The organism is Glutamicibacter sp. X7, from assembly GCF_054889245.1.
On sequence record NZ_CM142678.1, the window covers coordinates 56,325 to 503,356 of the forward strand.

A 447,032-nucleotide genomic window follows, 5' to 3' on the forward strand; every position below is an offset into this window, starting at 1 on the left:
TAATGCTTCTCATGTCGTACGAAGTCGATGTCACTGGGCGTTACCTCGCCCAGCTCATCTAGAAAATTCACTGCAAAGCTTCCAGGTCCGCGGGAACGCGACCACGCACGTTCGGCGGCTAGTCCATACCAAGCGTGGGCGGACACGGCCGCTTCAAAGACCTCGTCGCTGGCGGCGACCATGGCGGCCGTGAAGGCTCCGAGGGCACACCCGCCGCCGGTAACCTTGGTCAGCGCCAAACCATCGGTATGAACGAGGGTGATGCGGTGGGCCTCGATGATGGCATCGGCCGGACCGGATATGGCAACGACGCTGCCGTAGCGGCGCGCTAGGTCGGTCCCGGCATCCATTGCGGCCGTGACGCTGTCGGTGGAATCAACGCCGCGGCCGGCGGATTCAAAGCCGGCCAGTGCGAGGATCTCCGAGGCATTGCCGCGGATCAGGGTGGGCCGAGCTGGCAGCAGGCTGCGGGCAAAATCGGTGCGCTCGCCAAGGGCACCGACGGCCACCGGATCAAGAATCCATGGGGTGTTTGCCTCGTTGGCCCCGGCAACCGCCTGCTCCATGGCGCGCATTTGTTCGGTGGTCGGGGTGCCGAGGTTGACCAACACCGCGGAGGCCACCTTGGCAAATTCGCGGGCTTCCCCGGGCAGATTGGTCATCGCGGGGGCCGCGCCAGCGGCCAGCAATACATTTGCCGTGAAGTTGCTGACCACCACGTTGGTTAGACAGAACACCAAGGGTTGTTGCGCGCGCATGCGTTCGGCAACGACAGATAGTCTCATGCGACATCCCTCCGCTAGTTTGACCTAGTTCAGGTTCAACGGGTCTCATCTCAGTCGGCGGCGCCGACACCCCGTGTCACTCGATGCGAGCGTACGTAACCTCGCGGCAGATCACAAATTCATGACCGGCGCCGAATAAGCGCGATCAGTGTGGTCTCATCGACGCCTTGGGCTCGTGCCAAGGCAAGTAGGTCATCCACGGCCTGCAGGATATCCCGCTCCATATGCGGTTTAGCGTGACCGGCGGCCACCACCGTGCCGGCCCGTCGCCGTGACTGCACCAGGCCTTGAGCCTCGAGTTCCTTATAGGCGCGCGCGACGGTGCCGGTTGCCACGCCTAGATCGGTGGCCAGCGCGCGAACCGTGGGGAGTCTGCTCCCCTCGGGTAGCTCGCCTAAGGCGATGAAGGTGGCGACCTGGCTACGGATCTGCTCGTAGGGAGGTAACGCAGCATCCAGGTCCACGGTAATCTTGGCGCTCATCGAATCCCTACAGAGCTGGATCTCTGCATCTTGGGGGTTGCCGGGCGCTGCAAGGCCAGCACGGCGGGTGCAAAGCAGATCACCACGCCGACTAATCCGAAATCGTTCAACAGTTGATACCCCAGTAGCAACATGGACACGATGGCCCCGGTCACCACGCGGAGCGAGCGGAATTCCAGAACCTGCCGGTACCAGATTTCTTGCTGCGCGGTGACGTTCCAGGGGATCTTTGTTGCACGGATGAGCGCACAGAAACCCGCATATGCCGCGACAAGCGCGCTAACTAAGACGAGCGGGATCCACCAGGTAGGGGTGACAAAGCCCCACAACATATCTAGCGGGGGATTTAGCAGGAAGTAGAGGGTTACTGCCACAGCAATTCCGGCGCTGATATAGGTCCATCGGGGCAAGGGGGCCGATGGCCTGGCCAGATGCCCCAGAGTTCGCGTCCGAATGATCATGTAGAGCAGGTACGCGGCGTTGATCAGTAGATACAAGAAGGCTACTGCCGTGATGAGGAGCAAAATAGCCGTGGTGCGTTCAGCCGTGGGCATGCTTGCAGGTCCGGTGCTCGGCAACATCTGCCAGAAGGCGGCGGCTACCAGTAGAGCCAGCGTAGCGCTCATGTACTGCACCGCGAATAGTTGTTCACGCAGCCGTCCGAAGGGGGAGATTGCCTGGCGGCGGCGCGCCTCGAAGTTCGTTGGTGGGCGCCAGAGCAACATGCCGAAGGAGATGGCCAGGACGGCGTAGTTCGCCGTTTCGTCCCAGCGGCCGGCAACGCTCTCGAGCCGATCCATATAGTCGATTCCGCCGCCGAGCCCGTCGAGGAACTCTGTAGACCGGTCGTAGAGCCACCGCGCCTTGTAGTGCAAGGCCTGAGCGGCGGTCGTGGCCAGAAGCACGGTCACGGTGCGATACAGCCGGTTGAGCCAGGTGATGCGCAGCAGCCGATTATCGTGTTCGGTGATTCCCTCCAGTGGCTTGCGGCGCAAGATGACCAGTGTGGCGATCAGTGCAACCACCAGAAGCGCCACGAGACTCAATAGCAGGTAGGGCAGCAGCTCCGCGGAATCGCGTAGGCCGGGCTGGGCCGAGTGGGTGATGGAGTAGTTTTCTCCATCGCCCTCGGTGATTTCGGGTCGGGGCGCTAGGCCCGGGACATCACGCACGCTGTGCAGGGCGACGAGGCCGGCGGCAAAGACGCTGAGCATCACCGCAACCAGGGTTTTGGGGATCAAACCCGAGAGCGTGCGTGGTTCGAGGGAAGCGGTGCGTTGCGGAGCAAGCTTGCGGGGCCAGGTGAATTGCCCGGCGAAGTAAAGAAAAGCCACCCACAGTGCGGGGGTGGTGGCAACTCCCACGGCCTCGGGTATACCCAGTGGCTGAGATTCATGCAGTTGGATGCTTTGCAGCGCGTCAAGCGAATTCGCTGAAGTGCTGGCAAAGAAGCCGATCGTTGCGCACCAGAAGGCGTGCCGTCTGGCTAGCTCCAGACGATCTGTGTTCCTTCCCGTCGCTAAGCCGCGCAGAATCACATAGAAAATCAATGCGGCAACGGCAAAGCTACCCAACTGAGCGCTCAAGGGATTAGTCATGGATCCACCTTTCCCCAATTAATGTATCAACAGTTTGATACAAAAGACAGGTTGCCGTCCGCGCGAAGCCCGTCCGGTGCCGTACTCTCATGTTTATGGGCTTGTTTACCTCTACTCCGCTTCCCGAACCGGTGGGCGATCACGCCCCGCCGGTCGATGAACATCCGGCGCGCATCCAGCAGGTCATCGCGAGTTTGCGCCAAGCCTCGGACGCTCGGATCACCCACCCGCGACGCTTCCGTGCACAACAACTGCGCGGCTTGGAAAAGATGCTTCAGGAGCGCGAGGTTGATTTCCTCAGCGCCCTCGAGCAAGACCTTGGCAAAAGCGTCACCGAAGCGAAGTTCACCGAGATTGATGTGGTCAAATCCGAGATTGACTACGCGCAGCGGCATCTTTCCGAGTGGATGGACTCAAGCACCGTCAAGGTTCCGTTGCCGCTGCAGCCAGCCATGGCCAAGGTGGAACCGCGGCCCCTTGGGGTCGTGCTCATCATCGGGCCGTGGAACTACCCCTTGCAGTTGGTGTTGGCGCCGTTGGTAGCTGCTATCGCCGCCGGCAATGCGGCGCTGATCAAACCTTCGGAGGTCGCCCCCGCCACGAGCGGGGCACTGGCCAAATTCTTGCCGCTCTACCTCGATCCGCGGGTCTACGCCGTGTGCGAGGGTGGCAGTGATACGGCCAGCGAACTACTGAGCGCGCGCTGGGATCATATTTTCTTTACCGGCGGCGAGAAGGTTGCACGTATCGTGGCCGCCGCCGCGGCACAACATCTCACGCCCACCACCCTTGAGCTCGGTGGTAAGTGCCCGACCGTAGTGGATAACCACCTGCTGCCCACGGCCAAGCGCATCGCCTACGCGAAGTTCATGAATGCCGGACAGACCTGCGTGGCCCCGGATTATGTCCTGTCCATCGGGGATACCGACGCGTTGGTGGATCGCTTGGGCAAGGCGATCACCTCCTTCTACGGCAAGGAGCCGCTCGCACACCCGGATCTCGGGCGTATTGTGAGCGATCGTCATTTCCAGCGCCTGCGAGGACTATTGTCGATGGGCACCGTGGCCCACGGTGGCACCTTCGATGAGGCAACGCTACGCATTGCCCCGACGATCTTGCGGAACGTCGAGCTAGACAGCGAGCTGATGCGCGAGGAGATATTCGGGCCGATCTTGCCCGTGATCGAACTATCCTCCTTCGAAGAAGCCTTGGATTTCATTGCCGCTCGGCCCACCCCGCTGGCGGCCTACCTAATGAGTGAGAATCCACGGCTGCAGTCAATCTTCTCGGATCGGGTGCGCGCAGGTGCGATTGTTCATAACGCGCCCATGGCGCAAACGATCATTCCGGCACTGCCCTTCGGTGGGGTCGGTGCCAGCGGGATGGGCTCGTATCACGGTCGGCATGGATTCGAGAGGCTTTCGCAGATGCGGCCAGAACTGAGCAAGACCACGGTCATCGACACCTTCAGCACAATATATCCTCCATATTCATGGGCTAAGCGAAAGATTATTGATCGCTTGTTGTAGTGCGCCTCATATCCTTCGGGCCGACTCGAGTGGTTAGCTTGCAGAGGTCAAAAACCTAGGAGGAACTTAATGAGCCAGTCGGCGCCGCAACAGGACGGCCTGCATCGCGGACTCAAAGCACGTCATATGCAGATGATCGCCATCGGCGGTGCGATCGGTACCGGGCTATTTGTGGCATCGGGCGGAACCATTGCGCAGGCTGGGCCGGCCGGAGCGTTGACCGCCTATGCGCTGATTGGCCTGATGGTGCTGCTTTTGATGCAGTCGCTGGGAGAGATGAGCGCCCGCCTGCCCGTGGCTGGCTCCTTCCAAACCTACGCGTCGGTGTTCGTCAACCCGTCCTTTGGCTTTGCCATCGGGTGGAACTACTGGTTCAACTGGGCGATTACGGTGGCCGCGGAACTCGTAGCCGCCGGAATCGTGATGTCGTACTGGTTGCCCGACGTACCCGGCTGGATCTGGGCGGGAGTCTTCCTTGTGCTCCTGACGGGTTTGAATGCGCTCTCGTCCAAGGCCTTCGGTGAGGGTGAGTTCTGGCTTGCGGCGATCAAGGTCACCACCGTGGTGGTCTTCCTGATCTGCGGTGTGTTGATGATCGTCGGAATCCTCGGTGGCCAATCGCCGGGCTTCAGTCACTGGAGCGAGGGCGATGGGCCCTTCGTCGGCGGCTGGCTGTCGATCGTTTCGGTGTTCATGATTGCCGGCTTCTCCTTCCAGGGCACCGAACTGATTGGTATTGCCGCGGGTGAGGCAGAGAACCCGCGGCGCGATGTGCCGCGCGCCATCAAGGCCGTGTTCTGGCGCATTATGCTCTTCTACATCGGCGCTATCTTCATCATCGGCACGCTCATCAGCTACACGGATCCCTCGCTACTCTCCTCGGGCGAGGCCGATATCGCCTCGTCGCCCTTCACCTTGGTCTTTGAGCGCGCGGGCATCGCTTTTGCCGCCGCCCTGATGAACGCGGTGATCCTTTCGGCCATTCTGTCGGCCGGAAACTCCGGGCTTTATGCCTCCACGCGTATGTTGTACTCGATGGCCCGCGACGGCAAGGCGCCGAAAATCTTCGGTCGCGTCAACCGTCGTGGTGTGCCGATTCCGGCCATGCTGCTCACCGCATCGGTAGGGCTCTTCGGCTTCCTCACCGCCGTGGTGGGGCAGGGCGCGGCCTACACCTGGTTGCTGAACGTGTCCGGGCTTTCCGGATTCATTGCATGGGTGGGCATCGCGGTGTGCCACTACCGTTTCCGGAAGTCCTACATCGCCAGTGGCCAGCCCCTGAAAGACCTGCCGTACAAGGCCCCGTTCTTCCCCTTTGGCCCGATCCTTGCATTTGCCATCTTGATCGTGGTGATCGCCGGGCAGAACTACGAGGCGGTGGTCTCCGGACACGTTCTGGAGGTGGTCTCCAGCTACATTGGCTTGCCGATCTTCCTGCTGCTCTGGTTGATCCACTGGCTTGCCACACGCCATAGCGTCCGCGCGGCCTTCGACCCCTGGAAGCTCGAGGTTAACTAACCTCTAGCTCTCCAGCGCCGCATCGACAATACGTTTCGCCTCGCTGAGCACCTCTTGCAGGTGCTCAGCCGAAACCCAGGATTCGGCGTAAATCTTGTAGAGGTCCTCGGTTCCCGATGGGCGGGCGGCGAACCATGCGTGCTCCGTGGACACCTTCAAGCCACCGATCGCAAAACCGGCTGCCTCGGTAGCCTTGGCGGTGATTGGATGTCCCGCCAGCTCGGTGGCTGGGACATCCTCGGGCGAAAGCTTCGAGAGCTTTTCGCGTTGAATGCGCCCGGCCGGGGCATCAAAGCGGGCGTAGTGGCTTGCCCCGTACTCCGCCACCAGCTCGGCATGACGCTGGCTCGGCGTTTTGCCCGTCACCGCGAGAATCTCGCTGGCGAGCAGGGCCAGCATGATGCCGTCCTTATCGGTGCTAAAAGCCTTACCCTCCCGATCCAGGAAGCTAGCTCCGGCCGACTCCTCACCACAGAAGGCCACTTGCCCCTGAGCCAGTGGTTCGACGAAGTACTTAAAGCCCACCGGCACCTCATGCAAGGTTCTCCCGAGTCCGGCGACCACGCGGTCGATGAGCGCGGAGGACACGAGGGTTTTGCCGATGCGCAGACTCTGATCCCACCCCGGTCGGTGGGTCACGAGGTAGTCGATGGCCACGGCCAGGAAGTGGTTCGGGTTCATCAGCCCGGCATCCGGGGTGACAATACCGTGACGGTCGGCATCGGCGTCGTTGCCCGTGGCGATATCGTAGCGATCACGGTTACCGACCAAGGAGGCCATCGCATAGGGACTGGAGCAGTCCATGCGGATTTTGCCGTCCTTATCCAAGGTCATGAAGCCAAAGCGGGGGTCCACAGACTCGTTCACCACGGTCATGTTCAATCCGTAGCGTGCGGCGATTTCACCCCAGTAGTGCACCGAGGCACCGCCTAAGGGGTCGGCTCCAATCCGAATTCCCGCTGCGGCGATGGCCGGAAAGTCGATGACCTTGGCCAGGTCGGTGATGTAGAGCTCGCGGAAATCGAAGGGCTCGAACGTCGCCTGAGCGCGCTTGATCCCTGCCGGGTCGGCGAGAAGCTCATTGGCGCGCGCCGCAATCCAATTGGTGATATTTGATTCCGCGGGACCACCATGCGGCGGGTTGTACTTGATGCCGCCGTCGGCCGGCGGGTTATGTGACGGGGTGATGATCAGGCCATCGGCCTGCGCGTCGCCACGCTCGTTGTGGACCAAAATGGCGTGGCTGACCGCGGGGGTGGGTGCCAGGCCGTCCTCGGCGAGCACCTGCACGGAATTGCCGGCGAGCACCTCCAGAGCGGTGGTGAAGGCTGGGGTGGAGAGCGCGTGGCTGTCCTTACCCACATACATCGGCCCGGTGATCCCCGCCCCAACGCGGTAATCCACGCAGGCCTGGGTAATAGCCGCAATATGTGCCTGGTTGAAGGTGCCGTTCAGGGAGCTTCCGCGATGCCCCGAAGTTCCGAAAACTACCTGTTGATCTGGGTTATTAGCGTCCGGAGTGAACTCGTCATAGGCGGCGAGCACCGCCTCTAGATCGATGAGGTCTACCTCGAGTGCTAACTGTCCTGCGCGTTCGTGTGCCATGCGGCTCCTTCGGGCTCGTGCATTTTGCAACAGTTCATAGAAGAATAGCCGGTGATGAGTTACTACCCATACCTCATGAACCAGCCGCAGCGTCCGGAGCCCACCGGTCTGTCGGTGGCTTCCTTGGTGCTCGGACTTGTGTCCATGGTGGGGCTCTTTATTATCATCCTAGTGCCCTTGGCCGGAGTGATTACCGGACATTTGGCCTACCGTCGGGAGCCAGCGGGTCGCTCGCTGTCGCTACCCGGGCTGATTACCTCGTGGGTTGGGGTGGGCCTAGCGCTGTTATGTTACGCCTTCTTCATCTGGATGTTCTGGGCGATGTCCACGACCTTCTTCGATTTCCTCGAGTACTACGACGATTACGAGGGTTACTACCAGTATGAGGATTATGGTGCGGAGTATTCGTTCCTCACCTAAAGTGCTTGTGGTTCTCTGCTCGTGGGCGTATCCTTCACATCGAGTAGCATAACGATTATCGATATGGGGGCGCGCCATGGTCATCGGTGGACTCTTTCTGGGCGTCATCATTCTTGTTCTCACGCTTCTGGTCCTTGGCCTGTCGTCGCCGTGGCCAGCGGAACGTACGGTGCGCTGGATAGCTCGGCTGTCGCTCGTCGCCGCCATCGGTACCGTCATTCTGGTCGGCTACGAGATAATCGACCTTCTACTTGGTGTGCAGTCGCGTGTGCACATTCCCGTCATGGACTTCTGGCCTGCGAACCTGCCCGAATATGGGCTGGAATTCACCGGTGCACCGGCGACGCTGGATTCAGCGACGATCAGCTCGGCCGACATTCAAGTAACCGGGCTTAGCTGGTCGACCACCCTTGTGTTGGTGGCCGGGCTGTTGGGCAATGGACTCGGGGCTTTCGCCGTCGCCCTAGGCATGCGTCGTTTGGCTCTGAAGATCAACGCCGGAGAGCCCTTTGCCGCCTCTTTGCGCCGGACCGGTCGTTGGGTGGCAGCTTTGCTCCTGGCGAGCTCGATCCTTGGACCGTTGCTCTATGGAATCGGTGCGGCGCGAGCCAGCGACGAAGCCTTGAGGTTCACCGGTTGTTCCGCGACGAACATCAGCTGCATGGATTATCTGCCGCGGCCGGGACTGGGCATTGAATTTTCCTTCGCAGGCCTGGTGTCAGCCATGGGAATCTTGCTGGTTGTGGAACTTGTCGCCATTGGAATGCAGAAAAACGCGGAGAATCTGGCACTGAAGAACGACCTCGACGGGCTTGTCTAGCGTGAGCTCCGTACGCTGCCATCTTGATGAACTACTCGCCGAGCGCGCGATGTCCCTGGTGGAGTTGAGCCAACGCATCGGCATCAGCGTGGCGAACCTGTCGGTGCTCAAGAACAATCGCGCGAAAGCGATCCGGTTCAGCACACTGCTGGCGATCTGCGAGGAACTGCACTGCACAATCGGTGAGCTACTCGACATCGACGAGGACTAAAAGCGCCGCTGGCCGCGATCCCCGAACGGGAATCGCGGCCAGCGGCGCACTCATGCAGGATCTTAGCGAACCGATCCCATGAGCTTCTTCAGTGCGGGAGTTGCCGCCATCATGCACACACCCAGCACGATCGCCGTGCCGCCCATGGCAATGAAGTACGGAATTTCATTACCGGGGGTGTAGTAGCCGGCCAGCACACCCGAAAGCGTGGTGCCCAGGGAGACCGACAAGAAGAACAGTGCCACCATCTGCGTGCCAAAGGCCGCCGGGGCCAGCTTGGTAGCCACTGCCTGCCCAATGGGGGAGAGCAGCAGTTCGGCCACCGTGCACAGGAACAGGATGCCCACGAGCGCCAGCAACGGAGTCATCGTCAGCGACTCAAGCGGGATGAAGCACAGGAAGGCGGATCCGACGATTACGAGGGAGAGGCCAAACTTCACGGCGGTGTGCGGCTGACGCTTGCCCAGCTTGGTCCACAGGGCCGCGAAGGCGCTGGCCATCAGGATGATGAACACCGGGTTGATCGACTGCACCCAGCTCGGTGGCATCTCCCAGCCGCCAAGGTGACGGTCGAGACGCGTATCCGAGTATGCGGCGATAAAGGTGAACTGCTGCTGGAACAGTGCCCAGAATCCCGCCGAAGCGATGTAGAACGGGATGAAGGCCCAAACGCCCTTACGCTCGGTCTCGGTGATCTGCTTACTGCGCAGGATCAGGAAGAAGTACAGCGCGCTGGCCGCGATGACCACGTAGGCAATGACCTGAGCCAGGTTCTCGGGGGTCACCAGGCCGGAGAAGAGTGATGCCAGAATCACCACGAGGATGCCAGCCAACAGCAGGGCGTAACGCTTGCGCTGTGCCGCAGGTAGCGGGTTAGCCACGTGGCGCACCGTATCGGGCAGGTTCTTGCGCCCCAGAGCATAGATGGTCAAGCCCAGCGCCATGCCCACGGCCGCAGCGCCGAAGCCGACGTGGAAACCAAATTCCTTATGCAGCAGCCCGGTCAGTAGCGGGCCGATGAGGCCACCGATGTTCACGCCCATGTAGAACAGGGAGAAGCCCGCATCGATGCGCGGATCCTCTTTGTCATAGAGCGAGCCAACCAGTGAAACGGCATTGGCCTTCAGGCCGCCAGAACCGATGGCCACGAAGATCAGACCAACGCTCAAACCCACGAACCCGGGCAGCAAGGCCAGCGCGATGTGGCCGATCATGATGCCTACTGCGGAGAGGAACAGTACGCGTTCCGGGCCGAGCAATCGGTCCGAGGTCCACGCGCCGAGGATCGTCGAGAGGTATACCGCACCACCGTAGGCGCCGACCAGGGAGAGGGCCAGTGACTTGTCCATGCCGAGGCCGCCGTCGGCGACGGAGTAGTACATGTAGTACGCCAGTAGCGCCTGCATGCCATAGAAGGAGAAGCGCTCCCACATCTCGACGCTGAACAGGTTCGCCAAAGCTCCGGGATGACCGAAGAATGTTTTACCCGTTCGTTGGGTGTTGGAAGTAACAGTAGACATGCGTTACATTTTTCGCCTTATTGGTTGCAAATGCCTACTTTTGCGATGAAGTTCACAGGAGCAGCTGGTGGGCCAATCCCAGGAGCAAACCCTCGTCCCCGCGCGGAGAAATCAGCTGGATAGACATTGGCATGCCGTCGATAGAAGTACTAACCGGAACGGAAATTGCCGCCGCCGAGGAGACGTTGACCATGGAGGTGTATGGGGTGTATTGGCACTGCAGGCGATAGTCGGTGTCCGCATCATGCGCCGTGTAGTAGCCGATGGGTGGCGGAGCGCTGGCCATGCCCGGAGTGACCACCACATCAAAGGCTGACCACTGCGTAATGAAATCGGCCCCGATCTGGCGGATGCGCGTAGCCGCCTGCAGACCTTGGGCCAAGGGGCGAGCCATGGAACGTCGACGGAACTCCCGGGCGAGGGTCCCGAGCAGGGACTCATCGCAGACCGGCAGGCTCTTGAGGGAATTGGTCCACACCATGGCAAAGGTCTGCGGGTAGTCCTCGGCATAGTTGAAATTGGCAGGTTCCACCCGGTGCCGTTCATTCAGGAGCTTCAAGCCCCGTTCGAAAGCCTGGCGTGCGGCCGGCTCGAGGCTAATTGGGTAAACCGGGTCGAAGGGGGACTGAGCCGAGTACCCGATGTTCAGATTGCGCAGCTTGTGCGCATAACCACCTTGCAACTTTGGCAGGTAGTGGTCCACCCCGAGCATCGCGTCGAAAAACATGGCGGCATCGAGGGCATCGTGGGCCATCGGCCCGGAGACCGTAAATTTGGGGGCGCCGAAGGAATCGTTATAACCATCAACCACGTCGCTGGGCACCCTGCCCAGAGAGGGTTTCAGCCCAACCAGCCCACAGGCTGCCGAGGGAATCCGTACCGATCCGCCGCCGTCACTTCCGGCCCCCACCGGAATCATTCCGGCCGCAATGGCAGCGGCCTGTCCTCCCGAAGAGCCTCCGGAAGACAGCCTCGAGTCCAAGGGATTGCGCGAGGGGGCGGCGACCAGATTCTCCGAATAGGTACTCAATCCGAATTCGGGCACCTGCGTTTTGCCGACAATGACCGCGCCCTCGGCACGCACCTGGGCCACCAAGGGGTGATCGGCCATGGCGATCTGTGCTTGCATCGCCTTCGACCCGTAGGTGGTGGGCATGCCCATCACCTCGTTGAGGTCCTTGAAGGCGGTCGGCAGCCCGTGCAATCGCCCGAGATCACCCTCCGCAAACCGTGCGTCGGCCTTATCCGCCGCTTGCAGGGCGCCCTCCGGGTCGACATAAACGAAGGCTCCGAGCGAATCCAGCTGTTCGATCTTATGCAGGAATTCCTCGGTGACCTCGCGGCTGGAGCGCTCGCCGGAGGCCAGCTGGTTGCGCAAGGCTAGGGCGGATCTCGTCGTCATGTCGGCTTTCGGCGTATGGGTAGTTAGTCTTAACAGCAAACACCCAATGCGAGAGGAACGCCAGCCATGAGCGATTTTGAGACTGTTTCGGTGACCCAGGTACCGAATGGCGCGCTGATCCTGGATGTACGCGAGGACTTCGAATGGGAGGCCGGGCACGCCACCGGTGCCAAGCACATCCCGTTGACCCAGCTACCCGAGCGCGTCACCGAGCTTGACCCGGATACCGACACCTACGTCATCTGCCGTACCGGTGGCCGCTCCGCGCAGGCCGCGGCATGGCTGACCGGGCTGGGCTACACCGCCTTCAACGTTGCCGGTGGCTCGGATTCTTGGCTTGAGGCCGGGTTGCCGATGGAAAGTGAGAACGGACAGGAACCCACCGTTCGATGAAATATGCCTATCTAGGGCCCGCCGGCACCTTCACCGAGGCCGCCCTGCTTCAGGTGCCGGGCGCCGATCAGTCCGAGCGACTGCCCGCAGCCAACGTCAATGCGGCGCTGGATGCGGTGCGCTCGGGCGAGGCGGACGCCGCCATGGTTCCCATCGAAAACTCGGTGGAGGGCGGAGTTTCGGCCACGCTCGATGCGATTTCACGCGGTCAGCGTCTGCAGATCGTGCGCGAGGTGCTCGTGCCGATTACCTTTGTGCTGGCCGTGCGCCCCGGGATTACCGCGCTGAAGCAGATCCACAAGGTCTCCACGCACGGGCACGCCTGGGCACAGTGCCGCATCTGGGCACAGGAAAACATCCCGCAGGCGGTCTTCGAGCCGGCCTCCTCCACGGCGGCCGGAGCCATGGGGCTTTTGGACGACGAACAGCATCATCAGGCGGCCTTCTGCTCGCCGCTGGTCGCCGCCGAACGCAACCTGAGCGTGCTCGCCGAGGGCATTGAGGACAACGCCGGGGCCGTCACCCGCTTTATTCTGGTGACCCGGCCCGGGGAGATCCCGGAACCCACCGGAGTGGATAAGACCACGCTGGTGTTGCCGTTGACCGAGGACCGCCCCGGTGCGCTGATGGGCATTTTGGAGCAGTTCACCGCGCGCGGGGTCAACCTCTCGCGCATCGAGTCCCGCCCCACCGGAGCTGGGTTGGGACGCTACTACTTCTCCGTGGACGTCGAAGGCCACCTGGCCGAGGAACGTGTGGCCGCGGCGCTCACCGGCCTACACCGGTTGTGCCCGAGCCTGCGCTTCCTAGGCTCCTACCCGGCCGCCGAAGGCCAGGCGCCGTCGGTGGACTCGCATAACTCGGACACCGCCTTTGTGCAGGCGCGTGACTGGGTCTCCAGCCTGCGCGAACGGCTGTAGCTAACGGGCGCGCAGGCGCAGTGCCGAATGATTCACCCAGACCTCGAGCTCGTTGACCTCACCGGTGGGATCCCCATCGATCTGGGTGTTCATCGGCTCGGCACAGCGTAGCGAAACCGCGGTGGTGGGGTAGATGCTCATCACCGGGATCTTGTTGCGCGCCCGGAACACCGTTTTCAGCATGATCCAGGTCCACCCGGCCATGGAGCGCGGGGAGAGCACCACGGCATCGAGCACGCCGTCGTCAATCCGGGCGTCGGGCACCAGCTCGAGGCCCTGCAGCTTGCCGCAGTTGGCGAAGAGCACCGAGCGCACCTTACGCGTCTGCCACCCCTCGTCGGACATTTTGAAGGAAACGCGCTTGCGGCGGCCCGGTAGCTGGCGCAGCCCGGCCTCCGAATAGGCCAGCCAGCCAACTTTGGCTTTGAGCTTTTCGTCGGTTTCATCAAAGAGGTCCGCGTCGGTGCCCACGCCGGCGATGACCAAGAACGCATGGTCGGTCACCTCGCCGTTCAGTAGGTTCAGCTTCATGTGCCCGACGTCGATGCCGCGCACCTTGCCGCGCACCGCGATTAACGCGCAGGTGTGCAGGTCGTCGAGGGGGATATCCACATTGCGGGCCAGCAGATTGCCGGTGCCCAGTGGCAAGATCCCCAGCGTCGCCTCGCTGTGCTCGATGACCTCGGCGGCCGCACGGATGGTGCCGTCGCCGCCCGCGGCCACGATGGTGTCGCAACCGGCATCCAACGCCTTCTGCGCCGCATCCTGCCCCGGGTCATCGGGCGTGGTTTCGAGAATAAGCGGGGGTTCCAAACCAGCTTCGGAACATACGCGGCGGACCGCCTGAATGGCTTCGTCCGCCATTGACTTGGCTGGATTAATGATCAACGCAACCTTGGTTGCATCGCTTTGATCCGCGTGGAGCGGTTCAACGGTGGCGGGTCGGTTGGCCAGCGAAAGCTTGCGCACGGAAAACCAACTGACGCCTGCGGCAATGGCCGCAGCGGCGGCCGAACTGATAATCACTACGCGCTTTGTGTGCATGATGCTCTCATCCTACTCATCGTTGTTACGCTTAAGGGGTGATCGACCTGAAAATGCTCACCGAGAATCCCGAGAAGTACCGCGCCTCGCAGCGAGCCCGCGGTGCCGATGAAACGCTGATCGACCAGCTGCTCGAAGCGGACGTAGCCCGCCGCGAAACCATTGCCTCCTTCGAGTCTCTGCGTGCCGAACAGAACGCATTCTCCAAGAAGGTCGGCAAGGCCAAGGGCGAGGAGAAAGCCGCGCTGCTGGCCGAAGTCAAGGAACTGTCCGCGCAGGTGAAGGCCGCACAGGCCGCCGCCGACGAGGCTGCCGAACGTTGCCTGCAACTGCAGCGTTCCATTCCGAACTTGATTATCGACGGCATTCCTGCCGGCGGCGAAGATGACTTTGCCGTGCTCAAAACCGTGGGAACCATCCGCGATTTCGAGGCCGAGGGCTTCGAACCGGTGGACCACCTGACCTTGGGTCTCAAGCTGGGTGCCATCGACATGGAGCGTGGCGCCAAAGTTTCCGGATCGCGCTTCTACTTCCTCAAGGGGATTGGCGCGCGCCTAGAAATCGCCATGATGAATATGGCGCTGGACCTGGCCTTGCAGCATGGCTTTACGCCGATGATCACCCCTACGCTGGTCCGTCCCGAGACCATGCAGGGCACCGGTTTTGACGTCGCGCACGACGACGAGATCTACAAGCTCGAGCGCGATGACCTGTATCTGGTCGGCACCTCCGAGGTGGCGCTGGCCGGTTACCATGCCGACGAGATTCTGGACCTCTCCGACGGCGCGTTGCGTTACGCCGGTTGGTCCTCCTGCTACCGCCGTGAGGCTGGTGCCGCCGGTAAGGACACCCGCGGCATCATTCGCGTGCACCAGTTCAACAAGCTCGAAATGTTCATCTACACCACCGTAGAAGAGGCCGAGGCCGAGCATGAGCGCTTGCTGGGGTGGGAAGAGGAAATGCTCGGGAAGATGGAGCTGCCGTACCGAGTCATCGACACCGCCGCCGGTGACCTCGGCATGAGTGCCGCCCGTAAGTTCGACTGCGAGGCCTGGGTGCCTACGCAGCAGACCTTCCGCGAACTGACGTCGACCTCGAACTGCACCACCTTCCAGGCGCGCCGCTTGAACATCCGCGAACGCGAAATCGTGGACGGCAAGCCGGGCAAGACCCGTGCAGTGGCTACCTTGAATGGCACGCTCGCCACCACCCGGTGGATCGTGGCCATTCTGGAAAACCACCAGAACGCCGACGGAAGTGTGAACGTGCCAAAGGCGCTGCAGCCTTACTTGGGTGGTCTGGAAGTCATCTCCTAACCACGTACCGTCAATGCATTACGGGGCGCCGATTTCGGTGCCCCGTTTGCTTTAATTCGCCGCTCACGATGCGGTAATTCATCAGGCGTTCATGTCACGGTGTGCCGTGGGTCATCGATTAACCTCGTCGTGGGTGGTTCACTTAGTTCATGACTGTATTGACAAAAACCGGCATCGAAGACCGGCTAGATAACGTTCGTCGACTCATTTGCCTCGACGTGGATGGCACCATCGTCGACCACCAGGGGCGGATGACCGACAGGGTGCGCGAGGCCGCCCGAGCGGTCGTCGCCGCGGGGCACGAAGTAGTTGTTTCGACCGGCCGCTCACTGGGTGCCGCCCTGCCGGTGATGCGTGAGATCGGCATCGATCATGGCCATCTGGTGGCCAGCAACGGCGGCGTGCTCGCCCGCGTCAGCGGAGACAAAGTAGAGGTCACGCACCGTGAGGTCTTTGACCCGTCTCTGGTGCTGGCGGCGCTGCACCGTAATCTACCCACCGCCAAATATGCCGTGGAAACCGAAACGGGAGCCTTCCTGTCCAGCGATATCTTCCAGGATGCGAGTTTTGGCGCCGAAACCAAGGTGGTCGAATTTGAGCGGCTACTGGAGAGCCGTGCGGTTCGCGTGGTGGTTTTCTCCACCGATGCCACGGCCGAGGATTTCGGCACGGCGGTACACGGCCTGGGGCTCTCCGGCGTGACGTACTCTGTGGGTTGGACCGCCTGGCTGGATATTGCCGCCGAGGGAACCACCAAAGCCAGCGGTTTGGAGCGTTTGCGTGGCACGCTCGGTTTTGATTCCCGCCATACCCTTGCGGTCGGCGATGGGCGCAATGATATTGAGATGTTGCAGTGGGCCGGGCACGGCGTAGCCATGGGTCAGGCCCCTGACGAGGTCAAGGAAGCGGCCGATGCGGTTACCGCCGGGGTGGACGATGACGGTCTGGCGCTAGTCCTTGAAGGGCTCCTGTAGCGTCTGCTGAAATTCCTTGGCGCTCAACCGTAGTTCCGGGCCGGTGGCCGGTGGGGCTAGGGAGCGGAAGGAAATGCCGGCCGGGGTTGTGATTTCGATGGTGTGCGGGCCGTCGCGCACCGTTCGTTCGCGCCACCCGGGGCTTTCCTTCGCGTAATTGCAGTGGGCGCACCGCCAATCACCATTGTTGAAGGTTGTTTCCCCGCCCAGCCACCATTCGAAGACGTGGTCCAGATGCTGTGGCCGATTGTTGCAGTATGGGGTGCGGCAGCGTAGATCTCGAACGCAGATGAGTTCCTTGAGCCCATCGGGGAAGGTCCGAGCCTTGGAATCCATCGCCACCAGCTCCTTATTACCCGGGGCGGTGTAGATCCGTTGAAGTTCGGGGAATGAACTGAGTCGACGTGCCAGCTCGCTGCGGTCGGGGATGATCGCACCATCCTGGGCATATTGCCGCCGCCGCGTGGCCACCAGATTTCTGGCATATTCGGCCGGGATGACGCCGTAGCCCTCCAGATTTGCCGGTTCGCTATCCCCCTGAAAGAGCGCCCGATCGGTCATGATGACCTTGAGGTCCATGAATATCGGCAACGGGAGCCCGGCCGCTTCATCCCCGCAAATGGGGCGGCGTACCAGTAGATCGGCCATAAGCTGTTCGAGGGTGCGTGGGTCGCCCTTGCGCCGTAGGGCATGCGCCTGGCGACGCAGGCACTTTTCGAGCATGACGCCATCTTCGAGTGGCAACCGTCCGGAAATGCTGATGCCGTCCTGATCGGCATGAAAACGAACATAACGCCGTTTAGCGCGTTCGTGGAGCCGATCGGTTTGGGCTCCGGCGTCGATGGAACAGGTGAACTGGCGGACCAGGTCCTGAAGCCGCTTGGTGCCGGCGCCCTCGTAGATTTCCGGGCTACAGGCTAAATAGGCGTCGAAGTCCCTGCGATGCTCGGCATCTACGTCGGCTAGCGTGGCGAGGATGATCATGACCTGCTCCTCGGAGAGGTCGCCGCGTTCAAAGCGTTGCGCCAGTCGCGGTAGGTCTTCGGCCAGCATGCGGCAGTTTTCGAGGTAACGCCGCGCCCCGTGTTGTCCGCGCCTGCGCGCTATGGCCACCGAGGCGGCACAGCCGCGGCCCTGGTCGTTTAGGTGCACACCGCGAAATTCGTGATCCTCGACGGTGCGCTTTTCGAGTTTGTAGGCGAGTTTGGTTTGCAGGGCCGAATAGGCGGCCTTGGCCCGTTCGAGCTGACGGATGGCGCGCAGGCATTCCTTGGCGTCGCCCATTTCCAGCAGATAGTCCATGCGCGTACTCAGCTCCGCGACCAGGTCGCTGAACTCCGCGTGGCCGCAGCGCTGAGGGCGCCGGTACGGCTTGATCTTTCGTTCGAGTTGTTCTCGAGCGAGATACTCTTTATCGAACATGCATTCAGGATAGGGCCCGAGTCCGACGGTTTGGCGAGGTCCGATGCCTACTGTGAATCGGCGAGCTCGAGAAGGCGTTCCACGCCGCCGCGCGCCCGCATTTCGTCGTCATATCCGGCGCGGACGATGGCGGCCGAGACCGCTTGCGGGGTGATATCCAGCGCCTCGGCGATGGCGCGCTGTTGGCCGCGCACCCCCGGGGTCAGCAGGTCGACAACTGCCCATTCGGCGCTCGTGCGGCTGCGCACCGACTCGCCAAGTAGGCGCAACAGGCCCTCGAGCTCGCTATCGCGTTCGGTATCGCCGGTGGAAACGCAGATGGGCACGCGGCCGCCGCGATGCCCCGCACCCTCCAGGGCGCCCAACGCGCGGCGTTGCGCCCTGCCCTCGACCAGTTCGGCATCCTGTGGCACCGGTTCATAGAGACTGCCGACGCCCAAGCCGATATTGCAAAAGTCCAACCGTGCACAGCGCAGCACCGCATCCACGGCCGCCGACGCATCGCGCGGCACCCCGAGCACCAGCTGCCCGCTCAGGGCCGTGAAGGGTGCGAGGGTCGGGACCCGGTCGAGCTGGGCCCAGAGGGCCTCGGTGGCCGCGGCGACGTCGGTGACCGACCGTGGTTTGGGGCTCAGCGCAAGGATGAACATGCCCTTAGTATGTCGCGGATTGCCGCGCTTGTCTGCGCAATCGGTTAGCTCGCGAGCCGAATTGTGGTGAAACGGAAGAAGAATTGCGTGGCGGGACCGATGAGCACGGCGTAGGCCACGGTACCTAGGCCCACCGGTCCTCCCAAGAGCCAGCCGATGGCGAGGACCGACACTTCCAACGCGGTGCGTACCAGGCGTAGCGAGAGTCCGGTGCGCAGGGCGATGCCGGTCATCAGTCCGTCGCGCGGACCTGGTCCGAAGTGGCTGCCGATGTACATCGCCCCACCGAGGCCATTGATGGCGATGGCGCCGAGGAGGACCAGAAGTTGCAGGGCCAGGCCGTGGAATTCGGGCAGGATGCGCAACCACAGGTCCAGCGCGATGCCGAGCCATAGGGTGTTTGCGATTGTGCCGATCCCGGGCCATTGGCGCAGCGGGATCCAGCAGAGCAGAACGACGACGCCGACGAGGATGACCAGGGTGCCCAGGCTCAGGGGCAGGCGGGTGGCGAGGCCCAGGTGAAAGACATCCCAGGGGTCGACGCCGAGCCCGGCGCGTACCAGCAGGGCCATGGCCAGGGCGTAGAGCGTGAGGCCGAGGAAAAGGGCGGTGAAGCGCAGTGGCAGGCGACCGGCGGCGAATTGTTCGCGCGGGGTCAGGTTCGTGATGGTCATGGCGTTAACTCTGGAGTAGATTGGCCTTGTAAAAAATAGCCAATTTAAAGGTTGTGGCTTTATGAGGCGGATCACTGCAGGTCAGCTGGCTGGGATGCTCGGCGCCCGAGAAGATGGCGTGCCCGCCTACCGCTGGTTATCCGCGGGGCTGCGCTCGCTGATCGCCAATGGGCGGGTGCTGCACGGCACCACGCTGCCCAGCGAACGAGACCTCGTCTCCGCGCTGGGCCTTAGCCGCACCACGATCACCCGTGCCTACCAGGTGCTACGCGAGGCAGGCTACGCCGACTCGGCGATCGGTTCGGGAACTGTGGCGCAGGTCCCCGGCGGGCTCGTCGACGGCGGCGGTGAACCGCTGCCGCTGGGCGGGTTTGGGAGCAATAACGCGCGCACCGATTTGAGCTGTGCCGCACCGGCGGCCCCGCCGGGCATCATGGAGCACTACGCGGCCGCGCTGGAACAATTACCGGCCTACACCGCCGGGATGGGGTACTTTCCGCTGGGTATTCCGGTGCTGCGCCAGGCATTGGCCGACTACTACACGCATCGCGGGCTACCCACCGACCCCGACCAGATCATCGTCACCGCCGGGTCGCTGGCGGGGGTGGCCGCGGTGGCCCGAACCGTCCTCTCCCGCGGGGCCTTGGCCGCCACCGAGACACCCAGCTACCCGAACTCCGTGCTCTCGCTCAAGGCCCAAAAGGTGCGTCTGGCAGCCCTGCCCATCGGCCCGGAAGGAACGGACCTACCGGGAATCGAAGCCCTGCTCCGCGAGGCCCGGCCGGCGGCCATGCTCTGCCTGCCGGACTTCCACAACCCGGTGGGCACGCTGCTGGATAATGCCGGACGAGAACGTTGGGCCCGGGCACTGGAGGCGCATGGCACCGTCGGAATCGTCGACGAAACCTGCGTCGACCTCTGGCTGGATGAGGAACCCGACGTGCTGCCCATGGCCGCCTTTTCCTCCTCGCTGGTCAGCGTGGGTTCGGCCAGCAAATCCCACTGGGGTGGGCTCAGAATGGGCTGGATTCGCGCCCCTCGCCCGTTGATCGGCGCCCTGGCCACCGGCCGCATGGTGCTCGATTTGGGCGCCCCGGTACTCGACCAACTCGTGCTGGCCTCGATGCTCGAGCGGCGGCAGCCGCTACACGGACGCGCCGACCTGCGCGCCAACCGGGACTGGCTGCATGCCGAACTGGCGCGGGTGCTGCCCGAATGGACGGTGCGCAAACCCTCCGGCGGGCTGAGCCTCTGGTGCCAATTGCCGGCACCGCGCTCCAGCGCGCTGTGCCGCACCGTGCGCGGGGTGCAGCTCGCCCCCGGATCGACCTTTGCCGTCGACGGGCACGGGCTGGAAACCTGGCTGCGGCTGCCCTATGCCCTGCCGCGGGAGGATTTGGCGGCGGTGCTGCCGCGGATCGTCGAGGCCTGGCATGCGGTGGCCTAAGACGTCCGGCTAAAGGGCGCCGAGGGCTGTCCGCAAGCCGTCGCTGAGCCGTTCGAAGCTGTATCCGCCGTGCCCGGGGTTCCGCGGCGCGGAATCGGTTTCGGCGCCCACGGTGGCCATGCCGCTGGTGCGCACCGCGGGCACGTGGATAAAGGCTCCGGGTGCCTCGGCCACCAGGTAGGCCACCTGGTTGCAGAGGAAACGCCCGGCATCTTCGGAGAGCTCGGCGGCGAAGCCCGCCTGCTGCAAGGCGTTGACCATGGCGCGGACATCGAGGCCCGCGCCCCTGCGGGCTGGCCCGTCGTCGATGGCCGTCGCACGCGGTTGGGCCCCGTCGTTATCCGCAATCCGCGCATCCTGCTCGTTGACGCCCCAGAGTTCCGGGGTAATGGCGGTGCGTCCGCCCGCCTCGCCGACCGCCACCACGGCCTCTGCCGCGCTGGAGACGATGAGCTCGTCGAGTGCCGCTTCGACCCGGCCAAAGGACACCGGTAGCAACCCGGTGACGATCTCATGGGCGCCGATGCGCGCCGGGAGTCGACGCACCGCCTCCCAGCTGGCGTTCTCGGTGTCTTGGCCAAAGGGCTCGAAGCCGGTGACAAGTATGCGCATGCACCCATTATGTCGGTTCGTCGGGATATAACTGCCGCAGGCAGAAACGAACCGTTAGGAAGTGAACGATGGACGCGCTACTTGTGGTCCTGATACTAGTCAATCTCGCAATCTCCGCCTTTGCGCTGTGGATGCTGCGTGCGGCGGGTGGTCCCGGCTTGGCTCAGCGCATTCAAGATTCCGTGCGGTTGGGCAATGCCGAGCTGCGCCAAGACCTCGGCGGGCAACGCAGCGAACTCCATCAGTCGATGCAGCGCGTGAGTGAAAGCAATGACCTGCGGCTCGAACGGATCCGCGAATCGGTGGATCGTTCGCTGCGCGAAAGCGCCGCGGCGCAGCGCGAGCTACAAAAGGTGCTCGCCGCCGAGCTGGAAAAGCTGCGTCAATCCAACGAGAGCAAGCTGGAGAAGATGCGGGAAACCGTCGACGAAAAACTGCAGGGCACCTTGGAGAAGCGGCTGGGAGAGTCCTTCGGGTTGGTCAGCCAGCGTTTGGAGCAGGTGCAGCAGGGCCTGGGGGAGATGCGCTCCCTGGCCGAGGACGTTGGCGGGCTCAAGCGCGTGCTGACCAACGTGAAGTCGCGCGGCACCTGGGGTGAAGTGCAATTGGAGCGCCAGCTGGCCGACGTGCTGACCAGCGAGCAATACCGGCAGAATGTGCAGATCGTGCCCGGAAGCAGCGAACGCGTGGAATTTGCGGTGGTGCTGCCGGGGCATGAGCAGGAAGTGCTGCTGCCCATTGATTCAAAATTCCCGCAGGAAGACTATGAGCGGTTGCTCGATGCTCGCGACGCGGGAGATAAGGCCAGAGTTCAGGCGGCCGGCAATGCGCTGGAGCGGGCCATTCTGGAACAGGCCAAGTTGATCTCCGGTAAGTACGTCGCCCCTCCGTACAGCACGGATTTTGCCATCATGTACCTGCCGACCGAGGGACTCTTTGCCGAGGTGGTTGGGCGCTCCGGGCTGGCCAGTCGCCTGCAAAATGGCCATCGGGTGCTGATCACCGGGCCGACGACGCTCATGTCGCTGCTCAACAGCCTGCAGATGGGATTCCGCACGCTGGCCATCGAAAAGCGCACCAGCGAGGTGTGGCAGGTATTGGCCGCCGCCAAGGCGGAATTCCGCAAGTATGGCGATGTGTGGGACAAGTTGAGCAAGCAATTGGCCACCGCCCAGAACACGGTCTCCGAGGCCGGGACGCGTACCCGCGTGCTGGAGCGCAAGCTCAAGGATGTCGAAACGCTGGAACCCGAACAGACCGCGTCGCTGGAAGACGTGGTGGGGCTGCCCTAGACGCGGTATTTGAACCCGGTATGCGAGGCGGTGAAGCCCAACCGCGTGTAGAACCGGTGCGCATCGGTGCGAGCGGCATCGGAGGTCAACTGGACCAACGAAGCGCCGCAAGCCGCGGCGGCCACATCGATGGCCCAGCGCATCAGTTGCGTGCCGATGCCCAGCGAGCGGTGGTGAGAGGCGACCCGGACCGCCTCGAGGGTCAACCGGCAGGAACCACCCCGGGCCAGCCCCGGGGTGCGTGTCACCTGCATCATGGCCACCAGTTTGCCGTGGTGCTCCACCACCAGCTGGTCGTTGGCTGGATCGCCGATGATTTCCTCCAGCGCCGCCGCGTAGGCGGCACGCTCCATATGATCCTTCGCGTCACCGCGCGCCGCGCTGATCGGATCGTCGGAGAGCAACCGCAGAAGTGCGTCGAGATCTTCGCTTACCGCGCGGCGTAGCCGCAGCTCATTCTTCGGCAGGTCTACCGGCAGGTCGAGGTGTGCGATCATCGCGCGTACTCCAGGGGGTCGATCCGCGGCGGCAGCTAAGGCAATGCCACCCATCACCTCAACTATAGGCGGCTGTTGGCTACCGCCGCGGGCCACCTAGCGGATGCAGACCACGGTGCGCGGCTGTGAACCGGAGGCCTCGGTCATCCCGTGGGTGAGCGTTTCGAATCCCGGGAATTTCGCATTGAACTGCTCTTCGAAGCGTAGGTAGCCCATGATGGTGGAGTTGATCCGTTCGCCCGGGACCAGCAGCGGGATGCCCGGCGGGTAGGGGGTCAGCAGCACCGCGGTGATCCTACCTTCGAGACGATCCAAGGGCACGTGCTCGACCTCGCCCGCGGTCATGGCCGTCCAGGCGTCGGTCGGAGTCATCTCGGCCTGTACCGGCGAGGTGTAAATTTCCGTGGTCAACCGGGCTACGTCGTGGGCGCGGTATTCCTCGTGGATGCGCTGGCACAGATCGCGCAGGCCTGTGCCCGCGTAGTGAGGGTTCTCGGCGGCGAACTTCGGCATGGCCCGCCCCAGCGGCAGGTTCGCATCATAGGCTTCCTTGAAGCGATGCAGCTCGGAAATCATGGTGTTCCAGCGGCCCTTGGTGATGCCGATGGTGAACAGGATGAAGAACGAGTACAGCCCGGTCTTTTCCACCACGATGCCGTTTTCGGCCAAGTAGTGCGAGAGGATGTTCGCCGGAATACCGGTTTCCGAGTACACGCCGTTGACGTCCAGGCCCGGGGTCATCACCGTGACCTTGATGGGATCGAGCATGGTGAAGCCGTCGTCGACGGTCTCGAAACCATGCCAGGACTGTTCCCCGTTTAGCTCCCATTCTTCGCGGGCGGCCAGCCCTTCGCGGGCCGGGGTGTCCGGCCCCCACACGTCGAACCACCAATCCTGTTCCTCGCGGATGCGAATGATCGCGCGACGGAACTCCATGGCCTCGGTGATGGCCTCCTCGACCAGGGCGTGCCCGCCGCGGCCTTCCATCATGGCCGCCGAGACGTCGCAACTGGCGATGATCGCGTACTGCGGGCTGGTCGAGGTGTGCATCAGGAAGGACTCGTTGAACACCGTCTGGTCCAGCTCACGGGCCTCGGGTTCCTGCACCAGAACCTGCGAGGCCTGCGAGAGGCCGGCCAGCAATTTGTGGGTGGACTGGGTCGCGTAGACCATGGTGTCCTTGGCGCGCGGACGATCCTTCCCAATGGCATGCATACCGGAGTACAGCTCGTGGAAACCGGCATGGGGCAGCCAGGCCTCATCGAAGTGCAGGGCCTCGACACGGCCATCCATGGCGTGCTTGATCTCTTCGGCGTTGTAGATGATGCCGTCGTAGGTGCTCTGTGTGATCGTCAGGATCTTGGGCTTGCGCGTCTTATCCGTGATGAACGGGTTGGCATCGATCTTCGCCTGGATGGCCTCGGCGGTGAATTCACTGCGCGGAATGGGGCCGATAATGCCGGCGAGGTTGCGGGTCGGGGTCAGGAAGATCGGGATGGCCCCGGTGAGGATGATCGCATGCAATACCGATTTGTGGCAGTTGCGATCCACGATCACAATATCGCCGGCGCCGACCATCGAGTTCCACACGATCTTGTTGGAGGTGGAGGTGCCGTTGGTGACGAAATACAGGTGATCGGCGTTAAAGGTGCGGGCCGCCCGCTTTTCCGACTCGGCGACCGGGCCGGTGTGGTCCAGCAGCTGTCCGAGTTCTTCCACGGCGTTGCAGACATCCGAGCGCAACAGATTCTCCCCGAAGAACTGGTGGAAGAGCGTGCCGGTGGGGCTCTTGAGGAAGGCCGTGCCGCCGGAGTGCCCCGGGCAGTGCCAGGAGTAGGCGCCGTCGTTGGCGTAGCGCATCAGTGCGGAGAAGAACGGTGGAGCCAGCTGGGCCACGTAGTTCGCGGCTTCGCGGGCGATGGAACGCGCGACGAACTCCGAGGTGTCCTCGTAGGCGTTGATGAACCCGTGCACATTGCGCAACACCTCGGAAGGGATCACGCGTGCGGTCAGGCGCTCGCCGAAGAGAAAGATCGGCAGGTGCTCATTGCGTTCGCGCACGGCGTCCACCAGCGGCTGTGGCTCGTCGTCCGACACGATGACGGCCGAGACGCGGCTGGTCATCGAGCTGATGGTGCCTTCATGAGCACTGGGAACATGCACTACCTCGAGATCGAGGGCGGTTAGCGACTCCGAGAGCTCGGCCAATGCGGCAGACCCGGCATTCGACTGCCCAGCCTGATTGGACACGATCATGATGGGGAATTCGAGCTTCACTCAACCACTCCTGAACTGTGGCCCGAGAGCCTCGGGCGGCCTGATGACCAGATCATTGTGCCAGCGCGGTCACGGTCTAAAGTTGTTGGATCGCGCGGTGAGTGGCGGATGCTTTCGTGGATTCCTACAAGTCCTGGTGGAGGGCCACCACTTGAAGTTGGGTCCATGCCATCAGCCGCTGCTCCGGGTTCTCGAGCTGCAGGTTGAATTGCTCCGCGGCGCGGCGAAGCCGGTAGCGCACGGTGTTCTCGTGCACGTTCAGATCCCGCGCGGCCTGGGCATAGTTGCCATTGGCGCGCAGCCAGGCCAAGACATTGCGCGCGAAGTCCGTGCCCTGCCGGTTGTCGTGTTCCAGGAGCGACTCGATTGGTTCACTGCGGAGCCACGACGTGTGGGCCAGGGTGCGTTCGATGGCTCGCAGCATCAAGGTGGGGCGGGCTGACTCGGCGCTGACCACCGGTTCCTGTTCGGTGGCAAGGTGGGCGTCGAGAATCTCATCGATCTCCGCGCGGGCCGTGGCGAAATCCGCGATATCGGCCACCGGCGAGCCCAGGGCCGCGCTGAGGTTCTGCCCAACGGCCGCGTGCACCTGATCGACGGCCATCCTGGCCAGACGGGCCGGTAACTGATGATCGCGCGGTTGGCAGAGGGCATAGAACCTGTGTCCGGCGGTGATGATGGTGGTGGCGCCCAGCATGGCGGTAAAGGTGCGGCTGAGCAGGGCCCGAATTTGGTCGATGATCAGTGGTGGCACGGCGGCCGAGAGCACCTCGAAGGCCAGTAGGCGTAGGGGTGTGCCGGGCTGGATACGTAATTCGTCGAGTTCCGCCGAACTCAATGCCTCGGTGCTCAGCAACTTGCGGATGGCTTCGCTGCGGGTGCGGTTACTTTCGGTGCTGCGCCGTGTGGACTCCATGATCAATCCCGCGGCGGAGACCGCGGCGGCGCTCAGCGCCCGATGGTCCTCGTCATCTAGCGGTGAGTCATTGGTGCGGATCACCCAGATGCTGCCCAGATTAATGGTGCCGGAGCGTACGGCAATGGCCGTGCGGGGTAGCTGGTTTCCATCGCCCGGGAAGCACAGTGGTCCGTCGGCGCGCAGAACTTCCCGGTAGCGCGCATTGTTATGGGGTGAATCCGTGGCCTGACGGCTCAGGATGCCTTCGGTGCGCAGCGGGTCGATCAATTGGCCCGGGTGCGTGGAATAGGCCAGTATGGCCCGCCCAAGATCCTCTATGGAGACCGCCCCGCCGAAGTGACTGGCTAATGAGTTGACCAGATCGTGCAGTGAGCCGCTGCCGTGCCCCATGGGCCGGCCCTGCCAATCGCGTTCCCCTAGCGCGCCCGAGATCATCGCATCTAGGTACCGCCACGGAATGGAGTCGGCTAGCAGGAGGATCGGCACTCCGGCGCGTTCGCCGAGCATGGCTAGCGTGGGGATGTCTTGGGGCGGCGCCTTGAGTCCCACGGCGCTGGCGTTGGCTGCTGCGGCGCGCTGCAACATGTTATCGAGCCCGCCACCGACGCTAAATCCTAGGGAGTGGGCCGAGGCGATATAGAAGAGCATGCCCGGATCGGTGCCCAGCGGTGCCGAGGTGTCGGCGAACTCGGTGCCGGTAACCACCGGGTGACCAGTGGTTTGCGGGTTCAGCAGTTGCACATTGTCATGCCCCAGGGCGGCGATGAGGTCGGTGACGGTAACCGGCGCCCCGGCGTCATCGTGGGAAGCGCTTGGTGAATTCCATGAACTCATGAGTTGAGTTTAGGGGAAAGCTACAAAATGAACCACATACATTTAACCTAGGCTGACTGCTGACCATTCAGTGACTCGCATCACCACGATCCGAAGGAAAGGCCCGCACCCCATGAATGACTCCAGCCCACGAGAACGGACGCAGCCCGCACGCCCGTCTGCCTGGCAGACCGGCGAAGACCGCGGCTACCAGCACGGGCTCAGTGCCCGGCAGATCCAGATGATCGCGATTGGCGGTGCCATCGGTACCGGACTGTTCATGGGCGCCGGCGGGGCGCTACGCACCGCCGGACCGTCGATCATCATCACCTACATCGTGTGCGGTATCGCCGCCTATGCCATCCTTCGAGCCCTGGGCGAGCTCGTGGTGTATCGGCCGGCCAGTGGGTCGTTCGTCTCCTACGCCCGTGAATTCTTCGGCGAAAAGGCTGCCTATGCATCCGGCTGGCTGTACTGGATGAACTGGGTGATGACCGCCGTTGTCGATGTCACGGCGGTGGCCCTCTACATGGACTTTTTCGGAACGTACTCCGCGGTTTTCGCCGCGATCCCGCAGTGGGCCTATACGCTCATCGCGCTGCTTCTGGTGACCGTGTTGAACCTCGTCTCGGTCAAGCTTTTCGGCGAGATGGAATTCTGGTTCTCGGTCATTAAGGTGGGCACCCTGGTCGCCTTCCTCGTGGTGGGCATCTGGATGGTCATCTTCGGCACCCCGGTCGAGGGCCAACAGGTTGGTTTCTCGCTGATCACCGACAACGGCGGGATTTTCCCCACCGGCCTGCTACCCGGGCTGATCGCCGTGCAGGGCGTGATCTTTGCCTACGCCGCCATCGAGCTGATCGGCACCACGGCCGGTGAGACCAAGGACGCGCGCAAGTTGATCCCGCGCGCGGTCAACACCGTGCTGCTGCGCATCGGCGTCTTCTATGTCGGATCGCTGGTCCTGCTGTGCCTGCTGTTGCCTTTCACCGCATACAAGGCCGATGAATCGCCCTTCGTTACCTTCTTCGCCAGCACGGGCATTGAGGGCACCGACATCATCATGAACCTGGTCGTGTTGACCGCCGCGATGAGCTCGCTGAACGCCGGCATGTATTCCACGGGGCGTATTCTGCGCTCAATGGCCATGGCCGGCTCCGCACCGGCCTTTGCCTCGAAGATGACCAATCAGGGCGTGCCCTACGGTGGCATCCTGATTACCTCGGCGGTCTCCCTGCTGGGCGTCGTGCTCAACGCGCTGGTCCCCGAACAGGCCTTCCTCATCGTCTTGAATCTGGCCTCGGTGGGCATTATCGGCTCCTGGGCCATGATTGTGATGTGCCAAATGAAACTCGTGTGGCTGGCACGCCGCGGTCTGGCGCAGCGTCCGGATTACCGGTTGCCCGGAGGGATGGTCACCGGGTGGGTCGTGCTCGGATTCCTCGCGCTGGTCCTGGTGCTGATGGCTTTCGATAACCCGATCGGCACCTGGACTATCGTCGCCACGGTGGTCTTGCTCGTTCCCCTCATGATCTGGGGTTGGTACGGCTGCCGCGGCCGCGTGGCGCAGCTGGCGGCCCTGCGGGAGCAACAAGGCAATTCGGATCTTCCGCTGGTGGATTCTCACTGAGGCTACTGGCCGCTTAAATAATTCAGGGCGACACCCGTTTGGGTGTCGCCCTGAATTTTGTCCTTAGCCCTTGAAACGCTCGATGGAGCGGGCCAGCTCTGCCTCGGCAGCCTCGCGGCCTTCCCAGCCCTCGGCCTTGACCCACTTGCCCGGCTCAAGATCCTTGTAACGGGTGAAGAAGTGCTCGATCTCCTTGATCAGCCACTCGTCGATATCCTCGAGTTCCTTGATGTGGTCGAAGCGCTTATCGGCCGGAACGCAGAGTAGCTTGGCATCTCCACCGCCATCGTCGGTCATGTTGAATACGCCGATCGGGCGGGCCTCCACGACAACACCCGGAATCAGGTCCACACCCGGGATGTACACCATGGCGTCCAGCGGATCGCCGTCCTCGCCCAGGGTGTTATCGAAGTAGCCGTAGTGAGTCGGGTACTGCATCGGAGTGAACAGCACACGGTCCAGGCGCAGGCGGTGGGTTTCGTGATCGATCTCGTACTTGACGCGCGATCCGGTGGGGATCTCGATGGTGACGTCGTGGCTCATCTAAGCGCACTCCTCTACTAGTCTTAGGGGTATCCGTCGTTAAGATTATCGCTGATTCGTACTCCGCGTTGCCCGCCGGGCGCTGAAAGGGACCCATGAACACTGCCGTTGAACGGGCGTTAACACTGTTGGCGGCCGTCGTGGCGCTAATTGCCATGATCACGGCCATGGTCCTGACGCCCCGCATGTTCACCGGAGAGCCGGCCGGCGCGTTTACCGCGGCCAGCGCAGCCCTTCCCGACACGCCGAGCACGCAGGTCAAAGACCTGGACCCGCAGGCTCCGAAACCGGATCAAGCGCTGCTCACCGCGCAACTCGACGCCATCTTGGCAACCAAGCCCGACAAAACCTCATTCACCGCGCAGGTGGTGGATGTTCCCAGCGGTGAGGTGCTGTACAACCGGAACGGCGAACAGCCCGGAACTCCAGCCTCCAGCCTGAAGGTGGCTACCGCGATCGCCGCCTTGGACACCCTGGGCGGACAGCGCCAACTTGCGACCACCGTGACGCTCGAGGGCAAAACCCTGGTCTTGCACGGCGGCGGCGATGTCCTATTAGGTGCCGGCGTCTCCGATCCGGCGCATCCTAAGGGTTACGCCGGATTGCAGACCCTAGCCGAACAGGTAGATCAGGTGCTTGCCGACCGTGGAATCGGCGAGGTGGAGCTGGTCTTAGACGACTCGCTCTTCGGCACCGCGCACACCAATAAGGATTGGGATAAATCCCTGTTCACCTCGAACAACATTGCCCCGGTGTATCCCATTGCGCTCTACGCGGGCCGCGCCACCGAGAACACACGATCGGCCTATTCGCAGGATGCCGCCGCTCGGGTGCTGGACAGTTTCGCCGCACAGCTCAAAGTGAAGGTCCACCGCGGGGAACGTGGGGCCCGCCAGGGCGGTGAGGAAATCGCTCGAGTGCTCTCCGCGCCCTTGCGCGAACAAATCAACTACATGCTGTTGGTTTCGGATAACTATCTGACCGAAACCATGGGCCGGCTTGTGGCCGTCGAACGCGGAATGGACCCAGCCCAGGCCGGAGCCGCCGTGCAGGCGGTCGCTGCCGCCCATGGGGCCAGCGAGCTTAGCCTCGTCGACGCCAGTGGACTAGCGGCCAAGAACAAGATTTCCCCGGCCGCGCTCACCGCGTTGTTGCGTGCGGCGGCCGTTAGCCCAAAGCCGGAGCTGCGTGAATTGGTGTATTCGCTGCCGGTTGGCGGCTATAACGGCACCTTGCGCCAGCGCTTTACCGACGACGCCTCGCAGGGGCAGGTGCGTGCGAAGACCGGCTCACTGGCTGGGGTTGCTACGCTGACCGGAATGACCCTGACCGCCGACGGGCGCTTGCTGGCCTTTAGTATTTTCGCCGCACATCCCGACGGAGCTCTGGCACCGCATAAGCAGACCATCGACCAAGCCGTAAGGGCGATACATGCCTGCGGCTGCCGACCCTAAGGAGTAGCTATGACGCAGTGGATCGACTGGGAGCTGGCACTGAGAACCGCCAAGGGGCTGATTCCCGCGGGCCCCAAGGTGAGCGCCACCGAGGCCGCGCAGATCGTCGCCGACTTGCGTGAGGCCGCGCAGACCGGGTTGCAGCACGCCGAAGAGATCTCCCGGCTGCAATCCACTGGTCAGGCGCAGACCCTGGTGGTCGACCGGGCCGGCTGGGCCACGGCGATGAGCCAGAATATTCAGGCCATGCTGCCGCAATTGCCCAAGGTCCCACCGGCGTTGCCGGTGATCGCCGGGGCCGAGGTCGGGGCGGTGATCTCCGTGCTCAGCACGCGCGTGCTAGGGCAATTCGACCCCTTCAGCGGCCCACGCCTGCTGCTCAACGCCCCGACCATCACGCAGATCCGCGGCGAGCTGAACCTCAACGCGCGGGACTTCTACCTGTGGGTGGCGACCCATGAGCAGACCCACCGGCTGCAGTTCGAACACGCCCCATGGATCCAGTCGGTATTCACCGAGGCGCTGGAGCAGGTGTTCGAGGGCATCGGCTCCGGAACGCATTCGATGGCGCAGCTGGCCGAGAAGGCCAAGCAGATCTCCTCGGAGGTCGGGGAACTCACCTGCATTATGTCGGTGCTCGAGGGGCACGCCATGGTGGTCATGAACGACGTAACCACCATTGGCAGCATCAAGACAATCCGCCGTCGCTTTGCCGCGCGTGGGCAGAACCGTTCGCCGCTGGCGACGTGGATCGGTAAGCTCCTGGGCCTGGATGCGAAGGCCCGGCAATATGAGCGTGGTGCAAAATTTGTGCGTCATGCGGTGGACGAGATGGGCTACGAGGGGTTCAACCGGATCTTCGCGGCCCGCGAAAACTTCCCGAATGCCGCGGAGCTCGACGATCCACAGCGCTGGCTCGAGCGCATGTCATGAGCCGCCCGCTGGATCGGGCGCGCTCGGCCATCGCCCGGCTTTGCGCCGGTGAACCGGCGCTACTCGGGGTCTCCGGCGGAGCGGACTCACTGGCGTTAGCGGTAGCGGCGAGCGAACTGGTAGCCGCCGGCAAACTCCAGGCCGGCGCGGTCATCGTCGACCATGGGCTCCAGGCGGGCAGCGCCGAGGTCAGTGCCCGGGCCGCCGAGCAGTGCCGGAGTCTGGGGCTGGACCCGGTCTCTACGGTGGCGGTGCACAGCGCGCCCAGTGAGGCGGCGGCCCGCACGGCCCGCTACGCGGCCTTCGATAACGCGCTCAGCGAAAGCGGGGCGGCGCATCTATTGCTCGGACACACCCGTGATGATCAGGCCGAGCAGGTGCTGCTGGGCCTGTTACGCGGCTCCGGGACACGTTCCCTGGCCGGCATGCCCGAACGCCGCGGCCCCTACGCGCGCCCACTGCTCGGGCTGAGTCGCGCCGAGACCGAACAGATCTGTCGGCGCGCGGGCCTGGACTTCTGGGTGGATCCGAGCAACGCGGACACCGGATATCGGCGCAATGCGGTACGGCACGAGGTGCTACCAGCCCTGGAACGTTCGCTGGGCCCCGGGATCCGCTCCGCGCTGGTCCGCACCGCCGAGTTGGCCGCCGCCGACGCCGAGGCCCTCGAAGAGTGGGCCCAGACCGAATTCGCGCGACTGACCCGCAGCGAGGGGATCGACTTCAAGCAGCTACGCCAGTTACCGCTGGCGGTGGGGACCCGGGTGCTACGGCTGGCCGCGGTGCACGCCGGTGCACGCAACCTCGGGCACGAGCGCACCGCGGCGCTCGCCGGCCTGGCCGGTGTGGGGGTCCGAGCCTCCCGTTCGGCCGGTCCGGTGCAACTCGAAGGCGGGATCAGAGCCTGGCGTCGAGGTCCGGTGATTGTTTTCACCGAGGGCGGCTAAACATGCGTGGAGATAATGTGGCACTCTAGTGGAGTACCGCACCACTATTTCAACGGGAGAACGCTCGTGGATTCGAACGCAGTCAACGCCGATCTGGCCTCCGTGCTTTACACCAAGGAAGAAATCCAGTCCCGCATCGAGGAACTGGCCGCGCAGATCGACAAGGACTACGAGGGCCGCGACATCCTCGTGGTGGGCGTCCTCAAGGGCGCCGTCATGGTCATGGCTGACCTGGCCCGCGCACTGAACTCGCACGTAACCATGGACTGGATGGCGGTGTCCTCCTATGGTTCGGGTACTCAGTCCTCCGGCGTGGTGCGCATTCTCAAGGACCTGGACTCGGACCTGATGGGCAAGCATGTGCTGATCGTCGAGGACATTATCGACTCCGGGCTGACCCTGTCCTGGTTGAAGTCCAACCTCGAGTCGCGTGGCCCGGCCAGCGTCGAAATTTGCGCGCTGCTACGCAAGCCCGAGGCGGCCAAGGTAGAAATCGACGTGAAGTACGTCGGCATGGACATCCCGAACAAGTTCGTGGTTGGTTACGGCCTGGACTGGGCCGAGAAGTACCGCAACCTCGATTGCGTTGGCGTGCTCGCCCCACATATTTACCAGTAGGGAACTTTTCGCGCCCCACGGGCGTTGAAGCTGTCAAAAGGTGGCGTTGCCCGGACGTCTGATGATTGCGTGAGGGGGATGCGGAGGTACGGGGCCCTCCGGATCAATGAAGACCAAGAAATTTTTTAATAGCTGGATCGTGTGGGTCATGTTGGGTGTGGCCGCACTGTTGATCTTCCTGCCGATGCTCTTCAACCCGGGCGCCGCCCGAGTCGACACCTCCGTGGGTATGAACCAGCTGACCAGCGGCAACGTTACCGAGGCGCGCGTGTTCGATGCGGACCAGCGCGTCGATCTGTTGCTGCGCGATTCGCTCAATGTCGACGGCGTCGACAAGGGTAAGCGCGTCTCCTTCTACTACTCCGTGGCTCGCGCCGATCAAGTGATCGACGCCATCAACGGCGCCAAGTTGAACAAGTACACGGATCAGCCGGTACAGAACAACTGGTTCCTGTCGATGCTCGGGGTCATCATCCCCTTCCTGCTGATCGCCGGTATTTTCTGGTTCATTCTCGCCCGTTCGCAGGGCGGCGGCTCGAAGGTGATGCAGTTTGGCAAGTCCAAGGCCAAGCTGATCACCAAGGATATGCCGCAGGTGACCTTCACCGACGTGGCCGGCGCCGACGAGGCCGTCGAAGAGCTGCACGAAATCAAGGAATTCCTCCGCGAGCCGGCCAAGTTCCAGGCCGTGGGCGCCAAGATCCCCAAGGGTGTGCTGCTCTACGGCCCTCCCGGTACCGGTAAAACCCTGCTGGCCAAGGCCGTGGCCGGCGAGGCGCAGGTGCCGTTCTACTCGATTTCCGGTTCGGACTTCGTCGAAATGTTCGTCGGCGTCGGCGCCTCGCGCGTGCGTGACCTCTTCGAACAGGCCAAGAACAACTCCCCGGCGATTATCTTCGTCGACGAAATCGACGCGGTGGGACGCCACCGTGGCGCCGGCATTGGCGGCGGTAACGATGAGCGCGAGCAGACACTGAACCAGCTGCTCGTGGAGATGGATGGCTTCGACGCCACCACCAACGTCATCCTCATCGCGGCGACCAACCGCCCCGACGTGCTGGATCCGGCCCTGCTGCGACCGGGTCGTTTCGACCGTCAGATTCCGGTGGAAGCACCGGACCTCAAGGGTCGCGAAGACATTCTGAAGGTGCACGTCAAGGGCAAGCCGGTGGATGCCTCCGTGGACCTAAACGCGGTGGCCAAGAAGACCCCGGGCTACACGGGTGCCGACCTGGCCAACGTGCTGAACGAAGCCGCGCTGCTGACCGCACGCTCCAACGCCAACCTGATCGATGACCGCGCCCTGGATGAGGCGATCGACCGCGTGATGGCTGGCCCGCAGAAGCGCACCCGACTGATGGATGAGCACGAGCGGAAGGTCACCGCGTACCACGAAGGCGGTCACGCCCTGGTGGCCGCGGCCATGAACCAGACCGCGCCGGTCACCAAGATCACCATCCTGCCGCGCGGCCGCGCGCTGGGTTACACCATGGTGGTGCCCGAATCCGACAAGTATTCGGTGACGCGCAACGAACTCCAGGACCAGATGGCCTACGCCATGGGTGGCCGTGTGGCCGAGGAGATCGTCTTCCACGACCCCTCCACCGGTGCCTCGAACGATATCGAGAAGGCCACCGCCACCGCCCGCAAGATGGTCACCGAATACGGCATGAGCGAGAAGGTCGGCGCAGTGCGCCTCTCCTCGGCCAGTGGCGACCCGATGTATGGGCAGGCTGGCTCGCGCGAATACTCGGACGAGATGGCACATCTGGTCGATACCGAGGTGCGGCAACTGATCGAGCAGGCGCATGACGACGCCTACTGGGCGTTGACGACCAACCGTCACGTGCTCGATCGCCTCGCCCTGGCACTTCTTGAACGTGAAACGTTGAACCAGAAGGAGATCGAAGAAATCTTCTCCGACCTAGTCAAGCGCGATAAGCGTGAGGTGTGGTTGTCCAATGATCAGCGTCCGGTGCACCCAGAAGGCCCGGTGTTAAGCCCGAAGGAGCGCGCGGCGCAGTCGACCGACTAGGATCGAAGCCGTGAGTACAGAGCAAGAGATGACTATCGACCAGCCGCGCATCGCAGCAGCCGTGCGCGAAATCCTGCTGGCCATTGGTGAAGACCCGGATCGTGAAGGGCTGACCGAGACCCCGAGCCGGGTCGCCAAGGCCTATGCGGAGTTCTTCGCCGGGCTCCACCAGGAACCGGCCGAACACCTGTCGACGACCTTCGATATCGGCCATGACGAAATGGTGCTGGTCAAGGACATTCCGTTCTACTCCACCTGCGAGCACCATTTGGTGCCCTTCTACGGAACCGCCCACATTGGCTACATTCCGGGCAAGGGTGGCAAGGTCACCGGGTTGAGCAAGCTGGCTCGCCTCGTCGAGGTGTACGCCCGTCGCCCGCAGGTGCAAGAACGCTTGACCACGCAGATTGTCGATGCGCTGATGGAACACCTCAGCGCCTCCGGCGCCATCGTGGTCGTCGAATGCGAACATATGTGCATGTCCATGCGCGGGGTGCGCAAGCCCGGCGCGAAGACCGTCACCAGTGCGGTGCGCGGTCAATTGCGAGAATCGGCCACCCGTGCCGAAGCCATGAGTCTGATCCTGGGAAGGTAATTACATGTCACTCGGCGCGATCCCCGGCACCGGTCCGGCCACCAGTCCATTGAGCGTAGTGCGCAAGTCCAAGCGCAAGAACTTCGAGGATCTGCCCACCGGACGCACCCTGGTGATGGGCGTGCTGAACGTGACGGAGGATTCCTTCTCCGACGGCGGCAAGTACCTGGACGTGGAGGATGCCATCCGCCACGGCTTGGCGCTGCTCGAAGCCGGCGCCGAGCTGATCGACGTGGGTGGCGAATCCACCCGTCCGGGCGCCGACGAGGTTGACCCGGAGCTCGAGATTAAGCGTGTTGTGCCCGTCGTGGAGGCGCTGGTTCGCGCCGGCGCCGTGGTCTCGGTGGACACCATGCACGTGGCTACCGCCCGCCGCGCCCTGGCCGCCGGGGCGCACCTGATCAACGACGTCTCCGGGCTGACCTATGAATCGGGGATGCCGGAGCTCATTGCCGAGACCGGGGTGCCCTATGTGCTGATGCACCGCCGCGGTACGGCCAGCGACATGCAGTCCCACGCCGAATACCAGGACGTTGCCGCGGAGGTCGCCGCCGAATTGAGCGAGTTGCGCGATACCTTCCTGGCCGCCGGCGTAAAGCCAGAGCAGATCATCCTGGATCCCGGGGTGGGCTTTGCAAAAACCGCCGAGCAGAACTGGGAACTACTGGGCAACCTCGAGCCCATCGAGGCGCTGGGGCATCGCGTGCTGATCGGCACCAGCCGCAAGCGCTTCCTAGGCAAGCTGCTGTCCGTCGACGGCGTCGAGCGCGCCCCAGAGGAGCGCGACGCGGCCACCGTGGCCACCAGCGTACTGGCTGCCCAGCGCGGAGTATGGGCCGTTCGGGTGCACGATGTGCGCGCCAACCTCGACGCGCTGGAGGTGTTGCGCGCCCATGGATCGCATTAGCATCCAGGGTATTAGTGCGACCGGTTACCACGGGGTATTCGACCACGAGAAACGCGATGGCCAGATCTTCGTTGTCGACGTGGTGCTACACACCGAAATCACCCGCGCCGCGCTGAGCGATAACGTCGCCGACACTGTGCACTACGGTGAGGTCAGTGAGCTGGTGGCCGCCCAGATTCAGGCCGGCCCCTGGGATCTCATTGAGAAGCTCGCCGTCCAAATTGCCGAGGCGATCCTCGTCGGATACCGCAGCGTGCGCACGGTCGACGTCACGGTGCATAAGCCTCAGGCACCGATTCCGGTGCCCTTTAGCGATGTAGCCATCGAGATCACCCGGCACCAGCCGGTGCACACCGCGATTATCGCGCTGGGCTCGAACCTGGGCGACTCGCAGGCTACCTTGGCCTCCGCGGTGCAGCGTCTAGGGGACTTCGTGACCGTCGAAGCGGTCTCCCCGCTGGCGCAAACCAAGCCCGTCGGTGGCCCCGAGGGGCAGGGTGACTTCCTCAATCAGGTGGTACGCATCAGCACCGAACTCGGGCCGCATGAGCTGCTGGACATCTGCCAGCAAATCGAGACCGAGCATGAGCGAACCCGCGAGGTGCGCTGGGAAGCCCGCACCCTGGACCTGGACCTGATCACCTATGACGCGCTGCGCATGGAGGATGAGCGGCTGACGCTACCGCACCCACGTGCACATTTGCGTGGTTTCGTGCTGGCCCCGTGGAGTTGGATGGACCCCGACGCGGTACTTGGCGGACAGCTGGTGACCCGGTTGGCCGACGCGGCCGAAGATACCAAGGATATTCGCCGACTATGACGAAATTGCGCGTGGGACTGTTGCTGCTCTGCCTCGGCGCCGGGGCGCTGGTGGGGTGGGCGGCCCTGCAGTGGCTGACCTCCGCGGGCCGGTTGGCCCCCGTGCTGGATTACACGGCGCTGTTTTCCATGGGTGCGGTGAGCGTCATCGTGCTGGTGCTGGGCATTCGCATTAAGCGCTCGACCTCGGGATCCGGGCATATCGATCCGATAGCGGCCGCCCGCACCCTCGTACTCGCCCAGGCGGCGGCCTATGCCGGGGCGGTTATCGCCGGCTGGCATTTGCCTGCGGTGCTGATGCTCTCCCTGGCAAGTGGCTCGAGCCCCACGCTGACCCGCGCGCTAGTACTCGGTGCCGGAGGGGTCGCGATGGTGATCATTGGCTATATTGTGCAACACTTGTGCAAAATACCCCCGGAAGATCCCGAGGAGAATGCCGATGGAACCGTTACCGAATAACTTTGTCGCGGTTGACCCGCGTTATCTCACCGTGCGCACGATCAGTTGGGCCTTGGCCAGTGGTCTTGTTCTGCTGGTGGCACTGATTCCGGCCCTGCTGGGATTGTTGGGAGCCCCCATTCCGGGTTGGTTGCGACTTACGCTGCCGCTGGTGGTGGTTCTTTTCGCCCTGCTGGAACTGGTTTTGCTACGTCGCCGGGTCGCCGCCATCGGCTACCTCGAACGCGACGAGGATTTGCTGGTGCGCTATGGCCTGTTGGTGCGTAACCAGCGTGCCGTGCCCTACGGGCGGATGCAATACGTCGAGCTGAAAAGCGGTCCGTTGGAGCGCCGTTTCGGACTCTGCCAGCTCGTGCTGAACACCGCCGCTTCGGCGGCGACGGCAACTATTCTCGGGGTTCCGGCTGCCGAAGGTGAGGCCCTGCGTGAACGGCTCGTCGCGGCCGGGGAAGCGCGGATGATGTGAGTACCGAGGATCCGCAGGCACCGTGGCTGCGGGTGCATCCGGCCAGCCCCTTCGTTCAGGGTTGGATCGCCATCCTCGGTCTGATCTTCATTTATCTGCAGAACACCCGCGAGCTGTCCTTTGCCGAGCGTTTTGCGCAGGAGCGGTTGCCGATGACCGCGCTGATCGGCGGCGGTCTCTTATTGGCGATTCTGCTGGTCTACTTCCTGTCGTGGTACTTCACCCGCTACCGGATCACCGCGACTCACGTCTACGTAAACACCGGAATGATTTTCCGTAGCCAGAAGCAGGCACGCATCGATAAGGTGCAATCCATCGAAATCGCCCAGCCGCTGGTGGCCCGGCTGCTGGGCTTGGCCGAACTACGCTTCGATGTGGCCGACGGGTCCTCGTCGGTGTTGCGCCTGTCCTACCTGAAGAAGGAAGAGGCCGCACAGCTGCGGCGGCAGATCCTCACGCTGGCCCACGGCCAACAACCGGCCACGGCCGCGTCGGTCGAATCCGTCGATACTCCGGTGCCCGATATCGAGGATGAACGGCAACTGGTTCGAGTGCCCCCGGGTCGCCTAATTGGTTCCTTCCTGCTCCGACCGGGAGCGATCATCGGCGCGCTGCTGACGATCACGCTCCTAGTGCTCACCATCGTGGGCGTGGGCGGGTTCGCTGCCGGTCTGCTTCCGGCCCTGCTGGGTTTCGGCGGCTGGTTTTACAAGGAACTCAATGGCGGCTGGAATTTCACCGCCAGCGTCACCGACACCGGACTGCGCGTGGCCTATGGACTGACCGACACCAAGCAGCAATCGGTGCCGGTGCGTCGTGTGCAGGCCATCGAGATTTCGCGCCCGTGGCTCTGGGGATCGCTGGGATGGTACCGCATGCAGATCAACGTGCTGGGCACCGGGTCCGGCGACGACGGTTCCGAGTCCACCACCGTGGTGCTCCCCGTGGGGGACGTGCATGCGGTAGCCCAGATCATGGGAATCCTCCTGCCGAATCTCGGCGTCGCGGAACAACGTGAGGTGCTGCTCACCGCCTTGGAAGGCAGCGGAGAGCAGCGCGGGTTCACCGTTTCGCCGCGCGCGGCACGGATCTTCTCGCCGTGGGCTTGGCGTGTGCAAGGCTTCGCCGTCACCCCCACCACGCTCATTACCCGGCACGGCCGGTTGGGTCGGCGGGCCACCTTCACGCCGCATACCAAGGTGCAGGGCACCAGCTGGCGGCAGGGTCCGCTCGACCGGCGTCGCGCCTTGGCCACGGTGCGGGTGCACAGCGCAGGTGGTACGGTGCTCGGTGAACTTGAACAGATCGACAGCGCGGTGGCCGCGGAGTTCTTCGAGGCCCAGGCGCAGCGCGCCAGCGAAAGGTAAGTATGCAGGCTCCACGACTAGGCATCGGCGTGATCTCCGCGGGAAAGGTCGGTGCCGTGCTCGGTGCCGCGCTCGCGGCGGCCGGGCACCGCATCACCGGGGTCCACGCGGTCTCCGAAGCCTCCTTGGAGCGGGCCGAGCTACTGCTACCCGGGGTCCCGGTTCTCGGTGCCGACGAGATTCTTCGGCGGAGCGAACTGGTGCTCTTTGCGGTGCCCGACGACGTGCTGGCCGAGCTTGTGGCCGGTCTAGCTGCCGGCGGCCACTTCCAGCCCGGTCATTTGGTGGTGCACACCGCCGGCCGATACGGAACGTCGATCCTCACCCCTGCGCTTGAGCATGGCGCGCTGGGCTTAGCCATCCACCCGGCGATGACCTTTACCGGGATGAGCATGGACTTGGCCCGGTTGACCGACTGTGTCTTCGCGGTGACCGCCGATGAGGCAATACTGCCGGTGGCCCAAGCGCTGGTCGTGGAGATGCGCGGAGAGCCGGTCACCGTGGCCGAGGCAGACCGACCCACCTACCACGCGGCCTTGGCCCACGCCGCGAACCACCTCAACACGCTAACCGCGCAGGCCTCGGACATGTTGCGTCGAATCGGGATAAGTGAACCCTCCGCCACCCTCTCGGCGCTCATGGGCGCCAGCTTGGATAACGCACTGCGTTCGGGTCCCGGCTCACTCACCGGCCCGGTGGCGCGCGGAGATCTGGGCACGGTACGCGCCCACCGCGCGGCCTTGGCCGAGGAACCGGAGGAAACCAGCTCCAGCTACCTAGCGTTGGCGCGTGCCACCGCACAACGTGCGGCTACGCACGGGCTGATCAGCGACGAAAAATATGAGCAGCTTCGCGAAGTCCTAGAATAGTGGGCGTGAAAACCCCGCAGATCGTCCGTACCCGCGCGCAGTTACGCGACGCCCTCGACACCGCCCGCCCGGAAAGCACCGGATTCGTACCCACCATGGGCGCGCTCCACTCCGGACATGGTGAGCTCTTCGCCCGGGCGCGAGCCGAGAACGACTTCGTCGTCATTTCCATCTTCGTGAACGAACTGCAATTCAACGACCCAGGAGACTACGCGAAGTATCCACGCACCCTTGAGGCCGATGTGGATCTGGCCGCCGCCGCGGGAGTGGACCTGGTGTTTGCGCCCGATGCCGAAGAGATCTACCCGGACGGCGCCCCGCTGATTGCGGTGAGCTCCGGAAAGCTCGGCGAGCTCTATGAGGGAGCCTCTCGGCCAGGGCACTTCGATGGGATGCTGGCGGTGGTTGCCAAGCTGCTCAATCTCGCCGATCCGCGTCATGGCACCTACCGGGCGTACTTCGGGCAGAAAGATGCGCAACAGCTCCTACTGATCCGGCGCATGGTGGCCGACCTCTGCTACCCGGTGCAGATTTGTAGCGTACCGATCGTTCGCACCGAGCAGGGCCTGGCGCTCTCTAGCCGAAATGCCTTGCTCGATGACGATCAGCGCCATGCAGCACTGGTGATCTCGCGGGCCATCCGCATGATCGCCGAACGGGCTGCCCACCACGAGCCGCTGAATATCGATGATGCGATCGGGCTCTTTCAGATGGAGCCGCTGGTGGAGCTCGATTACTTTGTCGTCGTCGATCCGCGCACGCTCCAAGAACTCGCCTTCAACTGCCAAGACACACCATTCACGGGTGAAGGGCTCATACTCGTTGCGGCCGTGGTCGGTGGGGTGCGGCTGATCGACAATCAGCCGATCTAGCTGAAGCGCTGCGCCGTGTGCGCCAGCACCTCGCGGAACTCCGCCAGTTCGGCAATGACCTCTGCGGCTGTTTCGGTGTGCCGCACGAATTCCACCGATTGCCCGGCATAGACCGGTGCCATGGTTACGTCGGCCTCGGTCCGTGCGCGCACCATCTCGCGCCGCAGGGATTCGTCGGCCTTCTCTTCGAGAGCGGGGACACGATCGGCCCATCGGTCGGAGAAGGTATTGCGCACGGCTCGTCCGCCATAGGCAGGATCCCAAGGCAGTTGCTGGGCGATATCGAAGGCGCGGGTATAGACGGTGTCATCCATCCCTGCTTGAAGGGCCCGTTCCTTCAGTCGCTGGTGGGCGCTGGATTCACTGCAGGCAAGAAAGCGTGTCCCGACCCATACTGCCTCGGCCCCGCCAGCCAGCGCAGCGGCAACTCCATGCGCGGTGGCGATCCCGCCCGCGGCGATGACGGGCTTTCGGGTTCGTTCGATGGCGAGCTGTAGTAGCGGCAAGGTGCCGATCTCGTTGCGCCCGTGTCCACCACCTTCGGCGCCACGAACGATCACCACATCGATGTCATCCTCGAGGGCACGGTTAAGCTCGGCGGCGTTACCCACCTGCATGGCCGTGCTGACGCCAGCCTCATGAGCCAAGGCGGCCCCGCGTGTGGGATCACCGAAGCTGATGCAGATCAAGGCGGGGTCGTAGCCAAGGAACCACTCCAAGGCCGAGAGGTCCCGCTCGAGGGCCCAGCCCATAAACCCAGCGCCCCAGGGAAGTTCTAGGTCGCATACCAAGCGGGCCTGCTCATCGACCCACGTCTGTGTCGTAGCGGCCGGGACACCGATCATGCCCACACCGCCCGCCGTGGCCACCGCTGCGGCTAGGGCCCCTGAAGCGGCACCGGCCATGGGGGCATTAAAGACCGGTTCGCGGTAACTCAATAGCTTCTGGAGGTCGCTCATAATTGAAGCCTAGGACAGTAAAAAGGCTATGACGCAGAACACGGCCCAGCGATTTGCATGGCCCCTAGAAAGTCCGTATAGTTTTTATCTGTCGCCGGAACGGCCACCACGGATTTCACGAGGTGTTCACCGGTTGATGAGCTTCCAGTCAGGAACTGCTCACCGGTTCGGATTTGCGTCCGGAGGGTGGCGGTGGTAGGCTAGGAAAGTTGCTCCGAAGCGAAGCAGTCACCCGTGATAGTGGGTGGGTGTGGTGTCGAGAGTGTTTGTTGTTTGAGAACTCAATAGTGTGCCAAGTTTGTTGATACCGAATGTTTATTTATTTGGTGAATACATAACATTTTGCTTGGAATGATGCACCCCCGTGTGTTGTTCCGAGTGTTTTTTATTCGCCAGGATGTACGCTGGTTCGCCTTTATTTTCCGAAGGGTTCTAGCGGCTTTTTATTTTTTTATGGAGAGTTTGATCCTGGCTCAGGATGAACGCTGGCGGCGTGCTTAACACATGCAAGTCGAACGATGAACCAGGTGCTTGCACTTGGGGATTAGTGGCGAACGGGTGAGTAACACGTGAGTAACCTGCCCCTGACTCTGGGATAAGCCCGGGAAACTGGGTCTAATACCGGATATGACTGTTCACCGCATGGTGGGTGGTTGAAAGATTTATCGGTGAGGGATGGACTCGCGGCCTATCAGCTTGTTGGTGAGGTAATGGCTCACCAAGGCGACGACGGGTAGCCGGCCTGAGAGGGTGACCGGCCACACTGGGACTGAGACACGGCCCAGACTCCTACGGGAGGCAGCAGTGGGGAATATTGCACAATGGGCGAAAGCCTGATGCAGCGACGCCGCGTGAGGGATGACGGCCTTCGGGTTGTAAACCTCTTTCAGTAGGGAAGAAGCGAAAGTGACGGTACCTGCAGAAGAAGCGCCGGCTAACTACGTGCCAGCAGCCGCGGTAATACGTAGGGCGCAAGCGTTATCCGGATTTATTGGGCGTAAAGAGCTCGTAGGCGGTTTGTCGCGTCTGCCGTGAAAGTCCAAGGCTCAACCTTGGATCTGCGGTGGGTACGGGCAGACTAGAGTGATGTAGGGGAGACTGGAATTCCTGGTGTAGCGGTGAAATGCGCAGATATCAGGAGGAACACCGATGGCGAAGGCAGGTCTCTGGGCATTTACTGACGCTGAGGAGCGAAAGCATGGGGAGCGAACAGGATTAGATACCCTGGTAGTCCATGCCGTAAACGTTGGGCACTAGGTGTGGGGGACATTCCACGTTTTCCGCGCCGTAGCTAACGCATTAAGTGCCCCGCCTGGGGAGTACGGCCGCAAGGCTAAAACTCAAAGGAATTGACGGGGGCCCGCACAAGCGGCGGAGCATGCGGATTAATTCGATGCAACGCGAAGAACCTTACCAAGGCTTGACATGTGCCAGACCGCCTCAGAGATGGGGTTTCCCTTCGGGGCTGGTTCACAGGTGGTGCATGGTTGTCGTCAGCTCGTGTCGTGAGATGTTGGGTTAAGTCCCGCAACGAGCGCAACCCTCGTTCCATGTTGCCAGCACGTAATGGTGGGGACTCATGGGAGACTGCCGGGGTCAACTCGGAGGAAGGTGGGGATGACGTCAAATCATCATGCCCCTTATGTCTTGGGCTTCACGCATGCTACAATGGCCGGTACAATGGGTTGCGATACTGTGAGGTGGAGCTAATCCCTAAAAGCCGGTCTCAGTTCGGATTGGGGTCTGCAACTCGACCCCATGAAGTCGGAGTCGCTAGTAATCGCAGATCAGCAACGCTGCGGTGAATACGTTCCCGGGCCTTGTACACACCGCCCGTCAAGTCACGAAAGTTGGTAACACCCGAAGCCGATGGCCTAACCACCTTGTGTGGGGGGAGTCGTCGAAGGTGGGACTGGCGATTGGGACTAAGTCGTAACAAGGTAGCCGTACCGGAAGGTGCGGCTGGATCACCTCCTTTCTAAGGAGCTAAACCATTATGGTTGCCTGTTTCTGTCACGAGTGTTGGCAGGCGGGTTGCTCATGGGTGGAATATCAATGAATCGCGGCATCCTGTGGCGCCCCGTTGGTGGGGTGGTGTGGGGTGTTGGCTGTGCTTGGTGCTGTTGGTTGATGCGTGCGTAGTACGCCGTGCCGTTGCTTCGCTCCACTGTGGTGGGGTGTGGTGGTGGTGTGGTTGGAATCGTGGTGTTGGCCGGTGGTGCTGGTGTGGTTTGGCATGCTGTTGGGTTTTGAAGCAACAAGCCTTTGGGTTTGGTGTTTCGGTGTTTCCTGTGTCTGTTGGACGCGTACCCCTTGGTGGGTGTGTGGTCGGTGGGTGTGGGGTTGTTGTTTGGGAACTGTATAGTGAACGCGAGCATCTTATAAGATGACCCTTTTTCCTGCCCCCTTTGTGTGGGTGGGTTGCTGATGGCACTGTTGTCCTGATGGTGTTGTTGGTGGGTTGTTTTGTGATTTTGTTGATTGTTTTTGTTGCTCATTTTTGAGGACTTTGATTTGTGTTGAAGTTTTTAAGGGCGCACGGTGGATGCCTTGGCATCAGGAGCCGATGAAGGACGTGGGAATCTGCGATAAGCCTGGTGGAGTCGATAACCGGACGTTGAGGCCAGGATTTCCGAATGGGGAAACCCCGCACCATGTTATGTGGTGTGACCTGCAGCTGAATGTATAGGCTGTGTGGAGGGAACGCGGGGAAGTGAAACATCTCAGTACCCGCAGGAAGAGAAAACAATAGTGATTCCGTTAGTAGTGGCGAGCGAACGCGGATGGGGCTAAACCGGTTGGTGTGTGATAGCGGATAGGCGTTGCATCATCGGTGTTGTGGGGTCCGCACGTTACCAGTTCTATCTACGCTGGTGGGATGAGGTGCAGGCGTATAGGTGAATCGGTTGGAATGCCGGACCATAGAGGGTGATAGTCCCGTAGGTGTAATGCGTGCTGCCGTTCTTGTGTGGATGCCCGAGTAGCACGGGGCCCGTGAAACCTTGTGTGAATCTGCCAGGACCACCTGGTAAGCCTGAATACTACCTGATGACCGATAGTGAATCAGTACCGTGAGGGAATGGTGAAAAGTACCCCGGGAGGGGAGTGAAATAGTACCTGAAACCGTGTGCTTACAATCCGTTAGAGCAAACTTGTTTTGTGATGGCGTGCCTTTTGAAGAATGAGCCTGCGAGTTAGTGCTGTGTCGCGAGGTTAACCCGTGTGGGGTAGCCGTAGCGAAAGCGAGTCTGAATAGGGCGTTTGAGTGGCACGGTCTAGACCCGAAGCGAAGTGATCTACCCATGGCCAGGTTGAAGCGCGTGTAAGAGCGTGTGGAGGACCGAACCCACTTCAGTTGAAAATGGAGGGGATGAGCTGTGGGTAGGGGTGAAAGGCCAATCAAACTTCGTGATAGCTGGTTCTCCCCGAAATGCATTTAGGTGCAGCGTTACGTGTTTCTTGCCGGAGGTAGAGCTACTGGATAGGCGATGGGCCCTACAAGGTTACTGACCTTAGCCAAACTCCGAATGCCGGTAAGTGAGAGCGTAGCAGTGAGACTGTGGGGGATAAGCTTCATAGTCGAGAGGGAAACAGCCCAGAACGCCAACTAAGGCCCCTAAGCGTGTGCTAAGTGGGAAAGGATGTGGAGTTGCTGTGACAACCAGGAGGTTGGCTTAGAAGCAGCCACCCTTGAAAGAGTGCGTAATAGCTCACTGGTCAAGTGATTCCGCGCCGATAATGTAGCGGGGCTCAAGCACACCGCCGAAGTTGCGTCATTCAAATATTTGCTTGGTTTCGATCGAGCGTTTGGATGGGTAGGGGAGCGTCGTATAGCGGGTGAAGTCGCGGTGTAAACCAGCGGTGGACGCTATACGAGTGAGAATGCAGGCATGAGTAGCGAATGACGGGTGAGAAACCCGTCCGCCGAATGATCAAGGGTTCCAGGGTCAAGCTAATCTGCCCTGGGTTAGTCGGGACCTAAGGCGAGGCCGACAGGCGTAGTCGATGGACAACGGGTTGATATTCCCGTACCGGCGAAGAACCGCCCATACCGTAGCGACGGATGCTAACCACCTCTGAGACCGTGCTCAGTGCCTTTCGAGGTGCTGGTGTGGTGGATGGGCTGGGAACCGATGTTGTGAGGTCAGCGTATTAACAGGTGTGACGCAGGAAGGTAGCCGAGCCAGGCAATGGAATTGACCTGGTCCAAGGGTGTAGGAAGAGTGGTAGGCAAATCCGCCGCTCATTGATTCTGAGACCTGATAGGCGCCCCTTTGGTGGGGTGATTCGGTGATCCTATGCTGCCTAGAAAAGCATCGGCGCGAGGTTCAAGTCCGCCCGTACCCTAAACCGACACAGGTGATCAGGTAGAGAATACTAAGGCGATCGAGAGAATCATGGTTAAGGAACTCGGCAAAATGCCCCCGTAACTTCGGAAGAAGGGGGGCCTGCCTCGTGACGGAGATTTACTCTCTTGAGCGGGTGTGGGCCGCAGAGACCAGGGGGAAGCGACTGTTTACTAAAAACACAGGTCCGTGCGAAGTCGCAAGACGATGTATACGGACTGACTCCTGCCCGGTGCTGGAAGGTTAAGAGGACTCGTTAGTGCTTTGGCGCGAAGCGGAGAATTTAAGCCCCAGTAAACGGCGGTGGTAACTATAACCATCCTAAGGTAGCGAAATTCCTTGTCGGGTAAGTTCCGACCTGCACGAATGGAGTAACGACTTCCCCGCTGTCTCAACCATGAACTCGGCGAAATTGCAGTACGAGTAAAGATGCTCGTTACGCGCAGCAGGACGGAAAGACCCCGAGACCTTTACTATAGTTTGGTATTGGTGTTCGGTGCAGCTTGTGTAGGATAGGTGGGAGACTGTGAAGCTCAGACGCTAGTTTGGGTGGAGTCATCGTTGAAATACCACTCTGGCTGTATCGGTCACCTAACTTCGGACCATGATCTGGTTCAGGGACAGTGCCTGATGGGTAGTTTAACTGGGGCGGTTGCCTCCCAAAATGTAACGGAGGCGCCCAAAGGTTCCCTCAGCCTGGTTGGCAATCAGGTGTTGAGTGTAAGTGCACAAGGGAGCTTGACTGTGAGAGTGACAGCTCGAGCAGGGACGAAAGTCGGGACTAGTGATCCGGCGGCACCTCGTGGAAGGGCCGTCGCTCAACGGATAAAAGGTACCTCGGGGATAACAGGCTGATCTTGCCCAAGAGTCCATATCGACGGCATGGTTTGGCACCTCGATGTCGGCTCGTCGCATCCTGGGGCTGGAGTAGGTCCCAAGGGTTGGGCTGTTCGCCCATTAAAGCGGTACGCGAGCTGGGTTTAGAACGTCGTGAGACAGTTCGGTCCCTATCCGCTGCGCGCGTTGGAAATTTGAGAAGGGCTGTCCTTAGTACGAGAGGACCGGGACGGACAAACCTCTGGTGTGTCAGTTGTACTGCCAAGTGCACCGCTGATTAGCTACGTTTGGAAGGGATAACCGCTGAAAGCATCTAAGCGGGAAGCCTGCTTCGAGATGAGATTTCCATGCACCTTTGTGTGTGTGAGGCCCCCAGCTAGACCACTGGGTTGATAGGCAGGATGTGGAAGCAAGGACTAAAGACTTGTGTAGCTGACCTGTACTAATAGGCCGATGACTTACAACACACAACATAACGATCCTTTGAAAAAGACAAGGTTTTGTTCGCGTTCACTATACGGTTACGAGACAACAACCCCCTCAAACACACGCGTGTGCGTGTGTGGGGCAGGTTGTATCGGTAACACATTTTTGCTTCGAGACTGTTACGGCGGTCATAGCGTGGGGGAAACGCCCGGTCCCATACCGAACCCGGAAGCTAAGGCCCACTGCGCCGATGGTACTGCACTCGTGAGGGTGTGGGAGAGTAGGACGCCGCCGGACTAAACTTATGATGTGGTTTGAGGCCCTAACACACAGTGTGTGTTAGGGCCTCACCCGTTTAACCACACAACCCACACAGGTGCCCGCGACTACCCACGGGGGCGGCACCATCGGAGGTTGGGGTGGACGCCCGTGGTGGGTCAACCGCGGACTAGACGCCAGCGAACCACGAAACTTTCCAGAGGCCGACTGCGCTGCCGCGATACTTCTTCATTGATACAGCCCCTTCGGTGTCTACTCCTGTCATGCCAGGTGCTGACGGCAAAATATTGCTGGTTATGCCAGTCTGCAACTATGAATGATGAGTTCCACCAGCTTTCGGCAGTATCTTGCCGAATAGTGCGGTTTCGTGGACTATGGAACTAGTAGCTACAAGAATCGGTAGCATTTTGCCGAAAAGGATGAGCCTTGAGTGCATTGGAAGAGATCGGCTTGCGTATCCAGCAAGCACGCAAAGAAAATTCGCTAACCCAAGAGCAGCTAGCTGAACTCGCCGGCATTTCGGAGCGGACGGTACGAGCCATCGAAACCGCCACGGGCAATCCCTCAGTAAATGGACTGCTAGCGGCTGCGTCCGTTCTTGGGTTACGGCTAGTGGTGACTGAATGAGCCGAGGACTCCAAGATCTCAAAAAGGTGCAACGGGCCGATGTCTATAAACAGGCGCAATTGGCCGGACACCTGACGCGCCTTGCCGATGGCAGCGTGGTGTTCACTTATACAGAACAGTACCTCCAGGAATCCCCAGTGCCAGTGGCGACCTCTTTGCCGCTGAGCGACCAGGCCTACGCGGGCCCAGGAGGTGGATTGCCGGCGTTCTTCTCTGGACTATTGCCGGAGGGCCATCGACTAACAATGGTCCGTAATGTCGCCAAAACCAGCATGGCGGATGAGCTGACCCTATTGCTGGTCGTGGGTGCCGATACGCCAGGGGACGTTCGAATCCTGCCAGCCGGTGATGACCTAACTGCCCCACCGGCCGTCGTTGACTTCAGCGACGGGGACGAACTCGATTTCACGCAGTTGGCTACCAGTCTGGACCGTCACGCAATTCCGGGTGTGCAGGAGAAGATTAGCGCCACGATGCTTACCACGCCGTTGGCACTTGATGGGGACGCATATCTCCTGAAACTAGATCCACGGGACTATCCACATCTGGTTTCGAACGAGGAACTTCATCTCCGTGCAGCACGACAGCTAAAGCTCCCCCTCGTGGACTTTCGTAAAGTCCATGATTCGCACCAAGTAGAAGGTTTGCTCATCAAGAGGTTCGACCGCGCCTTGCCGATGGCCGGTGCTTCTCCCGTGCGGTACGCGCTAGAGGACGGGATGCAGGTCCTAGACCTGCCTCCCTCCATGAAATACTCCGTTGCCACCGAGGAAGTGGTGCGCGCTCTGGCCGATAAGTGCAAGGCACCGCTGCTAGCTAAGCGCAATCTCTACCTGCAGTTCCTCTTTGCATGGCTTACAGGCAACGGTGATTTGCACGGTAAGAACGTTTCCATTCTGGCGGACAAGGATCATCGTTTCTCGATAGCACCGATCTACGATGTCCCGTGTACTCTGCTCTATGGCGATGACACGATGGCACTCTCTATTGGCGGGAAGCATAAGAACCTCAAGCAAAAACACTGGACCGAGTTCGCGCATGAGCTCGGGCTGACACCAAAAGCTACTGAGTCCGCGAACCGGCTCGCGCTCAGAGCCGCAGAGCACGTTGATCTCGCGATGCTGCCTTTCTCTGGTTCCCCATTGCGTGGTACCCAGCGGGAGCTACGGTTCAGACGACTCGAAATTTCAGCAACGTAGAGTCCATTCGTGATTGCGCGGATGGTGGTATGTGCATGCGAGCGGTAGGTGGCGCGCGGGTTTCGCGGCTACCTTGGCTCGTTGGTACATTTTGAGTCGACCTTTACTACCAACGGATCGGCGCCTTGGTGAATGACTACCCTAGGCCGCCCCGGGCCTCGAGATCTGAGATTGCGGTGAATACGCGTTGTTCGGGTCGTTCCGCGATCCGATTGAGAACGTATAACCACCAGTCGGGCCCGTACACGATGTATTCGCGAGTTTTGAACCCGTCCGCTCGCAGTTGGTCCAAGAGCTCGGTGCCAAGCCCTTGGAGCATTTCGAACTCAACGTGATCTTGGTACAGGGCAACCCCGAGGTCTGCTTTCAATTGCTCTAGAAGTTGCGGATCGTGTGTTGCAATGTTGACCCGGTGTCCCGCGTGCACTAGCGCAGAAACGGATTGCCGGTAGGTATTGCCCAAAACCGTCAGTTCTCGAGAGGCGGCAATCTTGTCTGTTTCTAGGAATGCACCTTTGACGATTCTGACCGGTCCGGGACGACCGAGCACCCTCTGAAGATCGTTCGGAGTACGGTATAGGCGAGCTTGTAAGGTGATCCCAGTTTCGGGGAACGCATCCGAGAGCCGTTCCCAAGTATCTAGCACGGAATCTGTGCGGTTTGAACCTTCTGCGGAAACCATCATGTATGAACCGGCGTTCCGCGCAGCCTGCGCGATCTTTAGTCCATGATTGAGCGCAAGTTCCGGGGAAACGAGCAGGCCAATATGCGAGAGATCGAGAGAAATCGTAGTATCCGTTGCGTGAGCAGGAATACCCTTGATGAGGCGAAGGATTTCATTCGTCACTTCCACTGCAATGGCTGGCTTTCGAACGGATTCGCCGACAAACTCAATGCTGCTTAGGTGATTTCGTAGGATGTTGTCTTCTAGAAGCAGCAATGCATCGCGCATTGTATGGCCAGCCACGTAGCGCCGAGCGATTTTGCTGGCAATCTGCAGCATAGCCGGGTCGTTCATGACCTCAGCTTTCAAGGATTCATTGAGAGCCCAGCTACGAAGTGTGTCCGCGGTCTTAGCAATGGAGGTTTTAGAGATTTGCATACCGCTAGGATCGTCTACGCGACGGAAAGCGTCTTGTACGTTCTTGCACCTAACGCCGATAGTCACCTGGTGTCGCGGATACATGAGCACGAAAAACCCGGTGAAAATGACTTTGGTCTGTAAACCCTAACGCTTGAGCGGTGTCAGAGATGGATAGCCCGCTGCGAAGCATGCGACGTGCTTTAGCGATACGGGTATTCTGCCGCCAAGCAAGTGGAGAAAGCCCTGTGGCACGGCGCATCGCGCGAATGAGTTGATATCTCGACATACCCACGGAGCTAGCTAGTTCATCTATCGCGGGGTTAGTCGCATCGGAACGTAGCCGGTCAAGCACTGGCTCTAGACGGTTGAGCATGCTGGAGTCCGTCTTGCTGGGCACCAAGTGAAAAGTACTGGTCTTGCTGAGGCCTGAAAGTAGTGCTTGTAGTCGATGACTGAGTTGGTCTGCTGCTTCGTCGGCGAAGACGGCATCGATGAGTTCGTTTACTTTGCGATAGAGAGCGGGGCGACGTAGAACGCGAATCCCGTCAAATAGTTCGTCCACAGTGTTTGACTGCATGATAGAAGCGGCCCAAAGTTGATCGATGTGTAGCATTTGATACTGCCAGGCACCTCCATACGGGTTACAAGCATGTACATGACCTTCGGGGATCACCACAACGTCTCCCTGCGCCAACCGCAGTCGGCCCTCGAATGGGCCGCTGAGTCTGGCAGCGCCGGTATCTACTGCCCCGATCGATAGTGCATCGTGAGAATGTTCCTTGTAGCAAGGATTCTCCTGACAGGAACGTCTTGCTTCCATGTGTGGGATGGCGGCACTGCGCCGGAACTCTGACAAGGTGCCGCCTCTTTCAACGTTTAATCCTGTTCCCCAGAGTAGCGTGCCCGAACTGGGTCAGATAGCGCACAGTGATTGGCTACTTGAGGCGATGCTTGATTCAGTGGCGGCTTTGGGGGAATTCCACGGGTCGGGCAATGCAGTGGGCGGAATTCGTCGGCTTGGGAGACAACCATAGGTTAATCACTGATCAGGAGTGGCTCTATCGGCTAGCAGGGCCGCTAATCATCAAAGACCTTCCTTCAGGATTACTGGCCGGGCTGTGTGCCGGTGGTCCATACATACACTCCGATGGCACGTGCTGGTACGGAGGGAAGAAATATGGTCGGCAACCCGTTGGAGTTCGCGGGTTTCTGCATGGCGGAGAGTCATCAAATGACATGTAACGACGATCACGGTCATAAAGTACCCCACCGATTTGCACGACCTCCCAAACCCCTGTATAGTTTTTCTTCGTTGCCGCAAACAGGCCGGACAAAAAACCGGTACAAAAAGAGGCAACAAACCCCCAGAAAAACAACGCTTTTACACAGGTCACTGTGGAAAAGAATTGAAAGAATGGGACCCGAAAATACGGTTCAGATCACAAAGAAACGATTTGACACCGACGAAATAATCGGGATAAGATAAATGAAGAACGCTGGACGAAACGCCGCCGAAGATAACGGTGGTTGCGGAACCGGTAAGTGTTTGTTGTTTGAGAACTCAATAGTGTGCCAAGTTTGTTGATACCGAATGTTTATTTATTTGGTGAATACATAACATTTTGCTTGGAATGATGCACCCCCGTGTGTTGTTCCGAGTGTTTTTTATTCGCCAGGATGTACGCTGGTTCGCCTTTATTTTCCGAAGGGTTCTAGCGGCTTTTTATTTTTTTATGGAGAGTTTGATCCTGGCTCAGGATGAACGCTGGCGGCGTGCTTAACACATGCAAGTCGAACGATGAACCAGGTGCTTGCACTTGGGGATTAGTGGCGAACGGGTGAGTAACACGTGAGTAACCTGCCCCTGACTCTGGGATAAGCCCGGGAAACTGGGTCTAATACCGGATATGACTGTTCACCGCATGGTGGGTGGTTGAAAGATTTATCGGTGAGGGATGGACTCGCGGCCTATCAGCTTGTTGGTGAGGTAATGGCTCACCAAGGCGACGACGGGTAGCCGGCCTGAGAGGGTGACCGGCCACACTGGGACTGAGACACGGCCCAGACTCCTACGGGAGGCAGCAGTGGGGAATATTGCACAATGGGCGAAAGCCTGATGCAGCGACGCCGCGTGAGGGATGACGGCCTTCGGGTTGTAAACCTCTTTCAGTAGGGAAGAAGCGAAAGTGACGGTACCTGCAGAAGAAGCGCCGGCTAACTACGTGCCAGCAGCCGCGGTAATACGTAGGGCGCAAGCGTTATCCGGATTTATTGGGCGTAAAGAGCTCGTAGGCGGTTTGTCGCGTCTGCCGTGAAAGTCCAAGGCTCAACCTTGGATCTGCGGTGGGTACGGGCAGACTAGAGTGATGTAGGGGAGACTGGAATTCCTGGTGTAGCGGTGAAATGCGCAGATATCAGGAGGAACACCGATGGCGAAGGCAGGTCTCTGGGCATTTACTGACGCTGAGGAGCGAAAGCATGGGGAGCGAACAGGATTAGATACCCTGGTAGTCCATGCCGTAAACGTTGGGCACTAGGTGTGGGGGACATTCCACGTTTTCCGCGCCGTAGCTAACGCATTAAGTGCCCCGCCTGGGGAGTACGGCCGCAAGGCTAAAACTCAAAGGAATTGACGGGGGCCCGCACAAGCGGCGGAGCATGCGGATTAATTCGATGCAACGCGAAGAACCTTACCAAGGCTTGACATGTGCCAGACCGCCTCAGAGATGGGGTTTCCCTTCGGGGCTGGTTCACAGGTGGTGCATGGTTGTCGTCAGCTCGTGTCGTGAGATGTTGGGTTAAGTCCCGCAACGAGCGCAACCCTCGTTCCATGTTGCCAGCACGTAATGGTGGGGACTCATGGGAGACTGCCGGGGTCAACTCGGAGGAAGGTGGGGATGACGTCAAATCATCATGCCCCTTATGTCTTGGGCTTCACGCATGCTACAATGGCCGGTACAATGGGTTGCGATACTGTGAGGTGGAGCTAATCCCTAAAAGCCGGTCTCAGTTCGGATTGGGGTCTGCAACTCGACCCCATGAAGTCGGAGTCGCTAGTAATCGCAGATCAGCAACGCTGCGGTGAATACGTTCCCGGGCCTTGTACACACCGCCCGTCAAGTCACGAAAGTTGGTAACACCCGAAGCCGATGGCCTAACCACCTTGTGTGGGGGGAGTCGTCGAAGGTGGGACTGGCGATTGGGACTAAGTCGTAACAAGGTAGCCGTACCGGAAGGTGCGGCTGGATCACCTCCTTTCTAAGGAGCTAAACCATTATGGTTGCCTGTTTCTGTCACGAGTGTTGGCAGGCGGGTTGCTCATGGGTGGAATATCAATGAATCGCGGCATCCTGTGGCGCCCCGTTGGTGGGGTGGTGTGGGGTGTTGGCTGTGCTTGGTGCTGTTGGTTGATGCGTGCGTAGTACGCCGTGCCGTTGCTTCGCTCCACTGTGGTGGGGTGTGGTGGTGGTGTGGTTGGAATCGTGGTGTTGGCCGGTGGTGCTGGTGTGGTTTGGCATGCTGTTGGGTTTTGAAGCAACAAGCCTTTGGGTTTGGTGTTTCGGTGTTTCCTGTGTCTGTTGGACGCGTACCCCTTGGTGGGTGTGTGGTCGGTGGGTGTGGGGTTGTTGTTTGGGAACTGTATAGTGAACGCGAGCATCTTATAAGATGACCCTTTTTCCTGCCCCCTTTGTGTGGGTGGGTTGCTGATGGCACTGTTGTCCTGATGGTGTTGTTGGTGGGTTGTTTTGTGATTTTGTTGATTGTTTTTGTTGCTCATTTTTGAGGACTTTGATTTGTGTTGAAGTTTTTAAGGGCGCACGGTGGATGCCTTGGCATCAGGAGCCGATGAAGGACGTGGGAATCTGCGATAAGCCTGGTGGAGTCGATAACCGGACGTTGAGGCCAGGATTTCCGAATGGGGAAACCCCGCACCATGTTATGTGGTGTGACCTGCAGCTGAATGTATAGGCTGTGTGGAGGGAACGCGGGGAAGTGAAACATCTCAGTACCCGCAGGAAGAGAAAACAATAGTGATTCCGTTAGTAGTGGCGAGCGAACGCGGATGGGGCTAAACCGGTTGGTGTGTGATAGCGGATAGGCGTTGCATCATCGGTGTTGTGGGGTCCGCACGTTACCAGTTCTATCTACGCTGGTGGGATGAGGTGCAGGCGTATAGGTGAATCGGTTGGAATGCCGGACCATAGAGGGTGATAGTCCCGTAGGTGTAATGCGTGCTGCCGTTCTTGTGTGGATGCCCGAGTAGCACGGGGCCCGTGAAACCTTGTGTGAATCTGCCAGGACCACCTGGTAAGCCTGAATACTACCTGATGACCGATAGTGAATCAGTACCGTGAGGGAATGGTGAAAAGTACCCCGGGAGGGGAGTGAAATAGTACCTGAAACCGTGTGCTTACAATCCGTTAGAGCAAACTTGTTTTGTGATGGCGTGCCTTTTGAAGAATGAGCCTGCGAGTTAGTGCTGTGTCGCGAGGTTAACCCGTGTGGGGTAGCCGTAGCGAAAGCGAGTCTGAATAGGGCGTTTGAGTGGCACGGTCTAGACCCGAAGCGAAGTGATCTACCCATGGCCAGGTTGAAGCGCGTGTAAGAGCGTGTGGAGGACCGAACCCACTTCAGTTGAAAATGGAGGGGATGAGCTGTGGGTAGGGGTGAAAGGCCAATCAAACTTCGTGATAGCTGGTTCTCCCCGAAATGCATTTAGGTGCAGCGTTACGTGTTTCTTGCCGGAGGTAGAGCTACTGGATAGGCGATGGGCCCTACAAGGTTACTGACCTTAGCCAAACTCCGAATGCCGGTAAGTGAGAGCGTAGCAGTGAGACTGTGGGGGATAAGCTTCATAGTCGAGAGGGAAACAGCCCAGAACGCCAACTAAGGCCCCTAAGCGTGTGCTAAGTGGGAAAGGATGTGGAGTTGCTGTGACAACCAGGAGGTTGGCTTAGAAGCAGCCACCCTTGAAAGAGTGCGTAATAGCTCACTGGTCAAGTGATTCCGCGCCGATAATGTAGCGGGGCTCAAGCACACCGCCGAAGTTGCGTCATTCAAATATTTGCTTGGTTTCGATCGAGCGTTTGGATGGGTAGGGGAGCGTCGTATAGCGGGTGAAGTCGCGGTGTAAACCAGCGGTGGACGCTATACGAGTGAGAATGCAGGCATGAGTAGCGAATGACGGGTGAGAAACCCGTCCGCCGAATGATCAAGGGTTCCAGGGTCAAGCTAATCTGCCCTGGGTTAGTCGGGACCTAAGGCGAGGCCGACAGGCGTAGTCGATGGACAACGGGTTGATATTCCCGTACCGGCGAAGAACCGCCCATACCGTAGCGACGGATGCTAACCACCTCTGAGACCGTGCTCAGTGCCTTTCGAGGTGCTGGTGTGGTGGATGGGCTGGGAACCGATGTTGTGAGGTCAGCGTATTAACAGGTGTGACGCAGGAAGGTAGCCGAGCCAGGCAATGGAATTGACCTGGTCCAAGGGTGTAGGAAGAGTGGTAGGCAAATCCGCCGCTCATTGATTCTGAGACCTGATAGGCGCCCCTTTGGTGGGGTGATTCGGTGATCCTATGCTGCCTAGAAAAGCATCGGCGCGAGGTTCAAGTCCGCCCGTACCCTAAACCGACACAGGTGATCAGGTAGAGAATACTAAGGCGATCGAGAGAATCATGGTTAAGGAACTCGGCAAAATGCCCCCGTAACTTCGGAAGAAGGGGGGCCTGCCTCGTGACGGAGATTTACTCTCTTGAGCGGGTGTGGGCCGCAGAGACCAGGGGGAAGCGACTGTTTACTAAAAACACAGGTCCGTGCGAAGTCGCAAGACGATGTATACGGACTGACTCCTGCCCGGTGCTGGAAGGTTAAGAGGACTCGTTAGTGCTTTGGCGCGAAGCGGAGAATTTAAGCCCCAGTAAACGGCGGTGGTAACTATAACCATCCTAAGGTAGCGAAATTCCTTGTCGGGTAAGTTCCGACCTGCACGAATGGAGTAACGACTTCCCCGCTGTCTCAACCATGAACTCGGCGAAATTGCAGTACGAGTAAAGATGCTCGTTACGCGCAGCAGGACGGAAAGACCCCGAGACCTTTACTATAGTTTGGTATTGGTGTTCGGTGCAGCTTGTGTAGGATAGGTGGGAGACTGTGAAGCTCAGACGCTAGTTTGGGTGGAGTCATCGTTGAAATACCACTCTGGCTGTATCGGTCACCTAACTTCGGACCATGATCTGGTTCAGGGACAGTGCCTGATGGGTAGTTTAACTGGGGCGGTTGCCTCCCAAAATGTAACGGAGGCGCCCAAAGGTTCCCTCAGCCTGGTTGGCAATCAGGTGTTGAGTGTAAGTGCACAAGGGAGCTTGACTGTGAGAGTGACAGCTCGAGCAGGGACGAAAGTCGGGACTAGTGATCCGGCGGCACCTCGTGGAAGGGCCGTCGCTCAACGGATAAAAGGTACCTCGGGGATAACAGGCTGATCTTGCCCAAGAGTCCATATCGACGGCATGGTTTGGCACCTCGATGTCGGCTCGTCGCATCCTGGGGCTGGAGTAGGTCCCAAGGGTTGGGCTGTTCGCCCATTAAAGCGGTACGCGAGCTGGGTTTAGAACGTCGTGAGACAGTTCGGTCCCTATCCGCTGCGCGCGTTGGAAATTTGAGAAGGGCTGTCCTTAGTACGAGAGGACCGGGACGGACAAACCTCTGGTGTGTCAGTTGTACTGCCAAGTGCACCGCTGATTAGCTACGTTTGGAAGGGATAACCGCTGAAAGCATCTAAGCGGGAAGCCTGCTTCGAGATGAGATTTCCATGCACCTTTGTGTGTGTGAGGCCCCCAGCTAGACCACTGGGTTGATAGGCAGGATGTGGAAGCAAGGACTAAAGACTTGTGTAGCTGACCTGTACTAATAGGCCGATGACTTACAACACACAACATAACGATCCTTTGAAAAAGACAAGGTTTTGTTCGCGTTCACTATACGGTTACGAGACAACAACCCCCTCAAACACACGCGTGTGCGTGTGTGGGGCAGGTTGTATCGGTAACACATTTTTGCTTCGAGACTGTTACGGCGGTCATAGCGTGGGGGAAACGCCCGGTCCCATACCGAACCCGGAAGCTAAGGCCCACTGCGCCGATGGTACTGCACTCGTGAGGGTGTGGGAGAGTAGGACGCCGCCGGACTAAACTTATGATGTGGTTTGAGGCCCTAACACACAGTGTGTGTTAGGGCCTCACCCGTTTAACCACACAACCCACACAGCTAAACCCTATACTTCTCGATAGAGTGATTACTGATACTCAGATCACGCTAACTTTAGGAGTTGTTCGTTGAGCACCCAGGCTTTGCAGCACCGCGACGATACGATCAGGCCGCAGGATGACCTGTACCGCCATGCCAATGGCAAATGGTTCGAAACCGCGACTATCCCCGGTGACCAAGGGATTTACGGGTCGTTCATGGAACTTCGTGACGAAGCAGAAAAAGCCGTCCACGATATTATCGAAGACTGCGTGAAGCAGGCCGAGGCTGGTAGCGCTGACGCGAAGATCCAACGCATCGCCAACCTCTACGGTAGCTTCATGAACGAAGACGTCATTGAAGCCCGTGGGGCTGACCCAGTAATCGAGTATCTGCAAGCCATCGAAGCCGTCGAGGACGTGGAATCATTCCTAAACCTCTCCGGCACTTTCTACCGTAAGGGAATCAGTGGGTTCCTGCAGGCCGGTGCAATGAACGATGCCGGCGATCCCGACCGCAACCTGCTGACGTTCTTGCAGGGCGGGCTCGGACTGCCCGACGAGTCGTATTACCGCGAGGAACAGTTCGCGCAGACGGTCAAGGACTACGAAGAACATCTTGCACGGTTGCTTGGCTTGGGGCAGCTACCCGACGCTGCTGACGCCGCGTCCGCCGTGGTGGCATTAGAAACCAAAATCGCAGCGCACCATTGGGATCGCGTAAAGGTTCGTGATGCACAGGCGCGTTACAACCTGATGACTGCCGATGAAGTTCTCACTCTGTTCCCCGGTCTCCTTGTGTGGCTTCAGGGCGCAGGAATCGAGGAGAAGTACTACTCAGAGGTTGTCTTGTGGCAACCGAGCTACTTCGCTGCGTTAGGCGAACTAGTGCATAGCGAGCCCCTCGAAGCGTGGAAGAGTTGGCTTGCAGTTCAAGTGCTTCGCTCCTTCGCCCCTTATCTTTCCAGCGATTTCGTCAATGAGAACTTTTCCTTCTACTCGGCGAAGCTTGGTGGCGTTGAAAAACTCAAAGACCGTTGGAAGCGTGGGGTCGCCTTTACCGAAGGGGCCGTGGGCGAAGACCTCGGACAGCTCTACGTGGCTAAGCACTTCCCACCGGCGGCCAAGCAGGCCATGGATCACCTTGTCGAACGACTTATCGAGGCATACCGTGAATCCATTGCCACCCTGCCCTGGATGGGTGCGGCAACAATCGAAAAGGCCTTGGAAAAGCTCTCCATGTTCCGGCCTAAGATTGGGTACCCGAATGAATGGATCGACTATTCGAGCATCGAGACTAGCGAGCTCGACGTCATTTCCAATCTTGCCGCGGCTAATGAGTTCGAGTTCAAACGAGAACTGAAGAAGATCGATGATGGGGTCGATCGTGAGCTTTGGTTTATGTTCCCGCAGACGGTCAACGCCTACTATCATCCACTGCTGAACGAAATCGCATTCCCGGCGGCCATTCTTCGCCCGCCATTCTTCGATGTGGACCGAGATATCGCCTCCAATTTTGGGGCCATCGGCGCGGTTATCGGACACGAAATTGGTCACGGGTTCGACGATCAAGGTTCGCAGTACGACGGTACTGGCGAGTTGAAGAACTGGTGGACCGAGGAAGATCGTGAAGCGTTCGAGCGCCTTACCGGGAAGTTAGTCGAGCAATACAACGCGCTGACACCGGCTGAGGCTCCGGAACACAAGGTCAACGGCGAGCTCACGCTCGGTGAGAATATTGGTGACCTTGGCGGATTGGGTATTGCCTACAAGGCCTACAAACTGGAATTGGCGGCGCGCGGTCTGGAAACGGACGAAGTAATTGATGGAGTGAACGGAGACCAGCGCTTCTTCTATTCGTGGGCCGAATGCTGGCGTACGCTGATTCGACCCGAAACTGCGGTTGTGCGAGTCACCACGGACCCGCATGCTCCGGGAGAGTTCCGCTGCAATCAGGTACCGAAGAACCTCGATGCTTTCCATGCCGCGTTCGGAACCCAGCCGGGCGACGGAATGTGGCTCGATCCAGCAGACCGAGTAGTTATCTGGTAGAGCAATAAAGGGGGTGCCGCGGCGCCCCCTTTATTGCTGTGTTAGCCAAGTCATGAGACCGCCCGAAGCGCCCACAGGCAACGTAGAATGGAGTACTGTGACTTCCGAAAATTCTTCCGCTCAGGCCCCTGATCCCAACGACCAGCGTCAGGTGCGTACCGATAAGCGCAACACACTGCTGGCTAACGGCGAGGAGGCTTACCCGGTTGGGGTAGCCCGGACCCACACCCTCCAGCAGGTTCGTGAACAGTTCCCGGATCTAGAACCGGACCAGGCTACCGGCGTTAAGGTTGGTATCGCTGGCCGTATCGTCTTTATGCGAAACACCGGCAAGTTGTGCTTCGCCACTTTGCAGGAGGGCGGCCCGCAGGGCTCAGGGACGCGACTTCAGGTCATGCTGTCGCTGGCCAACGTCGGCGAAGAGCGCCTAGCCCAGTGGAAGTCCTTGGTGGACCTCGGGGATCACGTTTTCGTACATGGCGAAGTGATCTCCTCCCGCCGCGGCGAACTGTCCGTCATGGCCGACGCCTTCCAAATGGCCTCGAAGGCTTTGCGCCCGCTGCCGGTGTTGCACGCAGACCTGAATGAGGAAACTCGCGTGCGTCAACGCTACGCCGACCTCATCGTGCGCAATGAGGCTCGCGAAATGGTTTACAAGCGCGCCGCGATCGTCAAGGCGGTGCGTGACACCTTGGGTTCGCACGGCTACGTTGAGGTAGAAACCCCAATGCTGCAGCTTGTACACGGTGGAGCCTCGGCACGCCCGTTCAAGACGCATCTGAATGCATTCGATCAGGATATGACCCTGCGTATTGCTACCGAGCTGTATCTCAAGCGTTGCGTTGTCGGTGGCGTCGACCGCGTCTTCGAGGTGGGCCGCATCTTCCGTAACGAGGGTGTGGACTCGACCCACTCGCCTGAATTCACCACGCTGGAAAGCTACGAAGCTTACGCGGACCAGTTCGTTATGGCCGACCGCATCAAGGAGATCATTCTCAACGCGGCCGACGCGATCGGAGCCGGCCGCCAGATCGAAACCCCGCGCGGCACCGTCAATCTGGACGGGGAATGGCGCTGGATGGGAGTTTACCCAGGCCTGTCCGAGGCAGTGGGCGTAGAGATCACTCCGGACACCGAGGCCGAGGTGTTACGCGAAGTCGCCGCCAAGCACGAGGTAAAGATCGATCCGGCCTGGGGCGCACAAAAGCTTGTCATCGAATTGTTTGGCGAGATTGTCGAGCCCACCCTGATTGACCCGACCTTCGTGTGCGACTTCCCGCCGTTGGCTCAGCCTCTGGCACGTCCGCACCGTGACAAGCCGGGCGTCATCGAGGCCTGGGACCTGATCATCGGCGGCATGGAGCGCGGTACCGCATTCTCGGAGCTTATTGACCCGGTGATTCAGCGTGAGCGCCTCACCGAACAATCGCTGATGGCTGCGGGTGGAGACCCTGAGGCCATGCAATTAGACGAGGACTTCCTGCGTGCCCTTGAATATGGTGCGCCGCCAATGGGCGGAATTGGTTTGGGTATCGACCGACTGGTCATGCTCTTTACCGGTGCCGGAATCCGCGAAACCATTCTGTTCCCATTGCTAAAGCCGGAGGCATAAGCGATGCCATATGTTGAGGCACTCCTGCCAACAATCGTTGTAGGACTCATTTTCTGGTATGTGATCAAGGCAATTACTAACGCTGATCGCAAAGAGCGCACGGCCGAAGCTGCGGCAGATGCAAAAAATAATGGATCAGTTCATTTGCAATCCGCAGCCGATGATAAAAGTGAAAATCCTGATAATTGAGTGTTAATCGATCTTTCGGTTCGTAATTGACGACGAAATGCGCCTATAGTTATCTGTTGAAGAGGGCAATTGCCCAGTCAACCGAGCAAAAGGGGTATCGCAGTGGCTCGTCAGGTACAAATTGCATTGATCGACGACATCGATGGCAGTGAGGCCAGCGAATCAATCGCGTTCAGCGTTGGTGGGCAGCACTTCGAGATCGATTTAAATACCGAGCACGCGGAGGAATTCCGCGCTGCTATTGAGCCATACATTGAGGCGGCTCGTTCTTCGAAGAGCTCTACCGCCGAAGCGCCCGCGATCCGAGCTTGGGCCAAGGAAAACAACATTCAGGTCAACGCTCGTGGACGCCTGAATTCCGAGGTTATCGACGCGTATCACGCGGCAATGCGCAAGGGACGCGGTCGTTCCAAGAGCTAGGGTAATTCGAGACCTTCCAATAAAGGCCGAACCGCATTTGCGGTTCGGCCTTTGGTTTTTCTCACTGGGTAGATAATTGTTGACGCCCTTTATAATCTCGTGATTATAGAAAAGATTCAGATAAATTGTGCACCAACAATCTTGTCGTGAATTCGAGCTCATGAGTCTTCCGGTTATCCCTGTGGCGAACAAGGGAGCGCTCAACGAGTTCGGTGCGTAGCATCGAAACATAGGTAAGCAAGGAGTGTGCCGGAGATGTTTGAGAAATTTACCGACCGTGCCCGTCGAGTTGTCGTGCTCGCCCAAGAAGAGGCGCGCATGCTCAACCACAACTACATCGGCACCGAGCACCTGTTGCTCGGGCTTATCCACGAAGGCGATGGTGTTGCCGCCCAGGCAATGGAGTCGCTGAACATTTCGTTGGGTGCCGTGCGTGAGCAAGTGCAGGAGATTATCGGCAAGGGGCAACAGGCTCCGTCCGGCCACATCCCCTTTACCCCGCGCGCCAAGAAGGTCCTCGAGCTGTCATTGCGCGAAGCCCTGCAGCTGGGCCACAACTACATTGGTACCGAACACATCCTGCTTGGCTTGATCCGCGAGGGTGAAGGCGTCGCAGCGCAGGTTCTGGTCAAGCTCGGAGCCGACCTTGGTCGCGTTCGCCAGCAAGTTATTCAGCTGCTGTCCGGCTACCAGGGCGGCGGAAAAGAAACCGCGTCGGCCGGCGTTAGCTCCGGTGGGCAGTCCGAGGGCACTCCGGCAGGTTCGGCTGTGCTGGACCAGTTTGGTCGGAACCTGACCGCCGCTGCCCGTGAAGGCAAGCTCGACCCAGTCATTGGTCGCGAGCATGAGATGGAACGCGTCATGCAGGTCCTCTCGCGCCGCACTAAGAACAACCCGGTGCTTATTGGTGAGCCGGGCGTCGGTAAGACCGCTGTGGTCGAGGGCTTGGCCCAAGCCATTGTGCGCGGGGATGTCCCGGAAACCATCAAGGACAAGCACCTGTACACGCTGGATCTCGGCTCGTTGGTGGCCGGTTCCCGCTACCGCGGTGACTTCGAAGAGCGTTTGAAGAAGGTGCTCAAGGAGATTCGCACCCGTGGCGACATCATCCTGTTCATCGACGAGATCCACACTCTGGTGGGTGCCGGTGCGGCCGAGGGCGCCATCGATGCAGCAAGCATTCTGAAGCCGATGCTCGCCCGCGGCGAACTGCAGACCATTGGTGCCACCACCTTGGATGAGTACCGCAAGAACATCGAGAAGGACGCGGCGCTAGAGCGTCGCTTCCAGCCGATTCAGGTGGCCGAGCCTTCGGTCGAACTGACCACGCAGATCCTGCGCGGCCTACGCGACCGCTACGAAGCGCACCACCGCGTCTCGATCACCGACGGAGCGCTACAGGCAGCTGCCCAACTGGCGCACCGCTACATCTCCGATCGTTTCCTGCCGGACAAGGCTGTGGACTTGATCGATGAGGCCGGAGCCCGTCTGCGTATTCAGCGAATGACCGCACCGCCGGCGCTGAAGGAGATGGACGAGGAAATCGCCACGGTTCGCCTCGAGAAGGAAGCGGCCATCGATGCTCAGGACTTCGAGGGCGCGGCATCGCTGCGCGACAAGGAGTCGAAGCTGATCGAGGCCCGCAACGACAAGGAAAAGGCTTGGCGCAACGGGGAGCTCGACGAGATCTCCGAGGTCACCGAGGAACTGATTGCCGAGGTGCTGGCGAACTCCACCGGCATCCCGGTTGTGAAGCTGACCGAGGAAGAGTCCTCGCGACTGCTGCACATGGAAGACGAGCTGCATAAGCGCGTCATCGGCCAAGACTCCGCCATCAAGGCGATCAGCCAAGCGATCCGTCGTACCCGTGCAGGCCTGAAGGATCCGAACCGCCCCGGTGGCTCGTTCATCTTCGCCGGTCCGACCGGCGTGGGTAAGACCGAGCTGGCCAAGGCACTGGCCGAGTTCCTCTTCGGCGAAGAAGACGCTCTGATCACCCTCGACATGTCCGAGTACTCGGAGAAGCACACGGTCTCGCGACTGTTTGGTGCCCCTCCAGGCTATGTCGGCTACGAAGAGGGCGGTCAGCTCACCGAGAAGGTGCGCCGTCGTCCGTTCTCGGTGGTGCTTTTCGACGAGGTCGAGAAGGCTCACGCGGATCTGTTCAACTCCTTGCTGCAGATCCTCGAGGACGGTCGCCTGACCGACTCGCAGGGCCGCGTGGTGGACTTCAAGAACACCATCATCATCATGACCACGAACCTCGGTACCCGAGACATCTCCAAGGGTGTGATGACCGGCTTCCAGTCGGCCGCCGACACCAAGACCGGGTACGAGCGTATGCAGGCAAAGGTGCAGGAAGAGCTGCGTCAGCATTTCCGCCCCGAGTTCCTGAACCGTGTTGATGACACCGTGGTGTTCCCGCAGCTGAGCCAGGACGAGATCGAGCAGATCGTGGATCTGTTCGTGCAGCGTCTGGCCAAGCGCCTAGACGATCGCGGTATCGAGATCGAGCTGGCTCCCGAGGCACGCACGCTGTTGGCCGAGCGCGGCTACGACCCATCGATGGGTGCTCGCCCGCTGCGTCGTACCATTCAGCGCGACATTGAGGATCAGCTCTCGGAGCGTATCCTCTTCGGCCAGATCGTTTCGGGCCAGAAGGTATTCGTCGAGGTCGAAGGTGAAGGCGCAGATCGCAAGTTCACCTTCCGCGCCGAGGGCGGTACCGGACAGCTTGAAGGCGAGCCAGCGCCGGCGGCATTGGAGAGCTAAGACCGGCCGTTCGCGGCCGTAGCGATGAGAACATAACCAAGGGGAACCGATTCGAGTACGAATCGGTTCCCCTTGGCTTTAACTTCTCTTAGCGTGTTGCGGCCCGTGCCACTAGCTCTGCGAGAAACTGTTCCTGAGCTTCGTCGAGGCCGGTGACGGCGAAAGAGGTCGGCCACAAGGTGCCATCATCTAACGCCGCAACGTCATTGAACCCTAAGGTTGCGTAGCGGGCATCGAACTTTGCCGCGTCCTGAAAGAAGCACAGCACCTTCCCATCGAGGGCGTAGGCCACCATTCCGTACCAGAGCTTCGGTGCTAGCTGGGGTGCCGCGGTGGTGACAGTGCGATGAATGCGTTCGGCTAGCGTCTTATCCGTTCCGCTAAACGAAGCGATCTTATCGAGGACGGCCTGTACATCGGCGGCCGCCTTTTCGGCCTTCGTCATGCGCTTCTTCGGAGCCCGGACCTCGGCCGCGCGCTCCTTCATCGCCGCCTTTTCGGCGTCCGTGAAGCCCTGCTGGGCGGTGTCTTGATTAGTTGCCACGGTGCTACCCCTAAGCCTCGGCGTTAATGCGGACCATATTGCCCGACGGGTCGCGGAAGGCACAGTCGCGTGGTCCCCATGGTTGCTGCATGGGTTCTTGGAGCACCTCGGCGCCCGAGGCGCTCACGGATTCGAAGACTGCATCGAGGTCGGGCACCGTAAAGACCAGACCACCCATCGCTCCCTTGGCAACCAGCTGCTCCAAGGCGGCAGCGTCGTCGTCGGAGCGCCCGGCGCCGGGCGTGGAAAGCACCAGGTTCAACCCTTGCTGGCCCGACACGGCGAGTGAAACCCAGCGGAACCCACCATTGGCCACATCCGAAACGACTTCCAAACCCAACGCGTCGCGGTAGAAGCCCAGAGCTTCGTCGACGTCGAGGACGGTAACCGGCACATACTGCAAAGAAATGTTTGTCATGTCCTCAGAGTATTCGTCGCCTTGCAACTACCGCTTCTTCAAAACTGCTCGGTTTGCGGCAGCGGGGAACGAGGGGGTCGAAGCAGGATCTTGGCGATGCATGCGGGAATTTCCTCGGTGGGACTGTGCTCCCGGTCCCGATACGCGGTGGGGCTTTCTCCGATGACCTCCGTGAAGCGGGCGCTAAAGGACCCCAGGGAGCTCCAACCCACCATCATGCACGTGTCGGTCACACCGTGCCCGGCTCGTAGTAACACCATGGCCCGTTCGATTCGTCGGGTCAGCAAGTAGCTGTAGGGCGTCTCGCCATAGGCGCGCTTGAACTCCCGGGAGAAATGGGCCGGAGACATGAGCGCACGCTGCGCCATGGCCGGCACGTCCAAGGGTTTCGCATATTCGCGATCCATCAGATCACGAGCCCGACGCAGGTGCGCTAGCGTCGCGGTGGATTGTCGTTCGGTGGGCACGTAATGAACGCTACCAGCGGATCGAAAGCGAAGAGAGGCCCCGACGGTTTTAGACTTGTTTCTGTGAATACTTTTCAGGTTCGTTCCGCCCGCACCAGCGATGTCGCCGCCATTCAGGCGTTGGTCCGCCCCCTGGCAGAACAACGCATCCTCTTGGATAAGGAAGCGGTGACCTACTACGAATCCATTCAGGAGTTTGTGGTGGTCGAGGACGCCGACGGCACTGTCGTTGGCTGTGGTGGGCTACACGTAATTTGGGAAGATATCGCCGAAATCCGCACACTTGCCTCCAACGCCGCCTATCGCGGTCAAGGTGTCGGGCACTTGCTGATGAATGAGCTGGTGCGCCGGGCCCGCGCCGTCGGGGTGCGGCGCGTCTTCTGCCTAACCTTCGAGGTGGACTTCTTTAAACGCCATGGATTCCAGGTGATGGCGGATCAAAGCGCCGTAGACCCCGGGGTCTATCAGGAACTATTGCTCTCCCGCGATGAAGGTGTGGCCGAATTCCTGGACCTAGCGCGCGTGAAGCCCAACACCTTGGGCAACACACGGATGATCTTGGAGCTCTAACGCGGCAGGTGCACCAGGGTCTCGCTCTGCATGGCGAGCCCATCTTGAATCAGCCCGGCTAGGGCGCGCTGACGTTGCTCCAAGGGGGCATTGAGCTTTTGCAGCCCGGTGTATTCGGCGGCCGGTGCGCCGGTGAGGTCCTCCAGGAAACTGGCCGCCGGAACCGGCTGTGGGCTGTGTCGGAGTACGGCCATGATCGCCCCGCGTACCTGACGGTCGGTGCCTGCCCACGACTGCCCCTTGGGTGTGTAATGCGGTTCCGGGCGTCCGGCGGCGATCCAGGCGCACTGGGCGAAAACCGGGCACTGATCGCATTTGGGGCTACGCGCCGTGCAGACCAACGCGCCGAGCTCCATCACCGAAATATTCCACAGATTCGCGGTGTGCCGATCGCTTGGCTGTACCTCGCGGGCGCGGCGAAACTCGCTGGCTCGCGGATGCGGTTCGGGCAGTGCCGCGCCGCCGAAGAGTCTGGCGTGCACGCGGCGAATATTGGTATCCACTACCACGGTGGGTTCCCCGAACGCGAAGCAGGCGATGGCGGCCGCGGTGTAGTCGCCCACTCCGGGAAGTGCCCGCAAATCGGCTTCGGTGCCCGGCACCTTACCGCCGTGGCTTTTAGTGATTTCCACCGCAGCGGCATGTAGCCGTTGGGCACGTCGCGGGTAGCCTAGGCGGCCCCATGCGATCAACGCCTCGGACAATGGCTCGGCCGCGAGATCCGCCGGCTCCGGCCAGCGGGCCATCCACTGTGTATAGACGGGCAGCACACGGTTAACCGGGGTCTGTTGCAGCATGAATTCGCTGACCATAATCGCCCAGGGGCTTGCCTCCGCCGAACGCCAAGGTAGCTGCCTGGCGTTGTTGCGGTACCAGTGATTAATCAACTCGTGGATTCGATGCACCCATCCACTGTAGGCGCCCACAGATGAACTAACCTAAAGAGCATGAACACACCATCATCGGGCAGGCTTCCGGCCAGCGTATACCGGAGGCGACGGATCACAGTAGGCGTTATTGCGCTTCTTGTCATCGCCCTGGTGGTGTGGGGGATAACCGCCGGACTGAAGGCCTTGGGCGGCGAAGGAGAGCAGGAACCGAAATCCCAGCCTCCGGTCGCTAAAGAGAGCCCGAGCGCGGAACCCAGCGAGGAACCCGAGGAAGACCGGCGTCAGGGGCAGTGTGCCGCCAACCAGATCAAGGTGACCGCCAGCACCGACTCGGGTAATTACGGGCCCGAGCAGAATCCGGTGCTGATCCTGACGGTTGAGAATATTTCCGACGAGGAGTGCGAACTCAACGTGGGTACCGGCGAGCAGGAATTCCTGATCACCAGCGGTTCGGACCGAATCTTCTCAACGGTCGACTGCGCGGCGAACGCCGAGGACATCTGGCTCAAGTTTGCCCCCGGCCATAAGGAAACAGCGCGCTTTAACTGGTCGCGCGTGCGCTCCTCTCCGGGGTGCAAGGCTGTGGATGTGCAGCCGCGGCCCGGAACGTACGTGTTTACCGCGAAGCTCGGCGAAGTCGAAAGCGACCCGACCCGATTCAACCTGACCTAAATGTAGCGTTCAAGCAACGAGGATTCGGCCATCCGGGCCAGTCCCTCGCGGATTGAACGGGCCCGCTGTTCGCCGACACCCTCGATCTCCATGAGTTGGGCGGTGGTTGCCGCCATGAGGAGTTGAAGATCACCGAAGGCCGCGACCAGACGCTCACCAATCAACTTGGGTACCGAGCGGATCTGCGCGAGCAGCCGGTACCCCTTCGGAGTCAGCGGTTCATCTAGGCTGGCGGTGCGTGAAGGGAAGAGCACCTTCAGTAGCGACTCGGGTTCGATCAGTTCGGAGTCGCGCACCTCGTGCAGTTTGGCAAGGGCCGCGTCGATATCCAGCTCGGCACCATCGGCGTGGCTGTAGTCGCGCAGTAGTAACTGGCTGTCGGTATGAATACCGGACAGCAGCTCGGCATGCTGGGCGGCCAAGAGCCTACCGTCCACGCCAAGCTCGAGAACGTAGCGGGAAATTTCTTCGCTCGTGCGGCGCAGCATTTCGGTGCGTTGCAGAACCGCAAGTACCTCGCGCACCGTGGCCACATCCTCGATCTCCGCGGCCGAGAGCGCGCTGGTGACTTGATCGAGCCGGTGACGGTAGCGCTCAAGCGTGGCCACGGCCTGATTTCCGCGGGCCAAGAGCCGCTCGGCGGTCTCCAGGACGTGGCGCTCGCCGGCCGCATACAGGGTAATGGTATGCATTGACTGGGATACGGAGATCACCGGAAAGCCCGTCTGCAGGGCGACGCGTTCGGCGGTGCGGTGCCGGGTGCCCGATTCTTGGGTTTCAATCGAGGCGTCGGGCATCAACTGCACTCCGGCCTGCAGAATCTGCCGACCGGTGGAGTCGGTGATGATCGCACCGTCCATCTTTGCAAGCTCACGCAGCCGCGTTGGGGTGAACTCGGCATTGATGCGGAACCCGCCGGAGCAGATGGATTCGACCTGCCTGTCGTGACCGAGCACGATGAGCCCGCCGGTGCGCCCGCGCTGAATGCGTTCGAGTCCCTCGGCCAGTTCAGTGCCGGGGGCGATCCGTGCCAGGGTGCTCAGCAGCTGTGGGGCAGGTTGCGGTTTCACGGGTGGCTCAAATCCTTTCGCGGGCTCACTTCAAGTCTATGGCCCGAACCGGCTCCGCGGGCTCACCGGGAACCCTTCTGCCGCTGCGTGAAGGCAATATCCAGCGCCTCGGCCACCGATTCGACCTGGAAAATGCGGATATTCTCCGGAACGTTCTTCAGCGGCTGTGGGGTGGCTGGCACCATCGCGAAGGAGAATCCCAAGCGGGCCGCCTCGGTAACGCGGCGGGCAATCTCGGGAACTTGGCGGACCTCACCGGCCAAACCCACCTCCCCGAAGGCCACGAAGTCCTGCGGAAGTGGGAACTCGTGCAGCGAGGAAGCCAACGCCAGGGCGCAGGCAAGATCGGCGGCAGGTTCGCCGATCTTCACGCCGCCGACCGTAGCGATATAAGAATCCATGGAGGCCAGATCCATCTTGGCCCGTGACTGCAACACGGCTAGCACCATTTGGGCGCGGGCCGCGTCCATCCCGCTGGTGGCACGGCGCGGGGCCGGAGCCGCGGAACGCGAAAGTAGGGTTTGCACCTCCGCCACGAGTGGGCGGCGGCCCTCGAGGGTCACCGTAATGCAGGTGCCCGGCACTGGGGTGCGCGTGCGCGTGACGAAGAGCCGGGACGGGTCGGTGAGCGAATGGATCCCGTCCTCGGTCAGGTCAAAGCAGCCCACCTCGTCGGTGGGGCCATAGCGATTCTTTAGTGCACGCAGTAGCCGGAGCCGCGAATGCTTTTCGCCGTCGAACTGGCAGACCACATCCACCAAGTGCTCCAGCAGGCGGGGGCCAGCCACCGAGCCGTCCTTGGTCACGTGCCCGACCATAATGGTGGTCATGCCGCGGGTTTTGGCGCTGTTAATAATGCTGGCGGCCACCTCACGCACCTGCGAGACGCCGCCGGCGGCGCCCTCGATTTCGGCCGAGGAAAAGGTTTGGACCGAGTCGAGAATCAGCAGCTGCGGGTCGATCCGTTGAATTTGGCCCAATGCCAGGGCCAGATCCGTTTCCGCGGCGAGATACAGCCGCGGCGAGATCGCGCCAATGCGTTCGGCCCGGGATTTCACCTGCGCGGCCGATTCCTCACCGGTGAGGTAGAGAACGTTCAACCCGGTGTTGGCAGCCTTGGCGGCGACGTCCAGCAGCAAGGTGGATTTGCCGACGCCCGGTTCCCCGGCCAGCAGGATCGCCGCGGCCGGAACCAGCCCGCCGCCGAGGACTCGGTCCAGCTCGGAGACGCCGCTGTCACGGAAGGCTGCTAGGGATCCGTCGACCTGGTCGATGGGTACCGCCGGGTTGGCCACCGTGCTCGCCGCGGTGGTGCGTGCCGGTACTTGGCCGACCTCTTCAACGGTGCCCCACGCCTGACATTCGCCGCAACGTCCGACCCATTTGGCCGTGCTCCACCCGCATTCGGTGCATTTGAAGCTGGCGGTTGGGCGGGTGCGGGTTTTGCTCATGCTCCCATGCTATGCGTTGTGGTGGACGCTTTGCCCCGACGCTAGGACAGTGGCGGCAACGGGTCCAGGGCCGCTTCGTGATCACGGCCGGCGGCCTGCAACAGGTCGACCAAAAGCGGGCGCAAGAGCAAAACCAGCCCCTCGGCCTGCAGCCCCTCGATCCCGAGTTCGTGCGGGTCCAGCAGCTCGGCGCAGGCCTCGAGCTGATGCCTGGCGAGCTTCTCGTACTTTCGCTGACCCGCCACGGTTGGTTCACGGACCGAATGAGCCAGCGAATTCACCGCCTCGGCCAGTTCGCGCAGCAAGGTGGCCAGCCGCTCGGCCCCTTCTTCGCTGAGCACGCCGTTGCTCAGCACCGAGGCCAGGCGTCGGGCGAATACGCGGGTATTGCGGGTGGCTCGGTCGAAATGCTCGATGCGCCGCGCGAGACGCTTAATCTCGTGGCGGTGGCGGCGTGCGGTAGGGGAGAGCGTGGCGATCTCCTGGGCGGCACTGAAGGCAGCCGGGAGCCGGTCGAGATGGCGTTGCGTGGCGCGCGCCTTGATCAGGGCGTGGAAGGCCTCACGGTGATCATTGTCGCGGCTGGCCCAAGAACATTCGATGTAAACCTCGGAGAGCTCCTTGAGCAGGTCATTCAGTGCATTTATGGGGGTGCGCCGCGGGTCGGTGGGCCACACCATGATGATCAGCAGGGCCAGGGCCGAGCCCAGCACCGCATCTAGCGAGCGTCCGAAGGGTCCGTCGGGGCTTACCGGAAGCAACACCACCAGCGCCGACTGCATGCCGAGCTGGGTGGAGAAGATCGGCCCCGAATCTAGGTACCGGGCCACGATCAGCGACAGTGCCATGACGGCCGCCGCCTGCCACAGCCCGGCGCCCCACCAGTGCACCAGTGCTTCGCCGAGCACCACCCCGAGGGTGCACCCGATGGCCACCTCGGCGGTGCGGCGCAGGGTGGTTGCCCCGCCAAAGCCCAGCGCAATCAGCGCGCTGGTGGCCGCAAAAATCGGTGAGGTGTGTCCGAGCACGGTTTCGGCCAGCCAGTAGGCGCCGATGCCGCCCAGGGTCATACGCGCGATGCGCGGCAGGGATTTGCGCGCGCGAGTAAGACCGATTCGGTTGCGCGCGACGAGGAAACTGCGGATGCGTCGCGGGAGGCTGGCCATGAATCTAGTTTGTCACGGCTGCCCCCACGGCGCAGGGCGTGAGGGAGCTCACGCGCCTGTGGAAAAGTTGTTAACCTTCCGTTCACCTTCGCCCGGCCATCTGGTTACCTGCGCCCCTTACCGTCGAAGACGTAGCGGTCATCACTTGGGGCCGCGCGCCAGAATTACACCACATATGATCCCTGGGGAGAGCACTCGTGAAGTTCCAACGTCTGGGCAGCGCCGCTGCCGTTTTGTCCGTCGCTGCCATCGCGTTGACCGCGTGCGGCTCCGACAACCCGACCGGTGCCGCCAGCTCGGCACCCGCCGGTTCCTCGGATGCAGCGGGAGCCGTTTCCGGAACTCTCACCGGCATCGGTGCTTCCAGCCAGAAGTCGGCCATGGAAGCTTGGGCCAACGGATTCGCCGCGGCTCACTCCGGAGCCACCGTGCAGTACTCGCCGGACGGCTCCGGCGCCGGACGCAAGGCCTTTCTGGCCGGCGGCGCGCAGTTCGCCGGGTCGGATGCCTACCTGAAGCCAGAGGAAGCCGATCAGGCCAAGAAGGTCTGCGGGCCCGAGGGCGCCTTCAACATCCCGGCCTATGTATCGCCGATTGCCGTGGCCTTCAACTTGGAAGGCGTCAAGGAACTGAACCTGGACGCTGCCACCATCGCGAAGATCTTCAAGAAGGAGATCACCACCTGGAACGATGAGGCGATCGCCAAGCAGAACCCGGACGCCGAGCTTCCGGACACCGCCATCACCGTGGTGCACCGCAACGACGAGTCCGGCACCACCGAGAACTTCGTCGAGTACCTCAAGGCCGCCGCCGGCGATGTGTGGACCTACGATGTTTCCGGTGACTGGCCGAAGGACATCGCCTCCGAGAACGCCAAGGGCACCTCCGGCGTGGTCTCGACCACCAGCTCCACCAACGGCGCCATCACCTACGCCGACTTCTCCGCCGTGGGCGATCTGGCCACCGTCAACGTCAAGGTTGGCGACGAGTACACCAAGATCTCCACCGATGCAGCGGCCAAGGCACTCGAAGCCGCAGAGCCGCATGACTCCGGCTCCAAGCTGGATATGGCCCTGGACCTGAAGCGCGACACCACCGAGTCCGGCACCTACCCGATCGTCCTGGTTTCGTACCACATCTTCTGCTCGAGCTACAAGGATCAGGCCACCGTGGACCTGGTCAAGGCCTTCGGTAACTACGTCGTCTCCGACGAGGGCCAGAAGATCGCCAATGAGTCGGCGGGCAACGCCCCGCTTTCCGAGGCCGTGGCCACCCAGGCCGCGAAGTCGATCGACTCCATCACCGTCGCCGAGTAATAACCGGCACACCACCGCGCGGGCCTGGCCATCACCACCCTTCGGCTGGGCCCGCGCATCCCCTCCACCCACGTGGCGTAGCTGCCACACCCTCCATTTCGAAAAGGCTTGTGCCATGACCTCCACTGCCGTCAAGAGCAGAGCGGCCGCCAGCGGCCGCGCCGGGGACAAGATTTTCTCCGGTGCCGCGCTAGGCGCCGGCGTCTTGATCCTGATTACGCTCTTTGCCGTTGCACTGTTTCTGCTGATCCAGGCGCTACCGACGTTCTCCGCGGACCCCGCAGAGATTACCGGTGGCGAAGGATTCTTCGCCTACATCTTCCCGATCATCATCGGTACCGTGATCGCCGCGGCGATCGCACTGGTTATCGCCACCCCGATTGGCATCGGTGTGGCCCTGTTCATCTCGCACTTCGCGCCACGCCAGATCGCCGGTCCCCTGGGCTACGTGATCGACCTGCTGGCCGCCATCCCCTCGGTGATTTATGGTGCCTGGGGTTATATGGTGTTGGCCCCGGCGCTGGTGCCCGGCTATGAATGGTTGAGCCAGAACCTCGGCTTTATCCCGATCTTCGAAGGACCGGCCAGCCAGACCGGTAAGACCATCTTGACCGCCAGCATCGTGCTGGCCGTCATGGTGCTTCCGATCATCACCTCGCTAAGCCGCGAAATCTTCCTGCAGACTCCGAAGCTGCACGAGGAAGCGGCGCTGGCCCTTGGTGCCACCCGCTGGGAAATGATCACCACCGCGGTCCTGCCCTTTGCCCGCCCCGGCATTATCTCCGCGGTGATGCTCGGCCTGGGCCGTGCCCTGGGTGAAACCATGGCGGTTGCCCTGGTACTGTCCACCGGCGGACTGATCCCGTCGCTGATCAAGACCGGCAATCAGACCATTGCGGCCGAAATCGCCTTGAACTTCCCCGAGGCCTTCGGTCTGCGTCTGGCAGAACTGATCGCGGCCGGCCTGGTCTTGTTCCTGATCACCCTCGTGGTGAACATGATCGCTCGTGCCATCATCGCCCGCCACAAGGAATTCTCGGGGGCTAACTAGTGAACAGCGCAACCATGAAAACTGACCAGGACCTCGCACCCAAGCAGCCCACCCCGCCAAGCCGCAAACGCAATTCGCTGGCGAAGGGCAAGTTACCCAAATGGGCCATTCCGGCAACCGCCGCCGGCTCGATCATCCTCGGCGCGGCTGCCTCCACCCTCGGCGGCTTTGCGATCGCCACCTTCGCGATCTACTCGGCGCTGCTTTTCGTCATCGCCGCCACCATCATCACCTCGCTCGTCGAAGGTAACCGCCGGGGCAAGAATGCGCTGGCCACCTACCTGGTCTACGGTGCCTTCCTGCTGGCCTTGATCCCACTGGCCTCCGTGCTGTACACGGTGCTGCAAAAGGGCATCCCGGGGATCAACATGCACTTCTTGACCTCCTCGATGAACGGTGTAACCGGTGCCGTAGATAACGCCACCGTGGAAAATGGCACTCCGGTGATCGGTGGTGCCTACCACGCGGTGATGGGCACCTTGCTGATCACGCTCTGGGCCACCTTGATCTCGGTGCCGGTGGGCATGCTCACCGCCATCTACCTCGTCGAATACGGCAAGGGCGGGCCGCTGTCCAAGGCGATCACTTTCTTCGTCGACGTGATGACCGGCATTCCCTCGATTGTCGCCGGTCTGTTCGCCGCGGCCTTCTTCGGCCTGCTGCTGGGCCCCAACTCTCGCATGGGTATCGTTGCCGCCGTCGCGCTGAGCGTACTGATGATCCCGACCGTGGTGCGTTCCACCGAAGAAATGCTCAAGATCGTCCCGAACGAACTGCGCGAAGCCTCCTACGCCCTGGGCGTGCGGCGCTGGCGCACCATTCTCAAGGTGGTCATCCCCACCGCGATCTCCGGCATCGCTTCCGGCGTCACCCTCGCAATTGCCCGCGTGATCGGCGAAACCGCGCCGATCCTGGTGACCGCCGGCATCGCCAGCAACATCAACCTGAACGTCTTTGCGGACTGGATGTCGACGCTGCCGACCTATATCTACTATCAGATCCTCACGCCGACCAGCCCGACGAATATCGACCCGTCGCTGCAGCGTGCTTGGGCCGCGGCCCTCTTGCTGATCGTTATGGTGATGGCGCTGAATCTCATCGCCCGCCTCGTCGCGAAGATCTTCGCCCCTAAAAACGGCCGCTAAGCTAGCGCCCACCCACAGATTTCACAAGGAAACATCATGTCAAAGCGTATCGACGTCAACGACCTCAACGTCTACTACTCCAAGTTCCGCGCCGTGGAAGGGGTCTCGATCAACATCGAGGCCAAGTCCGTCACCGCCTTCATTGGCCCCTCGGGTTGCGGCAAGTCCACCTTCCTGCGCACCCTGAACCGCATGCACGAGGTGATCCCCGGCGGCCGCGTCGAGGGTGAAGTGCTGCTCGACGGTGACAACCTCTACGCCCCGGGCGTGGACCCGGTGACCGTGCGCAGCCAGGTAGGCATGGTCTTCCAGCGCCCGAACCCGTTCCCGACCATGTCCATCCGCGACAACGTGCTCGCCGGTGTGAAGCTCAACGGGAAGAAGATCGCTAAGTCCGACGCCGACGCGCTGGTCGAGAAGTCGCTGCGCGGGGCAAACCTCTGGAACGAGGTCAAGGATCGTCTGGATAAGCCGGGCGCCGGCCTCTCCGGTGGTCAGCAGCAGCGTCTGTGCATCGCCCGCACCATCGCGGTGAAGCCCGACGTGATCCTGATGGACGAGCCCTGCTCGGCTCTGGATCCGATCTCCACGCTGGCCATCGAGGACCTGATCAACGAGCTGAAGAACGACTACACCGTGGTGATCGTGACCCACAATATGCAGCAGGCCGCACGCGTCTCGGATAAGACCGCATTCTTCAACATTGCGGGCACCGGCAAGCCGGGCAAGCTCATCGAATACAACGACACCGCCACCATCTTCTCGAACCCGGCCGAGCAGGCCACCGAGGATTACGTCTCCGGACGCTTCGGATAAAGATTTCGTTTCCCGCGCAGGGTAGCTTCCGCGCGGGTAAGCGGACCGGAAGGGGGGTCTTCCGGGGATCCTGGAGGGGATCACCATCGGCGATCGGCCGCCACCGCGGCCGATCGCCGATTTTCTTATGTGCGCACCCCGCCCGTGCGCTGCGGGTGCGCCTATGTGGTGCTTAGGCCCGATCGTCTCCGCGCAACTCGGTTTGACCGTGAAGTGTGCCGGTGGATAGTCCGAGGGTGACCGGTTGCGGGGCACAGCAGGAATCCTCGGCCGCTTCGGGCGCCGGAGCGTCGCAGGATCCGGCCAGGTCGGTGGAGCAGACACCGGTTTCCGGCAGTTGCAGGTCCACCCGATCCGCCGCCGTCCGATCCCCGGCCAGGGCCGCGGCAATGGAGCGGACCTGCTCGTAACCGGTGGCCATGAGGAAGGTCGGGGCCCGCCCATAACTTTTCATGCCCACTATGTAGAAGTCCGGTTCCGGATGGGCCAGCACGCGCTCGCCGTGCGCGGAGACCGTGCCGCAACTATGGAACTCCGGGTCGATCAACGGCCCCAGCTCGCGGGGCGCCTCCACGCTCGGATCCAAATCGAGGCGCAGCTCGGCCAACATTGACAGGTCGGGCCGGAACCCGGTGGCCGGGACCACCAGATCCACAACTAGTTCGCGCCCGTCGGCCAGGGACACCGTGAGGTTGCTGGTGCCCCGGATCTCGGTGACGGCCACTCGCTCCAGCAACTTAATGCTGCCGTTCTCCACGAAGCGCCGCAGGCTGCTACCTAGCTGCCCGCGGGCCGGAAGTTGATCGGCATCTCCGCCGCCGTAGAGGCGGATGGGATTCGCGTCTCCACGTAGTCCCCAGAGGATTTCGGTATCCGGGTGGCGTTGTTTCAGCCGCCCCAAGCTCAACAGCGTATTGGCGGCCGAATGCCCGGCGCCGAGCACAAGCACGCGGCGCGAGGCAAAGCGGTCGAGGTCGGCGCCCAGCGGGTCGGGTAGCGGCGAGGTGATCAGACCGGCGGCGCGCGCCTCGGCTTCCCCGATGGCTTCGAGACCCGAGCGACCCACCGGGTTGGGTTGTTCCCAGGTGCCCGACGCGTCGATCACTGCCCGCGCCACCAGATCCCGTGGCCCCTCTGGGGTTTCGCATCGCACCACGAAGAGGCTGTCTTCGCGGCGGGCGCTGCGCCCCTTATCGACGCCGGCGCCTTGGGACGTGATGCGACTGACGGCCTTCACCCGGTGGTTATAGGCGATTCTCGGTGCCAGGCTCGGATGTTGGGCCAGCGGCTCGAGGTACTCGCGCACCATTTCTTCGCCGTAGGGAAGCCGGGTTTCACGAGGAGCGGCCCAGTCGCCCACGTAGCCGGCGGAAGAGGTCTCCAGCAACCGTCGGCAGGCGGCGTCGATGTTGTATTTCCAGGTGGAGAAGAGCCGGATATGCCCCCAGCTACGCATTGCCGCGCCGACATCGGATCCGGCCTCCAGAACCTGTACCTGCTGGTGCTGTTCCATCAGGTGCGCCGCGGCCGCCAGACCGATCGGACCGGCGCCGATGATAATTACCGGGTGTTCCATGCTCTTCTCCTAGGGTGGGTGGTGGCCCGTGTTAAGCCGGAAGCAGTTCCGAGATCAGGGTTTCGATGCGGGTACGAATTTCGTCGCGGATCGGCCGGACCGCCTCTAGGCCTTGGCCGGCCGGGTCCTCCAACTTCCAGTCTTCGTAGCGTTTGCCCGGGAAGATGGGGCAGGTATCGCCGCAACCCATGGTGATCACCACGTCGGATTCCTTGACCGCCTCGGTGGTCAGGATCTTGGGCACCTCGGCGGACATGTCGATGCCAACCTCCTGCATGGCGGCTACCGCCGCAGGGTTTACGCTGTCGGCCGGGGCCGAACCGGCCGATCGCACCTCGATACGCCCTTCGGCGAGCGTGCTGAGGAATGCGGCGGCCATCTGGGAACGTCCGGCGTTGTGGACGCAGACGAAGAGGACCGAAGGCTTGGTGTTGGTGGTGGTCATTTCATTTCCTTCTGTGCGAGGGTGCTGGGGAAAAATTTGCGCGACCACAGGGCCGCATAGACGAGTGCGACCAAGGCCGGGACCTCGATAAGTGGGCCGACGACACCGGCCAGGGCCTGACCGCTGGTGACCCCGAAGGTGGCGATGGCAACCGCGATGGCCAGTTCGAAGTTGTTGCCCGCCGCGGTGAAGGCCAGGGTGGTGGTGCGTTCGTAGCTCATGCCCAGGCCGCGACCGATAAGCATGCTGGCGCCGAAGACCACGGCGAAGTAGACCAGCAGCGGTAGCGCGATCCGCGCGACATCCAGCGGCTTGGCGATGATGGTGTCACCCTGTAGTGCAAAGAGGATCACGATGGTGAACAGCAAGCCGTAGAGGGCGAAGGGGCCAAGTTTCGGCAGGAAGCGGTTCTCGTACCAGTCTCGACCGCGTGCCTTCTCGCCCAGGGTACGGGTGAGGAATCCGGCGACCAGCGGGATGCCCAAGAAAATGACCACCGACAGGGTGATCGCCCAGACGGAGAATTCGGCGCTCGTGGTGGGCAGGCCCAGCCATGAGGGGAACAGTTGGAGGTAGAACCAGCCCAAGGCGCCGAAGGCGATGACCTGGAACACCGAGTTGATCGCGACCAGCACCGCGGCCGCCTCGCGGTCGCCACAGGCCAAGTCGTTCCAGATCAGCACCATGGCGATGCACCGGGCCAGACCCACGATGATCAGACCGGTGCGGTATTCGGGCAGGTCGGCTAGGAAGATCCAAGCCAGTGCGAACATGAAGGCCGGAGCGAGCACCCAGTTAATTAGAAGCGAGGTGATCATTAGCTTCTTGTCGCCAATGACCCGATGGGTTTCGTCATAGCGGACCTTGGCCAACACCGGATACATCATCACGAGCAGGCCCAGTGCAATCGGCAGCGAGACTCCGGCGACCTGTACGGAGTCCAGAGCGTGTCCGAGGCCGGGGATCAGCCGGCCCAGCCCCAGGCCCAGCGCCATGGCGGCGAGAATCCACACCGCCAGGTAGCGGTCAAGGGTGGATAACTTCTTGGTGATGTGGCCCGTATCGGCGGGCGCGCCGGTGGTTGTCACGAAAGATGCACTCCAAAAAACTAGGGATCGACGTTCATCGATATGTTGAGTATGCTTGCTTATATCGAAGATTGTCAATGCCTAACCGTGGGTGTGAAGGAAGCGAGGATGGGCGATGAGTATCGAGGCAGCGCAGCTGAGCGAGGAGCGTATCTGCGCGGGAAAGATTGACGCCGAGCAGGCGCCATGCTGCGTACCGGCCCAAGGCGAGGACGCGTTGCCGGCCGAAGAGGCCGAGGTTCTCGCCGCGCGCTTTAAGGCGCTCGCGGACCCGCATCGACTGCGTATCCTCTCGATTGTCTCTTCCAGCGACACCGCCGAAACCTGCGTCTGTGATCTCTCCGAGCCGCTGGGATTGCGGCAACCGACCGTCTCGCACCACCTGAAAATTCTGGTCGAGGCCGGGCTTCTGCACCGCGAGAAGCGCGGGGTCTGGGCCTACTTCTCGCTGGTACCCGGAGCTTTGGATTCGCTCGCCGCCTCACTCACCGCAAAGGAACGCCCATGACCGTGCCAAGCCCGCGCCGCAAACCAGCCGTGCTCTTCGTCTGCGTAAAGAATGGCGGCAAGTCCCAGCTGGCCGCCGCCTTGATGCGCCACGAGGCCGGTGCGGATATCACCGTGACCTCGGCCGGCACCCACCCGGGGAGCAAGCTCAACGCTTTAGCCGTCGAGGTTCTGAAGGATCTGGGGGTCGACGTCGGGGCCGAACATCCCAAGGCGCTGACCGAGGGGGCGATGCAAGCCGCGGGTCTGGTAATTGTGCTGGGAACCGAGGCCGAGGTGCCCGAAATCCCTGGGGTGCGTGTTGAAACCTGGGTCACCGACGAGCCCAGCCTGCGTGGCATCGAGGGGCGCGCCCGCATGGAGTTGGTGCGCGACGATATCCACACCCGCGTCAAGGTGCTCAAAGAGCATCTGCTCGCCGAAGCCTAGATATACCCACATTTTCAGTGGCCGCGGCAGCTATTGACGTGGAGCACTGTTTGGCGCATCTTTCGGCGCCAGCCGCCCCTGTGGCGAACGAGCTAAAGACGAATCCACCCGGCGAGCATCATTGATGTAAAGCAAGCTTGTCTGTAAAGTGAGTTTTACAAACACGATGGGAGGGGTTGTCATGACGCAACTGACGCAGAGATCAACATGGGGCCGGTCGCGGTTCGGGGGCGGATCCGCAGCGTTGATTATTGGAAGCGCGGTGGTAGGTCTTGGGTTGGCCGTGGGCGCTGGTGCTCTCTTCGCGTTTGTGGCGTACCCGCAGGCTCGGATTCTGGCGTGGAGTGTATTCTCGGCCGGGCTATTCCCGGTCTTAACTGCCGCGTGCTGGGCGTTAGCGGTGGACCGAAGCACGCTGCGCTCGGCACCTAGAGATCCCGAGCAGTCCATCGAGTCGCGCTGGTATGACAGCGCCGCCCAGGGTGCCTTTCACGACCTACTGGTGGCCGCCGGATTGGCTACGGCAATCTTCGCGGTTCTGAATGTAGAGGCGCCGGTTTCCTTGGTGCTGGGGGCAGTTCTACTCTTAACCATGCTGAGCTTTGCCGTGCGATACCTATGGTTGAAGCGGGCCGAGGGCTAGTGGAGAATTCTGTGCCCGAGTATCGGTGTGGCCGCGGACTATCCCAACAGGCCCTAGCCGACTTGCTCGGAGTCTCGCGGCAGACGGTGATCTCCATTGAAAAAGGGCGATACGACCCCTCGCTGCCCCTCGCGTTTCGGCTGGCGGCGGTCTTCGAATGCCGCATCGAGGACCTGTTCGTTGCCGACGAATAGCTCGAATTACAGCTGAGTCAGTGGGTAGACCGCCAGCCCCATAATGGCCGCGACCACGGCACAGACCACGGGGGTGGCGAGCCAGATGCGCAATACCCGCAGCACCGAACGCCAGCGAACCGACTCGAAACGCTGATTGGCGCCGGCTCCCACGATCGCGCTGGTGACCGACTGTGTGGTGGACAGCGGAAGGTGCAGTGCCAGCGCCCCGACATACAGCATCAACGAGGCCACGGACTGGGCCACCATGCCGCGCAGCGGGTCGATCTTCACCAGCCGGTGCCCCAAGGTGTGGGTGATCCGCCAGCCGCCAAAAAGCACACCGAGGGCCAGGCAGGATGCAGCCGTCAGTTGGATCGTCCAGCTTATGGGGCCCGGCTCGATCACATGCCCGGTGATCAGCACGACGGCGATCATCGCCCCGGTGCGTTGGCCATCTTGCAGGCCCAACCCCAGAGCCACAGCGCAGGAGGAGATTGCCTGGCCAATTTGTGAGCGTACGGATACGTCTTTAGCCGTATCGTGGCGCACCAGCCAGGTGGCGGGAATGACCAGCAGATAAGACAGGCCAAAGGCTAGCAACGGCGTGAGCAACAGCGGCAAAAGCACGCCCAGCGCCAGAAAAAGCAGCGAGGCGCTGGCCGGCTCACCGCTGGTCAGCGTGGTGGCCACGCTCGCGCCCACCAGTCCGGAGATCAGCGCGTGCGTCGAGGAGGCGGGGATGCCACGCCACCAGCAATACAAACCCCAACCGCCGGCGGTGAGTAGTGCGGAGATCAGCAGTGCCAGCCCGGGCACCCCGTCGTGCAAGGGGATTTCGAGGCGTTGTACGAGGAACGATCCCAGCGAAGTGGAGGCCAGGGTGCCAACGAACGCGAAGATGGCGGCTACCGAGACCGCCATTCCCGGGGTCATGGCACGGGTGCGCACGGCCGCGGCGACCGCGGTGGAAGCGTCACGAAAACCGTTGAGTACGCCGTACCCCATGGCGAGGATGATGCCGATGGCCGTGAAGACGGTCATTGCCTCCATTTAGGATTCCTTCACCAGCACGCGTCCGAGGTGGTCGGCAAATTCGCGGAGCGAGCCGATGGCGCGGAGCAGCTGATCGGCCACGTTTTGATGCCGGTGCATGGTTGAGGCCTTGGAGAACTTCCCCACTTCCTGGCTCCAGACCAGATGAGTGCGGGTGGCACGCTTGGAAAGCTGCACCATCTGCAGCCAATTATCTTCCAGATCGTCGAGCTTATTCAGGCGCTGCAGCGAGTCGGCGGCTAGATCCGCCAGCTGGCTGAGCAGGCCTAACTGTTCGGCGGCGCGCTCGGACAGCGGCGTGGAGCCAACCTCACGGATCAGTTCACCGGTACCGCGCAGATGTTCCATGGTGGCGTGCAACAGGCGCGAGAACGTGTACATATCCTCGCGCGGCAAGGGCGAAACATAGCTGGTGCGCAGGTGCGTGAGTAGCGCGTAGTGCGTATCGGTGGCGCTGGTTTCGGCTTCGGCCAGCAAATGCAGTTGCTGCTCGCCGTCTTGTGGGTTGCCAATCATCTCCGCCACGGGGTTCACCGAGTGGCGGATAAGCGTAGCTAACTCACGCAGCAGGTCGATGCCGCGTGTAACGGACGGGAAGAGCTGAAATTTCACGACGAGTGATGCACCATTCGGAACGAGTGAATAAAGAGCTGATCAATATCTTACGTCGTGAAGGTTAACGAAGTTCGAGGGTGCCGGACCGGGAACGCCTCTCGGCGGAAGGCCGCTCGAAGCGGCAAAATGTTGGAGCCCGGGGTTACCAGCGGCCCGACACCGCCTCCTAGTTTTCTGCCAACGGCACCACGCTGTCAACCGCCCGGTGCACTTCGGTGGTTCATCTCACGTGCGCCGTATAGCCTTCTCGACACCCGAGAGGGCGAGTAGCCCACAACAGAACCAGATGGCGCCGGCAGGGCCGGCCCCGACGGTTGTTGCGCCGGCCGCCAGCGGCAATACCACCTGACCCAGCCGATTGCCCATGAGTCGCACGGCCAGCGCGGCCCCGCGATCCTGGGACGGGACCGAGGTGGAGACCATGGTCATGGTTACCGGTTGCCCCAGACCCAGGCAGAACCCGCCGACGAACAGCGCCAGTGACGCGGCAAGTGCATGTTCGATCAATACCGGCGCAAGCCCGAGCGTGGCGGCGGCACCAAATAGGCTGATGAGCAACATGGTTTGTCGTTTGAGGCGCCCGGAAATCCACGGCAGGATCAACCGCGAGAGCACCGAGGCCACACCGCGTACCGCCAGCAACAGGCCTACCGTGGCCGGCGCAACCAGATGTCGTTCCGCCACCAGCGGCAGAAACGCGGTGAGAATGTCGATGGCCGCGAGCAGGGTCATCGAGGCCAGCATGTGCGAGGGCATTGACCGGATCCGCAGTATCCCCAACAGCCCGGCCTGCTTGCGGTCGGAGGGGGTCAAGGCATTACCCAGTGGGGGTGGCTGAAAGTTCGGGGCCAACAGCGGAACCGCCAGTAGGGCGCAGGCGGCCGCCAGCCACAGCGCCAGTCCGATGTCGGCCACACGCTGGGCTTGCGGCACTTCCGTGGCCGTCCCCAAAATTCCGCCGGCGATCAACGGTCCGAGGAACTGGCCGGCCGAGTAAGAAGCGGTGAACCAGCCAAAACACTTATCGAGCTGGTCATCGGGGAAGAACCGGGCGATGGAGGACTGCCCGCCAATGGTGAAAATCAGGTGGCCCATGCCCAACAGAGCGCTACAGGCGGCCACCGCCCATAGCGAAGGGGAGAGGGCGATGCCTGCGGCTGCGACGGATAACAGTACGGTGCCCAACAACATCAAGAGGCGAATGTTTTTCACCCGAGAGCTGGCGCGGCCCAACCACATGGCGCAGAACAGCGGAAGTAGCGCGTAGGCCGCGGTCACCAACCCAACCACTAATGAATCGGCGCCCAGGGATAGCAACTTATAGGTGGTTACCGGGCGGATGAGGTTCAAGGCGGTTTGTGCCAGTAATCCGGTGCCGATAATGATCAGTAACCACCGGCCACTGCCGTCGGATTTCTTTGCCTCGCCTGTTCCCACGTCACTCCCGTCCTCAACCGTGCCGTAGCTCAGCCTACTGCCCGGCGGTGTCACTCAGTCCAAGGCGTTGCGGCGCCATAGCCGCGCGCTAGCCTCCAGATCTTCGGCTGTGTTCATGAGTGATTTGGCGCGGTGGGTCAGCTGGGTTCCGTGTTCATTGCTGGAAAGATCTGCGGCGTCGGCATGCTCGGTCATTCCCAGTGCCACCACGCGACAATAGGCGGCGGTGCGCTCCAGGGCGTGAGCGAAGTCACCCGTGAATGCCCCGGAAAGAATCGAATCGGTCATCTTGCGCAACTCGCCGGCGGTAGGCGGTTCGGCCACACCCGCCACCAGCCGCTCGACTTGCGCACGCTGGGCTCCGGCCACAAAACGCGCAGCCATTGCCTCGGGATTGTTCAAGGTCGCGGTGCGCACGGCGTAGAGGCGCCAAAGCGCTCCAGGCAACGACCGCGCCGGAGCCTCGGACCACAGCTCGGCCAGCATCTCCAGGCCCTCGGTTTCAGCCACCGCAATAAGCCGTGCGGTGACGTCGGGATCTTCGTTTTCTAGGCCCCGGTGCACAAAAGCCTGCGCGGAGAGATGGGCGGCCTCGGAGATGCGCGCCGGGTCGGCTCCGCCCTCGTAGGGGTCGAAATCAATCGGCATGAAGGGTTTGGGTTTATGGTGGCGGAAGCCCGAATCGTGGGCTACTTTCGATCCTGCGCGTGCACCTTTCATATCTTCGAGGATACGTCACGGGCTCCGGCTCTGGGATTCGCTCGAGCCGCCGCCTATCCGGTATGCTGGGATCTGGCTTTATGCCGTGCGCCTTTAGCTCAGATGGTAGAGCATCGGACTTTTAATCCGCTGGTCGCGGGTTCGATCCCCGCAGGGCGCACAGAAAAACCCGGCGCTCACTTGGTAAATCAGGTGAGCGTCGGGTTTCTTTTTGTGCCCTACTCTGGTCCTCGACCATAGTTTGACCATAGTTCTTCTCTGCAACTGATTTGTGGGCCAGTCGGTCGGGCAGTGAACTCACCTTGCTGGAGGGCTTGGCGGTGTCACTAGGCGGGTGGCCAATGCGCCAGGTTTATGCGTCTGGTGACCCGAAACGCGCAGACCGTACGCATGAATAGCGCCAGGCGCTTTGCTTCTCGAAATGTTTAGCAGGAGCCTTGTCTGCTCGATTGGATGAGCAATGCGGGCCGTGATCGCAACGGGGGTCCTCCCGGAGAAACTGAGATCTAACTGTCGTGCCGGAGGCTATCTTGCCGCTGTCGAGTTCCTAGGTAATGATGGCCGACGCTGTATGCGGCAAGCATGGATCCGAAGGGTACGGCAAGGCCGTGGACGATGGTCGTAATGAAGGAAATCGGAGTTCCCAGATACGGAGTGATTGGCTGGGTGTTTTCGAAGAACGCGTAAGTAACCAGCGGAAGCGCATAGCCGATGAGCAGTCCGCCTAGCGCGATAACGAGGCCGATCGTCAGTAGTTTCTTGTTCGTCGAATCCATCGATGTCTCCTCTGGCATAGCTCGTATTGCTCGTTGATACGGTCTGCATGCGAGTGTCTTCTGAGTTTTCAGCGTAGTTCGTAGATGATGATTTGAGAACACTTTGGAATAAAAAGTAGGTAACGAATTGGCCTCTCACTCGTAATTACGAGTGAGAGGCCCGGTAGGAGTGCGGTCTTTTTACGCCTCGGCGTGATACTGCTTCGGCAGCTTCAACCCGCGTTCCTCCATCAGCTCGCGCAAGCGGGTGGGATAGTTGGTGATGATTCCGTCGATACCCATTTCCATCAGACGCTCCATATCGGCGCGTTCATTAACGGTCCAAGGGATGACCTTCAGCCCGAGTTCGTGCGACTCGGAAATCAGCGACTCGGTCACCATCGCATGAGCCGTGGAGACCACGGCGTAGCCCTGGGCCTTGGCGGCCTTGGCGATCGACCCCTCGTAGTCGTCAATGTCGATTCCACCGAGCTCCGGTGCCGCACCAGGCTGGCCAACTTGTAGATGTTTTGCGCCCGAGCTGAGTGCCACGAGGTCCAGCTGTGGGGCCTTGCCTTCGGCGGCCAACTCACGAGCGAGGTTCAGGGTGGACCAGTCAAAAGACTGCAACACGGTGCGCCCGGCCATGCCCGAACGCTGAATTTCATCGAGCACCGCGACGGTCAGGGCCCGACCGGCGGGGCCGCCGGCCATGCCCTTTTCCACCTTGGTTTCGATATTGAAGCCGACCTTCTTGGCGTTGGCCCCGCGGACTAGGGCAAAGACGTCGCGCAACTCTGCAATGCGATTACCTTCCGCAACGTTCTGCTCGGGGTAGCCCGGCAACGGCTGGAAACCGCAGTCGAGAGTCTTGATCTGAGCAAGGGTCAGGTCCGCGATGCGGTCACCGACGTAGGGGAACTCGGGATCTCCCGGCTCGGCGGGTTCGGTGTCGGTGCACTTCTCGGGCTGGATGCGGTCGTCATGCCAAACGATGATCTTGCCGTCCTGAGTGAGCAGGGTGTCCAGCTCCAGGGTGGTCACCCCGACGCGCAGTGCGTTGGCAAAGGCCGGTAGCGATTCCTCGGTCCATTCGGCCAGACCGCCGCGGTGGGCCTGCAGGTCGAAGGAGCCGTTGCGTTCGTTGCTGTGATTACGTTGTTCCGCCGGGGCGGCAACGGCGGGTGTGGCCAGGGTGGCGGCCAACAATGCGGCGGTGAATGCCGCGGTCAGTCGGGTGCGCATGATGGAACTCCTCGGATCCGGGTGAATGGGCACCCTAACCCTAGGAAGCGCATATGTCTGCACGGTCACCAGCCGGTGGCCACGGATTGAACGACGCGTAACCTTCCGCGCTGCCTAGAGCTCGGCGATCGAACGTCCGCGAAGCGAGATTCGGCATACGAGGATGCTCGCGATCGAGCCAAGTAACGGAACGCCAAGAACCAAAAGAACCAACGCCAATTTGATGCCCAATGGTTGGCGGCGCAGGTTGAACACCATGACCAAGGCGATGACCAGCAGGACGAACTGAAGCCAAACGCCAAAGGTTCCTAGAAAACCCAGTAACGATTCGAGACCCGGAATGAGCATGATATCCCTCCCGTTAGAGCTGAAGCTCGAGGTCTTCGGCGGGAACCGCCATACATGCCAGGATCTCGTCGTCGGCCACCTGTGCACTGGGCTCGATCGGGTAGGCGACGCTGCCCTTGAGCAGTCGCAACGCGCACTCGCCACAGGAGCCTCCGCGGCAGGAGCTGTCGGGGGTCAGCCCCTGCTCCTCGAGGGCGTCGAGCAGAACCCCGGCCTCCGGGCGCCAGGTGAAGTTCGTTCCCTCCGGGTGGCAGGTGACCGTGGCCGGCTCGAAGCGCTGGATCACCGCACTCATATCCTGCACCGGTGAGGCGAAGATTTCGCGGTGGATACGCTGGGCTGCTACGCCGGCCGCCTCGCATGCCTGCAGCACCATATCGGTGAAGTCCGCAGGTCCACAGACCATCACGCTGTCGCATCCGGCGACGATCCGTTCGATCTCGGGGCCGCTGGGCCGGGCGACGGTTGAATCGAAGTAGTTGACGTCGGTGGGCACCTTCGCGTTGCGCGCCAGCTCGTCCAGTCGGGCGGAGAGCACCCCACAGGTGCCGCGCTGCACGTGGAGGATGCGCAGGGCGTCCAGCGTTGTCGCCTGCGCCGCACCGCGCAGGAGGGCCAGGCTGGGCGTGATGCCGACGCCGGCGCTGATCAGGGCGGTGGTGCCCTGCAGCACCTTGCGTGCGGTCAGTTGACCGTGTGGCCCGGAGGCCAGTACCGTCTGGCCCGCGCGTAGCTTGGCCAGCTGGCCCGAGACCTCGCCTTGGACGCGGATGGCCAGCGTGATGAGGTCGTCGTCCACGGAGGTGATGGTGTAGTTGCGCCACTGCGGATCGGCAAGGTGCAGCCGCAGGTGCGTGCCGGGTTCGTCGAATGCGCGGATCCAGCCGAGTTCGTCGCGCAGGGTCAGTTCGATGCAGCCCTGATCGATGGGGCGGATCTGGTGGATGCGCAGCGGGCGCGGGGTGCGTTTGGCCTTGACCAGTGCGAGGGCGCGATCGTCCTGCGCGGCGATGGTGATCTGGTCGCCGGCCTGGATGCGGCCGCCTTCCAGCACGGTGCCGTAGACGCCGCAGTGCAGATACCCGCAGTGCGCGGTCAGCAGTCGAGGACCGTTGACGTCGACCTCGGTGGACACCGGATTGACCGAGGTGGCCCGGCAGCGTTCGATGGATTGGGTGATGGCCACCGTCGTCTCACCGATGCGTAGTACCTTGCCGATCAGGTCGAACTCCGCGAAGGCCGGCAGGTCGGCGAGCAGAACATTGCCGCGGTAACGCAGCGGGTCCAGCTCAACCCCGGCGGCTCGTGACAGGGCGGCGACGGACTTCGGGTTGATGAAGGAGATGCCGGATTTCTGCGAATCGAAAATGCCGCTGCTTCCGGAGATCAGCGCACGCGGATGGGTACCTTGGGCCGGAAGGCGTTCGGCCAGAAAACCGGTGGCCGCGGCGCGTTCGTCGGCGTTGGTTGCGTCGAAGGTTAGCTGACCACCACCGACCGCGGCCGGGGCGGTGAGAGTAATCAGCGGCGGCTGGGAGGAAACCTGCCACTGCTGCAGGCTGGTGTCGTTTTTCAGAATGGTGAACGTGGTGCATCGTTGCCAAGTTTCGTCCTGCACAGGCTGCGTGCCGTTGCTGAACGCTACCGTCCGGTCGCCGGTCAATCCACCGTTGACGGTGGCCACGGCCGAGCTGATTTCCTCGGCCGGCAGACCCTTGATTGGAAAGCGAAACAGACGTTCAATTTTCATAAAATCAGTTTATGACTTCGGGCTATGCGGTACCGAATCGAGGGGAACCATGGCGTCTGCAACGCGCTCGGGCATCATCGTGACGCGTTCGGTGAGGTCTTCTGGCGGGTAGTTGTCATCGATGCAGTCGCGCCAAAATTCTAGATGCCGGGCGTCGAGCCAGTGGCTGGATTGCTCGACGGGCGAACCACCGGTGCCTTGCACGCTGTACCAATAGAGGTAGTCCACGCCGTTACTGGTTTCGGAGAAGATCGTTTCCACATACATCTGCTCGGGCTCGAGGGTTTCGCGCACGGCCGCGAGGTGATCATTGAGGAAGGTCATCCATTCATCGACCCGGGCTTGGGCCCCGGCTTTAACCCGGAATCGGGTGAGTTCAATGCGCATGGCTTTAGTCTGCCAGAGCATGCCTCATCCGGTCTTCGTCCGCCGACTAGTGTGGAGTTATGCAGTATGCGGGATTACGTCGTTACCTAGCACAGCGTGGACTACCGGCCGAGAGCATCGAGACCCTCGAGCTCGAGGAGCAGGGCAGCGATTATGGAGCGGCGCTGCTGCGCGTCGGGCAACAGCGCTGGCGGGTCCGGATCGGTCGGGTGACCGCCACCAAGCCGGGGGCGTTCGTCGCGGTCTGGCAGCGCGGCGCCGACGGGCAAACGCGTCCATTTCACGATGGCCCGGAACTCGAGGACCTGCTGGTGTTCGTGAATGAGGGGCCACACTCCGGGGTCTTTCACTTCACCGCGCAACAGCAAGTTGAGCTCGGCATTGTGCGCTCCCATGCGCAGGCGGGCAAGCGCGGGTTCCGGCTGTACCCGCCGTGGTGCCACGAATTGAACGCGCAAGCCAAGCGCACGCAGCGTCGTCAGGCCCCGTGCTTTACCGAACTCTAACGCGCTACTGCTCGGCTCCGGGCGGCAGCGAGTATTCGGCGCCGTCGATGGACCGCACGAGTAGCCCGTGGTCGATGAGGTAGCGGCGGATCAGCGCGACATCGTCGTGGATGACGCGCAGTCGGTCGCCGAGCTGTGCCTCGCTGACGCGCTCGCCGGGGCTGAGCACCGCATGCCGCACGGCTTCCATAACGGCTCGGCGATCCTCGGGCTTGGCCGGCAAGGTATGTAGCCGCGGTCCGTCGAAGAAGCGCTGAATGCCGGCGCGATCCTCGGCCGGTTTGCGGTGTGCCGCCAGTGCCTGGCTCAGTGCGTCGTCGTCCACCACGAGCGTTCCCTCACGTTCGGTGAGTAGGCCGATCGACTGCCAGCGGGACAGATTCTTGGCGGTGGCAGAATTCTGTTCAAGTTGTTCGCGCTGGTCGCTGAGCACCAAGCCAAGGGTTGCGCGCATGCCGGGATTCTTCAGGCCCGCGAAGACCTCCAACCAGTTCAGTGCCATTGGCGTTGTCCAGACTCCTTTCCGGGGTGCGGCCTAGCGGCCGCCACGTATTAGCTCTCGAGGAATGTGCGGATGCGTTCGAGTACCCGCTCGTAGCTCGCCGGATCGTGCCCCGGCAGCGATGGGTCGGTGAATAGATGGCTCGAACCGGGGTAGGTGAATAGTTCGCTTCCGGCCCCGGCGGGGCTGGCGATAAAGTTCTGCGCCGCTTCGAGATCCCCTTCCTCGGCGAAGAAGGGGTCCTGTTCCATTCCGTGGATCTGCGCGCGCAACGATTCTGGCCAGGGGCCGAAACTCCACGGCCCCTCCGGGTCGATAAACGCTTCCAAACAGATCAGGCGGGAAACGCCGGAGTCCTGCTGCGCCAACTGCTGGGCAATCGCGGCACCGAACGAGGTGCCGATCAAGGTATCGGCGCCACCGAGCGCCGCAATTTCTTCCGCCGCGCGGGCGCTCAAGGGGCCCTGGCCGAGGCCCTCGGCCAGCTCAATGCCCTCCTCGAGGCTCGCGGGCAACGCTCCATCGAAAAGATCTAAACAGTGCACTTCATGACTCCACGCGGCGATTTGCTCTGCCATTTGGCGGATGCCGGGGGTAAGGCCTTGAACATGGTGGATGACTATGACTCGGCTCATAGGCTTGAGCCTAGGCCTCCGCGGTGGGCCGGTCAATGGCTTGCGCCGTGCTTAGCGCTCGTCGACGAGCCCGGGGAGTCGGCGCGGAAGCTCGGGCAGGACCTGCTCCCACCCGTCCATGGCGCTGTTGATTTCGACGCTGTGTCCGTTGTCCAAAATGAACTCGGCGTAGGTCAGCTCGGTGTCGCCGGCGGCTAGCTGGTAGATGAAGGACCGTCGGATGTCGGCGAAATGCAAGGTGGCACGATCGTCGATGACCAAGCCGTCGGTTGCTAGTTTCACCGAACGCTGGGTGTAGGACATGGGCGGATGCTCCTTGTCGCGTGAGTACTACTGGGCTCCCACCATATCCCGGGTTGCCTCGTGCGCGGTGCCGTGCACCGGTGGGCTACAGCGCCGGGGCGTGCAACGCGAGCAGATCCTCGTAGGTTTCACGGCGGGCCACCACGCGGGCCTGCCCGTCGGCGACGAAGACGATGGCCGGCTTCAGGGCGCCGTTGTAGTTATTCGCCAGCGTGTAGCCGTAGGCGCCGGTGGTGGCCAGTACGGCGAGGTCACCGACCCGTGCCTCGGGCAGCGGGGCCTGATCGACAAGCAGGTCGCCGGATTCGCACTGGCGCCCGACCAGTTGCGCGGTGCCGGTCCACGATTCGGTGGGGCGGTTGCCCAGGAGCACCTCGAAACGCTGGTTGGTCAGCGCCGCGTCCATCTGATCGGCCAGCCCGCCGTTGACCGCGACGAAGTTGCGCCCGGTATGCTTCACGCTGGTCACCTCGTAGAGGGTTACGCCGGCGCGAGCTACCAGCGAGCGGCCGGGTTCGATCAGTAGCCGTGCGTCGGCCGGTAGATGTTCGCGGGCGGCCTGGACCACGGCGTCTAGGTACTCCTCGATGCTCGGGGCCTGATCGTCATAGGTGTACTTGACCCCTAGCCCGCCGCCGATGTCATAGGTATCGAAGGTTCCCACGGTGGAGATCTTGGCTACCGCATCGGCAAACTGGCTGGCATCAAGAATCTGCGAACCGATATGCAGGTGCACTCCGCGGAAGTCCATCAGTGGGTGCTTTTGCATGCGTTCAATGGCGTGCGCCGCCTGATCCATCGGCAGGCCGAATTTGGAGTTGTTCCCGCCGGTGGCCTGTGAGGCGTGAGTTTTGGCTTCTACTCCCGGGATGACGCGCAGCAAGAGCTTCTGCGGCCGGTCCAGGAGCCGTTCGAGGCGATCGAGCTCGTCCTCGTTATCCACGATGATGGTATCGATGCCGGCCTCGAGCGCCATACGCAGCTCGGCCTCCGATTTGGCGTTGCCGTGAAAGTGGAGCTTGGCCGGGTCGACGCCCGCGGCAAGCGCCATGCGCAGTTCACCGCCGCCGGCCACGTCGACCGAAACCCCTTCCTCTTGGGCTAGGCGATACATGCCCACGGCGGGGAAGGACTTCGAGGCGAAGAGAACCTCCGAGTTGGGCCAGCGTTCGCGCAGCCCGTCGACGTAGCGGCGGATCTGGCTACGCAACCCGGCCTCGTCATACACGTAGAGCGGGGTACCGTAGCGTTCGGCTAAGTCGGTCACCGCAACCCCGCCGATACTCAGTACGCCGTGGTCGTTGACCGCCGAATTTTCCGGAAGGATCTCCCACAGTTCCTCGAGACGAGTGCCCTCGGCGTGCGGTCGGTCGGTGGTGCGGTCGGCGGTATGGTTCATCGGCTTTGGCTTTCTCTTGAGGAGACATCGGGTGCTGAGATCAGTGTGCCGCGCTGGCGCCGCGAAGGGTACCCGGCAAAGTTCTGCCGGGTACCATACGCTGTATAGAACCTGAGGCAAGGGCTTACAAGTTTTTGAGGTGGGAGCATGCTGGATCTACGGCAACTACAAGCCCTATTGGCGGTGGCAGAAACCGGATCGATTACCGGGGCGGCGCGGCGACTGGGCTGGAGCCAACCGGCGGTGAACCACCATCTGCAGAATCTGGATCGACTGATGGGTGCCCCGCTGACCGGTCGGACGAGTCAGGGAACCACGCTGACCGACACCGGGCGGTTGGTAGCGCGCCAGGGCGCGGAGATTCTCAACCTCTCCGAGCAGTTGGTTGAGGAAGTGCGCGCGCAGGTTCGTGGGCAACGTCCCCGGGTGCGACTGGGGATTGTGGCCTCGGTGGTCTCGGCCTTCCTGCCGACGATCAGTGCGCGCCTGGCCGAGCGCGGCCTAGGGCTAGATACCCGGTTGGGGGAGAACCCCGACTTAATTGAGGCGGTGCAGCAACGTAGCCTCGATGCCGCGGTGATCTACACCTTGCAGGATTACCCGCCGGTGCTTGGGGAATCGGTACGTTCGCGCACCTTGCTGCGCGATCCGTTACTGCTCGCCCTGCCGGAGGATCATCCCGCCGCGCACGAGGTGCAGATTCAAACCCATACGCTCCGCCAGCTTCACCGTGAGCGGTGGGTGTTCGGGGTGACAGATAACGACCCGATCGATCGGCTCATCCGTGAGCACTTGGCCGATACCGACGCCATCGAATCGGTGATCCATACCGACGATTTCTCGGTGCTCTTGAGTGTGGTGGCCGCGGGCCTGTCCATTGGGGTGGTCTCGCGGCTGGGTGCTGCGCATCCGCCGCAGGGCGTGGTGCTACGGCCTTTCGCCGACCCGCGTTTTCACCGGATGATCACCCTGATTTCACATGAACGTTCGGCGGCCAGCGCGGCCGAGGTGCGCCACGCCATCGTTGATGCGGCGGCGCACCTCGAACCCTAGGCCGGTTGGCGTTACTTCTTGATCGCCCGGTGCACGGCCACGATGCCGCCGGTGAGGTTGCGGAACTCCACATCCTTCCAACCCGCGGCCAAGAACTTCGCCCCGAGAGTCTGCTGATCCGGCCACGCCGAAATGGACTCGGCCAGATAGACATAGGCTGCCGGGTTCGGCGAGACGAGGTAGCCCAGCGCCGGGATGACTCGCGGCAGGAACTGCTGGTACGCCACCTTGATCGGGGTGACGGTGGGGGTGGAAAACTCGCACACCACAATGCGTCCGCCGGGTTTGGTCACGCGCAGCATTTCCGCCAACGCGCCGGTGGTGTCGGAAATATTGCGCAGCCCGTAGGAGATGGTGACCGCATCGAAGGTCTCATCCTCAAAGGGCAGATTCATGGCGTCGCCGTAGACGAAGTCGAGCTGCGGGTAGCGCTTGCGCCCCTCGGCCAGCATGCCCTCGGACATATCGCACGCGGTTACCTCTGCGCCGGCGGCGGCCAGCGGCACCGACGAGGTGCCGGTGCCCGCCGCCAGGTCGAGGATGCGCTCGCCGGATTGCGGAGCGATGGCCTCGGTGGTGATTTTGCGCCAGTAGTTCACGATGCCGCCGGTCATCAACGTGTTCAACAGGTCGTAGCGAGGAGCTAGGTTGTCGAACATCTGCTGAACCTGAGTGGCCTGCTTATCCAGGCCCGCGCGCACGTTGTGGGAAGTCATGATTCCAAGTGTTCCATAATTCCGCACCCGTGCACTGCGTGCTTTTGCTCTCAGGACTGCTGCAACAGCTTCTCGAGCCGCTGATAGCCGATTTCCATGCCGTCGGCCATGCCGGTGGCGAGGATCTCATCGCGCACTTCGGTACTCGGGTAGTTGCCGAGGTAGCTGATCAAGGTGCCTTCTTGCAGTGGGGTCAGGGTCAGCTCGTTGCGTACCTCGGGTCCCTCGGTGCCGATCATCTTCTCGGTGGTTACCTCGTACACCGGAGCGTTGCGCTCGAGCAACGTGCCGGTGAAGCCGAAGCGTTCGCTACCGTCTTCCTGCTCCCATTCGTAGCGGTAGTCTTGCCCGACCTCGGTGGCGACCTCACAGACCGGCATGCGCCAGCCGTCGGGTCCGAGATTCCATTGCTTCATCAACTCGGGATCCTGGAAAGCTGCCCAAACGGCTTCGCGGGAGCCACGGACCACCCGCGAGACGCGGGCCTGTGTCTGGCCGATGAGCTGGACGGTGGTACCTTCGCCGCGGGAGAACGAACGCAGGTCGGCCAGCACGGATTCGATCTGCCCCATGGCCTGGTTGATGCCCTCTTCCATGCCCATGGCGACGAGCTGCTCGAGGTCTTGGACGGAGTCGAAGTGGTTGGTGACCGTAACGCGCGAACCAGCGTCCGTGGGGTCGAAGCCGAAGACCACTCGGGTGCTCGGTAGCTCGTCATTGGTGGTGCCCGTGCTGTCGGCGAAGGAATCGCGCACTTCGAAGAACTTGTGTTCGGCGACCTCGGTCCAATCCCAACGTCCGTGGAATTCTTCGCCGTCCGGTCCGGTCATGTAGTAACGGCTCACACCGCCCACGACGCCGTCGTGCCGCAGGAAGGTCGCCGGGTAGCCCGGAGGGCCCCAGAACTTTTCGATCTGTCGCGCATCGAGGTATGCGTCCCAGAGCCGGGCGACCGGCACTGAGAAATCGGCGGTAATGCTTAGGGTCAGGGTTTCTGGGTCTTTGGTGACCGCGGTGACAGGCATGGGGTTTCTCCTCAGGGAGTGTCGGGCTCTTGCAGTAGTGCATCGAGCCGCTCGAGGCGTGCGCGCCAGAGGGTTTCGTAGGCGCCAAGCAGGCCGGTGATGTACCGGAGCATTTCCGGCTGGGCACGCACTAGGCGTTCGCGCCCACGGGCGAATTTGGTGACGAGGCCCGCCGACTCCAACGCGGCGACGTGCTTCTGCACCGCCGCGAAAGACATATCGTAGGCCCGCGCCAGTTCGGAGACCGAGGCCTCGGCGTTCAAGGTCCGCCGCACGATATCTCGTCGTGTGGCGTCGGCCAAGGCGCGGAAGACCTTGTCTAACTGTGCTTCGCTCAACTGATCTACAACCATTTGGTTGTAGATTACCCCTCGCCACAATGCGACACAAGAGGTAGGGGATAAATAATCGCGATTTCCGCGTGCCCGTGGGCCGCAAGCATCAGCGCGCGGCCAGGGGAGGTCTTCTCAACCGCCGACTTCTGCCCTAGTCTGTAGGCACCGTGTCGCCAGCCGGCAAGCCTCAGGAGAAGTGCTCACCATGGGCGTGAAAACCTTGGATCTACCGACCGCGGCTCGCCAGGCAATTCGCGCCCACGAGCTGTTGGCCACCAGCGGTGCGCCCTTGGAAGATTTGCCGCTGCGGCAGGTGGTGCGCGAATCGTGGACGCGCGCTCTGGGCTCCCAACCTTCGTTGCGCCGCGAACCGAGCATGCTTTCCGACGCCGACTTGGCGGTAGCCCGTGAGCGAAGTGCCCTGCAACGCTTGTGGCCGGTCTTTGAGCGGCTGCTGGTCCCGGCCGCGGCCGAAGCGAATCTCGTGGTGGCGCTGGCCGATGCGCGCGGCACCTTGCTCTGGGTCGACGGGGCGCGGGGTGTGGCGCGCCGGGCCGAATCCGTGGGCTTCGCGCCCGGTGCCGACTGGGCCGAGCCGTCGATTGGCACCTCTGCCCCCGGGATTGCGCTGGCGACCGGAACCGGCGTTCAGGTTGCGGGGGCCGAGCATATGTATGAGCATGTGCATTCCTTCAGCTGCTCGGCCGTGCCCATTCGCAACCCGCGCAGCGGGCAAATCATTGGGGCGGTCGATCTGACCGGCGGTGAGGATGCCGTAGCCGTGCACTCGCTGCCGCTGCTCACCGCGGCCGTGGCCGCCGCCGAGGGGCAACTATTGCTCCCCGAGGATCATTGCCGAGAGTCCGAAGGCGATTACCTAGACCTCTGCGCGCCAACCGGTGCCTTACTCAATGGCGAACAGATCTCCTTGCGACATGCCGAAATCTTGACGCTGCTGGCCACCAGCGAGCGTGGAATGAGCAACCAGGAGCTCGTTGAGGCGCTTTTTGAGGTGCCTGATGCGGCGGCGGCCGGAACCGTCCGTTCCGAAATGGTCCGGCTTCGTAAAGTGCTGGCCGGCCGCGACGAACGGACGCTGGGTTCGCGGCCCTATCGGGTGCAGTGGCCGCTGCGCACGAGTGTGCATCGGCTGATGGAAGCGCTCGAGGCGGGCGACGTACAGCAAATGCTCGAGGTATACCCCGCCGATCTGTTGGCGCGCTCGCAGGCACCGGGGATTCACTCACTGCGCCACCGACTTCAGGCGGCCGCTCGCGAGCTGGTGCTCGATCGCGGCGGAGCTCACCAACTGCTGGACTTTGGGCGCAGGAGTGCCGATGCCCATGTGCTCCTCGCCGCGTTGCGAGAATTACCCGCCGACTCTCCGGCGCGCTCCTTGATAGTCGCCGAGGTGCAAAACCTGCAGGATTCCTAGCGACCACACTGCAACCTAGTTGCAACGTGGCTGTGATTAGCATCACTTGTAGGCGGGAGGGGCAAGGAAGCCGCCCGCGGCCCGAGTGAAGCGAAGGAGTTTTTCGAGCCATGAGTGTGTATGCGAATCCGAATACCGATGGTGCGCTGATCCATTTTAAGTCACGCTACGAAAACTACATCGGCGGCCAATGGGTGGCTCCGGTGAAGGGGATGTACTTTGAGAATGTCACCCCGGTAACGGGCAAGGCCTTCTGCGAAGTCGCCCGCGGTACCGCCGGAGATATTGAGCTGGCCCTCGACGCCGCTCATGCCGCCGCTCCGGACTGGGGTAAGACCAGTCCGGCGGAGCGTGCGGTCATTCTGAACAAGATTGCCGACCGCATCGAAGAAAATCTGGAAATGCTCGCCGTGGCCGAATCATGGGATAACGGCAAGGCGGTCCGCGAAACCCTGAATGCGGACCTGCCATTGGCCGTCGACCACTTCCGGTACTTCGCTGCGGCGATCCGCGCGCAGGAAGGTGGGATTTCTCAACTAGACGACAATACGACCAGCTACCATTTTCATGAACCGCTGGGCGTCGTGGGGCAGATCATCCCCTGGAACTTCCCGCTCCTTATGGCGACGTGGAAGCTGGCCCCTGCGCTGGCCGCCGGCAATGCGGTGGTGATCAAGCCCGCCGAGCAAACCCCGGCGAGCATCATGGTGCTCATGGAGTTGGTCGGTGACCTGCTGCCGGCCGGTGTGGTGAACGTGGTCAACGGCTTCGGCGCCGAGGCCGGCAAGCCACTGGCGACGAGCAAGCGTATCCGCAAGGTCGCTTTTACGGGTGAAACCACGACCGGACGTCTGATTATGCAGTACGCTTCGGAGAATCTGATCCCGGTCACCTTGGAGCTGGGCGGCAAGAGCCCGAACATCTTCTTCGAGGACATTGCGGCCGCCGATGATGCCTTCTATGACAAGGCTCAGGAAGGATTCGCCCTCTTTGCGCTGAACCAGGGCGAAGTCTGCACCTGCCCTTCGAGGGCGCTTATCCAAGAGTCCATCTATGACCAGTTCCTCGAAAAGGTGGTCGCCCGGACCCAAAGCATCAAGCAGGGTAATCCGCTGGATACCGAGACCATGATGGGGGCACAAGCCTCCAACGACCAGCTGGAGAAGATCCTGTCCTATCTCGACATCGGCAAACAGGAAGGAGCCCAGCTGCTCACCGGTGGTGGCCGCGCGGAACTCGGCGGCGACTTGGAGGGCGGGTACTACGTACAGCCGACCATCTTTGCCGGGCACAACAAGATGCGCATCTTCCAAGAGGAGATTTTCGGCCCCGTGGTGTCCGTGGCGAAGTTCAGCGACTATGCCGATGCGCTGTCGATCGCCAACGACACGCTCTATGGCCTGGGTGCCGGCGTGTGGTCACGTAACGGCAATACGGCCTACCGTGCAGGCCGGGACATTCAGGCAGGTCGCGTCTGGGTCAACCAGTATCACGCCTACCCGGCACACTCCGCCTTTGGTGGCTACAAGTCATCGGGCTTCGGGCGTGAAAACCACCTGATGATGCTCTCGCACTATCAGCAGACCAAGAACCTGCTGGTGTCATATTCCGAAGATAAGCTCGGCTTCTTCTAAGCCGCGTGACCCGCTGCGGGTGTGCCGGATCTGTCGGCACACCCGCAGCACAATGACCGACGAGCAGTGAGGAGCACCGTCATGGAAGGCATAACCGAATCGCGCCCGAGCATCGCGGGGGAGAACTTTTCTCGCATAGCCTTCACCGATGCCTGCCTAGAGCTACTACGCACCATCTGGTCCATTCACGGTCCGTTGATGTTTCACCAATCCGGTGGCTGCTGTGATGGTTCCTCGCCCATGTGCTATCCCGCTGGCGAGTTTCGCACCGGGCAGTCGGATATTCTGCTTGGCGTTTTGACGCTGGATGACGACCAGGGGGAGCCCTTGGGCGATATCGATTTCTGGATGTCGCTCGAGCAGTTCGAGTACTGGAAGCACACCAAACTCACCGTGGACGTGGTCAATGGTCGCGGGTCGGGATTCTCCCTTGAAGCCCCGGAGGGCAAGCGGTTCATGATTCGCAGTGAACTCATCGAGTTTCCGGAATCCCAGTGACCGCGACGTAAACTGCGCCTATGCGCTTATGGTCACTTCATCCGTCCCTGCTCGACGCCAAAGGTCTGGTCGCCTGCTGGCGCGAGACGCTACTGGCCCAACAGGTGCTCGAAGGTAAGAGCAGCGGATACACGGCGCACCCGCAATTAGTGCGATTCCGAGCCGATGCCGATCCGCTGGGCACGCTCGGTGGGTATCTGGGTGGCCTCTGGGAGGAGGCCACGGCCCGCGGCTATCGCTTCGATCGCAGCAAGATCCACGTCGAACCCCAGACGCCGCGTCGCTTGCAGGTAAGTACCGGGCAACTGGAATTCGAGGCCGCGCATTTGCTCCGAAAGCTTCAGGTGCGCGACCCGCAACGCGCCGCCCATCTGGCGGCGTTGACCAGTTTTCCGCTACATCCGATTTTCGATGAGGTGGCCGGCCCGGTGGCCGACTGGGAACGCGACCCCGCAGCCCGGAATTAGACGCCGGGCTCGAGCGGGCGCTTGAGCAACGGGGGCTGCGTGCCCAAGCGTGGGTGATGTTCCCGGGACAGCAGGACGCTTGCGACCACGACGGCCACAAGCGTGGCGATGCTGGCCAGGGCGGTGCGCGCGGAAGGTGTCCAGAGCCCGTTCATCAGCAGCAGCGCCGGAATGGTGCTGCTCGGAAAGGCGATCAGCGCCAGGTACCAGCCGGTAAAGCGTCGCAAGTCCACCGCGCCGAAAGTGGTGCGGTACAACGAAAGTTGCAAGAAAAACAGAAACCAGGCCAACGCCCACGACAGCCAGATCACCGACAGCACCGGATCGCTCGGGAACACCGCAGCTACCTCGTAGAGGGCGATGGCTGCCACGAAGAGGCTGTACCAGCCGAAGCCGGCCTCGTCGCCGCCGCTCGCCGCGTTATAGCCAACCCAGAGGTATGTCATGCCGAAGAGGTAACTTGGCCATGCTCCGGCGACCGCCTGCGGGTCACCCGAGGATTGCAGCATCACGATCGTGGGCAGCACCATCTGCAGGATGCCGACAAAGAAGTTCAAGGGCACTGTTGACTTCGCGCTGATCACGCCGAGCGAAGACAGTCCATTGACGAAGAGGATTACGCCAACAAATACGAGCCCAACATGCTCCACTGACACTCCATTTCCTACGCCTCGAGAAGTTTTTGCGCGCGCCAAATATGGCGGTTTTACGCCTGAGATTTAAGCGTCGCCAGAGTGGCGACAAGGCAATTGTAACCGCGATTACACCATGCATTGTCCCTAGTGGCGGATTGTGAATTCTCGGCCGAGCGTCCTCCGCGAAGGGGATACTCCCACCGTGTGCACAGGAACCGCGGCCGTTTCATGCGCCACACGTTCTTCGATCCGGGCGTAGTCTGGCCCCATGCAGATCAGTTACGCCTCTTCACTCCCGGTTTCGGTCGATGAAGCCTTCGCTTGGCATGCCCGCCCCGGTGCCATGACACGCCTGCTTCCGCCCTGGCAGCCGGTGAGCGCGGTGCATGAAAGCCAGTCACTGGCCTCCGGCCGAGCCGAATTGCGCCTCGGGCCGGGCCTGAGCTGGCAGGCGAAGCACCGCCCCGAAGATTTTCGTCCGGGGCGCGGTTTCGTCGACGAACTGACCCCCGAGGGGCTGCGGGCCGCTCCGCTCAAGGCGGTGAACTGGCGTCACGAGCACCTTTTTAGCCCGATCGACCAGAACAGTTGCCAGCTCGAGGACCGCATCACCACCAATCTGCCACGTCGGTTCGTCGAACCCATGCTGCACTACCGGCACCGGGTACTGACCGACGATCTGTTGGCCCACCGTCGGGCCGCCGAGCAGGGATTCACGCCCCGCGTGGTGGCGATCTCCGGGGCTAGCGGGATGATCGGTAGCGCACTGACCGCCTTTCTGCGCACCGGAGGACACCGAGTCATCGAACTGGTGCGACGGGCTGCGCGGCACGGCGATGAACGCCAATGGAACCCGGATAATCCCGCCGCGGAGCTGCTCGAGGGATGCGACGCGGTCATTCATTTAGCCGGAGCCAATATCTTCGGACGATTCACCGACGCGCATCGAAAGGCCATTGCGCAAAGCCGGATCGAACCCACGCGGCGCTTGGCCAGCTGCGCGGAGGCCAACGGGGTCGGGGTGTTCATCAGCGCCTCGGGCATTGCCGCCTACCCGCAGGGCGATGAGCCTTGCGATGAGCATGCTCCGCAAAACGCCGAGGGATTCCTCGCTCAGGTGGTGCGCGACTGGGAAGCCGCAGCACGTACCGGTGAGAGTTCGGCGATGCGCCGGGTGCAGATTCGTACCGGGCTCGTGCAAACGCCACAGGGTGGAGTGCTGAAGGTGCTGCGCCCGATCTTCAGCCTCGGGGCCGGTGGCCCGATCGCAGACGGCAGGGCCTGGCAGCCGTGGATCGCCCTAGACGACCTGCTCGATATCTACCACCGTGCGCTATGGGACGAGTCGCTTGCAGGGCCGGTGAACGCCTCCGCCCCGCACCCGGTGCGTCAACGTGAATATGCCCAGGTGCTCGCCCATGTGCTGCATCGTCCGGCCATTGTGCCGGTGCCGGCCTTCGCCCCGAAACTCGTGCTCGGCGACGAGGGCGCGGACCAGCTGGCGCTGGCCAGCATCCATGCGGTACCCGGCAAATTACTCGAGGCCGGTCACCGCTTCCGCTTCACGACGCTACGCCCGGCCTTGGAGCATCTGCTCGGGGCGTAGATCTTCTCATGGTGCCCGGACACGGGTAAGTTGATGCCATGGGAGCATGGGGCATCGGAGCCTTCGAAAATGACGACGCACTGGATGTACTCGACAGCCTGCGCGAGGGTGAGTTCAGCTTTGCGGAGGTTGAATGGGCCTTCGAGGATGATGACTATCTCGAGGCCAATGGCGGACAGATCGCCGTCGCACAGGCCGAGTTGGCCATCGCGGCCAACCGGGGCCAGCCCGAGCGAATCGAGGACCTCGAATTGTCGACGATCGCCGGGCACTTCACCGACGAGAACCTTCGTTTTCTTCGCAAACAGGTGGCGCGTACCCTCAGCGGAGCCGAAACCTCGGAGCTCTATGAACTCTGGGCCGACACCGAGGATTTTCCGCAATGGTTGGCCGCCACCGAATCCCTGCAACGACGCCTAGCGTCCGTCGGCAACTAACGACCGAAACTCGGGATGGCGTGCGAACCAGTCGGCCACATACCAGCAACGCGGCACCACTTGCTGAGTACCGCGCTCGGCGATGGCCCGAACAGCGCGTTCGGTGATAATTCCGGCGTAGCCATGGCCGCGCTGCGCCGGATCCGTATAGGCACGGGTGAGCTCGATCTTCTGGCCCTGCACGCGGTAATCAAGCACGCTGACAAGTTCGGTTCCGCTACGTAGTTCGAAACGCGACGCGTCTGCGGCATCACGAAAATCCAGTTGATCTCCCATACTCAGCACTAACGACGGCCGCGCGAACAGTATTCCGCGGCTGGCCCTCGTATCCGGCGCAAAGCCTAGCGCCCGGTGCGCCGGGTACCGTATGATCTATTCGTCAGGAACGCGCAGGCGCGTTTCCGGCGCTCTCAAAAGGGGCGATACCCGTTGCCGTGCGCAACCGGTAGCGGCAGACATATATGGAATTTCTTAAGCTCAATTTTGAAAGAGTCCATGATGTCTACAGTTTCGGCCGCAATCGCCCACGCCCTGAAGCCCGTCGCACCACAGATCTTTGGTCTGATGGGTAACGGCAATGCCCACTTCCTCGACGCCGCCGTGCGCTCCGGTTTCACCTACACCGCCGTTCGCCACGAGTCGGCCGCCGTATCGGCCGCCGATGCGTACTACCGGATCTCCAATTCCCTGGCCATCGCCTCGACCACCTACGGTGCCGGATTCACGAATACCGTGACCGCACTGGCCGAAGCCGTCGCGGCCCGCGTGCCCCTGCTATTCGTCACCGGGGATGCACCGAGCACCGGGCGCCGCCCGTGGGATGTGGATCAAAGCGCCATCGACGCGGCGGTGGGAGCCACCACCTATGTAGTCGATGCGCAGAACCCGGGTGCCACCGCCCTGCGCGCCGCCGCCCATGCATTGCGCGAACGCACCGCCGTGGTGCTGGCCATTCCCTATGATCTGGCCGCCGCGGAAACCGCCGAGCCAGCCGAACTGGACTTTGCCGACTTCAACAGCACCCCTCCGGCGCCGGAACTCAACGCCACGCAACGGGCGCATATCGCCTCGGTGTTGGCCTCGGCCCAGCGCCCGCACATCCTGTATGGGCGTGGTGCCATAGAGGCCGCCCGCGGCGTGGCCGCGCTCGCCGACCGGCTCGGGGCCACCAGCTCCGGAACCCTACTGGCTCGCGACATGCTCACCCGCACCGGCGAGCTGGGAATTACCGGCGGCTTCTCCACCGCGAAGAACGCAGAAATTATCGCGCAGGCCGACGTGGTGCTGGTGCTTGGCGCCTCGCTGAACCAATTCACCACCCGCTTCGGGGACCTCTTTGGCGCGCAGAGCACGGTCATCCAGGTGGACCTGGCCGCGCAGGCCACGCACCCGCGTGTGGACTACTTTGCCACCGCCGATATTTCGCTCACCGCCACTGCCCTGCTCGCCGAGCTCGGAGAGGGCACCGGGGACTGGAACCAGCGTGTCGACCTCAGCGGACTGCGCGACCGCCCGGCCGGTGACGAGGTGGCCGGTGATGGCCTGCTCGATCCGCGTCGCGTGGCCAGCGAGCTGGAGCAGATTTTGCCGCAGAACCGTGTGCTGGTGCAGGATGGCGGGCACTTCATCGGTTGGGGCCCGATGTACTGGAGCACTTCCGACGCTCGCGCGCTGACCTGCGTGGGTACCGCCGTGCAGTCCATCGGGCTCGGTACCGCCTCCATGATCGGCGCCGGGGCCGCGGCCGCCGGGCGCACGGTGGTGCTTGCCGCCGGCGACGGGGGCTTCCTCATGGGTCTTGCGGACCTCGAGTCGATTGTGCGCACCGTGGCCAGCGGCGTCATCGTGATCTACAACGACTCGGCCTATGGAGCCGAAATTCACCAGTACGGCTCCATCGGCCTACACGAGGACCCGATGCTCATCCCGACCGTCGACTTCGCCGCGCTGGGCCGCGCCCTTGGCGCGCAGGCGGTGACCGCGCGCGAGCTGGGCGATCTGGACCCGGTGCGCCAGTGGGTGCAGCAGGGCGCGCGGGGTGTCATGCTTGTCGACGCCCGGGTCTCCGCCACGGTGCGCGCCCCCTATATGGAGGAAATCCTGGCGGCCAACGCACGTGCAGCGCAGCGCTCCGGCGCCGGAAAATAGTCCAGCTCGATTGCGGAAACTTCTCAGGAAAGCCACCGCCACCTGTGAAGTTTCCGCACAGGCGATCACAATCGGGTAACGGTGCTTCACTGCGCCAAGGGCACGGCGTAGGCTGGGCTCGTGCGCAAACTCCTGACCTCCACCGCGAGCCTCGCCCTCGGCGTTAGTCTCGTGTGCGTCGGCGTCCCCGCGCAGGCTAGCTGGTTCGACTCCGACGGACGGGCCGAGGCGGCGCAGAGCACGCCGGAACAGAGCGCGCCATCGGGTTTGCGGGTCGCCACGGTTGACGCCGAGCTCAGTGGGGCCGACCAAGGACAGCTGGCCATTGAATTGGCCAGCGGCACGGACCGTCGTGCCACGCGGTTGGCCGATCATCTGACCGAGGCGAATCCGGATATCGTCGTGCTCACCGGCATGGACACGGAACAGGCGGCCGTGGACGCCCTGCGCGCGAACTACCTGAACAACCCCTTCGACGACCGTGTGGACCTGAACCTGCCCTATAGCTACCTGGCCCCGGGAACTACCGGCGTGCAAAGCGGGGCAGATCTGGATGCCGACGGTGTAGTCGGTGGCCCCAACGATGCTTGGGGCGCCGGCGACTTTGAAGGTCAAGGCGGATTGGTGGTGCTTTCGCGCTACCCCATTGACCCGGAGAAGATCACCTCGATCACCGCGTTGCCCTGGCACGCGCTGCCGGGTGACCGCCCCAAGGCCGCAGGGCTGGATGGTGTGCTGGCCGGAGCCATACCGGTGATGAGCGGCGGGCTCTGGGACATTCCCATCGACTATCGTGGCGAAACCGTGCACCTGTTGGCCGCGCAAATGTCCGACCAACCCGCGGGCGTAGGCTTCGCAGGACAGCGCCAGCAGGATCAGCTACGGGTTTTGGCCGACTACTTCACCGGCGCCGCGTATGTGCGCGACGATGCGCAGCGCCCGGTGCACGCACAGCGCGGTGAACCTGTCATCGTGGCCGGAGACCTCGGCAGCATGCCGCAGGCCAACGCCGCACGTGCCCACCTGATGCAGGTGTTGCATCACGGACAAGACGCCGCAGAGACCGGCGCGCAGGTGCTGGCCGATCATTCCTGGTCAACCCAGGAAGCTGGGAGCGTCGGAGCGCCGGCCCAACCGGACCGCTCGGTCACCGGTATCGAAGAACTGCTGCCCGACTCCGGTCAGGTGCGGTACCTAGACCTCGGCCGCTAGCGGCCGGCGGGTCCGCCACAGTGATCGATCAATCGCTCGTCTGCTATTCGCAGGCCAACCCGTCCGTGGCCGGACGCGACGTCGTGCTCTGCCTGCACGGTTACGGTTCCGCACCGCAGGCCGTTGCCCCGTTTTTTCGGTCCCTACCCGAGGACGCCCTGGGTGTGGCGCTACCAGGGGTGTTTCCCATGGACGATGGTCAACGCGGCTGGTTCCTCCTCGACTACGTGCTCAACCACGACTTTGCGCGGATTACCGACGCCGCCGGGCAGATCTTTGACTGGCAAGCCACGCATCTAGCCGGCGCACGGAGCATCCACTTAGCCGGACACTCCCAAGGCATGGCCATGGCCACCACCCTCTATCGGCTACGACCTCAGGGCTATGCGACGATCGCCGGACTGAGCGGTTTCGTGCTCGATAACGAGTTGCTGAACCTGACCGATCCGACCGAGCAGATTCCCTGCTTCTGGGGTCGTGACAAGCTAGATTTGGTGATCAACCCGGAGGCGGTGAGCTTCACCGCCGACTGGGTGCAGCGGCATACCTACTGCACCGTGCGCACCTACGACGAAGCCACCCACGCGATCACCGAGGCGCAATTGCGCGATCTGCGCGCCTTCTGGGGCTACTACCTTTCGGATCCGTCACGACACTAGCTGTGCGTATGCGCTGAAGTGAGTCGGTGTGCAGGCTCGTTCGCTACAGTGGAAGACATCATGAGCAAGGATCCGATTTCCATGACCGTGCTGGGTAGGGATGGCGCCCCGCGCGCGGGTATCCAAGAGGCCATCATGCGTGCAGTGGGCGTGCAACGCCCGCTGGTGCTCGCCTATCTCAAGCGTCTGCGGGCCAAACACCCCGAGGCCAGCGCCTCCCGCTTGGCTGAGATCGCCGAGCGTGACTACTTGCTGGTGGTGACCGGTTCCGGGGCCGCGGTCGGAGGCACCGCCGCCGTACCTGCCGTGGGCACCGGGGTGGCGCTTAGCCTTTCGGCCGCGGCCACGATAGGTTTCCTGGAAGCCAGCGCACTCTACGCGCAGACCCTTGCCGAACTGCACGGGATCGCCCTGAAAGACCCGGAAGCCTCCCGGGTGCTGGTCATGGGTGTGCTGTTGGGCGAAGAGGGAAGCCTGATGATCGCCGGGCTGGCCAAGCAGGCCGCCGGTAAGGGCGGCGGCCCGGTGAAAGGCTGGGCCAAGCTCTTCGGCGCGAACAAGTCCAGTAGCTTCTACTCGCTGATGCAACGCAACCTGCAAAAGCGATTCATGCGCCGCGTGATTGGCACCCAGGCCGCCAGCGTGCTGGGTCGTGTGGTGCCCTTCGGCATTGGCGCGGTCATTGGCGGCGCCGGCAACCGTTACCTGGCCCGCCGGGTCATCGAGTCTGCGCGCAACGCCTTCGCCGGCATCCAAGACGAGCTCCCCAATGAGCTCGAAGACCTCGGCGAGTTGCCGCGGTCGGAACAAACCCCGCAGTCTTAGAGCACGCCGAGGATCAGTTGCCCCGCGGTATGTATGCCGAGGCCGGCCAGCGCGCCAATCACCGTGCCATTGATCCGAATGAACTGCAGGTCGCGGCCGACCTGCAGTTCCAGTTTGTGACTGGTTTCGGCCGGATTCCACGCCGCCACGGTGTCACTGACCAGCCCGACCAACGCCTCACCGTGGTTATTGGCCAGCGCGGTAGCCGCACCGGCGAGTCGCTCTTGGAGGTTGTGGGCCAGCGCCCGGTCGGTGAGCAGCCGACGCCCGGTAGCCCGTACGGCCTGGGTAAGGGCCACTCGCAGGGGCGAGTCCGGGTCGGCCAGCGAGGCGAGCAGACCCGCCTTCAGGCTTTGCCAGCCTCGGCCCAGCAGTTCTAGCAGGGCCTGATCGCCGAGCAGTGAATGCTTGAAGGCCTCCACCCGCGCGATGGTGGCCGGATCGTGCTGCATGCTGCGCGTAAAATCGGCCAGCCAGCCCGCGATGGACAGGCGCAGCACATGTCCCCGGTTGGCGCGCACCGCGCCGAGCAGGTTAGCCAGCTCGTTTTGTAGTTTGCTGGCCAACAGGTCATCGACCATACGCGGCACCCAGTGCGGAGAGCGGCCGGCGACCACCTCGGTAAACACCTGCGGATTCGCGCGCACCCACTCTTCGGCGCGTTCGGCCAGCAGGTCGATGAGCGCCTCGTGGTGCCCGTCGGTGACGAGCCGTTCGCCCAACGTGCCCAAGGTGGTGGACCATTCCGGGGCCACCACATAGTCTTCGGCCAGGGTACGTAGCAGGTCGAGCACCGGGGCGTCGTCGAGGGTTTCCAGCAGCCCGCTGGCCGTGACGCTCAGTTGTGAACCGGTGGCCCGCGCGCCCGCTTCGCTGGCCAGGTAAATGCCGGCGCGCTGCGGTAGCCGTAGTTCGCGCACTTTGGGGCCTAGCACCTGTGCGGTGAGGAAGTTTTCCTGCACGAAGGAGCCGAGGGAGGCGCCCAGTTCGTCCTTTTTGCGCTGGATCAGGTTGGTGTGCGGGATCTTCAGTCCCAGTGGATGCCGGAAGAGCGCGGTGACGGCGAACCAATCGGCTAGCGCGCCGACCATCCCGCCCTCGGCGGCCGCCCGCAGATAGCTGAACGGCTCCCAGCGTTGTTGCAACAGCAGGCCCGTCACGAAGAGCACCGCCATCGCGATGAACAGGGCGGTGGCCACGCGTTTCATGCGCGCCAGAGCCGCGGCCTTGAGCTGTTGAGAACTGAGCATAAACCCAACTGTATCGGCGGCTCGCGCACGTCACGCGTTCCCACACCTACCAGCGCCTCACCGGTAGCGTGGACCCCATGGAACCGCAGATTTTCGCCCACCGGGGCAGTTCGCACCGTTTCGCCGAAAACACCCGTGCCGCCTACCTGGCGGCCATCGATGAGGGCGCCGACGGCGTGGAATGCGATGTCCACCTCAGCGCGGACGGGGCGGTCGTCTGCCACCACGACCCCACGGTCGACCGCACCTCCGATGCCACCGGCCTCGTCTCCTCCTACACCGTGGCGCAGCTGAAAGCCATGGACTTCACCCAGCTAGGCAAAGAGGCGCTCCCGGACGGCTACGGCACGGTGCACGAGCAACTAGTGACCCTGCACGAACTACTAGGGCTCATCGACGCCCGCGGGGTGCGAATTGCCCTGGCCGTGGAACTCAAACACCCCAGCCCCTTCGGACACATTCTCGAGGACCGGGTGCTGCAGGTATTGCAGGAGTTCGGCTTCGACCCGGCTACCGGCAAGGCCGGACGCACGGGGCAAATCCAGCTCAGCTTCATGAGCTTTGAACCCGAAAGCATGCGCTACTTGGCCCGCACGGTGGACCGGGCCCTGCTCTGTCAGCTGATCACCGAAATCGACGCCGAATGGGTGCAGGAACTGCTCGATGGCGGACAGGTTTCCCGGGCCGCCGTCTACGAGGTCCTGCACCGCTCGGTGGCCGAAGGCGTGGAACTTGTTAACTCGGCCGGCACCGGGATCATCGGCCCCGGCGTGGCCTGGGTGCGAGCCAACGAGTCGCTCGTGCGTACCTGGCTGGCCCGTGGGGCCACCGCCCGAATCTGGACCGTGGACCGCCCGGCCGACGCCCTCTACCTGATGAGCCTGGGAGTCCAGCAACTAACCAGTAACCGCCCGGCCGCGCTGCGCCGCGAACTAGCGGCCGCCGCAAACGGCTAATCTTGGAAGGGTGAGCACTACAATCCAAGAGCAGGCATATCTGCACGACAGCTACTTATTTGCCACCGACGCCACCGTCATCGCCGCCGGTAGCGACGAAGCCGGAAATTGGGTGGCGGTAAGCCCGAATATTTTCCACCCACGCGGTGGTGGGCAAATGGAAGATAGCGGAACCCTCGACGGAGCGCCGGTCCAGGTGGCCCGCGGCGAAGACTCGCTGGTGGTGCTCTACGGAGAACAGCTACCGGAACTCGGGGCCACGGTCGCCACCGCCATCGACCCGCAAGTTCGGCTGAAGCACGCGGCGCTCCACACTGCCGGGCACATTGTGGGTTTTGCCGGTGAAGACCGCGGGTGGGAGCACCGTGGCCACTCACACTTCCCGGGGCAGGCGCGCCTGGACTTCGACCCGCAGAGCGTCGACATGCCGCTCGAGGATGACGCGCAGCGGGCCGCCGCCGTCGCCTGGCTGCAGTCCCGCGTCGACGAACTGATCGCTACCGGCGGCGAGGTGACCACCGCGATCGACGAGGCGGGGCACCGTACCGTGTCCATCGCCGGGGTCAACGTCGAACCCTGCGGTGGTACCCACGTAAATCACGTGAACCAGCTGCGCCAGGTGCGCATCGGACAAGCGAAGGTGAAGCGCGGCGTCTACAAGGTGCGCTACGAGGCGGAGCATGTCGACTAGCTGGTTCACCCCGGCCACCCGCATGGGACTGTCTATTGCGGTGGCCACCGGGCTCTATGGGATTTCCTTTGGGGCGTTGGCCGTGGTCGCCGGGTTGAACCTATGGCAGTGCATTGTGCTCAGTGCCCTGATGTTCACCGGAGGTTCGCAGTTCGCTTTTATCGGCGTACTGGCCGGTGGTGGCACCCCCGTGGCCGGGTATTCGGCCGCCTCCCTGTTGGGAATCCGCAACTCTGTCTACGGGATGCAGATCAAGCAGGCGCTACGTCCCAGTGCATCGCTGGTGCCCCTGATGGCGCAGGTGACCATCGACGAGTCCACCGCCACCAGTCTCGGGCAGTCCTCGCTCGCCGAGAAGAAGCGAGGCTTCTGGGTGGCCGGTGTCGGCGTCTGGTTGCTGTGGAACCTCTTTACGATCGTCGGGGCGCTATTGGGTGAACGCATGGGGGATCCGGCGGCCTGGGGTCTGGACGGCGCGGCAGTAGCCGCGTTCCTCGGTCTGCTCTGGCCGCGCCTGAAATCGGCCGAGCCGGTCTTCGTGGCCCTCGGCGCCGTGCTGGTCACCGCGATGGCGGTGCCGGTCAGCGCCCCGGGTGTGCCAATTCTGCTGGCCGCCGCCGCGGCCGTGATCTACGCGCTGATCACCTATCGGCGCGGAAAGCCTGCGACGGAGCACGGACAACGGCAGCGGGTGGAACCATGAGCGAACTGAGTTGGTGGATTCTGGCGGCCAGCGTGACCGCCTTCGCGATCAAGCTCTCCGGTTACTTCGTGCCACGCAAGGTGCTCGATTCTCCGGTGATGTCCCATGTGGCGGCCACCTTGACGGTGGCGTTGCTGGCCTCGCTGGTGACCATGAACGCCTTCACCTCCGGCACCCAGCTGGTGATCGACGCGCGCATCGGTGCCTTGGCGGCGGCCGCGATCGCCTTGATGTTCCGAGCTCCCTATCTGGTGGTGGTGATCGTCGGGGCCCTGGCAGCCGTGGGCCTACGCATGAGCGGGTTGGCCGCGTAACCGAAGGTGACAAGCAGGCCGGTGAAGGCGCACAGTTGAGCCATGATTGTTGCTTTTTCTGTGGCTCCCAGCACCGACAATGCCGACGGCTCCGTACACGATGCGGTGGCTGAGGCCGTGAAGATCGTACGCGACTCCGGGCTCCCCAACCGCACCAGTTCGATGTTCACCGAGCTCGAGGGTGAGTGGGATGAGGTGATGGATGTGGTCAAGCGCGCGACGCTGGCCGTGGGCAAGTACGGTTCGCGTGTCTCGCTCGTGCTCAAGGCCGATATTCGCCCCGGTTATGAGGGTGAACTCGACGGCAAGATCGAGCGTCTGGAGAAGGCGATCGAAGCGACCGCGGAGTAATCGGCAGTCTTCACTAGTCCACGCCCGAAGGTGCAGACCGCGCATCACGGGTGCAGGCACGTTGCCTCCTCGACGCGCCAATAATGGTGTATGGCTCGTTGCGTGGAACCAAGACGCAGACCCCGCGCAGAACGCGCACGTCCACGTCGCCGCGTCCAGAAGTGTGCATGGAAGTCGGAGCGCTGGCCGCAGCGATGAGTTCATCTTCTGAGATGTTGAATCGCTGGGCGTTGTCGCGGGCGCGCTGCGTGATATGCCAGTCTGCTGGCCGCTCGAGGACGGGCGGTGCTATTGGCGCTGCGATGCTCGGTGCGCCGTCGGCGAGAATCTCCACCGTAAAGCCGGTCGGGCCGGCCAGCGGGATGTGTGCAGCGGAGGCCAACTGCCCGGCCAGAGCTCCGGCAACCGCAGGAGTGAGCCGAACCGACGTTGGTGGTTGCTCGCCGACTGCGAGGCGGAGGATGACATTGGGCCCGTGTGACTCGAGGGATAGGTCACCGAGGAGCGGAGCGGGAGCCGCGAATTCTTCGTGGACTGTGACGTGTGATCGTGCTTCTGCATCGTAAGGCATGGATAAAGGCCGTTTCAGTCTGCCGCCACGGCTAGTAGCGGGCCAATGAGTGGTGGTGATGCGGTGTCGTTGCTTCTTTGGGAAATTCTCTTGGCGGACGACGCGTTAGCACGTACGAGACGATTCGTGCGTATCATCGTGCGCAACCTGGGGTTGGTGCTGGAGGATCCCCGCATCCGGCGTGGACGTCGACAGTGGTGTTAAAGGCGTGGAATTGCTTGGCGCCGCCTTGCGAGCCGCTACCAGCCCGCCCATCACTCTCATCGCTGGCTCCCGAGATAGAGCCAGTCGCCGACGGCGTGAACGTCGTATACCGCCAGCCGGGGCGCCGTACCGTCGAGACTCTCACCTGTATCCAACCGATAGACCTCCTTGTGCAGTGGGCACGCGATCGTATCGATGTGCTTCCCGTTGATGGTTGTGCCGCCCAGGATGCCCCGCGCCATTACGGTCGCGCCAGTAATTGGGCAGCGGTGTGAGGTGAGGTAGACGTGGTTCCAGGCGGTTCGGAAAATCGCTAACTGCCCGTTCGGATGCCAGATGGCTTCGCCCCAGTCGGGGGACAGCTCGCTGTAGCGGCACAGGAGGTCGAGGCTGGGGGTGGAGGTCGTGGCGACCGGTTCTGCCGCCTTGCTGTCATGAATGAAAGGGCTCATGGCTCGGTACCTTTCTTTGCCGGGGAAGGTCGTCGCCGTTGACACCATCAACAATATAAAGCGAGCGTTTCAGTAAATGGCGAGGTTTGGTTACTGGTTCGTAAAACGCGTCTCACATGATCGGATAGTTCTAGTTTTCCTGCGATCAGCCAGTCGCCGCGTCGTAGCGAACTTCTCGTGGACCTGTCAGGCATCGCGTTTGCCTAGGCCGGTTTGGAGGCTGCGCTGGCCGGGACAGATAGTCTTGCGGATACGACTCTGCTGGCTCCCGAGGCACCGACCGGTCACGACATTATCGTGGATGTATGCGCCATCTCCGTGAACCCAGTGGATGTGAAGGTCCGGCCTGGAGCGCAGGGCGCGACCGATAGCCGCGTCTTGAGTTGGGCCGCTTCGGGCGTCGTACTGGCGGTGGGGGGATCGAGTGACCGATTATCGTGCCGGCGATGAGGACTATTGCGCAGGTGCCCTGGGGAGGTTGCCGAACTGGATGATGGTGGTGTGCTGCGCACCCTGCTGACCAAAACCTACTCGCCGATCAATTCCGAGCAGCTGCGCAATGCGCACGCGGATATCGAGACCGGCCACGTGGTCGGCAAGGTCGTGGTGGCCGACGAAGACTAATCGGTAGATCACGGGGGCGGCCCCGACCGACTTTGGTCGGGGCGCCCCAACGATCGCACGGAGACTACAGCATGTGCGATGTCGATGGTCTGGCTGCGGGAGCTAGTTTCCGGTCTTCGCGGCTTGCGAGAAGCGTTCGCGGTATTCGGGGGAGTCGGCCGGTTCGCTGTCACCAAAGATGGCCTTCATCCAGTGACCGTCGGTCGGGTTGGGGAACAAGATGAACTTGCGTCCGAATTCCTCGGCGTCCTCCAGTGCCAATGACTTCCTTTCGCTGACGGACTCGACGTAGTACTTGCGTTTGAAGTCGTTGAGGTTATCGCCCAAGTAGGCAATGACCTCGTAGTCGTCGGCGATCTTTTGCTGCGCTTCCTCCTTATCTGAGCTCTCGCGCAACATGGTCACATGCTCATCGTCGGCGAAGGGCAGCCCCGCGGCTTTGAGGTTCGCAACGCCGAAGCGCTGGGTTTCTTCGCCCTGATCGCGGGAGGAAACGTAGAAGACCTCGACACCCTTCTCGGCCGCGTACTCAAGTGCTTTAATCGACCCGGCGGTTGGAGTTGGCCCGTTGTCGGCCACCCACTGGTCCCAGAGTTCGTCATCGAAGGACTGCTTGCCCGAGGCGATGAGCTGTTTCCAGTAGTCATCCGAGCTCAGCACGGTGTCGTCGATGTCGCTGATGATAGCCAGGGGTTTGTCGTTGTCCTTGTTGGCAAGGGCGGCATCGACACGGTCGGTCAGAATATTGAATCCCTGCAGGTACAGGTTGTCCCGTTCGGCTGCGGTCACTCGCCACGCTACGGCCGCCGTGAGGAGATTTTGTTCCGTCTGTGCCGCGCTGTCATTGGCGCTCGGTTCGGTCCCGCCCGTCGAGCAGGCACTGAGACTCAGGGCCAGCGTGGCGCCGAGTCCGAGTGCTAGTAGCGATGATGGCCGGAAGGGGTTGCCCATAAGTATGCTCCTTGGTGAATTTAAGTATTTCCAAGGTAAACATGGCGAGGATGATTCACGAGTTTCTTGCGTCGCTCCCGATATTTGTTACGCCCGTCACTGCTCCGGTGGCCCCTTGAGCCGAAGCTACTGGTCCTTTGGGTGGGGCGTTAGGCGATAATCCGCTCCGTACGGTCCTTGAGGTTTTCGTCGGGAGCGGCCGCCCGATTGACCTGAGTCCAAATTTCGTCGAGGGAGAGATCGACGACCGTGGCCACGGAGGCGATGGTGGCGAAGGAGGGCGTGGCCACGCGGCCGGTTTCGATTTTGCGAAGAGTCTCCGGAGAAATGCCTGCTTCCAGGGCGACCTGCAAAATGGTGCGCTTGCCGCGCGCCGCGCGCAGCAGTGCGCCGAGTATTTCGCCGCGGCGTATTTCAGCAGCGCTCAGTGGAAGTCTCACCATGCGGTCAATTATAGTACCGGTATAGAATTACCGGAATTGATTGACGACGGTGCAGGGAGAGGCCACATGATCGAGATACTGACGGATAGCGAGTTGCAGAAGGCCCGGGCGGCCGGGCGCATCGTGGGCGCGATCCTTGATACGGTGCGCCGCCGCTGCCAGGTCGGCACAAATCTGCTCGAAATCAACCAGTGGGTCCGCGAACTCATCGAACAGGCCGGTGCGGTGTCCTGCTATGTCGACTATGCGCCCGCTTTCGGGCGCGGCCCCTTTGGCCACTACATATGCACCGCCGTCAACGACGCAGTATTGCATGGAAAGCCCCACGATTATGACCTGGTCGACGGCGATCTGCTGACCCTCGACCTTGCGCTTCTCAAGGACGGTATCGCCGCCGACGCGGCCGTCAGTTTTGTCGTGGGCACGGCGTCGAAGGACGATCTGGCAATGATTGAAACTACCGAGCGTGCCTTGGCTGCTGCCATTGCCGTGGCTAAGCCCGGGGCACGCATCGGTGATCTGTCGCATGCCATCGAGCAGGTGCTCTCCGCCGAGGGGTACAAAATCAATCTTGAGTTTGGCGGGCATGGCATTGGTTCCACCATGCATCAAGAGCCTCACGTTCCGAACGCCGGACGTGCCGGGCGCGGCTATGAACTACGCCCGGGATTGCTCTTGGCCGTGGAGCCGTGGGTTATGGCCGATACGGACCGACTGATCGTCGACGAGGACGGATGGACGCTGCGAAGTGCCACGGGTTCGCGCACCGCACATAGCGAGCACACGATTGCCATTACCGCCGAGGGAGCGGAGATCTTGACCCTGCCGCCACAGACCCAGGGCTGACGCGGGCCGGGATCTCATGCAAAGATGAGGTCATGAGCCTGCCAACGCCCACGCTGACAACGTCACGTTTGCACCTGCGCCCCTTCGTCGAAACGGATGCGGAGGATATCTACGCGCTGCAAAGCAACACCAAAGTCCTGCGCTACTGGGATTCCGAACCGTGGAGCGATAGGGAGGCGGCTACCCGGTTTCTGGAACGGTGCCAGCGCATGGAAGCGGAAGGTCTTGGCGCGCGGGTGGCCATCGATCGGCTCTCGGACGGGGCGTTCCTCGGCTGGTGTGCCATCAACGACTGGGACCCAGACTTCCGCAGCGCGTCGCTGGGCTATTGCTTCCGTGAGGAAGCCTGGGGGCAGGGTTACGCAACCGAAGCCGCTCGGGCCATGCTCGATTGGGCCTATGGCGCATTGGACCTGAATCGAATGCAGGCCGAGGCAGACACACGAAATATTGCCTCGGGGCGAGTGCTAGAAAAACTCGGATTCACGCTCGAGGGCACCCTACGCGAAGACTGCATCGTCGGTGGCGTCGTGTCGGATTCCTGGGTCTACGGCCTGCTGCGGCGCGAGTGGGAAAGCGCAGCCGCAAGTTCCGGCGCGGTTAGCGGTCGGAAGGCGCCGGGGGCAGTGGCTTCACCATAATCAGACACGGTGTGTGCTCGCCCCAAAGGCCGGTTTCCTCAAGCGGCAAAAAGCCGCACTTTTCATAGAAATGGCGCGTCTGTGCATAACCGGGATCCGGGTGCGATGCACCGAGTGTTTTCACTTCGAGGAGTCTGACGCCGCTACGGAGTGCGTCGGCCTCAATGGCATTCACCATTGTCGTGCCCACGCCCGTTCCATGGAAGTCACGGTCCACCACCATAAGGTGGATTTCGGCAGTGTGTGGGAAGTGCCTGTCCACGAGCATTGCTCCCACTACGTTGTGCTCGTCATTCCGAACCGTCCACGTTTCCTTGACGCGCGCGGCCTGTATGTAGTCGCGAGTGGCCTCTTCTTGATCGAACCATTCGGGGACGGTGCCTAGCAGGCGCGCGACATCATTGGGAACGGGGGCATCGCGTGTGGCGACCCATTGATGATTTCTCGTGCGGCTCCTTCATAGTGGGTGTGCTCGTTCCGAGGGGCGGTCGGTGTGATGCGCACTCCGAGCGATCTGCTTAGTGTCCTATGGTTCCTAGTCCAGGCGTGGCGTTGTGGTGCGTTGGCAGGGGGCCAACCCAAACGCTGAGAATTCCCATGTGCAAGGTACATCAGTCGGGCCGTGCGGTGAGTCCACCGGCATGTCGCAGGCGGCGCTCGACCAGTAACTTGGCTCCGTTCGTTCGACGGCAACGTACCCTAAATCCGGGTTGCAATGGACGCGACGTGGAGCCTCGATGTGGCCGTGGATTCCCGTTCCGGCGTGTGCGGACTGGTCGGGGTTCTTCTGGTGGCCACTTCGCGTACCGCGACAGTGCGCGGTTCCGCAGGAGTTGTGGTCCGTCGCCACGTGGAAACCTCGACACGTTTAGCCTACGAGACGAAGGGCCTCGATTTAACGCCGCACAACGAACACGAATGGCATAATCTCAGCCATGACCCTTTTCGCTCACGATGTGCTTATTTTTCAACAGACAAAGAACTTCTCGAAGAACGACTTCGCCATTTATGATGAAGCCGGTCAGCAGGTAGCGCACGTCGAAACTGGCGGTAGCACGCTGGGTCGAATGTTCGCCGGATCCCGCAAACTTACTGTGTTCGACGGGCCGGAGAATCCGGTGCTGAAAGTTGAAGACACGATGACCTTCGGCCGCGACCGGCTCGAACTATTCGATGGTCAGGGCAACCCGCTGGCCAGCCTGGTCAAGCGCATCACGTTCTTTAAAACGCGCCTTACGATCGACCTGCAGGGTGAAGAACTGGACCTTATAGGAGATATTTGGGGGTTCGACTTTCAGGTCACCGGGGCCGCCGGTGTGCTTGCCAGCGTGTCACGTGAATGGTCGTGTGTGGGAAATGCCTTCCTTGGTAAGTCCACTTACGCACTACGTTTGGCCGCCGAACTGACGGTGCTGCAGCGTCAGGCGATTATTGGCGGAATAATCGCGCTGGACCTTATCCGCGAAAAGCAGCAACGGAACAGGAACTAGGCAAGTTCCTCCTCGACGACATCGTAGCGTTGCCCTTGTGTGGTCATCACCGTGATGCTTAAGGCGTCAAAACCATCGGCGCGCAAGCGTTCTTCGCTAATCTCTTCGCCGGTGATCAGACGCAACACTCCGTCGGCATCGCGGAAGTCATCCTCCTCATCGTCCCAGTCGATGTTATCCATCAGCTGGATTTCGACGCTAAAGACCGTATGCCCGCCCCGCTCCAGTAGCGTGCCCGCGCTACGGTCAATCATCGCTTGGAGGTCCGGTTCATCGACGAACATGGCGTCGTAGCCATGGCGGGCCGCGTCGAAGAGTATGATTTCTTCGCCTGAGTCTTGAGCCTTGGCGATTACCAGTGAGGGACTTTCGCCACCGACGATCAATCCATATTCCTCCATTAGGTCACCGCTGTACCAGAGTTCGAATTGATCGCCTCCCTGCGCCGAGCGCAGCGCGAAACCCCGCCCAAACTCGACATCCACGGGTACGGCATGGCCTTGAAGGTGCGTGGGGATCAGTGCGTCCATGCCTGTAGTCTAGCCCGGTGAATCCTGCCGGTGGCGGGGTGGGCGGTGCCGTTCATGGGAACGACACCGAACCAGTATGCGCGACGGGCTTATTCGTAGTCGTAGAAGCCGCGGCCCGAGCCCTTACCGAGGCGTCCCTGATCGATGTAATCCCGCTTGAGGATTTCGGCGAACTCCTGCTGAATCGGATCTGGGTTGTTCTTGCTCAGGTTGTACGGTGTCATCATGCCGACAATGTCGAAGATCTCGAAGGGGCCCTTTGGTGCGCCGGTGCCGATGCGCCACGTCTTGTCGATGTCCTCGACGCTGGCGACGCCCTTTACGAAGAGGGCAGCGGCCGCATTAAGGAATGGCACGAGAAGCGAGTTCAGGACGTAGCCAGGCTGTTCTTTCAGTACACGGATGGGGACCATTCCGATCTCTTCGGCGAAGACCGCGACCTGTTCGAAGGCTTCCGCAGAGGTACCGGCATGACCCATTACTTCACCGGTGTTGTTCTTCCATACCTCGTTGGCAAAGTGCAGAGCCAAGAAGTTCTCGGGTCGATCGGTAAAGGGCGCGATGTCGCTGGGCAATAGGGTGGACGAGTTGGTTGCGAAGATCGTCTTGCTCGGGGCGAGGGCACTGACCTTTTGCCAAGTATCCTGCTTGATGTCCAGTCGTTCTGGGACCGCTTCGATCACCAAGTCTGCATCGCTAAGTGCATCGGCGAGATCGGAAGTGATGCGAATGCGTGAAATGGTGTCATCGAGCTTCTGCTCGGTGGCCTCTGGTAGATCGCGAAGGTATTCACCTTTGAGGTATTCCCAGCGCGCGTCGAGCCTGGCCAAGATCTCGTCATTCAGGTCGTAAGCGACCACGTTCTTGCCGAAGTAGGCGGATTGGAAAATGATCTGGGATCCGAGGACTCCGGTTCCAAGGACGGTGAGGTTCTGCATGATGTGCCTTTCTCGAAATTCACCGCAGGGTGCGCGGTACTTCGGTCCGGCGGCCGTGGAGTGTGGGCCGGCCGTCAGGCCATAACCTCAGGCTACTCTTCGGTAACTAATATTCAAGACTGGCAGTAGGAATGCGATCAAGCAGACAGGTTGGCGTGCCCTAAGCCACCGTTCAGGTGTCCAACAAGAGAACCGGCTTACGCAACGGTCAGAGTTGCGACTCGAAAAATTGCACATTCGCAGTTGCCAAAGGAATCGATATCTCGGTTTAGCGAGCCGCTGGCTTGAGTAATCCAAACCGTAGCAACGTGAACCGTTTTCTTGCCGAACCTTTCGGTACATGGAGCTTGACTTCACGCATAGGCCAACATGAATTCCTCCACCGGCATTAGAGCTCTCCGAAGCTGAAACATTCGCGGAGATTCCTAGGAGGTAGGTCGAACTTTCCTTGGACACTGGGGCTACCTTCGCAAGTGCTCTGGTGGTGTCCATGCGGAATGGTGCCTTGCTGCTGGTTGAACGGGCCAGTCGGCGTGCAGCTAGGGGGCCGACTCGCGAAAGCCCTAGTGCCTAACTGTGGATTCTCCGGAGCGGCTTATGTCCGAAGAGATTAACCAAGCAGGTGGTAGTAGTTAACCTGTGAAAGCACAAGACAAGAAGTTCTTCCTCATCTCTACAATAGTTATTGCGCTAGTAGTAGCGTGTCTGTTCCTGCTTGTTACTTCCGGAGTTCTGGCTGACTTCTTTGATCCTGAGCCGGAGGTCAAGTCCCGGGGAGTGGTGTAAGGCGAGGTCCTTCGGAGGTTTGAATCAGGCGCTCAGCGCGTGGAACGGATCCGTCACCACCTTCTTCTCAATGGTGGTGTCCTGCCCGGTGGCCACGACGCTCAGCCGACACCGAGCCAACACATCCAGCCCGAGATACCGGCGCCCCTCGGCCCATTCATCGGTCTGCTCGGCCAACACCGCGCCGACCAGCCGGATGATTGCCTCTCGGGTCGAGAAGATCCCCCACGCTATCGGTGCGCCGACGAATCCCTCGGTTCAATCGCTGATTCGGGTTGTTCGACCAGATCTGCTGCCATGCATCCTTCGGGAACCCGGTAAACGCGAGGATATCCTCTTTGGCCGCATCACTGCCTCGTCTTGGTGAATCGCTTTTTGCGCTGGTTGTAGTCTCGTGTGTGACGCAACTGGTAGCCGTTGTATTTTTGGTTCTTGGGTTCGTTAAAGATCACAAGCTACCTGCCCCAGCGTCTCAGGAATAACCTAGAGACGACATGCCCCTCAGGAAACTGAGGGGCTTTATTTCCCTGAAACAGGCTGCGATAAATCCTTGCCAAGTTCGTTCGCATCCATTACCTATAATGGTCACTTGGGGCGCGTCTAACGCAACTTTATTCTAAAGATCCTGGAGCATATCGCTGAGGTATCGGGAGTTGACCCGCGAGAGATGCTGGTGAGTGCCATCGATTGCACCACAGTGACGAGAAACTCGGTTCAGAGTGCGCAACGTTTTCAAGATCTTGGTATGCAAAGCTGCCCTAGCCTGGTGAGTCCAAGCTAGGGCAACTGGGTGAAACGCTGATAATTCTAGAGTTGCTATCGTGAAACGAAATCAATCGTTTGGAACACGCTAGCGATAAGGAATCCTGACCCGAAGACGAACAGCGCCCAATTGGTTGTGTCGAATGCCGCAAACGTTCGCGAGACGATATTTTGGGTGGAAGAGTTGGACTCAGGGACAACCTTCCAAGCTGTGTAGAGCGCAATCCACAAGATCACGACGGAAACAACCCACGAAATGATTAGTGCAAACAAGCTGATAAACCTCTTCTATTAGCTATTTAGCTTTGGCCATGTCAATGCATGCACCAATACCAAAGATTGATCCAATGAATTGCCCACCTTCTTTTAGGAATGCGATGCTTGCAGCAGCTTTTTGCTCTTAGCCTTGTGCTTGGCGAAAGCTGATTTTCCACCCTTCTGTATGACAAGGCTTGCCAGACTTTTGATTTGTTTCACTAGCTCACTAAAACGTGATGAATTGGAAGTACCAAGTTTTTCCAAGCCGCATATGCCTTGCCTAGTTTACTAGCCGCACTTGCATTACTCATCTGGGTATGGTGTAGGAGTAGGTGACAACGAACATGGCTAGCCGAGGAGGCTGGCCTGAAAGGATGCCACTAAGCCCAACTCCTTCCCCAAGGAGTTCCGAGACGATGTCGTGCGCGTCGCGATGAACCGCGAGGTCGGCGCCTCGCTCGCGCCGCGCCTGTCGAAGAGATTTGGGCTACGCGCTTGGAGGATCACGGCTGAGTTATTGTCGATGCCGGCCGCGGCGATGGCCAGTGCCTGCTAACAGCTTCCCGGCCATGAATTGATGTGGCTTGCGGCGCAGTTACTGGGTTGGACCTTCCTGGTGTCTATTACTGCGGTCGCTGGAGCCGAGGTTCTGCCCCGCACTGTTCCTGCCCAGACTCTAGCTTCGCTAGGCTCCGCCCAACGAACCATCACCCTTGGTGTCATGCCGATCGCAGCTTTGCCAATTATTCGCACTGCGTCGCTTGATACCTACCGCTAGGCAGAGCACCGCTTGCCGAAATGACGGAATGGTATGGAAATTGTCTGCAGTGTCGGCTCTGGTAAAACACCTGAGGTGGCAGGAGAGCAATTATCACGTGAGACTCACTTAGTTTTTCTCGTGCGGTACGACGACGACCTGCACTTCATCCTCATAAATAATTTGCCCCGGATCTTTTTCGACAAGTTTCACCCAGCGAACCTCATGCCGATTCAGTAATTCCAAGTAAGGCTCGACGCGTTCGAGTAAATGTGAAGCCGTAGCTTTAAACCACGCCGCTGCATGGGGATTGACTGTCTGGTCATATACCTCTGGATGGGATACCGACGGATCTGGGTAGGCCTGATTGAACCAGTCGTTTCCGGCTCTCCAGGCTGCCCATTCCGAGTCGCTTAACTTTCCCGCTTTGGCAAGGCCGTTCGCAAGCCCGAAAACTCCGATGTGAATTCCACTGGGGTGGGGAAATTGCGCTTGGTACCGAATAAACACTGTGCCCTCAGGTTCTTGTGCGCATCTCATTTGGATAGTCCTATTGAACCAGTTCCGTGATTCTAGGTCACGAAGTGGCGTGCTTCGATTGATCGAGTTTGATCTGGGCGAAGTCGTAGGCGTCAGGTGTCCCGTAATGGGTTCCCCACGCGGGACACCAATACACCGTTTCAGGAACCTAATGCCGCCTCAACAACTGGGTGCAAATGCGGAGACTCCACTGCGATGCGGGCCCGTTCAGCCGCGGCCTCCAATGCTTGCTGCACCGTATCTCCCGCCAAGCTGGCCGCTAGAAAGCCTGCCATGAAGGCATCACCGGCACCATTGGTGTCGCGGACCGTTGCTTGCGGGGCGGCTACGCGGAAGCGCTCTCCGGAGCTGTCCATCGCCACGGCGCCCTGCTTGCCCTGGGTGCAAACGGCCAATCGAGCCCCCGCCGCCAGCACCGAAGACATCAGCTGGAAAGCATCTTCAGTGCGATCGTCGTTCATGAAAACCACTTCGGCGGCACGCAAAAATGGTTCGTGGAATGTCGAGGCGCCGTCGTAGTCGTGCAGGTCGGTCCAGATGCCACGCAGGGGAGTCTGCTCAAGTACGCGTGCCCCCAGTTCACACAGATCGATCACCGCTATATCGGCCTCGCGCAACGCCGCGGCGCTCTGCGCCACCGCCGCCTCACTTGGTGAGCTGGGTGTCGCTACATAGAGCGATACTCTTTCACCGGCGCGGGTCATTAGATTGACGTGCTGCTCGGTTCGTTCCGAGGCCACGGGTGCCAGCGACACCCCGGCCGCAGATAGCACTCGTTGGATGGAATTCGAAGGCTCGTCGTCGGCGAGCGCGGTATGCAGCGTCACCGGCAGGCCGAGCGACGCTAGGTGCAGCGCCTTACCTGCCGAGGTGCCGCCGATGGTTTTCCACGCCTCTTCGGCGAATTGCGTGTGCGGCGTAGGCTCCGGGAGCCGGTCCAGCATGATGAGCTGATTCCATGAGGCTGGGCCACAGAGGACGATTTGTGCAGTCACATATCGATCCAAGCAGAAGCGCTGGTCGCGGGCAATGGCTAGCTTCGCTTCCTGAGCGGTAGCGGCGAGCTCTAGTCAGCGAGCCAACGCGGTGGGAAACTGGCGGTGGGTAATCGAACTCTAAGCAAGGAGTGGGTCATGAGCGGCGAGAAATCGGTCGCCCGCCATGCGGTGGCCGTCGAGGAATATTTGAATACCGAACTCAAGCTGGCCGATGCCGAGCTTGACGCAGGGCGCGAACATGCACGGGCCCTTGGTTTGCCATCGATCGAGGTGAGTCCCGCTCAGGGCAAAATGCTGCAACTGCTGGCACAGATCTCCGGGGCCCGTCGCGTGCTCGAAATCGGGACGTTGGCCGGCTACTCCACCGGGTGGCTGGCTCGCGGCGTCGGTCCCAGCGGCAAGGTGATTACCTGCGAATTCGCGCCGCTTCATGCCAGTGTGGCGCGTGAGAACCTGGAACGCGCGGGACTGGCCGATCGTGTGCAGATTCTGCTGGGCGTTGCTGCCGAGTCGTTGCGGGACCTTATTTCCCGTCATGAGCCAAGCTTTGATTTGATCTTCATCGACGCCGATAAGCGCAATAACCCGGTGTATCTCGAGCTGGCGCTGGAACTTTCGCACAGCGGCACGGTGTTGGTGCTCGACAATGTGGTGCGCAGCGGTAGTGTCATCTCGAAGCTGCCCGAGGGGAGCGATGAGGCCCGCGACGTCGAGGGCGTTCAACTAGCGTTGCGCATGCTCGGAGAAGATTCGCGGCTGGAAGCCACCGCCCTGCAAACGGTTGGGGCTAAGGGATGGGACGGGTTCGCGCTGGCCCGGGTACGGTGAACCGAGCCGAGGTGCCGTAGGGTATTGCTGTGCTTGAAACCAACGCCTACCGAATCCGGCCGGCAACCTCTGACGATGTGCGCCCGGCCCTTGAAATGAAACTGCAGGCTTGGCGGGAGGCCTATGCGCAACTTCGCGATGCCGCGTTCTTCGACTTTCACACCGCTGAGCTTGAGGGGCAGGTGACCTGGTGGGAGCGTGGGCTGGCCGCCGGGGCCGGTTTCTTTGTGGCCGAGCGCGCCGACGGTCGGATCATAGGCCTGGCCGGGGGAACCCCGGTGATCGACGAAGACCGTGACGCCGGGGTTGAGGTCGAGCTGGGCATGATCTACGTGCTGCAGGAGTACTACGGCACCGGGCTCGGTGAATACCTGTTGCAGACCGTGCTGGGCCAGGGCGATGCCCTGGTGTGGGTTGTCGAAGGCAACGACCGGGCGGCGGCCTTCTTTGCTAAGCACGGATTCGCGCCCGATGGAACCAGTGAAGAACTGGTCGGTAGCTGGGCTGGTCTCCGCGAGCAACGCTTGGTGCGCCGTCGTGGCTAGGGGTGGCGCAGGCGACGGGCTGGTGGGCAGCTACCCGATCGATACCGGAACCGCGGAAATTGAAAAAGATTCCTACGGAGCCAACCGCTACGTGCTTAAGGTCAACGGGGTGCCCTCCTCGCATATCGACCTCGACGATCCCGAATTCTTAGACTTCGAATACATGAAGTGGATGGAACCGCTCATACTGGCTGCCTTCGTGCCTGCACGCTTTGATGGGCGGACCCGCAAGCTTCGTGCCCTGCATTTGGGTGGCGGCGGATGCTCCATGCCACGCTGGGCCGCGGCACGCTACGAAAATGCTCGCCAAGTGGTGGTGGAGCTCGATGGGCGGCTCGCCGAACTGGTGCGCACCCACTTTGAGGTACCGCGCGCCCCGCTGGTGCGGATCCGTGTGGCGGATGCCGGACAGGTGTTGCCCACGCTGGCCGACAATAGCCGGGATGTGGTGATTCGCGATGTTTTTGCCGGGAGCAGCACCCCGCGCGAACTGACCACGGTGTCCTATGCGGCCGAGGCCGCACGGGTTCTCGACCAGGGTGGGCTGTACCTCGTGAACTGCGGGGATACGCGGGATCTGAAAACTGCGCGGGCCGAGGCGGCTACCTTACGCGAGGTTTTCTCGGACGTGGCGCTCGTCGCCGATGCGCCCATGCTCAAGGGGCGACGCTACGGCAATATCGTCATGGTCGCCGGAAACGGAGGTGTTCCTAGTGGGGCCGACGTGCAGCGTGCGCTACGCAGTGCACCGCTTCCGGCTCAACTGCTGGCCGGTGCCGAGGTGGACCGTTTCATCGCCGGAGCGACGCCCATCTCCTAGTCTTTGCGTTTGCGTCCGGTGGTGAAGGCACCGACTAGAAAGCCCAGTAGGAGCGTCACCAACAGCACGATCCACAGCGGAGCAATGGTGTCGACAAAGATCAGGCGCACCCGCACATGCTGGAAGTTCTGCAGGATGAACACCAGCACTACCACCGCAACGGCGATACCGGTCCATCCCTTGGCCGTGATCCTGCTCAGCGGGTTGGGCTGCTGGCCATTGGGTTGTTCACTCATCGAGGCCTCCTGCGGCGTTGACGCACTAGTTACTGCCGATTATTCATTGTCACCGGCCGCAAACCAACCTCCACCGACGCTTAACGAGCCGTGGCTCGCCCGAAGGCGAGCCACGATGCGTAATCGACCGGGAAATTACACGCCGGTGAGTTGCTCAATGAGGCCGATGCCGAAGAACAGCACAAAGGCAGCGGCGACGAACCACATCAGTGGGTGGACTTCCTTGCCGCGTCCCTGAACGGCACGGATGAACACGAAGGCGATAAACCCGGCACCGATGCCATTGGCGATCGAGTAGGTGAACGGCATCAGCGTGAACGTCAGGAAGGCTGGGATAGCCAATCCCCAGTCAGCCCAGTCGATCTTGGCGACTTGCGAGATCATCATGAAGCCAACGACCACCAGCGCCGGAGCCACGGCCTCAAAAGGCACCAGGTAGATCAGCGGGGTCAGGAACATGGCCACGAGAAGCAGCAGGCCGGTGACCACCGAGGACAGGCCGGTGCGTGCACCCTCGCCGATTCCCGCCCCGGACTCAACGAAGATCTGCGCCGAGGAGCTCGAGGTGCCGCCACCGACGATGGCGCCCGCGGCGTCAACCAAGAGCACCTTGTCGACATCCGGAATGTTGCCGTTCTCGTCGGTGAGTCCGGCTTCGGAAGCCAGTCCGACCATGGTGCCCATGGCATCGAAGAAGATGGACAGCAAGATGACGAAGGCCAACAGCGCTGCGGCGGTGAAGCCGAGGTGGGTGAAGGCGCCGAAGGGGTTGACCTGACCGATGAGGCTCAGATCGGGTAGCGTCCAGCTTGGCATGGAGGGGACCACGAGGGACCAGCCCTGCGGGTTTTCGGCCGAAGAACCGCCGATGTTGAAGACCGCCTGAAGAATGTTGGCCAGAATCGCCGAGGCGACGATACCGATCAAGATGGCACCCTTGGCCTTGCGCACCAGCAGCGCGATGGTCAGCAACAGACCGAAGAGGAAGACCACGATCGGCCAGCCCAGCAGCTTACCGTCGAAGCCGAGGCCCACCGGTACGGTGGTGCCAGCTGCGTCCGGGATGCGACGCACGAAGCCGGCATTGACCAAGCCGATCAACGCAATGAACATGCCGATACCGACCACGATCGCGGTTTTCAGGCTTTGTGGCACGGCGTTGAATACGGCGGTGCGGAAACCGGTCAGCACCAGAATAAACATCACCACACCAGCGATGAGCACCAGGCCCATCACATCTGGCCAGGTAATTTCCGGGTTCGTGGCCACGGTAATGGCAACGAAGGCGTTCACACCCAAACCGGTGGCCATGGCGTAGGGACTACGGGCCCAGATGCCCATGATGATGGTCAGGATGGCCGCCACGAACGCGGTCACCGCAGCCACGCGTTGAATACCCAGTTCGCCGCCCGAAGCGTCGGCGCCGGAGAGCACCAACGGATTTAGGACGACGATATAGCTCATCGCGAAGAAGGTGGCGATACCGCCGCGAAGCTCGGTGGAGAACGTGGAACGGCGCTCGGAGATCCGGAAGTACCGGTCAACCCGCGCGCGGACAGAGGTGCCCGTAGGCGTTTGGGTGCTGGAAGACATAGGAAAATTCTATGTGTTTTTGCACTTTCGCCGGTGAGTCAAAGACTTGTGAGTAGGCTCTGTGCGAAATCCTGTAGACCCACGTCACACGGACTTGAAAAATGGAAGTACATTGGTTGTTATGGGGATCACACCCATGGCAACGCAGGTCAATGAGGAGTGAGTTTGATGAGCGACGCAACTGGTGCAACGAGCGAGAAAATTGAGGGGATCGTCGTTGGCGTTGACGGTTCGGAACAAAGCCGTTGTGCTTTGCGCTGGGCCGAGCGTGAGGCGCAGCGCCGCGGCAGCGTATTGAACGTCGTCTCCGCCTACACCATCCCGGTATTTGCCGCGTCCTCGATGGACGCCGGTTACTCGACGTTGGATGATGATCTGATTCGTGGCGGCGCGGAGGACATCGTGCGAGAAGCGCGAGCCGAACTCGAAGGCAGTCCCGTCACCATCCGCACCTACATCGAATCCGGGGACCCTGCCGGGGTGTTGTTGGACCTGAGTGAAGACGCGGACCTTGTTGTGGTCGGCACCCGTGGGCGTGGAGGCTTTGTCGGACGCCTGCTCGGTTCGGTTTCCTCGGCATTGCCAGCCCACGCGAAATGCCCCACGGTGGTCGTGCCGCTGTGCATGGCCAAGGAACAGCAGGGTCAGGAGCCCACCCCGCCGGAGCGCGAGCATATCGTGGTGGGTGTCGACGGTTCCGACCGGGCCCGTATGGCCGTGCTCGCCGCAGCGGAAGCCGCGGTGGCCCGCCAGTTGCCGTTGCGTGTTGTTTGCGCCGTGGCGCCGGTCTCGGCGGCTCTGGCGTGGATGCCGGCCACGGTGGATCAAGAAGCCGTCTTGGAAGACGTCCACTATCAGATGGATGTGGGCTACCGCTGGCTGAAGTCGCACTTCCCGGACCTTGAGCTGGAAACCGATGTGGTGCTCGGTCCTCCGGTGGAGGTACTGATCCGCGAGTCCGAGCATGCGGTACTGACCGTGACCGGCTCGCGCGGTCGAGGTGGATTCGCCGGCATGCTGCTGGGTTCAACCAGCCAGGGTGTGCTACACCACTCAAAGGGCCCGGTGATGGTTGTCCCCGACATGGAGGACCCACGCTTGGCTAACCGTAACGATTTCGATACCCGCGCGAACGAAGAGTGAACCGGGGCTGAGAGTCCATAAACCATCGGGCCCTCCCGACGAGTTACTCGTCGGGAGGGCCCGATGGTTTGGGGTGCGTGATCGCTTAGTAGCGTGCTGCCTTGTAGTGCATGTTGTTGACCCAGCTCAGCGGGGTCACCGTAATGCCGGCGTTGGGGTTACGCGCGTGGACTACCTGACCGCCACCGATGTAGATCGCGACGTGGTAGAAGGACGCGCCACCGTTGGAGGTGGAGAACACCAGGTCGCCAGGGCGCAGGTTGTCCAGCGAGACGTACTGCGGGGCAGAGGCAAACTGCTGGCTTGAGGTACGCGGCAAGCTGATGCCCGACTGGGCGAAGGCGCGCTGCGAGAAGCTGGAGCAGTCGAAGTAGTTCGGTCCGTTTGCGCCGAACACATAACCCTTGCTCGGATCATCTGCGGTCTTCAGGGCCCAGGCAATCGCGGCCGAGTAATTGCCGCTACCGGTCGGTACGGTGGTTTCCGGCTCCGGCTTCGGAGTTGGTTTCGGCGTCGGTGCAGGCTTTGGCTTCGGCTTAGGCTTCTCCTCAACCTTTGGCTTCGGCTTTGGTTTAGGCTTCTCTTCGACCTTCGGCTTTGGCTTTTCCTCAACCTTGGGTTTCGGCTTTGGCTCGGCCTTTGGCTTCTCTTCGGCCTTGGGTTCTTCCTTCTTTTCAGCCTTTGGCTTTTCCTCGGCCTTAGGCTCCTGCTTCTTCTCGGCCTTTGGCTTTTCTTCTACCTTCGGCTTCTCTTCGGCCTTAGGCTCTTCCTTCTTTTCAGCCTTTGGCTTTTCTTCAGCCTTGGGCTCTTCTTTCTTCTCTGCCTCTGGCTTTTCCTCCACCACAAGTTCCAGTGGCTTCTCCACCATCAACGGGCGAGCCTCGCCCGGGGTGGCCGGATTCATGACCTTGGGCTCGACAACCTTGGCGCTATTTTCAATCGTCTGCTGCAAGCGCTCTTCGTCGGCCTTCGCCTCGGCCTTGGCCAGCTGTTCTTGGACCTTCTTCTTGTCCTGCTTCTTCAGCTCAGCCAGGTGCCCAACCAGTTCGTCGCGCAACTTCTTCTGCGGTTCGATGGCGGCCTGATAGTCGTTCAGGGTGCGCGTGGCCTCGGCCGACGCGGTGTCGAACGCTGCAGCTGCTTCTTCGGCAGCCTTATTAGCTGCCTCGGCATATTCTTGCCATGCCTTGACGAGTGCTTCTGCTTCGGTGGCGGCGCTGACGGCACGAGCTCGCGAATCGCTCAGCGTGCTCATTGTCGCTGCCTTGTAGAGGACACTGCCCTCGGAGTCGTCTTGAACCAGTGCGGCCAACGCGGATCCACTGGCGCCATTGCGGTACATGTCAGCGGCGATCGCAGCTACGTCGGCACGGCTATTTTCCAGATACTGCTGGGCGAGCTTGATCTGCTCGTTGGCCTTGTCGGCTTCCGCGGCGCGGTAATCACGCTCTTCGGTGGCACTGAGCAGTGACTCCTGCGCTTCAAGGGAGGTCGTCTCCAAGGCCTGAAGTTCGTTTCGGCTTTCGGCCAGTGACTGTTCGATGCGCGCAATCATGGCGTTGGCGGCATCCTTGTCTTGCTTGGCCTGCTCGATCTCGGCGTCGCTCGGCAGCGGCGAACGCTGCGGCTGTACCACTGCGGGTAGCGCGCCGGCCTGAGGGCTTGCGGACGCAGGAAGTGAGCCGGCGAGGCAGGATGCAGTCAGGGCCAGAGTGCATGCGGCGACGCTAAGTGCGTGGCGTTTTGCCATTTCATTCCTCACGAGATCGATAGATGTCAGCCGGAGTCGGTAGTTCTTCGTGACCGAAAGGGCACTCAGATAACAGTTTGGATAAGACTCCAAATATCACACTATGGCAACGATCTACGAATATGCAACACCAATCACATGAGTCACAGCATTAACAATCGTGCGCGGAGCGTCCATGTAGCGCTCTGATTTGCAGGTACGTGTTGCGGTGGGCGTGGTGAGGTGCACTAAGAATTTTTCGTATGCCTAACGGATGCATGGCGCCGACCGTTAATAATCGTGACCTTCGACAGGGCATGGTTACAGTCCGATACCGCGACCCCAAGTTCCCGAGACCGCTTAATACTGTGGCGCTACTCGTGGTGGGACGACCAAAGCTGTGACGTACTTCTCAAAGGAAGTTTTTTGGAAAATTGACCTAACCCCAGCCAAGTTCGTGCAGTTTTTCGTCGTCGATTCCGAAGTGATGAGCCACCTCGTGCATCACCGTGATGGTGATTTCGCGAACCACTTCCTCGCTCGATGCGCAGCTACGCAACGTCGGGTTTTTGAAGATTGTGATGTGGTCGGGCATCGCACCCGCGGCCCAGTCCTGATCGCGTTCGGTTAGCGATATTCCCTCATAAATCCCCAGAATCTCGCCGTTTTCCTGCTCCCCGGGCAGCGGTTCGTATTCGTCCTGCACGAAGAAAACGACGTTGTCCATGATCTCCATGAAGGGCTGCGGGATAGCCTCGATGGCACGTTCAACCAGGGCGTCGAATTCTTCATCGGGCATGCTCAGATCCATGTCCCCAGCCTACGGTTTGCGTGCTGGTGGACGGGTGGTGAAATCGCGGTTTGGCTCGATTTTGCAAACACCAAAATGCCACGTATAGTTATTGAAGTCCGCAGCGGAGTCGAGAGATTCCAAAGCGATCATAGGCCCCCATCGTCTAGCGGCCTAGGACACTGCCCTTTCACGGCAGCGGCACGGGTTCGAATCCCGTTGGGGGTACAAACAATCACTTGTGATTGTCAGGTGGAGAAATCCACTGGCTTGCGAAAGCAAGGCCCTGTAGCGCAGTTGGTTAGCGCGCCGCCCTGTCACGGCGGAGGTCGCGGGTTCAAGTCCCGTCAGGGTCGCTGAATTCACTGGAAACGGTGAGTTAGGTATCCACTGTTTACAGCGGACACCAGGCTCTGTAGCTCAGTTGGTAGAGCGTTCGACTGAAAATCGAAAGGTCACCGGATCGACGCCGGTCGGAGCCACGCAAGCCCTCGGTTCGCCGGGGGTTTTAGTCTGTGGAAGAAGCAATAGTTTCGGAAACATGGCCCTGTAGCGCAGTTGGTTAGCGCGCCGCCCTGTCACGGCGGAGGTCGCGGGTTCAAGTCCCGTCAGGGTCGCCATCGAAAAAACCTCCTTTGGGAGGTTTTTCTCATTTAACTCCAGTTTGAACCCTCGCATCGCTTCGGCCCGGCGGTAGTGTGGAACTGACGTCGCATTAAGCGACTCAGGTCAGCGACGCGGTGGAGGTGCACGTGGAACCCGCAACATCACATCCTCAGGGCCGTGAGGCCATTGGCCAGACACGGCTTACCGAACTCGCGGTGGCCAAGGTGGCTGCCGCGGCGGCGGCCAAAGTGCCCGAGGTATTTGCTTTAGGTCGAGGTGCGACTCGTGCCTTTGACGCGTTGCGCGGGGCCGTGGGCACCGGCGCGGAAAGCCACCACGGGGTGAACGTGGAAATCGGCGCGACCCATGTGGTCATCGACCTGGTGATCGTCGCGCGCTACGGGCGCAATCTGCATGAGATCGCCGACGATGTGCGCGCCGCGGTTTACGAGACGGTTCACGAATTGACCGGGCTGACGGTCGTTGAGGTCAATATTGAGATCGGTGATGTCCACCTAGATGCCGCGGAGGCCACATCATGAAACCAACTCTGATTGGTGCCCTCGTGGGCATCGTGCTTGCCTGGGCTACCTTGCAGTACGGGCTGCTCGGCTTCCTGCTGATGGCCATCTTTATGAGTCTTGGCGCGCTGGTTGGGCGGGCCATGGAGAACCGGGTCGATATGCGGGCGCTGCGCGACGCCCTGCGTGGACGGCGATCCTCGTCATGACGGCTACCGCACGTGCGGGCCACACACGCATAAGCGCCATGGCGTTGACCTCGCTCATTCGGATTGAGACGGCTCGCATCTTCGAAACCACCTTGCGGCAGATCAAAGTCGATCTCGCCGATGACCGCGGACTGCTGAGTATTTCGCTGACCATGCCGATGACCCTGCGCACCGCAGAACAAAGTTTTGCCGAACGCATTGAGGCGCAGCGTGCCGATCTCTCGGAGGCGGTACACCAAGGCACCGGACTCGTCGTAGGACGCGTGGATGTACGGATAACCAAGCTGGAGGTGGGCTAGTCGATGGCGGCAGGGGTGAAAGATCGAATCCTGCGTCGGGAGCTGACCGGCTCACGTAGCGTGTGGGTTGCCTGCTGTACGTTGCTGATCGGACTCGCGGCGGGGTACGTGGCACTTGAGCTGGCGCTCAGCGCACTCAATGCGCCTCCACTGTGGCGCAGTCTCGACAAATGGTGGTTGCTGCTGAGCGACCCGTTGCTCAGCCTAGAGCGTCCCGCGGTACTCGTTACGGGACTGGTCTGTGCCGTACTGGGTGTGGTGTTTATTATCGCGGCCCTGAGCGTGACGCGTCGTCCCAGACTGAACATCGAACTTGACGATGAACAGGGCATGCTGATCGTGGACTATCAGGTGGTTGCCGCAGCCCTCGCAAGGGTGGCCCGTACGGCTGCCGGCGTGGGGCAGGGGCAAGTATGGGTTTCGGTCGGTGCCGATCAGGCGCTGGTGCAGGTTCGCCCGACCTCGGGAATCCCGGTGAACGCCGAACGGGTTGGCCAGGCGTTACGCGATGAACTGCAACGCAATGGTCTAGCCGAGCAGCTTGAGGTGAAGGTCGAGATCAGCACGAATGGGGTGGTTGGCCAGTGACGTTAACTCCTCGTCTTACCAACCGCGTCGTACTTTTCCTCGTCGGCCTGCTACTGCTACTGACCGGGAGCCACTGGGTTGGTGTGTCGCTCTTTCCCGCCTATGCCGAGGCGGCCTCCCACATATTGCATCTGCGATTCTTCGAAAACCTAGATACCCTAGGCGCCACGGCGCTGGGCGTAGGGATGCTCGCGGTGCTGGTGCTGTTTGTCCTGCTCTTGAGTTTGCAGGGCCGCGGAAAGCTGTCCTATTACAGCCGCATTGTGCAGGCCGAGGCTCAGCCACCCGGTGTGGTGGAGGTCAGCGATCAGGCAATTGAGCATGCCATCCGCCAGGGGCTGGCCGACCGCAGCGATGTGGTCAGTGTAGTGGTGACAGCGTGGAAAGGCGCCGAAGAACCGGGGCTGCGGATTCGCGTGCAGCCGCGTAAGGCGGTGGCTCCGGGGCCGCTGGGTCATGAGGTGTTACGCATTGCGCAGCAGGTTCAGCAACGCTTGGGGGTTTCCGGCCCGGTGCTGGTCCATGTGCTGTCCGGCGCTCGCTCGCGTTTTGGCCGCGAAGATCGGCTCCTGTAGCGCGCTAGCGGGCGGCTAGTTGGCCCGTCCCAGGTGGCGCGGGCCGAGCCAGCGGTTACTTAAGCGCCGGTAGGCTGCGGCGGCCATCGTGGGGTCCGCGTCCTCCAGGGCCTGCAGCCCATGGAGTAGGTCGGATGCCGAATCATCGGGCCAGATAATTTCAGCCAGTGAACCGTAGTCCAGCTCGATCACCGATTCATCATCGAAGCTTTCAAGCCAGCTGCCTAAGGCGCCAAGTTCCTCGAAGAGCGGTGCCTGCGGGGCATGCTCCACCATGGTTTCGATTGCCCAGCTCAGTCGTTCCACCGCCTGCGCGAAGGGCACATGGACTCGCACCGTATAGAGGCGATCCTGTTCGTGCACCACTTCGGTGTGGTCGTCCTCGCGGAAGAGGGCAAACCAGCTTAACGGGATGCCCCAGGTGGCGGTGCGCGTGTGCAGGTGGGTGAGATCTGCCGCTAGTCGTTCGGTATCGATCCGTGAGGCGTTGGCCTGGCGCGCGGCCGGCGGCACGAGTAAATCGAAGACCTCGGTGCGTAGCGACTCCTCGACCTGTTCGGCGGCCAGGAGCGTGCGCGCCTGCAACTGCCCCGGGCAGTAGAGGGTGTGGGGGTGCTCGTCGTTGCTCAGCACGTTGAGGGTGCGGAAATACTCGGAGTTGCCGTGAGGGAACGGATCGGTCACCGCGCGAAGGGTTCGTTGCCACAGGGCGCTGGCTTCGAGCCGGTCCCATTCCTCGGCGGTGTGTTGCGGTAGCGCGGCGATTTGTTCGCGTTCTGCGACCGGGAATGCCCGCAGCGGCTCGAAGACGCGCAGATGCGCGGTGGCTGGGAGCAGTTCGAGATGTGCTGCGGGCGAGGTCGGGGGCATCAGCGTCCTAGCTAGCTAGCTCGACAATGACCGGGGCATGGTCCGAGGCACCCTTGCCCTTGCGCTCTTCGCGGTCGATGCTGGCGCCGATCACACGCTCGCTCAGCGTAGGGGAGCATAGAGCGAAGTCGATGCGCATACCTTCGCCGCGAGGGAAGCGCAGTTGGGTGTAATCCCAGTAGGTGAACTGGCCCTCGGTGTGGGGGCGCACCACATCGGTAAAGCCCGCCTCGACGAAGTTCTCGAAGGAGGCACGCTCGGGCGGCGAGACGTGGGTGAACTGGTTGGCGAGGAAGAGGTCGATATCCCAAACGTCTTCGTCGCGTGGGGCGATATTCCAGTCGCCCATCAGTGCGATCTGCGCGGCGGAATCCTGCGTCAGCCACTCGGTGGCGTTGCTGTGCAACTGCTTGAGCCATTCCAACTTGTAACCCATGTGCTCGTCGTCCAGCGCTCGGCCATTGGGTACGTAGAGGCTCCAAATACGCATCCCACCGCAGGTGGCGCCAATGGCGCGAGGTTCCTGAATGGGGTTCTTGCCGCCCTTGCCAAAGGTGGGCTGGTTGGGGAAGGTGCGTTCAACGTCCTGCATGCCAACACGGGAGGCGATGGCCACGCCATTCCACTGGTTGACCCCGAAATGGGCCACCTCGTAGTCGTTGTCTTCGAAAACTTCCCACGGAAAATTCTCGTCCTTGCATTTGGTTTCCTGGATAGCCAGGACATCTACATCGGTGCGGCGTAGCCAGTCTTCCACGCGGTCGGCACGGGCACGCAGCGAGTTCACATTCCAGGTCGCAATCTTCACGTTTTCAACTTATCAAGTTTGGCGTGCTGTGCCACTTCAATTTACTTGGAAGTCCGAGTATATTCGTCACTGAAATGTGGCGACGATCACTCAAGGGGTGGGCTGATGGATGAGGTCCTGATCGAACAACGAGGTCAGTTGGGGTTGATAACGCTCAACCGGCCGCAGGCTCTGAACGCCCTGACCGAGGGAATGTGTCGCGCGATGCTCGAGGCCCTCCTGCGCTGGCGGCGCGATGAGAAGGTGCGGCAAGTGGCCGTCGTCGGGGCCGGGGAGCGCGGACTCTGCGCTGGCGGGGATATTGTCGCGATCTATCGCGATATCAAGCAGGGCGACGGTTCAAGTGAGGCCTTTTGGCGGATCGAGTATCAGCTCAATGCGCTGATCTCGGAATACCCGAAACCCTATGTCGCCCTCATGGATGGGATTGTGCTTGGCGGAGGTATCGGCATTTCGGCCCACGGGAGCCATCGCCTGATTACCGAGCGCAGCCGCTGCGGAATGCCCGAGGCGGGCATTGGTTTCTTCCCCGATGTCGGCGGTACCCACCTGCTGGCCGCGGCCCCACGCGCGGCAGGACGCCTCGCGGCCATGACTGGTTTGAAGTTCTCCGGCCGGGACGTGATCGAACTGGGTTTGGCCGACGCGCAGATCGACAGCGCCCGTATTGGAGAGCTGCTCGTCGCGTTGGAAAGCCAACCTATTGAGCGGGTTTTGGCGGAGTATGAAGTTACCCCGAGCGGCGGAATGTTACGCGAGCGGTGGGTGCGCGCCTTCGCCGAACCCAGCACGGCAGCCATCCTCGGGTCGCTGAGTACCGAAACCAACGAGAACGCGCGGGTGGCCGAAAAGGCCCTGCGCGCGGCCAGCCCTAGTTCCTTGCGGCTCATCGCACGGCTGCTCGACGAAGCCGGGGACGACCTCCGGCTCGACCTGCGCCGCGAATTCAGAGTTGCCGTGCGACGTCTCGACGATCCGGACTTCGCCGAAGGCATCCGCGCCGCGGTCATCGACAAGGACCGGACCCCGCACTGGGTGCGCACCGTCGATGGCATCGGTGCCACCGAGCGCATTGAACGCCATTTTGCGCCCCTACCCGGGGCGGAACTTAATTTCGCGCTAATCGAGCGCGGAGCACTGGAAGGAAGCACGCGATGAACGACAAGCCCGTCATTGGATTTCTCGGCCTGGGTCATATGGGGTTGCCCATGGCCATTAACCTGCATAAGGCCGGATACGTGCTCAAAGCCTTCGACGTAGTCCCCGAAGCGGTGCAGCGCGCAGCGTCCGCAGGGATCGAAACGGTGGCAACGGGCGCTGCGGCGGCTACCGACGTGGACATCGTGCTCACCATGTTCCCCACCGGGCAACATGTGCTCGACGCCTACCGGGAAAGTCTTTTGCCAGCCGCACGCCCCGATACGCTTTTTCTTGAGTGCTCCACCATCGACGTGGCCCAGGCACGTGAGGCCGCCGCGCTGGCGGTGGAAGCGGGGCACCGTAGCGCCGACGCCCCGGTTTCCGGCGGTGTGGTGGGCGCCGAAGCAGGCACTCTGACCTTCATGCTTGGCGCCGACGAGGCCGATCTGGCGCAGATCACCGAGGTCCTTGAGGTGATGGGCAAGCGGATCGTGCACTGTGGCGGTCACGGTGCCGGTCAGGCCGCCAAGGTCTGCAACAACATGCTGCTGGGTATTTCGATGCTCGGGACTGCGGAGGCCTTCGTGCTCGGTGAGCGGCTTGGCCTAAGCCATCAGGCACTCTTTGATGTGATTTCCTCCGCCTCCGGCCAGTGCTGGTCGGTAACCACCAACTGCCCGGTGCCGGGCCCGGTGCCCACCTCGCCGGCAAACCGGGATTATCAGCCGGGTTTTGCGGCGGCCTTGATGGCTAAAGACCTCTCTCTGGCCACCAGCGCACTGGGGCACACCGACACCGATGCGCATCTGGGCACCCTGGCCGCGCAACTGTTCAGCAAGTTCGCGCAAGATCATGCGGGGACCGACTTTTCGGGCATCATCAACGCGGTGCGTGATGGCAGCCTATAGAAAGTCCCCCGAGGAGCGGCGCAGCCGGGCGAGGATCTCGAACAGTTGGCGCGAGTCCTCGGCGCTGAGCTTGCTGTCGGAAAAGAGCTGTTCGTTCAAATCGGCGCGGGCCTGTTCGAGTAGCGTTCGACCGGCCGAGGTGATCTCCAACAGGCGAGTGCGCCCGTCGCTCGGATGGGCCACGCGGCGCACCAGATCTTTCGCCTCGAGGCGGTCCACCGAGTTGGTCAGGCTGGTGGCGTGGACCTGCAGCAGGCGGCTGGCGTGGCTCATGGGAAGCGAGCCGCGTGAGGAGAACCCCAGCAGCGCCAGAACCTCGAAGCGGGCAAAGGAGAGGCCGTGGGGTTTGAGGATTCCCTCGGCGCGTTGCAAGAAGATGGCGGCGCTACGCAACACCGCGGTGATGGCTGCCATGGCATCGGCTTGAGCTTCCCAGCCGTGAGACACCCACTCCTCACGGGCCTGGGCGATCGGATCGCGAGACAGCGGACCATTCATGATGTACCCCTAAATGACGGAACTAGTCCAACAATATACTTGGACATCCAAGGTTTGAAGGAGACCCCAGATGGACCTTTTGGGAATTGCACAACAACTCACCGAGCCCGAACGGGAGCGGCTGGAGAAAGTGCGCGCATTGGTGCAGGATAAAATCCGGGTGCCGGCGATCGAGTATTGGAATCGCGAAGAGTTTCCCGATGAATTGATCGCGGTATTGGGTGCTGCCGGGCTGGGCGGATTGCAGCTCGATGGGTCATCGGCCCTGCTGCGCGGGCTCATTCACGCGGAAATCGCCCGTGCCGACGTATCCCTCTCCTCCGTCGTGGGGATCCACAACGAACTGATTGTCGGCATGATTGACGCACTGGGCTCAGCCGAGCAGAAGCAACGATGGCTGCCGGACCTCTGCGCGTTCAAGGCCTTCGGATCCTTCGCCTTGACCGAGCCGGAGCACGGATCGGATATTGCCGGAGGACTATCCACCCAGGTGCGCCGCGACGGTGATGAGTATGTCATTACCGGTACCAAGCGGTGGATTGGCATGGGAACCCTGGCCGATTTCGTGTTGGTCTGGGCAAAGGACGTGGAATCGGGCGAGGTGGGGGCCTTCTTGGTCGAAACCGACCGGCCCGGTTTCTCGGCGCGCAAGATTGAAAACAAGATCGGGCTGCGGATCATGCAGAATGCGGACATCGAATTGGACCGCGTGCGTATCCCGGTGAAAAACCGACTGCCCGGGGCCACCGGTTTTGCCGCCGCGAATGAATTGCTTATGCAGTCGCGCGCATGGGTCGGCTGGCAGGCGGTCGGCGCCATGATGGCCACCTTGGATATTGCGCGATGCTATGCGACGAAACGGCAACAGTTCGGCAAGCCGTTGGCCTCCTTCCAGCTCGTACAGCAGTCGCTTGCAGAAATCGCCGGCCACCTCACCGCGTGCTTGGCGATGATGGCCCAAGTGGCGGCCAAGCAGGAGCGCGGAAAGCTGGAAATGGTGGATGCGGCCCTTGCGAAGTCCACGGCCACGAGGTTGGCGCGCTCCTCGGTATCGCAGGGACGTGCGTTGCTTGGTGGTAATGGCGTGGTCACCGACGCGGAAATTGCCAAGGTCTTCTGTGACGTGGAGATCTTGCATACCTATGAGGGCACGTACGAGATTAACTCGCTGATCGTCGGGCGTTCGCTCACCGGAGTCAGCGCGTTCGTATAGCCCATCAGCTGTGAATCCCGGTGCGGCACCGTCGGTGTGCACCGGGATTTTCCATGTCGGCGATGACGCAGAAATCAAGCTAAAAAAGTACTTTCCAATCCGGAAAGTACTTGCTAGACTCGAAGAGTCAGGGCGGAAGACGTGGGAAGGTGGATTGTCATGCGAAACTCATTCAATGCTCGGTACGTTCTCGCCGTCGTCTCGGCGGGCGTAGGGTATTTTGCGCTGGCCCTCGCGGCCTACCTCAGCGGGGTGACCAGCCTGTTGTTCATCGGTCTGGGGTTGTTCCTCGCGGTGGTGCTCACCATGAGCACGCTCGCGGGGCTACGTCAGCAACGAGAACGCGCGGAGGTGGCGTCATGAGCGAGGAAAAGCCTCTGGACCCGGAGCAGCAGTTGCGCGCTTTGGGCAAGGCGGAAGCCGAAATGGGTCGCGCGCTTGCCTACGGTTCGCGACTCTTGGGGTGGTACTGCATCGTACTGGGTCTTACCATCGGTGCCTTGGCCGCTATCTTGCAGCTCAACCGACCCGATAAGCATGTTTTCGGGTTCTGGCTGGTGATCACCCTGTACGTCATCGTCATCGTCGTACAGTCCGTCGTATATGGAAAACTTTACCGGTCCCTGCCGCAGGGATATTCAACGCGCTACCGGCGGGCCTTCGTGATGAGCATCGTGTTCTACGCGATCTCCATTGCGCTACTTGGCTTGGAACTTTCGCACTGGGCGCTGTTGGTATTGCTGGGTTTGATCGTAGCCGCCCCGCTATTGATCACCGGCACTAAGATGGTGCGATCATGAACTCGCATGCCAGAGAACGACTGAACGATGACTTCTCCAATCCGGTTCGGCTATCGATCATGGGTTCCTTGCAGACCGCCGATGAAGTGGATTTCAAGACCCTCAAGCTCGCCCTTGGTGTTTCGGATTCGGTGCTCTCACGTCAGCTCAGCGCCCTCGAGGAGCGCGACTACGTCGTGATCCGCAAGGGTTTCGTGGGAAAGCGCCCACGTACCTGGGCCAAGCTCAGTGCCACGGGTCGCACGGCCTTCAACGAACATGTGCAGGCACTTCGTGAGATCACCGGACTTAGCTAAGTGGCCCAGGGCGGCCTGCCGGTCCTGTGCCAAATAGTCGGGAAGGGGAGAATCCCACGGGAACTTTCCCCTTCCCAACATCCTGTGATGGCGCAAGACTGGGGTACGGGTGTTGACCGGTGGTAGCGGGAAAGCCAGAGGTTTCCTTCCGTCGTGCGCCACGGAGTGAGCGGTAGCCGGCCACTAAGTATCGGGCGCGCAAATTTTTTCGCGACAGGATGTCGATCTTGGGGCGGGCCATTCGTCACTCTAATGTCGAGCCACTCGGCCCGACACCGAACCCGTCCACTGCGCAGCTCATATGCGGCGCTCGGTGGCACGAACTAGGAGGAAAGCATGAAGTACGCGCTACTACTTATGGGGCACGTGAACGATCCGGCCTGCGGCGAGGAAGGTGGCGCGAGCCCCGAGGAATTCTTCGCGTTCGACCAGGAAATCACCGCGGCCGGGGTTGTGGTGAGCTCATTCGCACTCGAAGACCCCGACCAAGCGGTCACCGTCGGCAGCAACGCACAGGGGGAGCGGATCGTCTCCTCCGGGCCTTTCGCCGAGGTGCAGGAGTTCGTGGGAGGCGGATACATCATCGACGTGGCCAACATCGACGAAGCGATCCAGTGGGCGCGTAAGAGCCCAGCCTCGGCGGCCGGCGGCCACGTGGAGATCCGGCCCGTGGCACCCTACTAAGCCGATGACGAGTCCCGAAACGGTGCGCCGGGTGCTCGCCGCGATCGACCGCGACGCCCGTGCCCGTATCCTTGCGACATTGGCACGACGTTTTGGCGATCTCGACCTCGCCGAGGACGCAACACAGGACGCCTTCGCCCAGGCGATCACCAGCTGGCCGCACACCGGGGTGCCCGAGTCTCCGGAGGCCTGGTTGAAGACCGCGGCCAAGCGTAAGGCGCTCGATGTGGTGCGGCGCGAAAGCGTTATGGTTCAGAAGCTTGCCAGACTACGTAGTGAGCAGGAGCGAGCGCCCGCCCCGGATCGCCTCGGCGATCCCGCTGACGCCACCGCAGTGCAGGCGGTGCCCGATGAGCGGCTGGCGCTATTTTTCGCCTGCGCGCATCCGGTGATGAGCATCGAGGACCGGGTGGCGCTCACGCTGCGGTTCGTGGCGGGACTAACCACCGCCGAGGTGGCGCACGCGCTACTTGTTCCGGTGACAACCATGCAACAGCGGATCGTACGGGCGAAGAAAAGGATTCGCACGCTCGGCGTTCCGCTTGAGGTGCCGCCACGGGAACAACTTCCGGCACGGCTGGCCGAGGTGCAACGCGTGGTGTATTTGCTGTACGCCGAAGGTTTTGCGCGTTCGGCGGGCGAAGCACATGTGCGCGACGACTTGACCACCGAGGCGATTCGGCTGGCTCGCGTCCTGAGGGCGCTCGTGGGCGGGGAAGCCTGCGCACAGGCCGCATCATCCGAGCTAACCGGCCTGCTGGCATTGTTGCTGCTCACCGAAGCGCGGCGCCCAGCGCGCGTGAATGGATCCGAGGGCCAACCGGTGCCCCTAGCGGCGCAGGACCGTCAGTTATGGAACCGTGAGTTCATCGTGGAGGGGCTGGCGCTGGCCGAGGCGGCCGCCGGGGCTCCGGGTGCCGGACCCTATGCGATTCAGGCGGCGATCGCGGCGGTACACGCGGAAGCCGAATCATTCGCGCAGACCGACTGGAAGCAGATCGCGGTGCTCTATGGGTTGTTGGAAGCCCACGAGCCGGGACCGGTTGTTCGGCTCGGCCGTGCGGTGGCGTTGGGGCGGGCCCACGGCCCGGCGGTGGGCCGGCGGCTACTCGACTCGTTGGCCGGTGACCCGGCGTTAGCGCGCTTCCGCCCTTTCCACATTGCCCGAGCCGTGACGCTCGAAGAACTGGCTGACTATCCAGGGGCGGTCGCCGCTTATCGTCGAGCGCTCGCGATCCCCGGCAACGAGGCCGAGGACGGCTACCTCGCCGCGGCGCTGGATGGCATCTTGGGGGGACTGCGCGGATAGTCGGCGGTGCTGCTGCCTAGCCCGTTAACGCACGTGGGCCCCGGATTGCTCCGGGGCCCGCGTGGTAGAACTTCTAGTCGCGCCACCACGTGTCGGCCGGCATGGGTGGGACCGCACGCTTGTGGCGGGTGGTGAGGAAGCGGCGCTCGATGGACTCGGCCACAGCCTCAGGCACCTCGCGACCCTCGAGGTAGTCGTCGATCTGCGCATAGCTGAGCCCGAGCTCGTCCTCATCGGCACGCTGCGGGGTGCCGTCGAGCAGATCCGCGGTGGGCTGCTTTTCCCAGAGCGGTTGCGGGGCGCCCAACTCGCGTAGCAGCTGTTGATTCTGGCGCTTATTCAGGCCACCGAGGGGCAGCAGGTCGGCGCCGCCGTCACCAAATTTGGTAAAGAATCCGGTCACGGATTCGGCTGCATGGTCGGTGCCGATCACCAGCATGCCGCGGTCCCCGGCGATAGCATATTGCGTCACCATGCGCATCCGGGCCTTGGCGTTCCCGCGCGTGAAATCGCTCAGCCGGGGGTGGCCAGCCTCCTCCAAAGCCTGATCGAGGGCTTGCACGGGGCCGGCGATGTTGACCTCGAACAGCTCATCGGCGTCGATGAACCGCAAGGCGGCGGCGGCATCGTCGGCGTCGTGCTGCACGCCGTGCGGCAAGCGCACCGCGATGAAGCGTGCCTCGGTGCCCTCGGCACGCAATTCTTCGGCCGCGAGCTGGGCCAGCCGCCCGGCCAACGTCGAATCGATACCGCCGGAGATCCCCAACACAAAGCCCTTGGCGTGGCTGGCCTTGAGGTAATCCTTGAGGAATCCCACGCGGCGGGCCACCTCGGCGGCCGGGTCGATGCCGGGCTGCACGCCCAGTTCGCTGATGATCTGTGCCTGTAGTTCGCGCATAGCACCATCCTAGGGGTAGCGACCGGGCCGCGCCGACGAGGTTACTGCTGTTCGGACTGCGGGTCTTCCCAGCCGAGGTTCTTGGCCATCTGTTCCAGCGAAGCCAACGTGGTGGTGTACTGCTCGGCGCTTAAGCCCTCGCTGCACCGGTTGCGGATGGATTCCACCAGTTCACTCAGCTTGGTAAAGGAGGTGTGTCCTCGCTCGGTGATCGAGTACATCTCCCCGTCAAAGGTGATCCATCCGGATTCGGCCAGTTCTGCGACATGTTCCTTAACGCTCGGTGGTTCGTCGGCAGACACGAAGAAGGGTGCCAGCGCCTCGATCAGCTCCTTTTCTGCGGCCGGTCGCTGCTCGAGCAAATTCAGCAACTGCCACTGCCGACGCGTCACGCCGTGCTCTTCAAGCGTTGCTGCAAAGTGCTCGTCAATCAGCGAATCTACTAATTTCAACCAGAATCCCAAAGGGCGAGTCACGTTCATGGCATCAGCGTAACTGGGATGGCGATTAGAATCGAGGGTATGAGCAAATCGATCGCCCGCGAGCGTCTGAAAGAACTTATCCAGGAACTTGCCATCGTCCGTGGCAAGGTCACTCTGTCCTCCGGCAAGGAGGCCGACTACTACATCGACCTGCGTCGCGTCACCCTGCACCACGAGGCTGCACCCCTCGTCGGCGAGGTCATGTTGGAGATGCTCGACGCTGCCGAGCTCGACTTCACTAACGTGGGCGGTCTGACCATGGGCGCCGACCCGGTGGGCACCGCCATCATGCACACCGCCCGCAATGCCGGTCGTGCGATCGATGCCTTCGTGGTCCGTAAGGCGCAGAAGTCCTATGGCATGGGCCGTCAGGTCGAGGGGCCGAGCGTCGAGGGTAAGAACGTGATCGTTCTTGAGGACACCTCCACCACGGGTGGGTCGGCGCTCACCGCCGTCGAGGGCGTGCGCAAGGCCGGCGGCAACGTCGTGGCCGTCGCCGTGATTGTTGACCGCGACACCGGCGCCAAGGAACGCATCGAGGACGAGGCCGGGGTCCCGTACCTCTTCGCCTACGGCAAGGATGAGCTGGGCCTGTAAACCCACCAACCGAATATGCCTTCAAGGCGCGGCTGCCAGCGCGGTTTCACCGCATCGGCGGCCGCGCCTTGCCATATGTATTTCGCGTTGAGCTGCGGTGGGCCAACCAGCCTGGGCTAGGCTCACACTGGTAGGTCCAGTACTAGGCGCCGGTTGCACGGCTAGGAATAGGAGCACCATGTCTGTACGCAGGAAACCCGGATATGACACGCTCGTTTATTTCTGGTGCGCGGTCGGCCTAGCCTTTGTCGGCGCGATTTTGCAGGGCATCGATGCTGCTTCCCGGGTGCATGCTTCGGGGTCGATGAATTACCTGCTGATTACCCCGATGAATATCGGCGCGTGGGGTTGCTACCTCTTGTCCTCGGTATTCTTCCTCGTCGTTGCGCATAAGGTGATCGCCATGTTGGTCTACCTCGTGCACCACAGGCCCTCGTCGTCGCAGGAGCATTAACGCACGCTATGCGTTGGCCACGACTCGGTAACCCAGGGGCTGGCCGGGTCCTCCAGTAACCACTGGGTGCCGGAGACGTAGCCTTTGGTGCCGCGTACGCCACTGGCTCGCAGTCCTGCGAGGTAGGAGGTGGCGTAGTCCTGCCAAGATCCATACACCGCCACTGCCACGGCTCCCACCCGATCGGAGGCCGCTTGGGCTTCGGCCAGCGGTAGGAGACCGGTACTGGCTGACCAACGGATCAAATTCGCCAAGCGCGCTATATCGAAGACCGTCGCATCCCGGTCGCCGGTCAGCCCGGGAGGGGTCTGGGCGATCGCAGCGAGCAGATCCGCTACAGCGTCCTCGGGCGCGCCGGCGTGCAGAAGCCGAGTTTTGAGTGCCGTTGCATCCTCCTCTCGCAGGTCGGACACATCCACTGCGCCGCGGGCGAGCAGGATCTGCACGTATTCTGCGACCTTCGCCACCGCATGTTTCGGGGTGCGCACACCCCAGTCGCGTGCCAACGACTGCCGGGTGACATTCGGCGCCACCGCCGCGGCATAGCCAAACCAGGTTTGCTCCGCTGAGGCCGAACGGCGAGCCCCACGCGTAGCGGTCCACTCCACCCGGGTGTAAGGGGCCGCTAGGGCGCAACTAAAGCGCCGCCACGGATTCTGTGGTGCCTCGACGGAAGCATGTCCTGGGCCCTGGGTGAAGAGTCGGGTTCGTTGCTTGCGAATCGTCAGGGACCGGCCGATGGCAACAATGCCAAAGATGATCACGGCGGCGAAGAGCAGGATGACGAAGGTCGTTGAGGAACTATCCATAACTGCCTTGTATTAGGTGGGGGAGATCGGACCAAGCATGGCTGCGCGGGGTTGAAATCACGTCAGTGAGTGGTCAGTGACAAATGACGCATGCAGTCACTTCGAGCTTCGGTACCGTTTTCATTGACGGTAGCCTCGTGAAACGTGGCCGGTGCTACTTGTTGCCGTGAAGCGTTCCGGGTTCGATTGAGGGTGAGCCAGATATCCCGGATACCCTAAAGCCATTATGGCGAACTCGAAGTACCCCCTCCAGGCACTACGCGAGCGAGCGACCAGACTGTGCATCGAGGCCCGGAAAGATCCCGAGGCCCGTACCGGAGCAATCGCCAGGATCGCGGAGCAGACCAACGTGCATAAAGAGGCGTTGTGATCCTGGGTGAAGAAGGCCGAAGAACATGACCTACCGGTCGACCCGGAAGACAGCGCGGCGCGGATCCGGCAGCTGGAAAAAGAAAACCGTGAAATGCGCCGGTCCAACGAGACCTTGAATTCCGCGGCGGCTTTTTTCGCAGCGGAGTTCGACCGCCCACAAAAGTGATCGTACTGTTTCTTCGACGAGCACAAGCATCGGTGGGGTATCGAACCGATTTGCCGGATTCTCAGCGACGAGTTCGGCCTGAAGATCGCCTCGCAAACTAACTACGCCTTCATCAAGTGCGCCCCGTCCGCTCGAGCGCTGCGTGATGCGGCGTTGAAAGAAGAAATCTTGACCATTCACTCTCACCCGCGCCGGAGGGTCTACGGGATCCGGAAGATCCACGCACACCTGAACCGCGCCGATCACCGCAGAACCGAGGGCACTCCGGTGGCCCGGTGCACCGTTGAACGGCTCTGCAAAGAGCTCGGAAACCGCGGCACCGTGCGCGTCAAATACCACCGGACCACGCGGCCGGCCCCGGAGACCGGCAGGCCGATGGACTTGGTGGACCGCGACTTCACCGCCCCGGCCCCCGACCGGCTCTGGGTCGCGGATCTGACCTATGTGAAAACCGCCTCCGGCTGAGTGTATGTCGCGTTCGTCCTGGACGCGTTCTCCCTGATGATTGTGGGTTGGCAGGCTTCGACGCGCATGTATACCGATCTCGCGTTGGACGCGCTGCGCATGGGTCTGCATCGGCGCGGTCAACAAGGCGCTGATCTGGGATCTGTAACCCACCGTAGCGATCGCGGAGTGCAATATCGGGCCATCCGGTATGCCGAGGCGCTGGAACAGACCGGCGCTGTCATGTCCAAAGACGATTCCCTGTTAACCGGCTAATGCCATGACAACGCCATGGCCGAAGCGTTGAACAGTCTCTATAAGGCCGAGCTGATCCGCCTCGACGGGCCTTGGGAAGGACACCACGACGGCGAGCGGGCCACGGCCGCGTGGGCGCACTGGTTGAACACTGACAGGCTCGACAGCATGCTCGGCTACCGCACGCCGGCCGAGGTCAAGACGGCGTTCAACGCCAGCATACGCAACCAAGCGTTAGCGGCATAGAAAATTCGCCCGCTGACCCTCAGCAAAGCCCGGGACTTGAAATAGCTTAAATATGCCATGACTTTGTCAGCTAATCAGGCGTACACTGATATTGGAGGGCTCCCCTACCGATATATACCGTTTCCGGGGTTCTTCACCGGCGTATGACTTTTGTGCCGTCTCCTTCTGAGAGACGACGTTCAGATTAAAGCAACAGTGTTGAACCGGTTGCAATCAAACCAGAGAACAATTTTTCTACTGGGCTCTCAAGAACAGTGCGATGCACGCTTCATTCTATGTATAGAGATAGTTATCCCATGAGAATTCCATCAAACTTGTTCAACCACCTGCCACGAATTCGTGGCTTGGTATGTTCAGACTGCTCCGTCTTATCCGCAACGATCCACGTCAGGACCTAGCGAAAAGGATGATGATTCGTCGAAGCTGCATGGTATGAGACCCCCCGAAATTTATACATCCGATCGCTTCGTGAAGACGCGGCAGTTAGCTCGGAAGGAGCAGTGTCAACGTCATGCAAAAGCCCGAACGTTGCCCGCTATGCCTCAGGAAATCTGTGGTGGAAACGGAAACCCGTCGCTACCAAGACGATGAAAATCAACTACGTCGCTGGGACAACGACGGAGGCCACGACGAAGGAATGCATCAAGACGTAGAAGTGACGATGCGAGAAGTGTTGTGGACCTGCACTTTCTGTGGCTGGCACCGCGTAGCTTACAGCGCTCAAGAACCTCATCTTGGCCCCGAGTCAAATCCTAACTAATCCTCCCACAACCTTCAGCTCCGTACCCAGTCAATGCAACTGATCTTGGAGCATCCTATTCTCAAGACGAGAGATGATGACCAATGGAACATCAATCACAACGTGTCCCAACAAATCACGACCCTCTAACCGTGGGCGACGTACTGGCGGATTCGCTGCCTGGAACCCTCTTCACGGAGCATGCACCCGAAAAATATATGGTTGCAGCAGTGTTTAATCGCCGCCCTGAACCAGATGAAATTCGAAATATCCTCAGTTCCGAGGTTCAGGAACAACTTGCGTCATCTGGCTACGCTGACATCAAACTCAGTATCTCTAACCGACGGTTAGAGATATCAAATACCTCTCTCGAAGAGCTACGTGACGGGTTAGCCTTTGCAATTGCCTGCGCGCTCGCCCAACAAAGCGAGAAGTTCCAGCATCACCAAGACATGACCGAAACTCAATTTCGTAAAGACATCGACGCAGAAACACAGCGATCGCAGTCAGTACAAAAACTAGCGAAGTCGATTTCCTTCGGGTCTTCGATCTAATCAGAATTCATCCAGTCAAACCACCTGAACAAGAGCACATACCCTAAACACCAAGTACCTCGTGATCTCTAAGGAGCCGGCATCCATCATGAAGAAGCCTTCCGTTCCATCATCTGAAGCACGAAAACCATCCACGCCGAATTTGAACCAACCATCCACAATGCACTCGCACGCAAAGCCCTTTGACGCCCACGAAATCTATGAGTCGACGACGTCCCCCAATACAACTGGAACGCCACAATATAAGGACAAAGCGTCTCGCACTGCGGTTGTATGGGCGGCCCTGATCGTCGGATTACTTCTTCTAGTTCTGCTCATCATTTTCATTGCTCAGAACCAGGCTGCTGTCACGCTTGAATATTTCGGTTGGAACGGTTCTGCTGGCCTAGGCCTGACCATGTTTATTTCCGCTGTTGCCGGTGGATTGTTGGTCGCTGCTGTGGCCGTTGCCCGGATCCTGCAGCTCCGATCCATTATCTCGGCACAGCGCAAGGAACTTAATCACCAGTGAGCGTCAAGTGGTTGTTGTTGTTAGGGCCATGCACTTTTGAGTTCTATGGTTCGTTGCGGAAATGGTGAAAACTGTAAATCAGCGTGCCCAAAGCGATTATCCCAGAACCCATGAGGGTTAAGCCTGTGCCCCACCCTCCGAACAGCCACCATTGAGAATCAATTGTCCACCATGTGGGTACGGGCGTTCCGATGCCCCACCACGTGCCTATTCCAAGAAGGAGACAAGCAAAGAGCGTACTAAGTAAGATTCTGGGCCAAGTCTTGACACTCAGACGAGCTAGACCCATAGCTTTTCGCTTAATCGGTCGCAAGAGCCTTTTGGCCCATTTATAGCGCACGGACAATAGTGCCACTCCTCCGGCAGTAAGCAACAGCCCAGGGCCCGGAAGAATCAATGCAGCAAGACCAGTGAGAACGAGAAGCCAGCCAGCGGCTTCAACACCGCGGAATTTCAGCCATTGGGTCGCTCTCCGATTCCACTCTTTCATTAGTTACGTTTGCTCCCGTCTGGCATATTGAGTCCGAGTTCGTTGGGTTAGATCTAACTTAGGCCTACATCGACGAACACCAAACTGGTAGGAACAATTCACGGCGAACGCGCATTTTACACTGTCTATCGCCTCAGCACCGCTAATCCATGTGAAAACACCCCAACGACACAAACATAGAACCAGTTTCTTCAGAACCCACTCCAAAATTAGACAGGTAAGCCAGCTAGATTCAGGCTGAGTCCCGAAGTTGTCCTATTTCATCGCACAGGAAGTCTCGTGACCAATCCGCATGCCGCAGTCGTTTACAATCCAGTTGCAGCGCCTCTAGAAGAACTCAGACAGGACGTTCAGCGCCAAGAAGCACGACACAAATGGGCCCCGACAACTTGGCATCCTTCCGATCCTAAAGACTTTGGCGCAGGTGCCGCTGTACAAGCACTCAAGAATCACCCCGAGGTCATAATCGTCGCAGGAGGTGATGGAACAGTCCGCTCAGTAGCCAGTGTGCTCATTGATTCCAACGTTCCGATAGCTATGGTGCCCTGCGGCACTGGTAATGTGCTCGCACGAAACCTCAAAATTCCGCTCAATAATGTTGCCGACTGTGTTGCCAGGGCATTCCAAAAGGACTCGATTCTCATAGATGTTGCTGCTATCGAGCTTTGTCGCCCCGGTGGAAACCATGACAGGGAAATTTTTCTGGTCATGTCCGGGGTAGGTCTAGACGCCGACATGGCTGCTGCCACAAGCACACGATTAAAGAAGTACCTTGGCTGGATCGCATATAGCGTGCCAATCGCTCAATCGGTCTTCGCGCATAAACTCTTCAGCCTTACCTATTCCATCGATAAACAAAAGCAGAAGAGTACCCGTGCACACACTGTCATCATCGGTAATTGCGGAACTCTGAGTGGAAACATGCTTCTCATCCCCGCTGCTCGATTCGATGACGGTCTCTTGGACGTGGCGTTGATGCAGCCTACGCGACGATGGGGATGGACTAGAATTACGACAAAGTTAGTATTGCAAGGATTGATGCGGAAATCGGTACTCGGCCAAGAAATTATTGCCGGTGCGATGAACCATAATTCGCTCTCTTATCTGCAGGGAGATCGATTTGACGCAACGTTTTCTGTCCCACGACCTATAGAGCTCGATGGGGATAGTTTTGGTGTCGTGACGCGGATATCTGTAAGAATTATGCCTGATGCTCTCAAAATTCGCTCCATCCCGTCTGACTAAGGTGATGCTAGAAAACTGAGATGACGAGACTGTTTTCAAGCTGATCTTTTCCGAAAAGTTTGGTAGCAGGTCAGACCTGAATGGCCATGAGCGCTGAATTATTAAGCAAATCCCTAAGAAAGAACTGCGCTCTGAGGAATGCTGAACAGGTAACAATGTGAACCAGGTATTGCTCTGATCCCCAGCGATCCAAGCTTCCTTGTCTGCCATCCGACTTACAGGGACTTCAGGTGCGCAGAAGTCGAAAAGTGAAAGTTACTCTCTACGTTCACCGCTGGTATCAGGCTTCTCTACGGGGATCTTGTGGTTATCGATCTGGATGGTCCCAGAGGGGCAAAGATATTCAGCTTCTAGGGCGGAATGTGCGTCATCTTGAGAGGGGTACATTTGCAGGAGCTCAACGAATCCGTGGTTTTCCTCCCTGTTCTGAAAAATGCTAGGGGCAACCAAACCGCAATTACCCGAAGCCACGCACATTGAACCGTGGACAATAATCTTCATTTCATTCTCCTTCTTTCCGTTCCTGCGTCAGACGTTGCCTTTGGTCGCAACGAACCTACGTTGTGTTGATCAGCCTCGGTACCTGCGTACCAGGGGGCAGGCATAAAGGTCTTCAGCTTGAGATCCGACTTGATTGAGATAGGACACCACATGGGTGAAGGCCTGCCCTAAGCTCTGCTCGGTGTATTCAATGCCTAACTCAGAACAACGCTGGCGGACTATTTTCTGTACTTCAGGCAAGTTCGGACGCGGAATGACAGGAAACAAGTGGTGCTCAATCTGGAACTGCAGACCGCCCATCAAGAACCGTACTAACGGCCCATCAGTGATATTTCGGGACATGACCACTTGTCTACGGAGAAAATCTAGTTGTACATCAGCTGGAACAGTTGGCCTTCCGATATGGTTTAGTGCGAAAGCTCCGCCGAGCATAATCCCAAAGACTCCCACTTGAACCCCCAAGAATGCGATTGTTTTTCCCAGGGGTAAAAACGTCAGTAAAAAGACGACGTAAGAAGCATGTCGGATCATAATCATCAGCAATTCGACGTATCGGTGCCTCAAACTGGGGGTAGAGAGCAGCATCTTCACGGACGCAACATGCAAATTCAAACCTTCAAGGCACAGTAAAGGAATGAAAAACCAACCTTGTAAGCGTGAAATCCTGGCAGCTAATCCTTTGCGTCTCTCGCCGCCATCGGGAGTGAGAACCAGCACCGTAGACTCAACATCAGGGTCAGCACCTTCTTTATTCGGATTAGCATGGTGGGTATTGTGCTTGGCCATCCACCAGTTGTAGCTCAATCCCATTAAGAGCCCGGAGATGCAACGAGAGGTTCCTTCATTCCACTTCCTCGATGCGAAGATCGTTCGGTGAGCTGCTTCGTGAGACAGGAAACCAAGCTGGGCCATCACGAGCCCAATGAGCATGGCTGGGACCAGTTGTAGCCATGAATTGCCAAGTATGGCGACTACCGCCAGCAGACCAGCTAACGCCAGAATCCACCCGAGGATGCTCGTGGCGAAGTACGTGTACCTGCGACGAGCCAGTCCAGCATCATGGATATTGGCACTGAGTTCTCGGTACGATTCGACAAATTGATGAGATTGCATCCTGAACCTCAATCTGAGTTGAACGGCCAGCTTAATTCTGGCCGACTACAGAACTACAAGGCCACCATAGATCAGTCTGAGGCTGAAGCATACAGGAGAGTAGGTTTATGAGGCATTGCCTCGAAATACGCGAACTTTCGCTCAGCTTCAAGAATGAGGGGATCTTTCACTTTTGCAAAGTTAGGACCGACAGCCCCGCTTACGAGATCGTCACTGCGCGCCTGGCAGCCAAGTATACCGTCATCGTTGTTTGCAATTAACTACCATTTGAAGATGAGAGTTACAGAACTAGGGGTGTCTCTAGGCTGGAAGTAGCAGGCCCGTACCCGTCTAAAATCGTCTAAGTGCTTTTTCCTTGCCCTGATGACCGGAATGTAAAGACTTCCAATACGTCAAAATCTAGGTGGTCTTGATTGATTTGGCTCAAACCCCAGGATGGGCGACCGCAATCAGGAAAACTTTGATTCCCTAGATACGAGCGAGCATTCTGAACGGGGCAGCGAAAGTGTTATCTAGGTCAGATCGTGGGAATGCGAAGTGCTGTCCCAGTAGAGATGCATCGACACGGGTATTGCTGAGGAGTCACGAGCGGTAAACGCAAGCGGATGTGAAGACTACTCGCGCCGACGATCGGCCTCAACGGATTGCGTCACCCAGGCGGCCACCCCAGCGGTGATCGAACCCAGTAGGGCAATGCCCACGAGCATCAACCCCACGGCGATGAGCCACCCGGTGCCCGTGACGGGATAGAAGTCGCCGTACCCGACGGTCGCGCTGGTCACCACGGCCCACCACAGAGCATCCGAGAAGGTGGTGATATTCGCATCGGGGGCTCCCTGCTCGGCGTCCAGCACGGCCAGCGCCCCCAGCCCGATGCAGGTCAGTGCGGTAAAGCCGACATATACGCTGACCCGGCCCACCAAATGCCGGGTCAGGATCCGGTTCACCAGACGGGCCGCGGAGAGCACCCGCAAGATGCGAAGCGGGCGCAGAAAAGGTACTGCTATGAGCAGCACGTCGTACCAGTGCCGCAGGATGTAACGCGAACGTTGCTCGGCCAAGGCAATACGAATCGCGAAGTCAGTGGCGAAGGCGCCCCAGACCGTCCACGACACGGCGCGCAGGATCTCGGTCAGCGATGGGTCGAGCCGAGGGTTGAGTACCGGCCACGCGTAGGCGACGAGAAAGGCAAGGGCGAGGAGCACCAGTGGTACCTCGGCGCGCCTTTCCCAGCGCTCTACACGGGTCAGTTCGGTTGGCTGGGGGCTTGCTGGCATAGGCTCCAGACTAGAAAACTCCCCACGCGCCGTCGAATTACTCGCTCTCTTCGCTCTGCTCGAGCGGTGCGTTTAGTTCCGCGTGGAGTTCGGCCACCGAGGGGTAGCTGGTGTCCGGGCGGAATGGGAAGGAGGCGACTTCGTCGCGGGAGGTGATGCCCGAGTGGACCAGAACGGTCAACAGCCCGGCCTCCATGCCGGCGATGATGTCGGTGTCCATGCGGTCACCGATCATCGCGGTGGTCTCCGAATGGGCGTCGATCCGGTTCAGTGCCGAACGGAACATCATCGGATTGGGCTTGCCCACCACATAGGGAGTGCGCTTAGTCGCCTCGGAAATCAGTGCGGCCACCGCCCCGGTGGCCGGTAGCAAGCCTTCGGCCGAGGGGCCGGTTGCATCTGGGTTCGTGCAGATGAAGCGTGCCCCGCCTTCGATGAGACGGATCGCCTTGGTGATGGCTTCGAAGGAGTAGGTCCTGGTTTCGCCGAGGACCACGTAGTCGGGGTTCTGGTCCGTCATGATGAACCCGGCATCGTGTAATGCGGTGGTGAGCCCGGCCTCGCCAATGACGAAGGCGCGACCGCCGGGCCGCTGGCGTGCCAAGAATTCCGCGGTGGCCAGTGCGCTGGTCCAGATGTTCTCCTCCGGCACATCTAGACCGCTTGCCAATAGGCGCGCACGCAGGTCGCGCGGGGTGTAGATCGAGTTATTCGTCAGGACCAGAAAGCGCAACTCGTTCGTGCGCCAGTAATCGATGAGTTCGGCGGCGCCGGGGATCGCCTGATTCTCGTGGACCAGCACCCCATCCATATCGGTGAGCCAGCATTGAATGTCATGAATGGAACGAGCGGCGGTTTTGACCATAGTCACGAGAAGTGGTCCTCTCTGGGATGTTTCAGGTGGGAGGCTATCGCCATTGATTGGTATCCCTCGGTACTCAAATCATGGCACATTCGGCGCGGACACGGCGGCTCGCGGAACGAACTACGCTTAAAGGTGTGAGTGAAGATCCGCAACAGCCCAGTGAGCAGCTACCCGTCGAGCCCGAGATTGGCGTTGGCCCCTGGGAAGGTACCTGGCCCGAAGGCGGGCATTACGACCGTCAGCTTTTGGCCGAGGGCGACCGGCGCAACGTGGCCGACAAGTACCGGTACTGGTCCATGGATGCGATTATCGCCGACCTCGATGAGCGGCGTCATGATTTCCATATCGCCATTGAGAACTGGCAGCACGATATGAACATCGGCACGGTGGTGCGTACCGCCAACGCCTTCCTTGCCAAAGAGGTGCACATTATTGGCCGCCGTCGCTGGAACCGGCGCGGGGCAATGGTCACCGATCGTTACCAGCATGTGCGCCATCACGCCACGGTGGAGGAATTCGTGACCTGGGCCAAGGGTGAGGGACTGAGCATCATTGGCGTAGATATCTTCCCCGATTCGGTGCCGCTCGAGACCTATGAATTGCCGCGCAACTGCGTTTTGGTGTTCGGGCAGGAAGGCCCGGGGTTGAGTCAGGAAGTGCATGAGGCCGCCGAGGCGACCTTATCCATCGAGCAGTTCGGCTCCACCCGCTCGATTAACGCGGCTTCCGCGGCCGGGATCGCCATGCATGCCTGGATTCGGCGGCATGTCTTCGGACAACGCGTCGGGTAACAAATAATGTATTTTGGAGTTCTTTTTGTCGAGCACCTAGATTAGTTGCCTGCTTCGTCTTAGGCTGGAGATCGGTTATCAAATCGTGATCCGGGGGCAATGATTGTGAAGAGGCGTCATCAGGTAAACCACGATCTTTTGTTGCCCGGATTGCCGCGGCGAAAGCGCTCTCTTGTCGTGTGGTCGAGCTCGGCAGTCGTTGCCTTAGGCCTATCCTCGGCGCTGGCATGGCCCATCGTGGCCCAACCGGGTGATAATCGGCAAGGAAATGCACCCATCGCGGTCGACGCCATCAATTTTCCCGAATCTTTCAAGGGGCCGGTGACCGTCAGCGAAGATGCGCCGGTCGCAGCCTTTCACGGCACCGGTTGGGACCTGGCCATCGACGGGCGCGTGACCGAATATGCCGGAGAAATGGCAACCGACGAATCCGATGAGGCCTCCGCCGCTTCCTCTGCCGGTGACGAAGAGGGCAACGCTCTGCTCGCCGGAGCCGTGGGTCAAATCGGAGATCTGCCCGGTGGCCTGCAACTGATGCATCCGGTAACGACCCGACGCATTTCCAGCCCCTATGGTTGGCGCCGCAACCCCACCGGGCCCGGCAACCAGATTCACATTGGTCAGGACTACCCGATCGCCTGCGGTTCCCCGGTGTACGCCAGTGAGGCCGGTACGGTCATCGTCTCGAACTGGGCCGGGCACTCGGGTATGCGTGTCACCATCGATCACGGACATAACGTCCAGACCGGGTACAGCCATAATTCCAAGTTGCTCGTGAAGATCGGCGAAAAGGTCAAGCAGGGGCAGCTCATCGCCTTGGCCGGCACCACCGGAAACTCAACCGGTTGCCACGTGCACTTCGAGGTGCTCATTAATGGTCGCTGGCACGATCCACGCAACTACTTGCCACGTATCCCAGGACAACCGGACGCTATGATCGACTCTTCGCACCTGACCGTGCGTTCGAAGAACGCGCCGCGCGGCAACAACAATCAGCAGACGGCGCCGAAGGACCAGAACATCAGCAAGGATCCGGATGTCGTGGTGCCGAAGGACGACACCCCGGTCGTTCCGAAACCCAAGCCGAAGCCGAAGCCGAAACCTTCGCCTAGCGATAAGCCGTCGACCAGTCCGAGCGAGTCGGAAAGCAAGACGCCGAGCACCTCGCCCACGGATAAGCCCTCGACCAAGCCGACGAAACCGACTGATCCGAGCGATAGTCCGAGCCCGACCGGTAGCGATAGCAAGTCGCCGTCGCCCAGTGAAGGCACGAGTACGCCGACCGAGCCATCGGGCTCGCCGACGGACAAGAATTCCGAGTCGCCGACGAAGACAGAAAAGTCCTCGCCGACGAATACGGACGAGACGCAGCAGGCTCCCTCCAGTAGTTCAGTGCAGTTGCCATCCGGCCCGGCGGCCGTTCCGAGTTTGAAGCCGAGTAAGTTGCTCACGCCCGAAACCTCGGCACCGACCACGAGCGCCGCTCCGAAAACCACCACCGAGGTCTCCCAGACGCCGGTGCCGCAGCGCACGGTTTCGGTGAAGCCATCGTTGAGCGAAACCTTCGTCCCGGAAACCGTCGTGGAACCGGAAGCGAGCACTACCTCCACGGTCACCAAGTCGGTAGCGGACTCGACGGCGACGGAGTAATCTGCCGCGTCACTTAATGCGATCCGCGGCACATTTGTGCCCGGAGCCGATAGGATGGAGGGGAACTGCCGTCGACGGAGACGCGTCACCCCCGCTAATCACTACAGGAGTGAAGCATGCCTATCGCAACCCCCGATAAGTACAATGCCATGATCGATGCCGCGAAGGCCGGCGGTTACGCCTTCCCCGCGGTGAACGTCACCAGCTCGCAGACTCTGAATGCCGCCATCCGCGGTTTCGCAGAGGCCGAGTCCGACGGCATCATCCAGGTTTCGACCGGTGGCGCCGCCTACTGGTCCGGCGCCTCGATCAAGGACATGGTTGCCGGCTCGCTGGGCTTCGCCGCCTTCGCCCGCCAGGTCGCTAAGAACTACGGCGTGAACATCGCGCTACACACCGACCACTGCCCGAAGGACAAGCTCGACTCCTTCGTACTGCCATTGCTTGCCGCCTCCGAGGCCGAGGTCGCCGCTGGCCGCGATCCGTTCTTCAACTCCCACATGTGGGACGGCTCGGCCGAAACCCTCGAGGAAAACCTGCGCATTGCCGCCGAGCTGCTGCCACGCACCGCGGCCGCCAAGCAGATCCTCGAGGTTGAGATCGGCACCGTCGGTGGCGAGGAAGATGGCGTGGAGAACGCCATCAACGACAAGCTCTACACCACCGTCGAGGACGCCCTGGCTACCATCGAGGCACTCGGCGCCGGCGAAAAGGGTCGCTACATCACCGCCCTGACCTTCGGTAACGTGCACGGCGTCTACAAGCCGGGTAACGTGAAGCTGCGCCCGGAGATCCTCAAGGATATCCAGACTCAGGTCGGTGCCAAGATCGGTCAGGACAACCCCTTCGACCTCGTCTTCCACGGTGGTTCGGGTTCGTCCGAGCAGGAGATCGCCGACGCTGTCTCCTACGGTGTTATCAAGATGAACATCGACACCGACACCCAGTACGCCTTCACCCGCCCCGTTGCCGGACACATGTTCAGCAACTACGACGGTGTGCTCAAGGTTGACGGCGAAGTGGGCAACAAGAAGACCTACGACCCACGCGTGTGGGGTGCCAAGGCCGAAGAGTCCATGGCTGCCCGCATCGTTGAGGCTGCACAGCAGCTTGGCTCGGCAGGGAAGAGCATCAAGTAACGATGGTCGGAGAAAACCTGCTGGGAATCCCCGAAACGCTCCTGCCGGAAGAGACCGAGGTGATTGACCGCCTCAGCGCCGGCGACGAGCCAGCCGATTTGGCGGCGAAGTTCCCTTCGTCCTCACTGGTGTGGGCGCTGCTGTCGGACGAGGCACATGCCGAGGGTCGCATCGTGGAGTCCTACGCCTATGCGCGCGTTGGCTACCATCGCGGACTTGACGCATTGCGTAAGGCCGGCTGGCGCGGGCAGGGCCCGGTGCCATGGCGGCATGAGCCTAACCGCGGATTCCTGCGCTCGCTCTACGCCCTCGGGCGCGGAGCGGCAGCCATCGGGGAGGTCGAGGAAGTCGAGCGGATCGGCAAATTCCTCAACGATTCGGATCCCACGGCCAAGGCTGCTATCGAGTCGAACTAGAAGCGCTACGAACGGTGGCCGACAGTCCTGTCGGCCACCGTTCGTATTCTGTGCGCTATCGATTTGTACCGATTCTTACTAGTGTTGAGTTAGAACGAAGACTAGAGGAAGGTGCAGCATGCGGAGAGCGGGCCGGTGGGTTCAAGGTAGAGCCAAGCTCGGGGTGAAGGCCTTGACGATCGCGGTGCTCGCGCCGTTGTCGCTCGCCGGCTGCACGAGCCCGGGCACCGATCCGGCCACCGAGTCGCCGGCCGATTCAAGTCCTGCCGCCTCGCATCCGACGCCGGTTGCGATTCCGCAGACCCCGGTTGGTGCCAAGGCAGAGAAAATTCTCGACATCCTCAATGCCCCAGAGGACAGTACCGAGGATGACTGGAAAGACGAGCTGGCGAAGAGCTTCACCGACGCGGTTTCGGTGCAACAGGTCGTGGAACTGACCAATCGGCAACTGCGCGGTGCCGGGCCCTACACCGTCGTTGGCTACGAGGGCGCGGAGCGCACCGCCTCGCTTCGGCTGGCCGGTCAAACGCCGCCCGATCTCATGATGCACCTGAACCTCGATAAGGCGGGGAAGATTAGCGGGTTGCGTTTCGTCCCCGCGGTAGACGAGCAGCGCACCCCGCGGGCCTCTTTCGACGAGGTCTCCGACGCTCTCGAAAAGCTCCCGGGCTCGGTGTCTGCTTACGTCGCTCGCACCGACGGCTCGGAGGTTTTCCTCGAGCAGAATGCCGACGAGAGTGCGCCGCTGGGCTCAATGTTCAAACTGTACGTGCTGCTTGCCCTCGCTCAGGAGGTCGAAACGGCCCGTGATCTGTCGTGGGATGACCAGTTGATCCTGCGCGATAAGGATAAGTCGCTGCCCAGCGGTGAGCTCCAAAACGAGGCTGACGGCACGCGTTTGACGGTCTACGAGGCCGCACAAAAGATGATTTCGATCAGCGATAATACCGCCACCGACATGCTCATCGACGCGGTTGGTCGCCCCGCGGTGGAGCGCGCCGTGCGGGACTCGGGTCACCATGACCCCCAAGAGCTTCATCCCTTCTTGAGCACCAAGGACATGCTGAAGTTGGCCTGGGGTGACGCCGACCGGCTGGAATCATGGGCGCAGGCGGACGCCGATCGTCGCTGGATCCTGCACGAAAAACTGCAGGCTGAGCCCTTCAAAGTCACGGTCGAGGACGTCGGAACCGAGCCGGCCTGGGATGAAGGCGCCGAATGGTTCGCCTCACCGAAGGACATTGCCCGCGTACATAACGCGCTACACGAACTCGCTGAACCTAAGGTCGCTCGAATTTTGACCGAGAATCCCGGAATACCGATGGACGGTTGGCGCCATGCGGCCTTTAAGGGTGGTTCGGATGTCGGAGTGTTGGCCGGAAGCTGGTTGGTGTCCGACGAAGCGGGTAACTCCTATGTCGTGGTGCTTCAGCAGAACTCCAAGGAACGGCAAGAGGCTCAAGAAATAGCCGGGCAAGAGCAGGAATTCTTTCAAATTGCCGGTGACATCATGAAGCTCTTGCCCAAGGGCTAACTCGCACCGACAAGCAAGACGTACAAGTGCCTGCTTGGCTTAGCGAAGATGTTCGAAAATAATGGCGGTTTGCGTCGAGGAGAAGGCCCGATTGGCTCCTAAATGAGTGGCGACGAACTGGCGTAGCTCGTCGATGCCGCGAGTGGCCACATGAACAAGCAGGTCCGGGGTGCCGCCGAGGACGTAGACGTCCTTGACCTCGGGTAGTTCCCCGAGCGTTTTTGCCGATGCCAGCAGGCGATCTCGGGCATTGGCGGCGACGACGATGGAGATCATGGCCTTGACGGTGACGCCCAAGAGTTTTTCATCGATGTCCGTGGTGTAACCACGGATCACGCCCGAGCGGCTCAGCGCTTTGACCCGGCCGAGGCAGGTAGAGGGCGCAAGGCCCACGCGTGCGGCCAGGACATTATTGGCCACGCGGGCATCGTCCTTGAGTTCGACCAGAATGGCCAGATCGACCTCATCGACACGCACCGGATTCGGCACGCTGGCTCCTTGGACGCTCCATTGTGAATCTGCCACGGTATTCCTCGTATTTTCTGACGGATAATTCGAGAGCGATCGAAGCACGCTGACTTTGATTCTACGATAGGGGCAGAAATAGGTCGTTCGGAAAGGCAATAAACGGTGGCACTTGATCGCGAAACTCTGCAGGAACTAGACCGGGCCGATGCGCTCTCAGCCTTTCGTGGACGCTTTGCGCTACCCCAAGGCGTGATCTACCTCGACGGCAATTCCTTGGGTGCGCTTCCGGTGGGCTCTGCCGAGCGTGCTGCGCAGGTCATCACCGAGGAGTGGGGCCAGGGGCTTATCCGATCGTGGAATTCCGCGGGATGGTTCGAGCTGCCGCAGCGGCTGGGCAACAAGCTTGGCCGGCTTCTTGGTGCCCACGACGGTGAAACCGTGGTCACCGACACCACCAGTCTGAACCTGTTCAAGGCCCTCGCCTCGGCGCTCCGCACCCAGCGCGCCGACGCTCCGGGCCGCCGGGTGATCATCACCGAACGCGATAATTTCCCCACGGACATTTACATCGCACAGGGCCTGAGCGACCTGATCAATTCCATGCGCGAAGAAACCGGGATCGATTACGAGGTCCTGTTGATCGACAGCGAAGCGGAACTGCTCCAGGCGCTAAATGAGCACACGGCAGTGCTTTCACTGTCGCATGTCAATTACCGCACCGGTGCCATGTGGAATATGCAGGCGATTACTGCCGCCGCCCACGAGGCTGGAGCCCTGATGATCTGGGACCTGGCCCATGCGGCCGGCGCGGTGCCGGTCGACCTGAATCGGGCCGATGCCGACTACGCGGTGGGTTGCACCTACAAGTACCTCAACGGTGGTCCCGGCGCCCCGGCCTTCATTTGGGTTCATGCGCGCCACCACGCACGGTTCTGGCAGCCGCTGGCCGGATGGTGGTCGCATGCCGAACCGTTCGCGATGGCCGAGAACTATGCGCCGGCTCCGGACATTCGCCGCTTTATGTGCGGCACTCAGCCCATCACCTCGATGGCCATGGTCGAAAACGGCCTAGACATCAGCCTTGAGGCCGGGGTCGATGCGCTACGCCGCGCCTCCTTGGAGCTCACCGACCTGTTCATCGAGCTGGTCGAAACTCAGTGCGCCGACTTTGGCCTCGCGCTGATCACCCCGCGGGAGCATTCCCAGCGCGGAAGCCATGTGAGTTTCCGCCACGCGCACGGCTACGAGATCATGGCCGCGCTGATCGATCGCGGCGTCATCGGCGACTACCGCGAACCAGAAGTGCTGCGCTTCGGCATCACGCCGCTCTACCTCTCGCGTACCGATGTCTACGATGCGGTGCAGATCCTGCGCGACATCCTGCACACCGGGGCTTGGCAACGCGAGGAGTACCGGGTGCGTAACGCGGTGACCTAGACCAGAGCCGGGCGATGGGACGCTAAGCTTGAAGGTCGTGGGCCGAGCGTGCCCACGACATTCGGGAAAGAGGGCACACGTTTTTATGATCGGCACACCGACACAGTCCAGTCAGGAATCGAACGGGCTACGCCGGGTGCTGACCTCTCGCCAGCTGACCATGATCGCCCTCGGCGGTGCCATCGGCACCGGGCTGTTTATGGGCAGCCAGCTGGGGATCGCGATGGCGGGATCCAGCGTGATCTTGAGCTACCTGATCGGTGGCCTCATCGCGTTACTGGTTATGGGTGCCTTGGCCGAAATGACCGTCTATCGAGCCGCGGCCGGATCCTTCGGCCAATACGCACAGGACTATCTCGGCGACTTCGGCGGCTACCTGATCAGGTACATCTACTGGTCCGCGCTGGTTCTTGCGGTCGGTACCGAGGTCAGCGCGGTGGGCGACTACATGCAACTGTGGTTCCCAGAGGTCCCGGCGATCTTTTGGGTGGTGCTCTTTTCCGCAGCCCTGCTGGCGGTCAACCTGGCTAATGTGCGGGCCTTTGGCACCACCGAGTACTGGTTCTCGGCGATCAAGGTCTTTGCTGTGGTGGCCTTCATTATCTTGGCCGCTTGGCTGGTCTTCGGGTCCGGTAATCCGTCCTATGGGTTCGCCAACTACACGGCGGAATCTGGATTCTTTGCACATGGCTTCGGAGGCATGTTTGCCGCCGTCATCGTCGCTATTTTCTCGTATATGGGTGTCGAAGTTATTGCCATCGCCGCCGCAGAGTCCAAGAATCCGTCGCTCGCTGTCCGCAAGGCCTTTAAGGTGACCTTTCTGCGCCTGCTGGTGTTCTACGTGCTGACCATGGGGCTAATTCTGGCGCTGGCGCCGGCCAGCGAGCTCTTGGGCGCGGGTTCTCCGTTCGTCACCGTGATGAGCAAGGTGGGTATTCCCTTCGCCGATTCGGTACTGAATGTTGTGCTGATCGTGGCCGCGCTCTCGGCGATGAACGCGCAGCTTTACGCCGCCACCCGTACCCTACGATCGCTGGCCACGGCGGGCCTTGCACCCTCCTTCGCCGCGCGGCTTGCCTCGAACGGTGCCCCGGTGCCCGCCGTGGCGCTCTCCGCGGCCGGTATCGCGGTGGCGGCACTGGTCTACGTGGCCACGCCCTCGGGAGGCCTTGGGGTGATGATCTCGCTGGCCACCTTCGGGGCCATGGCTACCTGGCTGCTCATCTTGTTGACCCACGTGGCCTTCCGACGCAAGCTGAGCGCGGCGGGACGCACCCTCGAGTTCCGTCTGCCCGGATATCCGCTAGCTTCCCTGCTCGGCGCGCTGCTACTGGGCGCCCTGCTGGTGACCTCGATTTTTACCGAACAATTTCGGCTGACGCTGATCTTCGGGTTGCCCTTCACGGCGCTGATTTCACTGCTCTACCTCGCCACCGGCCAGCGTCGTCGGCGCGCCGGGCGCCCCGGCGGTCCGGAGCGACTGGACTAAGCTGGTACGCGGCCCGGTAGGGGTTCAGTGGCGATAAAGGATGAAACGTGGCGAAACTGTATTTTCGGTATGGGGCGATGAACTCCGGCAAGTCGACGGGTTTGCTGCAGGCCGCCTTCAACTATGAGGAGCGCGGCCAACGAATTCTCTTGGCCAAGCCCGGTATCGATACCAAGGGCGAGGCATCGATTGTTTCGCGGCTTGGCTTGCAACGCGATGTGGATTTTCTCATTGGTCCCAAAGATTCGGTGCGAGAACAATTTCGTGCCCAGGCTTCGGGCGATGATCCCAACGCCCTGCTCACGCACGTGGACGCACCTCCGGTGGCATGCCTGCTCGTGGACGAAGCCCAGTTTCTGACCCGTGAGCAGGTCGATGACCTCTTGCGCATTGCCGTACTCGATGACGTTCCGGTGTTGGCATATGGCATCCGGACGGACTTTCGCACCAACGCCTTTCCGGGGGCCGCCCGTTTGATGGAACTGGCGCACACCCTTGAGGAGCTGAAAACCATCTGCCGTTGCGGGCGCAAGGCGATGTTCAATACGCGGCGAGTTGGGGATGCGGTGGTCTTCGACGGGGACCAGGTGGCCATCGATGGGCAGGACGTCTGGTACGAGTCGCTGTGCGCGAAGTGCTACCTCGAGCTCTCGGGTGGCGCCCTGGGCTAGGGCAGGAGCCCGGCGACCGCGCGTTCTAGGCCAAAGTCGAAACCATCGGCCACCGGAGCATCGATATCCAGTTGTACGAGGTTTTGCCGGTAGGCCACCGAGCCGAGGATGTGATTCACCAGCAGTTGCTGTCCGAATCCCGCCTGCGCTTCGGTCAGTCCGGCGGACTGAAGGAGCTCGATGAGTTGCACCAGGGGGCTCAACGGTTCGCTCTGCAGCGCGATTGCCACTTGCACAACTTCGGGGCTGTCCTGAATCGGCAGCAGGGCGACATAAAGCTTACGGGCCAGGTGGAGCACGGCTTCGGCCGGCCGGGGATAGGCGCTCGGGTCGATGCTCAGCCCCGGCGCATTAAGGAGTTGCCCCGCGACCTGGGCAAGCAGTTCTTGCTTATTCTTCACATGCCAGTAGAGGGCGCCGACCTGAACATCTAGTTCCTTGGCCAGGCGACGCATCGACAGATCGGCTAGGCCGAAACGCTGCAGAATATCCAGCGCGGTGTTGATGACCGTCGTCTTCGTCAATGCCATGGGTTCAATTCTAGTGGTGCGATGCGGAATAAAGCCTATTTACCTCACATAGACAAGTCGGTCTATTTAGACTAACTTGTCTACTGGAGGTGGTACACGTGCCCAAAGCCAGCGCACGCACAAGAATCCTGCAGGCCGCGGCGGACCGCTTTTACGCCGAGGGGATTTCGGCCACCGGTATCGACGCGATCATCGCCGACGCCGGTGTGGCCAAAATGAGCCTGTACAACAACTTCGAGTCCAAAGCCGGACTCGTCATGGCCTACTTGGAGCAACGGCATGCCGAATGGCTTGAGCTCTACGCCGCGCGGCTGGCGAAAAGCACCACGGCACTCGAGCGGGTGCTTGCGGTGGTCGACGCCTACATCGATCACGCCGAGGCCGGTTATGCCCACGGGTTTCGGGGTTGCGGGCTGCTCAATGCCGCGGCCGAACTTCCGGTCGGGGAACCCGGGCGGGCGGTGGTAGCCGGCCACAAGGCTCAGGTGCGAGGCTTCTTCGCCGAGCACCTCGAAGCGAATGGCTGCGCGGACCCGCAGGAAGTGGCCAGCCACTGCTCCTTTGTGCTGGAAGGAGCCATGGCCCTGGCCGGCCTCGAAGGAAATAGTTCCGCCCTACGCAAGGCGCGGACACTCATTCGCGAGCTGGCCGGTGGGCGGTGACGACGCGCGCCACCGCCGGGATGTTGCCGCTGTTGGTGGCATCGGTGCTCTGGGGTACCACGGGTACCGCGGCGCACTTCGCGCAGGGGCTCTCTCCGCTGGCCATTGGCGCCGCATCCCTAGGTTTCGGTGGGTTATTGCAGGCCTGCATTGCGCTACCGGCCCTCCGAAGTTCTCGCGCTCGGCTTGCATTGCAACGCCGCACGATCGTGGTCGGCGCCTTGGGCATCGTGGTGTATCCGCTGGCCTTCTATAGCTCCATGGCCATCGGCGGCATTGCGCTGGGAACCATCATTTCGCTCGGGAGCGCCCCGTTATTCTGTGGCGTGCTGGAGCGTCTGCTCGGTACCGGAAAACTCACCCGCCGGTGGTGGTTTTCGGCCGGCCTGGGGATCGCCGGAACGGCGCTGTTAGGCGTATCGCGCACCGCCGGACAGGACGCGATGCCCGTGGCCGTGGTGGCCACCAGTGTGGGTTTGGGCCTGCTGGCCGGGGCCAGCTACGCGGTGTACTCCTGGGCAACGGCCCGCCTGCTCTCCGCGGGGGTGCCGCGGGGCGCGGCCGTGGGATCCATTTTCGGGCTCGGCGGGCTGCTGCTGATGCCAGTGTTTGTCATCACCGCCCACGGGCTGTTCGCCGCGGCGCATAACGTTCTGGTGCTCGCCTATTTGGCGGTCATCCCCATGTTCCTTGGATACCTGCTCTTCGGGATGGCCCTGACCCATGTCTCCGCGAGCACCGCCACGACCGTCACGCTCAGTGAACCCGCAGTGGCCGCAGTGCTAGCCGTGCTCATCGTCGGGGAGCGGCTCGGAGTCTATGGATGGTGCGGTATCGCGTTGATCGGTCTCTCGCTGATTCTGCTGCTGAGCCCGGCGCGACCGAGAGCTAGGCCACCGGTTCGCGGTGACGCAAAAAGGGATCGCCCGCTACCTGTTCCCGATCCTTCTTGAGCGTGAAATACCCGTAGATCCCGGCCAGCAAGACCACCGCCGCGATGAGCAGGAAGGTCATGCGGTAGCCGGTCGTTTCATGCAACCACCCCAGCGGCGCCGAAAGCAGTACGTTGCCGACCTGTGCCGAAACCTGGAAGCCGACCATATACAGGGTCGCCGAAAGGGCTGGATTGAAGTGCAACGTGAAGTAGCGAAAGACCGGAAGAATGAACAGCGGTGTCTCGATGGCATGCAACATCTTAATGGCCGAGACCAACACCGGGTCGTCGACGAGGGCACATCCCAGAATGCGGAAAAACATGATACCCACGCCCACAAGCAGCGCCGTGCGAACGCCCACGCGGCGCATCAGCAAGGGAACAACGCCCATCATGGCCGCCTCGACGAAGACCTGCACCGAATTGAGCACCCCGTAAACCTGCTGACCCGTTTCCTGGCTAGCGAAGAGCCCGGTGTAGAAATCGGGGAACATCTGTTGATCGAAGACCGTGTAGAAGGTCCAAGAGAACATGACAAACACAATAATCAGCCAAAGGCTGGGCAGTCGTAGCAGGCCCAGCATGTCCCGTAGCCCGGGAGTGGAGGCAGTAGAGAGCTGCTGGTGAGAACCCTCGGTTAGCTGGGTGTCACCCGCTGGCCAGAACACGAGTAGTAGCAGGTGAAGCAGGCCGAACGCCGAACCCACAAAGAAATTGATCATTGGATTGATGGTGAACAGGAAACCAGCGGCGAGCGCGACCATTGCATAGCCGAAGGAACCCCACATTCGAGCCTGGCCGTACTCGAAGCCGTAGCGGCGGCTGAACCGTTCGGTGAGGGCCTCGAGTAAGCCCACGCCGGCTAAGAAGGCCACCGAGAGCACTACCGCCCCCACGATGACGCCGAGCATGAAATGGGTTTGCAACAGCGGTTGATACACCCACAGGGCGAAGGGCCCGACGAGGGTGGAAACCGCTGCCACGAGAATGGCCAGATGTTTCTTGGAGCCCAGCCGGTCCTGCGCGGCACCGTAGCCAAACATCAACAGGAGCGTGACCAACGAATTTACCGAGTAGACGGTGCCGACCATCGACCCGCTCAGTCCGAGCCCCGCGTCCTTGCTAGTGAGCCAGATCTGGAAAAATGACCACCAGATACCCCAAGAGGCGAAGAACAGCAGCATGGACAGCGAGCTGTGCAGGTAGGCGGGGTTCTTGAATGGGTGTGTGGCGGTCATCCTCGGCGGTACTTTTCTTCTAGGGTGGGTCGGCTAGTCGGACAGGGCGGCAGCAAAGGTCTTAGCCCACGGCGGGTTGGCCCCGCGCTGGGCCACGGTTAGCGCCGCGGAAGCTAGGGCATGATGTAGTGCGCGGCGCACCTCGGACGCGGCCGGTGAGCTGCCGGTGCGCAGGGCTTGGGCCAGTTCTCCGCTGAGCACACCGTGGAGCAGGCCGGACATAAATGCGTCACCGGCACCGATGGTGTCTTGCAGTGTGGTTGGAAGCGCCGTGGCTTCGTAGCGCTGGCCATCGGCCAATGCGCGGCAACCTTCGGCTCCGCGGGTCATGACGCATAGGCTCGCGCCCAGGCCGGCTATGTGCTCGAGAACCTGCCATTGATCGAGTTCTGGATAGAGCCACTGCGCGTCGACGTCGCTGAGCTTAACGACGTGACTGAGCGCCACCAATTCTTCGATGCGCCCCACGGTCTCCGCGCGGTCGGTCACGAGATCGGGGCGCAGGTTCGGATCGTAGCTTCGTAACGTGCTCGGCGACGCCGCACCGAAGGCTTCGACAATGCTGCGTCCAGAAGGTTCGATCCAGGCGGCGATGGATCCGGTGTGCATGAGCTCGGGTGCTTCGGCCTCGCGCACTGGCGGTAATTGCTGGTGAATGTCGAAGGTGTAGTGCGCGTTGGAATGTTCATCCATTTTCACCAGCGCTACCGAGGTGCTCCGGTCGCTCACCGATCCATCGGCCAGCTCGACGCCCGACTCGGCGAGGTGTTCGGCAATTGCGAGTCCGTAGTCGTCACGGCCAAACTCGGTATAGAAACGCACCTGCTGACCGAGGCGGGAGAGTCCCACCGCGACGTTCAGCGGTGAGCCGCCCGGATGGGCAATCGAGTCGACGACATCGACGAGGGACTCGCCTAATACAACAATCTTGGTCATTTGAGCTCCTGAGTGGCTGTAGCCCCGTGCTGGGGTAGTGGCGTACAGGCTATGTCACTCTGCGCGCCGCCGGGAATGGTCAGTAGCACGCGGGCCGGTGTCTCTTCGCCGGTGAGCTGGTCGGTAAGTGAGCGCAGGCCGTCGGCGGCGAGCACTTCAAGCGACCCGGCGTCGAGCAGGAGCTGCGCGCAAAGCCGCCCATTCGATGGGGGAAGCGGCATGTGCTGGGTTGAGGGGTAGTGCTCGTGGGCGACGCGGCCCGGCGAGCGCTGGTGGGAGATCTGTTGCGCGCCGAGGATCAGTTCGCTGATTAGGCTCCCGTCGGCGCGGAGAAAGCGCGCACGCACCGGTTCCTCGCCCAGGTCGCGGGCCTGTACGTCGATGAGCGTCGGTCCCTGAAGCGTCAGCTCGTGGGTGCCGGCGTCATAGCTTTCCGTGGCCGCCGTGGCGGGAAGTCCCACGAAGCGTTGTCGTAGCGCGTAGCCGGTGCCGGTGCGCAGCAAGTCCACCCTGCGGGCGGTGGTCATCGATCCACGCCACCGCTCGTGGGGCAGCTGACGGGCATAGTCCCAATTGCTCATCCAGGCGATCAGCGTGCATCGGTTACGCGGCAGGCCATGGAAACTGACACCGGCGTAGTTATCGCGTCCCCAATCTAGCCAGGCCCCTTCGGCCAGGGTGGCGAAATCCGTGTGATCTCGGGCCGGTTGCGTGTGGTCGGGGGTAAAGCTGGTGCCGTCGAAGTCGCCGATGAAGTACTGCGTGCCCGAACCGCCGGCCACACCCCCGGGATTCAGCGAGAGCACGAGCACCCATTTCGTTTCGGCGCTGTCCGCCACCGGAAGCTCGAGGAGATCCGGGCATTCCCAGACACCCGCGCAGGCTGCCTGTGGCCCGAAGACCGATAGCTCGTCCCACTCCAGCAGGTTTTCGGAGCGGTAGAACAGCACCCGCCGCTCGACGGCCTCCACGGCCACCATCACCCAGTAGTCCCCGGCCGGGCCGGAATACCGAAAGACCTTGGGATCGCGGAAGTCGGCGGAGTTGCGATCGAGTACTGGATTGCCGGCGTACTTGGTGAAGCTGTAGCCCCCATCTAGCGAGTAGGCCAGCGCCTGCGCCTGGTTCGAGCCGTCGCGGGCCGCGGCCGTGTAGAGCGCAATGACCGGTGCCGTGCTCCCGTCGCCCAACCCGCTGCTGTTATGCCGGTCGATGACGATCGAACCCGAGAAGATGTCATGCGTCTCGTCGTGCAGGATGGCTACCGGGTGCTCGCTCCAGTTCACGAGATCGCTGCTGGTGGCGTGGCCCCAGGACATGTTCCCGTGCTCTACGCCGTGCGGGTTGTACTGAAAGTACAGGTGGTACAGCTCGCCGTCGAAGAAGAGCCCGTTGGGATCGTTCATCCAATGTTGAGCCGGGGTGAAGTGGCGCGCGGGGCGCGGGACGTGAGCGATGGATAGCTGCGACAAGAACGCTCCTCGCGATCGTTGCTAAATTGATTTAGCACAAAACCATAGCAGTGGAGTCGGCGGCGAGCAATAGGCTAGGCTCAAACAATTGCAAGGACAGCGGTAGCAAGAGGGATACGTGAGCGCAGAAAAATCCAAGCGAGTCACCCTGGCGGATGTGGCCGAAGCCTCGGGCATGTCCAAGGCGTCGGTCAGCCTCATCCTGAATAATCGTCCCGGAAGCAGGCTGTCCGCCGCGGCCGTGCAACGCGTGCGTGAAGCGGCGGAACGGCTGGGCTATCGGCCCAACGTCGCGGCGCAATCGTTGCGGCTGGGCAAAACCCGCACGCTGGGATTCATTTCGGATCAAGTGACGGTGACCCGCTTTGCTTCGGCGATGATCACCGGAATTCTGCGGGCCGCGGCCGATAGCGACCATACGGTGCTGATCACCGAAACCCGCGGCGAGCCGGCCGAACTGACCAAGGCCCTGGACCAGTTGCGACAGCGCGATGTCGACGGGCTCATCCTAGGCTTCATGGATTCGCGGCTCCGCGATCTCCCCGAGCTACCCGAGGATCGGCCCGTGGTTCTGGTGAACTCCCACGACGTGCAACAGCACCCCAGCGTGATGCCTGATGAAAACGCGGCCGGCAGGCAGGCCGTACAGCGCCTTGCGCGGACCGGAGCGCGCACCGTGGCGCTGGTCGGTGCGCTGCGCGCGGCCCAATCGAGCCCGGAAAGCTACCCCGGGATCACCCGGCGCTTCGCGGCCTTGAACCAGGCGTTGGATAACTCGTCCCTGCAACTCCTGGGGCAGTGGGAACTGGAGGACTGGAACCCGGCCGATGGTTACGCGGCCACCACGCAGCTCCTCGCGCAGGGGCACCGACCCGACGCGTTGATCTGTGCCAACGACCGTGTCGCCATGGGGGCCTATCAGGCGCTCGCCGAACACCGCTTGACCCCGGGCACGGATCTTTCGGTGATTTCCTTCGACGACGAGGTCATCGCCGGTTATCTGCGTCCCCAGCTGACCACCATCGCCCTGCCCTACGAGCAGATGGGCGTCCGGGCGGTGCACAGCGTGCTCGGGCAGCAGGAGCACTCCGGCGAGCAATTGATCGACATGCCGCTCATCGAGCGGCAGTCGGTGCGCGACTAGCTCTGGCTGAGTACCTCGTCGTTGACCATGCGCAGAGCCCATCCGGTGCTTTCGCGCTCAAGTAGGGCCACCGATCCGTTGCGAATGGTGTCCAGGGTGTGCCCGGCGAAATGCGAGAGCGTGTAGCGGATGATCGTGCCGTGGCAGACCACCGCCACATTCTTGTCGGGGTAGTCGGCGGCGATGCGCTCGACGGCGCGCAACCCGCGATCCACAACGGAGTCTAGCGGTTCGATGCCGCCGCCGATCTTCCCGGGCCAGCGCTCGGCGGCCACCGTCTCTTCCACGCCTTCGCCTTGGCCGTAATCGCGTTCGATCAACAGGTCATAGGCGGGCCCGAGCTCCAGTCCCAGCCCCTCGGCGATAATCTGCGCCGTTTCCCGGGCGCGGGAGAGTGGGGAGGAGACGATCACATCCCAGTCTCCCGCGCCGAGCACCTGCACGGCCTGGCGAGCCTGCTCGCGACCGGTGTCGTTGAGCGGAATATCGCTACTGCCCTGCAGTCGACCTTCGAGGTTCCATTGCGTTTGTCCGTGGCGGACGAATCCTAGTTTCACCCCTCCATTGAATCAGCCCGACGTACCGGTTGCTGCAATTCGGTGACCCAATCCTGCTGATCGGCGGAGTCGCTACGCACATAAAGCTCCCGGCAGGGGCCCGAGGGCACCAGTCCGCGGGCGATCAACTGTGCGTGGATGCTCTGCCAACTTTCGGCGATGCGGTCCATGGATCCAAGGTGCACGCCGCGGATTGCGGTGGCCTCGGCCGGCAACTGAATCTCTTCGAGCCCCTCGGGCACGGGAATGTCGAGCTCGTAGCCCACACAGATGTGCAATCCGTTCTCCGTGACCTCGTATTGAGCGATCGGCATGCCGAGTTCCGCTCCCTCCAGCGCCGCCTCGACGCGGCGGAAGAGCGGACCCACAACGGCCCCGACCTCGGGCTGCTCGCTGACCGTGTGACGCGCCCCGAGCAGTCGTAGGGCTGGGAGGGACTTCTCGACGATTTCGATGGTGGACATGGCGTTTTCCCTTTCGATCAGGTGAAGCCGTCGCTGTACATCGCGCAGTCGGGCCGCCGCGGTCTGATATTCCCGTTCAACCTCGTCATGACGGAGCTGCAGCAGCTCGGTCAAACGTTCGGCGTCAACTCCCTGCTGCAGGATCAGCGCAATATCCTCAAGGCCGAACCCCAGCTGCCGCAGCGCCACAATGCGGTGCAAGCGGGCCAGCTGCGAGGGATCGTAGGAACGGTAACCGGTGAAGCGATCGACATGGGCGGGTACGAGCAGTCCGGCTGTGTCCCAATGCCGCAACATGCGGTGGGTTACCTGGCCGATCTGCGCGAAGGCTCCAATGGATAGCATGTCTTAGTTATCCAATCTGCCACTGTGTCAGGGTCAAGGGGTCTGGCGTTAGCTTAGCGGCTAGTGACGCTGAGCATGATCTCGCGCAGTTGCCAGTACACCTCGGACTGCATGATTTCCCGGGCCGCCGCAAGGTCCACACTGTCATCGTCGAAGCCCGCAGCCTGCGCGAAGTCCTCGGTGGATTCGAAGATCGAATAGAAGTCCGCGCGCGGCATGAAATAGGACAATTCCGGCCCGGAGCCGCGTTGTTGCGCCCGGTCGGCGGTGCTGAGGAATAGGACGATCTTCTTTTCCGCATCTGCCTCGTTGCCGGGCTCGGTCTTGACATATTGTTCGGCCACGAACACCGCCGGCGTATTCAACTCGGCCGCCACCTCACGTGTTTCCAGCCGGGTGCGCTCGTAATGGTCCGTGTCGCCGTCGGTGTCCTTGGCCGAGTTGGCCTCGAAAGTCGCGATCGCGAATCCTCGGTCGGTCACGATCTCCCACTGCCGGTAAGGGTTCTTGGGATCCGCGGAGGGGCCGTCGTCATCCGCGCGGATCACCCAGTTCGGCGGGTATCTAAAGGAGATGTCAAAGCTTTCAAAGCTCTTCCAGTTTGCGGTATTGGCTCCGTCCGGTGGCGTGGAGGGGTTCGCGCTTGTGGGGTCCACGGTCGGTGCCGAGCGGGTGGGGGAGGGTTCACCGGGCGAGGGCTCGGCCTGTGGTGAACTGCAGGAGATGAGCAGCATGAGGGCCGGTATGACGGCGAGCCAGCGACGTACTGGTTTCATCGTGGATCCTTCGCGTAGGTCAAGCGTGCGGTGCGCGGTTCAGTGAAGTTAAGCTGTGTGTCCATGATGTCGCGCACCGGCCTTTAATCAAGGTTTTGGAGCGAAATGATGCGGTGCTGGGCCCGGAATACCGCCGCCCGTTGCCAAATTGAGATCAGGCCGCGACCCGATGGCTCGCCTGTCGGCTCGCGCATCCGCGCACGGTTCGGTAAACTTTGGTCGTAAGAGCCCCCTAACTCTTACATGGAGCCCCATGGGCCATGCGAGAAGTGTTAGGGGTTTATTTCTGCCCGGCACCGTGTCGGGACGGCGCGAAGCACGCCGGTCCACTGCTTTTTCGCAAGGGGGAGGATCCCATGCCAGCAATCGTGATCGTCGGAGCCCAATGGGGCGACGAAGGTAAGGGAAAGGCCACCGACCTGCTCGGCGGCGAGGTCGACTACGTGGTCAAGCCCAACGGCGGTAACAACGCCGGGCACACCGTGGTGGTTAACGGGGAAAAATACGAGCTGAAGCTACTTCCGGCCGGCATTCTCTCCCCGAACGCAACCCCGATCATCGGCAATGGCTGCGTGGTGAACCTGGAGGCCCTCTTCAGCGAAATCGACGGTCTCGAAGCGCGCGGCGCCGACACCTCTCGCCTGCGCGTCTCGGCCAACGCCCACCTGGTGGCCCCGTACCACCAGACCATGGACAAGGTCACCGAACGCTTCCTGGGCAAGCGCGCCATTGGCACCACCGGCCGCGGCATTGGCCCGGCCTACATGGACAAGGTGGGACGTCTGGGCATCCGCGTGCAGGACGTCTTCGACGAGTCCATCCTGCGCCAAAAGGTCGAAGGTGCGCTGCGCCAGAAGAACCAGTTGCTGCTCAAGGTCTACAACCGCCGCAGCGTTGAGGTTGAGGAGATCGTCGAGTACTTCCTCTCCTACGCCGAGCGTCTGCGCCCGCTGGTCATCGACTCCACCTACGTGCTCAACAAGGCACTGGACGAGGACAAGGTCGTGCTCATGGAAGGCGGCCAGGCCACGTTCCTCGACGTCGATCATGGCACCTACCCGTTCGTGACTTCCTCCAACCCCACCGCCGGCGGTGCGTCGGTAGGCTCGGGCATCGGTCCGACACGTATCAACCGCTCCATCGGCATCATTAAGGCCTACACCACCCGCGTGGGCGCCGGGCCGTTCCCCACCGAGCTGTTCGATGAAATGGGCGAGTACCTGCAGAAGACCGGTGGTGAGTTCGGTGTGAATACGGGCCGTCCGCGCCGCTGTGGTTGGTATGACGCAGTGTTGGCCCGCCATGCCTCGCGTGTTAACGGCTTCACCGACTACTTTGTGACCAAGCTGGACGTGCTGACCAACATCGAGAAGATCCCGGTGTGCGTGGCCTATGACGTCGATGGTGTGCGCCACGACGAGATGCCGATGACGCAGACCGACTTCCACCACGCCAAGCCGATCTTCGAGTACTTCGATGGCTGGACCGAGGACATCTCCGGGGCCAAGACCCTCGAGGACCTGCCGGAGAATGCGCGTAACTACGTGTTGGCCCTCGAGAAGCTCAGCGGTACCCGATTCTCCGCCATTGGTGTGGGACCGGATCGTGACCAGACGATCGTGCGCTACGACCTGATCAACGACTAACCGTTTCGCGACGTTCGCGAACCAACTCAACCGGCCTCGGGCAACGACATGTTGCCCGAGGCCGCTGCTTATGCACGGTGCATACTTGAAGTATGCGTACGGTTACCGGTCCCCGAGTCGAGCTTCGTCCCTGGCGAGCCACGGACGAAGACTTTCTCTTTGACCTCGAGTCGCGCTGGGAAACCGTGCGTTATCTGGGGCCTACCGCGCGACCAATGACCTCACGCTCAGAAGCGCGTGCCTCCATCGCACGTCGGCGTGCATTGCGCCATCCGATCCACGGGATTTGGCTTATCGTCGACCGGGCCACGCAGCATCCACTGGGTAACCTTCTGCTCAAGCCGGTACGCCTCTCGAGTGGAGTCGCTGGCCCGGCGCCCGTTGAAGTAGGGTGGCACCTGCACCCCGACGCGCAAGGAGCGGGTTATGCCACGGAGGCCGCTGCCACGATCTTGGATGATGCCGCTACGCGCGGACTGAAGCAGGTAATTGCCGTGGTTGATCCGCGCAACGAGGCGTCGCGCGGGGTGTGCCTGCGGATCGGCATGACTCAAGGCCCGATGAGTGAGGCCTACTACGACGAATGCAGTCAAGTGTTTAGCCTAGATCTGCCTCGCGAACCTGCTGCACTTTCAGGCAACAACCTGTGGCAGTGAGCCCAGGTCTGCGAGCAGTGAATCAGGACTCTTGAATTCCCCGTTGTTGAAGGTTGGCGTTGGTGTGCTTGCCGTTGCATAGGGTCGAGCATGCCAATTAACTCGAATAACAAGTGCGAACCCATGGGTACTTCTCCCCAATTGCTTGAGACAAGATAAAGCAGAATTGTAGATTTATGGCGGTAAATCCCCTCAATCTATGAAAGGTAGCCATGAAAAAGAGGATAAGTCGATCCGTGGCCGTGGTTGTCGCGCTGAGCCTAGGAACCGGTATTGCTGCACCGGCCGTGGCGCAGACAGCGCCGGCCCCAAGGGTTTCGGTTGAGCGTGTAATGACGCAACCCACCGGCGGCTCTAGCGTTGGCATGCTGCAGTATGAGCAAACTTCCCGGGTGCTGCAGCAGGGTATTCCACAGGGTGGCGAAGCCGCCTTCTGGCAGAAGTACGCGGTCAAGGCCGCCTTGATGGCGTTGAAGAAGACCAACAAGAAGCTTTACAACAAGATCATCTCAAAGGTCGGGCTGGGCAAGAAGAAGTTCGTGGCCTGGTACAACAAGTACATTCGACCGCATATGCCGGGCATCCTGGGCAGCATCTCTGCCGCGGTGATCTACGACGTCATTAAGTGGATCATCGGAATTTAGCGATTCCGAGAAATCTTGGTGCGGCGTAGCGGTCCGGGAGAGATAGCTCCGGGCCTCTACGCCGCAACTCGCTAGATTTTCGAGGCTCGGCGTAGCGAGCGCAGGAAGTCTATGAGGATGCAGAGGGCAATGACCCCAAGGGCAGGGAGGAAAGTTACCAGCATGTGCCCAAGCGTGACTGTGTCGTCGGCGGACGTCTCGCGTCGGACGATGTTGGAAATTATCCACAGCATGGCGAGCGTAGTCCCGATGAACATGAACAGGGGCATGCGACGTTTGGTCTTAACCTCCGGGAAAGCTGACGCGTACTGCTCCGGCTCGCCGAATTTTTCGACAGCCTCAGCGTAGGTCGAGCACTCACTCGAAACCTCATCAAGTATGTCCCGGATAGTTGTCTTGTCGAGCTCTTGAAGGAAGAGTGAGAAACGAAGTTCGCGTCGGTAGTCATCCACGGTTTTCATATTGTTCTCCTAGGTCAAGGTGTCTATCCAGTTGCACATTTCCTCGAAGTTGCGCTTTCCGTCAGCGGTGAGTTCGAAGATTTTCCGCGCGGGCCCTCTGTCTGATGTTTCCCATGTCGCCGCGACGAGGCCGTCCTCTTCAAGGGTTCGTAACAACGGATAAAGGGTGCCGCTCTTAATGCCGGAAATATCCATGGCTTCGAGCTCCTGAAGGATGGCGTAGCCGTGCGTGTGGCCCTGTTGGATGGACTTGAGTACCGCGAAGGGTAGGAATGCCCGCTTCAGCTGGTTGTAGGTCTTGGTTCCGCGCACACTCTAAGTATGGTTTCGACCTATGTATAAAGTCAACATACCGCGGGTGTGCATTTTGGCTCGCTTCACGCACACAGCGTGTGCCGCCTGCCTACAGCCGGGCAACGCCCTCAAAGCCGATCGCGGTGCGACCACCCACCCAGATGATGCCGTCCTCGGAGCGAATCTCGATTTTCCCCGTGCGGCCACGTCGTCGACCCTGAGCCACGCAATAGCTGACCGGAGCCTTCCCCGTACGAATCATCCACTGCGCGACACCGGCATTTAGACTTCCCGTGACCGGGTCCTCGAGCGCGGGACCACGCGGGGTGAAGGCGCGGATTTCGAAGGAAGCAGCCGAGCCGGTGGGGTAGGCGCCGATGGCGCCAACCTTGGTTCCGCCGAGGGCCTCCATGTGCGGTTCGAGCGCCAGGACATTTGAAGCGCTGGCTAGCTGTACCACTGCCCAGCCCGGACCGTTATCGACCCACTGGTGATCAAGGATTTGAGCGCGCTCAATGGAAAACGCGGCGGCGATGCGAACGAGTAGTTCCTCCTCGAGTGGCCCCGAACGTAGGGTCGGTGGGGCCGCGAAGGAAAGCGTGGATTCTTCGGCGCGTACTCGAATCAAGCCAGCGGTGCACTCCTGCGTCACTTCCCCCGGGACTTTCGGTTGCCCACCGTAGTGCAACCAAGCCCGTGCCGAGCCAAGGGTGGGGTGCCCGGCGAAGGGTAGTTCGGTATGCGGAGTGAAAATCCGTGCCCGATAATCTGCCGCCGGGTCGCTGCTTGGTAGCAGGAAGGTGGTTTCCGAGAGGTTCGTCCATTGAGCGATGCGTTGCATTTGCTCGGTGCTTAGATCTCCGGCATCGAGGATCACCGCGACCGGGTTTCCACCGAAGGCTTGCTCGGAAAACACGTCGACTTGGGCATAGGGGTAGGTGCGCGGCATGGTGAACTCTCTCGTCGATACTGGCCAGTAGGCAGAGACGCCGAGCGTATCAATTCTTCGCCGACCATAGATAAACAGAACACGCCGCCCACGAACCTCGGTTCGGTTCGTGGGCGGCGTGCGCAGTAATTGGGTCTAGTGCCAGAGGCCCAAAGCGAATTCCGCGATGATGGTGGCGAAGATGAACGAGGCGGTGATTGCCACCAGTCCCACCGGCACGATCTTCCAACCAATTTTCTTCAGCAAGCCCACATCCTTGCCCAGAGACAGTCCAGCGCAGGTGAGCACCACGGTGGTGATAGATAGGAAGGGGACCGCGGTAAGTGTCGCGACCAGGAAGTCAGCGATCGGTGAAATCGGGCTACAGGCTGCGGCGATCAGCGTGGTCAGCCAGATCAGCGAAGGGATCTTGTTCTTGGTGAGTTTGGCTAGATACGCGCCGAGCACCACTAAGAGGCTGATGACCACGTAGGAGAAGATCAGCTGCCAGGTGAAGCCTTCGGCGATCACCGCGGTAGCGATGCCCATAATCGAGAGCACGGGTAGCGTAACCCACAGCGGCACGTTCTCTACGGCGCCGACCTCTGAAGCCGACTCGGCGAATTGTGCGTTGGACTCCTCAACCTTGCTGCGGGCGATGTCCTGATCGGCGAGTTCGCCGCTGGCTGCGGCGGAAGTGGCGGCCTGGGCCTTGCGCTTGGCGCCGGTGAGCAGGTTGTAGAACCTGTTTGCCAGCGGCAGGGCAACGAACATGCCTACGTAGGTGCCCATGATGGTCGTGATCAGGTTCGATACCGCCGCCATAGACAAAATGGCTTGCTCCATCTCGGGGTGGGCGGCGGCGATACTGGCCGCGGAGGCGGCCATCATCGATCCGGAGCCCACGCCGGCACCCATCGCCATGGCCAGCGGATCGAAGAATCCCCAGCTGGCCACTACGGAGGTCAAGAGTGAAATGTAGATCGCGCCGAAGATGGTGCCAAAAACATACATGGCCAGCACACCGCGGTACTCATCGGAGTTCGAGCCGAAGCGAGCGGAGACCATCGCGAAAGAGGATTCGCGGTCGATGGAGAAGGTGGCGCCTACGGTCGAGCGCCCCATGCGCAACAACACCGCGAGCGGCAGGGCCAGCACAATGGTGCCCAGCAGGTGGCCAATCTCCTGCAGGAAAAGGGCTGGACCGGCCGAGACGAGTACCGGGATCTGCGGGCCAATGTCCGCGGCCAGCCGTACCACCAGGAGGAGCACCGCAACGGCTGAGAAGCTGGCGGCAATTTTCTGGGCACGAATGGATACGGGCTTGAACTTTTGCAAGGTCAGCACGGTGCCGATGATCAAGCCCCACACCATCGGGAAAACCAGCAGGGTACCGATCCCGATGTCGAAGGATTTCTTGCCGATTAGTTCGGCGATGATGGCGACCAGCAGGGCGAGGGCCGAGATGGGCAACGCATGTTTGGCGCCGATGGCGGCGGGTGCGGAAATAGTTTTCATGAAAGGTCCTATTGCGAGTGGGTGGGCGGCTAGGCCCGCTGGTAGGCGGCGGTGATGTAACGCTCTCGGTCGGCGCTCACGGCGCCGGCGACCGTGGCCGCGAGACCGAGCGCGGCGTCGTTCATGGCCGTGTAGGCCATCTCGGTGTTGGCCGAAGCGGTGAACCCGGCGGAGTGCACCGGAGCGGTGGCGCCGGGAACGGCGAACATCGGGTGGATCGAGGGGATGACCTGCGAAATGTTGCCCATGTCGGTCGAGCCACCCCCGCCGGTTCCGGCAGGAAGCTCGGTCACGTCATTGCCGCGCACGGCCATCGCGTCATTCCAGAAGGCCGCCAGGGCCGGGTCCTGAAGAACGGGTTCGTAGAGTGGTTCGGTGGCCTCGAACTCGAGGCTGGTGCCGGTGGCGATGCTGGCTCCTTCAAAGCAGCGGCGCACCTTGCCCAGTGTCTGTTCGTACTCCTCGAGCGAGAAGGCGCGGACCTCGAAGTGCACTTCGGAGTAGTCGGGGATGATGTTGGTAACCTGCCCGGCTTCGGCGATGTACGAGGCGACCCGGTGCTGGTCCGGTAGTTGCTGGCGCAGCAGACCGATGGCCACCTGGGACAGGGTGGCGGCATCGGCAGCGTTGATCCCGCGGTGCGGCATGGCGGCGGCATGCGCGGCCTGCCCATGGAACATCGCCTTGAAGCGGCCTACGGCCTGCGTGGTGGTGCCCAGCGGGTTGCAGCTGACCCCTTCGGACATCGGATGAGCCATGAGCGAGAGCCCGACGCCGTCGAAGGCACCACGTTCAAGGAGCAAGGCCTTGCCGCCTCCGTGCTCTTCGGCTGGGGTGCCGATGGCCTTGAGCGTAATGCCGAGTTCGTCGACCAGCGGGGCGAGCGCCAGGGCCGCACCCACGGTGGAACCGGCAATGAGGTTATGGCCGCATGCGTGCCCGACGACCGGCAGGCAGTCATATTCCACGCAGATGCCCACCACGAGGTCGCCCTGACCAATGGTGCCCTCGAAGGCGGTGGGCAGGTCGCAGATACCCTCGGTGACCGTGAAACCGGCATCGCGTAGCACCTTGGCAATGGTGCCCGCGGCACGGTGCTCCTCGAAAGATAGTTCCGGGTGAGCGTGGATATCCCGTGCCATGGCTTCAACCGTGTCCTGAACGGCGGCATAGTTCTGCTCTAGGCGGCGCGAAAGTTCGGCGTCGTGCGCGATGAGTTTACTCATGTGATTTTGGGTCCTTATCTGTCGTAGAGGTCCAGTGCGTCCCACAGCTCGTTGACCTGTTCGAGGTGGGGACGAATACTGCGTGATTGATGAGCTTCCATGCCGGCGAGGAGTCCATAGACCACCGATAGGGCGGCGGTGGCCGACTGGAATGAGAAAACTCCTTCGCTGGGCACCGGCAAGATATGCGTACTGTGTTTGGCCACCGGGGAGGTCGAGAGGTCGGTGATGGCAATGACGGTGGCCTTGCGTTCTGCGGCGATCCGAGCGGCGGTGCCGAGCTCGCGAATCGGACGCCACAGATGGGTTATGAACACCACGTCTTCTGGCCCCAGGGAATTGAGCGCCGCCGCCAGATGCACGCCCGAGCGCTGCTCGTGCATGGCCGGGTAACCCATGACCGATGCCAGGTGGGCAAGGACCAGCGAGGGCGCACCGTGCGAACCCTGGCCCAGGCAGAGGATGCGCCGCGCCCCACAGAGGGCTTCGATGCTCGCGTCCACGGCCTCCGCGCTGATCAGCGAGCGTGCCATCTCGAGATTCTTGCTGTCCTGAGTCAGCGAGTCGTGCACCGGCGAGGTGACCGGTATCAGGTTGCTGAAGGGCGCACTATGCGAGACGTAGACCAGAAACTGCGCGCGTAGCTCGCGTTGCAGGTCGCTCCAACCGCTGTACCCCAGAGCTTGTGCGGTGCGCACCACCGTGGAGCTATTGACTCCAGCACGCGCGGCCACCTCGGAAAGTTCCGCGTAGGCGGCGAACTTCGGGGTCATGCTCAGCGCGTCCACCACGCGTTGCTGGGATTTGGTGAGTTTCGCGCCGGCGAACAGTTCACCGTGCCACGCGGTGGCGGGTACGGCAGCGTCGGTGTCGGGCATGGGTGGCTCCTTTGGCGAATATGTGATGCGCGGCATAGCGTGCACCCTTGCTTGCAAGAGTAAATGCAGAAAGAGCATTTTGCATAGACCGTTGCAGAAAATTGCGCTTCGTTTTTTCTCCGGCCTCCAGCCCACTCGATAGGATGCCAAGTGAAGATCGCGCCGCGAAGCGTGCGAAGGCACTGGGGGAGAAGAGGCAAGCGCCGATGAACGATGCACTGATCCAAAGCCTTGAGCGGGCCGTGAACGCGGCGCCGCAAGACCCGGCGTTGCGCCTGCACCTCGCCCAGCTGCTCACCGACGCGGCCCGGCACGCCGAGGCCTTAGAGCACGTCAACGTGGTGATTCAGCTAGAGGCAGGAAACCGCCAAGCACTTGGCTTGCTGGCCACCATCAGTACTGCGCTGGCCGGATCGCAGGGCGCGGAGACCGCGACCGACACCGCCGAGCAGAACACCGCCGAAGATGGCTTCGACTGGGACTCGGCCGCCGCGCAACTGGGTGATCTGGGTGCCGATCCCTTCGTGTCCGAGGAGCCAAAACTCTCCACCAGCTCGGTCACCGACGAAAATGCCGCGGCGCCATTGGAGCCGACCCCGCCGCAGCGGATCACCCTTGCAGATGTCGGCGGCTTGGATGCGGTGAAGCAGCGCCTCACCGAGTCATTCCTCGCGCCGCTACGCAACGCCGAAATCGCAAAGGCCTTCGGAAAGTCCATGCGCGGCGGCCTGCTGCTTTACGGGCCCCCGGGCTGCGGCAAAACCTTTCTGGCCCGCGCCGTGGCCGGGGAATTAGGGGCCTCCTTCCTGCAGGTCTCGATGGCCGATGTGCTCTCCCCATACATCGGCGAGAGTGAAAAGAACCTCCGGAAGCTTTTCGATGAAGCGCGGGCCGCGGCCCCGGCGGTGCTCTTCCTCGATGAAATCGACGCCCTGGGACTACGTCGTGGATCGCTCACCGGATCGGCTTCCTGGCTTCGGCAAATGGTGAACCAGCTGTTGCTGGAAATGGATTCGATGGCGTCCAATAACGACGGGCTCTATGTCCTGGCCGCTACGAACCATCCATGGGATTTGGATGAGGCGCTGCTGCGTCCTGGACGGTTGGATCGCTCAGTACTGGTGAGCCCGCCCGACGCTCCGGCCCGCGAAAGCATCTTGAAAACCCATCTGGAACAGCGGCCGATCGCCCGGATCAATCTCGCGCAACTCGCCGCGCAGACCGACGGTTTTTCCGGGGCCGACCTTGAACACCTGTGCGTGACCGCCGCAGAGAAGGCCATGATGCAATCCATCGCCGCCGATAACCTCACGCCGGTGAGCATGGATCACATGGCGCTGGCGCTCAAGGAAGTGAAACCATCGGTGCTTCCGTGGCTGGAAGCGGCCCGCAATGTGGTGCGCTTTAGCAACGAGAACGGACGGTACGACGATCTCGCACACTACTTGAAATCACGCGGAATGCTCTAGCCGATGCTCGATTTTGACACCTTGGCGGTGCGTGTACGGCATGCGCTGGCGATCTCGCAACCAGAAACCGCTCGCCGTTTGCTGGCCGAGCACCTCACCGAGCACCGCGGCGAGCCGCACTTCTGGCTTTACTATGCCGCGGCGCTCCTGGCGCTGGAACGCAATGTGGAAGCCGAGCAGGCCGCACGGCAGGGCCTCGAACTTAATCACCAGATTCCCAATCTGGCCGAATTGCTGGCCAACGCGGTGTACGCACAGGGGCGGGTCGACGAAGCCATCGCCCTGATCCGCGTGCTGATCGAACAGTTTCCCGAGTACCCCGGTGGCCATTACCGATTCGGTCTGTTCCTGCTCTCGCGTTCGGCCAGCCGCGACGATCTGGTGCTAGCGCGCGCGGCGTTCGATCACGCGTTGCACCTGGATCCCGAAGACCCATATGTCTATCAGGCGGCCGCCGTGGCCGCCGACCTCATGGACGATCGCACGGCAGCCCAGCAGTACCTGCGTACCGGGTTATCCCTCGCCCCACAGGATGAGGGTCTGAAATTGGCGGCCATGACCATCGACGGTGGTGAGAAGGTCGTCGGCGACGGAGGCGCACTACTGCGGGGCATGATCGCGCAAAATCCCACCGATGACCGTTTGCATCGGGATTTTGCCGGACAGTTCGTGTCCCGGGCTGCCACCTTGAGCAATCCGATGTGGCTACACATTCCGGTGGTTGCCGCGCTTGCCGCGTTCGGCGCCCGGGCCAGCGAAGGGGCGAGGTGGCTGGTGGTGTCGCTGATCGTGCTAGCCACCGGCGCACTAGTGGGCTACGGCTATTTGCGGCTACGGCAAGTCGCCCAGCATATGCCAGCGGGTTATCTAAAAGACGTGATGGCCGCACACCGGCCGCTGGGACGGGCCGGAATGGTGGCCGGTGCGGGGCTACTGGCCGGCGCCGCCGGTGCGGTGGGCGCGGTCTTCGAGCCCTCCCTGTCGGTGTCCATGGCGTTACTGTTACTCGGGGCGCTCGCCGCACAATTCGCGATACAGGGCACGCTGCGTCAGGCGGCCGCGCCGGTGCCACGTACTGCCGATATCGAACAGTTCGAGCGTTTTGGTTTGCGACGCAGCGGCATGCTCGCCGCCGGAGGACTGCGCCGACTACTCACCGGCGGGGTGATCTTTGTACTAATCATGCTCTGCACCGGGATCGATTCGCCCCTAGGCGGGGTGATCGCCGTGGCCCTCGGGCTCGGCCTGCTGACTACCGGCTGCGTTGTGGGCTACTGGCAGTTGCGGCTCGGACCACGCAAGAACGCCTGGGCGGTCGGTTCAACGGTCAGCGCCTCCGCTCGATTCCGCCGCTGGGCCTTGGTGCGTGGCAACCTCGGAGCGCTGTATTACGTGGCAGCCCACCTGATCGGAGCGGCGCTCTTCCTGCTCATGGGAGTCTCGCTTCTCGCCGAGGGAGCCTAGCGGCGGGAGCGCTCAGTGCTCGGCGAGTTTCGTGCCGGGATTTTCCAGTCGGCTGTACGCCTTGGAGGGTTCGAGCTCGCGCGACTCGAACAGCTTCGAGACGGTCACCAGATGATAGCCCCGCTCCTTGAGCTTGCTCACCAGCTTCGGCACCGCCTGAACCGAACTTTCGTGGATATCGTGCATCAGCAGTATGGACCCCGGCTTGACCTCATCCAGCGCCGTGGCCACCGTCTTCTTGGCATCAAGGGTTTTCCAGTCCAGGGTATCTACGTCCCAGAGCACCAGCGGCATCGGAATCAGTCGGTCATAGACCGCCCCATGGGCGCCATAGGGAGGACGAAGCAGCCGTGGGGTCACCCCGGCCGCCTCGTCGATCGCCTTATTCGTGGCCGACACTTCCCGCTCGATCTGTTCGCGGGTGGACTTGGTGAGGTCTCGGTGGTCATAGGTGTGGCTGGCGATCTCGTGTCCCTCGGCCACCATGCGACGTAGCGCCTCGGGGAACTTGGGTACATTCTTGCCCAGCACGAAGAAGGTGCCCGGGGCCTGCGCCTCGGCTAGTTCATCCAGCAACCGGTCGGTGTATTTGCCCGGTCCGTCATCGAAGGTCAGCGCAACGCACGCATCGACGCTGCAGTCCACCGGAGCTGGGGCGGCAGGGGATTCGGGTGCCGTATCGGCGGCAGGTTGTGCCGGAGCAGAGCAGCTGGACAATAACAATGCGGCGGCCATGGCCAAGCCGCACAGGGCACGCGAAGACTTGAGGCGAACGGGCATGAGACTACCTTCGCCGAGCCCCGCATGCCACCCGACCGCGGCGCGCGGAACGTATCCGAAACTTTATGCAAAGCGTGAGCTTCGCCCCAGTCCGGCGAGCATCTTGGCACCGGCGCGCGCCCGGTTTAGGATGAAATGCCACCGTCAGCCGGTGGTGCAGTGCCAACAGTGAAAAAGGTGGACACAGAATGTCGCATATGGGCGAGGAGCTCATCGAAGCGTGGGCCGATGCAACCGCAGAGATCTACAACGAATCGGTGACCGGGCTGAACCTCACCCGGTTGCCCGTGGCCGTGGACCAGTACATTGACCTCTTCGCACGCAGTGAAGAGCTGACCTTCAACCCGGAATCGTCGCCGCTACACTACTTCGAGCGGCACCCGCATCATGCCGTCTCCGCCATCCTGCGCACCCAAGAGGCCACCGACGAACTGGATGACGAGCAGCTCGAGGCCCTCGAAGCGCTCGCCGACTTCGCGCAGGCTTGGTACGACTTCGACCAGCAGCAAGAGCCCGAGCTGGGGGTTTCAGAGGCCGACGACGAAGAGGGCTGGTAGGAGCTAACCCCGCCTCGCCGAGCCGTCGTCACGGCGGGTATAGGCCTGCCCGTCTCGCATCTCGGTGTCGGCAAAGAGGTCCTCAATGCGCACCAGCGTGAAGCCGGCTTTGCGCAGGGACCGAATCAGTGGCGCCGCGGCGCGCACGGTACTGTCATTGTGCTCATGCATGAGCACGATCGAGCCGGGCCGTGCCTCCGAGAGGACGGTCTTGACCAATTTCTGCGGATCCTGAACCCGGGTGTCATTGCTACCCACATCCCAGAGCACCAGCGGCATTGGGGTGCGCGCGGCGACGCGCGCATCATAGGCGCCATAGGGCGGGCGGAAGATCTGCGGCTTAACCCCGGTGGCCTGCTCGATCAGTTCATTGGTCCGCGCCAGCTCCTCGGCCAGTTGCGCATCACTGAGCTCGGTGAATCGTGTGTGGCTGAAGCCATGGGCGCCGATTTGATGCCCCTGTTCTCGCATGGTGCGCAGCGTGTCGTGGCCGGCCGCCACCTTGTGGCCGAGGACGAAAAAGGTGGCTGGTGCTTGGTGCTCGTCTAGGATCCGCAAGAGCCGATCGGTATTCGCGCCCGGGCCGTCGTCATAGGTCAGTGCGATACAGCGTGCCACCGAGCAGTCGACGGGCGCCGGTGATTGCTCTTCGCCCCGAGTGGTGGGCGCCGGGTCTTCGGTGGGTGCCGCGGCACAGCCCACGGCAAGGGACAGCGCGGCGAGTAATACCGCAGGGCGCGTACGACGCGCGATTCTGTCGGTCATGGTTCCAGACTGCCCGGTGGCCGACTAGAACATCAAGTCCCGCAGTCGCTAGCCGGTCGGGCTGGTGGCGGGGCAGAATGCAGCTATGGACTTCGATGATGCCCCGGTCGCTCGAAAGGGGCGGACGGCTCGGGCGGTATGGACCATGCTGTGTGTGGCGGGGATTGCTGTCGCGGGTTATTTTCTGGCCCTTTGGCTTGCGCCGGATGTCAACGCCAGCGGTCAATGCAGCGGCATTGGTTTTGGGTGCACCCTGACCCCGCGGGACGCGTTGCTGTTCTTTGGATTTCTGCTCGCTCTGCCGGTGCTGATCGGACTGATCATATTTGGCGGTGCCACGGCGGCCTTGCTGTTGAGGCGTACCCGCATGCATCCGGTGTTGATAGGTCTGATCAGTTCCATCGGAGCGCTACTACTTTCGCTGGTGCTTGGCTTCGTTCTGCTCTTCGCGGCGTACTAGCCACAAACAGTAAGTTATCCACAGATTGGCTCTTGGCGGGCCGATACATCGCAGGAGCGCGGAGTCTGGGGCCATGACACAGCCACCACAAACGGCCCGCCAAGCCGCCAGGGAACTTAAAGATCGCCGTCGACGCAGGCTTCAGGCATGGATAACGCTCGTCTTCGTGATCTGCGCGAGCTACAAGACTTACGCGGCGCTCACCGCCGCCGCACTCAGCCGGGTCCCCGAAGGGACCCGGCATGGGATCTGCGATAGCTGCGCGTGGACCAACTACGACACCCTGTATCTGATCGGCACCGTCGCTGGGATCCCCGCGCTACTGGGGGCAGTCTTCGGCGGTTGGGCGTTGATAGTGGTGCTGGTGCGCACCACCTCGCTGCCCGGGCCGCTCATCGGACTGATCGCCCTGCTTGGCGGAGTTTTCACCCTGCCGATCCTGATCCTCGGCTTGATCATCGCGGTCTAGTCGGTTCGCTGAACCGTATCCGCAGCGCGCAGTGGATGCTCCAGTTCGTCGCGTGCAAAGGCTCCAGCCTTCCATGCGATCACCCCGAAGATCGGAGAGGCCAGCCCGGCCACGACGAAAATCGCGGTCAGCCCCACCAGTTCGGCCAACGGACCGGCCACCGCCATCGACAGGGGCATCAGCGCCAAGGACACAAAAAAGTCCAAGCTGGAGATCCGTCCGAGCAAACGCTTCGGCACCCGACGTTGCAGCAACGTGCCCCAGATAACCATGCCGATGGCGTCGGTGACCCCGAAGAGAAACAGGATGGAGCAGAGCACGACCAATGAGTCGAGCACGCCCACCAGCGCCAACGGGATCGTCCCGAGTGACCAGCAGGCGGTCATCACGCTCAGGTAGCGACGGGGGAAGCGCGCGGATGCGGTCAGCATGGATCCCAGTGCGGAGCCCACCCCGAAGCACGCCAACACCACGCCAAAGGTACGCGCGTCGCCGCCCAGATTATCGCTGACCACGAACGGGATCAGCACTTCAAAGGGCCCGATGAAGGTAAACACCGACACGATCGAAAACAGCAGGGTCCACAGCAGCCACGGGGTTTTGAGGGTGTAGCTGGCTCCTTCGCGCAACTGTTGAAGCATTTTGGGGCCATGCTCATCCTCGGAATCCTGTTCAACCCGGTCGTAATCCGGATTCTTACGGATGAGGCAAAGAACGGCCCAGGCTACTGCGTAGCAGGCCGCAACACCGAAGATAGCTGCGGCTGGAGACAGCGCGGCGACGAGAAAGCCCGCGGACATCGGACCCAGCGCCGTGTGCACCACCGGTCGAACGGTACCTTCGAGTCCATTGGCGGCCAACAGGTCATCCGCGGGGAGGATCCGAGGCAGTAGTGCCGAGTACGCCGGGAAGAAAAATGCCATGGCGGAGCCGGTGACGAAACCGGTGACCATCAGATGCCACAGGGCAAGCTGTCCGGTGAGTGCGAGTAACGCCGTGACGCTAAGAACCACGGCGTTGATCGCTTCGACGCCGATGACGATGCGGCGACAAGAGTGGCGATCGGCCATCACCCCGCCGAGGAGCACGAAGAGCAAGAGCCCCATGGCGTTGGATGTCGCGACCATGGACAGTTCGAGGGGTCCGCCGCCTAGCTGGCGAACCTGATAGACCATGGCGACCGCCCACATGCCCGAGGCAAAGGTCGCGATGATGAAAGCGCTGGCCAGTACGACGTAGTCCCTTTGGTGAAAGGGCTTGGTCAGGCGCAGCACGGAGGATCGGATAGCTTGCATGTGCTGCTCCTGAGGTACGTGCGGTAACACCATTCTCAGGCTAGTGATTGAGTTCTGTCAATCAGTATTTTTGCGGGCTCGTCAGGGTGTTTCGGTGGTGCGTTGCGTGATGCTCAGCAGCACCCGGAGCAGTTATCCCCGGCTTGCTCGCCGGTCAGGGCGGCTACCGGTTGGGTGCAGGCCTCACCGCGCCAAGCCTCCAGCCCCTCGCGTACCGCGAATGCGGCGATGAATAGGGCCGCCACGGGATCGGCCCAGCTCCAGCCGAAGAGGCTATTTGCCAGCAGGCCAACGAGAACGGCGGCGGAGAGGTAGGAGCAGATCAAGGTTTGCTTGGAGTCGGCCACGGCGGAGGCCGATCCCAGTTCTCGCCCTGTGCGCCGCTCGAACCAACTCAGCAGCGGCATGATCACAAGACTCGTGACCGTCAGGATGATGCCCACCTTGCTGTGCTCGGGCTGCATTGCTCCGGCGAGGGTCAGCACCGCGCTGATCGAGACGTAGGCGGCTAGTGCGAAGAAGGAAATGGCGATCAACCGCAGGGCCTTCTTTTCGCGAGACTCTGGGTCGGGGCCGGCAAACTGCCAGGCGACGGCTGCGGCCGAGAGCACCTCGACAATTGAGTCGAGGCCAAATCCAATCAGTGCTACCGACGAGGCGCCGGCTCCTGCGGCGAGGGCAATAATGGCCTCGATGACGTTGTAGCCGATCGTCAGACCGACAATGAGGCGGATACGTCGCTTGAGGAGCTCGCGGCGTCCGGGGCTTAGCGCGGGGGAATCTAGCATGTGCAGGCCGGCCCTTCGCAGCAGTCTCTCGAGGGGTGCAGGGCCACCTTGGCTAGCTCGTCGAGGGCGGCGGCCAGATGCTCATTGCCGATGCGGTAGCGGTTGCGTCGCCCTTCGGGTTCGGCTGCGACCAGTCCACAGCCGCGCAAACAGGCGAGCTGGTTGGACATCACTTGGCGCGAGACATTCAGTTCGTCGGCCAGATCGGAGGGGAATGCGGGTTTCTCGCGCAGGGCGAGGAGGATTCCCACGCGGGTGGCATCCGATAGCGCGTGACCGATGCGGGCCAAGGTGATTGCATGCGAAACCGGGGCAAGTGTGCTCATGAATTCATAGTACATGAAACCATGAATTCAGAAACAGCTGAACTTGCCCCGGTGACTACAGCCGGTTAGTGACCGCCTCCGAGCTTCCCGGCCAAGCGTTCCTGCATTTGCTGGCTGGCCTGATTGAGTCCCTCGATTTCAACGGTTTTGCCATATTTCGCGTACTTCTCCTGGATGGAATCCAGTGCGGCGATGGTCGAGGCATCCCAAAGATGCGACTTATACATGTCGATGACCACGTGGTTGGGGTCTTCGGCGTACTGGAACTGGTAGTAGAGGTCGTTGGAGGAGGCGAAGAATAGCTCGCCGTCGACCTCGTACTTCGCAATCTGCTCGCCGAAGTGCTCTTCGATGCGACGATCGACGGTCACGAAATGCGCCACGCGACGCGCAAAGAGAACCATCGCCAAGATCACGCCGCCGATGACGCCGATGGCCAGATTGTGCGTCGCGACGGTCAGGACCACGGTGACCGCCATGACGGAGGTTTCCGACTTAGGCATGGTCTTCAGCGAGTTAAGGCTGATTGAGTGCCAGTCGAAGGTGGCGTAGGCGACGAAGACCATGATGCCGACCAAGGCTGCCATCGGAATGATGGCGACAATGTCGCCGAAGGCTACGACCAGAATGAGCAGGAAGAGGCCGGCCAGGAAGGTGGAAATGCGCGTGCGCGCCGCGGAGACCTTCACGTTGATCATCGTCTGACCGATCATTGCGCAACCGCCCATGCCGCCGAAGAAGCCGGTGACGATATTGGCTACACCCTGGCCCCAGGACTCGCGCGTTTTATTCGAGTGCGTATCGGTGACATCGTCTACGAGCTTCGCGGTCATCAGCGACTCGAGCAGGCCCACCAGGGCCATGGATAGCGAGAACGGGAAAATGATTTGCAGGGTTTCGAAGTTCAGCGGAACGTTGGGGAAAAATAGCGCCGGCAGGCTGTCCGGCAACGAGCCCTTGCTATCAACGTTCGGCACATCGATGCCGGCGAGAACCACGATGAGGGTGAGTACCACAATCGCCACCAACGGTGAGGGGACCGCCTTGGTGAACTTCGGAAGCACGAGGACGATGGCTAGAGCCAACAGCGCCAAGGGGTACACCATCCACGGTACGCCGAAGAAAGTCCAGTCGTGGGTGTCGATACCCAACTCGCCAAGTTGCGACATGAAAATGAGGATGGCTAGACCGTTCACGAAGCCCACCATGACGGAGCGCGGAATGAAGCGCATGAGCTTTGCGACGCCGAGCAGGGCCAGGACAATCTGAAACACGCCGGCCAGAATCACCGCGGCGATGAAGTAGTCCATGCCGTGGCTCTTAAACAAGGGAGCGATGATCAACGCCACTGCGCCGGTGGCCGCCGAGATCATTGCCGGACGCCCGCCAACGAAGGCGATCGTCACGGCCATCGTGAAGGACGCGAACAGACCCAGGCGTGGATCGACGCCGGCGATTACCGAGAAGGCAATGGCTTCGGGGATCAGCGCCAGGGCTACCACCAATCCGGCCAGAACTTCGGTCTTCAGCAGTCGAGGAGACTTCAGGGTGCGCAGAACGGATTGCCGTTCCAGCGGCGTAGGCTCGTGCGTAGCCGTCGCGGCGTGAGTGCTCACGAAATGGGCTCCATTCATGAAAGTGGCAGGGATGATTCCTGCGATTTGTGGGTAATCTGGGCTGCGCGCGGCGATGCGCGGTCGAAGACGGATGGTGCCTTGTTGGCAAGTCTCCGGGACAGAGCTTAACCCTAACCTAACGTAAGGGTAGAGTTGAAATTTCTGTGCGTATAATCGCGGTGAACATTGAGCTACGAAGAGAGGCCGGCTGATGCTGATAGGTGATCTGGTCGAGGCCACCGGCCTATCCCATCGAACCATTCGCCACTATGACGAGGTCGGTCTTCTGCCCGCCAGCACCCGGAGCGAGGGTGGCTACCGTGTGTATTCCGAATCGGACTTGCGGCGCATGCTTCGGATCCGGTCGATGAAACCATTGGGCTTTACCCTCGATGAAATGCGTGAGCTTTTGGACACAATTGACGCCTTGGACACCGACCCCACCGACCCCGCGGTGCGCGAGAAATTTGCCGCTTATGTGGCTTCGGCACAGGCTAAGCGCGATAAACTGGCGCTGAATTTGGAGCGCGCGGATGCCCTGCTGGACGAACTGACCGGGCGTTAATTACTGCCCGAACGTGAGCGGGGAAGCTAGCCGGCGTTCGAGTAAGACGGTGTCCCGCCAGTGCCCGGCCAGTGGACCGTGGCTCATCAGACCGATCCCTTCGCGCATCCCCACGACGCGAAATCCGTGACGCTGATGCAGGGCGAGACTGGCCGCGTTTTCGGGAAAGATCGAGGCCTGCAACATCCAAATGCCGTTGGCCTCGGCCTGTGTAATGAGGTGGCCCAGTAGCGCCTTGCCGATGCCTTGCGCGCGACGCGTTGGATCCACGTAGAGTGAATGCTCAACCACCCCGGCGTAGACCTCACGGGTCGAGACCCGGCTGGCGGCGCACCAGCCGAGTATTTCCTGCTCCGCGGACTGCGCTACGGCGCTGAGACCTGGCACTTTGCCCGTGCAGAACTCTGCCCAGTCCTTGGGTGGTGCGTCGGCGAAGGTGGCGTGACCGGAAGCGATCCCGACGGCGAAAATGTCGTGGACGCGCGGCCAGTGTGCCGCCGTCATCGGAACTAACTGGACGGGTGGTGTTGGCTCGATGGCTTCACCGCCGGTGGCGAACGGTGGTCTGTGCGAGGTCATGCCCACATTATTGCCGAAGCGCAGCGGGGGAGCGTAGCGCGTTTCAGCACACAGGGCACTGTGAATTTTCCGGCAGACCATAGCCGCGGACCGCGGCGCAATGGCATGATGCGGGTATGAGTGAAGTGACGGTATTTGAGTCCTCCGGGGTGATCCGGCTGTCCGTGGCCCGCGTCTGGGAACTGCTCACCGACTGGGTTTCCATGCCGCTGTGGGCGCCCGGGGTGCAGCGCATGCAACCGGCCGAGGACCGCTTGGCTCCCGGTCTGCGCCTGGACTACCTCAGCGCGGGGCATGAGCGTCAACTCACCGTCCACGAAGTTGAACCAGAAAAGCGCTTGGTTTTGCGCACCGGAGATGGCCCGGACTCCTTGGCCTATAGCTTTAGCCTCGACGAGAGCGCGGGGCAGGCCAAAATGCTGCTGCGCATCACGGTACTGAACCCGGATCTGTCCAGCGCGGAACTCGCGGATCTGGCCGAAGAGGTCGCCAAGCGCGACGGGGCCACGCTGTATCAGCTCAAGCGCTACGCCGAGAGCGCGCCCTAAGCGACCCACAGCAGACTTAATCAGCGAAGGCAGGCGACCGGTGATCGGGGCGCCTGCCTTCGTGGTGTGCGCGCTGGCGGCGCGCAGCGAGTATTACTCGGTGTCGTGGTCGGTTTCCAGCACGGCGGCAAGGGTGTCGAGGACCGCTTCGGCCCCTTCGCCCTCGGCGCGCAGCACGACCTTGGTGCCGTATTCGGCGCCGAGGCCCATGAGCGAGAGGATGCTCGAAGCGTCCAGCGCGTCCTCGGCCGGCTCACCTTCGAGGGCGATGGTGACCTCCAGCGGCTGCTCGGAGGCGGCCTCGGCGAAGATCGCGGCCGGACGGGCGTGCAGGCCTACACGGCTGCCAATGGTTGCAATGCGTTCTGCCATGATGACTCCTATTGGTGTGGGTTGTTTGAAGATTACAGGCCGTAGCGTTCGAGTTCGGGTAGTTCGGCGCGCACCAGGGCACGTGCCTCTGCCGCGCTAGGCGCGGCCAGCGCCCGCTCGGCAAGGCTGCGGGCCGTCGACAGGGTGATGGTGCGCAGTACGGCAGCCACCGGGGCCAGGGCTCGCTTGTTCATCGAGAGCGTGGCGACGCCCAAACCGACTAGCACGACCGCAAGGGCCGGGTCCGCTGCGGCTTCACCGCACACACCGACGGGTTTACCCCCGGCATTCTGGGCGCCCCGGCAGGAGGCGGCGACCAACTGCAGAACGGCCGGCTGCCACGGGTCGTTCAGTTCCGCCAACGCACCGAGCTGCCGGTCGGCGGCCATGGTGTACTGGGTCAGGTCGTTGGTGCCGATGGACACGAAGTCGCAGGTGCCGAGAATTGGTTCGGCCAGCAAGGCCGCGGAGGGCACCTCGATCATCACGCCGGTGGTGCGCAGCCCTGCCTCGGTGGCCAGCCGTGCAAAGTCTGCGGCTTCGGCCGGGGTGGAGATCATCGGGGCCATCACCCAAACGTCGGCCTCGTGGTCCGCGGCGGCCTGCGCAATGGCGGCGAGCTGACGGGCCAACACACCCGGGGTGGCCCCGTCCGTGCGGTAACCGCGCACACCCAGTGCCGGGTTCGGTTCGCTGGCGTCGGTGAGGAACGGCAGTGGCTTATCCGCACCCGCATCGAGGGTGCGCACCACAACCTTCGCCCCGGCGAAGGCCTCGAACACCGCGCCATAGGCCTCGACCTGTTCTTCGTGGCTCGGTTCCTTATCCCGGTTCAAGAAGCAGAATTCGGTGCGCAACAGGCCCACGCCCTGCGCCCCTGCCGCCGCAGCGGCCTGTGCGTCGCTGCCGCTCCCCACATTGGCCAGCAGCGGGACGAAGTGGCCGTCGGCCAATTCCCCGGTGCCCGAGAATTCCGGCACCTGCTCGCGTGAGGCATAGGCGGTGGCCAGGGCGATCTCCGCGCTACCGGGGTTACGCACCACGCGGCCATCGATGCCGTCGACGAAGACGAGATCACCGTCGGCCAACTCGATGCTCTGCCCGGCGGCGACAATGGCCGGCAAGCCGAGCGAACGCGCAATGATCGCGGTATGCGACTGGGGCCCGCCATCGGAGGTCACCAGGGCCAGCACCTTGGCCGGGTCGAGGGTTGCCGTATCGGCCGGCGCCAAATCCACGGCGGCCAGCACGAAGGGCTCGTTAGCGTCCGGAATTCCGGGGGCGGGCACCCCGCGCAGGGCCGCGACGATGCGGGCGCGGACGTCCAGCACGTCGGTGGCGCGTTCGGCCATGTAGCCGCCCAGGGCGGTGAGCTGGGTGGCCACGGCGTCGGCTGCTTCCCAGATGGCCGACTCGGCGCAGGTGCCCGAGGCGACGAGCTTGGTCGCGGACTTCAGCAGCGAGCGGTCCGCGGCCATCAACGCGGTAGCCTTCAGCACGGCCTGGGCGTTGCCGGTGGCGTGTGCGGCGCGTTCCTTGAGCTGCGCGGCGACCTCTGCGGCGGCATCGGCCAGACGCTGGGTTTCGGTTTCTACGCTGGCCCCCTCCGGGAGCGGAGCCCCGTCAGCCGGGGCCGCGACCGGGTCGGGCATCCTGAGCACCGGGCCGATCACCCGTCCGGCGCTGACGCCGACCCCGGCGAAAACTTGTTGGGTTGCGTGACTCATGCTGCGACCTTTCCTGCCGTGGCAGCGCTGGCTTCAACGGGTACCGAACGGCGGGCGAACTTCTTGAGCAACACGACCAGTCCGGCGGAGACGACGGTGCCGATGGCGGTGGCCACCAGGAACATCGGCCAGGTGTTGTTCATGGCGAAGAAGACGAAGATACCACCGTGCGGGGCCTGGGAGAGCACCCCGAAGCTCATGATCAGCGACCCGGTCACACCGGCTCCGACCATGGCGGCCGGGATAACGCGCAGCGGGTCGGCCGCGGCGAAGGGGATCGCGCCTTCGGAGATGAATGCGGCGCCGAGCAACCAGGCTGCCTTGCCGTTTTCGCGTTCGGCCTGGCTGAAGAGCTTGGGGGAGATCACCGTAGCGAGGGCCAGCGCCAGCGGCGGAACCATACCGGCGGCCATCACCGCGGCCATGATCATCAACGGCGCCGGGTTATCGACAATCGACCCGGAGCCCAGGCCGGCCACGGCGAAGGAGTAGGCAACCTTGTTCACCGGACCGCCGAGGTCGATGGCCATCATCAAACCGAGGATCAAGCCCAGCAGCGCCGCGGCCACACCGGTCATTCCGGACAGCCAGCCGTTCAGTGCCAGGGTGAGCTTGGCGATCGGGCCGCCGAGGAACAGGAACATCAGGCCCGAGGCGATGATCGAACCCAGCAGCGGCACGATCACCACGGGCATCAGCCCGCGCATGAACCGCGGCACATTCCACGAGTTGATCCAACGGGCCGCGAGACCGGCGAGCAGGCCACCGACGATACCGCCGAGGAAGCCGGAGCCCATGAATCCGGCGACGGCACCGGCGGTGAAGCCCGGGGCAATACCCGGACGGTCCGCGTAGGCGTAGGCGATGTAACCGGCGAGCGCCGGCACCAAAAAGCCCATGGACAGTGCACCGATCTTGAAGGCCACCGCCCCTAGGTAGGCGGCGAGGCCACCTTCGGGCAGGTTGAACAGCGTATTAGCGCCCAAGATGTCGTCGGTGACATCGGTAATGTCGTAACCACCGAGCAGGAAGCCCAGCGCGATCAGCAGACCACCACCGGCGACGAAGGGGATCATGTAGCTGACACCGGTCAGCAGCGCTCGCTTCAGTCCGGCACCGACGGATTCCTTGCCGCCGGTCTCTTCGCTGGCCTCGCTGGGGCCGCCGGCTGGTACCTTGCGCGCATTCGGGTCACTGGAGGCGGCGATGGCGTCCTTGATGAGCTTTTCTGGCTCGTCGATGCCGCGCTTCACCGGCACCTGGATCACCGGCTTGCCGGCGAAGCGGGCGCGGTCGCGTACGTCGACATCCACGGCAAAGATGACCGCGTCCGCGGCGGCGATGGTCTCGGCCGGCAGCGGGGTGGAGCCCGAGGAGCCCTGAGTTTCAACGGCGAAGTCGACGCCCAGATCGGCTGCGGTTTGAGCGAGCGAGTCGGCGGCCATGTAGGTGTGTGCGATGCCGGTCGGGCAGGCGGTGACGGCCACGATGCGCTTCTTCGCCGCCGGCGCCTCGGTGGCGGAAGCGGTTTCGGCCGGTGTCTCGGCGACCGGGGCCTGCGGGGCATCGGAGGTGACCGCACGGACTAGTTCGACGATCTCTTCGGGCGTCTGAGCCTCGCGCAGCGCAGAGGTGAAGGTCTTCTTCACCAGTGCACGGGCCAGCTTGGAGAGCAGTTTGAGATGGTCCTTATCGGCGCCGGCGGGGGCGGCGATGAAGAAGATGAGATCCGCTCCGCCATCCTTGGCGCCGAAGTCCACGGTTTGCGGCAACCGGGCCATGGCCAGGCTGGGCACGGCGACGGCGGCCGAACGGCAGTGCGGAATCGCGATGCCGCCGGGGACACCGGTAGGGGTCTTTTCCTCGCGGGCCAGCCCGTCGGCGGCCAGGGCATCCGCGTCGGTTGCGCGGCCGGTGCCGGCCAGCAGGGCCGACAGCTCCTTGATAACCTCGGCACTGCTGGAACCCAGCGGTGCGTCGAGGCTCACCAACTCGGGGGTAATCAATTCGGTCATTGTTATGCCTTTGCCTTGTGCAGGTCCCGGAGGGAAACCGCATTCACTGTTAGGTCGTTGGGGGTGGGGATGGTGGAGCCGGGAAGCGCCACCGCCGCCGAGCCGTATGCCACGGCGCGGATGAGGCAATCAGAAAGTGGATCGCCTGCACTTGAAGCCAGGAGGAAACCGGCCAGGGCCGAATCGCCGGCACCGACGGTGCTGCGCGCGGTAACCGGTTCATGCACCGCGTGCAGCGCCTGGATACTCGAAACCAGCACCGCTCCGGCGGAACCGAGGGTGGCCAGCACGAGTCCGACTCCGCGGTCGACCAGCGTTGCGGCCGCCGCGGCGGCGGCTTGCAGATCGGCTTCCAAGTCTTGGGTTGTGCCGGTGAGCTCTGCCAGTTCCTGAGCGTTGGGTTTGATCAGGTCGGGCAGGCTGGCCGGGTTGGCCTCCCGCAGTGCCAGCAGCGGCGCGTCGGAGGTGTCCATCGCAATTGGTGGGCAGCTCTCGCCGAGCGCCTCGCGCAGTGCCTGGGTCAGCGTGAGGTAGTAGTCCTCGGCCACTCCAGGGGGCAGCGAACCGGCGAGTACCACCCAGCTGGCCTGTTCCGCGTGCTCGATCAAGGTGGCGAGCACCTGATCCAGTGTCTGCGGTTCCAGAGTTGGGCCCGGTTCGTTGATCTTTGTGGTGACGCCCTCGGGGTCGGCCAGGGTGATATTGGTGCGTAGTCGGGCGTCGATGGGGATGTTGCGGTAGGCCAGCGCGTCGGCGGCCAGCGCCAACACCAGCGGGTCGTCGTCGGCCCCGGGCAGCACGGCCAGCGTGGGCTCACCGGCTTGGGCGATGGCCCGAGCGACGTTCACCCCTTTGCCGGCGGCCTGCACGGAGCTCTGCACGGCGCGTTGCACCTCGCCGGGGGCAAGGCTCTCGGCCAGTTGCACGGTTTGGTCCAGTGCGGGGTTCAGGGTCAGGGTCAGGATCATGCGTAGAGCACCTCCACATCGGCATCGGCCAGAGCCGACGCCAGGGAGGCGTCGGGAGTACCGGTGGTTATCAGGGTGTCGATTTCGGCGAGCTCGGCAAAGCGCACCAGTGAGCGTTCGTTGAACTTCGAGGCGTCGGCCAAAACCACCACGCGCTTCGCGGCGGCCACAATGGCGCGTTTGACGTCGGCTTCCATGGGGTCCGGGGTGCTCAGCCCGAAGCTCGGGTCGATGGCGTTGGTGCCGACGAAGGCAATGTCGGCGCTGAGTCCGTCGAGTTCGGCCACCGTGCGCGACCCGCTGGCCGCGCCGGTGAGTCCGCGGATGCGTCCGCCGATGAACTCGATCGGCAGTTCTGGGTTGGCGCTGATACTGGTGGCGATGGGCAGCGCGTGGGTGATCAGCAGGTGCTGATGTTCGCTGGGGCTTTGGGCGATGAGTTCGGCCAGAAGTCCGGTGCTGCTACCGGCATCGAGCAGGATCGAGGTATCCGCGGCGGGAATGAGGTTAAAGGCTGCCCGTGCGATCCGCGCCTTGTCGTCGGCGTGGAGCGTGCTGCGCACCAGGTGGCTTTCCTCGCGGGTGCTGGAGCTGAGGGTGCTGACGGCTCCGCCGTGCACACGGCGTAGCGAGCCGAGCTGTTCGAGCTGATCCAGATCGCGACGCACGGTTTCTCGGGTGATTTCAAAACGCTGGGCCAGGTCCGCGACGGTGACCTTTCCGGCGCTGGCTAGCAGCTCCGTAATGGCCTGCTGGCGTTCCTCGGCAAACATCGTTTCCACCCTTCGTGACCTGCCACACGTTCTGTGTTTGTATGACTTTATGCCCGTTTATGTGGCATCGTCAAGCTTAATTTCGGTAGAACTTTACGAGTATCTGTGTTTATGTTGCAGTGATTCTGTTTAACTGGCCGCTGGCGGGGCGCTGACGTGGGGAGTTAAGGCGAAAGGAGGGGCCGGGTGCCAAGATGGAGCCATGGCAACGCGAGCAGACACCGATCATTGGCCGCGCTATAACAAGGCGCAGCGCACTCGCGGGGTGCGCGACCTCTGTGCTGAGATTATCGACCGGGCCGGTCCCGGTGCGGGGCGCCATGCGCTGGACCTCGGGGCCGGTGCGGGAGTGGAAACCCGAGCCCTGCTTGCCGCCGGTTGGGCGGTCCACGCGATCGACTCCGCCCCAGACAGCGCCACGCAGATTCGAGAGGGCCTCGCGGGTGAGCGCGCCGCCAGGTTAACCATTGGCGAGCACTCCTTCGCGGATCTCGACGCGCTACCGGCCAGCGATCTGGTTTACGCGGGATACTCGCTACCCTTTATGGATCGCAGCTCATTTGGTACCTTCTGGCCCTTGCTCACCGAATCTGTTCGTCCCGGCGGCTGGGTGGCAGTCAACCTTTTCGGGGCGTCCGATACGTGGGCTGCCGATACGTCGATGAACTCCTGGGAGCGGTCGGAGATCGAAGCACTCTTCGAGGGGCTGGAGCTGATCGAGCTACGGGAGGCCGAGTACGACGGAATGTCCTTCAGCGGCCCGAAGCATTGGCATGTCTTCGACGTGATCGCCCGCGGCCAGGTGGCCAGCGGCGGCAGCACGCAGTTCTGACTCATACGCCTACGGATTTAGTGCGCGCAGACTAACCTGTATGCACCCGATAATCGCCACGGCAAAAAGGTATCGCCGGGGTCGGGCCTAGAACTAGTTTTGGAAAGGTTATTGTTCTGCCATGTGGCGAGCGGATCGCAGTGATTTTTCGGCAACGAAGAATTAGCGAACTACACGGTAAATTAGGTGAGTTTCACTGGCGAACGCTGCTGTCTCGAGCCGTACAAGCTCAACGGGCTGTTCTAAACCAGAGAAAAGGGATATTCCCTCTCCGAGTAAGACCGATGCAATGTCGAGATGGAGTTCGTCAACGAGTCCAAGCTGGAGACACTGGCGCGAAATGCTCCCTCCCAGCAGACTGACCCACTTGTCGTCGGCCGCTAAGGAGGCTTGTTTGACAGCCGAAGCGATGTCGTCAACCACGAATTTATAGGTGACTCCCTCAAATTCGATGGGTTCATGCGGAGTATGAGTCATGAGAAAGACCGGTGCCTTGATCATGCCGCCGTAAGGTATTTCTCCGGGCTCAATGGTTTGGGTCTTGTTCGCTCCTCCGATTATTGCGCCGATGTTGTTCATGACATTCTCAACAACTTTGTCGTCTTCCGGTGCTGAGGGTCTACCGAACATCCAATCGACTCCGCCAGCTTTATCTGCAATGAATCCGTCGAGTGTCATCGTGGCGTGGACGATTACTTTTGCCATCGAGGGCTCCTGGCGCGTTGGGTGAGTCGCTCAATTCCGTGGTCTCAACCTAATCGGCACAAACAACGAGGTCAAGGAAGATGCTGAGATCGGCCGGGCTTCATGCAGCAATGAGCGACTAGCTAATGCAAACCAAGAGGGGCGGCCCGACTTCGGATTCTGCGAGTCTTCGGCGCTAAATTACATTTCAACGGAGCACCTTTTTAGCGAGCTAGCCAACTTAGGTTCTCCCGAGTGCTAAGAGCAACCTCTCCTCCTAAACGCGGGTTTCTCAGGTGGGCTTGGGGCAAAGGATTAGGGATTCGTGCGCGTGGATATCAGCGAAGATGCCGAAGACAGCCTCGGCTGCTTCGGAGCAGGCGTCCCCACCGCATTCATGAAGCCACGGTATGCTGCGGTCGATAAACTATCCGGAGTTTCGTTGACGTGCCACGGGCCTAATGCCTTGGGCCTTTATGGTGGGGATGCCGATGACCGGATCATTGTGGTGGGACGTGCTACTGGGAGCCCTGGTTGGACTTCTGGTGCTTTGGCTGGCGCTTATCGTGGCGTTGGTGCTCGTGCGGCCCCGCGGTGATCTACTGCGCGAGGCGTTGCGGCTCTTACCGGATCTGTTGCGGCTGTTGCGCCGAGTGGCAGCAGACCGCGCGCTGCCGTGCGGGGTACGCGTTCGCATCGTGCTGCTCATGCTTTATCTGGCACTACCCATTGACCTGGTGCCCGATTTTCTTCCGGTGATCGGTTACGCCGACGATGCCATCATCGTGGTGTTGGTATTGCGTCAGGTCGTGCGCCGGGCCGGCATCGACGCGGTACGCGCCCACTGGCCCGGTTCCGCGGACGGATTCGCCGCACTTGTGCGCCTATGCAACCTGCGCGCCCAGTGAATCAAAGAATCTCCGATGACCTATCCACTTGAGCCGATATTGTCAGAAATGTAGGCTAATGAGCGCGCTAGCCGGTCAAGCGAGTCAACATGTCAAAGGAGTGCGTATGCGAAATTACCTCGGACTAAACACTGCCTCCGATGGCTCACATCCGCCGCTCTGGCGCGGGGTCAGCAGGGCCAAGCGGGCGCTCGCCGCCGGTGTGAGCCTGGCGATGGCCATCGTGGTTTTCGTGATCTCCTCGTGGCTTCTTGCCCCGGCGACGGGTTTCGCCAGCTACGTACCCTGGCTCTTCGCCGCCGGTGCCTTGCTCCTGACAACGCTCATTGCCGAGCGCGCGATGGTGCGCGGGGAGCACCACTAGCCGAAGCCGCTTAGCCGCCTTCGTAGGTCTCGTCATAGAGTGGATGACGAGATACAGGAGGTGGGCAGTGAGCGAGCTGCTGGGAATTACATGGCTTGAAGCCGGTGCCGTCGCAATGGCCACCATCGGAATGTACATTGCGCTGATCCTGCTGGTGCGGTTGTGTGGGCAGCGCATGCTTTCGAGCATGTCCAGCTATGATCTCGCCGCGGTCATTGCCTTCGGCGGGATTATTGCCCGGGCCGCACTGGGAGAGTCGCCTCGCTTGGGCGGGGGCATTGTGGCTCTGGTGACCCTCGTGGGCTTGCAGGCAACCTCGGGTCTTCTACGCCGCACGCGCTTTGGTGCGGCACTAATCGTCAACCGTCCGATGTTGCTTATGGCGGGCCCGCAGATTATTGAAAAGCACATGCGACGCTGCGACGTATCGCACGGCGAGCTCGATTCGAGACTACGGCAGGCAGGCATTTCACATCCCTCGCAGGTAGCTGCGGTGGTTTTCGAACCCTCCGGGGCGTTGAGCGTCATCCGTGCCGGCCAGCCAATATCCCTGGAAATATTCGATTCCGTGGTCGGGGTGGAGTACTTGAAATCGGTGCAGCCATGATCGCTGCACACGGTTGGGCCGCGGTGCGCAATATGGGGCCTGCCTCGGCGCAGCGGTTGGAAGCGATCGGTCTCGCCGATCCAGCGGTACTACGTACCCTTGGCCCGGTGGAAATCTATCTGAGGTTGTGCGACGCCTATCCGGGGCAAATCTCGCGCACCATGCTGTGGGCGCTGGCCGGCGCAGAGCTCGATCTCGACTGGCGAGAATTGCCCAGCGAGCTACGAGAACAGCTGTTGGACCAGGTGGCCGAGAGCGCCGGCTAAGCACCGGATGAGAGTTTGCTCAGAGCGCAGACCGGGCCGGTGAAGTGCCGATATTGCTCTGTTAGCCTGAGGCGAGAGCACCGGCGAGATCTCGCCGGTGCCCATCGAGCCAAGGAGACTCACATGCCCAATGTTCACGAACTGGCCAGCACACTATCCACCGCTCACAGCTCGGGCCGTTTGCTCGTGCTTCCCACTGTCTGGGACACGTTCAGCGCCGCCGTGGCCGTCGATGCAGGTTTCGAAGGGCTCACCGTTGGTAGCCATCCGGTAGCCGACGCAATCGGTAGCGCGGACGGCGAAAAGATGGATTTCACGCAGTACCTGGCGGTGGTCCAGCGCATCACTTCCTCCGTCGAAGTGCCCGTCAGCGCCGATGTTGAATCGGGGTATGGTCTGGCCCCGGAGGAACTGATCAATCGGCTTCTTGAAGTTGGCGCCGTGGGTGCCAACATCGAAGATGTCGTTCACCGCGAAGGTGATCGCGTGCGCGATCGCAATGAGCACGCCGACTACATCGCCGCCGCCCGCCAAGCAGCCGATAACGCCGGCGTGGACTTCGTCATTAATGGTCGTACCGACGCGGTCAAGCTCGGCACGGACGTCTTCGCCGACCCGCTGGCCGAGGCCGAAGCTCGCATTCAGCTGATGGAACAGGCCGGGGCTCGTGCGGTCTATCCCGTTGGTTTGAGCACGGCAGAGCAAGTGACCAAGTTGGTGGCCTCCGTAAACGTCCCGCTGAATGTCACCGCGCATCCTGTAAAGGGCCACGGCGCCGGGGATTTGAGCGCGCTTACCGCACTTGGTGTGCGCCGGGTGAGCTTTGGCCCGCTGTGGCAGATGTGGTTAGCCGAGACCTCCAAGGAACAACTGGCCGCTTGGCGTAGTTAGCATTCCGGCCGCGGCACAACCTGCCGCACCCTACTCGGTGCCCGGGCGGCGCCGGAAGCTCTTAGTTTCGGAGCGGCGCCGTTTCGCCTCAATGCGTCGGCGTTGCGAGCCTTTCGTGGGGCGCGTGGGACGCCGCGGTATCGGTGGAACCAGCGCCTCACGCAAGACTCCGGCTAAGCGTTCGCGCGCCGCGGCACGATTCTGTCGTTGTGATCGGAACTCCGAGGCATCGATACTCAGCACCGTTCCGCTCAGCTTGCTCGCTAGTTCCTTCAGTGCCCTCGAGCGTTGCTCGTCGTTCAAGGCCGTGGTGCTGGCCAGATCTAAACTTAGCTGCACTCGCGAGTCGGTGGTATTGACCCCCTGGCCGCCCGGCCCCGAGGCGCGCGAAAACTGCTCACTGAGTTCGGCGGCTGGAATCCGTAGCCCCTTGGGTGCTCCGGGTCCCGGCGGTACGAGCAGATCGTCCATCTCACCAGTGTGCCCTACAACCGGTTGCCTCAAGGAACGCAGTACCCGGGCACGTGCCGGTTCGTGGCCCAGCCCCGGCTCATGGTGCCCGGTGCGTACCCGTCGTTGAATCTACCTCGGAGTTTTGCGCAGCGGCCAGCGATGCGTAGTAAGAGCGCAGGGTGTGCGAACCGTGTAGCTCACCCACGGAGTCTCGTTGCATGCCCTCGATGAAGAAGCGGGTTAACGAACCGCTACGTGGCCCCATCCGATCCGCAATCCACGTTGCGCAGGAGGCCAGCGCATGAGGGAGGGCGACATAGCGAGGGGTCTTTCCCGCAGCCTCGGCCGCCAGCTCCACGATCTCGCGATAGCTCAGGGCCTCGGGGCCTCCAACATCCCACGAACCCGCCCCGTACGACAGGCGCTGGACACAGAACTCGGCCAAGTCCGCGCCGTGGATGGGGCTCAGACGGACACTCCCGTCTCCGAGACCCACGGCCAGTCCGCGCCGGGTGAGCTCGAAAATCTCGGTCAGATCGGAGAAGTAGCCGGAAGGATTCACGATCTGACCGGTGACCTTCGAACGTTTGAGCGCCTGCATGAAGGCGTATTTCGCGCGCATCAGCGCCGAGGTGCCCTCCGCGGCATTCATCACCCCGACGTATAGGAATGAATCCACCCTCGCTTCCTCGGCCAGCTCGAGATAGCGTAAGTTCAGGCGGAAATCGATGTCCCAAGGATCGGCCTTCTGCCGTGTCACGCCCAATGCCGAGAATACGTGGTGCACCCCATCCACGACCGAGGTCCCGAGCTCGGATGCGTCGCGAGCGACGACCCACTCATCGACCAAACCTTCCAGGGCCGGTGCGCCGAAGGAGCCGGTGGCCATTGCCCGGTCTTGGTCGCGCACCACGACACGGATGATGAAACCCTGTGCCTTAAGCCGTGCGACGAGAAAGCGTCCGACGTAGCCGGTGGCCCCGACTACCAGTGCCCGTTTGTCCCTGGAATCCATGACGGTCATAACCTTTCGACGAGGTGCATTGCGGGAGGTGCCCGCCCGGTCAGTTATATGCAGGCTCAGGGACGCATTGAGTCCGAGCCGTTCACGGAATCGACCTAGTTAATGATCTCTGCCTTAGATTCTCGAATCCCGGCGATCCTCTCGCGCCAGAGCGCGAGTTGCTCTTGGGTGAGGCGAGTCCAGTCGGTCACTTCCTCGAGCACTCTTAGTGGCACTGCGCTCCGGTAGGAGCGCGTCGGATTGCCGGGAAACTTCTTGTCCGTGACATTTGGGTCATCTTCAAAGTCACCGGTGGGTTCCACCCGGTAAACATGGGCGCTCGCGCCCTCGGGCCCCAGCATTGCGGCAATCTCAGCGGCCAGCCCGGCTCCATCACGCTGCGCGGTGAAATACACGTGGTTCATGGTGATCTCCGGACGATAGTTCGAGGGGTGTCCGGCGATAATGAGGTCGCCCGGTCGCAGTACGGCGCGGGTTCCATGGAAGAAGGTGTCCTGATCGTTGGCGTTCTGTGAGCTCACGCCGCGATCATAACAGGGTGGAGCCTAGCGCGGACGGAACATCAAAGCGGCGGTCGTTTCCCGCAAATCCTGCGTTAGCTTGGCCAGGCTGGCCGCCGGGTAGGGAACGGCGGCCAGGGGGTAATGAGCAGCGGAGGGACCCAGCCCGGTGCCCTCCGCTACTGCGAATTCTCAGGCCAGTTGCTGACGCTTGGAGGATATAACCCCGGTATTGAAACCGGCCAAACGCAAGCCGCCGTAGAACCGCGCATGCTCAATCTTCACGCACCGGTCCATCACCACATTCATGCCGGCAGCTTCGGCGCGACGAGCAACCTCTTCATGCCAGGACCCCAACTGTAGCCATAGGATCTTGGAGCCAACGGCTAGCCCCTCGTCCAATACCCCGGGAAGGTCATCATGTTTGCGGAAAACTTCGACCATGTCGGGCACCTCGGGCAGGTCGGCCAGCGACTTGTAGACCGGTTGTCCCAGAATTTCATCTAGCACCGGGTTCACGAAGTACACGGTGTACTTACTTGAAGAGAGCAGGTAGGTGGCCACAAAATAGCTAGCCCGCGACGGCTTATTGGAGGCACCGACAATGGCGATGCTCTTCGTCTCGCGCAGAATCTTCAGTCGCTCGGCGGCCGAAGGCCCCTGCCAGCTGCGATCGTGCGTCATGCTTAAGCCCCCTTCGGAGTAGTGATGGTGCAGGCTGCGCCATCGAAGTTTGCCGCTACGGCTGGTGATGGCTCGGCAACCTGCTGCGCGGCGGTCAGGGCCTGATCGAGATCCCAAATAATGTCCTCAACATCTTCAAGGCCGACGGAGAGGCGGATCAGGTCTTCGGGAACGCCGGCTGACACGAGCTGTTCGGCGGTGAGCTGCTGGTGGGTGGTGGAGGCCGGGTGCAGTACCAAGGTGCGGGCATCACCAATATTGGCCAGATGGCTGGCCAGTTGCAGGGAGTCGATGAATTTCGCTCCTGCGGCCCTCCCTCCGGCCACACCGAAACTGAAGACCGAGCCGACGCCCAGCGGCAAGAGCTCACTGGCCCGCTGGTGTTGCGGATGTCCCGGCAATCCAGCGTAATTGACGTAGCTGACTCGCTCATCTGCTTCCAGCCAGGCCGCCACAGCCTTGGCGTTGGCCAAGTGAGCGTCCATCCGCTGGGGCAGCGTCTCGAGGCCTTGCAGCAATTGGAATGCCGACTGGGCCGGTAGTGCCGGGCCAAAGTCGCGTAGCTGTTCGCTGCGGAGCTTGGTCAAGAAGCCGTATTCACCAAAGTTGCCCCACCATGAAACATTCCCGTAGCTGGGAACCGGTTCGGTCATGGTGGAGAATTTTCCATTGCCCCAGTTGAAGGTGCCGGCCTCGATGACCACGCCGCCCAAGGTGGTGCCGTGCCCGCCGATGAATTTCGTGGCCGAGTGGATCACAATATCTGCGCCGTGCTCGATCGGCCGGAGCAGGTAGGGAGGAGTCAGCGTCGAGTCCACCACAAGGGGGATGTCGTGACGGTGCGCCGCCTCGGCGAGCCCCTTCACATCGGCAATATCGCCGGAGGGGTTGGCGACTACCTCCGTGTAGAGCACCTTGGTATTGGGGCGAATCGCCGCCTCAAAATCTGCTGCTTCATTGGAATCGATGAAGGTGGTTTCGATACCAAAGCGCCGTAGCGACACATCAAGCTGGGTGATGGTGCCGCCATAGAGCTTCGCCGAGGCGACGATGTGGTCCCCGGCTTGTGCCAACGCTGCGAAAGTGATGAACTCCGCTGCCATGCCGGACCCGGTGGCGACGGCACCGATGCCGCCTTCGAGGGAGGCCATGCGTTCTTCGAACGCGGCGACCGTCGGGTTGCCGATGCGTGAGTAAATATTTCCGTACTTTTGCAACGCGAACAGGTTCGCGGCATCGTCGGAGTCCTTGAAGACGAAGGACGTGCTTTGGTAGATCGGGACCGCGCGGGCACCGTGTTCGGCGTCGGGGGTGCCCCCAGCGTGTAGTGCGCGGGTGCGGAACCCGAAAGTATGGTCGGCCATGGGAAGGTATCGGCTCCTTAGTCGAGGCTGAATTCGAGGCAAGGAATCCCGAGGCTCAATGTCACTTTGCGGCCATCGAGTCGAGGCGGAAAGTTGCTCCATCGTTTCTGGCGGTAGCACCGTAACCACCGGCTGTGGCAGGTTGCTGCGGCGTCATCGAACCAGATCTCTCGGCCGCTCGGGATGGTACGTAACAGTTTGCCAATGTGACCGTTTGTGAACCAAGTATGCGTCGTAACGTTGCGGCCTACGGTGGTTAGACTCGGTGATATGACTGCTTCGATTGCCCTAGTTCGCCATGGACAAACCGACTGGAATCTGGCCGGGCGCCTGCAAGGTCAAACGGACATCCCACTAAACGCTACGGGACGACAACAGGCGCGCGAGGTCGGCCGCTCGCTACAGGCGGGCGCCTGGGACTTGGTACTCGCCTCGCCACTGGGTCGGGCACAGCAGACGGCCGAGCTCATCGCCGAAGAAGCGGGGCTGGCCACCGGCCGACCGGTTGCCGGGGTGATGGAGCGATTCTTCGGCGAGCTGGAGGGGAGGATCCCGGCGGAACTTCCCGAGGGAGCCTATGAACAGTTATTGGAATCGGCAGAATCGAGCCACGCGGTGACCGCCCGGTTGACTCGGACCCTGTGTGCGCTCGCCGAAGAGTACCCGGGACAACGCATCCTTTGCGTGAGCCACGGCGGTGCCATGCGCCGGTTGCGTGATGCTCTGCTCGGGCGTCGTTTGCCCGAGCCGGTCGCCAATGGCGAGATACTGCCCGTACCCTTGCCGCGGCTATACGAGCTGGCGGGGGAACTGGGGATTGAAGTTCCTGTCGCTACCCGTTAGCGCTGGGTTTACCAGCGGGCGGGGCCTAGCGCGGTAGCTGCTCACCACGGCTCGCCTTGCTGGCCGGCGAAGGCGGGTGGACCTAGGGGCAACGTAGGACTCGTTGCGAAACGACAATCGCCGCAACCCCTTGAAGGAGTTGCGGCGATTGGTGGGAGAGGACTGGCTGCGTTAGCTACAGGGTGCGCAGAATGTCTTCGACACGCTCCTTGGCGTCACCGAAGAGCATTTGCGAGTTCTCCCTGAAGAACAACGGGTTTTGCACGCCGGCGTAGCCACTGGCCATGGAGCGCTTGAAGACGATCACTCGCTCCGACTCCCAGACACGGAGCACCGGCATTCCGGCGATGGGGCTTCCGGGATCTTCAGCGGCTGCCGGGTTCACCGTGTCGTTGGCACCGATCACGAGCACCACGGTGGTTTCGCTCAGCTCGTCGTTGATCTCGTCCATTTCCAGCACGATGTCGTAGGGCACCTTAGCCTCGGCCAACAGCACGTTCATGTGCCCGGGCAGTCGGCCCGCCACCGGGTGGATACCGAAGCGAACCTTGACGCCCTGTTCGGTGAGGCGGTGAGCGAGTTCGGCGACCGGGTACTGTGCCTGAGCGACGGCCATGCCGTAGCCCGGAGTGATCACTACGCTATCGGCCGAGGCGAGAAGCTCTGCGGTTTCCTCGGCGGTGATTTCGCGGTGTTCGCCCTGCTCCTCGTCCTTCGACGCGGAGGCTTCGATACCAAAGCCGCCGGCGATCACCGAGAGGAAGGAACGGTTCATCGCCTTGCACATGATGTAGGACAGGTAGGCACCGGAGGAACCCACCAGCGCACCGGTGATAATGAGCAGATCGTTGCTCAGCAGGAAGCCAGCGGCCGCAGCGGCCCAGCCCGAGTAGCTGTTGAGCATGGAGACCACCACCGGCATATCGCCGCCGCCGATGGATGCGACCAGATGCCAGCCCAGCACGAATGCCAGAACGGTGACGGTCACGAGCTGCCAGAGGGCAGTGTTCTGCACATACAGCACCGTGAGCACCACAAAGGCCACCAATAGCACCAGGTTGATGAGGTTCTTGCCCGGGAGTGTGAGCGGTCGCGACTTCATCCGTGCCGAGAGCTTCAGGAAAGCCACGATCGACCCGGTGAAGGTCACGCCACCGATGAAGATGCCGATGAACACCTCACCCCGGTGAATATTCTCCAGCGCACCATCGAGCGGTGGGTGCTCGAGATGGCCGTTCCAACCGACCATCACGGCGGCCAAACCGACGAAGCTGTGCAGTAGGGCGATGAGTTCGGGCATCCCGGTCATTTCCACAACCCGGGCACGCCAGAGTCCAATGGCGCCACCCACGACGACCGTGACCACAAGCAGTGTGAGGCCAAGTCCCTGGTTACCTTCGCCGGGAGCACCAAACAGGCTCAACGCGACGGTTGAAAGTAGGGCCAAGGTCATGCCGATGATGCCAAAGACGACGCCTCGCCGTGAGGTTTCGTGCTTGCTCAGCCCGGCAAGGCTGAGAATAAAGAGGAGACCGGCGGTGATGTAAGCCGCGCTCGCCAAGGAGCCAACGGTCAAGAGACCGGGAAGCTGATCGGTCACGAGAGAACTCCTAAGGTCAGAAGGTCAAGGGCGATTGCGGGGTTAGTCATGAGCCGAACCTCCGCGTGAGAACATCGCGAGCATTCGTCGGGTCACCGCGAAGCCACCGAAAATATTGATTGTGGCCAGTAGAACCGCGCAGGCCGAGAGGATCTGCACCAGCAGATTTCCCGAGGTGATCTGCACCATCGCGCCGACCACGATAATGCCGGAGATCGCGTTGGTGACCGACATCAGTGGCGTGTGTAGCGCGTGCTTAACCTTGCCGATGACGTAGAAACCAATGACGACAGACAAGATTAGTACCGTGAAATGCTGCGCGAGCGGAGCCGGGGCCACCGCGTTGACGAGGAACAGCAAGGCAATGCCGACACCAATGAGAACGCCTTGCCCCTTGGCACCAAGACCGCCGGAGTGTTCGCTGGTCGGCGTAACCGGCTCGGCGGGTTGCTGCTGTGGCGGGGCCGCGGCAACCTGCACCGGGGGAGGTGGCCAGGTCTTTTCGCCGGAGCGCACCACGGTGACCGAGCGCTGCACCACGTCCTCGAAGTCCAGCACCAGCTGCCCGTCCTTGCCGGGGGTCAAAAGCTTCAGCAGGTTGAGGATATTCGTGCCGTAGAGCTGTGAGGCCTGGGCAGGGAGACGTCCGGGCAGGTCGGTGTAGCCGAGGATGATGACGCCATTCGGGGTCACCACGCGCTCTCCAGCGACAGAACCTTCGACATTTCCACCCTGGCCGGCGGCCATATCAACGATGACGCTACCGGGCTTCATGCTGGCGACGTCTGCCGCCGTGATGAGCCGGGGCGCGGCACGGCCCGGAATCAGCGCCGTGGTGATGATGATGTCGACCTCGGCGGCCTGTTCGCTATAGATCTGGGCGGCGCGCTCGTTGTACGCGTCGCTGGTCGCCTTCGCGTAACCGTCGGTCGACTGCATCTGCTCTTCGACCTCGACCTTGAGGTATTCGCCGCCGATCGACTTGACTTGATCGGCTACTTCGGGCCGCGGGTCGGTCGCGCGCACAATGGCACCGAGGCTACTGGCAGCACCGATCGCCGCGAGCCCCGCGACACCGGCTCCAGCGACCAAGACCTTGGCCGGTGGAACCTTGCCCGCCGCGGTGACCTGACCTGTGAAGAAGCGCCCAAACTCATGGGCAGCTTCGACCACCGCTCGGTATCCGGCGATATTGGCCATGGAACTGAGCACATCCATGGATTGCGCACGGGAAATGCGCGGCACTGCATCCAATGCCAGTGCGGTAATCGGGCGCCGAGCCAGATCTTCAACCAGCTCCGGGCGCAGGCCCGGACTGAGTTGTGCGATCAGTGTGGCCCCCGTCTGCAGCTGGTCTAGCTCATCATTGGTCGGAGGATTGATCTTAAGGACTACATCGCTGGCCCAAGCCTCGGTCGTACTCACAATGCGAGCCCCAGACTGGACATAGGCGTCATCCGGGAAGGAAGAGGCCGCTCCTGCCTGAGTCTCGACGAGAACCTCGAAGCCTAGGGCCAGAAGTTGTTTAACCGTGGCCGGTGTGGCCGCAACACGTGTTTCGTGACCCGCTTCGGCCACGATGCCTAATTGCGTCAAATTGAAACTCACTTTCGTTACTCGAGCGGGCATCATTGCCCGGAACGTTCACGACATCAAGCTTGGTATATCTTTGATATATTACGAACGAATATACTACTAGCCGGTCGATGTTGGCTAGGAAATGTATATATTGTCCGAAAACTGGGCCGTGCTCTGCGCCGCACAACGGCGCCGTTTCCCGCCCAAACGAGCCAAGACCCCGAACCGGAGAAGTGCGGCCCGGGGTCAACCTTGCTCGGCGATATGCCGTAGCTCGCGGAGGTTAGCTGTCCAGGGTAGGTCCTGGCTGCAGCTCATGAGGTACGAAGCGCACCATCATCGCCTTGAACCCTGGCGTGTTCGACTCACGCGCCACCAGATCGCGATGCACCAAGGCATTCGCTTCCGGGTAGTACGCCGCCACGCAACCCCGAGCAGTGGGGTAGGAGACCAGCCGGAACCGGTTCGCCCGCCGCTCGCTACCGGCAAAGGTCGAAATCACATCCACCAAATCACGATCGGCGAAGCCGGTCTCCGCCAAATCATCGGGATGGATCAGAATTACGCGACGCCCATCCTTAATACCGCGGTACCGGTCGTCCAGGCCATAGAAGGTGGTGTTGTACTGATCGTGTGACCGCATGGTCTGCAGGATCAAGTGTCCTTCCGGAGCGCTCAGCGACTCAAACTCGCTGACCGTGAACTGACCTCGACCGCTGGAGGTGGCAAAGGAACGGGTATCGCGAGGAGGATTCGGCAACACAAAGCCATTCTTCTGGCGAACCCGCCGGTTGAAATCCTCAAAGCCCGGCAACACCCGTGCAATGTGGTCGCGGATCACATCGTAATCCTCGGCCATGCTGCGCCAATCTACCGGGTGATCATCGCCCAAAATCGCCTGCGCCATCCGTGCCACGATCACCGGCTCGGCCAGCAAGTGCTCAGAAACCGGCGTCAGTCGGCCCTGGGTGGAGTGGATGACCGACATCGAGTCCTCCACTGAGAGGAACTGCGCTCCCTTCGGGTGCTTATCGTCTTTATCGGTACGTCCCAGCGTCGGCAAGATCAGCGAAGTCTGCCCGTGAACCACATGTGAACGATTCGGCTTCGTGGAAACGTGTACCGTGAGCTTCGCCCGGCGCATTCCGGCTTCCAACGCCTCGGTGTCCGAATTCGCCAACGCGAAGTTTCCACCCATGGACACGAAGACATCCACCTCGTCATGCTCAAAGGCATGCAGAGTCTCGGTCGAGTCGTACCCGTGGGCGCGCGGAGAGGTAATCCCGAACTCGGCGTCCAGGGAAGCCAGCAGTGCCTCGGTGGGCTTCTCCCAAATACCCATGGTGCGATCGCCCTGAACGTTTGAGTGTCCGCGTACCGGGCAGGCGCCAGCCCCTGGCTTACCGAAGTTCCCCTGCAGCAACAGCAGGTTAATGATCTCCTTCAACGTAGGCACCGAGTGCGGCTGCTGGGTCAGACCCAGCGCCCAGCAAATGATGGTGGCCTTGGACTTGGCCAACAGTTGTGCGATCTCGGTGATTTGCTCCCGCGATAGGCCCGTGGCTTCCTCCGTGGCCGACCAATCGATTTCGGAACGTGCCTGACGGTAGGCTTCGAAGCCTTCGGTGGCAGAATCGATGAATGCCTGGTCGATGACGGTACCCGGGTTCTGCTCCTCGGCCTGCAGGAGCAGGTGCCCGAAAGCCTGGAACAACGCCAGATCTCCGCCGACCTTGATTTGCAGGAAGTCGCTACTAATCGGTGCCGACTTACCCATCATGCCCGAGGCCCGCTGCGGGTCCTTGAACCCCATGAGCCCGGCTTCTGGCAGCGGGTTAATGGACACCACGCGGGCACCACGCTCGCGCGCCTCGGACAGCGCCGAAAGCATGCGCGGGTGGTTCGTCCCGGGATTCTGTCCCACCACGAAAATCAGTTCCGCATGATCGAAATCTTCGAGGCTGACCGTGCCTTTACCAATGCCGATCGTGGGATTCATGGCGGTACCCGAGGACTCGTGGCACATATTCGAGCAGTCCGGCAGGTTGTTGGTGCCGATGCTGCGGGCCAAGAGCTGATACAAGAATGCGGTCTCGTTCGCCGTACGCCCCGAGGTGTAGAACACGCACCGGTCTGGGGTGGTGGCATTCACGTGCTCGGCGATCGTCGCAAAGGCATCGCCCCAGCTGATCGGGGTGTAGTGAGTTTCGCCCGCACGAATAATCATGGGGTGAGTAATGCGGCCCTGTGAACCGAGCCAGTACTCGGTTTTCTGTTCGAGCACCGAAATCGGGTGCTCTTCGAACCACTCTGGAGTTACGGTTCGGGCGGTGGATTCCTCGGCGATGGCCTTGGCGCCGTTCTCGCAGAACTCGGCTGGCTTCCGCTTGCCGGTAATCGACTCGGGCCAAGCGCAGCCGGGGCAGTCGAATCCGCCGCGCTGATTCACGCGCAACATTGAACGGACCGTGCGCGAGGGGCCGGCCTGCGCGAACCCGCGCTGCAAGGAGACCATTACCGCTTCGAGACCCGCGGCACTTGATTTGGGTTTACTGACCTTAAGGTCGTCTTCGTTTATATCTTCGATCGGGGCCTTGCGATGCATGGTCGTTGTCCTTCGTACGAACGGGGAGGTAAGGGGGATCTAAGGAAATTCTCTCGCAGATGCCTACGGCCGGCCACACCCACCAGATGGAAGGGGTGACCGGCCGTGGGGAACTGGCGGGTTTAGCTGGCCGAGCTGGTTAGCTGCACGCCGCGCAGACGCTCCATCTGCGGGTCGTAGAGCGGATCGTCCACAACGGTCGCCGGGATCTTGCGGCCGAGGTATTCGATTTCGACCTGATCGCCGGTTTCAACGCTCCGTGGCAGCCACGCGTAGGCGATGGGCTTGCGCACGGTGAAACCGTAGGCGGCGCTGGTGACGTATCCGCTGACCTCGCCACCGACGTACACCGGCTCCTTGCCGAGAACGACCGAAACACCATCGTTGACGGTCAGGCAGCGCAGGCGCTTGGTAGCGGCCGCCGCGCGCTCGGCCAGAGCCGACTTGCCGACGAAGTCATCGGTCTTGGCAGCCTTCACGGCGAAGCCCAGGCCAGCCTGTTCCGGCTCGTGCTCGGTGGTCATGTCGGTACCGAAGGAGCGGAAGCCCTTCTCCAGACGCAAGGAGTTGAATGCCTCGCGGCCACCGGCGATGATTCCGTATTCCTGGCCGGCTTCCCAGATGACATCCCAGAGACGGTGTGCAACATCTGCCGATGCGTACAGCTCCCAACCGAATTCGCCGACGTAGGACAGGCGCCAGGCGGTCACCGGAATGCCGCTGATGGAGACCTGCTTGGCGTTGAAGTACTTCAAGCCCTCGTTGCTTAGGTCATCGCGGGTGATCTTGTTGATCGTGTCCAGTGCTCGCGGGCCCCACAGACCGATGCAGCAGGTGCCAGCGGTGACGTCGCGTACGGTGACCCATTCGCCCGGGTTCTCTTCCGTGTGCTTGCGTGCCTCGCGGGAGATGTAGGCCAAGTCCACGTTGGAGTTCACACCGGCCTGGTAGAGCTCCTCCGAAAGACGGGCGACGGTGATGTCACTGGTGATACCGCCATCCTCGTTGAGCAGCAAGGTGTAGCTCACCGCACCCGGCTTGCGCAGCATGCTGGAAGTGGTCAGCTTGTGCAGCATCTTCCCGGCACCCGGGCCCACGATTTCTAGGCGCTTAAGCGGGGTCATGTCGTACATGGCCACCGCGGTACGGGTCTTGTAGGCCTCCACCGCAGCAATCGGGGAGTGGAACTTGTCAGACCATGCGTCGCGCTCCGGAGCTACCCACTCTTCGGGCAGTTCGTCGAGCAATGCGGCGTTGGCTTCGAACCAGTGCGGACGCTCCCAGCCGGTGCCCTCGAGGTAGAACGCACCGAGTGCCTTCTGCTGCTCGTGGAAGGGGCTGACGCGAACGTTGCGCGGGCTGGTGCGTGGCTCCAGCGGGTGGCGCACATCGTAGATTTCCACGAAGTTCTGCTTCGAGGTTTCTTCGACGTACTCGGCGGTGGTCTGCATGTCTTCGAAGCGGTTCAGATCGCAGTCGGTCAGATCGGTCTTCGAGGTACCGGTAGCGATCAGCTCGGCTACTGCCTTGGCAATGCCCGGTGCGTGGGTGACCCACACGGCCTCGGCCACGTAGAAGCCATCGACCTGACGGGACTGGCCAACCAGCGAACCGCCGTCCGGGGTGAAGGAGAAGATACCGTTGAAGCCGCGCTGGATCTCGGTGTTGCGCAGATCCGGCAGGATCTCCTGGGTGTCTTCCCACTGCTGTGCAAAGTCTTCCAGGGTGAAGGGCAGCGAGGAAGGCATCTTTTCGCTGGTGATGTCCTCAGGCTTGTAGCTTGGCAGGGTGTCCAGGTCCACGGCCATCGGGCGGTGAGCGTAGGAACCGATGCCGATGCGGTCGCCCCATTCGCGGTAGTACAGGTCCTTGTCCTGGTAACGCAGGATGGGGCGGGAAGCGCCGTTGGGCAATTCGTTGACGCCGGCCAGGCTCGGGGCCGAGGTTGACCAAGCGAACTGGTGGGCCAGGGGCAGCAGCGGAATCGGGGTGCCGACCATCTTGCCGATGTTCGGGCCCCAGAATCCGGCACAGGAGACCACAATGTCGGCTTCGAATCGCTCTTCGCCGGCGATCACGGCGGTGACCTTGCCACCGGACTGTTCAATATCGGTCACGATGGTGCGGTCGCGGAATTCAACGCCCGCGGCCTTGGCGCGCTCCATGACCAGCTGGGTTCCCTTTGCGGCGAGGGCCAGACCGTCACCCGGGGTGAACAATCCGCCGAGCACCAGCTCTGGGTTCAGCATTGGGAACTTCTTCAGGCACTCCGCGGCGTCGATGACCTCAGCCTCGACACCGTAGGCACGGTTCCAGCCGGCGCGGCGGTGCAGATCCTGCAGGCGCTCCTCGTTGGTGGCGATTTCCAAGCCACCAACCGGAAGGAACGAGCCTCGGCCATCGGAACCGACCAGAGAAGTCAGCTTCTCGATGGTGTACTGGGCAAACTCGGTCATCGACTTTGATGGGTTCGAGGAAAAGACCAGACCCGGGGCGTGCGAAGTGGAACCGCCGGGAATGCCTAGCGGACCCTGCTCCAGCACAAGGATGTTGGTGTGACCCAGTTGGACGAGTTCATCAGCCAGGTTTGCGCCGACGATGCCAGCGCCGATGATGACGACCCGTGGGGAAGTGTTCGTCACGGTGGACTCCTAAGTATTAAAGCGTGTGGTGTGGTTGGTGTGACGTGACGCTAGGCGTCGATGACAAGGTCACTGTTCGCGGTGGAGCAGCAGGGCAAGAACTTTCCGGCCTCGATTTCGCGGGCGCGAATGCCACCTTGGTGGTTCATATCGATCTCACCGGAAAGCTTCACGACCTTGCAGGAGCCGCACATGCCTTCTTGACAGTTTGCGCCGATACGCACGCCCGCGCGCTGCGCGGCGTTGAGAATGAACTCGTCCGGGCTAATGCGCACATTCACCTTGGTGCGGGTAAACGACATGGTCAGTTCGCCCTCACCGACGGTCTTGAACGAGCCCGTGTCGGGTGTCGACGGGGCAGCGTCCTCGGCCGGAGTCTCGGCCTCGGAAACCGGCACCGGAACCTCGGCGTCAACGGCCACCAGCTCCATGCCGCTAGCCTCCAGCGTGCCTTCGGAGTCATAAGCCGGTTCGTACATGCTCAGTGCCTCGGGCTGTGCCTCGAAGTACTCCTCGGCCGACTCGGCAATTTCCTCGGCGTACTCGCCAGCGATCTCTCCCGCGATCTCGACTTCCTGCGCGTACTCGAGGATGGTCTGGCGATCTCCGGAGAAGAACTCCATGAAGATGGAGGTGTCGTCCACACCCACCTTGTTCAGCAACTCCGCGGCGATATTCAGGTAGCCTTCCGGGCCACAGGCGAAGACCTTGCGCCCGTTGGCATCCGGAGCCACCTGATCGATCATTTCGGCGGTGAGCCGTCCGATCATCCCTTCCCACACGCCCGGCTTGCTTCGGTCGCCCAATGAGTAGAAGACCTTAACGCGCGAATCGACCTGCGAGAGGTACTCGAGCTCCTGGGAGAAGGCGAAACCGCCAGGCTCGGCGCCGTGGTACAGAATGACCACGTCGGCCTGACCCGGAAGCGAGCAGATGGTGCGCACCATCGACATGATCGGGGTGATACCGGCACCCGCGGCCAGGAAGAGGTAGCGGGCGCGGCGATCGGCGTCGGGCAGGTGGAAGGCACCCACCGGGCCGAGCATGTCCAGCACCATGCCGGGGCGCACATTGTCGTGCGCCCAGCCGGAGACCAGGCCCTTGGGGTCGCGTTTGATGGTGACGCTGAAGGTCCATGGTTCTGTGGGGGCGCTGGAGATCGAGTAGCTACGATCGACCGGGTCCTCGTCCGGGCCGTTGACCGGAAAGGCAATATTTAGGTATTGTCCGGCGCGAAAGGCCAGCGGGGCACCATCGGCGCGGCGGAAGACGAAAGTCATCAGTCCGCCGGCCTCGGGGATGGTCTCCACGCACTCGGCGAGGAATTCCTGGGGCCGCCACGGACCCAGAGCGCGGGCCGCACCAGCGGGACCCTCGGAGCTGCTCAGTACTCGGTTCCACGGCATTTCCAGTCCGCGGATGCGCTGAGCCTCCACCGTCGTACTCAGAGTGGCGACTTCTTCGCTCATGCCAGGTGCTCCAGAGCGCGCTGGGTGTACCAGTTGATGAAGGCCTCAACCTGGTATTCGCTCTTCATGTACGGGCCCTGCTCGTAGGCCGGGCTTGCGGCACCTACCTGGCAGAGTTCCACGAAGTTCTTATCCTGCAGGTTGGTCTGCTTCCAGGTGTAGGTCAGCTTCTCCAGATCGTAGTCATCGCCTTCGACTGCGTCATCGGCGACGAGCCAGGTGGTGCGCACCAGGGTCTGGTGTTCGTTGATCGGGAATGCACCGAAGGTGATCACGTGGTCGGACTGGAAGTGGAACCAGCTGTTTGGCTGCAGGTGCATGGAGCAGCGGCCAAGGCGGAAGTCGCGCAGGTCGCCGAGCAGCTTCTTGGAGAGACGGTGGCCATCGGCGGAGAAGGATTCGCCGTCCCCGTCGAGGGATTCACGGGAAATGCGGAAACCGGCGATGCGGGTGTCCAGTTCCTCGAGCACCTCGTACGGCAGGCCGTAGCGGCGGCAACGTGCTTCCAGATCCGCCTGCGCGGTCTTGTTGCGCTCCCAGACCTCTTCCAGGTGCGGCGGGATGATGCCGTCGGTTAGGCCCCAGGTCGGGAATAGCGAGCAGGCAAGCTCTGGGTGACCATCGCAGTGGTAGCACTCGCGATTGTTCTCCATGACGAGCTTCCAGTTGCCCTCTTCGATGATGTTCTGCTGGTAGGCAACCTTGGTCTTGCCCAGGTCATGCGGTGCCAGGTATGGCTCGAAGATCTTGGCGACTTCGTCAAAGTCGGTTGGCGGTTCTTCGGCGATGCACACGAAGATCAGGCCGGCGTAGACGCGGCTATGTGCCTTCTTGAGCGCGAAGCAGTTCTTATCAAACTTTCCTTCGCCCGGCGAGGAGGCGTGGATGAGGCTGCCTTCTGGCGAGTAGGTCCAGGAGTGGTAACCGCAGACGAGGTTGCCGGTGGTGCCCTGAGCCTCGGTGAGTACGCGAGCGCCACGGTGACGGCAAACGTTGTGCAGGACATTGACCCCGCCGTCGTCGTTACGCAACACGATGAGCGAGTAGGGCCCGTAGTCCAAGGTGACGTAGTCGCCCGGCTCGGGGATCTCGGCGACGCTGGCCGCGAAGAGCCAGTGCTTGCCGAAGATAGCTTCCATATCGACCTTGAAGAGATCTGGATCGGTATAGAACGGACCTTCCAGCGAGTACCCTTCGCGACGGTTTTCGAACAGCGTCTTGATTTCAGCGAGACGAGTATCGGTAAGTGTCGCTGTGAGCTTGCCGGGTGTGGTGCGCGGTGCGCTGACCGAAGCAGTCATTGTCGTACTCCTAGATGCACAGAGAACGGGTTCATAAGAACGGAGTTATAAGGGGGGGAAGTAGGTGACAGCAATCACCTCTAAATTGACGGTAAGCACTTTGGCGCTGAAACAAAAGCGCAAGAAAGTGTCTGCAACTGTACAGTTTCGTTGCATGATTGATGCACGGCTCAAAACCCTCAGGGTGCTTGCCACAACTGGTACCATCGCCGCTACCGCAGACCTTACCGGATACTCGGCCTCTGCGGTCTCGGCGCAGATACGTGAATTGCAACGAGCGCTCGATATGAAGCTTGTTGTACGCGACGGTCGCGGGGTGCGATTGACCGCGACGGGACGTCACTTGGTGACGGGAATTGACGCAATTATGTCGCAGTGGGAGCAACTGCGCGCGGAGTCCATGCAAGCTGGCGGTCAGTTGCCGGCGAATTTAGGCCTTGGTGGATTTTCAACCGCGGCAGCCCATCTGCTGGCTCCGCTGGTTAGTTCCCTGCGGGTGACGCATCCGCAGCTATCGGTCCACGTGATGGAGGCCCAGCCGCAACGTTGCCTGGAATTGCTCCTGGCCGAACGGATCGATGTGGCGGTTATTGTTGCTTCGCATATTGAGGCGCAGCCCGCCGACGCGGAGCGTTTCGAGCAGACGCCGTTGCTCGATGACCCGCTAGACGTCATCCTGCCTTCGAGTCACCCGCTGGCAGCCCGGGACTCGGTCACGCTCGAAGAGTTGGCTGGCGATGACTGGATTACCGATGTGCACGGTTCGGTCTATCGCTCCCTGTTCACTGCTGCCTTCACCATGATTGGCGCAACTCCTCGGGTGGTTCACGAAGCCGTGGAATGGGAGACCATGGTGGCTTTCATCGGTGCCGGCATGGGAGTTGGGCTGGTGCCGCGCTTGGCTTCGCTCTGGCAGGCCGAGAATGTTACTCGTTTGCGTATTACGGGTAGGGCCAAGCCTGCGCGTCGCATTGTTGCCGTGGCCCGCAAGGGGAGTATGTCGTCCCCGGTGATCCGTCAATCGCTTGAAGTGCTCCAGAATAACGCCCGAATAATTCTGGCCGAACGTCTGGCCGAAGAGCACAAGTCGGAAGATGAACTGGCTCTAATTGAGAATGATTATCAACATACCTCTGAGTAGGAAAAATTTCCTGCGCTGAGTATTGACACCAACTGAGCGAGTGGCATGATTGGGGGTATTCGCCAATAGGTATCCAACTGATATTTCAATGAAGAAAAGGTGGACAATGAGCAACTTGGCAGTCAGCTACGCCGGTCCAGGCAAAGTCGAGCTGATCGACACCCCCTACCCAGAGTTCGAACTGAAGGACGGCCCGGGCGTCAACCCGGCAAACGTTGGTCGAAAGGTCCCGCACGGCGTCATTCTGCGCACGGTGGCCACCAACATCTGTGGTTCCGACCAGCACATGGTGCGCGGTCGCACCACCGCACCAGAAGGCCTGGTCCTCGGGCATGAGATCACCGGTGAAGTGGTCGAGGTCGGTCCCGACGTCGAGTTCCTCAAGGTCGGCGACATGGTTTCGGTTCCCTTCAACATCTCCTGCGGACGTTGCCGCAACTGTAAAGAGGGACAGACCGGCATTTGCCTGAACGTCAACCCGGATCGCCCCGGATCGGCCTACGGCTACGTCGACATGGGTGGCTGGGTCGGTGGCCAGGCCGAGTACGTTCTGGTGCCTTACGCAGACTGGAACGCCCTGAAGTTCCCGGATCGCGACCAGGCCCTGGAGAAGATCCTCGACCTGACCATGCTCTCGGACATCTTCCCAACTGGTTTCCATGGCGCGGTCGGCGCTGGTGTGACCGTAGGTTCGACCGTGTACGTGGCCGGCGCCGGTCCGGTGGGCCTTGCCGCTGCCACCTCGGCGCAGCTACTCGGTGCAGCCGTTGTCATCGTTGGTGACCTGAACGCCGATCGTTTGGCTCAGGCGCGCAGCTTCGGGTGCGAAACCATCGACGTCTCGCTGGGCGACCCGAAGGACCAGATTGAGCAGCTGCTCGGCGTTCCCGAGGTTGACTGCGCGATTGACGCAGTGGGCTTCGAGGCTCGTGGACACGGCCACGGTGCAGCCAGCGAGCAGCCTGCCACGGTGCTGAACTCGATGATGGACATCACCCGTGCCGGTGGCTCCATCGGCATTCCGGGCCTCTACGTCACCGGTGATCCAGGTGCCGTGGACGAAGCTGCTAAGGTGGGCTCGTTGTCGATGAGCTTCGGCCTGGGCTGGGCTAAGTCCCACACCTTCGTGACCGGTCAGTGCCCTGTCATGAAGTACCACCGTGGCCTGATGCAGGCGATCCTGAACGACAAGGTGTCGATTGCCAAGAACGTGAACGCGACCGCGATTCCACTCTCCGAGGCTCCGCAGGGCTACGCCGCCTTCGACGAGGGTGCGGCTCAGAAGTTCGTGCTGGATCCGCACGGTATGATCCGTCGCTAATATCCCCACTGCTTAAGAGGTGGATCGGAGCAACCCGATCCACCTCTTTTGTCATGCCCTAGACGCCGCACACAGAAGCTTGTGGGTGCACCCTGTCGTGACGGTCACAGCGCCGCCAGCGCACGGCTATCTTGCCGTGCCCTGGCGGCGCTGTGAGTTAAGGGGGTGATGCTAAAGGGTCTGGCGGATGGCGGCTTCAAAGTTGCGCACATGGCTCGATACTAATTCCGCGGCCCGGTCTGCATCGCCGTCGAGAATTGCACGCAGTAGCCCGGAGTGCTCCCGGATGTGTCCGGCAATGTCGGGCAGCTGATCGATCACCAGGCACCAAATGCGGGTAACCAAACTGTCGAGCCTCACCAGCGTCTCTTCAAGGTGCGTGTTATCGCATGCCTTATAAATGAGGCGGTGAATATGCATGTCCGTGAGCAGTAGGCTGCGCTGATCGTTGATCTCACCTAGCGCATCGATCCGCTCTAACTGTTCCGCGATTTCGGTGCGGATGGCCGCGTCGGGGTTCAGCGCGGCATTGCGAACGGCCAGCGGCTCGAGGCGCTGACGGATTTCTGAAATTTGCGAGAGTTCACGGAATTCAACGGCGGTGGCGAAGGTGCCGCGTCGTGGGTAGGAAACCACCAGGTGATCGGTCTCCAAACGCTTGAGTGCTTCGCGAATCGGAGTGCGCCCAACGTTTAGGTCGGCTGCGAGCTGAGCTTCGTGAATCGGCTGTCCCGGGGCGATGTCCAAGAGGATGAGTTGATCGCGCAACGATTCATAGGCGTGTTCGGCCATTGATTTGTCGCCGGCGCTGGGCTTCTGGACTGTGATGGACACCTGATATGCCTCTCATCTCACTATTGATGTATTAGAGAATTCTGTTGAGTCACACACTAGCGCTTAATCGCCTTTTCGGGGAGTGCTTGCCCAGGATTTGCCAAGCTAGCGGCCGTGAAAGGGCTAGCCGCTAAACAGTGCGCTGTGGACCGAAGACTCAAAGTCGGAAACGTGGTGGTGGGCGAGTTCGCTGGCCTTATCTTCATCGCCATCGATGATGGCTTGGAGTAGCGCGACGCTTTCGGTGACGTGATCTGCCACGCGGGGTAAGCGTTCGATAACGAGGCACCAGATGCGAGTGGCCAAATTGTTGTAGCGAATCAGTGAATCCTCGAGGTGGGGATTCCCGGCGGCACTATAGATTGCGCGGTGAATCGAAGCGTCGCATTCGAGAACCTCGGTGGTTGTCGCCTCTTCGATATCGAAGGACTTGAGCTGCTCGATGAGGTTCTTGAGCCCGGCACGCTGTTCTGGAGAAGCGACCCTAGCGGCGCGCGCGGCGGCCATTGGCTCCAGTTGCGTGCGTACTTCAGATATATAGGACAGGTCGGTAATCTCCACGCGCGTGGCGAATGTGCCGCGTTTGGGGTAGCTGATGACCAGTCGGTCCACCTCGAGTCGCTTGAGCGCCTCTCGCACGGGGGTGCGCCCCATACCGAATTCCTCTGCCAACTTGGCGTCGTGGATTGCCTCGCCCGGGGCGATATCGAGAAAGAGGAGCTTGCGCTGGATCGCTGCGTAGGCCTTGTCCGCCAAAGATGTCTCGGTGCCGGCAGTCCGGTCCATGGCAAAGTACGACACGTTCTCGCCGCCCCTTTCGCAGATTTTCCTCAGGCTATTGACCCCTGTTCTTTCTGCGCTCTAGACTATCTTAACCTCTAATATATCAGTCATGCACACTCTGGTGTATCTATAAGTCTGGAGTCCCAATGGAGCTTCTTCAGCCCGCCGATAAGGATCTGGAAATCTGGGAAGGTAGCGTCGAATCGCCTACTTTCATCTTAACTTTTTCCGGCCTTGATCGCCCTGGAATTATCCATGCTGTCACCACTTTCCTCCTTGAAAAGGGATGCAATATTCGGCAGCATCAGCAGTTTGACGACACGGAGAATGGCACCCTACATGGGCGCACGTCATTCACCGGGCCGGTGGGTCTGGCGACCGAAACGCTCGCCGATGACTTCCTGGACACGGCGTCATGGTTTGGCCTGACCTACAACTTCTATGACCAAAAAGCTCCGCAGCTATTGGTGATGGTCTCAAAGGCCGGCCACTGCCTCAACGATCTGATCTTCAAGGATCGCAATGGGCAGCTCGGCGGCGAGGTGGCCCTCGTGGTGTCGAACCACGAAGATCTGCGCCCGATGGCGGAGTCGGCGGGTCTACCCTTCGTGCACATTCCCGTGCAGCCCGATACCAAGGAAGCCGCCGAGGCGCGCCTGTTGGAGTTGGTGGAGCAATACAATATCGATCTCGTAGTGCTCGCCCGCTACATGCAGGTACTTTCGGATGACCTGTGCCGGAAGCTCGAGGGGCGGGCCATCAACATTCACCACTCCTTCCTGCCCGGTTTCAAGGGTGCCCGCCCGTACCACCAGGCCCATTCCCGCGGCGTGAAGCTAATTGGTGCCACCGCGCACTATGTCACCGCCGACCTGGATGAAGGCCCGATTATTGAGCAAGAGGTCATTCGCGTGGACCACACGTACTCTCCGAAAAACCTGGCTTCCGTGGGCCAGGATGCGGAAGTGCTGGCTCTCTCGCGTGCCGTGAAGTGGCACTGCGAACATCGCGTACTACGCGACGGTGCAAGCACCGTGGTTTTCCGTTAGGCCATAAAGAAAGAATGAGCAGGAGTACTCGATGATTAAAGACGAGCCTATTGGCGCGTATCTAGAACGATTGGCCTCGCGCGCGCCAACTCCCGGCGGAGGCGCGGTGGGTGCCCTGCATGCAGCTCAGGGCGCCGCGTTGGTCAGCATGGTGGCGCTGTATAGCACCGGTGAAAAGTTCAAAGCCCACGAGGCGCGCGCTCAAGCCATGGCGGCTCGCGCGCAGGAACTGATCACTCAGTCCTTGAACGCTGCGGATGAGGACGAGACCGCTTTCGCCTCGGTCATTGCTGCCTACCGGCTACCGGCAACCACGGAAGCGGAGAAGGCTGTGAAGACCGCGCAGATACAGCAGGCGCTGGGTCTGGCCAGTCGCCCGCCCCAGCGTTTGGTGGCGCTGTCCATTGAGCTGATCGACCTATGCTCTGAGCTCAAGGACTTCGGTAACCCCAATGTGCTCAGTGACGTAGCGGTAGCCGCGGAATCTGCGCGTGCCGCCATTGGCACCTCGTTGGCTACCTTGGAGATCAACATCGCCGAAATCCGAGACCCTGACGTCGGGGCAAAACTGCGCGCCTGTGTGGCGCTCGGGGAGCGGGCCGTGATTGACGCGGAAGATGTGGCTCGTGGTGTGCGTCAGGTGGTCGCGGCATGACGGCTCGTGTACTAGGCGGAAAGCCTGTGGCCGCGCGCATCCGCGAAGAAGTGGCCCAGAAGGTCGAACAGCTGCAGCAGTCGAATGTAAAGCCGAAGCTTGCCATCGTGGTGGCCACCGACAATGGTGCGACTCAATGGTATGTCCGCTCTATCGAGCAGTCGGCTCATCGCGCGGGCATAGCCTGCGATGTGCATGATTTGGGTAGTCAGGCCACGGTGCAGATCATTGCCGAGACGTTGAATCGGCTTAGTGCCGATCGCGAAGTCCACGGCATTATTCTGCAGACCCCTTTGCCCGAGGGCGCATCCCTGGAGATTCTGGCCTCGCATATTGCGGTGGAAAAAGACATTGATGGGGTCAACCCCATGAGTTTTGGGTGTCTGTCCGCTGGGCTTCCGGCCTACGCGCCGGCCACGGCGCGTGCGGTTATCGAGATCCTGGATCACTATGAGGTCCCCATCGCGGGGCAAGATGTAGCCGTCGTGGGCCGTTCAATGGTGATCGGCCGACCGGTGATGCAGCTGCTGCTGAATCGTCACGCTACCGTGACGGCCTGCCACTCGCGCACAGTCGATTTGGCCGCGCATACGCGCCGGGCCGACATCGTGGTGGCCGCTGCGGGTAGCAGGGACCTCATTACCGCCGAGCACCTGAATCCGCAGGCTGTGGTGATCGATGTGGGAACCAATGTCGATGAGCAGGGCAACCTTGTCGGCGACGTTGACTACGCCGCGGCGACCGAGGCTGCTCAGGCCGTTACGCCCGTACCGGGCGGTGTGGGAACGGTGACAACGTCGCTGTTGCTCCTGCATGTCGTCGAGTCGGCGCTTCGCCTCGGCCGGCCCTGCGCCGAGCGTTGGGTATCCGACGCGCCCTTGGTCGCCGAGCCGTGGAGCGGCAGCTGGTAAAGACCCGGTGCTTCAAGACCCCCGGAAGAACATGTTCTTCCGGGGGTCTTGTCATATGCCGACTGATTTTTTGTTGCCTTAGGTGCCGGAACCCCCCGGAATTCCGGGGAAGATTCGCCGCCTGGGAGTGCCGAGATGAAGTCATTTAAAAATGGTTGGCTACTCCTCTTGACCCTATGATGCATGACACATACGATTGTGATCAGTTCTTGATATATCAGTCGTTGATCATAGATTGGAAGACACGCGATGACACAGCAAGCTCAGTTTGAATCTCTTGCCCCGGCGTCGTTGACGCAGTCCTTGGCGGAGTTGGATCCGGAGGTGGCGGCTCGTATTGATGCGGAGCTGGCACGTCAGCAGCGTGGTCTGGAGATGATCGCCTCGGAGAACCATACGGCGCAGGCTGTGATGCAGGCGCAGGGTTCGGTGTTGACGAATAAGTATGCCGAGGGGTATCCGGGTCGCCGGTATTACGGTGGTTGTGAAGAGGTCGATGTGATCGAGACTCTTGCGATTGATCGTTTGAAGGAGTTGTTTGGTGCGGCGTTTGCTAATGTGCAGCCGCATTCGGGGGCTCAGGCGAATGCGTCGGTGTATCACGCGTTGGTGCGTCCCGGGGATACGGTGTTGGGGTTGAACCTGGCGCATGGTGGTCACTTGACGCATGGGATGAAGTTGAACTTCTCGGGTCGTTTGTTCGACATGGTGGCCTACGGTGTGGATGAGCATACCGGTGTGGTGGACATGGACGAGGTTGAGCGGTTGGCGGTGGAGCATCAGCCGAAGATGATTGTGGCTGGTTGGTCGGCGTATCCGCGGCAGTTGGATTTCGAGCGGTTCCGTGCGATTGCGGATAAGGTCGGCGCGTATTTGTGGGTTGATATGGCGCACTTTGCTGGTTTGGTGGCGGCGGGGTTGCATCCTTCGCCGGTGCCGCATGCGCATGTGGTGACCTCGACGACGCATAAGACGTTGGCTGGTCCGCGTGGTGGGATTATTCTCTCGAATGATGCGGAGATTGCGAAGAAGTTGAATTCGGCGGTGTTCCCTGGTCAGCAGGGTGGTCCGTTGGAGCATGTGATTGCTGGTAAGGCGGTTGCGTTTAAGATTGCTGGTTCGCCGGAGTTTAAGGAGCGTCAGGAGCGGACGTTGGCTGGGGCTCGGATTTTGGCGGATCGTTTGATGCAGGCTGATGTGGCGGCGAAGGGTATTAGTGTGCTCTCCGGTGGTACTGATGTGCATTTGGTGTTGGTGGATTTGCGTGAGTCTGAGTTGGATGGTCAGCAGGCTGAGGATTTGTTGGCGCGGGTGGAGATTACGGTGAATCGTAATGCGGTGCCGAATGATCCGCGTCCGCCGATGGTGACTTCGGGGTTGCGGATTGGTACGCCGGCGTTGGCGACGCGTGGGTTCTCCCAGGAGGCGTTTGCGGAGGTTGCTGAGGTGATTGCGCAGGCGTTGATTGCTGGTGCTGAGGGTGATGAGTCGGTGTTGGTGGGGTTGCGTGAGCGTGTGGAGGCTTTGGCTGCTGCGCATCCGCTGTACCCAGAACTGAAGAAGGTAGGAGAGTAATCATGGCGGATCTGCTTCCAGAGCACCCGGACTTCCTCTGGCGGAACCCGGAGCCGAAGTCGTCCTATGACGCAGTGATCGTCGGTGGCGGTGGCCACGGCCTAGCCACGGCCTACTACCTCGCCAAGAACCACGGCATGACCAACATCGCTGTGCTGGAGCGCGGCTGGTTGGCCGGCGGCAACATGGCCCGTAACACCACCATTATTCGTTCCAACTACCTGTGGGATGAGTCGGCCGGTATCTACGAGCACTCCCTGAAGCTATGGGAACAGTTGCCCGAGGAACTGGACTACGACTTCCTGTTCTCGCAGCGTGGTGTGCTGAACCTGGCCCATACCCTTGGCGACGTCCGTGAATCGGTACGCCGCGTCGAGGCCAACAAGCTCAACGGCGTCGACGCCGAATGGCTCGACCCGCAGCAGGTCAAGGAAGTTTGCCCGATCATCAACATCGGCGACAACATCCGTTACCCAGTCATGGGTGCGACCTACCAGCCGCGCGCAGGTATCGCCAAGCACGACCACGTGGCCTGGGCCTTTGCCCGCAAGGCCGACGAAATGGGTGTAGATATCATCCAAAACTGCGAGGTCACCGGCATCCTCAAGGAAGGTAACCGCATCGTTGGCGTACAGACCAGCCGCGGCACCATCCACACGCCAAAGGTCGCGTTGGCCGCCGCCGGGCACTCCTCGGTGGTCGCCGGGATGGCCGGGGTACGCCTGCCCATCCAGTCGCACCCGTTGCAGGCGCTGGTCTCCGAGCTCTTCGAGCCGGTACACCCCACCGTCGTCATGTCGAACCACGTACACGTGTACGTCTCCCAGGCACACAAGGGCGAACTGGTCATGGGCGCCGGCATTGACGCCTACAACGGTTACGGACAGCGTGGTGCCTTCCACGTGATCGAGGAGCAGATGGCAGCTGCCGTGGAGCTCTTCCCGATCTTCGCTCGTGCCCACCTGCTACGCACCTGGGGCGGCATCGTGGATACCACCTTCGACGCCTCGCCGATCGTCTCGAAGACCGAGGTCGACGGACTGTACGTCAACTGCGGTTGGGGTACCGGTGGCTTCAAGGGAACCCCGGGCGCAGGATTCACCTATGCCCACACCATCGCAAACGATGAGCCGCACGCGCTGAATAAGCCTTTCGCGCTTGATCGTTTCGAAACCGGACGTTTGATCGATGAGCACGGCGCCGCGGCCGTGGCCCACTAAGCGAGGGAGAGGCAATGCTGCTAATTGAGTGCCCGAATTGCGGGCCGCGCGACGAAACCGAGTTCCACTACGGTGGACAGGCCCACGTGGCCTACCCGGAGAACCCTAGCGAGCTCAGCGACAAGGAATGGGCCGAGTTCCTGTTCTACCGCGATAACACCAAGGGTCTCTTCGCGGAACGTTGGAGCCATTCGGCCGGATGCCGCAAATGGTTCAACGCCATCCGCGACACCGTGACCTACGAATTCAAAGCCATTTACCCCATGGGCCAGCCCCGCCCAACGCTGAAGGAGGACAACGCATCATGAGCTCACAGCGACTCGATGCCAGCCGTGCCCCCGGCCATTCGATCGACCACGGCACCGAGCTGACCTTCACCGTTGATGGTCAGGAATACCGCGGACTAGCCGGCGATACCATTGCCAGTGCGCTACTCGCCTCCGGACGTGTTGACTGCGGCAACTCCCTGTACTTGGGGCGTCCCCGCGGCATCATGTCCGCCGGTGTCGAAGAGGCCAACGCCTTGGTTTCCGTTTTCGACAACGGCCAGGGCGGCGTCAACGAATCGATGCTGCCTGCCACCACGGTGACGTTGCGCGATGGCTTGCAGGCCGAGCTTCTGAGCGGTCTGGGCGTCCTCGACCCGCGTGAAGACACCGCGGTCTACGACCGCAAGTACGTGCACACCGATGTCTTGGTCATCGGCGCCGGCCCGGCAGGAATCGCCGCGGCCCGGGAAGCCGCCAAGGGCGGGGCACGCACCATCCTGATGGATGACCAGCCGCAGGCCGGTGGCTCGCTACTGTCCACTCGCGAGGAGAGCATCGACGGGCGTCCGGCACTGGACTGGGTCGCCTCGAACCTCGAAGAGCTGGAGCAGGCGGAAGACTTCACCTACCTGGCCCGCACCACCGCGTTCGGCAGCTACGACCAGAACTACGTCATCGCCGTGCAGCACCGCACCGATCACCTGCCGCAGGCAGAGCGCCCGGGCGTATCCCGTCAGCGCATCTGGCACGTACGCGCCAGCCAGGTCATCTTGGCCACCGGTGCGCACGAACGTCCGCTGGTCTTCGAAAACAACGACCGACCCGGCGTCATGCTCGCCGGGGCCGTGCGTAGCTACCTGAACCGTTACGCCGTCGCCGCCGGATCGCAGGTCATCGTGGCCACCACCAACGACTCCGCCTACGCTCTTGTCGAGGATCTCTTCCTCGCCGGAGTCAAGGTCGAAGCCGTATTGGACTCGCGGTCCGAAGCAACCGAGGTCTCCCGCGCGGTAACCGAAGCTACCGGTGTGCAGGTGCGCTACTCCAGCACCGTTGTGGACACCGAGGGCGAGGGCCCCGCCGGGCGCGTGAGCGCGGTATTCGCCGCCAGCCTTGATAGCAACGGAGCCATTGCCTCGGAGGTTGAGCGCATCCCCGGTGACTTGCTGGCCGTCTCCGGCGGCTTCTCGCCGGTGGTTCACCTGCACAGCCAGCGCCAGGGCAAACTGGCCTGGGACGATCAGGTGGCAGCATTCGTGCCTTCGGCACCGGTGCGCAACCAACAGACCGCGGGCGCCGTCACCGGCAGCTACTCGCTGGTAGCAGCACTCGAGCAGGGGGCGGAGGCCGGCCACAAGGCCGCCGATCAGGTTGGCTTCGCTAGCGAACTGACCGTGCCGCAGGCCCAGCCGCGTCCCGAGGGTCCGATTGCTCCGCTGTGGCTGATCCCCGGCCGCACGGGCGTAGCCAGCGAGTGGAAGAACCACTTCGTTGACCTGCAGCGCGACCAGTCCGTGGCCGACGTACTACGCGCCACCGGCGCCGGCATGCGTTCGGTGGAGCACGTCAAGCGGTACACCTCCATTTCCACCGCCAACGACCAGGGCAAGACCAGCGGCGTAAACGCCATCGGCGTGATCGCACATGAGCTGAATGCCGCGTCCCTGGGTGAGGTGGGCACCACCACCTTCCGCGCTCCCTACACCCCGGTGGCCTTCGTGGCACTGGCCGGTCGCCAGCGCGGTGAGCTATTCGACCCGGCCCGCGTCACCTCGATTCACCCGTGGCATGTTGCCGCAGGTGCCCTCTTCGAGGACGTCGGACAGTGGAAGCGCCCGTGGTACTACCCGCAGCCGGGTGAGGACATGGACACCGCGGTGTTGCGTGAATGCGCCGCCGTCCGTGAATCCGTGGGCTTCATGGATGCCAGCACGCTGGGCAAGATCGCCATCCGCGGTAAGGATTCCGCCGAGTTCCTCAACCGCATCTACACCAACCCCTTCCTGAAGCTGAAGGAGGGCATGGGACGCTACGGCGTGATGTGCACCCCCGACGGCATGGTGTTCGACGACGGTGTGACGCTGCGCGTGGCCGAGGACGAGTTCTACATGACCACCACCACCGGTGGAGCGGCCAAGGTGCTCGAATGGCTCGAAGAGTGGCACCAGACCGAGTGGCCCGAACTCGACGTGGTCTTCACCTCGCTCACCGAGCAGGTTTCAACCATCGCCGTGGTTGGCCCTAAGTCCCGTGCGGTGCTTGAGAAGGTTGCCCCGGATCTGGATGTCTCGCAGGAGTCCTTCCCGTTCATGGCATTCCGTGAGACCACCCTGCCTGGAGGTATCCCGGCACGGGTCGCGCGTATCTCCTTCTCGGGTGAGCTCGCTTTCGAAATCAACGTCGATACCTTCTACGGGCTGCATGTCTGGGAGGCCGTTGCCGAGGCTGGGGCGGAGTTCAACATCACCCCTTACGGCACCGAAACCATGCACGTGCTGCGTGCGGAGAAGGGCTTCATCATCGTCGGTCAAGACACCGACGGTACTGTCACTCCGCAGGATGCCGGCATGGACTGGGTGGTCTCCAAGAACAAGGAGTTCGTCGGCAAGCGTTCCTACGCACGCGCAGATACCGCTCGAGAAGATCGCCGCCACTTGGTGGGCGTGCTACCTGTGGACAAGACGACCCGTCTGCCCGAAGGTGCACAGCTGGTCAACGCCGGAACGCCGATCACTCCGGAGGTGGCACCGGTACCGATGGAAGGCTACGTCACTTCCTCCTACTTGTCCGCTGCCCTAGAGCGTCCGTTCGGCCTGGCGCTGATTTCCAACGGGCGCAACCGCATCGGCGAGATCATCCAGTCTCCGGTCAACGGAGTATTGGTCGACGTCGAAATCACTTCACCCGTTCTTTACGATCCGGAAGGGGCACGCCGCGATGGCTGAGCACACCTTGATCACCACCGAACCGAACGCAGAGGCTCAGGCCTTGAATAAGCTTCGGGTCGCGCCGGCGGCCCACCTAGCTCAGGCAATGGCCGATGCTCAGGTCGACGGTGAGCGTTCCGTGGCACTGCGCGAGACTCCCTTCGCCGTGCAGCTCGGCGTCCGTGCGGTGCTCGGCACCGCATCGGCCGAAGCCATCGAGGGCATCCTGGGGTTTGCACTGCCCACCGAACACGGGCAGACCACCGGTAACCCCGACGGAGTCCACGCCCTGTGGATCGGTCCGGATGAATTCCTCATCGTCGATCCCTCGCGCCAGCAGGTGCAGGGCGAGGCCACCACGTTGCAGGTGGCCCTGGACGGACTGCCCGGTCAGGTGCTGGACCTTTCCGCCAACCGGACGCTCTTGACGCTCACGGGCAATAGCGCCCGGGCGGTCCTTGAAAAGGGATGCCCAGCCGACCTGCATCCGCGCGTCTTCGCGGTGGGAACCGCCATCGCCACGGAACTTGGACCGGTTCCCGTGCTGCTGCACCGGAGCGGGGAGCAGGAATACCGCATCTACCCACGAGCCTCGTTCGCCGATTTCGTGGTGCGTTGGATCCTAGACGCGAGCGTCGAGTTCGCCTCCCCGGAAGTTCCCTAACCGAGGTGGCATACTTCGTGGGCCCGGCGTTGTGATACGCCGGGCCTACGAACCCCTTAGAGCAGTCAAACCACACATATTTCAGCCCGTCCGGTAGCGTCCGGCGGCTAACCATCAGGAGCAATAAATATGGACTCTCGTGCCGATAGCTACGTGCTGACCTTGTCCTGCACGGACAAGGTGGGCATCGTGCATGCCGTCACCGGTGTGCTCGCCCAGCACCACAGCAATATCACCGAGCTCAAGCAGTTTAACGACGTCCGCGCCGGTCAGTACTTCCTGCGGATTGAATTCTACCTCGGCAGTGCCTCGGACGCCTCCAGCAACATCGATTCCCTGGAAGCTGCGCTGAAGCCGGTCGTCGAGAACTTCGACGCCACCTGGGGTTTGCGTCCTGCGGGGGCGAAGAAGCGGGTGTTGGTGATGGTTTCGAAGTTTGGGCATTGCTTGAATGATTTGTTGTTTCGGGCGCGGATGGGTGAGTTGCCGGTTGAGATTGCGGCGGTGGTGTCGAATCATCCGGATCATCGGCAGCAGGTTGAGTGGCATGGGATTCCGTTTTTCCATGTTCCTGTGACGGCTGAGACGAAGCCTGAGGCTGAGGCGCGGTTGGTGGATCTGATTGATCGTTTTGAGATTGATTTGGTGGTGTTGGCTCGTTATATGCAGGTGTTGTCTGATGAGTTGACTCGTCAGTTGACTGGTCGGGCGATTAATATTCATCATTCGTTCTTGCCTTCGTTCAAGGGTGCTAAGCCGTATCATCAGGCGTTTGAGCGTGGTGTGAAGACGGTGGGTGCGACGGCTCATTATGTGAATAGTGAGTTGGATGAGGGTCCGATTATTGCGCAGCAGGTCAAGGATGTGGATCATTCGTTTGGTCCGGAGGATTTGGTGGCTGCTGGTCGTGATACGGAGTGTAAGGCGTTGTCGGATGCGGTGCGGTGGCATTGTGAGGATCGTGTGTTCTTGAATGGTTCGCGTACGGTTGTGTTGCGTTAGTTCCTGCCCTGACGCCCCGCGCCACTAGCTAGAGAGCCTCCCGAGTCGTTGCTGTCGACTCGGGAGGTTCTCTCGCGTTTCGCGTGTTTTTCATGAAAGTTCGTTGCCTTAAACCGACCAGCCATCTCACATCTCGGACGATCCGCGAAGCGGGCAAGATTTACCGAGTGGCGGAAACACGCAGGTGGGAACCTGTTTAGGGGAAGAGTTTTGGGGGCTGCGAGCCCTAGGAAAAGCTGAGAATATACATATATATGTTGTATATCACTCTCGTGTCAGGTTAAATCTTTAACAAGCTTGCACATCGCGGAATGAATCGAATGCCCCCATGTGCATAGGCCGGAAGGGCCGCGTTCTTGCTCCCTAGGAAAGTAGACAACATTGTCGGAAGCCTCCAGATCTCAGCGCCCATCTCTGCCGCGGACGAGCCGTCGCTTGCGAGCCGAGGACTGCATCGTCGTCGATCGGAAGGAGCTGCGTAAGGCGCAGCTCGGTGCCGGTGTCGGCAACTTCATCGAATGGTACGACATTGGCATCTACGGCTACCTGGCCGTGACCATGACGAGCGTTTTCACCGAGGGGATGGACGAGAGTCTAGGGCTGCTCGTGACCCTTTTGGGCTTTGCGGTCTCCTTCATCGTTCGGCCGCTCGGCGGGATGATCCTCGGGCCCCTTGGCGATAAGATCGGCCGCCAAAAGGTTCTATTCTTCACCATGGCCCTGATGGCCGGAGCTACCACGCTCATCGGTCTGCTGCCGTCGGCTGGCCAGGTCGGATTGTGGATCATTATCCCGCTGTACCTGCTGAAGATGCTTCAAGGGTTTTCGACCGGCGGCGAATTCTCCGGCGCCTCTACCTATGTTGCCGAATTCTCTCCGGACAGCCGTCGTGGCTTCTGGACCGCACTGCTGAATGCTGGCTCGATGCTTGGATTCGCCTTCGGCGCCGCGATGGTGGCCGTGACCTCAGCGGTCGTGACCTCGGCCTGGGGCGAGGGAGCCATGCTCGCCGGCGGTTGGCGGATCCCCTTCCTGCTCGCACTTCCGCTGGGCATCGTGGCGATTGTCATGCGAAGCCGAATCCCGGAGTCGCCAAGCTTTGAGGCCGCTCAGGAGCATGGGGAGTCCGAAAGCGAACTCGATCCCATTTTCGTGCGGCATGACCTGAAGAACATCTTTCGCCACTACTGGCCACAGATTCTCATTGGTTGCGCGCTAATTGCTGCCGATGGAACCTCGCAGTACATGCTCACCAGCTACATGCCCACCTACCTCGAAACCCAACTCGGCGCTCCCGCGGCACATACTGCGGTCGCTGCGGTGACGGTGCTGTTGCTGCAGGTGGTCTTGATTCCACTGGTGGCTACCTGGTCCGACAAGATCGGACGGCGCCCAATGTATCGCATCGCTACCATCGGCAACCTGGTGCTCCTGCTCCCGGCCTTCTGGCTCATGCAACAGGGAACGCTTGCTTCCCTCTATTTGGCCCTGTTCCTCGTCGCCCTGCCGAGCGCATTCTTCCTGGCCATGACCGGCGCGGTGATGTCCGAGCTATTCCCCACGGCCTCGCGCTACGGCGGAGTTGGGGTGACGCACAACCTGGCCATCTCGATTTTCGGTGGGACGACGCCGCTGGTTGGACAATTACTGGTTCAACTAACCGGCAACCCTTATGCGCCGGCGTACTACATCATGTTTTTCTCCGTCCTGGCGCTCATTGCGGTGGCGATGATGCGCGAGACGGCCCAACGTCCGCTACTCGGCTCGGTTCCCGTGGTCAGTAGCCGCGCCGAAGCCGAGCGGTTGGCCGGCGGGCAAGATGAGGATGACCGCATCGATACCAGCACCATGCTCTTGGGCGAGGAACCGAAGGTCGGCGCCTCAAGTATCTAAAGATTTACGCGGCAGAGTTCGTGCCGCGACCCAGGCTCGTGCCCCTGCGTTGGAATTTGGTCATGGATCCAGCGCGGGTCACACGGTTCGACTCATTCAACCCGGAATGGGAAGAGCCATAGGTGGGCGGAGTGCTCTCTACCTGCCGGCCGGGCATCCGCGGTGCGGATGCCCGGCACTCTTTTTAACGCGCCCGCAGGGGAATGGCGCGTACCCTCCGATGTCACGTGCGGTGTTTGAGCTCGTGCGTGGTTTATGCCGTTCTGCCGGTGGTAAACCCCGACTTTTGGGGAGTTTTGCGCGCCGGGACGGGGGCCTCAGGAGCGAAAATCGCGATTAATCTGTCTTAGATTCCTTCGTAACCATTGTCACGCGATTGATATATCAGTATCGTACTAGTCAGCAGATTTCACCCGAATCCCTCAATCACATTCGACGACGAAAGATTGTGTCATGCAACAACTAGCAACTCGCCTCGAGCGGCTCGGTACCGAAACCGCCTTTAGTGTGGCTCAAGCTGCCGCAGCGTGGAAGGCCAAGGGTAACGCCGTCTACCCATTCCACCTCGGGGACATCAACATCCCTACCGCGCCTCATATCGTTGAGGCGATGAATAAGGCGATCGCTGACGGTTACACCGGTTACTGCCCCGGTCCGGGTATCCCGCAGCTGCGTCAGGCTTTGGCCGAAGACATTGGCTCGCGCCGCGGTATGGAATTCAGCGCTGACAATGTCGTGGTGATGACTGGCGGCAAGCCGGTGATTACCAAGTTCCTGCAGGCCGTGATGGATCCGGGTCAGGAGGTTCTCTACCCGAACCCTGGCTTCCCGATCTACGAATCCCAGATTGAATACCTCGGCGGTACGGCCGTGCCTTATGGCTACCTCCCGACGGAGTCCGGTTTCGCGATCGATATCGAGAAGATCCGCGCCTCGATCACCGAGAACACCACGGCGATCATCTACAACGACCTGCAGAACCCAATTTCTGCCGAGTCCACCGCCGAAGAGCGCCAGGCCGTCGCGCAGCTGGCCATTGAGCATGACCTCTGGGTGCTTTCCGATGAGGCCTACTTTGAGACTCGCTACGAGGGCACCTCGAGCTCGATCGCTGCACTGCCTGGCATGGCCGAGCGCACCGTCATCCTTTACACCTTCAGCAAGAAGTTTGCGATGACCGGCTCGCGTCTGGGATGTGCCGTCGCGCCGCTGGAGATCGCAGAGGTCATGAGCAAGCTGAACACCAACGATGAATCCTGCACCACCCACTACGTGCAGTGGGCCGGCGTTGCCGCGTTGCAGGGGACCCAAGAGCCAGTTCGCGAGATGCTGGAGATCCTCAAGGAACGTCGCGACGTCGCCTGCGAGATCGTCAACTCCATCCCTGGTGTATCTGTCGCCGTGCCGCAGTCGACCTTCTACCTATTCCCGGACGTCACCGAGGCCATGGAGCGCAAGGGCTTCACCAACGTCGGCGACTTCGCGACCGCGGCGCTGGAGAACACCGGCGTGTCCTTCTGCACCCGCGAGCACTTTGGCCGCCGCCTGCCCGGCGAAGACCGTCAGTACATCCGCCTGGCCTACTCGGGGATTGAAACCGACGCCATTCGCGAGGGGCTGGGCCGACTACGAGAATGGATCGAGGCATCATGAGCAAGGTCGTAGTAACTGGGCGCGTGCCCGAAGCCGCCCTGGAACTGTTGCGCGCCGAGCACGAGGTGGACGCCTGGGATGGCACCGAGTCCATCGACCGTGCCGAGCTCTTGCGCCGAGTGGCGGGTGCGGACGCGATTGTCAGCCTGTTGACCGAACGAGTCGATGGCGAGCTGCTGGACGCCGCTGGTGAGCAGCTCCAGGTGGTATCCAACGTCGCGGTCGGGTACGACAATATCGACGTACCGGCCTGCACGACCCGCGGGGTGCGTGCGACCAACACCCCCGGCGTGCTGACCGAGGCAACCGCAGACATTGCCCTGGGCCTTATTCTCATGGCCACTCGCCGACTGGGCGAGGGGGAGCGGTTGATTCGCGCCGAGGAGCCCTGGAAGTGGGGAATGTTCTTCCTGCTTGGTAGCGGGCTTCAGGGTAAGACCCTAGGCGTCGTGGGTATGGGCGGCATTGGGCAGGCGACCGCCCGCCGAGCCAAGGCCTTCGGCATGGAGATTGTCTACCAGTCGCGTAGCGAACTGGATCCGGCAGTGGCCGCTGAACTGGGCGCTCGGCGCGTCGAGCTCGACGAGCTGCTCGAGATTTCCGATGTGGTTTCCCTGCACTGCCCCTACGGGCCGAACACTCATCATCTGATCGGCGCCGCGGAGCTGGATCGCATGAAGTCCAGCGCGTACCTGGTCAACACCGCGCGCGGTCCCATCGTCGACGAGGCCGCTTTGGCGCGCGCGTTGCGTGATGGGGTAATCGCAGGTGCCGGGCTCGACGTGTTCGAAAAGGAACCGCAGGTGCACCCGGAGCTGCTGGAACAGCAAAATGCGGTCTTGGTGCCGCACCTTGGTTCGGCGACCGTGGAAACCCGTACCGCCATGGCGGTATTGGCGGCGAAGAACACCCTTGCGGTGTTGGCCGGGGAGGCTCCTCCGACCCCGGTGAACTAGCTCGAACGACGGTCGGTGGCACCTGCGCCGCGCACATGTGCGCCCAGGTGCCCCGGCCGTCGGTCCATGGCGCTCGTCTTCTTCTGCTCCCGTGAGTGCACCTATAGCGCCACGGCCCCCTAGAATCGGTGCCCCCACGGCGGGCGACCGACACGCTCCGACTTCTTGCGATAAGCCCACGCTTACGGCGATCTACGTACGCGATGGGCGTATTCGTGCTGCCCTTGAAAGCCACGTCGGTAACTGATCGTCAAAAGATATATTTCCCTCTTCCCAGAGTTTCCGTGCGCGACTAAGATCGAATCACAAGCGTTGAGACCCGCGTCACATGAGCAGGCGCTGAGCCGCAAAGGCGGCTCAGGTCGACATGCTTCACGAGTATTGCGTGTGTCCCGCACAACGTCAGCTATGGGGCAGACGTAGCGTCCCACGGGTACGACCGTGGACAAGGTCCCGCAAGGAAGTCCACAGCATCGGACCAGCGGGCATTCCCTTATCATCCCGAAAGGATCCGAGGATAGATGTCGTCCAAAGAACAAACCGGGGGCCCCGCCAATACGGTGAGACCTCGCTCGACGCGTAGTTCGTCGATTCTCAAACCCGTATTCATTCCCGCATCAATTGCGATCATTGCTCTGATCGTGGCCACCGTCATCGTCGCGCACGTGGCGGGAGATGAACTAGCCGAGGTTACCGCGGCTATCAACGGCGCCGTGACCGACACCGTTGGCTGGTGGTACGTCCTAGCGGTCAACATTTTCATCATCTTCGCCCTGTACTTCGCCTTCTCGCGCGCCGGAAAAATCCGGCTTGGACGCGACGATGAGAAGCCAGAGTTTGGGATGGTCTCCTGGTTCATGATGCTCTTCAGCGCCGGCATGGGCATCGGACTGGTGTTCTTCGGCGTCGCTGAGCCGCTGAGCCACTACATGAACCCACCCGCCGCCCTTGGTGACGCCCCGGCCTCGGCCGACGCGGCGCGCGACTCCTTGGGCATCGTCATGCTGCACTGGGGACTTCACCCCTGGGGTATTTACGCGATCGTCGGACTGGGCATGGCCTACATGACCTTCCGTCGTGGTCGTCCGCTCGCGGTGCGTTGGCTACTCGAGCCACTGCTGGGCCGCGAACGCGTCGAAGGCTGGGCCGGCCACGTCATCGACACCATCGCCATCGTGGGAACCCTCTTCGGTGTGGCAACCTCCTTCGGCTTCGGTGTCACCCAAATTACCTCGGGCCTCGAGTATCTCGGATGGATCAAAACCTCTAACGGTCTGATCATCGGGTTGATCGCGGTCATCACGCTGATTGCTACCTGGTCGGTGGTCACCGGTGTGCACAAGGGTCTGAAATGGCTATCGAACATCAACATGTCGTTGGCAGCGCTCCTTGCACTAACCATCTTCATCTTTGGGCCAACGATCTTCCTCTTGAAGGCCATCCCAGAAAACTTGGGTACCTACCTGAGCCTGTTGCCGGACACCATGCTGCACACCGGCCCGTTCTCTTCCGACGGCTGGGAGAAGGCGTGGACCATTTTCTACTGGGGCTGGTGGGTCAGCTGGGCACCGTTCGTGGGCATGTTCATTGCTCGTATTTCGCGTGGCCGCACCGTCCGCGAATTCATTGTGGGCGTTCTTCTGGCACCTACGCTGGCCAGCCTGCTGTGGTTCACGATCTTCGGTAACTCCGGCATCCTCTACCAGATGCAGACCGGAAATATGCTCAGCGAAGACCCGACGAGCGGCGAGCTGGTCGTCAACAGCACCACCGCGCTCTTCCAGTACTTCGGATCATTCCCCGAGGCTGTGGCAGCAATTCTCAGCGTTGTGGCCATGTTTGTGGTCGTATTCTTCTTCGTGACCTCGTCCGACTCGGGCTCGTTGGTTATCGACATGCTGGCCTCGGGCGGTAGCACCAATACCCCGGTGGCGACCCGCGTGTACTGGGCCGTGCTCGAAGGTGTTGCAGCCGCGGTACTGCTGATTGTCGGTGGTTCAGTGGCCCTGACGGCGCTCCAAACCCTGTCTATTCTCACGGCGGCACCGTTCTCAATCATCTTGGTCTTGGCCTGTGTCTCGCTGTTCCGGGCCTTCCGACATGAAGTGGCGCAGATGCCGAGCTACATGCAGGTGATTCCTGCGTCGGATGCCACCGGCAGCCTCCCGGCCTTGAGCCTCCAGACCGGTCCGTTGAAGGGTCTGCGTCACGCATCGACCAAGCTTGAGAGCTTCCCGGCCCCACCGGTGCACAGCGAGGACTCCAACGGCGAGGCACATATCATCACCTTCCGCCCGGTGGAGCCCAGCGAGGTGACCATCGACCCGGATACCGGTGATGCGCACCTGAACGAGGAAGTGACCGATCCGTTGGCCGGACAGGTGTTCGATACGCCGGAATTCGAGATCTCGCAGGAGTACCTCAACCAGGGTGGTCATCTCGAGCAGGCCAGTGATGACGATCCCGACGCCCAGCGTGAGAACGCACCGGTCTAAGCACATAGGCTGTATCTCTGGACCCGTATCCCAACCGGGCAAGCATTAAAGATTCAAGGAGGAATCTCATGGACACTCGCACCGATCGCTATGTGTTGACCTTTTCCTGCGCTGACGGTCCCGGTATCGTGCATGCGGTCACCGGGGTGCTCTCCGAGCACCTGTGCGACATCCGAGAACTCAAACAGTTCGATGACGAGCGTGCCGGCCACTTCTTCATGCGCATTGAATTCGCACTGGGCACTTCCAAGGAAGCTACCGGCGAGGCGGCCGAATTGGAGAAGAGCTTCGCATCGCTAGCCAAGACCTACCAAGCCACCTGGGGTTTGCGTCCTGCGGGGGCGAAGAAGCGGGTGTTGGTGATGGTTTCGAAGTTTGGGCATTGCTTGAATGATTTGTTGTTTCGGGCGCGGATGGGTGAGTTGCCGGTTGAGATTGCGGCGGTGGTGTCGAATCATCCGGATCATCGGCAGCAGGTTGAGTGGCATGGGATTCCGTTTTTCCATGTTCCTGTGACGGCTGAGACGAAGCCTGAGGCTGAGGCGCGGTTGGTGGATCTGATTGATCGTTTTGAGATTGATTTGGTGGTGTTGGCTCGTTATATGCAGGTGTTGTCTGATGAGTTGACTCGTCAGTTGACTGGTCGGGCGATTAATATTCATCATTCGTTCTTGCCTTCGTTCAAGGGTGCTAAGCCGTATCATCAGGCGTTTGAGCGTGGTGTGAAGACGGTGGGTGCGACGGCTCATTATGTGAATAGTGAGTTGGATGAGGGTCCGATTATTGCGCAGCAGGTCAAGGATGTGGATCATTCGTTTGGTCCGGAGGATTTGGTGGCTGCTGGTCGTGATACGGAGTGTAAGGCATTGTCGGATGCGGTGCGGTGGCATTGTGAGGATCGTGTGTTCTTGAATGGTTCGCGTACGGTTGTGTTGCGTTAGTTCCTGCACCGGCGCCCGCACACTCAATCTAGTACCTAGGTAGCAAGGCTCCCTCCCATCCGAATTCCTCGGATGGGAGGGAGCCTTGCGTTAAGGTGTCGGTCCACAGAATACGGCGTAAGTTAGCGAGTGGTTGTATTGCCCGAGCGCTTCTAGCCCTCGTGCCGACCGCCGCGGTCGACGTGCCCGGTGTCAGCTGTGGCCACCGCGTGATCACCGGGGCCGGGCTCGGAATATTGCAGGTGATCTGGTGTGGTCGTGTCGCTAGCCTGTTCGGCTGGTTCGGGGGCAGCGGTGGCTGGCATGGAACCAAACCCCAACAGGCTGGCGATGGCCAATGTAACGGCGGAGAATCCTAAACGGGCGCGTCGGCCCAGAGCGTGTCCGGGGCGTGTGTTGGTCGCGGAAGTATCCAAGGCGCTATCCCTTCGTCAATGCGGAAGACCCACTGCGGTGCCTTCCTTCTCAACGATAGGAACCTAAGATAGCGACCCGCTGTGGCTTCACTCGCCGGTCGCTTGGTTTCCGACGGTAATCTCCCGACCGTGGTCTATGACCCCGCTGTGCGTGAGGGGCGGAACCGCTCATGAGTGCTGCCGGTACCCGAGGCAACCGCGGCGGCCAATTCTCCAAGTACCGGAGCGAATTTGGCCCCGTGCCCGGAACAAGCCGACAGAATGGTGAGGCCATCGACCTCGTCGATAACGAAGTCTTCCGTGGGGGTGTTGGTAAACAGGCAGGTCGTTTCCGCGTAGGGGACCGGCTCAACTCCGGGGATGTTTTGCGCGACGTAGTCGACGACGGCCGCGCGGTTGCCCGGGTCGACGATTCCATCCTGCGCAGCGGCCGACTGGATAATCTTTCCGCCGTTGAACTCGGCGACCTTGAGGCCAGCAAAGCCGGAATCGCGACCGCCGGGCAAACCGTAACACTCCCACCCGGAGCGCAGATGGATGAAGGTGGGCCACTGCCGCTGGGGATCGCGAAAACGGAAATGGTAGGCCTGTTCCTGACGCACCTGGAATTCCGGTAGCGCTGCTCGGAAGTGCTCAGGCAAGGGCAATCCGGGCAACAGGTATGGTAACCAACCACCGGCCGCGACGATCACTCGCCGCGCAGTAATGTGCTGTCCGGCTACCGACGTCGCGACGAATCCATCCGTGCTGCGCTCCAAGCGCTCCAGGGTCCAGCCGGTGTGAAGCCGGGCTCCGTGCAGTTGCGCCTGATCGAGCATGGCTAGAACCGCAGACTCGGCGTCGATCACCCCGGCGCCCGGCTGCCACAATACCGGGGTGTCGAAGGCGAACTGGGGCCAACGCTGGCACGCTTCTTCCGCGGAGAACAACTCATGCTCCACCCCGCACCGCCGCAACACATCGGCCAGTTGGACCGGGTCGCGTACTTCACCGTAGTCCACGGCCCCGCAGCTACTGACTAGCTCCTGACCGGCTAGCTCGCTGAGTTCATCCCAACCCGTTTTCGCGCGTTGTGCCAGCCGCACATAGAGTTCGTCGGTGTAGGCAAAGCGGAATATGCGTGCCGAACCATGGGAGCTACCTTCGGCGCTGGCGGGACGATCCCGTTCTACCACCTGGACCTCGTAGCCTTGCCGGGCCAATTGCCAGGCCGTGGCCGCGCCGGCCAGACCGGCACCGACAACGAGGTATTCCGTGGATTCCATGGCTGAGCTCTTCCTTCGGGGACAGGGTGTTAACGCGGGGCGTAGGCCTGAATCCAGTAGCGCACCGCGCACGGCCGTGCAGCAACTTTGGGTAGCGAGATGACGCGACCTTTAACGCACAGCGTCCTCCCCACCAAGGTGGGGAGGACGCGGGCCGGGGGATCACCCGGTATATGGGTTGTCTATGCGACGTGAGGTTCCGGTGTCCTTGTTGTAGTTGGTGTCGGCATCAATCTCGTGGACCTTGAGCTGTACCCAGCGAATCCGCTTGCCGTGGTTGTGGTAGCTCTTTCTCCATTCGAATCGAGTGCCGCAACCGTTGGTATCCTTCCCAACCCGGTAGCCTTCCTGGCTTCCGTTCATATAGCGGATGATCACATCCGCATAGGCGCCGAAGCCATCACCACGGCCATTACGGGCGCAGAGGTCGCGTACCCCGGCGTTCACCGTGAAGGCGTACCTGCCGTGATAGGTGATCGATCCCTTGGCTTGAGCCTTGCCATCGTTGGCAAGGTAATCGGAATAACCAGTGGATACGTTGTAGTAATAGGTTGCGCTGGCTTGGGCTGTTGCCCCGACGCCCATTAGGAGCCCGGCGCTCATGGTGCCGACTAGCGCGGCCTTGAGTAGCTTTTTCATCAGGTTCCTCCAGATCTAGCCGGTGTACGGGTTGTCGATGCGGCGGGTTGTGGAGCTGTCCTTGATGTGGCCAGTATCGGCATCGTATTCGTAGACTCGTACCTGGACCCAACGGATCTTCTTGCCGAACTTGTTGTACTCCTTGAACCAACGGAACGTTGTGCCGCAACCATTATTGTCATGGGCGACATTACCGGCCTTCGACGTACCGTCCATGTGCCGGATCATGATCTGTACGTAGGCACCGTAGCCATCGCCCCGGCCATCTGGCCCACACAGGTCGCGAACCCCAACGTTGTAGGTGAAGGCGTACTTACCGTGGTAGGTGATGGTGCCCTTGGTATGTGCCTGACCGTCGTTGTTGTACTGGCCGTAGGTGGTGGCGGTGTTAAAACCGTAGGACTGTGAGGCCTGAGCCGGGACCCCGACGCCCAACAAGAGTCCGGTGCTCATGGTGCCGACTAGCGCGGCCTTGAGTAGCTTTTTCATCGGGTTGCTCCAAACCTAGCCGGTGTACGGGTTGTCGATGCGGCGGGTCGTGGAGCTGTCCTTGATGTGGTTGGTGTCGGCATCGTATTCGTAGACGCGCAACTGGACCCAGCGGATCTTCTTGCCGAACTTGTTATAGTCCTTGGACCAACGGAAAGCGGTGCCGCAGCCGTTGGTATCCTTGGCGATGGTGCCGACCTTCGTCGAACCGTCCATGTGGCGGATCATGAGCTGTACGTAGGCCCCGTACCCGTCACCCTTGCCACTGGGGGCGCACAGGTCGCGGACGCCGACGTTGTAGGTGAAGGCGTACTTCCCGTGGTAGGTGATGGTGCCCTTGGTGTGAGCCTTGCCGTCGTTGTTCGAGTAGGTGTAGTCGGTGGCGGTGTTGAAGCCATAGGACTGGGAAGCCTGCGCTGGAACCGTTGCACCGAGCAGCAGTCCGGCGCTCATGGCGCCGACCAAACCGGCCTTCAGAAACTTATGCATGATGAATCCCTCCGTGCGGTGATGATGTCTGCTGACTCTTCGAAGGTAGGCGCCGCCGGACATTCCAGTCGATGGGCAGAACTACCCGACCGGATATCGGCACTTATCAACGCGGGATTTACGGTCTGGTGTGTACCGAGGGTTAAACGCCGCTCGGGCGGGAAATGCATCCCGCCCGAGAGATTTCTAGCTAGTTAGCGTTGCAGGTAGCGCGTACGCACGACGAACAGACCGATCAGCGAAATCACTGCGATCGCCATGTAGTAAATACTCGGCGCGTTCAGCGAACCGGTGATATCCAATAGCCAGGTCAAGACCAGCGGGGCAATACCACCGAGCAGGGTCACCCCGACGTTGTAGGTGACCGACAGGCCCGTGCCGCGGATCGCGGCCGGGAAGAGAGCCGAGAGCAACGCTGGCAGCGGTGCGAAATAGAAGGACATGATGATCCCGAGCAACGCGATCACCACAACGAGTACCGGCACGGTTGGGTTGCTGATCATCACCTGGAATAGCGGCCAAGCCAGAAGCAGGGCGCCCACAGCGGCCCAGGTCATCACGCGGGCCGGTCCCTTACGGTCGGCAAGACTTCCAACGATGGGAATCAGGACGATCGAGACCAAGCCGGCGACCACACCGCCCAGGTAAGCGGCACTTGCCGGGATCTTCAGATTGGTCACCGCAAAGGTCGGCATGTAGAGGATCATGTAGACCGAAATGGTGGCCACACCGATAATCGCCGAACCGGTGAGTACGCGTCCGTAGTTGTGCACCAGCAGGCTCTTGAGCGGGGCACGTTCCTTCGGTGCCGTCACGAACTCCTCGGTTTCCTCAAGCCGCGCACGGATATAGAGACCGACCGGTCCCACGAGCAAACCGACGAAGAACGGTACGCGCCAGCCCCAGGAATACAACTGTTCCTCGCTGAGCCAGGAGTTGAGCGCGAAGCCAAAGGCCGAGGCCAAAAACATGGCTGCGCCTTGAGCGGCAATTTGCCATGAAGCGTAGAACGCCTTGCGGTGCGGTGCCGTTTCGATGAGGAATGTGGTTGCCGTACCAAACTCACCGCCGGCCGAGAAGCCTTGAATGAGCCGCGAAATCAGGATGATGATGCCAGCCCAGGCACCCACCATTGCCGCGGTGGGGGCCAACGCCATGATCAGCGTTCCAAGCATCATGAGCATCAGCGTCAGGGTGAGTGCTTTTTTGCGTCCGCTTCGGTCGGCCATGCTGCCAAGCACCATGCCGCCCAGGGGGCGCACCACGTAGGAAAGGGCGAAGGTAGCGAAGGTGAGGATGAGACCCAGTGCGCCCTTGGTGTCGGGGAAGAAGTTTGCCGAAATCACCACCGCAAAGGAGGCGTACACGATGATGTCGAACCACTCCAAGGCGGCACCGATGGAGCTCGAGATCACCGCCTTCTTGGCGGCTGCCAACTGCGCCGGGGTGGCCGCGGGGGTAGAGATTGTCATGAAGGTGCTCCTGACGGGATTACTGCGAGAGGGAGGCGAGCATGGCGTCGAGCATCTGCTCGCAGTGAGCGATCTGTTCCAGCTCGATGAATTCATCCGGGGCGTGGGCCTGGGCGATATCGCCCGGACCGCAAACCACGGTTGCTATGCCGGCGTTGGCGAAGAGACCGGCTTCGGTACCGTAGGTCACCTTGTCCTCGCAGGGCAGCGCACCCCACGCCGCGGTGTCGCTGACGATGCGTGAGCCGGCGTCGGTCTCCAGCCCGGGGGAGGAGGCGATAACGGTGAACTCGACCCCGGCTTGTTCATTGGCCTGGCGCATCTGCTGATTCAGCTCTTCGGCCTTAGCACGGAAGCGCTCGATCAGCGCCTGCTGGTCGGTCGCGGCGATGGAACGGAACTCGAAGTGCAGTTGGCAGTCGGCCGGAATGGTGTTCACCGCGATGCCACCGGCGATCTGATTCACCGTCGTGCTGGTGTAGGGCACCAGATAAGCCGGATCAAAGGGACCCTGCTTGGCGAATTCGGCGGCAAGCTCATGGACGAAGCTCGTGAAGCGCGCCGCGTAGGCGATGGCGTTGACCCCTTCTGTCGTCAGGGACGAATGCGCGGCCACCCCACGGAAATCCACACGGAAAACGTTGACCGATTTATGCCCGCGGATCGCGCGCATGCTACTGGGTTCGCCCACGATGCAACCGCGTGGCTCCAACCCGAGTTCGGTGATTTTTTCGACGAGAGAGACCGCCCCTACGCAACCAACTTCTTCGTCGTAGGAGAACGCGATGTGGATGGGCTCGCGCAGTTGCGCCGCGGCAAAGGCTGGGAAGTATGCGACCACGGCACCGAGGAAGGACTTCATATCGCAGGTGCCCCGGCCGTAGAGCCGATCATCACGCACGGTGGCGGTAAACGGGTCGCTCTGCCATTGCTGGCCATCGACCGGGACCACATCCGTGTGCGCCGAGAGCACGATCCCGCCGGTAGTGCTGCCATCGGCGGCGGGGAAAGTCGCTAAGAGGTTGGCTTTGCGCCCGTCTTCGTTGTGGATCAGGACCGGTTCGATGCCGTGGGCGGCCAATGCTTCGCTGACTTGGCCTATGAGCTCAAGGTTGCTATCGCGGCTGGTGGTGTCGAGGGCAATGAGCCGCTTGATGACGTCAAGGGTCTCTGGGGAGGGCGAAATGCTCACGTGTTTCTCCTGTCGCTTAGAACTCCGTTCTACGCCCTCGACTCCACGGTCTTCAAGTGGCTGACAGTTAAGTCTCACTATTCAGCAATGTGTGCTGAGGCGTGAGACTATCGTCCCGAGCCCAGTGATATGTCGAACGGACCTGCCCCGGCCGCTCGTTGAGCGAGGAAGGAGTTTCGAGGGACTTACGCCGGAGGGTGAAAAGGTCCAAGTTGGGGCCGAAGGGGTTGTCCGAGTCCTCTAGGTGAGGCGCAGCGAGCTAGGCAAGGTGCCCGACTATTCTTGCTCGGCCTGCTCGGCCCGAAACTTGGCGGGCTGGCGCCCCCGTTTTAACGACGGAATCCGCCCCGCCATAGTTGGCGGGACGGATTCGCGACGCGGTTTGTTCCGAGTCTTACTGTGCGGCCACAGCGTCCAGCTTGTTCACGCGCAGTTCGAAGCGGTCGTTGTCCATGACCTTGGCCCATGCCTGAGCGAAGTCCTTGACGAACTTCTCCTTGACATCGTCCGAAGCGTAGAACTCGGCCAGAGCGCGCAGCTCCGAGTTGGCACCGAAGACCAGGTCCACGCGGCTACCGGTCCAGCGACCGTCGGCGGTGGTGTAGGTCTGCTCGTCGGCCGACGGGATCCAGGTCTGTCCCAGATCCAGCAGGTTCACGAAGAAGTCGTTGGTCAGCACGCCCGGGGTGTCGGTGAAGACGCCCAGGTTCGAGCCATCCCAGTTGTTGCCCAGCACGCGCAGGCCACCGGTCAGGACGGTCAGCTCCGGAGCGGACAGACCCAGCAGGTTGGCGCGGTCGATCAGCAGGTACTCGGCCGGCAGGTTGATGAAGCCGGAGTTGTAGTTGCGCAGGCCATCGGAAACCGGCTCCAACCAAGCGAACTGGTCGACGTCGGTCTGCTCCTGAGTGGCGTCCACGCGACCCGGGGTGAAAGGCACAACGATGTTGTGGCCGGCGGCGAGAGCAGCCTGCTCCACGCCGACGTTACCGGCAAGCACCACGACGTCAGCGAAGGAAACCTTCACGTCCGACTCGGCGTTGAACTCGTCAACGATCTGCTCGAGCACGGCGATGACCGGCTTGAGCTGCTCCGGCTGGTTGACCTTCCAGGAAACCTGTGGCTCCAGGCGGATGCGACCACCGTTGGCGCCACCACGCTTGTCCGAGCTGCGGTACGAGGCCGCAGCCTTCCAAGCGGTGGAGACCAGCTGCTGGATGGTCAGACCGGAAGCGGCGATCTTTTCCTTCAGCACAGCGATCTCGGCGTCGCCGATTACGCGCTCCGGAGCGGCCGGCAGCGGATCCTGCCATGGCAGATCCTCGGCCGGAACCTCTGGGCCGAGGTAGCGCGACTTCGGGCCCATGTCACGGTGGGTCAGCTTGAACCAAGCGCGAGCGAAGGCGTCGGCGAAGTCCTCCGGGTGATCCTTGAAGTGCTTCGAGATCTCGGAGTAGATCGGGTCGAAGCGCAGGGCCAGGTCACTGGTGAGCATGCGAGGCTCGCGACGCTGGGATGGGTTGTGAGCCATCGGCACCATGTCGGCGCCGGCGCCGGCCTTCGGACGCCACTGCTTGGCGCCGGCCGGGGACTCGAACAGCTCCCACTCGTAGGCGAAGAGGATGTGGAAGAACTCGTTGTCCCAACGGGTCGGGTGGTAGGTCCAGGTGACCTCCAGGCCCGAGGTGACGGTGTCGTCACCGTGGCCGGTGCCGTAACCGTTGGCCCAACCCAGGCCCTGGGCCTCAAGCGGAGCGGCTTCGGTGTCCGGGCCGAGCTTATCGTCCTTGTGGGCGCCGTGAGTCTTACCGAAGGTGTGGCCACCGGCGATCAGTGCCACGGTCTCGCGGTCGTCCATGCCCATGCGGCGGAAGGTTTCGCGGATGTCGCGGGCCGAGGCCAGCGGATCCGGGTTACCGTTCGGGCCTTCCGGGTTCACGTAGATCAGACCCATCTGGACGGCGGCCAGCGGAGCTTCCAGCTCGCGGTCGCCGCTGTAACGCTCGTCGTCCAGCCATACCTTTTCCGGACCCCAGTACACGTCATCGTCGGCTTCCCAGACGTCCGGGCGGCCACCGGCGAAGCCGAAGGTCTTGAAGCCCATGTCTTCCAGGGCCACGTTACCGGCGAGGATGAACAGGTCGGCCCAGGACAGTGCCTGGCCGTACTTCTTCTTGATTGGCCAGAGCAGGCGGCGAGCCTTGTCCAGGCTGACGTTATCCGGCCAAGCGTTCAGCGGGGCGAAGCGCTGCTGACCGGTTCCGCCACCACCGCGGCCATCGTGCGAACGGTAGGTACCGGCCGAGTGCCAGGCCATACGGATCATGAACGGGCCGTAGTGACCGAAGTCTGCTGGCCACCAGTCCTTGGAATCCTTCTGCAGGTTGGCGATATCGGCCTTGACGGCAGCCAGATCCAGGCTCTGGAAGGCGGTGGCGTAGTCGAAGTCCTCATCGGCCGGGTTGGTCACCGAGGTGTTCTTGGCCAGAATCTTCAGGTTTAGCTTGTTGGGCCACCACTCACTGTTGGCGTTGCCCTGAGTTGGGTGGACTCGGCCTGCGCCGACCACGGGGCACTTGCCTGCGTTCTCAGACATTTGGTTCCTTCCAGGGAATTGGGTTGGGGGATAATCGCGCATCCCGACGGCTATGGACCGTTGGATGCGGTGAATTCGTTACGGTGTCTGCGAGGAAAACTGGCACTCGGGGCACAGCCCCCAGTAGATAACCTCGGCCTCGTCGATCAGGAAGCCATGGTCATCCGAGGCGCAAAGGCAGGGTGAATCTCCCACGGAGCAATCCACATCGGCAACCATGCCGCAATTGCGGCACACCACATGGTGATGGTTGTCGCCTACCCGCGCCTCATAACGTGCGCTGTGCCCATGAGGCTGAATTTTGCGTACCACGCCCAGCTCGGTGAGGAGCTTAAGGGAGTCATAGACAGCCTGATGAGACACCGTCGGGTACTGTTCACGCACCGCTGCGATCACCGTTTCGGTGTCCGCGTGCGGATGCGAGGTGACGGCAGAGAGCACCGCGACGCGTGGACGCGTCACGCGCAGGGATGCCGCCCGCAGTACCTCTTCGATTCCGACCATCTCAGTCACAGTCTCCAGCATGACGGCTTTTTTTGAATGAGTCAAGATAACGAAAGGTGTGTTGCAGGTTACGTAAACTTAACGCGCTCGGTACGGTTTCGTGGTCTCCAACGGGGGCTCGTGTTGCCGCATTAATCGGCGCCCCGTGCCGCGCACATTTTCGCGGAGTTGGCTTTGGTGCACCTAGCGCGAACGTAACCTGCCGTGCCTTGGTTTCACCGGGAGATCCTTCAGGTTGGGCCCGGTAGTGGTGAACGTAGTATTCCCCTGTGTTCCGGAGGGCACCAGTTCACCGTGGGCGGCAACCAGAAGACGCCAGTCTCGCGACAGCGCAGGTCCACGGGGGAGTGCGAGAACTAGGTGGCTCGCTGGTTGATCGGAGCAAGGCGCATGCACCGGTGTGGCCTGCCGCAGGGGCGATGTGCGCTGTATTAGTCGGTGTGGTTATCGACGCTGAGCAAATCCTGCAACATGTTGCGGTGCGCGCCGAAGTCGCCGTCGCGGCGCTGGTGCCCGGCCGCGGTGTCTAGGCGCAGATCCCGGATGACGCCGGCCGGAATGCCCGGTGCCTCGCGGCCCAGTACGATCACTCGGTCCGCTAACTGCAGGGCCTCGTCGACATCGTGGGTCACGAGCAACACTGTGGTGGGAATGGCCGCGTGAACCGCGCGCAACAGCTCCTGCAATTCGAGTCGAGTCAGCGCATCCAGAGCCCCGAAGGGTTCATCAAGGAGCAGCACGCCGGGGCGGCGGGCTAGGGCGCGAGCCAGCGAGACGCGTTGCGCAAGGCCGTCTGAGATTTCCTGCGGGTGCACGTCGGCTACCTGTGCCAGGCCGGTAATCTCGAGCAGTTCATCGATCAGGGTGGTGCCCTCGTTCTGGTCCAAACCCAGTGGCAGGCCGAGCTCGATATTTTCGCGAATCGAACGCCACGGCAGCAGTCTTGGTTCTTGGAAGGCGACCGAGCAGCGCTCGTCAATCCCGGCCACCGGCAAGTCGCCGATGAGCACCTGCCCGGAGCTTGGCGTATCTAGCCCGCTAGCTGCGCGCAACAAGGTGGATTTTCCGCATCCGCTTGGGCCCAGAATGGCCACCAGTTCACCGGCGGCGATCTCGAGGTTAAAGTCCTGCAGTACTCGGCGGGTTTCGCTGCGTGTGCTAAAGGTGCGTGCAAGCCGGCGGAAGCTCAGCGGCAGGGCAGTATTGGTTGAGGTGTGCGCGGGTGCGTAGGCAAGTGCCATGATCATCTCCATCGGTTCTGGCGGTAGCACCGTCCGCGACCAGTTCATGGGCGTGGTGGTTGCTGCGGCGTCGTCGAGCCAGATCTCTCGGCCGCTCGGGATGGTTCCGCAACAATCGAACCGCGTCGAATGAACCGAGGGCAAACCTTTCGTAACATGACGAATCTTCGAAAGATGGTGGCCGGACGCGAGAAATTCTGATTCTTCTTTTGATAAGTGTGGATTCGTTGATGAACTTGAAGGATCGACGAAGCGCCTTTCGTGGCCACCGGCCTACATCTCCTGAAGTATGACTGGCGTCACTACTACGGCTCGTTACTTTGTGACGCCCGGCTTGGGACGTGAAAGGACGTAACGCTACAAATGATTACGAACCCATCCAGAGCGGCCGAGAGATCTGGCTCGACGACGCCGCAGCAACCACCCGCGTGACGGGCCGGTGCTACCGCCAGATCCGATGGAAAGAAATGAGGATTTTTCCAGTGTCTTTCGACAACGCCAACATGGACTTCAACGCATTGAGTGACCCCGCCGGGGCTTCGGCCCGTAATCTAGATGACCACGTAGAGCCGGTGGCCGTGCGCCAACTGTTAAAGGTCACTCCCGGGCCGTGCGCGGATGAGCAGTACGAACGCCTGGCTGCGATTTTTCGTCCGGTGTTCGCGCAAATCGCTGACGGAACCAATGAACGCGAGCAGCTTCGTCAGCTTCCCTTTGAACAGGTCGGCTGGCTCAATCGCGAGCGTTTTGGGGCGTTGCGGTTACCGGTCGAAGCCGGTGGCCACGGGGCACGGCTTTCGGATGTATTTCGCTTGTTGATCGAGTTGGCTGAGGCGGATTCCCACATTGCTCAACTGTGGCGGGCGCATATTGCCTTCACCGAGCATGTGCTCCGGCTTGAGGACGAGGCACTGCGTAAAAAGTGGATCGCGCGCATTGCGTCCGGACATATCGTCGGTAACGCCTACACCGAAAAGGGCGGCAATCCGCTCGGGACACTGAATACGGCCGTCAGTGAGGTCAATGGCCGCTGGGTCGTTAACGGCGAAAAGTACTATTGCACCGGCACCATTTTCGCGGATTGGACCACCGTCGCGGTCAGCCACCCGCAGCGCCCGGGGCGTCACATTGCCGTGGTTTCCACCCAGCACAGCGGCGTTAAAATCATCGATGACTGGGACGGGTTCGGCCAGCAACTGACCGGCACCGGCACCACCGAATTCAGCAATGTCCCGGTAGATAGCTTCATGCCCGAAGACCCCATCGATCCGGAAGCCGCGATCTTCCAGCTCGTGCTGCTTGCGGTCCAGGCAGGTATCGGCCGGTCGGCGCTGAACGACATGCGCCTGGCGGTTCAGTCGCGTACCCGCAGCTTCTCCACCGGCACCGGCGTGCCGGTGCATCAGGAACCACAGGTATTGCAATTGGTCGGGGAGGTCTCCGGTGCGGTGTTCGCCAGCGATGCGGTGGTGATGGGGGCCGTTTTGGAGGTTGAAGCCGCGCTGGCCGACAGCAACCTCAATGACCACGAGCGTTTCGCCGTGTGTGAGCTGGCCGCCAACCGCGCGCAGAGCGTAGTGCAGCCCATGGTTATCGCTGCCACCAATAAGCTTTTCGACGGGCTGGGGGCTTCGGCCACCCGAGCGTCCTTTAACTTCGACCGGCACTGGCGCAATGCGCGCACCATCGCCACCCACAATCCTGCGGTCTACAAGTCACGTATCGTTGGCGACTACGAAATCAACGGTGTGCAACCCAAGCGCCTGTCGGTAACCGGCGAGGTGACCTCAACGTCTCATACCAACACCACTGGCGGATTCTAGAGGCGGCTGGCTTCCCATGCGCCGGAACTGACGCGGAACTCTGACCAAACTCGTCGCGATGAACTGTCCCGTGCCTCGGCCCGGGACAGCGATCGATGACACGCTCGATCATCCCCGTGGACACAAAGAGCGCTGGCCCCAGACAGAAGTCTGGGGCCAGCGACTTTTTGAAGCTACGTGCTGCCGTTACTTGCCTTCGGTAATCGGGCCAAGCACCGGATCGTCGGCGTATGCCTCGGTGACGTTCTCCTTGGTTACGATCTGCGGATCCAGCAGATTCGCCGGAACGGTCTTCGAGCCGTTATCGAAGGACTCTGCATCGGTGACCTTTGGCTCTTCACCAGCCTGTAGTGCCTTGACCATATCGATCGCCTCGGCCACCAGGTTGCGGGTGTCCTTGTTGATCGTGGAGTACTGCTCCCCGGCCATGATCGACTTCACCGATTCGACCTCGGAGTCCTGACCGGTGACCACCGGAAGATCCTTACCGGCAGCCTTGACCGAGGTCAGCACGGCGCGGGCCAGGGTGTCATTCGGGGAGAGCACACCATCGAGGTCTTCCTTGCCGTAGTTACCGGTCAAGATGGTGTCCATGCGCTTCTGCGCATTTTCGGACTTCCAGCCCTGGGTTACGGCCTGCTCGAAGGACTTCTGCCCGGAGAGTACCTTCAGGGTTCCGTCGTCGATCTTCGGCTTCAGCACGCTCATGGCTCCGTTGAAGAAGTCATCGGCGTTGGCATCATCCGGGGAACCGGCGAAGAGCTCGATGTTGTAGGGAGCCTTGCCCTTCTTCTCGAGCCCCTCGAGCAGTGCCTTGCCCTGCAGCTCGCCGACCTGGAAGTTATCGTAGGCCACGTAGTAGTCCACGTTCTCCGTGTTGGTCACCAGACGGTCGTAGGCGATCACGGTCGCCCCGGCTTCCTTGGCGGCGGCCAACTGGGTGCCCAGCTGCGAGCCGTCGATGGCGCCGACGATGATGACCTTGGCGCCGTTGGTGACCATGGCGCTGATCTGATTCTGCTGTTCGGCGACGCCGCCGTTGGCGAACTGCACGATCGGCTCGAAGCCGGCATCCTTGAGTCCGTCGTTGAACAGTTTCTCGGCCAGCACCCAGTTTTCACTGGTCTTCTGCGGCAGGGCCACGCCGATGGCCGAACCCTCTTCGAAGCCGCTGGCTTCGGATCCGGTGTCGGTCTGACGGCCACAGCCGGTCAGGGCCAGAGCCGCGATGGCCGCGGTGGCAGCAAGCTTTCGCATGGTGAACTTCATTGTTTTCACTTTCTCTCAGGTGGGTGACGAACTGAACTAGACGGAAATTTTTTCCGGGGTTGGGGGTGCTGGGGTGGAAGGCTTATTGAAGGAACGCATGAGCAGGCCGGTGATCGAAGGCTTGCCCTGGGTCTTGTTGTAGACATCGAAGGCCACGGCGGCCAGCAGCACCAGACCCTTGATGATCTGGGTGGCATCCGCACCCACACCGAGCAGCTGCAGACCGTTATTCAAGACGGCCATCACCAGACCACCGATGATCGACCCCATGACCGTACCGACACCGCCGGAGACGGCCGCACCGCCGATGAACACTGCGGCGATTGCGTCGAGTTCCCACATCACGCCGTCGAAGGGGCCGGATGCGGTGGAACGGGCGACGAACATCATGCCGGCCAGCGCGGCCAGAATCGACATGTTCATCATGACCAGGAAGTTGACCTTCTTCGAGCGCACACCGGAGAGCTCGGCGGCGTGCTTATTGCCACCCACCGCGTAGACGTGACGGCCCAGAATGGTGCGCGTGGAGATGAAACCGTAGATCAGCACGAGAACCAGCAAGATCAGACCGGAAATCGGGATCGAGGTGCCCGGTCGTCCGGTGGCAAACAGGTAGGTCGCGTAGAGCACGGCCGCCGAAATCAGCGTCACCTTGGTGACGTCGACCCACAGTGGGGCAACCACGGCACCGAGGGTGCGGTTCTTAATGCGGGCCCGGCGGCTGCTGAGGATGAAGAAGAGCACCGCACCCAAGCCCAGGAGCAGGGTCAGGTTGTTGTAACCGGTCACCGGCCCGACTTCCCACAAATAACCGGCGCCAATGAACTGGAAGTCCTCGGGAACCGGGACCGTGTTGGACTTGCCAACGAACTGGTTCAACCCACGGAAGAGCATCATGCCCGCCAACGTGACGATGAAGGCCGGGATCCCCACGTATGCGACCCAGAACCCCTGCCAGGCACCGATAACGGCACCGAGCACCAGGCCGAAGACGATCGCCAGCCACCAGGGCAGATGCCAGTCGCGCATGGCGATGGCCACCGCGATACCGACGAAGGCCGCAATGGAGCCGACCGACAGGTCGATATGCCCGGCGATGATGACCAGCACCATGCCGATAGCCAGCACCAGAATGTAGGCGTTGCCGTTGATCAGGTTAATGACGTTGCCGGAGGTCAGGGTGCGGCCGCCGGTGCGGAACTGGAAGAAAAGGATCAGCGCCACCAAGGCGAAGATCATGCCGAATTGGCGGGTGTCCCCGCCGAAGAGCTGCTTGAGCGCATTCATGCTGAATTCCTGCTGTGATCGATGGGTTGATGGGTGTCGCTAGCCGGCCTGTAGGCCGGAGTCCGCACGGTCGGCGGTCATGAGGCGCATCAGGTTTTCCTGGGTCGCCTCATCTTTGTTCAGCACACCGGTGATGGTGCCTTCGAAAATTGTGTAGATACGGTCCGAGAGGCCGAGCAGTTCGGGCAGTTCCGAGGAGATCACGATGACCGCCTTGCCCTGCCGGGCTAGTTCCTGAATGATTCCGTAGATTTCATACTTCGCACCCACGTCGATGCCTCGCGTAGGCTCGTCCAGAATGAGTACCTCGGGGTCCGTGAACATCCACTTGGCAAGCACGACTTTCTGCTGGTTACCGCCCGAAAGCTTCGCCACGGATTCATCCACCGAGGGAGTCTTCGTGCGCAGCGAGGTGCGATAGTTCTCGGCGACCGCATATTCGGCCCGGCGATCAACCACGTCATAGCGGCTGATCTTGCGCAGATTGGCCGCGACGGTGGTGGTCTTGATGTCGTCGAGCAGGTTCAGCCCTAGACTCTTGCGGTCTTCGGTGACGTATCCGAGACCGGCGTCGATGGCCTGGCGTACATTGCGAAGCTGGACCTCCTTGCCGTGGATGCGCACCTGCCCGGAGAGGAATCGTCCATAGGAACGTCCGAAGACCGAGCGGGCCAGCTCGGTGCGACCGGCGCCCATGAGGCCGGCGAAGCCGACGATCTCACCGGCCCGTACGAAGAAGTTCGAGCCCTTGCACACGAGTCGGTCTTCAACGTTCGGGTGGGCGACGGTCCAGTTCTCCACCTCGAGCAAAACGTCGCCGAAATGCGGGGTGTGATCCGGGAAGCGGGACTCGAGGGAGCGGCCCACCATGCCCTTGATAATGCGGTCTTCGTCGACCCCGCCCGCCGAGACATCGAGGGTTTCGATTGACTTGCCGTCACGAATGATGGTGATCGAGTCGGCCACCTGCTCAATTTCGTTGAGCTTGTGCGAGATGATGATCGAGGTGATCCCCTTCTCACGTAGCTGCCCCATGATGCGCAGGAGGTGCTGCGAATCTTCCTCGTTCAGCGCCGCGGTGGGCTCATCCAGGATCAAGAGCTTTACGTCCTTGTTCAAGGCCTTGGCAATTTCAACCAGCTGCTGTTTACCCACGCCAATGTCCTTGATCGGGGTGTCCGGGTCATCATGCAGACCCACCGAATCGAGGAGGTCCACGCTGCGTCGCCGGGCTTCGGCCCAGTCGATGACGCCCATGCGGGCCGGTTCATTACCCAGGAAGATGTTTTCGGTGATCGACAGTTCGGGAATCAGGGCCAGTTCTTGGTGGATGATCACGATGCCAGCCTTCTCGCTGGAACGGATATCACGGAACTGGCGGACCTGGCCGTCGTAGAAGATGTCTCCCTCGTAGCTGCCGTGCGGGTACACCCCGGAGAGCACTTTCATCAGGGTGGACTTACCGGCACCGTTTTCCCCGCAGATCGCATGAATTTCGCCGCGGGCCACCGCCAGGTTCACCGCATCCAGGGCCAAGACCCCGGGGAATTTCTTGGTAATGGAACGCATCTGCAAGATGGCGTCCGCGGTCATCGTTTCGGTCATGGGATCTCTACCTCGTTGAAATTGGTGTGCAGGTCTACCGCACGACGCACCGCGAGGGTGGCCGCGCCGAGGGCTTCGGCTCGTTCGCCGAGCGAAGCGGTGACGATACGGGTGGTTTCAAAGAGCGTTTCGCTCGTATAACGCTGGTGTCCGCGGCGAACCGGGTCCAGCAACAGCTCGCCTAAGGGGCCTCCAACGACGATGACTTCCGGGTTGAGCAGGCTCGAGATGAACCCGAGGGTGCGCCCAGCGGCCAATCCGGCGTCCTCGAGCACGCGTAGCGTCGGCGGGTGCCCGTCGAGGGCGTACTCCACCAGCTCCGCAACCGACCGGGGCGGGTCGATGGTGTGCTGTAGTCGATCGAGCATCCGGTCGGTCGAGGCCTGCGTTTCGAGGCATCCACGGTTGCCGCAGCGGCAGGGTAGGCCGTCATCCTGCATCGCCGCGTGGCCGATTTCGCCGGTGATACCAATATGTCCGTAGTGGATCTGGCCGTTGAGCAGAAGTCCGGCACCGATACCGCGATCGATTTTGAGGTAGAACAGCTGCTCGCTGGTGGCGTGCTCGGACCACGTGGCCTCGGCCAAAGCCGCCAGATTGGCGTCATTGTCGATCACCGTGGGCACCTGAAGTGCCTGGCCCACGGCGGCTGCAATATCCACCCCGGCCCACTGCGGCAAGATGGAGGAGCTGGCCAAGGTGCCGGTGCGGTGGTCGATCGGCGATGGCAGCGACACCGCTGCCTCCAGAACAGATCCACGGCTGATCTCTCCGCTGTCGACCATCTGCGTGAGTAGTTCGGCAGCACGGGCGATACAGGCCTCGGCGCCACTACTGGCCGGCAGATCGCTGGTGCGTTCGGCGACGATGGTGTTGCCAGAGGCGACGACGATCATCCGCAAACCACGACGACCAAAGTCGATGCCCAGCCCCAGGGCGCCGGGCCCATTGAGCACGATGTTCAGTGCCTTGCGTCCGGAACTGATGGTCGGTTCGGTGTGGGCCCGTCCCTGAGTGATGAGATTCTTGACGATGTTGCTGACCGTGCCGGCCGAAAGGCCGGTATCACGTGTCAACATGGCCTGAGTCCGCGGACCAGAGGCCAACGCAAGGAGCACTCGACGTGCGTTGCGGTGGCGCAGGGCGCTCTGTGAACCCGGTTTTCCGAGCTGCGTGGATTCTGGCATGAAAATAAGTGTGAACCAGATCACCAATGTCGTCAATGGGTGAATGGAAAATAGTTAGAAACTAGTTTTTGCATTCAGTTATTGAATGCAATGACCTCGGCACGCTTGGGCATTTGAGGGTGACTCTAACCGCTGTGCTAACGCCGCAAAACCCATAAATTCCGCACTGTTTGGCGCTTGAGGCGATCATCCATGCGCCAGCGCGCGACCCGAGCGATTCTTGGCTTGTGCTCAAACGATGAAAGCTATCCGGGTGCTTCCCGGTCCGTTGGAGCAGATTCCTCGGAGAAAGGTGCCGAGCCCGTCGACCGCGCGCCCTATAAGTGCCAGAGCTAATCGTGTAGGTTGATCGCCAGAGTCCGCGGGCACGGTGAACCGTCGGGGCCGGTACATCGTGTCCTACCCGTGGAAGTGTGTGAAGGAGTGCCCATGGCACGCGCGCGACAGGAGACCATGGCCCGCATGTACGAGTTACATGCCGCGGCACTCTGGCGCTATGCGTGGCGGCTGACCGGCGATCGACAACTGGCTGAAGACATCGTGCAAGAAACACTCTGCCGCGCCTGGAAGTCGCGCAAACTCATGGAGCAGGATCCGCAGACGACCCGTGCGTGGCTCTTTACCGTTGCCAGGCACTTGGTGATCGATGAATCCCGCTCGGCGCGGTACCGGCGCGAAGTGCCGGGGCTGGAGCAACTCGAGCCGGTGCGTGAAGATCAAACCGAGCAACTCTTTGATTCAATGGTCGTGATCGATGCTCTGGCCGCGCTGAGCGAAGAACACCGTCAGGTGATTGTTCGGGCCTACGTGGGTGGTCGCAGTACCTCGGAGATGGCCCAAGAATTAGGTATCGCCGCGGGCACCGTGAAGTCGCGCCTACATTATGGGATGCGGGCGCTACGCCTTGCTCTGGAAGAAAGGGGAGCGGGCTCATGACCGGCGCCGAATGCCGCTATGCACAATGGGATGCCGCCTACGTTTTACACGCGCTGGAGGACGCCGAGCACGACGAATACGAGCGCCATCTGGACCAGTGCGCTCAGTGCCGGGCAAATGTGGAACAACTGCGTGAGACCGCCGCATATCTTGAGGCTCTTGATTCGCAGTCCGGCCTCGCCCTCGAACCCGAGCTACCCACCGAACTATGGGCAACGAGTCTGCGGCGGCACCGGGCACGCTGGGTGGCTCCGGCCTTAGCCGTTGCGGCGGCCGCGGCACTCGTGATTGTCGCCGTAATAGGCACCCTGGCTTGGGTGAATCGCGCGCCCGAACCCACTACTGCGGTGTCGCTGATACCGGCGGCCGCGGTGAAGCTCAGTTCAAATGTTGAATTGACCGAGGTTGGCTGGGGCACCAAAATTCGGGTCAACTGCAGCTACCCGGCAGGAGAGCAGAACCTGCAGGGCCCCACGGGCGATCGGTACGCCGAATCCGCGGCCGGATATGCGCTCGTGCTCACGGATCTTCAGGGACGTGAGAGTCAGGTTGCGACATGGGGTGCGGTGCCGGGTAAGGAGATCGAACTGCAGGCGGCGACCGTACTTCGCCCGAGGCAGATTTCTCGGATCCAGATCACGGCGCAAGACGGTGGAGTCCTGCTCTCCGCCCCAATTAGTGTGCGGTGAACCAAATGGGCGACGGTCTCGTTTCACTTCCTACAGCAAGTTGTTCGTTGATGGAGGGGAATCCAATGAGAACACGAATTATGCTTACGACGGCCGTGCTCAGCGCCGGATTGCTGGCGCTAACGGCCTGTGGTGACTCGTCCGAGTCGCCCGGTGGGGGCGGCGGTTATGGCGCCCCCAAGAGCGAAAGCCCATCGTCGAGTCCCGCCGCGATGCTCGGGGTGCACGCCCTGCATGTCGTGGAATCGGATCTTGGGCAGATCGTCACCGACGACAAGGGCATGGTGCTCTACCAATTCGACAAGGATACCCAGGGGGCCGATAGTTCCGCCTGTGCCGACGAGTGCCTCAAAGCATGGCCACCGGTGCCCGCTGGCGAAGAACTGCCCGAGCTGCAGGGGGTGACCGGTGAGGTGGGAACCATTACGGGAACCGACGGAAGCCGGCAGTTGACCCTCAACGGCTGGCCGCTGTACTACTTCGCGGCCGATGTCGAAGCCGGAGAGGCCAAGGGACAAGGAGTCAAGGACGTCTGGTGGGTGCTCGACCCGGCCGGTGAACCGATTCGGGAATGAACCCGCGGGGATAGGCGGCGCCGGCGTCGCGAGCCTTCGAATCGAAAAGTAAATCTTCAAAGATTGCTTTGTTCCACGTAAAACCACGGCGCGCCTCGTCCAAGAGGGCCGCGGCGCACTGTGGTTGCGCCCCGAAGGCATCGAGTTTTCTGCGATAGGCGTCCTTATAGACCTTGGGCTTCGCAATGGAATCGAAACGCCACATGTTCAGGGCCTCGGGCGGAATCTCGTAATGCCGAGCCACAAGCCGGCCAATGGCTAGGCCACCGGATAGGTCTCCGAGGTACCTGAGGTAGTGATGGGCCACCAGCCGCGCCGGCTCCGCCGCGGCGGCACGGATCGCCGCGACATACCTTGCGGTGGCCGGTAGCGGTTCTGGGCAGCGGCTCATCCCGTGCATGGGTAAGAGGAACCTGAGGTCACGGCTCAATTGTTCCGAACGTTCAAGGGCCGGATCGAAAAAATCCGCGACTTCGGGCAGACCACGGAGATTGGCGACCTCATCTTCAAGGGCCCGGTACAGGTGGGCGTACTGGGCGATAAGCAGGGTGTAGTCCCGGGCGCTTCGGTCCCCGGCCATGAGCGTGGTGATGAACTCGCTGGATTCTGCCGCGCCGTGCTCGGCCTCGGTGGCCTTGCGCAGTGTCGTCGAAAATGGTGTGTCGCTGGCAAAAGGCATGGTCGCTCCGGGAGGTAACGGTTGTGATGCTGCGTGGTTATTCAGGCTAGTGCACACACCTGTCGCTGTCAGCACCGGCGAGCCTCGGCCCGCCAGGCAAAAGGGCGCCGGGCTCGTTGCCATCGCAACGGGCCCGACGCCCAAAACACGCGTATTTAGTGTCCGTTAGCGTGTTGGCGAGAGCACCATGGCCGATCCACCGCCGCGTCGCCGCGGTTCGGCGGCCGCCGTCAATGTTCCATCTTCTGCGATCTCCACCGCGGCCACCGCGCCGATTTCGGCCTGTGGCGTGAAGGAGTCACCGGCCGGCACGAACTGATGTCCGTAGGACTCGAGCTGCTGGGCGTGCGCGTCAATGAACTCAGGTTCGGCGGTCACCTTGCTGGTGTTGCGCTGCGAGGCGCGCGGGGCAGCAATGGCTTCGGAAATATCCATGCCCAGATCCACCCGGTTGATGAGCGTCTGGAGCACCGTGGTGATGATCGTTGAACCGCCCGGGGATCCGACCGCCAGCATCGGTGCCCCGTCGCGCAGCACGATCGTTGGGGACATCGAGGAACGCGGACGCTTCCCGGGTTCAATCCGGTTCGGGTCCTCGGGGTCATAAATCGTCGAGAAATCCGTCAGCTCGTTGTTCAGCAAGAAGCCACGGCCGGGAACGACAATTCCCGAGCCACCGGTCTGCTCGATGGTCAGCGTGTAGGACACGACGTTGCCCCACCGGTCGGCTACCGATAGGTGCGTGGTGGAAATGTTCTCGGTATCCTCCTCGGCGGCCGGTGCGACCGGCGAAGCCGGGCATTCTCCGTCGTAGTCGGAGACATCGCCCGGAGCCACCGGCTTGACCGCGGCCTGCTCCGGATCCAGTTCGCACGCGCGTTCGGCGCCAAATAGCGCATCGGTTAGCTCTGCGGTGGGCACGTCCACGAAGGCCGCATCTCCGAGGTACTTACCGCGATCGGCGTAGGCCAGCGCGCTAGCTTCGAGGTAATGGTGCAAGGCATCGGATTCGTCCATCGAGGACAACTCGAAGGTGTTGAGAATATTCAGCGATTCACCCACGGTGGTGCCACCGCTGGAAGAAGGCGCCATCCCGAAAACATCCAAGCCACGGTAGCTGACTTCGGTGGGATCCTGCTCGAGGACCTCGTAGTTCGCCAGATCCTCGACGGTCATGCTCCCGACGGGTACCGGCAGTTCGGTATCTGCTGAAACCGGGGGTGCCTGAACCGTGGAGGCGATTTCTTCCGCCAGTTCGCCCTCGTAGAGAGCGGAGACGCCCTCCTTGGCCAGCAGCCGATAGGTATCGGCCAGCTCGTGGTTGGTGAAAATCGAACCGACCTGCGGCGCATCTCCGTCGGGAAGGAAGAGGTCGCGGGTCGAGTCAAAGGCCTCGAAGCGTTCCTTATTGTCCAGGGTTTGCTCGCGGAAGGTTTTATCCACCACGAAGCCGCGGGTGGCGGTCTTGATCGCCGGCTGCAGCACCTGACGCAGCGGCATCGTGCCCCAGTTCTCGAGGGCCTGCTGCCAGGTGGCGGCCGTGCCCGGAACGCCGACGGACACCCCGCTGGTGACGAGCTCGGGGGTGAAGCGGTAGGGCTCGTGCGTTTCCGGGTCGATGAAGGCATCGTGAGTTATGCCAGCCGGCGCGGTTTCACGCCCATCGAGGGTACTGACCTTCCCGGACTTGGCGTCGTAGTAGAGGAAGTAGCCTCCACCGCCGATGCCGGCGCTATAGGGTTCGCTCACCCCGAGCGCCGCGGCCGCGGCCACCGCGGCATCCACGGCGTTACCACCCTTGCGCAATACGCTCAGGGCGGCCGCCGAGGCCTCGGGATCAACCGTGGCCACGGCGCCTCCGTAGCCGGTGGCGGTAGCTTGCTTGTCGGTTTGTCGCGGTTCGGCGCTCGCCGGTGCAGAGGCCAGCGCGCCACAGCCAAGTGCGAGGGCGGCGGCCCACGCGGCAGCACGGACACTTCGTCGTGTCATTAGATGTCACTCCTTGAAGGTTGGGTGCGATCAGCACTGGCCAACCTATGCCACGAAGGCGGCGAAGCATTTGGGTGACACGCGTCACAGGCTTATGTTGCGTGGCTTCCGGCGCGGGCAGGTCATGCCGCTTTGAGGTCCCGGCGGCGGAAACCGAGGTATCCAGCTGCCCACAGCAACAGGCCGAGCACGCTGAACATTAAGATGGCTCCCGACGCTGGGTTGTGCCGCGGGTACTGCCCGATGGCTTGGAAAAGCGAGTTGTCGACGAGCTGTTGCTCGAGGCCAAGCAGGCTACCGAACAGCGCCAGGAAAACACTTACGGCGTAGAGGATCCAGTTCACGCCGGTTGCTCGTGGAACCCAGCCGTAGAGTGCCACTCCGACGGTGAGCAGCAGCCATAACGCCGGCAGCTGTACCAGGTGACCGAGCACCGCGCCGCAGAGCAGGGTGGGGTCCCCGGTGCTGAAAGATGCACCGAGCCCGGTGCCCAACCCCGCAGTGCCTAACAGCGCTCCCGAGGACACGAGGGCGTAGAGCGTCCACGCCGACACCCAGGTACCGCGGCCCATTCGGTCGGCCAATAATATTTCGAGACGGCCTTCGGATTCCTCGCCGCGTAAGGCGCTCACGCAGCGTAGCGAATACACGACGACCAGAATGGCGAAAAACATCGCCAAATAGCCCACGTACCCTTTGATAATGGTTCCGGGCCCACCCATGAGAAGGGCGATCTGCGTAGGCATCGCCGTAATGCTCTGAGCCATCAAACCGGTTAGCGACCCCAAGATGATGCCGCCGAGCAGCACCGCGCACAACCACCATGCCAGTCCGGGGCCCTGCAGACGGACCACCAAGGCCCAGGGCGTCGCCAGCCACCTTGCAGCCCGGGCACGACCGGGCCGGTCGGCCAATAACCCGGCACCCAAGTCACGCCGCGACTGGATCCGCAAGGCGAGGGTGGCCACGACGAGTGCGCCGCTAAGGCTCAGCAGGAGCGGCCACCAATGATCATCGGTAAATGGAGCCGTCCGCTGTGCCCAGCCCAGAGGGGAGAGCCACGCAAGCCACCCCAAGGGGCCCCCGGCCGCGGCCGACATGTCACCCAAACCGCGCAGGATGAATGCGAGTGCCAGCACGGCCCCTGCCATCCCCGAGGCGGTTCGCGCCGAGGTCGTCAGCTGAGCGGTGAGGGCTCCGACGGCCGCGAAGAAGAATCCCACGCTGCCGATGCTCAGACCAAAAAGCAGCGAGGGGACGGCGGCTGGATGAGCGACCGAGCCGATGAACGCCAGCGCGATGCACAGGCTCACCGCCAGGTTCAGGGCGGCCGCGGCGCCCAGGGCGGCAAGCAAGGGGATCTGGCGACCTAAGACGTGGGAACGCAATAACTCTGCGTGCCCGCTTTCCTCCTCGGCGCGGGTGTGGCGTATGACGGTTGTGTGGCTCATCAGCGCGGCGCCGATCATCAAGAAAGTTGCGTAAACTCCCACCACGTAGCGTTCGACCGTGATCGCCTCGAACCCGAATCCGGGGCCGGAGATCAAGGCAAGCATGGGGTTGCGCACGAAGCCGGTCATCGATTGCAGCGTAGCTGGATCCATCAACAATGTGATGGCAGTGATGAAGTAGAGGGCCAGCAGACCCAGCGAGATGACCCACACCGGCGCACGCCACCGGTCGCGTCGGGCGATGAACCGAAGGTAGGGGATCATCCCCAGAGGTGTTGCCTCGGCCTTGTGCCGGGCTGGGCTACTCATTTCCGTTCCGCCGAGGTCGAGCCGGGCTCGCCATAGTGCCGTAGTAGTAGCTGTTCGAGCGTCGGCGGCGTGGCCGACAGCGATGCGACGCCCCAGTCGGAGATCAGCTGCATAATTTGCGGTAGGTGTTCCTGATCCGCGCTAAAGCGCACCGTGCCCTCATGTGAGTGCACGTCATGCACGCCCGGCGTGCCGCTCAGCGTTTCGATCACTTCGCGTGGCTCGCTCAGTCGGAGCGAGATGCTGGTGCTGGCCAAATGGCGCAACTGCTCCAAGCTACCGCTTTCCACGACGACGCCGCGCCGGATAATCGAAACCGTATCGGCCAGTGCCTCCACTTGGGCCAGAATATGGCTCGACAGCAAGATCGAACGTCCCTGTTGGCGGACCTCGCGGATGCATTCTTGAAACTGGGCCTCCATCAGGGGATCGAGACCAGAGGTGGGCTCGTCTAGGAGCAACAGTTCGACGTCGGAAGCTAGCGCGGCAATGAGTGCGACCTTCTGCCGGTTGCCTTTCGAGTAAGTACGGGCCTTTGCCCGCGGGTCGAGGTCGAAGCGTTCAATGAGTTCGTCACGCCGGGCGGGGTTCGCCGAACCGCGTAGGCGCATGAAGAGGTCGATGGCCTCACCACCGGTGAGATTGGGCCACAGCGCCACATCGCCGGGCACATAGGCTAACCGGCTGTGAAGTTCGACCGCATCGGCCCACGGGTCTTTACTCAAGACCTGTGCGGTGCCCGCATCGTGACGTAGCAACCCCAGAAGAATGCGTAGGGTCGTCGATTTGCCGGCGCCGTTTGGACCGAGGAACCCGTGCACCTCTCCGGTCTGCACCCGCAACGACAGCCCCGCAAGGGCTTGTTTGCGACCAAATGATTTCGTCACCTGCTCCAGGTTCACTGCTGGGATATCACTCATCATCCGGTCCTTTTCGAGTCTGTGCCGTTCATGCTCGAGCCCTGCTGACTTTTCCCGCCCGCATGTCGACACTCAACACCCGTTACTTACCCCTGTCAACGGTTGGCGTTCCCCGCAATGAGTGGACACATGATCTAGAGTTCATGCGGTTCACACCGGCAGGGTTTCACGTCGATTGCCCAAGGAACTCCGACCTTTCAATTGCTGAGCAAACTCCACCGGAGGGCCCATCTTCAAACTTGAATACAACCGGTGATGGTTATAGAAATCTTCAATCCACCGAGCCGCTTTCTGCTTCATTTCGGCCCGGTTAGCCCACAGGTACCGGCCATGGAACTCGGTCCTCGGCGTCGACCAGAATGACTCGCTTATGGCGTTGAGGCCAGCGGGCGCCCATGTACGCTACGGACCGTAGCGGATCCGGCCGACCGCAAGGCCATGCAACTGCGTCGGGGCGACGTTGCCGCTTCGGTCTGCGTGGATGAAGACCTGATCTGGTCCCTGCCCTCGCAGGGTTCAGGCCGTACGCAGTGCCCCTTCCACCCGATCAGCGTTCTGTGCAGTATTTTCACGTTCCGTTCAAGAGGCGCGATAGCCCTGGACAGATGGTCCACGGTTTGGCGTCGACGTCAGGGGGCCGTAGCCGGTCGCTGGGGTCAAGAGCAAAGACGCCATCATGGATAGCGAGACCTCGCCCTTCAAAGCGACAAGGGAGGATGCTTTTCTCCGTAACCGGCTGTTCTTCCGCAAATCGACGACCTCCATACGCAGGCGTTTGAGTTCTTCTCGTTCGTGCTCGTTCAACGCTCCGGTTACCTCGCCATTAAGACTGCGGCGAGAGCGTTCTATATTCACCGGATTCTTAATAGCTTTTGCTACGGTGCCACCACGGAGTATCGCCGATACTGCAGGGAGTCTGTACTGGAGTTTCGGTGTTGTTCTCATAGACTTTGCATCCAACGATCGAACGGACAGTGGGCATCGAGTTTTTACTAGCAATGCTTTTCGGGATGGCGTTCATCGCCGCGTGCGCTTCCTACGGGCGCTACCTCCATAACCGGAAAAATCGCGATCAGTAGGCCTTGGAGTGGCGCCGCTGGTGGCTCTGGCCCGGCGGTGGAAATCCGCGAGCAGGCGGTAACCGCAGAGAGCTTGAATGAGGCGATGCGCTGCACTGGCGAGTCCCAGCCGGATGAAGTAGCTCGCAAAATCGAAGTGCTGCTGTTGTCTTTCGTGACTTGCCGTAGCCTTTCTGAAGTGTTGCGGCGGTGCTTCTCCGCGTAGCGCGTTACCAACGATCTCTCGTTGCAGTTCTAGGATCTTGCGGAACTGGTCCTGTCCATCGCGTCAACGGCCGCGCGTAGTTAAAGCACAGTCGGCCGGTCAAAGACCGGCCGACTGGATTCTTAACCCTTGGTCGCTCCCGCGAGTAGCCCGCGAACGAAGAAACGTTGCAGTGCGAAGAACACCAGCAGCGGGATAATCATCGAGATAAAGGCGCCAGCGGTAAGTAGCTCCCAGGACTGGCCGTAAGTTCCGGACAGGTCCTGCAGTGCCTTGGTAATTGGCAGCTCCGTGCCGGAGGTAAAGACCGTGGCGACAAGCAGGTCATTCCACACCCACAGGAACTGGAAAATACCGAAGGAGGCGATGGCCGGCATGGCCAACGGCAAAATGATGCGGTAGAAGATCTGCCCGTGCCCGGCGCCGTCCACCCGTGCCGCCTCAATTACTTCACCCGGGATCTCCGAGATGAAATTGTGCAGCATGAATATCGCCAGCGGTAGCGCGAAGATGGTGTGCGCAATCCACACCTTTGCGTAGGCGCCTTCCAATCCGTTGACCCCCAATCCCGGAAGGATATACAGCCCACCGATCTGCACGCCATCGGAGAACAGTTGTAGCAGCGGCACCAGTGCCATCTGAATCGGCACGATCTGCAGGGCGAAAACCGCCACGAAGAGCGTGTTACGACCCTTGAAGTTGATCCACGCGAAGGCGTACGCCGCCAGGCTGGCCAAAATAATCGGCACAACGGCCGCCGGAATCGTAATGGCCAGCGAATTCACGAACGCCTTGGACAGCGTGAGGCTATCGCCGGAGTTCAGTGCCTTCGCGTAGTTCTCCAAGGTGAACGATGGATTGGCAAAGGCCGTCCACCAACCGGAGGTTTTGATGTCATTGGCCTCGCGGAAGGAGGAAATGAACAACCCTAGGGTCGGTAGCGTCCAAATGGCCGCAATAATGAAGGCCGCGAGCGTGGCGCCCCGTGAGGTGGCCGCACGCTTGAGCTTCCCACTGGTCGCCTCGGCTTTGCGCAGGGCACGCCGTGTGGTTTCTGGCACCAAACTCATCGGATTTCCCTTTGCTTCTTGAGCGAACGAACGTTGTAGATGATGATCGGAAGCACCAGCAAGAACAGCACGACGGCTAGCGCGGAACTGAAGCCGCTACGCCCGCCGAGCTGGAACTGGCGCACCATTTCGAACGCCAGCACCGTGGTATCCGAACGCCCACCGGTCATCGCCGAAACGATATCGAAGACCTTCAAAGACGCAATGGAGATCGTGGTGAGTACCACGATGATCGAGGAACGAATTCCGGGAACGGTGACATGCCAGAAGCGTTGCCAGGGGGTGGCCCCGTCGAGCTCGGCCGCCTCAAGTTGCTCCGCCGGCAGCCCCTTAATGGCCGCAGAAAGAATCACCATGGCAAAACCGGCCTGCGTCCAGATCAGGATCACCACCAAAAAGAGCGTGTTCCACGGTTCGAGGCCCAGCCAGTCGACCGGTTGCCCACCGAAGGCGGTGACCACCGCGTTCAGGACACCGATCTGTTCGCCGACGCGTGCATCGTAGAAGAACTTAAAGATGATTGATGCGCCGACAAAGGAAATCGCCATCGGCATGAAAACGAGCAGCTTGAAGAATTTCTCACCACGGCTACGGTCAATGAATACCGCGTAGGCCAAACCAATGGCCGTGGACACGACAGGAGCGACCAGCACCCACACCAGCGTGTTGATCAAAGCGGTCAGTCCGTCCGGGCTGGTGAGCACCCAGGCGAAGTTATCGAGGCCGGCAAACTTTGTGCCGTCGTTCGTGATGAACGCGTTCATCAGTGTGCGCAACGCCGGGTAGATAAGGCCCAGCGCCAAGAGCAGCATCGCCGGGGCCATGAAGGCGATCAGCTGGAGGAAATAGCCGGAGCCTTGCCGCGATCGGTAGTCGATGATGAACAGCACGCCGCCGAGCGCCGCGGCCAACACGGCGACCCAGAGCACGGAGTTATACAGCCCGAAGAGCAACAAGATTGCCGCCGGTACCAGGACGGTCACCAGCAGGCGCAGGAGGGTGTAGCCGCGCCCGGGGCGCGTGGCGTACTCAATAAAGAACAGCACCGCGCCGATCAGCGCGATGAAAACGACAAGCACGATGGGTACTTGGGCTAGGGGCGGTAGCCCCGCAAGCCATTGAAAGAAGTCAGACATGATTCGGGCCTTTCACCGGCAACGCCGGATGCCGAAATATTCGGCATCCGGCGTCGCAACTGCCTTGGATTAGGAGTCGTATCCGGCCTGAATGGTCTTCAGGACACTCTCGGTAGAATCTCCATCAACCCAGTCCACGATGCCCTTCCAGAACGAATCGGAGCCGACGCTCTTCGGCATCAGATCCGAGCCGTCAAAGCGGAAGGTTGTCTCCGGATTCTGCAGCAGCTCAACGGCCGAACGTAGCAGGTCGCTACTGGCGTTGGCCGGGTCAAGACCGGAGTTCGCGGAGATGACACCGCCGAGCTCTACTCGGTTGTTGGCCCACTCGGCGCTGGCTAGGAACTGCTGAACCTTCGCGGTATCTTCATCGGTGCTGAAGGCCGCCACGAATTCGCCGCCACCGGTCACCGCGGCGGCATCATCGGCCGAAGCCGGCGGGGTGACGAATGCCCAGACATCACCGTCGGGGGCGACCGTAGGCTTCTTACCGTCTGCGTTGGTCGAGTCGAGGATGAATCCCTCGAGGAAGGAAGCCTGGTGGGTTAGTGGGCAACTGCCATCGGCGACCTTGGCGCCGATGTCGCCGAAGGCGGTGGCGTTAATCGACTTCACGCCACCGTAGCCGGCGTTGACCAACGTGTCATCGAGCAGAATGTTGCCCACCGAGTCGAATGCCGCGGCAATCTCTGCGTCGGTGAACTTCACCTCGCCGTTGACCCACTTGTCGTAGACTTCCGGTCCAGCCTGACGGAGCACGGCGTCTTCGATCCAGTCGGTGCCTGGCCAGCCGGAAGCCTCACCCGAGGCGAAACCAGCGCACCAGGAAGGCTTGCCGGTCTTTTCGGCGATGGTCTTGCCCAGCTGCTCCATTTCGTCCCAAGTCTTGGGAACTTCAACGCCCCACTTTTCGAAATTGGACGGCGAGTACCAGATGTACCCCTTGACGCTGGCCATCAGTGGAGCGCCGTACTGCACGCCATCAACCTGACCGTAGGCCTGCCAGTCCTCGGACCAGTTGGCCGAAACTTCTTGCTGAGCTCCCTCGGGTAGTTTCTGCACCTTGCCGCTGGAGACCGTGGCCTGAAGTAGGCCAGGCTGCGGGTAGATCGCGAGGTCCGGGGTGTCGCCGCCCTGGACTCGAATACCGAGCTGCGATTCGAAGTTCTTGTCGCCGGTGTACCGGATCTTGATGTCATTCTTCTCGGACCACTCCGCCCAGGATTCTTCGAGCAGGGTTGCCTCGGTTCCCGTGATGGGTCCGTAGATATCGACAACCCCGTCCGACGGCTGGCTCTGGTTGGCACCGCCCGAGGCGTTGGGATCGTTCGGGTCGGGCCCGCCACAACCAGCGAGGAGCAAGCTGCCCGCGGCCACCATCGCTGCTGGCGCCAGGCGCCAACGTTGCATTCGAGAATTCATGGGTTCCTCCAAGGTGAGTGTCATGCGGGCCGGCACGGCCCGGTTCCCTGCGATCCGATCAAATGTGACGCACGTCATCGACGCGCGTCAATGGTCGTTATCATGTCAGAGTAGGGCGCCCCCTGGCAAGGCTTATGAGCTTAGTGTGGGCGCGGGTCCGGAGCTTTGACGGCAGGTCAGTACCGGAGTGACCAATTCCTGCACGATAGGGCCCGGGTAATCGTCGATGAGATCCACCAAGGCGTTGATTGCGGCATGGGAAATCAGCGCAATCGGAGGCGATACGCTGGTCAATTCTGGGGAGATCATCTGCGCGGCCCGCTGCGAGACGCCCAGCCCCACCACCGATAGGTCTTCTGGGATGCGCAGTCCACGCACCGCCGCTTCATTGATGAACCCGGCGGTCGCAAACTCGCTAAAACCCAGTACGGCGGTGGCCGGCGGGTCAAGCTTCAGTACGGCCTCTAAAGCCTCTCGACCACCGGCGGCGCTGTGTTCGGTAGACACCATATGAAGCCGCACACCGTGGGCCTGCGCGGCCCGCTGCAATGCCTGTCGCGTGCGCACCGCTGGACCGTAACCGTGGTGCTGGTCCTCGATCTGCAACCCCAAGTAGCAAACGCAACGATGCCCCAGTTCCGCTAAATAGCCAATGGCTTTCTCGCCGAGCGCCTCAAAGTCATTATCCGCGTAGGACAAATCCGCGGTGTGACTCGGACGCCCGATGGAGACGAAGGGCGTGGATGACTCGCGCAACAATTCGAAGCGGGGGTCGATGATCGAAGCCTCCATGAGCACCACGCCGTCGACGAGCTTCTGACTCACGAGGCTCCGAAGCCCCGCCACATCGTCGGTCGGGTTGGTCCACAACAGCAGGTGCAGCCCGCGCCGGCGTGCCTGTTCAACCGCTGCGGTGACGTACTCGAATTCGGTCGAAGAGTACCCGCCACCGGAGGTGGGGAAGTGCAGAGCAATGATTCCACGGCGTGCCCCGGCCAGTCCTTGGGCGAAGGCATTGGGCGTGTAGTTCAGCTCCTGCATGGCCTGCAGCACGCGTGCCTTAGTCTCTTCGGAGATGCGGCGCCGTCCACTAATGACGTAAGAAACCGTGCTGGCCGAAACCCCGGCACGACGCGCAACGTCGTCTCTGGTTGCCAAATCGGTCCTCTTCGTTGAGTGACGTGATGCTGTGGCTCTAATTGAAACATAGCCGCCGCACTATTGCGGGACTAAGTTAGTCGACCGGCCACACCAGGCAGAAGATATTGCCAGCCGGGGACGCATAGACGTTGAAGTTGTCTTCGGCTTCCGCCTCGCGCACCAGTCGGGCGCCGTGGGCGAGAACTTCCTGATGGGCAAGAGCCCGATCGGCCACCCACAGATCCAGATGACTACGGGCCGGTTCCTCCGGCCAGCGCGAAGGGCGGTGCTGTGGAGCGAGCTGCACTCCTACCGAGACCACCCCTTCGGCGGTGCGCACCGACTTCCATTCCGCATCGCCCACTACCTGCCCTTCAAAGACCTCGGCCCAGAATCGACTTTCGGTCTCGATATCGGCGGCGTCGAAGACGATGGTTTGTCGAGTAGTTTTCATCTAGCCAGTCTAGGGCGCTACGCCAAGATCACGGGAGCCACCCCCGCAAGCCACGTTGCAAACAGACCGATAGCATGGGAGCAAGCTCAGGAAAGGCATGTGATGTCCACGAACGACGATGAAGCTCAACACGAGATTTGGCGGCGCATCTGTCTGGATCAGCCGTGCGCCTTCGAAGATTTTCCCTTCGGCCCGGAAGCCGCGGTGTTTAAAGTCGGTGCGACCCCCGAGCGCTCGAAAATGTTCGCCTTCCTCTCATGGCATCGCGGTGACCTGATCCTGAACCTGAAATGTGAGCCGCCCATTGCCGACCGGCTACGGGCACAGTACCCGCAGATTACCCCGGGCTATCACATGAACAAGAAGCACTGGAACACCGTTCGCGTTGGGCTACCCGAGCAGTTCGTGCGGGAGCTCATCGAGGACTCCTACGACCTGGTGGTGGCGGGCCTGAGCCGACGTGATCAAGAGTTCATCAAAATTCAAGGCATTGTGCAGGACTCATCACTAGACTAAAAATCATGTATTTCATTGTGGTCAAATTTCAGGTCAAGCCGGAGTACGTCGACGGATTCATGGACCGGGTCTCGGAGTTTACGCAGTCTACCCGCGCCGAGGAAGGTAACCTCTGGTTCGACTGGTCGGTGAGCGTCGAAGACCCCTCGCAGTTCGTTCTGGTTGAGGCATTCCGTGACGATGAGGCCGCCGCTGCCCACGTCAATGGCCCGCACTTTGCTGCAGGTCTCGAGGCTATGCGTCCGGCGCTGGTCAGCACTCCGAAAATCGTGTCCCGTAAGGTCGAAGGTTCCGACTGGGATGAAATGGGCGAGCTGAAGATCGACTAACGTTCGCGATCTATCTGGTGCCGTCTTGTCAGCGATTACCGTTGGCCGGGCGGCACTAGACTTTAACCTATGAGCGATACCTTGCCCCCATGCCCGCGCTGCGCCAGCGGCTATACCTACGAACTCGACGCGCTACTGGTATGCCCCGAATGCGCGCATGAATGGAATGCGGAGCAGGACGAGAACCAAGAATCGAAGTCCACGGTGGTGAAAGACGCGGTAGGCAACGTATTGCAGGATGGCGACACCGTCAGCATCACCAAGACAATGAAGGTCAAAGGGGCGCAGGGTGCCCTGAAGGCGGGGATGAAGGCGCGGAACATCCGTTTGATGCCAGAGAACGGCGATCACGACATTGCGGCAAAGGTCGACGGTTTCGGACAACTCGAGCTGAAGTCCTCCATCGTCAAGAAGGTCTAGTCACGCCCCAGATCCCAGATAGACAGAAGTGCCTGCCTCCGCCCAAATTGGCGAAGGCAGGCACTTTTTAGTGTGGGTAATTAGTGTTGACGGCGGCGAATCAAGACGATCGCAATACCGATAAGCAGCAATACACCGGCAATGATTCCGACGGTAGCAGCCGTGAAACCGGTGTCGGCTAGATCATGATCCGAGTCCTGCGGCTGGTAGGTAGCCTTCGGGCTCGAACTGTCCTTGGTCGGCTCCTGAGTTTCGCTCGGAGTCTGGCTCGGCTCGGGCGACTGGCTTGGCTCCGGGGACTCGCTGGGTTCCGGAGATTCGCTTGGCTCTTCGGTTGGGGTTGCGCTCGGGCTGGTGACCTCGAAAGCCACGCGAATATCCTCGTGCTGCACCTGCGAGATCACCAGCTCGTGGCTACCCGCGGTGGTCTGCGAGTCGACCGGCAGGTCGAAGGTTACGATGCCCTGCTCGTCTGCCGCAGGTAGTTCGTCCAGAACCAAGGCGCCTTCGAAGGCCGAAGCCGTAATCTGGGAACCGGGCTCGAGACCGCTGACCTCAACGCTGAGGGACTGACCTGCCTCGATAGTCTCCTCTGAAAGCTTGACGTTAGCCCAGTCGGTACCGGCTAGCACGGCTCGGCCCAGCTCCGCCGGATCGACGACATCGTGAGCCTTGAAATAGTTCACGGTGGCATCCAGGTCGACTTGACCGCTGTCCTGATGGTTGGCTGCCTCGGCGAAAGCGGTAAAGAAGTCGCCGCCACTTGCCAAGAAGGCATTGACCGCAACCTTGTAGCTGGCTGACTCATCCAGTGGCTCACCGTTGAAGGTGATTTCCTGAATGTGTTCGCCCGTGGCCGCGTCTTCCAGGTAGGTGTAGGACAGCCCCTTGGAAATACCAAGGTGCAGCTTCGCCCGCGAAGCCTCGGCTGGCTGCCATTGCTGTTCGAGGACCTCGCGAATCTGCGCGCCGGTCATATCCATCGTCACCAAGGTATTGGCAAAGGGCTGAACGTCGGCCGCAGCCTTATAGGTGACGGTCCCGTCCTGCCCATAGAGCAGATCCGCACGCAAACCGCCGGGGTTCATGAAGGCAATTTGTGCCGGTTTGCCGGCAAAGTCCTCGTTGGAGGTTGCCCACAGGTGAATGTCCGCCACGGTGTTACCTAGCGAAGACTCCACGCCGCGATCTTCCCCTGGAACCTCGCCACCACGCAGAATGTCGGCGGAAATGGCACCGATTTCCTGGCTGCCGACGACCTCGGCCTCGGCCAGTGCCTCATCGACGATGCTCTGCACCTCGGGGACGGCCGGGTATGCGCCGACGTCGTTGCCGTTGGCATCCTTCTCGGTCAATGGCAGGAGCTCGGTATCTGCGGACAGAACCTCCCCGGAGGCTGCGTCAACATCCAAGGAAATCTTGCCCAATGTCGTTCCATACTGGTGGGCGGAAACTACTGGACGCTCGGTGCCATCCGGCGCCGGGATTGCGCACTCATAAGGCATGTGGGTGTGGCCGGAGAAGATCGCGTCGATATTCGCATCGGCTTCACGGATTAGTTGCCCGTAGCTACTTTGCTCGGAAGCAACGGAAGCGCAATCGGTGGCCTCTGAACCGTTGTGGGTAAGCAGTACCAATACATCTGCTTCGCCGTTCTCGTCATTACCATCCGAGAGCTGAGCGGCCACGCGATTGGCTGCTTCGAGTTCGTCACCGAAGTCGATGTCTGCGATACCCGAAGGCGTGACCAGGCTCGAGGTGTCTTCGGTTACCGTGCCGATAAACCCGACGCGCACGTTATCGACGGTGCGGATGGCGTATTCGCGCAACGCCGGATTTTGCGTGCCCTTTTCATAGACATTGGCTCCCAAGGCGAGGTCAGCACCGTCGGCACCCGAGGCCGAGGAATAGCGGTCGATAACTCGCGTCTTCAAGTCCTCGAACCCACGATCAAACTCGTGGTTGCCCACGGTGGAAACCTCGAGACCTGCTGCTGCCAGCGCGTCAATGGTCGGGGCATCCTGCTGGGACGCCGAGGCGAAGGTCGATGCTCCAATATTGTCGCCAGCCGACACGAAGACTGTGTTTGGGTTGGCACTCTTGAGCTCTGCGACCGCTCCTGCGAGCACTGCCGCACCGGCGGAATCACGGCTCGCGTCTATCCGTCCGTGGAAATCGTTGATGCCGAGCAGATCGATACTTACGGTTGCCGCCGGCTCGGCTTTGTCGGTGACGGTCGAGTGAGCGGGTAAAGCCGCAAACCCAACCATGGAAACAGTGGCCGCAGTGGCCAGAGTTAGTTTGCCGATGCGTCTGAACGCAGACATAGGTCCTCCCTAGGAAACAAGTGATCTATGTCATTCCTATCCTATGGAGATGAACCTGTCGATGCTGCGGCGTGAATTTTTAGTCGTCAGCGTTCACTTCTGCTCAGAATTCGCACCTGAGCTGCGGTTGGTTCCGAGCAGGGAATTCATCAGAAGCATCGCCGCGCCAGCGAAGCAGGCGCAGAACGCGACCCAGAGTCCGGCAGCAGCTTCGCGCGCCTGTAGTTGCACTGCTATACCCAGCAGAGTAACGCTGAGTACCAGCAGACATACCCCCAAGATTCTGGACTTCATTATCCGTGGCCCCTAATTAGCAAATGAGTTGATTTATACATCATCTCATGGTGCGCGAAGCCGCGCCATCATACTTCTGGAGTCATTGATAACTCCCAGCTTCGTACTTTTGGAGGAGGGGAGGGGCTACGTGAGGCAGCGCGTGAGCAGATCCTTGATGGCAGCGTGCTCCGCTTTGGTCATCCAGGCGCCATACTTTGCCTTCACCTCAGTTTGTCGAGCGACATAGTCGCAACGGAACGACTTATTGCTGGGCAGCCACGTTGCCGCGTCCTTGTCGGATTTTGCTGCATTGGCCGGGCCGTCGACCGCCAAGAGGTTAAGTGGGTCGTTGGCGAAGAGTAGCCGTTGCTCGGCACTCCATCGTTGAGCTCCCTTCTGCCAGGCGTCCGACAACGCGACCACGTGGTCGATTTGCACTGCGGTGCTTGTGCGTTGGCCGCGCAGAAAGTCGATCTGTTTGCCCGTATAGGGATCGTCGAGCTTGCCGCTGGCCACTACGCAATCGCTCGTGCCTTTATAGGTCAGATCTCTTAGGTCTCGGGCAAGGATGTCGTTGCGGGAGTCGCATCCATTGCGATCCGGATCCTTCCATCCCTTGCCAAATTGATCTCGTGAATACCCGGTCTTTGGCGCCCGGCCTTTTTGGTCAATCGTCTCAAGGGTCTTGAGCGCTTGGCGGTAATCGTCCTGATGCTCGGCAGAGTTCGGAGCTGGTGGCGCTGCTTCGATTTGAATGGCTGCCCCGCAGCCCGTGGTTAGCAGGGCACTACCAATTAGGAGCAGGGCGGCAACTTTAGACTTCATGGAATTGAGCACCCGATCGACTCTAGTGTCCTTCGGCGACAATTTAGCGGAACGTGCCCGGCCTCGACCCTGTGAGGTTCATCGACTGGGGGACGGCTTGTCTCCATGTCGAGTCTTTCTACCTCGAAACGCTTTAGGCAATACGCATAAGGCTCTCGTGGCGTGACGCTGAGGCGCATCCACGTACCCAACGCGTAATAACGGGATTTGCTCGCCATGCGGTGTGGCGCATTGCGCTCTCTTCTCCTTGGCCTTCGCGAAAGTTATTAAAGGGCTCGCAAACCGATCTGAGTAGTGGGTTAATTTCTTTGCCCGAAAACCTTAGAAATGCGAGGGGTCGTGTTTACATTCATTACCACCTAGTAGCTAAATCGCTACCGCCCAGTAGTAACGATTAAAACCTTAATTCCCGCCGAAATACCTTGGGATTCAGTAAAAATTGGGTGTAGTTTAACTGGCATCGGGGAGCTGTAATGTCTTGGGGGCGAAAGTAATAATGACCAAAAAGTAACTTCTGGGCGCTCTGCCTAATATCTGACTTATTCCGCGGCCGGATGACCTTCGGCCGATAAGCGGGACAACACTGCCGACGTTGCTATGCGCATTAAGTTCATAGCGCTAATTGTCGTGCCATTTTGCGTAGCGAGAACAAAGAATTCATGCGCTACGCCCACACTCGTACAATCAAGGGGTCTAAATGTCTAGGCATTTAAGGCGGAGTGGCTTCAGTGTCATCCGCCATGAGATAGCGCGCAGAGGCGGAAAGCCTGCGCTGGCAATTTTTGCCACGATGTCGATATTTCTTTCGGTGCTTGTTCCAGGTGCCGCGGTAGCCGCGGAAGAAACCGAAGAGCCAGCGCAAAGTATCAGTTCACAAGAGACAACGGACGAGCAGCGAAGCTCAAGTCCGGCGGCCGAATCAACCGAACCCAGCGTGGAAACCGAGCAGGCAGAGGACACAAAGGTTGTAGCGGATCCATCGGTAACACCCGTGGACAATGAGCCAGAGCTCGCAGAGGAGACTGCGGCAGACGGGCCGAGCAAAGCACCCGCTAAAGAACCGGTAGCCGCACCAGAAGCGATAGAAAGCGCGGACGTTTCCGCCGAGGACGAGGGCTCGGCGCAGAAGCCGGCCGCCAAACTGGCGGCTCCACTACAAGCTCCCGCGAAGCCGGCAGTTGCCGGGGTTTGCGACACCAATAGCGGCGACGGGAGCGTCACCCAGTTTGCGCAGCGTTCTGATGAGACCGATTGGACTCCCGGCAATGTGCACGATGGCCTGTATGAGGGCGGTGTGGTGCATGAGCGAGTCATTATGAACCTGCCGGCCGGTGAAAATGAACTGGTCATTCAATACAAGGTCAAGGAAGCCAGCAAATGGGCCTATGACTTCTTGCTGAACTACGAGATTACGGGGCCGGACGGTACCTCGATCAGCAATATCAACGTCATCCCGGGCGGCAGCGACGACGCAGCCGAACGCACCGACACCGTAGAAGTCACCATCTTCGTCGGTGGGGACGAACCCGAGAACAACGTGGTCCTGTTCTTCGACGCGCATATTGCCTCGGAACTCGATCATGGTCCGGGCACCGGTGCCTCGTCGATTAACGGTTCGCCCTATCACGTGAACCTGTTGAGCCTGAACTGTGCCCCCAGTGGGCAACAGGACAACCAGATCCAGGCAGCAGCTGTGCAGGTTGGTTTCGTCACCGTCGTTAAGGAGGCCGTGCCAGCCGACGGCACCGACTTCGACTTCACCCTGTTCGAAGACCGTTTCGGTGATTCCGTGGGCTTCCAGCTCGATGACAGTGCCGAATCCGATATGGGCAACGAACTGCCCGACAGCGTGACCTATACGGTCGCCCCCTCGAATGTGACGATTAGCGAACAGGACATCCCCGAGGGGTGGAGCCTGAACAATCTCGTATGTGAGGGCACCAACGCAACCTGGGGTGGTGGATCGTCCATCACCTTCGCGTTGGCCGACAACCAGCAGGTCACCTGCACCTTCACCAACGAGAAAGTGCAGTACGCCGACCTGTCGCTGACCAAGACCGTAGAGCCTTCCTTCGATCGTGATTATGACTGGACGATCGACAAGCACCTGGCCGAAGGCCAAGAGCAGACGGTGAGTTCGGAGAACAGTACCGAAGGGTTCGATTACCAGCTTGACGTGACGGCCTCCGAGGCGAAAGACGATAATTTCGAACTGTCCGGCACCATCACCGTCACGAATCCCAATGATGTTGCCGTCGACGGCGTATCACTCAGCGATGAGCTCGACGGTGCTCAGTGCACCATCAGCCGGGCCGGCGAGCCCATCGGGGATACGGTGAGTGTGGCTCCAGGAGAAAACCAATTCAGCTACGAGTGCGACCTACCGGATTCAACCACTGCCGAGAGTGCCGGAACCAATACGGTCAGCGCCACCTGGGATGCCGACGCCTATTACGGCACCACGGGTACCGCAGAGGGCAGTGCCGACTATGACTTTTCGGCGGTGAACCCGAACATTACGGATGGCGAAGTGACGGTCACCGACGACCACTATGATCTGTCCACCTTGCCCGGCGGCAACGTGGTGCATGTCAGTGAGGCCCCGAAGAGCTTCAGCTACACCCTTGACTGGGACGGAACGCCCGGTCATTGTGTCGAGGGAACGAATACCGCGACGCTGACCAGCGATGATGCTCAGGACCTCACCGATTCGCAGACCGTTGAGCTTTGTGTGGGCGCGAATCTTTCGGTGAGCAAGAACGTCGTCACCAGCTTCGACCGCTCCTACCTGTGGGGCCTCGATAAGGAGCTAGTCTCTGACGAGCCGATCACCGCCGACGAGAACGGTGAGTTCACGGCCGAGTACCGGGTGACGGTGACCCGTGAGGGCACCTCCGACTCGAACTGGGCGATGAGCGGTGAAATTACCGTTCAGAACCCGAATGAGTGGCAGGACATCGAGGCAACCGTAACCGACAACGTGGATATCGGCGGCGGCGCGCAGTGCACCGTGACCGGTGTTGTGGGTGAGCCGGAGCGGACGGATGCAGACCCCGCAACGCCGGGATTCCAGGTCACGATCTCACAAGAGACCCGCGAACTGGTCTTCAGCTACAACTGCATCTTCGACAGCCAGCCAGAATACGAAGGGACCAACACCGCAACGGTGAGCTGGGACCGCGAACAGGCCCACACCACCGAGTCGCAGGCCAGTGGCGCCGCGGAGGTGACCACCGAAGGATGGAGCCAGACCCCGGTCAACAAGCAGGTGGAAATCACCGACGACCACTTCGACTTCGAACCTGACTGGGTGCTGGACTATGACTCGGCCACCGACGAAGAGCTCACACGTAACTACACGCTGAGCTGGACGGTAACGGAGCAAGGAACCTGCCAGATCTTTACCAACGTCGCCACGCTCACCGGTTCGGAAGGGTTGGTGCTCGGCGATGAACAGGCCGTCACCGGATGTCGGGAGGCGAGCCTGACGGTCGATAAGAGCGTGGATGCCGGCTACGACCGCACCTACCTTTGGGATATTGACAAGGAGTTCGCCGAAGGTCAGGAGCCCGAGGTCATTGTCGATAACGACGGTAATGCCACCGTTACCTACCGTGTGACGGCCAGCAACACCGGGTACACCGACAGCAACCAACACATGTCGGGTGTCATCACGGTAAGCAACCCGAACGACTACAAAGACGTCGAAGTCACGGTCGCGGACCAGACCACGCTCGAGGGAGTTGCCTGCGTGATCGACCCGGAGCAGGACGTGAATCCCGGTGTTGATGGAGTGCAGATCCTCGTCCCGGCGGCCACTGCCGAAGGCAACGGGCAAGCTCAGGCGAACTATGCCTGCGATGTCTCCGCCGTAACCGAGCAGGACTACTCGGGGCACAGCAACACCGCCACGGTCAGCTGGGGCGAGGGCAACGAGGCCAACAGCGCTCCGATCCCGGTGGAATTCCTGCTCGGGAACACCACAGATGAGGCGGTGGATGTTTACGACGATATGGCCGGCACGAGCGAGAATCCGCAGTGGTTGGGCAGCGTCAACGTCAAGGATGGAAGTGGAAGTTTCGATTATCAGATCGAGTTCACCGACATTCCACGCGATGAGCAGTGCCATGAATTCACCAACGTGGCCTGGGTCGATCTCAGTGGAGGAGAGAATCCACGGGATTCCCTCACGGTGAGTGTCTGCGACCAGAAGCAACTGACCGTCACCAAGGAAGTCACGGCCGGTTACGACCGTGATTACAACTGGTCGATCGAGAAGCAGGTGGAACAAAGCCGTTACTTCACCGATGGAGATGGGCAAGTCACCGCGCGCTATACCGTCACCGCCACCCCATCCGAACCCATGGATTCGGATAAGAGCGTTGCCGGTACCATCACCGTCAACAATCCGAATACCGGCGCCGGTGACCAACTGGTGACCGTCAGCGACACGCTCGGTATCCCAGAGTCCAGTTGCCTAATCCTCGGAACGGATGCCGACGCGGAGGCCGACGGCTTCCAGGTGATGCTTGGCGATGGTGAGCAGATCACCCTCGATTACGAATGCCAGATTCCCGCCGATACCGATGTATCGCAAAGCTACGAGAACACGGCATCGATCAATTGGGGCGTGGACCGCTCGGCAACGGCCACGGTCGAGTTCGACTTTGAACTCAACGAGCTTACGGACGACAGCGTTCAGGTGACCGACGACCAAACTAACCCGGAGAACCCGGTGCAGTTGGGTACCGCCACGGTCAATGACCCACAGTCGCAGGTCTTCAGCTACGACCTTCAGCTAGATGGGGTGGCCGGTGAATGTACCAGCTACACCAATACGGCCGTAATTGACGAGGTCCGCGGGGCGGACGAGGACAACACCGGTTCGGCTCTCACAGAAGTCTGCGCCGGGGCGGAGCTGGTGCTCGATAAGAACGTCGTCACCAGTTTCGACCGCAGTTACGACTGGGACATCCAGAAGGAGGTACTCGGCCAGTCGCCTTTCGCGGCCGACCCCGACACCGGTGAAGTAACCGTGGATTACCGAGTCACGGTGACCCCGACGGGGCACGAGGATTCGAACTGGGCGATGTCTGGAACCATCGAACTGCAGAACCCGAATTCCTGGCAGGACATCGCGGTGACCTTGATGGATGAGACGGATATCGGTGGCGGTGCGAGCTGCCAGATCACCGGTACGCAGGATGGCACCGTGGCCGACATGTCACCGGACCCGGGCTTCCAAACCGTGATCCCGGCAGACACCACCTGGGTGCTGAACTACCTGTGTGAGATTCCGGAGCAACCCAATTACGAGGGCCGGAATGTCGCGACGGCAACATGGGACGCCGCGCAGGCGCACACCGCACAGTCGACGGCGAGCGCCGAGGCGCCCGTTGTCGCCGACGAGTGGTCGCAGACGCCGCTGAATGAAACGGTGACTATCACCGATTCGCGGTACGACTTCGACCCGGAGTGGACCGTTGAGCTATCCGAGGAGCCGCAGAGCCGCGACTACTCGGTGACCTGGACGGTTGATCAGGCCGGTGAATGCCAAGAGTTCGAAAACATCGCGACCCTCACCGGAGCCGATGGGCTAGTCAAAACCGACAACGAGATCGTGCAGGCCTGCCGCGAGGCGGCCCTCGAGATCTCCAAGACGGTTCAGGCCAGCTATGACCGCAGTTACCTGTGGGATGTGCAAAAGGACCTGTCCGAGGGGCAGGAGCCGCGAGTGGTGATCGATGAGGACGGTACGGCCCGTGTCGAGTACACCGCGGTGGCCAGCAACACCGGCTACCAGGACTCCGACTGGACATTGGATGGCACCATCACCGTGCGGAACCCCAATGAATACACCTCGCTCGAGGCGACACTCGAAGACCACGTCCAACTCGAAGGAGTAACCTGTACCCCCAGCCAGAGCGAAATCTCGCTTCCGGCCGGCGGCGAAGTGACGGTGGACTACGACTGTGACCTCAGCGCCGGTGTCTCCGAAGAGGACTACGCGCAGAGTCTGAACACCGCCACGGTTAGCTGGGGTGAGGACCGTTCGGCGAGCGTCGAACAGACCTTCTCCTTCGATCTCGATGTGCAGAGCGACCACGAAGTTTCGGTATTCGACGATTTCGCGGGAACTACCGAGCAGCCACAGCTGCTGGGTACCGCAACCGTCGATGAGTCGCCCAAGAGCTTCGACTACAGTGTCGAGCTGCAGGGCGAAGGTGGAGTGTGCACCACGCACACCAATACCGCCTGGATCGATCTGAGTGGCGAAAACGATCCTCGTTCCGAGGCGCAGGTGCAGGTGTGCGAGCAGCTGCCGCTGAGCGTCACCAAGGATGCGGCGGCCAGTTTCGACCGACTTTACCTGTGGGATCTGCAGAAGCTCGTGGATCGCACCAAGCTCACAGTGGACCAAAACCACACGGCGAACTTCCGGTACACCGTGGCGGCCACACCGGATGGTGTGCAGGATTCGGGGCATCGGGTCACCGGCACCATCGCGGTGAGCAACCCGAACGCCTTCGCAGAGGCCGAAACCATTGCGACGGTCAGTGACAGTCTAGATATTCAGGGCGTCAGCTGCAGCGTGATGACCAAGGATGAGGACCCGGAGGCCGATGGTCTGCAGGTGCTGATTCCCGCTGGCTCCGCGCAGGGTCCGGCCATGGTGGAGCTCGACTACGAATGCCTGGGTACACCCGAGCAGCTCGATGGGACGAATACCGTATCCGTCAACTGGGGTGAGGGCCGTAAGGCCACGGCGAGCGCCGCGGTTCACTACGACATTGCGAAGGAGACCAATAAGTCGGTCACCGTTCTCGATGACAAGGCGAACCCCGACAGCGAGCCGATCCAGCTGGGTGTTGCCACGTGGAACGCGGAGGGTAACGCCACCGAGTTCAGCTACCTATTGCAGCATCGGGCGGTCACCGGTGAATGTACGAAGTTCACCAATACCGCGCAGATCGCCGAGACCGGGCAGGACGCGCAGAGCACCGTGCAGCTGTGCGGCCGGGCCGCACCGAAGCCGCCGGTGCTGGTGGAAACCGGCGTGTCCTCCGCTATCTGGACCCTGATGGGTCTCGGGGCGGCAACCCTGGTGGGCGGGGCATTGCTGCTCCTGCGCACCCGGCGGCGTATGGGCTAGGCGGTAGCGCCGATATTTCATCGAGACACACCGTGGCGGGTCTTCCCTCTCAAGGGGCGGGCCCGCCACGGGCGTGTCTCGAGCTTTGTGAGCGGTGATTGCGTACAAGATTTGCCGTGGGTACCCGTGGTCGCCTAGGCTTTCAGCCATCCATTGAACACTGTTCAGGAACCGAGGTAAGACCGTGCCACTTTCCAGTGCAGCGCCCATAATATCTTCGCGGCAGAGGCCCGCGAGCCGGGGATTGATCGAACGGGACGCCGGGTTGCTGGCCCACCCCTACGCACCGGTCGACGAACCACCACTTTTCGCCGTCGAAGCGGCTTCCGGCGCCCGGCTGACCCTGCGTGACGCCGATGGCACCAGCCACGAGGTTATCGACGGCATGGCCTCATGGTGGTCCGCGATCCACGGGTACCGCCACCCCCGGCTCGACGCGGCCGCGCGCGGGCAGCTCGAGCACTTCAGCCACGTCATGTTCGGTGGGCTGACCCACGCCCCGGCGGTAGAGCTCGCCGAACGATTGACCGCTCTGGCGCCGGGCGGATTGCCGCATGTGTTCCTCGCCGATTCCGGCTCGGTGTCGGTGGAGGTGGCGTTGAAACTCGCGGTTCAGGTGCAAAGCGCACGGAACCGTCCACAACGGCAGCGTTTCCTCAGCCTGCGCGGCGGATACCACGGAGACACCACCGGGGCCATGGGGCTTTGCGACCCGATTGATGGGATGCACGCCTCGTTCGACGGGCTACTGGCACGCCACGAATTTCTCCCCGTACCGCCCGCCGGGTCGCGCGACGCCAGGGGCGAGTGGAGTTACGACGCGCAGCAACTGGAACAGTGGCGGGCCCAGACCACCGAGATCCTGCAACGTCACGAGGGAGAACTGGCCGGAATTATCGTCGAACCGGTGGTCCAGGGCGCCGGAGGCATGCGCTGGTACCCGCCGGCGGTGCTACGGATCCTGCGCGACCTGGCCGACCGCTGGGACCTGCTACTCATCGCGGACGAAATCGCCACCGGATTCGGCCGCACCGGGAGCCTTTTCGCCTGCGATCAGGCCGACGTCGTGCCCGACATACTGTGCGTGGGGAAAGCCTTGACCGGCGGCTATCTCACCCTCGCGGCCGTGCTCTTCAGCGAGCGGGTTGGTGCCACCCTGAAGGCCTCGGAGCACGGCGCGATATTGCACGGCCCGACCTTTATGGGAAACCCCCTGGCCTGCGCCATCGCCTGCGCCTCGCTCGATGAACTCGGTGTCGGCGCGGCACCCGAGGCGAGCTGGGCGCGGCACATCCAGCGCCTCGAAGGCGCGCTGCGCACCGGATTGGCCCCGGCCCGAAGCCTGAATTCGGTGAGCGACGTGCGGGTACTTGGCGGAATCGGCGTGTTGGAACTGAGCACGGGCGTCGATGCTCGCCGCGTGTCACAGCGCGCGGTGAAATACGGGGCCTGGGTGCGGCCCTTCCGCAATCTGGTCTACGTCATGCCGCCCTACGTCACCAGCGACGCGGAGCTGGGCACGCTCACCAACGCCATGGTGCACGCGGTCGCGGAGGTCCACGGATGAGCGGCAGCTGGGATTCCTGGCTGGCCGACCGGGCTCGGGTCCGGCAGGCCAGGGGAGTGCAGCGCCACGATCCGGTACGCCGGATGCGATTCGATCTAGCCTCGAACGACTACCTTGGCATGGCCCACAACCCGCAGGTGACCGCGGCGGCGGTCGAGGCCGTGCGGCGTTACGGGTGCGGGGCCGGGGCAAGCCGCGTGGTCACCGGGACATCCGAGCTACATCATGGGCTAGAGCAGGCCCTAAGCGAGCTGACCGGACGCAGTGAGGCGCTGAGCTTCGCCACCGGCTACGCCGCCAACCTCGGTGTGCTCAACGCCCTCGCCGGGCCCGGCACGCTACTCGTACTCGATGCGCACGCCCATGCCAGCCTGCACGACGGGGCACGACTCGCGGCGCACCGCACGCCGACGCTCTTCGCCCACAACGATCCCGCCGAGCTCGAACGCATCCTCGCCACCCGCACGCAACCGCGCGCACTCGTGGCGGTCGAGTCAATCTACTCGGTCCTTGGCGACCGGGCTCCATTGACCGAGCTCGCCGCGATCTGCGCCCGCCACGACGCCCTGCTCATTGTCGACGAAGCCCACGCGTTGGGAGTCAGCCACCCCGGAGGGGAAGTGCGAGCCGCCGGGTTCCACCAGGCGGCCCATGTGCTGGTGACCACCTCGCTGTCCAAGGCCCTTGGGGCGCAGGGTGGTGCCGTACTTTTCGGCGGCCCCAATGCCCGTAGCTTTCGAGAGCAGCTGGTCAACGCGGCGCGCAGTTTCATTTTCGACACCGCGCTGGCCCCGGCGGCCGCCGCGGCCGCGCGCACCGTCGCCACCATGCTGTGCACCGACCCAAGTCCGCTGGCGCGTCTGGCCCAGCGCAATCGGCAGATTCTCGAGGCCTTCGCGGACCTTGGCTGCTTCGAGCCCGGGGCCGGCGCCATTCACTCGCTACGCATGCCCGACGCCGAAACCGCCGCGCACGCCATGCAGGCCCTGGGTGAATCCGGTATCGCGGTGGGGTGCTTCCGGCCGCCGAGCGTGCCCGATGGGTTCTCCCGGCTCCGGCTCACCGCCCGTGCAGACCTGGACCCCAGCGAACTAGCACAGGCGTTGACATTGATTCGCGCCACCCTCGCCCCACAGGGAGCCTTTGCATGAACGACACAGCACTTCTGAGCGTCGCCGATCCTGCCTTGGTGCGGGAGGTCTTCGAACGCACCGAGCAATTCGTGCCCAGTAACGCCCTTACGGCCGTCACCGAGCTGAGCCCGCAGGCCCTGCGTATTCTCGCACGCGAAGGATTCGCGCTACCGCCGGTACTCGCTTCGGCCAGCGGCCCGGAACATTTGCGGGTGCGCCGCATCGTGGCTAAATTCTTCAGCCCCGCCAAGGTCGGTGCGGTGGCGCAAAGCATCCGAGATGTCGCGCGAAGCTCGGCCCGGTTATCGGCCGACCAACTGGCCGCGCAGGGCCGGAGCGATCTTTCCGGTACGGTAGCCGCGGACGTCCCGCCACGAATTATGGGCACGCTACTTGGCGTCGAGCTACCGGATCAGCGGCTACTGAAAATCTGGAGCCGGGATTCGCTCGAGTTGTTCTGGGGTTGGCCGGATCGGGAGCGGCAACTGCAACTGGCGCAAAGCGCGGCGCAGTTCTACGCCTGGCTGCGGGACAGCGTACGCCACGCGCAGGGCCAGCAGAATCTGTGGGGCGTCCTCGGGGCCGCCGGTGTACCCGAGCGGGAAATCTGCTCACTCGGGTACTTCCTGCTCATTGCCGGTCAGGAAACCACCTGTCTGCTGATTCAAACCGTGCTCTACCGTGCGCTGCGCGACCCCGCGATCTGGGAAGCGTGTGCGCGCGGTAGCCAGGACGCTGCCCCAAACTTCGTCAAGCGGGTGCTTGCCACGGAGTCGTCGGTGCATACCTGGCGTCGCGCGGTTACCGAAGACACCGAGCTCGGCCCCCACACGCTACCGGCCGGCGCCGAAATCCTGCTGGAACTATCCGGAGAACATCTGGCAGCAGACCCGTACGGCCATAGGCTCGCCTTCGGGCACGGCTTGCACCGTTGCCTCGGTGCGCGGCTGGCCGAAATGGAGGCCGTCATCGCACTTGAAGAAACGGCCCGCGCGCTACCGGATCCCGCCGCGCTCGCCGTCACCGAATGCCCAGAATCCCAATGGTTGAGGTTGCTGTCCTTCCAAGCCCCACTGAAAGTTGAGGTGCAGTCGTGAAATTGTGTGTGACCGGTACGGATACCGGCGTCGGAAAAACCGTCAGCACCGCCGCATTGGCCACCGGCTACGCGCTGGCCGGCTTATCGGTCGCGGTGTATAAACCCGTGCAAACCGGAGTGCTCGGCGATCAGGCAGGAGACATCGACGAGGTGCGGCGGCTCAGCGCACAGGTGTTGGGCACCAACGCGAGTGCCCTCTCGGTGAGCGAAGGCTGTCGCCTGCGTGAACCCATGGCACCTCGGGCGGCCGCGGCCGCAGAAAACGCCGTACTACCGAGGTTGGCAGACCATCTCGAGCGGCTGGCCAAACTCGAGGAGGCTTTCGACGTGGTCATTGTGGAGGGGGCCGGGGGGCTGCTGGTCGAGTTGACCGAGGCGGGAGAGACGCTGGCCGATCTGTGCCGCGCCTTCGAAGCCGAACTCGTGGTGGTGACCCGTCCGGATCTGGGGACGCTGAACCATACCGGGCTGACGCTGATGGCCGCGCGCTCCCTCGCACTGCGCTTGGCCGGGGTGCTCATTGGCAGTTGGCCGCAGTATCCCCAAGCCCTGCACCTATCCAATCGCAGCGCGCTGAAGCAGAGTTGCGCCGCCGCCGACATTCCTTGGTTGGGCGTACTGGCCGAACATAGCGGTTTAGCCGCTGGGTTTACTCCGGAGGTTGTCAGCAGCGTGGTGCTTCCGCGCGCCTCTGCGGCGGTGTAGTCCGGCAGATGCGATGACTCCGCGGTGCTCACGGAGATCTGGCTCCGTGGCTTGGTCGTGAAACACTTCGGGCCCCGATCCACAATGGATCGGGGCCCGAAGTTCGGAAACTTACCGAGGGCGACTACCCGAAGTACTTCTCCATGGTTCCTTCGTTGGCCTCACGCAGCTCGTCCACCGTGGCGGTGAACAGACCCTGCACCTCGAGGGCGCCGGACTGCGCATCAACGACGCCGAGGCGGGCCACGGTGATGCCGCGGGCGCTGGTCATATCGTTGAAGCGAACCTCTTCGCTACGAGGCACGGCCACTAGGGCACGGGCCTGCGACTCGGAGAACAACGCGGTGAATGCGTCAATGCCGTCGCGCTGGCAGATTTCATCCAGGGCCACCCGGGCACCCACGCCGTAGCGCAACACCATCTCGGACAGGGCGGCGGCGAGGCCACCTTCGGAGAGATCGTGCGCGGCGTCGACCATGCCGTCGCGGCTGGCGTTGATCAGGATCGCGCCCAGCGCCTTTTCGGCTGCCAGATCGACCTGCGGCGGCAGACCGCCGAGGTGCCCGCGCAGGTTCGCGAATTCCGAACCGTCCAGCTCATCCTTGGTGGTACCGATGAGGTAGATGGCCTGGCCGTCGGCCTCCGGACGCCAGCCCGAAGGGGTGCGGCGCGCCACGTCATCCAGCTTGCCCAGGGTGGCAACCACCGGGGTCGGGTGAATGGCCTTGTCGCCGGTCTGGTTGTACAGCGAGACGTTACCGCCGGTCACCGGCACACCCAGTTCCATACAGGCGTCGGACAGGCCGCGGATACCCTCGGCCAGCTGCCACATCACGTCCGAGTCTTCCGGGGAGCCGTAGTTGAGGCAGTCGGAGACGGCGGCCGGGATAGCGCCGGAGGTGGCGACGTTGCGGTAGGATTCGGCCAGTGCCAGCTGGGCGCCGACGTACGGGTCGAGGTAGGTGTAACGACCGTTGGCGTCGGTGGCGATGGCCACGCCCAGCCCGGTTTCTTCATCCACGCGCACCACGCCGGCATCATCCGGGGCGGCCAGTGCGGTGTTACCGCCGACGTAGCGGTCGTACTGGCGGGTGATCCAGGACTTGTCGCACATATTCGGGCTAGCGATCAGCTCGAGCACGGCGGACTTCAGCTCCTCGCCGGTGGACGGCAGGTTGGCGCCGGCCGCCGAGGAACGGAAGGTGTCGGCCTGCAGGGCGTCCTGCCACTCGGGGCGGGCGTAGGGGCGGTCGTAAACCGGGCCGTCGTGCGCCACGGTCTTCGGGTCCACGTCCACGATGACCTCACCCTTCCAGGTGATGATCAGTCGGTTGGTGTCGGTGACCTCGCCCAGCCAGGAGTATTCCACACCGTACTTGTCCATCACGGCCTCGAAGGCGGCGACATTGGCCGGGGTAACCACGGCCATCATGCGCTCCTGCGATTCCGACATCAGGATTTCGCCCGGGGTCAGAGTGGGGTCGCGCAACAGCACGTCGGTCAGCTCGACCTGCATGCCGCCCTCACCGTTGGAGGCCAGCTCGCTGGTGGCGCAGGAGATACCGGCCGCACCCAGATCCTGGATGCCTTCGACGAGCGAGGACTTGAACAATTCAAGGCAGCACTCGATGAGGACCTTTTCGCTGAAGGGGTCACCGACCTGCACGGCCGGACGCTTCGAGGGCTTGGTGTCGTCGAAAGATTCCGAGGCGAGCACCGAGGCGCCACCGATGCCGTCGCCGCCGGTGCGAGCACCGAAGAGCACAACCTTGTTGCCCACGCCCGAGGCATTGGCCAGGCGCAGATCCTCGTGGCGCAGCGCGCCCACGGCTAGGGCGTTCACCAGTGGGTTGCCCTGGTAGATCGGGTCGAAGACGGTTTCGCCGCCGATATTCGGCAGACCCAGCGAGTTGCCGTAGCCGCCGATACCGGAGACCACACCGTGCACCACACGCTGGGAATCCTCGTGGTCGATGGCACCGAAACGCAGCGGGTCCATGACGGCGATGGGGCGGGCACCCATGGAGATGATGTCACGCACGATGCCGCCGATACCGGTGGCCGCACCCTGGTAGGGCTCGACAAAGGAAGGCGAATTGTGCGATTCGATCTTGAAGGTCACGGCCCAGCCGTCGCCCAGGTCGGTCACGCCGGCGTTCTCGCCGATGCCGACCATCAGGTCCTTCTTCATCTCCTCGGTGACCTTTTGGCCGAACTGGCGCAGGTGGTTCTTCGTGGACTTGTAGGAGCAGTGTTCGCTCCACATCACCGAGTACATCGCCAACTCTGCGGCGGTGGGACGGCGACCGAGGATCTTGACGATCTCATCGAATTCGTTCTGCTTCAGGCCCAGCTCGGCCCAGGGCAGCTCCACATCCGGGGTGCCTTCGGCGTTTTCGACCGTGTCGATGTTGAATTCCTGGGTCACTTCTTGCCTCCAACAAGGTGGGTCAAAACGCTGGTGAAGAAGGTCAGCCCGTCGGTGCCGGTGGCATCCGGGCCGAAGCCGACCTCGATGGCATGCTCCGGGTGCGGCATGAGGCCCACCACGTTGCCCGCGGCGTTGCTGATACCGGCAATCGAGCGGCGCGAACCGTTCGGGTTCCATCCCACGTAGGAGAAGGCCACACGGTTCTCGGCCTCAAGCTCGTCCAGGGTCTTCTCGTCGGCGACGTACTGGCCGTCCTGGTTCTTCAGCGGGATGGTGATCTCTTGACCCGCCGCATAACCGTTGGTCCACGCCGTGGTGTTGTTCTCCACGCGTAGCACCTGGTCGCGGCAGATGAAGCGCAGGTGATCGTTCTTGATCATCGACCCGGGCAGCAGGTGCGACTCGGTGAGGATCTGGAAGCCATTGCAGATCCCGAGCACCGGAAGCTTGGCCTCCGAGTTCGCTGCGTCGACGATCTTGGACATCATCGGGGCAAAACGCGAAATCGCGCCGGCACGCAGATAATCGCCGTAGGAGAAGCCACCGGGGATGATGACGGCATCTACGTCGCCCAGATCGGAGTCCGCGTGCCACAGGGATACGGACTGAGCGCCGGCGGCGCGTACGGCGCGTGCGGCGTCGCGGTCATCCAGCGTGCCGGGGAAGGTCACAACGCCAATGCGGGCGCCGGAAAGTTCAGCGGTTGGCGTCGAATAATCGCCAATCAGGGGTAGGTCGTTGCTCATTAGTCGTCGATAACCTCGACGTTGACGACATCTTCGATGACCGGGTTCGAGAGCATGGTCTCGGCCGCTTCGCGAGCCTGAGCGAGGATTTCTTCGGTCACCTCACCGTCGACGGACAGTTCGAAGCGCTTGCCCTGACGGACGGCTTCAAAGGCCTTAAAGCCGAGCCGGGGCAGTGCCCCAGCAATTGCCTTGCCCTGAGGGTCAAGGATTTCGGGCTTGAGCATGACATCAACAACGATCCGGGGCATCCGGCATATCTCCTGTGCGCGAGGGGGTTTAATGCCACACGGATTGCCGTCTCACACCAAAGGGTAATGGCGCTCCGCGAGCTTGCGTACCTAAGTCTACCGGGAACGCAGGGTGCTCGCGGTGTCGCGTAGCGCACGTTTGAACCGCTGGCGCGTAAGCTGGCCGCATGAAGAGCACTGCCCCTTGTCCTTGCCGCGCACTTGAAGACCAGCCACGCAGCTATGGCGAATGTTGCCAACCGTGGCATCTCGGGCGTGCCGATCGCTCCGCGCTTCCGCCCACCGCCGAGCAATTGATGCGCTCACGCTACTGTGCCTTCGTGCTCGAGCTGGGGGAGTATCTGCTGGACACCTGGCACCCGGATACTCGCCCTGCCGACGTGGAGTTCGATAAGACGGTGAACTGGACCGGATTGGAAATTCTCGCCACCCGGGCCGGTGGAGCGCAGGCCACACGCGGGGTGGTTCATTTTGTGGCCCACTATCGCAGTGCGGGACGGGAGGACAGCCAAGAAGAACGCAGCACCTTCATCCGCGAGGACGGGCTGTGGTTCTACCTCGACGCGCTTTAGTGCGCGGTGTACTGACGCAGGATGGCGAGCATACGTGAATGACCGCGTTCGGCGGCAATATCAACCGCGCTCTTGCCGGTGGGATCCAGGAGTTGCGGGTCGGCTCCGCCTTCGAGTAACAGCTTCACCACCGAGAGGTAGCGGCTGGAATTGCCGCCCAATACCGCCGCCTCATGAAGCGCCGTCCAGCCCAGGTCGTTGACCCGGGAGACCGATAATCCGTGTTGCAACAGTAGTTTGACCGCGGCCGGATGCCCATTTTCGCTGGCCACCATCAGAGCGTCGGAACCGAGCCGATTAGTGGCCTTGATATCCGCGCCATGTTCAAGGCAGGAGGAGAGCACAGTGGTCATCCCATTGGCGCTAGAGCGCAGGTACGGGGTGTCGCCCATCGGATCACTGGTGTTCGGATCGGCTCCAGCGCCGAGTAGCGCCAAGGCAATGTCCTCGCGCTTGTGGATTACCGCGCGCATGAGGGCGCTGCGACCAGAGGCATCGAGCGCTCCGATATCGGCCTTGTTGTTCAATGCTGCGCGGGCCTTAGTGGTGTCGCCGTTCTTAATGGCGGTGAACAACTCTTCGGTGGCGGGGCTTAGCTTGACCGAAGGGCTGGTGGGCTCGACCATCAGTGCATCCGATTCGGCCACGCTGCCTCCGCTGGCGAGTGGGCCGATACTCTGGGCTGGATCGCTCGTGCCCGAAGGGGTCGCAGTGGGCATCCGAGATGCGGTGGCGCGCGCGGCACCCTGACCGCTGGCCGAACCGTTGGCGCGACCGGCCGAAGGCGTTGAGCTGGGCATGGAGCTGTTCGACGGGGCCTGAGAGAGACTGGCCTCGGCGGTGGGAGATGAACTTGGCGAACTACACCCGGTGCTTACAACGCCAATTAGCGTCGCAACAGCCACCACGGAGATGCCAGACGTTCGGCGGCGTGCCGAGCGGTTCATGCGTACTATCATCGGCCCCATTCTAGATCGAGTGCACAAGGTCTCGTCGTCGACCCTTGCCGGGTCGATCATATGCGAGCCTACCCGCGGAGTCTGGAAATTTACGGTCAATAACCGTTGAGTATGCTTCATTCGCCGGTGGTAAGTGGTCGCTAAGATTGTAGACACCATGGAATGTCTGTATTTCGCCGCCGAGCGGTGCCGCTCCTGTACCCAATTGGCCACGGCCTACGAGCAACAGTTGCGGACCAAGGCCGAGCATTGCGCGGGCTTGCTGGCCGACTTCGATAGTTTGCGTATGCTTCCACCGCAGGCCAGCGCCGAATCCGGGTTTCGGAATAAGGCGAAGATGGTGGTGGCGGGAACCAGCCAGAATCCGACCATTGGCATTCTCGACGCCGACGGCCACGGAGTTGATCTGCGCAATTGCGGCATTTGCGACCCGGCGCTCCGGGCGGCCTTTGGCATCATTGAGCGATTCATTATTCGGCTGGGGCTCATCCCTTACGATGTGCCGCGCCGCAAGGGCGAGCTGAAGCATGTGATCATCACGGTAAATGAGGCTGGCGCACTGATGGTGCGTTGGGTTCTGCGTACCAAGAAGCATTTTGTGGCGCTGCGCGATTCGTTGCCCGAGTTTCTCCGGGCACTCCCGCAGGCCACGGTGGTGTCGGTGAATTTCTTACCCGAGCACAAGGCGGTGCTGGAGGGTCCCGAAGAGATCGTGCTGACCGCCGCGCAGACTCTGTCCTTTACCCTCAACGGGGTACAGATGCATTTGCGTCCGCAGGGTTTCTTCCAAACCAATACGCAGATCGCGGCCGCACTTTATCGGCAGGCGCGGTTATGGATCGACGATATTGCCCCGGCTAGCCTGTGGGATCTCTATAGCGGCGTGGGAGGCTTTGCGTTGCACTGTGCGCGGCCCGGGCGGCAGGTGGTTGGGATCGAAACCAGTGACCAGGCGGTGCAGGCCGCACGGGTCTCGGCGGCCGAGCTGGGATTGGATGACATTGAGTTTTTCTCCGGCGACGCCACGGAGTTTGCGGTACAAAGCCAGACCGCTCCGGAAGCCGTGATCGTTAATCCGCCGCGACGCGGCATCTCCGCGGAGCTCGCCGACTGGCTCAATGACTCTGCGGTGTCCCATGTGGTCTATTCGAGCTGTAATGCCAAGACCTTGGCGCGTGATTTGCAGCGTATGGATAATTTCCGGCCCGTTCTGGGCCGTGTCATGGATATGTTTCCGCAAACCGATCACTATGAGGTCATCACCCTGCTCGAACGTCGCTGACATGAGCTTATCGAATGCCCCCGCCTGCGCCGGGGGCATTCGTCGTTAACGCCGGTTGCTAGGGGGCTTTCTTAATATGGTAGGAAACCTTACAATAATCTAAACGCGGCGTTGACCCACGGCCGCTTCAGCAATTCCTGGTATCGAAGGAGCTACAGGATGTCCTTGCTACAGGACCTTAAGACGACACCACGTCTCGGCATACTGACCGGCATTACCGCCGCGGCCGTTGGCATCATCTACGGCTACGACATGTCCAATATCGCCGGCGCCCTCGGATTCCTCGAGATCGAATTCGACCTCAGCACCCAGGCGCTTGAGCAAATCACTACGGCGGTGGTCATCGGTGAGGTGCTTGGTGCTCTGGTTGGCGGCTGGTTGGCCAACAAGGTCGGGCGGCGTACCGCGATGATTGGTGTGGCCACCGGTTACGCGCTGTTCGCGATCCTCTCGGCGTTGGCACCCACCGTGCCGGTGCTTTACGTTGCTCGCCTCCTGTTGGGTCTGACCATTGGTGTATCGGTCGTTGTGGTGCCGGTCTTCGTCGCAGAATCCTCGCCGGCGAAGATTCGTGGAGCCCTGCTCGTGGCCTATCAGGTCACCACCGTGATCGGCGTGATCCTGGGATACGTGATCGCCTACTTCCTCTCGGGTGCCGGTAACTGGCGCATGATGCTTGGGCTGGCCGCAGTACCAGCCGTTGTGGTCTTACTTATCGTGGTACGTCTACCCGACACACCGCGCTGGTACATGATGAAGGGCCGCGAAGAAGAAGCGCGTAATGTACTGAATCGCATCGAGGGCGAAGGCAGCCTCAATGTGGCTACCGAGCTGGCACAGATGAGCCGATCCTTGCGTGAAGAAAGCGGTGGGGCGATCCGCGAAATGCTGCGCAAGCCATTCCTGCGTGCCAGCATCTTCGTCGTGGGTCTGGGCTTCTTCATCCAGATCACCGGCATCAACGCCATCGTGTACTACAGCCCGAAGCTCTTTGCGCTCATGGGCTTCGAGGGACATGCCTCCCAGCTATTGCTGCCGGCGCTCGTGCAAGGTGTGTCGCTGATTGCCGTCTTCTTCTCGCTCTCGCTCGTCGACCGCATCGGACGCCGGCCCATCCTGCTCGGTGGCATTGGCACCATGATCGCGGCGAACATCCTACTCATTGCGATCTTCCTGATTTCAGATGACTTCGGTGGCATATTGACCGCACTTGGCTTCACCGGCGTGCTGCTGTTCACCGTCGGTTTCACCTTTGGCTTCGGCGCGCTCGTCTGGGTATATGCGGGCGAGAGCTTCCCCGCGCACCTGCGCGCTCTTGGATCCTCGGCGATGCTCACCAGCGATTTGCTGGCCAACGTGGTGGTGTCAATGTTCTTCCTCAGCATGCTCCAGCAGCTCGGGGGAGCCGGAACCTTCATGGTCTTCGGCGCCTTGGCGGTACTGGCCTTTATCTTCGTGTTGCGAATGGCCCCGGAGACCAAGGGGCGCAACCTGGAAGACATCCGCGAGTTCTGGGAGAACGGTGGACGTTGGGAAGTGAAGAACTAAGCCCCGCACACGCCAAGATGACGCGAGCGGCCAGCCCCGAAAAGATCCCGGGACTGGCCGTTTTTCGTGCTCAAGTGCTGACGACAAGGGCCGTTGCCACTACTTGCGCGAGGCAATCTACCGATCCAGCACCACCGTGCGCTGATCGAGGCGCTCGACGATCTCATCCACCATATGCGGGTCGACCCCACGCTCATTGCGGGCCTGCATGAGCTCGTTGCGTGCAGCGTTCAGTGCCCGCGACTGCACGGTATCGGCTGCTGCCACGAAGGCGCGCAATCGGCCTAGTTCTTCGCGTCGCGTCTCATCAACGTCTGCTTCACCCTGCTCGAGCAAGGTGTGTAGCGTCTTCAGGCGGCGGGTCATCGAGTCCCGGAAATCCTGCGGGAGCCGTTCGAGTTCTGGTGATTCACGCATGACCTCCAGAGCTCGCTGCTCGGCCCGCTTCGCCAGTTTGCGTTGGGCCGCGGCGAAGAGCTTGCCATCGCCCGGTAGCTTGAGCACGCGCATCAACGCTGGCAGGGTCAATCCCGGAACCACCAGCGTTGCCACGAGCACGCCACAGGCACAGGCCACGACAAAGTTTCGCCCCTCGATCGGGGCGCCATCTGCGTGCGTGGTGGGCAGTGCGAGGGCCAACGCCAAGGTGGCCAGTCCGCGCATGCCACACCAGGTGAGTACCAGTGAATCCTTGGCCGTCATACGTCGGCCGGCGATCACCGACTGAGGCAGGTAGTAGGTGGCGAACATCCAGATCGCACGCACCGCGATCACCACCACGCTGACCGCCAATACGCCGGGGATAAAGGCGATGAGATCGGCACCCTCCTCGGTGATTACGCTGTTCATTTCGAAGCCCATCAGCCCGAAAGCCAGACCCGTGGCCAGCATCTCGAGCACCTCCCAGAAGGAGTTTCGGGTCAATCGTTCGCTCGCATCTTGCGGGCGGGCACGGCGTCCCAATTCCAGGGCGGTGACGACCACGGCGACCACGCCCGATGCGTGTAATTCTTCGGCGAGTAGATACACCGCATAGGGGGCGACGAGGGTGGCCGCGCACCGGGCCACCATATTCGGTACGAAGCGGTTCAGCGCACCAATCAGCCAGGCCATGGCAAAGCCCAACACGACGGCGATGGCGGCCCCGATCAGGAACTGCGGGATGATCTCCCAACCGACCTCGGTGCCGTTCACCGTGGCCGTGACTGCGAGCTGGAAGATCACGATCGCCATGGCGTCGTTGAAGAGACCTTCGGTCTCCAGGATCGAGGTGAGTCGGCGTGGAATCTTCACCTTGGTGGCGATGGCGTCCACAGCCACCGGATCCGGCGGCGCAACAATCGCGCCAAGCGCGATGGCCAGCGGAATCGATGCCAACGGGCTAAAAGCCCACGCGGTAGCCGCGACGGCACCGGCGGTGACTACGATGAGTACCACCGCAAGGCGAATCAGCGACTTCCAACGGAAACGGAAAACGGACCACGAGCTGCGTTGGGCGGTGGCGAATAGCAAGGGCGGCAGGAAAATTGGAAGGATGAGCTCCGGCGGCACGTGCACAACCGGCACGAAGGGTAGGAAGCCGGCCAGGACCGCGAACACCAGCATCAAGATCGGGTAGGGTAGCCCGATGCGCTCGCTGACCCCGACGATCAGGACGGTGGCGAAGAGCAGCATGATCAGCACGAGGAAAAAGTCCATGCGCTCAGTTTATGGCGTGCGAATACCGTCCGAAGCTACATTCCGCCCGATCCCAGTAGCGGTTGCAACGTGTCCCAGCGGTCAATGGCACAACCGTTGGAACGATCGAAGGTCGCGTCCACCGAGATCCCGTTGAGCGTGCCGCGAATCTTTGCGCGATCCGGGCCACCATAGATCATGGTGCAAGTTTGCTTGGTAGGCGTGGGTTCGGTAAGCAACGCGGGCGAGTCGTGCAACAGTTGGCAAGCACTCGTCGCCTCGGGAAGTGTGCTCTGGGCTAACGCATCTCTTCCCGAACAGAATAGGCGGTGTTCGGCGCTGAGCTCCTTGCCGTCGGCAAACACCTCGATGCGCAGATCGGTTTGCGGCGGACTACTCTCTGACGGGCTGCTTTCCGAAGGACCGGGGGCCGCGGCGGGTGGCTGGCACGCAGAAAGCATCGCGGCCGCACTCAGCGCGGTCACGATGGCAACTACCCGGGCCCGTTTCATAGCCCCATTGTGCGCCCGGCAGCTGAATATCGGCTAGGGCTGCTCTAAGGGAAGCGACTCGGCCACCGCCAGCAGGCGGGCTCGTAGTACCTCTGCACGGTCGGCGAAATCACGCTGTAAGGCCACATATTCGGCCTTGCCTTCCGGTGTTTCGATAGCGATCGCGCGGTAACCCCACTCGGAGAGGTCATAGGGAGAGGCCTGCATATCCATGGTGCGGATCTCCCAGGCCAGCTCAAAGCAATCCATCATGAGTTCGCTGGGGACCGCCGGCGAAAGCTTATACGCCCACTTATAGAGATCCATATTGGCGTGCAGACAGGCCGGCTGTTCGAGCTCTCGCTGCGTTTCACGGCTGGGCTGTAGCTCGTTCAGCGGTACGGCCTGCGGGGTGTAGAAGCGAAACGCGTCGAAGTGGGTGCAGCGGATGCGGTGCTCCTCGACCACCGCATCGGTGCCCTGCGCGCCAAGACGCAAGGGAAGGTACTCGTGACGAATGCCGTTGACCTCGGACTTGTAGGCCATGGCCCACTCGTGGAGGCCGAAGCAGGCGAAGTTGCCCGGGCGGGACCTGGTGCCGGACAGGATGGTCCGTGCAAAACCAATGGCGGCGGAGCGAGCCTGCGCAAAGGCGTGCAGGTCGAGCTCCACGCCGGGGCCGGCCTCGGTGTGCACCGCGCGATAGAACTTCCAGTCGAGCCGTTCGAGCGCCGGTTCGCCGAGTAAGACAACTCCCGCGCCCGGGTGCCAACGGTAAAGTTGGCCGGGCTTCTGGGTGTAGTAGGTGAATAGGAAGTCTTCGATCGGATGCTTCCGGCCCTTCATGCGTCGTCCCACAAAGGGCTCGCCAAAGGCCCGTGCCCGACGTTCATGCGTCTGGGCCTGCGGTATCCACTGCGAGGCTTCCAGTAGCGCGTCGGTCAAAGGCATAGATTCAATTATTCAATTCATGGCGCGATGAAACCAGTTTGGTAGGTCAACTCACATTTCTGCCTGACCCCGCACGGCCGATGCACGGCCGGGCCAATGCTTTGTTCACCGTCTGGCCCGAGCTAAGCCGCATGCTGAGCTCGCTTTAACCGCACAGCTTTTCGCTTGCGGTCCGGCTGGTAACCTTCACGGGCTTGTTATCGGGTATCCGCAATGCCTGATGGTCCTGCCCGAGCACCAACTGGATTTCCTCGACATCGGCGACCGAGGGGGAAACATCGAGTTTGATGGCCTTGGCGAAGCCGGTGGCAGCCTTCTTAGCGCCCGCCGTATCTGGAATGAGTAACCGAGTCTGCTCATGGAGCGAGGTAGCGGTGCCGATCGATGAAACGGTAAAGCCTTCCTCCGCGGCGGCGTCGGCAAACTTGCCCGCCAGACCGTAGACCTTCGTGCCGTTGAGGATGCTCACCGGGAGTTTCTGGGCGGCCTCGCGCGCTGGTTCCTCGTCTGCCGAGCTCTGCGCTTCAGAATTGATCGGGATGTCTTTTTTGATGCGCTCGAAAATCAGTGCTGCGTCGGGTGCGGGGACAACCCGGTTGCGGTTTGTCGGTGCAGGCTGCGTTGGCATCGCCATAAAGGTGATATTGTCAGTGGGCACCGCCTGAATCCGGGCGGCCAGCGAGGCCAGCGAAGGCAATGAGCTGAGTTCCTCATCGACGGTCATGGAAGAAGTGATCGCGTCAAGGAACGCATAGAGTCGTTCCGGACGTGCGAGCACCTCTCGACTTGTCGCCCGCTGGACAATAGCGGACATGACCTTCTGCTGGTTGCCCAATCTGGCGATATCGCTTCCGTCCCCGACCGCGTGGCGGGTGCGGGCCAGGGCGAGTGCATCGGTTCCGTCCACGGTTTGTCGTCCTGCGGGAAGGTCTAGATTTGCCTTCGGGTCGGTCATCGGCTTCTCCAGGCACACGTTGATGCCATCGAGAGCATCAACTATGGAGATGAAACCTTCGAAGTTCACTTCAATGAAGTGGTTCAGCTGGACGTCGGTGAGGGCTTCGACGGCGGCGACGGAACAGGCTGGCCCGTAGTTCAGTGCCGAGTTGATCATTCCATAGCCGCCCGGGTAGGCGCCGGAGCCGGTATCGGCGCATGCCGGGCGCTGCAGGACGGTGTCTCTGGGGATTTGGACTGCCTCGATACGTTCATTGTTTGGCGATAGATGGACCAAAAGCATAGAGTCGCTACGCCGGGTTCCGTTGTCCGCACCGAAACCTTTCGTGTTGAAGTCTCGACTATCCGAACCCAGAACCAGCACGTTTACACCTTCGCTGGAATCCGGAACGTCAATATCCGAGGACCTGAGGGCCGAAACCGAGATATTGCTCTGCAACCGCAGCGCGGCGATACCGGTAGTCACAAGCACGGCCAGTACCAGCACTGCCGCAACGATCGCGATAATGCGACGGCGTGTTCGCCGGGCACGACGACGGGCCATCGGAGCTTGGTGCTGCATGTTCATAACGATGTGTTCCCCTGCGTAAATCGTGAGAGCAATAGAAAATTAGCTGATCACGAGTCGCGTCTCAGATACCAATAGTCCGAGCGCCACGAACCATACGTCTGCTGTATGGCTAGGTAGGATTCGGCATAAAACCGGGGGTGCAGCGGCGTTACGAGACATCGGTCTCAGAGGTGCTCGAGGAACTCCGTGAGCGCGGGATTGCGTTGTTCGTCGCGCCGGTAGATGGCACCGAGGGGTCTGCCGGCCGAGAAATGCAAGGGAAGTTGCCGGCCACCGAAGATTTCGGCCGTCGCGGCAAGGACATCCGGAACCATGGTGATGCCACCGGTGGCGATGCTCAAAGGCACCAGTGCATCACGTTGTGTTGTCGTGATAACTCGCGGTGCCACTACCTTGAAGTGCCGGTAAACGTCGTCGGTGACTTGGCGGATGGAGGTCCCCTGTGGGAGCGTCACCAAGCTCAGCGACTCAAGCGCCGAGGCGTCGATCACCGTATCCTTGTCCACCGGGCACTCGTGCGAAACGACCGCCGCGAATTGCTGATCACGCAGGGGCACCCCGATGAGATCAGCAGGGATATGCCGATTCACGCCAAAGGCCACGTCGGCCCGATTCAGGCGCAACGCCTCAACAAGTTGTTCGTTGTCTTCCACGCTGAGAATTTCAATTTGGATGCCAGGATGGCTGCGGTGGAAGGGCCCGAGATAGTCGGGCATGATCCCACCAACCAGCGAAGGCAGCCCCGCGATGCGCAGGCAGCCGGTGGTCAAAGCGAGCGTAGACGAGGCGATGCTCCCAATCGAAGCCACCTCCCGTAGCGCTCGACGACCGGCCGGAAGAATACTTCGCCCAATCTCGGTGAGCACCATTTCTCGGCCGACAGGGCGGAAGACGGGCAGGCCTAAAGTTCCTTCTAAGGCGCTGATCCTGCGGGAGAGCGATGGTTGGGAAATGCCCAGAACGTCTGCGGCTGCGGTAAACGAGCCAAAGTCCACGATGGCGATGACAGCCTCGAGCTGGGCGAGTGAGATATTACCGTCGAGTGGCTCTCTGTGCATGGGCGAAGCGCTTCCTTTATCTCTGTAGAGAATTATCAGCTATCCCGATATGAGAGATCGTCGACATCGGGGCAGGGCCGCCGACTGGACCGCGGGTTATCGTGTTGCGATGACCCTTCCCCGTAGGGTGCCCGTGGAGCCTTTTCTCCGGATTTTTTCACAGGACGCTGCCTTTGGCCCGAATCGCCACTTGTCCGGATGGCCAATTTCCCATGGCAGGTGGTTAGCGTTTACGCAAGCTCATGTCTTCGTTAGGCGGTGGCTCCATGCCGGATGCTGGTCTTTCTACAGGACGTCTTACTGCCACCGAAGCACTCCCTGAGAAGCCGGACGCTCAGGTCTCTGGAACGAGCAAGTCAGGACCCAGCGCAGGACCCTAGTTCAAGGTCAGGAGCCAGCGTTGACGGTGGGATTCGCGATAAGGCACTGTGCCATGCAACCGCAGTCCGCTGCGCTGTGCCACACGGGCCGAGGCGCTGTTATCCTCGTGGATCAGTGCAACCACAAGCATCGGGTCACCGCGTAGCCTTAGTTCCTCAATACATTCGCGCGCTACGGTTGTCGCCAGCGAACGTCCCCAAGGTTCGGGAGCGAAGCGATAGTAAAGGTTGGCGATGCGGCGCTCGCCGTCATACTCACCGCTGAATCGAAGACCTGCCACGCCGAGCAACTCTTGTGATCGGCTGTCGCGCACCAGATGGTAGCCCAGCTGGTGCGCGGACCAATCGGAGACCCAGGTGCGTAGCATCTCTTCGCTGGCCTTCGGTGTCGGAGGCCCGGCCGGACTGAACTGCTGGGTTCGGGGGTCCTCGTGGATTCGTCGGATCTCGGCTACATCGACCATGCTCGGCACCGCAAGCTCGGCGTCAAGTTCTGCCAGAGTGCGCGTTGCACGCAGCGGCATTACTGGACCAGCGGGAGATTGAACGGGTAGTTATAGGCGCGCCCGGCTCGGTATTCTTCGGGGGCCTTCACGGCCGCAATGATGGCGAAGACAAAGAGCACGAGTGAGCCAATGGCAAGGAACCAGCCGAGGACCGGTATGAGGGTCAAGAGACCAACGCCCAGACGCAGCAGACTGAAATTCAGGGTTTGCCGGTGAAATTCGGTGACCAGCGGACCCTGCTGCTTATCCACCACGTAGAAGATCAGGGCCGGGATCCAACCAAAGAAGACGGAGAGCCATGCGTTGAGCTGAATGCGTCCCAGTTCATCCACGCTGTTCCCCGCGGCCTGCGGGTAACCGGGGTAACCCTGCGGCTGTTGTCCGTTGGGGTCGGCGGCGTTCTCATAGGGATTCTGCGACATGGCGTTCCTTTCCTCGGCCCGGCCGAGTGCCGGTACGCGCTTAACTGAGCGACTCATCCAAGAGTCCTGGTGCAGGACTCTTGGATGAGTCGGATCATATCCTGTTGAGGCGACAGAAAGTACACCTGCTGGTGAATATGTTGTGCCTTGCCTTGCGTGGGTTACCCCATGTGAATGGCGCCGAACAAAACGCCCGAAGCCAGCATCACGAGACTGACCACGACCGCGCGCCACAGCACCTTCTTGTGGTGATCGCCCAGGTCCACGCGGGCCAGCGAAACGAGCAACAGGATTGCCGGAACCAGCGGGGACTGCATATGCACCGGCTGGCCGGTAATCGAGGCTCGTGCCATGTCGACCGCGTCGATTCCGTAGTGTGCCCCGGCCTCGGAGAGCACCGGCAAGATCCCGAAGTAGAACGCGTCGTTGCTCATCAGGAAGGTGGCCGGGATGGAGATCAGGCCGGTGAGCACGGCCATGAACGGCCCCATGGAGTCCGGGATGACCTCTACAAGCCACTGGCTCATGGCGTCGACCATGCCCGTGCCGGACAGGACACCCGTGAGCACTGCGGCACCGAGCACCATGGAGACCACCGCAATGATTTCCTGCGAATGGGCCGCGATCATCTTCACCTGATCCGAGACGCGGGGGAAGTTCACGACGAGGGCTAGCGCGGCGCCGATCATGAACAGGTACGACAGCGGCATCACATCAACGATGAGCAACACCATAATGGCCACGGTAAGTGCCAGGTTAAAGGGGAACAGCTTGGGGCGCAGGGTTTCACGGGTCGGATCCAGAACGGTGCCGTGCATGGTGGGCGCCTCGCTACCGTCGCCCTTGGTGGCCACGGATTCAAGGAGTGCAAGCGAAGTGCCGCCGTCGAAGGCGGGAGATTTGGAGCCGCTGCTCAAGGTGCCGCCGCCCAGCTCGGTACCCCACAGCTCAGGGCTCTCGCGGTGCAAACGACGTCGTTCGGACAGGCCAAGCTGCCACGCAAAGATCGCGATTACCACAAGCCCGATGCCCAGCGAGGGGAGCATGGGGACGAAGATGGCCGAGGCATCTACGCCCAGCGCGGCGGCGGCACGCGCCGTTGGACCGCCCCAGGGGACGATGTTCAGCGTGCCATTGGTCAGACCGGCGACGCAGGTCAGCACCACGGGAGACATCCCCAAACGCTGGTAGATCGGCAGCAGCGCCGCGGTGACCACGATAAAGGTGGTCGACCCGTCGCCGTCCAGCGAGATCAGCGCGGTCAATAGCGCGGTACCGATCACGACCTTTGCCGGGTCGTGGCCGACAATCTTCAAGATGCCCGCGACCAGCTTGTCGAACAGCCCGACGTCAATCATGATGCCGAAATACATGATCGCGAACATCAACAGGGCGGCGGTGCCGGACATGTCTTTAACGGCGTCCATCACCATATCGCCCACACCGAAACCGGCGCCGGCGAACAGTCCGAAAGCGGTGGGGACGATGATCAGCGCCAACAACGGTGTCATGCGCTTGGTCATAATCAAGGCCATGAAGGTGGCGACCATGAGGAAGCCCAGAGCTACCAGCATGTCTGCTCCTTGGGTAGTGCGGAAAATTTCTCTCCCTCCACGCTACGTGCGCCATATCACGTGCCGGATTTAAGCTGGCTTCTGCTAGCTTTTGGTTTTTGCGTGCTTTTTGCTCATTAAAATCATGCCCGGCGTATGCTGGAACCATGATGGTCCACCGCCGCGCCACGGGGCACTTCGCCGCGCGAATTATGCGCCTGCAGTTTGCCGTGTTGGCCGTGCTCGGAGTGCTGATTACCGCGACCATCCTCTACACGAGCTACGAGAATGTCTTCACTAAGGCTCAGGAGTCATCGCTGACCATCGCCCGCACCATCGCCTCCGATCCCGAGGTGCGTAGTGCGGTAGCCGCCGAGGCGCAGAAGGAAACCCTCGATCTTCCGGCGCTGCGCGACGGCTACTTACAACACCTTGCCACCGAAACCGCCGCGGTCAACGGGGCGGCCTTCGTGGTGATCACCGAGGACCGCGGGCTACGGCTGACCCACCCGCATCCGGCGCAGATCGGTCAACGGGTATCCACCGAGCCGGTGGCCCTGCGGGGAGTCGAAGAAGTAACGCGGGCCCATGGCACCTTGGGCGAGTCGGTGCGCGCGAAGGTCCCCGTCTATGCGCCGGAGGGTCCAGAACGAGTCGTCGGCGAAGTCTCGGTGGGCGTGGGAGTCCAATCCCTCTCCGATGAGCTCTGGCGTTCGGTACTTTGGGTGGCAGCCTTCGCGCTGGCCGCGGTGCTGCTCAGCGCCTGGGCCGGACTGGCCACGGTGCGCCGCCTGAAACAGCAAACACTGGGACTGGAACCCGGGGAAATCGTGCAGCTGGTGCGTGACCAACAGGCGGTTCTCTACGGCGTCACCGAGGGCATGATCGGTTTGGGGGCCGACGGGGTGATAACGGTGCGCAACCGCGCGGCCCGGCAAATGCTCGGGCTACCGCACCGGACCGACAAGGCAGATGTGGTGGGGCGTCATTACGCCTCGGCCGCGCTTCCCGAGCGTCTGGTGCAGGCGCTCCGCGAGGGAACACGAACCCCCATACGACTCGAGGTCGGCGCCAACTCGCTGGTCGCCACCATCAATCCGGTGGTTCGCGACGGGGTTGATCTAGGACGCGTCGTGCTGCTCACCGACGTCACCACGGTCGAAGCATTAGGCACCAAATTGGATGCCGTGCAGGATATGGCCGATGCGTTACGCGCACAACGCCACGAATTCGCCAACCGCATGCATGCGATTTTGGGGCTGCTCAACCTCGGCCAACAGGAGCAGGCAAGGGACTACCTGCGCGAGGTACTGGCCTCCGGGCCATTGGTCTCGCCCGTACCCGGTTTGCAACGGGTGGCCGACCCATTCCTCAGTGCGTTTATCTCCGCCAAGGCCATTACGGCCCAGGAATTGGGGATCGATCTGCGGATTTCCGAGGATAGCCAGCTGTTCGCGCAGATTGCCTCGGCGCGTGACGCCCAAGATGTCACCGCGGTACTCGGGAATATGCTGGATAACGCATATACCGCGGCGCTGGCCAACGACGCGGAATCCTGGGTGGAAATCGACCTGCTCTCGGAAGGTGACACTCTACATCTGGCGGTGGCAGATTCTGGTCCGGGGATTGCTCCCGGGCTGGAAGTTTTCGACCCCCAAGTCAGCACCGGTAGCCACGTCGGGCCGGGTCATGGGCAGGGTGTGGGTCTGCCGCTGATCCGTCGCCTGGCGCGGGCCCGCGGCGGCGACGTATGGATCGCCGACCCGGGCGGCGGCGGTGAGGGTGCAGTGGTTGCGGCCCGGTTACCTGCCGTGCTCACCGACGACAATCATTAGCGACGACCACCAGCAACGAGAACTAGGAAGGGTGCCAAGGCATGCCGAGCAATGGAAACTACCGGGTGCTCATCGTCGACGACGACTTTCGGGTGGCCCAATTGCACGCGAGCATGGTGGACGCGGTGCCGGGATTCGAAGCGCTCGAACCAATACTGGATCCGCGCCTCGTGCCCGCCGAGGTCGCCAGGCTAGAACCCGACCTGGTTCTATTGGACCTTTACCTGCCGCACGTGAGCGGGCTCGAACTTCTGCGGGCCATCGATGCGGACACCATGATGATTTCCGCGACCACCGAACCGGCGCGCATTGCCGCCGCCATCCGCGGTGGCGCGCTGGCCTTCATTATCAAGCCCTTCGAACCGAAGACCCTTGCCGAGAAACTCAAGGGCTGGGCTCGCTACCGACGACAGCTAGAACAAGCCAGTGATTTGAACCAAGCGGCAGTGGACCGGCTCTATCGCTCCCTGATGGGGGCGGAGGAGGCCGGCGCAACCAACGCCGGCACACCGGCACCTACCGAGCAGGCGGTGTTTGCCTGCGTCAGTGCTGCCACCCAACCGCTGAGCGTGGCCGAGGTCGCCGAAGCCGTGGGTGTAGCCCGCGCCACCGCTCAACGTTATCTGGCCGCACTGGTCTCCGCCGAAGCGCTGGAGCTGCAATTGAGCTACGGCAACCGCGGGCGTCCCGAACATCGTTACCGGGTACCGCGCGACTGATACTCAAGCGCCTCGCAGCGTTTACCACCACGCCATCTCAGGGTAATTTCGCTGCGCCAGGCTTTATCGGGTGAGCACTCTTTCGCGACGCACGCTAATGACCGGCGCCCTCTCGGCCGGCGCCTTAACGCTACTGGGCCCCTCCGCGGGCGCCAGCGCCCCACGCCTGATGCGTGAACGCCTGGCGCTGACGCACGGTTTTAGCATGGGAGATCCCGGCACCGATTCTGCCGTGTTGTGGGCCCGATCCTCCGGGCGTGGGCGGCTGATCGCCAAGCTTCGCGCCATCGACGAATCGGGCGCGGTGATTCGCGGGCGCGGACAGTTCAGCCGCACCCTGCGCGGGTCGCTAGCCGGCCCGGAGAGCGACTACACCGCGAAGATCGCCGCCACCCAGTTGCCCGCCGGCACCCGCTTTGCGCTGGACATCGGGTTCGAAGATGAACACGGGACCATCGGCCAACTCGAATCGGGCAGCTTCCGCACCGCGCTGTCGTTGACCGGGAAACGCAACCACGGAGCTAAGCGCCGGCAGAGCTTCGTCTGGACCGGGGATACGGCCGGGCAGGGCTGGGGGATCAACCCCGACATCGGTGGCATGCGCACCTACGCGGCCATGCATGCGCTGAAGCCGGACTTCTTCATCCACTCGGGCGACACCATCTACGCCGACGGGCCGCTGTCCGAGACGGTGCGCGAACCCGACGGGCAAATCTGGCGCAATGTGCTCACCGAGGAAGTCACCAAGGTGGCCGAAACGCTGGCCGAGTTCCGCGGGCGGCACCGCTACAACCTGCTCGATCACAACGTGCGGGCCCTCTACAGCGAGGTACCCATCATCGCGCAATGGGATGATCACGAGACGCACAATAACTGGTACCCCGGAGAACGTATCGACGATGAGCGCTACACGGTGCGCGAGGTCGACGTGCTTGCCGCCCGTGGCCGGCGGGCCTGGCAGGAATATCAGCCGATCGCCGACGCCCGTTCGCTGCGCCCGGGCAGCGGGTTCGAGCCGACGCGCATCTATCGCAAAATTTCCCGCGGCCCGCAGCTAGACCTGTTCGCCCTAGACATGCGCAGTTTCAAAAACCCGAACAGCGACGGCAAGGAGGTGGATGGCACCTCGATCCTCGGCGAAGAGCAATTGCAGTGGCTCATTCGGGAACTAGCGGCCTCCACTGCCACCTGGAAGGTGATCCTCAACGATCTGCCGCTGGGGATTGTGGTGCCCGACGGTGCGGCGCAGGAATCCATCGCCAATGCCGAACACGGGGCACCCTTGGGGCGCGAACTCGAACTGGCCCGGCTGCTGGCCGAGCTGAAACGCCGCAAGGTACGCAACGTCGTTTTCCTCACCGCCGACGTGCACTATTGCGCCGCCCACCACTATGCGCCGCAGCGTGCGGCCTTCACCGATTTCGAACCGTTCTGGGAATTCGTGGCCGGGCCGGTCAACGCCGGGTCCTTCGGCCCGAATCCGATGGATGGCACCTTTGGACCCGAGGTGGTCTTTGCACAGGCCGGCCGCGCCCCGAACCAGTCACCACGCGACGGAAAGAGCCAGTACTTCGGTCACGTCGAATTGGATGAGGACGATCAGTTCAACGTCTCGCTTCGCAACGCACTGGGCGAGGTTGTCTACAGCACAAGCCTGCAACCGCAACGCTAGCGACAGCTTGCGTTAGGTGGCATCCCAAAGTCGTCGGTAGTAGTCGGCTCGACGCGCATCCGCACTCACCCCGTAGCCGGCATAGACCAGATCGGTCAGACCGGGGCCATAGTTCCATTCGGCGCTCCACGCCAACACGGCCAGGTCGGCCCAACGGTCGCCGACCCCCAACGTGCCAAGGTCCACGTGCCCGGATAGTTCCCCGCGGTCATCGAGGAGCGTGTTCGGGGCGCAGGCATCGCCGTGGCATACCACCAGATCTTCGGTCGGTGCCTGGGCGCGGAAATCGGCGCGCTCGGTGGTGGGCAGTTCGGCAAGCCGCGTCTCGACATCCCAGCGGTACGGGCACGCATCCAACGGCAGGTTCTCGTGCAGGTGCCGCAGCGCGGCACCGAGGGCACGTGCGGCGCGTCGCGGACGTCGGATCCATCTCGGGTCCACGGCACTGGTGCCCGGCAACCCCCTAGTGATCAGCAGCTGTCCCTCTTCCGCTTCGCGCAACTCCACCACCTCAGGCACGCTGGCATAGGAGCGGGCCCAATCCAGTCGCTCGGCTTCGTCGCAGAGATCGATCCCGGCCTCGGTCGCTGACCACTTGGCGAAGTGCACCTCCTGCCGCTCGCCACTTGGTTCGAAGCGGAAGGTGAGACCGCCAACCTGATTGCGCCACACCGGGGTGACCTCGCGTCCACCCGCGGCGGCCTGCACCACGGAGGGGACGGGCACCGCACCGGTGGGCACCGTGGCTAGGGGAGCTCTGCTCATGTGTCCTCCAAAAAAGAGCGCGAGGCGATCACCGCATCGGTGATCGCCTCGCGCTGCACGAGTGCTGGTCGCCTAGCGACCGGTTCCGCCGTAGACGGTGGCTTCGATATCGGTATCGAGGTCGAAAGCCGAGTGGATCGCGCGGACCGCGTCGTTGAGCTTATCGGCGTCGGTGACCACGGAGATGCGGATCTCGGAGGTCGAGATCATGTCCACATTCACCCCGGCCTGGTGCAGGGCCTCGAAGAAAGTGAAGGATACCCCCGGGTTTGAGCGCATGCCGGCACCGACGAGGGAAAGCTTGCCCACCTCTTCGTTGTACTCGATGTCCTCGAAACCGATTTCGGCCTTGGCGGTATTCAGCGCGTCGATAACGCGCTTGCCCTCGGTCATCGGCAGGGTGAAGGAGATGTCGGTGTGACCCGAGCCGTGCGTTGAAATGTTCTGCACGATCATGTCGATGTTGGCCTGCGCGGCGGCAATGACGCCGAAGATCTGCGCTGCCTTGCCGGGGATATCGGGCACGCCAATGACGGTGACCTTAGCCTCGGAGTGGTCGTGGGCAACGCCGGAGATGATGGGCTGTTCCAAGGGTTCTCCCTCTTGAATGGTGATCTTGTCGTCGGGGTCGGGCAGCACCCAGGTGCCTTCGTGGGTGCTGAAGGAGGAGCGTACGTGCAGCGGCACACCAAAACGGCGGGCGTATTCCACGCAGCGTAGGTGCAGGATCTTCGAGCCGCTGGCGGCCATCTCAAGCATTTCCTCGCTGGAGATCGTTTCGATCTTCTTGGCCGAGGACACCACGCGCGGATCGGCGGTGTAGACGCCGTCCACGTCGGTGTAGATTTCGCAGACGTCCGCATCCAGTGCGGCGGCTAGGGCGACTGCGGTGGTGTCGGAACCGCCACGGCCCATGGTGGTGATGTTGTTGGTTTCCTTGCTCATGCCCTGGAAGCCGGCGACGATCGCCACATAGCCGCGGTCGATGGCCCGGCGCACGCGCTGCGGGGAGACCTCCATAATGCGGGCCTTGCCGTGGGTGGCGTCGGTGATCAACCCGGCTTGAGAACCGGTGAAGGACGCCGCCTGCTCGCCGAGCTCGTTGATGGCCATGGCCAGCAGCGACATGGAAATGCGTTCACCGGCGGAGAGCAACATATCCATCTCACGGGCCGGGGCATCGCTAGTGAGCTGACCGGCCAAGTCGAGCAGATCATCGGTGGTGTCGCCCATTGCGGAGACCACGACGACGACCTCGTTGCCCTTGGCCTTGGTGTCAATAATTCGGCGCGCGACACGTTTGATGCCCTCGGCATCCGAGACGGAAGAACCACCGAACTTTTGAACAATGAGGCTCATGGGCAAGCACGCTCCAGCTTGTGAGTTGTGTATTGCCGCCGGTGCGAAGACGATGACCGCGAGGTACGCGGATCGCGGCGCACTTGCAGCATATCTACCAATCACTCATTGTGACAGCAGAGTCAACCATTCGCCTAGTTGGCCGGGTAAACATTGGTCATATTGTCCAACGCCCTCGCCGGTAAGCCTAAGGATCGCCTACTCAGCTATCCAGTGAGCCCAAGACTTGCTTCCAGAAGTCCTTCCATGAGGCCAGATTCTCCGGTTCACGAATTTTGCGCTGGTTGACGCTGAGCGAGGTCTTATTTCCCTTTTGGCCGATGTCGACCGAAACTCGCGACCCGTCGGAAAAGGCTGCTCGCCAGTAGCGCCAGTTCTCGCTGCCCGACTCGGTGGGCTTACCCAGCAACGAAGCGCCGTTGAAGGTACTGAGCGTGGCAACCTGCGCCCGCCACAGATCCAGCGCATGATCGAGATCGGCCTCGAGAGTCCTACTCACCGATCCTTGGAAGCTTCCGTCGGCTGCTTGCCCGGGCAGACGCCGACCAATGTGTTGTTCATAGGCCACCGCCACCGATTGGGCCCACCAGCCGGGGTTCGCCAGATCATCGGGCATATGTTCCACGGCGCGATCGGCGATCTGCGCGTGGGGTAGATCCGCCGCGCCGTGTTGCTCCAACAGCTCACACCAGCTTTCCCAATTCCGTCTGGTGGCTTGCTCGATGGCCGGGAGATTGCTACTTCGGATACCCATGGACAGAAGTGTAGCCACGTCGCCTTGGAGAATCTTCTCCGAAGCGACGTGGCTAGTAACGATCCGAGCTAGAGCAAGCGCAGATCCGTGTTCAGCCGAACCATCAGGTGAACCAGCCGATCCAGGTCCTCATCGCTCCAGTGGGAAATACGTTCACGCAGTTTTGCGCGCCACTGGTTGCTCAGGTCCTGCCAGCGTTCGCGAGCGAAGTCCGTCGGGATCAGATGCACCACTCGACGATCGTTTTCATCGATCTCGCGAGCGATCATTTCGGTCTCTTCCAGCCGCGCGACGAGCCGCGACAGGCTGGCCTTGTCCGTCATGAGATGCTCGCAGATTTCCGACTGACTGATCCTCGACGCGTGCATCACCATCCCAAGCACCGGCAGGGCAGAGGGCGGGAGCCGTTCGTCCAATGCCGCCGCCAGTTGCTTGCGCGACTTCGCGGTGATGGAGATCAGCGCGAAAAGCTCCTGTTCGGTGGCATCGAGCAGATCGCTACGGGCAGGGAGTGAAGCGGTTGCGTCCATGACTTTCCCCTAGGCTTCGGTAGGACCGAGCTCGGATCCGTCGTTCTCCTCGGCCAGACGCTGGGTGTTGGTCTTGGTGCTCAGCGACTGGTTCGGGATCAGCAACACGGCCACGATGGTGATCAGGGAGATCGGGGCGGCGACCGCAAAGAGGTGGGCCACGCCGTCGCCGTAGACCGACTCGAGGATTACACGTACCGGTTCGGGCAGGCTGGAGATGCTTGGCATGGTTCCCGAACCGAGGGCTGCGGTGACTTCCTTGGCCTTATCGCCGAGGGTTGCCAGCGCGGCAACCAAATCGGACTGACGGTCGGCGATCATGTTCGGGATGTTCGCGGCGAGGATGGCGCCGAGCCCGGCGGTTCCGGCGGTACCGCCGAGGGTGCGGAAGAAGTTCACGGCCGAGGAGGCCACGCCCAACTCTTGCGGGTTCACCGCATTCTGCACGACCAGCACCATATTCTGCATGACCAGACCGACGCCGGCACCCAGAATGAACATGTACAGACCCACAACCCAGAACTCGGTGTCGTAGTGGATCGTGCCCAGTAGGAACAGGCCAGCGAGCTGCAGGAACGAGCCGGTGACCACGAAGGCCTTCCACTTACCGAAGCGCGAGATCATTGCGCCAGCCACGGTGGAGATAACCAGCAGGCCGGCCATCATCGGGAAGGTCATCAAACCTGCCTGCGTGGCGCTCGCACCGCGAGCCATGATCATGTACTGGCTCAGGAAGACCGAGGTGCCAAACATCGAGACACCCACGGCCAGCGAGGCGATGACCGCGAAGGTAAAGGTGCGGTTCTTGAACAGCGAGAGGTTGATCAGTGGCTCTTCGGCCCTGAGCTCCACAACCACGAACAGCAGCAGGGCGAGAACCGAACCGCCGACCATGGTCCAACTGGTGATCGAGTTCCACTCGAATTCGCTACCGCCCAGCGACATCCAGATCAGCAGGGCGGCGACACCGGCCGACAAAAGAACGATGCCAAGGTAATCGATCTTCACGGCACGCTTGGTATGCGCTGGCAGGTGCAGGGTGCGCTGGATCAGAATGATCGCCACTACGGCAACCGGCAGGGCAACGAAGAAGTTCCACCGCCAATTGATGGTGTCGGTGATGAAGCCACCGATCAGCGGGCCACCCACGGTGCCAAGGGCCATCACGGCACCAAAGAGCCCCATGTACTTGCCGCGTTCACGCGGAGACAGGATGTCGGCCATGACGATCTGGCTCAGCGCGCCCATACCGCCACCGGCCAGACCCTGAACTACACGCATGGTGATCAGGAAGTTCGTGTCCTGCGCGAAACCGGCGGCCGCCGAGGCGGCTACGAACAAGCCCAGTGCAATCTGCAACAGCAGTTTGCGGTTGCCGAGGTCGGCGAACTTGCCCCAAATCGGGGTGGAAATGGTGGTGGCCAACAGGGTAGCGGTCACTACCCAGGTGTAGGCGGTTTGGCTGCCGTTGAGATCGGAAACGATCACCGGTAGCGAACTGGATACGACGGTGCCGGCCAGGATGGAAACGAACATGCCCATGAGCAGACCGGTCAGTGACTGTAGTACTTCCCGGTGGTTCATTTTCGGAGGCTGGACCTGCGATGCAGTGGTCATCTGAGGCTCCTTAACGATTGGTTGATTGTTGTCAACTATAGAACTTTGGTTGACGAACCGCAACTAAAATTCGTCTCACGAGGCCGTGAGCTCCGGCACGTCGGCAGCAGTCGTGAACGACACCCGTCGGGCATGCTCGGCACCCGCGTGGGTAGCAGTCAGTTATGGGTAGCCACCCGTTAACGCACACCGGCGGGCCGGGATCGAATCCCGGCCCGCCAGCGCAACGGTTGTCGGAGGTTAGTTGGCGAAAGCTTCTTGCGGTGTTGCGGTGATACCCAGATTGCGGGTGGCAACCTTATGGGTCTCGCGCAATCCGGCGGCGCAGCCGATGAGCACCAACGAGGCAAATGCGGTGTACAGCGCTACACCGATGGGGTTGCCTCCAAAGGCCGCGAAGAGTGCTGCCGCCACGGTGGCCGCGGTACCGCCGCCGAGGGCTGCGCCGGTTTGATAGGTCGCACTGATCGCTGACATGCGGGTCTCGCGGGGAAACTGCTCCGAAAGGAAGGCCGGGATGCAGCCCTGCGGGGCAGCCATGAAGATGTTGATCAGCGCATAGGCCAGCACCACCATCCAGACAACATGCCCATCAACCATGGGGAAGAAGAGGAAGAAGAACCCGGCATACAGGGCGGTGCCCCAACCCACGATTCGTTTACGCCCGTATTTATCCGACAGCGAGGCCATGAGCGGGGCGGCGATGACAAACACGGCGGCACCAAGAACCTGCAGGACCATGGAAATCGTGGGGGAGTAGTCGCGCTGTTCGGCATAGGTGACGGTGAAAATGGAGCCGATGTACGCCAGGGTGTTGTAGCCGAAGGCCACGCCAATGGCGAGCAGAATTTGTTTTGGGTGCTTGCGTAGGGCCCGAATAAGTGGGGCGCCGGTGGCCTTGTGCTCGGAGGGTTCTTCCTGCGGCATACGGGTTCGTGCGATGACTCCGACGAGTACCAGTGCGCCACCGATCCAGAATGCAATCCGCCAGCCGAAGGCGAGTAGTTGCTCCTCGGGCATCAGGGTCAGCAGGGCGAACACTCCAGAACCTACGAGGCTACCTAGCCCGAAGCCCATGGAGGTGAAGCTACCGAAGAGGCCGCGCTTATGCTCCGGTGCGTTCTCTACGCCGGTCAGCGATGCTCCGCCCCATTCGCCGCCGGCCGAGAAACCCTGAAGCAGTCGGAGCAGGACGAGCAAGATTGGGGCGACGACTCCTAGGGTGGCATAGCCAGGCAGGCAGCCAATGAGGAAGGTACTGGTGCCCATGATGATCAGCGTGGTGATCAGTACGGTTCGACGTGAGTACTTGTCGCCGAAATGGCCAAAGACAATGCCACCGAGGGGGCGGGCCAGGAACCCCGAGCCGAAGGCGGCGAAGGCAATAATCGTCCCGACTAGTGGGTCGAAATCTGGGAAGAATAACTTGGGAAAGATTAGTGCGGCGGCAAGGCCGTAAATGGTGAAGTCATAGAACTCCATCGCCGTGCCGAAGCCGGCGACCATGAAGATCTTGCCGGTAGAAATTTTGGGTCGAGTGGATGTATCGGTGCGGTTCATCTCGGTCCTGGGATCTAGAAGGTGAGCAGGCCGTCTCGGCTGGCGAGGTCGGGATTTGTGTTCGAGTACTGCAGTGTGAAGTTGTCGGTGTCTAGGCCGATGCTCAGCAGGGTTTCCCACTGTTCGGTGGCGGGTTTCCCCGGCTCCGGAGCCATGCAGAGTAGCGGTTGTTCATCGGGTCCGCTGGCCAGCAAGTCGAGCAGCTCCGCGGTGGAAGCGGCCGCCGCGCCAGAAGTGCGCTGGCTCAGGTAGTCATAGCGTTCCGCAGTGGTGGAATCGGCTGGCATGACATCTTGGCTGAAGAGTCCGGCGTCGAGGAAGTGGTTGGTATGCAGCGCCCAGCCATTGTCGGTGCGGTTGACGATGCGCTGGCCAAGCGGGCTGAATTCGAGGCTCGCAACTTCCGGGCGATCGCCCCCGGTGACCACGGTGAGTACCGTGGAGGCGCAGACCGACGCGTCGGCGGTAAGGTCGATTGCCTCATCGAGAGTGGTTGCGCGCTCGAGAACCGAGCGTGCAATGGAGTGAACGGGCACGCCGCCGCCCGGATGGTCCGTGGCGTGGGCAAGGATATTGAAGTGTAGGCCCAGTCCGTCGGAGTTCACTCCGATCTTCCCGTTGATGCCGAATTCCGTGAATTGCTTGACGCGACGCGAGCCAGCGCATTCGAGTTCGTGGAGCAACCCGTCGGCCGCGAGGTGCGGATGCCAGTCCCACGTCTGTAGCGTCACCGGTGCACCACGCCCGGACAGGAAAGCGCTCGTGGAGCACTCTCCTTCGCGGCTGGGCTCGGCCGCCGCGAGCACCTCGGTGCGTGCATTCAAGGCGGACAGTTGCCAGAGCTCGATCTCCAGTGCCTCGGCTTGCGCGCGCAGTTCAAGGGCCAGTCCGGCGTCCCATTCATGTAGTGCCTCGAAGCAGTTTTCCGCGGTGCTTCGTACCTGAGTCTCTGGGATTGACTTCGCGGAGAAGTGCAACAGGTAGTCTCGGACGTTTCGCGTGATCAGGGTGCCAAAGCGAGCTGCGAGTTCCTGACCACGCGCGGCGGGGTCAAGGGTGGTGGTGCGGAAGCTGTGAAGGCGCATTCAGTGCTCTTTTCTCGAGTGTGCATCTTGCATGTGATGCCCGGTGCCAGTGAACTGAATTACACGTTAAGGATATAAAACGTTTTATACAACGAGTTCGAAAGGGTAAATTTAACTAGCCGTTGATCAGGGCGAAAAGAGAGGTTCCTAGATGGCGCGGGCTAGAAAGACGACGATTCATGATGTGGCGCGGGCCGCAAACGTCTCGATAACGGCCGTTTCGCACGCCCTGAACGGCAAGGGGACGCTCAGTGAACAGACCCGAGAGCGAATCATCCACACCGCAGCCCGCATTGGGTACCAAGCCGACGCGCTAGCTCGTGGACTACGCAATGCGCCCCTCGGAGCCATCGGGGTGGTCTATCGATCGCTGGATGTCTTGGGGGAGTACTTCCATCCGGGAGTCGACGCTTTCAGCCACACACTAAGCGCGATGAGCGCTCTCGCACTACAGCGAGGCTATGCCCCGATGATCCTCCCGGATTTGACCGGAACGAATATTCCGACCATTTCCTTCGCACTAGACGGCTACGTGGTGATATCCCCACATCGTGCCGACCCGGTGATTGACCTGCTTCGAAACCGTGGCATTCCTTATGTCACCGTCGGGGCCGACCCCGACCGACCGGAATTTACCGCCTGGGCTTCCGAGGACGATGCAGAAAGCTGTACCCACGTGCTCGAACACCTTCGCCGACAGGGTGCACGCCACCCGGTCCTGCTCCGCGGAGCCGATGAAAACGCGTGGAATATCGACAGCGAGCTTGCCTATCTGAGCTGGTGCCAGGAATACGACCTATCGCCGCGGGTGTATCGTCTAGCCGAAGCCAGTGGAGTAGGCGGCGCGGCAGAGCTCCTGCCCCGAATTTTAGGCGAGGGAAGCGCCGATGCCATCTACGCCATGACCGCCCGCCATGCCTGCGGGGTGTTGCATGCGGCCACCGATCTCGGGCTTCGGGTGCCCCACGACCTTCTGGTGGCGACCGGGTCGGATGCCGAATCGGCACGCTTCAGCCGCCCGGCCATCAGCGCCGTACAGCTAAAGCCCGAAGTGGTCTGCGCCGATGCGTTGGACTTGTTGCTCGAACAGATCTCGGGGCAGGTAAGTACCGGGCCGCGTCGTTGCCGCGCAAAATTTCGCGCGAGGGGCTCAACGCTGCGCAAATAGCGGGCAGACTATCCGTCGGAGGATGCGGTAGACACCTCAACGTCGGTGTCCTTTGAGGCGGCGGGAGCTGCGCCGCTACCAGCCAGCCGGCGCCCCTCAAAGGCACGTGCCAAGGTGACCTCGTCGGCATACTCCAGATCTCCGCCGACCGGAAGGCCCGAGGCCAGCCGGGAAATTTCGATACCCAGTGGGCGCAGGGTACGCACCAAATAGGTGGCGGTTGCCTCGCCCTCGAGGTTGGGGTCGGTGGCCAGGATCAATTCGGTGATCGACTCATCGCCCAAGCGGGAGAGGAGTTCGCGGATGCGCAATTGTTCCGGGCCGATGCCCTGCATCGGATTAATCGAGCCGCCGAGGACGTGGTAGAGACCGTTAAAGGCCCGCGTTCGCTCAATGGCCAACACGTCCTTTGACTCCTCGACGATGCAGATCTTGCTACCGTCGCGGCGTTCGTCGCGGCAGATGGCACAGGTCTCCTGCTCGGAGATGTTGAAGCAGACGGTGCAGAACTTCACCTTCTCCTTAACCGTCTGGATCGCCGCAGCCAGCTTCGTCATTTCCTGCGCGTCGGAATCCAGAATATGGAAGGCGATGCGTTGGGCCGACTTTGGGCCGATGCCAGGCAAGCGACCGAGCTCGTCGATCAGTTCCTGCACTGCGCCTTCGTACACCTGTGCCACATTCCTTTCGGTTACCGCGCGGTGGGGGTTCCCACCGCTGTAAAGTTTCGCTGTCTTGACTGTATTGTCTCACCACGACGGTTTGGGTTAAAGGCCGCGGTTGATCTCCACCACGTTGCCGTTAACGTCGCGTTGTTCGATGACCACACCCTCGAGCAACCGCTCGATGGCTGGAACGCCGATAAGGGCCGAGTCCTCGACGGCGATGTCGTCATCGCTGGGCACGAAGTCCTCCGGCTCGGGAGCCGGTTCGGGGACAGGGGCCGTGGGGGCCGGAGCCCCCCAGTTGCCAGCGGTCGGCGCGGGTACGTTGCCGCCGTTGCTCGGACTCTGCGCCTGGCTCATGAGCTGTTGATAGCGGCTGAGTTTCTTGCCCGCCTCCGGTGCTTGTGGGGCAGGTTCGGATGGTGGCTGGACGTCGAGACCGGACCGCGCGGGGTCGCCCCAACCGCTAGCCGCGGGCTTAGGCGGCGCCGCAGGGCGCGCGGAATCGCGTTGCGGTTCAGGCGAGGTGCTCTCCGGTGCCGGTGGTGCTGCCGGTTGCTCTACCGGGCGGGGAGCCGGGTCGTGCGAATCCTGCGGGTCTGGCTCCGGGGTCCGGGCCGGAGTGCCGGATTCCGGCGCTCTGGTTGGAGCCGGCTCCTCGGGCGCAGGAACCGCCATGGCCGCGAACGTATCGGTGGTGCTGCCTGGATGCAGTGGTGTCGCGGAGACAGGGCGCTCGATGGTGGGGCGTCCTGCCTGTTCGGCAGTGCGCGCGGCCATGCCAGCGGTCATCACCGGCTTCGGCGCCACCGGGGGTCCATCGAAACTACGCGGAGCACGGCTCGGCGCCGGGGCAGCGGCCGGTTCGGGCTTCGATACCAGACGCGGCGTGGACACCGAATCGGTGGGACGCTGTCTCTGTTCGGCAGGTGCCACCGGATCCGGGTACCCGTAAGGGTCGCCTCCCGCAGGTGGCGCGTCGTAGTACTCGTCGAACGGAGGCTCGTCCGGGTAGGGGGCCTCGCCGTAGGGACCGCTTGTTGCCGGTGCCGTTGGCCTGGAAGGCGCTGGGCGCGACGCTTCTGGCGCTCTACTAGGTGCCGGAGCTGAGTCGCTGGCACCCCGAGGCGCCGGAGCAGCCGGTGCGGTAGCTACTAAACGCGCCGGCTCGGGCCGGCGATCACCTTTTGGGTTGCCACCACCGCCTGGAGCAGAGCCGCCTTCCGTGAGCACAATATTCACTTGCCGCTGGGCCGTTTGCGACACAACGTTGGTCAACAACTGCATCATGTCGGGGCGGTTGTTGAGGTTGTTGAGTGGACCCTTGTTATTGAACGCGAGGGTCAACGTGCGTCCGTCGAATCCGGCGATCGTGGCGTAGTTAGCCACCATCGAGTGCAGAACCCGCGAGCTGGATTGCAGTTGTTGCAGAATGCTAGGCCACGCCTGCTGGAACGCCTGCACGCCAGAGCCCGATGGAGCCTGGCCTTGCTGCTGCGGCTGGCCTTGCTGCGGCTGCGCCGTATTAGGAGCCTGCGGGGCCGCGACCTGCCGCTGTGGTTCAACATGCTGCTGACGCTGGGCCTCCGCGCGCGCTTCAGCTTCAAGTCGTGCCGCTTCTTGACGTGCGGATTCTTCCGCTTGTCGCTGGGCCTCGGCGCGTTGCGCAGCTTCACGCTCGGCGGCTTCGCGTCGGGCGGCTTCCTCGGCCTGTCGCTGGGCTTCGGCCTGCTGTTGGCGTTCGGCCTCGGCGCGCTGTTCGGCTTCGCGTCGTGCCGCTTCTTCTGCTTGTCGCTGAGCCTCGGCGCGTTGTGCTGCTTCGCGTTCGGCGGCTTCGCGTCGAGCCGCTTCCTCGGCCTGATGCTGTTGTTCAACCTGCTGTTGACGCTGCGCTTCGGCGGCGTGATCGTGCTGTGGTTGGTTCATGCTAGCGGCAGACTGACGTTGCTGTGGTGCTTGCGAGGTTTGGTTCTGCTGCGGTGCGGACTGTGGGCGATTCGCCGCGGCACGTCGCGCAAACTCTGCCATGGCAGGGTTCTGCTTAACATCGTCGATTGAGACGCCGGTGCCGAAGGACAGATCTTCATCGGGGTCGGGAACTAGGCTGAAGGGCGAAACACCGTCTGGGCGCTCGTCCGGGACGCTGGGCCCAGGCTGCACAGGTGTTGTCACCGGCGTACCTTCGTCCTTTGGCCCCCAGGTGGCACCCCAATCCGCGTCCGCTCCTTGATTCAACGAACGATTAGCTTCCGGGTCTAGTGGTCCGTCGGCGTCGGGCTGCGCTGAATTTTCGCTGGGCTGCTGCGGCTGGGGCTCTTGGCGAGCCGGATCTGGGTTCGCGTCGGCGGATGCAGTGGGTTCCTGAGCAGGTGCCGCAGGCTGCGACGCAACAGGTTGCGGCGCCGCAGGTTGTGGAGCTGCAGGAGCCGAAGGCGCTTCGCTCTGTTGTGGCGTGGCAGCTGCCGGTTGTGCATCGGGGGCACCAGCCTTGGCGGCCGCTAGTGCTTCACGCACTGCGGCGGCTCCCTTGCGCACAACTCCAGGAGCCGGGGCGGTCGGTGAAGAAGCCGCGGCGTCCGCAGCCAGATCTTCTCCCAGCTCCGGCAACCCGCCACCAGTCATGGCATGGCGTTCTAGGCGATCAAGGCGTGCTGCAAGCGAGCGTTCGGACTGATCGGCGGCGGGTAGGAGCAATCGCGCTGCCAACAGTTCGAGGTGCAGGCGCGGACTGGTTGCTCCGGTCATATCGCTCAGCGCCTGGTTGGTGACGTCGGCCCAGCGGCTGATTTCGGCCGAGCCAACCTGCGCTGACTGTTCACGCAGGATGTCGAGCTGATCAACCGGAGTAGCACGCAGAATCTTTTCGAGTCCCTCGGGCACGGCCTTGGCAATAATCATGTCGCGCAGGCGTTCCAAGAGATCTTCGACAAATCGTTGCGGGTCTTGACCGCTTTGCACAATCCGATCAATGGCACCAAAGAGTGCGGCCCCGTCTGCCGTGCGTAGTGCCTCGGTGACATCATCGAGCAAGGTCGCATGCGTAAAGCCCAGCAACGAGGTGGCCATCTCGTAATCGACGCCGTTTGCTCCCGCACCGGCCATGAGCTGGTCGAGCACCGAAAGCGTATCGCGTACCGAACCTCCACCTGCGCGGATAACCAAGGGGAGTACCCCGTCAGAGACGGGCACGTTCTCGCGTTCGCAGAGCAACTGCAGGTAGGCCAGGAGAGCCTCGGGCGGCACCAAACGGAAAGGGTAATGGTGGGTGCGTGACCGGATGGTGCCGATGACCTTGTCCGGCTCGGTGGTCGCGAAGATGAACTTAATGTGCGCCGGTGGCTCTTCAACGATCTTCAACAATGCGTTGAAGCCGGCAGGGGTGACCATGTGGGCTTCGTCAATGATGAATATTTTGAAGCGGTCGCGCGAGGGCGCAAAGGTTGCGCGTTCGCGTAGATCGCGTGCGTCTTCGACACCGCCATGGCTTGCAGCGTCGATTTCGATGACATCGAGCGAACCGGGGCCGCCGCTGGCCAGATCACGGCAGCTGGGGCAGGTTCCGCAAGGGGTTGCGGTGGGGCCCTCGGCGCAGTTCAGGCATCGCGCCAAGATGCGCGCGCTGGTGGTTTTACCGCAACCACGGGGGCCGGAAAATAGGTAGGCGTGATTGACGCGGTTCTTTTCCAGCGCGGTCATCAGGGGAGCGGTCACATGCTCTTGCCCGATAACGTCGGCAAAGGTGTCGGGACGATATCTGCGGTAAAGCGCTGTACTCACACCGGTACCCTATCCGTTGTGCGATGCCCGCGGCATCAACTGGTGAACAAATTCATCTGGCTCGACTATCCACGGTTCACGTGGCAGTCGCGCTGGGTCGAAAGCGGCCAAGGCCGCCTCTAACGAGGCGCCCGGTAGGCTCAATGACTCTAGCAAGCCGAACCGCACGAACCGGGGATCTATACCTTTCTCGGAAAGGTCTTCGAGCGTTACCGCGCCGTCTCTTTTGGCCAGCCGCTGCCCTTGAGCGTTGAGGGCCATCGGGACATGAGCGTAATGCGGAATTTCATACCCCAGAAGCTGGGCCAAGTATGCCTGTCGCGGTGCCGATGAGAGCAAGTCGTCACCACGGACGACTTGATCGATCCCGTACTCTCCGTCGTCAACTACTACTGCAAGATTGTAGGCAGGGGTACCGTCATTTCGAAGAAGCACGAAATCATCGACGGGAGCCGTCACTTCGCCCGATAACTCGTCCTGAATCGTGAATTCGGCAACCTCAGAGCGAAGGCGAATAGCGGCGGGACGGGATCGTGATTTTTCGGCGCGTTGGGCGTCGGATAAGTTGCGGCAAGTCCCGGGGTAGGCACCGGGGGCAGCATGAGGCGCGCTGGCTGCCTGCGCGATGTCTTTGCGCGTGCAGTAGCACTCGTAAACGAGATTACGGGCGCGCAGGTTGTCTACCGCCGCGTGATAGACCGCGCGGCGGTCATTTTGCACGACGAACGGGCCGTCGAAATCCAGTCCTACGGCTTCAAGCTCGTGAAGTTGTTGCTCCTGCGCTCCGGCACGTGCACGATCTAGGTCTTCGATGCGGAGCAGAAATTCGCGGCCGGTGGAGCGGGCGAAAAGCCACGCAAGAATGGCGGTGCGCAAATTTCCAATGTGGAGCGGCCCAGACGGGCTGGGGGCGAAACGTCCAGCGCCCACAACGACTCCATTCGGATTGCTAGAAAAGTCAAAGACCCCTCATGCACCTGCCAGAGCCCATCTACCCTTGCTACCTTCCGGTCCTGGGGGAGTTCAACAGGATGACACCACACGAGGGGTCGATTAAGAAGTTTACCCGACCACTCGCGGTGAACGGAAATCGAGTGAGGTGTGGTTGCTCTCAGCGACGTTTCCGAGGAAATGACTACCCTGCCTCCCGAGCCTCGCCATCATGCCACCCCAGTGCCTGACGGGTCCGACCGTCGAGTTTTACCACCGGCAACATTGCTGGCGGCTCATCTCGTTGACCGAAAACCTGAGGTGTCGTGATGCTTCCGGGAACTTCGAACATGACCACCTCATGGGGTGAACGCCATTCGGCAGAGCCGTCGGGCAGGTAGACCACCTGCCAGCCCAAGGCGTGCTTGAACATCTGATGCTGCTTGCAGAGCAGCCGGCAGTTCTTCCGTGTAGTACCGCCGCCTTTGGCCCAGTCGTCGATATGGTCGATCTCGCTTCGTTCCGGAAGGCGATTGCATCCGGGGAACTGGCAGGTTTGATCACGGTAACGCACCAAATCGCGCAGTGCCTGTGGTGGCCGGTATCGAGTTCGGCCGACATCTATAACCGCACCGGTCCATGGATCCGTGAGAACCTTCAGAAAGGACGGAGCCTGCTCGGTGAGCTTGAGCGCCGCACCCAATGGAATGGGTCCGTAACCCTCGAGATCCGCAAGGGTCCGCTTGGGATCGGCCAGCATCTCCACCGCTGGAATGGTGATGGCCACCCTTGGCTTAAGTGGAGTGCCAGCACGTTCCGGCCAGCCGTCGAGGAGCGCATCACGGAGGATGTCCACCCGAAGCTGCTGGTCACTTCGTTGATCGTCGGGATCACGATGTGCTCCAGCGTGCCAATTGATGGTGTTGACGATGGCTAGGACGTCCTCGGCCGGCATATAGGCCCGAAGTACCGCCATCCCGTCATCCTCGGGCCACCAGACAACCGAACGTGCCTCGCGTACCTGTTCATGACGTTCCTCGACCGGCTGCGGATGGAGCCGATCTCGCATCTTGCGGGCCCGGTTGGAAACCGTTTGGTCCGAAGCTGTGTGCGCAATTGGCAACAGAACCTTTTCCATCTGCTCCACATCTTCAGGGAGCAAATCTTGGGCATGCCGCACAATTTCTTGGGCGCTCTTGCCGGTTATGGCTGCTCTGGCCAGCGCGTTGAAAGTATCCGGGCAAAGCGAGCGTAGACCTTCGGCGGTCATGAGCTTTGTTTGCATGGATCGTTCGCTGACGCGCAAGGCGCCGGCGGCTTCAGCGACGAACGACGAGCGTATTGTTGGTTCCTCGCTGGGATTAACGCCGTAGCATTCGGCTGATTTTTCGCGAAGCAACTCATCGGGGATCAATGGGTCCGTCCGTTGAACTTCGGCTTCGCGGATTGAGAGTTCGAAGCTATCGGAAAGGAGCATCGCCTCGGCGGCGTCAATCATGCTCCTGAGTCGTCCGATGGTTTCGAGGCGGGACAAGCCTTCGGCCGCCGTGGCTGGCGCACCCATGTCACGCAGTTTGGTTGCCGTGTCCAGCAAAGTGCCAAACACGCGATCGCTTTCAATCTCTGCAGACCAAGTACCGTCGCGCGCGGTGTATTCGCGGCTACCCGGTGGAGTGATATGCAGGCGATGCGGATCGTCATCGCTGTGAAATACCTCTCGTTTACTCATACTTCTATGATCCAGATCACTACCGACAGTTTGGTTTCGAGTCCTGAAGCGGTGGATGCAGCGGGATCGGCCGCGGAATACCGCGGATTTTGGTGAGGGATTCGCGCGGAGAGGTAAGTGAGACCGTCCGATTCGTGATTGGGGAAAATCTTCGGTATGCTGGAACCTGCTCTACGGAGCGCTGAGGAGGATTCGCCTAGCGGCCTATGGCGCACGCCTGGAACGCGTGTTGGGTTAACGCCCTCAGGGGTTCAAATCCCCTATCCTCCGCCGATGTAAAGAGTCGCGACATGGTTTACACATGAGTCGCGACATGCTTTACAAAGTATCATCGGGAATCCCCGGCCAACGGCCGGGGATTTTCTGTATGTCGGGCCAATAGTTCCGGCTCGGATCAATTCTGTGGCGACTGAGGATATTTCGGGTTTCGGCTTCCACGACAATAACTTCCTCGAGATCGATAATCATCACGACTTTCTTGCGTGCGTTGACTTTCCGAACCCCGAGGTGGTGTAGGACTCCGTCGTGGCGCAACGTGACTTTGCCAGCGGCGTCGGTGCGATCGTGCCGGATCCGAAAGTCTCGGTCTCTGGTAACTTTCCATGCTTGGGGCCGCGCTTTGAGCGTACGGTGGTACCACTCGTTCGGTGTTTTGCGGTCGAGGGAGCGGTGGTAGGAGCTGCGTGGGCGTTTCTTCGGGTCGGGCACGATCAGTGCCTGGGCGTGTAGGATCCGACGGATGGTGGAGGTTGAGGGGACCTGCACCCCGGCCTTGGCTAGGTGGTACTGAATAGTCAAGGGGCCTGCATCCAGTCCGGCGTCGGTGAGCTTAAGGCGGAGGCTAACGATCAGCTGCGCGATCGTCTGGGGGGGTGCCCCTATGTTCTGTGTCAAGCAATTTTCAGCTCCGGAACGTCATAGAGCGATCCGTCACGGATCATCGCGAACAGGACGGTGAGACGCCGGTGAGCCAACGCGATCAGAGCTTGGTTATGGCGTTTGCCCTGAGCCCGTTTCCGGTCATAATAGGCCCGGCAAGTCGGATCGAACCTGATCGAGGCGAACGCCGAGAGGAAGAGCGCTCGTTTCAATCTCTTGTTACCTGAATGACTAACGCGCTCGGACTTGATCGACGTGCCCGACTGGCGCGTGGTTGGTGCCAGGCCGGCGTAAGAAGACAGGGATGCAGCACTGGTGAAGGTCTTGCCGGAGGTCTCGGCAATGATGATCGCAGCGGTCCTGACGGCAACCCCGGGCATGGATGTCAGGACCGGGTAAAGAGGGTGGGCCTCCACCATGGCCTCCAAATGTGTGGCCACGTCCACGCGCTGGGCATGCAACGAGATCAGTTGCCGGGCCAGATGCGGGATGACCAGACCTGCGGCGTCGGTGCCGACCACGACGACGGTCTGCTCATCTAGGGCCGCGATGATGGTTGAAGCCCAGGCGGTGTGGCGGCGGGCTCCGTGCTTCTTGAACTTCGCATCGATCCTGGCTTTGCCTGCGTGCTTCAGTTGAGCTGGGGTGGGCCAGGCTGCGAGGACTTCCAAGATCGCGTCGTGTTCCAGCCAGGGACCGAGGATCCGTTCTAGTGGCGGGTGGATCTGGGTGAATAGCCCGCGGATCCTGTTGCTGGTTTGAGTGATCTGACGGGCTAGGTCCAGGTCAAAGCCGGTGAGCATGCCCAGGGTGGCTTCGTCCTCGTCGGAGACTTGGATGCTACGTAGCGTGTGCGGCATGGTGCGGGCAGCGTCAGCGATGATAAAGGCATCTTTTTCGTCTGTTTTCGCCGCGCCAGGATACATATCTGCGATACGCCTCATCGAAAGTCCGGGCAGATAGGCCACCGGAATACCGAGATTCTGGGCGACAGCGACGGCCAGGGCGCCAATGGTTGCCGGTTGATCTACGACGACCAGGATGGTGCCCTTGGCGCTGAGTTCTTGGTAAACCTTGGTGAGCTTGGCTTCGTCGTTGGGCAACGTTCTGTTCCAGATCTTGGTGCCGTCAGTGCAGACAGCACAGGCCCAGTGGTCGGTCTTGCCGACATCGAGGCCGAGGAAGATCTGGATGTCGTCGGTTTTCATGAGGCTGGCTCCTTTGCGCTTGGTCCCTCATTCGGTCGGCCAACCTGCGGGAGCAAAGTCTTACATCCACGTTATGACTGACGTCCGTGCACCGGTGGTGCGTGGCGTCGTGCCCCTAATTAGCAATCACCTCACTGCCCTCCCAGCCTCGGTGGCAACACCCCCCGGATCATTGATTAGACAGGGGCAAGACACCATGCCGAGGCTGGTCGGCCGACAGCCCCCATGATCCTCTTGTTGGGGGCTATCAAAAAGATAACGGGTGGCCCGGGAATTTGAGTGCGGACGCCGGCTGCGTGGTTCGAGGGCCTCATCGCCGCCGGTATCGTAGGCCTTGAGTAATTGGTAGATGCGTTGGCGGGAGAGTTTGTGGCGTTGTGCGGCTTCGGTGACGGTCAGCCCGGCGTCTCGGATTTGATGGACAATCACGCGATTCTTAGACATGTCCAAGTGTCAAGGATGTCGCGACTCATCTGTCTAATATGTCGTGACGCTACACACCCTATCCTCCGCCGAGGTCAACACCCCGGAAGATTGCGAAAGCGATCTTCCGGGGTGTTGTCGTTTAATCCACCGTCGGCGTGGCGGGGCCGCTGGTGTCGTGGCATGCTGGGCTTGCGAGGAATCGAAAGGATGCGCCGATGGCCAGCAAGCTCACCGAAGTAGCGATCGACTGTATGGAGCCGCAAAAGCTGGCGGATTTCTGGTGCCAAGTTTTGGGCTATGTGGTGGTCGACGCGAGCGATGACGTGATTTCGATTGGCCCGTCCGAAGGTCGGGAGCCGCGCGAGCTGGAGGGCCCCGCGGCGTGCCTGCTGACCTTTGCGCGAGTTGCAGAATCCAAGGTAGTGAAGAACCGCCTACATCTTGATGTCAACCCGGTGGGTTGCACTCAGGATGAGGAGGTGCGGCGGTTGCTGGCCCTTGGCGCGCGTCGCGTGGACGTCGGGCAAGGGCAGGTTCCCTGGGTCGTCTTGGGCGACCCGGAGGGTAATGAATTCTGCGTGTTGGCGTCGCCGGGACGTTAGTCCAGTGCCTCGGCGTCCGCGTCGGGTACCCATCGCATGAGGTCCCCTGGTTGGCAGTCGAGAGCCTGGCAAAGTGCTTCGAGGGTTGTAAAACGCACCGCCTTGGCACGGCCATTTTTTAGGACCGCGAGATTGGCTGGCGTAATGCCGATGCGTTGGGCGAGCTCGCCCACGGCCATTTTGCGCCGGGCTAGCATCACGTCGATATCGATGATGATCGCCACCTAGATCACCTCACCGAGTTCGTCGCGCAGGTGAGTGGCCTCGAGTTCGGTGTCTGTGGCCTGTTTGAGTAGTAATCGCAGGATGACCACGATCAATGCCACGCCTCCCATGGCTAGCGCTAACCCGCCAACGAGGAGCACGATTCCCGGCGGGACGGCTTCGCCGGGGGCCAGGATGACGCCGAGGGCCAGGGTCAGCAGTGCAGCGAAGCCGACGCATCCGATGATGGTGTTGACGAACTTGAAGGCGGCGGGGGAGAAGACGGTGCGCTTATGCACCATGCTCGCCAGTCGCCAGACGCAGAGGGCGCAGACCTGTAGTGCCAAGAGGAGCAGGCCAAGGTAGAGCAGCACCGAGATGCGCTGGTATTCGTTCGGTGGTGCGGGCGTGGGGCCGTCGGTGATGGCTAGCGGGATCATGAAGCACTGCACGAATAACCCGCCGAGTATGGCGGCGGCCAGCACGATTTTTAGCAGGAGTATGGTGGCGCGTCCCATGACAGAGTCCCATCGTTAAGCGATTGTTATCTATCGAAAAACGATACTCTGGTCGATCTGGAACGGCAAGTGCTGAGGTGCGACGCCGAACATGTCGCGACCCGCGTCCCCGATGAACGGCGGGGACGCGGGTCGTGATCTGCGGAGGGGTAAAGCTCGTAGCTACGCGCTCTTGCGAGTCTTCACCAGCTGTGGGTAATGCCGCGCGGCGGTTTCCGGGTGCGCGCGGAGCCAGCCCTTGAGCACGTTGGCGCCGTAGGAGGCGAGCATCGGATTGTGCGGATCATCCGAGACACCGCGGGCCGCGGCGGCCAGCTCGGCGGGTAGCTGCACCTTCTCGATCACCGCGTCGAGCCGCGGGGAGTAGAAGAAGGGCACCGAGTAGCGGTCAATATCCTTCGGCGGGGCAATCACGCGGTGGATGGTTGCCATGAGGTAGCCGTCGGTCGCCACCTCGAGCATTTCGCCCAGGTTCACCACCAGGGCCCCCGGCGTGGGTGGCACGTCGATCCAGTTGTCCTGCCCGTGCGGCTGCACCTGCAGACCGCCGACCTCGTCTTGCAGCAACAGGGTGATGAAACCGTAGTCGGCATGCAATCCCACGCCCTGGTTTCCGGCGCCAGGTACCGCCCCGCCGCCAACATAGTGCACGAGCTTGCCCATCCACGCCGGGCTGTCGGCGAAAGGCTCGTCGAAGTAGTCTTCGGGGAGACCCAGCCCGACGGACAGCGCGGAGAGTAGTTCGTGGCCCGTGTGGTGCATGAGCTCGGCCCAGGCCATGGCGCGCTGTTCGAGCTGCGGGAAATCCGTAGGCCACTGGTTCGGGCCCTGCAGGTTCAGGTAGGGGGCGTCGGCCGGCACGGTATCGAGGGCCGGGCGCTCTGGTCCGTAGTCGATCTGCTCGCGGGAATCGGCACGTCCGCGGGTGATCTCGGCGCCGAGGCGGGTGTAACCACGGAACTGGGCGCTGCTGCGGTTATCGAGCTTCAGCTTCTCATCGGTGGGCTTGGCGAAGAACTGCGCAATGGTGTCCAGCAGTTCGCGATCCTGCCCGGGGTAGGCGGCATATCCCACGATCTGGAAGAAGCCCACGCGGTGCGCGGCTTCGCGCAGGGCGTCGACGAATTCGGCGTTGAAGGAGCCATCCGCGTTGCGTGCGGTGGAGATGTCGAGCACGGGGATCTGCGTGATTGCGTTGTTCATAGCTCAAGGGTGCACCTGGGCGCACCTTTGTGACTAGCCTTCGTTACGTAGGATTTGCCCGAGTTAACCCACGCGTCAAAAACTTTGCTTCGTGCCGAGATTCGGCGCATAATATGCGCCCGCTGCGTGCCGGGCCGCTAGCTGGGCCCGTGGATGACGAGATATGTCAGAGTGCGGGGCAAACGTATGCTGGAAAGGTGATTTTTCGTTCCGTGGGCGACGAGCGCCCCTACCCCGAGCATGAGCTTCGCACACCGGCCGATTGGGCGAGCCTGCCGCCACAACAGGTGCGGCTGGCCGATTTGATCACCACGAAACGCACCCTAGACCTCGAGGCCCTGCTCGCCGAAGATTCGACCTTCTATGGCGATCTGTTCCCGCACGTGGTGCGCTACGACGGGGCGCTCTACCTGGAGGACGGATTGCACCGGGCGGTGCGTTCGGCGCTGCACCACCGCACCGTCATGCACGCACGAGTCCTGGACCTGGACTCGTCAGGGCCGACCTGAGCTGTATAGGCTGGGCGCACAGCGTGGCACGCCGGGTGAAAGGGGCAAGGATTCGTGGGACAACGGCGCAAGGATGACCCCAATGAATGGCATGGCCAGCATATTGTCTCCGAGACAGAGCTGAGCTTCAGCTCGGATGCGGCGGCCAAGCGCCGTCGGCGGCTGCGGCAGAACTGGGTCTTTGGGGTGCTGGCGGTGCTGGTGCTCGCGGTCTTTGCCCTGGCCTATGCGGTGTTCACCGGGGTGGTGACACTGCCCGGGCAGGCGGCCCCCGCCCCGCGCAGCGAACAGCCACCGATTGAGAACCCGAGCTGCCCGGACCTTGAATTCACCCCGCCGCCGGCCGCGGAGGTGTCGGTGCGCGTAATCAACGCGACCACGCGCGGCGGGTTGGCCTCACGCACCTCGCAGGATCTGGAGGAGCGCGGCTTCGACATTCACGCCACAACCTCCGGGTCCAGCGACTACGCGGAGCAGACCGGCGCGGTGATCGCCGGCCCGAAGGGATATGCCGCGGCGCTGGCCATTCAGCGTCAGGTGCCCGAGACGGTGTTCGTGTTCGACGAAAACCGCACGGACGCGATCGTCGACCTGGAACTGGGGGCGGAGTTCGAATCCCTGGCCCGCGAGCGCAAGGTGGCCACCGGGCCGGGCACGCTGCGCTGTGCTCAGTAGTTAGGCCGCAGGCCCGGAAAGTTCCGCATGCACCTGACGCAGGGCGGAGGCGAAGTTCTCGCTCGGTTGCGCCCCGGAGATCCCGTACTTGCCCTCGAGCACGAAGAAGGGCACCGAATTGATGCCCAGCTGCCGGGCCTGGGCGATATCGGCGTTGACCTCATCGCTGTAGGCGGTGGACTCCAGCAGCTCGGTGACCGTGGTTGCGTCCAAACCGTTCTCGGCGGCCAGCGAGGCGAGCGTGGAGACATCGGCGGTATCCAGTCCGCGTTCGAAGTGTGCGGAGAGCAAGGCCTCCTTGAGCTGATCTCCCTTGCCCAGGGTCTTGGCGTAGGCCAGTAGCCGCAAGGCGGTGAAGGAGTTGCCCGGGCGTAGCGCCGCGAAGTCGTAGTTCAGCCCCTCGCCGGCGGCCTGCTCGGTGACATGTTCCATCATGCGGGTGACGTCGGCCGGGTCCATGCCCTTGGCCTGGCACAGGTACTCATGTTCGCTGCCCGGGTAGTGTTCCGGCAGGCTCGGGTCCAGTTGATAGGCGTGCCAGTGCACCTGAATCTGGTCGGCGAACTCCAACGAGGCCACCGCCTTTTCAAAACGGCGTTTGCCGATGTAGCACCAGGGGCAGGCGATGTCGGAAAAGATGTCTACGCGCAGGGTCGTTTCGCTCATGCCCGGTGTAACCACGCCGCCACCGCGCACATTCCCGGCGCACCGCAGCGCCGGTACGTGAGCTTGGCAACCAGCACCGGTCGCGGCGTTAGGCCCGCGGCACCCGGCTGGCTCGCCGCCGACCTAGCCACAGGTAGCCCAGGCCGAGTAACGCCAACCAGCAGCCACCGGTGTACAGCGCCACCCGGGTGTCGGCGCTGAGCGCCAGCAACGCCACCACCAGGCCCATGAAGCCCAGCGCCACCCACGCGGAGAGCGAGCCGCCGGGCAGTTCGTAGGCGTCGCGCTCGCCGGTGGCGGGGTGTCGGCGGCGCATGGCCAGATAGGAGGCGAGGATCATGATCCACACCCAGACGGTGGCGAAGGTGGCCACGGAGGCGATCAGCAGGAACAGCGACTGGGGCAGCACCGCGTTCAGGATCACCCCGAGCACAAGGACCAGCGCCATCACCAGCACGCTCAGATACGGCACCCCATTGGCGGAGACCCGGGCGAAGGAGCGTGGGGCGTGGCCCTGGCCGGCCATCGCGTAGAGCATCCGGCCAGCACCGAAGGTATCGGCGTTGATTGCCGAGACCGCCGCGGTAATCACCACGGCGTTGAGCACATGCGCCGCCGCCGGGAGCCCCAGCGCCTCAAAGATCTGCACGAACGGACTCGAGGAACCGTCGATGGCCCGCCAGTCGAAGAGCATCATGACCACCGCGAGCGAGGCCACGTAGAACAGCAGAATGCGCCAGGGCACGGTGTTGATGGCGGCCGGCACCGCGCGTGCCGGGTCCTTGGCCTCGCCGGCGGTGATGCCGATGGTTTCGATGCCGCCGAAGGCGAACATCACCACGGCGAAGGACAGCAGCAACCCGGTGAAACCATGGGGGAAGAGCGTGCCTGCGGCCAGTAGCGTGTCGAGGCCGGTGGCATGGTCGCTGCCGGGAGCCTGAAAACCGAAGACGATCAGCGCCGCGCCGCCACCGATCATTGCCAGAATCGCTGCAACCTTCACCACGGCCAGCCAGAATTCGGTTTCGCCGAAAACCCGCACCTTCATGAGGTTCACCGCCGCGATGAACAGCACCACGGCGGCCACCCAGATCCAGCGGGGCACCTCGGGGAACCAAAAGCCCATGTAAATGCCGAAGGCGGTGACGTCGGCGATGGCCACAATGGCCATTTCGAAGGTGAAGGTCCAGCCGGTCAAGAAGCCGGCAAAGGGCCCCAAGTATTCGCTCGCGTACTGGGCAAAGGAGCCGGAGACCGGGTGCCGCACCGCCATTTCGCCCATGGCCCGCATGACGACGAAAACCGCGGCGCCGCCAATCATGTAGGCCAGCAGCACGGCCGGGCCGGCGGCCTGGATGGCCGCGGAAGAACCATAGAACAGCCCGGTGCCGATGGCCGATCCCAAGGCCATGAAGCGGATATGTCGTGCCGAAAGTCCGCGGGAGAGGGTGTTTGTCTCGGTGCTCCCTGCGGGGGCCTGCTGTAACTGCTTCATACTCGCTTCACGGTGTGCTGGCGGGGGAGCCGCCGGGCGCGGCCCAGCGTACAGTTTAACGGCGCCGCGGCGGACCTGGCGCCCGGATGTGGCCGGGGCAACGCGGTGCGCTAGTTGTTATTCGTCACGTCCCGCGCCAGGTTGGCGAATCTTTCCGCGCGGCCGGGGGCCAGCACATCGGCCAACCAGCCGGCGGTGACCGCATAGGCCTCGGTGCGCACCGGGCAGCGCGAGAGGAAAATATCGTGCAGGGCCCCGTCGAAGCGCGAAATGGTTAGCCGCGGGCCCAGATCCAGCGCACGTTGCGCCACGGCCCGCACATTCAACGCGGTGTCCGCGCTCAACGCCCGCACATCCCAGCGCGGGGCCAAATAGTCGCGCGCGGAGAGCAACACGTGGACCGGGATGGGCAGGTCCAGGCCGTGGGCGAGCTTCTCCTGTCCGGCCAGTACCGCCGAAATGAACCCGGTGGTCAGCGGGAAGCCCTGCGCCGGGCGCCAGGCGAGGTTATAGTCCCATTCGCCATCTTGGGCGGAGTTGACGGTGCGCGTGTAGATGCCCGGGTCCATCCCCGGCAGGATCCGGTGCGGGTTCACGAAGCTGCCGGCGTCGATAAGTGGCTTCAAGGCCTCGCGGCCGTAGCTGGTGGCCTGGAATTCGAGCCAGGGAGAATTGAGCACCAGTGCATCCACCGCCCGGGGATTTTCCGCGGCATACAGGGCAGCGGAAAGCCCGCCGGTGGAGTGCCCGAGCAGCACCCGCTGCGCGTCGGGATGCTCGGCCTTGATAATGGCCAAGGCTGCATCGAATTCCTCGGCGTAGTGCGAAAGATTATCGATGTAGCCCGGTTCCAGCGCCGGTTCGCCGGGGGTCGGTACCAGGTTGCGCCCGTAGTTGCGCAGATCCACCGCGTAGAACGCGGCCCCGGCGGCCCCAAAGAACTCGGCCAGTTCACGTTGGAAAAAATAGTCGGACCAGCCGTGCACCGCCAGTACCGCAACCGACTCCAGCGGCGCGCGACGTACCGGATGAAAGAGCGAGAACCGCCGTGGAGCACCCGGCTGCTGAGGCGGCCGGTAACGCACCAGGGTTGCCCGCTGCCCACCCGAGAGCGGCAACACCCGGGACATGAAGGGCTCGCCCAGCACATCGGGCTGCCAGTTCTGCGCTGCCTGGTTCATGGCTCCAGCGTAGTCCAGCACCGGCCGACGCGTGCCCCTTAAGCACGGCTACGGCCGGCCACCCTGAAAGTGGGGGTGGCCGGCCGTCGCCGGTGGTGGGGTGCGAGCCTAGCCCACCAGTTCGAGCGCCGGGCTCGGGACATCCAGGTAGCGCAGGTAGGCTCCGGCGGTCATGAACGTCGGAAAATCATCGCGCAGGGCGCAGGCTTCGAAGAGTTCCATCGCGTCCTCGAAACGGTCGCCCTCGAAACGTTCGATGCGCTCCATGATCTCGTCGGCCAGTTCGCTCACCCAGGCCCGGGAGATGATCTCTCCGGTGTCGGTGATGGCCGACTGGTGGATCCACTGCCACAGCTGCGAGCGGGAAATCTCCGCGGTGGAGGCGTCCTCCAGTTGCTGGCGCAACACCACCGCACCGTTACCGCGTAGCCAGGACTCCAGGTAGCGCAGCCCGATCTCGATATTGTCGCGGATCCCCTGCTCGGTGATCGTGCCGGGCAGGCTGGCGATATCCAGCAGTGCCGCGGCCGAGACCTGCACATCTTCGCGCTGCCGGGCGAGCTGGTTAGGCTCCCCGCCCAGCGCCTCCTCGAACTCGCGGGCGGTCACCGGCACCAGATCCGGGTGGGCCACCCAGGAACCGTCGAAGCCCTCGGCGGCCTCGCGGCGCTTTTCCACCCGCACCTGCTCGAGCCCCGAGGCGGTGCGCTGCGGCGACTTCTTGCTGGGAACGAAGGCGCTCATCGAGCCGATGGCACTGGCCCCACGGCGGTGGCAGGCCCGCACCAGTTGTTCGCTGAAGGCCTGCATGAAGGGGGCCTGGTTGGTCAGCGTGGAGCGGTCCGGCAAGACGAAGCGGGCACCGCGGGAACGGAAGTTCTTAATGATGGAGAAGACGTAGTCCCAGCGGCCGGAGTTCAGCCCAGCGGCATGATCGCGCAGCTCGTAGAGGATCTCCTCCATTTCGAAGGCGGCGGTGATGGTCTCGATGAAGATCGTGGCGCGCACGGTGCCCTGCGCAATTCCCAGCAGGTCTTGGGCCGCGATGAAGACCTCGTTCCACAGCCGTGCCTCGAGGTGGTTCTCCAGCTTCGGCAGGTAGTAGTACGGTCCGAAGCCGGCGTCGATCAGCTTCTGCGCATTGTGGTAGAAATGCAACCCGAAGTCGACGAAGGCACCGGAGAGCGGGGCCCCATCGATCAGCAGGTTCTTCTCCGGCAGGTGCAAGCCACGAGGGCGAACCACCACGGTGGGCAACGCCGAGAGCTCTTCGTGCACCAAGCGGTGCTCCACACCCTCGGCATCGCTGAAGGAGAGTTCCCCGGTGAGCAAGCGGCGGATATTGACCTGATTCTTAATGACGTTCTGCCAGGTCGGCGAGCAGGTGTCTTCCATGTCGCCGAGCCACACATTGGCCCCGGAGTTCAGTGCGGCGATCATCGCCTTGCGTTCGATGGGGCTGGTGATTTCCACGCGACGATCACGCAGGCCCGGTGCCAGCGGGGCCACCGACCACGAGGAGTCCTCGCGGATCCGACGGGTTTCCTCGAGGAACTGCGGGTTGCGGCCATTGGCGATTCGGGCGCGGTTGACCTGGCGACGCTGCATGAGCTCCTGGCGGCGGTGCTCGAAGCCACGGTGCAGCGCGGCCAAGAATTCCAAGGCACCCTCGGTGAGGATTTCGTCCTGGTAGCGCACGGGGGTGGCGGTGATGGTGATCGGGGAGTGGGAGGTTGCGGTGTTCATGGCAGCGTGTCCTTAAAAACTAGTGATTTGGCGTCAGCCGGTCGGTGCGTCGAATCGACGACTGACAAGGGGGACGACGCGGGGTCGACCGGCTGACGCCAAGGCTCTAGGAGAGCGGATTAGTGGAATTGGCCTTCCTCGGTGGATCCCACCAAGGCCAGAGTCGAAGCGTTCGGGTTCAACGCGGTGGAGATGGTGTCGAAGTAGCCGGTGCCGACCTCGCGCTGATGCTTGGTGGCGGTGTAGCCGCGGGCCTCGGAAGCGAACTCCCGTTCCTGCAGATCCACGTAGGCGCTCATGCCGTTGCGAGCGTAGCCGTGGGCCAGATCGAACATTTCGTGGTTCAGTGCGTGGAAGCCGGCCAGCGTGATGAATTGGAAGGTGAAGCCCATGGCGCCCAGTTCGCGCTGGAACTTCGCGATCGTGGCGTCGTCCAGGTGCTTCTTCCAGTTGAACGATGGCGAGCAGTTGTAGGAGAGCATCTGGTCCGGGAACTCGGCCTTGACCGACTCGGCGAATTTGCGAGCCAGCTCGAGGTCCGGGGTTCCGGTTTCCATCCAGATCAGATCCGAATAGGGGGCGTAGGCCTTGGCGCGGGCAATACATGGTTCGATGCCGTTGCGGACCTTGTAGAAGCCTTCCGCGGTGCGCTCGCCGGTGATGAATTCGCGGTCACGCTCGTCGACGTCCGAGGTGATGAGGGTCGCGGCTTCGGCGTCGGTGCGGGCGATAATCACGCTCGGGGTGCCGGCGACGTCGGCGGCCAGGCGGGCGGCGTTCAGGGTGCGGATGTGCTGCTGGGTGGGGATCAGCACCTTACCGCCGAGGTGGCCGCACTTCTTCTCGCTGGCCAGCTGGTCTTCCCAGTGCACGCCCGAGGCGCCGGCTGCGATCATCGACTTCATCAGTTCGTAGGCGTTCAGCGGGCCACCGAAGCCGGCTTCGGCGTCGGCGACGATCGGTACCAGCCAATCCTCGACGGTCTTGATGCCCTCGGAGAATTCGATCTGATCGGCGCGCAGTAGCGCGTTGTTGATGCGGCGTACCACCTGCGGCACCGAGTTGGCCGGGTAGAGCGACTGGTCCGGGTAGGTATGCCCGGAGAGGTTGGCGTCGGCGGCGACCTGCCAGCCGGAGAGGTAGATGGCCCGCAGGCCGGCCTTGACCTGCTGGACGGCCTGGTTGCCGGTCAACGCGCCGAGTGCGTTGGTGTAGCCGCCGGTCGGGGCCTCCTCGGTGAGCTGCTTCCACAGCTTCTCGGAGCCGCGACGGGCCAGGGTGTGTTCCTCGCTGACCGTACCCTGCAGCTTGACCACGTCGGCGGCCGAGTAATCGCGGGTGATGCCCTTCCAGCGCGGGTTGCTCTCCCAGTCGTTTTCGATGGCTGCGATGCGGTTGTCGATCGAGTTCTGCTCGGTCATGGCTGTGCTCCTTTGCAACACCTGCATTGGTCACCGTTTCCGGTGAAGTTCTTCGTGAGAACAACTTTTCCGCAGGGGCAAGGCAGTGCACAGAGGTTTTTGGGAATAAGATTCGCCAGACTTCACGTTAGAAGAAGAAGTTCAACTTATTGCGCGGTTATGCGTCGGACCACGCGAGAATGCGCAGTATTCGGGAAATCGCGCGTGAAGAAATGAGAATCTTAACTAACTCTCGCGTGAGTCCGGGTCGAGGGAGACCAGCAACAACACCCCGCGGCCCTTGATGCGCACCTCGGCGGCGTCGCCCCCGAGCAGCACATCGCGCACCGCCAGATCCTGCGCCGCACCGTCGCCGGCGCTAAAGGTGGCCTTGCCTTCGGCCAGCAGGGCCAGCTGTCCGTCGAACAGGAATTGTTCGCGCTGCTTGGATAATTCCAGCACCCGCACGCTGCCGCGAACCTTCCCGCGCCGGGTCAGCAACTGGAGGGTTAAAACATCGCCCGTGGGCAACTCGGCGCTGGCTGGCACCCCCGCGTCCAGACGCAGCGGGCGGTAGCGCTCCACCGCGTGAGGCGAATCGGTGAGGACCTGCAAGACCTCGCCGAGAATCACCGTCGTGGTGCGTTCGAAACCCTCGCTCAGGGGCAGCTGCCCGGTATGTTCGACCGAAGCCACCGCAAGCATCCAGTCCGGCTCGTCGGTCGCCTCCCGAAGTTCTCCCTGAGCCGTCAGCGACCCTTGGGCGACCAGCCGCTGATCACCGAGCGGCCACGGGTTCTTGGGGCAATGACGTAACTCGATGATGTTGCCGGGTGCTGGTAGGTGCGATGTCTGGCTCATATCTGCAAGCTTACGTGCCCATTAGCTCGCGCAGTCGTTCGAGCACCACGGCGGGCTCCGCCTCCGCGTCGATGACCGGCCAGCCATAGGCTTTGGCCAGGCGCAGGTACTCGAGTCGACTTGCCATCAGATAGCTCAGGGTTTCCTCGTCCTCGCCGCGGGCGCGGACTCGTGCCAGGGCCACGAAGGGATCGACGTCCAGCACCACGACCCGCGCGCTACCTAGCACCCCGCGCGCCGCGGCTTCAAGCCAAGGGCCGTCGGCTAGCCCGCGCACACGGCGCAACACCAACTGGCAGAACAAGTGCCGGTCGGAGACCACCCAGCCGGGAAAGAACCCGGCCCAGAGCCAGGTGAACACGGCATTTAGCGCGCGGATCGGGGTTTCGATGGCATCCTGCCAGCGCACCGGCAATAGCGTCCGACGCCCGTCTAGGTGACGCTCGAGCCAGCGTCGGCCGGCCGGATTCGCGCGCTGCACCGCCGCGTACCCGGCGGCGCGGAGTTGCTCGGTCAGTGCTGTGGTCGCGGTGGTTTTGCCCGCGCCGTCCATGCCCAACAGCACGAGACAGCCGTGGGTAGATGTCGAGGTCGTGGGTGCGGTGAGCACCGACTGGTTGTGTTGAGCCATGGATCGCTCCTTTCCGTGCCGTTCGTTGCGAATGCGGTGGTTAAGTTCCAACGACGCGGCGAGTGCCGTGGTTCCGCTACGCGCGGGATTGTGGGGGCTGGCGCCCTGTTCTGTGCCGTTGAGCAGCGCGGTGCACACTGCACCGACGCGGAAGAAAGCGGAGTCACACTGTCGTAGAGGCCGCGATGTGCAACTGGTCACACTGGATCAATAGCTTGTGAATGGCGCCTAACGGCGGGTAGCAGCAGGCCACCGACCCTATGCAGCTGCTGGCGCACGCATCAACCGAACAATCACCTGTTAGTACCTGGCGGAGGTCCGGTCCCGCTTCGGAAATCAACGTGAGGTGACCTGTGCCCCGTTTGGCCCGCACCATGCGGGATCCAACCAGCAAGACAGATGAGGAGCAGAAGACTTTGGCGAAGTACCGCGTACAGAACCCGGCGACGGGTGAAATTATCGAAACCTTTGAGACCGCGAGTGCGGGGCAGATCGACGCGTATGTGGCTGCGGCCGATACCGCCTACCGGCAATGGCGAGAACAAGGGGTCCAGCACCGTGCCGCCGCGTTGCGGCGCGTTGCCGAGCTCTTTACCCAGCGTCGTGACGAGCTGGCCCGTGTCATCTCCACGGAGATGGGTAAGTCTCTCGAAGCCGCGCTCGAGGACGTCGACTTTGCCGCCGCGATTTTCGATTACTACGGGGTGTATGGCCCCGGGCTCATCACCGATTACGAGATCCCCAGCTCGGTGCCCGGCAAGGCGGTCATCGAGCAGCGACCCCTCGGCGTGCTACTGGGCGTGATGCCGTGGAACTTCCCGTACTATCAGGTGGCCCGATTTGCCGCCCCGAACCTGCTGGTGGGGAATACGATCCTGCTGAAGCACGCCGATATTTGTGCCCGTTCGAACCTGCTGATTCAGGACATTATTGAGCAGGCCGCGGTGCCCGTCGGTGGCTATCGGGCGCTTTTTGCCACCCATGAGCAGATCGCCACGCTGATTGCCGATCCGCGCGTGCAGGGCGTCTCCTTGACCGGCTCCGAAAGTGCCGGGGCGATCGTGGGCACGCAGGCCGGGGCACAACTGAAAAAGTGCGTGCTCGAACTGGGCGGCATTGATGCCATGATTGTGCTCGACTCCGATGACGTGGCCGGGATTGCCCAGTTGGCTTGGGAGAACCGTATCTATAACGGCGGCCAGGTATGCAATTCCAACAAGCGTCTGATCGTCATGGATGAGATTTACGATGAGTTCGTTGCGCAGCTCGTGCGCCTAGCCCAGGGGCTGAAGCCCGGCGATCAGTTGAACCTGCGAGAGGGTGAGTACACACCGTTGTCCACCCGAGCTGCCGCGCAAACCGTGGACGCGCAGGTGCGTCGCGCGGTGGCCGATGGCGCGCGGCTGCTGGCCGGCGGCGAGCTGGCCGACGGTCCCGGGGCATACTATTCGCCGGCCGTGCTTGTCGATGTGCCGCGCGACTCTGCCGCCTTCCGGGAGGAGATCTTCGGCCCGGTTGCCACCGTCTACCGGGTGCACAGCGATGCAGAGGCGCTGGAACTGGCGAACGATTGCCCCTTGGGCCTTGGCGGGTCGGTGTTTTCCACCGACGAGGCGCGCGCCGCCCGGGTCGCCGCAGGGCTTGAGGTAGGGATGGCGCACGTGAATATCATCGCTGCCGAGGCGGCGGAGTTGCCCTTTGGCGGCGTGAAACGCTCCGGTTTCGGACGTGAGATGGGCCCGCTCGGGGTCGGTGAGTTCGTAAATCAGCGTCTCTACTTCGTCGCCGCGCAGGACTGAGGATGCTTTGACTGCGCGGGCAGGCGCTACCTTGCGACGGTCACACCGTCGGTGGGTGGGATTCCGGCAGTGGGCCAATGAGCGCACGCAAGGCCAGCCAGGCGGCCGCCCGGTCGTCGGCACGGTCCATCGAAAGTCCGGTGAGCTCTTCGATGCGTTGGATGCGCGCGAGCAGGGTCTGTCGATGGATTCCCAGCCGCGTTGCGCTGGCCCGCTGCGCGCCGTTTTCGGCGAGGAAGACCCGCAGCGTGTCGGTCAGCTGGCCGTGGACTCCGGCTGCGTCGCGCAGCCCATCCAGGGCGGCTGCAAGCTGTGCCGCCGGTTCACCGCCGAGGGCACCGAGAATGAGCTCCACCGTGGGCAATTCGGTGTAGCGCAGCACGCGTTGTCCATCTTCAAGTGCCGAGTCCAGGGCCTGTTTGGCCTGCAGCGCGCTGCGGCGCAGCAGCTCGGCGGGAGCCGGCAGGCCGAGCCCAAGGTGTGCGCTCGCGTTGCCCAGCGGGGTGAAAGCCTGCATGCGTGCAGCGAGCTCCTCGGCCAGATCGTCCGGGATGAATCCGCGCAGTCGGCCTGGTTTGGCCTCGAAAATGTGCTCGATTCCGAGTTCATCAAACCAGCGGGTTACGAGTCGCTCCAGGTCAATGGTGCGTGTGCGGGTGCCGAGCGCGAACGCGGTCAGCCCGGTTTCATGGACGCCCCAACGGCGCAACAGCGCGGTGGCCTCGGGTCCGCCGTCAAGCAACACCCCGATCAGTGCCTCGCGGCCCAAACGCTCGGTGACCGAGGGGTCGCGGGTGCGCAGCAACAGATCGAACAGCGCCGCGGACTGCTGGGCGAGATCGCGGCTGCGGCTTGTCACGCTGGCGCGGGTGGCGATGACCAGGTAGCCGGACAGGTCGCGGTCGGAGCCGACCTGGTGCACTTGCAGGCCGGGGTGGCGCACGCGGACGGGGCGACCAAGCGCGACGGCCGTCGCGTCGTCGATATGCAGCCGTCCCGCCCCGGCGCTGGCGATCAACTGTCCGTGGGCGTCAAGCAGCACGGCCCATCCATCGATGCGGTGCGCAAGTTCGGCGATCACCGCCGTAGTGCCCCCGCGCCGGGCCACCTGGGTGAGCACCTTGGTGCCCGTGGTGACCAGTCGGTCCTCGGCGGCTTGATCCTCGGCGAGCAGCGCGGACAGCCTCGCGTGCAGGGCGCTTTCCCGCAGCTGGGTCGCGGCGGGGCCGGGATTTTCGGCCGTCAGGTCGTAGAATCCGGCGCCCGCTCCGAGGACCGCCGTCATGCCATGAGCCGTCAGCAGCGCACGCAGCCGTTGGTCGTCGACGCTACTGATGTAAACCGCGCGAGCGGTGACCTCGGCCGCGTCGTCGCCGGTCTCCAGACGCTCACGCAATGCGTCGAATGGTCCGGTCAGCAGGGTTGCAAAATCCTTGCTTCCGGCCACGACGTACTGGTCAAGGCCGGCAATCGCGTCGATCGGAGTGCGTTCGGCAACGCGCTGGACTAGGCATTCTCCGCCGACCGCTCGAACAACTGCTGACAGGTTTAGAGGCATGAGTGAAATGTACCAAATGTCAGGTGCACCGAAGATAATTCAACATTTTTCACAGTGACACGGCTCACTGAAGATTCCTAACATCGCTGTAACCAGCTCAAGCGAGGCACCACCGCGCATGAGTCTACGAAAAGGAGAAGATCCACATGAAAGCAATTGTGTTCCGCGAGCCGCAGACGCCGGTATCGGTTGAGGAGGTTACCTTGGCCGCGCCGAAGGTCGGCGAAGTTCGCGTGAAAATCGCCGCCGCGGGCGTCTGCCACTCAGATCTGCATGTGCGGCAGGGCGACTGGGACGCCGCCGTGCCCATGGTGATGGGCCACGAGGGCTCCGGCGTTGTGACGGAACTCGGCGAAGGCGTCACCTCGCTGGCGGTCGGGGACCATGTGGTGTTGAGCTGGGTCCCGCCCTGCGGTGAGTGCCGTTACTGCCTGCAGGGTCATGAAGCACGTTGCCAGAAGGTAGCCACCGTTGTTGCCCCCAAGGGCGTGCTATTCGACGGAACAACTCGCATGAGCCTAACCGACACCCAGGGCGAGAATGGGACGCTACACCACTACCTGGGTGTCTCATCCTTCGCCGAAGAAGTCATCGTCCCGGCCTCCGGCGCCATCAAGGTGCGCGACGACGCGCCATTGGATCTGATCGCCGTGGTCGGCTGCGCGGTGGCCACCGGAGTCGGGGCGGTCACCAACACCGCCGCGGTCGAACCCGGTTCGACCGTTGCGGTGATCGGCTGCGGAGGCGTGGGCCTGAACGTCGTGCAGGGCGCGAAGCTGGCCGGCGCCGAGCGCATTGTGGCCATCGACGTGGTGCCGGAGAAGACCGATATGGCGTTGCAGTTCGGTGCCACCGACCGCATCGACGCCTCGCAGCGCGACGCCGTCGAACAACTCTATGAGCTCATCCCCGATGGCGTGGACTACGCCTTCGACGCGATCGGCCGCACGGTCACCACCGAGCAGGCCATCGCGATGCTGGGCCTGGGTGGGGCCGCGGTGATCGTCGGGCTGCCGCCCACCGGTGCGCGCGCTTCCTTCGAGCCACTCGTGCTTGCCGAGGCGGACCAGCGGATCCTGGGCTCGAACTACGGCTCGGTGCGCCCCTCGATCGATATCCCCGCCCTGGTCGACCGCTACATGGACGGTCAGCTTCAGCTCGACGCGCTGATTTCCGGGCGCCGTCCGCTATCCGAGGCTGCCGAGGCACTTGCGGAACTTGAAGCCGGCGGCGTGCTGCGCACGTTGCTGATTCCCTAAGCCGCGCAGCTCAGCACATCACACACTCGCAAAACACCCGCTCGAAGGAGAGCAACCATGTCACGAATAGAACAGGCGCCGCCCACCGATGCCGGCTTGCGTCGCGGAGTTATGACCGGCGCCGAACTCGGCGCCCAAGCCATCGCCAACATCGCCCCCAGCGCGGTCCTCGCCTTCACCGCGGCCGCCATCTTCGTCACCGCGGGCAAGGGCACGCTGCTCTCGCTGCTTCTGGCGATGATCGTGGTGCTCTGCGTCGGCTGGTGCATCACCGTCTTTGCGCGCAAGAACGCCTCGGCCGGGTCGATCTACACCTACGTCTCGAAATCGCTGGGGCCGACGGCGGCGTTTATCGCCGGTCTGGCGTTGATCATCGGCTGCTGGGGAGTAACGGCCGGCTCGCTCGGCGGCGGGGTTTCCTACACCGCCGACCTGCTGACTTCCTTCGGCATTCCCGCTACAGGGATCGTTGGATACATTGTGCTCACGCTGATTCTTGGCTTCGTGACTACCTTTTTCACGATTCAGGGCATCAAGATTTCGGCCCGGGTTTCCTTCGTGCTGGAAATCGTTTCCGTGCTGATCATCCTGTTCCTCTTCATCACGGCACTGATTGCCATCGGTCCCAAGGCCTGGGATCTGAGCCAATTCACCCTCGAGGGTGCGCCACCGCAGGGGATTGCGGCCGGTATGGTGCTCGGCGTGCTGGGTTTTGCCGGTTTTTCCTCGGCCGACGCGCTCGGGCGCGAGGCTCGGAACCCCTACAAAGCGATTCCACGGGCGATCATGTGGAGCACCGTCGGCGTCGGGCTGATCTACCTGTTCGGTGCCTATACACAGATCGCGGTACTAGGCGATGAGCTGGCCGTCTCGGCGAACCCATTACAGGACATCTCCGACAGGATCGGCATGCCCGGCTGGTTTACCGCCGTGCTGCTCTTCGGCGTCGCCGCCTCCTTCTGCGCCGTGTGCATCGCCGCGCTCAACGTGTTGGGGCGGATCATCTACGTGATGGGCAAGGAAGGAGTGGTGCATGAGAGCCTAGGCCGCACCCACCCGAAGCATATGACGCCGCACCGCGTTCTAGTGATCGGCGGCGCGCTGTCGGTACTTGCGAATATCGCGATTCTGCGCACCGGCTCGCACCCCATGGAGATCGTGGTTTGGCTCGACACCTACGGGGTGTATGGCTACATGGTCGCCTACGCGATGGTGGCCTTCGCCTGCGCGGTCTACGTGCGCAAGATGGGGATGCCGCGGGTGCTGGTCACCGTGTGCGCGACCATCGCCGTACTGGCCATGGCGTACATCTTCTTCGCCAACGTCTTCCCGGTACCGGCCTTCCCGTTGAACCTGCTGCCGTACCTGTTCATTGCGACGATGCTCGTGGGTATCGGCTGGTTCGCGCATGTGCGCAAGACGCGACCCGAGGTGCTCGCACGAATCGGTAATACCGAGACCGACAGCCTTGGCGGACTGGGCTAAGTCAGCGAACGGGCGCCCGGCGAGCAGAAGTGCTGGCACGGGCGCCCGGCCAGTGGGTCAATGACCCAAGGGCTCAGTCCAGGGCTCGTTCGCCGCGCATCACCGGGAAGCCATCGACATGGTCCATATGTTGCGCTGCGATCAAATGCTCGAAAACGATATGCGCCTGGGCCGAGGCGACCACCGGATCCGCGGCAATCTGCTGGGCTACGAGCTCCTGCAATTGCTCGCTGGAGGTGCACGCCACATGCACGAGCAGATCGTAGTTACCGCCCATCAGGAAGACGTTGACGACGTTGACGAACTTGACCACGCGCTCGGCATACTCATGTCCGCCACTTTGCGTGCCGGGCTTCAGCCGGATGAACACCACGGCGTGCAGATCGAGCCCGAGTGCGGTCATGTCGTACTGGGCATGCGTGGAAGTGATCACGCCCGATTCGCGCAGGGCGCGTAGCCGGGTCAACGCCGTGGAGGGGGAGACATTGACCCGTGCGGCCAGCTCGTTGTTGCTGATCCGGGCCTCGCGGCGCAGCTCCCAGACGATCTTTTCGTCGATCGGATCCAGGGCCCGTGGGCCCCGTGGACGTTGGTTCATTGGTTCTCTCCTGAAGATTTTTTGATGGAGCCCAGAGTGTCACCCGCCGAATCAAAAATTTTGCGGAGAATAACCGCAAATCAGAATTATCAAGCGAAGTCAGGCTATTCTATAGAATTTTTTGGCAAGAACCATAGGCTTAAGTCAAGAAATTCTCTTCGGTATCCATCGAATTTTCTGTCCGGGCAGGCCGATCTCGCCGGCGCTCGCCGAGGCTTTCCTGCAACCTATTTCATAAAGGAACGACCGTGTTAAACCATCACACCCCGAAAGTGCTACTCATCGGTCTTGGCGCCGTGGGGCGCGCCGTCGGCGCCCGCCTTGTGGCGAGGGGATCTTGCGAGGTCGTCGGCGCCGTAGATCTAGCGCCGCACTTGGCCGGCAGTGAGCTGAACACCGTGATTCCCGGCGCCCCGGCTCGGGCACGTATCGCCGGCTCGCTGGCGCAGGCCCCAGACGCCGCGGTCGCTTTCGTCGCCACCACCTCCTTCGTCGCCGATCTGGAGCCCATGATCAACGAGCTACTGGATCGCGGCATGAACGTCGTGACGATCTGCGAGCAGCTCGGCTACGGGTTCTATGACCACCGGAGCATCGCGCAACGGATCGATGAACGTGCCCGACGCGCTGGCCTTACGGTGCTGGGCACGGGGTGTAACCCCGGCATTCTGCTCGATACCCTGCCGTTGACGCTCAGCAGTCTCGTAGGCGACGTGGATCGAGTGTCGATCCGTCGCACCGCGGAGATGTCTGGCTACGGCGGGATTCTCGCCAAGTTTGGCTTCGGGCTCAGCGCTGCGCAGTTCAACGAACAGCGCGCGGCCGGGAAAGTCATTGGCCACGTGGGGTTCCGCGAGTCCGTCGCCGCGCTCGCCGCGGGGCTGGGCTGGGAGTTGAGCGAGATCCTCGTCCAGGCACCGGAACCCATCTTGTTTACCGAACATCCGCGCACGATCGCGCATCTGGATCTTGCCCCGGGCACCATCGCCGCGCTGCGACATGCCGCACGGGGCTACGCGGCCGGGCAACTGGTGATCGATGCGCAGATCGACTTCGGCATTTTTGAAAGCGCCGATGCCTTCCCGGAAGGCGACAGCTGGCGCATCGAGGGCGGCGCACAGACCCTGGAATTTCGCAGTAGCCGGATCGATAGCGCCGCTTCCACCGTTGCGGTCGCCGCCAATGTCATTCCGGCGCTGCCCGGTGCTCCCGCCGGTCTGTTGACCATGGCGGATCTGCCGCCGAAGAACTTTTCCGCCACGGGGCGCGTACCCGCCGCGGCGGCGCGCTGAACCGCCCACCAACAACGACCACGAGAGGAATAGAGGACTATGCCGGAGAACCCAAGCGTGAATATCGCCGAGGTGATGAGTCGCGGCGGTCGGCCCGCGAACAGCCGCCGCGAGGTGAAAATCATCGACACGACCCTGCGCGATGGACACCAGAGCCTGTGGGCCACGCGCATGCGCACCTCCCACATGCTGGAGATGATCGAGGAATTCGACAGCGCGGGCTTTGAGCACGTGGACCTCGTCGCCCCCATTCAATTCGACGTGGCGGTGCGCTACCTGAAGGAAGACCCGTGGGAACGCGTCCGGCTGATGCACCGGCACGCGCCGAATACCACCTTCCGCGCGCTGATCCGCTCAAAGAACCTGGCAACCTTCGACTTCCTACCCGACGATGTGATCGCGGCCTGGGTGGATCGCTTGGTCGCCAACGGATTCCGCGAGATCGGAGCCTTCGACGGGCTGAACGATGTCGATAACATCTCGGCGGCCCTGTTGCGCGCGAAGCGGATGGGCGCCGAGACCTTCGGTGCGGTCTCGTTCTGCGAGTCACCGGTACACACCGACGAGCTCTTTGTCGCCAAGGCACAGGAGCTCATCGAAAAAGCCGAGGTGGACCGCATCATGCTCAAGGACGCCGGCGGACTGTTGACCCCCGACCGGATCCGCACGCTGGTTCCGGCGTTGAAGTCCGTGATCGGTGACCGACCACTAGAGGTGCACACCCACAGCCTGACCGGGTTGGCGCCGCTGGTGTGTTTGGAAGCCGTGGAACTCGGTGCAGATTCGCTACACACCTCGATCGCGCCGCTGGCCACCGGCAACGGGCAACCCTCGACGCAGGGAATCGTGCGTGATCTGCGCGCGCTGGGCTACACGGTCAACGTCGACGACGAGCGGGTCGCGGCGATCAGCCAGAAGCTGCTCGATATCGCCGAGCAGGAGGATAAGCCCATTGGTGTGCCGCACGAGTACACCGGCATGCACTACATGCATCAGACCCCCGGTGGAATGCTCTCGAACTTCACCTCACAGCTTGAGGCCGCCGGTCTTGCCGACCGCTTCGATGAGCTCATGCAGGAGGTCGCGCGGGTACGCGCCGAACTGGCCTACCCCATTATGATCACCCCGTTCGCCCAGCATGTGGGCACCCAGGCGGTGATGAACGTGATGAACGGCGAGCGCTACCGGGTGGTGCCCAATGAGGTGAAGAAGTATGCGTTGGGCTATTACGGCAAGCCCCTGGCGCCCCTAGATTCCGACGCGCTCGAGAAAATCCTGGCCAATGGCTCCTCAAATATTGCAGATCATCCCGAGCCGCTCGCCCCGATGCTGCCCTCGCTCCAAGAACGCTACCCGGAGGAGGACATCGACCTCTGGCTGTTGCGGGCACAGTTCGCCGGCACCCAGGTCGACGAAATGAAAAAAGTGAGGGCCGAATCCGGGTCCGAGGGCGCGGCACCTATGCCCACACTCGAGCTGATCACCTCGCTGTACGAGAGCACCCCCGCGGGGCGGCAAGTGCTCAGAAGCGGTGACCTGCAGATCACCCTAGACAAAGGAGAGTAAGAAAATGACCGGTAACCAGCCCGATATGCGCGAACTGAAGGCGATTGTCGACTGGGCGAATCTCGCGCCGGATGTGGGCGAGTTAACGCTGAAAGTCGGTGAGGTGGAACTGCATATCTCGCGCAACAATGGTGCAGTACCGCAGGGGGTAGCCAGCGCCCCGGCAGCGCCCTTGGCGCCGCCAGTTCATGAGCCCAGCGCCGCATCCACTCCGGCACCCGCCGCACCGGCGGCCCGACCGGAATCTGCCGCCGCGCCGAGAGTTTCGGCCGACCCGAGCCAACTTGCCGAGGACGAGGTACTGATCACCGCGCCGATGCTCGGCACCTTCTACGCGGCCCCGCAGCCCGGGGCCGCCGCCTTCGTCAGCGTGGGAGACAGCGTGCAACCGCATAGCGTGTTGGGCATCGTTGAGGTGATGAAACTGATGAATAACATCGAGGCCGGCGTCGCCGGTAGCGTGGTGCGTATTCTGGCCAAGAACGAATCGTTGGTCGAGTACGGGCAGCCGCTGATGGTCATTAAGCGGGATGCCTCATGACCCTCTCAAGTGTGCTGATTGCCAACCGTGGCGAAATTGCGCTGCGTATAATCCGGGCCTGTAAGGAACTGGGCATCCGCAGCATCCTGGCCTATTCCGAGGCCGATCGTGACTCGTTGCCGGTGCGGCTGGCCGATCAGGCGTTATGTATTGGACCGGCCTCGGCCAAACTCAGTTACCGCGACAGCCGGGCGGTGATCGGTGCGGCCCAAGCTAGCGGTGCCGACGCGATCCACCCCGGCTACGGCTTCCTCTCCGAGAACGCCGACTTCGTGGCGCTCTGTGAAGCCGAAGGTGTGGGTTTCGTCGGCCCCGCGGCCGACGTTATTCGACGGATGGGCGATAAGATCGAGGCGAAAAAGATCGCCCGGCGTGCCGGAGTGCCAACGGTGCCGGGCTCCGATGGGGCGATCGCCGATCAGGACGAGGCCTTCGAGGTGGCCCAGCAGGTGGGGTTCCCGCTACTGATCAAGGCCGCGGCCGGCGGCGGGGGCCGGGGGCTACGGGTCGTAGAGTCGGCCGACACGCTTCCGACCGACCTGGCCGAGATCATGGCGGAGGCCGAGGTCGCCTTCGGTGATCCGTCGGTGTATATCGAGCGCTTTCTGAGGGATATCCGCCATATTGAGATCCAAGTGATCTCGGATGGCCGCACCACCCTACACCTGGGTGAACGTGACTGCACGGCTCAGCGTCGCAACCAAAAACTCGTCGAGGAGGCACCTTCACCGGTGCTCGACGAGGCCACCCGCGCCGGCATCGCGCGTGCGGCCATTGCGCTGTGCGAAGAGGTCGGGTACACCAACGCCGGGACCGTTGAGTTTGTTTTCGACAACCAAAGCGGCGAGTACTACTTCATCGAGATGAATACGCGGATCCAGGTGGAGCATCCGGTCTCCGAGATGGTCACCGGCATCGATCTGATTAAACTGCAACTACAGATTGCCGGCGGGGTGGCACTTGAGCTGACCCAGGACGAGGTGCAGGTGCGTGGGCATGCCATCGAGTGCCGGATCAACGCCGAGGACGCCGCCCGTGGTTTCGCCCCGCACCCGGGAACCATAGGCGAGTTCCACGTCCCGGGCGGCTTCGGGGTGCGCCTAGATTCGCACCTCGAAAGCGGCTCGACGATCTCGCCGTACTACGACTCGATGGTCGGCAAGCTCATCTGCTGGGGCCAAAACCGCGACGAAGCCATCGAACGTTCCCTGCGGGCCCTGAATGAGTTTCGTATCGACGGGGTCGTAACCACTGCGGGCTTCCATCGCGAGGTGCTCACCAGCCCTACATTCCGTAGCGGTACATTCAATACCGGCTTCATCGCAGAATTTATGGAGGAACGACGTCATGACAACCTTTGACCCGGCCGTTATGGGCTCCGGACCTCGCGCGGTGCATCCGCCGCTGCCCCCGATCCCGCAAAGCCGGCATCTAGCCACCGAGATCCCCGGCCCGCGCTCTCGCGAGCTGATGGTGCAGCGCCGTGCCCAGGTATCGAACGGGTTCGGGGCACAGCTGCCGGTCTTCATCGAGCGTGCCGACGGCGGCATCCTGCTTGATGTCGATGGCAACCGCATTATCGACCTCGCCTCCGGACTTGGCCCCACCGCGCTGGGCGCCTCGAATGAACGGGTGCGCGAGCGGCTGATCGCCCAGCTGGACCGCTTTACGCACACCTGCTTCATGACCACCGAATACGAAAGTTATGTGGCGGTGTGCCGTTGGCTCAATGAGCACACGCCGGGGCAGGGGCAGAAGCGTACGGCGCTGTTCTCCACCGGCGCCGAAGCCAATGAGAACGCGGTGAAGATCGCCCGCTATCACACCGGGCGCCGACGCATCCTGGCCTTCCACGGGGCTTACCACGGCCGGACCCATATGACCATGTCACTGACCTCGAAGGCGCACCCCTATAAAACAGGGTTCGGTCCGTTCTCTGAAGACGTCGTGCATGCTCCGGTGCCAACCTCGCCCCGGGAGGACGACAGCCCGCTCGAGGACCACCTCGAGCGGGTGCGCGCCACACTGCGCGAGCACGATCCGTCCACTTTCGCGGCGATCATCATCGAACCCATCCTCGGTGAGGCCGGTTGCCTCATCCCGAAGCCGGGGTTCCTTGCCGGATTGCGGCAGATCGCCGACGAATACGGCATCCTATTGATCGCCGACGAGGTACAGAGCGGGATGGGCCGCACCGGGCGGATCTGGGCCATCGAATATGAGCAGGTGGTCCCGGATCTACTGGTGGCGGCCAAGGCCCTGGCGAACGGGATGCCGCTGAGTTCGGTGACCGGTCCCGAAACGGTGATGAACGCGGTGCATCCGGCCGGCTTGGGCGGCACCTACGCCGGCAACCCACTGTCCTGCGAGGCGGCCCTTGCGGTGTTTGAGCAACTGGATGCGCACGGAATGCTGGAGCGGGCCACCGCACTGGGGGAGATCGCGCTCGATATGCTGCGCCCGCTGGTTGGGACCGGGCTTGGCGTCATCGACGTTCGTGCCCGTGGCGGGATGATCGGCATCGAGTTTGGTAACGAGCAGAGCTTGGAACCCGATGGGCGGCGGGCCAAGGCGGTCTCGCAGTACTGTCATGACCATGGCGTGCTCGCGCTGACCAACGGGGTTCACGAGAACGTCATCCGGCTCTTGCCGCCCATTGTGATCGACCAAGCCCTATTTGGCGACGCGCTGCAGGTGATGATCGAGGGGATACGTAGTCTCGGCCAAGCTAGGTAGTCGGTGCGTAAAAATGCTATTTCTTCGCATTTCTGTGGGTAAAGGGTGCGGGAACTTGGCCCAGCGTGGTGAAAGCTCTGGAAAATTTGCCGGTTCTTCGCTTAGCCTTGAGCTATGACCTCTGCCACATGGGACCGCGGGCTCGCCCTGGCTCCGGCCGGATCCGACGGGACCGACGAACTCGATGCCATCGCGTTGGGCCGGCGCATCCGCTACCTGCGCAAGAGCCGCTCGCTGACCCTCGACGACGTGTCGGCGGCGGTGTCCTTGGCGCCCAGCGCCCTATCGATGCTCGAAAACGGGAAGCGGGAGCCGAAGCTCGCCCAGCTCAAGGCGCTCGCTGCCTGTTTCGAGGTTCCCGTCGACGAACTGTTGGGCACCGAGCCACCCTCGCGGCGCGCCGCTCTGGAAATTCAACTGGAGCGGGCCCAGCGTGGACCGTTGTATCAGGCGCTGGGCCTGCCCACGGTCCGCGTGGGCTCTAGGCTGCCGATGGACGTGCTCGAGTCCCTCGTCGGGCTCCAAAACGAGTTGGAGCGCCGGCTCAATGAGCAGGCCGCGACCCCGGAAGAAGCGCGCCGGGCGAATACCAGCCTGCGCCATGAGATGCGTCAGCGCAATAACTACTACCGCGAGATCGAGCAGGAAGCCGCGCGGGTGTTGGCCGCCGTCGGGCATTCCGGCGGCCCGCTGTCGCATCACAAGGCCGCGGATATCGCCGAACACCTGGGCTTTAGCCTGCACTATGTGGGAAATCTGCCGCATTCCACCCGTTCGGTGACCGACCTGAAGAACCACCGGATCTATCTCACCCAGGTCTCGCGGGCCGATCACGACCCGCGCTCGGTGCTGCTTCAGGCTCTGGGGCACTACGTGCTGGGACATCAGACCCCGCAAAGCTACGCCGAGTTCCTCTCGCAGCGCGTGGCCACCAACTATTTCGCCGCCGCCCTGATGATGCCGGAGAAGGAAACCGCCGCCTTCTTGCATCGCGCCAAGGATGAGCGTGAACTAGCCGTCGAGGATCTGCGCGACGCCTTTGCCGTGTCCTACGAGTCCGCCGCGCACCGCTTCACCAACCTCGCCACCGAGCACCTGGGTATCACCTGCCACTTCCAGAAAGTCCACGAGTCGGGCATTTTGCATAAGGCCTACGAAAACGACGGGGTGAACTTTCCGGCCGATCACACCGGCGCCATCGAGGGGCAGTCCATTTGCCGCTACTGGACCAGTCGTGTGGTGTTCGACGTGCAGGATAAATTCCGCTCCTTCGAGCAGTACACCGACACCATCAAGGGCACCTACTGGTGCACCGCGCGTACCGAACGGCATTCCTCGGGGCTGTACTCGTTGTCGATCGGGGTGCCCTTCGAGCATGTGAAGTACTTCCGCGGACGCGATACCAAGGAACGCTGCCAGTCGAAATGTCCCGACGAGAGCTGCTGCCGGCGGCCTCCGGCGCAGCTGTCCGAGCTTTGGTCAGGTAACGCGTGGCCGGCCACCCGAGCCAACACGCATTTGCTCGCGGCCATGCCCACCGGTGCTTTCCCCGGGGTGGATGAAACCGAGGTGTATCGCTTCTTGCAGGATCAGTCCGGCTGAGTCCATGGAACTTACTACCCTGTTTTTACCGGTGCGCCGGATCGAAGCCGACCCGGTCGTTGGCGAATACCAGACAGATCGCTGGCCGGGCACGCTGCCTCCGGTGCGTCAGCTGTTGCGCGATGGGTTGGATTTAGGGCCGGTGACCATCCTGACCGGGCAGAACGGAACCGGGAAATCCACGGTGCTCGAAGCGCTGGCGATGGCCTACGGGATGAATCCCGAGGGCGGTTCCACCGGGGCGATGCACGTGACCCGACCCTCCGAATCGCCGCTCCATGCGCAGCTCAAACTTATCCGTGGGGCCGCAGCTTCCCGCAAGGGCTTCTTCCTGCGCGCCGAGACCATGCACTCTTTCTATAGCTACCTCGAGGAAAGCCGATTCGACTCCAGTCTGCATGAACGCAGCCATGGCGAGTCCATTCTCGAGCTGGTGCAGGAGCGCCTGCCCACAGTTCGGGGCTTATGGCTATTCGACGAGCCGGAATCGGCGTTGTCTATGCACAGCTGTATCGAGCTCGTGCACCTCATGCAGCGGGCGATCCAAGACGGATCGCAGGTGGTGATATCCACTCACTCGCCGGTGCTGGCCGCCTTTCCCGGGGCCCAGATCTACCAATTGAGCGATGCCGGTTATGAACTGGTGGATTACGACCGATTGGAACTGGTCACCGGGTGGCGTAGCTTTTTGGCCGATCCGGCCGGGCATTTCAACGGCCGATGAGCATTACGCCGACGACGGAGATGAGCGTAACCAGTGCGGTGGCCAAGGTGCCGGCAATAAAGGGCTTGGCCCCCAAGGCGCGCCACGTGGCCAGCCGTACCTTGCAACCGAGGCCGAACATGGCCGCCGCCAGCAGCAGGGTCTGCGCCGTGCCCAGCGCGCCGCCCACTGCGGCGGGAATGGGCAGGAGCGATGCGAGCAGCATGGCCGCCAGGAACCCGAGTACGAATAGTGGTACCAGTGGCGGGCGCTTACCGCCGACGGGTTGCGGCTGGTGGCGCCACTGCAACAGGTTGAGGGTGAGCATCAGCGGGGCCATGAGGACCACGCGGGCCAATTTCATGATTACTGCGGTTGCTAGCGCCGTGCCGCCGAAGAATCCGCCGATCACCACGACCTGAGCGACCTCGTGCGTGGAGGCTCCGGCCAGCAATGCCACCGCGTGCGCGTCGAAGCCGACCAGCGCACCCACTGCGGGAACCACGGCGATCATCAGCGTGCCAAAGAGCACGACCAATCCCACCGCGAGGGAGACTTCTTCGTCTTTGGCTTGCACAACACTGCCGGCCCCGGCCACCGCGGCGGCTCCGCAGATGGAAAAACCCGAAGCGATGAGCAGGCTTTGAGCATGTCCCATGCCTAGCCAGCGGCACATCCCGTAGCTGCCAACTAGGCCCAGCACCACGATTGCTACCGCCAAGAGGATGGCTCCGCCGCCCAAGGCGAGGATATCGCCGAGCACCACTTTGAACCCCAATAGCACGATGCCTACGCGTAGGGCGGTGCGCGAGAGCCATTCCAATCCCGGCTCCCAGTAGCCGGGCAAGGTGAAGAGATTGCGGGCCAGTACGCCGCCGAGCATGGCTAATAGTGCGGGGGAGATCAGCGGTTGCCAACGTGCGGCCAACCAGCCCAGCACGGCCAGGGCGAATCCGGTACCGATCGGTGCCAGTAGTTCGCGCCGGGTCTGCCGTGGGCGCGGGGTTTGAAGAACGGGGGTGGTGCTCATGTTCTCCATGATGTCGCGTCTGCATCGCTCGCACCATTGCCAAAGGCGCAGCAACTCATATCAAAGCGATATGAATAGGAGCTTGATCACCGACGTAGGAAGTCGACCGAGGGGGTGGCTAATTGCGCGCCGTCCTCGGCGACGCTACGGCCGGAACGAGCCGCCTTGAAGGAGTGGTCCCCGCCCTCAACCCAGTGGACCACGGAGTTTTCGGGGAGTTGCGCCAAGGTCTGTGGCAGCAGCGACGACTGCGCGAAGGGGTCCTTGGTGCCCTGCAGGAACAGCATCGGGACCGATAGCTCGGGCAGATGCTCTGCACGGATTTTCTCGGGCGTTTTCGGCGCATGCCAGGGGTAGCCCAGAAATACTAGGGCGTCGGCGGATAAGCCTTCGGCCACCGCCAGGGACGCCATGCGCCCACCGTAGGACTTACCGGCCGCGACCAGTGGTCCGGCGAACCGCTCGCGGGCCCAACTCATCACCAAATGCCAGGTCGCAATGGCCTTTGGTGCGCGATCGGGGAATTTCTTGCCCGCATCCATGTACGGGAAGTTGAAGCTCAGAACCCGTACTCCCTGGCCGGCCATCGCCTGAGCGTAGCCGCGCATGAAGGGGTGGTCCTTACCTGCGCCCGAACCATGGGCGAGCACCATCGTGGCCCACGCGGTCTGCTCCGGATGATCGATCAGCGCACTGAGCGCCCCTTCGTCGAACTCGATGGTGGTTTCGGTAGCCATGCCCGTCCTCTCGTCACCTATCCTCAATGATATGAGTTCTCGCATAGATGTTATGGCCTTGCGTATCTTCGTGGCCATTGCCGACCTCGGGTCGATTGGTGCCGCCGCGGATCATGTAGGCATGGCCCAGCCCAACGCCAGTCGTGTGCTCGGCCGCTGGGAGAAGGAACATCGAGTTCGGCTCTTGGAACGATCCACGCACGGCACCCGACTGAGCGCCGAGGGGCAGATGCTTCTGCCCCGCGCCCGGGCCGCGGTGCTCGCCCTCGATAACGTGGCCGCCGAACTCGACGATATTTCTGGTTCCGGGCGTCAGCTGCTGGGCATTGGGGCAAGCCAGACCATCGCCGAGTACCTCATGCCGCGCTGGCTTGCGGCCTACCGGTCGGTGAAACCCGAGGTGCGGTTCGATGTGCGCATCGCTAACTCCAGCGAGCTTTTCGACACGGTGCTGGCCGGTTCCCTGCGTCTTGCCTTCGTTGAGTACCGGCAGATTCCCGAGGGATTAGAACACCGGCACGTTGGTTCCGACCGCTTTGTGTTGGTAGTTTCCGCCGATCACCCCTGGGCTCGGCGCGAAACGCTGGTCACCCAGCAAGAGCTGGCCAGTACGCCGCTGGTGGTGCGCGAGCCCGGTAGCGGTACCCGCCATGAGTTGGAGCTGTTGCTGGCCGGCTGGCAGGTTGAGGGTGAGTGGATCGAAGCATCGAGTAATGCCGCGGTGAAGGTGCACACGCTCTCCGGGGTAGCGCCGACCTTCATCTCCGAGCAAGCGGTGCGTAGCGAACTGGAAGCCGGCATGCTGGTGTCGGTGCCGTTGCGCCTGGGGTTACGCCCGCGAGCCTTCCACGCCGTGTGGCGGCGCGGGTTGAAGTTGCGCTCGGCGGAGATCGACTTCATCAACACCGCGGCGCACAGTTCGCTCGGTTCGGGGAGCTAGGCCAGTGGACGGTTGGAGTCCGCGCCGGTTTGCTCATCATGCCAGCGCAGGATCTTAGCTTCGTCGAGGCTCGGGGCCGGACCGAAGCGGGCCTCGCGGGTGGTGACGGCGAAGCCGGTGGCGCCCCTGCGGTAGTTCTCGACCCACAGCTCGAGTCGCCGCTGCGCCTCGGTGTCGGGCGCCGGCCAGATCACCGTGGGCGCGGAGAGCCCGATGCGCCACGGTTTGGGGCTCAGGCGGGCTCGGTAGCTGTGCTGTGAGCGGCAGAGTTTGGTGTAGAGCTCGTCGGACCCGAGCTCACGTAGTAGCTGTTCGGCCTCGGCGCTATCCGGCGCGGCCGAGGTGCCGGTGATGAAGACGCGGAACCCGGCGCGGGTGCGGTAACTGTGCACACCGAGCGTCGGGTGTGCGGCGGCGAAGGCCGCAATACGTTCACGGATGTGATCGGCCGGGTCTTCGGCGGTGGCCGTGCCGCGTCCGAAGAGCCGGGAGAACCAGCCAGGCTTCGGTGCGTTGGGCAGGTCGACATCGGCGATCAACACCGCGTCGGTATTGAGCACCGTGGCCCCGTAACGGTTGCGCGTGATCACCGCCAGTGGTTCCGGGCCATCGCCCAGGCTCTCGAGGCATGGTTCGCGAAGCGGTGCGGCCGGATAATACCAGCCTCGCTCGGCACCCGTTGGCCCACCACGGGCTGTCAATTCCTGAAGCCGGGTGCGGGCATGGCGTTGGGCCTGCTCGAGCGAGGTCTGCGACCAGCCCCACATCGTCAACCACCAGTGCTTGCCCTGGCGGTCGACAAACTCTTGCGACTGACGGGACCAATAGGCCGGAGGTGGTTTCATGGTCGCCTAATGAGCGTCGCTGAGGCAGAAGATCATGCCGAAGGGGTCGCGCAGTACGTCCCAGCCAAAGTCCTCGCTGGGTTGGTGCGAATCCACGCGGCTGGCCCCGGCATCGACGAAGGCCTGCACGCTCGCCTCGCGGCCGAGATTAGGGTCGGCCTCCAGATCGAGGTGAACCCGGGTTTCGTCGGCCACCTCGGTGACCTGCTGGAAGCCAAGCAGCGCCGGTAGCCCGGGAACCTGCAACATCATGAACCCCGGGTAGTCGCCGGCAACGGTGGCATTCAGGCGTTCCTTCCACCAGTGCGCAGCGCGGGAGTAGTCGGTCGAGTTCAAGGTGATCATGCCGATAAGGGTCATGGCATTAGCCTACGACGGCCCGAGCCCACCGGGTAGTGGGCTCGGGCCGTCGATTAGCGTGTCGGCTAGGCGTCGAAGTACGCCTCGGTGGGGCGTACCCCGCTGCTTGGCACGGCCTTGGTGACCTGCAGGTGATCATTGGCCACGCTGACCTGCACGGTATCCCCGGGCTGCAATTCGTTGCCGATGAGCAGATCGGCGATGCCGTCCTGCACCTCGCGTTGCACCAGTCGACGTAGCGGCCGGGCGCCGAACTCCGGATCGTAGCCCTTGGTCCCGAGCCAGGCAATGGCCTGATCGGTGGCGCTGAGCTTCAGGTCCTGTTCGGCCAGTCGCTGCCGCGTCTCGTCGAGCACGAGCGAGACGATCTGGGCGATCTCGGTTTCGCTGAGCTTGGTGAACAGCAGCACCTCGTCGAGTCGGTTCAGGAACTCGGGGCGCATGAATTCACGCACCTTGCCCATCACCTTGGCGCGTACCTGATCGTCACCGGCCGCCCCCTGGCTCGAGGTGAAGCCCAGCGCGCCGGAACGGCTGGCCAGGTACTCGCTACCGAGGTTGCTGGTCATCAGGATCAGCGTGTTGGAGAAGTCCACGGTCCGCCCGGCGGCGTCGGTGAGTCGGCCGTCGTCCAGTACCTGCAACAGCACGTTGAAGATGTCCGGATGCGCCTTTTCGATCTCGTCGAGCAGGATCACCGAGTAGGGGTTGCGGCGTACCTTTTCGGTCAGCTGCCCCGGCTCGTCGTGACCCACATATCCCGGAGGGGCACCGATCAGGCGTGCCACGGTGTGCTTCTCTGAGTATTCGCTCATGTCCACGCGCAGTAGTGCATCCGATGAGCCGAAGAGATTGCTCGCCAACGCCTTGGCCAGTTCCGTCTTACCCACGCCGGTGGGGCCGAGGAAGAGGAAGGACGCCAGCGGACGGTGCGCCGGGTTCAGCCCGGTGCGGGCACGGCGTACCGCGCGGGCCACCGCGGTGACCGCATCGGACTGGCCGATCACCCGTTCGTGCAGCTCCTGCTCCAAGTTTGCGAGTTTGCCCTTGTCGTCGGCGGTGATCTTGGCGACCGGAATGCCGGTGGAGCGCGCGATCACCTCGGCGATTTGGGCCTCGTCCACCACCCGGGTGACGCTGGCGTCCCCGTTGGCTTCGGCCGCCGAGACGCGCTCGGAGAGTTCGTTGGCGTGGTCGCGCCAGGCGCCGGCATCCTCGAAACGCTCCTCGGCGATGGCCCGGGCCTTCTCGCGTTCGCACTCGATAAGTTCCTGACGCAAGGCTTGAACATCCTGGGCGTCCCCGGCCGCGATGGAGCGCCGGGCGCCGGCAATGTCGAGCAGGTCAATGGCCTTATCCGGCAGCATCGCCTCGGTGAGGTACCGAGCCGAGAGGGAGACCGCCGCCTCGAGCGCCGCGGGGGTGTACTGCACCTGATGGTGGTCCTCGTAGGATTCGCGCAGGCCCTCGAGAATCTTCAGCGCGGTCGCCTGATCCGGTTCGGGGACGGTGACCTTACCGAAGCGCCGAGTCAGTGCGGAGTCCTTCTCGACCTTGCGGAACTCGTTGAGCGTGGTGGCGCCGATCAAGTGCAACTCACCGCGGGCGAGCCGTGGCTTGAGGATATTAGCGGCATCCATGGTCCCGGATTCGCCGGCCCCGGCGCCGACCAGCAGGTGCATTTCGTCGATGAACAAGATGACCTGTCCCTCGAAGTGGGCGACCTCATCCAGCAGGCCGGTCAGGCGCTGCTCGAAATCACCGCGGTAGCGGGTGCCGGCCAGCATTCCGGGCAGGTCCACCGAGATCAGAGATACGCCCTTGAGCTGTTCGGGTACCTCGTCGGCAACGATGGCGCGTGCCAGCCCGTCGACGATAGCGGTTTTGCCGACACCGGCCTCGCCGAGAAGCACCGGGTTGTTCTTGGTGCGTCGCGCAAGAATCTCGATGACCTGTTCGATCTGCGTTTCGCGGCCGATCACCGGGTCAATCTGCCCATCGGCGGCCAGCGCGGTCAGGTCGGTGCCGAAGCGCTCGAGCATGGACTGCTCGGGTTCTTCTTCCTGCTGATTCTCGGCAGTGGCGCGCTCGTGCTGCGCCATGGCCGCTTGCTGTAGCGCCTGAGCGGTGATTCCGTGTTGCGCCAGCAAGTTGCCGACCGGCGACTCGGGGGAGAACACGAAAGCGAGGAACAGGTGCTCCGGGTCGATGTAGGTCGACCCGTAGTTGCGGGCCACCTGGTACGCATCGAAGAGGGTACGCTGGGCCGCAGCCGACAGCCGGCTGGGCTTTTCGGCGCCTTCGACACGCTGCGGCATACGTTCGGCCGCGGCCTGTTCCAGGGCCTCGAGATCAATGCCCATGAGCTTCAGGTGCTGCCCCACCGGCTCGGTGTGTAGCAGAGCTAGGAGCAGGTGTAGTGCGTCAATTTCCTCGTGCCCGTTTTCGTGGGCGCCGGATGCCGCCTTGGAGACCACCTCGTGGGTACGCTGCGATAGCAGGCGAGTGATGTCGATGGGACGGGCGGCCTGAGCTCGCGAGGAGAGGAACCGCGACAGGAAATCCTCAAACGAGCCGTCGGATGAGGAACCGAAGAATGCTGGCAAGTGAGCCTCCTAAAACATGAGTGGTCTTTGCTCATGTTTAACGCATGAGGCGCGAATCTATTCCCGCCGGGTTCCGAAAGATTAACGATTGAGGTTAATCAGGCCGATCCGGGCCGCTTCGACCAGCACCTGAACCCGGTCACGCACATCGAGCTTCACGAAGATTTTGGCCATGTGCGTCTTGATCGTCGTTTCGGCGACCCCTAGTTTCCGGGAGATCTCGGGATTGTTCAGCCCCTCGGCGAGCAGATCCAGGATTTCGAGCTCGCGGGCAGTGAGCGCGAGCTCCTTGGCCAGGTGCTCTCGCTGACTGACCGGATTGTAGGCCTGCTTGACCGCGCCGATGAGGTCGTTGGATACCGAGGGGGAGATGGCCGCCGTGCCCTGATGGACCGAGATGACCGCGTCGACAATCTCATCGGGTTCGCTGTCCTTGACCAGATAGCCGCTGGCACCGGCCAGAAGCACCGGCACGAGGTAGTCGTCGGCCGAAAAGGCGGTTATTGCCAGCACTGCGGGGCTGTGCGGCAACTTCTTTATGTGTTCGGTCGCTGTAACACCATCCATGACGGGCATCTGTAAATCCATGATGACCACATCAATTTCATTTTTTTCACAAAACTCCAGCGCGTCTTTCCCGTTATTTAGAGAATTTACGAGTAAAATGCGCTCATCCGTTGATAGAATCGTGCCCAAGGCATGGCGGATCAGCGGCTCGTCGTCCACGATTAGTACTTTAATTTGGTTCATCGGTGTCCTCTGATGACTCGTATATTCCGGTCTAGACCGCGGTGTCTTGAAGTATATAAGTAATCAGGTTGGGGGATCGTGATGAAAGTTCGGAGTATGCTTGCGGCGCTTGCGCTGGCCGTGGCTCCGGTGGCGGTGCTGGCAGCACCTGCTTCCGCGGCTTATGGTGGTTCTGGCAGTGAGGTTTCACAGCCGGCCGGGTGGGGTGACGATTTCAGGGCGTGGATGTGCCGCACTTACGGCAAGTACTGTGACTAAAACGCCCACGGCATAGACAAGGCAGGTTACCCACACTGGACACTGAAAAAAGATCGCGTCTTCTCGCGGTAACCCGTTGGATCAGGTCACTGACCATCACAGGCCGTCAGGCAGTGATCTGGTCCGGCCTTGTCCTCATCGCGACCACCACGGTCTCCGAACTGATGACCCTGCTTGAATACGGCATCGGTGGTTCTTCGGTGGCGACGATCACCGGTTCGGTGGTCGGACTGATTATTTGCGTTGAGCTGCTTTTGGCTTTGCGCTGGCTGACGCTGTCGCTGGGCCTCTATTTGGCCACGCTCTACATAGGCCTCAGCCGGTTCGATAATCCGCTGATGGTGATCATCACCCTGTTGGTATTTATGGCGTTGGCCGCTAGTTCGACCAAGCCTCGAGTGCGCACCCTGTATCTGATCTTCAGTGCTCTCTGGGTGCCATATAGCGTTATCCGTGCCGGCGATGCCGCGTTCATTCTGGTGGTCTTGGTTCCCCTGGCCCTTGGAGCATATGTTGCCGCGCGCAGTGTTTTCCGCTTGAGCCAGCGAAATTCGGAGCATCAGCGACGCCTCAACGAGGCCCAGGAGCAGGCGGAGCAGGCGCTACGTGAGGAGCGCAAGAACATTGCGCGGGATTTGCACGATATTGTCGCGCACGACATCACCATTGTGGCCATGCAGTCGAAGGCCGCTAAATTCGCGCGCGATGAGCAGACCGCCCGCGATGCCTTGGACACGATTTCCAAGCTGAGTTCCGAGACCCTGCACGACCTGCGTCTCATGCTCAATGTGCTGCGCACGGACGGGACGATGAGCAACGGGCAGGGCGAGAAGAATGGTGCGCCGGCGGCCACCACCGTGCAGGTTGTCCACGGGGCCGAAGTCTTCAGCACGCGCCTGCGCGAAGCAGGGTTTGCGGTAACCTCCAGCGTGGATGAGGAAATCGCGCATCTGCCGCGGTCGGCGCAAACCGCGCTGTATCGAGTGATGCAGGAAGCGACGACGAACATCATCAAACATGCGATGCCGAGCTCCCCGGTGACCTTGAATCTATCCAAGAATGGGGCCGTTGCCGTCCTCGAGATGATCAACGTGCCCAATGCCGATGGAAAGCAGTCGAATTCGCTTCCCTACGGCGGTAGCGGGTTACTGGGAATGAAAGACAGGATGAACACCTTCGGTGGCAGTTTTACCACCTGTACCGCGGAAAACCGCTGGATTCTGCGCGCATCTATCCCTTTCTAGCCGCTACCCTCCTACTAAAGTATGATTTCGCATTTTTGCCGGACGCGATAGGTTAGTTATGTATCGGTGGAAAGCCGATCACAACCGGGAAGCCGATGATGTTTTGCGAGTGGCGTCATAGGTGCTCCGGGAGTGATTAAAGGTGTATTGCGCCGCCCTACGAACCGATCTTTCACGGATCAGTGCCCCCATCACTGATCCACGTTCGTAGGGGGTGCGATGCACCTTTTACGCGGCAATACGATAATTCGCCACAGTAATCGTGGCGAAAGATCAAGGCAGGGACACACACCTTCGGGTGAGTCCCTGCCTTTAGCCTTTTGAGGGTGAGTTCTACGCCTCGCCGGAAGGCTCGACGGTTTCGGCCGAGGCTAGCAGCTGATCCGAAACCTTCTCCAAGGCGCGTTCGAGCGCCGCACGCAGAACTTCTGGCACGACGATGCTCTCTTCGATCTGCACCATGCCCTCGCGCTCAAAAATACGCAGCAGAGTCTCGACCTGTGGAACCGATTCCTGGAGCAACGGAATCAGGTGGCGCTGTTCTTCGGGAAGATCTTCTGCGACCGGAACCTGCAGGGCGAACTCCGTGCGTGGCGGTCGGGTGGAGGCGGCGTTGGTGAGCACTCCGGCGACCATTTCCGCGACCTGTCGCTGTCCCTCGGTCCCCAGCGCGTTGAGCAGCACATGCGAGAAGATAACCTCGGCGATCAGTTCCTTAATCAGGCGGCTACCCGGTCCGGTACTGCCGAGCAGAGCTTCTCGCAGGGATTCGGTGGGAACCGCGTTGGGTGCCTCGTAGCGCAGCATTGCCGTGCCGATCAACGCATCCCACAGAGCCGCAAGGCGGGGGATCTGACGTAGTTGAGCCACAACGGTGCCGTCTGCTGGCTCCCATGGCTGGGTGGGTTCCTGCTCGGCATTGGCCTCAACGGTCACCGTCAAGCCCAAGGCTCCGGCGGCGTCGCTGAGCTCCTCGCCGTGCAGTACGCCCTGCGGATCGGTTCGCTGCCCTTCGCCCACCCAGCGGATCAGTTCGCGTGCGGCAAAGACAAAGGGCATCTGCTCGAGCGCCGCGTTGGCCTCCTCGTCCTCCATGAAAGGCACCACGATGGGGGAGTCGCCCGACATACGCGAGAGGAACTCGAAGGTCTCCTTGAAATCGTCCACCGAGCCACCGAAGTTCGCGCTGTTGCCGAGGAAGACCAAATAATGCTTGAGCAAGGCGGCGCCGGCCTGCGAGGCTTCGGAGCCCAGAGAAGCCAGGTGTCCGAGCTGCTCCCCGAGCACCTTCTCATCAAAGGTGGTCACGTCGACGCTCTTGCGCAGCTGAGCATGAACGGTCAGCAAGGTCGTCAGCCCCTCGAACGCCGCACGAGTTTCGCTGGTGGGCTGTCCTTCGCGCTGGAAATGTGCGAAAAGCTGCTGCTTAAAAGGCTGCAGGGCCTGACGTACTTCGGCCTCGAAGGGAGCCGTGCCAGTGGATGCGCTACGTGCTGGGTGTCCGGTGGAGGTGTTCTTCTTTTTCGGGGTCTTACGTGTGGCCATAATCGGCGAAAAGTCCTTCGAACGAGTGCGGGGTTTACTTCAAGTCTACGCAGGGCCATGGTGGGGCTGGCCATTCGGTGGCATGCGCACCCCATTGCCAAAGTTCGTGTGGCGCGCGAGAGTGAACTCATGCGTCCGTGTGGGGCGCGTCGGGCACACAAGGAGCGTGGAGCGTGGCGAGGGACGCTGGGCCGGAACATGTGGTGATCGTTGGTGCCGGGATCGTCGGGTTAAGTACCGCCTGGTATTTACAGCGTTATGGGGCCCGCGTCACCGTGGTGGACCGAGGTGCGGTGGCCGCCGGTTCCTCATGGGGTAATGCCGGTTGGCTGACCCCGGCGCTCACCCTGCCGTTGGCCGAGCCAGCAATTCTGCGCAACGGCTTGAAGATGATCCTCGACCCGGCCTCTGCCTTGTATATTCCGCCGCGACCTGACCTCGGGGTTCTGCGCTTTTTGCTTGGTTTTGGCTGGCATTGCACGCCCCGGCAGTGGGCGCGGGCCATGGCGGTCTTCTCGCATATTGGTGGCTCCGGGATGGAGGCCTACGCCGAGCTCAGCGAGGCAGACACGGCAGGGCCCGGTGTGAGTGAACCGACCCGCGCCGCGAGTCCGTTTCTGGCGGCCTTCCGCACCGAGGCCGACCGGGCGGTCCTTGCACGGGAGTTCGAGATGATCTCGCGTAGTGGCGGAGCGGTGGACTTCCGGTTGCTCGATGGGGCGCAATTGCGCGCCATGGAGCCGAGCTTATCCTCGCAGGTGCGCTGTGGTGTGGCTATTGAACACCAGCGCTTTATCAACCCGCCAAGGTTTCTGGCGGCGCTCGCCGACAGCGTGCGTGCCCGTGGAGGGCAGATCATCGAAGCCCTTCAGGTTACCGACGTGCGTGCCGGTACACGGCAGGTGAAGATCATCGGTAGCTCCGGCCGGGCGCTGACCGCCGACCGGGTGGTATTAGCTACCGGGGCCTGGCTAGGCGATCTGGCCCGCGACTTCGGCGTGCGGGTCAGGGTGCAGGCCGGGCGAGGTTACTCGTTCAGCGTGCAACCCGAACAGCTTCCGAGCCGTCCCATCTACTTCCCAGCGCAACGGGTGGCCTGCACGCCGTTGGGAGACCGCTTGCGCATCGCCGGGACGATGGAGTTCCGCGACGCGAACCATCGACTCGAACCGGCACGCATCGAGGCCATCGTCGCCGCGGTTGCACCGTTATATACCGGTATTGATTGGGAGGACCGGGCCGAGGAGTGGGTCGGCGCCCGTCCCTGCACCGCCGATGGGTTGCCGCTGGTGGGGCCGACGAACTCCGAGCGCGTGTTTGTGGCCGGCGGGCATGGCATGTGGGGAGTGGCCCTTGGCCCGCTCACCGGCAAGATGCTCGCGGCACAGATCGTCGGCGATGAACCGGTGCCGGAGTTAGCCGCGCACTTCAATCCGTTGCGTCGCGGGTTCTAAGCGACTGGCTGCGATCGTGGCTAGGGGTGGCGCACTCCCTGTCCGGCCAGCATGGCGCGGTAGCCCTCGCGGTAGCTGGGGAATTCCGGTTGCCAACCGCTCGCGTGTAGCCGGGCGTTGGAAATGCGGCGGTCACCGCCGCGCCGGTCGGTCGGCTCGGCGTTCTGCTCCGGCGGAAGAGGTACCCCCAGTTCTGCGGCGAGGAAGGTATAGACCTGCGTTAACTGAGCCGGCTCGTCGTCATTGACCATGTACAGGTCCTGCGGTGCATCCAGGGTGGCGACATGGGCTAGCGCGCTGGCCAGGTCATCGCGGTGAATGCGGTTGGTCCAGTGCGAGCCGGTGGGCAGCACGGCGGTGCCGCCTTGCACCAGGTCCAGTAGCCGGGTACGCCCGGGACCGTAGATCCCCGAGGCGCGCAGGATCGATACGGGAAGCCCGCTAGTGCGCAAGAGCTCTTCGGTATCCGCGAGCACCTGCGAGGTCTCACGGCTGGGGGCCAGCTCAGTGGATTCGTTGACCCACGCTCCGTCCGTGCCGCCGAGCACCGCCGAGGAGGAGACATACAGCAAGCGTCGCAGGCGCGGTGCCTGGGAGTTCAGTTGCGCGATCAGGCGCTGCGCCACCTGCAGGTAGCTACGCCGGTACCCTTCCGCGTTTCGGGCGGCCGGAACCGGCGTCAACACCACGATGTCGGTGGCCTCATCGATGCGCGGGTACTCGGCGGCCGCGGTGAGATCCACGCGTTCCCCGTGGAAACCGGTTGGGAGCTTCTCCGGGGTGCGCCGCCAGGCGGTGACCTGATGGCCGTCGGCGAGCCACCGCAGGCCGGCTTCGGTGGCTACATCTCCGCAGCCTACGAGCAGAATCTTCATGGCACCAACCTACCGCGAATAGCTGCCGACCCTTGCCTGCCCCGAGCGGTGGGAACTTGCTAGAATCACCCTGGGGTCGAATATGTGTTCTATTTAGGGGGTGGGGTGATGCAACAGGGGATGATTCCGGAACCCGAGGAGGCCGGGCATAGCCCGGTGGCAGCGGTGGCGGCCATGGGCTTTCCCTCACCGGCACGCGACTACTTCGATGGCGGATTGGACCTGAACCGCTTACTGGTACGCGACCGAGTTTCTACCTTCATACTGCGCGTCGAGGGCCAGGCCATGGTCTCGGCCGGGATCTTCGACGCGGACGAGATCATCGTGGACCGCTCGCTGCCGGTGAAAGATGGCAGTGTTGTGGTGCTCAGCCTCAACGGACAGATGCTGGTTCGGCGCTGGGTCGCACGCGCCGGTCGCACCGGTCTACTGTGCGATGAATCGCCGCTGCCGGTGTGGCTGGCCGAGCAGGATGATCTGGAGGTCTTCGGGGTGGTGACCCGCTGCCTGCACCATGTGCGGTAGCCAACACGTTGATGCACCCGGCACCGAAACGGAGGCTCACGCGCACGAGAGTGGACGCTGGGATGGCCAGCTTGATGCCCGTGGCACGGTGCATCAATAGGGTGTCAAGATTCCGGTTCAAGGCATTAAGCGGGCATTAAAAACCGGGCCGCTCGACGCGTGGTGGCGATGAACTGGAAGAGAACGGCCCCGCCGGTCGCCAACTCCAGCAGCATCCCGAAAGGTCGTCTTCGTGCCTTCCTACCAGCGGCCAAAGCCCCCGACGATACAGCGTCTGCCCTCGGCACCTCGCAAGCAAAATCGCTGGCAAATCGACAATCCGGTGCGGCTGGTCCCGGTGGGCTTTCTCGTGGCCGTGTTGCTGGGCGCCGGGCTGTTGATGTTACCGGTGGCACGGACCGGCCCCTCCGGTGCCGACCCGCTGACCGCGATTTTCACCGCCGTGTCCGCCGTATGCGTCACCGGGCTTATCACGGTGGATACCGCAACCTATTGGACACCCTTCGGGCAGTTGGTCATCCTCGGGCTGATTCAGATCGGTGGGTTTGGAATCATGACCCTGGGTACGCTGCTGGCCCTGCTGGTGCGGCGTAAGTTGGGATTGCGCGGGCAACTGATGGCAGCGACGGAAACCCGTTCGCTGAACCTCGGCGATGTGCGTCATGTGCTGTTGCTGGTTGCCAAAATTACCATCGGCATTGAGCTGGCCGTCGCGGTGGTCCTGTCTGTGCGGTTCTGGGCGACGGGGCACGACATCCCGCATGCCATCTATACCGGTGTCTTCCACGCCATCTCGGCCTTTAACAACGCGGGCTTTTCTACATACAGCGATAGCCTGATGGGCTTTGTGGACGACCCATGGATCATCATTCCGATCTGTGTGGCCATCGTCTGCGGCGGACTCGGCTTTCCCGTGATGATCGAGCTGCTGCGCCGCAATGAGGATCATCGAGGCTGGGCGTTACACACGCGTCTGACCGTATGGGGTACTGCGATCATGCTGGCGCTGGGTTTCCTCGCGTTGGCCAGCTTTGAATGGAACCGTAGCGAAACGCTGGGACATCTCTCGCCCGGCGGCAAAATACTTGGTGCGCTGGGACTGACGGTCTTTCCGCGTACCGCGGGCTTTAACAGCATTGACTACGCCGACGCGTCGTCCGAATCCCTTCTTGTCACCGACATGTTGATGTTCATCGGTGGCGGAAGCGCCGGTACCGCCGGTGGCATCAAGATCACCACCTTCTTGGTGCTGGCCTTCGCCCTGTGGAGCCAGATTCGCGGACATGAGCAGGTCACGCTGGGTAATCGGGCCATTGGCGAATCGGTCCAACGTCAGGCACTGAGCGTGGTCTTGCTCGGCATCGGTGCGGTGTTGGTCGGCATGATCGTGCTCCTGCGAGTAACCTCCCACACCGTCGAAGAGGTGCTCTTCGAATGTGTCTCGGCCTTCGCCACCGTCGGACTATCCATGGGGATCACCGGAGATCTGCCGCCTGCCGGACAATGGGTGATCATTCTGTTGATGTTCGGTGGACGCGTAGGAATGGTCACCGTGGCCACCGCTCTGGCGCTGCGCTCAAAGATGCTGATGTACCGGCTGCCCGAGGAACGACCGATCATTGGTTAGCGTCGCAACAGCCCGGGACCTGCCGCACCATATGATGCACTGGGGAGACAACTGCCAGCAGGAGGAGATGGCCGCGGTGGAACTAGGGATGAGCGATACGGGCGAACCACCCCGGACGGTACTTGCCGTCTCGGGGCGGTCGGAATCCAGCGGCCTGATCGAGCGGGCCCTGCGCGGCCTACCAGAGTCCGGCGAGCTCATGGCCGTGCACGTGCCGGAACCCGGTGCCGCGGAGCAAGAACGGGAGAACCTCATGCAGCTACGCGAGCGCATCGAAGCCGCCGGCGGTACCTGGCATACGGTGATCGGGCAGGACGTAGCCAGCGCATTGCTAGGCTTCGCCCGCAGCGCGCGAGCCGACCGCATCGTGGTGGGGCGCTCGCGTTCGACCCGCGGCATACGTCGTCGGGACCTGGCCGCGTGCCTCGCAAAGGCCGGTGCCGAAATGGATGTGATCATTCTGCCGCACGAAACCAGTACGGCTGCTCGGCGCAGGGTTCCGCGGCCGACCGGGCCGCACGGGGCACGATTGGCCTACGGATGGGGTCTAGCGGCCCTCGGGCCGGCCTTGCTGACCGCCATCTTCTTGAACACCGAAGGCTCCGGGCAGGAGCTGACCCTGAACTTTCTCTGCCAGCTCACCGTGGTCGTCTTCGTCGCCCTGCTCGGTGGCTGGTGGCCCGCCCTGGCCGCCGCGCTGACTAGCACCTTGCTGTTGAACTGGTTCTTCACCGCGCCCACCGGACAGTGGCATATCCACGAACCGCTCAATGTCGCTGCGCTGTGCCTGTTTTTGCTGGTCGCGGCCGGAGTCGCCCGCGTGGTTGCCATCGAGGGGCGGCGTACAGCCGAAGCCGGACGGGCCCGCCGGCAGGCCGACACACTCTTCGAACTCTCCGGCGGAGTGATCCGGGAGGGCATTAGCGTTCCCGCCCTGCTCGAATGGTTGCGCCGCTCGTTCGAGCTGAATGCCGTCAGCCTGGCAACCCGCGCGGACGACCCGGCAGCACGCCGGGTGTTGGCCAGCGCAGGGCAGCCGAAACCCAACCCTTTTGACTGTGACAGCACCGTGATTGTGGATGCCGAACATATGCTCCTGATCGACGGACTCACCCAAGATGCTTCCGATCAAGGAGTGATGGAGGCCTTTGCCGGTCGTGTCGCCACGGTGCTCCAGCATCAAGCGCTCGCCGATGCCCGGGTGCAGGCCCAAGAGCTCGAAGCTGGCAACGCCATGCGCACGGCCCTGCTCGCTGCCGTATCCCACGATTTGCGAACACCTTTGGCCGGTATCAAGGCTTCCGCCTCCAGCCTGAGACTGAGCGACGTGGTGCTCACCGAACAGGACAAGGCCGAACTGCTGGCCACCGTCGAGGAATCGGCCGATAAACTCAGCGAACGTATCGAGGACCTGCTGAGTATGAGCCGAATTCAGGCGGGACACCTCGTGGTGCATCGCGGCGCCCTTCAGATGGAAGATCTCGTGGCCTCGGCCCGTCGCGACCTCAGCGGACAATTGGGTGATACGCACCTAGATATCGAGATTCCTGCCGATTGTCCCGCCGTAAGCGGGGACTATGGACTTGCCGTGCGCGTCATCGCCAACCTTGTGGAGAACGGTGCCCGCCATGGTGGTGGCCAGCGCGTGGACCTGCGTGCCACATGGGACGAGCGGCAGGTGCACCTGCATGTTATCGATCATGGACCTGGCGTGCCCGAGCACGAGAAGGAGAACATTTTTCAACCCTTCCAACGCCGCGGCGACCGCAACGCCACCGCGGGTCTGGGTTTAGGACTGGCCGTGGCCCGGGGTCTTGCCGAAGGGATGGGCGGACGTGTCGAGGTCCAAGACACCAGCGGCGGCGGTGCCACCATGATTTTTAGCCTTCCCCTGACTGAGGAGATCTCGTGAATCCCAGCGTGCTCGTAGTAGAAGACGACGCACAGATCGCCCGTGCCCTATTGGTGAACCTGCGTGCCCGCGGTTACCGGACCTATCATGCTGCCGACGGAAGGCACGCTCTGCAGCTGGCCGCGGATGAGCATCCAGATCTCGTCCTGCTGGATCTAGGCCTGCCCGATCTCGATGGCTCCGAGGTTATCGAGGGGATCAGAGGCTGGTCCACCGTCCCGATCATCGTCGTGTCCGCTCGCCATGAATCGCATAGCAAGGTTGACGCCCTAGACCGCGGTGCCGATGATTTTGTTACCAAACCCTTCGCCATGGACGAACTGCTGGCACGACTGCGTGCCGCGTTGCGGCGCAACGCCCCAGAAACCGGCCATGCCGTGGTGGTCACCGGCGATCAACGCGTGCGCATCGACCTTTCGGCGCGTTCGGTGAGCGTGGATGGGGAATTGGTGCGCCTGACTAGGCTGGAATGGCGCCTGCTGGAGGCCTTAGCCCGCGCGCCGCACCGGCTGATCGGGCGCAGCGAACTACTGCGAACCGTGTGGGGTCCCGAATATGGAGAAGAATCGAACTACCTGCGGGTGTATATCTCGCAACTGCGCACCAAGCTCGAGGCAGATCCCGCGAATCCGGAATACATCCGAACCGAACTCGGCATGGGTTACCGCTTTACTCCCTAACTGCTCGTTGTGATTCGCCCGCGGGGTAGGAACGCAGCGGCAAATACCTACGTTAATGCCAGTTGCCAGATGCTATGGCTTCACATTTGGATGCTCGGAGCTTATGTGGCTGGGCGGACAATTTAGTCACCAAAGCGTGCTTCCCTGAAGAACGCAGGGCCCGGTGGTCGGCCCGGCTCGGTGCGATACCTAGGTCGGGAACCTGTCGGGTCTGGGGGCTACACTGGCCGAGGTAGTACGGCAGGAGGAGTCATCGTGAGTGCACAAAGCACGTCGGGCGCCGGTCATGTGGCGCTGGTGGACGTGAATAACTTCTATGTCTCCTGCGAACGTGCTTTCGACCCCACATTGCGGCGTCGCCCGGTAGTGGTGCTCTCGAACAACGACGGTTGCGTGGTTGCACGGTCGCAGGAGGCCAAGGCGTTGGGAATCACTACCGGTGAGCCCTTCTTCAAGGTCAGGCAGTTGATCGACAGCCATGGCTTAGCGGTTCGCTCGAGTAATTACGAACTGTACGGGGACATGTCCGCGCGGGTGATGGAACTGCTCGCCCGCTATGGAACCTGGCAAGAGGTGTACTCAATTGATGAGTCATTCGTCGGTCTAGGAGGAACGCTTGAGCAAGCGCACTCCACCGCGTCGGACATTCGCTCGGCCATTTGGAAAGGCATTGGGGTGCCGGTGTGCGTTGGCGTTGCCTCAACCAAGACGCTGGCAAAGTTCAGTAACCATATTGCCAAACACAATGATGAGCTGGGCGGGGTCTGCGTGCTCGACTTAATGGACCCAGCTGTGGTCGAACGAATTCAGCGGCATGTTCCAGCCACCGAAGTCTGGGGTGTCGGGCGTAAAACCGGCCAGAAACTCGCCGGTCTGGGCATCGAGAGCATCGCGCAGTTGCGGCAGGCAGATCCGCAGCTGATCGGCAAGAAATTCTCCGTGGTGCTCAAGCGTACGGTGCTGGAGTTGCGCGGGCAGCGTTGCATCGGTCCCATCGAAGAGCACGCCGACCGCGGGCAGGTGATGTTTACTCGATCATTCTCGTCACCCGTACGGAGCCGCGCCGAAATGGGCGAGGTCATGAGCATCTATGCGCAGAAGGCCGCCGCACGGCTGGCAGCCGAAGGCCGTTACGCCACACTTTTGACGGTGACCGCGGGAACTAGCCGTTTCGCTGGTGGACAAGGCTCTTTTCCGAGTGCTCAAATCCGACTAGGGCGCCCGACCCGCGACCCGATTTTCCTCACCCGTACCGCCGTTGCTGCGATGAATGAACTGATGGAGTCGGGCCGTGACTATGTGCGCGGCGGGGTGATCCTCTCCGGCCTCACCGACCAGCCCGGACCCGAGGAACTGGAACTGGGGCTCGAAGACACCGCGGGTGACCAAGAAGCCCAGGGAGAGTCCGTTGGCTCGGTGGTGCAACAAGTATCGGCGCGCTTTGGGGCTAAGGCCATCGGTCTTGGCGTGGCTGGCCTGGCGGCCGACCGGCAGTGGTCCATGAAGCGTGAACATATGTCTCCTCGCTACACCACAGAATGGGATGAACTGCTAACCGTCCACGCCTGAATAAACCGGCGCTCTGCCTGCCCGACGGGCGAGCGACGACTCACAGGGCACGGTGCAACAATGAGAGCATGAAGTCGCCTCTGCTCAAGCTGGTATCCCCGCTACTTGTCGGGTCATTGTTGCTAGTGGCCACCGGGTGCGGGCCTAGTGAAGGGCCGCAAGCAACGACGCCGACCGGGAGCAGCGGAGCGCCACAGAGCCCGACAGCCCCGTCGTCGACGGATCCCACGTCCGCTGAACCGTCGAGGTCGGCGACGTCCCCAGAGCCGACGGCACCTGTTCCATCGACCGAGCCCAGCACCGAAGCGCTACGTGCAGCACGGCTGGCCGCGCAGATGTCTTCCCGGGAACAAGCTGGCCAGCTGGTCGTGGCTGGTGTCGAAGCCACCGGTGCCACGAAGGCGACGTTGAAGTCACTGTCCAAGGCAGGGGTCGCGAATGTGTTCCTGCGTGGCCGGAGCAAACTGTCGGTGAAACAGACCGCGGCCGTGACCGGGCAATTACGTAGTGCGTTATCTGCCAATTCCCCTGAGGGTTTGGACGCCTGGGTGGCCACGGATCAAGAGGGAGGCTACGTCCGGGTGCTTCAGGGTAGCGGGTTTAGCGACTTGCCGACCGCGGTGACCCAGGCGAAATGGTCTACACAGCGGCTAGATAGCACGTGGCGCAGCGTAGCCAAGGAACTGCAGAAAGCCGGTGTGAACGTCAATCTCGCCCCGGTTGCCGATGTTGTTGACCCCGCGTTGGGTCGTGCCAACGCACCCATTGGGTACTTTTCGCGGAACTATGGTTCCAGCCTTGAGAGCGTGACCGAGTCGATTCGGACGGTTAATCAGGCGCTATCCGGGCAGGGTGTACAGCCGGTCGTCAAACACTTCCCGGGTCTTGGAAATGTTCGGGGGAACACCGACACCACCGCGTCGGTGACCGACACGGCCACCAGCGGTGACAGTGAGTCGCTGCGGCCCTTCGTACAGGCCATTGAGCAAGGGCAGGCATGGGTGATGGTCGCCAATGCTCGCTATACGCGGATCGACAAGAAAAATGATGCACCGTTCTCCCGGGCGCTCATCCAGGGCCTACTGCGTGAGAAGCTCGGATACGACGGGGTGGTGATCTCCGATGATCTGTGTGAAGCGAAACAGGTTGCCTCGGTGCCGGTCGGGGAACGCGCTGTACGGTTCATTGATGCCGGTGGCACCCTGCCGTTGTGTGTCGATGCGGATAAATCCCGGACCATGATCAACGCGCTGGCCAAGCAGGCCGATACCGATGATCAGTTCGCGCAGCGGCTGGAACATGCGGTTACGGTCGCGCTGACCGCAAAGCTGGAAAAGGGCAAAGAATAACCCGCCCGGACCAGCACGTACTCGCAACGCACTGACCCGAGCGGGTCGTTTCTTTCAGTTACCCCAAGGGGAGCCGTAGGTTACTTACCCTTGGTCACCCGGAGTACCTGAGCCTTTTCATCCGTGCCATTGTGCAGGTGCAGCAGCAGCGCGTCGGAGGCCACCGAGGTGTCCGCGACGGTCACCGGAATGTTGGTGCCCTTCAGGTCGGTAAACACGGCGCCGGAGCCTCCGAAGTCCACCTGCGGCTCTGCGGTGTTGAAATCGATCCAGTCGGTGGTGTCGACCGGGACGAGCCCGCCTTCAGGGTCGGTGTGGTACCAGGTGTAGGACATCACGCGGTAGGAGATGTCACCGGAGTGCCCGTCCAGACCCAGCGCTGCCAGCGATACCGGAAGGATCGCGGTGTTGGTGTCGAAGGTGTTGGTATCAACATCGCCCAGTACGCCGTTGACCGGCTGCAGGTCGACCTGTTCACCGGTGGCCAGATCGTAGGTGGCCACTAGGTCAAGGTCGATGTCCGAGAGGGTGGTGGTGAAGGAGACGAAGTCGGCCTTGCCATCCTTATCCACGTCGATTTCGACATCCAGTTCGGTGGCACCGGCGAGGTGGGCCCAGTTTTCCCAGGTGGCCACGCCGATGTTCAGGGTTCCTTCGTCCACGCCGGTGCGTGGCTGGGTCGAAGAAGCACCTACATACTTCAGATCCATGGCGCGCGCCACCGGGATGCTATCGAGCATGTCATCACCGCGTGGGCTGGAGGCGCCCAATTCGAATGCACCGAGCAGCGAGGTGACGCTGGTGGCCTCGGAGCCAACCTGAATGTCCTTGCCCTTTAGCGACAGGGTGGTGCTGTTCGACCCCTTCTTTAGCTTCTTGAGCTTGCCGGACATGTCGGCGGTCAGCTTCGGGGCAGCCTGCACCGGAACGCGAAGCGTCGGGGCCGAGTCGCTGGTCAGCTGTACACGGCCGGTTACATCGGCCAGCCACGCACGGGCGATACCCGACTGTGCAGCCTCCATGGTCGGATCCATGGTCTTCTCCCACTTGCTCGGGTCGACCGTCAAGGTAACCTGAAGCTTCGCCTCGCCACCGGCCGGAACCGTCACGCTCTGGCGATCCAGAGTGATCGAAGCGCCAGGAATCTGCGTTGCCGAAAGGTACTCGGCGTCGTAGCTCTGCTCTTCGTCGGAGGTGTTCACCACGGTGATCTCACGAGTAGCGGTGAACGCCTTCTTGCCACTGAGCTCGGTCACACCGAACACGACGGAGGTCAGATCCGGAGCTTCCGAATCGAACGCATACACCGGCGAGTTAATGGCGGCGGCGGCCATGACACGACCCGAGCCGACCCGGTTCGGGCCGAAGACCTCACCGTTATCGGCAATAACATCGGCAGCCGCGGTGTTCATGATCAGGCTCTTGGCCTGCTCAGGAGTGTAGTCGCTACCCTGCAGAACCAGGGCGGCTACACCCGCGACCATGGGGGTTGCCATCGAGGTACCGGACATGACGGCCGGCCCGTTACCGGTACCCACGCCGGCCGAGCCGATCTGCGTACCCGGTGCGGCCACGTCGGGCTTTACGACACCATTGCTGCCGTGGACACCACGGGAGGATGACGAGTTCAGCGCGTCCTTGGCGCCTGAATCGCCCGAGACGGCGCCGACAAGTTCCGGATCGAGAGTGACCTGCAAGGTGCCGGCCTCGGCAGCTGGGCGGAGCTTGTTGGAGTTATCCAAGGTCAGCTGTGCACCAGGGATCGTGGCGTTACCAGCAATACCGGAGCTGAACAGGTTGGTCTCGGAATCCAGAATCACACCGGTTGCGCCGGCGGCCTCAGCGTTGTTGAAGCGACCCATCGAGCCACAGGGGAATTCGCCGTTTTCGCTCCAGGTCAGCCAGACCCACTTGCCGTCAAGGGAGCCGGGCTCGAATGGTTCACAGCCAAAAGCGTTGTCGCTTGGAGCCATGACCACGGCTCCCGAAAGCTGGGCGGGGTCGGCGTTGGTGACATTGAAGTTCGCGGTGTACTGACCGGCGACCTTACCTGCCAGGTCAGCCGGTGCGTTGACCTCAATACCATCCAAGGTGACCTGCGAACCCACCGAGTTTGCCACGGTCAGCGAACTACGGGAGTTACCGGGGGAGCCGCCCACATCCGTAACGTCGCTGGCGTTACCCGAGGCGACCACCGAGAGGATGCCGGCCTTGGTCAGCTCGTCGACGATGTCATTTTCGGGATCTTCGGTGGGGGAGTGATCCGAACCGAGGGACATGTTCACGACATCGGCACGGTCGGAGAAGTCGCCATCACCGTTCGGGTCAAGTACGTAGTCCAGTGCCTGGCCCACCACGGAGGAGGAGCCGCCGCAACCGAAGACACGGATGCCGATCAGCTGGGCCTGCGGAGCCGTACCCGGGCCGATCTTCATGTCAGCAACGGATTCTGCATCGAGCCCGGAGTAGTCGCCGGTGAAGGTGCTACCGTCGGCATTCACACCGTAACCGGCGGCGGTGCCTGCAACATGTGAACCGTGACCGGCCGCTTGGCAATCCAAGGGATTCGGGTCTGGGTGCGGCACCGGCTGGTAATCGTCGGCGTCGGGGTCGGCGTTGTAGTCGTCGCCGACGAGGTCCCACCCACCGATGAACTTATTCGCATCACGTAGTCCGGAGTCTGCACTGGGCAGTTCCGTGGATGCCTGGGCTTCCTTGTAGGCCTCGAGGGTGCCGGGGCCACCGAAGTCTGCATGGGTGTAGTCGATGCCCGTGTCGAGCACGGCGATCTTGACGCCTTCACCGGTCTTGTCGAGTTCGGTCCAGCTCTTCAAGGCTTCGGTGTCGATCACGCCGCCGCGGTTGGACGGTTTCTTCGGCACGATCGCGCTGATCTTCTTCACATCGGAGCGGCTGGCCAAGGCGCGCAGATCATCCGCGTCACCGGTCAGCGCAACACCCTGCACCGTGTTGTGCGTGGTGTAGAGGACCTTGGACTTTGCCTTCGTGGCGAGTTCCTTACTCTTGCCCTTGACCTTGGCACGAATGTTCTTGACCTTGGCGGTGTCCTTGGACTTCCCGCTCTTCTTCACGCTCTCGAAGGCACCGTCTCCTTCGAGCTGTACGAAGACCGAGACTTCTCCGCTGGCTTTAGCCAACGGGGCAGAGACCTTGCGTTCGGATAGTGACTGGGGCGTGGAAATCGGCAGTGATGCTGCGTTCTGTCCCTCCGAGGGCCGCGGGACGTCCGCAGCAATGGCGGGTGCGGCCATGGTGACGGCCAACGCCAACGCGCTGGTGGCCCCCAGGATGCGGCGCGGCAATCTTTGATTGCGCTCAGTGACCATGATGCTCCTAGCTCAAGCTGGATGGCGGAGGACGACCGAGCCTGCAGGGACACGGTGAATCACGGCGCGGCGCGAGCTGACGACGATGATCCGGGGTGGGCGTCCGCTGGCGCCCGCTCCCTAGTTATGAAATCTTAGGTGAGCCGGCCCACATATCAAGGGGTTGTTGAATAAAAAATCCGGCAGGCTAGAAGCCTGCCGGATTTTTTTCATATTTCTTCCCCCGGAGCTGAGGGGGAACCCTGCCCGCCGGGGCAATGAAACGTGCAGTGAACTTTCAGATTCGAAAGCGTCTTTATTACTTCACAGTAGATTCACCGAGGACCCGTCGGATGAAAGCATCTACCCGTACTGGGAGCTCGGCTATCCGCTGGGCGACAACGAGCATCGGATCGGGGTTGATGGGGTCCTTGGGCGGTGCCACGCGCACATTGGCGGAGCACTGAAATTCACTGCAGATCATCGTGCCCAGCGTGTCACCCTCGCGCCCGGCCTGGCCAGCGCGGCGGGTGGAAAAGAGTACGACGGGGCAGGGCAGGGTCACGTCGCGGCACATCTCGCACATTGCCACACTGCCGGGGCGGCGCGTGGCGTTGCTCGTGCGCATCAGCAATCCGCGAGTGGTGCCCTGAGCGTCGGTGAATAGCAGATAACCGCGTTGCGGCATCTTGGGATCACGCCAACCGAGGTAATCGATGTTCTCCCAGTCGATCTCATTGAAGTTTTCGGGGAGATTGAGCTTCTTTGCCTCTTGGCGGCTGGCGTTGATGAATGACGAACGGATGGTTTTTTCGGACAGTGGCTGCATGAGCTGGCTCCTGATTTAGGGCGCGAAAAGGGAAGGAAAATTCATCGAGAGATATCCCCGGGCGCGAGCCAATCTATGCTTTGCGGAGCACAACGCCGCAGACGCCGCGATATGCGGAGCCTGATTTCTAGCGTGTAACCCCGTCCGCCACGGAGACGAACGGGCAGAGGTTCAAGCAGGCCATTGCGGCCACCTCACTTTCCCGCGCTCATCCATGCGCTCATAGCTTCTGTCGTACGTGGCGGCACCGGTGGTGCCTAGGGAAATTATCGTAGCAAATGAGTCGCGGCCATCGGGCGTATGGTGAGGAAAAATACAGCATGCATGTACTTAGCGTGAGTTGCGGCTGTGTGGGACTCAATGGGCCTTAGCGGGATGAAGGAGGATGTGGAGGCGCTGCAATGCGCCAGCTCTTCTTCAAAGCTTCATAGATAATGTACTTTAGTCATGCACGGCACCGAGCGGGTCACAGCAAGCAAGGCGACGACTAACTGCTCACGGACTGGTGTTGAGTTTTTCCGCCTCTGGGCATGTACGGATATGGGCCAAGCTCATGCGCAATGCCAAGCGGTTGGGGGTGAGCGTGTGGCGACAGATCAAGACGAACGAGGAATGATGCCGGTGGACTTCGTACGAACATATGGGTGGTTATTGCCGACCGCTATTTTCGGAACGCTGGCGTTCGTGACGTCGATCAACCCTTGGGTGCTTGGAGCCTTTGCCGCGGTGAGTATCGCGATGATTCATTTCTGCGCAATGAAAATACAGCGCAGACGCCAAGCCCAGCAATAAAGTCGACTGAGTTGTCGCTGGCCTATCTGGTAACTGAGACCGCACCGCGCCTCGCGCGTGGCCCGGGCCCAGTGCCAGCACTCGACGTCCACTAGGGTGAGGGCCGAGTGCTGGCGGAATGGGGTCGTGCTAGTTGCGGCGTCCACCCTGCCACAGCGCGTCGAACGGGGTCTGTCCGGCGACCCGGTTTCGGATGCCCTCGGTCACGAAGGCCTTGGCGGTGCGGGCGGCCTCCAGGGGAGCTGCGCCCTTGGCCAGTTCGGCGGTGATTGCGGCTGCCAAGGAGCAACCGGCTCCCGAGACCGCCAGGTCGCCAATCTTCTTTTCGCGTAGAACCTCCAGGGTTTCGCCATCGAAGAAGACGTCGATGGCGTCTTCTCCCTCGATGCGGACTCCACCCTTGGCGAGCACGGCCGCACCCGAGACCTCGTGGATCTTCTTGGCGGCGGCGATCAGTTCGGCTTCGTTCGTGATGCTCAGGCCAGAGAGCTGCTCGGCTTCGAAATGGTTGGGAGTGACAAAGGTGGCCTGGGGTAGCAACTGGGACTTCAAGGCCTGATCAGTGTCCAATGCGTGCCCCGGCTCCTGACCTTTGCAGATGAGTACCGGGTCCAGCACGATGTTCTTCCATGACTGAGACTTCAGCGCGGTTGCCACCGTATCGATCGTGGCCGGAGAGCCCATCATGCCCAGTTTCACGGTGTCGAGGCTGCCGGAGTAGCAGGTCTGAATGGCTTCCAGCTGGTCGGCGATGACCTGTGGTTCCACCGGGACGAAACGGTGATTCCAGTTATCCTTCGGATCAAAGGACACGATGCAGGTCAGCGCGACCATGCCGTAGGTGTTGAGCTCCTGAAAGGTCTTCAGGTCTGCCTGTGCTCCGGCGCCACCGGTAGCTTCCGAGCCGGCAATAGTCAGGGTGAACGCTGGGCGTGGGGCGGTGATATTTTCAGTCATTGTTCCAATAATCGTTTTTGAGAAGGGCAGATGTCAGCTCTGCTGCCAGATGCTGATCGTCGTGGCCTTAGACCAACCCTCCGCAAGGTGTTCGGCGTGGTCTTCGGACGCAATTAAGAATATCCAAGGTAGGCCATGGGCAAAGGCCGACCCCGCAAAACTAGCGATAACTGCTCGCCGTGCGGTGTCGGGGTCACTGGGCGCGAAAAGATCGGGGTCCGAGATCAATCCGAAAGTTGATCCATAATGCATCCGGCCGCGGGCCACGGGGCGATCGAAGTCGGCAACCTCAACAACGTCATAGTGATCCATGGGTGCTTCGAAGAGCACAGAGGTTTCAGCCAATTTCACGGACTGTTCCACGTCGGTTGGCTGTGCCGCAAGCAAGGTCATCGTGCTCAGCGGGGTGAAGCCCGCGCTACGCAGGGATTGCGCACTGCCGTCGTTGCCGGGCCCTAGGAGAATGAGTCTGCGTACGTCGGCTGGTGGTGTCCAGTCCGCGGCCGGCCAGTAACGCAGAATTTCGGCGTCGTTACCGTCTTGATCTACGGAGCGGACCTGATCTTCGCCGGGAAAAGACGCGATGCGATCGCGCAGAAGCGCATAGGCGGCGGTCCATTCGGGAAGTTGCCGCACTGCTGTGCCCATGGTGTATCCAACTCCTTGCCGTGGTGAGAAAAGGGATCCTTCATTCAGACTCTACGCCCACCATGTCCGAGCACAAGAAATGTGGTGAACCGTAGGTTACGAAGCCTTGGCCTGTAGTCGTTCGGAAGGATCGCGCTCCGCGCTCCCGGTGGTGGAATCCATCAGTTCCATGACATCCGTGAACAGCGAACGAACCACCGGCAGGCGGCAAAGCACGGCAAACTTTGCGATGACCGGCGCCAAGGCTATGGCCAACGCCCGGGAGCGGCGTTGCGTCTCGGAGGAGTCGTAGGCCCACACCGACATCAACTGGCGCGAAACGAGCCAGAGGAAACGCGGTAGATCCTTTCGGATGCCCAACGGCGGCAGGGGCCTGGCTTCGTCAACCACTTGACGCCATAACGCAAGTTCTATGCCCTCTCGCTGCGCGTCGGTCGCGTCCTGAGTCGCGGAACGCAGTACCTGCATAAAGGCCGGCCCGAAGTCGTGATAGGGGCGCATCACCTCGATCGCTTCCTTGAACACGATGCGAATATTGGCCTCAAGCGTATTGCCTTCGCCGAGCAACTCCTTGCATCGGCGATATTGTTCCGTGCGCAAATTCAGCAATAGGTGCCCCACGATCGCCTCTTTGGAGTCGAAGTAGTAGTACGCGTGAGACAACGAGACTCCGGCGCGCTGGGCAATGGTGCGCATGCTGGATTCGCGATAGCCGGACTCTGTGAAGCAGGTTAGGGCGGTATCCAACAGGTGCGCTCGAGTCGCTTTCCCTTTGGTGGTGCACGGCTGCATCCAAACTCCCTTTCCCGTGACTTTTCGTCTTCCCAGTTTAGTCATTTTTTGAACGCGTTCAAAAATTGTGCGTGGGCCACTGGAGTCCATGCGAACCGCATCACCGACCAAATCGATTGTTCAACTAGCTGGTGCGAAGAATACGTAGTGAGATGCTGAATTTCCGGTCTTTGACCTTTCAAATACCATTTGGGCGTGAAGCGCCTCACGGAAGCGTGTCTCGTACACCATGGGATACTTGGCAGGTAAGTGCTAATACAGCGGGAAGTGACTGACGCGAGCTTCGACTCGGCTCAATTCCTGGCGAACCACTTTGACAAGGACTTTTCTTATGGGCGTTGAAACCGCCAAGCCGTTCGCGCGGCCTTCGCGAGCACGTTTTGCTACGCCGGGTTCGGCGTACTTCTCCACCTTGCTCACCCTCATGGGAGCGGTGGTGATTCTCTCCAACATCGGCGCCTCTAAGGGCGTGATCATCGGACCTCTGGTCACCGACGGCGGGTTCTTCCTGTTTCCGCTGGCCTACATCTTGGGCGATGTGATCTCCGAGGTATACGGACTCAAGGCGGCGCGGCGCTCCATCATCACCACATTCGCTCTCGCGATTTTTGCCGTGGTGTGCTTCTGGATCATGATCCAGCTACCCGCGGCAGAGTTTTACGATGGCCAAGAAGCCCTTGAGCGCACGCTCGGACCGGTGTGGCAGATCGTTCTAGCCTCCGGACTGGGTTTCCTCGTCGGACAGCTCACCAATTCTTGGGTGCTGGTTCGGCTTAAGGAACGCTTTGGTGAGCGGGGTCTGATTGGTCGTCTGGTGGGATCCAGTGGCGTCGGGGAATTGCTGGATACGGTCATTTTCTGCTCGGTGGCCGCACCGGTTCTGGGGATTGCAGACGCCGGTACCTTCTTGAACTACGTTGTCGTCGGGTTCGTCTATAAGACAGCCGTTGAAGTCCTCTTCGTGCCTGTTACGGCGCTGGTTATCCGTTGGTTCAAGAAAGTCGAGCCCGGCTACAACGTTGAGCCCACTCAGCCTTAAGTCGTAGGACCGGTTCAGCACACCGAGCGACGTGTCACGCCCGCTCGCGTTGGTAGCGTGAGCGCTATGGATAGTACCGACGTAGCCCTGCGGCTCGATTCTTTGGAATTTGGCTACGCAGGACGCGCCTTGTGCGAACCGGTCACTGCGGTGCTGGAACCCGGAACCGGGTACGGCATCATCGGGAGCAACGGATCCGGTAAATCCACCCTGCTACGCACGATGGTTGGGGCTCAGCCGATGGTGGCAGGCGGCGTGTATTACCGCGGGGAGCCGTTACGGGAAGCCGACCGCATGGTGCGTGGGCAGGTCGCCGTTCAAATCGACGATGGCGCCTTCTTCGAAGAGCTGACCGTGGCCGAGCATCTGGAGCTAGTGGCGCGCGGACATCGGGTAGCCCGCTGGGAACGGGCGGTAGAGCACGAACTGGAGTTTTTCGCGCTTGCCGATGTCGCCGAGCACTTGCCGGCCGAGTTATCTTCGGGGCAACGCCGCAGGCTTCTCTTGGCTTCGACCTTGGTACGTCCGGCAAGTTTGCTCATATTCGACGAGCCCGAGCAGCGTCTCGACTACCAAATTCGGCAACGGCTCTACCATCGACTGGCTGAGCTCCGCGATGCACGCGGGGTGGGGTTGCTCGTGGTGAGCCATGACCCGCAATTGATCCGCCAATCACTGCAGCAGGTGCTGCTGCTCGAGGGACGGAGCATCCGGGCGCTCGACGCCGAATCCGGTGCCCGCTGGCTCGAAGGCCAAGTTTCATGACCGTCGCCAGCACAGACTTCGAGCCACAGGATATCTTCAGGCGTGCGCGTGCGCGGCGCAGTACCCAGGAGCGTTTTGATCGCTTTTCCGACGGATATATCTGGGTCTTAGCCGTCCTGATTCTCTTCGCCTATGTTGTATCGGCCAGCAACGCGGTGCTGTATGTTCTGCAATCGGCCGCAGCAGATACCGTGGTCCTGCCGACGGCGGTACTGGAGGTTTCACAGGCTCTTGCACTGCTTTTCCCATTACTGGTGTGCGGCGTGCTGGACCTCCTGCGGCGGCTTGGACCCTGTTCGATCAGCGCCGCCGAGTCCACCTGGGTGATGACCTTGCCGCAACGGTCGCGGGCCTTGCTGCGTGCGTGCCGCCGCCGGGCTCTCGGCCTTGGCGCCGGAGCCATGTTTCTGACTTGGGCCTTGTGGTACGTGGCGCTGATCGCGAGCGGGGCGAGTTTCGATCCGCTGACCCTGCTCGGTGGGTCGGTGGCCAGCGTGTTGCTGGGCACTCTGCTCGCAGGCCTTGCGATGCGGGCCCAGATCGTCGGGCGCCGAACCACACTGCGTCGGACCCTGCGCTGGGTGTCGCTCGGCTATCTCGCTACCTTAGGACTTCTGTGGTTAGGATCCATGGCGGGAGCCGGGCACTTGCTCGCACTAATCTCGAGCCGACTCGTTGACCTATGGGCGGCTCCGGGTAGCTGGCTGCTGATTGGAATCCTCGTCCTGCTTGGGGCATTGCTGGCCGTCGGCTCCACGCGCAGCGGGCTGGAACGGATCAGTCGTTTCGAGCTATCGCGGTCCGGAGCCCTTCAGGGCTCGCTAGTAGCCGCGCTCAGCCAGCTCGATATCCGAAATTTCGCGGCAGGGCTGGGAGAAGAGCGACCTGCGGGGCGCAGGAGGCGTCGCGGGCCCGTGGCACGGTTGGCACCGGTACCGCAGATCCTGACATTGAGCCTCTGGCGCTCGGCGCGCTGGCGACCGGCCGCGGTTCTTCTCGCCACGAGCGTGCTGTTGTTCCTGGTGGTTCGTGGGGCAGCGAATCCGCTGATGCTATTGCTCACGAGCCTAGTGCTGGTGGCATGCGTGAGTTTTCTGTTGGGATCGTGCGCGCGGCCGCTCATTTCGGTGCCCGGTCTCAGCCGCCTACTGGGCCTGCCACAGCAACAAATCCGCCGAGAGGTGGTGAACGGTCTTCTGGCCGTTGGCGCGCCGGTAGTTCTGGTGTGGGCTCTCGTTGCCCCGATGCTGGGAATCCTGCCCGCCAGCACGCTGCCGTGGTGGTTGGTGGCCTGTGCCGCGTTGCTCCCCGGCATCGCCGCTGGCGCGCTGGGCTACGCCGGGCGACCGATGCGCGACTGGGAAGAAATGCTCACGGTGGCGGGCAACGATGAGGCGATGGGGCTGTGGGCGATGCGGCAGCTGACACCACTGCTCAGCGCACTGGTGGCAGTGCTTCCCCTCGCGGCGGTGCTTCTGGGCCTCGCGCCACCAGCGCTACTGGTCGCGCTGGTGGTGAGCATGCTCAGATCGCTACCGCCGCTGCTGGGAGCGTTGCGTACTTAGCGTGCCGGAGGGTTCTGCGGATCCGGCCCACCGGCGTAGTACTCGGCAAGTACCTGCTCCTTGAGCTGATAGAAGGTGCCGTCCTCGATGGCAAGGCGGGCACGCTCAACCAGATTGACGGTGAAGTACTCGTTGTGGATTGAGATCAGCGTGTGGCTGAGCAGTTCCTTGGCCTTGTAGAGATGGTGAATATAGGCCCGAGTGTAGTGTGCGCAGGTGTAGCAACCGCAGCCTTCGGCCAGCGGCGTGAAGTCGCGCTTGTAGCGTTGCCCGGAGAGATTGAAACGGCCGTGCGGGGTGTAGAACGCCGAGTTACGGGCCACGCGGGTCGGGGAAACACAATCGAAGGTGTCGGCGCCGTTCTCAATTGCGGTGAAGATGTCATCCGGCTCCGAAATACCCAGCAGGTGCCGTGGCTTGTTTTCCGGAAGCTCCTCGGCGCACCAGCCGACAATGGTTCCCAGATTCTCCTTTTCCAGGGCGCCACCGATGCCGAACCCGTCGAAGGGCATTTGCGAGAGGTCGCGGCAGGCCTTGCGCCGCAGGTCTTCATACTGGGCTCCTTGAATCACTCCAAAGAGCGCCTGATAGTCCTTGCCGACGCGAGTATCGGTCAGCCGGAAGTGCTCGTCGATGCAACGTTGTGCCCAGCGCCGCGTACGTTCCAAGGACTCAACCTGGTAGCCACGAGAATTCTGCAAGGTGGTCAACTCGTCGAAGGCGAACATGATGTCGGCACCGATCTGGTGCTGCACCTGCATCGAAACCTCCGGAGTGAAACGGTGGCGCGTGCCGTCGAGATGGGACTTAAACCAGACACCATCCTCGTCGACGTTGGCCATGCGTTCCTTGCCCGGTGCCACGGCATCATCGGGCCCGGAGTTATCCACCGACTTCATATCGATGACCTTCTTGAATCCCGAGCCTAGCGACATGACCTGAAATCCGCCGGAGTCGGTGAAGGTGGGGTGCTCCCAGTTCATGAACTTGCCAAGGCCCCCGGCCTCGTCCAGCAAGTCAGCGCCCGGCTGGAGGTAGAGGTGATAGGCGTTTGCGAGAACCGCTTGGGCCCCGAGTTGTGCGACCTGCTCGGGAGTCACGGCCTTAACCGTGGCCTTCGTACCTACGGCAATGAAGGCAGGAGTCTTGATGGTGCCGTGCGGCGTGGTGATCGTGCCGGTTCGGCCAAGAGTCGGGTTGCCTTCGGAATCGACCAGTCGTGTACCTACTTCGTAGGAGAATTCGGCCTGGCGCGGGTGGGTTTCGCTGGGGGTAAAAGTCTGTTCGGACACCTTACTAGTGTGCCGTATGCGCGGCTGGGTGAGGAAAACGATAGCTAGCGGTGAGCGGCGTCCTAGCGATTCGTGCAGGTCGGCGCGAAAATGGTTGAAGAGTCTGCGGTGTTGAGGTGGAGGTTGCCAGTGGTTGAATATGCGCTAAAGCCCTTCGCGCGTTCGCTGATCACCCTGGGGCCAGCAACGAAAGACCACTGGATCGCGCTACGTACCGCGGTGGGCATTTTTGCCCCACTGACTTTGCTGCTGTTACTCGGCCGCCTGGACCTCATGGTCTACGTGGTGTTTGGTGCCTTCACGGGCGTCTACGGCCGTGTGCCGGGGTATTGGAATCGGCTACGCATGCAAGCACGTTCTGGCCTGATGTTTTTCATTCTGATTCTCGGGGCCATGCTGGCCAGCAAGTACTGGATTGACGCGGCAGATCCGAGCGGAGCGGCCTGGCAAATCATCGGGTTGACCACGGTGGTGGCGGGCGCTGGATCGGTAGTTTCGGGACTGTGGCAACTGCGCCCGACCGGTTCGCTATTCCACATTTTCGCCTTCGCGGCCATTGCCTCACTCCCACGGCAGGCGCCCATGGTCGATGCACTCCTGGCCGCCGGAGGAACGATACTTTTGGCCCTGGGGCTCGGTGCGGTGGGTTCGCTGGGAGCCGGTCCGGGAGCGTGGGCACGCACCGAACTTCCCAAACTGTCATCACGCATTCGCCAAGCCATCTGGTGGGAGGGCCTCTTCCACGTGCTCACCGCAGGGGCCGCGGGGGTAGCGGCCACGCTCATCGCACCACACCTCTCGGCGGGTCATACCTACTGGGCAATGGTCGCCGCCGTGGTGCCCTTGGCCGGGCACACCACCCGCCACCGCGTGCGTCGCGGGTTGCATCGTGTCTTGGGAACGTTGGCTGGCATGATCTTCATGCTGGCCTTGATTCCGCTGAACCCGCCCTTGTGGGCCTTGGTGCTCACCTTAGGGTGCTTCCAATTCCTGACCGAGATGTTCGTGCTTCGCAACTATTTCTTGGCACAAATCTTCGTCACCCCAATGGCCCTCGTGGGTGTTTCCTTGGGCACCGGCCTAGGCGGGGCGGTCATTTACGACCGCATCATCGAAACCGTGATCGGTTCGTGCATCGGCGTGCTTGGTGTGGTGGCGGGAAGCCTGCTCGGGCGGGCGCTACGCAAGAAATACGGGATTGCTTAGCGCGGCACCCGCAAGGCCTAGATATTGATCCCAACGTGCGCCATGGCTTGGCGCAGAATGTTCTCGCGGCCACCGGCAAACTCCGATTGAATGTCTTCGCTCAGCGCCTCAGCCGGGGTAAGCCACGTAAGCTCTAAGGCATCTTGGCGTGGTGAGGACTCGCCACGTACCGGCACGATGTAGCACATCGAGACCGCATGTTGCCGATCGTCGGTCAGTCCGGTTTCGCTCGGGGCCGGGAAGTATTCCGCGATGGTGAAAGGCACCGGGCTCGCCGGTAGCTGGGGCAACACCATCGTGCCCAGGTCCTTTTCGATATGCCGGGTGAGGGCAGCACGAATGGTTTCGCGGTACATCACACGACCCGAGACGAAGGTACGGCGCATCTGCCCCGAGTGATCGGCGGTCAGCAGGAGGCCGACCTCGTTGACATAGCCCAGCGGGTCCAAGCGCACCGGAATGGCCTCAACGTAAAGCATCGGCAGGCGCTGACGGGCCTCGTAGAGGTCCTCCTCGCTGAGCCAGCCGGGATAGGGATCGGGTGTGCGCACGTTCATAACTCCATCTTGGTACATGCCCGCCGCAGATCCGCGAATCGGCTAATTGTGTCGCGTAATTCACTTTTTTGACGCCCGTCGTTTGCTGGTGCTCACTTCGGTGGCTCGCTACTATTGATAGAGATTTATCAATCACTCGTGGAGCGTCTGCGGCCACACCATTTTGCTCATCCCTTCCTGAAGCGGAGCTGGACATGTCGACCTCGACCGAGCGGTTAAGTCCGCAAAGCCTGATGACGATCACCGTATTGATCGTTTCCACCTTCGTGGTCATCCTGAATGAAACGATCATGAACGTGGCACTGCCGGTGCTCATGCATGAATTTTCGGTCAGCCCCGACACGATTCAGTGGTTGGCCACCATCTTCATGCTCACCATGGCGGTAGTGATCCCCACCACCGGCTTCCTGCTGCAGAAGCTCAGCACCCGCAAGGCATTCATGCTGGCCATGGGCCTGTTCACCGTCGGCACGATTCTGGCTGCCGCGGCCCCGGGTTTCTCGGTGCTGCTCATTGCTCGCGTTATCCAGGCCTCGGGCACGGCAATCATGATGCCGTTGCTGATGACCACCATCCTTGATCTGGTGCCGCCCGAACGTCGCGGCGTGCTGATGGGAAATGTCTCCATCGTGATCTCGGTGGCTCCGGCGGTAGGGCCGACGATCTCGGGACTCATCCTGCAATTCCTGTCGTGGCGCTTCATGTTCATCGCGGTGGCGCCGATTGCGATCCTGGCCCTGCTGATTGGTGCCCCGCGACTTGGGAACGAGCCCGGCGAATCGCGGGCACCGCTGTCCTTCGTCTCGCTTCTGTTGGCCGTGCCCGGCTTCGGCGGTCTAGTCTACGGCTTGAGCCGACTCTCGGCGGCCGGTTTCGACGCGTCGAACGCCATGATTCTGGCCGGTGCGCTGATCTGCCTGGTGGCCTTCGCGCTACTGCAATCGCGCCTGCAACGAAACGAGCGAGCCCTACTCGATCTGCGGCCCTTTACCTACCGCCCCTTCACCTTGGGTCTGCTTTTGATGATCTTCGCGATGGTTGCGCTGTTCGGTGTAATCATCCTGCTCCCGATGTACTTCAGCAATATCCTGGGCTTCGAAACGCTGACCACCGGATTGATTCTGTTGCCCGGCGGCCTGCTCATGGGCCTGCTCGCCCCGACGGTCGGTCGCCTATTCGACAAGCTCGGACCCGCGCCTTTGGTGGTGCCTGGCGCCGCATTGCTGGTCCTGGTGTTGCTGGGATATGCGGTGGTCTTGGGGCCGGAGACCGCCGTCTGGCTTCTGATCGTGATGCACTTGGTGATGTCTCTGGGCATGGCGTTGATTTTCACCCCCGCCTTCACCACCGCATTGAACCCGCTGCCGCATGAACTTCATTCGCATGGTTCTGCCGTCCTCTCGACGCTCCAGCAGCTCGGCGGAGCATTGGGCACCGCGCTGGTCGTTGGCGTGGTGGCGGCCAGCACGACGGCCAAGCTGGCCGCCGGGGTACCGCAGCCACAGGCGAGTATCGAAGGGTTCTCGGCCGGATTCTTCGTCGCCGCGGCCTGCGGCCTCGCGGTCTTGGTCCTTGGGGCCATGCTGGGCGGAAAGAAAGTCGTAGTTGAGCCGGCCTCCGAACCGGGGGCCGTACCGGCCGACCACTGACCCATTGGGCAACGGCGAGGGCCGCCGGGAGGCGCACCGAACAGGTGCTACCTCCCGGCGGCCCCTCTCATACGCATATTTAGAGCCCGCCCGCGACGCGCAGAATGCTACCGGTGGCGTAAGTGGCTCCGGGGCTGAAGAACCAGTCCACCGCAGCGGCGATTTCCTCGACTTCTCCGGGTCGCCCCAGCGGGATCCGTTCCGCCACACGATCCGGCCGCTGCGGATCCAAGTGGAAACCGGTGCGAATTGTTCCCGGGCTCACGGCGTTGACTCGAATACCCTCTGGGGCGAGTTCTTTGGCCAGACCGAGAGTGAAACTTTCAAGGCCTGCCTTGGCCGCGGCGTAATGCACATATTCCCCGGGAGCCCCGCTGGCGGCCGCAACCGAAGAAATATTAACTATCACCGCGCCACGTTCCATGCGTTGTAGCGCATATTTCGTGATTTGGATGGGTGCGGTCAGATTGAGCGCAAGATCCCGGCTGATCGACTCATCGGGGGCCTGCCTCAACGGCCCGCTGTAGGAAATCGCCCCGGCATTATTGACCAAGCCATGCAGGGGGCCAAGCTCATGGATATTGGTAAAGAGCTCTTGTAGCTGCAGAGCGTCGCTCAGGTCGGCATAGCGTAGATAGGCCGCGCGGCCCATCGCCGCTATGTCGGCGCAGACCTGTTCGGCCTCGCTACTGGGGTGTCGGGCGTGAACGATCAGATCAAAGCCCGACTGGGCCAACGTTCGGGCGATCGCCGCTCCAATCCCGCGGGCTGCCCCGGTGACCAATATAAGGCTCATGAGCAGAAGCCTACCGCGCGTCGCGGGGACCGTTGCTTCAAAATTTCAAGGAGCGCACCTAGGCTGGCTGTGAGCCATCCCACCGCGGCAGATCCTGTGGTGGGGCGGGTGCACACGAGCAAAGGAGCTTTTCCATGAACTTGTCCGGATTTACCGCCATCGTCACCGGAGGCCTTTCTGGCCTGGGGCGGGCAACCGCCACGGAGCTGGCTGGCGCCGGCAATACCGTCGCTGTCTTTGACCTGCCACGGGAGGACGGTGAGCAGTTGGCCGCACAGATTGGCGAGTCGGTGCATTATTTCCCGGTGGATGTGGCCGATGCCGAGCAGGTCGAGGCGGCCGTCGAACAGGTGGTCGCGCTAGGGCCGCTACGTGTGGTGGTCAACTGCGCCGGTGTGGCGACCCCCGGGAAGGTTCTGGGACGAGATGGAGTGTTGCCTTTGGAGAAATTCGAACGAGTGCTTCGCGTGAACGTCACCGGCACCTTCAACGTGATTCGATGTGCCGCCCAGAAAATGAGCGAACTCGATGCGCTCTCCGATGGTTACGGCCGATCCGAGCGCGGGGTAATCGTCAACACCGCCAGCGTGGCGGCCTTCGATGGGCAAATCGGCCAACCCGCCTACGCGGCTTCCAAGGGTGCGGTGGCGTCGATGACCTTGCCGTTGGCTCGTGAACTAGCACGACATGAGATTCGCGTGATGACCGTCGCCCCGGGAATCTTCTCCACGCCCATGATGGCCGGACTGCCGCAGGAGGCGCAGGACTCCCTTGGCGCCCAGGTGCCACATCCCTCACGACTCGGGCAACCGGCGGAGTACGCCCAGCTGGTGCGGCACATTGTGGAGAACAGCATGCTCAACGGTGAGGTGATTCGACTCGACGGAGCCATTCGGATGGCTCCGCGGTAGTCAGAAATCTAGCTCTTCACCACGTAGGGCACGATGCTCGGCGTGGTTGATCTGGTAGCGCCGATTTTCTGCGCTGAGCGCCACCACGATGGCTAGTAGTCCGTAGCCGAGGCCCAGCCACCAGCCGGCACTATGATCCAGAAACACCATCACCGCAGCAAGCAGTAGCGGTAGCGTGAAGCCCAACGCCACCGAGTGACGGCCCCGTTCGGAATGTGCAATCGAGGTGGCTACCAGGGTGGCCAGGAAAATCAGACCCAGCGCCGCCCATGCGTTCTCGGACAGCGGTTCGGGCAAGATGGGTAGGATCCATTGCGCCGTGAGAAAGAGCAGGTAGCCGGCCGCCAGCCCGAGTGGAGCATCGCAGAGAACTCGCTCGTTCCAGCTCCGGGCGGTGTGGCGGTTGAGCTGTCGAATGGCCAGTAACGCGCTGATGGTCGCGCACACTGCAAACCCAGTTGCCGGCAGCGGCAAGAACGCGGCGGCAAAGGTCAGGGCCACGGCAAAGAGCGCCCAGGTGGCGATGGCATAAGGGGTGGCCGCGCGCTGTCGTCGAGCACTACGCTGGGCGCTGAGCCAGCCGAATCCGGCATGGGCAAGGGCCGCTACCGCCAGGAGCACCAGGAGCCACGGTTGGATCGTCGCGTCGTTCAGCAAGTCGCTTCCGGTGCGTTGCTGGGCTTGCGGGCCGAATGCCAAGACGGTGATTAGCAGTAGCAGCGCCGCGCCCACCGCCGTCGCCTGACGGTACGTGTCGACCGGCTCGGGAGCTGGATTGGCCCTCCGATCCGGGGCTGCATAGGGCAGGGGCACCGCGCGGGGACGCCCAGCGAGAATCGCGTCGCGTGCCTGCTCCACGAGTTCGGCCAGGTTGCTTTGCTCCGGGTTCTGCTCGCGTTCACCGCTCATCGGTACCACCTTGCGCCTCGGCCACGGGTTACTTGTTCCACAGCCTAGACGCGCCAGCGCGCCCTGAACAGTCCCGCTTAGCTCGAGGGAGCCTCGCAGAGCGTGCGGTGTGAGGTGAACTCGCGGCGTTCTCCGCTCAGCGGATCGGTGAAGGCAATGCTGCGGGCCAGAAGCTGCAGGGGGCGGCGGTAGTCATCTTCGGCCCAGTCCCACAGCCTCGGGTAGAAGGCATCATTGATAATGCCCAGTCCCAAGCTGGCAAGGTGCACACGTAGCTGGTGGGTTTTGCCGGTCAGCGGGTCCAGATCGAGTAGCGCCACTTCGGTCCCGGCGAAGTGCCCGGCGCTACGGCCGCGGGCGGCAACGGAGATCAAGGTGCTGGCATTGGGCGTGCCTTGTTCGACCACCGAGCGCAGTTGGCCTTTGACTTTGGACATTCGGTTTTCGTAGCGCAACGGCATCTGCTGGAGCACCTCGCCCAGCTCGTGCGGCTCGAGGGAGGGCAGTTCTTCCGGTAACCGCACTCCTGTTTCCAGCCCTGAGCGCGGTTCAAGCGCCACCACCGCCTGATAGCGCTTGGTGATTTCGCGGCGTTCGAACAGGGTTTGATAGGCTCCGCGCGTTTCAGGATTGACCGCGAAGAGGATGACGCCGGCAGTGGCACGGTCGAGTCGATGCATCGGAACCAGATCATCGATCCCTGTCTGATTGCGCAATCTGACGAGTGCCGATTCCTGAATGAAGCGGCCCCCGGGAGTCGTTGGCAAAAAATGAGGCTTATCCACGGCGAGTAGATGCTCGTCGTGGTGCAGGATTGCCGCCTCGAAGGGAATCGGGGTCTCGACCGGAAGCGAGCGGTAGTACCAAATAAACTCGTGAGCGCCCAGCGGCGTATCCACGGTCAGTGGGCTGCCGCCAAGGCCGACGATCTCCCCGTCGGCGAAACGGCGCAGAATCCCCTCGGGGTCCACGTGACCGAAACGCTCGAGTAGGTAATCGGCCACGGTGTGCCACGGGCCGCTGCTGGGAAGCCGCAGTCGGGTGGCATTAACGCCATTGCGCACCGGGAGAGGGGAAGCCATTGCCATGGTTTCATTCTCCCAGCATCCGCAACGGCGTTTAAATCCGGCGGCGCTGGCACGTAGGCTGGGGCCGAGAGAGAACGGTTGAGCTACCCGGAGAAAGGCGTTGGATGAGTCTGAGCCTGCGAATTATTGCCGAATCGGATGCCGAGGCGCTGTGTGAACTGCTGCAAGCGAATAAGGAGCATTTGCAACCGTGGGAGCCGCTACGCGAGTCGGCCTTCTTCAGCGAGCGGGGGCAGCGCGAACTGATCCGCCAGTCGTTACGGGCCCACGAGCTAGGTGCACAGTACCCCTTCGTGATTGTGGGTGAGAATGGTGAGCTGCTGGGCAGGCTGAACCTCAATTCGGTGATTCGTGGGGCGTTGCAGTCCTGTGCGATCAGTTATTGGGTGCGCGCCGACCGGTTGCGTCGGGGCTATGCCTCGCAGGCTGTTCATCAGGCCGTGAGATTCGCTTTCGACGTGCTCGGGCTGCATCGGGTGCAGGCCAAAACACTTCCGGAAAATCTGGCCTCACAGGCGGTGCTCAAACGCGCCGGGTTCACGCTTTATGGTGTCACCCCGCAATATTTGAAGATTAACGGGACGTGGCGCGACCACCTGATGTTCCACATCTTGTCTCAGTAGCCGCTACGGCAACGGCTGGCACCGCGGGCACAAGTAGCAGGTCCGTTCCTGCGCGCTCTGTTCATCGCCCACGGTCAGCGCCTCGATACGGGTGCCGCAGCGCAGGCACGGGCGCCCCGCGCGGCCATAAACCCAGTACGGTTCACGGGTACGTGCCAGACCGGTGGTCACCCGGCGTCCGCGGTCCTTGTTGACCTGAAGCAGTTTGCGAGCAGTCTCCACCATGCCCGGCAGGTCGCCGACGCGATCCACCGGGCATAGCGGGTGGGTCCGAGCCAGAAAGAGGGTTTCGCAACGGTAGATATTGCCGATGCCGGCAAGTAGCCGTTGATCCAGCAGGGCCGTGCCGATCGGCCGCTGACCGGTACCGAGCAGACTCTCCAGCGCCCGCCGTGCGTCGAAGGCCGGGTCAAGCAGGTCGGGCCCCAGATGGCCGACGACCTCGGATTCGTCGGCGGTCGGTAGCAGGCGCACTTGAACGATATCGAAGCCGACGGCCTGGGTGCGCTGCGTCTCTAGCACCACGCGGGCGGTATGGGCCGGTTTATGCCAGCGCTCCCTGGGCCGATACAGGTCCCAGCGCCCCTCCATGAGCAGATGCGAATGCAGGCTAAGCCCGGGCCCATCACCGTCCGGGAGCATCCTGATCAGCAGGTGTTTACCGCGCGGAACCACTTCGTGCACCGTGTATCCGGCCAGATCTGTGGTGGCCAGTTGCGGCACGCGGAAGCTCGTGGCGCGTAAGCGGTCCCCGGCCAGTGCCTCGTGTAAGCGCGCGGTCGCCCGATACACCGAATCGCCTTCTGGCATGTGTCCTCCCCACTCTCGACCCGCACACTAGCCGCGGAAGCGAATTCCCTGCACGGTGCTGTAGAAACCGGCCTCGAGTAGGGCGGCACCCAGCGGGTGCTCGGCTACCGGCTGCCCGTTGACCGTAGCCACGGCGATCTTATCCACCTTGGCCCCACGCAATACACGCACCAGCTCCTTGGCCACCGCCGCAACCTCGGCCGCGCCCGGTTCAGCAAAGGTCAGCACGGTTCGACCGCCGCGTTCCAGATACAGATAGAGCCTGCCATCGAGCATCCCCACCAGGGCTCCGGCTTTCCGCCCGGGGCGGTGGCCGGTATTAGACGCCGGCCACGGCAGCGCGGCACCGTAGGGGTTCGCCGGATCGGTTGCGGCCAACACGAGCGCTTGGGCGGTGCGCTGCGGGTCTTCGGGTAGTTGATGATTGCGCAAGCGGTCGATGGTGGCGGAGCTGGAGAACTGGGCGGCACCCAGCTTCTCCACGAAGTATCCGCGCCGAGCATGACCGGCTTCCTCGAGTTTGGCCAGCACCCGGTACAGGGTCCCGAAGCCACCGGGCACGGCCTCGGCGGCCACCGACCCACGCGTGAGTACCCCGTAGCGTTCAAGGAGTACTTCGGCCGCAGCGTGTGCGGCAATGGTCGGGTCATCCACCGGTTGTGGGAGCAGGGCCCAGCGGGCTCCTCCGCGCACCGTGCGGCCGGTGCCCTGAGTTCGTGCCATGCGGGTGAGACCGGAGAGTCGGTTCAGTCGCGCGGCGCGGGCCCGAGGTGTGGGTTTGGCGATCTTATGCGCCGTGCTGCCGCCAGCCAGATAACCGCGCACCGGGACCAGGGTATCCGGCGAAATGAATCCCGCCCAGAACAGTTCCCAGCAGGCCTCGGTGACCTCGCTCAGTTGCACGGCCTCATCGCTTGGCTCCAGTCCGGCGGCTAGCTCCTCGATGAAGTAGGCGCCGGTAGATTCGAAAGAATCCAGCAGCCGCACCGCCAGTGCCGAAAGAGCGGAGCGGTCCCCGGCACGCAGCGTGAGTTCGGCGTGTTCGGCGGCATGGAGCGAAAGCCATCCATCCTTCCCACCGGCGGCGCCGGCCCCACAGATCAGTACGTCGCCGGAACTGGTCAGCTCATCGAGCCAGCCCGGTGCGTAGTCCGTGAGGCGGGCCGGCAGCACTAAGGATTCCAATGCCGAGGCCGGCACCTGGGCGCCGGCTAGCTGAGTGATGACCTCGTAGAGTCCGTCGGCGCTGGAGCGTGCCGTGCCGACCTGCTGCCACGCGGGCAGAAAGCGCGCGAAGGTTGGCTGGTCGACCGGCTCCACCTCGGCGCGCAGCGCCGCCAGCGAGCGAGTGCGGATGGTTCGAAGGACCGAGACGTCGCAGTATTCGTCGCCGGTGATCCCCACGGGGACGAGCTCCAGTGGCCGGAAGGCTCCGAGCGCCAGACGCCCGGCGGACACCATGGATTCCAGGGTCGGGCGTAGGGCCGCCACACCCAGCCCCAGAGCGGTCGCCAATTCGGTGACGGTGAAGGGCGGGTGCGTGCGCGCATAGCGCGACACGAGATCGGTGATGGGTGCGGCGACCGGTTCGAGGAAGGTGGCCGGGATACCCGTGGGCAGTGGGGTGCCTAGGGCGTCGCGGAGCTTGCCGGCGTCCTCGACCGCGGCGTAGGCGATGGTGCCCGCGACCCGTAGCGTGAACGCCCGGCGGGTGGCCACCAGCGTTTCCGCGTGGGAGCGCGCCGTCGCTTCATCCAACGCCGTCCCGTCGAGACCGGGATCGTTGAGTCGCCGGGCCAATTGCGCGGCGGACAGCGGGCCAAGGAGCCGCAAGAGGTCTGCCGCGCCTTCCACCCCGCTGAGGCGGCGGGCCGGGTCGGTGTGTTGAAGCTGTGCACCGAGCTGTTCGATCACCGCGGCATCGAGCACTTCGCGCACATCGTTGCGCCCCAGTAGCTCGCCCAGCAGCACCGGGTCCAGGCTCAGTGCCGCGGCGCGCCGTTCGGCCAGCGGGACGTCGGACTCGTAGAGAAACTGGGCCACATAGCCAAAGAGAAGCGACTGGGCGAAGGGTGAGGGCAGTTCGGTCTGCACTTCGACGACCTGAATCGAGCGGGCGGCGATGGCTCCGAGCAAGTCGACCAGAGCCGGCAGGTCGTAAACGTCGTTGAGGCATTCGCGCACGGTTTCCAAAATGATCGGAAAATCCGGGTAGTTGCGTGCCACATCCAGTAGTTGGCTGGCGCGTTGGCGTTGCTGCCACAACGGGGTGCGCTTGGTCGGGTTGATGCGTGGCAACAAGAGGGCGCGCGCGGCGCATTCGCGGAAGCGCGCCGCGAAAAGCGCGGAATTTGCCACCTGCGTGGTCACCAGCTCCACGATCTCGTCGGGCTCGAAAATGAATAGCTCCGCGCCCGGTGGTTCGTCCTCCATCGCCGGAATGCGTAACACGATTCCGTCGTCGGCGGCCATGGCCGAAGCGTCGAGACCCCAACGTTCGCGAACCCTCGCCCCAATGGCCAAGGCCCAGGGGGCGTGCACGGCCAGGCCGAAGGGGGAGTGCAAAATGACCCGCCAGTCGCCCAATTCATCGGGGAAGCGCTCGACCACGAAGCGCGTGTGGTTCGGGACCTGGCCGGTGGCCTTGCGCTGGTCGTCGAGGTAGCCGAGCAGGTTCCTGGCCGCGAAATCGTCGAGCCCCTCGGAGCGCAGGCGAGCTAGCGCGGCGGCGGGTTCGGCCGCCAGCAGGCTGGTGGTGAACTGGCCAAGGTGCGCGCCGAGTTCCACGGGGCGCCCCAGCCCGTCCCCATGCCAGAAGGGTAGCTTGCCCGGTTGCCCGAAGGCCGGAGAGACCAGCACCCGGTCGTGGGTGATGTCTTCGATCCGCCAGCTGGTGGCACCGAGGGCAAAAACGTCACCCACTCGGGATTCGTAGACCATCTCCTCGTCCAGCTCGCCCACGCGCTTGGGCGCCTTGTCATCTTCGGCACCGGCGAGGAAGACGCCGAAGAGCCCGCGGTCCGGAATGGTGCCCCCGGAGATCACCGCCAGCCGTTGGGCCCCGGGCCGGGCAGAGAGCATGCCGCTATCGCGGTCCCAGAGCAACCGTGGTTTGAGGGTAGCGAATTCGTCGGAGGGGTACTTGCCCGAGAGCATGTCCAGCGTGGCCAGGTAGGCGCTACGCGGCAACTGTTGGTAGGGCGCGGCGCGGCGCACCAAATCGAACCAGGCCTCCACCTCGAGATCGTCCATGGCCACCGCGGCCAGAGTTTGCTGGGCGAGTACGTCCAGCGGGTTGGCCGGGATGCTCATCTTCTCGATGGCTCCGGCACGCATGCGAGTGACCACCAGCGCGGTGGAGAGCAAGTCCGCGCGATGTTTGGGGTAGAACACACCCTTGGAGACCGAGCCGACCTGGTGCCCGGCACGACCCACGCGCTGCAGGCCCGAGGAGACCGAGGTGGGCGATTCGACCTGAATGACGAGGTCGACCAGTCCCATGTCGATGCCGAGTTCCAAGGAGCTGGTCGCCACCACGGCGCGCAGTCGGCCGAGTTTAAGATCCTCTTCGATTTGCGCGCGGGTGTCCTTGGAGACCGAGCCATGATGGGCGCGTGCGAGCACGGGTGCTTCGCGGACCAACCCGGCCGTGGAACCGGCCTGCGCCATGATGGCCGCGGGTGTGTTCGCGCCGGACTCGGGGGCGGCGAAGCCCTCGCGTTCGGCATAGATTTCGTTCAGGCGCCCGGTCAGCCGTTCGGCTAGCCGGCGCGAATTCGCGAAGATAATCGTCGAGTGGTTGGCCAGCACCAAATCCACGAGCTGATTTTCCACATGCGGCCAAATGCTGGCACTGGCGGTGGGGGAGGAGCCGGGCCCCAAGTCATGTGCCGCCGCGGCGGAGGGCAGATCGGTCATGTCCTCAACGGGCACATGCACCGACAGTTCCCAGCTCTTGGTGGAGCGCGGGCGGACGATGTTGGCCGGTGCGCCGCCGGCGAGGAAACGCGCGACCTCTTCTGGCGGTTCAACCGTCGCGGAGAGACCGATGCGTTGGGCCGGAGTTGTCAGCAGGGCGTCAAGCCGTTCCAGAGAGAGCGCAAGATGCGTGCCGCGTTTGGTGTTGGCAACCGCATGCACCTCGTCGACGATCACCGTATGGACTTCGCGCAGCGCGCTACGGGCCTGACTGGTCAGCATCAGATACAGCGACTCGGGCGTGGTGATCAGAATGTCCGGCGGGGTCTTTGCTAACCGCCGACGTTCCGCGGCCGGGGTGTCCCCGGAGCGTACGCCCACCGAAACAGTCGGGGGCACGAGGCCAAGCTCGTGGGCGGTGGCCGCGATGCCAGCCAAGGGGGAGCGCAGGTTGCGTTCAACATCCACGCCCAGAGCTTTCAGCGGAGAAATGTAGAGCACCTTGGTGCCGTTGCCTTCCGGGGCGCTCTCGAACCCGGGTAGGGCCGGGGTGGGTGACTCATGGCGGTGCAAGGAATCCAGCGCCCACAGGAAGGCGGCGAGGGTTTTGCCGGACCCCGTCGGTGCGATGACGAGCGTGTGCTGCCCCTGGGAAATGGAATCCCAGGCGCCGATCTGAGCCTCGGTGGGCGCGGCGAAAACCTCGGTGAACCACTTCCGGGTGGCTTCGCTAAATCGCTCGAGAACCTCGCTGCTCATATCTCCGATCCTACGGTCCACACCCGACCGATAGACGGCAACCGGAGTTACGCGTCGCCGGTGATGCTACGCAACGCGGCAACATGGCCGGTGTAGGCCACTCGTCCCGCAGCGGTCAACGAGATACGCAGGCGGCTGCGACCCAACTTGGTAAACCTTTCGATCCGCACATACCCGGCGGTTTCCAAGGTCTTGAGGTGCTTACTGAGCACGGAGTCCGCCACCTGTAGAGTTTCGCGCAACCGGGCGAATTCAACCCATTCCATGGTGGCCAAGGCCGCACAAGCACGTAGCCGCAGTGGCGAATGGATTAGCTCGTCGAACTGCGCGGGGCTAGTGGGCTCGTTCATGGGCGTCCTTGACGCGTGCTCTGCGTTCGAGGAGTGTGACCCGCTCCAGACAGGCCCACCCGATGGAGAAGGTTGCAAACCAGCAAGCAAGGATCGGCCAGAAAGCCCTGAGTTCCACCCAATCAGTCACGATGGTCAGCAGGACGGGGACGACTACGTAAAGACCGGTGCCCTGATCAGCGAACTTGAGGGTGCGCAACTTGCCCTGGCGTTTTGCAGACAAGGCGTACCAGAGCACCGTGGGCACGAGCCCGACGAGCCAGAGCAGGAAAACTGGAAGGCCGAGCAACTGCCTGAACGACAGCATGCTCGCGATGATCGCAGCTACGAGTATCAGGAGCCATCGCGGCGATCTTTGGGTTTCCAGCATCTGGGCGGAGGAACTGTCGATTTCGGCGAGCAACCGGGCTGCTTGGTCGTGGTCGAGGGGTGACTGTTCGGTCATGGATCACTCACTTTCCGTTATGGAAAGTCTTGTCTTTCCACTCTGGAAAGTCAACCGGCGTCGGCGCTTAGACGTGATGGTACTTCCCGCCGGCGAGAATATCCTGCGCGCGGTACAGCTGCTCGGTGAGGATCAGACGCACAAGCTGATGCGGAAAGACCAGTTTTGACAGGGACCAAGTGAAATTGGCCCGCGCGTGGACCGAAGGATCCACACCGTAAGCCCCGCCAATGATCACCACAACGTTGCGCGAGGAGTCGATGGGGGTACGCAGCGTCTCGGCCAAGGCGGGGGAATCAATATTCTTGCCGCGCTCGTCGAGAAGAATTACGAAGTCGCGGTCGGCGACTTTCGACAGGATCCGGACGGACTCTTCGCCGCGCGCCGCGTCGTGTTCACGGGATGAGTGTGGAAGTAACTGCCACGACAGATCGAAGGGCTTCTTCAGCCTCTTCTCGTACCGTGAGATTCCCTCATCAACCCAGGATTCATGCTTCTTGCCAACGGCCAGCACCTTGATAGTCATGCTCCCATTTTCCATGAATCCGGAACCGAGCCCTTGCTAACTCGGTGCCGCGCTGGCACGGTGACAGTACTTAGTCGATGGGCGAGGGGAGGGGTTGGACCGATGGCTCAACGGATCCGTGGTTGGCTCATGCTATTGCTCCTTGCGGTTGCCTTGCTCGTGGGAGTGCTAGCTGGCGGGTACTTTCTTCCCGTCGCCAGCGACCGGGAATTCTGGCGGGAGTTCTGGGTCAGCCCCGCGGTGGGTGGACTGGCCGCCGTCCTCGCCGCCATCGTCGCGTTTTTCGCTTCGCGCCATGTAGCGCGGGAACAACGCAGAGCCGCCCAGCGTGCCGAGTGGTGGGAACGCGCCGAATGGGCGCTAAACCGCGCTATTTCAATCCACAGTCACGAACGCGACGCTGGCTTAAGAGCCCTCATGGCGTTGGTGGACACCGCCACCGATACCGAGGCGGACATCATTGCCGGGGTCACCAGCGCGCTGTATGCCGGAACAACGGCAGGAGGTGAGCGCAATGAGTTCCAAACCGAATGAGGATGCCGGCGAGCACGTCCAACCGCCGAACTACCAACCCAGCAGCGACCTGAAAAAACGTATCGATGCGGGCGAAGCCGACCCGATAACGACCGAACAGCAAGCGATGGCCGCCCGACTGAGGGTTAAGGCGGATCAGAGGATGGGGAGGCAAACCCCACAGTGGATCATCGATCTCTCGCATAAGGCCTGAATTAGGATTGAAGGCATGCGTTTGCCTCGACAGTACCCATCTGGCTCGCGATCTGTGGCTGCAAAGCTACTCTGGATAGTCTTCGGCATCGTGGTGGTGATGGTGTTCTTCACCCGGCGGGTGCTGGTATCCCTGCGGGCCGGTGGCTGGAGTCACGCCATCGACGAACCGGTCTATCAGTGGGTACTGGAACATCAGGTGCCGTGGGCTCATTGGCTCGCCACGTTGTTCCATTACTGGGGCTCAACACCCGGCATGACCCTGACCATGGTGCTTATCACCGTGGCGCTGTGCTGGTGGCAACGAAACCTGTGGCCCCTGGCCACCACCGTGGTGACCGCGCTGGGCTCGGTGCTCTGCACCATCGTGCTTAAGGCCCAATTGCTTGTGGTCCGCCCCGGCGGCGTACCCGGTGGAGTTGCTCCGCCAGAGACCTTTTCCTTCCCCAGCGGACACACCCTCAACGCTGCGGCACTGATTGGCATCTCTGCCTATTTGGCGATTGTCTTAGGCTGGCGTCACTACGCGAAATGGATCGGCATTGGAGCCGGGATTTTCGTCATCTGTATGGGACTTTCGCGGATCTACCTGGGCCACCACTGGGTTTCAGACGTGGTGGTGGGCCTGACGATCGGTGTGGGGTGGGCCGCAGTGGTGGCCATTCTGCACTTCAATTACGTGCCGCGTCCAGCTAGTCTGACCGGGCCAGGTCAGAGGCGCACCCGCTAGCAAGCCGTCGCCCCTAGTTGGGTTAAGACCGTGATGTTGCGGCGTCCGGAGCGGGGACCACTTGCAATTCTTCTCGCTGAATTCGGGCCCGACCCCATTCACCTAATGGGCCCAACGCGTCGTTGAGCGAAGAGCCGGTTTCGGTCAGCGAGTATTCAACACGCGGAGGAACCTCTGCGTAGACATTGCGGTTGATTAGCCCGTCTTCTTCCATCTGACGCAGGTGTTGGGTCAACATTTTCTCACTAACTCCAGGTAGCGCGCGCCGAAGTTCTGCAAAACGTCTGATTCCATGAGCCTGTAGCTCCCAGAGCACTAAGCCCTTCCATTTGCCGCTGACCACATCGAGGGCGGCGTCGATACCGCAGATGTAAGGACCGACCCGTTCCGAGCTCATGCTGATTTCCTCCATGGCTAACCAAAAGGTAAGTACCGCAGAAATTAGTGCGTACTTCCGGAATGCTACCGTCTTTCACACCATAGAGGTATGGAGCAATCAATCGAACTGCAAAAGCCTGTCAATGCCTACAGCGCGCACCCGATCGATGTGAGCGTCATCGGCCTAGGGCCCATGGGTCAGGCCATGGTCCGAACGCTTCTGGCCGCCGGTCATCGCGTGACGGTCTGGAACCGTAGTCCGCATCGAGCGCGAGGCGTAGTCGCCGAAGGGGCGACACTGGCCGATTCCACCGCAGCAGCGGTAGCAGCCAGCGACCTCGTGATCCTTAGCCTGACCGACTACCGAGCGATGTATGACGTATTGCAGGACGCCATAGCCGAATTAGCAGGCTCTACGATCGTGAACCTCAGTTCCGATACTCCCGAGCAGGCCCGTCGGGCCGAGACGTGGGCAGCGGCGCAGGGGGCCCATTTCGTTACCGGCGGCATCATGGTGCCCGCCCCGATGGTGGGCACCGAGGCCTCCTACGTGTACTACAGCGGCGCCTTGGAGCACTTTACAAGGCACCGTCCGGCACTTGCCACCCTGGGGCAGCCGCGGTATCTGGGGGCCGACGCGGGGCTCGCGCAATTGATGTACCAAGCTCATCTCGACCTGTTTTTGACGAGTTTGTCAGCGCTGATGCATGCCACGGCGCTCCTCGGCACCACTGGGATCAGTGCCAGCGCGGCGATTGACGAGTTGATGACTACCCTGCGCGATATCCCCGCGATGCTTGCCGGTGGGGGAGATATCGGCGCGCAGATCGACGCAGGCGAGCATCCCGGACAGCTGAGCACCGTGACCATGATGGGTGCGACCGCCGATCATCTGGTGGCCGCTAGCGAGGCCGCCGGCATCGAATCGGCGCTACCACGCGCCGTACAGGCACATTACCGACACGCGATCGCCCACGGGCACGGGGGCGATAACTGGACCCGGATCATTGACGGCATCCGCCCGGCGCGAGTCGGAGCCTAAATTGGAGTCCACCGCATCCACCGCGGTCGGTGTTTATTGCATGACGCGGATGGGGGCGCCCTGAGCCCAGGCACGAATATCCTCGGCGGCGTCGGAGTAGAAAATCTCGTACTGCTCCGCGGTGACATAACCGATGTGCGGGGTGGAGATGAGTCCGCGGGTGGAAGCGATCCGGTCCGCGGCGGGCAACGGTTCGCTATCGAATACGTCCACGGCGGCAGCCTGCAACAACCCGTTATCCAGCGCGTCAAGCAGCGCGGTGGTGTCAACGATGGCAGCTCGAGAGGTGTTGACTAGAATCGCGTCGGGCTTCATCCACGAAAGCTGTTTGGCTCCAACGACGCCGCGGCTCCTCTCGGAGAGCTTGAGATGAATAGTCAGTATGTCGCTGGTGGCGTAGAGCTCGGTTTCGGAGACCAGCTCCACGCCGACCTCGTTGGCCCTCTCCTTGGTCAGATTTTGACTGTAGGCGATCACCCGCATCCCGAAGGCTTTACCAACCGCTGCAACCCGTGCACCGAGCGTACCCAGTCCTAGTATGCCGAGGGTTTTCCCGGACAATCCGAGGCCCAGCGTGGACTGCCACGGTGCGCCTGCAGGGCGGGGACGAGCCGCAGAGAAGAGTTCAACGTCCAGTCGTCGCACCGAGGCGAGTATCAGTGCCCACGTGTGCTCGGCGGCATCGGAGGGTACGTAGCCGGTGTTACAGACCGTGATACGGCGTAGTGCTGCCGCCCCGAGGTCAATGGAGGAATTGCGTCTGCCGGTGCTGACCAGAAGTTTTAGCCGGTCGAGGCGCTCGATGCGGGCGCGGGTGAACGGTGTACGCTCGCGCATCGCGACGATCACCTCAAAGGGCTGCAGCGCGGCGCATACGGCGTCGTCGTCAGCCCCTAGGTAGTCGGTGAAAACGGTGACCTCGGCGTTGAGCTCATGGGCCAGTTCATGCCAGTCCACAATGCTGGAGGAAACATTCTGGTAGTCGTCGAGGATCGCAATTCGCATGGCTTCATCCTATCGATGGCTTAGGAACTGCGGCGAGGTAACCAGTAGTTCATGGCAACCAGCAGCACGTTAGCGAGCAACAGCACCGTCAGCGACGCCGATTGGGTCGCCTGCTGGGCAAGCCACGATGGTGCTGCGAAACTGTCTCCACTGTGCACGTATTCCATGTAGCGGCGCGGGATGCTGCCGGCCATGAGCACCGCATATCTGGCGATAAAGCACAGCAACGTCAAGGCGCTGACGCTAATAAATGCGGTTGCATACGGTATTGGTCCGGCCGGATGCGCTTTCTTGCTTGCACTTCGAAATAGGCAAACTACGGCGCAGCCGGCACCAAGCCCCAGGAAAACAGAGCTCCACCAAGGTGCCGTGGGATTCAGCACTGACAAACAAGCAGCTAGCAGGGCATAAAGCGGTAGAGGACCCAAAGCACTGCGATTAATCCGGCCCGTGGAACCCGGAGAAGTGATCATTGCGGTAGCTCCTCACCCTGAGCATCTAGGTTTCGCAGACGGTGGTCATATGGTCAGGCCGTGCCTCCTGCTAGTAGCTCCAATTCTCTTTGAGAGCGGTGTTGCTTTCCTTGCCGTCCTGCGTAGCGACCGTCAGCTTCTCTACTTCGCCCAGAGACTGCTGGTTGATTCTGATGATCATGTTGCTCGAGACGAAGAGGACACCTTCGTTCTGGCTTTGGTCATAGGTGTTTCCCCTCCATTTGCCGTCGGAGAGCGTCACTAATAATTCGCCTTCGGCCGGTGCCGTCACCGATTTGATATACGCATGTGGGTCGGCGGGAATGCATTTGCGGTAGTCAGACAGTTCGGTGATCTTGCCGCAGAGCGATTCGTAGGTGAAATTCATGCTAGTGAGCCACTGAGAATATTTCTCGTCGGCCCAGGCATCAAGGTCCGAAGGGTCGGCCCCGGTGCGAGCACGCTCGAAGGCGCCATGATGCTTTCCGTTTTCCGTCTGGAATTTGATCGTCTCAAGCTCGGGAGATTCAGCGCCAATGCTTTCGAACATCACCAGGGCCATGCCGTTTAGCTCATCCAACGACGTATCCCAGGCATTGCCGCCTTGATTCACGTACTTGTAGGAATTATCTAGGTAGAGAGTAATTTCACCGGGCCCGGTTGCTTTCCAGGAATTGATCAAGGCGAAGCTTCCCAAGAAACCCTTGACCGACTTGATGCCAGAATTGTCGGTCCACATCTTCACCTTGCTATCCGCCCACTCCTGGGTGGTGGCATTTTCGGGGTGGGAGATATCTGGCGCCGGAGTGGCCGCCGGGGACGATTCTTGGCTCGACTCCACCGCTGCCGGGCTTGCTGGCAAGTCCGCAGAGTCAGAGACCGATTGTGGCGATTCGAGGTTGGGGGCGGAGCATCCGGCGAGCGCAGCGCAGAGCGCCATTCCAGTGGCAATATTCCGAATTCGACCCGCAAGCTTCACGATTTTCCCTCACAAAGAATCTAAGCAACAATGCCTAGAACGCTATCATCACTTCGCTTGCAAAACTTCGAGCCAGTCAGAAAATAGATTACAGTTTGATTAACTTCGAGTGCGATGTCGTGTCACTCGTGAGGGTGCGTCGACCGTGCGTAGTGGTACGCAATTCCTTGACCGTCTCTGCCCATGCTTAGGAGATGACAGGTCGGCGCTAAAGTTTGCAGTATGGCTATCGGCGCAACTATGCACACCTTTGACATCCAACTCGCTGACGTGGATCGAGGCGTGTATGAGGAACTGTCGCTACGCGTCGCGCAGCATCCTTCGGAGACCGACGCTTATATGGTTACCCGCGTCTTGGCGTATTGCCTGGAATTTGCCGAGGGAATTGCCTTTGCCGCCGGAGGGGTCTCGTCGAGCGAAGAACCGGCCGTGGTGATTAAGGATCCGACCGGCAGGTTGACAGGCTGGATTGAAGTCGGTGCACCGGATGCCCAGCGCCTGCATTTCGGAAGTAAGCACGCCCAGTACACCGCCGTGTATACGCACCGGGATCCTCAAAAGCTTCTGGCTTCATGGTCCGGCAAGACGATTCACCGGGCAGCGGACATTGTCATGCGTTCCTTTGAACCGAAGTTTATTGATTCAGTGGTCTCCGAAGTGTCCCGCCGGAACTCCATGTCGGTTTCGGTTACCGAGGGGCAGCTATATCTAGAAATCAACGGGTCCTCGTTGGAAACCGAGATTCACCAGCACCAGATCGATTGATCGTTGGCGGTGGCCCGCCTAGGCGATGCGACGAAAGCGCGGTCCGCGGTATTCGTCTCGTTCGACGTATTCCTCGAACATTGACAGTGGACGAGCCCAAAAGCTGTAATCCCCATACAACGTACGGTAGAAGACCAACTGCTCCTCGGTCTCACTGTGTTTGCCAACGGCTATGACCTCGTAGCGCTGGCCCTTAAAGTGCTCGTAAATACCGGGTTCAACGCTCATGGCGGTAGGCTCCTTGCGCTTCTAAGATCGAATCGTTCGCAGTTGAGTCTACGTCTCGCGATTCCTATTTCGGGGCTGCGCTAGGTTAGATGTCGGTTGTTTGGCATAGGTGGTTCCGGCGAACTCAAGGGTGTCAGGGGCGTGCCTGCCTAGGTTTCGTGCAACCCAATGGGCAGGGCCGCCGCGTAGATGCAATAGGCGCCACGCGCTATCTCTCCGCGCCAGTCGGGTGCGCCTCCCGATCTAATTCTGTGTAGCAACTCCATAGCCATCCTCGAAACGGGTCTTGGTGCTTTCGGTGTCCAGACCGGAAGCTTGGTATTCGAGTCAGGGCGGGGCATTACTACAGCCGCTAAGACCCCAGTGGTAGCTTGAATGCTAATCAAGGAAAATCAGGAGCCTTGGTTTTCCTCGTCGCCGGACAATGGTCAACCAGATAGGGGAGACGGGATGGCAATGATGCCAGAATCCGACATGAGTGATCTCGCATTCGCCTCGCGGGCGGTGCTCAAACCAATAGCGGAGATTGCCGAGTCTGCAGGTATCCCGCAAGACGCGGTCGAGCCCTACGGCAAATACAAAGCTAAGATCGACCCCACATTGTTACCCGATCCCGGCACCCGCCTCGGCAAAGTGGTCCTAGTAAGTGGGATTTCCCCGACACCGGCAGGCGAAGGGAAAACCACCACGGTCGTGGGGCTCGGCGATGCGCTAGCGGCAACGGGGACGAGAACCATAATCGCTCTACGCGAGCCATCCGTGGGCCCCACGTTCGGCATGAAGGGTGGCGCCACCGGTGGAGGCCAATCTCAAGTCCTGCCCATGGACGAGATCAACCTGCATTTCACCGGGGATTTCCACGCCATCACCAGCGCCAACAACCTATTGATGGCACTGATCGACAACCACCTGCAGCAAGGAAATACGCTCGGCATCGACCCGCGATCCATCACCTTCAAGCGTGTTATCGACGTGAACGATCGAGCGCTGCGCAACGTGGTCATCGGATTGGGCGGTCCCTCCAATGGGGTCCCGCGAGAAACCGGTTTTGAAATTACCGCAGCATCCGAGGTTATGGCGGTTTTCTGTCTGGCGACCGGCCTTGAAGACCTGCGCGCTCGACTCGGCCGCATGACTGTTGGCTATACCTACGACAAGGCGCCGGTCACGGTCGATGATCTGGGTGGGGCAGGCGCCATGACGATGTTGCTTAAAGATGCCATCAAACCCAACCTCGTCCAAAGCATTGGCGGCACACCGGCGTTTATCCACGGTGGACCCTTTGCCAACATTGCCCATGGCTGTAACTCGGCCATCGCGACCAACACCGCCCGGGCGCTCGCCGACGTTGTCGTCACGGAGGCAGGTTTCGGCACAGACTTGGGCGCAGAGAAATTCATGGACATTAAGGCACGATATGCCGGGTGCGCCCCCGATACGGTGGTGATTGTCGCGACCATCCGTGCTCTGAAGATGAACGGAGGGGTCTCCAAGGAAGCCCTGAAGCATGAAGACGTCGCGGCGGTGCAGGACGGCATGCCAAACCTCATGCGCCACGCTTCGATCATCACGAAATTCGGCATCCAACCGGTGATCTGTCTCAACAGATTTGCAACTGATACGGAAGCTGAACTGGACGTGGTTACCGGGTGGGCGGAAGCCAACGGTATTGCATGCGCCATCACCGATGTGTGGGGGCAAGGAGGTGCAGGGGCCGGCGAGCTTGCCGCGGCGGTTTTACGGGCTATCGAGGCGCCAAGTAGCTTCGCTCCGATCTACGAACTTCAGCAACCCATTGAAGAAAAGATTTCGACCCTCGTGCGTGAGATTTACGGAGGAGCGAATGTCGAGTATTCGGCCAAGGCAAGACGGATGCTCGAGCAGATTCACGCCAACGGCTGGGATCATCTGCCAATCTGCATGGCCAAAACTCAATACTCCTTCTCCGATGACCCAAAGCTGTTAGGTGCGGCCGAAGGTTTCACGTTGCAGATTCGAGAACTGATCCCCAAAACTGGTGCCGGGTTTATCGTGGCCATCAGTGGTTCACTCACAACCATGCCGGGGCTTCCCAAAGTACCGGCTGCCATGCATATGGACGTCGACGAGGATGGAAACGTCGTCGGACTCTCGTAAGACGAGATGTACTGGCAACCGGCACGGTCCCTTACGCGCCAGAAGAAGACTGGCCGCCAACTGTGTTCGATGTACCCTGCGAGTCAAGAACGGAGCGGATAGAACTGTTGCAAATCATAGGAGGTTACCTAGCTTCCTAGTTGGGATTTGTTAGGGTCTAGGCGCCTTCCAAGGAGGAATCACCCGTCGAATCTGTGCTTGCGTCTTCCCTCATTACTTCCTGTGCTCGATTACCGAGCACCGCTTAACGCCTAGTGAACCATGCCATAACATGGGCCCATGGACAGAGTGGTTTGGTGGGAAGTTGAAACGAGGGATCCGGAGCTCTTTCAAAAGTTTCATGCCTCGCTGTCAGGCTGGTCATTTGAGCCAGCCTTCGCGGATACGGAGCTGGGCGCCGACTATTGGATAATTCAGGCAGGAGACCGCGGAATAGGCGGACTTCAGCGTGCGGATCCGTCGGCATCACCGCCGGCCGCTGGAGCGCGACTGTATTTAGCTGTTGACGATCTTGAGACAACGCTCGATCGCGTATTAGCGCTCGGTGGGGTGGTGGAGCGGTATCGGACCGCATTGGGCGGTGACGATCGATGGTTCGGCATTTACCGAGATCCGACAGGGGTATCTTTCGGTTTGTGGACTGCGCACGCCGAACGCCCCTGAGGCCGTTCGAGGTAGTCGTTGCTTATGGGCCGGTTGCCCGAACCAGTATTGGTATGGGTGGCTGCAACGGTTTGGTGGAGTCAGGGGCGTTGGGCAACGATGCGAAGCGGACTCTCGGAAGAATTCTGATTCGGAACCCTCATCGTTGGTTAGCGTTGGAAAAGAGGAAGACCCCTACGTCCTTGCTAGTTCAAGGAGGTAGGGGTCTTGCTTTGGCGGTGACGGTGGGATTTGAAAACTCCTAGGGCGGAATGTTACGAGGTCAGATGGGCACGACTTCGGCATGACTGCGCGGATTCTGCCGCGACCATGTTACGACCTATCCATGACTTAGAACCGATTTGTTGCCCTCGGCAACAATCCAAGCGGATTTATTCACGCCCAAACGGAGTGTTATTGCTTGCTCATTGGCATTCGATTCTGGGCGCGAAAAAGCCCCGCATCCGGTCGCCGTAAAGCGAAGGCTGCGGGGCAGGCTTTCGTGCGTACTTGGCTAGTTCGTGGAGCCGGAGCAGGTAACCATGTTCGTGCCCGACTGCTTGGTGACGCTTTCGCCGTCCACCAGAATTTCGCAGGTGACCTTCTTGTCTGAGCTGTAGTCAGTGTTCTGGACGATCAGTGATGCTGCATCCCACCCGGTGACCTTGGTGTCAGTGGTCCACTCGCCGGTGAAAGTTTCGTTCGAGGTGCCCGAGGTTTCACCGAAGGTGGCTTCCGCTTCACCGTCCGAGGTGGCCTTGTAGGTGATCACGGATTCTTTGTTGAGTTCCTTGTCAATGGCATCGACGGCTGCCATGGTGCCAGCAGTAACGACGCCGGCGATGATGATCGACGCGAGGCCGAGGATTACACCGGCAATTGCGGTTCCGCGTGGGCGGTTCTTCTTTACTGCGCCGATGATGCCGAGAATCAGCGCTAAGCCACCGAGCGCGAATGCGACCATGCCGACCAGCGGGATGAACGCGAACACGACGGCGATGATGCCGAGGACGAGCGCGGCTACGCCGAGTCCGTTGCCCTGCTTTACGGGTGCTTGCTGAGTCATGATTATCTCCTGTGCGGGTGAATATTGTGATTCAGGGTTAGCCTAACTGGGAGATTGCTGTGTGTAGTCACTTTTACGTCTCACCCAATGATTTGAGATCAAATCGTTACCCCACTTCCAAAATGTCGCGGAGATGATTTAGGCTTGGAGCAACCTCTCAACTCGAACACATATTCGATCAATTGACGACAGGGGAAGTAGTGCCCGACCGCACCGACCAGAAGCAGGAAGATCGCATGCCAGCAGTACCGCTGGCGAACGCTCTAGCAAGCATGACCGCCACTGACTTAGTAGCCATTTCCGTAGTAGCAGGACTACTGCCCGAGAAACTCTTCCATCGCCTTATTGAGCACCTTTCCGCCGTCTAGTCCCAGCTTGGAGCAGATGATCGCGAAGGTTGACGCTGGAATGTCTCGCTTGCCATTTAGGTAGCGGCTAAGGGAAACCAGGGTGATTCCGGTGCGCGTGGCAAGGTCTTTCATTTCGACCTTTTGCTCTGCTCGGCGTGCTCGTAATTGAGCTGCGATCGACTGAGTAATGGGGTTATCCGTGTCCATATGGACACAATACCACCAATTTGGACGTATACGCGTCCGAATTGGTGGTTTTCTTATTGCGCGTCCAAATGGACTTGCACGCGTCCGAATGGACGTGTACTGTCGTTCCCATGATCAACGAAACAGCACAAAAGGTCTCCAAGGCGATCGAAGTTCATGGGGAAAAGCCCACGCGTGTTGCTCTAAAGGCGGGGATTGCTCGCAACACGTTCATGCGGAAGCTGAATGGCGGAACTGAGTTCGGCGTCTACGAGCTGGTTCGCATCGCGGCGGCGATTGGCGTTCATCCCTCCGAGCTACTGCCGAAGCCGTATCTAGCAGACGTGGAGCGCTTGGCAGGGTGAGCGTTTACCTAACACCGGAACAGGCCGTCGAGGTGTTTGGGCGTGACGAGAGAGACCGGCCATTCGTCACTAAGCACGAGATCCGCCGTCATGCGAAAGACTCGGGCATTTACAGCACCATTAGTCGCGGGAAGCTGGTATTCACTGAAGCGCAGATCGAGGATCTGAAGGCCTACATCGTGGATAAGCAGGCCCACAAGGTTGATCCTCGCACCGGGGCAGTTGACCACTTCGCCTAACTAGGCACTCCGCCCACTTTCGGGCATCATCCCACCCTTTGTATTACCCCTTCCGTTCATGGGTTCGCCCGTGACGCTGAAACAGGGCTCGTTTGTTGTGCCCGGAAACAGGAATCATGACCGTCACTGGTTATCAGAAGAAGATAATGTCAGCCGTGCCCGGCATGAAGAAGTCGAAGGCCGAGAAGCTGGCGCACAAGATCGCCAAGCGCGCCGCAGATATGCAGGAACAGTTCGACTTCTACGAGGCGTTGCGCATCCTCGGGGTCATCTCGGACCCGACCGCGAGGGACGCGATCCGCAACACCGAGAAGGCGGTGGAAGCGTGAACTTCTTCGATTCCCGCGTGTGGGATCTGATCGATGACCGAGCTGAGGCCGTGGAGAGCGGCCTGGTACCGGCTGATTGGCCAGTGTCGGGTGATGATCTCGCACGGTACGTCAACTAGCTACCCCAATTTTTTCAAGCCCCGACCGGGCCATGGTCGGGGCTTTCTCATTCCCTAGGAAGGAAATCAACATGAACAGCCTACCAATCAAGTGCAAGGACGCGGCGACTACGTTCTTGCTTGCACGCCGCGCCGAACGTTTGGCCCGGCCGCTGGTGGATATGACCGATGGTGCTTGGCGTTTCTCGATCACGGTCACGCTCGGCGATCAGGTGTACCCGGAGCCGTGGCACATTTCGGTATACGCCCACTATGTGGAGGGGGCGGCCACGATCCCAAATCAGTCGAACATGCCCGTTTACGCGACCGGCATCGCAACTAGCGAGCGTCTAGCGCAGGTAATCGAGCGGATTCGCGGCTTGGCTGCTGAGCAGGTGCAGGCGAACCGTGAAGCTGAGCGCCGGTGCTCGTGCTGCCATGGGCATTCCAATGACTGAGCCGCACATCGCATTGAAGCGCCTCGGCTCGTTTTTGGAGGTGTCGGCGCGTGCTCGGGTGAATCGTCATGTGCCGGAGATCGTGGTCTACGTGATCGACTCGGGGCGGTACTACTACGTCTCGACTACCCGGACGGGCGTCGGCGGGCTGGTGTCTCGGCATCGGACACTAGCGAAGGCTAAGGGTGTCGCGCTGGCCATGGTCGAGAGCGCTTACCGCGAGGGTGTGCGTGAAGCTCGGAAGCGGGTGCATCTCTATGGGTAAGCGCCAGCCGCAAATGCCGGTGCCGATGGTGCTGGACACCAAGGCCGAATGGCTGGAGGCGGCCGCGACTGCGATCGCCGATCTTGCCTCCGAGGGGCACACGTTTACGGCGGACGCGGTGCGTGAACGCATTCCGGCGCCCGCGGAACCGAATTGGTTCGGCGCGGCGTTCTCGGCTGCCCGGGAATCGGGCGTGATCGAGGCCGTGGGTTTCGAGCTGTCTCGCACACGGTCTCGCCGCGGTGGCGTCCTGCGTCGCTGGCAAGCCAAGCAGGTGCGCCGTGGATGACGAAGAAATGACCGTATCAGCGTGGGCGTGGGTTATTGCGATCTGCGCCGGGTTCGCCGCTGGCGGGTACTCGCTGCTCTGGCTCGCCTGCATCGTATTGCCCGGACTGCAGGAGCCACCCATGAGCCGACCACTGTATGACTACACCCAATCTTGCATCCCTGGTAAGTGCGGATGCGATGACCACCAAGCCGATCCTGACGGGTCGGCTTTTCTTATGCCCGAAAGTGAGGATGACGATGGCCCAAACTGCGACTAACGGCTACATCACCGCCGAGCAGTACAAGCAACTGCTCGCCCCGGTGAACTCGCTCCGTGTCGTGCACGGCAAGCGCCCAAATATGGAGGCCTACGAGATCCGCGCCCACCTGAACCGTGTGTTCGGGTTCGGGCGCTGGTCGGCCGAGGTGATCGCCATGGAGCTGGTGAAGGAGTGGTACGGAAAGAACGGACAGAACAAGGACGCGGTGTTTGTCATCTACCGTGCCGCTGTCCGTCTGACCGTGAACGCGCCGGATGGCACCGTGCTGGCCACCTACACCGAATGGGCGGCCGGTGACGCGCTGGGTTTCCCTGTCGCTAAGACTGGCGGCGCGCACGACTTCGCGATCAAGACCGCAGAGTCTCAGGCGCTCAAGCGTGCCGCGACCAACCTTGGCGATCAGTTCGGGCTTTCGCTTTACAACGGGGGAACGCTCGACGCTCTGGTGCGAGGCACGAAGAACCCGGTACTGGCCGAAGGTGACGAATCGGAGCCTGAGAGCGTCGAACCGCCCGAGATCCAAGCCGAAGAGCCGGACTTCGATCACGAAGAGGGCTACGACGTACCAATGCCGGAGGATGCCGCGCCGATCCGTGAGGCACCGCCGGAGGTTGCGCAAGCGTTCCACGAACGCTTCGAGCAAGTCAAAGACAACAAGTCCGGATTGTCAGCGCTGGCCAAGTGGGCGCGCAACGTCGGAATCCCTACAGAACTGCAAGACAAGGTAAAGGCCCGGCTCGCCGAGCTGGGTGGATAAGGAGAACACCATGGACGCACTACAGCGCTACGCACTGTCGGACATCATCAGCAAGAAGATCACCGCCGGCAACAAGCAGAACAAGGCCGACGCCGAATCGGAGCTGCTGCCCGGCGATCGGCGCAGTGTCGCCTTCGGCGACGGCGGCAACGCGGTGCTGATCGGTGCGGTGACCCGCACGAAGCCGCGCACCGTCTGGAAGGTCACCGACGAGGCAGCGCTCGGCAAGTGGGTGCAGGAGCACCACCCGGACAAGGTGGAGATGATCCCGGTTCCCAAAGAGTGGTTCGTGAAGGCTCTGCTGGATCAGGCGGCGGCGAACGGGTTCCCGGTGACCGATGACGGGGAAGAGATCCCCGGTATCGAAGAGAAAACCGGTACGTCTTACGCGTCGGTGAAGCCTGAACCTGACGCGTTGGAACGCATTCAGGAGCTTGTCCGGTCCGGCGCACTGACCGTGCAAGAGCTACTGGCGATCGATGACTGAGCCATGATGACTGAGCCATACAGCCCGGTCAGCGTCGAGCAGCGCATTTTGGAGATCAGTAATCGAATCGCCAAGAGTGCCCGCGTCTGCAATGAACGCTACGTGTCGTTCCTCGACGCTGACCGCGCTTATGACCGCGCTTACGCCGTCGCATTCCTCAAACATGAAGGCCCGCAGACAGAGAAGCGTTACGCGGCCGAGGAAGCAACCACCGAAGAGCGCGAAGCACGCGACGTAGCGGACGCCGCCTACCGGTACGCGGACCGTCTCTCGAAGGCTCTACAGGCTGAACTGATGGCGATGCAGTCCGTGAACAAGTCGGTAATCGCCCAGTACGGTGCCGCCGGGGTTGGTGAGCGATGAACCGCAAAACGTTCACCAAATACCTCACACGGGATAAGCAGTGCGTGTGTGGCTGCAACTCCACCGACACACTGGTGCCGCAACACCGCGCCAACCGCGGCATGGGCGGAAGCCCCGCCCTCGACCGGCCAGCGAACGTCATCGTCATGTGCGCTCGACTCAACGGGCTGATCGAATCCGACCCACGGCACGCGGCGATCGCCCGCCGTTACGGGTGGAAGCTCGAACGCTGGCAGACCCCGGAAGAGACCCCGGTGTACTACGTCAGCGAATCACTGTGGTTCACCATCGACAACGATTTCAACCGAAAGGAACATTCCCCATGGCGGGAGAAACAGTAATAACCGTGGTCGGGAATCTGACCGCGGATCCCGAACTACGGTTCACGCCGTCGGGTAGCGCGGTTGCGAACTTCACGATCGCTTCGACTCCGCGCACCTTCGACCGGCAGACCAATGAATGGAAGGACGGCGAAGCGCTGTTCTTGCGTGCGTCGGTGTGGCGCGAGGCGGCCGAGAACGTGGCCGAGACGCTGGCCAAGGGGATGCGCGTCATCGCCCAGGGGCGGTTACGCTCCCGGTCTTACGACACCAAGGAAGGCGAGCGCCGCACCGTCATGGAGCTGGAGGTCGAGGAGATCGGCCCCTCGCTCCGCTTTGCATCGGCAAAAGTGACTCGAGTCCAGCGCGGCGGTGGGGGCGGCGGCTACGGCGGCGGAGGCTACCCGAACGCGCCGCAACAGAACGCGCCGCAGCAGGGTGGCTACCCGCCCCAGCAGGGAAACCAGCCACCGCAAAACCAACAGGGCGGCGGATGGAACACCCCGCCCGCTAATGACCCGTGGGCTTCGAACCAGCAGGGACCGCCGCAGGGCAGCTCCAACCAGCGAGGTGGTTGGCACGGAGCCAACGAAGAACCACCATTCTGAGAGAACAGGAACACCACATGAAGATCCGAAATAAGATCATCGCCGCGATCGCCATCATGGTGGGCGCCATCGCCATCACCGGATGCACCAACGCCGAACGCGCCTCGTACAACCTGTCCAAAGGTGCCGATCATTTCGAAGTGAACCGGCGCATCGTGATGTTCAACGGCATCACCGATAAGTATCTGCTCAGCGTCGAGGGCCGGTGCTCCATCAAGGACGCCGAGGGTCAGCTCGAAGTGACGTGTCGGCTGGGTGAGGACGAGTACAAGAAGCACATTCTTGGCCTGTCTGACAACGTGTCGTACTTCGTGGAGCAGCTCGATGCCACGGACGTGAGCGTGTATCACTACCGGGTGATTTTCAAGCCCGAAACGATCCTGCCGGAAGTCGAAATGCAGACCGGCAAGCAGTAATCACCTAGCCCCGAACAGGGGCTTTTTTCATACCCGCTGGGGGCCAGCAGATTCTTTGGGGGATCGGCTGGCCCTCGGTCGTATCTAAGGAGAGACCATGCAGCTTGCAGAGTTGCTTTCGCTGGAGTTCCTCGAATCCGAAGTGGCCGAGGGGTACGTGCGCTCCATGCAGCACGATGGCCTGACGATCTACAACTACACCGAGAAGACTCAGTTCGAACGGCGTTGGAACCCGGTCACGCTACAGTGCCGCGGCCTGATCGTGGACGCGAACGGCGAGGTCCTGGCCCGCCCGTTCCCGAAGTTCTTCAACCATGACGAACCAGAGGCTCAAATCGATTCTGGTCCGGTGACCGTGCTCGACAAGCTGGACGGCTCGCTGGGCATCGCATACACGGTGGGCGACGAGGTGCGGATCGCTACCCGTGGATCGCTGAGCAGTGAGCAGGCCTTGCACGCAACCGCAATACTCAAGGTGAAATGCCCTGACTGGCGTCCACCTGCGGGCGTGACTGTGCTGTTTGAGATCATCTACCCGGAGAACCGCATTGTCGTGGACTACCACGGCATGGACGATCTGGTGCTTCTGGGTGGCATCGACATCACGACCGGCGCCAGCATCCCCCTCGAAATTATCGATTGGTACGGGCCACGCGCTGAGTCGTTCGAATTCGGAAACCTCGCCGAAGCTCTCACCGCACCGCCGCGCCCGAATGCCGAAGGCTACGTAGTCCAGTTCGTAAACACCGGGCACCGCGTGAAGATCAAGCAGGACGACTACGTGCGTCTGCACCGCATCGTCACCGGATGGAACGAACGGACCATCTGGGAACACCTCGCAGCAGGCAAAAGCATCGAAGAACTGGTTGACGGCTTGCCGGACGAATTTCACCGATGGGCCATCAACTGCGCAACCTTCCTGACCCGGCACCGGCGAGGCTTCGAGTTCAGAGCAGAATGCGCATTCACCGCGATCATGGTCGATCTTCCCGTGCCGTGGACTCGCAAAGACTTCGCACTTGAAGCACAGAAGCACCCGATGCTCCGGCCGGCACTTTTCCAGTTGCTTGACGGCAAAGACATTACCCCGTGGGCGTGGAAGCAAGTCCGCCCCACCGCCAATAAGGAGGCCACCATTGGCTAAGCTCACCATCACCCGAGGCCTGCCCGGCAGCGGCAAGACGACCTACGCCAAGGCGTGGGTCGCCGACGATCCAGAGCAGCGCGTGAGGATCAATCGTGATGCCTTGCGCATGATGCTGCATTTCCGACAGGGCAAGGTACCGCACCTGACCGAGCAGGCCATCACGAAGGCCGCCCAGGATCTGGCGCGCACCTACCTGCGCGCCGGGCTGGATGTGATCGTTGATGACACGAACCTCCGTCAACGTCACGCCCGCGAGTGGGCGACTCTCGCCAAGATTTCCGGCGCTGACTTCGCCGTTGAGGATTTCACTGGCGTGCCGCTCGAAACCTGCCTATGGCAGAACAAAAACCGCGACATGGCCCTTCACGTTCCAGAGGACGTGATCCGCGATATGCACCAAAAGTTCATCGCTGGTGGGCCGCTAGAGTTCCCTTCCGCCGACGCTCCGGCGGTCGAGCAGTGGGAACCATGGGAGCCTACCAAGGGGCTTGAAGATGTGTACCTGGTGGATATCGACGGAACCATTGCCCTGTGCGGTGATCGCGATATCTATGACGGGTCAAAGGTGCACCTAGACACCGTGAATGAGGACGTCGCGTACGTCGTGAAGTTTCTTGCGCTGGCTGGAAATCGAATCGTATTCATGACCGGGCGAAGCCGCGAATTCGAAACCGAAACCGTGCAGTGGCTAGCCGATAACGAATTCATCGGGCGTTTTATGAAAACTGAGCTGCACATGCGACCCGCCGGCGACAAGCGTAAGGACAGCGTTGTGAAGCACGAGCTGTTCAACGAACACATCCGGGGAAAGTACAACGTCGCGGGCGTATTCGATGACCGCAATCAGGTAGTCGAGATGTGGCGAGCCATTGGGCTGACCGTCTTTCAGGTCGCAGACGGAAATTTCTAACTAACCACCACGCTGAGGGCCGTCCTACGGGGCGGCCCTCAGTCATTCCCACGGAGCTTTAGATGATCACGGTTTACAGCAAGCCCAATTGCCCGCAATGCACCCAGACCATGCGCGTGCTCGACAGGCAGGGCACCGAGTATCGCAAGGTCGATATCACTCAGGATGCCGAGGCCCTGGCCCATGTCGAGGCCCTCGGATATAAGGCCGTGCCGGTCGTCGTCGCCGGCGAAAAGCATTGGTATGGCTTCCGTCCCGATCTGCTCGCGGAGCTGATCGCATGACCCACGACACCCCACTGTGCTGCCGCCGATGCAAAGGGGCCGCGCCGCACCTGTTCTGCCGCTCCAAGACCTGCATCTGCCACAAGCAACAGATCGACCGGCCCGACACCGGGCCGAGCCTCTACAAAGACCCCACCGCCATCACCGCCCTACGAAACCTCGGAAGGAACACCCGATGAAACTTTCAGTTGCTCCAGCAGATCTCAAAGAAGCTGTTCGATTCGCCCAGACAGCAATCGCCGGGCGCCCCACCTCGCCGATCATGGGCGGCGTACTGCTCGAAGCCAAAGACGGCCAGTTGACGGCTAGCGGATCGGACTATGCCAAGGTCGCCCGTGTGGCCGTCCCGGCGCAGATCGAGGCGGAGGGCACCGCTTTACTGCACGCCTCGCTGTTGTCGCAGGCCGCCGGCAAGCTCAAAGGAAAAGCGGACGTGACGATCAGCGATGACGGCACCATGGCAACCTTCGTGCAGGGCCGGGCAAAGTTCCGACTGCCGATGATGCCGGTCACTGAGTACCCGCAGAACCTCGAAGGGGAACTGGTCGAAGTTGGACGTGTCAGCGGCGAGGACTTCGCGAAGATCGTAAGCACCGCCAGTATTTCCACGGTCAAGGCTGACTTGGAAATCCTCGCTTGCGTGCGGCTGGAAATCGGCACTGAGATCACGGCCATGGGTACGGATCGCTACCGCCTATCCATGGATCACACCGCCTACGACCGGGCTAGCGAGACCGATTACGGGCTAAATATCAACGCGCTCTGGGTCAAGACTGTGGCCAAGACGATCGGCGGCGACACCGCCCTACTTGTGGCCCTCGATGGCGAGAAGCCGGTTCGTTTCGCAATCCAGTCTGGTGACTACTCCACGAGCATCACCGTTGTGGATGGCGACTATCCGAAGATCCGCGGCTTGTTCGCCAATCGTGGGCCGGAAGCTTACACGCTGGACCGTCAAGAGTTGATCGACGCACTGGACCTCGTAGGCGTCATGAGCGAACGCAACACGCCGGCGCGCATCAAAGGCCAGGGGGAGACGATCCGCCTTGAATCAACCGGCACCGAGGGCGAATCCGCCTCAGATCTAGGCAGCGATAACGAAGCGCCGTTCTTGATCGGAATCAACCCGGCCCTAGCGCTGGACGTACTACGCAATATCGATTCGGAGCATATTCGGTTCGTACCTGCCGGACCGAAACCTATCTACATCACACCCGCCGAGGGAACTGCCGAATACCTGCTCATGCCGGTTCGGCTGCCCGGACAGTAAAGGAGACATAGCCTTGCGAATCCGTTCTACGAAACCTGAGTTCTGGAAGTCACGCCGCATTGCCTCAGTTTCGTGGGATGCCCGGCTGGTCTTGAAGGGCCTTGAGTCCTACGTTGACGATAACGGCGTGGGTGTCGATGACATTGAGTTGATCGTGTCCGACGTGTTCCCTCGCGATATGTTCGCGAATGGTAGCGAGACTGTCGCGAGGGTGTCCGAAGCAATTACCGAGCTTCAACGCGCTGGTTTGGTGCATCGATACTCCACGGATACTGACAGTTTGCTGTTCATTAGCTGGTGGGAAGAGGTGCAGAGGATCGACAAGCCGGGCAAGGGAAGAAAGCCCAGGCCAGACGGCACTTTGAACTACAAAGATTCGGTGATTCGCGAGAGTGTCGCGAATACTCCTGAAACTCTCGCGCCCGGAACAGGGGAACAGGGGAACAGGGGAACAGAGGAACAGAGTAAAAACCCTTGCTCACCGGCTCCGCCGTCGAGCGGTGTCGAATCATCGAATCGGTTCGATGAATTCTGGAAGGCGTACCCGCGCAAGGTCGGCAAGCAAAAAGCTATCGCCAAGTACAAAGCCGCTGTGAAGCGCGCCGAGTCCGAACAGCAGATCATCGACGGCGCCGAACAGCTCCGTGACGATCCGAACCGGGTAGACCAGTACACCCCGCACCCAACCACATGGCTGGAACGCAACGGATGGAACGACGGCCCACTACCGGCCCGAACCGTCACTGGATCAGATGCGCGACTCCAAAGGGCCGCCCAATGGGTCAACCACGAAATGCCCACACCACCAGAACCCGACTGGGGTTACCCAGCATTGCCCACCGAAACCCTGATGGGAGAAATCGAAGAATGAACCTGACCGAATCCAAGATGGCGATCGCGTTCGCGAATCAGATCGACCCTAGGGTTCAGATGAACGACGCCACCGCCGAAGTCTGGGCCACAAGCCTCCAAGCCCACGAAGCCACGAAAGTGCGCTGGGCCATCACCCAGCACTACGCGACCAGCAACGCCAACGGCGAAGGCACTCACGCGATCACCCCTGCACGCATCCGGCGGCTGATCCATTCCAAGGCGGAGGAAGTCGAAACGAAACAGCGCGCCCTAGAGCCTCCACGGGGCCGCACGAGGTCGATCGAGTCATTCCGCGACCGGAACCCCGAACTGTGGGACAAACTCGTTCAGGAAGGCCGCGAGCAGTTCCACGCCGAAGAGGCTAATCATGGTGATTGAGATGGACGGGCAGATGGAACTGCTCGATCTGTTAGAGCCGGAACCGACTGTCATCACTGGAGATCCAGGAACATTCGCGATGCCCGGCGACCTCGAAGCGATGGCCCAAGCCAAGGACGCCCACTTCGAGAAGTTCAACGTGCACCGCGGCAACTGGCGCCCCTATCGCGGCTGGACACCATCCAGCGGCACCGGCCAAGGGTCCGAGCATCTAGCGGCCGCGTTCAACGCAGACCTGCGATGCCACGCGTCCCACAAGGACGCACGCCGCCCATGCCACTGCGTCGGCGGGTACTACTACCGGGTGTATTGCTTCGGCTGCAACCACTGGACCGGGATCTACGACCGCGAGAACGGCGCGTGGGAAGAGCATCTGGATCATTGCTGGCCCGGATGGCGCGACCTGCCCGTCATCGAAGCCACACCGAACGAATCAGGCGGGTACAAGTACGCGATGCCGGACAACTACCCGCCCGATTGGATGGTGCCCGGCGCGCCGACCCGCGACTGCCGCGGACTGTCCAAGGTCGCCACCAGGCACGTGCCCGCCGGCAACCAGTTCGGCGGAGTCAAAACCGCAGTAATCCAAGAATGCAAACAACACGGGAGCGACACATGAACCGTCCACCTGTATTAGATCCGGCGTCGGGTAGCCGCATGTGCTACTTCGACAAGGAAGATCCCCGGGTGCTGTTCGGCGATATTCGGTCAGAGCAGCATGTCCTGTGCGATGGTCGGGCGCTCAACATTGACCCAGACGCTTACACGGACTTCCGCGACCTGCCATTCGAGGACGAGAGCTTTCGCGTGGTCGTGCTCGACCCGCCGCACCTCGTCCGCGCAGGGCCGAAAAGCTGGCAGGCGGCCAAGTACGGGCGGCTGCACGCCGACACTTGGCGGGAGGACCTGGCCGCCGGGTTCGCCGAATGCTTCCGCGTCCTAAAGCCCGAAGGCGTCCTGATCTTCAAATGGAATGAAACCCAGATCAAGGTTCGCGAAATCCTCGCTCTTACCGATCACAAGCCACTCGTCGGGCACATGTCCGGCAAAGCCATGAACACGCACTGGATCACGTTCTTGAAGGAGTCCGCATGATCTCGTTTTTCGTTGAAGGTATCCCGGCACCGCAGGGGTCGAAACGGCATGTTGGCGGCGGCCGGATGATCGAGTCATCCGCGAAGGTGAGGCCGTGGCGCGAAGCAGTAGCCGCCGAGGCTCAGAGGATCGCTCAGAAGCTCGATCAGCCCCTCGATGGGCATCTGCGCCTGATCGTGCGTTTCGAGCTACCAGCGCCTAAGCGGAGCCGGTTTGGTAGCCGTCCAGCAGGTCCGCCCGACCTCGACAAGCTGATCCGCGCTGTCGATGACGCGCTCACCATGTCCGGGCTGATTGTAGACGACGCACGAATCGTCACCATCAGCGCATCCAAACACTGGGCCACAGACAGCCCTGGCGCGAGCGTGACCATCGAACGAATTCAGACACCATAGAATTTCTTCATGATCATCGCAGACGAAATCAAATGCGAAATAGGCTCACAAGCCGCCGTCAAAGGCGCAGAGCTATTTTGTAGCACCGCCCACCCAGTCAGCTCGGCCGACTCCCAAGCATGGGCCGAATGGGCAAACGTCGGCGTTGGCCTGATTGCTGCATTGGTAACCTTCATCGCCGTGTTAGTTGCGATCAATCAGGCCGCGCAAGCAAAACGCATTGCGGAAGATGGACACCGCCAAGCAATCGAGCGAGAACTCATGTCTAGGCAGTTAGACCGATATGAAGATTTTGCCCGTGAGACCGTTCGAATGATGCAACACATCGGTCTGGAGCCAAACGACTATGCGGCCCTCCTGACCGACCAAACGCACGCTGGTAACGCATACCTGATGTATCTGAATATGGATCATCCGGACCTTAGCGAGACTGTCCTACAATATGCAGACCTGTTGCAAGGAATCGGAAGAGTGATCAACGATTTCAACACAGCCGTCGTGGCCGAAGAAGACTTCGACAAATCTGTAGTTGAGTGGGTAGGGAAACATCCTCGGTTTCAGAGCGAGTGCATGCAGAACGCTGCTGTGCTAGTGAACGTCTTGCGAGATTTTCATCAGAAGAAAAAGACCGCAGACGTAGCCACGAAAGAGCTGCGCGAAATCCATGCAATCTTGGTCAGTGTCCACAAGCCTCTGTTGCAGTACTACGAGAAAGATCAACCGGTGTTCATGCGCAAATACGCATAGACATAGGTAAACCGCCTTCGGGCGGTTTTTTCTTGCCCAAAATCAAGCCCCCAGCAATCCGCTGAGGGTTTTTCTTATACCCGAAATAAGGAGGCATCATGCCAAACCACATCACAAACCAGATCATCGCGCCGACCGAGGTCATCGAAGCGATCACCCGTGGCTACACCCCCGAAGAAATCCAGACGTACAAGGATGAAACCGAAGTAATCCGCGAACGCGAACTCACCAATTGGTTCACTGCCGAACGTAAAGAGTTGGCCCTGATGCAGCGGGGAGATCGGGCGGAAGCGATGCTGGCCGAGAGGATCGCAGATTTCAACTTGGTAGTCCCTCAGCCGGTCAACATCGAAACCGGCGGATGCTCCCGGGAGCACGACGAGGGCGTCGTGTGCTGGTGGGATTGGAACCTTCACTACTGGGGCACCAAATGGAATGCCTATAGAACCGAAATTGAGCGGCAGGACGACGGCACTGCGAAGCTCCGGTTCGAAACCGCATGGTCTCACCCGTTCCCAGTCATTGAGGCACTGTCGAAGAAGTTCCCAGACTTCGAATTCGAGGTGTCCTACGCAGACGAAAATCTTGGCTACAACCTCGGCAAGTACCAGATCAAGGACGGCGCCCGGACTGAACTCGAGGAACTCACCGAGGGAAGCCCGGCATCGATCGACTTCGCCGCCCAGCTCCGCCACGGGGAAACCTACGCAGAGCTTGCGGCTGAGTGGGCGTGCAATGAGTGAGATCCCGCAGATCGTGCACACGGTCCTGTGCCACCTGGTCGCCCACGGGTGGGCTTTCATGCACGCCACCCGGGACGGCTCGACCATCATCGAGACCGGGCCGCCCCTCGTGCTTCGGTTCTGCCACGCACCCGGCAGCACCCGCTACAGCATCAACAACCGACGAGTCACCCGCACGGAGTTTTACCGGGCGGTCGAAAGGAAACCCCAATGAACCTGTTAGTCCAAGCGCACTCACTCGATGACGACAAAATCCGGTGTTTCAAATGGGACCGCCGCTGGTACATCGTCCGCAACCGGCACTTGCTCGCCCGCGCCGACCGCTACGCCATGGCAAAAGCGCTCCTGCGCGGATTCCTCGCCTACGGACGCGAGGCCCGTCGATGACCACCCGATACGTGGACGGCGAGTATGGCGAGCTGACTGCCGAGCGCGCTCACCTTTTCGGAAAGCCCACCAACTACATGCGTGGCTACTTCATCGGAAAGATGCAACCTCGCAATCGGCTGGAGCGACTAGCCGCCGAGCACGCTGCACGATTCGTAGGCGGCTCCTATCTGGTCGGCTTCAGATTCGGCAGGCAAGTCCGCCGTCACGGAATCAAGAAAGCTCTCCGGAAGGCTCGCCCATGACCGAATGGCCCGATATTGACGTTCGCCGAGGACTTCGGCAACCGGACAACTCGTACCCGCTCGCCCTCCATCTTTATCGAAAGGACACCCGCCCCATGGCAACCCTGACCCGATCCGCCGAAATATCAACCAGCGGCACGCTCACAGTCGGCGACATGCGCGAGTTCCTCAACGAAGTTCCCGCCGACGCTGAACTACGCGTCGAAGTCCTTCGAGGCGACCCACGAGACCCACGCGAAGCCGGCCACCGAGAAACCAAGATCCAAGCCACATGGACGGAGGGGCAAGCATGAGCGACCTCGCCCCAGCTAACCGTATCGGCCAGCAGATCCGATCCCGCCACCCATACGCCTTCCGGTCAGGGGAGTGGGCAACCATCATCGGCGCGACACCAGATTGCGAACACGAGGAACCAGGCGGTTGCTACCAACTCCAATGGCCAGACGGCACAACCGATGACTGGGCCATCAATGACCCGGTTGCAAGTTACGAGTTCAAGGAGGCCACTAATGACTAAGCCAATGCAGTTCCGCAAGAAGCCTGTCGTGATCGAAGCAATGCAGCTCACCGGGTCCAACCGTGAAGAGATTTTCAAGTGGGCATCCTCGCGAACGCCGCTCGGACGCGTCGTCCCAGCAGTGCCTAAAGCGGACACGATCGACCAGATGTTGATTCACACGCTGGAAGGCACTATGACCGCCGACCCAGGCGACTGGATCATTCGTGGCGTTCAAGGCGAGTTCTACCCGTGCAAGCCAGACATTTTCGAGCAGACCTATGAGGTGGCCACTGATGACTAGTGACCAGCTCAACGAGAAAGCACTCGAAGCGGCGACCATTGCGGTTATTAGCGACGAGCTTGACTACATCGAGACCATGAGCGGCGCTGAACACGTAGCCAGGCTAGCAGTGTCCGCTTATCTCGCCGTCGCCCAGCCGGAAGGCTGGGAACAGCAGGCAAAGAACTTCATGCGTGTGATTGACCGGCTGACCGCTGAGAATGAATCGCTCAAAGCCGCCGAGCAGAAAGCTCATAGTGACGCTGGATGGTTAGAAAACATGGATCGACAGGGAGGTGCCTAATGTCCTGGATCGAAGAAACCGCTGAGCGCATGTACCCGGACTCTGACATTACTTACGGTGTCGGAGCTGTGCGTGAGGCATATGCATACGGTGCGAATGAAGCGCTGAAGCGTCTCGCCCAGCCGGTCGTGACCACCGTCGAAGAACTCGAAGCGCTCCCGTATGGAACCGTCATTATCGCGACGGGAGGACAACGGCTACTACCCGAGCACCCAGAGCTATTCGCCAAAGTAAGTTTTCACGGTAGGCCGTGGCAGACCCTCGACCCATCCGATCGCAACGACGGTGAGGACACCGAATCTTCTGGCACTGTCCTCAAATGGCGTTGTCACGGCGAAGCCCGCGTGCTGTACATGCCGGAGGTGAACGCGAATGCCTAGGAAGCCTAAGAAGCAAGTCCGCGTGTTCAAGATGGTTCGCCTGACATTCGGGAACTCGAGCCCGGGCGAATACCACATCGTTACCTGCACCCTACGGGGCGAGGGACGGATGCCAACAACAAAGGTTCAACGCGTGGACTACCTGCGCGGAGAGTCCAAACAGATACTACGGAAGGGTCGCAAGCCATGACAACCACACAGAAGCCCGTCACAGTGCTGCACCGGCTCACCGAGCGGGACGTCCGGTACACCGACGCGAAAGACGATCTCACCCGCACGTTCGCCGTAAACTTCGACAAGCACGAAATGACCATCCTGCACGACGAGGGCCTGTACCGGCATGTCCGGTTCAAGAACCCCGAGCACGGGTTCTACCAGTTCGATCTGATCACGTGGCCCGGCTACCTCACCATCACCGGTGACATAGGCAGCTATACGTTCAGCCGCGTGGAGGACATGTTCACCTTCTTCACCGGGTACATCAACACCAGCTACTGGGCGCAGAAGCTCCAGAACGGGGCCGAGGGCGGCCGCCGACAGGTGAAAAAGTACAACGAGGACGCGTTCAAGGCGTGGCTGTTGCAGGACTTCTGGGACTACAGCCGAGACCTAGAGCCATGTGACGCACGACAGTGGTGGGAGACGCTGCGGGAGGAAGTGCTAGACGGCTTCGTGGACACCAGCACGGAGTCCACTGTGCTGGAAGCAATCGACAGCATCCGCGCTAGCGACGTGGTCCCATATGGCCACTATGACGATGTCTGGGAGAGCGCCGAAGGCTGGCGGGTCTACGACTTCCATTTCGAGCTGTGCCTCGCCGCAATCGTCACCGGCATTCGCACTTACAAAGCCCACAAGGTCGAGGGCCAACCATGAGCGAGAACATCGAAGTGTTCAGCCTGGGCGAAGACGGTGAATGCTGGCTCGTCACCGGCACCACGGATGCGCACAGCGCCGAGGAAGCAATTCGCCAATACGATCGCGAGGTATCAACTAGCGGTGCAGGATACCTAGATATCGAAGAGCAGCTCAAGTTCGAGTTCCACCGAGACCTTGTGTGGCGACATGGCGGGTCTAAGCCGAGCCGATGGGAAGACGACGAGCTTCTGACCGTATCCGACCACTTCGAGAGGTACGGGCACGAGGCAAAGCGTGTCCACCCATTCAGCGGATTCTTGGTGACGCTATGCCCATCGTAGAGATTCTTGAAGCGCACAGTCGTAAAGGTGGAATGCGCGATATGCGTACACATTGCGCCTGTGGTTGGAAGTCCGCAGATTGCGACTTCGGGGATATGTTCCACCGCGCCCACGTTGTCGAGGTGCTCGAACAGCATATGGCCAACCAGAATCGCGAAGCTCAAGCCAAGGCTCTCGATGAATCCGCAAATGAATCCTACGGCCTACACATCAACGACCACATGGCAGTCGCAGAGTGGCTAAAACGCCGCGCCAAGAAAATCCGAGAGGGGAAACTATGACCACCGAAGAACTAATTGCCCGCGCCCGAATGGCTCTAACAGAAGGGCCTGACAAGCCCGTACAGCCACGCCTCGCAAGCCATTACATGAAGCAGGCACTCCGGCAAGTGGACGCGCACCGGCAAGAGCTCGACCCGATAGCCTACGCAGTGCGGAAGCACAACGAGAGCCTGCAACGCTTCGCGGAGACAGTGTTTGAGGTCGCTACAAACTTCGTCAACGTGCTGGCCGACAATTTCAAACCCTTCGCCCGAGCGCTCCAAGAATCCCAGCGTAAGAGCGACTACGCGCTAGTGGGTGACAACTGATGCTCGTAGCCCTGATTGCAGTGAATCTTGTGGTGCATATCGTGGCGTGCGTGTTCCTCATAGCATTCATGCTCCGCACAAAGGGGAAACCTTGTAAATGCGTTCACAAGGAAAACAGGCAATGACCCAATCACCCGACTATTGGCATGTCTACCCGATAAACGACCAGATCCATCACGACACCGAGAGCGACGAATGTATCTGTGGCCCCACGGTGTCACTGGTCAAAACAGACGACGGTGACCGATGGATCTACACCCACCACTCACTCGACGGAAGGGAATCCAACGAATGATCCGCCTATACCTCGCCGTATGCGAATACCTCGAAGCCATGACCGAAGCCATCCGCAATGACGAAACAGGGCCAGAAGGCGCGACCTCACAGGTTGAGCACGCAAACCAGTTTGAGCCGAACGAAGGGCACCGACACTACCGTGAACCCGAATATGAAGGCCGGCGAATCGGATTCAGGAGCAACAAATGAACACCACAGCCGAAGAACTCAGCGGCAAACACCTCGGCAAAACCGTCACTGTGGCGTACCAGCGAGCTACAGTCACCGGCCAGCTAGACCGCATCGACCACAGCAACGAGGTCACACTCAGGGACCTTCGCGGAGAACCAGCCCGAACCGAGCAATGGGTGACACTCACCATCGGCGGCACCGAATACCCGCCAATTGGCCCGAACTTCCCAATCACAATCAAGGAGGATGAATGAGCACTCTCCGGATGCTCGCCCAGCAGCTCACGGAAACCCACCTCACCCGGCACGGTGACCGCATCGGCAAAGTCCCGCCCCTGCTCACCGAGCTACGCGAAGCAGTCAGCGGCAGCACGCACGAAGGTGGCGGCTCCGGCGCCAAGCAACGCATCCTCGTGAATAGCGAAGCCCTCGACTTGCTCCGAGACATTGAGAAGGAGGTAAGCGAACGGTACAAGGAGCGCTACGAGACCAACGGGCACATCCGACCCGATGACAGCATCAAGATCATCGGCCAAGACCAACACGATCCAGACTGGGACGAATACCTAACGTACTGGCTCCAAGACTGGGCGAAGCGAATCGAAGATCTCGTGCGGCCCCGCAAAGTTCGGCGCCTCGACGGCACGCCCTGCCCATCCTGCGAGCAAGCGGTCTACGGCGAAGACAGGGAGACCTGCCTAGCAGTGGACTGCTACACCGGACCAGACAAGCAACTCCGGCCCGTCAGCGAATGGACCGTTGAATGCCACGGATGCGGGGCAACATGGCAGGGCAGAAACATGCAGTGGCTACTCGCCGCACTGTCCTCACCCGTGATAGACTGAAAGCAATCCGGCACAAGTGTCGGAATTTTCAGAGTCACCCAATCAGGTGGCTCTTTTTTTGTGCCCAAAATCTTCCACAGACCGGGCGACGCTGACAGCCGAGAGGCAGACAGCACCGAGTGAGCCGCCGGAGAACACTCGCAAAACCCACCGGCCAGCCAGACCGCATTGTGCGAGTGGCTGAAAAAATTGAATAGCCCCACGGCACACGAGGCCAAGGGGAGCGACTGTAGCTCGGTGGCATGAGCCCACGGCGTCAGGGCCGTGATTCGCAGGTTCGAGTCCTGCCAGTCGCACGACGTCAACCAGACAAGGTTGGTGGAGCACCCCCGTGGTGCACGGCATGGTCCCCGCCGAATTGAAGCGGACCGCCACACCTGGATGTAGGCCAATTGGCAGGCCGCCTGATTTGGGATCAGGAGAATGTAGGTTCGAGTCCTATCATCCGGACGGCGAAAGCCCCTGGACCAGCCGGCAACGGCAGGACCAGGCAAGGATAGTGAAGCCCGGGAGGTCGGGCACCGGATTCGAAACCCGGGGGCGCTCTAATCGGCGCAGGCGTTCAACTCGTCCTCTATCCGCGCATATCAGTGCGGCGGCACATGCTCAACACGCACAACAGGGTGGCGACCCACCGCCAGTAAGCCCTTGTAGCTCAACTGGGAGAGCAACCGCCTTGTAAGCGGTAGGTTCCGAGTTCGAATCTCGGCATCGGCACAAGCTTGGTCAAAGCCACCGGCCGGCATCAGACATGCCGCGTCGGAGCCAAGGGAGGCACTAACCACAGTGGTGGAACGCCGCACCACTAGGCGCGCACTTGTAGAGGCGTGCCGCCAACCTGCCAGGCACTAAACTTCCTCGGTCATACATCACCGTTCGCACACACCCAGGGCCGACGCGAACGGAATGAAGGCAAGGCAGCCCCACCGGGCAACTCGTAACCATCCTCCTGCACACGAGGCCCCGCCTGCCGAGGAAACACACATTTAGGCGGTAACCCCACTCATGCCACGAGCACCACGCAAATGCTCCATCCCCGGGTGCGAGAACCGAATCACCAACACCCGCTACTGCCCAGACCACACCGTCCACGGATGGACAGGACGAAGCCACGCACAAGGCGCAGAACACCGAGCATGGAGAGCCGCAGTCCTCAAACGCGACAAAGGTATCTGCCAACTCCGACACGCAGGCTGCACAGTCCGAGCCACCGAAGCAGACCACATCGTCAACATCAAGAGCGGCGGCGCACGCTACGACCTCAACAACGGGCGCGCAACATGCACACACTGCCACAAGATCGAAACACAACAACAGGCCCAAGAAGCCAGACGCAAAATCCGACGCACACAACCCAACTAACACAACAGGTGATACAAAACCTCAACCACCCCGGACTCCATCCCCCTCCCCGGGGGCGGCCCCAGATCGCCGGTGAGGTGCTGTTGATTTTGTTCTGCGAGAGTCTGGGGTTTTTGGGCCGCCGGGGGGTCGTGAGGTCTATTCTGAGCGGCTTTCGGGCCTTGGGTGGCCTTGTTTGACCCTGCGCCTGGTATTGCCGACTGTTTGCTTAGGATTGTTTGACCAAGGGCCTCACATCCGCTTGTTTCTGGGAATTATCCGTTACAGGGATGATAGAATTAGGGTATGGAATCGAAGCGTTGCGGATACTGTCACGGGCCAATGAACATCGTTCGCGCCGGAGCAAAGTTCTGTACGCAAAAATGCCGGGTGTATGCGCACCGCGCAGGGAAGCGCTCGCCGTTCCCCGATGCTATGACTTCTCGTGATCGCTGGGTTCGTCGTAACGCGTTCAAGCGTCCGCTATCTACTGATGGCACGCCGGCATCATCGACTGATCCGACGACATGGGATTCTTACGGTGTAGCGCAAGGCTCGACTGTTGGAGTCGGGCTGGGCTTCGTCCTTGGCGATGGTATCGGCTGTTACGACCTTGATCATTGCTTTGACGGCGGCAATCTTGCCGGATGGGCCGCTGAGGCTATCCGGTCAATCCCGGAGCCGGTGATCTTCGCCGAACTGTCGCAGTCCGGGGATGGCGTTCATGTCTTTGTCGAAGCGCCCGAGGGGCCGGGCCGGAAAATTCGCGACGGTCGCAACATTGAGCGCTACACGGTGGGCCGCTATATCGCGGTCACTGGAAACGCATTTGATTTCTAACTACTTCGTGAGGGGTGGTCAACAATGGCAGGACGTGGGCCAGCTCCAACCGGCCGCGGCGGACGCGGTTCGAACAACGGAAACCTTCGGGTGATCGTTGCTGAACCTGTTGCGCAGCCGGATCTACCAGACTTCGATGTTCAGGTAGAGATCGACGGTGAAATGACGTCTCAGACGTTCAACTGGCCAGCACGCACTCGAGAGTGGTGGCAGATGTGGGCGGATTCTCCGCTTTCGGACGATTTCACCTCAACGGATTGGTCGGAGCTTCTGGATACGGCACTGTTGCACGCTCGGTTCTGGTCGGGTGAAACCAAATTGGCCGGCGAACTGCGCCTGCGTGTTGCTAAGTTCGGAGCGACCCCAGAGGACCGCGCCCGCTTGAAGATCCAGTTCGCGGCCGCTGACGAGGCCGAAGAGCGCCGGGACCGCCGCCGACAGGGCGTGAGTAAGCCCAAGGGCGATGACCCGCGTTTGAAACTTATGGGGTGATCACGTGGCGACACTGATTGTGCCGCCGCTCGATCTTTCGTACCCGACTCTTGGGCCAGCCGTTGCCCAATTCATTGAAGAGCGATGCGTTTTTGGTCCTGGCTCGTTGAAGGGCGAACCTGCGGTGCTTGATGACGAGTTCATTGGCGCTCTGTACCGGCTCTACGAGGTTTATCCGCAAGGTCACGAACTGGCTGGCCGCCGCCGATTCTCTCGTGGCGCTATCGAATGGCGAAAGGGTATGGCCAAGACGGAGAAGGCCGCTTGGATTACGTTCTGCGAGCTTCACCCAGAAGCGCCGGTTCGGTGCGATGGGTTCGACGCGAACGGAGACCCGGTAGGGCGCCCAGTGAATCAGCCTTACATTCCGATGATGGCGGTCAACGCCGAGCAGGTTTCTGAGCTTGCTTACGGCGTCCTGAAAACTGTCATTGAGGAAGGCCCGGACTCGCATCTGTTCGATGCTTCACTAGAGCGCATCATCCGGTTGGACTATCGGGGCCGGGAGGACGGTAAGGCAGTGCCGGTGGCGAACTCGCCGGGTTCTCGCGATGGCGCGCTGACGACGTTCCAGCACTTTGACGAACCGCACCGCTTGATTCTTCCCTCGGCTAAGGCTGCGCACGAAACCATGAGTGCGAACCTGACTAAGCGTCCGCTGGAAGATCCGTGGGCGCTCTATACGTCTACGGCTGGCGCTCCGGGTGAAATGTCTATCGAAGAGGATGTGCGCCACGAAGCCGAGATGATCGACCGCGGCGAGATGGAAGCTCCGGCGTTGTTCTTCTTTGCCCGTTGGGCGGGAGACGAACATAAGGATTTCATGCCTCGCCCAGCTGCTCCAGGCGTTGAAGAGGTCACGCACGAACAGGCAATGAAAAATCGTGTGGCGGCCATCGCTGAGGCTACCGGGCCGGTCGGAGAGTTTGGCCCCGGCCAGTTCCAATCCATCGCGAAGCTATGGGATCGCCCTCGTGCGGATCTTGCGTATCTTGAACGCGTTTGGTTGAACCGGTGGCGGCGATCCGATTCGCACTTCTTTGATTCTACGAAGCTCCGCGCACTCGGTTGCCCGGGGCGTCGCATTCCGAAGGGTGCATTCGTTGCCCTCGGTTTCGACGGTGCCCGGTTCCGAGATTCCACTGCTCTAGTGGCTACGGATATCGAAACTGGGTTGCAGGAGCTTATCGGGCTGTGGGAACGGCCAGAGTTGGCTGACGATTGGGAAGTGCCCGAGGATGAAGTCACTCAGACCTTCGAATGGGCCATGTCCTATTACCGCGTCTATAAGCTCTATGGCGATCCTCCGCACTGGACCGAAACTCTTGGTTCTTGGTATGCGAAGTACCCGGATCAAGTCGAAGAGTTCTATACGAAGCGGCATGTCATGATGGCCTATACGCTTCGCGAGTATCAGGAAGCGATCGACGCTCGAAAGATCTCTTTCGGAGGTAGCCAAGATCCCGTCTGGAAGCCGATGGAGACGCCTTCTCCATACGATGACCTATTGCGCCATCTGGGCAACGCGGGCAAGAAGAAGCTGAACATGCTCGATGACTTCGGCGAACCGCTGTACGTCATGCAGAAGCAAGACGGCAAGATGCATTTGAAGTTCGACGCTGGCATGGCTGCTGTTCTGTCGTGGAAAGCACGTCTTGACGCGATCAAGGGTGGCGCCAAGCCAATCTCAACCACAACGAAGAAGCGAGTCATTCGCCGACTAAAAGCGAGGGGGTAAACGTGGCTATTGCTGTTGACCGCCCGAACACTCCGGGCTGGTGGCTCGAAAAGGCGTTCAAGAAGCGCGAGAGTCGCCTACAGCGCCTTGAAGAGCTGAACGCGTGGCACGAGGGCGACCCGCCTAAACCTGCGGCCGTGTCCGAGGCGCGTGAAGCCTTCCGTGAGTTCGAAGCCGAAGCAACCACGAACTGGGCAGAACTGATCGTTGGCTCCATGCGCGAACGCCTGTCGGTCCGCGATATCCGCACCTCGGTGTCTGGCGATCAGCCTGACGAAAAGGCGTGGAAGTTCTGGTTGGACAATAGCCTCGACGTCGAGTTCTCGACTTTTGTCGAAACGTTCCTCTGGGCGGGCGACGCCTACGCTTTGATCGGCACAGACGATGACGGCAAAGTGGTAGTCACGCATGAGGACCCTCGCGAATGCATAACGTTCCATGACCCGCTTTACCAGTCAAAGCTTCGCGCAGCTGCTAAGTTCTGGCACGACTCCGACCAAAGCCTGAGCTTCGCCACGGTCATGGTCGCCGGACGGTACTTCGATGACGGGTTGGCGCGCACCTTTGTTGCCAAGCTTGACGCCGAGGGCGATGCGCCAAAGAGCTTCGACCCCGAGGCGTGGTCATGGGATGACGAAGCTGGCGGGCCGGATGGTGTGACTCTGACGCATTCCCGCGTGCCTGTGGTTCGACTTCGCAACCGCAAGGGCAAGGGTGAATTCGAGCCGCACTTGCCGCACATGCGCCGCATCAACCGGCTAATGTTCCAGCTAACTGTCATCGTCATGTATCAGGCGTACAAGCAACGAGCAATTATCGCCGATGTTGACGATCCGGAAGCTGACGCGCAAGGGAAGCTCGCCGAGACGTTCGACGTAGACAGCTTAGAGGACGTATTGACTTCGGATCCGGGGTCATGGTTCCTTCTTCCGTCCGGCGCGAAGGTGTGGGAATCGACCCAGACTGACGTACAGGGCCTGTTGAAAGCGATCCACGACGATGAATTAGCGTTGGCGGCTGTGGCACGCCGCCCAATGGGCATGTTCGCTCCGGACAACCAATCTGCGTCAGGAGCGAGCTTCACACGTGAAGGGTTGCAGTTCGCCGTCGAGGACAAGCAAGCACGTTTGCGCCGTTTCCTCGTAGACGTGCTGCACCTCGTGTTCCTCACGGAAGGCGACGAGGAACGTGCGGCGAAATCCGATATCAGCGTGAGCTTCATGCCGGCCGAACGGTACACGATCACCGACAAAGCATCAGCTACATCGCAGATCGCGCAGAAGCTTCCGCTCCGCACGATCCTCCGTGAGGTGTGGCAGATGACCCCATCGGAGATCCAGCAGGTCGAAGCAGAGGCATCAGACGAAGCACTGCTTCTCGCCGCCCTTTCGCCCGGAGAAGCCGGACAGCAACCAGCCCAGGGTTAGAAAAGGTTTGGAGGGCAACGTGGTAACACGCCTAGACCTTGCCTACGACCGCGAGGTTCACAAGGTTCGAACACGGATCACAGCTATAGCCGAACGAACATGGCGAAGTCTCGGCGCCTACCGTGACGCCGACTTCAACCGAATGCTAGAAACTCTGATTCCACGCATCGAATCAGCCCAACAGCGAGTCGCCAACCTGACGGACGCCTATATTCGAAAACAGGCGCTCGCCGAGTTTGGCCGCGTGCAAGACGGCGCCGTGTTCGAAGCGTCTACGCAGAAGCTACGCGGCGTAGACGCGAGCACGCTTTATCATCGGCCGTTTGCGTCTACATACGCCGCCTTGTATACGGGCAAGACGGTGCAAGCGGCAATTGGCGAGGGGCAGCGGCGGCTCGTGGATATTGTGACCACCGGGATTCAGCTCTCTAAGACCCATGCGGCCGCTGCCGCAATGGAGGGAACCCGGTACACAAAGTTCATGCGAACGCTGACAGGGCGTGAAAACTGCGCCATGTGCGTGATTGCGTCCACGCAACGGTATCATCACGGCGACCTTATGCCGATCCATCCCGGCTGTGATTGTGGCGTGAAGCCTTTCACCGTGGACCCGGGCGAGGACTACCAGGTCATTGATGAAGCATTGCTGGAGTCCACTCACGATCAGATTGCTGCGAAGCTCGGCGATTCAGAGCGTGGGGCGCGCCTGCTCGGCATCGGCAAATTCGAGCAGAGCATGGTCAGTGACTACACAGATCTGATCCTGACACGAAAGCACGGCGAAATTGGGCCAGTCCTGACCTGGCGGACCGATAAGTTCACCGGCCCGGAACTGTAGCCGGGCCAAATTCAATGCTTACCCCTGCGTCACCCGACGTAGGGGTTTTCCGCGTCATGCGGTTCATTCCTGACATAGGAGCAAATAATCATGCGCAAGCGATTCACCAACCCCTACCTGATGTTCAACCAGCCGGACGGTGACGGAGGTGGCGGCAAGCCAACCAACGAACCGAAGGATACGGAAGGCGCTAAGAACGATCTGGGTTTCCCGGCCGACACGGCAGTGAAGGACATGACCCCGGATCAGCAGGCCGCCTACTGGAAGCATCAGGCGCGCAAACACGAGAGCCGAGTCAAAGCTTATGGAGATATCACTCCGGAGCAGGTGCAGGGCCTCGTAGACGAACGCGAAAACGAGCGGAAGAAGAAACTTTCTGATGCTGATCGTCAGCGTGAGGAAGCCGTTCAGAAGGCAACTACTTCGGCAAAGGCAGATGCCGCACGCCGTGAAGCCGACACCGCTTTGAAGATTGCGCTCCGTGGGCGAGTTATCGACGGTCAGGCGGCTTTCGACCGTCCTGATTTCGTCAAGGACGACGCGGCAGACGTGGACGCGATTCTCGAGTGGGTGGAGCAGAACAGCCACCCAGCCCAAGCCGGCGGAGGGTCAGGGAACCAGATCCCCGGGCAGGGCGATCGCGAGCGCATGAAAACCAGCGGCCGGGCTGCCGGCCAAGCCGAAGCATCTAAGCGCTTCGGTAAGAATTCCTAGAAAGGTCTAACGACAATGACTTCTTTGAACGTCAAGCGTTGGGATGCCCAGTCGGAGAACCGTTCGTGGCTTCGTGGCCCGCACGGCACCGAGCCGGGAGCCAATGCAAACATCACCCTCGACGTGCCGGCATTCGCTGGGCTTCACCCGAACGGGTTCATTCCTTCCGGAACCGTGGTCGGCAAGATTACGGCTTCGGGCAAGTTCGGCCCATATGATGCGGCCGCAACCGACGGCACCGAGACTCCGGCAGGTTTCCTGTTCGGCTCCCTGCCCGTGCAGGACGGCGATCTGGTAGTAGGTGGCGCGCTGTTCGACCACGGCTACGTGAACGCCGACCGTCTGCCGCTGGCATCGGGCAAGGGCGCACTGGATGCCGCAGCTCGCACTGCGCTGACCCACATCATCTTCGACTAGAAAGGACGGTGACGTAGAAAATGGCTATCGTTTTTGACGCACCTGTCAGCCCGGACGCGGGAACTGCGTTTGCTCGCGAAGTTCCCGTTGATGCGCAGAACACCCTCATTACTGAGGCACCTGCACGCACCGTTCAGGGCAACACGATCAACTTCGCGGAGATCGTGCGACGCAACCGCACCGCTCGCTACCGCTCGTTCGACGGCCGTGTGCACGTTTCCGAACGAGATCAGGCCAACGGTGGATCGGTGGGCATGATCCCGCTGTCCACCAGCACCAATATGGGTGAATACGAGCGCTTGCAGCTCGAATTCGCTCGCACTCAGGGCACCAACAAGGAAGCCCTGGTGAACGCGATCTACGACGACACCGAGATGCTGACCCGCGAGGTGCAGGCCCGTCTCGAACAGGCATGGGGCGACGTCCTCGAAGATGGCATTCTGACCATCAACGAGAACGGTCTGGTCGGCTTTGAAGCTGACTTCGGCGTCCCAGCCGAGCACAAGGTGTCTGCCGCTGTAACGTGGGCTGATTCGGCGACTTCGAAGCCGCTGACCGACATTACGCTGTGGAACGATCAGTACCGCGCCACCAACGGTGTAAGCGCCGGTGTCATGCGCACCTCACAGGCGCAGGTCCGTAACGCGTTGCGTTCGGTTGAGGTTATCAACGCCGTATACGGCTCGGCCGCTGGTCGCACCGTGGCACGTCTGGTGGATGTGAACGACTACCTGATCGGCGAAGGGCTGCCGACCTTCGGAAGCCCTTACGACACTCAGGTAGATATCGACGGCACCATGACGCGCACGATCGCGGAGAACCGCGTGATCCTGCGCCCGTCGAACTTCGCCGACCTCGGTTATACCGCATGGGGTGTCACCGTCACCGCACTGGAGCTGGTGAACTCGGCCAAGGCCGAAATGACCTTCCAGGAGGCCCCGGGCATCGTGGGGCTTGTTGTGAAGTCCGATGGCGTTCCGTTCCGCCAGTTCACCTACGTGGATGCTGTGGCAATGCCGGTCCTGAGCGCCCCTAAGCGCCTGTTGATCGCGACGGTCTAACTAATCGCTTCACTCTGCGGGCGCTCTCGTGTCTCAGCACGGAGCGCCCACAGGTGAGCCTAGGGAAGGTTTTAGAAATGAAGATCAACACTTTCGTGCATGTGCTCCACCCACGTTTCGGGGCACGGTGCTTGGCGCCCGGCGAGGTTCCAGAATGGGCGGTTCCGCTGATCACGAACCCGGACGTCATTGTTGAAGAATCTGACTTTGACGATCCGTCCGAAGATCCGGCGCCGCAAGAGATCGAAGAGCAGAGCGGTGACAACGCTTCGGGTGACGCCGTCGATGGAGATGATTCCGGCGAGAATGCCGGAGGCGATGGCGACCAACAGGAGGCCCCTGCTGAGGTGCCGATTCCACCGAAGGGTGGACGCGGTGGCTCGGCGTCGAAGTGGGCCGAATACGCGAAGTCCAAGGGCTTCGAAGTTGATGACGACGCCACTGCCGCTGATATCCGCGAAGCTCTCGAAGCTGAAGGTATCCCTACTGAGTAGTAAGCGAGGCTGAATCATGGCTGTACCGTTTGCCACCGTTGATGACGTTGCCGAAGGGTGGGCTGAACCTCTCACCGTGGAGCAGGAACGCATGGTGCAACGCTGGCTTGAAACTGCCTCGAACAATCTGCGTCTGATCGGGCGAAAGCTCGGAATTGACATCGATACATACATTCAGGGCGACGACGTGCTGATCATGGCGGCTAGAGACGCTGTTGTGGAATCGGTGCGTCGTCGCCTGATGAACCCGAACGGCATCCGGCAACGGTCCATCAGCCAAGGTGCGACGCCGTACTCCGAAACGAACTCGGAAACCGTGGACAACACGCTGTCGTCGGGCCGGTTGTATTTCTTGGACGACGAACTTCAATGGTTGCCTTCCAAACCGCGTCAACCGTTCCGGACGCTTCACGCGAAGTCGGGGTACTACAAATGATCGGCGAGACGGTTGTGGTGGTGCGCCGCGAGCAGATCGGAACCCTGCCCGGGAACATCCCGGAATACGGCGAGGTCGAAACTACCGTGGAGGACGTGCTGGTCGCTCCGGGGCCGCGTGCCGATGTTGTGGACTCGAACCGGTTGGAGGGCGTTCAGATCGCGTGGACGCTTCACTTTCCGAAAACGTTCAGCGGGTCTCTGCGGGGAACATCCGTCAAGGTGCGCGGAGAGTCAGCTTGCCCAGTCGTCGGCGACCCTAAACCTCTGACGCTGGCCAACACGCCAACCCGATGGTGGATGCCGGTCGAACTCGAAAGAGTGGAGGGCTGATGGCGAAGGTCAAAGTCAAAATGAACTCTCGCGGAGCACAACAGCTTTTGAAGTCTCCAGAGGTCCAAGCCGACATGCTTCGCCGAGCGCAGGCCGTCGCAGACGGTGCTGGAGAAGGTTTCAGCGCAGACGTGATTGTTGGACGCACGCGTGCTCGCGCTCAGGCCAAGGCTGACACGTTCGAAGCGAAGCTGAAAAACACCCGTGAACAGACGCTGCTCAAGAACATCGATCGGGGGCGTTGATGAACGTTGAGTCTTTGATCGTTGATGAATGGTTGGGTGTCCATGCAGATCTTGCGGGCCTGTTCGTGTCCACGCAGGTTCCTGGTGCGCGTCCTAGTCGATTCGTCACTGTAGAACGCACCGGCGGGCCGGAAGGGCGTATTACTGGGACGCCGATCCTCGCGGTCCAAGTATGGGCCGAGAACCGGCCGGCGGCCGGAGATCTCGCAATGCAGGTTGCCCAGGTGCTCCGCGACGCGGCAACACTGCCGTGGGTGGGCCGAGTGAACGTTTCGTCGGTCTACCACTTCCCGGACCCGGATTCGCGACAGTCCCGCTACCAGATAGTTGTCGAGCTGGTTACCAAATTCGACTGATCCCCTTTTGAAGGCGCGGCGCTTATCGAAAGGACGGCCACCGTGGCTAATCCATCTGCTGCCAACGTTTCGGTTGGCAAGCCCACTGCCGCTGGCGGCATCTACGCCGGCGACACGACCATTACCGCACCTACCGATGCCCGCACCGCACTGCCTTCTGGGCTGAACGGCATGGGGTATGTGTCCGACGAGGGCCTGACCAACTCGATTGAGACTGATACTGAAACGATCGTGGCGTGGGGTGGCGACGCGGTTCTTACAGTCCGCACCTCCCGCCAAGAAACTTTCACGTTCGTGTTCATCGAAACTCACGAGCTGGTTTTGAAGGAAGTCTACGGACCGGACAACGTGACCGTAGACGCAACTACCGGCGACATTGCGGTGCTGCACAACGCCAAGGAACTGCCGAACCGCCTATACGTGTTTGAGATCCTGATGACCGGTAACAAGGTCAAGCGCATTGTCGTACCAAACGCCAAGGTCAACGAGATCGGCGACGTGGTGTACGTGGACGGCGAGGCAATCGGTTACGAAGTCACTCTCGGCGCGTTCCCGGACGAAAACGGCAACACCGCTATCGAGTACATCGCGGAAATCGTCGCATAACTTAGCCCGCTCGGGCTTCCCAAACTGGTGGGCACGGCTCTTGTCTAGCCGCGCCGGTCGTGCCCACCTCTACCTTATTGTGCGCGGCAACCAAAGAAAGGCGTGGCAACCATGGCTGACAACATTTCCACCGTGAACATTGGCGGCAAAGAGCACCCGAAGATCCATATGGATCACTTGAAGCGTGGACAGATTCAGGGACTCAAGCCGCTTCTGGAAAAGCTCAACGAGTCGCAGGATCTAGAAGTCGCGTGGGATATTATCCCTGTCCTTTTCCCCGGCGTATCGCAGGAAGAAGCCGACGACCTGACGATTGGCGAATGCAAGAAGATCCTGTCGGATGCTGGCATCGCAAGCTTTGATGACCCGAACGCAAAGCCGGAGAGTGCGCCGCAGAACGCTGAAATCACGTTGGGGGAATCCTCGGCCTCGACCAACTCCTAGACGAGTGGGGCGAGGCGATCGAGGCGGACCTGATCGTGCGCGGGGTGCGGCTGCGAGATCTCGGCACGGACGCGCTGACGTGGAGCGACCTTCGGGCGATCGTGAATAACCTGCCGCATGATTCGGCATATTGGCGTAAACGCGAACCTGAACGGTCCCGGTGGGGTATCGCTGAGTACCTGCTCGCGATCATTGCGGATTCTTTGCGATGGCTTGTCTGGGCCAAGACGAAGGATGCGAAGCGCAACCGTAACCGGCCAAAGCCAATTCCACGTCCCGGTGACGAACCGAAGAAGCAGGAAAAGGGCAAGTTCACTGGCGCCCTGTCGCTCACCATTGACGAAGTGAAGCGCCGGCTGGCGATGAAGCGCAAATAACCACTGAAAGGAGGCCTCGCATTCGTGCGGGGCCTCCTTTTCTATGCCTTGAAACGGGGTGCCGAATGTCGATTACGTTGGCGTCTGCGATTGTGCATATCGCTCCGTCGCTACAAGGTGCGACCAAGCAGATTCAGGCTCAGCTGTCCGGTATTGACATGAAGGCACCGGGAACTAAGTTAGGTGCCCAGCTGTCCGGGGCTATAGGCGCATCCCTGAACCTGAAAACCATCGGTGCCAAGTTCAGCAATCTGGGCGGTCAGATCGGCGGTTTCGGATCAAAGCTGAACAGCGGCATTACGAAGCCAGCGCTCGGCGCGGCCGCCGCCATTGGGGGCATCGCCGCAGCCACCGGCTGGAAGCGCCTAACAGGTATCGAGAACGCGCAGGCGGCACTGAGTGGACTCGGGCACTCCGCCCAGTCCGTCGAAGCGATCATGAAGAACGCCAACGCCGCAGTGAAAGGTACAGCGTTCGGACTCGATGAAGCTGCCAGCGTGGCCGCATCGGCAGTAGCCGCCGGCGTGAAGCCCGGCAAGGAACTCGAGCGAACCCTCAAACTCACTGGCGACGCCGCGACGATCGCCGGTGTCGGAATGAACGAAATGGGTGCAATCTTCAACAAGGTTGCTGCCTCGAACAAGATCCAGGGTGATGTAATCGCCCAGCTCAACGACGCTGGCATTCCCATCATTCAGCTTCTCGGCAAGGAGCTTGGGACAACTGCCGAGGAAACACTGAAGCTGGCCAGCGAGGGCAAGGTCAACTTCGAAACCTTCCAGAAGGCCATGGAATCCGGACTTGGTGGCGCCGCTCTGAAATCCGGTGAGACCATGACCGGATCGCTCGCCAATACTCGGGCCGCGCTCGGACGCCTTGGCGCGACTGCTCTCAATGAGGTTTTCCCTCAGATCAAAACTGCACTGGGCGACTTGCAGAGCGCTTTTGATTCGCCGGAAATGAAGCAGTTCGCGACCGTTATCGGTCAGCAGCTCGGCAAGACTTTCACCACGATTTCGAACGGCATCAAGGGCGTTGTCGGTTGGTTCACTCAACTATCGCCACAGATGCAGAGCTTGGTGCTAAACGTAGCTGGGTTTGCTGTGGCGGCTGGTCCAGCTCTGATTGTGATCGGCAAGATCTCGACGGGGCTTGGTGCGGTTACGACTGCTGCCGGCGGAATGATTTCGGCGACCTCCAAGACTGTCACCGCGTTGTCCAGTTTCCGGGCGGGGTTCATGAGTAGCACCGCTGCCGCTTCAACCTTCACTGGGCGTATGGGAACCGTCGGAGGTGCAGTCCGGTCGGTGATTGGTGGAATTGCGTCCGGAACTAAAGCCCTTGTGCTGAACACAGGCGCCTGGATCAAGAACATGGCGATTCAGACCGCATCCGTCGCGAAAATGGCCGCGGTTCGCGTGGCCACCATCGCCGCAACTGTGGCACAGCGAGGGTTGAACCTCGCCATGCGCGCCAACCCAATCGGGATCGTGGTCACAGCTATTACAGCACTTGTTGCCGGGCTTGTGTGGTTCTTTACTCAGACTGAGATCGGACAGCAAATTTGGTCCGGTTTCGTGGGCTTCTTGAAAGACTCGTGGGCCAACATCACGGCGTTCTTCCAGACCAGCCTTTCGGTCATCTCGACGGTCTGGACAACCGTATGGACGTCGGTTAGCTCGTTCTTCCAAACGATCTGGACCGGAATCAGCTCGTTTTTCACCACCATATGGAACGGAATTACGACTGCGGTAAAGGTCGGGATCGGCGTAGTGAAGTCCGTCATCACCACCGTTCTGAATGCCATCAAGAATTTCTGGGGCAACGCGTGGCAATGGCACATGGACTTATTCATGTCGATCTTCCAAGGCATCAAAACATTCGGCAAGTCCGCAATGGATTGGATCAAAAACGCGATTCAGAATGGCCTGAATGCCGTTCGTTCTGTCTGGACTAATGTCTGGAACAGCATCCGCTCATTCTTCACGAATATTTGGAATGGCATCGTCGGCTTTGCTCAGTCCGCAATCGCTAACGTCCGAACTCGGATTCAGGCCGGAGTGAACGCGGTCCGTGCTGTTTGGAACTCGGTGTGGGGCGGCATCAGTTCGTTCTTCTCCAAGATCTGGCAGGGGATCGTCTCGGCAGGATCGAAGTTCATTGGATCAGTGAAGCGCACGTTCTCGGATGCGCTGAGCTTCATTCGGGATATTCCGAACAAGGTGGTTGGGTACTTCACTGGTTTGGGGTCGAAGTTGATCGCCTCGGGCAAGTCGTTGATCTCTGGATTCGTGGATGGCATCAAGCAAGGGTTTAGCAACGCTGTCGGTGCCGTACAGAACGGTATCGGCCGAATCCGTGATTTCTTCCC

449 protein-coding genes, 9 tRNA genes, 6 rRNA genes, 1 other RNA gene, 1 pseudogene and 4 riboswitches (2 of these 470 cut by a window edge) are annotated in these 447,032 nt (G+C 61.6%); of the genes and pseudogenes, 258 read left to right on the forward strand and 208 right to left on the reverse strand.

Going from position 1 to position 447,032, the window contains the following annotated elements; genetic code table 11:
- The 3 genes from thiM to ACYU0X_RS00305 form a co-directional block, all read right to left on the reverse strand.
- Positions 1-785: the 5' portion of a hydroxyethylthiazole kinase gene (gene thiM, locus ACYU0X_RS00295; protein ID WP_418907989.1), read on the reverse strand. Its footprint begins 1 nt before the window's first position; the window shows 785 of its 786 coding nt (coding positions 1-785); it begins with the start codon at positions 783-785; its stop codon straddles the left edge of the window (only 2 of its three bases are visible, at positions 1-2).
- A riboswitch (TPP riboswitch) is annotated at positions 775-869 on the reverse strand. (Overlaps the previous gene by 11 nt.)
- Positions 870-904: 35 nt before the next feature.
- The gene (locus ACYU0X_RS00300) at positions 905-1,267 is read right to left on the reverse strand and encodes a GntR family transcriptional regulator (protein ID WP_418907990.1); all 363 of its coding nucleotides are present in this window, start codon (positions 1,265-1,267) and stop codon (positions 905-907) included.
- On the reverse strand, positions 1,264-2,865 hold the full coding sequence (locus ACYU0X_RS00305; RefSeq protein WP_418907991.1) for a hypothetical protein: 1,602 nt from the start codon (positions 2,863-2,865) through the stop codon (positions 1,264-1,266). The genes ACYU0X_RS00300 and ACYU0X_RS00305 overlap by 4 nt, the downstream gene beginning before the upstream one ends.
- 95 nt (positions 2,866-2,960) lie before the next feature.
- Between ACYU0X_RS00305 and ACYU0X_RS00310 the strand changes: the two genes are divergently transcribed.
- A complete protein-coding gene (locus ACYU0X_RS00310; protein WP_418907992.1) occupies positions 2,961-4,394 on the forward strand; it encodes an aldehyde dehydrogenase family protein in 1,434 nt (477 codons plus the stop codon).
- A 69-nt stretch (positions 4,395-4,463) separates the two neighbouring features.
- Positions 4,464-5,912 carry an amino acid permease gene (locus tag ACYU0X_RS00315; RefSeq protein WP_418907993.1) on the forward strand — a complete coding sequence of 483 codons (1,449 nt, stop codon included), beginning with the start codon at positions 4,464-4,466 and terminating at the stop codon, positions 5,910-5,912.
- A gap of 3 nt (positions 5,913-5,915) precedes the next feature.
- Here the strand turns inward: ACYU0X_RS00315 and pgm are convergent, their stop codons facing one another.
- The gene (gene pgm / locus ACYU0X_RS00320) at positions 5,916-7,517 is read right to left on the reverse strand and encodes a phosphoglucomutase (alpha-D-glucose-1,6-bisphosphate-dependent) (protein ID WP_461901790.1); all 1,602 of its coding nucleotides are present in this window, start codon (positions 7,515-7,517) and stop codon (positions 5,916-5,918) included.
- 54 nt (positions 7,518-7,571) lie between these two features.
- Between pgm and ACYU0X_RS00325 the strand changes: the two genes are divergently transcribed.
- From ACYU0X_RS00325 to ACYU0X_RS00335, 3 genes are all read left to right on the forward strand, one after another.
- Entirely contained in the window at positions 7,572-7,937 is a 366-nt protein-coding gene (locus ACYU0X_RS00325; protein ID WP_461901791.1) for a DUF4190 domain-containing protein, read from the forward strand.
- Between the two features lie 76 nt (positions 7,938-8,013).
- Positions 8,014-8,757, forward strand: a complete 744-nt coding sequence (locus tag ACYU0X_RS00330; RefSeq protein ID WP_461901792.1) for a hypothetical protein — start codon at positions 8,014-8,016, stop codon at positions 8,755-8,757.
- Between the two features lies 1 nt (position 8,758).
- Positions 8,759-8,968, forward strand: a complete 210-nt coding sequence (locus ACYU0X_RS00335) for a helix-turn-helix domain-containing protein (RefSeq protein WP_461901793.1) — start codon at positions 8,759-8,761, stop codon at positions 8,966-8,968.
- Positions 8,969-9,030: 62 nt separating this feature from the next.
- Here the strand turns inward: ACYU0X_RS00335 and ACYU0X_RS00340 are convergent, their stop codons facing one another.
- The gene (locus ACYU0X_RS00340) at positions 9,031-10,488 is read right to left on the reverse strand and encodes a peptide MFS transporter (protein WP_461901794.1); all 1,458 of its coding nucleotides are present in this window, start codon (positions 10,486-10,488) and stop codon (positions 9,031-9,033) included.
- Between the two features lie 52 nt (positions 10,489-10,540).
- Positions 10,541-11,890, reverse strand: a complete 1,350-nt coding sequence (locus ACYU0X_RS00345; protein ID WP_461901795.1) for an amidase — start codon at positions 11,888-11,890, stop codon at positions 10,541-10,543.
- A gap of 66 nt (positions 11,891-11,956) precedes the next feature.
- On the opposite strand from ACYU0X_RS00345, the gene ACYU0X_RS00350 reads away from it, so the two are divergent.
- Entirely contained in the window at positions 11,957-12,283 is a 327-nt protein-coding gene (locus ACYU0X_RS00350) for a rhodanese-like domain-containing protein (protein ID WP_461901796.1), read from the forward strand.
- Positions 12,280-13,203, forward strand: a complete 924-nt coding sequence (pheA, locus tag ACYU0X_RS00355) for a prephenate dehydratase (RefSeq protein ID WP_461901797.1) — start codon at positions 12,280-12,282, stop codon at positions 13,201-13,203. Before ACYU0X_RS00350 ends, pheA begins: the two co-directional genes overlap by 4 nt.
- On the opposite strand, the gene ACYU0X_RS00360 is transcribed toward pheA, so the two are convergent.
- Positions 13,204-14,247, reverse strand: a complete 1,044-nt coding sequence (locus ACYU0X_RS00360) for a diacylglycerol/lipid kinase family protein (protein ID WP_461901798.1) — start codon at positions 14,245-14,247, stop codon at positions 13,204-13,206.
- Between the two features lie 38 nt (positions 14,248-14,285).
- On the opposite strand from ACYU0X_RS00360, the gene serS reads away from it, so the two are divergent.
- Positions 14,286-15,563 (forward strand): serine--tRNA ligase, encoded by a 1,278-nt coding sequence (gene serS / locus ACYU0X_RS00365; RefSeq protein ID WP_309410267.1) that lies wholly within the window; start codon positions 14,286-14,288, stop codon positions 15,561-15,563.
- 149 nt (positions 15,564-15,712) lie between these two features.
- The gene (locus tag ACYU0X_RS00370; protein ID WP_418908002.1) at positions 15,713-16,537 is read left to right on the forward strand and encodes an HAD family hydrolase; all 825 of its coding nucleotides are present in this window, start codon (positions 15,713-15,715) and stop codon (positions 16,535-16,537) included.
- Here the strand turns inward: ACYU0X_RS00370 and ACYU0X_RS00375 are convergent.
- The 3 genes from ACYU0X_RS00375 to yczE are packed head-to-tail and all read right to left on the reverse strand — an operon-like array spanning position 16,514 to position 19,283.
- Positions 16,514-17,959 carry a DUF222 domain-containing protein gene (locus tag ACYU0X_RS00375; protein ID WP_418908003.1) on the reverse strand — a complete coding sequence of 482 codons (1,446 nt, stop codon included), beginning with the start codon at positions 17,957-17,959 and terminating at the stop codon, positions 16,514-16,516. The genes ACYU0X_RS00370 and ACYU0X_RS00375 overlap by 24 nt on opposite strands.
- A 47-nt stretch (positions 17,960-18,006) precedes the next feature.
- The gene (locus ACYU0X_RS00380) at positions 18,007-18,609 is read right to left on the reverse strand and encodes a hypothetical protein (protein WP_309410264.1); all 603 of its coding nucleotides are present in this window, start codon (positions 18,607-18,609) and stop codon (positions 18,007-18,009) included.
- A gap of 44 nt (positions 18,610-18,653) precedes the next feature.
- The gene (gene yczE, locus ACYU0X_RS00385) at positions 18,654-19,283 is read right to left on the reverse strand and encodes a membrane protein YczE (protein WP_418908004.1); all 630 of its coding nucleotides are present in this window, start codon (positions 19,281-19,283) and stop codon (positions 18,654-18,656) included.
- A 61-nt stretch (positions 19,284-19,344) separates the two neighbouring features.
- On the opposite strand from yczE, the gene yczR reads away from it, so the two are divergent.
- Positions 19,345-20,730 carry a MocR-like transcription factor YczR gene (gene yczR, locus ACYU0X_RS00390; RefSeq protein WP_418908005.1) on the forward strand — a complete coding sequence of 462 codons (1,386 nt, stop codon included), beginning with the start codon at positions 19,345-19,347 and terminating at the stop codon, positions 20,728-20,730.
- A 9-nt stretch (positions 20,731-20,739) separates the two neighbouring features.
- Here the strand turns inward: yczR and ACYU0X_RS00395 are convergent, their stop codons facing one another.
- Complete coding sequence (locus tag ACYU0X_RS00395; protein WP_461901799.1) at positions 20,740-21,342, reverse strand: pyroglutamyl-peptidase I; 603 nt, start codon at positions 21,340-21,342, stop codon at positions 20,740-20,742.
- A 68-nt stretch (positions 21,343-21,410) separates the two neighbouring features.
- On the opposite strand from ACYU0X_RS00395, the gene ACYU0X_RS00400 reads away from it, so the two are divergent.
- Complete coding sequence (locus tag ACYU0X_RS00400) at positions 21,411-22,634, forward strand: DNA recombination protein RmuC (protein ID WP_461901800.1); 1,224 nt, start codon at positions 21,411-21,413, stop codon at positions 22,632-22,634.
- Here ACYU0X_RS00400 and ACYU0X_RS00405 read toward each other — a convergent pair.
- From ACYU0X_RS00405 to ACYU0X_RS00415, 3 genes are all read right to left on the reverse strand, one after another.
- Complete coding sequence (locus ACYU0X_RS00405; protein WP_461901801.1) at positions 22,631-23,185, reverse strand: GNAT family N-acetyltransferase; 555 nt, start codon at positions 23,183-23,185, stop codon at positions 22,631-22,633. The genes ACYU0X_RS00400 and ACYU0X_RS00405 overlap by 4 nt on opposite strands.
- A 42-nt stretch (positions 23,186-23,227) precedes the next feature.
- Positions 23,228-25,408, reverse strand: a complete 2,181-nt coding sequence (locus tag ACYU0X_RS00410) for an Orn/Lys/Arg family decarboxylase (protein ID WP_461901802.1) — start codon at positions 25,406-25,408, stop codon at positions 23,228-23,230.
- A 124-nt stretch (positions 25,409-25,532) separates the two neighbouring features.
- On the reverse strand, positions 25,533-27,161 hold the full coding sequence (locus ACYU0X_RS00415; RefSeq protein ID WP_461901803.1) for a PucR family transcriptional regulator: 1,629 nt from the start codon (positions 27,159-27,161) through the stop codon (positions 25,533-25,535).
- A gap of 112 nt (positions 27,162-27,273) precedes the next feature.
- Between ACYU0X_RS00415 and ACYU0X_RS00420 the strand changes: the two genes are divergently transcribed.
- On the forward strand, positions 27,274-28,770 hold the full coding sequence (locus tag ACYU0X_RS00420; protein ID WP_461901804.1) for an amino acid permease: 1,497 nt from the start codon (positions 27,274-27,276) through the stop codon (positions 28,768-28,770).
- Positions 28,771-28,833: 63 nt separating this feature from the next.
- On the opposite strand, the gene ACYU0X_RS00425 is transcribed toward ACYU0X_RS00420, so the two are convergent.
- Positions 28,834-29,313 carry an inorganic diphosphatase gene (locus ACYU0X_RS00425; RefSeq protein WP_309410252.1) on the reverse strand — a complete coding sequence of 160 codons (480 nt, stop codon included), beginning with the start codon at positions 29,311-29,313 and terminating at the stop codon, positions 28,834-28,836.
- Between the two features lie 95 nt (positions 29,314-29,408).
- Here ACYU0X_RS00425 and ACYU0X_RS00430 point away from each other — a divergent pair, with 95 nt between their 5' ends.
- The 13 genes from ACYU0X_RS00430 (at position 29,409) to panC (ending at position 41,654) form a co-directional block, all read left to right on the forward strand.
- Complete coding sequence (locus ACYU0X_RS00430) at positions 29,409-30,767, forward strand: D-alanyl-D-alanine carboxypeptidase/D-alanyl-D-alanine-endopeptidase (RefSeq protein ID WP_418908012.1); 1,359 nt, start codon at positions 29,409-29,411, stop codon at positions 30,765-30,767.
- Positions 30,768-30,776: 9 nt separating this feature from the next.
- Positions 30,777-31,700, forward strand: a complete 924-nt coding sequence (locus ACYU0X_RS00435) for a zinc-dependent metalloprotease (protein ID WP_461901805.1) — start codon at positions 30,777-30,779, stop codon at positions 31,698-31,700.
- Positions 31,697-32,647, forward strand: a complete 951-nt coding sequence (tilS, locus tag ACYU0X_RS00440; protein ID WP_461901806.1) for a tRNA lysidine(34) synthetase TilS — start codon at positions 31,697-31,699, stop codon at positions 32,645-32,647. The genes ACYU0X_RS00435 and tilS overlap by 4 nt, the downstream gene beginning before the upstream one ends.
- 66 nt (positions 32,648-32,713) lie before the next feature.
- Positions 32,714-33,265: a hypoxanthine phosphoribosyltransferase gene (hpt, locus tag ACYU0X_RS00445; RefSeq protein WP_309410248.1), complete on the forward strand. Its 552-nt coding sequence runs from the start codon at positions 32,714-32,716 to the stop codon at positions 33,263-33,265.
- Positions 33,266-33,371: 106 nt separating this feature from the next.
- Entirely contained in the window at positions 33,372-35,300 is a 1,929-nt protein-coding gene (gene ftsH / locus ACYU0X_RS00450) for an ATP-dependent zinc metalloprotease FtsH (RefSeq protein WP_309410247.1), read from the forward strand.
- A gap of 28 nt (positions 35,301-35,328) precedes the next feature.
- A complete protein-coding gene (gene folE, locus ACYU0X_RS00455; protein WP_309410493.1) occupies positions 35,329-35,895 on the forward strand; it encodes a GTP cyclohydrolase I FolE in 567 nt (188 codons plus the stop codon).
- A gap of 4 nt (positions 35,896-35,899) precedes the next feature.
- Positions 35,900-36,802, forward strand: coding sequence for a dihydropteroate synthase (gene folP, locus ACYU0X_RS00460; protein WP_461901807.1), 903 nt, complete (start codon positions 35,900-35,902; stop codon positions 36,800-36,802).
- Positions 36,789-37,622, forward strand: coding sequence for a 2-amino-4-hydroxy-6-hydroxymethyldihydropteridine diphosphokinase (gene folK / locus ACYU0X_RS00465; protein WP_461901808.1), 834 nt, complete (start codon positions 36,789-36,791; stop codon positions 37,620-37,622). Before folP ends, folK begins: the two co-directional genes overlap by 14 nt.
- Complete coding sequence (locus ACYU0X_RS00470) at positions 37,619-38,080, forward strand: DUF3180 domain-containing protein (RefSeq protein WP_418908017.1); 462 nt, start codon at positions 37,619-37,621, stop codon at positions 38,078-38,080. Before folK ends, ACYU0X_RS00470 begins: the two co-directional genes overlap by 4 nt.
- Positions 38,061-38,546 carry a PH domain-containing protein gene (locus tag ACYU0X_RS00475; RefSeq protein WP_461901809.1) on the forward strand — a complete coding sequence of 162 codons (486 nt, stop codon included), beginning with the start codon at positions 38,061-38,063 and terminating at the stop codon, positions 38,544-38,546. The genes ACYU0X_RS00470 and ACYU0X_RS00475 overlap by 20 nt, the downstream gene beginning before the upstream one ends.
- Positions 38,543-39,913 (forward strand): PH domain-containing protein, encoded by a 1,371-nt coding sequence (locus ACYU0X_RS00480; RefSeq protein ID WP_461901810.1) that lies wholly within the window; start codon positions 38,543-38,545, stop codon positions 39,911-39,913. Before ACYU0X_RS00475 ends, ACYU0X_RS00480 begins: the two co-directional genes overlap by 4 nt.
- Before the next feature lie 2 nt (positions 39,914-39,915).
- Positions 39,916-40,782 carry a Rossmann-like and DUF2520 domain-containing protein gene (locus ACYU0X_RS00485; RefSeq protein WP_461901811.1) on the forward strand — a complete coding sequence of 289 codons (867 nt, stop codon included), beginning with the start codon at positions 39,916-39,918 and terminating at the stop codon, positions 40,780-40,782.
- Positions 40,783-40,787: 5 nt separating this feature from the next.
- Positions 40,788-41,654, forward strand: coding sequence for a pantoate--beta-alanine ligase (gene panC / locus ACYU0X_RS00490; RefSeq protein ID WP_461901812.1), 867 nt, complete (start codon positions 40,788-40,790; stop codon positions 41,652-41,654).
- Here panC and ACYU0X_RS00495 read toward each other — a convergent pair.
- Positions 41,651-42,613: an NAD(P)H-dependent flavin oxidoreductase gene (locus ACYU0X_RS00495; protein ID WP_461901813.1), complete on the reverse strand. Its 963-nt coding sequence runs from the start codon at positions 42,611-42,613 to the stop codon at positions 41,651-41,653. The two genes, panC and ACYU0X_RS00495, sit on opposite strands and share 4 nt — an antisense overlap.
- Positions 42,614-43,063: 450 nt before the next feature.
- On the opposite strand from ACYU0X_RS00495, the gene ACYU0X_RS00500 reads away from it, so the two are divergent.
- The 5 genes from ACYU0X_RS00500 (at position 43,064) to ACYU0X_RS00520 (ending at position 50,327) form a co-directional block, all read left to right on the forward strand.
- Positions 43,064-44,591 (forward strand): 16S ribosomal RNA (locus tag ACYU0X_RS00500).
- A 540-nt stretch (positions 44,592-45,131) separates the two neighbouring features.
- A 23S ribosomal RNA gene (locus ACYU0X_RS00505) occupies positions 45,132-48,263 on the forward strand.
- Positions 48,264-48,402: 139 nt separating this feature from the next.
- Positions 48,403-48,519: ribosomal RNA gene (gene rrf, locus ACYU0X_RS00510) — 5S ribosomal RNA — on the forward strand.
- Together the 16S, 23S and 5S rRNA genes form the textbook arrangement of a ribosomal RNA operon.
- Before the next feature lie 408 nt (positions 48,520-48,927).
- Positions 48,928-49,128 (forward strand): helix-turn-helix transcriptional regulator, encoded by a 201-nt coding sequence (locus tag ACYU0X_RS00515; protein WP_418908025.1) that lies wholly within the window; start codon positions 48,928-48,930, stop codon positions 49,126-49,128.
- Positions 49,125-50,327 carry a type II toxin-antitoxin system HipA family toxin gene (locus ACYU0X_RS00520; RefSeq protein ID WP_461901814.1) on the forward strand — a complete coding sequence of 401 codons (1,203 nt, stop codon included), beginning with the start codon at positions 49,125-49,127 and terminating at the stop codon, positions 50,325-50,327. Before ACYU0X_RS00515 ends, ACYU0X_RS00520 begins: the two co-directional genes overlap by 4 nt.
- Before the next feature lie 136 nt (positions 50,328-50,463).
- Here the strand turns inward: ACYU0X_RS00520 and ACYU0X_RS00525 are convergent, their stop codons facing one another.
- Together ACYU0X_RS00525 and ACYU0X_RS00530 are read right to left on the reverse strand one after the other, a co-directional pair.
- A complete protein-coding gene (locus ACYU0X_RS00525) occupies positions 50,464-51,345 on the reverse strand; it encodes a proline dehydrogenase family protein (RefSeq protein WP_461901815.1) in 882 nt (293 codons plus the stop codon).
- A 133-nt stretch (positions 51,346-51,478) separates the two neighbouring features.
- Positions 51,479-52,231, reverse strand: coding sequence for a helix-turn-helix transcriptional regulator (locus ACYU0X_RS00530; RefSeq protein ID WP_461902765.1), 753 nt, complete (start codon positions 52,229-52,231; stop codon positions 51,479-51,481).
- A 910-nt stretch (positions 52,232-53,141) separates the two neighbouring features.
- Here ACYU0X_RS00530 and ACYU0X_RS00535 point away from each other — a divergent pair.
- The 8 genes from ACYU0X_RS00535 (at position 53,142) to ACYU0X_RS00570 (ending at position 65,699) form a co-directional block, all read left to right on the forward strand.
- Positions 53,142-54,669: ribosomal RNA gene (locus ACYU0X_RS00535) — 16S ribosomal RNA — on the forward strand.
- A gap of 540 nt (positions 54,670-55,209) precedes the next feature.
- Positions 55,210-58,341, forward strand: a 23S ribosomal RNA gene (locus ACYU0X_RS00540).
- Positions 58,342-58,480: 139 nt separating this feature from the next.
- Positions 58,481-58,597, forward strand: a 5S ribosomal RNA gene (gene rrf / locus ACYU0X_RS00545).
- Positions 58,598-58,744: 147 nt separating this feature from the next.
- Complete coding sequence (locus tag ACYU0X_RS00550; RefSeq protein WP_418908028.1) at positions 58,745-60,706, forward strand: M13 family metallopeptidase; 1,962 nt, start codon at positions 58,745-58,747, stop codon at positions 60,704-60,706.
- A gap of 52 nt (positions 60,707-60,758) precedes the next feature.
- Positions 60,759-62,318: a lysine--tRNA ligase gene (gene lysS, locus ACYU0X_RS00555; protein WP_418908029.1), complete on the forward strand. Its 1,560-nt coding sequence runs from the start codon at positions 60,759-60,761 to the stop codon at positions 62,316-62,318.
- Positions 62,319-62,321: 3 nt separating this feature from the next.
- Positions 62,322-62,507 carry a hypothetical protein gene (locus tag ACYU0X_RS00560; protein ID WP_461901816.1) on the forward strand — a complete coding sequence of 62 codons (186 nt, stop codon included), beginning with the start codon at positions 62,322-62,324 and terminating at the stop codon, positions 62,505-62,507.
- A gap of 102 nt (positions 62,508-62,609) precedes the next feature.
- Positions 62,610-62,927, forward strand: coding sequence for a histone-like nucleoid-structuring protein Lsr2 (locus ACYU0X_RS00565; protein WP_309410235.1), 318 nt, complete (start codon positions 62,610-62,612; stop codon positions 62,925-62,927).
- Between the two features lie 255 nt (positions 62,928-63,182).
- Positions 63,183-65,699 carry an ATP-dependent Clp protease ATP-binding subunit gene (locus ACYU0X_RS00570; RefSeq protein WP_309410234.1) on the forward strand — a complete coding sequence of 839 codons (2,517 nt, stop codon included), beginning with the start codon at positions 63,183-63,185 and terminating at the stop codon, positions 65,697-65,699.
- A gap of 88 nt (positions 65,700-65,787) precedes the next feature.
- Here ACYU0X_RS00570 and ACYU0X_RS00575 read toward each other — a convergent pair whose 3' ends face one another.
- Genes ACYU0X_RS00575 through ACYU0X_RS00585 form a run of 3 tightly spaced genes read right to left on the reverse strand, consistent with a single transcriptional unit; the run spans position 65,788 to position 67,068 of the window.
- Positions 65,788-66,243, reverse strand: coding sequence for an iron chaperone (locus tag ACYU0X_RS00575; RefSeq protein WP_461901817.1), 456 nt, complete (start codon positions 66,241-66,243; stop codon positions 65,788-65,790).
- Positions 66,244-66,253: 10 nt separating this feature from the next.
- Positions 66,254-66,661, reverse strand: a complete 408-nt coding sequence (locus ACYU0X_RS00580; RefSeq protein WP_418908032.1) for a VOC family protein — start codon at positions 66,659-66,661, stop codon at positions 66,254-66,256.
- A gap of 38 nt (positions 66,662-66,699) precedes the next feature.
- Entirely contained in the window at positions 66,700-67,068 is a 369-nt protein-coding gene (locus tag ACYU0X_RS00585) for a helix-turn-helix transcriptional regulator (RefSeq protein ID WP_461902766.1), read from the reverse strand.
- Positions 67,069-67,191: 123 nt separating this feature from the next.
- Between ACYU0X_RS00585 and ACYU0X_RS00590 the strand changes: the two genes are divergently transcribed.
- Positions 67,192-67,698, forward strand: a complete 507-nt coding sequence (locus ACYU0X_RS00590) for an amino-acid N-acetyltransferase (RefSeq protein WP_309410231.1) — start codon at positions 67,192-67,194, stop codon at positions 67,696-67,698.
- Here the strand turns inward: ACYU0X_RS00590 and ACYU0X_RS00595 are convergent.
- Complete coding sequence (locus ACYU0X_RS00595) at positions 67,695-68,603, reverse strand: HhH-GPD family protein (RefSeq protein ID WP_461901818.1); 909 nt, start codon at positions 68,601-68,603, stop codon at positions 67,695-67,697. The two genes, ACYU0X_RS00590 and ACYU0X_RS00595, sit on opposite strands and share 4 nt — an antisense overlap.
- A 42-nt stretch (positions 68,604-68,645) precedes the next feature.
- On the opposite strand from ACYU0X_RS00595, the gene ACYU0X_RS00600 reads away from it, so the two are divergent.
- Positions 68,646-69,260 carry a hypothetical protein gene (locus tag ACYU0X_RS00600; protein ID WP_461901819.1) on the forward strand — a complete coding sequence of 205 codons (615 nt, stop codon included), beginning with the start codon at positions 68,646-68,648 and terminating at the stop codon, positions 69,258-69,260.
- Here the strand turns inward: ACYU0X_RS00600 and disA are convergent.
- From disA to ACYU0X_RS00615, 3 genes are all read right to left on the reverse strand, one after another.
- Positions 69,257-70,330, reverse strand: coding sequence for a DNA integrity scanning diadenylate cyclase DisA (gene disA / locus ACYU0X_RS00605; RefSeq protein WP_418908035.1), 1,074 nt, complete (start codon positions 70,328-70,330; stop codon positions 69,257-69,259). The two genes, ACYU0X_RS00600 and disA, sit on opposite strands and share 4 nt — an antisense overlap.
- A gap of 62 nt (positions 70,331-70,392) precedes the next feature.
- Positions 70,393-71,781 carry a DNA repair protein RadA gene (gene radA, locus ACYU0X_RS00610; RefSeq protein WP_461901820.1) on the reverse strand — a complete coding sequence of 463 codons (1,389 nt, stop codon included), beginning with the start codon at positions 71,779-71,781 and terminating at the stop codon, positions 70,393-70,395.
- Positions 71,782-71,822: 41 nt separating this feature from the next.
- The gene (locus tag ACYU0X_RS00615) at positions 71,823-72,947 is read right to left on the reverse strand and encodes an FUSC family protein (RefSeq protein ID WP_418908037.1); all 1,125 of its coding nucleotides are present in this window, start codon (positions 72,945-72,947) and stop codon (positions 71,823-71,825) included.
- Positions 72,948-73,144: 197 nt separating this feature from the next.
- Between ACYU0X_RS00615 and pstS the strand changes: the two genes are divergently transcribed.
- From pstS to pstB, 4 genes are all read left to right on the forward strand, one after another.
- A complete protein-coding gene (gene pstS / locus ACYU0X_RS00620; protein WP_418908038.1) occupies positions 73,145-74,263 on the forward strand; it encodes a phosphate ABC transporter substrate-binding protein PstS in 1,119 nt (372 codons plus the stop codon).
- A gap of 115 nt (positions 74,264-74,378) precedes the next feature.
- Positions 74,379-75,314, forward strand: coding sequence for a phosphate ABC transporter permease subunit PstC (gene pstC, locus ACYU0X_RS00625; RefSeq protein WP_309410224.1), 936 nt, complete (start codon positions 74,379-74,381; stop codon positions 75,312-75,314).
- 14 nt (positions 75,315-75,328) lie between these two features.
- Positions 75,329-76,459, forward strand: coding sequence for a phosphate ABC transporter permease PstA (gene pstA, locus ACYU0X_RS00630; RefSeq protein ID WP_418908039.1), 1,131 nt, complete (start codon positions 75,329-75,331; stop codon positions 76,457-76,459).
- 36 nt (positions 76,460-76,495) lie between these two features.
- Positions 76,496-77,275 carry a phosphate ABC transporter ATP-binding protein PstB gene (pstB, locus tag ACYU0X_RS00635; protein ID WP_418908040.1) on the forward strand — a complete coding sequence of 260 codons (780 nt, stop codon included), beginning with the start codon at positions 76,496-76,498 and terminating at the stop codon, positions 77,273-77,275.
- Between the two features lie 172 nt (positions 77,276-77,447).
- Here pstB and ACYU0X_RS00640 read toward each other — a convergent pair whose 3' ends face one another.
- From ACYU0X_RS00640 to arsB, 3 genes are read right to left on the reverse strand one after another with little or no spacing between them, the layout of a single operon-like run.
- Positions 77,448-78,851 carry an NAD(P)-binding domain-containing protein gene (locus ACYU0X_RS00640; RefSeq protein WP_418908041.1) on the reverse strand — a complete coding sequence of 468 codons (1,404 nt, stop codon included), beginning with the start codon at positions 78,849-78,851 and terminating at the stop codon, positions 77,448-77,450.
- 31 nt (positions 78,852-78,882) lie between these two features.
- Positions 78,883-79,296, reverse strand: a complete 414-nt coding sequence (locus tag ACYU0X_RS00645) for an arsenate reductase ArsC (protein WP_418908042.1) — start codon at positions 79,294-79,296, stop codon at positions 78,883-78,885.
- Positions 79,293-80,384, reverse strand: coding sequence for an ACR3 family arsenite efflux transporter (arsB, locus tag ACYU0X_RS00650; protein ID WP_418908043.1), 1,092 nt, complete (start codon positions 80,382-80,384; stop codon positions 79,293-79,295). The genes ACYU0X_RS00645 and arsB overlap by 4 nt, the downstream gene beginning before the upstream one ends.
- Positions 80,385-80,499: 115 nt before the next feature.
- Here arsB and ACYU0X_RS00655 point away from each other — a divergent pair, with 115 nt between their 5' ends.
- The 4 genes from ACYU0X_RS00655 (at position 80,500) to ACYU0X_RS00670 (ending at position 82,157) form a co-directional block, all read left to right on the forward strand.
- Positions 80,500-80,892 carry an ArsR/SmtB family transcription factor gene (locus tag ACYU0X_RS00655; protein WP_418908044.1) on the forward strand — a complete coding sequence of 131 codons (393 nt, stop codon included), beginning with the start codon at positions 80,500-80,502 and terminating at the stop codon, positions 80,890-80,892.
- The gene (locus tag ACYU0X_RS00660) at positions 80,889-81,320 is read left to right on the forward strand and encodes an arsenate-mycothiol transferase ArsC (protein ID WP_418908045.1); all 432 of its coding nucleotides are present in this window, start codon (positions 80,889-80,891) and stop codon (positions 81,318-81,320) included. Before ACYU0X_RS00655 ends, ACYU0X_RS00660 begins: the two co-directional genes overlap by 4 nt.
- A gap of 283 nt (positions 81,321-81,603) precedes the next feature.
- Positions 81,604-81,963 (forward strand): hypothetical protein, encoded by a 360-nt coding sequence (locus ACYU0X_RS00665; RefSeq protein WP_418908046.1) that lies wholly within the window; start codon positions 81,604-81,606, stop codon positions 81,961-81,963.
- Positions 81,939-82,157, forward strand: coding sequence for a helix-turn-helix transcriptional regulator (locus ACYU0X_RS00670; RefSeq protein WP_418908047.1), 219 nt, complete (start codon positions 81,939-81,941; stop codon positions 82,155-82,157). Before ACYU0X_RS00665 ends, ACYU0X_RS00670 begins: the two co-directional genes overlap by 25 nt.
- 6 nt (positions 82,158-82,163) lie before the next feature.
- On the opposite strand, the gene ACYU0X_RS00675 is transcribed toward ACYU0X_RS00670, so the two are convergent.
- The 4 genes from ACYU0X_RS00675 to ACYU0X_RS00690 form a co-directional block, all read right to left on the reverse strand.
- Positions 82,164-83,189 (reverse strand): inorganic phosphate transporter, encoded by a 1,026-nt coding sequence (locus tag ACYU0X_RS00675; protein WP_418908048.1) that lies wholly within the window; start codon positions 83,187-83,189, stop codon positions 82,164-82,166.
- Positions 83,190-83,804, reverse strand: a complete 615-nt coding sequence (locus tag ACYU0X_RS00680) for a hypothetical protein (RefSeq protein WP_418908049.1) — start codon at positions 83,802-83,804, stop codon at positions 83,190-83,192.
- 228 nt (positions 83,805-84,032) lie between these two features.
- Positions 84,033-85,244 carry an MFS transporter gene (locus tag ACYU0X_RS00685; protein WP_461901821.1) on the reverse strand — a complete coding sequence of 404 codons (1,212 nt, stop codon included), beginning with the start codon at positions 85,242-85,244 and terminating at the stop codon, positions 84,033-84,035.
- 54 nt (positions 85,245-85,298) lie between these two features.
- Positions 85,299-85,964 carry a hypothetical protein gene (locus tag ACYU0X_RS00690; RefSeq protein ID WP_418908051.1) on the reverse strand — a complete coding sequence of 222 codons (666 nt, stop codon included), beginning with the start codon at positions 85,962-85,964 and terminating at the stop codon, positions 85,299-85,301.
- Between the two features lie 87 nt (positions 85,965-86,051).
- Here ACYU0X_RS00690 and ACYU0X_RS00695 point away from each other — a divergent pair.
- Positions 86,052-86,124, forward strand: a tRNA-Lys gene (locus ACYU0X_RS00695).
- A 346-nt stretch (positions 86,125-86,470) separates the two neighbouring features.
- Here ACYU0X_RS00695 and ACYU0X_RS00700 read toward each other — a convergent pair.
- The 5 genes from ACYU0X_RS00700 to ACYU0X_RS00720 all read right to left on the reverse strand — a co-directional run bounded on the left by ACYU0X_RS00700 (position 86,471) and on the right by ACYU0X_RS00720 (position 90,449).
- Positions 86,471-86,740: a hypothetical protein gene (locus ACYU0X_RS00700; RefSeq protein ID WP_461901822.1), complete on the reverse strand. Its 270-nt coding sequence runs from the start codon at positions 86,738-86,740 to the stop codon at positions 86,471-86,473.
- A 180-nt stretch (positions 86,741-86,920) separates the two neighbouring features.
- Positions 86,921-87,964 (reverse strand): glycerophosphodiester phosphodiesterase family protein, encoded by a 1,044-nt coding sequence (locus ACYU0X_RS00705; protein WP_461901823.1) that lies wholly within the window; start codon positions 87,962-87,964, stop codon positions 86,921-86,923.
- A 114-nt stretch (positions 87,965-88,078) separates the two neighbouring features.
- On the reverse strand, positions 88,079-88,312 hold the full coding sequence (locus tag ACYU0X_RS00710; RefSeq protein WP_418908054.1) for a hypothetical protein: 234 nt from the start codon (positions 88,310-88,312) through the stop codon (positions 88,079-88,081).
- A 13-nt stretch (positions 88,313-88,325) separates the two neighbouring features.
- Positions 88,326-90,062, reverse strand: coding sequence for an MOSC domain-containing protein (locus ACYU0X_RS00715; protein ID WP_461901824.1), 1,737 nt, complete (start codon positions 90,060-90,062; stop codon positions 88,326-88,328).
- 9 nt (positions 90,063-90,071) lie between these two features.
- Complete coding sequence (locus ACYU0X_RS00720) at positions 90,072-90,449, reverse strand: DUF6176 family protein (RefSeq protein ID WP_418908056.1); 378 nt, start codon at positions 90,447-90,449, stop codon at positions 90,072-90,074.
- Positions 90,450-90,508: 59 nt separating this feature from the next.
- On the opposite strand from ACYU0X_RS00720, the gene ACYU0X_RS00725 reads away from it, so the two are divergent.
- Complete coding sequence (locus ACYU0X_RS00725; RefSeq protein WP_418908057.1) at positions 90,509-90,955, forward strand: MepB family protein; 447 nt, start codon at positions 90,509-90,511, stop codon at positions 90,953-90,955.
- Positions 90,956-90,959: 4 nt separating this feature from the next.
- On the opposite strand, the gene ACYU0X_RS00730 is transcribed toward ACYU0X_RS00725, so the two are convergent.
- The 4 genes from ACYU0X_RS00730 to lysA all read right to left on the reverse strand — a co-directional run bounded on the left by ACYU0X_RS00730 (position 90,960) and on the right by lysA (position 93,794).
- Positions 90,960-91,457: a DUF2087 domain-containing protein gene (locus tag ACYU0X_RS00730; RefSeq protein WP_418908058.1), complete on the reverse strand. Its 498-nt coding sequence runs from the start codon at positions 91,455-91,457 to the stop codon at positions 90,960-90,962.
- Between the two features lie 50 nt (positions 91,458-91,507).
- A complete protein-coding gene (locus tag ACYU0X_RS00735; RefSeq protein ID WP_418908059.1) occupies positions 91,508-92,092 on the reverse strand; it encodes a dienelactone hydrolase family protein in 585 nt (194 codons plus the stop codon).
- 51 nt (positions 92,093-92,143) lie between these two features.
- Positions 92,144-92,395, reverse strand: a complete 252-nt coding sequence (locus tag ACYU0X_RS00740) for a hypothetical protein (protein WP_418908060.1) — start codon at positions 92,393-92,395, stop codon at positions 92,144-92,146.
- A gap of 85 nt (positions 92,396-92,480) precedes the next feature.
- Positions 92,481-93,794: a diaminopimelate decarboxylase gene (gene lysA / locus ACYU0X_RS00745; protein WP_418908061.1), complete on the reverse strand. Its 1,314-nt coding sequence runs from the start codon at positions 93,792-93,794 to the stop codon at positions 92,481-92,483.
- A gap of 147 nt (positions 93,795-93,941) precedes the next feature.
- Between lysA and ACYU0X_RS00750 the strand changes: the two genes are divergently transcribed.
- A complete protein-coding gene (locus ACYU0X_RS00750; RefSeq protein ID WP_418908062.1) occupies positions 93,942-94,847 on the forward strand; it encodes a LysR family transcriptional regulator in 906 nt (301 codons plus the stop codon).
- Positions 94,848-94,858: 11 nt separating this feature from the next.
- Here the strand turns inward: ACYU0X_RS00750 and ACYU0X_RS00755 are convergent, their stop codons facing one another.
- From ACYU0X_RS00755 to ACYU0X_RS00765, 3 genes are read right to left on the reverse strand one after another with little or no spacing between them, the layout of a single operon-like run.
- A complete protein-coding gene (locus ACYU0X_RS00755) occupies positions 94,859-95,563 on the reverse strand; it encodes a demethylmenaquinone methyltransferase (RefSeq protein WP_309410199.1) in 705 nt (234 codons plus the stop codon).
- Positions 95,564-95,613: 50 nt separating this feature from the next.
- Positions 95,614-96,588, reverse strand: coding sequence for an SRPBCC family protein (locus ACYU0X_RS00760; RefSeq protein WP_418908063.1), 975 nt, complete (start codon positions 96,586-96,588; stop codon positions 95,614-95,616).
- Positions 96,589-96,599: 11 nt separating this feature from the next.
- Positions 96,600-96,941: an ArsR/SmtB family transcription factor gene (locus tag ACYU0X_RS00765; protein ID WP_418908064.1), complete on the reverse strand. Its 342-nt coding sequence runs from the start codon at positions 96,939-96,941 to the stop codon at positions 96,600-96,602.
- A 187-nt stretch (positions 96,942-97,128) separates the two neighbouring features.
- Here ACYU0X_RS00765 and ACYU0X_RS00770 point away from each other — a divergent pair, with 187 nt between their 5' ends.
- The 4 genes from ACYU0X_RS00770 to ACYU0X_RS00785 all read left to right on the forward strand — a co-directional run bounded on the left by ACYU0X_RS00770 (position 97,129) and on the right by ACYU0X_RS00785 (position 100,957).
- The gene (locus ACYU0X_RS00770; protein ID WP_418908065.1) at positions 97,129-98,358 is read left to right on the forward strand and encodes a sigma-54-dependent transcriptional regulator family protein; all 1,230 of its coding nucleotides are present in this window, start codon (positions 97,129-97,131) and stop codon (positions 98,356-98,358) included.
- Positions 98,359-98,468: 110 nt separating this feature from the next.
- Complete coding sequence (gene adh, locus ACYU0X_RS00775; RefSeq protein WP_418908066.1) at positions 98,469-99,992, forward strand: aldehyde dehydrogenase; 1,524 nt, start codon at positions 98,469-98,471, stop codon at positions 99,990-99,992.
- Positions 99,993-100,073: 81 nt separating this feature from the next.
- Positions 100,074-100,490, forward strand: coding sequence for a DUF779 domain-containing protein (locus ACYU0X_RS00780; RefSeq protein WP_418908067.1), 417 nt, complete (start codon positions 100,074-100,076; stop codon positions 100,488-100,490).
- Between the two features lie 20 nt (positions 100,491-100,510).
- Positions 100,511-100,957: a pyrimidine dimer DNA glycosylase/endonuclease V gene (locus tag ACYU0X_RS00785; RefSeq protein WP_418908068.1), complete on the forward strand. Its 447-nt coding sequence runs from the start codon at positions 100,511-100,513 to the stop codon at positions 100,955-100,957.
- Here the strand turns inward: ACYU0X_RS00785 and ACYU0X_RS00790 are convergent.
- Complete coding sequence (locus tag ACYU0X_RS00790; RefSeq protein WP_418908069.1) at positions 100,954-101,607, reverse strand: AmiS/UreI family transporter; 654 nt, start codon at positions 101,605-101,607, stop codon at positions 100,954-100,956. The two genes, ACYU0X_RS00785 and ACYU0X_RS00790, sit on opposite strands and share 4 nt — an antisense overlap.
- 253 nt (positions 101,608-101,860) lie before the next feature.
- Between ACYU0X_RS00790 and ACYU0X_RS00795 the strand changes: the two genes are divergently transcribed.
- Both ACYU0X_RS00795 and ACYU0X_RS00800 read left to right on the forward strand, forming a co-directional pair.
- Positions 101,861-103,198 carry a TIGR01777 family oxidoreductase gene (locus ACYU0X_RS00795; RefSeq protein WP_461901825.1) on the forward strand — a complete coding sequence of 446 codons (1,338 nt, stop codon included), beginning with the start codon at positions 101,861-101,863 and terminating at the stop codon, positions 103,196-103,198.
- Between the two features lie 38 nt (positions 103,199-103,236).
- The gene (locus tag ACYU0X_RS00800; protein WP_418908071.1) at positions 103,237-103,635 is read left to right on the forward strand and encodes a DUF4259 domain-containing protein; all 399 of its coding nucleotides are present in this window, start codon (positions 103,237-103,239) and stop codon (positions 103,633-103,635) included.
- Here ACYU0X_RS00800 and ACYU0X_RS00805 read toward each other — a convergent pair.
- Positions 103,615-103,911 (reverse strand): GNAT family N-acetyltransferase, encoded by a 297-nt coding sequence (locus tag ACYU0X_RS00805; RefSeq protein WP_418908072.1) that lies wholly within the window; start codon positions 103,909-103,911, stop codon positions 103,615-103,617. The genes ACYU0X_RS00800 and ACYU0X_RS00805 overlap by 21 nt on opposite strands.
- A gap of 222 nt (positions 103,912-104,133) precedes the next feature.
- Here ACYU0X_RS00805 and ACYU0X_RS00810 point away from each other — a divergent pair, with 222 nt between their 5' ends.
- The 4 genes from ACYU0X_RS00810 to ACYU0X_RS00825 all read left to right on the forward strand — a co-directional run bounded on the left by ACYU0X_RS00810 (position 104,134) and on the right by ACYU0X_RS00825 (position 108,479).
- A complete protein-coding gene (locus ACYU0X_RS00810) occupies positions 104,134-105,783 on the forward strand; it encodes a thiamine pyrophosphate-binding protein (RefSeq protein ID WP_461901826.1) in 1,650 nt (549 codons plus the stop codon).
- 120 nt (positions 105,784-105,903) lie between these two features.
- Entirely contained in the window at positions 105,904-106,995 is a 1,092-nt protein-coding gene (locus tag ACYU0X_RS00815; protein WP_418908074.1) for an endonuclease/exonuclease/phosphatase family protein, read from the forward strand.
- 20 nt (positions 106,996-107,015) lie between these two features.
- On the forward strand, positions 107,016-107,654 hold the full coding sequence (locus tag ACYU0X_RS00820) for an alpha/beta hydrolase (RefSeq protein ID WP_418908075.1): 639 nt from the start codon (positions 107,016-107,018) through the stop codon (positions 107,652-107,654).
- Between the two features lie 60 nt (positions 107,655-107,714).
- Entirely contained in the window at positions 107,715-108,479 is a 765-nt protein-coding gene (locus tag ACYU0X_RS00825) for a hypothetical protein (protein WP_418908076.1), read from the forward strand.
- On the opposite strand, the gene ACYU0X_RS00830 is transcribed toward ACYU0X_RS00825, so the two are convergent.
- Positions 108,476-109,729 (reverse strand): DUF445 domain-containing protein, encoded by a 1,254-nt coding sequence (locus ACYU0X_RS00830; protein WP_418908077.1) that lies wholly within the window; start codon positions 109,727-109,729, stop codon positions 108,476-108,478. The genes ACYU0X_RS00825 and ACYU0X_RS00830 overlap by 4 nt on opposite strands.
- Positions 109,730-109,806: 77 nt before the next feature.
- On the opposite strand from ACYU0X_RS00830, the gene ACYU0X_RS00835 reads away from it, so the two are divergent.
- From ACYU0X_RS00835 to ACYU0X_RS00855, 5 genes are read left to right on the forward strand one after another with little or no spacing between them, the layout of a single operon-like run.
- Positions 109,807-110,685 carry a glycerophosphodiester phosphodiesterase gene (locus tag ACYU0X_RS00835; RefSeq protein ID WP_418908078.1) on the forward strand — a complete coding sequence of 293 codons (879 nt, stop codon included), beginning with the start codon at positions 109,807-109,809 and terminating at the stop codon, positions 110,683-110,685.
- A gap of 10 nt (positions 110,686-110,695) precedes the next feature.
- On the forward strand, positions 110,696-111,376 hold the full coding sequence (locus ACYU0X_RS00840) for an alanyl-tRNA editing protein (protein WP_418908079.1): 681 nt from the start codon (positions 110,696-110,698) through the stop codon (positions 111,374-111,376).
- The gene (locus tag ACYU0X_RS00845) at positions 111,366-112,079 is read left to right on the forward strand and encodes an AzlC family ABC transporter permease (protein WP_418908080.1); all 714 of its coding nucleotides are present in this window, start codon (positions 111,366-111,368) and stop codon (positions 112,077-112,079) included. The genes ACYU0X_RS00840 and ACYU0X_RS00845 overlap by 11 nt, the downstream gene beginning before the upstream one ends.
- Positions 112,076-112,393, forward strand: coding sequence for an AzlD domain-containing protein (locus tag ACYU0X_RS00850; protein WP_418908081.1), 318 nt, complete (start codon positions 112,076-112,078; stop codon positions 112,391-112,393). The genes ACYU0X_RS00845 and ACYU0X_RS00850 overlap by 4 nt, the downstream gene beginning before the upstream one ends.
- 42 nt (positions 112,394-112,435) lie before the next feature.
- On the forward strand, positions 112,436-112,744 hold the full coding sequence (locus ACYU0X_RS00855) for a thiamine-binding protein (RefSeq protein WP_418908082.1): 309 nt from the start codon (positions 112,436-112,438) through the stop codon (positions 112,742-112,744).
- Positions 112,745-112,757: 13 nt separating this feature from the next.
- On the opposite strand, the gene ACYU0X_RS00860 is transcribed toward ACYU0X_RS00855, so the two are convergent.
- On the reverse strand, positions 112,758-113,315 hold the full coding sequence (locus ACYU0X_RS00860; RefSeq protein ID WP_418908083.1) for a hypothetical protein: 558 nt from the start codon (positions 113,313-113,315) through the stop codon (positions 112,758-112,760).
- Positions 113,316-113,575: 260 nt separating this feature from the next.
- Complete coding sequence (locus tag ACYU0X_RS00865) at positions 113,576-113,971, reverse strand: nitrite reductase (NAD(P)H) small subunit (protein ID WP_418908084.1); 396 nt, start codon at positions 113,969-113,971, stop codon at positions 113,576-113,578.
- Between the two features lie 456 nt (positions 113,972-114,427).
- On the opposite strand from ACYU0X_RS00865, the gene ACYU0X_RS00870 reads away from it, so the two are divergent.
- On the forward strand, positions 114,428-114,595 hold the full coding sequence (locus ACYU0X_RS00870) for a zinc-binding dehydrogenase (protein ID WP_418908085.1): 168 nt from the start codon (positions 114,428-114,430) through the stop codon (positions 114,593-114,595).
- 102 nt (positions 114,596-114,697) lie between these two features.
- Here ACYU0X_RS00870 and ACYU0X_RS00875 read toward each other — a convergent pair whose 3' ends face one another.
- Both ACYU0X_RS00875 and ACYU0X_RS00880 read right to left on the reverse strand, forming a co-directional pair.
- The gene (locus ACYU0X_RS00875; RefSeq protein WP_418908086.1) at positions 114,698-115,546 is read right to left on the reverse strand and encodes a 5'-nucleotidase, lipoprotein e(P4) family; all 849 of its coding nucleotides are present in this window, start codon (positions 115,544-115,546) and stop codon (positions 114,698-114,700) included.
- A gap of 149 nt (positions 115,547-115,695) precedes the next feature.
- Positions 115,696-115,989 (reverse strand): helix-turn-helix domain-containing protein, encoded by a 294-nt coding sequence (locus ACYU0X_RS00880; protein ID WP_418908087.1) that lies wholly within the window; start codon positions 115,987-115,989, stop codon positions 115,696-115,698.
- A 66-nt stretch (positions 115,990-116,055) separates the two neighbouring features.
- Here ACYU0X_RS00880 and map point away from each other — a divergent pair, with 66 nt between their 5' ends.
- Together map and ACYU0X_RS00890 are read left to right on the forward strand one after the other, a co-directional pair.
- A complete protein-coding gene (map, locus tag ACYU0X_RS00885) occupies positions 116,056-116,835 on the forward strand; it encodes a type I methionyl aminopeptidase (protein WP_461901827.1) in 780 nt (259 codons plus the stop codon).
- A 32-nt stretch (positions 116,836-116,867) separates the two neighbouring features.
- Positions 116,868-117,476, forward strand: coding sequence for a GNAT family N-acetyltransferase (locus ACYU0X_RS00890; RefSeq protein ID WP_461901828.1), 609 nt, complete (start codon positions 116,868-116,870; stop codon positions 117,474-117,476).
- Here the strand turns inward: ACYU0X_RS00890 and ACYU0X_RS00895 are convergent.
- Positions 117,436-117,864, reverse strand: a complete 429-nt coding sequence (locus ACYU0X_RS00895) for a GNAT family N-acetyltransferase (RefSeq protein WP_461902767.1) — start codon at positions 117,862-117,864, stop codon at positions 117,436-117,438. The genes ACYU0X_RS00890 and ACYU0X_RS00895 overlap by 41 nt on opposite strands.
- A gap of 547 nt (positions 117,865-118,411) precedes the next feature.
- Here ACYU0X_RS00895 and ACYU0X_RS00900 point away from each other — a divergent pair.
- The gene (locus ACYU0X_RS00900; RefSeq protein WP_461901829.1) at positions 118,412-118,966 is read left to right on the forward strand and encodes an LURP-one-related/scramblase family protein; all 555 of its coding nucleotides are present in this window, start codon (positions 118,412-118,414) and stop codon (positions 118,964-118,966) included.
- Here the strand turns inward: ACYU0X_RS00900 and ACYU0X_RS00905 are convergent.
- The 5 genes and pseudogenes from ACYU0X_RS00905 to ACYU0X_RS00925 form a co-directional block, all read right to left on the reverse strand.
- Positions 118,963-119,496, reverse strand: coding sequence for a hypothetical protein (locus ACYU0X_RS00905; RefSeq protein ID WP_461901830.1), 534 nt, complete (start codon positions 119,494-119,496; stop codon positions 118,963-118,965). The genes ACYU0X_RS00900 and ACYU0X_RS00905 overlap by 4 nt on opposite strands.
- A gap of 89 nt (positions 119,497-119,585) precedes the next feature.
- Positions 119,586-120,434, reverse strand: a complete 849-nt coding sequence (locus ACYU0X_RS00910) for a 3-hydroxyacyl-CoA dehydrogenase (RefSeq protein ID WP_461901831.1) — start codon at positions 120,432-120,434, stop codon at positions 119,586-119,588.
- A gap of 810 nt (positions 120,435-121,244) precedes the next feature.
- Positions 121,245-121,569, reverse strand: a pseudogene (locus ACYU0X_RS00915) (transposase); the annotation flags it as partial.
- Positions 121,570-123,126: 1,557 nt separating this feature from the next.
- Positions 123,127-123,537 (reverse strand): hypothetical protein, encoded by a 411-nt coding sequence (locus ACYU0X_RS00920; protein ID WP_461901832.1) that lies wholly within the window; start codon positions 123,535-123,537, stop codon positions 123,127-123,129.
- 140 nt (positions 123,538-123,677) lie between these two features.
- Entirely contained in the window at positions 123,678-124,532 is an 855-nt protein-coding gene (locus ACYU0X_RS00925) for a carbohydrate kinase family protein (protein WP_461901833.1), read from the reverse strand.
- 138 nt (positions 124,533-124,670) lie between these two features.
- Here ACYU0X_RS00925 and ACYU0X_RS00930 point away from each other — a divergent pair, with 138 nt between their 5' ends.
- The 3 genes from ACYU0X_RS00930 to ACYU0X_RS00940 are packed head-to-tail and all read left to right on the forward strand — an operon-like array spanning position 124,671 to position 126,728.
- Positions 124,671-125,363, forward strand: coding sequence for an O-methyltransferase (locus ACYU0X_RS00930; RefSeq protein ID WP_418908094.1), 693 nt, complete (start codon positions 124,671-124,673; stop codon positions 125,361-125,363).
- A 29-nt stretch (positions 125,364-125,392) separates the two neighbouring features.
- Entirely contained in the window at positions 125,393-125,908 is a 516-nt protein-coding gene (locus tag ACYU0X_RS00935) for a GNAT family N-acetyltransferase (RefSeq protein WP_461901834.1), read from the forward strand.
- A complete protein-coding gene (locus ACYU0X_RS00940; protein WP_461901835.1) occupies positions 125,835-126,728 on the forward strand; it encodes a spermidine synthase in 894 nt (297 codons plus the stop codon). The genes ACYU0X_RS00935 and ACYU0X_RS00940 overlap by 74 nt, the downstream gene beginning before the upstream one ends.
- On the opposite strand, the gene ACYU0X_RS00945 is transcribed toward ACYU0X_RS00940, so the two are convergent.
- Both ACYU0X_RS00945 and ACYU0X_RS00950 read right to left on the reverse strand, forming a co-directional pair.
- Positions 126,725-126,964, reverse strand: a complete 240-nt coding sequence (locus ACYU0X_RS00945; RefSeq protein WP_309410160.1) for a lipopolysaccharide assembly protein LapA domain-containing protein — start codon at positions 126,962-126,964, stop codon at positions 126,725-126,727. The genes ACYU0X_RS00940 and ACYU0X_RS00945 overlap by 4 nt on opposite strands.
- Positions 126,965-127,099: 135 nt before the next feature.
- Positions 127,100-128,557: an NCS2 family permease gene (locus ACYU0X_RS00950; protein ID WP_461901836.1), complete on the reverse strand. Its 1,458-nt coding sequence runs from the start codon at positions 128,555-128,557 to the stop codon at positions 127,100-127,102.
- A gap of 168 nt (positions 128,558-128,725) precedes the next feature.
- Between ACYU0X_RS00950 and ACYU0X_RS00955 the strand changes: the two genes are divergently transcribed.
- Entirely contained in the window at positions 128,726-129,700 is a 975-nt protein-coding gene (locus ACYU0X_RS00955; protein WP_309410158.1) for a universal stress protein, read from the forward strand.
- Between the two features lie 85 nt (positions 129,701-129,785).
- On the opposite strand, the gene ACYU0X_RS00960 is transcribed toward ACYU0X_RS00955, so the two are convergent.
- Both ACYU0X_RS00960 and ACYU0X_RS00965 read right to left on the reverse strand, forming a co-directional pair.
- Positions 129,786-131,450 (reverse strand): C40 family peptidase, encoded by a 1,665-nt coding sequence (locus tag ACYU0X_RS00960; protein WP_461901837.1) that lies wholly within the window; start codon positions 131,448-131,450, stop codon positions 129,786-129,788.
- A 418-nt stretch (positions 131,451-131,868) separates the two neighbouring features.
- Positions 131,869-132,240, reverse strand: coding sequence for a metallopeptidase family protein (locus tag ACYU0X_RS00965; RefSeq protein ID WP_309410156.1), 372 nt, complete (start codon positions 132,238-132,240; stop codon positions 131,869-131,871).
- 134 nt (positions 132,241-132,374) lie between these two features.
- On the opposite strand from ACYU0X_RS00965, the gene ACYU0X_RS00970 reads away from it, so the two are divergent.
- From ACYU0X_RS00970 to ACYU0X_RS01010, 9 genes are all read left to right on the forward strand, one after another.
- Positions 132,375-132,447 (forward strand) — tRNA-Glu (locus ACYU0X_RS00970).
- A gap of 54 nt (positions 132,448-132,501) precedes the next feature.
- Positions 132,502-132,575, forward strand: a tRNA-Asp gene (locus ACYU0X_RS00975).
- 53 nt (positions 132,576-132,628) lie between these two features.
- A tRNA-Phe gene (locus tag ACYU0X_RS00980) sits at positions 132,629-132,701 on the forward strand.
- A 61-nt stretch (positions 132,702-132,762) separates the two neighbouring features.
- A tRNA-Asp gene (locus ACYU0X_RS00985) sits at positions 132,763-132,839 on the forward strand.
- A 132-nt stretch (positions 132,840-132,971) separates the two neighbouring features.
- Complete coding sequence (locus ACYU0X_RS00990) at positions 132,972-133,367, forward strand: Asp23/Gls24 family envelope stress response protein (protein WP_418908101.1); 396 nt, start codon at positions 132,972-132,974, stop codon at positions 133,365-133,367.
- Entirely contained in the window at positions 133,364-133,555 is a 192-nt protein-coding gene (locus ACYU0X_RS00995) for a DUF2273 domain-containing protein (RefSeq protein ID WP_309410154.1), read from the forward strand. Before ACYU0X_RS00990 ends, ACYU0X_RS00995 begins: the two co-directional genes overlap by 4 nt.
- On the forward strand, positions 133,552-133,854 hold the full coding sequence (locus ACYU0X_RS01000) for a hypothetical protein (RefSeq protein ID WP_418908102.1): 303 nt from the start codon (positions 133,552-133,554) through the stop codon (positions 133,852-133,854). The genes ACYU0X_RS00995 and ACYU0X_RS01000 overlap by 4 nt, the downstream gene beginning before the upstream one ends.
- 15 nt (positions 133,855-133,869) lie before the next feature.
- The gene (locus ACYU0X_RS01005) at positions 133,870-134,442 is read left to right on the forward strand and encodes a hypothetical protein (RefSeq protein ID WP_418908103.1); all 573 of its coding nucleotides are present in this window, start codon (positions 133,870-133,872) and stop codon (positions 134,440-134,442) included.
- Positions 134,439-135,017, forward strand: coding sequence for a hypothetical protein (locus ACYU0X_RS01010; protein ID WP_461901838.1), 579 nt, complete (start codon positions 134,439-134,441; stop codon positions 135,015-135,017). Before ACYU0X_RS01005 ends, ACYU0X_RS01010 begins: the two co-directional genes overlap by 4 nt.
- A gap of 15 nt (positions 135,018-135,032) precedes the next feature.
- Here ACYU0X_RS01010 and ACYU0X_RS01015 read toward each other — a convergent pair whose 3' ends face one another.
- Positions 135,033-135,887, reverse strand: coding sequence for a hypothetical protein (locus ACYU0X_RS01015; protein ID WP_461901839.1), 855 nt, complete (start codon positions 135,885-135,887; stop codon positions 135,033-135,035).
- A gap of 7 nt (positions 135,888-135,894) precedes the next feature.
- On the reverse strand, positions 135,895-136,695 hold the full coding sequence (locus tag ACYU0X_RS01020) for an exodeoxyribonuclease III (protein ID WP_461901840.1): 801 nt from the start codon (positions 136,693-136,695) through the stop codon (positions 135,895-135,897).
- A 105-nt stretch (positions 136,696-136,800) separates the two neighbouring features.
- Here ACYU0X_RS01020 and ACYU0X_RS01025 point away from each other — a divergent pair, with 105 nt between their 5' ends.
- Together ACYU0X_RS01025 and mmsB (ACYU0X_RS01030) are read left to right on the forward strand one after the other, a co-directional pair.
- The gene (locus ACYU0X_RS01025; protein ID WP_461901841.1) at positions 136,801-137,853 is read left to right on the forward strand and encodes a 3-hydroxyisobutyryl-CoA hydrolase; all 1,053 of its coding nucleotides are present in this window, start codon (positions 136,801-136,803) and stop codon (positions 137,851-137,853) included.
- On the forward strand, positions 137,850-138,743 hold the full coding sequence (gene mmsB, locus ACYU0X_RS01030) for a 3-hydroxyisobutyrate dehydrogenase (RefSeq protein WP_461901842.1): 894 nt from the start codon (positions 137,850-137,852) through the stop codon (positions 138,741-138,743). The genes ACYU0X_RS01025 and mmsB (ACYU0X_RS01030) overlap by 4 nt, the downstream gene beginning before the upstream one ends.
- Here the strand turns inward: mmsB (ACYU0X_RS01030) and ACYU0X_RS01035 are convergent.
- On the reverse strand, positions 138,738-139,241 hold the full coding sequence (locus tag ACYU0X_RS01035) for a MarR family winged helix-turn-helix transcriptional regulator (protein WP_309410146.1): 504 nt from the start codon (positions 139,239-139,241) through the stop codon (positions 138,738-138,740). The genes mmsB (ACYU0X_RS01030) and ACYU0X_RS01035 overlap by 6 nt on opposite strands.
- Before the next feature lie 70 nt (positions 139,242-139,311).
- On the opposite strand from ACYU0X_RS01035, the gene ACYU0X_RS01040 reads away from it, so the two are divergent.
- From ACYU0X_RS01040 to ACYU0X_RS01065, 6 genes are all read left to right on the forward strand, one after another.
- Positions 139,312-140,454 (forward strand): acyl-CoA dehydrogenase family protein, encoded by a 1,143-nt coding sequence (locus ACYU0X_RS01040; protein ID WP_461901843.1) that lies wholly within the window; start codon positions 139,312-139,314, stop codon positions 140,452-140,454.
- A 159-nt stretch (positions 140,455-140,613) separates the two neighbouring features.
- Positions 140,614-140,817: a hypothetical protein gene (locus ACYU0X_RS01045; RefSeq protein ID WP_309410144.1), complete on the forward strand. Its 204-nt coding sequence runs from the start codon at positions 140,614-140,616 to the stop codon at positions 140,815-140,817.
- A complete protein-coding gene (locus ACYU0X_RS01050) occupies positions 140,814-141,254 on the forward strand; it encodes a hypothetical protein (protein ID WP_309410143.1) in 441 nt (146 codons plus the stop codon). The genes ACYU0X_RS01045 and ACYU0X_RS01050 overlap by 4 nt, the downstream gene beginning before the upstream one ends.
- Positions 141,251-141,550 carry a winged helix-turn-helix domain-containing protein gene (locus ACYU0X_RS01055; protein WP_309410142.1) on the forward strand — a complete coding sequence of 100 codons (300 nt, stop codon included), beginning with the start codon at positions 141,251-141,253 and terminating at the stop codon, positions 141,548-141,550. The genes ACYU0X_RS01050 and ACYU0X_RS01055 overlap by 4 nt, the downstream gene beginning before the upstream one ends.
- Before the next feature lie 336 nt (positions 141,551-141,886).
- Positions 141,887-142,234 (forward strand): YciI family protein, encoded by a 348-nt coding sequence (locus ACYU0X_RS01060; RefSeq protein WP_309410141.1) that lies wholly within the window; start codon positions 141,887-141,889, stop codon positions 142,232-142,234.
- Between the two features lie 4 nt (positions 142,235-142,238).
- Positions 142,239-143,543, forward strand: a complete 1,305-nt coding sequence (locus ACYU0X_RS01065) for an RNA polymerase sigma factor (protein WP_461901844.1) — start codon at positions 142,239-142,241, stop codon at positions 143,541-143,543.
- Positions 143,544-143,616: 73 nt separating this feature from the next.
- Here the strand turns inward: ACYU0X_RS01065 and nadE are convergent, their stop codons facing one another.
- Entirely contained in the window at positions 143,617-144,441 is an 825-nt protein-coding gene (gene nadE, locus ACYU0X_RS01070) for an ammonia-dependent NAD(+) synthetase (RefSeq protein WP_309410139.1), read from the reverse strand.
- A gap of 41 nt (positions 144,442-144,482) precedes the next feature.
- A complete protein-coding gene (locus ACYU0X_RS01075) occupies positions 144,483-144,923 on the reverse strand; it encodes a MarR family winged helix-turn-helix transcriptional regulator (RefSeq protein WP_418908115.1) in 441 nt (146 codons plus the stop codon).
- Positions 144,924-144,962: 39 nt separating this feature from the next.
- Between ACYU0X_RS01075 and pyrE the strand changes: the two genes are divergently transcribed.
- Positions 144,963-145,520, forward strand: a complete 558-nt coding sequence (pyrE, locus tag ACYU0X_RS01080; RefSeq protein WP_418908116.1) for an orotate phosphoribosyltransferase — start codon at positions 144,963-144,965, stop codon at positions 145,518-145,520.
- 178 nt (positions 145,521-145,698) lie between these two features.
- Positions 145,699-145,974, forward strand: coding sequence for a hypothetical protein (locus ACYU0X_RS01085; protein ID WP_309410136.1), 276 nt, complete (start codon positions 145,699-145,701; stop codon positions 145,972-145,974).
- Here the strand turns inward: ACYU0X_RS01085 and ACYU0X_RS01090 are convergent.
- Positions 145,971-146,783, reverse strand: a complete 813-nt coding sequence (locus tag ACYU0X_RS01090) for a DUF1266 domain-containing protein (RefSeq protein WP_461901845.1) — start codon at positions 146,781-146,783, stop codon at positions 145,971-145,973. The genes ACYU0X_RS01085 and ACYU0X_RS01090 overlap by 4 nt on opposite strands.
- A gap of 376 nt (positions 146,784-147,159) precedes the next feature.
- Between ACYU0X_RS01090 and ACYU0X_RS01095 the strand changes: the two genes are divergently transcribed.
- The 6 genes from ACYU0X_RS01095 (at position 147,160) to ACYU0X_RS01120 (ending at position 150,070) form a co-directional block, all read left to right on the forward strand.
- Positions 147,160-147,321, forward strand: coding sequence for a hypothetical protein (locus ACYU0X_RS01095; protein ID WP_418908118.1), 162 nt, complete (start codon positions 147,160-147,162; stop codon positions 147,319-147,321).
- Positions 147,322-147,474: 153 nt separating this feature from the next.
- Positions 147,475-147,786, forward strand: a complete 312-nt coding sequence (locus tag ACYU0X_RS01100; RefSeq protein WP_461901846.1) for an IS3 family transposase — start codon at positions 147,475-147,477, stop codon at positions 147,784-147,786.
- Positions 147,787-148,041, forward strand: a complete 255-nt coding sequence (locus ACYU0X_RS01105; protein ID WP_418908120.1) for a DDE-type integrase/transposase/recombinase — start codon at positions 147,787-147,789, stop codon at positions 148,039-148,041. It begins immediately after the preceding gene.
- A 15-nt stretch (positions 148,042-148,056) separates the two neighbouring features.
- Positions 148,057-148,266, forward strand: coding sequence for a hypothetical protein (locus tag ACYU0X_RS01110; RefSeq protein ID WP_418908121.1), 210 nt, complete (start codon positions 148,057-148,059; stop codon positions 148,264-148,266).
- Between the two features lie 891 nt (positions 148,267-149,157).
- Positions 149,158-149,559 carry a hypothetical protein gene (locus ACYU0X_RS01115; RefSeq protein WP_418908122.1) on the forward strand — a complete coding sequence of 134 codons (402 nt, stop codon included), beginning with the start codon at positions 149,158-149,160 and terminating at the stop codon, positions 149,557-149,559.
- 88 nt (positions 149,560-149,647) lie between these two features.
- Positions 149,648-150,070, forward strand: coding sequence for a LapA family protein (locus ACYU0X_RS01120; protein ID WP_418908123.1), 423 nt, complete (start codon positions 149,648-149,650; stop codon positions 150,068-150,070).
- 43 nt (positions 150,071-150,113) lie between these two features.
- On the opposite strand, the gene ACYU0X_RS01125 is transcribed toward ACYU0X_RS01120, so the two are convergent.
- Positions 150,114-150,560 carry a PGPGW domain-containing protein gene (locus ACYU0X_RS01125; RefSeq protein ID WP_418908124.1) on the reverse strand — a complete coding sequence of 149 codons (447 nt, stop codon included), beginning with the start codon at positions 150,558-150,560 and terminating at the stop codon, positions 150,114-150,116.
- A gap of 279 nt (positions 150,561-150,839) precedes the next feature.
- Here ACYU0X_RS01125 and ACYU0X_RS01130 point away from each other — a divergent pair, with 279 nt between their 5' ends.
- Complete coding sequence (locus ACYU0X_RS01130; RefSeq protein WP_461901847.1) at positions 150,840-151,805, forward strand: diacylglycerol/lipid kinase family protein; 966 nt, start codon at positions 150,840-150,842, stop codon at positions 151,803-151,805.
- Between the two features lie 255 nt (positions 151,806-152,060).
- On the opposite strand, the gene ACYU0X_RS01135 is transcribed toward ACYU0X_RS01130, so the two are convergent.
- From ACYU0X_RS01135 to ACYU0X_RS01150, 4 genes are all read right to left on the reverse strand, one after another.
- The gene (locus ACYU0X_RS01135) at positions 152,061-152,306 is read right to left on the reverse strand and encodes a ferredoxin (RefSeq protein ID WP_461901848.1); all 246 of its coding nucleotides are present in this window, start codon (positions 152,304-152,306) and stop codon (positions 152,061-152,063) included.
- 69 nt (positions 152,307-152,375) lie between these two features.
- The gene (locus tag ACYU0X_RS01140) at positions 152,376-153,419 is read right to left on the reverse strand and encodes a fatty acid desaturase family protein (RefSeq protein WP_418908126.1); all 1,044 of its coding nucleotides are present in this window, start codon (positions 153,417-153,419) and stop codon (positions 152,376-152,378) included.
- Positions 153,420-154,033: 614 nt separating this feature from the next.
- Positions 154,034-154,696 (reverse strand): potassium channel family protein, encoded by a 663-nt coding sequence (locus tag ACYU0X_RS01145; RefSeq protein WP_461901849.1) that lies wholly within the window; start codon positions 154,694-154,696, stop codon positions 154,034-154,036.
- Positions 154,697-154,733: 37 nt separating this feature from the next.
- Positions 154,734-155,561 carry an HAD-IIA family hydrolase gene (locus ACYU0X_RS01150; RefSeq protein WP_309410490.1) on the reverse strand — a complete coding sequence of 276 codons (828 nt, stop codon included), beginning with the start codon at positions 155,559-155,561 and terminating at the stop codon, positions 154,734-154,736.
- A gap of 134 nt (positions 155,562-155,695) precedes the next feature.
- Here ACYU0X_RS01150 and ACYU0X_RS01155 point away from each other — a divergent pair, with 134 nt between their 5' ends.
- The 5 genes from ACYU0X_RS01155 to ACYU0X_RS01175 all read left to right on the forward strand — a co-directional run bounded on the left by ACYU0X_RS01155 (position 155,696) and on the right by ACYU0X_RS01175 (position 161,091).
- Positions 155,696-156,352 carry a TrmH family RNA methyltransferase gene (locus ACYU0X_RS01155; protein WP_461901850.1) on the forward strand — a complete coding sequence of 219 codons (657 nt, stop codon included), beginning with the start codon at positions 155,696-155,698 and terminating at the stop codon, positions 156,350-156,352.
- Between the two features lie 237 nt (positions 156,353-156,589).
- Positions 156,590-158,002, forward strand: a complete 1,413-nt coding sequence (locus ACYU0X_RS01160; RefSeq protein ID WP_461901851.1) for a M23 family metallopeptidase — start codon at positions 156,590-156,592, stop codon at positions 158,000-158,002.
- Between the two features lie 116 nt (positions 158,003-158,118).
- Complete coding sequence (gene fbaA / locus ACYU0X_RS01165; RefSeq protein WP_309410131.1) at positions 158,119-159,141, forward strand: class II fructose-bisphosphate aldolase; 1,023 nt, start codon at positions 158,119-158,121, stop codon at positions 159,139-159,141.
- 2 nt (positions 159,142-159,143) lie between these two features.
- Positions 159,144-159,557, forward strand: a complete 414-nt coding sequence (locus ACYU0X_RS01170; RefSeq protein WP_461901852.1) for a DUF3151 domain-containing protein — start codon at positions 159,144-159,146, stop codon at positions 159,555-159,557.
- A gap of 118 nt (positions 159,558-159,675) precedes the next feature.
- Entirely contained in the window at positions 159,676-161,091 is a 1,416-nt protein-coding gene (locus ACYU0X_RS01175) for a serine hydrolase (protein ID WP_461901853.1), read from the forward strand.
- Between the two features lie 39 nt (positions 161,092-161,130).
- Here the strand turns inward: ACYU0X_RS01175 and ACYU0X_RS01180 are convergent, their stop codons facing one another.
- Positions 161,131-161,616 carry an Lrp/AsnC family transcriptional regulator gene (locus ACYU0X_RS01180; RefSeq protein WP_461901854.1) on the reverse strand — a complete coding sequence of 162 codons (486 nt, stop codon included), beginning with the start codon at positions 161,614-161,616 and terminating at the stop codon, positions 161,131-161,133.
- A 105-nt stretch (positions 161,617-161,721) separates the two neighbouring features.
- Between ACYU0X_RS01180 and kynU the strand changes: the two genes are divergently transcribed.
- From kynU to ACYU0X_RS01195, 3 genes are all read left to right on the forward strand, one after another.
- A complete protein-coding gene (gene kynU, locus ACYU0X_RS01185) occupies positions 161,722-162,996 on the forward strand; it encodes a kynureninase (protein ID WP_461901855.1) in 1,275 nt (424 codons plus the stop codon).
- A gap of 85 nt (positions 162,997-163,081) precedes the next feature.
- Positions 163,082-164,485 (forward strand): amino acid permease, encoded by a 1,404-nt coding sequence (locus ACYU0X_RS01190; protein ID WP_461901856.1) that lies wholly within the window; start codon positions 163,082-163,084, stop codon positions 164,483-164,485.
- A gap of 47 nt (positions 164,486-164,532) precedes the next feature.
- A complete protein-coding gene (locus tag ACYU0X_RS01195; RefSeq protein ID WP_309410125.1) occupies positions 164,533-165,156 on the forward strand; it encodes a thymidine kinase in 624 nt (207 codons plus the stop codon).
- On the opposite strand, the gene ACYU0X_RS01200 is transcribed toward ACYU0X_RS01195, so the two are convergent.
- A complete protein-coding gene (locus tag ACYU0X_RS01200; RefSeq protein ID WP_461901857.1) occupies positions 165,153-165,686 on the reverse strand; it encodes a TetR family transcriptional regulator in 534 nt (177 codons plus the stop codon). The two genes, ACYU0X_RS01195 and ACYU0X_RS01200, sit on opposite strands and share 4 nt — an antisense overlap.
- 98 nt (positions 165,687-165,784) lie before the next feature.
- Between ACYU0X_RS01200 and ACYU0X_RS01205 the strand changes: the two genes are divergently transcribed.
- The gene (locus ACYU0X_RS01205; RefSeq protein WP_461901858.1) at positions 165,785-166,348 is read left to right on the forward strand and encodes a TetR/AcrR family transcriptional regulator; all 564 of its coding nucleotides are present in this window, start codon (positions 165,785-165,787) and stop codon (positions 166,346-166,348) included.
- Positions 166,345-167,301 carry a DMT family transporter gene (locus tag ACYU0X_RS01210; RefSeq protein WP_461901859.1) on the forward strand — a complete coding sequence of 319 codons (957 nt, stop codon included), beginning with the start codon at positions 166,345-166,347 and terminating at the stop codon, positions 167,299-167,301. Before ACYU0X_RS01205 ends, ACYU0X_RS01210 begins: the two co-directional genes overlap by 4 nt.
- Here ACYU0X_RS01210 and ACYU0X_RS01215 read toward each other — a convergent pair.
- From ACYU0X_RS01215 to ACYU0X_RS01225, 3 genes are read right to left on the reverse strand one after another with little or no spacing between them, the layout of a single operon-like run.
- Positions 167,237-168,520, reverse strand: coding sequence for an oligosaccharide MFS transporter (locus ACYU0X_RS01215; RefSeq protein ID WP_461901860.1), 1,284 nt, complete (start codon positions 168,518-168,520; stop codon positions 167,237-167,239). The genes ACYU0X_RS01210 and ACYU0X_RS01215 overlap by 65 nt on opposite strands.
- A gap of 33 nt (positions 168,521-168,553) precedes the next feature.
- Complete coding sequence (locus tag ACYU0X_RS01220; protein ID WP_461901861.1) at positions 168,554-169,456, reverse strand: carbohydrate kinase family protein; 903 nt, start codon at positions 169,454-169,456, stop codon at positions 168,554-168,556.
- Positions 169,453-170,928 carry a glycoside hydrolase family 32 protein gene (locus tag ACYU0X_RS01225; RefSeq protein WP_461901862.1) on the reverse strand — a complete coding sequence of 492 codons (1,476 nt, stop codon included), beginning with the start codon at positions 170,926-170,928 and terminating at the stop codon, positions 169,453-169,455. The genes ACYU0X_RS01220 and ACYU0X_RS01225 overlap by 4 nt, the downstream gene beginning before the upstream one ends.
- A gap of 118 nt (positions 170,929-171,046) precedes the next feature.
- Here ACYU0X_RS01225 and ACYU0X_RS01230 point away from each other — a divergent pair, with 118 nt between their 5' ends.
- Positions 171,047-172,072, forward strand: a complete 1,026-nt coding sequence (locus tag ACYU0X_RS01230; RefSeq protein ID WP_461901863.1) for a LacI family DNA-binding transcriptional regulator — start codon at positions 171,047-171,049, stop codon at positions 172,070-172,072.
- On the opposite strand, the gene ACYU0X_RS01235 is transcribed toward ACYU0X_RS01230, so the two are convergent.
- From ACYU0X_RS01235 to ACYU0X_RS01245, 3 genes are read right to left on the reverse strand one after another with little or no spacing between them, the layout of a single operon-like run.
- A complete protein-coding gene (locus ACYU0X_RS01235; protein WP_461901864.1) occupies positions 172,069-172,629 on the reverse strand; it encodes a histidine phosphatase family protein in 561 nt (186 codons plus the stop codon). The two genes, ACYU0X_RS01230 and ACYU0X_RS01235, sit on opposite strands and share 4 nt — an antisense overlap.
- Positions 172,626-173,438, reverse strand: coding sequence for a MerR family transcriptional regulator (locus ACYU0X_RS01240; RefSeq protein WP_461901865.1), 813 nt, complete (start codon positions 173,436-173,438; stop codon positions 172,626-172,628). The genes ACYU0X_RS01235 and ACYU0X_RS01240 overlap by 4 nt, the downstream gene beginning before the upstream one ends.
- Positions 173,439-173,491: 53 nt before the next feature.
- On the reverse strand, positions 173,492-174,214 hold the full coding sequence (locus tag ACYU0X_RS01245; RefSeq protein ID WP_461901866.1) for a hypothetical protein: 723 nt from the start codon (positions 174,212-174,214) through the stop codon (positions 173,492-173,494).
- Positions 174,215-174,570: 356 nt separating this feature from the next.
- Between ACYU0X_RS01245 and ACYU0X_RS01250 the strand changes: the two genes are divergently transcribed.
- The 3 genes from ACYU0X_RS01250 (at position 174,571) to ACYU0X_RS01260 (ending at position 177,160) form a co-directional block, all read left to right on the forward strand.
- Positions 174,571-175,860, forward strand: coding sequence for an adenylosuccinate synthase (locus ACYU0X_RS01250; protein WP_309410114.1), 1,290 nt, complete (start codon positions 174,571-174,573; stop codon positions 175,858-175,860).
- 92 nt (positions 175,861-175,952) lie between these two features.
- Positions 175,953-176,516, forward strand: coding sequence for a GNAT family N-acetyltransferase (locus ACYU0X_RS01255; protein WP_461901867.1), 564 nt, complete (start codon positions 175,953-175,955; stop codon positions 176,514-176,516).
- Positions 176,517-176,728: 212 nt separating this feature from the next.
- Entirely contained in the window at positions 176,729-177,160 is a 432-nt protein-coding gene (locus ACYU0X_RS01260) for a hypothetical protein (RefSeq protein WP_461901868.1), read from the forward strand.
- Positions 177,161-177,231: 71 nt separating this feature from the next.
- On the opposite strand, the gene ACYU0X_RS01265 is transcribed toward ACYU0X_RS01260, so the two are convergent.
- From ACYU0X_RS01265 to ACYU0X_RS01290, 6 genes are all read right to left on the reverse strand, one after another.
- Complete coding sequence (locus ACYU0X_RS01265) at positions 177,232-177,621, reverse strand: hypothetical protein (RefSeq protein ID WP_461901869.1); 390 nt, start codon at positions 177,619-177,621, stop codon at positions 177,232-177,234.
- A gap of 9 nt (positions 177,622-177,630) precedes the next feature.
- Positions 177,631-177,933 carry a PadR family transcriptional regulator gene (locus tag ACYU0X_RS01270; protein WP_461901870.1) on the reverse strand — a complete coding sequence of 101 codons (303 nt, stop codon included), beginning with the start codon at positions 177,931-177,933 and terminating at the stop codon, positions 177,631-177,633.
- Between the two features lie 91 nt (positions 177,934-178,024).
- Positions 178,025-178,864 carry a PhzF family phenazine biosynthesis protein gene (locus ACYU0X_RS01275; RefSeq protein ID WP_461901871.1) on the reverse strand — a complete coding sequence of 280 codons (840 nt, stop codon included), beginning with the start codon at positions 178,862-178,864 and terminating at the stop codon, positions 178,025-178,027.
- 135 nt (positions 178,865-178,999) lie between these two features.
- The gene (locus ACYU0X_RS01280; RefSeq protein WP_461901872.1) at positions 179,000-180,361 is read right to left on the reverse strand and encodes a DUF3100 domain-containing protein; all 1,362 of its coding nucleotides are present in this window, start codon (positions 180,359-180,361) and stop codon (positions 179,000-179,002) included.
- A 29-nt stretch (positions 180,362-180,390) separates the two neighbouring features.
- On the reverse strand, positions 180,391-181,587 hold the full coding sequence (locus ACYU0X_RS01285) for a M20 family metallopeptidase (protein ID WP_461901873.1): 1,197 nt from the start codon (positions 181,585-181,587) through the stop codon (positions 180,391-180,393).
- Positions 181,588-181,601: 14 nt separating this feature from the next.
- A complete protein-coding gene (locus ACYU0X_RS01290; protein WP_461901874.1) occupies positions 181,602-182,465 on the reverse strand; it encodes a MurR/RpiR family transcriptional regulator in 864 nt (287 codons plus the stop codon).
- Between the two features lie 206 nt (positions 182,466-182,671).
- Between ACYU0X_RS01290 and ACYU0X_RS01295 the strand changes: the two genes are divergently transcribed.
- Together ACYU0X_RS01295 and ACYU0X_RS01300 are read left to right on the forward strand one after the other, a co-directional pair.
- A complete protein-coding gene (locus ACYU0X_RS01295) occupies positions 182,672-183,934 on the forward strand; it encodes an AAA family ATPase (RefSeq protein ID WP_461901875.1) in 1,263 nt (420 codons plus the stop codon).
- Positions 183,935-183,937: 3 nt separating this feature from the next.
- On the forward strand, positions 183,938-185,398 hold the full coding sequence (locus ACYU0X_RS01300; RefSeq protein ID WP_461901876.1) for a tetratricopeptide repeat protein: 1,461 nt from the start codon (positions 183,938-183,940) through the stop codon (positions 185,396-185,398).
- A 12-nt stretch (positions 185,399-185,410) separates the two neighbouring features.
- Here ACYU0X_RS01300 and ACYU0X_RS01305 read toward each other — a convergent pair whose 3' ends face one another.
- Complete coding sequence (locus ACYU0X_RS01305) at positions 185,411-186,178, reverse strand: polysaccharide deacetylase family protein (protein ID WP_461901877.1); 768 nt, start codon at positions 186,176-186,178, stop codon at positions 185,411-185,413.
- A 197-nt stretch (positions 186,179-186,375) separates the two neighbouring features.
- Between ACYU0X_RS01305 and ACYU0X_RS01310 the strand changes: the two genes are divergently transcribed.
- Positions 186,376-186,735, forward strand: coding sequence for a hypothetical protein (locus ACYU0X_RS01310; protein WP_309410102.1), 360 nt, complete (start codon positions 186,376-186,378; stop codon positions 186,733-186,735).
- Positions 186,736-186,738: 3 nt separating this feature from the next.
- On the opposite strand, the gene ACYU0X_RS01315 is transcribed toward ACYU0X_RS01310, so the two are convergent.
- Positions 186,739-187,500 (reverse strand): polysaccharide deacetylase family protein, encoded by a 762-nt coding sequence (locus ACYU0X_RS01315; RefSeq protein ID WP_461901878.1) that lies wholly within the window; start codon positions 187,498-187,500, stop codon positions 186,739-186,741.
- Between the two features lie 85 nt (positions 187,501-187,585).
- Here ACYU0X_RS01315 and ACYU0X_RS01320 point away from each other — a divergent pair, with 85 nt between their 5' ends.
- Complete coding sequence (locus tag ACYU0X_RS01320; RefSeq protein ID WP_461901879.1) at positions 187,586-187,960, forward strand: hypothetical protein; 375 nt, start codon at positions 187,586-187,588, stop codon at positions 187,958-187,960.
- Positions 187,961-188,033: 73 nt separating this feature from the next.
- Positions 188,034-188,429, forward strand: a complete 396-nt coding sequence (locus ACYU0X_RS01325; RefSeq protein WP_461901880.1) for a hypothetical protein — start codon at positions 188,034-188,036, stop codon at positions 188,427-188,429.
- Here the strand turns inward: ACYU0X_RS01325 and ACYU0X_RS01330 are convergent.
- From ACYU0X_RS01330 to ACYU0X_RS01345, 4 genes are all read right to left on the reverse strand, one after another.
- Positions 188,426-189,724, reverse strand: a complete 1,299-nt coding sequence (locus ACYU0X_RS01330; protein ID WP_461901881.1) for an MFS transporter — start codon at positions 189,722-189,724, stop codon at positions 188,426-188,428. The two genes, ACYU0X_RS01325 and ACYU0X_RS01330, sit on opposite strands and share 4 nt — an antisense overlap.
- Positions 189,725-189,837: 113 nt before the next feature.
- Positions 189,838-190,512, reverse strand: coding sequence for a cation transporter (locus tag ACYU0X_RS01335; protein WP_461901882.1), 675 nt, complete (start codon positions 190,510-190,512; stop codon positions 189,838-189,840).
- Positions 190,506-190,838 carry an ArsR/SmtB family transcription factor gene (locus ACYU0X_RS01340; protein ID WP_461901883.1) on the reverse strand — a complete coding sequence of 111 codons (333 nt, stop codon included), beginning with the start codon at positions 190,836-190,838 and terminating at the stop codon, positions 190,506-190,508. Before ACYU0X_RS01340 ends, ACYU0X_RS01335 begins: the two co-directional genes overlap by 7 nt.
- Before the next feature lie 65 nt (positions 190,839-190,903).
- Positions 190,904-192,454 carry a SulP family inorganic anion transporter gene (locus tag ACYU0X_RS01345; RefSeq protein ID WP_461901884.1) on the reverse strand — a complete coding sequence of 517 codons (1,551 nt, stop codon included), beginning with the start codon at positions 192,452-192,454 and terminating at the stop codon, positions 190,904-190,906.
- Positions 192,455-192,665: 211 nt separating this feature from the next.
- Here ACYU0X_RS01345 and ACYU0X_RS01350 point away from each other — a divergent pair, with 211 nt between their 5' ends.
- Complete coding sequence (locus tag ACYU0X_RS01350) at positions 192,666-193,019, forward strand: MerR family transcriptional regulator (protein WP_461901885.1); 354 nt, start codon at positions 192,666-192,668, stop codon at positions 193,017-193,019.
- On the opposite strand, the gene ACYU0X_RS01355 is transcribed toward ACYU0X_RS01350, so the two are convergent.
- Entirely contained in the window at positions 193,020-193,598 is a 579-nt protein-coding gene (locus ACYU0X_RS01355) for a GNAT family N-acetyltransferase (protein WP_461901886.1), read from the reverse strand.
- A 116-nt stretch (positions 193,599-193,714) separates the two neighbouring features.
- Here ACYU0X_RS01355 and ACYU0X_RS01360 point away from each other — a divergent pair, with 116 nt between their 5' ends.
- Positions 193,715-194,146 (forward strand): SRPBCC family protein, encoded by a 432-nt coding sequence (locus ACYU0X_RS01360; protein ID WP_461901887.1) that lies wholly within the window; start codon positions 193,715-193,717, stop codon positions 194,144-194,146.
- 93 nt (positions 194,147-194,239) lie between these two features.
- On the opposite strand, the gene ACYU0X_RS01365 is transcribed toward ACYU0X_RS01360, so the two are convergent.
- Genes ACYU0X_RS01365 through ACYU0X_RS01385 form a run of 5 tightly spaced genes read right to left on the reverse strand, consistent with a single transcriptional unit; the run spans position 194,240 to position 200,001 of the window.
- The gene (locus tag ACYU0X_RS01365; RefSeq protein ID WP_309410091.1) at positions 194,240-194,518 is read right to left on the reverse strand and encodes an HPr family phosphocarrier protein; all 279 of its coding nucleotides are present in this window, start codon (positions 194,516-194,518) and stop codon (positions 194,240-194,242) included.
- A 32-nt stretch (positions 194,519-194,550) separates the two neighbouring features.
- Entirely contained in the window at positions 194,551-196,245 is a 1,695-nt protein-coding gene (gene ptsP, locus ACYU0X_RS01370; RefSeq protein WP_461901888.1) for a phosphoenolpyruvate--protein phosphotransferase, read from the reverse strand.
- The gene (locus tag ACYU0X_RS01375; protein WP_461901889.1) at positions 196,242-198,260 is read right to left on the reverse strand and encodes a PTS fructose transporter subunit IIABC; all 2,019 of its coding nucleotides are present in this window, start codon (positions 198,258-198,260) and stop codon (positions 196,242-196,244) included. Before ACYU0X_RS01375 ends, ptsP begins: the two co-directional genes overlap by 4 nt.
- A gap of 2 nt (positions 198,261-198,262) precedes the next feature.
- Positions 198,263-199,228, reverse strand: a complete 966-nt coding sequence (locus tag ACYU0X_RS01380; RefSeq protein ID WP_461901890.1) for a 1-phosphofructokinase family hexose kinase — start codon at positions 199,226-199,228, stop codon at positions 198,263-198,265.
- Entirely contained in the window at positions 199,225-200,001 is a 777-nt protein-coding gene (locus ACYU0X_RS01385) for a DeoR/GlpR family DNA-binding transcription regulator (protein ID WP_459275391.1), read from the reverse strand. The genes ACYU0X_RS01380 and ACYU0X_RS01385 overlap by 4 nt, the downstream gene beginning before the upstream one ends.
- Positions 200,002-200,203: 202 nt before the next feature.
- Between ACYU0X_RS01385 and ACYU0X_RS01390 the strand changes: the two genes are divergently transcribed.
- Entirely contained in the window at positions 200,204-200,833 is a 630-nt protein-coding gene (locus ACYU0X_RS01390; RefSeq protein WP_461901891.1) for a class I SAM-dependent methyltransferase, read from the forward strand.
- 162 nt (positions 200,834-200,995) lie between these two features.
- On the opposite strand, the gene ACYU0X_RS01395 is transcribed toward ACYU0X_RS01390, so the two are convergent.
- On the reverse strand, positions 200,996-201,538 hold the full coding sequence (locus tag ACYU0X_RS01395) for a dihydrofolate reductase family protein (protein WP_461901892.1): 543 nt from the start codon (positions 201,536-201,538) through the stop codon (positions 200,996-200,998).
- 470 nt (positions 201,539-202,008) lie between these two features.
- On the opposite strand from ACYU0X_RS01395, the gene ACYU0X_RS01400 reads away from it, so the two are divergent.
- The 5 genes from ACYU0X_RS01400 to ACYU0X_RS01420 all read left to right on the forward strand — a co-directional run bounded on the left by ACYU0X_RS01400 (position 202,009) and on the right by ACYU0X_RS01420 (position 204,553).
- Positions 202,009-202,425: a YkvA family protein gene (locus ACYU0X_RS01400; RefSeq protein WP_461901893.1), complete on the forward strand. Its 417-nt coding sequence runs from the start codon at positions 202,009-202,011 to the stop codon at positions 202,423-202,425.
- A gap of 106 nt (positions 202,426-202,531) precedes the next feature.
- Positions 202,532-202,789: a hypothetical protein gene (locus tag ACYU0X_RS01405; protein WP_461901894.1), complete on the forward strand. Its 258-nt coding sequence runs from the start codon at positions 202,532-202,534 to the stop codon at positions 202,787-202,789.
- Between the two features lie 67 nt (positions 202,790-202,856).
- The gene (locus ACYU0X_RS01410) at positions 202,857-203,396 is read left to right on the forward strand and encodes a DUF421 domain-containing protein (protein WP_461901895.1); all 540 of its coding nucleotides are present in this window, start codon (positions 202,857-202,859) and stop codon (positions 203,394-203,396) included.
- On the forward strand, positions 203,393-203,662 hold the full coding sequence (locus ACYU0X_RS01415) for a TfoX/Sxy family DNA transformation protein (RefSeq protein WP_461901896.1): 270 nt from the start codon (positions 203,393-203,395) through the stop codon (positions 203,660-203,662). Before ACYU0X_RS01410 ends, ACYU0X_RS01415 begins: the two co-directional genes overlap by 4 nt.
- 123 nt (positions 203,663-203,785) lie before the next feature.
- Entirely contained in the window at positions 203,786-204,553 is a 768-nt protein-coding gene (locus ACYU0X_RS01420; protein ID WP_461901897.1) for an isocitrate lyase/PEP mutase family protein, read from the forward strand.
- Between the two features lie 30 nt (positions 204,554-204,583).
- Here ACYU0X_RS01420 and arfB read toward each other — a convergent pair whose 3' ends face one another.
- The 5 genes from arfB to ACYU0X_RS01445 all read right to left on the reverse strand — a co-directional run bounded on the left by arfB (position 204,584) and on the right by ACYU0X_RS01445 (position 208,578).
- On the reverse strand, positions 204,584-205,024 hold the full coding sequence (gene arfB / locus ACYU0X_RS01425) for an alternative ribosome rescue aminoacyl-tRNA hydrolase ArfB (protein WP_461901898.1): 441 nt from the start codon (positions 205,022-205,024) through the stop codon (positions 204,584-204,586).
- Positions 205,025-205,103: 79 nt separating this feature from the next.
- On the reverse strand, positions 205,104-206,021 hold the full coding sequence (locus ACYU0X_RS01430) for an SDR family oxidoreductase (protein WP_461901899.1): 918 nt from the start codon (positions 206,019-206,021) through the stop codon (positions 205,104-205,106).
- Positions 206,022-206,125: 104 nt separating this feature from the next.
- Positions 206,126-206,551: an NAD(+)--rifampin ADP-ribosyltransferase gene (gene arr, locus ACYU0X_RS01435; protein ID WP_461901900.1), complete on the reverse strand. Its 426-nt coding sequence runs from the start codon at positions 206,549-206,551 to the stop codon at positions 206,126-206,128.
- A 171-nt stretch (positions 206,552-206,722) separates the two neighbouring features.
- On the reverse strand, positions 206,723-207,214 hold the full coding sequence (locus ACYU0X_RS01440; protein WP_461901901.1) for a CoA-binding protein: 492 nt from the start codon (positions 207,212-207,214) through the stop codon (positions 206,723-206,725).
- A 2-nt stretch (positions 207,215-207,216) separates the two neighbouring features.
- Entirely contained in the window at positions 207,217-208,578 is a 1,362-nt protein-coding gene (locus tag ACYU0X_RS01445) for an O-acetylhomoserine aminocarboxypropyltransferase/cysteine synthase family protein (RefSeq protein WP_461901902.1), read from the reverse strand.
- Positions 208,579-208,673: 95 nt separating this feature from the next.
- Positions 208,674-208,768, reverse strand: a riboswitch (SAM riboswitch).
- A gap of 80 nt (positions 208,769-208,848) precedes the next feature.
- Between ACYU0X_RS01445 and ACYU0X_RS01450 the strand changes: the two genes are divergently transcribed.
- Positions 208,849-209,421, forward strand: coding sequence for a histidine phosphatase family protein (locus ACYU0X_RS01450; RefSeq protein WP_461901903.1), 573 nt, complete (start codon positions 208,849-208,851; stop codon positions 209,419-209,421).
- Between the two features lie 175 nt (positions 209,422-209,596).
- Here the strand turns inward: ACYU0X_RS01450 and pntB are convergent, their stop codons facing one another.
- From pntB to ACYU0X_RS01480, 6 genes are all read right to left on the reverse strand, one after another.
- Positions 209,597-211,021: a Re/Si-specific NAD(P)(+) transhydrogenase subunit beta gene (gene pntB / locus ACYU0X_RS01455; RefSeq protein WP_461901904.1), complete on the reverse strand. Its 1,425-nt coding sequence runs from the start codon at positions 211,019-211,021 to the stop codon at positions 209,597-209,599.
- A 42-nt stretch (positions 211,022-211,063) separates the two neighbouring features.
- Positions 211,064-212,617 carry a Re/Si-specific NAD(P)(+) transhydrogenase subunit alpha gene (locus ACYU0X_RS01460; RefSeq protein ID WP_461902768.1) on the reverse strand — a complete coding sequence of 518 codons (1,554 nt, stop codon included), beginning with the start codon at positions 212,615-212,617 and terminating at the stop codon, positions 211,064-211,066.
- A 265-nt stretch (positions 212,618-212,882) separates the two neighbouring features.
- Entirely contained in the window at positions 212,883-215,204 is a 2,322-nt protein-coding gene (locus ACYU0X_RS01465) for an FdhF/YdeP family oxidoreductase (protein WP_461901905.1), read from the reverse strand.
- A gap of 122 nt (positions 215,205-215,326) precedes the next feature.
- Complete coding sequence (locus tag ACYU0X_RS01470; RefSeq protein WP_461901906.1) at positions 215,327-217,846, reverse strand: GcvT family protein; 2,520 nt, start codon at positions 217,844-217,846, stop codon at positions 215,327-215,329.
- A gap of 50 nt (positions 217,847-217,896) precedes the next feature.
- Positions 217,897-219,315, reverse strand: a complete 1,419-nt coding sequence (locus ACYU0X_RS01475; RefSeq protein WP_309410072.1) for a ferredoxin reductase — start codon at positions 219,313-219,315, stop codon at positions 217,897-217,899.
- The gene (locus tag ACYU0X_RS01480; RefSeq protein ID WP_459275374.1) at positions 219,312-220,616 is read right to left on the reverse strand and encodes an aromatic ring-hydroxylating oxygenase subunit alpha; all 1,305 of its coding nucleotides are present in this window, start codon (positions 220,614-220,616) and stop codon (positions 219,312-219,314) included. The genes ACYU0X_RS01475 and ACYU0X_RS01480 overlap by 4 nt, the downstream gene beginning before the upstream one ends.
- Positions 220,617-220,770: 154 nt before the next feature.
- Between ACYU0X_RS01480 and ACYU0X_RS01485 the strand changes: the two genes are divergently transcribed.
- The gene (locus ACYU0X_RS01485) at positions 220,771-221,757 is read left to right on the forward strand and encodes a LysR substrate-binding domain-containing protein (protein WP_461901907.1); all 987 of its coding nucleotides are present in this window, start codon (positions 220,771-220,773) and stop codon (positions 221,755-221,757) included.
- Positions 221,758-221,863: 106 nt separating this feature from the next.
- The gene (fdhA, locus tag ACYU0X_RS01490; protein ID WP_309410069.1) at positions 221,864-223,078 is read left to right on the forward strand and encodes a formaldehyde dehydrogenase, glutathione-independent; all 1,215 of its coding nucleotides are present in this window, start codon (positions 221,864-221,866) and stop codon (positions 223,076-223,078) included.
- A gap of 171 nt (positions 223,079-223,249) precedes the next feature.
- Here the strand turns inward: fdhA and ACYU0X_RS01495 are convergent, their stop codons facing one another.
- Complete coding sequence (locus ACYU0X_RS01495) at positions 223,250-223,912, reverse strand: GntR family transcriptional regulator (protein WP_461901908.1); 663 nt, start codon at positions 223,910-223,912, stop codon at positions 223,250-223,252.
- 123 nt (positions 223,913-224,035) lie between these two features.
- Positions 224,036-224,698: a GntR family transcriptional regulator gene (locus ACYU0X_RS01500; RefSeq protein ID WP_418909284.1), complete on the reverse strand. Its 663-nt coding sequence runs from the start codon at positions 224,696-224,698 to the stop codon at positions 224,036-224,038.
- 143 nt (positions 224,699-224,841) lie between these two features.
- On the opposite strand from ACYU0X_RS01500, the gene purU (ACYU0X_RS01505) reads away from it, so the two are divergent.
- The 14 genes from purU (ACYU0X_RS01505) to purU (ACYU0X_RS01570) all read left to right on the forward strand — a co-directional run bounded on the left by purU (ACYU0X_RS01505) (position 224,842) and on the right by purU (ACYU0X_RS01570) (position 242,905).
- Positions 224,842-225,744: a formyltetrahydrofolate deformylase gene (gene purU, locus ACYU0X_RS01505; RefSeq protein ID WP_309410068.1), complete on the forward strand. Its 903-nt coding sequence runs from the start codon at positions 224,842-224,844 to the stop codon at positions 225,742-225,744.
- A gap of 31 nt (positions 225,745-225,775) precedes the next feature.
- Positions 225,776-226,399 carry a cyclodeaminase/cyclohydrolase family protein gene (locus tag ACYU0X_RS01510; RefSeq protein WP_461901909.1) on the forward strand — a complete coding sequence of 208 codons (624 nt, stop codon included), beginning with the start codon at positions 225,776-225,778 and terminating at the stop codon, positions 226,397-226,399.
- Positions 226,396-227,310: a bifunctional 5,10-methylenetetrahydrofolate dehydrogenase/5,10-methenyltetrahydrofolate cyclohydrolase gene (locus tag ACYU0X_RS01515; RefSeq protein WP_461901910.1), complete on the forward strand. Its 915-nt coding sequence runs from the start codon at positions 226,396-226,398 to the stop codon at positions 227,308-227,310. Before ACYU0X_RS01510 ends, ACYU0X_RS01515 begins: the two co-directional genes overlap by 4 nt.
- 249 nt (positions 227,311-227,559) lie before the next feature.
- Entirely contained in the window at positions 227,560-228,885 is a 1,326-nt protein-coding gene (gene glyA, locus ACYU0X_RS01520) for a serine hydroxymethyltransferase (RefSeq protein WP_461901911.1), read from the forward strand.
- Positions 228,886-228,887: 2 nt separating this feature from the next.
- Positions 228,888-230,105, forward strand: a complete 1,218-nt coding sequence (locus tag ACYU0X_RS01525) for a sarcosine oxidase subunit beta family protein (protein ID WP_309409210.1) — start codon at positions 228,888-228,890, stop codon at positions 230,103-230,105.
- Between the two features lie 14 nt (positions 230,106-230,119).
- Positions 230,120-230,413, forward strand: a complete 294-nt coding sequence (locus tag ACYU0X_RS01530) for a sarcosine oxidase subunit delta (RefSeq protein WP_309409208.1) — start codon at positions 230,120-230,122, stop codon at positions 230,411-230,413.
- On the forward strand, positions 230,410-233,319 hold the full coding sequence (locus ACYU0X_RS01535; RefSeq protein ID WP_461901912.1) for a sarcosine oxidase subunit alpha family protein: 2,910 nt from the start codon (positions 230,410-230,412) through the stop codon (positions 233,317-233,319). Before ACYU0X_RS01530 ends, ACYU0X_RS01535 begins: the two co-directional genes overlap by 4 nt.
- Positions 233,312-233,965: a sarcosine oxidase subunit gamma gene (locus tag ACYU0X_RS01540; protein WP_459275196.1), complete on the forward strand. Its 654-nt coding sequence runs from the start codon at positions 233,312-233,314 to the stop codon at positions 233,963-233,965. Before ACYU0X_RS01535 ends, ACYU0X_RS01540 begins: the two co-directional genes overlap by 8 nt.
- Positions 233,966-234,094: 129 nt before the next feature.
- Complete coding sequence (purU, locus tag ACYU0X_RS01545) at positions 234,095-234,967, forward strand: formyltetrahydrofolate deformylase (protein WP_461901913.1); 873 nt, start codon at positions 234,095-234,097, stop codon at positions 234,965-234,967.
- A 435-nt stretch (positions 234,968-235,402) separates the two neighbouring features.
- Positions 235,403-236,860 carry an MFS transporter gene (locus tag ACYU0X_RS01550; RefSeq protein WP_461901914.1) on the forward strand — a complete coding sequence of 486 codons (1,458 nt, stop codon included), beginning with the start codon at positions 235,403-235,405 and terminating at the stop codon, positions 236,858-236,860.
- Between the two features lie 453 nt (positions 236,861-237,313).
- Positions 237,314-238,513 (forward strand): pyridoxal phosphate-dependent aminotransferase, encoded by a 1,200-nt coding sequence (locus ACYU0X_RS01555; protein ID WP_418908189.1) that lies wholly within the window; start codon positions 237,314-237,316, stop codon positions 238,511-238,513.
- Positions 238,510-239,469 (forward strand): 2-hydroxyacid dehydrogenase, encoded by a 960-nt coding sequence (locus ACYU0X_RS01560; RefSeq protein ID WP_418908190.1) that lies wholly within the window; start codon positions 238,510-238,512, stop codon positions 239,467-239,469. The genes ACYU0X_RS01555 and ACYU0X_RS01560 overlap by 4 nt, the downstream gene beginning before the upstream one ends.
- Positions 239,470-239,990: 521 nt before the next feature.
- Entirely contained in the window at positions 239,991-241,964 is a 1,974-nt protein-coding gene (locus ACYU0X_RS01565) for a BCCT family transporter (protein ID WP_418908191.1), read from the forward strand.
- A gap of 68 nt (positions 241,965-242,032) precedes the next feature.
- The gene (purU, locus tag ACYU0X_RS01570) at positions 242,033-242,905 is read left to right on the forward strand and encodes a formyltetrahydrofolate deformylase (RefSeq protein ID WP_418908192.1); all 873 of its coding nucleotides are present in this window, start codon (positions 242,033-242,035) and stop codon (positions 242,903-242,905) included.
- A gap of 152 nt (positions 242,906-243,057) precedes the next feature.
- Here purU (ACYU0X_RS01570) and ACYU0X_RS01575 read toward each other — a convergent pair whose 3' ends face one another.
- The 10 genes from ACYU0X_RS01575 to ACYU0X_RS01620 form a co-directional block, all read right to left on the reverse strand.
- Positions 243,058-243,321, reverse strand: coding sequence for a hypothetical protein (locus ACYU0X_RS01575; protein WP_461901915.1), 264 nt, complete (start codon positions 243,319-243,321; stop codon positions 243,058-243,060).
- Between the two features lie 134 nt (positions 243,322-243,455).
- Positions 243,456-244,586 (reverse strand): FAD-dependent oxidoreductase, encoded by a 1,131-nt coding sequence (locus tag ACYU0X_RS01580; RefSeq protein ID WP_461901916.1) that lies wholly within the window; start codon positions 244,584-244,586, stop codon positions 243,456-243,458.
- Positions 244,587-244,748: 162 nt separating this feature from the next.
- A complete protein-coding gene (locus ACYU0X_RS01585; protein WP_461901917.1) occupies positions 244,749-245,225 on the reverse strand; it encodes a hypothetical protein in 477 nt (158 codons plus the stop codon).
- A gap of 15 nt (positions 245,226-245,240) precedes the next feature.
- Positions 245,241-245,714 (reverse strand): hypothetical protein, encoded by a 474-nt coding sequence (locus ACYU0X_RS01590; RefSeq protein WP_418908196.1) that lies wholly within the window; start codon positions 245,712-245,714, stop codon positions 245,241-245,243.
- A 15-nt stretch (positions 245,715-245,729) separates the two neighbouring features.
- On the reverse strand, positions 245,730-246,203 hold the full coding sequence (locus ACYU0X_RS01595) for a hypothetical protein (RefSeq protein WP_418908197.1): 474 nt from the start codon (positions 246,201-246,203) through the stop codon (positions 245,730-245,732).
- 194 nt (positions 246,204-246,397) lie between these two features.
- The gene (locus ACYU0X_RS01600) at positions 246,398-247,675 is read right to left on the reverse strand and encodes an MFS transporter (RefSeq protein ID WP_418908198.1); all 1,278 of its coding nucleotides are present in this window, start codon (positions 247,673-247,675) and stop codon (positions 246,398-246,400) included.
- Positions 247,676-247,694: 19 nt separating this feature from the next.
- A complete protein-coding gene (argE, locus tag ACYU0X_RS01605) occupies positions 247,695-248,867 on the reverse strand; it encodes an acetylornithine deacetylase (protein ID WP_418908199.1) in 1,173 nt (390 codons plus the stop codon).
- A 394-nt stretch (positions 248,868-249,261) separates the two neighbouring features.
- Positions 249,262-251,463, reverse strand: coding sequence for a catalase/peroxidase HPI (gene katG / locus ACYU0X_RS01610; RefSeq protein ID WP_309409179.1), 2,202 nt, complete (start codon positions 251,461-251,463; stop codon positions 249,262-249,264).
- 78 nt (positions 251,464-251,541) lie between these two features.
- The gene (locus ACYU0X_RS01615) at positions 251,542-251,967 is read right to left on the reverse strand and encodes a Fur family transcriptional regulator (RefSeq protein WP_309410473.1); all 426 of its coding nucleotides are present in this window, start codon (positions 251,965-251,967) and stop codon (positions 251,542-251,544) included.
- 431 nt (positions 251,968-252,398) lie between these two features.
- Positions 252,399-253,208 carry an ABC transporter ATP-binding protein gene (locus ACYU0X_RS01620; protein ID WP_418908200.1) on the reverse strand — a complete coding sequence of 270 codons (810 nt, stop codon included), beginning with the start codon at positions 253,206-253,208 and terminating at the stop codon, positions 252,399-252,401.
- 5 nt (positions 253,209-253,213) lie between these two features.
- Positions 253,214-253,315: riboswitch (SAM riboswitch) on the reverse strand.
- Positions 253,316-253,580: 265 nt separating this feature from the next.
- Positions 253,581-253,672: riboswitch (SAM riboswitch) on the forward strand.
- Positions 253,673-253,690: 18 nt separating this feature from the next.
- Between ACYU0X_RS01620 and ACYU0X_RS01625 the strand changes: the two genes are divergently transcribed.
- Positions 253,691-255,031 (forward strand): acyl-CoA dehydrogenase family protein, encoded by a 1,341-nt coding sequence (locus ACYU0X_RS01625; RefSeq protein ID WP_418908201.1) that lies wholly within the window; start codon positions 253,691-253,693, stop codon positions 255,029-255,031.
- Between the two features lie 186 nt (positions 255,032-255,217).
- Here the strand turns inward: ACYU0X_RS01625 and ACYU0X_RS01630 are convergent, their stop codons facing one another.
- The 4 genes from ACYU0X_RS01630 to ACYU0X_RS01645 are packed head-to-tail and all read right to left on the reverse strand — an operon-like array spanning position 255,218 to position 260,379.
- Positions 255,218-256,288 carry a substrate-binding domain-containing protein gene (locus ACYU0X_RS01630; protein ID WP_418908202.1) on the reverse strand — a complete coding sequence of 357 codons (1,071 nt, stop codon included), beginning with the start codon at positions 256,286-256,288 and terminating at the stop codon, positions 255,218-255,220.
- A 48-nt stretch (positions 256,289-256,336) separates the two neighbouring features.
- A complete protein-coding gene (mmsB, locus tag ACYU0X_RS01635; protein WP_418908203.1) occupies positions 256,337-257,587 on the reverse strand; it encodes a multiple monosaccharide ABC transporter permease in 1,251 nt (416 codons plus the stop codon).
- 39 nt (positions 257,588-257,626) lie between these two features.
- Positions 257,627-259,192: a multiple monosaccharide ABC transporter ATP-binding protein gene (gene mmsA / locus ACYU0X_RS01640; RefSeq protein WP_418908204.1), complete on the reverse strand. Its 1,566-nt coding sequence runs from the start codon at positions 259,190-259,192 to the stop codon at positions 257,627-257,629.
- Positions 259,189-260,379 (reverse strand): ROK family transcriptional regulator, encoded by a 1,191-nt coding sequence (locus ACYU0X_RS01645; protein ID WP_418908205.1) that lies wholly within the window; start codon positions 260,377-260,379, stop codon positions 259,189-259,191. The genes mmsA and ACYU0X_RS01645 overlap by 4 nt, the downstream gene beginning before the upstream one ends.
- 429 nt (positions 260,380-260,808) lie before the next feature.
- Between ACYU0X_RS01645 and ACYU0X_RS01650 the strand changes: the two genes are divergently transcribed.
- From ACYU0X_RS01650 to ACYU0X_RS01660, 3 genes are all read left to right on the forward strand, one after another.
- Positions 260,809-261,315, forward strand: coding sequence for a sigma-70 family RNA polymerase sigma factor (locus tag ACYU0X_RS01650; protein WP_418908206.1), 507 nt, complete (start codon positions 260,809-260,811; stop codon positions 261,313-261,315).
- Positions 261,312-262,004: an anti-sigma factor family protein gene (locus ACYU0X_RS01655; RefSeq protein WP_461901918.1), complete on the forward strand. Its 693-nt coding sequence runs from the start codon at positions 261,312-261,314 to the stop codon at positions 262,002-262,004. Before ACYU0X_RS01650 ends, ACYU0X_RS01655 begins: the two co-directional genes overlap by 4 nt.
- A gap of 65 nt (positions 262,005-262,069) precedes the next feature.
- The gene (locus ACYU0X_RS01660; RefSeq protein ID WP_418908208.1) at positions 262,070-262,579 is read left to right on the forward strand and encodes a COG4315 family predicted lipoprotein; all 510 of its coding nucleotides are present in this window, start codon (positions 262,070-262,072) and stop codon (positions 262,577-262,579) included.
- On the opposite strand, the gene ACYU0X_RS01665 is transcribed toward ACYU0X_RS01660, so the two are convergent.
- From ACYU0X_RS01665 to ACYU0X_RS01710, 10 genes are all read right to left on the reverse strand, one after another.
- Positions 262,527-263,258 carry a biliverdin-producing heme oxygenase gene (locus ACYU0X_RS01665; protein ID WP_461901919.1) on the reverse strand — a complete coding sequence of 244 codons (732 nt, stop codon included), beginning with the start codon at positions 263,256-263,258 and terminating at the stop codon, positions 262,527-262,529. The two genes, ACYU0X_RS01660 and ACYU0X_RS01665, sit on opposite strands and share 53 nt — an antisense overlap.
- Positions 263,259-263,423: 165 nt before the next feature.
- The gene (gene ggt, locus ACYU0X_RS01670; RefSeq protein ID WP_461901920.1) at positions 263,424-265,247 is read right to left on the reverse strand and encodes a gamma-glutamyltransferase; all 1,824 of its coding nucleotides are present in this window, start codon (positions 265,245-265,247) and stop codon (positions 263,424-263,426) included.
- 122 nt (positions 265,248-265,369) lie between these two features.
- Complete coding sequence (locus tag ACYU0X_RS01675; RefSeq protein ID WP_461901921.1) at positions 265,370-267,007, reverse strand: ABC transporter permease; 1,638 nt, start codon at positions 267,005-267,007, stop codon at positions 265,370-265,372.
- The gene (locus tag ACYU0X_RS01680; protein ID WP_461901922.1) at positions 267,004-267,927 is read right to left on the reverse strand and encodes an ABC transporter ATP-binding protein; all 924 of its coding nucleotides are present in this window, start codon (positions 267,925-267,927) and stop codon (positions 267,004-267,006) included. The genes ACYU0X_RS01675 and ACYU0X_RS01680 overlap by 4 nt, the downstream gene beginning before the upstream one ends.
- A 150-nt stretch (positions 267,928-268,077) precedes the next feature.
- Complete coding sequence (locus ACYU0X_RS01685) at positions 268,078-268,299, reverse strand: integrase core domain-containing protein (RefSeq protein WP_461902769.1); 222 nt, start codon at positions 268,297-268,299, stop codon at positions 268,078-268,080.
- Positions 268,300-269,333: 1,034 nt separating this feature from the next.
- Complete coding sequence (locus ACYU0X_RS01690; RefSeq protein ID WP_309409159.1) at positions 269,334-270,281, reverse strand: carbohydrate ABC transporter permease; 948 nt, start codon at positions 270,279-270,281, stop codon at positions 269,334-269,336.
- Complete coding sequence (locus ACYU0X_RS01695) at positions 270,278-271,417, reverse strand: carbohydrate ABC transporter permease (RefSeq protein WP_418908213.1); 1,140 nt, start codon at positions 271,415-271,417, stop codon at positions 270,278-270,280. Before ACYU0X_RS01695 ends, ACYU0X_RS01690 begins: the two co-directional genes overlap by 4 nt.
- A 69-nt stretch (positions 271,418-271,486) precedes the next feature.
- Positions 271,487-272,839 carry an ABC transporter substrate-binding protein gene (locus ACYU0X_RS01700; RefSeq protein WP_461901923.1) on the reverse strand — a complete coding sequence of 451 codons (1,353 nt, stop codon included), beginning with the start codon at positions 272,837-272,839 and terminating at the stop codon, positions 271,487-271,489.
- A gap of 132 nt (positions 272,840-272,971) precedes the next feature.
- On the reverse strand, positions 272,972-273,997 hold the full coding sequence (locus ACYU0X_RS01705) for a LacI family DNA-binding transcriptional regulator (RefSeq protein WP_418908215.1): 1,026 nt from the start codon (positions 273,995-273,997) through the stop codon (positions 272,972-272,974).
- Between the two features lie 76 nt (positions 273,998-274,073).
- A complete protein-coding gene (locus tag ACYU0X_RS01710; RefSeq protein ID WP_418908216.1) occupies positions 274,074-274,433 on the reverse strand; it encodes a VOC family protein in 360 nt (119 codons plus the stop codon).
- 102 nt (positions 274,434-274,535) lie between these two features.
- On the opposite strand from ACYU0X_RS01710, the gene ACYU0X_RS01715 reads away from it, so the two are divergent.
- The 3 genes from ACYU0X_RS01715 to ACYU0X_RS01725 all read left to right on the forward strand — a co-directional run bounded on the left by ACYU0X_RS01715 (position 274,536) and on the right by ACYU0X_RS01725 (position 275,698).
- Entirely contained in the window at positions 274,536-274,949 is a 414-nt protein-coding gene (locus tag ACYU0X_RS01715) for an MmcQ/YjbR family DNA-binding protein (protein ID WP_418908217.1), read from the forward strand.
- 5 nt (positions 274,950-274,954) lie between these two features.
- Complete coding sequence (locus ACYU0X_RS01720) at positions 274,955-275,278, forward strand: putative quinol monooxygenase (protein ID WP_309409149.1); 324 nt, start codon at positions 274,955-274,957, stop codon at positions 275,276-275,278.
- Between the two features lie 69 nt (positions 275,279-275,347).
- On the forward strand, positions 275,348-275,698 hold the full coding sequence (locus ACYU0X_RS01725) for a zinc ribbon domain-containing protein YjdM (protein ID WP_418908218.1): 351 nt from the start codon (positions 275,348-275,350) through the stop codon (positions 275,696-275,698).
- Positions 275,699-275,778: 80 nt separating this feature from the next.
- On the opposite strand, the gene ACYU0X_RS01730 is transcribed toward ACYU0X_RS01725, so the two are convergent.
- From ACYU0X_RS01730 to ACYU0X_RS01740, 3 genes are all read right to left on the reverse strand, one after another.
- Positions 275,779-278,025: a 5'-nucleotidase C-terminal domain-containing protein gene (locus ACYU0X_RS01730; RefSeq protein WP_461901924.1), complete on the reverse strand. Its 2,247-nt coding sequence runs from the start codon at positions 278,023-278,025 to the stop codon at positions 275,779-275,781.
- A gap of 93 nt (positions 278,026-278,118) precedes the next feature.
- Entirely contained in the window at positions 278,119-278,319 is a 201-nt protein-coding gene (locus ACYU0X_RS01735; RefSeq protein WP_418908220.1) for a hypothetical protein, read from the reverse strand.
- A 126-nt stretch (positions 278,320-278,445) separates the two neighbouring features.
- Positions 278,446-279,138 (reverse strand): HNH endonuclease family protein, encoded by a 693-nt coding sequence (locus ACYU0X_RS01740; protein WP_418908221.1) that lies wholly within the window; start codon positions 279,136-279,138, stop codon positions 278,446-278,448.
- A 778-nt stretch (positions 279,139-279,916) separates the two neighbouring features.
- Between ACYU0X_RS01740 and ACYU0X_RS01745 the strand changes: the two genes are divergently transcribed.
- The 5 genes from ACYU0X_RS01745 to bioD all read left to right on the forward strand — a co-directional run bounded on the left by ACYU0X_RS01745 (position 279,917) and on the right by bioD (position 290,783).
- On the forward strand, positions 279,917-286,279 hold the full coding sequence (locus ACYU0X_RS01745; protein WP_461901925.1) for a prealbumin-like fold domain-containing protein: 6,363 nt from the start codon (positions 279,917-279,919) through the stop codon (positions 286,277-286,279).
- 244 nt (positions 286,280-286,523) lie between these two features.
- Positions 286,524-287,846 carry an adenosylmethionine--8-amino-7-oxononanoate transaminase gene (gene bioA / locus ACYU0X_RS01750; RefSeq protein WP_418908223.1) on the forward strand — a complete coding sequence of 441 codons (1,323 nt, stop codon included), beginning with the start codon at positions 286,524-286,526 and terminating at the stop codon, positions 287,844-287,846.
- Complete coding sequence (locus tag ACYU0X_RS01755; RefSeq protein WP_461901926.1) at positions 287,843-288,997, forward strand: aminotransferase class I/II-fold pyridoxal phosphate-dependent enzyme; 1,155 nt, start codon at positions 287,843-287,845, stop codon at positions 288,995-288,997. Before bioA ends, ACYU0X_RS01755 begins: the two co-directional genes overlap by 4 nt.
- The gene (locus tag ACYU0X_RS01760; protein WP_461901927.1) at positions 288,994-290,076 is read left to right on the forward strand and encodes a cytochrome P450 family protein; all 1,083 of its coding nucleotides are present in this window, start codon (positions 288,994-288,996) and stop codon (positions 290,074-290,076) included. The genes ACYU0X_RS01755 and ACYU0X_RS01760 overlap by 4 nt, the downstream gene beginning before the upstream one ends.
- Entirely contained in the window at positions 290,073-290,783 is a 711-nt protein-coding gene (bioD, locus tag ACYU0X_RS01765) for a dethiobiotin synthase (protein WP_461901928.1), read from the forward strand. The genes ACYU0X_RS01760 and bioD overlap by 4 nt, the downstream gene beginning before the upstream one ends.
- A gap of 124 nt (positions 290,784-290,907) precedes the next feature.
- Here the strand turns inward: bioD and purL are convergent, their stop codons facing one another.
- From purL to purS, 3 genes are read right to left on the reverse strand one after another with little or no spacing between them, the layout of a single operon-like run.
- Positions 290,908-293,211, reverse strand: a complete 2,304-nt coding sequence (gene purL, locus ACYU0X_RS01770) for a phosphoribosylformylglycinamidine synthase subunit PurL (RefSeq protein ID WP_418908227.1) — start codon at positions 293,209-293,211, stop codon at positions 290,908-290,910.
- Complete coding sequence (gene purQ / locus ACYU0X_RS01775; protein ID WP_461901929.1) at positions 293,208-293,960, reverse strand: phosphoribosylformylglycinamidine synthase subunit PurQ; 753 nt, start codon at positions 293,958-293,960, stop codon at positions 293,208-293,210. Before purQ ends, purL begins: the two co-directional genes overlap by 4 nt.
- On the reverse strand, positions 293,960-294,211 hold the full coding sequence (gene purS, locus ACYU0X_RS01780) for a phosphoribosylformylglycinamidine synthase subunit PurS (protein WP_461901930.1): 252 nt from the start codon (positions 294,209-294,211) through the stop codon (positions 293,960-293,962). The genes purQ and purS overlap by 1 nt, the downstream gene beginning before the upstream one ends.
- A gap of 167 nt (positions 294,212-294,378) precedes the next feature.
- Between purS and ACYU0X_RS01785 the strand changes: the two genes are divergently transcribed.
- On the forward strand, positions 294,379-294,783 hold the full coding sequence (locus ACYU0X_RS01785) for a YchJ family protein (RefSeq protein WP_461901931.1): 405 nt from the start codon (positions 294,379-294,381) through the stop codon (positions 294,781-294,783).
- Here ACYU0X_RS01785 and ACYU0X_RS01790 read toward each other — a convergent pair.
- Entirely contained in the window at positions 294,780-295,583 is an 804-nt protein-coding gene (locus ACYU0X_RS01790) for an ankyrin repeat domain-containing protein (RefSeq protein ID WP_461901932.1), read from the reverse strand. The two genes, ACYU0X_RS01785 and ACYU0X_RS01790, sit on opposite strands and share 4 nt — an antisense overlap.
- Before the next feature lie 316 nt (positions 295,584-295,899).
- On the opposite strand from ACYU0X_RS01790, the gene rlmC reads away from it, so the two are divergent.
- A complete protein-coding gene (rlmC, locus tag ACYU0X_RS01795; RefSeq protein ID WP_461901933.1) occupies positions 295,900-297,024 on the forward strand; it encodes a 23S rRNA (uracil(747)-C(5))-methyltransferase RlmC in 1,125 nt (374 codons plus the stop codon).
- 159 nt (positions 297,025-297,183) lie between these two features.
- Positions 297,184-298,572 carry a sugar porter family MFS transporter gene (locus ACYU0X_RS01800; protein ID WP_461901934.1) on the forward strand — a complete coding sequence of 463 codons (1,389 nt, stop codon included), beginning with the start codon at positions 297,184-297,186 and terminating at the stop codon, positions 298,570-298,572.
- Positions 298,573-298,689: 117 nt separating this feature from the next.
- On the opposite strand, the gene ACYU0X_RS01805 is transcribed toward ACYU0X_RS01800, so the two are convergent.
- From ACYU0X_RS01805 to ACYU0X_RS01840, 8 genes are all read right to left on the reverse strand, one after another.
- A complete protein-coding gene (locus tag ACYU0X_RS01805; protein ID WP_461901935.1) occupies positions 298,690-300,270 on the reverse strand; it encodes a cation:proton antiporter in 1,581 nt (526 codons plus the stop codon).
- 35 nt (positions 300,271-300,305) lie between these two features.
- Positions 300,306-300,761, reverse strand: coding sequence for a hypothetical protein (locus ACYU0X_RS01810; RefSeq protein WP_461901936.1), 456 nt, complete (start codon positions 300,759-300,761; stop codon positions 300,306-300,308).
- Positions 300,762-300,794: 33 nt separating this feature from the next.
- Positions 300,795-301,691, reverse strand: a complete 897-nt coding sequence (locus tag ACYU0X_RS01815) for a 3-methyladenine DNA glycosylase (protein ID WP_461901937.1) — start codon at positions 301,689-301,691, stop codon at positions 300,795-300,797.
- Between the two features lie 145 nt (positions 301,692-301,836).
- Complete coding sequence (locus ACYU0X_RS01820) at positions 301,837-303,210, reverse strand: LCP family protein (protein WP_461901938.1); 1,374 nt, start codon at positions 303,208-303,210, stop codon at positions 301,837-301,839.
- Positions 303,211-303,383: 173 nt separating this feature from the next.
- Positions 303,384-304,277 (reverse strand): LysR family transcriptional regulator, encoded by an 894-nt coding sequence (locus ACYU0X_RS01825; RefSeq protein WP_461901939.1) that lies wholly within the window; start codon positions 304,275-304,277, stop codon positions 303,384-303,386.
- Between the two features lie 376 nt (positions 304,278-304,653).
- Positions 304,654-305,181 carry a GNAT family N-acetyltransferase gene (locus tag ACYU0X_RS01830; RefSeq protein WP_461901940.1) on the reverse strand — a complete coding sequence of 176 codons (528 nt, stop codon included), beginning with the start codon at positions 305,179-305,181 and terminating at the stop codon, positions 304,654-304,656.
- Positions 305,181-305,642, reverse strand: coding sequence for a DUF4870 domain-containing protein (locus tag ACYU0X_RS01835; protein WP_461901941.1), 462 nt, complete (start codon positions 305,640-305,642; stop codon positions 305,181-305,183). Before ACYU0X_RS01835 ends, ACYU0X_RS01830 begins: the two co-directional genes overlap by 1 nt.
- A 104-nt stretch (positions 305,643-305,746) precedes the next feature.
- Positions 305,747-307,159 (reverse strand): CitMHS family transporter, encoded by a 1,413-nt coding sequence (locus ACYU0X_RS01840; protein WP_461901942.1) that lies wholly within the window; start codon positions 307,157-307,159, stop codon positions 305,747-305,749.
- 146 nt (positions 307,160-307,305) lie between these two features.
- On the opposite strand from ACYU0X_RS01840, the gene ACYU0X_RS01845 reads away from it, so the two are divergent.
- From ACYU0X_RS01845 to ACYU0X_RS01855, 3 genes are all read left to right on the forward strand, one after another.
- Positions 307,306-308,973: a sensor histidine kinase gene (locus ACYU0X_RS01845; protein ID WP_461901943.1), complete on the forward strand. Its 1,668-nt coding sequence runs from the start codon at positions 307,306-307,308 to the stop codon at positions 308,971-308,973.
- 41 nt (positions 308,974-309,014) lie between these two features.
- Positions 309,015-309,692: a response regulator gene (locus ACYU0X_RS01850; protein ID WP_461901944.1), complete on the forward strand. Its 678-nt coding sequence runs from the start codon at positions 309,015-309,017 to the stop codon at positions 309,690-309,692.
- Positions 309,693-309,762: 70 nt separating this feature from the next.
- Positions 309,763-311,364, forward strand: coding sequence for an alkaline phosphatase D family protein (locus ACYU0X_RS01855; RefSeq protein WP_461901945.1), 1,602 nt, complete (start codon positions 309,763-309,765; stop codon positions 311,362-311,364).
- A gap of 12 nt (positions 311,365-311,376) precedes the next feature.
- On the opposite strand, the gene ACYU0X_RS01860 is transcribed toward ACYU0X_RS01855, so the two are convergent.
- The 7 genes from ACYU0X_RS01860 to ACYU0X_RS01890 all read right to left on the reverse strand — a co-directional run bounded on the left by ACYU0X_RS01860 (position 311,377) and on the right by ACYU0X_RS01890 (position 319,034).
- A complete protein-coding gene (locus tag ACYU0X_RS01860) occupies positions 311,377-312,129 on the reverse strand; it encodes a phosphotransferase (protein ID WP_461901946.1) in 753 nt (250 codons plus the stop codon).
- Between the two features lie 72 nt (positions 312,130-312,201).
- Positions 312,202-313,488 carry an aspartate kinase gene (locus tag ACYU0X_RS01865; protein WP_461901947.1) on the reverse strand — a complete coding sequence of 429 codons (1,287 nt, stop codon included), beginning with the start codon at positions 313,486-313,488 and terminating at the stop codon, positions 312,202-312,204.
- Between the two features lie 202 nt (positions 313,489-313,690).
- The gene (locus ACYU0X_RS01870; protein WP_461901948.1) at positions 313,691-314,242 is read right to left on the reverse strand and encodes a hypothetical protein; all 552 of its coding nucleotides are present in this window, start codon (positions 314,240-314,242) and stop codon (positions 313,691-313,693) included.
- Positions 314,243-314,310: 68 nt separating this feature from the next.
- Positions 314,311-314,772: a MarR family winged helix-turn-helix transcriptional regulator gene (locus tag ACYU0X_RS01875; protein ID WP_461901949.1), complete on the reverse strand. Its 462-nt coding sequence runs from the start codon at positions 314,770-314,772 to the stop codon at positions 314,311-314,313.
- A gap of 9 nt (positions 314,773-314,781) precedes the next feature.
- Positions 314,782-316,389 (reverse strand): DHA2 family efflux MFS transporter permease subunit, encoded by a 1,608-nt coding sequence (locus ACYU0X_RS01880; RefSeq protein WP_461901950.1) that lies wholly within the window; start codon positions 316,387-316,389, stop codon positions 314,782-314,784.
- Positions 316,390-316,629: 240 nt separating this feature from the next.
- The gene (locus ACYU0X_RS01885; RefSeq protein WP_461901951.1) at positions 316,630-317,949 is read right to left on the reverse strand and encodes an MFS transporter; all 1,320 of its coding nucleotides are present in this window, start codon (positions 317,947-317,949) and stop codon (positions 316,630-316,632) included.
- 14 nt (positions 317,950-317,963) lie between these two features.
- Complete coding sequence (locus tag ACYU0X_RS01890; protein ID WP_461901952.1) at positions 317,964-319,034, reverse strand: C45 family autoproteolytic acyltransferase/hydolase; 1,071 nt, start codon at positions 319,032-319,034, stop codon at positions 317,964-317,966.
- Positions 319,035-319,218: 184 nt separating this feature from the next.
- Here ACYU0X_RS01890 and ACYU0X_RS01895 point away from each other — a divergent pair, with 184 nt between their 5' ends.
- Complete coding sequence (locus ACYU0X_RS01895) at positions 319,219-320,202, forward strand: LacI family DNA-binding transcriptional regulator (RefSeq protein ID WP_461901953.1); 984 nt, start codon at positions 319,219-319,221, stop codon at positions 320,200-320,202.
- A gap of 8 nt (positions 320,203-320,210) precedes the next feature.
- Here the strand turns inward: ACYU0X_RS01895 and recR are convergent, their stop codons facing one another.
- From recR to ACYU0X_RS01920, 5 genes are all read right to left on the reverse strand, one after another.
- Complete coding sequence (gene recR / locus ACYU0X_RS01900) at positions 320,211-320,873, reverse strand: recombination mediator RecR (protein WP_418909286.1); 663 nt, start codon at positions 320,871-320,873, stop codon at positions 320,211-320,213.
- A gap of 96 nt (positions 320,874-320,969) precedes the next feature.
- Positions 320,970-324,644: a DNA polymerase III subunit gamma and tau gene (locus ACYU0X_RS01905; protein WP_461901954.1), complete on the reverse strand. Its 3,675-nt coding sequence runs from the start codon at positions 324,642-324,644 to the stop codon at positions 320,970-320,972.
- A 9-nt stretch (positions 324,645-324,653) separates the two neighbouring features.
- Complete coding sequence (gluQRS, locus tag ACYU0X_RS01910) at positions 324,654-325,574, reverse strand: tRNA glutamyl-Q(34) synthetase GluQRS (protein ID WP_461901955.1); 921 nt, start codon at positions 325,572-325,574, stop codon at positions 324,654-324,656.
- Positions 325,575-325,601: 27 nt separating this feature from the next.
- Positions 325,602-325,698: signal recognition particle sRNA small type (gene ffs, locus ACYU0X_RS01915), an RNA gene on the reverse strand.
- An 81-nt stretch (positions 325,699-325,779) separates the two neighbouring features.
- Complete coding sequence (locus tag ACYU0X_RS01920) at positions 325,780-327,303, reverse strand: HNH endonuclease signature motif containing protein (RefSeq protein WP_461901956.1); 1,524 nt, start codon at positions 327,301-327,303, stop codon at positions 325,780-325,782.
- Positions 327,304-327,488: 185 nt separating this feature from the next.
- Between ACYU0X_RS01920 and ACYU0X_RS01925 the strand changes: the two genes are divergently transcribed.
- Positions 327,489-327,573, forward strand: a tRNA-Ser gene (locus tag ACYU0X_RS01925).
- A 48-nt stretch (positions 327,574-327,621) separates the two neighbouring features.
- Here ACYU0X_RS01925 and ACYU0X_RS01930 read toward each other — a convergent pair.
- The 3 genes from ACYU0X_RS01930 to ACYU0X_RS01940 form a co-directional block, all read right to left on the reverse strand.
- Positions 327,622-328,101, reverse strand: a complete 480-nt coding sequence (locus ACYU0X_RS01930) for a hypothetical protein (protein WP_461901957.1) — start codon at positions 328,099-328,101, stop codon at positions 327,622-327,624.
- A 92-nt stretch (positions 328,102-328,193) separates the two neighbouring features.
- Entirely contained in the window at positions 328,194-329,390 is a 1,197-nt protein-coding gene (locus tag ACYU0X_RS01935) for an IS110 family RNA-guided transposase (protein WP_418908024.1), read from the reverse strand.
- 126 nt (positions 329,391-329,516) lie between these two features.
- Positions 329,517-329,834, reverse strand: a complete 318-nt coding sequence (locus ACYU0X_RS01940) for a helix-turn-helix domain-containing protein (protein ID WP_461900735.1) — start codon at positions 329,832-329,834, stop codon at positions 329,517-329,519.
- A 197-nt stretch (positions 329,835-330,031) separates the two neighbouring features.
- Between ACYU0X_RS01940 and ACYU0X_RS01945 the strand changes: the two genes are divergently transcribed.
- Positions 330,032-330,418 (forward strand): VOC family protein, encoded by a 387-nt coding sequence (locus tag ACYU0X_RS01945; protein WP_461901958.1) that lies wholly within the window; start codon positions 330,032-330,034, stop codon positions 330,416-330,418.
- Here the strand turns inward: ACYU0X_RS01945 and ACYU0X_RS01950 are convergent.
- From ACYU0X_RS01950 to ACYU0X_RS01960, 3 genes are all read right to left on the reverse strand, one after another.
- On the reverse strand, positions 330,415-330,642 hold the full coding sequence (locus tag ACYU0X_RS01950; RefSeq protein WP_461901959.1) for a helix-turn-helix domain-containing protein: 228 nt from the start codon (positions 330,640-330,642) through the stop codon (positions 330,415-330,417). The two genes, ACYU0X_RS01945 and ACYU0X_RS01950, sit on opposite strands and share 4 nt — an antisense overlap.
- Positions 330,643-331,140 (reverse strand): DUF2975 domain-containing protein, encoded by a 498-nt coding sequence (locus ACYU0X_RS01955; RefSeq protein WP_461901960.1) that lies wholly within the window; start codon positions 331,138-331,140, stop codon positions 330,643-330,645. It abuts the gene before it with no gap.
- A gap of 162 nt (positions 331,141-331,302) precedes the next feature.
- A complete protein-coding gene (locus ACYU0X_RS01960) occupies positions 331,303-332,343 on the reverse strand; it encodes an isopenicillin N synthase family dioxygenase (RefSeq protein ID WP_461901961.1) in 1,041 nt (346 codons plus the stop codon).
- A gap of 197 nt (positions 332,344-332,540) precedes the next feature.
- Between ACYU0X_RS01960 and ACYU0X_RS01965 the strand changes: the two genes are divergently transcribed.
- Entirely contained in the window at positions 332,541-332,852 is a 312-nt protein-coding gene (locus tag ACYU0X_RS01965) for a type II toxin-antitoxin system VapB family antitoxin (RefSeq protein ID WP_418908261.1), read from the forward strand.
- Positions 332,853-332,906: 54 nt separating this feature from the next.
- Positions 332,907-333,527: a LytR C-terminal domain-containing protein gene (locus ACYU0X_RS01970; RefSeq protein WP_461901962.1), complete on the forward strand. Its 621-nt coding sequence runs from the start codon at positions 332,907-332,909 to the stop codon at positions 333,525-333,527.
- Here ACYU0X_RS01970 and ACYU0X_RS01975 read toward each other — a convergent pair whose 3' ends face one another.
- The 7 genes from ACYU0X_RS01975 to ACYU0X_RS02005 form a co-directional block, all read right to left on the reverse strand.
- Entirely contained in the window at positions 333,528-334,193 is a 666-nt protein-coding gene (locus ACYU0X_RS01975; protein ID WP_461901963.1) for a DsbA family oxidoreductase, read from the reverse strand.
- 88 nt (positions 334,194-334,281) lie between these two features.
- Entirely contained in the window at positions 334,282-335,688 is a 1,407-nt protein-coding gene (locus ACYU0X_RS01980) for an amino acid permease (protein WP_461901964.1), read from the reverse strand.
- 110 nt (positions 335,689-335,798) lie between these two features.
- A complete protein-coding gene (locus tag ACYU0X_RS01985) occupies positions 335,799-336,869 on the reverse strand; it encodes an alpha/beta hydrolase (protein WP_461901965.1) in 1,071 nt (356 codons plus the stop codon).
- Between the two features lie 108 nt (positions 336,870-336,977).
- Positions 336,978-338,615, reverse strand: coding sequence for a malate synthase A (aceB, locus tag ACYU0X_RS01990; RefSeq protein ID WP_461901966.1), 1,638 nt, complete (start codon positions 338,613-338,615; stop codon positions 336,978-336,980).
- Positions 338,616-338,734: 119 nt separating this feature from the next.
- Positions 338,735-340,036, reverse strand: a complete 1,302-nt coding sequence (gene aceA, locus ACYU0X_RS01995) for an isocitrate lyase (protein ID WP_459275123.1) — start codon at positions 340,034-340,036, stop codon at positions 338,735-338,737.
- Positions 340,037-340,261: 225 nt separating this feature from the next.
- On the reverse strand, positions 340,262-340,876 hold the full coding sequence (locus ACYU0X_RS02000) for a HutD family protein (protein WP_461901967.1): 615 nt from the start codon (positions 340,874-340,876) through the stop codon (positions 340,262-340,264).
- 10 nt (positions 340,877-340,886) lie between these two features.
- Complete coding sequence (locus tag ACYU0X_RS02005; protein WP_461901968.1) at positions 340,887-341,507, reverse strand: dTMP kinase; 621 nt, start codon at positions 341,505-341,507, stop codon at positions 340,887-340,889.
- Positions 341,508-341,923: 416 nt separating this feature from the next.
- Between ACYU0X_RS02005 and ACYU0X_RS02010 the strand changes: the two genes are divergently transcribed.
- Positions 341,924-343,306: an aldehyde dehydrogenase family protein gene (locus ACYU0X_RS02010; protein WP_461902770.1), complete on the forward strand. Its 1,383-nt coding sequence runs from the start codon at positions 341,924-341,926 to the stop codon at positions 343,304-343,306.
- Positions 343,307-343,346: 40 nt separating this feature from the next.
- On the opposite strand, the gene ACYU0X_RS02015 is transcribed toward ACYU0X_RS02010, so the two are convergent.
- The gene (locus tag ACYU0X_RS02015; protein ID WP_461901969.1) at positions 343,347-344,864 is read right to left on the reverse strand and encodes a PucR family transcriptional regulator; all 1,518 of its coding nucleotides are present in this window, start codon (positions 344,862-344,864) and stop codon (positions 343,347-343,349) included.
- A gap of 146 nt (positions 344,865-345,010) precedes the next feature.
- Between ACYU0X_RS02015 and ACYU0X_RS02020 the strand changes: the two genes are divergently transcribed.
- A complete protein-coding gene (locus ACYU0X_RS02020; RefSeq protein ID WP_461901970.1) occupies positions 345,011-346,123 on the forward strand; it encodes an alcohol dehydrogenase catalytic domain-containing protein in 1,113 nt (370 codons plus the stop codon).
- Positions 346,124-346,180: 57 nt separating this feature from the next.
- Entirely contained in the window at positions 346,181-347,608 is a 1,428-nt protein-coding gene (locus ACYU0X_RS02025) for an APC family permease (protein ID WP_461901971.1), read from the forward strand.
- A 73-nt stretch (positions 347,609-347,681) separates the two neighbouring features.
- On the opposite strand, the gene ACYU0X_RS02030 is transcribed toward ACYU0X_RS02025, so the two are convergent.
- Positions 347,682-348,206: an Lrp/AsnC family transcriptional regulator gene (locus ACYU0X_RS02030; RefSeq protein WP_461901972.1), complete on the reverse strand. Its 525-nt coding sequence runs from the start codon at positions 348,204-348,206 to the stop codon at positions 347,682-347,684.
- Between the two features lie 248 nt (positions 348,207-348,454).
- Between ACYU0X_RS02030 and ACYU0X_RS02035 the strand changes: the two genes are divergently transcribed.
- The 7 genes from ACYU0X_RS02035 to ACYU0X_RS02065 all read left to right on the forward strand — a co-directional run bounded on the left by ACYU0X_RS02035 (position 348,455) and on the right by ACYU0X_RS02065 (position 356,667).
- On the forward strand, positions 348,455-349,498 hold the full coding sequence (locus ACYU0X_RS02035) for a hypothetical protein (protein WP_461901973.1): 1,044 nt from the start codon (positions 348,455-348,457) through the stop codon (positions 349,496-349,498).
- A gap of 39 nt (positions 349,499-349,537) precedes the next feature.
- Positions 349,538-351,064, forward strand: a complete 1,527-nt coding sequence (locus tag ACYU0X_RS02040) for a pyruvate carboxylase subunit B (RefSeq protein ID WP_461901974.1) — start codon at positions 349,538-349,540, stop codon at positions 351,062-351,064.
- 4 nt (positions 351,065-351,068) lie between these two features.
- A complete protein-coding gene (accB, locus tag ACYU0X_RS02045; protein WP_461901975.1) occupies positions 351,069-351,605 on the forward strand; it encodes an acetyl-CoA carboxylase biotin carboxyl carrier protein in 537 nt (178 codons plus the stop codon).
- Complete coding sequence (accC, locus tag ACYU0X_RS02050; RefSeq protein ID WP_461901976.1) at positions 351,602-352,966, forward strand: acetyl-CoA carboxylase biotin carboxylase subunit; 1,365 nt, start codon at positions 351,602-351,604, stop codon at positions 352,964-352,966. Before accB ends, accC begins: the two co-directional genes overlap by 4 nt.
- A complete protein-coding gene (locus ACYU0X_RS02055; RefSeq protein ID WP_461901977.1) occupies positions 352,953-354,341 on the forward strand; it encodes an aminotransferase class III-fold pyridoxal phosphate-dependent enzyme in 1,389 nt (462 codons plus the stop codon). Before accC ends, ACYU0X_RS02055 begins: the two co-directional genes overlap by 14 nt.
- A 114-nt stretch (positions 354,342-354,455) precedes the next feature.
- Positions 354,456-355,943 (forward strand): helix-turn-helix domain-containing protein, encoded by a 1,488-nt coding sequence (locus ACYU0X_RS02060; RefSeq protein WP_461901979.1) that lies wholly within the window; start codon positions 354,456-354,458, stop codon positions 355,941-355,943.
- Between the two features lie 4 nt (positions 355,944-355,947).
- On the forward strand, positions 355,948-356,667 hold the full coding sequence (locus ACYU0X_RS02065) for an AAA family ATPase (RefSeq protein ID WP_461901980.1): 720 nt from the start codon (positions 355,948-355,950) through the stop codon (positions 356,665-356,667).
- On the opposite strand, the gene ACYU0X_RS02070 is transcribed toward ACYU0X_RS02065, so the two are convergent.
- Both ACYU0X_RS02070 and ACYU0X_RS02075 read right to left on the reverse strand, forming a co-directional pair.
- Positions 356,654-357,676, reverse strand: a complete 1,023-nt coding sequence (locus ACYU0X_RS02070) for a YeiH family protein (protein ID WP_461901981.1) — start codon at positions 357,674-357,676, stop codon at positions 356,654-356,656. The two genes, ACYU0X_RS02065 and ACYU0X_RS02070, sit on opposite strands and share 14 nt — an antisense overlap.
- An 86-nt stretch (positions 357,677-357,762) precedes the next feature.
- Positions 357,763-358,413: an alpha/beta hydrolase family protein gene (locus ACYU0X_RS02075; RefSeq protein WP_461901982.1), complete on the reverse strand. Its 651-nt coding sequence runs from the start codon at positions 358,411-358,413 to the stop codon at positions 357,763-357,765.
- Between the two features lie 31 nt (positions 358,414-358,444).
- Here ACYU0X_RS02075 and ACYU0X_RS02080 point away from each other — a divergent pair, with 31 nt between their 5' ends.
- Positions 358,445-359,353 carry a LysR family transcriptional regulator gene (locus ACYU0X_RS02080; RefSeq protein WP_461901983.1) on the forward strand — a complete coding sequence of 303 codons (909 nt, stop codon included), beginning with the start codon at positions 358,445-358,447 and terminating at the stop codon, positions 359,351-359,353.
- Here the strand turns inward: ACYU0X_RS02080 and ACYU0X_RS02085 are convergent.
- The 4 genes from ACYU0X_RS02085 to ACYU0X_RS02100 all read right to left on the reverse strand — a co-directional run bounded on the left by ACYU0X_RS02085 (position 359,350) and on the right by ACYU0X_RS02100 (position 363,914).
- Complete coding sequence (locus tag ACYU0X_RS02085; RefSeq protein ID WP_461901984.1) at positions 359,350-360,198, reverse strand: hypothetical protein; 849 nt, start codon at positions 360,196-360,198, stop codon at positions 359,350-359,352. The genes ACYU0X_RS02080 and ACYU0X_RS02085 overlap by 4 nt on opposite strands.
- A gap of 6 nt (positions 360,199-360,204) precedes the next feature.
- Positions 360,205-360,558: a VOC family protein gene (locus tag ACYU0X_RS02090; protein ID WP_461901985.1), complete on the reverse strand. Its 354-nt coding sequence runs from the start codon at positions 360,556-360,558 to the stop codon at positions 360,205-360,207.
- 65 nt (positions 360,559-360,623) lie between these two features.
- Complete coding sequence (locus ACYU0X_RS02095) at positions 360,624-363,164, reverse strand: ATP-dependent Clp protease ATP-binding subunit (RefSeq protein ID WP_461901986.1); 2,541 nt, start codon at positions 363,162-363,164, stop codon at positions 360,624-360,626.
- Positions 363,165-363,245: 81 nt separating this feature from the next.
- Entirely contained in the window at positions 363,246-363,914 is a 669-nt protein-coding gene (locus tag ACYU0X_RS02100; protein WP_461901987.1) for a response regulator, read from the reverse strand.
- A gap of 371 nt (positions 363,915-364,285) precedes the next feature.
- Between ACYU0X_RS02100 and ACYU0X_RS02105 the strand changes: the two genes are divergently transcribed.
- Positions 364,286-365,416, forward strand: coding sequence for a sensor histidine kinase (locus tag ACYU0X_RS02105; RefSeq protein WP_461901988.1), 1,131 nt, complete (start codon positions 364,286-364,288; stop codon positions 365,414-365,416).
- 333 nt (positions 365,417-365,749) lie between these two features.
- Here the strand turns inward: ACYU0X_RS02105 and ACYU0X_RS02110 are convergent, their stop codons facing one another.
- Positions 365,750-366,961 carry a hypothetical protein gene (locus ACYU0X_RS02110; RefSeq protein ID WP_461901989.1) on the reverse strand — a complete coding sequence of 404 codons (1,212 nt, stop codon included), beginning with the start codon at positions 366,959-366,961 and terminating at the stop codon, positions 365,750-365,752.
- A 173-nt stretch (positions 366,962-367,134) separates the two neighbouring features.
- Here ACYU0X_RS02110 and ACYU0X_RS02115 point away from each other — a divergent pair, with 173 nt between their 5' ends.
- Positions 367,135-368,415, forward strand: a complete 1,281-nt coding sequence (locus ACYU0X_RS02115; protein ID WP_461901990.1) for an NAD(P)/FAD-dependent oxidoreductase — start codon at positions 367,135-367,137, stop codon at positions 368,413-368,415.
- Between the two features lie 20 nt (positions 368,416-368,435).
- On the opposite strand, the gene ACYU0X_RS02120 is transcribed toward ACYU0X_RS02115, so the two are convergent.
- Positions 368,436-369,290, reverse strand: coding sequence for an SDR family oxidoreductase (locus tag ACYU0X_RS02120; RefSeq protein ID WP_461901991.1), 855 nt, complete (start codon positions 369,288-369,290; stop codon positions 368,436-368,438).
- Positions 369,291-369,398: 108 nt separating this feature from the next.
- Here ACYU0X_RS02120 and ACYU0X_RS02125 point away from each other — a divergent pair, with 108 nt between their 5' ends.
- The 6 genes from ACYU0X_RS02125 to ACYU0X_RS02150 all read left to right on the forward strand — a co-directional run bounded on the left by ACYU0X_RS02125 (position 369,399) and on the right by ACYU0X_RS02150 (position 376,952).
- Positions 369,399-369,815, forward strand: coding sequence for a LexA family protein (locus ACYU0X_RS02125; RefSeq protein WP_461902771.1), 417 nt, complete (start codon positions 369,399-369,401; stop codon positions 369,813-369,815).
- A 232-nt stretch (positions 369,816-370,047) separates the two neighbouring features.
- A complete protein-coding gene (locus tag ACYU0X_RS02130; protein ID WP_461901992.1) occupies positions 370,048-371,442 on the forward strand; it encodes a TrkH family potassium uptake protein in 1,395 nt (464 codons plus the stop codon).
- Complete coding sequence (locus tag ACYU0X_RS02135) at positions 371,435-373,354, forward strand: ATP-binding protein (protein WP_461901993.1); 1,920 nt, start codon at positions 371,435-371,437, stop codon at positions 373,352-373,354. The genes ACYU0X_RS02130 and ACYU0X_RS02135 overlap by 8 nt, the downstream gene beginning before the upstream one ends.
- Positions 373,351-374,034, forward strand: a complete 684-nt coding sequence (locus ACYU0X_RS02140; RefSeq protein ID WP_459275103.1) for a response regulator — start codon at positions 373,351-373,353, stop codon at positions 374,032-374,034. Before ACYU0X_RS02135 ends, ACYU0X_RS02140 begins: the two co-directional genes overlap by 4 nt.
- 255 nt (positions 374,035-374,289) lie before the next feature.
- The gene (locus tag ACYU0X_RS02145) at positions 374,290-375,603 is read left to right on the forward strand and encodes a Y-family DNA polymerase (RefSeq protein WP_461901995.1); all 1,314 of its coding nucleotides are present in this window, start codon (positions 374,290-374,292) and stop codon (positions 375,601-375,603) included.
- 68 nt (positions 375,604-375,671) lie between these two features.
- Positions 375,672-376,952, forward strand: a complete 1,281-nt coding sequence (locus tag ACYU0X_RS02150; RefSeq protein WP_461901996.1) for a glycoside hydrolase family 3 N-terminal domain-containing protein — start codon at positions 375,672-375,674, stop codon at positions 376,950-376,952.
- A gap of 80 nt (positions 376,953-377,032) precedes the next feature.
- Here ACYU0X_RS02150 and ACYU0X_RS02155 read toward each other — a convergent pair whose 3' ends face one another.
- Together ACYU0X_RS02155 and ACYU0X_RS02160 are read right to left on the reverse strand one after the other, a co-directional pair.
- Positions 377,033-380,299: a S8 family serine peptidase gene (locus ACYU0X_RS02155; RefSeq protein ID WP_461901997.1), complete on the reverse strand. Its 3,267-nt coding sequence runs from the start codon at positions 380,297-380,299 to the stop codon at positions 377,033-377,035.
- A gap of 298 nt (positions 380,300-380,597) precedes the next feature.
- A complete protein-coding gene (locus ACYU0X_RS02160) occupies positions 380,598-381,107 on the reverse strand; it encodes an FBP domain-containing protein (protein WP_461901998.1) in 510 nt (169 codons plus the stop codon).
- Positions 381,108-381,554: 447 nt separating this feature from the next.
- Between ACYU0X_RS02160 and ACYU0X_RS02165 the strand changes: the two genes are divergently transcribed.
- On the forward strand, positions 381,555-381,899 hold the full coding sequence (locus ACYU0X_RS02165; protein ID WP_461901999.1) for a hypothetical protein: 345 nt from the start codon (positions 381,555-381,557) through the stop codon (positions 381,897-381,899).
- Positions 381,900-382,028: 129 nt separating this feature from the next.
- Here the strand turns inward: ACYU0X_RS02165 and thiD are convergent, their stop codons facing one another.
- The 3 genes from thiD to ACYU0X_RS02180 all read right to left on the reverse strand — a co-directional run bounded on the left by thiD (position 382,029) and on the right by ACYU0X_RS02180 (position 384,386).
- A complete protein-coding gene (gene thiD, locus ACYU0X_RS02170; RefSeq protein ID WP_309408989.1) occupies positions 382,029-382,856 on the reverse strand; it encodes a bifunctional hydroxymethylpyrimidine kinase/phosphomethylpyrimidine kinase in 828 nt (275 codons plus the stop codon).
- 33 nt (positions 382,857-382,889) lie between these two features.
- The gene (locus tag ACYU0X_RS02175; RefSeq protein WP_459275099.1) at positions 382,890-383,504 is read right to left on the reverse strand and encodes a hypothetical protein; all 615 of its coding nucleotides are present in this window, start codon (positions 383,502-383,504) and stop codon (positions 382,890-382,892) included.
- Between the two features lie 96 nt (positions 383,505-383,600).
- Entirely contained in the window at positions 383,601-384,386 is a 786-nt protein-coding gene (locus tag ACYU0X_RS02180; protein WP_461902000.1) for a TetR/AcrR family transcriptional regulator, read from the reverse strand.
- Between the two features lie 241 nt (positions 384,387-384,627).
- Here ACYU0X_RS02180 and ACYU0X_RS02185 point away from each other — a divergent pair, with 241 nt between their 5' ends.
- From ACYU0X_RS02185 to ACYU0X_RS02195, 3 genes are all read left to right on the forward strand, one after another.
- Positions 384,628-385,335 (forward strand): queuosine precursor transporter, encoded by a 708-nt coding sequence (locus ACYU0X_RS02185; RefSeq protein WP_461902001.1) that lies wholly within the window; start codon positions 384,628-384,630, stop codon positions 385,333-385,335.
- Between the two features lie 66 nt (positions 385,336-385,401).
- Positions 385,402-386,100, forward strand: a complete 699-nt coding sequence (locus tag ACYU0X_RS02190) for an ABC transporter ATP-binding protein (protein ID WP_461902002.1) — start codon at positions 385,402-385,404, stop codon at positions 386,098-386,100.
- Positions 386,097-387,665 carry a DUF6297 family protein gene (locus ACYU0X_RS02195; protein ID WP_461902004.1) on the forward strand — a complete coding sequence of 523 codons (1,569 nt, stop codon included), beginning with the start codon at positions 386,097-386,099 and terminating at the stop codon, positions 387,663-387,665. Before ACYU0X_RS02190 ends, ACYU0X_RS02195 begins: the two co-directional genes overlap by 4 nt.
- On the opposite strand, the gene tgt is transcribed toward ACYU0X_RS02195, so the two are convergent.
- Entirely contained in the window at positions 387,662-388,957 is a 1,296-nt protein-coding gene (tgt, locus tag ACYU0X_RS02200; protein WP_309408982.1) for a tRNA guanosine(34) transglycosylase Tgt, read from the reverse strand. The two genes, ACYU0X_RS02195 and tgt, sit on opposite strands and share 4 nt — an antisense overlap.
- A gap of 129 nt (positions 388,958-389,086) precedes the next feature.
- On the opposite strand from tgt, the gene ACYU0X_RS02205 reads away from it, so the two are divergent.
- Positions 389,087-390,163, forward strand: coding sequence for an FUSC family protein (locus tag ACYU0X_RS02205; protein ID WP_418909288.1), 1,077 nt, complete (start codon positions 389,087-389,089; stop codon positions 390,161-390,163).
- A gap of 17 nt (positions 390,164-390,180) precedes the next feature.
- Here the strand turns inward: ACYU0X_RS02205 and ACYU0X_RS02210 are convergent, their stop codons facing one another.
- Complete coding sequence (locus ACYU0X_RS02210) at positions 390,181-390,720, reverse strand: NUDIX hydrolase family protein (RefSeq protein ID WP_309408979.1); 540 nt, start codon at positions 390,718-390,720, stop codon at positions 390,181-390,183.
- 194 nt (positions 390,721-390,914) lie between these two features.
- Here ACYU0X_RS02210 and ACYU0X_RS02215 point away from each other — a divergent pair, with 194 nt between their 5' ends.
- Entirely contained in the window at positions 390,915-392,369 is a 1,455-nt protein-coding gene (locus ACYU0X_RS02215) for a DHA2 family efflux MFS transporter permease subunit (RefSeq protein ID WP_461902005.1), read from the forward strand.
- A gap of 79 nt (positions 392,370-392,448) precedes the next feature.
- Here ACYU0X_RS02215 and ACYU0X_RS02220 read toward each other — a convergent pair whose 3' ends face one another.
- Positions 392,449-393,165 carry an SDR family NAD(P)-dependent oxidoreductase gene (locus ACYU0X_RS02220; protein WP_461902006.1) on the reverse strand — a complete coding sequence of 239 codons (717 nt, stop codon included), beginning with the start codon at positions 393,163-393,165 and terminating at the stop codon, positions 392,449-392,451.
- A 134-nt stretch (positions 393,166-393,299) separates the two neighbouring features.
- Here ACYU0X_RS02220 and ACYU0X_RS02225 point away from each other — a divergent pair, with 134 nt between their 5' ends.
- Complete coding sequence (locus ACYU0X_RS02225; RefSeq protein WP_461902007.1) at positions 393,300-394,076, forward strand: 3-hydroxyacyl-CoA dehydrogenase; 777 nt, start codon at positions 393,300-393,302, stop codon at positions 394,074-394,076.
- Here the strand turns inward: ACYU0X_RS02225 and ACYU0X_RS02230 are convergent, their stop codons facing one another.
- Both ACYU0X_RS02230 and ACYU0X_RS02235 read right to left on the reverse strand, forming a co-directional pair.
- Complete coding sequence (locus ACYU0X_RS02230) at positions 394,077-394,985, reverse strand: hypothetical protein (protein ID WP_461902008.1); 909 nt, start codon at positions 394,983-394,985, stop codon at positions 394,077-394,079.
- A gap of 77 nt (positions 394,986-395,062) precedes the next feature.
- Entirely contained in the window at positions 395,063-396,073 is a 1,011-nt protein-coding gene (locus ACYU0X_RS02235; RefSeq protein WP_461902009.1) for a pseudouridine synthase, read from the reverse strand.
- Between the two features lie 104 nt (positions 396,074-396,177).
- On the opposite strand from ACYU0X_RS02235, the gene ACYU0X_RS02240 reads away from it, so the two are divergent.
- Positions 396,178-396,696 (forward strand): GNAT family N-acetyltransferase, encoded by a 519-nt coding sequence (locus ACYU0X_RS02240; RefSeq protein ID WP_461902010.1) that lies wholly within the window; start codon positions 396,178-396,180, stop codon positions 396,694-396,696.
- Positions 396,697-396,699: 3 nt separating this feature from the next.
- On the opposite strand, the gene ACYU0X_RS02245 is transcribed toward ACYU0X_RS02240, so the two are convergent.
- The 5 genes from ACYU0X_RS02245 to ACYU0X_RS02265 form a co-directional block, all read right to left on the reverse strand.
- Entirely contained in the window at positions 396,700-397,506 is an 807-nt protein-coding gene (locus ACYU0X_RS02245; RefSeq protein WP_461902011.1) for a DNA-formamidopyrimidine glycosylase family protein, read from the reverse strand.
- Between the two features lie 27 nt (positions 397,507-397,533).
- Positions 397,534-402,183: an ATP-dependent helicase gene (locus ACYU0X_RS02250; protein WP_461902012.1), complete on the reverse strand. Its 4,650-nt coding sequence runs from the start codon at positions 402,181-402,183 to the stop codon at positions 397,534-397,536.
- Between the two features lie 47 nt (positions 402,184-402,230).
- Entirely contained in the window at positions 402,231-402,533 is a 303-nt protein-coding gene (locus ACYU0X_RS02255; protein WP_418908312.1) for a transcriptional regulator, read from the reverse strand.
- A complete protein-coding gene (locus tag ACYU0X_RS02260; protein WP_461902013.1) occupies positions 402,517-402,978 on the reverse strand; it encodes a hypothetical protein in 462 nt (153 codons plus the stop codon). The genes ACYU0X_RS02255 and ACYU0X_RS02260 overlap by 17 nt, the downstream gene beginning before the upstream one ends.
- Positions 402,979-403,045: 67 nt before the next feature.
- A complete protein-coding gene (locus ACYU0X_RS02265; protein WP_418908314.1) occupies positions 403,046-403,504 on the reverse strand; it encodes a 23S rRNA (pseudouridine(1915)-N(3))-methyltransferase RlmH in 459 nt (152 codons plus the stop codon).
- A gap of 102 nt (positions 403,505-403,606) precedes the next feature.
- Here ACYU0X_RS02265 and ACYU0X_RS02270 point away from each other — a divergent pair, with 102 nt between their 5' ends.
- Genes ACYU0X_RS02270 through ACYU0X_RS02280 form a run of 3 tightly spaced genes read left to right on the forward strand, consistent with a single transcriptional unit; the run spans position 403,607 to position 404,960 of the window.
- On the forward strand, positions 403,607-404,038 hold the full coding sequence (locus tag ACYU0X_RS02270; RefSeq protein ID WP_418908315.1) for a hypothetical protein: 432 nt from the start codon (positions 403,607-403,609) through the stop codon (positions 404,036-404,038).
- Entirely contained in the window at positions 404,019-404,231 is a 213-nt protein-coding gene (locus tag ACYU0X_RS02275) for a hypothetical protein (RefSeq protein WP_309408958.1), read from the forward strand. The genes ACYU0X_RS02270 and ACYU0X_RS02275 overlap by 20 nt, the downstream gene beginning before the upstream one ends.
- 54 nt (positions 404,232-404,285) lie before the next feature.
- Complete coding sequence (locus ACYU0X_RS02280) at positions 404,286-404,960, forward strand: phosphatase PAP2 family protein (RefSeq protein ID WP_461902014.1); 675 nt, start codon at positions 404,286-404,288, stop codon at positions 404,958-404,960.
- A gap of 22 nt (positions 404,961-404,982) precedes the next feature.
- Here ACYU0X_RS02280 and ACYU0X_RS02285 read toward each other — a convergent pair whose 3' ends face one another.
- Positions 404,983-405,357, reverse strand: coding sequence for a winged helix-turn-helix transcriptional regulator (locus tag ACYU0X_RS02285; RefSeq protein WP_418908317.1), 375 nt, complete (start codon positions 405,355-405,357; stop codon positions 404,983-404,985).
- 90 nt (positions 405,358-405,447) lie between these two features.
- On the opposite strand from ACYU0X_RS02285, the gene ACYU0X_RS02290 reads away from it, so the two are divergent.
- Complete coding sequence (locus ACYU0X_RS02290; protein WP_418908318.1) at positions 405,448-406,380, forward strand: NAD(P)-dependent oxidoreductase; 933 nt, start codon at positions 405,448-405,450, stop codon at positions 406,378-406,380.
- 33 nt (positions 406,381-406,413) lie between these two features.
- Here ACYU0X_RS02290 and ACYU0X_RS02295 read toward each other — a convergent pair whose 3' ends face one another.
- The 3 genes from ACYU0X_RS02295 to ACYU0X_RS02305 all read right to left on the reverse strand — a co-directional run bounded on the left by ACYU0X_RS02295 (position 406,414) and on the right by ACYU0X_RS02305 (position 408,837).
- A complete protein-coding gene (locus ACYU0X_RS02295) occupies positions 406,414-407,385 on the reverse strand; it encodes a D-2-hydroxyacid dehydrogenase family protein (protein ID WP_418908319.1) in 972 nt (323 codons plus the stop codon).
- 20 nt (positions 407,386-407,405) lie between these two features.
- Positions 407,406-407,618, reverse strand: a complete 213-nt coding sequence (locus ACYU0X_RS02300; protein ID WP_418908320.1) for a hypothetical protein — start codon at positions 407,616-407,618, stop codon at positions 407,406-407,408.
- A gap of 310 nt (positions 407,619-407,928) precedes the next feature.
- Positions 407,929-408,837: a hypothetical protein gene (locus ACYU0X_RS02305; protein ID WP_418908321.1), complete on the reverse strand. Its 909-nt coding sequence runs from the start codon at positions 408,835-408,837 to the stop codon at positions 407,929-407,931.
- A 222-nt stretch (positions 408,838-409,059) separates the two neighbouring features.
- Here ACYU0X_RS02305 and ACYU0X_RS02310 point away from each other — a divergent pair, with 222 nt between their 5' ends.
- Positions 409,060-409,602, forward strand: a complete 543-nt coding sequence (locus ACYU0X_RS02310) for a YaeQ family protein (protein ID WP_418908322.1) — start codon at positions 409,060-409,062, stop codon at positions 409,600-409,602.
- A gap of 18 nt (positions 409,603-409,620) precedes the next feature.
- On the opposite strand, the gene ACYU0X_RS02315 is transcribed toward ACYU0X_RS02310, so the two are convergent.
- A complete protein-coding gene (locus ACYU0X_RS02315; protein WP_309408947.1) occupies positions 409,621-409,830 on the reverse strand; it encodes a DUF1653 domain-containing protein in 210 nt (69 codons plus the stop codon).
- A gap of 450 nt (positions 409,831-410,280) precedes the next feature.
- Between ACYU0X_RS02315 and ACYU0X_RS02320 the strand changes: the two genes are divergently transcribed.
- Both ACYU0X_RS02320 and ACYU0X_RS02325 read left to right on the forward strand, forming a co-directional pair.
- A complete protein-coding gene (locus ACYU0X_RS02320) occupies positions 410,281-411,966 on the forward strand; it encodes a formate--tetrahydrofolate ligase (RefSeq protein ID WP_461902772.1) in 1,686 nt (561 codons plus the stop codon).
- A gap of 279 nt (positions 411,967-412,245) precedes the next feature.
- The gene (locus ACYU0X_RS02325; protein WP_418908323.1) at positions 412,246-412,629 is read left to right on the forward strand and encodes a VOC family protein; all 384 of its coding nucleotides are present in this window, start codon (positions 412,246-412,248) and stop codon (positions 412,627-412,629) included.
- Positions 412,630-413,122: 493 nt separating this feature from the next.
- On the opposite strand, the gene ACYU0X_RS02330 is transcribed toward ACYU0X_RS02325, so the two are convergent.
- Positions 413,123-413,674 (reverse strand): DUF308 domain-containing protein, encoded by a 552-nt coding sequence (locus tag ACYU0X_RS02330; RefSeq protein ID WP_461902015.1) that lies wholly within the window; start codon positions 413,672-413,674, stop codon positions 413,123-413,125.
- A 314-nt stretch (positions 413,675-413,988) separates the two neighbouring features.
- On the reverse strand, positions 413,989-414,231 hold the full coding sequence (locus tag ACYU0X_RS02335) for a helix-turn-helix domain-containing protein (RefSeq protein WP_461902016.1): 243 nt from the start codon (positions 414,229-414,231) through the stop codon (positions 413,989-413,991).
- A gap of 110 nt (positions 414,232-414,341) precedes the next feature.
- Between ACYU0X_RS02335 and ACYU0X_RS02340 the strand changes: the two genes are divergently transcribed.
- The 57 genes from ACYU0X_RS02340 to ACYU0X_RS02620 form a co-directional block, all read left to right on the forward strand.
- On the forward strand, positions 414,342-414,575 hold the full coding sequence (locus ACYU0X_RS02340) for a helix-turn-helix domain-containing protein (protein ID WP_461902017.1): 234 nt from the start codon (positions 414,342-414,344) through the stop codon (positions 414,573-414,575).
- Complete coding sequence (locus ACYU0X_RS02345; protein WP_461902018.1) at positions 414,572-414,814, forward strand: hypothetical protein; 243 nt, start codon at positions 414,572-414,574, stop codon at positions 414,812-414,814. The genes ACYU0X_RS02340 and ACYU0X_RS02345 overlap by 4 nt, the downstream gene beginning before the upstream one ends.
- A gap of 116 nt (positions 414,815-414,930) precedes the next feature.
- Positions 414,931-415,143 (forward strand): hypothetical protein, encoded by a 213-nt coding sequence (locus ACYU0X_RS02350; protein ID WP_461902019.1) that lies wholly within the window; start codon positions 414,931-414,933, stop codon positions 415,141-415,143.
- Positions 415,144-415,333: 190 nt separating this feature from the next.
- Entirely contained in the window at positions 415,334-415,699 is a 366-nt protein-coding gene (locus ACYU0X_RS02355) for a hypothetical protein (protein WP_461902020.1), read from the forward strand.
- Complete coding sequence (locus ACYU0X_RS02360; RefSeq protein ID WP_461902021.1) at positions 415,692-415,964, forward strand: hypothetical protein; 273 nt, start codon at positions 415,692-415,694, stop codon at positions 415,962-415,964. Before ACYU0X_RS02355 ends, ACYU0X_RS02360 begins: the two co-directional genes overlap by 8 nt.
- The gene (locus tag ACYU0X_RS02365; RefSeq protein WP_461902022.1) at positions 415,957-416,253 is read left to right on the forward strand and encodes a hypothetical protein; all 297 of its coding nucleotides are present in this window, start codon (positions 415,957-415,959) and stop codon (positions 416,251-416,253) included. The genes ACYU0X_RS02360 and ACYU0X_RS02365 overlap by 8 nt, the downstream gene beginning before the upstream one ends.
- Before the next feature lie 239 nt (positions 416,254-416,492).
- Positions 416,493-417,272, forward strand: coding sequence for a Rad52/Rad22 family DNA repair protein (locus tag ACYU0X_RS02370; protein ID WP_461902023.1), 780 nt, complete (start codon positions 416,493-416,495; stop codon positions 417,270-417,272).
- Between the two features lie 10 nt (positions 417,273-417,282).
- A complete protein-coding gene (locus tag ACYU0X_RS02375; RefSeq protein WP_461902024.1) occupies positions 417,283-417,759 on the forward strand; it encodes a hypothetical protein in 477 nt (158 codons plus the stop codon).
- Between the two features lie 3 nt (positions 417,760-417,762).
- Complete coding sequence (locus ACYU0X_RS02380) at positions 417,763-418,122, forward strand: hypothetical protein (protein ID WP_461902025.1); 360 nt, start codon at positions 417,763-417,765, stop codon at positions 418,120-418,122.
- A complete protein-coding gene (locus ACYU0X_RS02385) occupies positions 418,119-418,463 on the forward strand; it encodes a hypothetical protein (protein ID WP_461902026.1) in 345 nt (114 codons plus the stop codon). Before ACYU0X_RS02380 ends, ACYU0X_RS02385 begins: the two co-directional genes overlap by 4 nt.
- A complete protein-coding gene (locus ACYU0X_RS02390) occupies positions 418,445-419,050 on the forward strand; it encodes a single-stranded DNA-binding protein (protein ID WP_461902028.1) in 606 nt (201 codons plus the stop codon). Before ACYU0X_RS02385 ends, ACYU0X_RS02390 begins: the two co-directional genes overlap by 19 nt.
- A gap of 17 nt (positions 419,051-419,067) precedes the next feature.
- Positions 419,068-419,466 (forward strand): beta-sandwich lipoprotein, encoded by a 399-nt coding sequence (locus ACYU0X_RS02395; protein ID WP_461902029.1) that lies wholly within the window; start codon positions 419,068-419,070, stop codon positions 419,464-419,466.
- 97 nt (positions 419,467-419,563) lie between these two features.
- On the forward strand, positions 419,564-420,610 hold the full coding sequence (locus ACYU0X_RS02400) for an RNA ligase (RefSeq protein ID WP_461902030.1): 1,047 nt from the start codon (positions 419,564-419,566) through the stop codon (positions 420,608-420,610).
- Positions 420,603-421,523, forward strand: coding sequence for a phosphatase domain-containing protein (locus ACYU0X_RS02405; protein WP_461902031.1), 921 nt, complete (start codon positions 420,603-420,605; stop codon positions 421,521-421,523). The genes ACYU0X_RS02400 and ACYU0X_RS02405 overlap by 8 nt, the downstream gene beginning before the upstream one ends.
- A gap of 62 nt (positions 421,524-421,585) precedes the next feature.
- Positions 421,586-421,807 (forward strand): glutaredoxin family protein, encoded by a 222-nt coding sequence (locus tag ACYU0X_RS02410; RefSeq protein ID WP_461902032.1) that lies wholly within the window; start codon positions 421,586-421,588, stop codon positions 421,805-421,807.
- Positions 421,808-421,982: 175 nt separating this feature from the next.
- The gene (dnaN, locus tag ACYU0X_RS02415; RefSeq protein WP_461902033.1) at positions 421,983-423,077 is read left to right on the forward strand and encodes a DNA polymerase III subunit beta; all 1,095 of its coding nucleotides are present in this window, start codon (positions 421,983-421,985) and stop codon (positions 423,075-423,077) included.
- A gap of 13 nt (positions 423,078-423,090) precedes the next feature.
- Positions 423,091-423,948 carry a hypothetical protein gene (locus ACYU0X_RS02420; protein WP_461902034.1) on the forward strand — a complete coding sequence of 286 codons (858 nt, stop codon included), beginning with the start codon at positions 423,091-423,093 and terminating at the stop codon, positions 423,946-423,948.
- The gene (locus ACYU0X_RS02425; RefSeq protein WP_461902035.1) at positions 423,945-424,328 is read left to right on the forward strand and encodes a hypothetical protein; all 384 of its coding nucleotides are present in this window, start codon (positions 423,945-423,947) and stop codon (positions 424,326-424,328) included. Before ACYU0X_RS02420 ends, ACYU0X_RS02425 begins: the two co-directional genes overlap by 4 nt.
- Complete coding sequence (locus ACYU0X_RS02430; protein ID WP_461902036.1) at positions 424,318-424,947, forward strand: DUF6349 family protein; 630 nt, start codon at positions 424,318-424,320, stop codon at positions 424,945-424,947. Before ACYU0X_RS02425 ends, ACYU0X_RS02430 begins: the two co-directional genes overlap by 11 nt.
- Positions 424,944-425,423 (forward strand): SAM-dependent methyltransferase, encoded by a 480-nt coding sequence (locus tag ACYU0X_RS02435; RefSeq protein WP_461902037.1) that lies wholly within the window; start codon positions 424,944-424,946, stop codon positions 425,421-425,423. The genes ACYU0X_RS02430 and ACYU0X_RS02435 overlap by 4 nt, the downstream gene beginning before the upstream one ends.
- On the forward strand, positions 425,420-425,818 hold the full coding sequence (locus ACYU0X_RS02440) for a RusA family crossover junction endodeoxyribonuclease (protein ID WP_461902038.1): 399 nt from the start codon (positions 425,420-425,422) through the stop codon (positions 425,816-425,818). Before ACYU0X_RS02435 ends, ACYU0X_RS02440 begins: the two co-directional genes overlap by 4 nt.
- 9 nt (positions 425,819-425,827) lie before the next feature.
- A complete protein-coding gene (locus ACYU0X_RS02445; RefSeq protein WP_461902039.1) occupies positions 425,828-426,565 on the forward strand; it encodes a hypothetical protein in 738 nt (245 codons plus the stop codon).
- Positions 426,566-426,663: 98 nt separating this feature from the next.
- Complete coding sequence (locus tag ACYU0X_RS02450; protein WP_461902040.1) at positions 426,664-427,308, forward strand: DUF1281 family ferredoxin-like fold protein; 645 nt, start codon at positions 426,664-426,666, stop codon at positions 427,306-427,308.
- Positions 427,301-427,522, forward strand: a complete 222-nt coding sequence (locus ACYU0X_RS02455; protein WP_461902041.1) for a hypothetical protein — start codon at positions 427,301-427,303, stop codon at positions 427,520-427,522. The genes ACYU0X_RS02450 and ACYU0X_RS02455 overlap by 8 nt, the downstream gene beginning before the upstream one ends.
- On the forward strand, positions 427,519-427,695 hold the full coding sequence (locus tag ACYU0X_RS02460) for a hypothetical protein (protein ID WP_461902042.1): 177 nt from the start codon (positions 427,519-427,521) through the stop codon (positions 427,693-427,695). The genes ACYU0X_RS02455 and ACYU0X_RS02460 overlap by 4 nt, the downstream gene beginning before the upstream one ends.
- A 340-nt stretch (positions 427,696-428,035) precedes the next feature.
- Positions 428,036-428,233: a hypothetical protein gene (locus ACYU0X_RS02465; protein WP_461902043.1), complete on the forward strand. Its 198-nt coding sequence runs from the start codon at positions 428,036-428,038 to the stop codon at positions 428,231-428,233.
- Between the two features lie 216 nt (positions 428,234-428,449).
- Positions 428,450-428,740: a hypothetical protein gene (locus ACYU0X_RS02470; protein WP_461902044.1), complete on the forward strand. Its 291-nt coding sequence runs from the start codon at positions 428,450-428,452 to the stop codon at positions 428,738-428,740.
- Positions 428,733-429,023 (forward strand): hypothetical protein, encoded by a 291-nt coding sequence (locus tag ACYU0X_RS02475; RefSeq protein WP_461902045.1) that lies wholly within the window; start codon positions 428,733-428,735, stop codon positions 429,021-429,023. Before ACYU0X_RS02470 ends, ACYU0X_RS02475 begins: the two co-directional genes overlap by 8 nt.
- Positions 429,023-429,403, forward strand: coding sequence for a hypothetical protein (locus ACYU0X_RS02480; protein WP_461902046.1), 381 nt, complete (start codon positions 429,023-429,025; stop codon positions 429,401-429,403). Before ACYU0X_RS02475 ends, ACYU0X_RS02480 begins: the two co-directional genes overlap by 1 nt.
- Positions 429,404-429,589: 186 nt before the next feature.
- The gene (locus tag ACYU0X_RS02485; RefSeq protein WP_461902047.1) at positions 429,590-430,279 is read left to right on the forward strand and encodes a hypothetical protein; all 690 of its coding nucleotides are present in this window, start codon (positions 429,590-429,592) and stop codon (positions 430,277-430,279) included.
- Positions 430,276-430,602, forward strand: coding sequence for a hypothetical protein (locus tag ACYU0X_RS02490; protein ID WP_461902048.1), 327 nt, complete (start codon positions 430,276-430,278; stop codon positions 430,600-430,602). Before ACYU0X_RS02485 ends, ACYU0X_RS02490 begins: the two co-directional genes overlap by 4 nt.
- Positions 430,590-430,883, forward strand: coding sequence for a hypothetical protein (locus ACYU0X_RS02495; RefSeq protein ID WP_461902049.1), 294 nt, complete (start codon positions 430,590-430,592; stop codon positions 430,881-430,883). Before ACYU0X_RS02490 ends, ACYU0X_RS02495 begins: the two co-directional genes overlap by 13 nt.
- Positions 430,884-430,969: 86 nt before the next feature.
- The gene (locus ACYU0X_RS02500) at positions 430,970-431,191 is read left to right on the forward strand and encodes a hypothetical protein (protein ID WP_461902050.1); all 222 of its coding nucleotides are present in this window, start codon (positions 430,970-430,972) and stop codon (positions 431,189-431,191) included.
- Positions 431,192-431,312: 121 nt separating this feature from the next.
- Positions 431,313-431,486: a hypothetical protein gene (locus ACYU0X_RS02505; protein WP_461902051.1), complete on the forward strand. Its 174-nt coding sequence runs from the start codon at positions 431,313-431,315 to the stop codon at positions 431,484-431,486.
- A 187-nt stretch (positions 431,487-431,673) separates the two neighbouring features.
- Positions 431,674-431,913, forward strand: coding sequence for a hypothetical protein (locus ACYU0X_RS02510; RefSeq protein WP_461902052.1), 240 nt, complete (start codon positions 431,674-431,676; stop codon positions 431,911-431,913).
- Positions 431,910-432,503 carry a DUF7341 domain-containing protein gene (locus ACYU0X_RS02515; RefSeq protein WP_461902053.1) on the forward strand — a complete coding sequence of 198 codons (594 nt, stop codon included), beginning with the start codon at positions 431,910-431,912 and terminating at the stop codon, positions 432,501-432,503. Before ACYU0X_RS02510 ends, ACYU0X_RS02515 begins: the two co-directional genes overlap by 4 nt.
- A gap of 377 nt (positions 432,504-432,880) precedes the next feature.
- A tRNA-Pro gene (locus tag ACYU0X_RS02520) sits at positions 432,881-432,953 on the forward strand.
- Positions 432,954-432,997: 44 nt separating this feature from the next.
- Positions 432,998-433,084 (forward strand) — tRNA-Ser (locus ACYU0X_RS02525).
- A 63-nt stretch (positions 433,085-433,147) separates the two neighbouring features.
- Positions 433,148-433,220 (forward strand) — tRNA-Thr (locus ACYU0X_RS02530).
- Positions 433,221-433,508: 288 nt separating this feature from the next.
- Complete coding sequence (locus ACYU0X_RS02535; RefSeq protein WP_461902054.1) at positions 433,509-433,865, forward strand: HNH endonuclease; 357 nt, start codon at positions 433,509-433,511, stop codon at positions 433,863-433,865.
- Positions 433,866-434,150: 285 nt separating this feature from the next.
- Positions 434,151-434,684, forward strand: coding sequence for a hypothetical protein (locus ACYU0X_RS02540; protein ID WP_461902055.1), 534 nt, complete (start codon positions 434,151-434,153; stop codon positions 434,682-434,684).
- A 24-nt stretch (positions 434,685-434,708) separates the two neighbouring features.
- Entirely contained in the window at positions 434,709-435,176 is a 468-nt protein-coding gene (locus ACYU0X_RS02545) for a phage terminase small subunit (RefSeq protein ID WP_461902056.1), read from the forward strand.
- Between the two features lie 124 nt (positions 435,177-435,300).
- Positions 435,301-436,914, forward strand: a complete 1,614-nt coding sequence (locus ACYU0X_RS02550; protein ID WP_461902057.1) for a hypothetical protein — start codon at positions 435,301-435,303, stop codon at positions 436,912-436,914.
- A gap of 2 nt (positions 436,915-436,916) precedes the next feature.
- Entirely contained in the window at positions 436,917-438,341 is a 1,425-nt protein-coding gene (locus ACYU0X_RS02555) for a phage portal protein (RefSeq protein WP_461902058.1), read from the forward strand.
- 142 nt (positions 438,342-438,483) lie between these two features.
- Positions 438,484-439,179, forward strand: coding sequence for a hypothetical protein (locus ACYU0X_RS02560; protein ID WP_461902059.1), 696 nt, complete (start codon positions 438,484-438,486; stop codon positions 439,177-439,179).
- A gap of 90 nt (positions 439,180-439,269) precedes the next feature.
- Positions 439,270-439,893, forward strand: a complete 624-nt coding sequence (locus ACYU0X_RS02565) for a hypothetical protein (RefSeq protein WP_461902060.1) — start codon at positions 439,270-439,272, stop codon at positions 439,891-439,893.
- A gap of 15 nt (positions 439,894-439,908) precedes the next feature.
- Positions 439,909-440,310 carry a head decoration protein gene (locus ACYU0X_RS02570; RefSeq protein WP_461902061.1) on the forward strand — a complete coding sequence of 134 codons (402 nt, stop codon included), beginning with the start codon at positions 439,909-439,911 and terminating at the stop codon, positions 440,308-440,310.
- A 20-nt stretch (positions 440,311-440,330) separates the two neighbouring features.
- Complete coding sequence (locus ACYU0X_RS02575) at positions 440,331-441,371, forward strand: major capsid protein (protein ID WP_461902062.1); 1,041 nt, start codon at positions 440,331-440,333, stop codon at positions 441,369-441,371.
- A gap of 77 nt (positions 441,372-441,448) precedes the next feature.
- The gene (locus ACYU0X_RS02580; protein WP_461902063.1) at positions 441,449-441,865 is read left to right on the forward strand and encodes a hypothetical protein; all 417 of its coding nucleotides are present in this window, start codon (positions 441,449-441,451) and stop codon (positions 441,863-441,865) included.
- A gap of 16 nt (positions 441,866-441,881) precedes the next feature.
- On the forward strand, positions 441,882-442,301 hold the full coding sequence (locus tag ACYU0X_RS02585) for a Gp19/Gp15/Gp42 family protein (protein ID WP_461902064.1): 420 nt from the start codon (positions 441,882-441,884) through the stop codon (positions 442,299-442,301).
- A complete protein-coding gene (locus tag ACYU0X_RS02590; RefSeq protein ID WP_461902065.1) occupies positions 442,298-442,633 on the forward strand; it encodes a hypothetical protein in 336 nt (111 codons plus the stop codon). Before ACYU0X_RS02585 ends, ACYU0X_RS02590 begins: the two co-directional genes overlap by 4 nt.
- Positions 442,633-442,878, forward strand: coding sequence for a hypothetical protein (locus ACYU0X_RS02595; protein ID WP_461902066.1), 246 nt, complete (start codon positions 442,633-442,635; stop codon positions 442,876-442,878). Before ACYU0X_RS02590 ends, ACYU0X_RS02595 begins: the two co-directional genes overlap by 1 nt.
- Positions 442,878-443,234 carry a hypothetical protein gene (locus ACYU0X_RS02600; protein WP_461902067.1) on the forward strand — a complete coding sequence of 119 codons (357 nt, stop codon included), beginning with the start codon at positions 442,878-442,880 and terminating at the stop codon, positions 443,232-443,234. Before ACYU0X_RS02595 ends, ACYU0X_RS02600 begins: the two co-directional genes overlap by 1 nt.
- A gap of 42 nt (positions 443,235-443,276) precedes the next feature.
- Positions 443,277-443,840, forward strand: a complete 564-nt coding sequence (locus ACYU0X_RS02605; RefSeq protein ID WP_461902068.1) for a phage tail tube protein — start codon at positions 443,277-443,279, stop codon at positions 443,838-443,840.
- A 111-nt stretch (positions 443,841-443,951) separates the two neighbouring features.
- Positions 443,952-444,284, forward strand: coding sequence for a hypothetical protein (locus ACYU0X_RS02610; protein WP_461902070.1), 333 nt, complete (start codon positions 443,952-443,954; stop codon positions 444,282-444,284).
- Between the two features lie 35 nt (positions 444,285-444,319).
- Positions 444,320-444,661 (forward strand): DUF5361 domain-containing protein, encoded by a 342-nt coding sequence (locus tag ACYU0X_RS02615; RefSeq protein WP_461902071.1) that lies wholly within the window; start codon positions 444,320-444,322, stop codon positions 444,659-444,661.
- A gap of 65 nt (positions 444,662-444,726) precedes the next feature.
- Positions 444,727-447,032, forward strand: partial view of a tape measure protein gene (locus tag ACYU0X_RS02620; RefSeq protein WP_461902073.1) — the 5' portion only. 406 nt of this gene lie beyond the right edge of the window; only the first 2,306 of its 2,712 coding nucleotides appear in the window; it begins with the start codon at positions 444,727-444,729; its stop codon lies beyond the right edge, outside the window.

What these genes read in the sequence shown, in the direction of transcription:
- ACYU0X_RS01860 (WP_461901946.1), bottom strand. Translation starts at nt 312,129, where the DNA reads ATGAGCAGAGCTCCCCTAGCCACGGTGCCCACCGGTGCGGTGCCCGTC.
- ACYU0X_RS01355 (WP_461901886.1), bottom strand. Translation starts at nt 193,598, where the DNA reads ATGACCTCGCACAGACCACCGTTCGCCACCGGCGGTGAAGCCATCGAG.
- pgm (WP_461901790.1), bottom strand. Translation starts at nt 7,517, where the DNA reads ATGGCACACGAACGCGCAGGACAGTTAGCACTCGAGGTAGACCTCATC.
- ACYU0X_RS02125 (WP_461902771.1), top strand. Translation starts at nt 369,399, where the DNA reads ATGCAACAGGGGATGATTCCGGAACCCGAGGAGGCCGGGCATAGCCCG.
- ACYU0X_RS00475 (WP_461901809.1), top strand. Translation starts at nt 38,061, where the DNA reads ATGGAACCGTTACCGAATAACTTTGTCGCGGTTGACCCGCGTTATCTC.
- ACYU0X_RS00865 (WP_418908084.1), bottom strand. Translation starts at nt 113,971, where the DNA reads ATGAGCCCTTTCATTCATGACAGCAAGGCGGCAGAACCGGTCGCCACG.
- ACYU0X_RS02435 (WP_461902037.1), top strand. Translation starts at nt 424,944, where the DNA reads ATGAACCGTCCACCTGTATTAGATCCGGCGTCGGGTAGCCGCATGTGC.
- ACYU0X_RS02165 (WP_461901999.1), top strand. Translation starts at nt 381,555, where the DNA reads ATGCACGGCACCGAGCGGGTCACAGCAAGCAAGGCGACGACTAACTGC.
- ACYU0X_RS01310 (WP_309410102.1), top strand. Translation starts at nt 186,376, where the DNA reads ATGGGCGAGGAGCTCATCGAAGCGTGGGCCGATGCAACCGCAGAGATC.
- arfB (WP_461901898.1), bottom strand. Translation starts at nt 205,024, where the DNA reads ATGGACGATCTGCTCGTACCGCCGGGACCCGGAGCACCCAAGGGGCTA.
- ACYU0X_RS00360 (WP_461901798.1), bottom strand. Translation starts at nt 14,247, where the DNA reads ATGCACACAAAGCGCGTAGTGATTATCAGTTCGGCCGCCGCTGCGGCC.
- ACYU0X_RS02030 (WP_461901972.1), bottom strand. Translation starts at nt 348,206, where the DNA reads ATGAACCAACGTCCACGGGGCCCACGGGCCCTGGATCCGATCGACGAA.
- ACYU0X_RS01980 (WP_461901964.1), bottom strand. Translation starts at nt 335,688, where the DNA reads ATGAAGCAGTTACAGCAGGCCCCCGCAGGGAGCACCGAGACAAACACC.
- ACYU0X_RS02330 (WP_461902015.1), bottom strand. Translation starts at nt 413,674, where the DNA reads ATGACTCAGCAAGCACCCGTAAAGCAGGGCAACGGACTCGGCGTAGCC.
- ACYU0X_RS02065 (WP_461901980.1), top strand. Translation starts at nt 355,948, where the DNA reads ATGGAACTTACTACCCTGTTTTTACCGGTGCGCCGGATCGAAGCCGAC.
- ACYU0X_RS00930 (WP_418908094.1), top strand. Translation starts at nt 124,671, where the DNA reads ATGAGCGGCGAGAAATCGGTCGCCCGCCATGCGGTGGCCGTCGAGGAA.
- ACYU0X_RS02610 (WP_461902070.1), top strand. Translation starts at nt 443,952, where the DNA reads ATGGCTGACAACATTTCCACCGTGAACATTGGCGGCAAAGAGCACCCG.
- ACYU0X_RS00485 (WP_461901811.1), top strand. Translation starts at nt 39,916, where the DNA reads ATGCAGGCTCCACGACTAGGCATCGGCGTGATCTCCGCGGGAAAGGTC.
- ACYU0X_RS01420 (WP_461901897.1), top strand. Translation starts at nt 203,786, where the DNA reads ATGCCCAATGTTCACGAACTGGCCAGCACACTATCCACCGCTCACAGC.
- ACYU0X_RS02510 (WP_461902052.1), top strand. Translation starts at nt 431,674, where the DNA reads ATGAACACCACAGCCGAAGAACTCAGCGGCAAACACCTCGGCAAAACC.
- ACYU0X_RS01845 (WP_461901943.1), top strand. Translation starts at nt 307,306, where the DNA reads ATGATGGTCCACCGCCGCGCCACGGGGCACTTCGCCGCGCGAATTATG.
- ACYU0X_RS01975 (WP_461901963.1), bottom strand. Translation starts at nt 334,193, where the DNA reads ATGAGCGAAACGACCCTGCGCGTAGACATCTTTTCCGACATCGCCTGC.
- ACYU0X_RS01200 (WP_461901857.1), bottom strand. Translation starts at nt 165,686, where the DNA reads ATGGCATTGACGAAGACGACGGTCATCAACACCGCGCTGGATATTCTG.
- ACYU0X_RS02465 (WP_461902043.1), top strand. Translation starts at nt 428,036, where the DNA reads ATGGCAACCCTGACCCGATCCGCCGAAATATCAACCAGCGGCACGCTC.
- ACYU0X_RS02385 (WP_461902026.1), top strand. Translation starts at nt 418,119, where the DNA reads ATGAACCGCAAAACGTTCACCAAATACCTCACACGGGATAAGCAGTGC.
- ACYU0X_RS01935 (WP_418908024.1), bottom strand. Translation starts at nt 329,390, where the DNA reads ATGAAAACCGACGACATCCAGATCTTCCTCGGCCTCGATGTCGGCAAG.
- ACYU0X_RS01110 (WP_418908121.1), top strand. Translation starts at nt 148,057, where the DNA reads ATGGCCGAAGCGTTGAACAGTCTCTATAAGGCCGAGCTGATCCGCCTC.
- ACYU0X_RS00615 (WP_418908037.1), bottom strand. Translation starts at nt 72,947, where the DNA reads ATGGCCAGCCTCCCGCGACGCATCCGCAGTTTCCTCGTCGCGCGCAAC.
- ACYU0X_RS01485 (WP_461901907.1), top strand. Translation starts at nt 220,771, where the DNA reads ATGATTGATGCACGGCTCAAAACCCTCAGGGTGCTTGCCACAACTGGT.
- ACYU0X_RS01500 (WP_418909284.1), bottom strand. Translation starts at nt 224,698, where the DNA reads ATGGACCGGACTGCCGGCACCGAGACATCTTTGGCGGACAAGGCCTAC.
- ACYU0X_RS02100 (WP_461901987.1), bottom strand. Translation starts at nt 363,914, where the DNA reads ATGAACCAAATTAAAGTACTAATCGTGGACGACGAGCCGCTGATCCGC.
- ACYU0X_RS01305 (WP_461901877.1), bottom strand. Translation starts at nt 186,178, where the DNA reads ATGCCCGTTCGCCTCAAGTCTTCGCGTGCCCTGTGCGGCTTGGCCATG.
- tilS (WP_461901806.1), top strand. Translation starts at nt 31,697, where the DNA reads ATGAGCCGCCCGCTGGATCGGGCGCGCTCGGCCATCGCCCGGCTTTGC.
- ACYU0X_RS01040 (WP_461901843.1), top strand. Translation starts at nt 139,312, where the DNA reads ATGGACCTTTTGGGAATTGCACAACAACTCACCGAGCCCGAACGGGAG.
- ACYU0X_RS02155 (WP_461901997.1), bottom strand. Translation starts at nt 380,299, where the DNA reads ATGGTCACTGAGCGCAATCAAAGATTGCCGCGCCGCATCCTGGGGGCC.
- ACYU0X_RS01890 (WP_461901952.1), bottom strand. Translation starts at nt 319,034, where the DNA reads ATGCGCCTTCACAGCTTCCGCACCACCACCCTTGACCCCGCCGCGCGT.
- ACYU0X_RS01240 (WP_461901865.1), bottom strand. Translation starts at nt 173,438, where the DNA reads ATGCTATCCATTGGAGCCTTCGCGCAGATCGGCCAGGTAACCCACCGC.
- ACYU0X_RS02575 (WP_461902062.1), top strand. Translation starts at nt 440,331, where the DNA reads ATGGCTATCGTTTTTGACGCACCTGTCAGCCCGGACGCGGGAACTGCG.
- ACYU0X_RS02440 (WP_461902038.1), top strand. Translation starts at nt 425,420, where the DNA reads ATGATCTCGTTTTTCGTTGAAGGTATCCCGGCACCGCAGGGGTCGAAA.
- ACYU0X_RS02310 (WP_418908322.1), top strand. Translation starts at nt 409,060, where the DNA reads ATGGCTATCGGCGCAACTATGCACACCTTTGACATCCAACTCGCTGAC.
- folP (WP_461901807.1), top strand. Translation starts at nt 35,900, where the DNA reads ATGTCACTCGGCGCGATCCCCGGCACCGGTCCGGCCACCAGTCCATTG.
- ACYU0X_RS02350 (WP_461902019.1), top strand. Translation starts at nt 414,931, where the DNA reads ATGACCGTCACTGGTTATCAGAAGAAGATAATGTCAGCCGTGCCCGGC.
- ACYU0X_RS01565 (WP_418908191.1), top strand. Translation starts at nt 239,991, where the DNA reads ATGTCGTCCAAAGAACAAACCGGGGGCCCCGCCAATACGGTGAGACCT.
- ACYU0X_RS01055 (WP_309410142.1), top strand. Translation starts at nt 141,251, where the DNA reads ATGAACTCGCATGCCAGAGAACGACTGAACGATGACTTCTCCAATCCG.
- ACYU0X_RS01255 (WP_461901867.1), top strand. Translation starts at nt 175,953, where the DNA reads ATGCGTACGGTTACCGGTCCCCGAGTCGAGCTTCGTCCCTGGCGAGCC.
- ACYU0X_RS01385 (WP_459275391.1), bottom strand. Translation starts at nt 200,001, where the DNA reads ATGTTTGCCGAGGAACGCCAGCAGGCCATTACGGAGCTGCTAGCCAGC.
- ACYU0X_RS00905 (WP_461901830.1), bottom strand. Translation starts at nt 119,496, where the DNA reads ATGGACGCACTGATCCCCACGCACCTTCAAGGCCATGCCGTACCCGTG.
- ACYU0X_RS01085 (WP_309410136.1), top strand. Translation starts at nt 145,699, where the DNA reads ATGTCTGTACGCAGGAAACCCGGATATGACACGCTCGTTTATTTCTGG.
- ACYU0X_RS02445 (WP_461902039.1), top strand. Translation starts at nt 425,828, where the DNA reads ATGATCATCGCAGACGAAATCAAATGCGAAATAGGCTCACAAGCCGCC.
- ACYU0X_RS01145 (WP_461901849.1), bottom strand. Translation starts at nt 154,696, where the DNA reads ATGCCAGCAAGCCCCCAGCCAACCGAACTGACCCGTGTAGAGCGCTGG.
- aceB (WP_461901966.1), bottom strand. Translation starts at nt 338,615, where the DNA reads ATGAACACCGCAACCTCCCACTCCCCGATCACCATCACCGCCACCCCC.
- ACYU0X_RS01390 (WP_461901891.1), top strand. Translation starts at nt 200,204, where the DNA reads ATGGCAACGCGAGCAGACACCGATCATTGGCCGCGCTATAACAAGGCG.
- fdhA (WP_309410069.1), top strand. Translation starts at nt 221,864, where the DNA reads ATGAGCAACTTGGCAGTCAGCTACGCCGGTCCAGGCAAAGTCGAGCTG.
- folK (WP_461901808.1), top strand. Translation starts at nt 36,789, where the DNA reads ATGGATCGCATTAGCATCCAGGGTATTAGTGCGACCGGTTACCACGGG.
- ACYU0X_RS01245 (WP_461901866.1), bottom strand. Translation starts at nt 174,214, where the DNA reads ATGAAACCAGTACGTCGCTGGCTCGCCGTCATACCGGCCCTCATGCTG.
- ACYU0X_RS01865 (WP_461901947.1), bottom strand. Translation starts at nt 313,488, where the DNA reads ATGAGCCTCATTGTTCAAAAGTTCGGTGGTTCTTCCGTCTCGGATGCC.
- ACYU0X_RS00945 (WP_309410160.1), bottom strand. Translation starts at nt 126,964, where the DNA reads ATGAGTGAACAACCCAATGGCCAGCAGCCCAACCCGCTGAGCAGGATC.
- ACYU0X_RS01035 (WP_309410146.1), bottom strand. Translation starts at nt 139,241, where the DNA reads ATGAATGGTCCGCTGTCTCGCGATCCGATCGCCCAGGCCCGTGAGGAG.
- ACYU0X_RS02015 (WP_461901969.1), bottom strand. Translation starts at nt 344,864, where the DNA reads ATGCCTCTAAACCTGTCAGCAGTTGTTCGAGCGGTCGGCGGAGAATGC.
- ACYU0X_RS02220 (WP_461902006.1), bottom strand. Translation starts at nt 393,165, where the DNA reads ATGAGCCTTATATTGGTCACCGGGGCAGCCCGCGGGATTGGAGCGGCG.
- ACYU0X_RS01755 (WP_461901926.1), top strand. Translation starts at nt 287,843, where the DNA reads ATGAGCGGCAGCTGGGATTCCTGGCTGGCCGACCGGGCTCGGGTCCGG.
- ACYU0X_RS02090 (WP_461901985.1), bottom strand. Translation starts at nt 360,558, where the DNA reads ATGACCCTTATCGGCATGATCACCTTGAACTCGACCGACTACTCCCGC.
- yczR (WP_418908005.1), top strand. Translation starts at nt 19,345, where the DNA reads ATGAGGCGGATCACTGCAGGTCAGCTGGCTGGGATGCTCGGCGCCCGA.
- ACYU0X_RS00530 (WP_461902765.1), bottom strand. Translation starts at nt 52,231, where the DNA reads ATGGAAGCAAGACGTTCCTGTCAGGAGAATCCTTGCTACAAGGAACAT.
- ACYU0X_RS02335 (WP_461902016.1), bottom strand. Translation starts at nt 414,231, where the DNA reads ATGGACACGGATAACCCCATTACTCAGTCGATCGCAGCTCAATTACGA.
- folE (WP_309410493.1), top strand. Translation starts at nt 35,329, where the DNA reads ATGACTATCGACCAGCCGCGCATCGCAGCAGCCGTGCGCGAAATCCTG.
- ACYU0X_RS00470 (WP_418908017.1), top strand. Translation starts at nt 37,619, where the DNA reads ATGACGAAATTGCGCGTGGGACTGTTGCTGCTCTGCCTCGGCGCCGGG.
- ACYU0X_RS00890 (WP_461901828.1), top strand. Translation starts at nt 116,868, where the DNA reads ATGAGCCTGCCAACGCCCACGCTGACAACGTCACGTTTGCACCTGCGC.
- ACYU0X_RS01135 (WP_461901848.1), bottom strand. Translation starts at nt 152,306, where the DNA reads ATGAAGATTATTGTCCACGGTTCAATGTGCGTGGCTTCGGGTAATTGC.
- ACYU0X_RS01220 (WP_461901861.1), bottom strand. Translation starts at nt 169,456, where the DNA reads ATGACCAAGATTGTTGTATTAGGCGAGTCCCTCGTCGATGTCGTCGAC.
- ACYU0X_RS02235 (WP_461902009.1), bottom strand. Translation starts at nt 396,073, where the DNA reads ATGGCAATGGCTTCCCCTCTCCCGGTGCGCAATGGCGTTAATGCCACC.
- ACYU0X_RS01820 (WP_461901938.1), bottom strand. Translation starts at nt 303,210, where the DNA reads ATGCAGCACCAAGCTCCGATGGCCCGTCGTCGTGCCCGGCGAACACGC.
- ACYU0X_RS00435 (WP_461901805.1), top strand. Translation starts at nt 30,777, where the DNA reads ATGACGCAGTGGATCGACTGGGAGCTGGCACTGAGAACCGCCAAGGGG.
- ACYU0X_RS00395 (WP_461901799.1), bottom strand. Translation starts at nt 21,342, where the DNA reads ATGCGCATACTTGTCACCGGCTTCGAGCCCTTTGGCCAAGACACCGAG.
- ACYU0X_RS00850 (WP_418908081.1), top strand. Translation starts at nt 112,076, where the DNA reads ATGAGCGAACTGAGTTGGTGGATTCTGGCGGCCAGCGTGACCGCCTTC.
- ACYU0X_RS02230 (WP_461902008.1), bottom strand. Translation starts at nt 394,985, where the DNA reads ATGAGCGGTGAACGCGAGCAGAACCCGGAGCAAAGCAACCTGGCCGAA.
- ACYU0X_RS02600 (WP_461902067.1), top strand. Translation starts at nt 442,878, where the DNA reads ATGAACGTTGAGTCTTTGATCGTTGATGAATGGTTGGGTGTCCATGCA.
- ACYU0X_RS02315 (WP_309408947.1), bottom strand. Translation starts at nt 409,830, where the DNA reads ATGAGCGTTGAACCCGGTATTTACGAGCACTTTAAGGGCCAGCGCTAC.
- ACYU0X_RS01590 (WP_418908196.1), bottom strand. Translation starts at nt 245,714, where the DNA reads ATGAAAAAGCTACTCAAGGCCGCGCTAGTCGGCACCATGAGCACCGGA.
- ACYU0X_RS00330 (WP_461901792.1), top strand. Translation starts at nt 8,014, where the DNA reads ATGGTCATCGGTGGACTCTTTCTGGGCGTCATCATTCTTGTTCTCACG.
- ACYU0X_RS01430 (WP_461901899.1), bottom strand. Translation starts at nt 206,021, where the DNA reads ATGGATTCCAGGGACAAACGGGCACTGGTAGTCGGGGCCACCGGCTAC.
- ACYU0X_RS02455 (WP_461902041.1), top strand. Translation starts at nt 427,301, where the DNA reads ATGAGTGAGATCCCGCAGATCGTGCACACGGTCCTGTGCCACCTGGTC.
- ACYU0X_RS02055 (WP_461901977.1), top strand. Translation starts at nt 352,953, where the DNA reads ATGACAACCTTTGACCCGGCCGTTATGGGCTCCGGACCTCGCGCGGTG.
- thiD (WP_309408989.1), bottom strand. Translation starts at nt 382,856, where the DNA reads ATGACTGAAAATATCACCGCCCCACGCCCAGCGTTCACCCTGACTATT.
- ACYU0X_RS01215 (WP_461901860.1), bottom strand. Translation starts at nt 168,520, where the DNA reads ATGACCGCCACACACCCATTCAAGAACCCCGCCTACCTGCACAGCTCG.
- ACYU0X_RS02160 (WP_461901998.1), bottom strand. Translation starts at nt 381,107, where the DNA reads ATGCAGCCACTGTCCGAAAAAACCATCCGTTCGTCATTCATCAACGCC.
- ACYU0X_RS01730 (WP_461901924.1), bottom strand. Translation starts at nt 278,025, where the DNA reads ATGTCTGCGTTCAGACGCATCGGCAAACTAACTCTGGCCACTGCGGCC.
- ACYU0X_RS00760 (WP_418908063.1), bottom strand. Translation starts at nt 96,588, where the DNA reads ATGCCTGTCACCGCGGTCACCAAAGACCCAGAAACCCTGACCCTAAGC.
- ACYU0X_RS01760 (WP_461901927.1), top strand. Translation starts at nt 288,994, where the DNA reads ATGAACGACACAGCACTTCTGAGCGTCGCCGATCCTGCCTTGGTGCGG.
- ACYU0X_RS01880 (WP_461901950.1), bottom strand. Translation starts at nt 316,389, where the DNA reads ATGACCACTGCATCGCAGGTCCAGCCTCCGAAAATGAACCACCGGGAA.
- ACYU0X_RS01745 (WP_461901925.1), top strand. Translation starts at nt 279,917, where the DNA reads ATGTCGATATTTCTTTCGGTGCTTGTTCCAGGTGCCGCGGTAGCCGCG.
- ACYU0X_RS01885 (WP_461901951.1), bottom strand. Translation starts at nt 317,949, where the DNA reads ATGAACCGCACCGATACATCCACTCGACCCAAAATTTCTACCGGCAAG.
- ACYU0X_RS02025 (WP_461901971.1), top strand. Translation starts at nt 346,181, where the DNA reads ATGTCACGAATAGAACAGGCGCCGCCCACCGATGCCGGCTTGCGTCGC.
- ACYU0X_RS00960 (WP_461901837.1), bottom strand. Translation starts at nt 131,450, where the DNA reads ATGGCAAAACGCCACGCACTTAGCGTCGCCGCATGCACTCTGGCCCTG.
- ACYU0X_RS01480 (WP_459275374.1), bottom strand. Translation starts at nt 220,616, where the DNA reads ATGACTGCTTCGGTCAGCGCACCGCGCACCACACCCGGCAAGCTCACA.
- ACYU0X_RS01825 (WP_461901939.1), bottom strand. Translation starts at nt 304,277, where the DNA reads ATGCACAGAGAGCCACTCGACGGTAATATCTCACTCGCCCAGCTCGAG.
- ACYU0X_RS02515 (WP_461902053.1), top strand. Translation starts at nt 431,910, where the DNA reads ATGAGCACTCTCCGGATGCTCGCCCAGCAGCTCACGGAAACCCACCTC.
- ACYU0X_RS02085 (WP_461901984.1), bottom strand. Translation starts at nt 360,198, where the DNA reads ATGAAACCACCTCCGGCCTATTGGTCCCGTCAGTCGCAAGAGTTTGTC.
- ACYU0X_RS01585 (WP_461901917.1), bottom strand. Translation starts at nt 245,225, where the DNA reads ATGAAAAAGCTACTCAAGGCCGCGCTAGTCGGCACCATGAGCGCCGGG.
- ACYU0X_RS01555 (WP_418908189.1), top strand. Translation starts at nt 237,314, where the DNA reads ATGCAACAACTAGCAACTCGCCTCGAGCGGCTCGGTACCGAAACCGCC.
- ACYU0X_RS02480 (WP_461902046.1), top strand. Translation starts at nt 429,023, where the DNA reads ATGTCCTGGATCGAAGAAACCGCTGAGCGCATGTACCCGGACTCTGAC.
- ACYU0X_RS02195 (WP_461902004.1), top strand. Translation starts at nt 386,097, where the DNA reads ATGACCGTCGCCAGCACAGACTTCGAGCCACAGGATATCTTCAGGCGT.
- ACYU0X_RS02190 (WP_461902002.1), top strand. Translation starts at nt 385,402, where the DNA reads ATGGATAGTACCGACGTAGCCCTGCGGCTCGATTCTTTGGAATTTGGC.
- adh (WP_418908066.1), top strand. Translation starts at nt 98,469, where the DNA reads ATGAGTGTGTATGCGAATCCGAATACCGATGGTGCGCTGATCCATTTT.
- purU (WP_309410068.1), top strand. Translation starts at nt 224,842, where the DNA reads ATGGAGCTTCTTCAGCCCGCCGATAAGGATCTGGAAATCTGGGAAGGT.
- ACYU0X_RS01125 (WP_418908124.1), bottom strand. Translation starts at nt 150,560, where the DNA reads ATGAAAGAGTGGAATCGGAGAGCGACCCAATGGCTGAAATTCCGCGGT.
- ACYU0X_RS02295 (WP_418908319.1), bottom strand. Translation starts at nt 407,385, where the DNA reads ATGCGAATTGCGATCCTCGACGACTACCAGAATGTTTCCTCCAGCATT.
- ACYU0X_RS01960 (WP_461901961.1), bottom strand. Translation starts at nt 332,343, where the DNA reads ATGAACAACGCAATCACGCAGATCCCCGTGCTCGACATCTCCACCGCA.
- ACYU0X_RS01660 (WP_418908208.1), top strand. Translation starts at nt 262,070, where the DNA reads ATGAGAACACGAATTATGCTTACGACGGCCGTGCTCAGCGCCGGATTG.
- ACYU0X_RS02425 (WP_461902035.1), top strand. Translation starts at nt 423,945, where the DNA reads ATGAACCTGACCGAATCCAAGATGGCGATCGCGTTCGCGAATCAGATC.
- ACYU0X_RS00920 (WP_461901832.1), bottom strand. Translation starts at nt 123,537, where the DNA reads ATGAGATGCGCACAAGAACCTGAGGGCACAGTGTTTATTCGGTACCAA.
- ACYU0X_RS01665 (WP_461901919.1), bottom strand. Translation starts at nt 263,258, where the DNA reads ATGCCTTTTGCCAGCGACACACCATTTTCGACGACACTGCGCAAGGCC.
- ACYU0X_RS00965 (WP_309410156.1), bottom strand. Translation starts at nt 132,240, where the DNA reads ATGGATCTGAGCATGCCCGATGAAGAATTCGACGCCCTGGTTGAACGT.
- ACYU0X_RS02485 (WP_461902047.1), top strand. Translation starts at nt 429,590, where the DNA reads ATGACAACCACACAGAAGCCCGTCACAGTGCTGCACCGGCTCACCGAG.
- ACYU0X_RS01650 (WP_418908206.1), top strand. Translation starts at nt 260,809, where the DNA reads ATGGCACGCGCGCGACAGGAGACCATGGCCCGCATGTACGAGTTACAT.
- ACYU0X_RS02080 (WP_461901983.1), top strand. Translation starts at nt 358,445, where the DNA reads ATGAGTTCTCGCATAGATGTTATGGCCTTGCGTATCTTCGTGGCCATT.
- ACYU0X_RS00340 (WP_461901794.1), bottom strand. Translation starts at nt 10,488, where the DNA reads ATGTCTACTGTTACTTCCAACACCCAACGAACGGGTAAAACATTCTTC.
- ACYU0X_RS01850 (WP_461901944.1), top strand. Translation starts at nt 309,015, where the DNA reads ATGCCGAGCAATGGAAACTACCGGGTGCTCATCGTCGACGACGACTTT.
- ACYU0X_RS01600 (WP_418908198.1), bottom strand. Translation starts at nt 247,675, where the DNA reads ATGACAATCTCTACCCCCGCGGCCACCCCGGCGCAGTTGGCAGCCGCC.
- ACYU0X_RS00755 (WP_309410199.1), bottom strand. Translation starts at nt 95,563, where the DNA reads ATGACTTCCCACAACGTGCGCGCGGGCCTGGATAAGCAGGCCACTCAG.
- ACYU0X_RS01340 (WP_461901883.1), bottom strand. Translation starts at nt 190,838, where the DNA reads ATGAGCACACTTGCCCCGGTTTCGCATGCAATCACCTTGGCCCGCATC.
- ACYU0X_RS02040 (WP_461901974.1), top strand. Translation starts at nt 349,538, where the DNA reads ATGCCGGAGAACCCAAGCGTGAATATCGCCGAGGTGATGAGTCGCGGC.
- ACYU0X_RS01360 (WP_461901887.1), top strand. Translation starts at nt 193,715, where the DNA reads ATGAGTGAAGTGACGGTATTTGAGTCCTCCGGGGTGATCCGGCTGTCC.
- ACYU0X_RS01675 (WP_461901921.1), bottom strand. Translation starts at nt 267,007, where the DNA reads ATGAGTAGCCCAGCCCGGCACAAGGCCGAGGCAACACCTCTGGGGATG.
- ACYU0X_RS01445 (WP_461901902.1), bottom strand. Translation starts at nt 208,578, where the DNA reads ATGGCCGACCATACTTTCGGGTTCCGCACCCGCGCACTACACGCTGGG.
- ACYU0X_RS02395 (WP_461902029.1), top strand. Translation starts at nt 419,068, where the DNA reads ATGAAGATCCGAAATAAGATCATCGCCGCGATCGCCATCATGGTGGGC.
- ACYU0X_RS00495 (WP_461901813.1), bottom strand. Translation starts at nt 42,613, where the DNA reads ATGAGCGACCTCCAGAAGCTATTGAGTTACCGCGAACCGGTCTTTAAT.
- ptsP (WP_461901888.1), bottom strand. Translation starts at nt 196,245, where the DNA reads ATGAGTCACGCAACCCAACAAGTTTTCGCCGGGGTCGGCGTCAGCGCC.
- ACYU0X_RS01535 (WP_461901912.1), top strand. Translation starts at nt 230,410, where the DNA reads ATGAGCTCACAGCGACTCGATGCCAGCCGTGCCCCCGGCCATTCGATC.
- ACYU0X_RS02380 (WP_461902025.1), top strand. Translation starts at nt 417,763, where the DNA reads ATGATGACTGAGCCATACAGCCCGGTCAGCGTCGAGCAGCGCATTTTG.
- ACYU0X_RS01265 (WP_461901869.1), bottom strand. Translation starts at nt 177,621, where the DNA reads ATGAAAACCGTGGATGACTACCGACGCGAACTTCGTTTCTCACTCTTC.
- pheA (WP_461901797.1), top strand. Translation starts at nt 12,280, where the DNA reads ATGAAATATGCCTATCTAGGGCCCGCCGGCACCTTCACCGAGGCCGCC.
- ACYU0X_RS02285 (WP_418908317.1), bottom strand. Translation starts at nt 405,357, where the DNA reads ATGAGCTCGGAACGGGTCGGTCCTTACATCTGCGGTATCGACGCCGCC.
- ACYU0X_RS02265 (WP_418908314.1), bottom strand. Translation starts at nt 403,504, where the DNA reads ATGACTATCAAGGTGCTGGCCGTTGGCAAGAAGCATGAATCCTGGGTT.
- ACYU0X_RS00305 (WP_418907991.1), bottom strand. Translation starts at nt 2,865, where the DNA reads ATGACTAATCCCTTGAGCGCTCAGTTGGGTAGCTTTGCCGTTGCCGCA.
- radA (WP_461901820.1), bottom strand. Translation starts at nt 71,781, where the DNA reads ATGAGCAAAACCCGCACCCGCCCAACCGCCAGCTTCAAATGCACCGAA.
- ACYU0X_RS02470 (WP_461902044.1), top strand. Translation starts at nt 428,450, where the DNA reads ATGACTAAGCCAATGCAGTTCCGCAAGAAGCCTGTCGTGATCGAAGCA.
- ACYU0X_RS00940 (WP_461901835.1), top strand. Translation starts at nt 125,835, where the DNA reads ATGGAACCAGTGAAGAACTGGTCGGTAGCTGGGCTGGTCTCCGCGAGC.
- ACYU0X_RS02270 (WP_418908315.1), top strand. Translation starts at nt 403,607, where the DNA reads ATGGCTCAACGGATCCGTGGTTGGCTCATGCTATTGCTCCTTGCGGTT.
- ACYU0X_RS01300 (WP_461901876.1), top strand. Translation starts at nt 183,938, where the DNA reads ATGCTCGATTTTGACACCTTGGCGGTGCGTGTACGGCATGCGCTGGCG.
- ACYU0X_RS01320 (WP_461901879.1), top strand. Translation starts at nt 187,586, where the DNA reads ATGGACTTCGATGATGCCCCGGTCGCTCGAAAGGGGCGGACGGCTCGG.
- ACYU0X_RS01140 (WP_418908126.1), bottom strand. Translation starts at nt 153,419, where the DNA reads ATGCAATCTCATCAATTTGTCGAATCGTACCGAGAACTCAGTGCCAAT.
- ACYU0X_RS01170 (WP_461901852.1), top strand. Translation starts at nt 159,144, where the DNA reads ATGGTCGGAGAAAACCTGCTGGGAATCCCCGAAACGCTCCTGCCGGAA.
- ACYU0X_RS00585 (WP_461902766.1), bottom strand. Translation starts at nt 67,068, where the DNA reads ATGGATCGCGAATATGCGAAACCCTTGGACGTGCCGGCCATGGCGCAG.
- ACYU0X_RS02585 (WP_461902064.1), top strand. Translation starts at nt 441,882, where the DNA reads ATGGCTGTACCGTTTGCCACCGTTGATGACGTTGCCGAAGGGTGGGCT.
- ACYU0X_RS02490 (WP_461902048.1), top strand. Translation starts at nt 430,276, where the DNA reads ATGAGCGAGAACATCGAAGTGTTCAGCCTGGGCGAAGACGGTGAATGC.
- ACYU0X_RS00560 (WP_461901816.1), top strand. Translation starts at nt 62,322, where the DNA reads ATGCCATATGTTGAGGCACTCCTGCCAACAATCGTTGTAGGACTCATT.
- ACYU0X_RS00640 (WP_418908041.1), bottom strand. Translation starts at nt 78,851, where the DNA reads ATGGAACACCCGGTAATTATCATCGGCGCCGGTCCGATCGGTCTGGCG.
- ACYU0X_RS02110 (WP_461901989.1), bottom strand. Translation starts at nt 366,961, where the DNA reads ATGGCCACACGTAAGACCCCGAAAAAGAAGAACACCTCCACCGGACAC.
- purQ (WP_461901929.1), bottom strand. Translation starts at nt 293,960, where the DNA reads ATGAGCAACGACCTACCCCTGATTGGCGATTATTCGACGCCAACCGCT.
- ACYU0X_RS00955 (WP_309410158.1), top strand. Translation starts at nt 128,726, where the DNA reads ATGAGCGACGCAACTGGTGCAACGAGCGAGAAAATTGAGGGGATCGTC.
- ACYU0X_RS02535 (WP_461902054.1), top strand. Translation starts at nt 433,509, where the DNA reads ATGCCACGAGCACCACGCAAATGCTCCATCCCCGGGTGCGAGAACCGA.
- ACYU0X_RS01450 (WP_461901903.1), top strand. Translation starts at nt 208,849, where the DNA reads ATGACTGCTTCGATTGCCCTAGTTCGCCATGGACAAACCGACTGGAAT.
- ACYU0X_RS02180 (WP_461902000.1), bottom strand. Translation starts at nt 384,386, where the DNA reads ATGGACTCCAGTGGCCCACGCACAATTTTTGAACGCGTTCAAAAAATG.
- ACYU0X_RS01400 (WP_461901893.1), top strand. Translation starts at nt 202,009, where the DNA reads ATGACCGGATCATTGTGGTGGGACGTGCTACTGGGAGCCCTGGTTGGA.
- pyrE (WP_418908116.1), top strand. Translation starts at nt 144,963, where the DNA reads ATGAGCAAATCGATCGCCCGCGAGCGTCTGAAAGAACTTATCCAGGAA.
- ACYU0X_RS00525 (WP_461901815.1), bottom strand. Translation starts at nt 51,345, where the DNA reads ATGAACGACCCGGCTATGCTGCAGATTGCCAGCAAAATCGCTCGGCGC.
- ACYU0X_RS02175 (WP_459275099.1), bottom strand. Translation starts at nt 383,504, where the DNA reads ATGGGCACAGCAGTGCGGCAACTTCCCGAATGGACCGCCGCCTATGCG.
- ACYU0X_RS02450 (WP_461902040.1), top strand. Translation starts at nt 426,664, where the DNA reads ATGCCAAACCACATCACAAACCAGATCATCGCGCCGACCGAGGTCATC.
- ACYU0X_RS00795 (WP_461901825.1), top strand. Translation starts at nt 101,861, where the DNA reads ATGCAGATCAGTTACGCCTCTTCACTCCCGGTTTCGGTCGATGAAGCC.
- ACYU0X_RS00375 (WP_418908003.1), bottom strand. Translation starts at nt 17,959, where the DNA reads ATGTTCGATAAAGAGTATCTCGCTCGAGAACAACTCGAACGAAAGATC.
- ACYU0X_RS01525 (WP_309409210.1), top strand. Translation starts at nt 228,888, where the DNA reads ATGGCGGATCTGCTTCCAGAGCACCCGGACTTCCTCTGGCGGAACCCG.
- ACYU0X_RS00910 (WP_461901831.1), bottom strand. Translation starts at nt 120,434, where the DNA reads ATGCAGAACCTCACCGTCCTTGGAACCGGAGTCCTCGGATCCCAGATC.
- ACYU0X_RS00875 (WP_418908086.1), bottom strand. Translation starts at nt 115,546, where the DNA reads ATGGGCAACCCCTTCCGGCCATCATCGCTACTAGCACTCGGACTCGGC.
- dnaN (WP_461902033.1), top strand. Translation starts at nt 421,983, where the DNA reads ATGAAACTTTCAGTTGCTCCAGCAGATCTCAAAGAAGCTGTTCGATTC.
- pstB (WP_418908040.1), top strand. Translation starts at nt 76,496, where the DNA reads ATGTCAAAGCGTATCGACGTCAACGACCTCAACGTCTACTACTCCAAG.
- ACYU0X_RS00315 (WP_418907993.1), top strand. Translation starts at nt 4,464, where the DNA reads ATGAGCCAGTCGGCGCCGCAACAGGACGGCCTGCATCGCGGACTCAAA.
- ACYU0X_RS00350 (WP_461901796.1), top strand. Translation starts at nt 11,957, where the DNA reads ATGAGCGATTTTGAGACTGTTTCGGTGACCCAGGTACCGAATGGCGCG.
- ACYU0X_RS00345 (WP_461901795.1), bottom strand. Translation starts at nt 11,890, where the DNA reads ATGACGACGAGATCCGCCCTAGCCTTGCGCAACCAGCTGGCCTCCGGC.
- ACYU0X_RS02595 (WP_461902066.1), top strand. Translation starts at nt 442,633, where the DNA reads ATGGCGAAGGTCAAAGTCAAAATGAACTCTCGCGGAGCACAACAGCTT.
- ACYU0X_RS00380 (WP_309410264.1), bottom strand. Translation starts at nt 18,609, where the DNA reads ATGTTCATCCTTGCGCTGAGCCCCAAACCACGGTCGGTCACCGACGTC.
- ACYU0X_RS02355 (WP_461902020.1), top strand. Translation starts at nt 415,334, where the DNA reads ATGAACAGCCTACCAATCAAGTGCAAGGACGCGGCGACTACGTTCTTG.
- ACYU0X_RS01060 (WP_309410141.1), top strand. Translation starts at nt 141,887, where the DNA reads ATGAAGTACGCGCTACTACTTATGGGGCACGTGAACGATCCGGCCTGC.
- ACYU0X_RS00860 (WP_418908083.1), bottom strand. Translation starts at nt 113,315, where the DNA reads ATGCCTTACGATGCAGAAGCACGATCACACGTCACAGTCCACGAAGAA.
- ACYU0X_RS01710 (WP_418908216.1), bottom strand. Translation starts at nt 274,433, where the DNA reads ATGAAAACTACTCGACAAACCATCGTCTTCGACGCCGCCGATATCGAG.
- ACYU0X_RS02075 (WP_461901982.1), bottom strand. Translation starts at nt 358,413, where the DNA reads ATGGCTACCGAAACCACCATCGAGTTCGACGAAGGGGCGCTCAGTGCG.
- ACYU0X_RS01365 (WP_309410091.1), bottom strand. Translation starts at nt 194,518, where the DNA reads ATGGCAGAACGCATTGCAACCATTGGCAGCCGTGTAGGCCTGCACGCC.
- ggt (WP_461901920.1), bottom strand. Translation starts at nt 265,247, where the DNA reads ATGACACGACGAAGTGTCCGTGCTGCCGCGTGGGCCGCCGCCCTCGCA.
- ACYU0X_RS00810 (WP_461901826.1), top strand. Translation starts at nt 104,134, where the DNA reads ATGTCTACAGTTTCGGCCGCAATCGCCCACGCCCTGAAGCCCGTCGCA.
- ACYU0X_RS02255 (WP_418908312.1), bottom strand. Translation starts at nt 402,533, where the DNA reads ATGAACGAGCCCACTAGCCCCGCGCAGTTCGACGAGCTAATCCATTCG.
- ACYU0X_RS00370 (WP_418908002.1), top strand. Translation starts at nt 15,713, where the DNA reads ATGACTGTATTGACAAAAACCGGCATCGAAGACCGGCTAGATAACGTT.
- pstA (WP_418908039.1), top strand. Translation starts at nt 75,329, where the DNA reads ATGAAAACTGACCAGGACCTCGCACCCAAGCAGCCCACCCCGCCAAGC.
- ACYU0X_RS02545 (WP_461902056.1), top strand. Translation starts at nt 434,709, where the DNA reads ATGGCAGGACGTGGGCCAGCTCCAACCGGCCGCGGCGGACGCGGTTCG.
- ACYU0X_RS02460 (WP_461902042.1), top strand. Translation starts at nt 427,519, where the DNA reads ATGAACCTGTTAGTCCAAGCGCACTCACTCGATGACGACAAAATCCGG.
- ACYU0X_RS01530 (WP_309409208.1), top strand. Translation starts at nt 230,120, where the DNA reads ATGCTGCTAATTGAGTGCCCGAATTGCGGGCCGCGCGACGAAACCGAG.
- ACYU0X_RS01985 (WP_461901965.1), bottom strand. Translation starts at nt 336,869, where the DNA reads ATGAACCAGGCAGCGCAGAACTGGCAGCCCGATGTGCTGGGCGAGCCC.
- ACYU0X_RS01940 (WP_461900735.1), bottom strand. Translation starts at nt 329,834, where the DNA reads ATGTCTAAGAATCGCGTGATTGTCCATCAAATCCGAGACGCCGGGCTG.
- purU (WP_418908192.1), top strand. Translation starts at nt 242,033, where the DNA reads ATGGACACTCGCACCGATCGCTATGTGTTGACCTTTTCCTGCGCTGAC.
- ACYU0X_RS00600 (WP_461901819.1), top strand. Translation starts at nt 68,646, where the DNA reads ATGAACACACCATCATCGGGCAGGCTTCCGGCCAGCGTATACCGGAGG.
- ACYU0X_RS01120 (WP_418908123.1), top strand. Translation starts at nt 149,648, where the DNA reads ATGAAGAAGCCTTCCGTTCCATCATCTGAAGCACGAAAACCATCCACG.
- ACYU0X_RS01280 (WP_461901872.1), bottom strand. Translation starts at nt 180,361, where the DNA reads ATGAAAACTATTTCCGCACCCGCCGCCATCGGCGCCAAACATGCGTTG.
- lysA (WP_418908061.1), bottom strand. Translation starts at nt 93,794, where the DNA reads ATGAACCATACCGCCGACCGCACCACCGACCGACCGCACGCCGAGGGC.
- ACYU0X_RS00310 (WP_418907992.1), top strand. Translation starts at nt 2,961, where the DNA reads ATGGGCTTGTTTACCTCTACTCCGCTTCCCGAACCGGTGGGCGATCAC.
- ACYU0X_RS02275 (WP_309408958.1), top strand. Translation starts at nt 404,019, where the DNA reads ATGAGTTCCAAACCGAATGAGGATGCCGGCGAGCACGTCCAACCGCCG.
- ACYU0X_RS00845 (WP_418908080.1), top strand. Translation starts at nt 111,366, where the DNA reads ATGTCGACTAGCTGGTTCACCCCGGCCACCCGCATGGGACTGTCTATT.
- ACYU0X_RS01330 (WP_461901881.1), bottom strand. Translation starts at nt 189,724, where the DNA reads ATGCAAGCTATCCGATCCTCCGTGCTGCGCCTGACCAAGCCCTTTCAC.
- ACYU0X_RS00580 (WP_418908032.1), bottom strand. Translation starts at nt 66,661, where the DNA reads ATGACAAACATTTCTTTGCAGTATGTGCCGGTTACCGTCCTCGACGTC.
- ACYU0X_RS02565 (WP_461902060.1), top strand. Translation starts at nt 439,270, where the DNA reads ATGCGCAAGCGATTCACCAACCCCTACCTGATGTTCAACCAGCCGGAC.
- ACYU0X_RS01715 (WP_418908217.1), top strand. Translation starts at nt 274,536, where the DNA reads ATGTCCACGAACGACGATGAAGCTCAACACGAGATTTGGCGGCGCATC.
- ACYU0X_RS02225 (WP_461902007.1), top strand. Translation starts at nt 393,300, where the DNA reads ATGAACTTGTCCGGATTTACCGCCATCGTCACCGGAGGCCTTTCTGGC.
- ACYU0X_RS01695 (WP_418908213.1), bottom strand. Translation starts at nt 271,417, where the DNA reads ATGTCTGACTTCTTTCAATGGCTTGCGGGGCTACCGCCCCTAGCCCAA.
- ACYU0X_RS01045 (WP_309410144.1), top strand. Translation starts at nt 140,614, where the DNA reads ATGCGAAACTCATTCAATGCTCGGTACGTTCTCGCCGTCGTCTCGGCG.
- ACYU0X_RS01190 (WP_461901856.1), top strand. Translation starts at nt 163,082, where the DNA reads ATGATCGGCACACCGACACAGTCCAGTCAGGAATCGAACGGGCTACGC.
- ACYU0X_RS00855 (WP_418908082.1), top strand. Translation starts at nt 112,436, where the DNA reads ATGATTGTTGCTTTTTCTGTGGCTCCCAGCACCGACAATGCCGACGGC.
- katG (WP_309409179.1), bottom strand. Translation starts at nt 251,463, where the DNA reads ATGTCTGAGAACGCAGGCAAGTGCCCCGTGGTCGGCGCAGGCCGAGTC.
- ACYU0X_RS01870 (WP_461901948.1), bottom strand. Translation starts at nt 314,242, where the DNA reads ATGGGTATCCGAAGTAGCAATCTCCCGGCCATCGAGCAAGCCACCAGA.
- ACYU0X_RS01680 (WP_461901922.1), bottom strand. Translation starts at nt 267,927, where the DNA reads ATGAGTGATATCCCAGCAGTGAACCTGGAGCAGGTGACGAAATCATTT.
- ACYU0X_RS00405 (WP_461901801.1), bottom strand. Translation starts at nt 23,185, where the DNA reads ATGGGTGGCATTGCCTTAGCTGCCGCCGCGGATCGACCCCCTGGAGTA.
- ACYU0X_RS01595 (WP_418908197.1), bottom strand. Translation starts at nt 246,203, where the DNA reads ATGCATAAGTTTCTGAAGGCCGGTTTGGTCGGCGCCATGAGCGCCGGA.
- accB (WP_461901975.1), top strand. Translation starts at nt 351,069, where the DNA reads ATGACCGGTAACCAGCCCGATATGCGCGAACTGAAGGCGATTGTCGAC.
- ACYU0X_RS00645 (WP_418908042.1), bottom strand. Translation starts at nt 79,296, where the DNA reads ATGACCACCACCAACACCAAGCCTTCGGTCCTCTTCGTCTGCGTCCAC.
- ACYU0X_RS02185 (WP_461902001.1), top strand. Translation starts at nt 384,628, where the DNA reads ATGGGCGTTGAAACCGCCAAGCCGTTCGCGCGGCCTTCGCGAGCACGT.
- ACYU0X_RS01275 (WP_461901871.1), bottom strand. Translation starts at nt 178,864, where the DNA reads ATGCCGCGCACCTACCCCTATGCCCAAGTCGACGTGTTTTCCGAGCAA.
- ACYU0X_RS00705 (WP_461901823.1), bottom strand. Translation starts at nt 87,964, where the DNA reads ATGCGCACCCGACTGACCGCGGCATTCACCGCCGCATTGTTGGCCGCC.
- lysS (WP_418908029.1), top strand. Translation starts at nt 60,759, where the DNA reads ATGAGACCGCCCGAAGCGCCCACAGGCAACGTAGAATGGAGTACTGTG.
- ACYU0X_RS01615 (WP_309410473.1), bottom strand. Translation starts at nt 251,967, where the DNA reads ATGGTCGGAATCGAAGAGGTACTGCGGGCGGCATCCCTGCGCGTGACG.
- ACYU0X_RS00420 (WP_461901804.1), top strand. Translation starts at nt 27,274, where the DNA reads ATGAATGACTCCAGCCCACGAGAACGGACGCAGCCCGCACGCCCGTCT.
- ACYU0X_RS01250 (WP_309410114.1), top strand. Translation starts at nt 174,571, where the DNA reads ATGCCAGCAATCGTGATCGTCGGAGCCCAATGGGGCGACGAAGGTAAG.
- ACYU0X_RS01580 (WP_461901916.1), bottom strand. Translation starts at nt 244,586, where the DNA reads ATGGAATCCACGGAATACCTCGTTGTCGGTGCCGGTCTGGCCGGCGCG.
- ACYU0X_RS01875 (WP_461901949.1), bottom strand. Translation starts at nt 314,772, where the DNA reads ATGGACGCAACCGCTTCACTCCCTGCCCGTAGCGATCTGCTCGATGCC.
- ACYU0X_RS00900 (WP_461901829.1), top strand. Translation starts at nt 118,412, where the DNA reads ATGACCCTTTTCGCTCACGATGTGCTTATTTTTCAACAGACAAAGAAC.
- ACYU0X_RS00730 (WP_418908058.1), bottom strand. Translation starts at nt 91,457, where the DNA reads ATGGCACTGAACTGGTTGGAGGTCTTCGCGGGCCTGAAGAATCCCGGC.
- ACYU0X_RS02365 (WP_461902022.1), top strand. Translation starts at nt 415,957, where the DNA reads ATGGGTAAGCGCCAGCCGCAAATGCCGGTGCCGATGGTGCTGGACACC.
- ACYU0X_RS00655 (WP_418908044.1), top strand. Translation starts at nt 80,500, where the DNA reads ATGAGTATCGAGGCAGCGCAGCTGAGCGAGGAGCGTATCTGCGCGGGA.
- ACYU0X_RS00670 (WP_418908047.1), top strand. Translation starts at nt 81,939, where the DNA reads ATGGTTGAAGCGGGCCGAGGGCTAGTGGAGAATTCTGTGCCCGAGTAT.
- mmsA (WP_418908204.1), bottom strand. Translation starts at nt 259,192, where the DNA reads ATGACCGAAACGATGACCGCGGACGCCATCTTGCAGATGCGTTCCATT.
- ACYU0X_RS01380 (WP_461901890.1), bottom strand. Translation starts at nt 199,228, where the DNA reads ATGATCCTGACCCTGACCCTGAACCCCGCACTGGACCAAACCGTGCAA.
- ACYU0X_RS02320 (WP_461902772.1), top strand. Translation starts at nt 410,281, where the DNA reads ATGGCAATGATGCCAGAATCCGACATGAGTGATCTCGCATTCGCCTCG.
- ACYU0X_RS02580 (WP_461902063.1), top strand. Translation starts at nt 441,449, where the DNA reads ATGAAGATCAACACTTTCGTGCATGTGCTCCACCCACGTTTCGGGGCA.
- ACYU0X_RS00750 (WP_418908062.1), top strand. Translation starts at nt 93,942, where the DNA reads ATGCTGGATCTACGGCAACTACAAGCCCTATTGGCGGTGGCAGAAACC.
- ACYU0X_RS00720 (WP_418908056.1), bottom strand. Translation starts at nt 90,449, where the DNA reads ATGCGCATTGAACTCACCCGATTCCGGGTTAAAGCCGGGGCCCAAGCC.
- ACYU0X_RS00835 (WP_418908078.1), top strand. Translation starts at nt 109,807, where the DNA reads ATGGAACCGCAGATTTTCGCCCACCGGGGCAGTTCGCACCGTTTCGCC.
- ACYU0X_RS01290 (WP_461901874.1), bottom strand. Translation starts at nt 182,465, where the DNA reads ATGCCCGACACCGACGCTGCCGTACCCGCCACCGCGTGGCACGGTGAA.
- ACYU0X_RS01315 (WP_461901878.1), bottom strand. Translation starts at nt 187,500, where the DNA reads ATGACCGACAGAATCGCGCGTCGTACGCGCCCTGCGGTATTACTCGCC.
- ACYU0X_RS00830 (WP_418908077.1), bottom strand. Translation starts at nt 109,729, where the DNA reads ATGCTCAGTTCTCAACAGCTCAAGGCCGCGGCTCTGGCGCGCATGAAA.
- ACYU0X_RS02500 (WP_461902050.1), top strand. Translation starts at nt 430,970, where the DNA reads ATGAAGCAGGCACTCCGGCAAGTGGACGCGCACCGGCAAGAGCTCGAC.
- ACYU0X_RS02370 (WP_461902023.1), top strand. Translation starts at nt 416,493, where the DNA reads ATGGCCCAAACTGCGACTAACGGCTACATCACCGCCGAGCAGTACAAG.
- ACYU0X_RS01395 (WP_461901892.1), bottom strand. Translation starts at nt 201,538, where the DNA reads ATGGCAAAAGTAATCGTCCACGCCACGATGACACTCGACGGATTCATT.
- rlmC (WP_461901933.1), top strand. Translation starts at nt 295,900, where the DNA reads ATGGAATGTCTGTATTTCGCCGCCGAGCGGTGCCGCTCCTGTACCCAA.
- ACYU0X_RS02245 (WP_461902011.1), bottom strand. Translation starts at nt 397,506, where the DNA reads ATGCCAGAAGGCGATTCGGTGTATCGGGCGACCGCGCGCTTACACGAG.
- ACYU0X_RS00740 (WP_418908060.1), bottom strand. Translation starts at nt 92,395, where the DNA reads ATGTCCTACACCCAGCGTTCGGTGAAACTAGCAACCGACGGCTTGGTC.
- ACYU0X_RS01050 (WP_309410143.1), top strand. Translation starts at nt 140,814, where the DNA reads ATGAGCGAGGAAAAGCCTCTGGACCCGGAGCAGCAGTTGCGCGCTTTG.
- ACYU0X_RS02560 (WP_461902059.1), top strand. Translation starts at nt 438,484, where the DNA reads ATGCTAGAAACTCTGATTCCACGCATCGAATCAGCCCAACAGCGAGTC.
- ACYU0X_RS02340 (WP_461902017.1), top strand. Translation starts at nt 414,342, where the DNA reads ATGATCAACGAAACAGCACAAAAGGTCTCCAAGGCGATCGAAGTTCAT.
- ACYU0X_RS01415 (WP_461901896.1), top strand. Translation starts at nt 203,393, where the DNA reads ATGATCGCTGCACACGGTTGGGCCGCGGTGCGCAATATGGGGCCTGCC.
- ACYU0X_RS00765 (WP_418908064.1), bottom strand. Translation starts at nt 96,941, where the DNA reads ATGGTTGTAGATCAGTTGAGCGAAGCACAGTTAGACAAGGTCTTCCGC.
- aceA (WP_459275123.1), bottom strand. Translation starts at nt 340,036, where the DNA reads ATGACCGAGCAGAACTCGATCGACAACCGCATCGCAGCCATCGAAAAC.
- ACYU0X_RS02060 (WP_461901979.1), top strand. Translation starts at nt 354,456, where the DNA reads ATGACCTCTGCCACATGGGACCGCGGGCTCGCCCTGGCTCCGGCCGGA.
- ACYU0X_RS01465 (WP_461901905.1), bottom strand. Translation starts at nt 215,204, where the DNA reads ATGCATCGCAAGGCCCCGATCGAAGATATAAACGAAGACGACCTTAAG.
- ACYU0X_RS00770 (WP_418908065.1), top strand. Translation starts at nt 97,129, where the DNA reads ATGGGCGTGAAAACCTTGGATCTACCGACCGCGGCTCGCCAGGCAATT.
- ACYU0X_RS02570 (WP_461902061.1), top strand. Translation starts at nt 439,909, where the DNA reads ATGACTTCTTTGAACGTCAAGCGTTGGGATGCCCAGTCGGAGAACCGT.
- ACYU0X_RS01440 (WP_461901901.1), bottom strand. Translation starts at nt 207,214, where the DNA reads ATGACGCACGATCGCAGCTGGCAGGGGCCTTCGGCCGCCGAGCGACTG.
- ACYU0X_RS01175 (WP_461901853.1), top strand. Translation starts at nt 159,676, where the DNA reads ATGCGGAGAGCGGGCCGGTGGGTTCAAGGTAGAGCCAAGCTCGGGGTG.
- ACYU0X_RS01700 (WP_461901923.1), bottom strand. Translation starts at nt 272,839, where the DNA reads ATGAATTCTCGAATGCAACGTTGGCGCCTGGCGCCAGCAGCGATGGTG.
- ACYU0X_RS00675 (WP_418908048.1), bottom strand. Translation starts at nt 83,189, where the DNA reads ATGGAGGCAATGACCGTCTTCACGGCCATCGGCATCATCCTCGCCATG.
- ACYU0X_RS01325 (WP_461901880.1), top strand. Translation starts at nt 188,034, where the DNA reads ATGACACAGCCACCACAAACGGCCCGCCAAGCCGCCAGGGAACTTAAA.
- ftsH (WP_309410247.1), top strand. Translation starts at nt 33,372, where the DNA reads ATGAAGACCAAGAAATTTTTTAATAGCTGGATCGTGTGGGTCATGTTG.
- ACYU0X_RS02260 (WP_461902013.1), bottom strand. Translation starts at nt 402,978, where the DNA reads ATGACCGAACAGTCACCCCTCGACCACGACCAAGCAGCCCGGTTGCTC.
- ACYU0X_RS01510 (WP_461901909.1), top strand. Translation starts at nt 225,776, where the DNA reads ATGATTAAAGACGAGCCTATTGGCGCGTATCTAGAACGATTGGCCTCG.
- ACYU0X_RS01630 (WP_418908202.1), bottom strand. Translation starts at nt 256,288, where the DNA reads ATGCGAAAGCTTGCTGCCACCGCGGCCATCGCGGCTCTGGCCCTGACC.
- fbaA (WP_309410131.1), top strand. Translation starts at nt 158,119, where the DNA reads ATGCCTATCGCAACCCCCGATAAGTACAATGCCATGATCGATGCCGCG.
- ACYU0X_RS02020 (WP_461901970.1), top strand. Translation starts at nt 345,011, where the DNA reads ATGAAAGCAATTGTGTTCCGCGAGCCGCAGACGCCGGTATCGGTTGAG.
- ACYU0X_RS00520 (WP_461901814.1), top strand. Translation starts at nt 49,125, where the DNA reads ATGAGCCGAGGACTCCAAGATCTCAAAAAGGTGCAACGGGCCGATGTC.
- ACYU0X_RS01025 (WP_461901841.1), top strand. Translation starts at nt 136,801, where the DNA reads ATGGATGAGGTCCTGATCGAACAACGAGGTCAGTTGGGGTTGATAACG.
- ACYU0X_RS00300 (WP_418907990.1), bottom strand. Translation starts at nt 1,267, where the DNA reads ATGAGCGCCAAGATTACCGTGGACCTGGATGCTGCGTTACCTCCCTAC.
- ACYU0X_RS00715 (WP_461901824.1), bottom strand. Translation starts at nt 90,062, where the DNA reads ATGAAAATTGAACGTCTGTTTCGCTTTCCAATCAAGGGTCTGCCGGCC.
- ACYU0X_RS01800 (WP_461901934.1), top strand. Translation starts at nt 297,184, where the DNA reads ATGTCCTTGCTACAGGACCTTAAGACGACACCACGTCTCGGCATACTG.
- ACYU0X_RS01725 (WP_418908218.1), top strand. Translation starts at nt 275,348, where the DNA reads ATGAGCGATACCTTGCCCCCATGCCCGCGCTGCGCCAGCGGCTATACC.
- ACYU0X_RS01540 (WP_459275196.1), top strand. Translation starts at nt 233,312, where the DNA reads ATGGCTGAGCACACCTTGATCACCACCGAACCGAACGCAGAGGCTCAG.
- ACYU0X_RS02430 (WP_461902036.1), top strand. Translation starts at nt 424,318, where the DNA reads ATGGTGATTGAGATGGACGGGCAGATGGAACTGCTCGATCTGTTAGAG.
- ACYU0X_RS01790 (WP_461901932.1), bottom strand. Translation starts at nt 295,583, where the DNA reads ATGCCCAGCTCAACGCCTTCGGCCGGTCGCGCCAACGGTTCGGCCAGC.
- ACYU0X_RS02150 (WP_461901996.1), top strand. Translation starts at nt 375,672, where the DNA reads ATGAAGTCGCCTCTGCTCAAGCTGGTATCCCCGCTACTTGTCGGGTCA.
- ACYU0X_RS01920 (WP_461901956.1), bottom strand. Translation starts at nt 327,303, where the DNA reads ATGAGTAAACGAGAGGTATTTCACAGCGATGACGATCCGCATCGCCTG.
- ACYU0X_RS00735 (WP_418908059.1), bottom strand. Translation starts at nt 92,092, where the DNA reads ATGAGCCGAGTCATAGTCATCCACCATGTTCAAGGCCTTACCCCCGGC.
- ACYU0X_RS00570 (WP_309410234.1), top strand. Translation starts at nt 63,183, where the DNA reads ATGTTTGAGAAATTTACCGACCGTGCCCGTCGAGTTGTCGTGCTCGCC.
- ACYU0X_RS02120 (WP_461901991.1), bottom strand. Translation starts at nt 369,290, where the DNA reads ATGAAGATTCTGCTCGTAGGCTGCGGAGATGTAGCCACCGAAGCCGGC.
- ACYU0X_RS02540 (WP_461902055.1), top strand. Translation starts at nt 434,151, where the DNA reads ATGGAATCGAAGCGTTGCGGATACTGTCACGGGCCAATGAACATCGTT.
- ACYU0X_RS01375 (WP_461901889.1), bottom strand. Translation starts at nt 198,260, where the DNA reads ATGACCGAATTGATTACCCCCGAGTTGGTGAGCCTCGACGCACCGCTG.
- ACYU0X_RS01955 (WP_461901960.1), bottom strand. Translation starts at nt 331,140, where the DNA reads ATGGGACGCGCCACCATACTCCTGCTAAAAATCGTGCTGGCCGCCGCC.
- ACYU0X_RS01655 (WP_461901918.1), top strand. Translation starts at nt 261,312, where the DNA reads ATGACCGGCGCCGAATGCCGCTATGCACAATGGGATGCCGCCTACGTT.
- ACYU0X_RS01150 (WP_309410490.1), bottom strand. Translation starts at nt 155,561, where the DNA reads ATGGTCAAAACCGCCGCTCGTTCCATTCATGACATTCAATGCTGGCTC.
- glyA (WP_461901911.1), top strand. Translation starts at nt 227,560, where the DNA reads ATGACACAGCAAGCTCAGTTTGAATCTCTTGCCCCGGCGTCGTTGACG.
- ACYU0X_RS02475 (WP_461902045.1), top strand. Translation starts at nt 428,733, where the DNA reads ATGACTAGTGACCAGCTCAACGAGAAAGCACTCGAAGCGGCGACCATT.
- ACYU0X_RS01815 (WP_461901937.1), bottom strand. Translation starts at nt 301,691, where the DNA reads ATGCCTTTGACCGACGCGCTACTGGAAGCCTCGCAGTGGATACCGCAG.
- ACYU0X_RS02495 (WP_461902049.1), top strand. Translation starts at nt 430,590, where the DNA reads ATGCCCATCGTAGAGATTCTTGAAGCGCACAGTCGTAAAGGTGGAATG.
- ACYU0X_RS02070 (WP_461901981.1), bottom strand. Translation starts at nt 357,676, where the DNA reads ATGAGCACCACCCCCGTTCTTCAAACCCCGCGCCCACGGCAGACCCGG.
- ACYU0X_RS01000 (WP_418908102.1), top strand. Translation starts at nt 133,552, where the DNA reads ATGACGGCTACCGCACGTGCGGGCCACACACGCATAAGCGCCATGGCG.
- ACYU0X_RS01405 (WP_461901894.1), top strand. Translation starts at nt 202,532, where the DNA reads ATGCGAAATTACCTCGGACTAAACACTGCCTCCGATGGCTCACATCCG.
- ACYU0X_RS01295 (WP_461901875.1), top strand. Translation starts at nt 182,672, where the DNA reads ATGAACGATGCACTGATCCAAAGCCTTGAGCGGGCCGTGAACGCGGCG.
- ACYU0X_RS02400 (WP_461902030.1), top strand. Translation starts at nt 419,564, where the DNA reads ATGCAGCTTGCAGAGTTGCTTTCGCTGGAGTTCCTCGAATCCGAAGTG.
- ACYU0X_RS02390 (WP_461902028.1), top strand. Translation starts at nt 418,445, where the DNA reads ATGGCGGGAGAAACAGTAATAACCGTGGTCGGGAATCTGACCGCGGAT.
- ACYU0X_RS01805 (WP_461901935.1), bottom strand. Translation starts at nt 300,270, where the DNA reads ATGGACTTTTTCCTCGTGCTGATCATGCTGCTCTTCGCCACCGTCCTG.
- ACYU0X_RS00690 (WP_418908051.1), bottom strand. Translation starts at nt 85,964, where the DNA reads ATGAAAGGTGCACGCGCAGGATCGAAAGTAGCCCACGATTCGGGCTTC.
- ACYU0X_RS01690 (WP_309409159.1), bottom strand. Translation starts at nt 270,281, where the DNA reads ATGAGTTTGGTGCCAGAAACCACACGGCGTGCCCTGCGCAAAGCCGAG.
- ACYU0X_RS01090 (WP_461901845.1), bottom strand. Translation starts at nt 146,783, where the DNA reads ATGGATAGTTCCTCAACGACCTTCGTCATCCTGCTCTTCGCCGCCGTG.
- ACYU0X_RS02250 (WP_461902012.1), bottom strand. Translation starts at nt 402,183, where the DNA reads ATGAGCAGCGAGGTTCTCGAGCGATTTAGCGAAGCCACCCGGAAGTGG.
- ACYU0X_RS01840 (WP_461901942.1), bottom strand. Translation starts at nt 307,159, where the DNA reads ATGCTGGTAGCTCTGGGCTTCCTCATGGTCGCCACCTTCATGGCCTTG.
- ACYU0X_RS00400 (WP_461901800.1), top strand. Translation starts at nt 21,411, where the DNA reads ATGGACGCGCTACTTGTGGTCCTGATACTAGTCAATCTCGCAATCTCC.
- ACYU0X_RS02375 (WP_461902024.1), top strand. Translation starts at nt 417,283, where the DNA reads ATGGACGCACTACAGCGCTACGCACTGTCGGACATCATCAGCAAGAAG.
- ACYU0X_RS00785 (WP_418908068.1), top strand. Translation starts at nt 100,511, where the DNA reads ATGCGCTTATGGTCACTTCATCCGTCCCTGCTCGACGCCAAAGGTCTG.
- ACYU0X_RS00710 (WP_418908054.1), bottom strand. Translation starts at nt 88,312, where the DNA reads ATGCTCATTCCGGGTCTCGAATCGTTACTGGGTTTTCTAGGAACCTTT.
- yczE (WP_418908004.1), bottom strand. Translation starts at nt 19,283, where the DNA reads ATGACCATCACGAACCTGACCCCGCGCGAACAATTCGCCGCCGGTCGC.
- ACYU0X_RS02290 (WP_418908318.1), top strand. Translation starts at nt 405,448, where the DNA reads ATGGAGCAATCAATCGAACTGCAAAAGCCTGTCAATGCCTACAGCGCG.
- ACYU0X_RS01350 (WP_461901885.1), top strand. Translation starts at nt 192,666, where the DNA reads ATGCTGATAGGTGATCTGGTCGAGGCCACCGGCCTATCCCATCGAACC.
- ACYU0X_RS01515 (WP_461901910.1), top strand. Translation starts at nt 226,396, where the DNA reads ATGACGGCTCGTGTACTAGGCGGAAAGCCTGTGGCCGCGCGCATCCGC.
- ACYU0X_RS01785 (WP_461901931.1), top strand. Translation starts at nt 294,379, where the DNA reads ATGAAGAGCACTGCCCCTTGTCCTTGCCGCGCACTTGAAGACCAGCCA.
- ACYU0X_RS02005 (WP_461901968.1), bottom strand. Translation starts at nt 341,507, where the DNA reads ATGGCTCAACACAACCAGTCGGTGCTCACCGCACCCACGACCTCGACA.
- nadE (WP_309410139.1), bottom strand. Translation starts at nt 144,441, where the DNA reads ATGCGCGAACTACAGGCACAGATCATCAGCGAACTGGGCGTGCAGCCC.
- accC (WP_461901976.1), top strand. Translation starts at nt 351,602, where the DNA reads ATGACCCTCTCAAGTGTGCTGATTGCCAACCGTGGCGAAATTGCGCTG.
- ACYU0X_RS01945 (WP_461901958.1), top strand. Translation starts at nt 330,032, where the DNA reads ATGGCCAGCAAGCTCACCGAAGTAGCGATCGACTGTATGGAGCCGCAA.
- ACYU0X_RS02360 (WP_461902021.1), top strand. Translation starts at nt 415,692, where the DNA reads ATGACTGAGCCGCACATCGCATTGAAGCGCCTCGGCTCGTTTTTGGAG.
- ACYU0X_RS01285 (WP_461901873.1), bottom strand. Translation starts at nt 181,587, where the DNA reads ATGAGTAAACTCATCGCGCACGACGCCGAACTTTCGCGCCGCCTAGAG.
- ACYU0X_RS00950 (WP_461901836.1), bottom strand. Translation starts at nt 128,557, where the DNA reads ATGTCTTCCAGCACCCAAACGCCTACGGGCACCTCTGTCCGCGCGCGG.
- ACYU0X_RS01735 (WP_418908220.1), bottom strand. Translation starts at nt 278,319, where the DNA reads ATGAAGTCCAGAATCTTGGGGGTATGTCTGCTGGTACTCAGCGTTACT.
- mmsB (WP_461901842.1), top strand. Translation starts at nt 137,850, where the DNA reads ATGAACGACAAGCCCGTCATTGGATTTCTCGGCCTGGGTCATATGGGG.
- ACYU0X_RS01475 (WP_309410072.1), bottom strand. Translation starts at nt 219,315, where the DNA reads ATGAGCGAAGAAGTCGCCACTCTGAGTACGACGGTGGAGGCTCAGCGC.
- ACYU0X_RS00880 (WP_418908087.1), bottom strand. Translation starts at nt 115,989, where the DNA reads ATGGTGAGACTTCCACTGAGCGCTGCTGAAATACGCCGCGGCGAAATA.
- ACYU0X_RS00825 (WP_418908076.1), top strand. Translation starts at nt 107,715, where the DNA reads ATGAGCAAGGATCCGATTTCCATGACCGTGCTGGGTAGGGATGGCGCC.
- ACYU0X_RS01260 (WP_461901868.1), top strand. Translation starts at nt 176,729, where the DNA reads ATGAAAAAGAGGATAAGTCGATCCGTGGCCGTGGTTGTCGCGCTGAGC.
- ACYU0X_RS00325 (WP_461901791.1), top strand. Translation starts at nt 7,572, where the DNA reads ATGAGTTACTACCCATACCTCATGAACCAGCCGCAGCGTCCGGAGCCC.
- ACYU0X_RS00415 (WP_461901803.1), bottom strand. Translation starts at nt 27,161, where the DNA reads ATGAGTTCATGGAATTCACCAAGCGCTTCCCACGATGACGCCGGGGCG.
- purS (WP_461901930.1), bottom strand. Translation starts at nt 294,211, where the DNA reads ATGCCCCGGATCGTTGTTGATGTCATGCTCAAGCCCGAAATCCTTGAC.
- ACYU0X_RS01720 (WP_309409149.1), top strand. Translation starts at nt 274,955, where the DNA reads ATGTATTTCATTGTGGTCAAATTTCAGGTCAAGCCGGAGTACGTCGAC.
- ACYU0X_RS01810 (WP_461901936.1), bottom strand. Translation starts at nt 300,761, where the DNA reads ATGAAACGGGCCCGGGTAGTTGCCATCGTGACCGCGCTGAGTGCGGCC.
- ACYU0X_RS00780 (WP_418908067.1), top strand. Translation starts at nt 100,074, where the DNA reads ATGGAAGGCATAACCGAATCGCGCCCGAGCATCGCGGGGGAGAACTTT.
- ACYU0X_RS00430 (WP_418908012.1), top strand. Translation starts at nt 29,409, where the DNA reads ATGAACACTGCCGTTGAACGGGCGTTAACACTGTTGGCGGCCGTCGTG.
- map (WP_461901827.1), top strand. Translation starts at nt 116,056, where the DNA reads ATGATCGAGATACTGACGGATAGCGAGTTGCAGAAGGCCCGGGCGGCC.
- ACYU0X_RS00800 (WP_418908071.1), top strand. Translation starts at nt 103,237, where the DNA reads ATGGGAGCATGGGGCATCGGAGCCTTCGAAAATGACGACGCACTGGAT.
- ACYU0X_RS01645 (WP_418908205.1), bottom strand. Translation starts at nt 260,379, where the DNA reads ATGCCAGAATCCACGCAGCTCGGAAAACCGGGTTCACAGAGCGCCCTG.
- ACYU0X_RS01620 (WP_418908200.1), bottom strand. Translation starts at nt 253,208, where the DNA reads ATGGCACTTGCCTACGCACCCGCGCACACCTCAACCAATACTGCCCTG.
- ACYU0X_RS01065 (WP_461901844.1), top strand. Translation starts at nt 142,239, where the DNA reads ATGACGAGTCCCGAAACGGTGCGCCGGGTGCTCGCCGCGATCGACCGC.
- ACYU0X_RS00425 (WP_309410252.1), bottom strand. Translation starts at nt 29,313, where the DNA reads ATGAGCCACGACGTCACCATCGAGATCCCCACCGGATCGCGCGTCAAG.
- ACYU0X_RS00660 (WP_418908045.1), top strand. Translation starts at nt 80,889, where the DNA reads ATGACCGTGCCAAGCCCGCGCCGCAAACCAGCCGTGCTCTTCGTCTGC.
- ACYU0X_RS01830 (WP_461901940.1), bottom strand. Translation starts at nt 305,181, where the DNA reads ATGCCGCTGCGTGCAACGCGCACTCTGGCAGAACTTGACGCCGAGCTT.
- ACYU0X_RS01560 (WP_418908190.1), top strand. Translation starts at nt 238,510, where the DNA reads ATGAGCAAGGTCGTAGTAACTGGGCGCGTGCCCGAAGCCGCCCTGGAA.
- ACYU0X_RS01015 (WP_461901839.1), bottom strand. Translation starts at nt 135,887, where the DNA reads ATGCCCCCGACCTCGCCCGCAGCACATCTCGAACTGCTCCCAGCCACC.
- ACYU0X_RS02590 (WP_461902065.1), top strand. Translation starts at nt 442,298, where the DNA reads ATGATCGGCGAGACGGTTGTGGTGGTGCGCCGCGAGCAGATCGGAACC.
- ACYU0X_RS02505 (WP_461902051.1), top strand. Translation starts at nt 431,313, where the DNA reads ATGACCCAATCACCCGACTATTGGCATGTCTACCCGATAAACGACCAG.
- mmsB (WP_418908203.1), bottom strand. Translation starts at nt 257,587, where the DNA reads ATGAATGCGCTCAAGCAGCTCTTCGGCGGGGACACCCGCCAATTCGGC.
- ACYU0X_RS01075 (WP_418908115.1), bottom strand. Translation starts at nt 144,923, where the DNA reads ATGAACGTGACTCGCCCTTTGGGATTCTGGTTGAAATTAGTAGATTCG.
- ACYU0X_RS02000 (WP_461901967.1), bottom strand. Translation starts at nt 340,876, where the DNA reads ATGAGCCAGACATCGCACCTACCAGCACCCGGCAACATCATCGAGTTA.
- ACYU0X_RS02210 (WP_309408979.1), bottom strand. Translation starts at nt 390,720, where the DNA reads ATGAACGTGCGCACACCCGATCCCTATCCCGGCTGGCTCAGCGAGGAG.
- ACYU0X_RS02325 (WP_418908323.1), top strand. Translation starts at nt 412,246, where the DNA reads ATGGACAGAGTGGTTTGGTGGGAAGTTGAAACGAGGGATCCGGAGCTC.
- purU (WP_461901913.1), top strand. Translation starts at nt 234,095, where the DNA reads ATGGACTCTCGTGCCGATAGCTACGTGCTGACCTTGTCCTGCACGGAC.
- ACYU0X_RS00725 (WP_418908057.1), top strand. Translation starts at nt 90,509, where the DNA reads ATGCAGTATGCGGGATTACGTCGTTACCTAGCACAGCGTGGACTACCG.
- ACYU0X_RS00700 (WP_461901822.1), bottom strand. Translation starts at nt 86,740, where the DNA reads ATGGATTCGACGAACAAGAAACTACTGACGATCGGCCTCGTTATCGCG.
- ACYU0X_RS00995 (WP_309410154.1), top strand. Translation starts at nt 133,364, where the DNA reads ATGAAACCAACTCTGATTGGTGCCCTCGTGGGCATCGTGCTTGCCTGG.
- ACYU0X_RS01835 (WP_461901941.1), bottom strand. Translation starts at nt 305,642, where the DNA reads ATGAGTCGCTCAGTTAAGCGCGTACCGGCACTCGGCCGGGCCGAGGAA.
- pstC (WP_309410224.1), top strand. Translation starts at nt 74,379, where the DNA reads ATGACCTCCACTGCCGTCAAGAGCAGAGCGGCCGCCAGCGGCCGCGCC.
- ACYU0X_RS02240 (WP_461902010.1), top strand. Translation starts at nt 396,178, where the DNA reads ATGAGTCTGAGCCTGCGAATTATTGCCGAATCGGATGCCGAGGCGCTG.
- ACYU0X_RS01335 (WP_461901882.1), bottom strand. Translation starts at nt 190,512, where the DNA reads ATGCTAGATTCCCCCGCGCTAAGCCCCGGACGCCGCGAGCTCCTCAAG.
- ACYU0X_RS02410 (WP_461902032.1), top strand. Translation starts at nt 421,586, where the DNA reads ATGATCACGGTTTACAGCAAGCCCAATTGCCCGCAATGCACCCAGACC.
- ACYU0X_RS02215 (WP_461902005.1), top strand. Translation starts at nt 390,915, where the DNA reads ATGTCGACCTCGACCGAGCGGTTAAGTCCGCAAAGCCTGATGACGATC.
- ACYU0X_RS00805 (WP_418908072.1), bottom strand. Translation starts at nt 103,911, where the DNA reads ATGGGAGATCAACTGGATTTTCGTGATGCCGCAGACGCGTCGCGTTTC.